The sequence below is a fragment of the Metabacillus sp. 84 genome (genome assembly GCF_050107715.1).
GTDB lineage: Bacteria > Bacillota > Bacilli > Bacillales > Bacillaceae > Metabacillus_B.
This window is the reverse complement of record NZ_JBNILN010000001.1, coordinates 398,587-859,959: the sequence shown is the minus strand read 5'-3', so window position 1 is coordinate 859,959 and position 461,373 is coordinate 398,587. Positions and strand designations below refer to the sequence as shown.

At 45.9% G+C, this 461,373-nt stretch carries 428 protein-coding genes, 1 other RNA gene, 10 pseudogenes and 1 riboswitch (2 of these 440 cut by a window edge); of the genes and pseudogenes, 326 read left to right on the top strand and 113 right to left on the bottom strand.

From position 1 onward, the window contains the following. From walK to rlmH, 7 genes are all read left to right on the top strand, one after another. Positions 1–502, top strand: partial view of a cell wall metabolism sensor histidine kinase WalK gene (walK, locus tag ACQCV8_RS04215; RefSeq protein WP_426843289.1) — the 3' portion only. The gene continues 1,331 nt to the left of window position 1, outside the view; the window shows 502 of its 1,833 coding nt (coding positions 1,332–1,833); its start codon lies beyond the left edge, outside the window; it ends in the stop codon at positions 500–502. Then, positions 499–1,851: a YycH family regulatory protein gene (locus tag ACQCV8_RS04210; RefSeq protein WP_426843288.1), complete on the top strand. Its 1,353-nt coding sequence runs from the start codon at positions 499–501 to the stop codon at positions 1,849–1,851. Before walK ends, ACQCV8_RS04210 begins: the two co-directional genes overlap by 4 nt. After that, a complete protein-coding gene (locus tag ACQCV8_RS04205) occupies positions 1,838–2,632 on the top strand; it encodes a two-component system regulatory protein YycI (protein ID WP_426843287.1) in 795 nt (264 codons plus the stop codon). Before ACQCV8_RS04210 ends, ACQCV8_RS04205 begins: the two co-directional genes overlap by 14 nt. A 17-nt stretch (positions 2,633–2,649) precedes the next feature. Beyond that, positions 2,650–3,444 carry an MBL fold metallo-hydrolase gene (locus ACQCV8_RS04200; RefSeq protein ID WP_426843286.1) on the top strand — a complete coding sequence of 265 codons (795 nt, stop codon included), beginning with the start codon at positions 2,650–2,652 and terminating at the stop codon, positions 3,442–3,444. Positions 3,445–3,514: 70 nt separating this feature from the next. Further along, positions 3,515–4,729: a S1C family serine protease gene (locus ACQCV8_RS04195; RefSeq protein ID WP_426843285.1), complete on the top strand. Its 1,215-nt coding sequence runs from the start codon at positions 3,515–3,517 to the stop codon at positions 4,727–4,729. Positions 4,730–4,978: 249 nt separating this feature from the next. Then, complete coding sequence (locus ACQCV8_RS04190; RefSeq protein ID WP_426843284.1) at positions 4,979–5,134, top strand: CxxH/CxxC protein; 156 nt, start codon at positions 4,979–4,981, stop codon at positions 5,132–5,134. A gap of 83 nt (positions 5,135–5,217) precedes the next feature. Continuing rightward, a complete protein-coding gene (gene rlmH, locus ACQCV8_RS04185; RefSeq protein WP_426843283.1) occupies positions 5,218–5,697 on the top strand; it encodes a 23S rRNA (pseudouridine(1915)-N(3))-methyltransferase RlmH in 480 nt (159 codons plus the stop codon). A 420-nt stretch (positions 5,698–6,117) separates the two neighbouring features. On the opposite strand, the gene ACQCV8_RS04180 is transcribed toward rlmH, so the two are convergent. From ACQCV8_RS04180 to ACQCV8_RS04170, 3 genes are read right to left on the bottom strand one after another with little or no spacing between them, the layout of a single operon-like run. Further along, the gene (locus ACQCV8_RS04180; RefSeq protein WP_426843282.1) at positions 6,118–7,089 is read right to left on the bottom strand and encodes an aldo/keto reductase; all 972 of its coding nucleotides are present in this window, start codon (positions 7,087–7,089) and stop codon (positions 6,118–6,120) included. A gap of 28 nt (positions 7,090–7,117) precedes the next feature. Continuing rightward, positions 7,118–7,339, bottom strand: a complete 222-nt coding sequence (locus ACQCV8_RS04175) for a hypothetical protein (protein WP_426843281.1) — start codon at positions 7,337–7,339, stop codon at positions 7,118–7,120. Beyond that, positions 7,302–7,514, bottom strand: a complete 213-nt coding sequence (locus tag ACQCV8_RS04170; protein WP_426843280.1) for a MerR family DNA-binding transcriptional regulator — start codon at positions 7,512–7,514, stop codon at positions 7,302–7,304. Before ACQCV8_RS04170 ends, ACQCV8_RS04175 begins: the two co-directional genes overlap by 38 nt. A gap of 630 nt (positions 7,515–8,144) precedes the next feature. Here ACQCV8_RS04170 and istA (ACQCV8_RS04165) point away from each other — a divergent pair. The 4 genes from istA (ACQCV8_RS04165) (at position 8,145) to ACQCV8_RS04150 (ending at position 13,770) form a co-directional block, all read left to right on the top strand. Then, positions 8,145–9,689 (top strand): IS21 family transposase, encoded by a 1,545-nt coding sequence (istA, locus tag ACQCV8_RS04165; protein WP_426843372.1) that lies wholly within the window; start codon positions 8,145–8,147, stop codon positions 9,687–9,689. Next, positions 9,689–10,453: an IS21-like element helper ATPase IstB gene (gene istB, locus ACQCV8_RS04160; RefSeq protein WP_426843371.1), complete on the top strand. Its 765-nt coding sequence runs from the start codon at positions 9,689–9,691 to the stop codon at positions 10,451–10,453. The genes istA (ACQCV8_RS04165) and istB (ACQCV8_RS04160) overlap by 1 nt, the downstream gene beginning before the upstream one ends. A 120-nt stretch (positions 10,454–10,573) precedes the next feature. After that, entirely contained in the window at positions 10,574–12,706 is a 2,133-nt protein-coding gene (locus ACQCV8_RS04155; protein WP_426843279.1) for a Piwi domain-containing protein, read from the top strand. 185 nt (positions 12,707–12,891) lie between these two features. Continuing rightward, a complete protein-coding gene (locus tag ACQCV8_RS04150; protein WP_426843278.1) occupies positions 12,892–13,770 on the top strand; it encodes a phosphorothioated DNA-binding restriction endonuclease in 879 nt (292 codons plus the stop codon). 181 nt (positions 13,771–13,951) lie between these two features. Here the strand turns inward: ACQCV8_RS04150 and ACQCV8_RS04145 are convergent, their stop codons facing one another. After that, positions 13,952–15,883, bottom strand: coding sequence for a DNA/RNA helicase domain-containing protein (locus ACQCV8_RS04145; RefSeq protein ID WP_426843277.1), 1,932 nt, complete (start codon positions 15,881–15,883; stop codon positions 13,952–13,954). A 259-nt stretch (positions 15,884–16,142) separates the two neighbouring features. Between ACQCV8_RS04145 and ACQCV8_RS04140 the strand changes: the two genes are divergently transcribed. After that, a complete protein-coding gene (locus tag ACQCV8_RS04140) occupies positions 16,143–16,823 on the top strand; it encodes a hypothetical protein (protein ID WP_426843275.1) in 681 nt (226 codons plus the stop codon). Positions 16,824–17,323: 500 nt separating this feature from the next. Here the strand turns inward: ACQCV8_RS04140 and ACQCV8_RS04135 are convergent. Beyond that, positions 17,324–18,141: pseudogene (locus tag ACQCV8_RS04135) on the bottom strand (bile acid:sodium symporter). Between the two features lie 380 nt (positions 18,142–18,521). Between ACQCV8_RS04135 and yiaA the strand changes: the two are divergent. The 8 genes from yiaA to ACQCV8_RS04095 all read left to right on the top strand — a co-directional run bounded on the left by yiaA (position 18,522) and on the right by ACQCV8_RS04095 (position 24,501). Continuing rightward, entirely contained in the window at positions 18,522–18,992 is a 471-nt protein-coding gene (yiaA, locus tag ACQCV8_RS04130; protein WP_426843274.1) for an inner membrane protein YiaA, read from the top strand. A gap of 147 nt (positions 18,993–19,139) precedes the next feature. Next, the gene (locus ACQCV8_RS04125) at positions 19,140–20,324 is read left to right on the top strand and encodes a TerD family protein (RefSeq protein ID WP_426843273.1); all 1,185 of its coding nucleotides are present in this window, start codon (positions 19,140–19,142) and stop codon (positions 20,322–20,324) included. A gap of 146 nt (positions 20,325–20,470) precedes the next feature. Beyond that, the gene (locus ACQCV8_RS04120; RefSeq protein ID WP_426843272.1) at positions 20,471–20,689 is read left to right on the top strand and encodes a hypothetical protein; all 219 of its coding nucleotides are present in this window, start codon (positions 20,471–20,473) and stop codon (positions 20,687–20,689) included. After that, entirely contained in the window at positions 20,670–20,846 is a 177-nt protein-coding gene (locus ACQCV8_RS04115) for a hypothetical protein (protein ID WP_426843271.1), read from the top strand. Before ACQCV8_RS04120 ends, ACQCV8_RS04115 begins: the two co-directional genes overlap by 20 nt. 35 nt (positions 20,847–20,881) lie before the next feature. Beyond that, positions 20,882–21,172, top strand: a complete 291-nt coding sequence (locus tag ACQCV8_RS04110) for a hypothetical protein (RefSeq protein ID WP_426843270.1) — start codon at positions 20,882–20,884, stop codon at positions 21,170–21,172. 348 nt (positions 21,173–21,520) lie between these two features. Next, positions 21,521–22,453 carry an ABC transporter substrate-binding protein gene (locus ACQCV8_RS04105; RefSeq protein ID WP_426843269.1) on the top strand — a complete coding sequence of 311 codons (933 nt, stop codon included), beginning with the start codon at positions 21,521–21,523 and terminating at the stop codon, positions 22,451–22,453. Positions 22,454–22,491: 38 nt separating this feature from the next. Then, the gene (locus tag ACQCV8_RS04100; RefSeq protein WP_426843268.1) at positions 22,492–23,481 is read left to right on the top strand and encodes a FecCD family ABC transporter permease; all 990 of its coding nucleotides are present in this window, start codon (positions 22,492–22,494) and stop codon (positions 23,479–23,481) included. 15 nt (positions 23,482–23,496) lie between these two features. Next, a complete protein-coding gene (locus ACQCV8_RS04095; RefSeq protein ID WP_426843267.1) occupies positions 23,497–24,501 on the top strand; it encodes a FecCD family ABC transporter permease in 1,005 nt (334 codons plus the stop codon). A gap of 458 nt (positions 24,502–24,959) precedes the next feature. On the opposite strand, the gene ACQCV8_RS04090 is transcribed toward ACQCV8_RS04095, so the two are convergent. Beyond that, a complete protein-coding gene (locus ACQCV8_RS04090; RefSeq protein ID WP_426843266.1) occupies positions 24,960–25,430 on the bottom strand; it encodes a hypothetical protein in 471 nt (156 codons plus the stop codon). A 674-nt stretch (positions 25,431–26,104) separates the two neighbouring features. On the opposite strand from ACQCV8_RS04090, the gene ACQCV8_RS04085 reads away from it, so the two are divergent. The 4 genes from ACQCV8_RS04085 (at position 26,105) to ACQCV8_RS04070 (ending at position 29,732) form a co-directional block, all read left to right on the top strand. Further along, complete coding sequence (locus tag ACQCV8_RS04085) at positions 26,105–26,737, top strand: HNH endonuclease family protein (protein ID WP_426843265.1); 633 nt, start codon at positions 26,105–26,107, stop codon at positions 26,735–26,737. A gap of 72 nt (positions 26,738–26,809) precedes the next feature. Beyond that, positions 26,810–27,052: a hypothetical protein gene (locus tag ACQCV8_RS04080; protein WP_426843264.1), complete on the top strand. Its 243-nt coding sequence runs from the start codon at positions 26,810–26,812 to the stop codon at positions 27,050–27,052. A gap of 111 nt (positions 27,053–27,163) precedes the next feature. Beyond that, positions 27,164–28,726: a diguanylate cyclase gene (locus ACQCV8_RS04075; RefSeq protein ID WP_426843263.1), complete on the top strand. Its 1,563-nt coding sequence runs from the start codon at positions 27,164–27,166 to the stop codon at positions 28,724–28,726. Positions 28,727–28,850: 124 nt separating this feature from the next. Further along, a complete protein-coding gene (locus tag ACQCV8_RS04070; RefSeq protein ID WP_426843262.1) occupies positions 28,851–29,732 on the top strand; it encodes a Cof-type HAD-IIB family hydrolase in 882 nt (293 codons plus the stop codon). 51 nt (positions 29,733–29,783) lie between these two features. On the opposite strand, the gene ACQCV8_RS04065 is transcribed toward ACQCV8_RS04070, so the two are convergent. From ACQCV8_RS04065 to katG, 4 genes are all read right to left on the bottom strand, one after another. Further along, positions 29,784–30,824: a zinc-binding dehydrogenase gene (locus tag ACQCV8_RS04065; RefSeq protein ID WP_426843260.1), complete on the bottom strand. Its 1,041-nt coding sequence runs from the start codon at positions 30,822–30,824 to the stop codon at positions 29,784–29,786. A gap of 291 nt (positions 30,825–31,115) precedes the next feature. Further along, complete coding sequence (locus tag ACQCV8_RS04060) at positions 31,116–31,298, bottom strand: hypothetical protein (RefSeq protein ID WP_426843378.1); 183 nt, start codon at positions 31,296–31,298, stop codon at positions 31,116–31,118. A gap of 322 nt (positions 31,299–31,620) precedes the next feature. Further along, the gene (locus tag ACQCV8_RS04055) at positions 31,621–32,244 is read right to left on the bottom strand and encodes a spore coat protein (RefSeq protein WP_426843258.1); all 624 of its coding nucleotides are present in this window, start codon (positions 32,242–32,244) and stop codon (positions 31,621–31,623) included. A 105-nt stretch (positions 32,245–32,349) separates the two neighbouring features. Next, entirely contained in the window at positions 32,350–34,596 is a 2,247-nt protein-coding gene (katG, locus tag ACQCV8_RS04050; RefSeq protein ID WP_426843257.1) for a catalase/peroxidase HPI, read from the bottom strand. Between the two features lie 202 nt (positions 34,597–34,798). Between katG and ACQCV8_RS04045 the strand changes: the two genes are divergently transcribed. From ACQCV8_RS04045 to ACQCV8_RS04020, 6 genes are all read left to right on the top strand, one after another. Continuing rightward, positions 34,799–35,548 carry a methionine ABC transporter ATP-binding protein gene (locus tag ACQCV8_RS04045; RefSeq protein WP_426843256.1) on the top strand — a complete coding sequence of 250 codons (750 nt, stop codon included), beginning with the start codon at positions 34,799–34,801 and terminating at the stop codon, positions 35,546–35,548. Continuing rightward, on the top strand, positions 35,541–36,203 hold the full coding sequence (locus ACQCV8_RS04040; RefSeq protein ID WP_426843255.1) for a methionine ABC transporter permease: 663 nt from the start codon (positions 35,541–35,543) through the stop codon (positions 36,201–36,203). Before ACQCV8_RS04045 ends, ACQCV8_RS04040 begins: the two co-directional genes overlap by 8 nt. A gap of 17 nt (positions 36,204–36,220) precedes the next feature. Further along, positions 36,221–37,045 (top strand): MetQ/NlpA family ABC transporter substrate-binding protein, encoded by an 825-nt coding sequence (locus ACQCV8_RS04035; protein ID WP_426843254.1) that lies wholly within the window; start codon positions 36,221–36,223, stop codon positions 37,043–37,045. A gap of 361 nt (positions 37,046–37,406) precedes the next feature. Beyond that, positions 37,407–37,550 carry a hypothetical protein gene (locus tag ACQCV8_RS04030; RefSeq protein ID WP_426843253.1) on the top strand — a complete coding sequence of 48 codons (144 nt, stop codon included), beginning with the start codon at positions 37,407–37,409 and terminating at the stop codon, positions 37,548–37,550. 531 nt (positions 37,551–38,081) lie between these two features. Further along, complete coding sequence (locus ACQCV8_RS04025; protein WP_426843252.1) at positions 38,082–38,387, top strand: PadR family transcriptional regulator; 306 nt, start codon at positions 38,082–38,084, stop codon at positions 38,385–38,387. Between the two features lie 26 nt (positions 38,388–38,413). Beyond that, a complete protein-coding gene (locus ACQCV8_RS04020) occupies positions 38,414–39,604 on the top strand; it encodes a chromate transporter (protein ID WP_426843251.1) in 1,191 nt (396 codons plus the stop codon). A 53-nt stretch (positions 39,605–39,657) separates the two neighbouring features. On the opposite strand, the gene ACQCV8_RS04015 is transcribed toward ACQCV8_RS04020, so the two are convergent. Continuing rightward, positions 39,658–40,578: an iron-hydroxamate ABC transporter substrate-binding protein gene (locus tag ACQCV8_RS04015; protein ID WP_426843250.1), complete on the bottom strand. Its 921-nt coding sequence runs from the start codon at positions 40,576–40,578 to the stop codon at positions 39,658–39,660. A gap of 276 nt (positions 40,579–40,854) precedes the next feature. On the opposite strand from ACQCV8_RS04015, the gene ACQCV8_RS04010 reads away from it, so the two are divergent. The 3 genes from ACQCV8_RS04010 (at position 40,855) to ACQCV8_RS04000 (ending at position 43,376) form a co-directional block, all read left to right on the top strand. Further along, positions 40,855–41,259: a hypothetical protein gene (locus ACQCV8_RS04010; RefSeq protein WP_426843249.1), complete on the top strand. Its 405-nt coding sequence runs from the start codon at positions 40,855–40,857 to the stop codon at positions 41,257–41,259. Positions 41,260–41,339: 80 nt separating this feature from the next. Beyond that, positions 41,340–41,585, top strand: a complete 246-nt coding sequence (locus ACQCV8_RS04005) for a YxiJ family protein (protein WP_426843248.1) — start codon at positions 41,340–41,342, stop codon at positions 41,583–41,585. Positions 41,586–41,873: 288 nt separating this feature from the next. Further along, complete coding sequence (locus tag ACQCV8_RS04000) at positions 41,874–43,376, top strand: malate:quinone oxidoreductase (RefSeq protein WP_426843247.1); 1,503 nt, start codon at positions 41,874–41,876, stop codon at positions 43,374–43,376. A gap of 89 nt (positions 43,377–43,465) precedes the next feature. Here ACQCV8_RS04000 and ACQCV8_RS03995 read toward each other — a convergent pair whose 3' ends face one another. The 3 genes from ACQCV8_RS03995 to ACQCV8_RS03985 form a co-directional block, all read right to left on the bottom strand. Continuing rightward, the gene (locus ACQCV8_RS03995) at positions 43,466–44,092 is read right to left on the bottom strand and encodes a 2OG-Fe(II) oxygenase (RefSeq protein WP_426843370.1); all 627 of its coding nucleotides are present in this window, start codon (positions 44,090–44,092) and stop codon (positions 43,466–43,468) included. 145 nt (positions 44,093–44,237) lie between these two features. Next, positions 44,238–44,555, bottom strand: a complete 318-nt coding sequence (locus ACQCV8_RS03990) for a 2-acyl-glycerophospho-ethanolamine acyltransferase (protein WP_426843246.1) — start codon at positions 44,553–44,555, stop codon at positions 44,238–44,240. Between the two features lie 71 nt (positions 44,556–44,626). Continuing rightward, positions 44,627–46,051 carry a carbon starvation CstA family protein gene (locus tag ACQCV8_RS03985; RefSeq protein WP_426843245.1) on the bottom strand — a complete coding sequence of 475 codons (1,425 nt, stop codon included), beginning with the start codon at positions 46,049–46,051 and terminating at the stop codon, positions 44,627–44,629. Positions 46,052–46,255: 204 nt separating this feature from the next. Between ACQCV8_RS03985 and ACQCV8_RS03980 the strand changes: the two genes are divergently transcribed. Further along, entirely contained in the window at positions 46,256–46,420 is a 165-nt protein-coding gene (locus ACQCV8_RS03980) for a hypothetical protein (RefSeq protein ID WP_426843244.1), read from the top strand. Between the two features lie 90 nt (positions 46,421–46,510). On the opposite strand, the gene ACQCV8_RS03975 is transcribed toward ACQCV8_RS03980, so the two are convergent. Genes ACQCV8_RS03975 through ACQCV8_RS03965 form a run of 3 tightly spaced genes read right to left on the bottom strand, consistent with a single transcriptional unit; the run spans position 46,511 to position 50,132 of the window. Next, entirely contained in the window at positions 46,511–47,857 is a 1,347-nt protein-coding gene (locus tag ACQCV8_RS03975; RefSeq protein ID WP_426843243.1) for a GntP family permease, read from the bottom strand. A 12-nt stretch (positions 47,858–47,869) separates the two neighbouring features. Continuing rightward, positions 47,870–49,408, bottom strand: coding sequence for a gluconokinase (gene gntK / locus ACQCV8_RS03970; protein WP_426843242.1), 1,539 nt, complete (start codon positions 49,406–49,408; stop codon positions 47,870–47,872). Continuing rightward, a complete protein-coding gene (locus ACQCV8_RS03965) occupies positions 49,401–50,132 on the bottom strand; it encodes a GntR family transcriptional regulator (protein WP_426843241.1) in 732 nt (243 codons plus the stop codon). The genes gntK and ACQCV8_RS03965 overlap by 8 nt, the downstream gene beginning before the upstream one ends. A gap of 871 nt (positions 50,133–51,003) precedes the next feature. Between ACQCV8_RS03965 and ACQCV8_RS03960 the strand changes: the two genes are divergently transcribed. Then, positions 51,004–54,168, top strand: a complete 3,165-nt coding sequence (locus tag ACQCV8_RS03960) for an SNF2 helicase associated domain-containing protein (RefSeq protein WP_426843240.1) — start codon at positions 51,004–51,006, stop codon at positions 54,166–54,168. Between the two features lie 341 nt (positions 54,169–54,509). Continuing rightward, complete coding sequence (locus ACQCV8_RS03955; RefSeq protein WP_426843239.1) at positions 54,510–55,064, top strand: cysteine dioxygenase; 555 nt, start codon at positions 54,510–54,512, stop codon at positions 55,062–55,064. Position 55,065: 1 nt separating this feature from the next. Here ACQCV8_RS03955 and ACQCV8_RS03950 read toward each other — a convergent pair whose 3' ends face one another. The 3 genes from ACQCV8_RS03950 to ACQCV8_RS03940 form a co-directional block, all read right to left on the bottom strand. Then, positions 55,066–55,770, bottom strand: coding sequence for a DUF421 domain-containing protein (locus ACQCV8_RS03950; RefSeq protein WP_426843238.1), 705 nt, complete (start codon positions 55,768–55,770; stop codon positions 55,066–55,068). A gap of 84 nt (positions 55,771–55,854) precedes the next feature. Continuing rightward, positions 55,855–56,886 (bottom strand): hypothetical protein, encoded by a 1,032-nt coding sequence (locus ACQCV8_RS03945; protein ID WP_426843237.1) that lies wholly within the window; start codon positions 56,884–56,886, stop codon positions 55,855–55,857. A 12-nt stretch (positions 56,887–56,898) separates the two neighbouring features. Further along, the gene (locus ACQCV8_RS03940; RefSeq protein ID WP_426843236.1) at positions 56,899–58,353 is read right to left on the bottom strand and encodes an MBOAT family O-acyltransferase; all 1,455 of its coding nucleotides are present in this window, start codon (positions 58,351–58,353) and stop codon (positions 56,899–56,901) included. 171 nt (positions 58,354–58,524) lie between these two features. Between ACQCV8_RS03940 and ACQCV8_RS03935 the strand changes: the two genes are divergently transcribed. The 3 genes from ACQCV8_RS03935 to ACQCV8_RS03925 are packed head-to-tail and all read left to right on the top strand — an operon-like array spanning position 58,525 to position 60,479. Next, a complete protein-coding gene (locus tag ACQCV8_RS03935) occupies positions 58,525–59,391 on the top strand; it encodes a hypothetical protein (RefSeq protein WP_426843235.1) in 867 nt (288 codons plus the stop codon). A gap of 59 nt (positions 59,392–59,450) precedes the next feature. Further along, complete coding sequence (locus ACQCV8_RS03930; protein ID WP_426843234.1) at positions 59,451–60,020, top strand: lysophospholipid acyltransferase family protein; 570 nt, start codon at positions 59,451–59,453, stop codon at positions 60,018–60,020. A gap of 39 nt (positions 60,021–60,059) precedes the next feature. Further along, positions 60,060–60,479, top strand: coding sequence for a DUF4064 domain-containing protein (locus ACQCV8_RS03925; protein WP_426843233.1), 420 nt, complete (start codon positions 60,060–60,062; stop codon positions 60,477–60,479). On the opposite strand, the gene ACQCV8_RS03920 is transcribed toward ACQCV8_RS03925, so the two are convergent. Beyond that, positions 60,439–60,918, bottom strand: coding sequence for a DUF4275 family protein (locus tag ACQCV8_RS03920; RefSeq protein WP_426843232.1), 480 nt, complete (start codon positions 60,916–60,918; stop codon positions 60,439–60,441). The genes ACQCV8_RS03925 and ACQCV8_RS03920 overlap by 41 nt on opposite strands. A gap of 313 nt (positions 60,919–61,231) precedes the next feature. On the opposite strand from ACQCV8_RS03920, the gene ACQCV8_RS03915 reads away from it, so the two are divergent. Further along, positions 61,232–61,435: a hypothetical protein gene (locus ACQCV8_RS03915; protein WP_426843231.1), complete on the top strand. Its 204-nt coding sequence runs from the start codon at positions 61,232–61,234 to the stop codon at positions 61,433–61,435. Here ACQCV8_RS03915 and ACQCV8_RS03910 read toward each other — a convergent pair. Further along, entirely contained in the window at positions 61,432–61,761 is a 330-nt protein-coding gene (locus ACQCV8_RS03910) for a hypothetical protein (RefSeq protein WP_426843230.1), read from the bottom strand. The genes ACQCV8_RS03915 and ACQCV8_RS03910 overlap by 4 nt on opposite strands. A 190-nt stretch (positions 61,762–61,951) precedes the next feature. Here ACQCV8_RS03910 and ACQCV8_RS03905 point away from each other — a divergent pair, with 190 nt between their 5' ends. The 3 genes from ACQCV8_RS03905 (at position 61,952) to ACQCV8_RS03895 (ending at position 64,349) form a co-directional block, all read left to right on the top strand. Beyond that, on the top strand, positions 61,952–62,935 hold the full coding sequence (locus tag ACQCV8_RS03905) for an aldo/keto reductase (protein WP_426843229.1): 984 nt from the start codon (positions 61,952–61,954) through the stop codon (positions 62,933–62,935). A gap of 3 nt (positions 62,936–62,938) precedes the next feature. Then, positions 62,939–63,517, top strand: coding sequence for a TetR family transcriptional regulator (locus tag ACQCV8_RS03900; protein ID WP_426843228.1), 579 nt, complete (start codon positions 62,939–62,941; stop codon positions 63,515–63,517). Between the two features lie 118 nt (positions 63,518–63,635). Continuing rightward, positions 63,636–64,349, top strand: a complete 714-nt coding sequence (locus tag ACQCV8_RS03895) for a bacteriorhodopsin (RefSeq protein ID WP_426843227.1) — start codon at positions 63,636–63,638, stop codon at positions 64,347–64,349. A 12-nt stretch (positions 64,350–64,361) separates the two neighbouring features. Here ACQCV8_RS03895 and ACQCV8_RS03890 read toward each other — a convergent pair whose 3' ends face one another. Beyond that, positions 64,362–65,243 carry a LysR family transcriptional regulator gene (locus tag ACQCV8_RS03890; protein ID WP_426843226.1) on the bottom strand — a complete coding sequence of 294 codons (882 nt, stop codon included), beginning with the start codon at positions 65,241–65,243 and terminating at the stop codon, positions 64,362–64,364. A gap of 480 nt (positions 65,244–65,723) precedes the next feature. Between ACQCV8_RS03890 and ACQCV8_RS03885 the strand changes: the two genes are divergently transcribed. From ACQCV8_RS03885 to ACQCV8_RS03870, 4 genes are all read left to right on the top strand, one after another. Further along, positions 65,724–66,746, top strand: a complete 1,023-nt coding sequence (locus ACQCV8_RS03885) for a YeiH family protein (protein WP_426843225.1) — start codon at positions 65,724–65,726, stop codon at positions 66,744–66,746. Between the two features lie 208 nt (positions 66,747–66,954). Then, complete coding sequence (gene htpG / locus ACQCV8_RS03880; RefSeq protein ID WP_426843224.1) at positions 66,955–68,835, top strand: molecular chaperone HtpG; 1,881 nt, start codon at positions 66,955–66,957, stop codon at positions 68,833–68,835. Between the two features lie 115 nt (positions 68,836–68,950). Continuing rightward, positions 68,951–70,060: a DUF6688 domain-containing protein gene (locus ACQCV8_RS03875; protein WP_426843369.1), complete on the top strand. Its 1,110-nt coding sequence runs from the start codon at positions 68,951–68,953 to the stop codon at positions 70,058–70,060. Positions 70,061–70,137: 77 nt separating this feature from the next. Further along, positions 70,138–71,595, top strand: coding sequence for an RQC-minor-2 family DNA-binding protein (locus ACQCV8_RS03870; RefSeq protein WP_426843223.1), 1,458 nt, complete (start codon positions 70,138–70,140; stop codon positions 71,593–71,595). A 309-nt stretch (positions 71,596–71,904) separates the two neighbouring features. Here ACQCV8_RS03870 and ACQCV8_RS03865 read toward each other — a convergent pair whose 3' ends face one another. Beyond that, positions 71,905–72,966, bottom strand: coding sequence for a DUF3900 domain-containing protein (locus ACQCV8_RS03865; RefSeq protein ID WP_426843222.1), 1,062 nt, complete (start codon positions 72,964–72,966; stop codon positions 71,905–71,907). Between the two features lie 134 nt (positions 72,967–73,100). Here ACQCV8_RS03865 and ACQCV8_RS03860 point away from each other — a divergent pair, with 134 nt between their 5' ends. The 3 genes from ACQCV8_RS03860 (at position 73,101) to ACQCV8_RS03850 (ending at position 76,306) form a co-directional block, all read left to right on the top strand. After that, the gene (locus ACQCV8_RS03860) at positions 73,101–74,546 is read left to right on the top strand and encodes a DEAD/DEAH box helicase (protein ID WP_426843221.1); all 1,446 of its coding nucleotides are present in this window, start codon (positions 73,101–73,103) and stop codon (positions 74,544–74,546) included. A gap of 530 nt (positions 74,547–75,076) precedes the next feature. Next, the gene (locus ACQCV8_RS03855) at positions 75,077–75,481 is read left to right on the top strand and encodes a hypothetical protein (protein WP_426843220.1); all 405 of its coding nucleotides are present in this window, start codon (positions 75,077–75,079) and stop codon (positions 75,479–75,481) included. Positions 75,482–75,562: 81 nt separating this feature from the next. After that, the gene (locus tag ACQCV8_RS03850; protein ID WP_426843219.1) at positions 75,563–76,306 is read left to right on the top strand and encodes an alpha/beta fold hydrolase; all 744 of its coding nucleotides are present in this window, start codon (positions 75,563–75,565) and stop codon (positions 76,304–76,306) included. A gap of 188 nt (positions 76,307–76,494) precedes the next feature. Here ACQCV8_RS03850 and pepT read toward each other — a convergent pair whose 3' ends face one another. The 4 genes from pepT to ACQCV8_RS03830 form a co-directional block, all read right to left on the bottom strand. Beyond that, positions 76,495–77,727, bottom strand: coding sequence for a peptidase T (pepT, locus tag ACQCV8_RS03845; protein ID WP_426843218.1), 1,233 nt, complete (start codon positions 77,725–77,727; stop codon positions 76,495–76,497). 220 nt (positions 77,728–77,947) lie between these two features. After that, positions 77,948–79,354, bottom strand: a complete 1,407-nt coding sequence (locus ACQCV8_RS03840) for an alkaline phosphatase (RefSeq protein WP_426843217.1) — start codon at positions 79,352–79,354, stop codon at positions 77,948–77,950. A 372-nt stretch (positions 79,355–79,726) separates the two neighbouring features. Then, positions 79,727–80,413: a helix-turn-helix domain-containing protein gene (locus tag ACQCV8_RS03835; protein WP_426843216.1), complete on the bottom strand. Its 687-nt coding sequence runs from the start codon at positions 80,411–80,413 to the stop codon at positions 79,727–79,729. 227 nt (positions 80,414–80,640) lie between these two features. Beyond that, a complete protein-coding gene (locus ACQCV8_RS03830) occupies positions 80,641–82,104 on the bottom strand; it encodes an alpha-amylase (RefSeq protein ID WP_426843215.1) in 1,464 nt (487 codons plus the stop codon). A 379-nt stretch (positions 82,105–82,483) separates the two neighbouring features. On the opposite strand from ACQCV8_RS03830, the gene ACQCV8_RS03825 reads away from it, so the two are divergent. Beyond that, complete coding sequence (locus tag ACQCV8_RS03825; protein ID WP_426843214.1) at positions 82,484–83,860, top strand: amino acid permease; 1,377 nt, start codon at positions 82,484–82,486, stop codon at positions 83,858–83,860. Between the two features lie 41 nt (positions 83,861–83,901). Here the strand turns inward: ACQCV8_RS03825 and ACQCV8_RS03820 are convergent, their stop codons facing one another. The 5 genes from ACQCV8_RS03820 to cidR form a co-directional block, all read right to left on the bottom strand. Continuing rightward, entirely contained in the window at positions 83,902–84,390 is a 489-nt protein-coding gene (locus ACQCV8_RS03820) for a hypothetical protein (RefSeq protein WP_426843213.1), read from the bottom strand. A gap of 253 nt (positions 84,391–84,643) precedes the next feature. Beyond that, positions 84,644–84,787, bottom strand: a complete 144-nt coding sequence (locus tag ACQCV8_RS03815; protein ID WP_426843212.1) for a hypothetical protein — start codon at positions 84,785–84,787, stop codon at positions 84,644–84,646. A gap of 107 nt (positions 84,788–84,894) precedes the next feature. Continuing rightward, on the bottom strand, positions 84,895–85,263 hold the full coding sequence (locus ACQCV8_RS03810; RefSeq protein WP_426843211.1) for a hypothetical protein: 369 nt from the start codon (positions 85,261–85,263) through the stop codon (positions 84,895–84,897). A gap of 19 nt (positions 85,264–85,282) precedes the next feature. Continuing rightward, a complete protein-coding gene (locus ACQCV8_RS03805) occupies positions 85,283–85,804 on the bottom strand; it encodes an acyl-CoA thioesterase (protein WP_426843210.1) in 522 nt (173 codons plus the stop codon). Between the two features lie 253 nt (positions 85,805–86,057). Beyond that, a complete protein-coding gene (cidR, locus tag ACQCV8_RS03800) occupies positions 86,058–86,942 on the bottom strand; it encodes a cidABC operon transcriptional activator CidR (protein WP_426843209.1) in 885 nt (294 codons plus the stop codon). 133 nt (positions 86,943–87,075) lie between these two features. Between cidR and ACQCV8_RS03795 the strand changes: the two genes are divergently transcribed. Further along, positions 87,076–88,425, top strand: coding sequence for a DUF2252 domain-containing protein (locus ACQCV8_RS03795; RefSeq protein WP_426843208.1), 1,350 nt, complete (start codon positions 87,076–87,078; stop codon positions 88,423–88,425). A 191-nt stretch (positions 88,426–88,616) separates the two neighbouring features. Here the strand turns inward: ACQCV8_RS03795 and ACQCV8_RS03790 are convergent, their stop codons facing one another. Beyond that, on the bottom strand, positions 88,617–90,002 hold the full coding sequence (locus ACQCV8_RS03790; RefSeq protein WP_426843207.1) for a DUF6612 family protein: 1,386 nt from the start codon (positions 90,000–90,002) through the stop codon (positions 88,617–88,619). Between the two features lie 400 nt (positions 90,003–90,402). On the opposite strand from ACQCV8_RS03790, the gene ACQCV8_RS03785 reads away from it, so the two are divergent. Beyond that, on the top strand, positions 90,403–91,587 hold the full coding sequence (locus ACQCV8_RS03785) for a ParM/StbA family protein (RefSeq protein ID WP_426843206.1): 1,185 nt from the start codon (positions 90,403–90,405) through the stop codon (positions 91,585–91,587). A gap of 12 nt (positions 91,588–91,599) precedes the next feature. After that, complete coding sequence (locus tag ACQCV8_RS03780; protein ID WP_426843205.1) at positions 91,600–92,175, top strand: hypothetical protein; 576 nt, start codon at positions 91,600–91,602, stop codon at positions 92,173–92,175. Positions 92,176–92,322: 147 nt separating this feature from the next. Here ACQCV8_RS03780 and ACQCV8_RS03775 read toward each other — a convergent pair whose 3' ends face one another. Further along, entirely contained in the window at positions 92,323–93,360 is a 1,038-nt protein-coding gene (locus ACQCV8_RS03775; RefSeq protein WP_426843204.1) for an oxidoreductase, read from the bottom strand. 133 nt (positions 93,361–93,493) lie between these two features. Here ACQCV8_RS03775 and ACQCV8_RS03770 point away from each other — a divergent pair, with 133 nt between their 5' ends. The 6 genes from ACQCV8_RS03770 (at position 93,494) to ACQCV8_RS03745 (ending at position 100,102) form a co-directional block, all read left to right on the top strand. Then, the gene (locus ACQCV8_RS03770) at positions 93,494–94,681 is read left to right on the top strand and encodes a class I SAM-dependent rRNA methyltransferase (RefSeq protein WP_426843203.1); all 1,188 of its coding nucleotides are present in this window, start codon (positions 93,494–93,496) and stop codon (positions 94,679–94,681) included. 359 nt (positions 94,682–95,040) lie between these two features. Further along, positions 95,041–96,720: a hypothetical protein gene (locus ACQCV8_RS03765; protein ID WP_426843202.1), complete on the top strand. Its 1,680-nt coding sequence runs from the start codon at positions 95,041–95,043 to the stop codon at positions 96,718–96,720. A 40-nt stretch (positions 96,721–96,760) separates the two neighbouring features. Beyond that, positions 96,761–97,936, top strand: coding sequence for an ABC transporter permease (locus tag ACQCV8_RS03760; protein WP_426843201.1), 1,176 nt, complete (start codon positions 96,761–96,763; stop codon positions 97,934–97,936). Continuing rightward, positions 97,933–99,093: an ABC transporter permease gene (locus tag ACQCV8_RS03755; protein WP_426843200.1), complete on the top strand. Its 1,161-nt coding sequence runs from the start codon at positions 97,933–97,935 to the stop codon at positions 99,091–99,093. Before ACQCV8_RS03760 ends, ACQCV8_RS03755 begins: the two co-directional genes overlap by 4 nt. Continuing rightward, the gene (locus ACQCV8_RS03750; protein ID WP_426843199.1) at positions 99,093–99,806 is read left to right on the top strand and encodes an ABC transporter ATP-binding protein; all 714 of its coding nucleotides are present in this window, start codon (positions 99,093–99,095) and stop codon (positions 99,804–99,806) included. The genes ACQCV8_RS03755 and ACQCV8_RS03750 overlap by 1 nt, the downstream gene beginning before the upstream one ends. 50 nt (positions 99,807–99,856) lie before the next feature. Next, complete coding sequence (locus ACQCV8_RS03745; protein WP_426843198.1) at positions 99,857–100,102, top strand: hypothetical protein; 246 nt, start codon at positions 99,857–99,859, stop codon at positions 100,100–100,102. 346 nt (positions 100,103–100,448) lie between these two features. Here ACQCV8_RS03745 and ACQCV8_RS03740 read toward each other — a convergent pair whose 3' ends face one another. Both ACQCV8_RS03740 and ACQCV8_RS03735 read right to left on the bottom strand, forming a co-directional pair. After that, positions 100,449–100,799: a PqqD family protein gene (locus ACQCV8_RS03740; RefSeq protein ID WP_426843197.1), complete on the bottom strand. Its 351-nt coding sequence runs from the start codon at positions 100,797–100,799 to the stop codon at positions 100,449–100,451. Then, complete coding sequence (locus ACQCV8_RS03735) at positions 100,792–102,684, bottom strand: OPT family oligopeptide transporter (protein ID WP_426843196.1); 1,893 nt, start codon at positions 102,682–102,684, stop codon at positions 100,792–100,794. Before ACQCV8_RS03735 ends, ACQCV8_RS03740 begins: the two co-directional genes overlap by 8 nt. 99 nt (positions 102,685–102,783) lie before the next feature. Here ACQCV8_RS03735 and ACQCV8_RS03730 point away from each other — a divergent pair, with 99 nt between their 5' ends. Both ACQCV8_RS03730 and ACQCV8_RS03725 read left to right on the top strand, forming a co-directional pair. Beyond that, the gene (locus ACQCV8_RS03730) at positions 102,784–103,905 is read left to right on the top strand and encodes a class I SAM-dependent methyltransferase (RefSeq protein WP_426843195.1); all 1,122 of its coding nucleotides are present in this window, start codon (positions 102,784–102,786) and stop codon (positions 103,903–103,905) included. A gap of 105 nt (positions 103,906–104,010) precedes the next feature. Continuing rightward, entirely contained in the window at positions 104,011–104,625 is a 615-nt protein-coding gene (locus ACQCV8_RS03725) for a PH domain-containing protein (protein ID WP_426843194.1), read from the top strand. A 1,038-nt stretch (positions 104,626–105,663) separates the two neighbouring features. On the opposite strand, the gene ACQCV8_RS03720 is transcribed toward ACQCV8_RS03725, so the two are convergent. Both ACQCV8_RS03720 and exaC read right to left on the bottom strand, forming a co-directional pair. Further along, the gene (locus ACQCV8_RS03720; protein ID WP_426843193.1) at positions 105,664–106,047 is read right to left on the bottom strand and encodes a DUF779 domain-containing protein; all 384 of its coding nucleotides are present in this window, start codon (positions 106,045–106,047) and stop codon (positions 105,664–105,666) included. Positions 106,048–106,070: 23 nt separating this feature from the next. Beyond that, on the bottom strand, positions 106,071–107,588 hold the full coding sequence (gene exaC / locus ACQCV8_RS03715; protein ID WP_426843192.1) for an acetaldehyde dehydrogenase ExaC: 1,518 nt from the start codon (positions 107,586–107,588) through the stop codon (positions 106,071–106,073). Positions 107,589–107,863: 275 nt separating this feature from the next. Here exaC and ACQCV8_RS03710 point away from each other — a divergent pair, with 275 nt between their 5' ends. The 3 genes from ACQCV8_RS03710 to ACQCV8_RS03700 all read left to right on the top strand — a co-directional run bounded on the left by ACQCV8_RS03710 (position 107,864) and on the right by ACQCV8_RS03700 (position 110,503). Next, on the top strand, positions 107,864–108,709 hold the full coding sequence (locus ACQCV8_RS03710) for a YitT family protein (protein WP_426843191.1): 846 nt from the start codon (positions 107,864–107,866) through the stop codon (positions 108,707–108,709). A 100-nt stretch (positions 108,710–108,809) separates the two neighbouring features. Beyond that, a complete protein-coding gene (locus ACQCV8_RS03705) occupies positions 108,810–109,496 on the top strand; it encodes a GntR family transcriptional regulator (protein ID WP_426843190.1) in 687 nt (228 codons plus the stop codon). Between the two features lie 143 nt (positions 109,497–109,639). Beyond that, positions 109,640–110,503, top strand: coding sequence for an AraC family transcriptional regulator (locus ACQCV8_RS03700; RefSeq protein WP_426843189.1), 864 nt, complete (start codon positions 109,640–109,642; stop codon positions 110,501–110,503). Between the two features lie 244 nt (positions 110,504–110,747). Here the strand turns inward: ACQCV8_RS03700 and ACQCV8_RS03695 are convergent, their stop codons facing one another. Then, the gene (locus ACQCV8_RS03695; RefSeq protein WP_426843188.1) at positions 110,748–110,918 is read right to left on the bottom strand and encodes a hypothetical protein; all 171 of its coding nucleotides are present in this window, start codon (positions 110,916–110,918) and stop codon (positions 110,748–110,750) included. A 182-nt stretch (positions 110,919–111,100) separates the two neighbouring features. Between ACQCV8_RS03695 and ACQCV8_RS03690 the strand changes: the two genes are divergently transcribed. The 7 genes from ACQCV8_RS03690 to ACQCV8_RS03660 all read left to right on the top strand — a co-directional run bounded on the left by ACQCV8_RS03690 (position 111,101) and on the right by ACQCV8_RS03660 (position 118,410). After that, positions 111,101–112,084, top strand: coding sequence for a DUF3231 family protein (locus ACQCV8_RS03690; protein ID WP_426843187.1), 984 nt, complete (start codon positions 111,101–111,103; stop codon positions 112,082–112,084). Positions 112,085–112,181: 97 nt separating this feature from the next. Further along, positions 112,182–113,363 carry an FtsW/RodA/SpoVE family cell cycle protein gene (locus ACQCV8_RS03685; protein ID WP_426843186.1) on the top strand — a complete coding sequence of 394 codons (1,182 nt, stop codon included), beginning with the start codon at positions 112,182–112,184 and terminating at the stop codon, positions 113,361–113,363. Positions 113,364–113,819: 456 nt separating this feature from the next. Then, positions 113,820–114,989 (top strand): ABC transporter substrate-binding protein, encoded by a 1,170-nt coding sequence (locus ACQCV8_RS03680; RefSeq protein WP_426843185.1) that lies wholly within the window; start codon positions 113,820–113,822, stop codon positions 114,987–114,989. 95 nt (positions 114,990–115,084) lie between these two features. Beyond that, complete coding sequence (locus ACQCV8_RS03675; protein ID WP_426843184.1) at positions 115,085–115,963, top strand: branched-chain amino acid ABC transporter permease; 879 nt, start codon at positions 115,085–115,087, stop codon at positions 115,961–115,963. Positions 115,964–115,974: 11 nt separating this feature from the next. Beyond that, positions 115,975–116,949 (top strand): branched-chain amino acid ABC transporter permease, encoded by a 975-nt coding sequence (locus ACQCV8_RS03670; RefSeq protein WP_426843183.1) that lies wholly within the window; start codon positions 115,975–115,977, stop codon positions 116,947–116,949. Further along, complete coding sequence (locus ACQCV8_RS03665; RefSeq protein ID WP_426843182.1) at positions 116,924–117,703, top strand: ABC transporter ATP-binding protein; 780 nt, start codon at positions 116,924–116,926, stop codon at positions 117,701–117,703. Before ACQCV8_RS03670 ends, ACQCV8_RS03665 begins: the two co-directional genes overlap by 26 nt. Further along, on the top strand, positions 117,703–118,410 hold the full coding sequence (locus ACQCV8_RS03660; protein ID WP_426843181.1) for an ABC transporter ATP-binding protein: 708 nt from the start codon (positions 117,703–117,705) through the stop codon (positions 118,408–118,410). The genes ACQCV8_RS03665 and ACQCV8_RS03660 overlap by 1 nt, the downstream gene beginning before the upstream one ends. Before the next feature lie 948 nt (positions 118,411–119,358). Here the strand turns inward: ACQCV8_RS03660 and ACQCV8_RS03655 are convergent. Further along, positions 119,359–120,900: a solute symporter family protein gene (locus tag ACQCV8_RS03655; RefSeq protein WP_426843180.1), complete on the bottom strand. Its 1,542-nt coding sequence runs from the start codon at positions 120,898–120,900 to the stop codon at positions 119,359–119,361. A gap of 10 nt (positions 120,901–120,910) precedes the next feature. Continuing rightward, positions 120,911–121,255, bottom strand: coding sequence for a DUF485 domain-containing protein (locus tag ACQCV8_RS03650; protein ID WP_426843179.1), 345 nt, complete (start codon positions 121,253–121,255; stop codon positions 120,911–120,913). Between the two features lie 275 nt (positions 121,256–121,530). Between ACQCV8_RS03650 and ACQCV8_RS03645 the strand changes: the two genes are divergently transcribed. Beyond that, the gene (locus tag ACQCV8_RS03645) at positions 121,531–122,721 is read left to right on the top strand and encodes an endonuclease (protein WP_426843178.1); all 1,191 of its coding nucleotides are present in this window, start codon (positions 121,531–121,533) and stop codon (positions 122,719–122,721) included. 60 nt (positions 122,722–122,781) lie between these two features. On the opposite strand, the gene ACQCV8_RS03640 is transcribed toward ACQCV8_RS03645, so the two are convergent. Continuing rightward, positions 122,782–123,633 (bottom strand): TetR/AcrR family transcriptional regulator, encoded by an 852-nt coding sequence (locus tag ACQCV8_RS03640; protein ID WP_426843177.1) that lies wholly within the window; start codon positions 123,631–123,633, stop codon positions 122,782–122,784. A 119-nt stretch (positions 123,634–123,752) separates the two neighbouring features. On the opposite strand from ACQCV8_RS03640, the gene ACQCV8_RS03635 reads away from it, so the two are divergent. Then, positions 123,753–127,016, top strand: a complete 3,264-nt coding sequence (locus ACQCV8_RS03635) for an efflux RND transporter permease subunit (RefSeq protein ID WP_426843176.1) — start codon at positions 123,753–123,755, stop codon at positions 127,014–127,016. Between the two features lie 1,263 nt (positions 127,017–128,279). Here ACQCV8_RS03635 and ACQCV8_RS03630 read toward each other — a convergent pair. Next, positions 128,280–129,074: an endonuclease/exonuclease/phosphatase family protein gene (locus ACQCV8_RS03630; protein WP_426843175.1), complete on the bottom strand. Its 795-nt coding sequence runs from the start codon at positions 129,072–129,074 to the stop codon at positions 128,280–128,282. 1 nt (position 129,075) lies between these two features. Next, the gene (locus ACQCV8_RS03625; RefSeq protein WP_426843174.1) at positions 129,076–130,713 is read right to left on the bottom strand and encodes a PTS transporter subunit IIBC; all 1,638 of its coding nucleotides are present in this window, start codon (positions 130,711–130,713) and stop codon (positions 129,076–129,078) included. Positions 130,714–130,984: 271 nt separating this feature from the next. Here ACQCV8_RS03625 and ACQCV8_RS03620 point away from each other — a divergent pair, with 271 nt between their 5' ends. Beyond that, a complete protein-coding gene (locus ACQCV8_RS03620; RefSeq protein WP_426843173.1) occupies positions 130,985–132,928 on the top strand; it encodes a choice-of-anchor I family protein in 1,944 nt (647 codons plus the stop codon). Between the two features lie 47 nt (positions 132,929–132,975). Here the strand turns inward: ACQCV8_RS03620 and ACQCV8_RS03615 are convergent, their stop codons facing one another. Continuing rightward, positions 132,976–133,191 carry a hypothetical protein gene (locus tag ACQCV8_RS03615; protein ID WP_426843172.1) on the bottom strand — a complete coding sequence of 72 codons (216 nt, stop codon included), beginning with the start codon at positions 133,189–133,191 and terminating at the stop codon, positions 132,976–132,978. A gap of 342 nt (positions 133,192–133,533) precedes the next feature. Here ACQCV8_RS03615 and qoxA point away from each other — a divergent pair, with 342 nt between their 5' ends. Genes qoxA through qoxD form a run of 4 tightly spaced genes read left to right on the top strand, consistent with a single transcriptional unit; the run spans position 133,534 to position 137,446 of the window. Continuing rightward, a complete protein-coding gene (gene qoxA, locus ACQCV8_RS03610) occupies positions 133,534–134,475 on the top strand; it encodes a cytochrome aa3 quinol oxidase subunit II (protein WP_426843171.1) in 942 nt (313 codons plus the stop codon). 16 nt (positions 134,476–134,491) lie between these two features. Then, positions 134,492–136,444 (top strand): cytochrome aa3 quinol oxidase subunit I, encoded by a 1,953-nt coding sequence (gene qoxB / locus ACQCV8_RS03605; RefSeq protein ID WP_426843170.1) that lies wholly within the window; start codon positions 134,492–134,494, stop codon positions 136,442–136,444. Positions 136,445–136,458: 14 nt separating this feature from the next. Continuing rightward, positions 136,459–137,082 carry a cytochrome aa3 quinol oxidase subunit III gene (gene qoxC / locus ACQCV8_RS03600; RefSeq protein ID WP_426843169.1) on the top strand — a complete coding sequence of 208 codons (624 nt, stop codon included), beginning with the start codon at positions 136,459–136,461 and terminating at the stop codon, positions 137,080–137,082. Next, complete coding sequence (qoxD, locus tag ACQCV8_RS03595) at positions 137,075–137,446, top strand: cytochrome aa3 quinol oxidase subunit IV (protein ID WP_426843168.1); 372 nt, start codon at positions 137,075–137,077, stop codon at positions 137,444–137,446. Before qoxC ends, qoxD begins: the two co-directional genes overlap by 8 nt. A gap of 190 nt (positions 137,447–137,636) precedes the next feature. On the opposite strand, the gene ACQCV8_RS03590 is transcribed toward qoxD, so the two are convergent. Continuing rightward, positions 137,637–137,927 (bottom strand): spore morphogenesis/germination protein YwcE, encoded by a 291-nt coding sequence (locus ACQCV8_RS03590; protein WP_426843167.1) that lies wholly within the window; start codon positions 137,925–137,927, stop codon positions 137,637–137,639. A 301-nt stretch (positions 137,928–138,228) separates the two neighbouring features. On the opposite strand from ACQCV8_RS03590, the gene ACQCV8_RS03585 reads away from it, so the two are divergent. The 3 genes from ACQCV8_RS03585 to ACQCV8_RS03575 all read left to right on the top strand — a co-directional run bounded on the left by ACQCV8_RS03585 (position 138,229) and on the right by ACQCV8_RS03575 (position 141,261). Continuing rightward, positions 138,229–138,852 (top strand): flavodoxin family protein, encoded by a 624-nt coding sequence (locus ACQCV8_RS03585; RefSeq protein WP_426843166.1) that lies wholly within the window; start codon positions 138,229–138,231, stop codon positions 138,850–138,852. Positions 138,853–139,079: 227 nt separating this feature from the next. Continuing rightward, complete coding sequence (locus tag ACQCV8_RS03580) at positions 139,080–140,288, top strand: MFS transporter (protein ID WP_426843165.1); 1,209 nt, start codon at positions 139,080–139,082, stop codon at positions 140,286–140,288. A 136-nt stretch (positions 140,289–140,424) separates the two neighbouring features. Next, complete coding sequence (locus ACQCV8_RS03575) at positions 140,425–141,261, top strand: YitT family protein (protein WP_426843164.1); 837 nt, start codon at positions 140,425–140,427, stop codon at positions 141,259–141,261. A gap of 169 nt (positions 141,262–141,430) precedes the next feature. Here ACQCV8_RS03575 and ACQCV8_RS03570 read toward each other — a convergent pair whose 3' ends face one another. Then, positions 141,431–142,789 carry a YjiH family protein gene (locus ACQCV8_RS03570; RefSeq protein ID WP_426843163.1) on the bottom strand — a complete coding sequence of 453 codons (1,359 nt, stop codon included), beginning with the start codon at positions 142,787–142,789 and terminating at the stop codon, positions 141,431–141,433. A 195-nt stretch (positions 142,790–142,984) separates the two neighbouring features. Here ACQCV8_RS03570 and ACQCV8_RS03565 point away from each other — a divergent pair, with 195 nt between their 5' ends. Continuing rightward, a complete protein-coding gene (locus ACQCV8_RS03565; protein ID WP_426843162.1) occupies positions 142,985–143,839 on the top strand; it encodes a fructosamine kinase family protein in 855 nt (284 codons plus the stop codon). A 15-nt stretch (positions 143,840–143,854) separates the two neighbouring features. Beyond that, entirely contained in the window at positions 143,855–144,604 is a 750-nt protein-coding gene (gene nfsA / locus ACQCV8_RS03560) for an oxygen-insensitive NADPH nitroreductase (RefSeq protein ID WP_426843161.1), read from the top strand. Positions 144,605–144,702: 98 nt separating this feature from the next. Here the strand turns inward: nfsA and ACQCV8_RS03555 are convergent, their stop codons facing one another. Together ACQCV8_RS03555 and ACQCV8_RS03550 are read right to left on the bottom strand one after the other, a co-directional pair. After that, positions 144,703–144,933 (bottom strand): hypothetical protein, encoded by a 231-nt coding sequence (locus tag ACQCV8_RS03555; RefSeq protein WP_426843160.1) that lies wholly within the window; start codon positions 144,931–144,933, stop codon positions 144,703–144,705. Positions 144,934–145,988: 1,055 nt separating this feature from the next. Next, positions 145,989–146,801: a bifunctional hydroxymethylpyrimidine kinase/phosphomethylpyrimidine kinase gene (locus tag ACQCV8_RS03550; protein ID WP_426843159.1), complete on the bottom strand. Its 813-nt coding sequence runs from the start codon at positions 146,799–146,801 to the stop codon at positions 145,989–145,991. Between the two features lie 182 nt (positions 146,802–146,983). Between ACQCV8_RS03550 and ACQCV8_RS03545 the strand changes: the two genes are divergently transcribed. The 4 genes from ACQCV8_RS03545 to ACQCV8_RS03530 all read left to right on the top strand — a co-directional run bounded on the left by ACQCV8_RS03545 (position 146,984) and on the right by ACQCV8_RS03530 (position 150,937). After that, positions 146,984–147,565: a TetR/AcrR family transcriptional regulator gene (locus ACQCV8_RS03545; RefSeq protein ID WP_426843158.1), complete on the top strand. Its 582-nt coding sequence runs from the start codon at positions 146,984–146,986 to the stop codon at positions 147,563–147,565. 75 nt (positions 147,566–147,640) lie between these two features. Then, positions 147,641–148,573, top strand: coding sequence for an SDR family NAD(P)-dependent oxidoreductase (locus ACQCV8_RS03540; protein WP_426843157.1), 933 nt, complete (start codon positions 147,641–147,643; stop codon positions 148,571–148,573). Positions 148,574–148,826: 253 nt separating this feature from the next. Beyond that, a complete protein-coding gene (locus tag ACQCV8_RS03535; protein ID WP_426843156.1) occupies positions 148,827–150,419 on the top strand; it encodes a solute:sodium symporter family transporter in 1,593 nt (530 codons plus the stop codon). Positions 150,420–150,697: 278 nt separating this feature from the next. After that, the gene (locus tag ACQCV8_RS03530) at positions 150,698–150,937 is read left to right on the top strand and encodes a hypothetical protein (protein ID WP_426843155.1); all 240 of its coding nucleotides are present in this window, start codon (positions 150,698–150,700) and stop codon (positions 150,935–150,937) included. A 2-nt stretch (positions 150,938–150,939) separates the two neighbouring features. On the opposite strand, the gene ACQCV8_RS03525 is transcribed toward ACQCV8_RS03530, so the two are convergent. Further along, complete coding sequence (locus ACQCV8_RS03525) at positions 150,940–151,821, bottom strand: helix-turn-helix domain-containing protein (protein ID WP_426843154.1); 882 nt, start codon at positions 151,819–151,821, stop codon at positions 150,940–150,942. Positions 151,822–152,060: 239 nt separating this feature from the next. On the opposite strand from ACQCV8_RS03525, the gene ACQCV8_RS03520 reads away from it, so the two are divergent. From ACQCV8_RS03520 to ACQCV8_RS03500, 5 genes are all read left to right on the top strand, one after another. Continuing rightward, positions 152,061–153,233 (top strand): galactokinase, encoded by a 1,173-nt coding sequence (locus ACQCV8_RS03520; protein WP_426843153.1) that lies wholly within the window; start codon positions 152,061–152,063, stop codon positions 153,231–153,233. A gap of 12 nt (positions 153,234–153,245) precedes the next feature. Continuing rightward, positions 153,246–154,229 (top strand): UDP-glucose 4-epimerase GalE, encoded by a 984-nt coding sequence (galE, locus tag ACQCV8_RS03515; RefSeq protein WP_426843152.1) that lies wholly within the window; start codon positions 153,246–153,248, stop codon positions 154,227–154,229. A 31-nt stretch (positions 154,230–154,260) separates the two neighbouring features. Then, positions 154,261–155,796, top strand: coding sequence for a UDP-glucose--hexose-1-phosphate uridylyltransferase (galT, locus tag ACQCV8_RS03510; protein ID WP_426843150.1), 1,536 nt, complete (start codon positions 154,261–154,263; stop codon positions 155,794–155,796). Between the two features lie 20 nt (positions 155,797–155,816). Beyond that, positions 155,817–157,814, top strand: a complete 1,998-nt coding sequence (locus tag ACQCV8_RS03505; protein ID WP_426843149.1) for a beta-galactosidase — start codon at positions 155,817–155,819, stop codon at positions 157,812–157,814. A gap of 274 nt (positions 157,815–158,088) precedes the next feature. Beyond that, positions 158,089–158,358, top strand: coding sequence for a GlsB/YeaQ/YmgE family stress response membrane protein (locus ACQCV8_RS03500; RefSeq protein WP_426843148.1), 270 nt, complete (start codon positions 158,089–158,091; stop codon positions 158,356–158,358). Between the two features lie 320 nt (positions 158,359–158,678). Here ACQCV8_RS03500 and ACQCV8_RS03495 read toward each other — a convergent pair whose 3' ends face one another. Next, the gene (locus ACQCV8_RS03495) at positions 158,679–159,011 is read right to left on the bottom strand and encodes a general stress protein (RefSeq protein ID WP_426843147.1); all 333 of its coding nucleotides are present in this window, start codon (positions 159,009–159,011) and stop codon (positions 158,679–158,681) included. A gap of 136 nt (positions 159,012–159,147) precedes the next feature. Here ACQCV8_RS03495 and ACQCV8_RS03490 point away from each other — a divergent pair, with 136 nt between their 5' ends. The 4 genes from ACQCV8_RS03490 to ACQCV8_RS03475 all read left to right on the top strand — a co-directional run bounded on the left by ACQCV8_RS03490 (position 159,148) and on the right by ACQCV8_RS03475 (position 161,859). Then, complete coding sequence (locus ACQCV8_RS03490; protein WP_426843146.1) at positions 159,148–159,969, top strand: glycosyltransferase family 2 protein; 822 nt, start codon at positions 159,148–159,150, stop codon at positions 159,967–159,969. Positions 159,970–159,986: 17 nt separating this feature from the next. Next, complete coding sequence (locus ACQCV8_RS03485) at positions 159,987–160,658, top strand: uracil-DNA glycosylase (RefSeq protein WP_426843145.1); 672 nt, start codon at positions 159,987–159,989, stop codon at positions 160,656–160,658. Positions 160,659–161,039: 381 nt separating this feature from the next. Next, on the top strand, positions 161,040–161,369 hold the full coding sequence (locus ACQCV8_RS03480) for an S-Ena type endospore appendage (protein WP_426843144.1): 330 nt from the start codon (positions 161,040–161,042) through the stop codon (positions 161,367–161,369). Positions 161,370–161,412: 43 nt separating this feature from the next. Continuing rightward, positions 161,413–161,859: a hypothetical protein gene (locus ACQCV8_RS03475; RefSeq protein ID WP_426843143.1), complete on the top strand. Its 447-nt coding sequence runs from the start codon at positions 161,413–161,415 to the stop codon at positions 161,857–161,859. 90 nt (positions 161,860–161,949) lie between these two features. Here the strand turns inward: ACQCV8_RS03475 and ACQCV8_RS03470 are convergent, their stop codons facing one another. Then, positions 161,950–162,297 (bottom strand): general stress protein, encoded by a 348-nt coding sequence (locus tag ACQCV8_RS03470; protein WP_426843142.1) that lies wholly within the window; start codon positions 162,295–162,297, stop codon positions 161,950–161,952. A 151-nt stretch (positions 162,298–162,448) separates the two neighbouring features. On the opposite strand from ACQCV8_RS03470, the gene ssrS reads away from it, so the two are divergent. The 4 genes from ssrS (at position 162,449) to ACQCV8_RS03450 (ending at position 164,836) form a co-directional block, all read left to right on the top strand. Further along, positions 162,449–162,646: non-coding RNA, 6S RNA (ssrS, locus tag ACQCV8_RS03465), on the top strand. 104 nt (positions 162,647–162,750) lie between these two features. Continuing rightward, positions 162,751–163,056 (top strand): YwdI family protein, encoded by a 306-nt coding sequence (locus ACQCV8_RS03460; RefSeq protein WP_426843141.1) that lies wholly within the window; start codon positions 162,751–162,753, stop codon positions 163,054–163,056. A 39-nt stretch (positions 163,057–163,095) separates the two neighbouring features. Continuing rightward, the gene (locus tag ACQCV8_RS03455) at positions 163,096–164,385 is read left to right on the top strand and encodes a purine/pyrimidine permease (RefSeq protein WP_426843140.1); all 1,290 of its coding nucleotides are present in this window, start codon (positions 163,096–163,098) and stop codon (positions 164,383–164,385) included. Positions 164,386–164,464: 79 nt separating this feature from the next. Then, a complete protein-coding gene (locus ACQCV8_RS03450; RefSeq protein ID WP_426843139.1) occupies positions 164,465–164,836 on the top strand; it encodes a DUF423 domain-containing protein in 372 nt (123 codons plus the stop codon). A gap of 524 nt (positions 164,837–165,360) precedes the next feature. On the opposite strand, the gene gerQ is transcribed toward ACQCV8_RS03450, so the two are convergent. The 3 genes from gerQ to hemQ form a co-directional block, all read right to left on the bottom strand. Then, positions 165,361–165,909: a spore coat protein GerQ gene (gerQ, locus tag ACQCV8_RS03445; protein WP_426843138.1), complete on the bottom strand. Its 549-nt coding sequence runs from the start codon at positions 165,907–165,909 to the stop codon at positions 165,361–165,363. Between the two features lie 27 nt (positions 165,910–165,936). Continuing rightward, the gene (locus ACQCV8_RS03440; RefSeq protein ID WP_426843137.1) at positions 165,937–166,368 is read right to left on the bottom strand and encodes a cell wall hydrolase; all 432 of its coding nucleotides are present in this window, start codon (positions 166,366–166,368) and stop codon (positions 165,937–165,939) included. 622 nt (positions 166,369–166,990) lie between these two features. After that, complete coding sequence (gene hemQ, locus ACQCV8_RS03435) at positions 166,991–167,740, bottom strand: hydrogen peroxide-dependent heme synthase (RefSeq protein WP_426843368.1); 750 nt, start codon at positions 167,738–167,740, stop codon at positions 166,991–166,993. A 285-nt stretch (positions 167,741–168,025) separates the two neighbouring features. On the opposite strand from hemQ, the gene pta reads away from it, so the two are divergent. After that, positions 168,026–169,000, top strand: coding sequence for a phosphate acetyltransferase (gene pta, locus ACQCV8_RS03430; RefSeq protein ID WP_426843136.1), 975 nt, complete (start codon positions 168,026–168,028; stop codon positions 168,998–169,000). Positions 169,001–169,096: 96 nt separating this feature from the next. Then, positions 169,097–169,939 carry a lipoate--protein ligase family protein gene (locus ACQCV8_RS03425; protein WP_426843367.1) on the top strand — a complete coding sequence of 281 codons (843 nt, stop codon included), beginning with the start codon at positions 169,097–169,099 and terminating at the stop codon, positions 169,937–169,939. 59 nt (positions 169,940–169,998) lie between these two features. Here the strand turns inward: ACQCV8_RS03425 and ACQCV8_RS03420 are convergent, their stop codons facing one another. Beyond that, positions 169,999–170,763, bottom strand: a complete 765-nt coding sequence (locus ACQCV8_RS03420) for an RsfA family transcriptional regulator (protein WP_426843366.1) — start codon at positions 170,761–170,763, stop codon at positions 169,999–170,001. A gap of 240 nt (positions 170,764–171,003) precedes the next feature. Between ACQCV8_RS03420 and ACQCV8_RS03415 the strand changes: the two genes are divergently transcribed. From ACQCV8_RS03415 to ACQCV8_RS03405, 3 genes are all read left to right on the top strand, one after another. Then, positions 171,004–171,228 carry a DUF1450 domain-containing protein gene (locus ACQCV8_RS03415; RefSeq protein ID WP_426843135.1) on the top strand — a complete coding sequence of 75 codons (225 nt, stop codon included), beginning with the start codon at positions 171,004–171,006 and terminating at the stop codon, positions 171,226–171,228. A gap of 208 nt (positions 171,229–171,436) precedes the next feature. Continuing rightward, the gene (locus ACQCV8_RS03410; RefSeq protein ID WP_426843134.1) at positions 171,437–172,744 is read left to right on the top strand and encodes an HD domain-containing protein; all 1,308 of its coding nucleotides are present in this window, start codon (positions 171,437–171,439) and stop codon (positions 172,742–172,744) included. 32 nt (positions 172,745–172,776) lie between these two features. Then, complete coding sequence (locus ACQCV8_RS03405; protein WP_426843132.1) at positions 172,777–173,283, top strand: YwgA family protein; 507 nt, start codon at positions 172,777–172,779, stop codon at positions 173,281–173,283. Positions 173,284–173,547: 264 nt separating this feature from the next. Here ACQCV8_RS03405 and ACQCV8_RS03400 read toward each other — a convergent pair whose 3' ends face one another. Both ACQCV8_RS03400 and ACQCV8_RS03395 read right to left on the bottom strand, forming a co-directional pair. Next, complete coding sequence (locus ACQCV8_RS03400; RefSeq protein ID WP_426843131.1) at positions 173,548–174,336, bottom strand: arylamine N-acetyltransferase family protein; 789 nt, start codon at positions 174,334–174,336, stop codon at positions 173,548–173,550. A gap of 59 nt (positions 174,337–174,395) precedes the next feature. Then, the gene (locus tag ACQCV8_RS03395) at positions 174,396–174,581 is read right to left on the bottom strand and encodes a 2-hydroxymuconate tautomerase (protein ID WP_123912930.1); all 186 of its coding nucleotides are present in this window, start codon (positions 174,579–174,581) and stop codon (positions 174,396–174,398) included. Positions 174,582–174,719: 138 nt separating this feature from the next. Between ACQCV8_RS03395 and ACQCV8_RS03390 the strand changes: the two genes are divergently transcribed. Both ACQCV8_RS03390 and ACQCV8_RS03385 read left to right on the top strand, forming a co-directional pair. Continuing rightward, positions 174,720–175,385 (top strand): site-2 protease family protein, encoded by a 666-nt coding sequence (locus tag ACQCV8_RS03390; protein ID WP_426843130.1) that lies wholly within the window; start codon positions 174,720–174,722, stop codon positions 175,383–175,385. A 13-nt stretch (positions 175,386–175,398) separates the two neighbouring features. Next, positions 175,399–175,908: a YwhD family protein gene (locus ACQCV8_RS03385; protein ID WP_426843129.1), complete on the top strand. Its 510-nt coding sequence runs from the start codon at positions 175,399–175,401 to the stop codon at positions 175,906–175,908. Positions 175,909–175,937: 29 nt separating this feature from the next. Here the strand turns inward: ACQCV8_RS03385 and ACQCV8_RS03380 are convergent, their stop codons facing one another. Beyond that, positions 175,938–178,007 carry a transglycosylase domain-containing protein gene (locus ACQCV8_RS03380; protein ID WP_426843128.1) on the bottom strand — a complete coding sequence of 690 codons (2,070 nt, stop codon included), beginning with the start codon at positions 178,005–178,007 and terminating at the stop codon, positions 175,938–175,940. A gap of 221 nt (positions 178,008–178,228) precedes the next feature. Here ACQCV8_RS03380 and speE point away from each other — a divergent pair, with 221 nt between their 5' ends. The 4 genes from speE (at position 178,229) to argS (ending at position 182,264) form a co-directional block, all read left to right on the top strand. Beyond that, the gene (gene speE, locus ACQCV8_RS03375; RefSeq protein WP_426843127.1) at positions 178,229–179,059 is read left to right on the top strand and encodes a spermidine synthase; all 831 of its coding nucleotides are present in this window, start codon (positions 178,229–178,231) and stop codon (positions 179,057–179,059) included. Positions 179,060–179,122: 63 nt separating this feature from the next. Next, positions 179,123–180,004, top strand: a complete 882-nt coding sequence (gene speB / locus ACQCV8_RS03370; protein ID WP_426843126.1) for an agmatinase — start codon at positions 179,123–179,125, stop codon at positions 180,002–180,004. 161 nt (positions 180,005–180,165) lie between these two features. Further along, positions 180,166–180,597 carry a DUF1934 domain-containing protein gene (locus tag ACQCV8_RS03365; protein ID WP_426843125.1) on the top strand — a complete coding sequence of 144 codons (432 nt, stop codon included), beginning with the start codon at positions 180,166–180,168 and terminating at the stop codon, positions 180,595–180,597. Beyond that, the gene (gene argS, locus ACQCV8_RS03360; protein WP_426843124.1) at positions 180,594–182,264 is read left to right on the top strand and encodes an arginine--tRNA ligase; all 1,671 of its coding nucleotides are present in this window, start codon (positions 180,594–180,596) and stop codon (positions 182,262–182,264) included. Before ACQCV8_RS03365 ends, argS begins: the two co-directional genes overlap by 4 nt. A 990-nt stretch (positions 182,265–183,254) precedes the next feature. Here argS and uvsE read toward each other — a convergent pair. Further along, positions 183,255–184,214, bottom strand: a complete 960-nt coding sequence (gene uvsE / locus ACQCV8_RS03355) for a UV DNA damage repair endonuclease UvsE (RefSeq protein WP_426843123.1) — start codon at positions 184,212–184,214, stop codon at positions 183,255–183,257. A gap of 31 nt (positions 184,215–184,245) precedes the next feature. Further along, complete coding sequence (cls, locus tag ACQCV8_RS03350) at positions 184,246–185,442, bottom strand: cardiolipin synthase (protein WP_426843122.1); 1,197 nt, start codon at positions 185,440–185,442, stop codon at positions 184,246–184,248. A 206-nt stretch (positions 185,443–185,648) separates the two neighbouring features. On the opposite strand from cls, the gene ACQCV8_RS03345 reads away from it, so the two are divergent. The 9 genes from ACQCV8_RS03345 to ACQCV8_RS03305 all read left to right on the top strand — a co-directional run bounded on the left by ACQCV8_RS03345 (position 185,649) and on the right by ACQCV8_RS03305 (position 198,980). After that, complete coding sequence (locus ACQCV8_RS03345) at positions 185,649–187,760, top strand: heterodisulfide reductase-related iron-sulfur binding cluster (protein WP_426843121.1); 2,112 nt, start codon at positions 185,649–185,651, stop codon at positions 187,758–187,760. A gap of 113 nt (positions 187,761–187,873) precedes the next feature. Further along, on the top strand, positions 187,874–189,052 hold the full coding sequence (locus ACQCV8_RS03340; protein ID WP_426843120.1) for an acetyl-CoA C-acetyltransferase: 1,179 nt from the start codon (positions 187,874–187,876) through the stop codon (positions 189,050–189,052). Between the two features lie 25 nt (positions 189,053–189,077). Then, complete coding sequence (locus tag ACQCV8_RS03335; protein WP_426843119.1) at positions 189,078–189,929, top strand: 3-hydroxybutyryl-CoA dehydrogenase; 852 nt, start codon at positions 189,078–189,080, stop codon at positions 189,927–189,929. Between the two features lie 18 nt (positions 189,930–189,947). Further along, positions 189,948–191,084 carry an acyl-CoA dehydrogenase gene (locus ACQCV8_RS03330; RefSeq protein WP_426843118.1) on the top strand — a complete coding sequence of 379 codons (1,137 nt, stop codon included), beginning with the start codon at positions 189,948–189,950 and terminating at the stop codon, positions 191,082–191,084. Between the two features lie 18 nt (positions 191,085–191,102). Then, the gene (locus ACQCV8_RS03325; protein ID WP_426843117.1) at positions 191,103–192,242 is read left to right on the top strand and encodes an acyl-CoA dehydrogenase; all 1,140 of its coding nucleotides are present in this window, start codon (positions 191,103–191,105) and stop codon (positions 192,240–192,242) included. A gap of 24 nt (positions 192,243–192,266) precedes the next feature. After that, positions 192,267–192,902 carry a TetR family transcriptional regulator gene (locus tag ACQCV8_RS03320; RefSeq protein WP_426843116.1) on the top strand — a complete coding sequence of 212 codons (636 nt, stop codon included), beginning with the start codon at positions 192,267–192,269 and terminating at the stop codon, positions 192,900–192,902. A gap of 50 nt (positions 192,903–192,952) precedes the next feature. Continuing rightward, positions 192,953–196,201 carry a fused isobutyryl-CoA mutase/GTPase IcmF gene (gene icmF / locus ACQCV8_RS03315; RefSeq protein ID WP_426843115.1) on the top strand — a complete coding sequence of 1,083 codons (3,249 nt, stop codon included), beginning with the start codon at positions 192,953–192,955 and terminating at the stop codon, positions 196,199–196,201. Between the two features lie 336 nt (positions 196,202–196,537). Next, positions 196,538–197,077, top strand: coding sequence for a DNA-directed RNA polymerase subunit delta (gene rpoE / locus ACQCV8_RS03310; RefSeq protein ID WP_426843114.1), 540 nt, complete (start codon positions 196,538–196,540; stop codon positions 197,075–197,077). 295 nt (positions 197,078–197,372) lie between these two features. Beyond that, positions 197,373–198,980: a CTP synthase gene (locus ACQCV8_RS03305; protein WP_426843113.1), complete on the top strand. Its 1,608-nt coding sequence runs from the start codon at positions 197,373–197,375 to the stop codon at positions 198,978–198,980. 463 nt (positions 198,981–199,443) lie between these two features. Here ACQCV8_RS03305 and ACQCV8_RS03300 read toward each other — a convergent pair whose 3' ends face one another. Next, positions 199,444–199,980 (bottom strand): DUF2529 domain-containing protein, encoded by a 537-nt coding sequence (locus ACQCV8_RS03300; RefSeq protein ID WP_426843112.1) that lies wholly within the window; start codon positions 199,978–199,980, stop codon positions 199,444–199,446. A gap of 163 nt (positions 199,981–200,143) precedes the next feature. On the opposite strand from ACQCV8_RS03300, the gene ACQCV8_RS03295 reads away from it, so the two are divergent. The 9 genes from ACQCV8_RS03295 (at position 200,144) to ACQCV8_RS03255 (ending at position 208,986) form a co-directional block, all read left to right on the top strand. Beyond that, positions 200,144–200,521: a response regulator gene (locus ACQCV8_RS03295; RefSeq protein WP_426843111.1), complete on the top strand. Its 378-nt coding sequence runs from the start codon at positions 200,144–200,146 to the stop codon at positions 200,519–200,521. 185 nt (positions 200,522–200,706) lie between these two features. Then, positions 200,707–201,564, top strand: a complete 858-nt coding sequence (locus tag ACQCV8_RS03290) for a class II fructose-bisphosphate aldolase (protein WP_426843110.1) — start codon at positions 200,707–200,709, stop codon at positions 201,562–201,564. A gap of 106 nt (positions 201,565–201,670) precedes the next feature. Then, positions 201,671–202,312 carry a fructose-6-phosphate aldolase gene (gene fsa / locus ACQCV8_RS03285; RefSeq protein ID WP_426843109.1) on the top strand — a complete coding sequence of 214 codons (642 nt, stop codon included), beginning with the start codon at positions 201,671–201,673 and terminating at the stop codon, positions 202,310–202,312. Between the two features lie 264 nt (positions 202,313–202,576). Continuing rightward, the gene (locus ACQCV8_RS03280) at positions 202,577–203,866 is read left to right on the top strand and encodes a UDP-N-acetylglucosamine 1-carboxyvinyltransferase (protein WP_426843108.1); all 1,290 of its coding nucleotides are present in this window, start codon (positions 202,577–202,579) and stop codon (positions 203,864–203,866) included. A gap of 83 nt (positions 203,867–203,949) precedes the next feature. After that, positions 203,950–204,912, top strand: a complete 963-nt coding sequence (gene glpX / locus ACQCV8_RS03275; RefSeq protein ID WP_426843107.1) for a class II fructose-bisphosphatase — start codon at positions 203,950–203,952, stop codon at positions 204,910–204,912. 262 nt (positions 204,913–205,174) lie between these two features. After that, positions 205,175–206,458, top strand: a complete 1,284-nt coding sequence (gene rho / locus ACQCV8_RS03270; protein WP_426843106.1) for a transcription termination factor Rho — start codon at positions 205,175–205,177, stop codon at positions 206,456–206,458. Positions 206,459–206,637: 179 nt separating this feature from the next. After that, positions 206,638–206,838 (top strand): 50S ribosomal protein L31, encoded by a 201-nt coding sequence (gene rpmE / locus ACQCV8_RS03265; RefSeq protein WP_426843105.1) that lies wholly within the window; start codon positions 206,638–206,640, stop codon positions 206,836–206,838. 197 nt (positions 206,839–207,035) lie between these two features. Further along, positions 207,036–207,653 carry a thymidine kinase gene (locus tag ACQCV8_RS03260; RefSeq protein WP_426843104.1) on the top strand — a complete coding sequence of 206 codons (618 nt, stop codon included), beginning with the start codon at positions 207,036–207,038 and terminating at the stop codon, positions 207,651–207,653. A 553-nt stretch (positions 207,654–208,206) separates the two neighbouring features. Then, positions 208,207–208,986, top strand: a complete 780-nt coding sequence (locus ACQCV8_RS03255) for an AIM24 family protein (protein WP_426843103.1) — start codon at positions 208,207–208,209, stop codon at positions 208,984–208,986. Between the two features lie 570 nt (positions 208,987–209,556). On the opposite strand, the gene ACQCV8_RS03250 is transcribed toward ACQCV8_RS03255, so the two are convergent. From ACQCV8_RS03250 to ACQCV8_RS03240, 3 genes are all read right to left on the bottom strand, one after another. After that, entirely contained in the window at positions 209,557–210,072 is a 516-nt protein-coding gene (locus tag ACQCV8_RS03250) for a MerR family transcriptional regulator (RefSeq protein ID WP_426843102.1), read from the bottom strand. A 121-nt stretch (positions 210,073–210,193) separates the two neighbouring features. Further along, the gene (gloA2, locus tag ACQCV8_RS03245; RefSeq protein ID WP_426843101.1) at positions 210,194–210,577 is read right to left on the bottom strand and encodes an SMU1112c/YaeR family gloxylase I-like metalloprotein; all 384 of its coding nucleotides are present in this window, start codon (positions 210,575–210,577) and stop codon (positions 210,194–210,196) included. Positions 210,578–210,589: 12 nt separating this feature from the next. Next, on the bottom strand, positions 210,590–210,925 hold the full coding sequence (locus ACQCV8_RS03240) for a hypothetical protein (RefSeq protein WP_426843100.1): 336 nt from the start codon (positions 210,923–210,925) through the stop codon (positions 210,590–210,592). Positions 210,926–211,279: 354 nt separating this feature from the next. Here ACQCV8_RS03240 and prfA point away from each other — a divergent pair, with 354 nt between their 5' ends. From prfA to ACQCV8_RS03205, 7 genes are all read left to right on the top strand, one after another. Further along, positions 211,280–212,350 (top strand): peptide chain release factor 1, encoded by a 1,071-nt coding sequence (gene prfA / locus ACQCV8_RS03235; protein ID WP_426843365.1) that lies wholly within the window; start codon positions 211,280–211,282, stop codon positions 212,348–212,350. After that, positions 212,350–213,198, top strand: a complete 849-nt coding sequence (gene prmC, locus ACQCV8_RS03230; protein WP_426843099.1) for a peptide chain release factor N(5)-glutamine methyltransferase — start codon at positions 212,350–212,352, stop codon at positions 213,196–213,198. The genes prfA and prmC overlap by 1 nt, the downstream gene beginning before the upstream one ends. A gap of 24 nt (positions 213,199–213,222) precedes the next feature. After that, complete coding sequence (locus tag ACQCV8_RS03225; protein ID WP_426843098.1) at positions 213,223–213,849, top strand: NUDIX hydrolase; 627 nt, start codon at positions 213,223–213,225, stop codon at positions 213,847–213,849. Between the two features lie 81 nt (positions 213,850–213,930). Next, positions 213,931–214,587 carry a stage II sporulation protein R gene (spoIIR, locus tag ACQCV8_RS03220; protein ID WP_426843097.1) on the top strand — a complete coding sequence of 219 codons (657 nt, stop codon included), beginning with the start codon at positions 213,931–213,933 and terminating at the stop codon, positions 214,585–214,587. Between the two features lie 66 nt (positions 214,588–214,653). Next, positions 214,654–215,097 carry a hypothetical protein gene (locus tag ACQCV8_RS03215; protein ID WP_426843096.1) on the top strand — a complete coding sequence of 148 codons (444 nt, stop codon included), beginning with the start codon at positions 214,654–214,656 and terminating at the stop codon, positions 215,095–215,097. Between the two features lie 180 nt (positions 215,098–215,277). Beyond that, entirely contained in the window at positions 215,278–216,324 is a 1,047-nt protein-coding gene (locus ACQCV8_RS03210) for an L-threonylcarbamoyladenylate synthase (protein ID WP_426843095.1), read from the top strand. A 61-nt stretch (positions 216,325–216,385) separates the two neighbouring features. Continuing rightward, positions 216,386–216,946 (top strand): manganese efflux pump MntP family protein, encoded by a 561-nt coding sequence (locus ACQCV8_RS03205; protein WP_426843094.1) that lies wholly within the window; start codon positions 216,386–216,388, stop codon positions 216,944–216,946. Positions 216,947–217,056: 110 nt separating this feature from the next. On the opposite strand, the gene ACQCV8_RS03200 is transcribed toward ACQCV8_RS03205, so the two are convergent. After that, a complete protein-coding gene (locus ACQCV8_RS03200) occupies positions 217,057–217,266 on the bottom strand; it encodes a hypothetical protein (protein WP_426843093.1) in 210 nt (69 codons plus the stop codon). A 313-nt stretch (positions 217,267–217,579) separates the two neighbouring features. Here ACQCV8_RS03200 and ACQCV8_RS03195 point away from each other — a divergent pair, with 313 nt between their 5' ends. The 20 genes and pseudogenes from ACQCV8_RS03195 to ACQCV8_RS03100 all read left to right on the top strand — a co-directional run bounded on the left by ACQCV8_RS03195 (position 217,580) and on the right by ACQCV8_RS03100 (position 233,768). Beyond that, positions 217,580–218,035, top strand: a complete 456-nt coding sequence (locus ACQCV8_RS03195) for a low molecular weight protein arginine phosphatase (RefSeq protein ID WP_426843092.1) — start codon at positions 217,580–217,582, stop codon at positions 218,033–218,035. A gap of 20 nt (positions 218,036–218,055) precedes the next feature. After that, positions 218,056–218,496 (top strand): ribose 5-phosphate isomerase B, encoded by a 441-nt coding sequence (gene rpiB, locus ACQCV8_RS03190; RefSeq protein ID WP_426843091.1) that lies wholly within the window; start codon positions 218,056–218,058, stop codon positions 218,494–218,496. Between the two features lie 16 nt (positions 218,497–218,512). Continuing rightward, entirely contained in the window at positions 218,513–219,085 is a 573-nt protein-coding gene (locus tag ACQCV8_RS03185; RefSeq protein WP_426843090.1) for a TIGR01440 family protein, read from the top strand. Between the two features lie 49 nt (positions 219,086–219,134). Further along, positions 219,135–219,264: pseudogene (locus ACQCV8_RS03180) on the top strand (family 1 glycosylhydrolase); the annotation flags it as partial. A gap of 146 nt (positions 219,265–219,410) precedes the next feature. After that, on the top strand, positions 219,411–219,995 hold the full coding sequence (locus tag ACQCV8_RS03175; protein ID WP_426843089.1) for a TetR/AcrR family transcriptional regulator: 585 nt from the start codon (positions 219,411–219,413) through the stop codon (positions 219,993–219,995). Positions 219,996–220,050: 55 nt separating this feature from the next. Continuing rightward, a complete protein-coding gene (locus tag ACQCV8_RS03170) occupies positions 220,051–220,494 on the top strand; it encodes a nuclear transport factor 2 family protein (protein WP_426843088.1) in 444 nt (147 codons plus the stop codon). A 1-nt stretch (position 220,495) separates the two neighbouring features. After that, complete coding sequence (locus ACQCV8_RS03165) at positions 220,496–221,332, top strand: NmrA family NAD(P)-binding protein (RefSeq protein ID WP_426843087.1); 837 nt, start codon at positions 220,496–220,498, stop codon at positions 221,330–221,332. Positions 221,333–221,879: 547 nt separating this feature from the next. Beyond that, entirely contained in the window at positions 221,880–223,112 is a 1,233-nt protein-coding gene (glyA, locus tag ACQCV8_RS03160) for a serine hydroxymethyltransferase (RefSeq protein WP_426843086.1), read from the top strand. A 156-nt stretch (positions 223,113–223,268) separates the two neighbouring features. Continuing rightward, a complete protein-coding gene (gene upp / locus ACQCV8_RS03155; RefSeq protein ID WP_426843085.1) occupies positions 223,269–223,898 on the top strand; it encodes a uracil phosphoribosyltransferase in 630 nt (209 codons plus the stop codon). Positions 223,899–223,992: 94 nt separating this feature from the next. Beyond that, complete coding sequence (locus ACQCV8_RS03150) at positions 223,993–226,227, top strand: S8 family serine peptidase (protein ID WP_426843084.1); 2,235 nt, start codon at positions 223,993–223,995, stop codon at positions 226,225–226,227. Positions 226,228–226,418: 191 nt separating this feature from the next. Beyond that, positions 226,419–226,640 (top strand): AtpZ/AtpI family protein, encoded by a 222-nt coding sequence (locus ACQCV8_RS03145; RefSeq protein WP_426843083.1) that lies wholly within the window; start codon positions 226,419–226,421, stop codon positions 226,638–226,640. A 7-nt stretch (positions 226,641–226,647) separates the two neighbouring features. Next, positions 226,648–227,016 (top strand): ATP synthase subunit I, encoded by a 369-nt coding sequence (locus ACQCV8_RS03140; protein WP_426843081.1) that lies wholly within the window; start codon positions 226,648–226,650, stop codon positions 227,014–227,016. Positions 227,017–227,037: 21 nt separating this feature from the next. Beyond that, positions 227,038–227,772, top strand: a complete 735-nt coding sequence (atpB, locus tag ACQCV8_RS03135) for a F0F1 ATP synthase subunit A (RefSeq protein ID WP_426843080.1) — start codon at positions 227,038–227,040, stop codon at positions 227,770–227,772. Between the two features lie 56 nt (positions 227,773–227,828). After that, entirely contained in the window at positions 227,829–228,047 is a 219-nt protein-coding gene (gene atpE, locus ACQCV8_RS03130; protein WP_426843079.1) for a F0F1 ATP synthase subunit C, read from the top strand. Positions 228,048–228,201: 154 nt separating this feature from the next. Next, positions 228,202–228,726, top strand: a complete 525-nt coding sequence (gene atpF / locus ACQCV8_RS03125) for a F0F1 ATP synthase subunit B (RefSeq protein WP_426843078.1) — start codon at positions 228,202–228,204, stop codon at positions 228,724–228,726. Then, positions 228,723–229,262 carry a F0F1 ATP synthase subunit delta gene (locus ACQCV8_RS03120; protein ID WP_426843077.1) on the top strand — a complete coding sequence of 180 codons (540 nt, stop codon included), beginning with the start codon at positions 228,723–228,725 and terminating at the stop codon, positions 229,260–229,262. Before atpF ends, ACQCV8_RS03120 begins: the two co-directional genes overlap by 4 nt. Positions 229,263–229,284: 22 nt before the next feature. After that, the gene (gene atpA, locus ACQCV8_RS03115) at positions 229,285–230,793 is read left to right on the top strand and encodes a F0F1 ATP synthase subunit alpha (protein WP_426843076.1); all 1,509 of its coding nucleotides are present in this window, start codon (positions 229,285–229,287) and stop codon (positions 230,791–230,793) included. 220 nt (positions 230,794–231,013) lie between these two features. Next, entirely contained in the window at positions 231,014–231,871 is an 858-nt protein-coding gene (locus ACQCV8_RS03110) for a F0F1 ATP synthase subunit gamma (RefSeq protein WP_426843075.1), read from the top strand. 46 nt (positions 231,872–231,917) lie between these two features. Then, on the top strand, positions 231,918–233,339 hold the full coding sequence (gene atpD / locus ACQCV8_RS03105) for a F0F1 ATP synthase subunit beta (RefSeq protein WP_426843364.1): 1,422 nt from the start codon (positions 231,918–231,920) through the stop codon (positions 233,337–233,339). Between the two features lie 24 nt (positions 233,340–233,363). Beyond that, positions 233,364–233,768 (top strand): F0F1 ATP synthase subunit epsilon, encoded by a 405-nt coding sequence (locus ACQCV8_RS03100; RefSeq protein WP_426843074.1) that lies wholly within the window; start codon positions 233,364–233,366, stop codon positions 233,766–233,768. Positions 233,769–234,116: 348 nt separating this feature from the next. Here ACQCV8_RS03100 and ACQCV8_RS03095 read toward each other — a convergent pair whose 3' ends face one another. Further along, positions 234,117–234,314, bottom strand: coding sequence for a hypothetical protein (locus ACQCV8_RS03095; protein ID WP_426843072.1), 198 nt, complete (start codon positions 234,312–234,314; stop codon positions 234,117–234,119). 549 nt (positions 234,315–234,863) lie between these two features. Here ACQCV8_RS03095 and ACQCV8_RS03090 point away from each other — a divergent pair. After that, complete coding sequence (locus ACQCV8_RS03090; protein ID WP_426843071.1) at positions 234,864–235,526, top strand: hypothetical protein; 663 nt, start codon at positions 234,864–234,866, stop codon at positions 235,524–235,526. Between the two features lie 51 nt (positions 235,527–235,577). Then, the gene (locus ACQCV8_RS03085; protein WP_426843069.1) at positions 235,578–236,384 is read left to right on the top strand and encodes a histidinol-phosphatase; all 807 of its coding nucleotides are present in this window, start codon (positions 235,578–235,580) and stop codon (positions 236,382–236,384) included. An 85-nt stretch (positions 236,385–236,469) separates the two neighbouring features. On the opposite strand, the gene ACQCV8_RS03080 is transcribed toward ACQCV8_RS03085, so the two are convergent. Continuing rightward, complete coding sequence (locus ACQCV8_RS03080) at positions 236,470–236,955, bottom strand: hypothetical protein (protein ID WP_426843068.1); 486 nt, start codon at positions 236,953–236,955, stop codon at positions 236,470–236,472. A gap of 159 nt (positions 236,956–237,114) precedes the next feature. Between ACQCV8_RS03080 and ACQCV8_RS03075 the strand changes: the two genes are divergently transcribed. The 16 genes from ACQCV8_RS03075 (at position 237,115) to spoIID (ending at position 252,074) form a co-directional block, all read left to right on the top strand. Continuing rightward, the gene (locus ACQCV8_RS03075; protein ID WP_426843067.1) at positions 237,115–237,465 is read left to right on the top strand and encodes a hypothetical protein; all 351 of its coding nucleotides are present in this window, start codon (positions 237,115–237,117) and stop codon (positions 237,463–237,465) included. Positions 237,466–237,685: 220 nt separating this feature from the next. Beyond that, the gene (locus tag ACQCV8_RS03070; RefSeq protein ID WP_426843066.1) at positions 237,686–238,060 is read left to right on the top strand and encodes an NADH-quinone oxidoreductase subunit A; all 375 of its coding nucleotides are present in this window, start codon (positions 237,686–237,688) and stop codon (positions 238,058–238,060) included. Next, positions 238,051–238,563, top strand: a complete 513-nt coding sequence (locus ACQCV8_RS03065; protein WP_123912875.1) for a NuoB/complex I 20 kDa subunit family protein — start codon at positions 238,051–238,053, stop codon at positions 238,561–238,563. The genes ACQCV8_RS03070 and ACQCV8_RS03065 overlap by 10 nt, the downstream gene beginning before the upstream one ends. Positions 238,564–238,566: 3 nt before the next feature. Then, entirely contained in the window at positions 238,567–239,616 is a 1,050-nt protein-coding gene (locus tag ACQCV8_RS03060) for an NADH-quinone oxidoreductase subunit C (RefSeq protein WP_426843065.1), read from the top strand. 3 nt (positions 239,617–239,619) lie between these two features. Next, positions 239,620–240,720 carry an NADH-quinone oxidoreductase subunit D gene (locus ACQCV8_RS03055; protein ID WP_426843064.1) on the top strand — a complete coding sequence of 367 codons (1,101 nt, stop codon included), beginning with the start codon at positions 239,620–239,622 and terminating at the stop codon, positions 240,718–240,720. After that, positions 240,720–241,724 (top strand): NADH-quinone oxidoreductase subunit NuoH, encoded by a 1,005-nt coding sequence (nuoH, locus tag ACQCV8_RS03050; RefSeq protein ID WP_426843063.1) that lies wholly within the window; start codon positions 240,720–240,722, stop codon positions 241,722–241,724. Before ACQCV8_RS03055 ends, nuoH begins: the two co-directional genes overlap by 1 nt. A gap of 21 nt (positions 241,725–241,745) precedes the next feature. Further along, entirely contained in the window at positions 241,746–242,168 is a 423-nt protein-coding gene (gene nuoI, locus ACQCV8_RS03045) for an NADH-quinone oxidoreductase subunit NuoI (RefSeq protein ID WP_426843062.1), read from the top strand. After that, complete coding sequence (locus ACQCV8_RS03040; protein ID WP_426843363.1) at positions 242,168–242,677, top strand: NADH-quinone oxidoreductase subunit J; 510 nt, start codon at positions 242,168–242,170, stop codon at positions 242,675–242,677. Before nuoI ends, ACQCV8_RS03040 begins: the two co-directional genes overlap by 1 nt. Continuing rightward, the gene (gene nuoK / locus ACQCV8_RS03035) at positions 242,674–242,988 is read left to right on the top strand and encodes an NADH-quinone oxidoreductase subunit NuoK (RefSeq protein WP_426843061.1); all 315 of its coding nucleotides are present in this window, start codon (positions 242,674–242,676) and stop codon (positions 242,986–242,988) included. The genes ACQCV8_RS03040 and nuoK overlap by 4 nt, the downstream gene beginning before the upstream one ends. Before the next feature lie 33 nt (positions 242,989–243,021). Beyond that, entirely contained in the window at positions 243,022–244,911 is a 1,890-nt protein-coding gene (gene nuoL / locus ACQCV8_RS03030) for an NADH-quinone oxidoreductase subunit L (RefSeq protein ID WP_426843060.1), read from the top strand. Next, entirely contained in the window at positions 244,908–246,401 is a 1,494-nt protein-coding gene (locus ACQCV8_RS03025) for a complex I subunit 4 family protein (protein WP_426843059.1), read from the top strand. The genes nuoL and ACQCV8_RS03025 overlap by 4 nt, the downstream gene beginning before the upstream one ends. A 4-nt stretch (positions 246,402–246,405) precedes the next feature. Then, complete coding sequence (gene nuoN, locus ACQCV8_RS03020; RefSeq protein WP_426843058.1) at positions 246,406–247,863, top strand: NADH-quinone oxidoreductase subunit NuoN; 1,458 nt, start codon at positions 246,406–246,408, stop codon at positions 247,861–247,863. 177 nt (positions 247,864–248,040) lie between these two features. After that, complete coding sequence (locus ACQCV8_RS03015; RefSeq protein WP_426843057.1) at positions 248,041–248,271, top strand: DUF1146 family protein; 231 nt, start codon at positions 248,041–248,043, stop codon at positions 248,269–248,271. Positions 248,272–248,523: 252 nt separating this feature from the next. Beyond that, positions 248,524–249,261: a YwmB family TATA-box binding protein gene (locus ACQCV8_RS03010; RefSeq protein WP_426843056.1), complete on the top strand. Its 738-nt coding sequence runs from the start codon at positions 248,524–248,526 to the stop codon at positions 249,259–249,261. 32 nt (positions 249,262–249,293) lie between these two features. Beyond that, the gene (murA, locus tag ACQCV8_RS03005) at positions 249,294–250,604 is read left to right on the top strand and encodes a UDP-N-acetylglucosamine 1-carboxyvinyltransferase (RefSeq protein ID WP_426843055.1); all 1,311 of its coding nucleotides are present in this window, start codon (positions 249,294–249,296) and stop codon (positions 250,602–250,604) included. 441 nt (positions 250,605–251,045) lie between these two features. Then, a complete protein-coding gene (gene spoIID, locus ACQCV8_RS03000) occupies positions 251,046–252,074 on the top strand; it encodes a stage II sporulation protein D (RefSeq protein ID WP_426843054.1) in 1,029 nt (342 codons plus the stop codon). 215 nt (positions 252,075–252,289) lie between these two features. Here spoIID and ACQCV8_RS02995 read toward each other — a convergent pair whose 3' ends face one another. The 3 genes from ACQCV8_RS02995 to ACQCV8_RS02985 all read right to left on the bottom strand — a co-directional run bounded on the left by ACQCV8_RS02995 (position 252,290) and on the right by ACQCV8_RS02985 (position 253,739). After that, positions 252,290–252,751: a hypothetical protein gene (locus ACQCV8_RS02995; RefSeq protein WP_426843053.1), complete on the bottom strand. Its 462-nt coding sequence runs from the start codon at positions 252,749–252,751 to the stop codon at positions 252,290–252,292. A gap of 62 nt (positions 252,752–252,813) precedes the next feature. Continuing rightward, on the bottom strand, positions 252,814–253,308 hold the full coding sequence (locus ACQCV8_RS02990) for an N-acetyltransferase family protein (RefSeq protein ID WP_426843052.1): 495 nt from the start codon (positions 253,306–253,308) through the stop codon (positions 252,814–252,816). Next, positions 253,305–253,739 (bottom strand): VanZ family protein, encoded by a 435-nt coding sequence (locus ACQCV8_RS02985; RefSeq protein ID WP_426843051.1) that lies wholly within the window; start codon positions 253,737–253,739, stop codon positions 253,305–253,307. Before ACQCV8_RS02985 ends, ACQCV8_RS02990 begins: the two co-directional genes overlap by 4 nt. 126 nt (positions 253,740–253,865) lie before the next feature. Here ACQCV8_RS02985 and ACQCV8_RS02980 point away from each other — a divergent pair, with 126 nt between their 5' ends. From ACQCV8_RS02980 to ACQCV8_RS02930, 11 genes are all read left to right on the top strand, one after another. Then, a complete protein-coding gene (locus tag ACQCV8_RS02980; RefSeq protein ID WP_426843050.1) occupies positions 253,866–254,663 on the top strand; it encodes a peptidoglycan DD-metalloendopeptidase family protein in 798 nt (265 codons plus the stop codon). Positions 254,664–254,759: 96 nt separating this feature from the next. Further along, positions 254,760–255,755 carry a Gfo/Idh/MocA family protein gene (locus ACQCV8_RS02975; protein WP_426843049.1) on the top strand — a complete coding sequence of 332 codons (996 nt, stop codon included), beginning with the start codon at positions 254,760–254,762 and terminating at the stop codon, positions 255,753–255,755. Between the two features lie 362 nt (positions 255,756–256,117). Then, positions 256,118–256,393, top strand: coding sequence for a sporulation transcriptional regulator SpoIIID (gene spoIIID / locus ACQCV8_RS02970; protein ID WP_426843048.1), 276 nt, complete (start codon positions 256,118–256,120; stop codon positions 256,391–256,393). Positions 256,394–256,540: 147 nt separating this feature from the next. Further along, the gene (locus tag ACQCV8_RS02965) at positions 256,541–257,542 is read left to right on the top strand and encodes a rod shape-determining protein (protein ID WP_426843047.1); all 1,002 of its coding nucleotides are present in this window, start codon (positions 256,541–256,543) and stop codon (positions 257,540–257,542) included. Between the two features lie 118 nt (positions 257,543–257,660). After that, positions 257,661–258,263, top strand: a complete 603-nt coding sequence (locus ACQCV8_RS02960; RefSeq protein WP_426843046.1) for a TetR/AcrR family transcriptional regulator — start codon at positions 257,661–257,663, stop codon at positions 258,261–258,263. A gap of 66 nt (positions 258,264–258,329) precedes the next feature. Continuing rightward, complete coding sequence (locus ACQCV8_RS02955) at positions 258,330–258,734, top strand: DUF6188 family protein (RefSeq protein WP_426843045.1); 405 nt, start codon at positions 258,330–258,332, stop codon at positions 258,732–258,734. A 1,323-nt stretch (positions 258,735–260,057) separates the two neighbouring features. After that, positions 260,058–260,891, top strand: coding sequence for a flagellar hook-basal body protein (locus tag ACQCV8_RS02950; protein WP_426843044.1), 834 nt, complete (start codon positions 260,058–260,060; stop codon positions 260,889–260,891). A 16-nt stretch (positions 260,892–260,907) separates the two neighbouring features. Beyond that, positions 260,908–261,720 carry a flagellar hook-basal body protein gene (locus ACQCV8_RS02945; RefSeq protein WP_426843043.1) on the top strand — a complete coding sequence of 271 codons (813 nt, stop codon included), beginning with the start codon at positions 260,908–260,910 and terminating at the stop codon, positions 261,718–261,720. Between the two features lie 21 nt (positions 261,721–261,741). After that, on the top strand, positions 261,742–262,020 hold the full coding sequence (locus tag ACQCV8_RS02940; RefSeq protein WP_426843042.1) for a DNA-directed RNA polymerase subunit beta: 279 nt from the start codon (positions 261,742–261,744) through the stop codon (positions 262,018–262,020). Between the two features lie 81 nt (positions 262,021–262,101). Continuing rightward, the gene (fabZ, locus tag ACQCV8_RS02935; RefSeq protein ID WP_426843041.1) at positions 262,102–262,536 is read left to right on the top strand and encodes a 3-hydroxyacyl-ACP dehydratase FabZ; all 435 of its coding nucleotides are present in this window, start codon (positions 262,102–262,104) and stop codon (positions 262,534–262,536) included. Between the two features lie 231 nt (positions 262,537–262,767). Continuing rightward, positions 262,768–263,028 (top strand): hypothetical protein, encoded by a 261-nt coding sequence (locus ACQCV8_RS02930; protein ID WP_426843040.1) that lies wholly within the window; start codon positions 262,768–262,770, stop codon positions 263,026–263,028. Between the two features lie 39 nt (positions 263,029–263,067). On the opposite strand, the gene ACQCV8_RS02925 is transcribed toward ACQCV8_RS02930, so the two are convergent. Beyond that, on the bottom strand, positions 263,068–263,520 hold the full coding sequence (locus tag ACQCV8_RS02925) for a YwpF family protein (protein WP_426843039.1): 453 nt from the start codon (positions 263,518–263,520) through the stop codon (positions 263,068–263,070). 229 nt (positions 263,521–263,749) lie between these two features. On the opposite strand from ACQCV8_RS02925, the gene ssb reads away from it, so the two are divergent. The 4 genes from ssb (at position 263,750) to ACQCV8_RS02905 (ending at position 268,391) form a co-directional block, all read left to right on the top strand. Further along, positions 263,750–264,097: a single-stranded DNA-binding protein gene (gene ssb / locus ACQCV8_RS02920; RefSeq protein ID WP_426843038.1), complete on the top strand. Its 348-nt coding sequence runs from the start codon at positions 263,750–263,752 to the stop codon at positions 264,095–264,097. A gap of 227 nt (positions 264,098–264,324) precedes the next feature. Then, entirely contained in the window at positions 264,325–265,563 is a 1,239-nt protein-coding gene (locus tag ACQCV8_RS02915) for an MFS transporter (protein ID WP_426843037.1), read from the top strand. A 124-nt stretch (positions 265,564–265,687) separates the two neighbouring features. Further along, positions 265,688–266,305 (top strand): DedA family protein, encoded by a 618-nt coding sequence (locus ACQCV8_RS02910; RefSeq protein ID WP_426843036.1) that lies wholly within the window; start codon positions 265,688–265,690, stop codon positions 266,303–266,305. 124 nt (positions 266,306–266,429) lie between these two features. Beyond that, positions 266,430–268,391, top strand: a complete 1,962-nt coding sequence (locus ACQCV8_RS02905) for a methyl-accepting chemotaxis protein (protein WP_426843035.1) — start codon at positions 266,430–266,432, stop codon at positions 268,389–268,391. Positions 268,392–269,123: 732 nt separating this feature from the next. On the opposite strand, the gene ACQCV8_RS02900 is transcribed toward ACQCV8_RS02905, so the two are convergent. Continuing rightward, on the bottom strand, positions 269,124–269,618 hold the full coding sequence (locus tag ACQCV8_RS02900) for a GAF domain-containing protein (RefSeq protein WP_426843034.1): 495 nt from the start codon (positions 269,616–269,618) through the stop codon (positions 269,124–269,126). A gap of 374 nt (positions 269,619–269,992) precedes the next feature. On the opposite strand from ACQCV8_RS02900, the gene ACQCV8_RS02895 reads away from it, so the two are divergent. Then, positions 269,993–270,466, top strand: coding sequence for a hypothetical protein (locus tag ACQCV8_RS02895; protein ID WP_426843033.1), 474 nt, complete (start codon positions 269,993–269,995; stop codon positions 270,464–270,466). 75 nt (positions 270,467–270,541) lie between these two features. Here the strand turns inward: ACQCV8_RS02895 and ACQCV8_RS02890 are convergent, their stop codons facing one another. Then, positions 270,542–270,727 carry a hypothetical protein gene (locus tag ACQCV8_RS02890; RefSeq protein WP_426843032.1) on the bottom strand — a complete coding sequence of 62 codons (186 nt, stop codon included), beginning with the start codon at positions 270,725–270,727 and terminating at the stop codon, positions 270,542–270,544. 940 nt (positions 270,728–271,667) lie between these two features. Between ACQCV8_RS02890 and ACQCV8_RS02885 the strand changes: the two genes are divergently transcribed. The 7 genes from ACQCV8_RS02885 (at position 271,668) to ACQCV8_RS02855 (ending at position 283,549) form a co-directional block, all read left to right on the top strand. Beyond that, positions 271,668–271,961, top strand: coding sequence for a WXG100 family type VII secretion target (locus ACQCV8_RS02885; RefSeq protein ID WP_426843031.1), 294 nt, complete (start codon positions 271,668–271,670; stop codon positions 271,959–271,961). 91 nt (positions 271,962–272,052) lie between these two features. Beyond that, positions 272,053–272,292, top strand: coding sequence for an EsaB/YukD family protein (locus ACQCV8_RS02880; protein ID WP_426843030.1), 240 nt, complete (start codon positions 272,053–272,055; stop codon positions 272,290–272,292). A 14-nt stretch (positions 272,293–272,306) separates the two neighbouring features. Then, a complete protein-coding gene (essB, locus tag ACQCV8_RS02875; protein ID WP_426843029.1) occupies positions 272,307–273,644 on the top strand; it encodes a type VII secretion protein EssB in 1,338 nt (445 codons plus the stop codon). A gap of 81 nt (positions 273,645–273,725) precedes the next feature. Further along, positions 273,726–278,192: a type VII secretion protein EssC gene (essC, locus tag ACQCV8_RS02870; RefSeq protein WP_426843028.1), complete on the top strand. Its 4,467-nt coding sequence runs from the start codon at positions 273,726–273,728 to the stop codon at positions 278,190–278,192. Then, a complete protein-coding gene (gene esaA, locus ACQCV8_RS02865) occupies positions 278,189–281,428 on the top strand; it encodes a type VII secretion protein EsaA (RefSeq protein WP_426843027.1) in 3,240 nt (1,079 codons plus the stop codon). The genes essC and esaA overlap by 4 nt, the downstream gene beginning before the upstream one ends. A 34-nt stretch (positions 281,429–281,462) precedes the next feature. Then, the gene (gene essA, locus ACQCV8_RS02860) at positions 281,463–282,173 is read left to right on the top strand and encodes a type VII secretion protein EssA (protein WP_426843026.1); all 711 of its coding nucleotides are present in this window, start codon (positions 281,463–281,465) and stop codon (positions 282,171–282,173) included. An 812-nt stretch (positions 282,174–282,985) separates the two neighbouring features. Continuing rightward, positions 282,986–283,549, top strand: a complete 564-nt coding sequence (locus tag ACQCV8_RS02855; RefSeq protein WP_426843025.1) for an REP-associated tyrosine transposase — start codon at positions 282,986–282,988, stop codon at positions 283,547–283,549. Between the two features lie 516 nt (positions 283,550–284,065). On the opposite strand, the gene ACQCV8_RS02850 is transcribed toward ACQCV8_RS02855, so the two are convergent. Both ACQCV8_RS02850 and ACQCV8_RS02845 read right to left on the bottom strand, forming a co-directional pair. Continuing rightward, on the bottom strand, positions 284,066–286,810 hold the full coding sequence (locus tag ACQCV8_RS02850) for a DEAD/DEAH box helicase (RefSeq protein ID WP_426843024.1): 2,745 nt from the start codon (positions 286,808–286,810) through the stop codon (positions 284,066–284,068). Beyond that, positions 286,803–288,392, bottom strand: a complete 1,590-nt coding sequence (locus ACQCV8_RS02845; protein ID WP_426843362.1) for an SWIM zinc finger family protein — start codon at positions 288,390–288,392, stop codon at positions 286,803–286,805. The genes ACQCV8_RS02850 and ACQCV8_RS02845 overlap by 8 nt, the downstream gene beginning before the upstream one ends. A gap of 288 nt (positions 288,393–288,680) precedes the next feature. Between ACQCV8_RS02845 and ACQCV8_RS02840 the strand changes: the two genes are divergently transcribed. The 16 genes and pseudogenes from ACQCV8_RS02840 (at position 288,681) to galE (ACQCV8_RS02765) (ending at position 301,573) form a co-directional block, all read left to right on the top strand. Then, positions 288,681–288,821, top strand: a complete 141-nt coding sequence (locus ACQCV8_RS02840) for a hypothetical protein (RefSeq protein WP_426843023.1) — start codon at positions 288,681–288,683, stop codon at positions 288,819–288,821. Positions 288,822–288,969: 148 nt separating this feature from the next. Continuing rightward, complete coding sequence (locus tag ACQCV8_RS02835) at positions 288,970–289,695, top strand: hypothetical protein (protein ID WP_426843022.1); 726 nt, start codon at positions 288,970–288,972, stop codon at positions 289,693–289,695. Positions 289,696–289,831: 136 nt separating this feature from the next. Further along, positions 289,832–289,966: a hypothetical protein gene (locus tag ACQCV8_RS02830; protein ID WP_426843021.1), complete on the top strand. Its 135-nt coding sequence runs from the start codon at positions 289,832–289,834 to the stop codon at positions 289,964–289,966. A gap of 200 nt (positions 289,967–290,166) precedes the next feature. Next, positions 290,167–290,907, top strand: coding sequence for a YveK family protein (locus ACQCV8_RS02825; protein WP_426843020.1), 741 nt, complete (start codon positions 290,167–290,169; stop codon positions 290,905–290,907). Further along, complete coding sequence (locus ACQCV8_RS02820) at positions 290,897–291,604, top strand: CpsD/CapB family tyrosine-protein kinase (RefSeq protein ID WP_426843019.1); 708 nt, start codon at positions 290,897–290,899, stop codon at positions 291,602–291,604. The genes ACQCV8_RS02825 and ACQCV8_RS02820 overlap by 11 nt, the downstream gene beginning before the upstream one ends. Before the next feature lie 112 nt (positions 291,605–291,716). Further along, positions 291,717–292,481, top strand: coding sequence for a tyrosine-protein phosphatase (locus ACQCV8_RS02815; RefSeq protein WP_426843018.1), 765 nt, complete (start codon positions 291,717–291,719; stop codon positions 292,479–292,481). 228 nt (positions 292,482–292,709) lie between these two features. Next, on the top strand, positions 292,710–293,600 hold the full coding sequence (gene galU, locus ACQCV8_RS02810; RefSeq protein ID WP_426843017.1) for a UTP--glucose-1-phosphate uridylyltransferase GalU: 891 nt from the start codon (positions 292,710–292,712) through the stop codon (positions 293,598–293,600). A gap of 15 nt (positions 293,601–293,615) precedes the next feature. Beyond that, the gene (locus tag ACQCV8_RS02805) at positions 293,616–294,296 is read left to right on the top strand and encodes a sugar transferase (RefSeq protein WP_426843016.1); all 681 of its coding nucleotides are present in this window, start codon (positions 293,616–293,618) and stop codon (positions 294,294–294,296) included. Between the two features lie 63 nt (positions 294,297–294,359). Beyond that, entirely contained in the window at positions 294,360–295,415 is a 1,056-nt protein-coding gene (locus tag ACQCV8_RS02800) for a polysaccharide pyruvyl transferase family protein (protein WP_426843015.1), read from the top strand. Positions 295,416–295,489: 74 nt separating this feature from the next. Further along, the gene (gene murJ, locus ACQCV8_RS02795; protein ID WP_426843014.1) at positions 295,490–296,914 is read left to right on the top strand and encodes a murein biosynthesis integral membrane protein MurJ; all 1,425 of its coding nucleotides are present in this window, start codon (positions 295,490–295,492) and stop codon (positions 296,912–296,914) included. Further along, positions 296,911–297,405, top strand: a complete 495-nt coding sequence (locus tag ACQCV8_RS02790) for an acyltransferase (protein WP_426843013.1) — start codon at positions 296,911–296,913, stop codon at positions 297,403–297,405. Before murJ ends, ACQCV8_RS02790 begins: the two co-directional genes overlap by 4 nt. A 149-nt stretch (positions 297,406–297,554) precedes the next feature. After that, a complete protein-coding gene (locus ACQCV8_RS02785) occupies positions 297,555–298,625 on the top strand; it encodes an O-antigen polymerase (protein ID WP_426843012.1) in 1,071 nt (356 codons plus the stop codon). Beyond that, positions 298,622–299,071: a PssD/Cps14F family polysaccharide biosynthesis glycosyltransferase gene (gene pssD, locus ACQCV8_RS02780; protein ID WP_426843011.1), complete on the top strand. Its 450-nt coding sequence runs from the start codon at positions 298,622–298,624 to the stop codon at positions 299,069–299,071. Before ACQCV8_RS02785 ends, pssD begins: the two co-directional genes overlap by 4 nt. Positions 299,072–299,082: 11 nt before the next feature. After that, positions 299,083–299,583, top strand: a complete 501-nt coding sequence (gene pssE / locus ACQCV8_RS02775; RefSeq protein WP_426843010.1) for a PssE/Cps14G family polysaccharide biosynthesis glycosyltransferase — start codon at positions 299,083–299,085, stop codon at positions 299,581–299,583. A gap of 9 nt (positions 299,584–299,592) precedes the next feature. Then, positions 299,593–300,633: a glycosyltransferase family 2 protein gene (locus ACQCV8_RS02770; RefSeq protein WP_426843008.1), complete on the top strand. Its 1,041-nt coding sequence runs from the start codon at positions 299,593–299,595 to the stop codon at positions 300,631–300,633. Beyond that, a pseudogene (galE, locus tag ACQCV8_RS02765) lies at positions 300,627–301,573 on the top strand (UDP-glucose 4-epimerase GalE). The gene ACQCV8_RS02770 and the pseudogene galE (ACQCV8_RS02765) overlap by 7 nt, the downstream one beginning before the upstream one ends. Before the next feature lie 515 nt (positions 301,574–302,088). Here the strand turns inward: galE (ACQCV8_RS02765) and ACQCV8_RS02760 are convergent. After that, positions 302,089–302,478 carry a BCCT family transporter gene (locus ACQCV8_RS02760; protein WP_426843007.1) on the bottom strand — a complete coding sequence of 130 codons (390 nt, stop codon included), beginning with the start codon at positions 302,476–302,478 and terminating at the stop codon, positions 302,089–302,091. On the opposite strand from ACQCV8_RS02760, the pseudogene ACQCV8_RS02755 reads away from it, so the two are divergent. Next, positions 302,469–302,855, top strand: a pseudogene (locus ACQCV8_RS02755) (IS66 family transposase); the annotation flags it as partial. The gene ACQCV8_RS02760 and the pseudogene ACQCV8_RS02755 overlap by 10 nt on opposite strands. Positions 302,856–302,989: 134 nt before the next feature. On the opposite strand, the gene istB (ACQCV8_RS02750) reads toward ACQCV8_RS02755, so the two are convergent. Together istB (ACQCV8_RS02750) and istA (ACQCV8_RS02745) are read right to left on the bottom strand one after the other, a co-directional pair. Next, positions 302,990–303,754, bottom strand: coding sequence for an IS21-like element helper ATPase IstB (gene istB, locus ACQCV8_RS02750; RefSeq protein ID WP_426843361.1), 765 nt, complete (start codon positions 303,752–303,754; stop codon positions 302,990–302,992). Next, a complete protein-coding gene (gene istA / locus ACQCV8_RS02745) occupies positions 303,754–305,298 on the bottom strand; it encodes an IS21 family transposase (RefSeq protein ID WP_426843359.1) in 1,545 nt (514 codons plus the stop codon). Before istA (ACQCV8_RS02745) ends, istB (ACQCV8_RS02750) begins: the two co-directional genes overlap by 1 nt. A 1,032-nt stretch (positions 305,299–306,330) precedes the next feature. On the opposite strand from istA (ACQCV8_RS02745), the gene ACQCV8_RS02740 reads away from it, so the two are divergent. From ACQCV8_RS02740 to ACQCV8_RS02665, 16 genes and pseudogenes are all read left to right on the top strand, one after another. Further along, positions 306,331–306,600, top strand: coding sequence for a DUF5344 family protein (locus ACQCV8_RS02740; RefSeq protein ID WP_426843006.1), 270 nt, complete (start codon positions 306,331–306,333; stop codon positions 306,598–306,600). 22 nt (positions 306,601–306,622) lie between these two features. After that, positions 306,623–308,560 (top strand): T7SS effector LXG polymorphic toxin, encoded by a 1,938-nt coding sequence (locus tag ACQCV8_RS02735; RefSeq protein ID WP_426843005.1) that lies wholly within the window; start codon positions 306,623–306,625, stop codon positions 308,558–308,560. Between the two features lie 12 nt (positions 308,561–308,572). Further along, positions 308,573–309,040 carry a hypothetical protein gene (locus tag ACQCV8_RS02730; protein WP_426843004.1) on the top strand — a complete coding sequence of 156 codons (468 nt, stop codon included), beginning with the start codon at positions 308,573–308,575 and terminating at the stop codon, positions 309,038–309,040. An 87-nt stretch (positions 309,041–309,127) separates the two neighbouring features. Then, complete coding sequence (locus ACQCV8_RS02725) at positions 309,128–310,915, top strand: pre-toxin TG domain-containing protein (protein WP_426843003.1); 1,788 nt, start codon at positions 309,128–309,130, stop codon at positions 310,913–310,915. A gap of 5 nt (positions 310,916–310,920) precedes the next feature. Further along, positions 310,921–311,202 (top strand): hypothetical protein, encoded by a 282-nt coding sequence (locus ACQCV8_RS02720; protein WP_426843002.1) that lies wholly within the window; start codon positions 310,921–310,923, stop codon positions 311,200–311,202. 469 nt (positions 311,203–311,671) lie between these two features. Continuing rightward, the gene (locus ACQCV8_RS02715) at positions 311,672–313,066 is read left to right on the top strand and encodes a DNA/RNA non-specific endonuclease (protein WP_426843001.1); all 1,395 of its coding nucleotides are present in this window, start codon (positions 311,672–311,674) and stop codon (positions 313,064–313,066) included. Between the two features lies 1 nt (position 313,067). Next, positions 313,068–313,478, top strand: coding sequence for an immunity protein YezG family protein (locus ACQCV8_RS02710; RefSeq protein WP_426843000.1), 411 nt, complete (start codon positions 313,068–313,070; stop codon positions 313,476–313,478). Between the two features lie 662 nt (positions 313,479–314,140). Continuing rightward, positions 314,141–314,794: a DNA/RNA non-specific endonuclease gene (locus tag ACQCV8_RS02705; protein WP_426842999.1), complete on the top strand. Its 654-nt coding sequence runs from the start codon at positions 314,141–314,143 to the stop codon at positions 314,792–314,794. Positions 314,795–314,799: 5 nt separating this feature from the next. Continuing rightward, positions 314,800–315,279 (top strand): immunity protein YezG family protein, encoded by a 480-nt coding sequence (locus ACQCV8_RS02700; protein WP_426842998.1) that lies wholly within the window; start codon positions 314,800–314,802, stop codon positions 315,277–315,279. Positions 315,280–315,503: 224 nt separating this feature from the next. Then, complete coding sequence (locus tag ACQCV8_RS02695) at positions 315,504–316,508, top strand: pre-toxin TG domain-containing protein (RefSeq protein WP_426842997.1); 1,005 nt, start codon at positions 315,504–315,506, stop codon at positions 316,506–316,508. A gap of 1 nt (position 316,509) precedes the next feature. Continuing rightward, the gene (locus ACQCV8_RS02690) at positions 316,510–316,860 is read left to right on the top strand and encodes a transposase (RefSeq protein WP_426842996.1); all 351 of its coding nucleotides are present in this window, start codon (positions 316,510–316,512) and stop codon (positions 316,858–316,860) included. A 297-nt stretch (positions 316,861–317,157) separates the two neighbouring features. Beyond that, positions 317,158–318,159 (top strand): pre-toxin TG domain-containing protein, encoded by a 1,002-nt coding sequence (locus ACQCV8_RS02685; RefSeq protein ID WP_426842995.1) that lies wholly within the window; start codon positions 317,158–317,160, stop codon positions 318,157–318,159. 6 nt (positions 318,160–318,165) lie between these two features. After that, complete coding sequence (locus ACQCV8_RS02680) at positions 318,166–318,417, top strand: hypothetical protein (RefSeq protein WP_426842994.1); 252 nt, start codon at positions 318,166–318,168, stop codon at positions 318,415–318,417. A gap of 127 nt (positions 318,418–318,544) precedes the next feature. After that, positions 318,545–318,706: pseudogene (locus ACQCV8_RS02675) on the top strand (ADP-ribosylglycohydrolase family protein); the annotation flags it as partial. Positions 318,707–318,992: 286 nt separating this feature from the next. Next, positions 318,993–320,834 carry a pre-toxin TG domain-containing protein gene (locus tag ACQCV8_RS02670; RefSeq protein ID WP_426842993.1) on the top strand — a complete coding sequence of 614 codons (1,842 nt, stop codon included), beginning with the start codon at positions 318,993–318,995 and terminating at the stop codon, positions 320,832–320,834. Positions 320,835–320,854: 20 nt separating this feature from the next. Beyond that, a complete protein-coding gene (locus ACQCV8_RS02665) occupies positions 320,855–321,364 on the top strand; it encodes an ankyrin repeat domain-containing protein (RefSeq protein ID WP_426842992.1) in 510 nt (169 codons plus the stop codon). 324 nt (positions 321,365–321,688) lie between these two features. On the opposite strand, the gene ACQCV8_RS02660 is transcribed toward ACQCV8_RS02665, so the two are convergent. After that, positions 321,689–321,955 carry a hypothetical protein gene (locus tag ACQCV8_RS02660; RefSeq protein ID WP_426842991.1) on the bottom strand — a complete coding sequence of 89 codons (267 nt, stop codon included), beginning with the start codon at positions 321,953–321,955 and terminating at the stop codon, positions 321,689–321,691. Between the two features lie 267 nt (positions 321,956–322,222). Here ACQCV8_RS02660 and ACQCV8_RS02655 point away from each other — a divergent pair, with 267 nt between their 5' ends. From ACQCV8_RS02655 to ACQCV8_RS02635, 5 genes are all read left to right on the top strand, one after another. After that, positions 322,223–323,611 carry a pre-toxin TG domain-containing protein gene (locus ACQCV8_RS02655; RefSeq protein ID WP_426842989.1) on the top strand — a complete coding sequence of 463 codons (1,389 nt, stop codon included), beginning with the start codon at positions 322,223–322,225 and terminating at the stop codon, positions 323,609–323,611. A gap of 11 nt (positions 323,612–323,622) precedes the next feature. Then, positions 323,623–324,018, top strand: coding sequence for a hypothetical protein (locus ACQCV8_RS02650; RefSeq protein WP_426842988.1), 396 nt, complete (start codon positions 323,623–323,625; stop codon positions 324,016–324,018). Between the two features lie 543 nt (positions 324,019–324,561). Continuing rightward, positions 324,562–325,920, top strand: a complete 1,359-nt coding sequence (locus ACQCV8_RS02645; RefSeq protein WP_426842987.1) for a pre-toxin TG domain-containing protein — start codon at positions 324,562–324,564, stop codon at positions 325,918–325,920. A gap of 11 nt (positions 325,921–325,931) precedes the next feature. Beyond that, positions 325,932–326,363, top strand: coding sequence for a YrhA family protein (locus tag ACQCV8_RS02640; protein ID WP_426842986.1), 432 nt, complete (start codon positions 325,932–325,934; stop codon positions 326,361–326,363). Between the two features lie 582 nt (positions 326,364–326,945). Continuing rightward, complete coding sequence (locus ACQCV8_RS02635) at positions 326,946–327,884, top strand: ADP-ribosylglycohydrolase family protein (RefSeq protein ID WP_426843358.1); 939 nt, start codon at positions 326,946–326,948, stop codon at positions 327,882–327,884. Between the two features lie 668 nt (positions 327,885–328,552). Here ACQCV8_RS02635 and ACQCV8_RS02630 read toward each other — a convergent pair. Then, a complete protein-coding gene (locus tag ACQCV8_RS02630; RefSeq protein WP_426842985.1) occupies positions 328,553–329,137 on the bottom strand; it encodes a CGNR zinc finger domain-containing protein in 585 nt (194 codons plus the stop codon). A 156-nt stretch (positions 329,138–329,293) separates the two neighbouring features. Here ACQCV8_RS02630 and ACQCV8_RS02625 point away from each other — a divergent pair, with 156 nt between their 5' ends. From ACQCV8_RS02625 to ACQCV8_RS02600, 6 genes and pseudogenes are all read left to right on the top strand, one after another. Then, positions 329,294–330,151: an alpha/beta fold hydrolase gene (locus ACQCV8_RS02625; protein ID WP_426842984.1), complete on the top strand. Its 858-nt coding sequence runs from the start codon at positions 329,294–329,296 to the stop codon at positions 330,149–330,151. A gap of 542 nt (positions 330,152–330,693) precedes the next feature. Further along, on the top strand, positions 330,694–331,209 hold the full coding sequence (locus ACQCV8_RS02620; RefSeq protein WP_426842983.1) for a DUF6933 domain-containing protein: 516 nt from the start codon (positions 330,694–330,696) through the stop codon (positions 331,207–331,209). Positions 331,210–331,454: 245 nt separating this feature from the next. After that, positions 331,455–331,766, top strand: coding sequence for a WXG100 family type VII secretion target (locus ACQCV8_RS02615; RefSeq protein ID WP_426842982.1), 312 nt, complete (start codon positions 331,455–331,457; stop codon positions 331,764–331,766). Then, positions 331,763–332,632 (top strand): annotated as a pseudogene (locus ACQCV8_RS02610) (pre-toxin TG domain-containing protein); the annotation flags it as partial. The gene ACQCV8_RS02615 and the pseudogene ACQCV8_RS02610, both read left to right, overlap by 4 nt. A 72-nt stretch (positions 332,633–332,704) precedes the next feature. Then, positions 332,705–333,073, top strand: a pseudogene (locus ACQCV8_RS02605) (sugar-binding protein); the annotation flags it as partial. A 5-nt stretch (positions 333,074–333,078) separates the two neighbouring features. Further along, a complete protein-coding gene (locus ACQCV8_RS02600) occupies positions 333,079–333,576 on the top strand; it encodes an SMI1/KNR4 family protein (RefSeq protein WP_426842981.1) in 498 nt (165 codons plus the stop codon). Positions 333,577–333,917: 341 nt separating this feature from the next. Here the strand turns inward: ACQCV8_RS02600 and ACQCV8_RS02595 are convergent. Then, positions 333,918–334,046, bottom strand: a pseudogene (locus ACQCV8_RS02595) (helix-turn-helix domain-containing protein); the annotation flags it as partial. Positions 334,047–334,764: 718 nt separating this feature from the next. Here ACQCV8_RS02595 and ACQCV8_RS02590 point away from each other — a divergent pair. The 8 genes from ACQCV8_RS02590 (at position 334,765) to ACQCV8_RS02555 (ending at position 339,904) form a co-directional block, all read left to right on the top strand. Further along, positions 334,765–335,367: a pentapeptide repeat-containing protein gene (locus tag ACQCV8_RS02590; RefSeq protein ID WP_426842980.1), complete on the top strand. Its 603-nt coding sequence runs from the start codon at positions 334,765–334,767 to the stop codon at positions 335,365–335,367. A 463-nt stretch (positions 335,368–335,830) separates the two neighbouring features. Continuing rightward, positions 335,831–336,136 carry a PadR family transcriptional regulator gene (locus ACQCV8_RS02585; protein WP_426843357.1) on the top strand — a complete coding sequence of 102 codons (306 nt, stop codon included), beginning with the start codon at positions 335,831–335,833 and terminating at the stop codon, positions 336,134–336,136. After that, positions 336,133–336,429 carry a DUF2812 domain-containing protein gene (locus tag ACQCV8_RS02580; protein WP_426842978.1) on the top strand — a complete coding sequence of 99 codons (297 nt, stop codon included), beginning with the start codon at positions 336,133–336,135 and terminating at the stop codon, positions 336,427–336,429. The genes ACQCV8_RS02585 and ACQCV8_RS02580 overlap by 4 nt, the downstream gene beginning before the upstream one ends. 75 nt (positions 336,430–336,504) lie before the next feature. Further along, positions 336,505–336,849, top strand: coding sequence for a hypothetical protein (locus ACQCV8_RS02575; RefSeq protein ID WP_426842977.1), 345 nt, complete (start codon positions 336,505–336,507; stop codon positions 336,847–336,849). Positions 336,850–336,915: 66 nt separating this feature from the next. Further along, complete coding sequence (locus ACQCV8_RS02570; RefSeq protein ID WP_426842976.1) at positions 336,916–337,914, top strand: LytTR family transcriptional regulator DNA-binding domain-containing protein; 999 nt, start codon at positions 336,916–336,918, stop codon at positions 337,912–337,914. 173 nt (positions 337,915–338,087) lie between these two features. After that, on the top strand, positions 338,088–338,942 hold the full coding sequence (locus ACQCV8_RS02565) for an ABC transporter ATP-binding protein (protein WP_426842974.1): 855 nt from the start codon (positions 338,088–338,090) through the stop codon (positions 338,940–338,942). Then, a complete protein-coding gene (locus ACQCV8_RS02560) occupies positions 338,939–339,685 on the top strand; it encodes an ABC transporter permease (RefSeq protein WP_426842973.1) in 747 nt (248 codons plus the stop codon). The genes ACQCV8_RS02565 and ACQCV8_RS02560 overlap by 4 nt, the downstream gene beginning before the upstream one ends. Before the next feature lie 24 nt (positions 339,686–339,709). Continuing rightward, on the top strand, positions 339,710–339,904 hold the full coding sequence (locus ACQCV8_RS02555) for a DUF6440 family protein (protein ID WP_426842972.1): 195 nt from the start codon (positions 339,710–339,712) through the stop codon (positions 339,902–339,904). 2,263 nt (positions 339,905–342,167) lie between these two features. Here ACQCV8_RS02555 and ACQCV8_RS02550 read toward each other — a convergent pair. The 4 genes from ACQCV8_RS02550 to ACQCV8_RS02535 form a co-directional block, all read right to left on the bottom strand. Continuing rightward, complete coding sequence (locus ACQCV8_RS02550) at positions 342,168–342,617, bottom strand: hypothetical protein (RefSeq protein WP_426842971.1); 450 nt, start codon at positions 342,615–342,617, stop codon at positions 342,168–342,170. A 739-nt stretch (positions 342,618–343,356) separates the two neighbouring features. Further along, on the bottom strand, positions 343,357–343,791 hold the full coding sequence (locus ACQCV8_RS02545; RefSeq protein ID WP_426842969.1) for a DUF350 domain-containing protein: 435 nt from the start codon (positions 343,789–343,791) through the stop codon (positions 343,357–343,359). Further along, positions 343,791–345,050: a glutathionylspermidine synthase family protein gene (locus ACQCV8_RS02540; RefSeq protein ID WP_426842968.1), complete on the bottom strand. Its 1,260-nt coding sequence runs from the start codon at positions 345,048–345,050 to the stop codon at positions 343,791–343,793. The genes ACQCV8_RS02545 and ACQCV8_RS02540 overlap by 1 nt, the downstream gene beginning before the upstream one ends. Further along, a complete protein-coding gene (locus ACQCV8_RS02535; RefSeq protein ID WP_426842967.1) occupies positions 345,050–345,376 on the bottom strand; it encodes a hypothetical protein in 327 nt (108 codons plus the stop codon). The genes ACQCV8_RS02540 and ACQCV8_RS02535 overlap by 1 nt, the downstream gene beginning before the upstream one ends. Before the next feature lie 107 nt (positions 345,377–345,483). Here ACQCV8_RS02535 and ACQCV8_RS02530 point away from each other — a divergent pair, with 107 nt between their 5' ends. Further along, positions 345,484–345,930: a hypothetical protein gene (locus tag ACQCV8_RS02530; protein WP_426842965.1), complete on the top strand. Its 447-nt coding sequence runs from the start codon at positions 345,484–345,486 to the stop codon at positions 345,928–345,930. A gap of 34 nt (positions 345,931–345,964) precedes the next feature. Here the strand turns inward: ACQCV8_RS02530 and ACQCV8_RS02525 are convergent, their stop codons facing one another. Next, positions 345,965–346,150: a hypothetical protein gene (locus tag ACQCV8_RS02525; protein WP_426842964.1), complete on the bottom strand. Its 186-nt coding sequence runs from the start codon at positions 346,148–346,150 to the stop codon at positions 345,965–345,967. A gap of 47 nt (positions 346,151–346,197) precedes the next feature. Between ACQCV8_RS02525 and ACQCV8_RS02520 the strand changes: the two genes are divergently transcribed. Continuing rightward, complete coding sequence (locus tag ACQCV8_RS02520) at positions 346,198–346,620, top strand: hypothetical protein (RefSeq protein ID WP_426842963.1); 423 nt, start codon at positions 346,198–346,200, stop codon at positions 346,618–346,620. A gap of 181 nt (positions 346,621–346,801) precedes the next feature. Here ACQCV8_RS02520 and ACQCV8_RS02515 read toward each other — a convergent pair whose 3' ends face one another. Next, positions 346,802–347,125, bottom strand: a complete 324-nt coding sequence (locus tag ACQCV8_RS02515; RefSeq protein WP_426842962.1) for a ribonuclease E inhibitor RraB — start codon at positions 347,123–347,125, stop codon at positions 346,802–346,804. A 120-nt stretch (positions 347,126–347,245) separates the two neighbouring features. Here ACQCV8_RS02515 and ACQCV8_RS02510 point away from each other — a divergent pair, with 120 nt between their 5' ends. Beyond that, positions 347,246–349,660 (top strand): EAL domain-containing protein, encoded by a 2,415-nt coding sequence (locus tag ACQCV8_RS02510; protein ID WP_426842961.1) that lies wholly within the window; start codon positions 347,246–347,248, stop codon positions 349,658–349,660. Between the two features lie 96 nt (positions 349,661–349,756). Here ACQCV8_RS02510 and ACQCV8_RS02505 read toward each other — a convergent pair whose 3' ends face one another. After that, on the bottom strand, positions 349,757–350,044 hold the full coding sequence (locus ACQCV8_RS02505; protein ID WP_426842960.1) for a hypothetical protein: 288 nt from the start codon (positions 350,042–350,044) through the stop codon (positions 349,757–349,759). 23 nt (positions 350,045–350,067) lie between these two features. Then, the gene (locus ACQCV8_RS02500) at positions 350,068–351,642 is read right to left on the bottom strand and encodes an L-lactate permease (protein WP_426842959.1); all 1,575 of its coding nucleotides are present in this window, start codon (positions 351,640–351,642) and stop codon (positions 350,068–350,070) included. Between the two features lie 185 nt (positions 351,643–351,827). Here ACQCV8_RS02500 and ACQCV8_RS02495 point away from each other — a divergent pair, with 185 nt between their 5' ends. After that, positions 351,828–352,214, top strand: coding sequence for a DUF2809 domain-containing protein (locus ACQCV8_RS02495; RefSeq protein WP_426842958.1), 387 nt, complete (start codon positions 351,828–351,830; stop codon positions 352,212–352,214). Between the two features lie 381 nt (positions 352,215–352,595). Here ACQCV8_RS02495 and ACQCV8_RS02490 read toward each other — a convergent pair whose 3' ends face one another. The 4 genes and pseudogenes from ACQCV8_RS02490 to ACQCV8_RS02475 all read right to left on the bottom strand — a co-directional run bounded on the left by ACQCV8_RS02490 (position 352,596) and on the right by ACQCV8_RS02475 (position 356,260). Continuing rightward, complete coding sequence (locus ACQCV8_RS02490; RefSeq protein ID WP_426843377.1) at positions 352,596–354,323, bottom strand: hypothetical protein; 1,728 nt, start codon at positions 354,321–354,323, stop codon at positions 352,596–352,598. 21 nt (positions 354,324–354,344) lie between these two features. Next, a pseudogene (locus tag ACQCV8_RS02485) lies at positions 354,345–354,410 on the bottom strand (SEC-C metal-binding domain-containing protein); the annotation flags it as partial. Between the two features lie 125 nt (positions 354,411–354,535). Continuing rightward, positions 354,536–354,865 carry a helix-turn-helix domain-containing protein gene (locus ACQCV8_RS02480; RefSeq protein ID WP_426842956.1) on the bottom strand — a complete coding sequence of 110 codons (330 nt, stop codon included), beginning with the start codon at positions 354,863–354,865 and terminating at the stop codon, positions 354,536–354,538. A 117-nt stretch (positions 354,866–354,982) separates the two neighbouring features. Beyond that, on the bottom strand, positions 354,983–356,260 hold the full coding sequence (locus tag ACQCV8_RS02475) for a GTPase (protein WP_426842955.1): 1,278 nt from the start codon (positions 356,258–356,260) through the stop codon (positions 354,983–354,985). A 108-nt stretch (positions 356,261–356,368) separates the two neighbouring features. On the opposite strand from ACQCV8_RS02475, the gene ACQCV8_RS02470 reads away from it, so the two are divergent. The 8 genes from ACQCV8_RS02470 to ACQCV8_RS02435 all read left to right on the top strand — a co-directional run bounded on the left by ACQCV8_RS02470 (position 356,369) and on the right by ACQCV8_RS02435 (position 365,357). Beyond that, positions 356,369–356,542, top strand: a complete 174-nt coding sequence (locus ACQCV8_RS02470) for a hypothetical protein (RefSeq protein WP_426842954.1) — start codon at positions 356,369–356,371, stop codon at positions 356,540–356,542. Between the two features lie 59 nt (positions 356,543–356,601). Continuing rightward, a complete protein-coding gene (locus ACQCV8_RS02465) occupies positions 356,602–356,823 on the top strand; it encodes a hypothetical protein (RefSeq protein WP_426842953.1) in 222 nt (73 codons plus the stop codon). A gap of 1,482 nt (positions 356,824–358,305) precedes the next feature. Next, positions 358,306–359,304: a sugar-binding protein gene (locus ACQCV8_RS02460; RefSeq protein ID WP_426842952.1), complete on the top strand. Its 999-nt coding sequence runs from the start codon at positions 358,306–358,308 to the stop codon at positions 359,302–359,304. Next, the gene (locus ACQCV8_RS02455) at positions 359,301–360,725 is read left to right on the top strand and encodes a histidine kinase (RefSeq protein ID WP_426842951.1); all 1,425 of its coding nucleotides are present in this window, start codon (positions 359,301–359,303) and stop codon (positions 360,723–360,725) included. Before ACQCV8_RS02460 ends, ACQCV8_RS02455 begins: the two co-directional genes overlap by 4 nt. After that, on the top strand, positions 360,722–362,146 hold the full coding sequence (locus ACQCV8_RS02450) for a response regulator transcription factor (RefSeq protein WP_426842950.1): 1,425 nt from the start codon (positions 360,722–360,724) through the stop codon (positions 362,144–362,146). The genes ACQCV8_RS02455 and ACQCV8_RS02450 overlap by 4 nt, the downstream gene beginning before the upstream one ends. 96 nt (positions 362,147–362,242) lie before the next feature. Then, positions 362,243–363,508, top strand: coding sequence for an ABC transporter substrate-binding protein (locus ACQCV8_RS02445; protein WP_426842949.1), 1,266 nt, complete (start codon positions 362,243–362,245; stop codon positions 363,506–363,508). Between the two features lie 57 nt (positions 363,509–363,565). Further along, positions 363,566–364,534 (top strand): carbohydrate ABC transporter permease, encoded by a 969-nt coding sequence (locus ACQCV8_RS02440; RefSeq protein ID WP_426842948.1) that lies wholly within the window; start codon positions 363,566–363,568, stop codon positions 364,532–364,534. 1 nt (position 364,535) lies between these two features. Continuing rightward, complete coding sequence (locus ACQCV8_RS02435; RefSeq protein ID WP_426842947.1) at positions 364,536–365,357, top strand: carbohydrate ABC transporter permease; 822 nt, start codon at positions 364,536–364,538, stop codon at positions 365,355–365,357. 42 nt (positions 365,358–365,399) lie between these two features. On the opposite strand, the gene ACQCV8_RS02430 is transcribed toward ACQCV8_RS02435, so the two are convergent. Next, positions 365,400–366,068: a hypothetical protein gene (locus tag ACQCV8_RS02430; RefSeq protein WP_426842946.1), complete on the bottom strand. Its 669-nt coding sequence runs from the start codon at positions 366,066–366,068 to the stop codon at positions 365,400–365,402. A gap of 1,747 nt (positions 366,069–367,815) precedes the next feature. Here ACQCV8_RS02430 and ACQCV8_RS02425 point away from each other — a divergent pair. Continuing rightward, positions 367,816–368,328 (top strand): competence protein ComK, encoded by a 513-nt coding sequence (locus ACQCV8_RS02425; protein ID WP_426842945.1) that lies wholly within the window; start codon positions 367,816–367,818, stop codon positions 368,326–368,328. A 56-nt stretch (positions 368,329–368,384) separates the two neighbouring features. On the opposite strand, the gene ACQCV8_RS02420 is transcribed toward ACQCV8_RS02425, so the two are convergent. Both ACQCV8_RS02420 and ACQCV8_RS02415 read right to left on the bottom strand, forming a co-directional pair. Further along, the gene (locus tag ACQCV8_RS02420) at positions 368,385–371,240 is read right to left on the bottom strand and encodes an EAL domain-containing protein (RefSeq protein ID WP_426842944.1); all 2,856 of its coding nucleotides are present in this window, start codon (positions 371,238–371,240) and stop codon (positions 368,385–368,387) included. An 891-nt stretch (positions 371,241–372,131) separates the two neighbouring features. Next, the gene (locus ACQCV8_RS02415; protein ID WP_426842943.1) at positions 372,132–373,070 is read right to left on the bottom strand and encodes an LCP family protein; all 939 of its coding nucleotides are present in this window, start codon (positions 373,068–373,070) and stop codon (positions 372,132–372,134) included. Positions 373,071–373,410: 340 nt separating this feature from the next. Between ACQCV8_RS02415 and ACQCV8_RS02410 the strand changes: the two genes are divergently transcribed. The 24 genes from ACQCV8_RS02410 to ACQCV8_RS02295 all read left to right on the top strand — a co-directional run bounded on the left by ACQCV8_RS02410 (position 373,411) and on the right by ACQCV8_RS02295 (position 408,503). Continuing rightward, on the top strand, positions 373,411–377,769 hold the full coding sequence (locus ACQCV8_RS02410; protein ID WP_426842942.1) for a lamin tail domain-containing protein: 4,359 nt from the start codon (positions 373,411–373,413) through the stop codon (positions 377,767–377,769). Positions 377,770–377,979: 210 nt separating this feature from the next. Then, positions 377,980–378,312 carry a hypothetical protein gene (locus tag ACQCV8_RS02405; RefSeq protein WP_426842941.1) on the top strand — a complete coding sequence of 111 codons (333 nt, stop codon included), beginning with the start codon at positions 377,980–377,982 and terminating at the stop codon, positions 378,310–378,312. A gap of 226 nt (positions 378,313–378,538) precedes the next feature. Beyond that, entirely contained in the window at positions 378,539–379,489 is a 951-nt protein-coding gene (locus tag ACQCV8_RS02400) for a hypothetical protein (RefSeq protein ID WP_426842940.1), read from the top strand. A gap of 819 nt (positions 379,490–380,308) precedes the next feature. Beyond that, positions 380,309–381,106 (top strand): SGNH/GDSL hydrolase family protein, encoded by a 798-nt coding sequence (locus ACQCV8_RS02395; protein WP_426842939.1) that lies wholly within the window; start codon positions 380,309–380,311, stop codon positions 381,104–381,106. Positions 381,107–381,603: 497 nt separating this feature from the next. Beyond that, positions 381,604–382,353, top strand: a complete 750-nt coding sequence (locus tag ACQCV8_RS02390; protein WP_426842938.1) for a sugar transferase — start codon at positions 381,604–381,606, stop codon at positions 382,351–382,353. A 24-nt stretch (positions 382,354–382,377) separates the two neighbouring features. Continuing rightward, positions 382,378–383,301: an NAD-dependent epimerase/dehydratase family protein gene (locus tag ACQCV8_RS02385; protein ID WP_426843356.1), complete on the top strand. Its 924-nt coding sequence runs from the start codon at positions 382,378–382,380 to the stop codon at positions 383,299–383,301. Between the two features lie 130 nt (positions 383,302–383,431). Further along, positions 383,432–384,550 (top strand): glycosyltransferase, encoded by a 1,119-nt coding sequence (locus tag ACQCV8_RS02380; RefSeq protein ID WP_426842937.1) that lies wholly within the window; start codon positions 383,432–383,434, stop codon positions 384,548–384,550. A gap of 12 nt (positions 384,551–384,562) precedes the next feature. Further along, a complete protein-coding gene (locus ACQCV8_RS02375) occupies positions 384,563–385,666 on the top strand; it encodes a glycosyltransferase (protein WP_426842936.1) in 1,104 nt (367 codons plus the stop codon). Between the two features lies 1 nt (position 385,667). Beyond that, the gene (locus tag ACQCV8_RS02370) at positions 385,668–386,435 is read left to right on the top strand and encodes a glycosyltransferase family 2 protein (RefSeq protein ID WP_426842935.1); all 768 of its coding nucleotides are present in this window, start codon (positions 385,668–385,670) and stop codon (positions 386,433–386,435) included. Between the two features lie 84 nt (positions 386,436–386,519). Further along, a complete protein-coding gene (galU, locus tag ACQCV8_RS02365; protein WP_426842934.1) occupies positions 386,520–387,395 on the top strand; it encodes a UTP--glucose-1-phosphate uridylyltransferase GalU in 876 nt (291 codons plus the stop codon). Between the two features lie 36 nt (positions 387,396–387,431). Further along, entirely contained in the window at positions 387,432–388,748 is a 1,317-nt protein-coding gene (locus tag ACQCV8_RS02360; protein WP_426843354.1) for a UDP-glucose dehydrogenase family protein, read from the top strand. 64 nt (positions 388,749–388,812) lie between these two features. Next, positions 388,813–390,003, top strand: a complete 1,191-nt coding sequence (locus tag ACQCV8_RS02355) for a S8 family serine peptidase (RefSeq protein ID WP_426842933.1) — start codon at positions 388,813–388,815, stop codon at positions 390,001–390,003. 241 nt (positions 390,004–390,244) lie between these two features. Continuing rightward, positions 390,245–392,575, top strand: a complete 2,331-nt coding sequence (locus tag ACQCV8_RS02350; RefSeq protein ID WP_426842932.1) for a 5'-nucleotidase C-terminal domain-containing protein — start codon at positions 390,245–390,247, stop codon at positions 392,573–392,575. A 97-nt stretch (positions 392,576–392,672) separates the two neighbouring features. Continuing rightward, a riboswitch (cyclic di-GMP riboswitch) is annotated at positions 392,673–392,757 on the top strand. Between the two features lie 180 nt (positions 392,758–392,937). Next, positions 392,938–393,339, top strand: a complete 402-nt coding sequence (locus ACQCV8_RS02345) for a swarming motility protein SwrAA (protein ID WP_426842931.1) — start codon at positions 392,938–392,940, stop codon at positions 393,337–393,339. Between the two features lie 189 nt (positions 393,340–393,528). After that, the gene (locus tag ACQCV8_RS02340; protein ID WP_426842930.1) at positions 393,529–396,096 is read left to right on the top strand and encodes a hypothetical protein; all 2,568 of its coding nucleotides are present in this window, start codon (positions 393,529–393,531) and stop codon (positions 396,094–396,096) included. A 1,177-nt stretch (positions 396,097–397,273) separates the two neighbouring features. Then, a complete protein-coding gene (locus ACQCV8_RS02335; RefSeq protein ID WP_426842929.1) occupies positions 397,274–398,998 on the top strand; it encodes a M14 family zinc carboxypeptidase in 1,725 nt (574 codons plus the stop codon). A gap of 216 nt (positions 398,999–399,214) precedes the next feature. Beyond that, positions 399,215–400,105 carry an NlpC/P60 family protein gene (locus tag ACQCV8_RS02330; RefSeq protein WP_426842928.1) on the top strand — a complete coding sequence of 297 codons (891 nt, stop codon included), beginning with the start codon at positions 399,215–399,217 and terminating at the stop codon, positions 400,103–400,105. Positions 400,106–400,544: 439 nt separating this feature from the next. Continuing rightward, on the top strand, positions 400,545–401,654 hold the full coding sequence (locus ACQCV8_RS02325; protein ID WP_426842927.1) for a DegT/DnrJ/EryC1/StrS family aminotransferase: 1,110 nt from the start codon (positions 400,545–400,547) through the stop codon (positions 401,652–401,654). Between the two features lie 96 nt (positions 401,655–401,750). After that, on the top strand, positions 401,751–402,488 hold the full coding sequence (locus tag ACQCV8_RS02320) for a hypothetical protein (RefSeq protein ID WP_426842926.1): 738 nt from the start codon (positions 401,751–401,753) through the stop codon (positions 402,486–402,488). Then, positions 402,481–403,512 (top strand): Gfo/Idh/MocA family protein, encoded by a 1,032-nt coding sequence (locus tag ACQCV8_RS02315; protein ID WP_426842925.1) that lies wholly within the window; start codon positions 402,481–402,483, stop codon positions 403,510–403,512. Before ACQCV8_RS02320 ends, ACQCV8_RS02315 begins: the two co-directional genes overlap by 8 nt. A gap of 30 nt (positions 403,513–403,542) precedes the next feature. Beyond that, on the top strand, positions 403,543–404,862 hold the full coding sequence (locus tag ACQCV8_RS02310) for a nucleotide sugar dehydrogenase (RefSeq protein ID WP_426842924.1): 1,320 nt from the start codon (positions 403,543–403,545) through the stop codon (positions 404,860–404,862). A 16-nt stretch (positions 404,863–404,878) separates the two neighbouring features. Then, complete coding sequence (locus ACQCV8_RS02305; RefSeq protein WP_426842923.1) at positions 404,879–405,610, top strand: DapH/DapD/GlmU-related protein; 732 nt, start codon at positions 404,879–404,881, stop codon at positions 405,608–405,610. A 1-nt stretch (position 405,611) separates the two neighbouring features. Further along, positions 405,612–407,051 (top strand): lipopolysaccharide biosynthesis protein, encoded by a 1,440-nt coding sequence (locus ACQCV8_RS02300; protein WP_426842922.1) that lies wholly within the window; start codon positions 405,612–405,614, stop codon positions 407,049–407,051. Positions 407,052–407,129: 78 nt separating this feature from the next. Further along, positions 407,130–408,503, top strand: a complete 1,374-nt coding sequence (locus ACQCV8_RS02295) for an O-antigen polymerase (protein WP_426842921.1) — start codon at positions 407,130–407,132, stop codon at positions 408,501–408,503. Between the two features lie 861 nt (positions 408,504–409,364). Here the strand turns inward: ACQCV8_RS02295 and ACQCV8_RS02290 are convergent. The 4 genes from ACQCV8_RS02290 to ACQCV8_RS02275 all read right to left on the bottom strand — a co-directional run bounded on the left by ACQCV8_RS02290 (position 409,365) and on the right by ACQCV8_RS02275 (position 413,373). After that, positions 409,365–410,882, bottom strand: a complete 1,518-nt coding sequence (locus ACQCV8_RS02290; RefSeq protein WP_426842919.1) for a SpoIID/LytB domain-containing protein — start codon at positions 410,880–410,882, stop codon at positions 409,365–409,367. 4 nt (positions 410,883–410,886) lie between these two features. Further along, positions 410,887–411,513, bottom strand: a complete 627-nt coding sequence (locus ACQCV8_RS02285; RefSeq protein ID WP_426842918.1) for a hypothetical protein — start codon at positions 411,511–411,513, stop codon at positions 410,887–410,889. A gap of 178 nt (positions 411,514–411,691) precedes the next feature. Then, complete coding sequence (locus tag ACQCV8_RS02280; RefSeq protein ID WP_426842917.1) at positions 411,692–412,726, bottom strand: LCP family protein; 1,035 nt, start codon at positions 412,724–412,726, stop codon at positions 411,692–411,694. 11 nt (positions 412,727–412,737) lie between these two features. Then, complete coding sequence (locus tag ACQCV8_RS02275) at positions 412,738–413,373, bottom strand: YigZ family protein (RefSeq protein ID WP_426842916.1); 636 nt, start codon at positions 413,371–413,373, stop codon at positions 412,738–412,740. A gap of 190 nt (positions 413,374–413,563) precedes the next feature. On the opposite strand from ACQCV8_RS02275, the gene ACQCV8_RS02270 reads away from it, so the two are divergent. The 5 genes from ACQCV8_RS02270 (at position 413,564) to ACQCV8_RS02250 (ending at position 419,464) form a co-directional block, all read left to right on the top strand. After that, a complete protein-coding gene (locus ACQCV8_RS02270) occupies positions 413,564–414,721 on the top strand; it encodes a sensor histidine kinase (protein WP_426842915.1) in 1,158 nt (385 codons plus the stop codon). Between the two features lie 190 nt (positions 414,722–414,911). Next, entirely contained in the window at positions 414,912–415,595 is a 684-nt protein-coding gene (locus ACQCV8_RS02265; protein WP_426843353.1) for a response regulator, read from the top strand. Positions 415,596–417,166: 1,571 nt separating this feature from the next. Then, positions 417,167–418,009 carry a DegV family protein gene (locus ACQCV8_RS02260; protein WP_426843352.1) on the top strand — a complete coding sequence of 281 codons (843 nt, stop codon included), beginning with the start codon at positions 417,167–417,169 and terminating at the stop codon, positions 418,007–418,009. Positions 418,010–418,440: 431 nt separating this feature from the next. Beyond that, entirely contained in the window at positions 418,441–419,298 is an 858-nt protein-coding gene (locus ACQCV8_RS02255; RefSeq protein WP_426842914.1) for a hypothetical protein, read from the top strand. Beyond that, complete coding sequence (locus tag ACQCV8_RS02250) at positions 419,288–419,464, top strand: hypothetical protein (protein WP_426842913.1); 177 nt, start codon at positions 419,288–419,290, stop codon at positions 419,462–419,464. Before ACQCV8_RS02255 ends, ACQCV8_RS02250 begins: the two co-directional genes overlap by 11 nt. Here ACQCV8_RS02250 and ACQCV8_RS02245 read toward each other — a convergent pair. After that, positions 419,461–419,610, bottom strand: coding sequence for a hypothetical protein (locus tag ACQCV8_RS02245; RefSeq protein ID WP_426842912.1), 150 nt, complete (start codon positions 419,608–419,610; stop codon positions 419,461–419,463). The genes ACQCV8_RS02250 and ACQCV8_RS02245 overlap by 4 nt on opposite strands. A 173-nt stretch (positions 419,611–419,783) precedes the next feature. On the opposite strand from ACQCV8_RS02245, the gene ACQCV8_RS02240 reads away from it, so the two are divergent. The 17 genes and pseudogenes from ACQCV8_RS02240 to ACQCV8_RS02160 all read left to right on the top strand — a co-directional run bounded on the left by ACQCV8_RS02240 (position 419,784) and on the right by ACQCV8_RS02160 (position 434,209). Then, the gene (locus ACQCV8_RS02240) at positions 419,784–421,121 is read left to right on the top strand and encodes a DEAD/DEAH box helicase (RefSeq protein ID WP_426842911.1); all 1,338 of its coding nucleotides are present in this window, start codon (positions 419,784–419,786) and stop codon (positions 421,119–421,121) included. Further along, positions 421,118–421,798: a ComF family protein gene (locus ACQCV8_RS02235; protein ID WP_426842910.1), complete on the top strand. Its 681-nt coding sequence runs from the start codon at positions 421,118–421,120 to the stop codon at positions 421,796–421,798. The genes ACQCV8_RS02240 and ACQCV8_RS02235 overlap by 4 nt, the downstream gene beginning before the upstream one ends. A 58-nt stretch (positions 421,799–421,856) precedes the next feature. Further along, positions 421,857–422,273, top strand: a complete 417-nt coding sequence (locus tag ACQCV8_RS02230) for a TIGR03826 family flagellar region protein (protein ID WP_426842909.1) — start codon at positions 421,857–421,859, stop codon at positions 422,271–422,273. 80 nt (positions 422,274–422,353) lie between these two features. Beyond that, complete coding sequence (flgM, locus tag ACQCV8_RS02225) at positions 422,354–422,617, top strand: flagellar biosynthesis anti-sigma factor FlgM (RefSeq protein ID WP_426842908.1); 264 nt, start codon at positions 422,354–422,356, stop codon at positions 422,615–422,617. A 15-nt stretch (positions 422,618–422,632) separates the two neighbouring features. Further along, entirely contained in the window at positions 422,633–423,115 is a 483-nt protein-coding gene (locus ACQCV8_RS02220) for a flagellar protein FlgN (RefSeq protein WP_426842907.1), read from the top strand. Positions 423,116–423,133: 18 nt separating this feature from the next. Next, positions 423,134–424,648, top strand: coding sequence for a flagellar hook-associated protein FlgK (flgK, locus tag ACQCV8_RS02215; protein ID WP_426842906.1), 1,515 nt, complete (start codon positions 423,134–423,136; stop codon positions 424,646–424,648). Between the two features lie 10 nt (positions 424,649–424,658). After that, positions 424,659–425,555 carry a flagellar hook-associated protein FlgL gene (gene flgL, locus ACQCV8_RS02210; RefSeq protein WP_426842905.1) on the top strand — a complete coding sequence of 299 codons (897 nt, stop codon included), beginning with the start codon at positions 424,659–424,661 and terminating at the stop codon, positions 425,553–425,555. A gap of 52 nt (positions 425,556–425,607) precedes the next feature. After that, positions 425,608–426,177 (top strand): DUF6470 family protein, encoded by a 570-nt coding sequence (locus tag ACQCV8_RS02205; protein WP_426842903.1) that lies wholly within the window; start codon positions 425,608–425,610, stop codon positions 426,175–426,177. Between the two features lie 21 nt (positions 426,178–426,198). Then, positions 426,199–426,621 (top strand): flagellar assembly protein FliW, encoded by a 423-nt coding sequence (gene fliW, locus ACQCV8_RS02200; RefSeq protein WP_426843351.1) that lies wholly within the window; start codon positions 426,199–426,201, stop codon positions 426,619–426,621. Between the two features lie 12 nt (positions 426,622–426,633). Continuing rightward, a complete protein-coding gene (gene csrA / locus ACQCV8_RS02195) occupies positions 426,634–426,858 on the top strand; it encodes a carbon storage regulator CsrA (protein WP_426842902.1) in 225 nt (74 codons plus the stop codon). 168 nt (positions 426,859–427,026) lie between these two features. Further along, a complete protein-coding gene (hag, locus tag ACQCV8_RS02190) occupies positions 427,027–427,842 on the top strand; it encodes a flagellin Hag (protein WP_426842900.1) in 816 nt (271 codons plus the stop codon). 98 nt (positions 427,843–427,940) lie between these two features. Further along, the gene (locus tag ACQCV8_RS02185) at positions 427,941–429,860 is read left to right on the top strand and encodes a glycosyltransferase (protein WP_426842899.1); all 1,920 of its coding nucleotides are present in this window, start codon (positions 427,941–427,943) and stop codon (positions 429,858–429,860) included. Between the two features lie 42 nt (positions 429,861–429,902). After that, a complete protein-coding gene (locus ACQCV8_RS02180) occupies positions 429,903–430,139 on the top strand; it encodes a glycosyltransferase (RefSeq protein WP_426842898.1) in 237 nt (78 codons plus the stop codon). Positions 430,140–430,141: 2 nt separating this feature from the next. Further along, positions 430,142–430,996: a hypothetical protein gene (locus ACQCV8_RS02175; RefSeq protein ID WP_426842897.1), complete on the top strand. Its 855-nt coding sequence runs from the start codon at positions 430,142–430,144 to the stop codon at positions 430,994–430,996. A 25-nt stretch (positions 430,997–431,021) separates the two neighbouring features. Beyond that, complete coding sequence (locus ACQCV8_RS02170) at positions 431,022–432,902, top strand: glycosyltransferase (RefSeq protein WP_426842896.1); 1,881 nt, start codon at positions 431,022–431,024, stop codon at positions 432,900–432,902. 231 nt (positions 432,903–433,133) lie between these two features. Further along, a pseudogene (locus ACQCV8_RS02165) lies at positions 433,134–433,595 on the top strand (IS4 family transposase); the annotation flags it as partial. A 257-nt stretch (positions 433,596–433,852) separates the two neighbouring features. Next, positions 433,853–434,209, top strand: coding sequence for a DUF2262 domain-containing protein (locus ACQCV8_RS02160; RefSeq protein WP_426843350.1), 357 nt, complete (start codon positions 433,853–433,855; stop codon positions 434,207–434,209). A 41-nt stretch (positions 434,210–434,250) separates the two neighbouring features. On the opposite strand, the gene ACQCV8_RS02155 is transcribed toward ACQCV8_RS02160, so the two are convergent. From ACQCV8_RS02155 to ACQCV8_RS02130, 6 genes are all read right to left on the bottom strand, one after another. Next, a complete protein-coding gene (locus ACQCV8_RS02155) occupies positions 434,251–434,586 on the bottom strand; it encodes a hypothetical protein (RefSeq protein WP_426842895.1) in 336 nt (111 codons plus the stop codon). A 16-nt stretch (positions 434,587–434,602) separates the two neighbouring features. Further along, positions 434,603–436,588 (bottom strand): DUF6792 domain-containing protein, encoded by a 1,986-nt coding sequence (locus tag ACQCV8_RS02150; RefSeq protein WP_426842894.1) that lies wholly within the window; start codon positions 436,586–436,588, stop codon positions 434,603–434,605. Positions 436,589–436,590: 2 nt separating this feature from the next. Continuing rightward, on the bottom strand, positions 436,591–437,199 hold the full coding sequence (locus tag ACQCV8_RS02145) for a hypothetical protein (protein ID WP_426842893.1): 609 nt from the start codon (positions 437,197–437,199) through the stop codon (positions 436,591–436,593). A gap of 555 nt (positions 437,200–437,754) precedes the next feature. Continuing rightward, positions 437,755–438,414 (bottom strand): hypothetical protein, encoded by a 660-nt coding sequence (locus ACQCV8_RS02140; protein WP_426842892.1) that lies wholly within the window; start codon positions 438,412–438,414, stop codon positions 437,755–437,757. 95 nt (positions 438,415–438,509) lie between these two features. Next, on the bottom strand, positions 438,510–439,169 hold the full coding sequence (locus ACQCV8_RS02135) for a hypothetical protein (protein ID WP_426842891.1): 660 nt from the start codon (positions 439,167–439,169) through the stop codon (positions 438,510–438,512). Between the two features lie 105 nt (positions 439,170–439,274). Then, a complete protein-coding gene (locus tag ACQCV8_RS02130) occupies positions 439,275–439,901 on the bottom strand; it encodes a hypothetical protein (protein WP_426842890.1) in 627 nt (208 codons plus the stop codon). A gap of 200 nt (positions 439,902–440,101) precedes the next feature. Between ACQCV8_RS02130 and ACQCV8_RS02125 the strand changes: the two genes are divergently transcribed. Beyond that, complete coding sequence (locus tag ACQCV8_RS02125; RefSeq protein ID WP_426842889.1) at positions 440,102–440,542, top strand: cell wall hydrolase; 441 nt, start codon at positions 440,102–440,104, stop codon at positions 440,540–440,542. A gap of 194 nt (positions 440,543–440,736) precedes the next feature. On the opposite strand, the gene ACQCV8_RS02120 is transcribed toward ACQCV8_RS02125, so the two are convergent. After that, complete coding sequence (locus tag ACQCV8_RS02120; protein ID WP_426842888.1) at positions 440,737–441,432, bottom strand: hypothetical protein; 696 nt, start codon at positions 441,430–441,432, stop codon at positions 440,737–440,739. A gap of 456 nt (positions 441,433–441,888) precedes the next feature. On the opposite strand from ACQCV8_RS02120, the gene ACQCV8_RS02115 reads away from it, so the two are divergent. From ACQCV8_RS02115 to ACQCV8_RS02075, 9 genes are all read left to right on the top strand, one after another. After that, entirely contained in the window at positions 441,889–442,269 is a 381-nt protein-coding gene (locus ACQCV8_RS02115) for a YwqH-like family protein (protein WP_426842887.1), read from the top strand. Next, complete coding sequence (locus tag ACQCV8_RS02110; RefSeq protein WP_426842886.1) at positions 442,266–442,556, top strand: YwqI/YxiC family protein; 291 nt, start codon at positions 442,266–442,268, stop codon at positions 442,554–442,556. Before ACQCV8_RS02115 ends, ACQCV8_RS02110 begins: the two co-directional genes overlap by 4 nt. An 8-nt stretch (positions 442,557–442,564) precedes the next feature. Continuing rightward, complete coding sequence (locus ACQCV8_RS02105; protein ID WP_426842885.1) at positions 442,565–444,526, top strand: T7SS effector LXG polymorphic toxin; 1,962 nt, start codon at positions 442,565–442,567, stop codon at positions 444,524–444,526. A gap of 7 nt (positions 444,527–444,533) precedes the next feature. Then, on the top strand, positions 444,534–444,926 hold the full coding sequence (locus ACQCV8_RS02100; RefSeq protein WP_426842884.1) for an immunity 22 family protein: 393 nt from the start codon (positions 444,534–444,536) through the stop codon (positions 444,924–444,926). A gap of 268 nt (positions 444,927–445,194) precedes the next feature. Further along, the gene (locus tag ACQCV8_RS02095; protein WP_426842883.1) at positions 445,195–446,028 is read left to right on the top strand and encodes a hypothetical protein; all 834 of its coding nucleotides are present in this window, start codon (positions 445,195–445,197) and stop codon (positions 446,026–446,028) included. A 5-nt stretch (positions 446,029–446,033) separates the two neighbouring features. Then, the gene (locus tag ACQCV8_RS02090; RefSeq protein WP_426842882.1) at positions 446,034–446,660 is read left to right on the top strand and encodes a pentapeptide repeat-containing protein; all 627 of its coding nucleotides are present in this window, start codon (positions 446,034–446,036) and stop codon (positions 446,658–446,660) included. Then, entirely contained in the window at positions 446,636–446,800 is a 165-nt protein-coding gene (locus tag ACQCV8_RS02085; RefSeq protein ID WP_426842881.1) for a DNA/RNA non-specific endonuclease, read from the top strand. The genes ACQCV8_RS02090 and ACQCV8_RS02085 overlap by 25 nt, the downstream gene beginning before the upstream one ends. Positions 446,801–446,817: 17 nt before the next feature. Next, positions 446,818–447,288: an antitoxin YezG family protein gene (locus ACQCV8_RS02080; RefSeq protein ID WP_426842880.1), complete on the top strand. Its 471-nt coding sequence runs from the start codon at positions 446,818–446,820 to the stop codon at positions 447,286–447,288. Positions 447,289–447,858: 570 nt separating this feature from the next. Further along, a complete protein-coding gene (locus ACQCV8_RS02075; protein ID WP_426842879.1) occupies positions 447,859–448,695 on the top strand; it encodes an alpha/beta fold hydrolase in 837 nt (278 codons plus the stop codon). A 214-nt stretch (positions 448,696–448,909) separates the two neighbouring features. Here the strand turns inward: ACQCV8_RS02075 and ACQCV8_RS02070 are convergent, their stop codons facing one another. The 3 genes from ACQCV8_RS02070 to ACQCV8_RS02060 all read right to left on the bottom strand — a co-directional run bounded on the left by ACQCV8_RS02070 (position 448,910) and on the right by ACQCV8_RS02060 (position 453,178). Next, on the bottom strand, positions 448,910–449,977 hold the full coding sequence (locus ACQCV8_RS02070) for a tartrate dehydrogenase (RefSeq protein ID WP_426842878.1): 1,068 nt from the start codon (positions 449,975–449,977) through the stop codon (positions 448,910–448,912). An 18-nt stretch (positions 449,978–449,995) separates the two neighbouring features. After that, positions 449,996–451,606 carry an SLC13 family permease gene (locus tag ACQCV8_RS02065; RefSeq protein WP_426842877.1) on the bottom strand — a complete coding sequence of 537 codons (1,611 nt, stop codon included), beginning with the start codon at positions 451,604–451,606 and terminating at the stop codon, positions 449,996–449,998. Positions 451,607–452,761: 1,155 nt separating this feature from the next. After that, entirely contained in the window at positions 452,762–453,178 is a 417-nt protein-coding gene (locus ACQCV8_RS02060; RefSeq protein ID WP_426842876.1) for a VOC family protein, read from the bottom strand. Positions 453,179–453,430: 252 nt separating this feature from the next. Here ACQCV8_RS02060 and ACQCV8_RS02055 point away from each other — a divergent pair, with 252 nt between their 5' ends. From ACQCV8_RS02055 to ACQCV8_RS02025, 7 genes are all read left to right on the top strand, one after another. Further along, complete coding sequence (locus ACQCV8_RS02055) at positions 453,431–454,792, top strand: acyclic terpene utilization AtuA family protein (protein ID WP_426842875.1); 1,362 nt, start codon at positions 453,431–453,433, stop codon at positions 454,790–454,792. Positions 454,793–454,795: 3 nt separating this feature from the next. Continuing rightward, complete coding sequence (locus tag ACQCV8_RS02050) at positions 454,796–455,107, top strand: DUF4387 domain-containing protein (RefSeq protein WP_426842874.1); 312 nt, start codon at positions 454,796–454,798, stop codon at positions 455,105–455,107. Positions 455,108–455,194: 87 nt separating this feature from the next. Next, positions 455,195–456,094 carry an ABC transporter permease gene (locus tag ACQCV8_RS02045; RefSeq protein WP_426842873.1) on the top strand — a complete coding sequence of 300 codons (900 nt, stop codon included), beginning with the start codon at positions 455,195–455,197 and terminating at the stop codon, positions 456,092–456,094. A 2-nt stretch (positions 456,095–456,096) separates the two neighbouring features. Next, positions 456,097–456,975: a carbohydrate ABC transporter permease gene (locus ACQCV8_RS02040; protein WP_426842872.1), complete on the top strand. Its 879-nt coding sequence runs from the start codon at positions 456,097–456,099 to the stop codon at positions 456,973–456,975. A gap of 39 nt (positions 456,976–457,014) precedes the next feature. Next, the gene (locus ACQCV8_RS02035; protein WP_426842871.1) at positions 457,015–458,472 is read left to right on the top strand and encodes an extracellular solute-binding protein; all 1,458 of its coding nucleotides are present in this window, start codon (positions 457,015–457,017) and stop codon (positions 458,470–458,472) included. A gap of 12 nt (positions 458,473–458,484) precedes the next feature. After that, complete coding sequence (locus ACQCV8_RS02030; protein WP_426842870.1) at positions 458,485–459,630, top strand: ADP-ribosylglycohydrolase family protein; 1,146 nt, start codon at positions 458,485–458,487, stop codon at positions 459,628–459,630. 18 nt (positions 459,631–459,648) lie between these two features. Next, positions 459,649–461,373: the 5' portion of an ADP-ribosylglycohydrolase family protein gene (locus ACQCV8_RS02025; protein ID WP_426842869.1), read on the top strand. It continues 387 nt past the right edge of the window; 1,725 of the gene's 2,112 nt are visible here — the first part of the coding sequence; it begins with the start codon at positions 459,649–459,651; its stop codon lies off the right edge, out of view.

Genomic DNA, 461,373 nt, shown 5'->3' with positions numbered 1-461,373 from the left:
CAGCCGTGATTACCGGATTAAGCCGGACTGGATCAATTTTACGGTCTTTATGAACAAAGTCATCGACCGTTTTGAAATGACAAAATCGAAAAACATCAAATTTAAGCGGCGGATCCCAACTACGGATCTTTATGTCGATATCGACACCGATAAAATCACCCAGGTATTGGACAACATTATCTCCAATGCGATGAAATACTCTCCGGAAGGCGGAACAATTACCTTTGAAATCCAAGTGGAGGAAGAGGAGCTTCTGATCAGCGTGAAGGACGAAGGCGTCGGCATTCCAAAGGACAGCGTGAAAAAGATTTTCGAGCGCTTTTACCGGGTCGACAAAGCGAGAACAAGGAAGCTTGGCGGTACCGGCCTCGGGCTTGCGATCGCACGGGAAATGGTTCAGGCGCACTCCGGAGAAATTTGGGCAGAAAGTAAGGAAGGACGGGGGACGACCGTGTTTTTCACACTCCCGTACAATCCGGATCAAGAGGATGATTGGGAATGAAGCGGGAAACAGTAAAAACCCTTGTGCTAGCCTTTTTAATCATAGTCAGTCTCTTTTTCACGTGGAGCATCTGGACGTTCCAGCCCACACTGGACCCGATTGAAAACATGAGATACCTTGAGAACCAGCCGCTGACAAACGAAAAACGGGAAATCAGCGAAGTGGTCAAACCGCAGCAAGTGTTTTACCATGAAGGGAAGAACCATTACGGGGCCGATTCCCGGATTGACCCGATCTGGACATCGATGGCGGACTGGAATTTAGGGGAAACGAAGAACATCTCGAAAGCCTATGACCGGGAAAAGCTCCTGGCGTTCATCCATGGACTGGACGGCCAGAAGAAAATTGAGCTCGTATTCAGCCAGGCAGTCCCTGCTAAAACGTTCCAGTCAATTTTGAACTGGAACAGCAAGGAAGCGGATGGACATTCCTTTGACCGTGTCATCATGCCGATAACCGGAGTGAAAACCGCTAAGGTGTACTTCATCTCCACAAATAAAAACACGGTGATGGAAGTAAAAGTGAAGCATGACGTCATCTTCCAGCTTGCGGGCAAGTACTTCAGCGATCCGCAAAACGAGTATCCGCGCTATTTTGACGCGAGGGCCAATAAGGATACGATCCTGATGCTGCCGCAAGAAAAGCCGGTGTATTACCGGTATTCGTATTCTACAGAACGGTACACCGGGGAGGAGTTCAAGGAAGCGCTGTTCAACAATCCTTCCTATGTCACAAGCGGCACGGATATATCAAAAAGCATCTATACGGATGGATCGCGAATGATGGTCGTCCAGTCCGATCAGCGGCAGATGAGCTTCTCCTATACCGATACGAATGTGAAACGAAATGCCGCTTCGGCACCGAACCTCTCAAAGGCGATGGAGCAGAGCGTAGAATACTTGAATTCCCATGGAGGCTGGACAGACAAATACGTCTTTTTCAGCCATAACGACAACAATGAAGTCTCGCTTCGCATGGTCCAAAACGGGCTCCCGGTCTTTGCGAGCTATGAGCCGCCGTTTGTAAACACCCAGATTGTTCAGCTTTGGGGGAAAAACGACATCATCCGCTACGTGCATCCGACGTTCGGTCTCAAAACGCCTTCAAATGGAGAAAAAGTAGCGATTGAGAACGGTCAGCAGGTCCTGGATATGCTGAAGAAAAGCACAGGCGAATTAAGCATCGGCAACGTCGTGCGCGTTTTTCCGGCTTATGAGCTGTCCCGTTTTTCAGAGGATCAGAACGTCGTGGTGAACCCGGCCTGGTATGCGGAGACGAAGTCCGGCACGTATCATCTTATTAAAGACCCAAGCATTGTCGGAGGAGGCAGCCAGGATGGATTGGAGTAAAACGAAAACCATCTTTATTTTCGCTTTTCTAGTTCTGGATCTCTTCCTCGCCTGGCAGTATTCACAAAAAGTCGTCACGAGCGAATACGACTCCATTCAGGTGGAATCCATCCAGGACCAGCTGTCGGCAGAGGAAATCACCTATCCTCCTCTCCCCGCCGATGTTTCAAAGGTGGACCTGCTTTCCGTCAAGCGCCACCTGTTTACGCCTGAAGAGGCTGCAGCGCTCAAAGAACAGGAGCCGGTCTTTGACCTGAGCGAAAAAAAACCGGAGCCTGTGCTGCAGATGGAGCTGAAAAGCCCGATTCCAGTGAAAAAAGAGGACATTCAGAAAGCCGATGAGCTCGTCTCCGCCAAGCTCCTTTTCGGAGATCAGTATGTATACTGGTCGTTTGATGAGGAAAAGGGTATGATCACCTATCTTCAGCAGGTGGACGGCAAAACCCTCTATCAGAAATTGACGAAGCAGCCGATTGGCGTCATTAAGCTGCATCTGAACGATCAGAGCGAAATCATCAACTATGAGCAAACGTATGTCGAGGCAACGGCCGAAGAGCAGCAGCAGGACACACTTTCTGCCACAAAAGCCGTTTCCCAGCTTTACAGCGAGAACGATCTGAAGCCGAAGAGCAGCATCACGAAAATCGATCTGGGCTATTACACCGAGCAGGAATTCAGCGAGCAATCGCTTCAGCCATACTGGTACATTGAAATCAACGACAAGGAAGATTATTTTGTCAACGCGTTTGACGGGCAGATCGTCAGACCGAATCAAGAATAAACGGAGTGAACAAAGATATGAGCTTGCAATTTAGCGTACTTGCGAGCGGGAGTACGGGGAACGCGATTTATATAGAAGCGGACGGCCAATCCTTTTTGGTGGACGCAGGACTGAGCAACAAGCAGCTCGGACTGCTCATGGGCCAGATCGGCAAAAGCATGGACGACTTAAGCGGCATTTTTATCACCCACGAGCACAGCGACCATATTAAAGGGCTCGGCGTCGCGGCAAGAAAGCACAAGGTGCCGGTTTACGCGAATGCCAAGACGTGGGAAGCGATGAACAAGCTGATCGGCGACGTACCGTCCGAGCAGAAATACCACTTTGAAACCGACACAGTGAAAACCTTCGGAGGGCTGGACATCCAGTCCTTCGGCGTTTCCCACGATGCAGCAGAGCCGATGTTTTATGTGTTCCACCACGGCGGCCGGAAGCTTGCCCTCATCACCGATACCGGCTATGTGAGCGACCGCATGAAGGGCATGATCAAGGATGCGAATGCCTTCGTCTTCGAAAGCAACCATGACGTGAGCATGCTGCAGATGGGCCACTATCCGTGGAGCATCAAGCGCCGGATTCTCTCAGACGTCGGCCACGTGTCCAATGAAGATGCAGCCCTCGCTATGTCGGACGTAATCGGCGACCACACCTCCCGCATTTACCTTGCCCACCTCAGCCAGGACAACAACATGAAGGACCTGGCCAGAATGTCCGTTCAGCAGACACTCGAGAGCAAGGGCTTTGTGTTAGGAGAACAGATCAGCCTGTATGACACCGATCCAAGACAGCCCACCCCGCTAACGGCCGTATAGCGATTATTTTTTCGCCCCTCCTTGAGTATACTAAGCAATAGCAGGATACGAAAAGAAGGAGCTGGAAACAGTGGGGTATTATGATCAGGATTATCAGGAGCCGCCACGCAGGCAAAAAGGCAACCGCGGCGGATGGTTTTTAGCAGGCATAACCGGAGCCGTTCTCGGAGGGCTTCTCGTCCTTTTCGGCGCACCGGCGGTCAATGATTTTGTAAACGGACGGTTTGAACCGGATACGGAAAACGGCGGCGCAGCCGAACCGGCAGGACCGGAAAAGCAAGTCTCCGTTGACGTCAGCTCCGACATCACGAACATCGTCAGCAAGGTCTCGAGCTCTGTCGTCGGCGTCATCAACATCCAGCAGTCAGGCTTCTGGGAGGAGGATGGAGGCAGCGGCGAAGCGGGAACCGGATCTGGCGTCATTTATAAAAAAGCCGGCAACAGCGCCTTCGTCGTCACCAATCACCACGTCATTGAAGGCGCCTCACAGGTGGAAATCAGCCTGTCTGACGGCACACGGGTCCAGGCGAAGATCCTCGGCAGCGACAGACTGACCGATCTCGCCGTCCTTGAGGTCAGCAGCGAAAACATTAAAAACGTCGCCCCTTTCGGCAACTCAGACAAGGTCAAGCCCGGTGAGCCCTCGATCGCGATCGGCAATCCGCTCGGCCTGCAATTTGCCGGCTCCGTCACCCAGGGCATCATCTCCGGAACGGAGCGCGCAATTCCAATTGACGAAAACGGAGACGGCCAGCCCGACTGGAACTCCGAGGTCCTGCAAACGGATGCCGCCATCAACCCGGGCAACAGCGGCGGAGCCCTCATCAACATCGACGGCAAGGTCATCGGCATCAATTCCATGAAAATCGCCGAATCCTCTGTCGAAGGGATCGGTCTCGCCATCCCGGTCAATGTCGCCAAGCCCGTCATCGAAGACTTGGAGAAATACGGCGAGGTCAGAAGACCGTACCTCGGCTTAAGCATGCGCTCGCTTGACGAAGTCTCAAGCTACCACCAGCAGGAAACGCTCAAGCTGCCGAAGGACATTACACGCGGCGTTGTCGTCTTTGAAGCCGAACCCCTCTCCCCTGCCGGCAAAGCGGGACTGAAGGAAATGGACGTCATCACCAAAATGGACGGCCAGGATATCAAAGACATCATCCAGCTGCGGAAGGTGCTGTACGAACTCAAACCGGGTGACACCGTATCAATCACCTACTACCGCTCCGGAGAAAAGAAATCCGTGGACGTGCGACTGGGCGAATCCCAGTCACAGGGAAGCTAAAGAAGTCTGGAGGCGGATCAGGACTCCCTTTCAGGGAGGCGGCTGGTGAGCGGCCTCGATGCTGCGCATCTGTGGTCCTTACCTGTCCCGCCTCCAATAAGCCTGACATAGAGTGAGCTCAGGAACCCCGGAATGCATAAGCACTTTGGGGTTTTTATTTGCCGTCTTTTCAACTTGGAAGATGTGGATAAATCGATCATTTCGTGTAAAATAAAAGAAGAATCCACCTGTGGATAAGGAGGGAACACCATGAAAGCATGCGCAGATCATGTCGAAACAGCAATTGATATGTATGTTGACGAGCACGAACTAGCTCCGGAAATAATAAAAATTGAAGAAACAAACAGGTTATCCACAACCTGTGAATTATGCGAAAACCCTGCTGTATATATGGTAGGAGAATAAACATTCGCCACACAATGTGGATGGGAAATACACAACTGTGGATAACATTTGTGAATAACATGTTTTTAAAGTGGGGATAACCTGTGAATATAACGATCGTAACCGTAGGAAAACTAAAAGAAAAATACCTAAAGCAAGGAATCGACGAATATCTGAAGAGGCTTGGCCCTTACACCAAAATGGAAATCATCGAGCTTGCCGACGAAAAAGCACCGGAAAATTTAAGTGAGCAGGATATGAAAATCGTCAAAGACAAAGAAGGCGAACGAATTTTGGCGAAGATTTCGGATGATACTCATGTCATTGCCCTGGCGATCCAAGGGAAAATGAAATCGTCGGAGCAGCTGGCAGCTGATCTGGACAGGCTCGCGACTTACGGGAAAAGTAAGGTGGCATTCGTCATTGGGGGATCGCTTGGGTTGAGTGATGCGGTGATGAAGCGGGCGAATGATACACTGTCGTTCTCGAAGATGACATTTCCGCATCAGCTTATGAGACTGATTTTGGTCGAGCAGGTTTATCGGGCGTTTCGGATTGTGCGGGGGGAACCTTATCACAAGTGATGGTAAAACAAAGAAAAGACAAAATTTTGATGAGACACTCTCACGGAAATGACTCAAGAATATAGTCCCTCTTGGAATACATCCTTTTCATAAGCTACATGAAAAGAGAGCTATGCTAAATAAAAAATATGTTCATGATAAGATAGAGATAACTACTGGTAAGCTAATGTCTATCGCTTACATAGGACCGCTGAAAAAAAATGGCCATATCTCATATCGGGAGTCCAAGAATCAGGTCAAGATTTCGGATATGACGGATTGAATGGATCATATCCTATTTCTCTCAGGCTCGTCCAAAAGCTTGGAGCGATTTTGATTTGATCTGTAAAACGAGCGTTCACGGCTGCAGACTTCCAGAGAAAATATCCAATTGCAAATGGTCCACGGAGCCCGTGGACCATTGCTTCTTCTGATTATAGTTTAGCCGTCGAGCAGTGTCATCTGTTCTTTCATATAACGCGTGCCGTGAACGGCATTCTTGGGGCTGACCTGATCGATTCGTTCAAGGTCCTCCTTCATGAGAAGGATATTAGCCGCGGCCGCATTTTCCTCCAGGTACTTGATACGCTTCGTACCCGGGATAGGTAGCGCCCCGTTGGCAATCGTCCAGGCAATCGCCAGTTGGGATGGTGTACAGTTCTTCTCCATCGCGATCTCCTTAATCTTGTCGACAACCTCAATGTTCTTCCGAAAGTTGTCTCCTTGGAACCGCGGCATCCATCTTCGAAGATCGTCGTCGGCCAGATCCTCGAAAGTGCGAAGCTCTCCGGATATAAAGCCTCTGCTCAGTGGACTGTAGGCCACATGGGTAATCCCCAGCTCTCTTACGGTAGGGAGTATCTCCTCTTCGATGTCACGGCTCCATAGCGAATACTCACTCTGTAGCACGGAGATCGGATACACGTCATGAGCGCGGCGAATGGTGGAAGCGGAAGCCTCAGACAGGCCGAGCGCCCGAACTTTGCCTGCTTTGACCAAGTCTGCCATCGCTCCGACCGTCTCCTCTATCTGGATTTCTGGATCGACACGGTGTTGGTAGTATATATCGATGTAATCCGTATTCAAACGGCGAAGGCTATCCTCCACTACTTTCTTAACGTAGTCAGGATGGCCACTGATGCTCTCGAAATTTGGAGTGTACGAGAACTTGGTGGCGATAATGGCTTGCTCGCGACGACCTTGAAGAGCACGGCCGAGCAGCTTTTCGTTATGCCCGTTCCCGTACACGTCCGCGGTATCGAACATCGTGACGCCTATATCCAAAGCACGATGGATCGTTTTGATTGACTGTAAGTCGTTAGTTTCCCCGTACATGCCTGGAGACATTCCCATAATTCCCAGTCCGATTGAAGAGACGAGGATATTGCTATTGCCCAATTTTTTTTGCTGCATTTGTTAATCCCTCACTCTAGGTTTGGTGTCACTCTGACTCCTCCATCTTGATTAACAACTGGCTCTCGTAAGGGATGCTCCCTTTCTCGATGTCTTCGTATATCGACAGCTTGTTATTGACGGCGTCGAGCGCTTCGGTCAATTCGTTCTGACGGCGAAATAAATCTTCCTTGTACTGGTTCAAGATCGCTTTACGTTGTGGAATCGTAGAATCACCATCGAGCGCAAGATCCACCATCTCCTTCAGCAACTAGAGCTTCATCCCTGTCGCCCTGAAACAGATCATCTAGGCTATCTTGTTCGAACAGTCGATTCCCGTTCTTATCTTTCTTAATGTAGGGTATCAATCCCTCCTTCTCGTAAAAACGAATCGTATGAGCCGGGCAACCAAGCTGCTCTGAATCTTCTTTTATTGTGAATGCCATTGGCCGGGTTATTTTAAGGCGGTATCAACTGGTTCTTCCTCATCCTAAACCTTAAAGTACCTTTAAGGCAAGCGTTATTTTGGAAATTGTTGGTTATCATTATAATGCCGATCATTGCCCCTGTTTAGGGGGGCTGTGAAAACTGGAGCTAAAATAGAGGTACCTTCGGAGTTATAAATACGCACAGTTTTTCGTTCCAATATCGATTATTTTCGAATACTTCTTGCGTACTCAATGGACACTTCGTACATTTGAGTGTTCTACCTAACAAAAGTTATAAGGAGATCGACTTCCTCCAACACAAGAAGGTAAGCCGTATCATAAGTATGTGAGGTTATGGATTATTCCATGGATAGAACTTACTAAAGGAATTCCACTTTTACTTGCAGAGTGGAATTTTTTGTTATAATTTTACTAGTAGCTGGAATTAATTATTTCTAACAAGTAAGTGATTTATTAACTTTAATACTTGAAATAGAAAAATAATGGACGCACAACTGTAAACGCTAAAATAAAGTTAACAGTTTTTGCTTAGTTAGATTTTACACTTTTGCTTTATTAACCTAAAAATCTAGTAAAATAGTTGGAGACGTTATTTTACTGGAGGATAGGATTTTGGAGGATAAGTTAGTGTTGTATGTAAAGATTCAGGAATTGCATAAACGGAAATTTAAAGTAGCACAAATTGCCAAGGAGCTTAAGATATCTAGGCCAACGGTTTATAAATATCTAGAAATGACTTTGGAAGAAGCAAGGGCCTATTCAGTTCAGCCACATGGGAGGAAGAAAAAATTAGACGAATACAAAGATTGGATTCTTGCCTGGTTAGAAGAGTACCCTCATTTGAGTGGCGCACAAATTCATGATTGGCTGCTTGAGAGATATCCTGATCTGGCAGTCGGAGGAAGTACGGTACGCTCTTATGTAAAAGAAATTAGGGAGATCTATCAGATTGAAAAGAAAGTGAAAGTGCGCCAGTATGAGGCCGTTCCTGAGCAGCCAATGGGTAAGCAACTCCAGGTTGATTGGGGAGAGACAAAGCAAAGGACGAGTGACAACAAGGAGATCAAGCTGCACTTCATTGCGTTTGTGATGGCGCACTCCAGACAAAAATATATGGAATGGCAGACACGTCCTTTCACCACAAAAGATGCGATCCGGTGCCATGAGCATGCCTTTCAATTTTATGGAGGACGTACGGAGGAGATGGTCTATGATCAGGATCACTTGATTGCAGTCAGCGAGAATGCGGGACAGCTGCTTTTAACCGCTGAATTTCAACGGTATGTGAGTGAACGCAAGTTTAAGGTCCATCTATGCAGACGCGCTGATCCGGAATCAAAGGGCATGATTGAAAACGTGGTGAAGTACATAAAAGGCAATTTTGCGGACAGCCGAGTGTTCAGCGACATAGAGGACTGGAATCAGCGTGCCTTACAATGGCTCCATCGGACCGGGAACCATCAGGTTCATCAAACAACGAAAAAAAGACCAGCAGAAGTGTTTCTCCTCGAAAAGCAACACTTACAGCCAGTCTCTTCACTGCTTTCCTATGAAAGCACCCATACCCAGAGTATAACAAGAAGTGTTAGCAAGGACAACACGATACGTTATAAGTCAAATCGATATTCGGTCCCGCTTGGAACCTATCAAACCCATTCTGAGAACCTTGTTTTCATTGAAGTTAAAGCAGGAAAACCTCAAACACTTATTATTCGAGAACAGGTCGAGGGGGAAATCCTGGCTGAGCACGAAATCAGCTTAGAGAAAGGAAAGCTGATTCAAAATCGCAGTCATACACGTGATCGGTCGAAAGGGATCAATGAATTAAAGCAGGGGTTAATCTCCTATTTTACCGATCAGAGGCAAGCAGGCGTCTATCTTGATGAAATCAGTAAACGATACCCTAGGTATCGGCGGGAACACTTCTCCATCATTCATGAGGTGATCCAAAAGTATTCAGCCAGTATAGATGCGGTTATGACCAAGTGTATGACTGAAGGGCTGTATAGCGGCAATGATTTCCGGGACATGGCCCATCACTATCATTTATCCAGTCATGCCCCGGGGCATGAAATCAATTCTCACGAGGCCCACTCAACTAGACATTCCGGAATCAAGGCCTCTGCCCGCTCTCTAAATACTTACACCTCTATTTTAGAAGGGCGTGCATGATGAATAAAACAGTGAATGAACTGCAGGATCAATTTCGTCAGTTACGTTTAGCAGAAACTGCGGAGGAGCTGCCAAGGCTTCTCCGCGAAGCTGAAAAGGCATCATGGACCTACCTGGAGTTTTTAGAGTCCATTACCCGGTATGAATTGGTCAAACGAGAAGCCAAAAGTCTAGAGAAAAGAATGAAATGGGCTCGCTTTCCCTTTGTGAAATCGTTAAAGGAATTCGAATTGGAAGGACAAAATGTGTTGACTGCCCGTCAGTTGAACCAACTTAGGGAATTGAACTGGCTGGAGCAGCAGTACAATCTAATCCTTTTAGGTCCGCCAGGCATTGGGAAAACTTTTATCGCAGTTGGACTGGGACTTGAAGCCGTTCAAAGAGGATTTCATGTGTACTTCGTTACGATGGGGGAGCTTATCCAGCTCTTAAAAACAGAGGAATATTTAAACAAGTCAAAGGTGCAGCTTAAGAGACTCAGAAGTGCAGACTTGGTCATTATCGATGACTTGATGTATATGGCAATGGATCATAGAGAAGCAAACCTATTCTTTCATTTGATCAATCATTTATACGAACGAAGTTCGATCGTCCTAACCTCCAATAAGAGTCCGGATGAATGGGGGAATTTAATTGGGGACCAAGGCATAACAACAGCCATTTTGGATCGATTACTTCATCGTGTAGAAGTCATTCATGGGCAAGAAGATGAAGAAAGTCATCGAATGAAAAATCGGAAAAGTATCTTTTCAGCAAAAGTGTAAAAAGGAAATGAGCAAAAAGTGTAAAATTCAACTTGACGTCTACACAACTAGACGTATTTGTTGCACAAATCTTGCCTACTGGTATTTTCAAAACCATCATTATCAAAAAGGGGAATAAAAATGAATCAATATTATTTTTCTGAATGGCTAACTTCCAACAATGCTTCTTCTTTACTTATTCATTTATACACTATTCCATTATCAACCGAAGAAAACAGATACTCACTGGGAGGACAAATATCATATGAATTGAGTAAACGAAATAATTATCAAACTATTGTCTTCTTCGAACAGTATCTAGCATCATTTTCAGAGATAAACTCTTGGGACAAGTATGAATACATAAAATATGAAGCACGCCCTATTTGCTTAGATAAAGCTTATGAAAGAAAATTATTAGAGAGACTGGTTAAAAAGGAATTAGAGCAGCGTTCACGATTAACTCATGTAATGGATCGAGGAGCTTTTCGATTAAAAAGGACCAAACCGATTAACACAGAGGAGTTATTAATCTATCCAGCTATTCAAATTAATGTAGAAGTAGGTGAAAATGGAGAAATTTTCGTTGGATTTGATTATATCCACCGTTTTGAATACCGAGATAATCTTTTAAAACTGCTAAATCTTAACGAATCTTTTATTTTAAAAGGTACTTCAGTAGTTGATGTGAACAACCCAAAAACACATGAATATGAATTTCTAGAAATAGCACCTTACAAAGCTGGAGATGAAAGTCCTTACTTGAAAGAGTCTGTGATTAATTACTATGGACGAAAAGGTGAACCAAAAAAGCTTGTTGGTGTTGATGCAGCTTCTATGATTGTGCATGTGAAGAACAAAGCGGGTGCGATATTTCCATATTTACCTCATCTGTTAAAACTAAGCTGCTCGTTTGACTCTTTACCTACCCATTTAAGTAAAATTGCTTCTAAAGCAATTAAAATGAAACCCTCAGAAAAGATGCAGGAACTTTTTAAAGAAACCCATGAAATACTACAGAAGTTGCCAATGCTAAACTTCCCAAAAGAAAATGTAAGGGCAGTAAATTTAGGGTATGAAGTGAAGAATGCGAATGCACCTTTGCTAAGGTTCGGTAACGAGTGTACGACCAGCAAACTTAATGAAGGATTACGAAAAGGCGGTATTTATAAGGGGAAAGAAGCCCATGTCAGTTTCTTTGTTGATCCGCTATTGCAGAAAAACGAAAACATGAGGGCTAATGTGGGAGATTTTATCAAGCTATTGACACAGGAATCTTCAAAAATGGGTGTAAATCTAATTGTTTCAGGAAAACCACGAGAACTCCGTGGTCAGCTAGAACAGAATTTTTTAAGCTCTGCTGACTTAGGATATAAATTAAAGTCCATAGCCAAATATTTTAATGGAACCGTAGTTGTCATTGCTTCTGAACAGACAATAAATCATGCATACAAAATAGTTAAAAGAGAATTTGGCGGAAAACAGGATATTGTCACTCAATTCGTATCGTTTTCTAATGCCCTTTTGGATAGGTCTAAATCGCTTTATACTATTTACAATATTCTCTTAGGAATATACGTAAAATCAGGCTTGCAGCCATGGGTGCTGGGTGAAAATCTTAATTCTGATTGCTTCATCGGTTTAGATGTTAGTCACGAAGACGGTAAACATGCGTCAGGAATCATACAGATTATTGGTAAGGACGGTACAATGATAAAGCAGAAATCTTTATCAACTAATGAGGCAGGGGAAAGAATAAGTATGGGAACTATAGAAGAGATTCTATACGATACTATTCACTCCTATAAGGAGCGGTATGGTGAAACGCCGATGCATATTACGTTTCATCGAGACGGCTTTTGCCGGGAAGATTTAGTTTTTATTGCAGAAAAGCTTTCGAGAATGGGAATTGCATTCGATTATGTTGAAGTTTTAAAAAATGTGAATCGTCGGATGGCTACTTATGATAATGGTAAATGGATAACAGAACAAAGCATGTATTACAAGAAAGACAAAATGGGGTATCTGTGCTCTACCTCTCCTAAAGAATTTGTAGGGATGGCTAGAGTTGTTAAAGTAGTTCAGAAAACAAATCAGCTTGACTTCGATCAAATTATGTCTGATGTATACAAGCTATCCTATATGCATATCCATTCCATGCTAAAGACTAGGCTGCCAATCACAACTCACTATGCAGATTTGAGCTCTACCTTCCATAATCGTGGATTGCTGCATCCAAGTACTAGACATGAAGAAGCACTTCCTTTTGTGTAGTAAATACAATTAATAAACTGTTAGTGAGAAAGGTGCAGCCCATACTTAAGAGACTGCTCCTTAAGTCTTAGATATTGGCAACGGTAGATATTTCGTAAAATCTGTGATATTTAAGATATTCCCTCTGATTATAAAAGCCATATTGTCGATTCATTTGTCGTTAGTAATCTTTAAAGGAGGAGAGTATGAACTTTGAAGATATAATAGCCGAGATAGATAAAATAAAACTTCATAAACAAAAACAAATAGGATCTTCCCTAAAAAAGCCTTTGTTAATCTTGTTATTAATTTCACGTATAGAAGAGGGTAAAGCGAATGAAAATACTTTTAAATTTATAGATATTGAACGAGACCTTGACTTATTAATAAGAAATTTCGGTGGACGCTCGATTAAAAAGACTGCGCCTGAACAACCGTTTCATCATCTAAATAGCTCAATTATTTGGGACATTAATGTTCCTTATGGTGTTGAATACAGTAGTAAGAAAACTTTATCCAAAAGTATATTAAGAGAGCCTGAAACGTATGGATATTTCGAACCATCAATGTATTCGTTACTCAAATCAGATATTAGTTCTAGGGCAAAGTTAGTTCAATATATACTAGAAAAATTTTGGCCAGAAACTATCCAATCAGACATTAGGAATCATCTCCAATTATTTTATGGAGAAGTTCGTTCAAAAAAAAGAAATTCAAATTTTGCTAAAGAGGTTTTAGCAAATTATAGATATAGATGTTGTATCTGTGGTTTTTCATCGGTATTTAACAACATTCCTTTTGGCATTGATGCAGCACATGTTCATTGGCATGCATATGGAGGACCAAGTGAATTAAGTAATGGTATTGCTTTATGTAAAGTACATCACTGGGCTTTTGATAGAGGAGTTATAACTGTTAAGCCCAAAACATTAGAAATAAAAGTATCTTCTAAATTTGTTGCACAAGATCATTCCAGTATCAGCATCTTAGAGCAACTGGATGGAAGTTTTATCTATGGAATCAGGAAGGTTTCACCAGAAGACCAATTTTTAGAATGGCATAACGATAATATTTATGTGAATTAATAAAATCAGGATTACCTAACACACTTTGATCAAGTAATGCCTGTCACTGCTCAAAACATATTGAGAAAGGAGCATGACAGGCCATTCCCCACTCCGACTATCTTCCGAATATTCACTCATCTATTTCCCTTACTTACCGATTAAAATTGTTAGAATCTGCCCGAAAAGCGAAGAAACTTCATTAATATTCACTCCGACTCTCCGCAGCCACTTCTTCCTGACGAGGTGACAAATCCTGATAAGAAACAGATTTATTAAGCCGTTCTCTAAAATACCCATTCAATTCTGGATCCGTACAGAAGATAAAGCATCCCTTCTGTCCTCGAGTCATGAGTGTTCGGTATGTATTTCTTATGATTTGGTCCGCTAGTGCTTGGGCTTTTTCTGGATTTTCTTTTGCTATTGTTTTAATTCCTTTAAGAGACTGGTCCGTTCTAGCGCGTTTTGTGTAGTCTGTCTTGATCTGGTCCTCCTGATAGAGAAGATCAGGACCGATGATGACTCCAACATAATCAAATTCAAGTCCTTGGGATGTGTGGATGCAGCCTGCTTCAGAGACGGAGTCCTGCTCGATTGCCCAGATGCTATCGGAGAGGTTCCAGCTGATTTGGAAATTGTGCTCTGGGATTTCGATATCTTTCTGGAGTGTATTTGAACGGCCGTTTTTTGGCCACTCCCAGCAGTAGCCGGCAAGCATGCGTGATTTATTGTTCTTCTTATTTAACTCTTCTATTTCCCTCAGCATTTCATTCGGGTCATCGAACACTCTGAAGTCATAATCCACGCCTCTGTCGTTGGCGTTGGCTGTTTTCCTGATTTGAAGCACATCATCCAGCCAGGCGATATACGCATCAGAACCATCACATCGGAATTGAGAAGAAAGCTTTCCCTGGACAAATTCAGCATTTAATTCCTTTGCATACTTTTTAATCAGATCGATACTGCCAATGTCTTTTAACGTGACTTTTTGGTTTTCGTCAATAAAGAACACGGTAAATGTTGATGAATGAATAACTTCTTTGATCTGATTTTCGCCCAGATTGCTGAATAATCCGGACTTTTCATTCAAACGATGTGCCTCATCAATGATGAGCACATCTAATTCATTCTTTTCAGATTCATAGAAACTGCCGGATCCTTTAAATAGGTTATCAATCTGCGTTTTCTTCATCGTTCCTTTTAATTTGGAAGCATACACATTCCGGGGGGCTGAATTTTTCGAAACATAGAGTGCAGTTAAACCCTCACTAATTAGATTCACAAGAAGGTTTACTGCCATCACGGATTTCCCGGTCCCCGGTCCTCCTTCGAATACCATTACAGTCTTCTGATTGGCCTTTATACTATCAAGCGCTAAGTAATAGGCGTCTTCATAAAACACTTTTTGTTCATCTATGAGCACAAATTCCTGATTGCCTTTTAATAAACTTGCAAGAGAATCCTGCAGCGACTTCGAAGGGCGGATTTTACCGCGCTCAATCTGATAGATCAGCTGGTTATGATCACCGTAACGTACGTACTTCTTGATAAAATTTCTTAATTGCTGGATCTCTCCTTTTGCAAAAACAGGTGCTTTGGCCAGATGGTCTGAGTAGTGAGCATCCATCAATGGGTCATTTTCTGCTTTTCGATAATTATGCAAATAGGCACATGGGTTTAACGCAATATGCTGGTCTTGTACATTCTGGTTAAAATCTTCAATTAAAGCAGCGTATGACCAGGCTTGATAGGATGGATGCGTTACCGTTCTCATACTCCCCCCAAGGTAGGTTGAAACAAGAGCATCCTTAGACGTTACTTTCTCAACCTCCGACCATTGCTTTAGCTCGACAATGACAACATGATCCTGAGCGCCATCATGGCCAGCTATAAGAAAGTCGACCCGTTTCGAGGTATTCGGAATCTTAAACTCTATTGCAACTGATGTATCATCCGGAATCTCATCATCTTGCATCACATTGGACATGCGGTGAAGAGAGTTCTCCCATGAGTTGATTTCACTTTTAGAAGTACGGCCAATCTTATTTTGATAAGACTCATAAAGACGTTCAACGAGAAGCTCGTTCGTCACATCCGATATAAATTCGGTCTTTGTAGCTTCGTAAATGATCAAATAGTGCCACCTCTTTGAATTATATGCCTTTTATTTTAGCATTTTATTGAAGATAGTAGAGTCTTGATTCAATATTATGTAAGTTTCGGTACGTTCCATTAATATTATTCTAAAGTTCCACATCAGCAGCCTCCCCTCTATACTGTCACAAAAGTTACAGACTTGAGGTTAATACATCAATTAAATAGTTCTTTTTAACTATATTTCTGGTAAAATAATTAAGGTTCGTAATTAGGAATAAGATAAGGGGAAATAGAATTTGAATATCGTATTTAAGTTTTTGAAAAGTAAATGGACATATGTATTAACTGCAGTAATCGCTCTCGCTATTGGCTCATTCATTGGTCCTTCCCAAGAACAACTGGACAATGCAGGTGTGAAAATAAGCGGGTTGGAAGAACAGCTGATCGATAAAACAGCAGCAGCGGAAGACCTTGAAGAGAAGAATGAAAGCTTACAGGAACAGGTAGACGAAGCAGCTCCATGGTTTAAAGAAAAAGAAGCAGCAGAAGCCAAAGCAGAGGCTGAAGCTGAAGCCAAAGCAGAAGAAGCGGAACAAGAGGCGCAACGAAAAGCTGAGGCTGAGGCTAAAAAGGAAGCTGAGCTCTTGGATGCACTGCAAATATCAGAGGGAGAAATAAAAGAAGAAGAAATAAAAGAAATCGTCGAGAATCACTTGAGTGGTGAATTTTCCTTTGAGAATGGAGAGATAAAGGCAATAGCTGACATAACAGGATATGAGATGGGCTCTCCGGAAGATGTGGCAGTTTCCCATTATACCAATTTATCGGATGAGCTCTTATACTATACAGGCTGGGATACCCTTACCGTTACTTTCCTAAATGTGGGCACCATTAGCATGAATCGCAGTGAGAAGGAAACAAATGAATATGGGGATTACTTTCCAACGAATGAGATAGAGGAGAGACTTAATTATTAGGGGATTAGGTTTAAGAACTTGTTTTAGTAGTAAAGGACCTAAGATTCAAGGTCCTTTTTATTTATAAGGCTTTTGCATCCTTAAGCAAAGCGGAATTGGACGTGAGGGCGGACACCACGGTATTGAGGAATACCTTGAAGTGAAATATATTTCGTTAGGTTTATAATAAGCGGGAGGAAGACTTTGATGGGGGTCTTCCTCTTTTCTGGTTTATTTAATTCCGTCTCATAACTGCCGTTTTAGAAGGGTCCCACCTAGCTCCACGTGAAACACATATTTTATAAATCTTATTAGGGGTTGTATTCAGATATTTTTTCATTGGGAAATTAAAAATATTCTGTGGATAGCCTATTTCTAAAAAACATTAAAACTTAAAAATGATAAGGGGGATTTTCCTAGATCACTAGTTTGTTCAGTGATGGGGAGAAAGATTTAGAATAGAAATTCCGGGACCCAAATAGAAAATCAGCCATCCTCTAATAAGAGAATGGCTAATTGCGTTAGGATATCTGCCGTTTAGGTGCAGTTTCTTTCTCAACAGTCCCCATCCTCGTTAAGATATTAGCCAAAATAGAACCTGAAATATTATGCCAGACACTGAAGATTGCGCTTGGTAAAGCTGCCAGCGGGGAGATGTGTGCTGTTTCTAGCTGAGCACCTAACCCGGAGTTTTGCATGCCCACTTCAATGGCAGTGGTTTTGACCTTGGACAGATCCATTCGCAGAAGCTTAGCTAAGGCGAATCCGAGTAGAAAGCCGAGTACATTATGCAGCACTACGACACCGAAGATTGCGAGTCCAGTCTGTGCAATCTGCTCCTGACTGTTGGATACGACAGCTGCTACGATGGCTATAATTGCCACAGCTGAGACCAGGGAATGAGTGCAGGTGTCACAATCTGTGCGAGTCCAGTTGTTGCTGCTGTAGCTGTTACAGATAAGGGAATATCTCCTTTGGCGAGAAAAGTCATGACGTTAGAAGACGTTCCGCCAGGGCAGCAGCCTACAAGAATAACACCGACAGCTACTTCTGGAGGCAATCGCAGCCCTTTTGCCAAAGCAAAGGCAAGCAACGGCATGATTAGGAATTGTGCGACTACAACAGTCAGTACCTCGAAGGGACGTTTTACCACGCCTTTAAAATCAGTCGCTGACAACGTCAGGCCCATACCAAACATAATGATTCCGAGCAGCGGGGTAATAAACGGAACAATCCAAGTAAATCCATCCGGCAGCATAAAAGCTACGACCGCAAACAAAATGACCCAATAAGCAAAGGTACTTCCGACAAACTGACTAAATCGTTCTAGCGTTTTCATCGGTGTTTTTCTTTGATTAGTGCACCTCGTAGATAAGTAGAATATTGGACAACGCCAAAAAATCCGTGTGGAGAAATGCTATTTTTGGAATAAGCAAGAAACAGATTCAACCAGTTCAGAGTTGTTAGCCTTACACTTTGTCATGTTAAAAAAAACCCCAGTGGCCGTATGTTAAAGGGTCTGAGACATGCAGGCTTTTTCATTCAAGTAAGTTATTTATGGAGAGACCAGACCAGTCTTTTATTTCCAATTCCTTAAAAGTCGAAAATCAGACTCCTCGGAATAAAAATCCCCCCCAAAAGTAACACCACATGTAAAAAATTGCTATAATGGGTTTGGTATGAGCATTCATTCTAAATGACCGTAAAGGGGAGCGACACATGTCTGAGTACAATGAAAATCCGTTGATGGTGGGCGAGGAGCCCAGACCTAAGAGGAAGCCGGAACGAAAAGAAGGCGAACCGACGGCGGCTTTTAAAGGGGCGAGCTGGTCAGCGCTGGTGGTAGGCGTTGCGGCCTATTTGATCGGACTGTTTAATGCGGGAATGCAGCTGAATGAGAAGGGCTATTATTTTGCTGTATTGATCTTCGGCTTGTATGCAGCGGTTTCCCTGCAGAAGGCGGTAAGGGACAAGGACGAGGATATTCCGGTTTCAGGCATCTATTACGGGCTCAGCTGGTTTGCGCTGATCACGGCTGTTGCGCTGATGGCGATCGGTCTTTATAACGCGGGAAGCATTGCATTAAGTGAAAAAGGATTCTACGCGATGGCTTTTGTGCTCAGTGTCTTTTCAGCGGTCACCATCCAGAAAAACATCCGGGATACGCAGGCAGCGAGAGGCAGAGATTAATAGATTTAAATTAATAGATTTAATAGTTAGGGGCATTGCTGCTTGCAGGAATGCCCTTATTGTTTTTGGTTTGAAACAGCAGCTGCAAGAGTCATCTGAGGCATTTGGAGGATGGAATTTTTATAAACCAGATAAGGAGTGATTCAATTGAACCAACTGCTGCAGATGGGAGCCAACACAACATTGAGCTCTCCACAAGGCCATGTAACAGTCAGCTATGAAACGTCCAATGGAATCGATATTTCCTTAACAGCTTTCCTGTTAACGGATGCAGATAAGGTCCAGGGGGACAGCGGGATTATTTTCTACAATCAGCCGCAGAGTCCGTCCGGTGTCGCCACCCTGCTGCCTTCTGAGAACGCAGGCAGCCTGAAGGTACATACCCTGCATTTTGACATGAATAAAGCTCCGGCAGGCATTCAGAAAATCGCGGTTACGCTGACGGAGGACAACCATACGGGTTTTGCGAATGTGCGGAATTTAAAAGCTGCCATACGCACGGATGAGACGGTGATTGAGTTTACTCCCTCCAGCTTCACGAAGGAAAACGGGATTGTGGTGCTGGAACTGTATGTTAGAAACGGTCAGACGAAGGCAAAATCGATCTGGCGCGGCTTCGACTCCGGGCTTGAGGGCCTGTGCAGAAATTACGGGGTCGAGGTGGAAGAGGGGCAAGCGGCTGTGAAGCCGGAGCCTGTAAACCGAGCTCCTGAAAAGAAAATCCAGCTCGAGAAGGTAAAGGGTCAGATCAATCTCGATAAAGGCAAGAAGCCGGTCATCATTGAAAAGACACCTGAGATCACGGCTACCGTGTCCTGGGAGACGGGGACCGATTATGATATCTACGCACAGGTCTATACAAAGGATGGCCACCAGGTGGATGTCGCCATGTTTGGGGCGAAAAAAACCCCTCCGCTTCAGAGCTTTGCCAATGGTGCGGTTGAGCATATGGGAGATGTGAGGCGCGGCAAGCAGGCTGTAAAGACGGAAGTCATCAAGCTGAGGCTGACCGATGAAATTCTTGCCGTCGTTCCAGTCGTTTACTCGGCCCAGTCCAATGGGACAGGCTCCTTTTACCGATACAAGGTGTCCATGAGCATCGACAACCATAATGGAACATCCGTCACCATCTCTGCCAAACACGCCAACAATAACGACCGGATCTATACATGTGTAGCCGGAATTCTCCACAACACCCCGGATGGCGTCATTATCAGCCCATTGGAGCTGTACAGCGCACCGAACTCGGAGTTCAGACCGAAGCTCGTGATGGGAGCCGGGAGCATGGTTGAAGTTTTGATGGATCAGGGGCCGAAGAATAAATTCAAGTAGAGTAAGGGGCCGGTTTATTCCCTTAAACCAACATTTTCTCCTCTTTTTTCTAGTAGAATGGAGTTATCAACTAACCGTTTCCAAAGAAGGTCGTAAGAGCATATAGGAACGGGAAAACAGATACGTTCTGAAAGGCTGTGAAAAAAATGACGCAAAGATCGGTTCAGTGGGTCGCCTTTGCTGTTTGTATCGCAACATTGATTCTGCAGGTGAGCCAGTTGGAAAATGGGATTTTGGCTGAGTTTAGGGGTTTGATCTTACCGGTTGGATTCGGAGCCGGTGTTTTTCTGCTCGCCATGAGCTTTTTCTTAAAGAAGGGGAAACGTCCCGCGGGAGCAAAGAACGATGAACAGACAAATGCCTAATGCGCCATCCAGCATCGTCCTGCTCCTTACCCTCCTGATCAGTGTTTTGGTTTTCAGGGGAATGCGAAGCGGGAAAATGAATAGGACGGGTAAAAAGCTTTTATTGGGGCTGATTGTGACGATTCTGGTTATTAATGTGGTGCTGCTGATCATTTAATAGTTGCGGCAGCTGAACACTAGCGGCTAGATAAAATGAACAAACGCAGAAGGGGTTCGGATCCTTCTGCGTTTCGTGCGTATTATTGCCCCTTTTTATCAATCCATATTAATAGTAAAATAACGGTAAAGGGGGCAGATGGAAAAATGAAGAAAAACTATACGGTCATGTTCCTTATGTTTTTTGCCGCATCAATTACAGGTGGGTTAGCATTGAAGAAGACCCTTGAGTATTCAATGACAGTGGGAGCTGGGTTAGGGATTATATTCCTCCTGTGTTCTGCATATTTCGCTGGGAAGAACCAAAAGACCTCTAAGACACAGTAACGATCATTGCTGTGTTTTTTTTGTTAAAAGGAAAAGTAAAGGCTTGTATACTTCTTATCATGCCTGTGAGGGGATTTGCGATTTGATTGTAACGGTGAATATATTCGTACCGAAGCCCCTGCTTGCCATATTGTTTCGCTAATGAAAAAGGAAGGGCCCTGCTATTAGCAGGGTCTTTTTGCCGACCGTTCGGATTCGAGCTCTCCTGCCCCGGTTACAAGCCTATGTCTAAAATTTTTCATCCATATGAAATAATGATCGTACCGGTTCCAGAAAAAAACATGAGAGCAAGGCAGAATGTGTTATAATGATAATTATTCTCAATCGAAGGTTGCAGGAGGAGAAAAAATGAAAGCAATACATAAATGGATAGTTATTGGTCTTATTGTACTCGCAGCAGGATGTTCCCAACAGGAAGGAAAGTCACAAAATTCTCAAGGGGATCAATCTGGCAAGGCTGTAGAGCATGAGTTAGGAACGACAACCGTGCCTGAAAATCCAAAATCAGTAGTGACACTGGAATTGGGCATTACTGAGACAGTTGCTGCTCTGGGCATCAGTCCGGCTGGGGTAGCAGATGATGAACGTCCGGAGCGGATTGCCGCTTCAACGATGGAGGTTATTGAGGGGTATAAATCTGTTGGGGCGCGATCTGAGCCCAGCCTTGAAATCATCCGCACCTTAAAGCCGGATCTTATTATCGCCGACTCTGATCGCCACAAAGCGATCTATAAAGAATTAAGTGAAATAGCTCCGACCATCGGAGTCGTAAACGATACGGCGGATTACCCGGAGGTATTGGCTGCTACGGAAACGATTGGTTCTGCTCTTGATCGTGAAGAGGAAACGAAGCAGCTGATTGCTGACCACAAGACAGACGTGTCAGAGTTAAAAAAAAGTGTACCTGAAGGGCAAGGAACCATTCTTCAGGCCCAATATACAAGCAGTAACTTATTTGAAACGCCAACTTCGTCGTATTTTATGCCAAGCTTTATGAATGAAGCAGGGCTTGAATATGCATTGGAAGATAAAAAGGAAACCTCTCAGGATTTAACTATTGAACAAATGCTGAAGATTAATCCGGATACACTTTTGCTTACGAAGAATGCGGATGATCCATCGGTAGTAGAACAGCTAAAAGGGGATGCGCTTTGGAATCAGCTAAAGGCCGTTCAAAACGATCGGGTCTTCGAATTGGATCATAATGACTGGTCCCGCCGGCGCAGTCTCCCAGCCATTAATGAACGGCTGGATGACTTCAGGGAGCTATTTGCAAAATAGGTTTAATATAAGCATCATTTCTTACGGCAGGTGAGTACATGCACACGAAGATGACCTCTACAGTAATCGTGACCAGCATCCTTTTATTGCTGGTCAGTTCCTTTTTTTCTTTAAAAATTGGATCCTTCTCTTTTACCGCAAGCGAGCTCTTAAACGGCCTGTTTGCAAAGGAACCATCGAATCAAGCACTCGTTTTGCAGGATGTCCGTCTGCCTCGGATGCTGATGACCATCTTAGCTGGCGCGAGCCTGGCTGTTGCAGGTGCGCTCGTTCAAAGCATGACTCAAAATCCGCTAGCCTCCCCGGGTGTGCTCGGTATAAATGCGGGGGCTTCTTTTTTTGTAGTGGGTTCGATTGTGTTTATCCCTTCACTGACGGGCATATCGCTGGTCGCGGCAGGATTTGCGGGAGGAGTATTGGCTGCTTCGCTAATCTTTTTTATGGGGGCTATTTTGCAGGGTGGGCGTATGATTGTAAAAATTGCTCTCGTGGGAGTGGTCATTCAATCGCTTTTCGCCGCTGCAACACAATCAATCATGATTTTTAATGATGAATCCATTCATCAGATCCTCATCTGGCTGACAGGGACCGTCGCAGGTTCAACATGGGAGAGTGTATCTGTTCTCACCCCTGTTTCGATCATTGGAATCGGGCTTTCATTTTTAACCATGAAGGCGTTAACCGTGCTCTCGCTCGGTGAGGATGTAGCACGAAACTTAGGGCAGCGGGTTTGGCTGCAAAAAGGAATCATCATCTTTCTGGTTGTTCTTTTGGCCGGCTCATCCGTAGCCTTTACAGGGCCGATCGGATTTATCGGACTCATCACTCCCCACATTGTCCGGTTTCTTATTGGGCCGTCTAACCCTTTGTTTCTTCCGATTACTGCCCTAATGGGAGCAGCGCTTTTGATGCTTGCTGATATCGGATCACGCTTCATTTCATTTCCATATGAAACCCCTGTTGGGATCGTAACGGCTCTGATTGGAGCTCCTTATTTCATTTACCTTGCCAGAACAGCCAATCGGTAGAAAGGAAACCGGCTTATGCTAAAACGACACCCAAAGCTCATTTTCATCATTTTGGCAGCGGCACTTCTCTTTATGGGCATAATCAACATTGGAATAGGGGATATTTACATCTCGCCCATTGAAATTATGAATTTGCTCATCGGTCAGGGAGACGCAGATTACCGCTATATCGTATTCGACTATCGTGCTCCCCGTATTGTGTTAGCCATTCTCATCGGCGGTTCATTAGCGGTAGCGGGAGTTATTATGCAAACAATTTTGAACAATACGCTAGCCGCTCCTGATACTCTCGGTGTGTCTGGCGGAGCTGCGGCGGCCGCGCTCATCTCTGTAAGCTTATTTCCGTCTATTTCTATTTTTTCGATTAGTTTTATTGCGTTTATCGGTGGAGCATTAGCGACGTTTATCGTGTACACGTTGGCATATAAGGATGGGGCAGACCCTGTCCGGCTCGCTTTGGTCGGGGTTTCTGTGAGTGCACTATGCGGATCAGGGGTGGAACTCGCCCTTTTGAAAATGGATACGAGCGCCCAAACCTCTCTGCTCTGGCTGAACGGGAGTCTGTTTGGACGCAGCTGGGATCAAGTATTCGTTGCGGCTCCGGTAACAATTGCCGTCATCCTCATCCTGCTTCTCTTTATCCGCGCCCTTGACTCCTTAATGCTCGGCGGTCAAATCGCAGCGGGTCTCGGGGTGTCTGTAGAAAAAATGAAGATCCTGCTGCTCGGATTGAGTACGCTCCTGACGGGAGCCAGTGTCGCTGCTGTAGGGATGATTAGTTTCTTAGGATTAATCAGTCCGCACATCACAAGGAAATTAGTTGGAAGCCAGCATCGATACCTGTTGCCAACCGCTGCTCTTGTAGGGGCTTTCCTGCTGCTTTTTGCGGATACAATCGGGAGAACGGTTATCCGGCCCCTAGAGATCCCCGCGGGTATTGTAACGTCACTGCTTGGCGCACCGTACTTCTTATACTTGCTGTATCAGGAATCGAAGAACGGTAAAAAATCTGCGTCATAACAGGTCACCTGTTCTTATCAAAACAATGGGCAGCTGCCCATTGTTTTGTGATAGCAAATGAAATCTTCAGTCCTGAAAGTTCCTCATCCACTCCCTGCTGAATTGAGCAACTTTTTTTGAGCTTAAAGTGCATAAGCTTTTGCAAAAATCCGGCATTACGAAATCTTCCGGTTTCTGCTTTTCTGCTCTTTCTGAGTTTGCTGAACAGACAAATGCCTAATGCGCCATCCAGCATCGTCCTGCTCCTTACCCTCCTGATCAGTGTTTTGGTTTTCAGGGGAATGCGAAGCGGGAAAATGAATAGGACGGGAAAAAGCTTTTAGTGGGGCTGATTGTGACGATTCTGTTTATTAATGTGGTTCTGCTGATCATTTAATAGTTGCTGCAGCTGAACACTAGAGGATAGATAAAATGAAAAAACGCAGAAGGAGTTCGGATCCTTCTGCGTTTGTTGCTTATTATTGAACCTTTTTATCAAAAAACATATTTAAGTCCGTTTTGTCGGTATCATCTGCCAATGCATTGTGAATAAGATCATTTAATTCCTGCATTTTCTGTTTTTCGAAAAACGGGACGTTTATGAAATAAGGTGTTCCTGATTTCTCTACTGTTAAGATGGTTTGAATACCGCTTCCGGCAATTCCTACACCAAAAACAAGAAACAATAAACCTGCTAAAAACTCATTACCTAATGAGCCTAAGCCAATAAAAAATAACAGTATTCCTAAAAGCATTGGTTTTAAAAGGTATTTGGTCGACAGCATTGCACCGGAAATGTTTTTTAAAGGAATGTTTTGCTGGTCTTTACCGGCAGGAATAAACCCCAATAATGTGTTTGATAATTTGCTTTTGACAAATCGACCATCAACTTCTACTTTTCCTTTTACCCAAAAGAATAACAAGCTTGTTGAAAATGATACTTCTTTCATTCTTCCACCTCTTTTATAATAGTGAGATAAGTTCAGTACTATTTTACCACTCTATTAGGCCTAGTTTGTTAATTTATTGTAATTTTTTTACTTAAAACCAAGTAATTTAGCATTTTTCAAGATCAGCTAGAACATGTGAATTCTTTTTTCCTGCTGATTGTGTTGAATTGGTAAATCCTCATTACATTTCATCAACTAATTTATTAATAACTGTAAAGAAAAAGGCCGGTACAAAAGAATGGGGGATTCTTTTTCTGCCGTTCCCTCTTTCGCTTCATTCCGAAAAATAGTAAAAACAGCCAGTCTGATCAACCCATCATTTTTCTCCGTCAGCTTCCACAAAAACCCTATGCTTGTACTATTCCGTCTGCAAGGTGAAACGGCACTCCTCCAATCTGCTCATATTCTAAAAACTTAATAGTTTCATCAATACTTTACATACATTCATTAATTTTCCTCCTCTTTTTTTTTTTAGCGGATGCTGAAGCAGGAGGAGCAAGGGAGTTCGCTGCAGGATCGGTCCGTTTACAAATTATTAACTTGCTGGAAAATTTGCCGGTGGCATACGATTACAAGTGGAGTCTCCATTCTTTATTCTTTCTCACTAGTGACCGCACACGCTCTTTTTTGATGTTTTTCTTGTAAATCAAATAGCTAAATAGGGAGGCATATGGATGCTGAAGAAGTCGATGTATTTCTTGTTTGCACTGATTATTTCGGTTGCTGCGTTTCAGTTTAACTCGCCGGCTGCACAGGCGTTTCCGCCCGGGACACCGTCTAAATCCGCAGCTCAGTCTCAGTTGAATGCTTTAACGGTAAAGTCGGAAAGTTCTATGACTGGCTACTCACGGGAAAAGTTCCCGCACTGGATCAGCCAGGGTGGAGGCTGCGACACCCGTCAGGTGGTGCTGAAGCGTGATGCGGACTCTTACAGCGGCGATTGCCCTGTGACGTCCGGTACGTGGTACAGTTATTATGATGGGGTGATGGTGTATTCTCCGTCTGAGCTTGACATTGATCATGTTGTCCCTTTGGCTGAGGCTTGGCGTTCCGGCGCAAGCAGCTGGTCGACGGATAAGCGAGAATCTTTTTCCAATGACCTCTCTGGCCCGCAGCTGATTGCAGTGACCGCCAGCTCAAACCGCTCTAAGGGTGACCAGGATCCTTCCACGTGGAAGCCAACGAGAACAAGTGCCCATTGCGGATATGCAAAGTGGTGGATCAATACGAAGTATCGCTGGGATTTAAGCCTGCAGTCGTCTGAGAAGGCGGAACTGCAAAGCATGCTTAACGCCTGCTCCTACTAAACGATTGTGTCCGCAAGACCTCCCAGCTTAAGAGCTGGGGGGTGCTTGCAGGAATGAATGGAGGTGTCCTGTATGGAAAAGAAATCAACCATTTTCACTGCAACTCACGGTGTCATGACAGCTGAAGTCGGTGTGATCAGCGGAGAGCTTGAGCTGCGCACGGCCTGCGGGGATGACGGATCTCTTACGCTTGCCATTACCTACGTTGGTGCTGAGGAATGGTACACACTGCCCGGCGATCCTTACCGCCTGCATGACCCGCGTGACCACGAGGTTGTCCACCGCCTGCTTGCTTCCGTCCTTGAGCGCCCTTAAGCAGGCAATGTTTGCTCCAGCTGGTAAAAATCTTTTGTTCCATCTCCCCTTTTGCCTCCATTCCCTCCGTTTGTATGCTACATTTAAGAAAAGCCTTTCAAGGAGAAAAATGTGAGTCCGGAACTAACTGTATCAATTACACTGATTTGTACGTCGGCTGTGCTGAATTTGTATTTGTGTTTGTACGTTTACCTAAAGCGGAAGCATTATACGAGTATGGCGGCTGTCTTTATATTGCATTCATTTTTCAGCTTAATTTACTGCATAGGTTCAGTATTTGTTTTAATGTCCTCGACACTCGGGGAAATCAAGTTTTGGACGGCGGTTTTGTATGCGGGACTGCCGTTTTCGGCGGCGATGGGGCTGCTGTTTGTCATGAAGTATTTGGGTATCCATTTGTCGAAGAAGGTTTCGTTATCGCTGATGCTCGTTCCACTGATTACACTAGTGATGGTGGTGACGAATGATAGTCATCACTTTCACTACCGGGTATATGAGCTCGATCCCGTTTTAGGAGCGCCTTATGTGCATCAGGAGATTGGGGTTTGGTATATCATTAACGGTCTCTACACATTCGCGAGTATGCTGGTGGCCTTTTTGCTTGTTCTATCGCGCTGGAGGGAGACGGCAGCTTCATACCGGCCTCAGCTGCTTTCGCTGCTCGTTGGCCAGCTGATTCCAATGGTCACCGCGTTTTTGTATTTACTGGGGCTCACGCCGCGGGGCATTGACCCGGTTCCGATGGTGCTCTGGCTGACCTCGCTGTTCTATTTATGGTCGGTCACCACCTCGCGCATGTTTACGCTGATGCCCATCGCGAAGGATGTAATTTTTAACAGCATCAATGACGGGGTAATGGTGCTGGATGAATCGCGTCGGATTGTGGAATACAATGCGGCGTGCCAGAACATGTTCCCTCTTCTGGACATGTCGATGTTTGGGAAGAGCTTTGCAGAGGTCTGGGAAATCTTTTCGAACGGTGCTGATCGGTTTGATCTGGAGCGGAATTCCGTTCAGCGGGAGGTCCAAATCCACGGCTCCGGCGAAATGGTGTCCACCTATCAGGTCCGCACCTCCAAGGTCCGTGATGCTTCCAACCGTGAAGGGATCCTGCTGATCTTTACGGATTTTACGGAGCTAAAGCAATTGCAGAGCAGGCTGGAGCACTTTGCGTATTACGACGAACTGACGGGCCTTTACAACCGGAGGGCGTTTTTTGAGCAAGGGGAAGCGGCATTTGAGGCTGCGCAGCAGCAAGCGGTCCCATATACCGTCATTCTGGCGGACATTGATTATTTTAAAAGCATCAACGATACATATGGCCACGCCATTGGCGATCAAGTCCTGGAGCATGTAGCGGCTGTGTTAAGAGAGCAGCTGAACGGCCGGGGGCTGCTTGCCCGCTATGGAGGCGAAGAGTTTGTTCTCGGCTTAGCAGGGATTACGGAGACAGAAGGTGCGGCGCTTGCAGAAGAGCTTCGGAGCAGGCTCGACGGGCAGCCGCTCCAGACGGCGGAAGGCCTCATCTCTCCCACTGCAAGCTTCGGGGTGGCACATGCGGATTTCAGCGAAACCCTATACCAGCTTTTGAACCAGGCTGACAAAGCGCTATATGCAGCAAAAGAAGCAGGGAGAAACCGGGTAAGCTGTGCTGTGCCTTTATCCATTAAGTGAAGCGGACCGTCCTCCTCTTCACTTTTATTTTTCCAAAAAAATAAAATGCTAAGCAATTCCATTTTTTAAATAGGCTGAAAGAGTTATACTTTAATAAGGATTTTCTCGGAAGGGAGAGACATCAATGAAACTATTTGCACTGGATATGGACGGGACGACATTATCTTCGAGAAATGAAATCAGTCCCGAAAACGTTCAAGCGATTAAAAAAGCACAAAGCCTTGGACACAAGGTAATGGTCTTGTCAGGACGGGCGCCAGAGTCGATCCGGGAGGTATTGGATCGATATGACCTGGATCTGCCGATGGGCGGAAGCAACGGAACGGCGGTATTTGCAGATGGAAAGCTTCTGGAGCTGACCTCATTACCGGAGTCCCATAATCAGGCCATTGCAGAGGCAGCGGAAAGGGAAAGCGTCCCCTTTAAAATCTATACGACCAAAGGGGTTTATTTTCACCGCGAATGGCCCGCTCGATTAAAGCATGTCCTTGATTCTGGGGCTGTACCGGACGATTACTATGAAGATGAAAACTTCGGCAAAATGACGTTCATTCCGGAGGAAGCCGATGGCCTGCAGGCGTTTGATAATGTTCAAGCACTGCTGGAGGACGAAGAGCTTGCGATTCAGAAGTTTTTCCTGCTTGTGCTGGATCCTGTTCAGAAGGAGCGGCTCCAGACGGCGCTCAAAGCCATTGAGGGCGTCTATGTCACATCCTCCTCTTCCTTTAACATCGAAGTCATGAACATCAGCGGGAATAAAGGAAACGGCCTGAAGATCATGGCCGCGTACCTCGGGATTCCGCTGGAAGAAACGGTCGCAATCGGTGATCAGTTCAATGACCTTCCCATGTTCGATGCAGCCGGCTTTGCGGTCGCCATGGGCAATGCACAGGAAGAAATCAAACAAAAAAGCGACTATGTCACGGCAGCCAACGATGACCACGGCGTGGCGCTCGCAATCGAGTACGTTTTAAGCTCGGAGAAAGCAGCGAAAGAGCCCGTTTAGAATATTTAGAACGAAAAACTCGTCACATGGTGACGAGTTTTTCTGTTGGGTTCAATTCCCGGGAAGCAGCACAATCTTTCCGGTTTTCCCAGACTGTTTAAAATAGGTCTGCGCTTCCTTTGCCTCTTCTAAGGGAAACGTACGGTCAATGACCGGCTTGATTTTCCTTTCGCTGATGGCGCGGAGCATCCGTCCGAATTCCTCCCTCGTCCCTAAAACGGAGCCGTAAAGGGTAATGTGCTTTAAATATAACACTCTGAAATCAAGCTCTGTCTTCTGGCCCCCGGCTGAACCGGATGTACAGAACTTCCCGCCATTCTTCAGGACCTGCAGGGAGATGGCGAACAGAGAATCTCCTACAACGTCCAGAACAGAATCAATTGGACCGCCATTCACCTCTAAAATCTCTTCAGCAAGCCTCTCGGACTTATAGGAAAGCACATGGGCGGCCCCCAAGTCTTTCATCCTTTCCTCTAATGCCAAGTCCCCGACTATGGCAATAACCTTTGCACCGAAGACGCTGGAGGCGATTTGAACGTTTAAGGAACCCACTCCCCCGTTTGCACCTGTGACCATAACGGTTTCCCCGGGCTGAATCTTAATTTGCTCCGCCATATGCCAGGCTGTTAAGCCGCTGACCGAAAACACGGCACTTTCCGTATAGCTTGGAAGAGGCATTTCAAAGCATAGACTGGCAGGCCACACCACATACTCCGCATAGCCTCCATCGTACTCTGAACCGATGAACGACATATCTTCAGAAATATGCTCAAGCCCGTTCTCACCTCCCGACGTGAAAGGAAAAAGGACCACATCCTTGCCAATCAAAGCATCATCGACCGCTTTTCCCGCTTTTACAATCACCCCTGCAATATCTGAACCCGGAGTCCGGGGGAAATGCACGCCGTTCGGCTTCCAGCCCGACTTTGCTTCTGTCCCGTAAGCCCCTTCTCTCATCCAGATCTCCGTATTATTCATGCCGCAAGCCTTTACCTGAACCAGTACTTCATTCTCCTTTGGTTCCGGAATGGCCTGTTCCACCAGCTCCAGCTTATCTACACCGCCGTAGCCCGTTACTTGAACTGCTTTCATTGGATGGTCTCCTTTGAATTAATGTTTCTTATGCAGCATGTATACCCTTATACAAGGGATATAACGCACTCTTCTCATTAGTTATGTTCAAATTCTTCTTAAACCATAGCTTTAGAAGGGGGTTAACCCTGAAATTTAAGTATAAAAAAGCTTAGCATCAGCTAAGCACAATGTTTTTCATTCTTTATGTACGATCATTTATGATCGGTGGCAGAGCGGGGTAACATGTATCTGCCTGCCTTTAATATCTTGGGTACCGTTCACGTTCAACATATGAGGTTACACCTTGAATCAGTAGCTCTCCTTTGCTTCTTTCATATACTGCATAAACAAGGCTGTACCTGAAATATTCAAGATAATGCTTGTTCCGAGTGAAACGGCCCATAATACGGACGGCATACTTATTGTTAAGGATAACAGTAAGAATGTAATACCGCTTAAAACAAAGATAAATCCCATCAACATGTTGTTCAATTCATTCACCTGGATTCGTAATATGGTTTCATACTGTTCTGGTTACGGCAGAGTCACGAGGGTAACTCCTAATTTTCGGAAAATAAATAACCGGATCTAATAAGCCTTGATAAAATGTCTATGAATGTCGTTCTTGTTTTTTTGCACTGTGATAATTGTAACGTTTTGTAAAAAATACAACAAGAAGAAAAGGTATGTTCAGTGGAGATATGGAAATAAAACCATTAAATCTAATCGTGATAGTTTATTATGGTAGCTATCTCTAATTTCCCTATTGCTGTGCATATAAAAAACCGGACCCCAAAAGGCCCGGTCTCAAGCATCAATGCACCCTGTTTCCTGGTGCTTTCCCATAGCTGTTCAGCATCGCATTCATGTCCTGCTGCATCAATTGCGGGACCTGGTAGTAGCCGTGCTTGTTTTGATAAAGGAAGATTTCGTAGCTTAGCTCGATAAAATTCGGGACACTGTCGGCGATGACGCGGCGGAGGACGGGATTGGTCATCTCGAGTGCGGTCATGGCGAGCAGGGTGGCCAGTGATTTCGTGTTGCTGAGCATGTACGCAGACAGGCCCTGATCGGAGAGCTCGGATACGGATTGGTTCGGCTTTTTAGGCTGGCCGGGCTTTACTCCGTATACGGTGTCGTTGTTTTGGGTCATTTTGTATACCTGGGTGGAGACAGCCGGCTTTTGGCCGGTTGAGAACGCATCAACGATCGTGTTGTACATTTGGGTCACGAATGCTGTCTGGCGCTGGGCGATATCTTTGAGCTCGGGGTCCTTCATGTGCTGCTCGTACATCTGGTATTGATCAAGCATCGTGATGATTCCGGCGATGACTTCATGGGCATCGAATAGCTCATGGCCCCCGTGATCCTTTGATGCAGCTGGCTGCATGCCGGGAGCGGGCTGCTGTCCGGGCTGGCTGATGTTTTGATTTTGCATCGGTTTCCCTCCTGGCGAAATAAGATTCAGTTCTATCGTTTCCCCGTTTCCCGTAACTATGTATATAAAAAAGCACCTTACCCGATTCGGATAAGGTGCTTTTCATTATGCTTGATTGGCGGTAACGAGTTGATTCGTGTATTTAAGATCAAAACGGTCGGCGTCCATCACCTTCGTCCAGGCCGAGATAAAGTCGCGGACGAATTTCTCTTTGTTATCGTCCTGCGCGTAGACCTCTGCGAGCGCCCGAAGGACAGAATTGGAACCGAAGACGAGATCGAAGCGTGTAGCCGTACGGACGACCTCACCTGTTTTTCTGTCGCGGCCCTCGTATTGGTTGAAGCCTGCTTCTTTCCATTCAATGCCCATATCGAGCAGGCTGATGAAGAAGTCGTTTGTGAGCGGACCGGTGCGGTCGGTGAATACTCCGTGATTGGTGCCGCCATGGTTTGCGCCGAGTACACGCAAGCCTCCGACAAGAACCGTCATTTCCGGAGCGGTCAGGCCAAGCAGCTGCGCTTTATCGATCAGCATTTCTTCCGGGCTTGTTGAGTATTCTTTTTTCTGGTAGTTACGGAAGCCGTCTGATACAGGCTCTAACACATCGAAGCTTACAGCATCGGTTTGTTCCTCGGACGCATCGCCGCGGCCGGGATTAAATGGCACCGCTAAGTCAAAGCCTGCATCTCTGGCGGCTTTTTCAACGGCTGCATTTCCGCCGAGGACAATTAAATCGGCGAGGCTGACGTTTTTGTCAAGCTGGCTTTGGATGCTCTCGTACACATCGAGAACCTTGGAGAGCTGTTCCGGCTCGTTTGCTTCCCAGTCTTTTTGGGGAGCAAGACGAATACGGGCACCATTCGCCCCGCCGCGCATATCTGAAAAGCGATAGGTGCTCGCGGAAGCCCAGGCTGTCTTGACTAGCTCGCTCACCGTTAATCCCGAGCTCAGGATTTTTTCTTTCAGGTCCTGTATTTCTGCTTGAGAAAGCTCATAATCAACGGCTGGAACAGGATCCTGCCAGATTAACTCTTCTTCCGGAACCTCAGGACCCATATAGCGGACTCTTGGTCCCATATCGCGGTGCAGAAGCTTGAACCATGCCCTGGCAAACGCATCGGCAAACTCTTCAGGGTTTTCATGGAACCGGCGGGAAATTTTCACGTATTCCGGATCCATCCGCAGCGCCATATCCGCTGTTGACATCATCGTCTTAACCCGGATGGAAGGATCCTCAGCGTCCGGGGCCATATGCTCCTCGGTCATATCGACAGGGGTCCATTGATAAGCGCCCGCTGCACTCTTCGTCAATTCCCACTCATACCCAAACAGCAGGTCAAAGTAGCCGTTATCCCATTTCGTCGGATTGGTCGTCCACGCGCCGTCCACACCGCTTGAAATCGTATCCCGTCCTTTTCCGCTTCCGTATGTGCTGATCCAGCCAAGACCCTGGGTTTCAAGCGTAGCCGCTTCCGGATCATCACCTACATGGGATGGATCTCCTGCTCCGTGAGCCTTCCCGAAGGTATGACCGCCTGCGATAAGGGCCACTGTTTCTTCGTCGTTCATTGCCATGCGTCCGAAGGTATCCCGAATATCGCGGGCGCTTCCAAGCGGATCCGGCTTTCCGTTCGGACCTTCCGGATTCACATAGATGAGGCCCATCTGTACGGCTGCAAGCGGATCCTCCAATTCCCGGTCGCCGGAGTAGCGGTTATCAGCGAGCCATTCCTTTTCCGTACCCCAATACACATCCTCCTCCGGATGCCAGATGTCTTCGCGTCCTCCGGCAAAGCCAAAGGTTTTCAATCCCATGGACTCAAGCGCTACGTTTCCGGTCAGCACCAAAAGGTCCGCCCAGGAAATTTTATTTCCGTATTTTTGTTTGATCGGCCACAGCAGGCGCCGTGCTTTATCGAGATTGACGTTATCCGGCCAGCTGTTCAGCGGGGCAAAGCGCTGCGAGCCTGATGCGCCGCCTCCGCGCCCGTCAGCTGTCCGGTATGTACCTGCCGCGTGCCAGGACATCCGGATAAAGAAAGGACCGTAGTGGCCGTAGTCAGCCGGCCACCATTCCTGGCTGTCAGTCATGAGTGAATGAAGATCTTCCTTTAGCGCATCATAATCGAGCTTTGAAAATTCAGCCCGGTAATCGAAATCCTCGCCCATCGGGTTGGACTTCCGGTCATGCTGGCGCAGCACGGAAAGGTTCAGCTGGTTCGGCCACCAGTCTCTGTTCGTTGTTCCGCCGGGAGCATTTGATGTCGTAATGGCACTGTCTTTGTGATGGGTGACAGGACACTGTCCTGCAGACGTATGTTCTTTCTGGTCGGGCCTATGATTGCTTTCCATTTTTCATTTCCTCCCTGTTTTAAACATCGCATTCGCAAAGACTAAAAGATTGATAATTGTGATAATTTAATTATAGAGGACAAGACCGGTTATTCAAAGCGAGAAGTGTTTCGGAAAAACCCGCTGGAATGACAACCTTGCCTAATTGAGCTATAATTTGAAGCACTGCCGTCACCCTCTATCCCTAGAAAGGGGTTTTTTTGTGATTATTTTGGACAAAGTGAGTAAACGTTTTGCACAGTTTCAGGCTGTCAAATCTGTGTCTTTAACGATTCATCAAGGGGAAATCCACGGAATCATCGGCGCCAGCGGAGCGGGAAAGTCCACGCTGCTGCGGCTGATGAATGTTCTGGAGCAGCCGGACGAAGGAGAAGTTTCAGTAAACGGGCAAACGCTCACCGGGATGAACAGCAGGCAGCTCAGGAAGGCCCGGAAATCGATCGGGATGATTTTTCAGCATTTCCATCTTGCCGCAAACAAGACGGTTTACGATAATGTCGCCGTATCCCTGGAGCTTGCGGGTGTTCCAAAGAAAGAGCGGCAGGGCCGTGTGCTGGAATGCCTTCAATTTGTAGGGCTTAAAAGCTATGCCAGCCAATATCCTTCTCAGCTGAGCGGCGGACAAAAGCAGCGCGTCGCCATTGCCCGGGCACTCGCGAACAGGCCCCAGGTTTTGCTGTGCGACGAGCCGGCCTCCGCGCTGGATCCCCGTACAACAGCTGAGCTGCTTGGGGTATTGGAGGAAATCAATAAAAGCCTCGGCGTAACGATAGTCATCGTCAGTCACGAAATGGATGTCATTAAAAGCATCTGCAGCCGTGTGACGATCATGGCTGAGGGAGAGATTTATAAAACGGTCGAAAACGAGCCAAAAGGGATTCAGTATAAAGAAAACAGTGCACAATATTTTGTCGATGAACTGACAAGGGACGGTGAAGCCGGTCATGCCTGAAGTACTGACTCTATATGGAACAGAAATCTGGCAGGCGATAGGGGAAACGTTCGTCATGGTGGGGATCTCAATCCTCGCAGCAGTGCTTCTCGGACTCCCCGCTGGCACCCTTCTTTTCTTATGCAGAAAAGGCCAGCTCCTTGAGAACCGGTTTGTTTTCTCGACCCTGAATTTGCTCGTCAATATCATTCGTTCGTTCCCGTTTTTATTGCTGGTCGTTTTTCTCATTCCCTTTACAAGGTGGGTCATCGGCACGGCCATCGGCACCGCGGCTGCCACCATTCCGCTCTCGGTCATTGCGGTTGCGCATTATTCCCGGCTCGTCGAGCAATCCTTGCTGGACGTTCCAAAAGGGATCTTGGAAGCGGCCGTCTCGATGGGAGCCTCCGTCAGGCAGATTGTTTTCAAATTTCTGTTCGTGGAAGCCCGCTCCGGCCTCGTTCTCGGCTTAACGACATCCGTGATCAGCTTTATCTCCTACTCGACCATCATGGGAGTTGTCGGCGGCGGCGGGATTGGAGACTTCGCCATCCGGTATGGCTATCAGCAATTTAAAACAGACTTAATGATGTACATGATCATCATAATGGTCATTCTCGTGCAGCTCGTTCAATTTATCGGAATGAGCACTGCAAGAATGATCGATAAACGATAAACAGTTGGAGGAAAACCATGAAAAAATTAATCGTTCTAATGACAGCGCTATTCCTGATGCTCGCAGGCTGCGGTCAAGCGGACCAGGCAGAAGAAAACAAAGAGGAGCCAAAACAGGAAAAAGTGACCCTAAAGGTCGCCTCCCTCATCCCCCCGATGACGGAAATTCTTGAGCTCGTCAAGCCAAAGCTCGCTGAAGAAGGGATTACCCTTGAAACGGTCGTACTAAGCGACAATGTCCAGCCAAACAACGCCCTGGCAGCAAAGGAAGTCGATGCGAACTTCTTCCAGCACGTGCCGTACATGGAGCAGTATAACCGCAACAACCAATCAGAGCTCGTCTTGGTGAAGCCGATCTACTTCGCAAATTACGGAGTATACGCTAAAAACCATAAGTCTATAGAAGACCTGCCGGAAGGAGCTACCGTGGCCATCGCCAACGATGTATCCAACATCGACCGCTCGCTTTCCCTCCTGGCCCAGCATGAAGTCCTTACATTAGGAGAGAAAAAAGACGTCTATTACACGAAAGCAGACATCAAAGAAAACCCAAAAAACCTTCAATTCAAGGAAGTAGACCTGCTGATGCTCGCCAGAACCTATGACGACACAGATGCCGTCATCATGACACCAGCCTACGCGGCTCCACTCGGACTGACCCCGAAAAGCGACGCACTCCTGACCGAAGGCGTCGAAAACGACTTTGCCATCAGCCTAGTCGCCCGCAAGGACAACGCAGACTCAGAGCCCATCCAAAAGCTCGGCAAAGCCATGACCAGTCCCGAAGTGCGCAAGTTCCTCGAAGAAAAATACGACGAAACCGCCATACCGGCGTTTAAGTAATGCAAAAGAGCGATTCCATTGTGGGATCGCTCTTTTTTTGGGTGTGGTAGGGGTTTTTGGAAAACGGGGAGATGGAGGGGGCTTTGTCAGACAAGGATGTCAGACAAGCGGGGAAAACGAGCGGTTTGTCAGACAAGGATGTCAGACAAAGGGGGTGAACGAGCGGGATGTCAGACAAACGAGGAAACGAGCCCCATGTCAGACAAGGATGTCAGACAAACGTGGAAACGAGCGCCATGTCAGACTAGGATGTCAGACAAACGAGGAAAACGAGCGCCATGTCAGACAAGAATGTCAGACAAACGGGGAAACGAACGCCATGTCAGACAAGGGTGTCAGACAAAGGGGGTGAACGAGCGGGATGTCAGACAAACGTGGAAACGAGCGCCATGTCAGACAAAAATGTCAGACAAACGGAAAAACGAGCGCCATGTCAGACAAGGATGTCAGACAAATGAGGAAAACGAGCGCCATGTCAGACAAGGATGTCAGACAAAGGGGGTGAACGAGCGGGATGTCAGACAAGGATGTCAGACAAACGGGAAAACGAGCGCCATGTCAGACAAGAATGTCAGACAAACGGGGAAACGAACGCCATGTCAGACAAGGATGTCAGACAAATGAGGAAACGAGCCCCATGTCAGACAAGGATGTCAGACAAACGAGGAAACGAGCGCCATGTCAGACAAGGATGTCAGACAAACGAGGAAAATTGCGCCATGTCAGACAAGGATGTCAGACAAACGAGGTGAAGGAGCGCCATGTCAGACAAGAATGTCAGACAAACGTCGAAACGAGCCCCATGTCAGACAAAAATGTCAGACAAACGAGGAAAACGAGCCCCATGTCAGACAAGAATGTCAGACAAACGAGGAAAACGAGCCCATGTCAGACAAGAATGTCAGACAAACATCGAAACAACCACCATCCCCCCCACCATGTAAAGTTTCTGTAAATCAGGCAGCAATGGCGGCAGAACCGTGGTATGATCCATCATAGAAAACCGATATTGCTTTTCGATACAAGGGGTGTACGTGTGGAGGATAAAGTAGTACGAAAGCTGTTTCTTGGGTTTATTCAGATTCATATTTTGCATCATGCGATGGAGCAGCCGATATTTGGAGCTTGGATGGCGCAGGAGCTAAGAGAGCATGGCTACAGCATCAGCTCCGGGACGCTATATCCGATCCTGCATTCGATGGAAACGGATGGGCTGCTGTGGAAGGAACAGAGGAAGGTCGAAGGGAAAATACGAAAGTATTACCGGACGACGGAAAAAGGAAACAGGGTTCTTGCTGAAGCGAGAGACAAGGCGTACGAATTGCTTAAAGAGATCAAATAGCATATGCAGATTTGGAGGAAACCGACATGCAAAAATCGAAGAAAAGCCTGCTGGGGTCACTGCTGGAAATTTTGATGGTATCAGCCAGATTGGGATTCACATCCTTCGGCGGTCCGGTTGCCCATTTAGGGTACTTTCATGAGGAGTACGTTCGCCGCAGGAAGTGGCTGGATGAAAAGAGCTATGCGGATTTAGTGGCTCTTTGTCAGTTTTTGCCCGGGCCTGCCAGCAGCCAGGTGGGAATCGGCATCGGCTTTATGCGGGCGGGAGTTTTAGGGGGGATCGTTTCGTTCCTTGGCTTCACCTTGCCGTCTGTTGCGGTTCTTATCCTGTTTGCCTTGGCTGTTCAGGACTTTGATGTTAGCGGTGCGGGCTGGCTTCATGGGCTGAAGCTCGTTGCTGTGGCAGTGGTGGCACATGCCATTATAGGGATGGCTGAAAAATTGACGCCCGACTTAAAACGAAAGGCGATTGCCCTGGCTGCGCTCGTTGTGACCTTGCTGTGGCAGACGGCCTTCACTCAGGTTGGGGTAATCCTTTTAGCGGCCTTGTTTGGTTTTCTCCTTTACAGGAACGAGCAGGCAGAATCGGATGAACCGTTCCGTTTTCCGATCTCACGCGGTTTTGCTGCAGTATGCTTGACGCTGTTTTTTGGCTTGCTTATTCTGCTTCCGATTTTGAGAGAGGTGACCTCGCTCCAATGGGTGGCGATGTTTGACAGCTTCTACCGTTCCGGAGCCCTCGTTTTTGGGGGAGGACACGTTGTGCTGCCTCTGCTTGAACGGGAATTTGTGCCAACCGGATGGGTTAGTGAAGAGGCGTTTCTTGCGGGGTACGGAGCTGCCCAGGCCGTTCCGGGACCGCTGTTCACCTTCGCCGCCTATCTCGGTGCGGTTATGGGGGGATGGACTGGGGGCTTGTTCGCCACAGCCGCCATTTTCCTGCCGGCCTTTCTATTGATCGCCGGAACGCTTCCTTTCTGGAACAGCCTGCGCCAAAGCCCTAAAGTAAGAGGGGCGTTGATGGGCGTAAATGCGGCTGTAGTTGGAATTTTAATTTCGGCCTTTTACCAGCCGATCTGGACGAGCTCCATCCTGGAGCCAGTCGATTTTGCATTCGCTGCAATCCTGTTCAGTATGCTGGTCTACTGGAAGCTTCCGCCCTGGCTGATTGTCGCGGCAGGAGCGGCAGGCGGCACACTCCTTGCGTTAATCTAATGTTCGGCTAAGGCAAAAAAGAGGAATTCCGCAGTGGAATTCCTCAAATAGTTTTAGTTGCCGAGAAAGGACTCTTTAATGAAGGATAGCTGCTTCTCAAGAGTGACCGGGTCACTGAAGGAGGCGCCTTCCCCTTTCATTTCATAAACCTGGCCATTTTTCACAGCCGGGATGTTTTTGAACGTTTCCGTTTCCTCAAAGGAGGTATCGGCATCCGAGTACTTGCTTAAAATGACATAATCTCCGGCGTATTCCGGAAGCACTTCGGCGGAAATGGTGTAATAGCCCGCTTTTTCTGCGTCCTCCTTCACTTTTTCAGGCATTTTTAAATCCATAGCCTGGTAGAGAATTTCCGTTCCGCGCGCCCAGTTAGCGCCATAGACGTAAAGGTCTTTACCAAAGGCTTCAATGACGGACACGGTTGCATCCTCCCCGATTTTCCCGCGGATTTCATCTCCCGTTGCTTCTGCACGCTTTTTAAAATCATCAACCCACGCCTGCGCTTCTTTTTCTTTATTCAGCAGCTTGCCGATTTCAACATGCTGGCTCAAATAATCAAGCTTGCCCCATGTATACGTAACCGTCGGTGCAATTTCCTTCAATTTATCTGCGTTCTTAATATTGGATAAGCCTATAATTAGATCCGGATCCAGCTCAATAATCTTTTCCAGATTTTCGTCTGAAACTTCCTCAACATCTTTCAATTCCTTTGAAAACGTCGGATTGTTCTTAGACCATACATCCACTCCGACCACATTCACTCCGAGATCCAGCACATTGCCTGTAAAGCCAGAAAGCAAAATAACCCTCTTCGGATCTGCCGGAACTTCAACGGCACCCGTCTCTGATTGATAAGTTATAAATTCAGGTTCCTTTGAGCCTGAAGCAGCCCCCTTCTCAGGGGCCTCTCCCTTCCCGCAGGCACTAATAACAAGAACTAGCATTAAAAACACCGGAACTAAAAGTTTCTTCATCTTTCGTTTCTCCTTTTAAATGAAATGCAGGAAAACCATAGGCTCCCTGATATTAATAATGATAATCATTTTCAATTATACTGCTTTTTAACTATAAAAGGATTTTTGTAAATTGTCAATCTATTATCATGTAGGAAAAAGGTGGGGTGTGAGATGGTCGAAGGAGGAAATGGCGGAAGAGCATTGAAGTTAAAAGGTAAACAAGGAAATAGGCAAGCATCTTAATAGATGATGTGCTTATAGGCTTATTCCTTAAAGAAACTGTGAGGCTAATAAATGAAATATGCAGAAAAAGAATTCACTTTAGATTTAAAAGAAAAGATTAAAAATAATGAAGCGGCGTTAAAACATTTAATTGAAAAACTGTTAAATGAGAATAAATCTGTTTTTAAAAAGAAAGGTTTAGATTTTGATGCTGGATATGACAGACTTGGGAATGACCCTTTTCATCCTGGATACAGTTCCTCAATCTCTATTGGAATATCTGATGAAAACGGTGAACCTACTGATTTGTATAACATTAATATTTGGGAATGCGACCGTTATTTCATGGGTATGCCAATTTCAATGAAAATTCCTGGAAGTAGAATTGCAGGGGAGCTGCTTGATGAATCATACGAAGATATAGAAGTAGAGTTGAAAGGGTACATCGAAGAACAATTGAAGTTTAATAACGATTAAATAGTAAAGTTTGTACTTTATTCGAGCACAACTTTACCTTAGATATAAAAAACTGAAAATTAAAAGGGCAGTGAAAAATAATGAAACACCTTGATCAATTTAACCAGCTTCAAAACCTTTATACTAAGGAAATAATAAATATAATTCCGCACGCGGTAGATAATAATAAGATGCCAAAAAACCAAAGAAATCTGTTAAATAAAGACTTTTTCTCTCTTTATCCACATAATGATCTATTAAAAATCTCGATAAACAATTATCCAGACTTTAAAAGAGAGTTAGAAGGGTATGAAATAGTAAGAAAGCTAATGTTAGGTATTGTTTAACCTAGTTGAAAGTTTTCAATTGAGGGCTCTATCATTAAAGTTCAGCTGCATCTCTGTAAAATTACGGGTCAAGGATAAGCGAACGAATCAGCTGCCAAGCTTAACAGAGCGAAGATTTAGGAAACAATGTCACCCTGACCAAATTCTAACTTTTTAATTACTTCAAAATAGTTTATAATTATCTGTTAATAGGATGTTTACTTAGACTGGTTTTTGTGAGTGTGAGATTCTTTAAGAGTCCGGGCTTGCCCGCTCTTTTTACAACTATAGGGGATGAGGAAGATCATAATGAGCAGCATGCAGAAAAAGACGGATGTTATTTTAATTGGTGCTGGAGTGATGAGCGCAACGCTTGGTTCGCTGCTGAAAGAATTGGCGCCTGAATGGGATATTAAGGTGTTTGAGAAGCTCGGCAAAGCGGGTGAAGAGAGCTCGAATGAGTGGAATAATGCGGGTACGGGCCATGCGGCGCTGTGCGAGCTTAATTATACATCTGAAAAACCGGACGGAACGATTGATATTTCCAAAGCCATTACCATTAATGAGCAGTTTCAGCTTTCGCGTCAGTTTTGGGCGTATCTTGTAAAAAACAGCAGGATTCATCAGCCGAAGGATTTTATTATGCCGATTCCGCATATGAGCATGGTCCAGGGTGAAAAGAATGTTGCTTTTTTGAGAAAGCGATTTAAAGCGCTGTCAAATAGCCCTCTGTTCCAGGGAATGGAGTTTTCTGAGGATCGTGAAACACTGAAGGAATGGATGCCGCTGGTTATGAATGGCCGCAAGTCCAATGATTCGATTGCAGCCACAAAGATTGATTCAGGAACGGATGTAAACTTTGGAGCGTTGACCCGGAGTTTGTTTGACTATCTGCAGGGCCAAAGCGTGGATATCCGCTATAGGCATAGTGTGAAGGACCTGAAACGAAACAGTGAGGGATTGTGGGAGCTTAAGGTGCATAACGGGGAGACCGGCCAAGTCGAATACCATACAGCAAAATTTGTGTTTATCGGCGGCGGGGGCGGCAGCCTGCCGCTGCTGCAAAAAACCGGCATCCCTGAGTCCAGGCAAATTGGAGGCTTTCCGGTCAGCGGTCTGTTCCTGGTCTGCAGCAATCCGGAGGTCGTTGAACAGCATCATGCGAAGGTATATGGAAAAGCAAAGGTCGGCGCACCGCCTATGTCTGTCCCGCATCTTGATACGCGGTACATAGAGGGCAAGAAGTCCTTGCTTTTTGGACCGTTTGCAGGCTTTTCGCCAAAATTTCTGAAGACCGGCTCCAATTTTGATCTGATTGGATCGGTTAAGCCGAATAACCTGTTTACGATGCTGGCTGCAGGAATGAAGGAGATGGGCTTGACGAAGTATTTGATCCAGCAGGTTCTGCTCTCAAATGAAAAACGCATGGAGGAGCTGCGCGAGTTTATTCCGAATGCCAAAAGCAGTGATTGGCATACAGTAGTTGCGGGACAGCGCGTGCAGGTAATAAAGGATACGGAAACCGGCGGCAAGGGGACTCTTCAGTTCGGGACGGAGGTTGTCAGTGCAGCGGATGGTACGGTTGCTGCCCTGCTTGGCGCTTCTCCTGGTGCTTCGACAGCTGTTCATGTCATGCTTGAGGTGTTGGAAAAGTGCTTCCCTGAGCATATGTTTGACTGGAGCCCGAAAATTAAAGAAATGATCCCGTCCTATGGACTTTCCCTAACAGAGAATCCCGGCCTGTTTGATGAGATTTTCACATCAACCGCGGAAACGCTTCAGTTAAGTAAAAAAAAACTGGTCCTCAGTTAAACCTTAGGATTGAAAAGCAAAGAACGATTGATCATCCATAACAAAAGCCAGGCAAACCCTCCATTTCCGGGGGTTTTGCCTGGCTTTTTTCACCGGTATTGCTTTCTCCGCACCCACATTGTTGCTGCCCATTTGTCTCCGGAGAGGACTGGAGCGCCACCGTGCAGGGTTAATTCGTTGAGAGCGGGATCCTGATAGAAGTATTCAAAGTAAACGGCCATCCCCTTTTGCGGGGTGATGGAAAGCTTCAGGTGGGGGAAATACGTTTCTCCGCCTTCTTCTACATCGTTTAAGTACATAACAAGAGTGCTGATTCTCGGGTTGCTGGTTTCCTTTTTGAAGTAGTCGAAATGGGCTTTGTATTCTTCGCCCGTTTTATAGTTTAGGATATGAAGCCCCTCGCCATGACTCTCCGGAACATTCATAATCTGGGCGATCCGCTTTTCAACCCGTGCTGTCACACCATGATCCATTTCCGGCAGAAACGTGCTGCTGCTCGTTCTTAGGTCGCTCACTTCCCGATGCGATCCGATTTTAGAGCGGTTCATCGTATCCTGTGAAAGGCGGATGAGCTCCGCGCATTCCCCGTCACTCAAAACATTTCCCAACACCGCAATCATTGGCTCCCCGAGCTTTGCAAGAATTGAAATCTCCCGGTCTTCGGTTTTGATTTTATTCCCGCTGTGATTGAAAATGGATGATTCCTTAATCTGCATTGCCAATTTTCATCAACCTTTTTATCTTTGTATTTTAGAAAACGCTTACATTAAACGGATGGAGGGTCTGACTGTTGATATGAGTTTACCACCTTTGGAGGGGAATTTGTTTATATATTTTAGTAGATATGGAAAATTTTTTGGTTTAAGGCGCTGTCCGCAGGAATTCATCTGCAAACTCTGCTATCAGCCCGAACAGAAGCAAGCATAGGGGAGAGAGATTAACAATCAGAGCAAACACTCTTTTCACAGGACTTTCTTTGCTGAACATCGATGTGATGCTCAAGGGGATGCCAACAATAGAAAGAAAAAATGTAAAGGCTGCCAGTGTTTGAATGAAGCGCTCTGCTGGTTTGTCTATCGCCATAAAGGCTGTGCAGACCGAAACGGGTAATAAGATGATGACACACAGAGCGATACCAAAAGAAATGGTTGTAAATCCACGCAAGTTTTTCCTGGTCATTCTTCCCCACTCCGTTCTTAGCTGCTGTTTCAATAAAATTACCAGAGCCCCAAAAGGGCTCTGGTTAAAAATCAAGCGGCAGCTTCAGCTTCCATCGGCTGCTTATAGTGGCGAATCTGATAAACATACCAAACCCCAACGGCTAACGTTAGAATCGATCCAAGAATCATGGAAAGCGTATAGTCTAAGCCAAATCCCTCCGGAGCATAGAAAATATAGGTGGTCACGACAGCGGTCATGAACATCGCTGGAATTCCGCATATCCAATGGAATTTCCCTTTTTGCAGACAGTAGACTGTTGCTGCCCAAAGTGTGACGGCGGCCACGACCTGGTTGGACCAGCCGACATACCTCCATAGGAAGGAGTAGTTAATCGTGGATAAATACAGGGCCGGAACGCTGACTGGAATCGAGTATAGCAGGGCCTGCTTCCAATTTGTTTTCTTTTTTGCACCGACCATTTCACTCAGGATCATGCGCGAGGAGCGAAGAGCAGTATCGCCTGTTGTAATGGGCAGGATGATAACCCCTAAAATCGCAAGAATTCCTCCGAATGTCCCTAATAGTGAGGTGGAGATTTCGTTTACCGCCCCCGCGGGACCGCCTGCGGTAATGGCAGCCTGCAGTCCGCCGGTGCCGTTGAAGAGCGTCATTCCGGCAGCGGCCCAGATGAGGGCGATGATCCCTTCCCCGATCATGGCTCCATAAAAAACCTTGCGCCCGTCTTTTTCATTTTTAAGTGTTCTGGCTACAAGCGGACTTTGTGTACAGTGAAATCCTGAGATTGCTCCGTACGATACGGTTACCATGAGAAGCGGCCAAATCGGCAGTTCCTTGGGATGTAAATTGGCAAGAGTCAGATCTGGGATTGGTTTGTCCGAAAACAGCAGAGCTGTTCCTATGGCTAAAGCCATAAAGATCAAAATTGCTCCAAATATTGGATAAATCTTACCAATAACTTTATTTATGGGCAAAATCGTAGCTAGTAGGAAATAGGCAAATATGATAACCAGAGCCGTACCGAACGACAAGGGTGTAACCTGTGCAATCAGCTGTGCAGGACCCGCGGTGAAGGCTGCTGCAACTAAAATCATTAAGATAAGGGAGACCACGTTGATCACGTACTTCATGTTTTTTCCTAAATAGCGCCCAATCATGGCTGGATATTGCTCTCCGTTATGGCGGAGTGACATCATGCCTGAAAAATAATCATGTACCGCTCCGGCAAAAATTGAGCCGAATACAATCCAAATGAAGGCTACAGGCCCGTAAAGTGCGCCCATTAATGCGCCAAAGATAGGACCTAATCCTGCAATATTCAATAATTGAATCAGCCAGCCCTTCCACCAGGGCAATGGAGCATAATCAAGACCGTCCTCTTTCGTGTAGGCGGGTGTCTTGCGGTCAGGCTTGATGCCGAAAATTCGCTCCACCACCTTTGCGTAGAACAAGTAGCCTAAGATAAGCAGTGCGATTGATGCAAGAAACGTAAGCATGAACATAGCCTCCTAACGAAATTGACGATAATTGTCAGAAAATATGTCTACAATACTAACAAAAAATCGAAAGCCGGACAATACATTTTTCAGAAAAATAAAAATGATTACAATATTTGATCTAATTCGCTTGACTTGAAAATCAATTCCAGTTTTTTAAAGTTAGATGATGAAGTAGCTAATAAAGACCAGCTAGGCCGTGTCATGAGTTTAATCTGCGGACTTGAGTCCATCTCGTTTGCCGTCCTCTCAGCCCTTGTGGCCGCTTCCATTAGCATTCAAAGCCTGCTTGCCGCTGCCGCTGTGATTGGAATCGGCTGTACAGTCCTGCTTTACGCAAAGAGCCCGTCCTTCAGGCGGCTAGACTAATTCATAAAAAAGGAGCACCCGCAAAGGATGCTCCTTTCTTCAATTTAGGGATCTTTTTAAGAGAAAAGTTCTTCATCCAGCCTTTTGTTCTTATACAAACAAGCTCAGCAGCATGATGAAGCCGAGTCCTGCGACTGAAATAATGGTTTCAAGCAAGGTCCACGTAGCAAAGGTTTCCTTCATCGTTAATCCAAAGTACTCCTTGAACATCCAGAAGCCTGCGTCATTGACGTGGGAGGCGATTAAGCTTCCCGCACCGGTTGAAAGCACAACGAGTGCCAGGTTAACGTCAGATTGACCGAGAATTGGAATGACGAGTCCTGCGGTCGTCAAGGCTGCAACCGTTGCTGAACCGAGAGAGATGCGGAGAATGGCTGCGATGATCCAGGCAAGCAGAATCGGGGAAAGGGTGCTCCCTTTAAATAGTTCTGCTACATAATCACCGACACCGCCGTCGATCAGCACCTGCTTAAAGGCGCCTCCTCCCCCGATGATGAGGAGCATCATTCCAATCTGGGTAATGGCCGCAGAGCAGGAATTCATAATGTCTTTGATTGGGATGTTCCGCGCCAGTCCCATCGTATATATGGCCACCAACAGGGAAATCAGAATCGCCATAGAGGCTTCTCCGATAAAGCGCACAATGGCAAGACCGAAGTTATCCTCGATGCCCAGCGTTTCCTGAGTCAGCGTAATGATGGTGGCGATGGACATCAGGATAACCGGCAAAATGGCGGTAAATACACTGATTCCGAAGCCGGGTGTGTCTTCAAGCTTGAATTCCTTCTGCTCGCCTAATGAGGCGATGCTTCCGGTTTTCGTAAAGGAAGCAGGTACGAGTTTCTTAGCCATCTTTGTGAAAAGCGGTCCTGCGATTATGACCGTCGGAATCGCGATAATGAAGCCGTAAAGAAGCACTTCTCCAAGGTTTGCTCCGTATTCACCGGCAATGACAGTAGGGCCGGGATGCGGCGGCAGGAAGCCGTGTGTTACGGATAGCGCTGCGGCCATCGGAATTCCGAGATAAAGAATCGAAACCTTCAATTCTCTGGAAATAGCAAAGACAATTGGGATTAAGAGAACAAGTCCTACTTCAAAGAAAAGAGCGACGCCGATGATAAAGGAAGATACGACAATGGCCCACTGGATGTTCTTTTCCCCGAACTTGTTGACAAGGGTCATGGCGATCCGCTGGGCGCCGCCTGAATCGGCAATCAGCTTACCGAGCATCGCCCCAAGACCGAAGATCAAGGCTAAATGGCCGAGCGTGCCGCCGAGTCCTGCTTCAATTGTTTTAGCAATATCCGGAAGAGGCATCCCAAGTGCTATGGCGACCAGGAACGAAACAATAATCAACGAAACAAATGTATTCAGCTTTAAGCCCATGATAAGCAGCAATAATACGAGGATTCCCGCTGCGACGATAACTAATGGCATGATCATCTCTCCTTATAATCTGGTTATATTTCTCTGATATTGCGCGATTCGTCCGTAATCCTCTTCAAGCGCCCTCGATAAATGAATAAAGATGGGCACAAGCTGCCTATATTCTCTGGCGGCTTCTTCCTTTGGCGTATGCCGGCTCGTACTGCCGATTCGATCAGCCGCTTCATCAAGTGATTGAATGGCACCGGTGGCATAAAGACCGAGGATGCAGGCTCCGAGACACGAGCTTTCATAGCTCTCCGGGACAGCGACCTCCGACTCAAAGATATCAGCCATCATCTGGCGCCATACCTCCGACCTCGCAAAGCCTCCTGTCGCCTGAATCCGTGTAACAGGACCGTCCATGCACTCCGTCAGCGCTAAAAACACGGTGTACAGGTTGTAGATAACACCTTCCAAAGCTGCCCGGATCATATGCTCTTTTTTATGGGACATCGTCAGGCCGAAAAATGAGCCCCTGACATCCGGGTTCCATAGGGGAGCCCGCTCTCCAGCAAGGTAAGGATGGAAAAGAAGCCCATCCGACCCAGGCCTTACCCGTTCGGCAATCTTCGTTAAAACATCGTACGGATCAATACCAAGCCGCTTTGCCGTTTCTATCTCAGAGGAGGCAAACTCATCGCGGATCCAGCGAAGCACCATGCCTCCGCTGTTGACAGGTCCCCCAATGACCCAGTGATCTTTTGTTAAGGCGTAGCAGAAAATCCTTCCCTTATCATCGGTTTGCGGCTTGTCGATAATCGTTCGTATCGCACCGCTTGTTCCGATGGTGACAGCAATCTCCCCTTTTTTGATTGCGTTTACTCCAAGGTTCGACAGTACCCCGTCACTTGCCCCGATTACAAAAGGGGTATCAGGATCGAGCCCGATCTGCTTGGCCAGATCTGGGTCACAATTCCTGAAAATCGTGGTGGTGGGGACGGGTTCGGACAGGTGATCCCGCGACACTCCGGCAATAGCCAGTGCTTCTTCATCCCAGTCCAGGTTTTCAAGGTTCAGCATCCCCATCGCAGAAGCGAGCGAATGGTCGATGACATACTGACCAAAGAACTTTTTGAAAACGTATTCTTTGATCCCAATGTATTTTTTCGTCTTTTTAGCCCTCTCAGGAAACTCATGAACCATCCACGCAATCTTGCTTAAAGGGGACATCGGGTGGATGGGAGTCCCGGTCCGTCTGTAAATCTCGTGGCCATTCAGCTCGTTCTTGATTTTCCTCGCCCACGCCTCACTCCGGTTATCCGCCCACGTTATGCACGGTGTCAGCGGCTGGTCATGCTCATCCATGGCGATGACGCTGTGCATCGCACTGCTGAATGAAACAAACGAGACGTGCTTATCAGGATGGCGTCTCATAATATTCGAGGCTGCTTCCATCACGGCCTGAAACATTTCCTCCGGGTCCTGCTCTGCCGTCGAGATATCCGGTGTGTGAAGTGGATACCCGATATTTTCCTGCTGGTTAACCTCTCCTGCCTCTGTGAACAATACGGCCTTCGTGCTTGTAGTCCCTATATCAATTCCGAGCATGTAGCTACTCATTTTTCGGCTCAACTCCTTTAGACAGCAGCTGCTGCGACATCCACAGATCTTCAACCTTTCCCTGAACGTCGTCAAAATTCTGATGCAGCGATTGAATCATCTTCCTTCTGTCTTTTGTTTGAATGGCTTTAATGTAAAGCTCATGATTATCCAGAACCCTTGTAAAATCCTCATATTTCTCTTTGAAGCGGACGCGCATCGATATGAGAATCAAGCTCTCCATCACAGGCTTCAAATTATTCCAGATCATAAGAAGGTAGGAATGGCTGATTGCTTTGATGATCGTTTCATGAAACAGGACATCCTGATAGGAAAACTCATCCGCATCCCCATACTTGACCGCCACCTTCATCATTTCAAAAATTTTGCTCAGCTCCCGCACAAGATCATCTGTATCGGCCTTGGCGAGCCGCTCAAAAACAAACGATTCAATCATCAGGCGGACATCATAAATTTCTTCTATATGGTTATCTGTTAAACCCGTAACGACGGCGCCCATTCTCCCGAGCCGAACCATATTTTCAGAGGCCAGCAGTTTCAAAGCCTCCCTGACAGGTGACCGGCTAACAGAAAAATCCGCAGCTATTTTGTTTTCAGATAAAATGGCACCGCTTTCAATTTGACCTGAAATAATCGAGATCCTAAGCTCACACGCGATTCTCTCACCGGACGAAGCCTTTGAAAGCCATTTCGCCGGATACATAGCAGGCTTGTTATTGTCCATAGGTTAACCCTCTCATATTCAAGTATACTTGTATACAAGTATTATAACGCGGATTTCAAATTATGCAAGCGCTTTACTTTCAGGGGAGTCTCAGAGCTGCTGTGCCGGGGTTTGAAGCAGTTGGGGCTGTTTTGGATGAGAATGGCATGGGAGAGAGAGTGCTTGATAAGGGTTTATAGAGAAAAGAGCGGCGGCGGTACCGGAGCTTTCCTGCTTTAAAGGGGCGGGAGACAGAGGAGTGATCTAGTGAGGGCTTGCGTACCGGGGATTGGCTGATTTGGTGCCGGAGCTTTAGTACGGCAGCGAAAGTGGGGCCAGGCGCGGTGCCTGGCCCGCTCTGCTTTAACGCAGGGCGGGTCAGAGGAGCACCAGCTCAAAGCGTTGCGGCACAAGGGATTGGAGAGGCGGTGCCGGAGCTTTAGTCCTTTAGCAGAGTGCGGGACAGGCGCGCACGAATCTAACAGGTCTAGTAGTGCCATGGCCATTCAAAGTGCATCGGTCGGTCCGAGGTGTGACCCGGAGCCGCTTTTCAACGTGCCTCCGACCCCCGTCTCGGTAAAGCATCGGGGGACAGAGGGAGAAACGGCTTCTCCTTACTCCCCCAACGCTTCTATTGTACAGGGGACAGAGCAGGACTAGTAGACATAATTGGGGACGGAGGCTGCCTCCGTCCCCTTTTTCACGCGGAATTGGTGCCGGAGGATAAAGCCTGTCATCCCTTATGCGGCAAGGGGCCGATACGTATAGTGCCGGAGGCTTTCTGCTTTAGCGGAGTGGGGGACGGAGGCAAACCCTTCTCCAACCCCCATCCCACCACCCCAATATGATAAGATAATGCCATGAATCCAGCTTCTCTTAAGGAGAATGACGTTTGAATATAAATCTGAACAAAAAAATTATAGAAAAACAATGCGGACGGGTTTCCGTTAAAAGCGGAGAATCGCTAAAGCGCTCAAATAAAATAACATTCAGGGATTACAGGGAAGATGGCTGTGATGCAGTGGTTCACAGTACGGAGAATTTTCAGGTGTCCATTAAAGCAGATCTGGATGGAGCATTTTCAGCTTCTTGCAGCTGTCCGAAGCTTGTTTCCTTTAAGCAGGAGTGCCAGCATGTGGCGGCGGTGCTGCTGTCGATCCTGGATTACCGGAGCAGCGGAACGGTCCCAAGTGCTGCGGAGGATTCCGTGGATGTTCCTAATCCTGCGCTGACGGACGGTTTGCTGACGGCGTTCAATAAACGCTCCGCCCAGGCCTCCGGAGAGCAGCTTTATTTTGAGAGGCGGACGGTTCTTAGCGCAATTTTTCAATGCCTGCCTTTCCGGACTGAAAATGATGAGCTTCTGGTTCGGATGGAAATGAAGGTGGAGTCCATTTCGGTCCCGTCTATACGAGAGTTTCTTAGCCGATTTAGAGACGGTGCGGCGATTCGTCTGTCCGATGATCTTCTGTACGAGCCAGCCTCTCACTGCTTTTCGAGAGAAACGGATGCCGTCCTGCAGCAGCTGATCAAGGTCGTGCAAAATGAGCAGAGTCTTCCAATTCCGCAAGAGCCGTTGTTGCTTTCCCCGCTTTCATGGGCAAGCCTTCTTCCTGCTCTGATGGAAGCCCCGGCAGTGGAAATTCAGCAGAACGGCCGGATGTATGAGCTCGAGGTTTCTAAGGAACGCCTGCCATTGCGGTTTGATTTTTATGAAAAGGGCAGGGGGTATGTGCTGAAGGCTGACGGGTTGAACGGCGTGATGTATTTTAAGCCTTATAACGCCGTCCTCCATCAAGGTGTTCTGTTCCAGCTCGATTCGGAAAATTTTGGGCGCTTGATGGAATTGAAGCGGGTACTGGATGCTTCGGGAGCGGAATCCCTGTCCATCCCTCCCGAGCAGATCGGGGTGTATTTGGAGAAGGTTGTTCCAGGGCTGAGGAAGCTGGGGGAGGTATTTATTTCGGATACGCTCTCTAAGAGGATGGCAGACTCATCTTTTACGGCAAAGCTTTACCTCGACCGGGTAAAGAACCGCCTCCTGGCAGGCCTTGAGTTTCATTATGGCAACATCGTCTTCAATCCGCTCGACAGCAAAGAGGTTCAGGCGCTCACTTCCCTCATCCGTGATACGGATAAGGAGGATGTCATTCTTAAGCTGATGGAGGAGAGCTCGTTCGGCCGGACGGATGGAGGGTATTTTCTGCAGAATGAGCTGCTCGAGTATGAGTTTTTGTATCATGTGCTGCCGAAGCTTGAACGGTTTGCACAAGTGCATGCTACGACAGCGGTAAGAATGAGGATTTTTAAAGAAAGCAAACCGCCGAGAATCGATGTGCGGGCGAATAGAGAGCGGACCAATTGGCTTGAGTTCAAGTTTGAGCTCACCGGCATCAATGAAAAGGAAATTCGAGATGTCCTGCTGGCTTTGGATGAAAAGCGGAAGTATTACCGTCTGAAGAGCGGGGCTTTACTGTCGCTTGAGACAAGGGAATACAAAGAAATTCAGCGGTTTTTAAAGGCTCTTCCGATTCAGGAGGAGGAGTGGGAAAAAGAGCTTGAGGTTCCGTACGTAAAAGGGCTGCAGCTCCTTGATGCAGTAGATGAAAATACGGTGTTTGAATTTAAAAATACGATTACGGGCCTGCTTGTTCCAAATGAGCTGGAGGCGAAGGTGCCGGAGCAGCTGGAAACGGTGCTGAGAGATTATCAGAAGACCGGCTACAAATGGCTGAAGGCCATCGCCCGGAACGGGTTTGGAGGGATATTGGCAGATGATATGGGCCTTGGCAAAACGTTGCAAAGCATTGCGTTCATTTTATCTGAGCTTCCTCATATCCGAAGCACGAAAAAGCAGGTTCTCATCGTGTCTCCTTCCTCGCTGCTGTACAACTGGAAGCATGAGCTGGACACCTTCGCACCTGAAATAAAGGCGGCCATTATGGATGGATCAAAATTGGAACGGATGGCCCGGTACCGGAAGGAAGCGGCAGATGTCGTGATTACCTCCTATCCTTTGCTGAGGAAGGACATCCAGGAGTATGAGAAAGAAAGGTTTCACACCGTGTTTTTTGATGAGGCTCAAGCCTTCAAAAATCCGTTGACCCAGACCGCAAAGGCCGTAAGAAAAATAGCGGCGGATCACCGGTTCGCGCTGACCGGAACACCGGTAGAAAACGCCCGTGAAGAGCTGTGGTCGATTTTTCATACCGTCTTTCCGGAATTGTTCATGGGGCTGAAGGAATACAGTAATCTGACGAAAAAGCAGATTGCGCGCAGAATCCGCCCGTTTATGCTGCGCAGGATGAAGGAGGATGTGCTTTCGGAGCTGCCGGAGAAAATGGAATCCATGGAAATGACGGAGCTGCTACCTGAGCAAAAGAAGCTGTATGCCGCCTATTTGGCCAAGCTGCGCCATGATACGCTTAAGCATTTGAACAAGGATACGCTTCAGAAAAACCGGATCAGGATTCTCGCGGGCTTGACCCGGCTTCGGCAAATCTGCCTTCATCCGGCGCTGTTTGTCAGCCAATACAGCGGTGGTTCGGCGAAGTTTGAACTGCTTTTGCAGATCATTGAAGAAGCTCAAGGATCTGGCCGGAGGGTGCTGATTTTTTCACAATTCACGAAAATGCTTGAGCTGATCGGCAGAACGTTAGCCGTTCAGGGCCGCCCTTACTTTTACCTTGATGGCCAGACGCCATCCGATGAACGGGTGGAAACAGCCCGCCGCTTTAACGCCGGGGAGCGCGATCTGTTTCTCATTTCCTTAAAGGCCGGAGGGACAGGCTTGAATCTGACGGGGGCGGATACGGTTATTCATTACGACACATGGTGGAATCCGGCCGTCGAGGATCAGGCCTCCGACCGGGCCCACCGCATGGGCCAGACAAATCCGGTCAACGTCATCAAGCTTGTGACCCGAGGGACGATCGAAGAGAAGATGAACGACCTCCAGGAGCGGAAAAAAAAGCTGATCAAGGAAATCATCGATTTTGATGAAAAAATGCCAATGGCTTTAACGGAAGAGGATATTCGGGATCTGCTCAAGGTGTAGCTGCGAGTGCCGGTTTGTACCTTGGAGAGAACACGATCCCTGGTTTTTTGTGCTTTCCCTGCCGCGGAGCGTTAAGAGTACTCCCAAGAGCGCGAGCACGATAAACGTGCACGGACAGGATATTAGACAGGTGTTAGATTCTGGCACAGCAGAAAATTCCGATACTCCTTTAATAAGCTTTGTTTGGTGAATATCGTTTTTATCATATTGGTGTTTTTAGTATCTTCAGGACTTCTTCTTTTTTATGATGATTGCCCGTAAGCAGGGAAAGTTTTTTCATACGTGAGCCGGATCCCGTCATAAGGATAGAAAGGAATAGAAATGCCGGGGAGGAGATTCAGATGACGATCACCTATAAGGCAAAAAGTGTGCTGGATTCGCTGCAGCAGCCTTCTAGAGAAGAGCTGAAAACCGCTTTAATCAGCTTGGATGTTCAGCTTGCCGACGTGGAGCCGCTGCTGGAGACGGCGGAAGGTAGACCGTATTACCGCAAGCTGCTTTACCAGAACGAGGCAGTAGAATTGCTGGTGATGAACTGGTCGCAGATTGAGTGTGCGCCGCATGATCACGGAAACTCCGAAGGCTGGATTCAGGTGCTGGACGGCACATCTGTGAATACGGTTTATGAGGTGAAGGAAAATGGGCTGCCCTCTGAATTGTTTGAGGAGCAGCATGAACATGGGCGATTGTTGTATGCGCCGAAAAAGGGGGTTCATAAAATGAAGGCAGCGGGCGGAAAGGATTTGGTTACGCTCCACCTTTACTCCCCTCCAATCAGCGGAATGATGGTCTATGATCTGGAGGTCTGCGCAGCCTGCGTCGTATCGGACGACTGCGGCGCATGGTGGCCGGATGAGGTCCGCCAGAAAATAAAGGAAATCCGATTAGAGCAATAAATTATTGATAGAGAAAGACCTGCAGATTGTCCTTTCTGTCGAGAGTAGCGAGCAGCACCTGCTTCACATCCGTCCGGAACTGAGCCTGTAAGCGTGTGCGGAGCCAGGCTTCATCCTTATTCAGAATGGTCAGAACCTCTGTTGCCAAGCGGCCTTCCTTAATGACTGTTCTTGGGAAGTCAAATGCTTCCGTCTGCATCTGCATAAGAGCAGGAGTCAGTGGTTCATAGGCAGGGTGAAGGAACACGGACATTTTTCCATCCGCTTCCCACATCGCCAGCGCCACTTTTTTCACATCATCTACTTTTTCTTCTCTTAATTCCTCCAGCAGGACATCGATGGAGATTCTTGCTTTTTTTAGCCCTTGATGAAGGATTTTGCCGTTTTCGACAACAGTGATTGATTTATGGTTTGTCAGCCGTCTGAACCAGGGCCATTTCAGCATCATGTAAACGCCTGCAAGGTAGAGCAAAACGAGCACAGAGGTTGAGATGACTGAACCTTTCATGCCAAGGTGTGGATCTGATAATGGGTGGGCGATGATGTTTCCGATGACAAGCGCTATGACAAAATCAAGCAGCCGCAGCTGGGAAATCGTCCGCTGCCCGAGCAGCTTGGCGACGATGACCATAAATAAAAAGGCTAGTACGGATCTTAGCGTCCATTCGACAGCTGTAAGGGTTTCCTGACTAAATAAAAAATCCATTCCTTCCACATCCTTGACCGTTTCTGCTGCTTGTTAGTATGCCGAAGCCGGGAAGAGTTTACCCATAAAAAAGGCAAGGGCTCTTTACCGGCCCTTGCCTTTTATCGTTCTTACCGATTCTCTCAGGTTTTCTTTTGTGAGCACCATCCCAAAATCACCGGGGATGGATGGATCGGGCTGGCCGGAAACTTTATGGGCAATCAGCTCGCCGACTTCCGGATAAAAATGATGGCCATCATAAAAGCTGTCTGAGCTGTTTGTGATGGTATTTGGATACATAAAATGGTAAACCTCTCCGAAAACGCTTGTCACATCCCTTAACCAGTGTTCATAATCTGCAAACCGCCCGGATTCGATCATTGTTTTATAGAGAGGGGCTGAAACCGGGGTGGTAAACACAATAAAGCGCACATCCGGGTTGCTTCGCTTCAGCTCGGACAGCAGGTTTTTATAGTTTTTATTGTACCGGTACGTCTCGCCGTATACGTGACGTTTGTACGTCTCGACCGTATCGTTAATTTTCATTTTCTTCGACTCGCTGTTTTCTTTTGGTACGGCTGTATTTTCGCGGCTGTAGTTCCGTTTAAACTGGTTGCGGCCGTAATAGGATGCCTCGAAATTAGCCAGGGAATAGGTTGAGAACGTTTCATAGGAAAGCAGGGTTTTCAGCGGATACGTTATATCCTTTACATTGCGGATGTAGGTGTTTGGATTTTCAATCTTCCTGTTTTCAGCCGTCGCAAAAAAATCCAGGCCCAGAATAATCGTTTTTACCTTTTTTCCCCTTTTTTCATTAATAAACTCAATATAGGGGCTGTATTCTTGAACGGACATCCCGCTTGCAGCAAAATTGAAAGCCTTATGCCCTTTAAATTCATCTTCGTTGATGTACGTTGTCCGGCTGCTGCCGAGCAGGAGGGTATCAAACTCTACATCCGTATAGGCAATTTTATTTAATTTCTGCTGTCTTTCATTGAAGGATTCCTGTATGTGATTGTATTTATGGGAATGGCTGAACATCCAGAGCGGATCCATAAACAGGTTGAAGCCGCCAATCAGGATGAGCGGAGTCATACAGAGGACCATAGTCGAGAGCAGCCACTTTTTATAGCTCATAGCGCAAACCACCTAGAAATTAAAGTAGATAAACTCACTGATTTTTGTCAGGTTTAATATTGAATAACTGAATAGGACAGCAATGGCCACAGAATAGGCGATTGTAGGCTTAAACTGTTCCTTCCACTGAATCGAATTCTTCAGGCTCAGCGTAAGGATCAGGACCGCAAATAAAAACCAGAGATCCCACTGCTCCATGCTGATAGAAAAATTGGCCGTTCCCGCTCCGATAGACTGAAAGAATTCAGCCCAGGCAGGAGGCATAACAGCGGATGAAACCACGAACCCGTTTAGCCCCGCCATGGATTTTAATACGAGCCACGCATCGGTCATCGTTTCAGCTTTAAAGAAAACCCAGGCAGCATTGACGAAGTTAAACGTGATAAACCACGCGGCATATTTGTTAAGCTTCAGACCGAAGCTCTTCCAGATATTTTGAACCACACTCGCCAGTCCATGCAAAAATCCCCAGAAAATAAAAGTCCAGCCGGCACCATGCCAGAATCCGCTGATTAGAAAAACAATCATAATATTTTGAAGGGTACGGACCCTGCCTTTCCGGTTCCCGCCTAGAGGGATGTAAATGTATTTCGTCAGAAACTGGCTTAACGTCATATGCCATCTTCTCCAGAAATCCTGAATGCTCAGAGCTTTATAGGGGGAGAAGAAGTTGACGGGCAGCTTAATGTTAAAAAGAAGAGCGGCTCCAATCGCCATATCCGAATACCCGCTGAAATCATAGTAAAGCTGGAACGTATAGGATAAAGATACAGCCCAGCCTTCAATAAAGGTAAGGCTCTCCGGCTGACGAAACCCTTCATTAACAAACACCGAGAGCGTATCCGCAATCCCTACCTTTTTAAATAACCCCATTGTAAAAATAAATAAACCGGCAGATACATTGTTAAGCTGAATGCCATGGTTTTTCATTTTTTCGAACTGCGGCATGACCTCTTTATGATGGACGATCGGTCCTGCGATCAGCTGTGGGAAAAAAGTAACGAACAGCGCATAGTCCAAAAAGGTATAATTTTTTGCCTCAAAACGATAGGCATCAACCAGATAGGCAATTTGCTGAAAGGTAAAAAAGCTGATGGCGAGCGGCAGCGCCAAATTGAGAAGAGAAAGCTCGCCAGGCATTACAGCATTTACATTCATTAAAAAGAAATCCGAATATTTAAAGTACCCAAGGAGAGCAGCATTCAGCACAATCCCCCAAGTTAAAACGGCTTTTCTATGAATCTCCGTATCTTTCTTACTGAGCAATGTCCCGATTCCAAAATTAACGAAAAGGGAACCCAGCAGCAGCGGCAGATAGGCGATGTTCCACCAGCTGTAGAAAAACAAAGAGCCTGCGATAAGCCAAAGCTTTGCTCCGGTCACAAGCTTTACCTTTTTTAAAAGGAAGTACCCAATCCATACGATTGGGAGAAAAAAGAAAATAAACTCAAATGTATTAAAGAGCATAAACGCCCCACCTTTTTCTGACGAATTTCTACAATTTAGTCTAAGCAAGAAGGGATCGAAAGTAAATGCAAACTTAATGGAAGAAATCTGGGAGGGGCCGGCACATCCTGCCGTTTCAACAGAGGTGTTCAAGAGAATATCTGCTATATACGCACAGAAAGAGGGCTGCAAATGGATGGGAGCATGTTTGATCAAGCAAAAAGGCTGGTAGCCCGTGCTGCTGATTATCAGAAGGAGCTGGAGAGCAGTCCGCTCGCATCCCAGCTGATCGATTCCTCAACGCCTGTGGTCTGGCTGGGGAATGCAGCACCGGGTGGCTGGCTTACAGTTGCCACCAACCCTTCTCCAAAAGAATTTATTGGACGGGATCAGCAGCTGCTGAGTGGGCGCAAGGCCAGGTTTTACATACGGGAACAAGGGGTTTCCATGGAGGAGTACAAGAAGGATGACCGGAAGCTTGCTGAAACCATCCGTTTCTATGAAACGTATTTTCTAAGAGATTCTGCTTATCGATCGTGGTTTGGCAGGCCGGGCGGAGCAAAATTGGAAGGCTTTCTAAACGGAATGGGCGGTTCCTTTTACAGCCTGGACGGGTACCAGTCTGTCATTCATTCTGATCTGTTCCCGATTGCTACAAAAACCCATATGGGCCGGATTAAACAAAAGAAGGAGCTGCTTGGTTCTGCTTTTTCCATGGCTTTCTTTGAGGATAAATTGAAATTTCTTAACCCGAACTTGATTATTCTACTGGGGAGAGAGCATTGTCAGCTTCTTGAAAGACATGGAATACAATTTAGTGACCCTGTCCGGATTGAACGGTACCCGGGTGCAGCCTGGCAGACGGGATTTCATTCCAATCTGGGAATTCCCGTATTGGGGCTGCATTTTAAGCCATCCGAACAGTTTCTCGGATTAGGAGGCGGCATGGATCGGGATCACCAAAGTCACGGGAAATATGGAACGAAGCAGGCACTCAACGAAATCGGGAGCGAAGTTTGGGAGAATCTGTCTGCAGTTTTTCCGGCGTTGCACCGCTGAAAGCCTCTTTGTTATAATTAGTACTAGATACTAAAATCAAGTGATAAGAGGGCGGTTTCATGTATACGTTTTTTGCAAATTTGGCACGGATTATTCTTCGGGCAACAGGGAAAATCGAAGTGAAAAATAAGCACTGCCTGCCTGCAGACGGGGGCTATGTAGTGACCTGCTCTCATACAGGCTGGCTGGATGTGGCAGTGCTTGGAATCAGCATGCCGCGGCCTGTCCACTTTATGGCGAAGCAGGAGCTGTTCCGAAGAAAAGGAATCTCAGCTATACTTTATAAAATCAATGCCTTCCCCATCAATCGGGAAAATCCGTCACCGAGCAGCATCAAAACACCTGTAAAGCTGCTTAAATCCGGTAAAATAGTCGGGATCTTCCCAAGCGGAACGAGAACAGCCGAGGAGGTACCCGCTAAAAGGGGAGCCGTGACCATTGCAAATCTCGCCCGGGTTCCCATCGTCCCGGCCATCTATGAAGGGCCAGGAACGTTCAAGGCCTGGCTGAAGGTCCGTAAAGCGACTCTTACCTTTGGCGAACCTTTTTATGTGGAGTCAGCCCGCAAGGACCAAATAGGGATCTATGTGGAGCGGCTGACTGTGGAACCATCAAGAAATATAGGATAGATTGAAAGAAGATTTTGTCATATTTAGGAAGAGCTTGAAATGAGTCGTGTAGCTGAATTGATATTCATTATCGCAGGCATCGTATTGAATGGTCTGCTGCTGGCTGGAGCTTTTATTTTGTACATAAGCACAAACAATACAGAAGAAACAAGGAGTTTGGTTGAACAGCTGCTCCAGGATGAGAGCTTAGCCGGCGCTGGACTTTCCGCGGATCAGATTATTAACGGCATGAGCGGCGGCTCACTTTACATCACAGTTGTCGCACTTATTTGTACGGTCATTGGAATTGTGTCGATCTTTCTTCTCAAGAACAAAACGAAAGCAGCCGGTATTCTCCTGATCATTACCGGCATTGTTAGAAGCATTGCTTCGCTATTCTTTGGTGTTTTCGGCGGCGCCGCTTACTTAATCGCCGGCATCATTGCTTTAGTTCGAAAAAATAGAACAGCAGCGGTATAAGATCACTAACAAACATCCATCCCCGGCCGGATGGATGTTTGTTATATTCTGATGAAGTAAGGCCGCACTTTTCCTCATGGGTCATCACAAATGTCCATCTGAGTTCCCAATCCATCACATACAAATCTCCATAATCCATATGGCGCCGGTCATAAGGCAGCTGATCAGCTGTAAGCGAACCGGCATGATCGATAAGAAATGCTTCGTCCACGAACTGATAAAAAATGGTGCACTTCTTCTTTTTTTGCCCGTGAAAAGCCTGAGCGGCGTCACGATTCTTTAGAGAATGTATCCTCTCCCAGCTGCACAAATGCCACAAAAATGAATCTAAATAGATTTCGTTCTGTTCCTCCGGAGTCAGATGACCTGCAAAACGTTCACACCATTGATTCCGCAGAAAAGGTCCCCACTTTGGGATTTCAAGTTGTTTACCTTTCACTTATTCCTCCGGATTTTTTTTTCTATTTTAGCAGGTTTTTTCATAAAAAAAGGCCGGATGTCCTATTTTGGCATCCGGACGCTTTATTCAGAATGGATCTGTCAGGAGCAGTCCCATCTCTTCCAAACCTCAGCTGACGTTAAGCAGCCGTCATCATTTCCTCCGCCTTGTTGGCACCAGCTGCCTTTATCCCTGCCTCGCCGGTTATCGTGTTTCCACCAGCTCGTCAAATGACCGAGCCAGTCCTCTCCTTGCTGATGGTTCGTGTATGAATAACTGACTGTACGGCTGTGATGGGGAGAAAAGGAAAAGAATGAAAAAAATCCTGCTTGCAATTGGGATTGGCCCGCTCCAGCAAAAGCTGAGACTGGAATGGAAAGTGCACCTGAGAGCAAAAGTACAAAGAGTAATTTTCGATTCCGTTTCAATGAGTACACCTCCTTTTCTATTCGACTGCGGTCAGGTCTATTGGCGGATTTATACGAAAAAAGAAGCAGCCGCGGCTGCTTCTTTTTAAAACCCGTCTTCAGCTAAAAATGGAATGCTCAATCTGTTTTCGACCGCACGAAGTCTTTGATTCAAGCGGTTCAGACGGCGGGCCTGGCGCTCCTGAACCTGATTCAGCCGGTTTACTTCCTGATTCAGTCGGGTTACCTGCTGGTTTAATCGGTTAATCTCCCGTGCCTGCTGGTCGTTTTGCCTTTCCAGGGCGCTGACCCTCCGTTCAAGCGGCTGACGGTCAACGTTCTGTCCATAAGAATAAGCCGGAATTTGATAGGGGTAGATCATGGAATAATCAGCCTGCTGCGGTCCATAGTCGGAATACATTTGATAGGGATTCATTTTATCTCTCCTCAATAAGGTGGTCCCTTTATACATATTGGAAGGGCATGCTGTCGGTCTGGGCAGGAGCCTATCATAAAGAAGAAACTTAGTTCTTATTAACAAATGACAAAAAACGAAAACTGTCACTTGTAACTTGTTTAAGCGTTATGCTATTATGGCCTTATCAAATGTATGGAGGTTTTCTTTAATGGAGAACAGAAAAATCGGCGGTGCCCCCGTTTCAGCATTCGGATTAGGATTAATGGGAATGTCTGATCTTTACGGGGCAGCAGATAGAAAAGAAAGCATCGCGACCATTCATGAGTCGCTGGAAAAGGGGGTCACTCTTTTTGATACGGGTGACTTCTATGGTACTGGCCACAATGAGCTGCTGCTCCGGGAGGCTTTAGAGGGCCATAAAAGGGAACAGGCGTTTATTGCAGTCAAAACGGGAATCTTAAGATCTCCTGATGGTGGCTGGATCGGGATGAACAACAGACCGGAAGCGATCAAGAATAATCTGGCACATACACTTCAGCGTCTTGGTGTGGACTATATTGATCTTTACCAGCCGGCGCGTGTAGATCCAAGTGTACCGATTGAGGAAACCGTGGGCGCGATAGCGGATATGGTGAAAGCGGGATACGTGAAGCACATCGGGCTTTCGGAGGCGAATGCGGAAACGATTCGCCGGGCTCATACGGTTCATCCAATCTCCTGGCTGCAAATCGAGTATTCTCTCTTCAGCCGGGGGATTGAGAAAGAAATCCTTCCGACTCTTCGAGAGCTTGGAATCAGCCTGTCTGCATATGGTGTGCTTTCTCGTGGATTACTTAGCGGCAAGTGGTCCAAGGATCGTCAGGGCGCTCCAGATTTCCGCTCTTTTGCTCCACGCTTTATGGGGGAAAACCTGGACAAGAACTTGGAACTTGTGGAAAAACTGCGTGAAATTGCGGATGAAAAGCAAGTAAACGTGGCACAGCTTGCCATTGCATGGGTTTTATCGAAAGGCGGGGATGTTATTCCGCTGATTGGTGCCCGAAAACGTTCACAGCTTCAAGATGCTTTTAGAGCGATGAGCCTTGAGCTTACCGATGCGGATCTTGGCAGAATGGAAGAAGCTGTTCCTGCTGAGGCAGTGGCCGGAACACGCTATGCAGCCGAACAAATGGGAATACTGGGAGTGGAGTAAAAAGTGTCTGAACAATTAACAAGAGAAACCATTCTGGATACGGCAGAGCAGGTGCTCAGAAGGTTTGGTCCAGAAAAAACAAGTGTAGTGGATGTGGCAAGAGCGCTAAAGATCAGCCACGGCACCATCTACCGGCATTTTCCAAGCAAAGCCTCTCTGCGCGAGGCAGTTGCTGAGAGATGGCTTCACGCCATCATTCAGCCTTTACAGGGGGTTTTGAAAAAAGACGGCTCTGCCACAGAACGCTTACTCAAATGGGTGCAAACGCTCATTCATATTAAACATTCTCTCGTTAAGGAAGATCCTGAGCTTTTTGCGATGTATACGGCACTGGCCGAAGAATCAGTGGATGTTATCAGCGCTCATATTTCAGAACTTGTCAGCCAGATGGTCCCGTTCATTCAGGATGGAATGGCTAATCAGGAGTTCAAATCGGCTGATGCGAAAGAAACAGCTAAAGGAATTTTTATAGCAACCGCTAAGTTCCATCATCCCGCGCACGCAAAAGAGTGGGCTTCCCCGGATATTGAGGAGGAGTTTAAGCTTGTCTGGAAGGTGATCCTTTCCGGAATAGTGAACTGAACAGAAACCGGTTATCCCTGCGTGGGATAGCCGGTTTTTTTCTGAAATCAAACAACTGAAAAAGTAAATATGAATTGACCTCTTTTTAAATGGAAACACTGGAGGTGAGGTGAGGAAGATGAATGATGCAGTAAGTGTATTAAATTATATCTATTTTATAGTGATGATTTTAGGAGCTGCCTATTTTTATATATTGAGCAGGAATCCCAAAGGAGTGCCTATGTATGAATACGCAATTGCAGGGATCATTCCGGCGTGGTCTGGAGCAGCCTATTTGTCCATTGCTCTCGGACAGGGATTGCTGGAGAGGCCTGAAGGGACTGTATACTTTGCCCGATATTTGGACTGGGCTGTCACCACCCCGCTTCTGCTGCTGGCCTTAGCTCTTACTGCTATGTTTTACGAAAAAAAAGCAGACAAAGCAATCATAGCTACGCTCATTTCCGCGGACGTTTTCATGATTCTGACAGGCCTGATTGCTGATTTTTCACCTGAGCCTCTGAACTACATTTGGTATGTGCTGGGAGTTGCCGCTCTATTGATTATTTTATACAACATCTGGTACCCTCTGCGGCGTATAGCGTATCATGGAGGACAAAAGCTTGGCCGGCATTATTCAAGGATCGCTCTGTATTTAACGCTTTTTTGGATCAGCTATCCCTCGGTTTGGCTTATCGGGCCTTCAGGTTTAGGTCTGACTCAGGAAATCACTGATGTCGCGGCCTTTGTTATCCTGCCTGTTTTTTCAAAAATTGGATTCAGTATCTTAGATCTTGCAGGGCTCCGCAAGCTCGGAAATTTATCTGCAGGAACTAAAGCAAAACATTCCTGAGACACATTCAACTTATCGTTTTGAAAGCTCTTCAACAAAAGCAGCCACATTCATCTTGCTCTTCATGGCCGGTGAGTACACCATGGAGAGTTTTCTTTTGAAGGTGTGATCCTTTAATGGGATGATGGAGAGCACTTTATTGGTTAAATCCCGTTCGATTACATGGAGGGAGAGAAGAGACAAAGCCTCCATTCCGCTGATCAGGGTTTCTTTTATCCCCTGGTTGCTGCTGATGGTCAGAAAGGACTCGACCTTTAATCCATTGGAGCGGATCACATGCTCCAAATACTCACGGGTACCGGACCCCTCTTCCCTTGTTACCCATACCTGGTTGTGCAGGTCTTCAATCCTTGCTTCTTTTCTTCCCGTCAGCTTATGTCCCTTTGGAGCCGCAATAAACAGTTCATCATCCATAAATGGCTCAACAAGCAGCTCCTTTTCATTCGTCTGGCCTTCAATCAACCCGATATCGACCTTGAACAAACGGACCGACTGAACAATTTCTTCTGTATTTCCAATTACAACCTCAAGCTTCAGGTTTGGATATTGAGCCTGAAAATCAACAAGGAATGAGGGCAGGATGTATTCCCCGATCGTAAAGCTCGCTCCGATGGTCAGCTTCCCTTTTACATCGTGATGATGCTCAAGAATATCCTGCTTCGTCTGTTCGTAAATATGGATGATTTGCTTGGCCCGTCCATATAAAATTTCGCCGGTTGGAGTAATCTTCAAGGATTTTGGAGATCGGATGAAGAGCTTTGTCTGAAATTCTTTCTCCAGGTTTTTAATGTGCAGGCTGACACTCGGCTGTGAAATATGGAGAATTTCCGCAGCTTTTGTGAAATTTTTGACTTCTGCAAGGGTTACAAAGGTTCTGAGTGCGTCATAATACATGCTGATCCCGCCTCTTTCTACTTAGTCTTGTATGAATCATTATACATGTGGTAAATGATGGGATTTGGAACGGGCGTTTTTCGCGGACATGCGGCAGTTGAAACGATTTTGGCCAATGCCTCCGGCCCCTGTCGCAGGTAAAGATTGGGGACGGAGGGGATTAATTCTTTCCCTTACTCCCCCGGCACTTTTAGAGGAGAGGGGACGGAGCAATACCAGCAGACATAATTAGGGTCGGAGGCTGCCTCCGACCCCTTTTTCCCATTATGTGGGGGACGGAGGTGCACACCCGTGATCGCCTGTGCTACAAGGTGTTGTTTGCAATGGGGACGGAGGTTTAGCGCTTTAGCACGGCGAGGGTCGGAGGCAATGCTAAATCCGACTATTAATTTATTTAATAATAACCATTACTATTATATATTTAACTAATAACAAAATCACCTTTAAACTATAGAGAACAACAGAAGGAAGTGAGACTTCATGGAAAAAACAGCTGTTAAACCAATGAAACACCCTATAAATACCGGCTGGCTCAAAGGAGTCGGCATTACGCTTCTGCTGGCAGCGGCGGCTCACTATGCAGCAGGCCTGCCCTTGTTATCTATGCTTGGACCCCTAGTTCTTGCACTGTTAATGGGGATGGTCTGGCGGGCGTCGTTTGGCATACAGGAGAATGTCTTACCGGGCACTGCCTTTTCCAGCAAAAAGCTTTTGAGAGCCGGCATTATTCTGCTTGGCATGAGACTGAACCTTGCGGATGTGTATCATGCGGGATGGAGTGTGCTCGTCATTTCCATCATTAACATCATCTTTGCACTTGTAATCGTATACGGACTGAGCCGGAAGCTTGGGGTGGATCGCAAGCTCGGTCTGCTGACGGCCTGCGGAACGGCGATTTGCGGGGCGGCAGCTATTGCGGCTGTTTCTCCCCAGCTGAAGGCGAATGAGGAGGAGACTGCGGTCAGTGCAGCAGTCATAGCGGTACTTGGAACAATTTTTACGCTCGGCTACACCCTTTTTTATTCCTTGCTGAGCCTGACGCCTGCTGAATACGGGCTGTTCACAGGAGCTACCCTCCACGAGGTTGCCCACGTTGTAGCCGCTGGCGCTGCAGGGGGCGGGCAGGCGGTTGACAGTGCTGTAATTGCCAAGCTGACGAGAGTGGCTTTGCTGGTTCCGGTTGCACTTGTACTAGGTTTTATCATGCAAAGAGACGAACGCGGAAAAGAGAAGCGGACTCTTTCTCCTGCATCTGTCCCTTGGTTTATATTCGGCTTTCTGGCTATGGCCGGACTAAATACGTTGGGAATTGTACCCGAATCGGCTGCTAAGGCCATGACAGAGCTTTCCTATTTGCTTATTGGAATGGCGATGGCGGGCCTTGGAATGAATGTCCACTTCCGGAGTTTCCGCCGTCTGGGCATGAAACCGTTCCTCGCAGGATTGATAGGGTCCGTCCTTCTCTCCGTGCTCGGCTATGGTCTAGTGAAGCTATTCGGCTGATCGCAGCGGTTTTTAAGTCTGTTTTTGCGGGAAGAGTATGTTTAAGCATGGTGTTGTTTTTTTACACCTGTTGATTAACAGCCAAATTTGGCAGAACTTTAAGGAAAAATAAAAAATATTGATTAGCACTCTTGATGATAGAGTGCTAATTTTATAAACTGATAGAGCAGACATATACTAAATAGGGCTAAGGAAAGGAGATTTTTCCATGGAAAAAAAGCAATTCCAGGCAGAGTCAAAAAGATTGCTGGAGATGATGATCAACTCAATCTACTCTCAAAAAGAAATTTTCTTGCGTGAGCTTATTTCCAACTCAAGCGATGCCATCGACAAAATCTATTACCGGGCACTGACAGACGACACTTTGACGTTTAATAAAGAGGGCTACTACATAAAGGTTTCGGCAGATAAAGAAAACCGGACGCTGACCATTTCTGATACAGGAATCGGAATGACGAAGGAAGAGCTCGAAAACAACCTGGGGATCATTGCAAAAAGCGGATCTCTTGCTTTTAAATCCGAGAATGAAGCAAAAGACGGCCACGATATTATCGGCCAATTCGGTGTAGGATTTTATTCAGCCTTCATGGTGGCGGATACGGTAACGGTTTTGACAAAGCCGATTGGCAGCGAGGAAGCATACCTTTGGAAATCGGAAGGGGCAGACGGCTACACGATCGAAACAGCAGAAAAAGAAACGGTCGGGACAGAGATTGTTCTGACGATTAAAGAAAATACAGAGGACGAAAACTATGATGAATACCTGGATGAATACCGTTTAAAATCCATCATCAAAAAATACTCCGATTTCATCCGCTACCCGATCAAAATGGACATCACGGAAAGCAGGCTGAAGGAAGACAGCGAAAATGAATACGAAGACTTCATGGATGAACAGATTGTCAATAGCATGGTGCCAATCTGGAGGAAGAATAAAAGCGAACTGACCGATGAGGATTATAAAAATTTCTATTCCGAGAAGCGCTATGGTTTCGATGAACCGCTGAAGCATATTCATATCAGCGTCGATGGTGCGGTCCGTTACAATGCCATTCTTTTCGTGCCGGAACAGGCACCTTATGATTACTATTCAAAGGAGTTTGAGAAAGGGCTGGAGCTGTATTCAAACGGTGTATTGATCATGGAAAAATGCTCAGACCTTCTTCCTGATTATTTCAGCTTTGTGAAAGGAATGGTCGATTCTGAAGATCTTTCCTTGAACATTTCACGTGAAATGCTGCAGCATGACCGCCAGCTGAAGCTGATTGGCAAAAATATTAAAAACAAGATCAAAAGCCAGCTTCTCGGCCTGATGAAAGAAGACCGCGAGAAGTATGAGAAGTTTTATGCTTCCTTCGGCAGACAGCTGAAATACGGCGTATACAGTGATTTTGGTGCAAACAAAGAAGATCTTCAGGATCTGCTTATGTTCCATTCCTCGGCAGAGAAAAAGCTGGTTACCCTTGCCGAGTATGTATCCAGAATGCCGGAGGATCAAAAATACATCTATTATGCGTCCGGTGAGAGCCACGCCCGCATTGAAAAGCTGCCGCAAACAGAGCTTGTTTCCGAAAAAGGCTACGAGATCCTCTACTTTACAGACGAAGTGGACGAGTTCGCAATCCGTATGCTGACGGCTTATAAGGAAAAGGAATTCAAATCTGTTTCAAGCGGTGACCTGGGGATCGAAGACACAGAAGCGGAAAAAGAAGCAGAGACAGAAGATGCTGGCAGCAAAGAGCTGTTTACCCGTATGAAGGAAATCCTCGGAGGGAAAATCAAGGATGTCCGCATCTCCAAACGCCTGAAATCTCATCCTGTCTGCCTGACTTCAGACGGAGAAATTTCTATCGAAATGGAAAAGATTTTGAAAGCCATGCCGGATAGCCAAGGCGTGCAGGCTGATAAAATTCTTGAAATCAACCCGAACCATGAAGTCTATCAATCCTTGAAGGATGCGTTCGGAAAAGATGAAGAGAAGCTCACGCTCTACACAGGCTTGCTTTATAACCAGGCTCTATTAATTGAAGGCCTGCCCATCCAGGATCCGGTTGAATTTACAAACGATATTTGCAAAATAATGGTGTGACTTACCGCACGGGGGAACGATTCCCCCGTGCGTTTTTTATAGAATGCCATAATAAGTAAATATGCTAGTATAGAAGTAATCAGACAAGATAAAAGAGGGGGACTCCCAATTGGCAGTGCTGGTTTACTTATTAATGGCAGCGCCGTTTCTAATATGGCCTCTATTCGTATTGAAGCGGTTTTTTGAAAGCTTCGGCTGGAAGCAAAGTAAAAAGGAAGCAGGATGTTTGAATCTGGTCACAGCCGTCTTTGGCTATTTAGCTGTAGCCGTTTTTCATATGCTTGACAGCTCGAACGCACCTGCTGGGCAGCCATTAACCCAATATATTGATACAAAATTAATCAGTGTTTACTCATCGCTCGCACCTGCGGAAATCTACACGTTTCAGGGCTGGCAGCTGGCCGGTCTCATCGCCTGCTGTGTTCTGGGCGGGTCAAAGGAAAGGGTTTCTCCCATCCTGTATGCGATCTGCAGCTCCATTCTCGGGCTGAATCTCCTTTTTACAGTGAACTATATGGTCCATACTGTCTTTCAATCCAATCTCTATACGTTTCTCCTTTCGGCCTCACTCGGATTCACAGGCCTGCTTTATCTGGCTGTGATGAAAGACTCGATGGATCGGATGATGGACAGCTTTGAAAGGGACTCCTATCAAGGGGAAAAGAAGATCATCCGCTGGATTTACCAGCAAACAAGCTCGTACCGCAGGCTCACGGGATTAACCGCTTTGATGCTTTTCCCGGCCCTGTTCGTTCTGCAGCTGATCCTCGTTCTGTTCGGACAGCGTCCAGATGGGTTTATCCGGATCTTCTTTGATACGAGCAGCTATTTGTATTCTCGAATTCCGGCTCCGCCGCCGGTCATCATCGAAGGGGATGCCCACTATTTGTGCACCGTATCTCTCAAGGGGCACAAAAGTCTGGTCAGACCGATCCGGGCAGGAATAAGAAATGGAGAGCGAATCTCAGTCAATCGGCAGCTGCTGATTGCAAATGCCTTTGAGCATCTATTGGAGGAGTATACGCCCACCCTGCACCGGAAGATCAGAAACTTTTATGACAAATATGGATATCCGCTCAGCCGCCACATCCGGTCAAGCTGGTCCGCGGACGCCGTTTACCTTCTCATGAAGCCGCTTGAGTGGATGTTTCTGCTGGTGCTTTATACGTTCGATTCAAAACCGGAGAATAGGATTCATATTCAATACAGCAGCCTGAGAAAGTAGAACAGCACCTTTTCATTTTAATTCCTGCCCGTTCCTCTATATAATGGTCTCTAAACAAAAGGAAAGCAGGAATGGCCATGAGCTTGCAATCACACGCCCAATACTTTGATTCATACCCGTCCCTTGCCCTGCTTCCGCTCGGCAAGAAGAATAAAGAAGTCCGCTCCGCCGGTCATAAACAAGAGCGCGCCCTCCTAAACCGGATCCAGGAAAGCCTGGATGGTCTTGTCCTATCGGAAGAGGAAATCCAAAAGCTACAGCATTTTCTAAAGCTGGACCGCCAAGCGTTTTTCCCCGTTTTTCTTAACCGGCAGGAGCGGGTCCATCCGCACCTGATGAAACCGGAATCCTTTTTATGGAACGATTTTTCAAATGCCCATGGCATCCCGCAAACTGAAGAAGCCTTCTATAAAGGAAATTATCCTGACATGACTAAGGACAATCTCCATTCACATGTGAAGAGGGTGGTTCGGGATTTCTTATTTTGTGCGGACATTTCCATGAAAAGCAAAGAGGAATGGGAGCAATTGATTGAACAAAGCTATGAACAGCACCCGTTTGTAAGATTCGCTAAAGAGAAAAAGGGTGTTACAGAAGCGGTTGAAAGAATGAACCGTTCCTCTCTCGTTTCCCTGTTAACCCCCCCGGAGGAAGTTTCTTACTGGAGACACCGGGTGGAAATTGTTATGCGTCCCTACAGAAATCTCCCGGAGCCCTGCAGCCATGAAAAAGAAATGCAGTTTGATTCAGAGAATCAAATGATCATTCAACTTTGCGAGCTTTGCAAACATAAGCGATTGTTCCATGTGAAACATTCGAGAGTTGAGCTGGAAGAAGAACCGGATATGGACCGGGCCATCAAAAGGATCGCGACCATTGAAAGGCAATTCAATGAGATCGCCGTCCAAAACGTCCAGCTGCTCAAAGATCTAGAGCAGATAAGCCTCTGGAAACATAAGCTCTCCGGTCTTTTGGAAGCAGTTGTACTTAAAGAGCCGTTAATGCGGTTTCCAATAAGACCCGAAGTAACAGCTACTCCGTTTTTACTGTTCTCGGAGCAGCTTCTGCAGGCTGACATTCCTGAAGGCCGTCAAAAATCAGAGCTCATCTGGCTGTCACAATTTGAGCTTCCGGCCATTTCCATGCTAAAGGAAGTCCGTTCACGCTCACTGGAGGAAGCACAGGAAGAGCTGGACGGTTTAACAGCACAGCTTAAAAAAGCAAACGCTGTGGAGCCCTTTGATCCGCAAGACATCTGCATCCAGGTGAAAAACCAAAGGTTAACGTTCGGGCAGGTATTTCATATCATGGGGGAACTAAGCCGCTCGCTAAAGGAACAGCCCCTTCATCTCGCCGCCCAGCTCCTCAAAGGCAGAACCTCCTACCAGGTGAGGGACCAGGAGCTGGACCAGACTCCGCTGTACGGGTACTTAAAGGACTGGGAGGAAAAAGATATTCAAAAGGCATTTAAAAAACTCGAAAAAGAAGGCTGGATTATAAAACAGCCGAAGGGGTATGAGGCAATATGGCAGTAAGCAGAAGAATCCGGAGCTTTCCTGCTGGAGGTGAATGGCGGTGTGTAAAAGTGCCGGAGCTTTACCGCTTTAAAGAGGTGGGGGACAGAGACACATCTCCGTCAGACCTTGTGCACCAAGGCCTGACGGGTCAGGTGCCGGAGCTTTAGTGCGGCAGTGAAAGTGGGGCCAGGCACGGTGCCAGTCCCGCACTGCTTTAACGCAGGCGGGGACAGAGACTCGAACCTTCAATGTATTGCGGCACAAGGAATCGAAAAGATGGTGCCGGAGCTTTAGCGCTTTATCAGAGTGAGGGCCAGGCACTCCGTCTTACTCCCGGCTGCTTTTTTTAATGATTTGGTTAACTACCTGACTTAGATCCCCGGGCTTATGAAACTCAATAGGGGAGAAGCCTTTTTCAAATAGGATGGACTCCGCTTCGATAACCGCAACATACCGGCCATTGATTTTAGATAGGTGAATATTCTCTCCAAAATCTGATAGCAGGCCTTTAATCTCCGTATCACCAAGCTTCATTTTCAGCTGTGCCTCAGGTGTATGCTCCACAATCTGGGCGGCTGCTTCAACCACCTGGCTTGTATCAAGGCGCTCTTGAATTTCCCTTTTTTCGCTTGCTTCCCAGATTTCCATGTCCTGCTCAAATTGCTGCCGCTCTTCGCTGTGTTCCCCGAAGGTTTCGAGTACATGCTCCTGCACCATCGACATCACTTGTGTTTTCATAATTTCCGGCATGGATTCCCCATACTCCACATACTTCAGAAAGTCTTCAAAATACCGTGCATGGGAGGCTTGATGGATTTTCAGCTCTGACTCCTCTGTCATCCCTTCCTCCGGCATAAAAGGGTATTGAATGGATTTCATGTTTTTGGTTGTGATGGCCATCTCCACTTTGCGGATCAGGGCCGATTCATCTGCAATGGAAGCGACCTTTGGCTCAAAGTCACATTTTAAAATAAACACAAAGGAATCGTCGAAGTATTTTCGCGGAACGGCGGAAGCCACGATAAAGGCTCCGCCCCGGACGGCGCTTGTATCGAGGTACGTTCGGACGAGCTTCTCACAGCCTTCGTTAAACTCCTCTTTCGTCCCGGCAAACCGCAGGCGGTGAAGCATATTGTAATTTGGATTGGAATCCAGATCATAGCCTGGCTCAACGGCAAAATGGCCGATTTTCGTCGGAACCTGTTCAGATGGCGGATGCTTTTCAGCTTTTCTTTTCACGATCCGCTTTAGTTCACCGTCAAGAAAGTCCTTCAGCGCACTGGCCTCGAACTCCTCCTGATCCAATGTTTGGTAGTGTTTAAATCTCTTTGAGTCCTGGTCCTCTGCCTGAATGACATAAAAGGATAGAAACCGCATAGTAAAATCCATGTTTTCAGCCCCCGCTTTCAATTCTTCAAGTATAAGAAACTGGAGGAAATCCGTCAATTTGCCGGAGCTATTAAATTCCTGTGCTTGACCGTATAATAAACGGAGGACATTTTAGGAAAAGAGGCTAACCCGTTTTGAGTAAAAGCAGCTTCAGAGATTTTGCATTAAGCGAAGAGATTGTAAAGGCATTGGAGGATTTGGGCTACCATTCCCCGACGGAGGTGCAGGATAAGGTCATCCAGCCTGTTTTGGATGGTAAAGACGCAGCCGTTAAATCAAGAACAGGAAGCGGAAAGACAGGCGCTTTTGCCATTCCGCTCTGTGAGCTGGTGGACTGGGAGGAAAACAAACCCCAGGCACTCATTTTAACCCCGACACGCGAGCTTGCTGCCCAGGTGAAGGAAGAGATCATGAACATCGGCCGCTACAAGCGGATTAAAGCAACAGCGGTATACGGCAAGCAGCCGTTTGACCGCCAAAAAGCCGAGCTGAAGCAAAAAAGCCACATGGTTGTAGGAACTCCGGGGCGTGTTTTGGATCACATCCAAAAAGGGACGCTTAGACTGGATCAATTAAAGTATTTTGTCATCGATGAAGCGGATGAGATGCTGAATATGGGATTTATTGAGCAGGTTGAGGCCATTATCAAGGAGCTTCCTGGAGAACGGACCACGCTGCTGTTTTCTGCCACATTGCCGGAGGATATCGAAAAACTGTGTCACCGGTATATGAACAATCCGACAGATATCGAGATTCAATCAGGGGAACAGGCTGGAGGCCGGATTGAACATTCTCTTTATATTGTTCAGGAGGAGGAAAAATTCAGGCTGCTGCGGGATGTGACAGTGATCGAAAATCCGGACAGCTGCATCATGTTCTGCCGCACGAAGGATCGGGTGGACGAGCTTTTTGACATGCTGGACCGGCTTGGATATACCGTTGATAAAATCCATGGCGGAATGGTTCAGGAGGATCGCTTCGCCGTCATGAATGAATTCAAGCGGGGTGAGTTCCGGTATTTGGCGGCCACGGATGTAGCAGCGAGGGGCATTGATATTGAGAATATTACCCATGTCATCAATTACGACCTCCCGCTTGAAAAGGAAAGCTACGTTCACCGCGCTGGAAGGACGGGACGCGCCGGCCGCTCAGGAAAGGCCATCACCTTTGCGACTCCTTTTGAAGACCGTTTCCTCGCAGAAATTCAAGAATACATCGGATTTGAGCTGGATAGAAAAGATGCACCTGCCAGGGATGAGGTAAAGGAAGCGCAGCCCGCTTTTGATGAAAAAATATCAGAAGAACCGGAGCTGAAAAAGGATAAAAGTGCAGTCCTGAATAAAGGAATCATGAAGCTTTATTTCAACGGAGGGAAGAAAAAGAAAATCCGAGCTGTGGATTTCGTTGGAACCATCTCCAAGCTTGATGGGGTCACCGCACAGGATATTGGCATTATTACTATTCAGGACAACATCTCCTACGTTGAAATCCTGAACGGAAAAGGCCCTCTTGTCCTGAAGGCAATGAAGGAGACAACGATTAAAGGAAAAAAACTGAAAGTCCACGAAGCCAGGAATTAGAGATGCTTCATGAGCCCGGAGGCTGGCTTTGAGTTCGGTCACGGGCTACGGCCAGGCATCTGGCAGTAAAGACCTCCGTCTCCCGATCCGTTAATGCACAGAGGGACAGAGGAAAACATCTCCTATCTTTACTCCCCCAGACCTTTTGACCGGCAGGGGACGGAGGAAAACCAGTAGACATAATGGGGGACGGAGGCAGCCTCCGTCCCCTTTTTCCTGCGTATAAGGGGACGGAGCAGAAAACCCGTCATCCCTTGTGCGGCAAGGTGTGAATCGAAGTGGGGACAGAGGTTTAGTGCTTTAGCAGAGTGAGGGTCGGAGGCAGACACCTCCTGATAAGGTCTTTTTACCTGTCTATAAAACTATTTATGTAAATTTTTGAGTTTAAATCGCATTTTAATGTGGTAAAAGAACTAGAAAATACATAGTTTTTCAGATAAGGAGACAGAAATGAAAAAAATGTGAGTTTTATACCAGTAGTTCTTATCCTTTTTTTATCCGCATGCTCAAGCCCCTTGCAGGAAGAAATCATGGAGTATACAAACGAACAGCTTCCTGAGATGATCGACATCGAACAGGAAGCAATGAAGACCTATGAAAAAGCGGCAGGCGGAGCGGTCGATGAGAACGAAATAGCTAAAGTCATCGAAGAAACGGTTGTACCGGCATATACCAAAATGTCAGAGAAAGCGAATGCACTTGAGATTACGGATGAAGAGCTGCAGCGTCTCCATGAACGATTTACAGCAAGTATTGAGGAAAACATGAAAGGCATTGAGCTTATGGCAGATTCCATAACCAATCAGGATGAGGCTATGCTTAAACAGGGAAGTGAATTGCTTGATAAGGTATCCAGCGAAAGGAAGTCCTTCAAGGAAGACCTGGAAGCCTATGCCATAGAAAATGACCTAGAAATGGAAGAGCCAAAAGAATAGGAATTCCTAAGCCCCCGTCACGGCCGATGGGGGTTTTATGATATGCTGAAATGGCACCCAATCTTATAGCTTGGAGGTCTTATGAAGGAAACCATTATTTTTATACACGGACTGACGGGTTCTAAACGGGCATTCAGGAAACAAATCGATTACTTTAGCCATCATTTCCATACGTATGCTTATGATTTATTAGGCCACGGGGAGGACCGCGGCAGACAGACTGATTTTTCACTGGAGGGCCTTACCCGCCAGCTGGAGGAGCTGTATGAGCGGGAGCAAATTGAAAAGGCTCATCTATGCTCCATCAGCTACGGCTGCTATCCGAGTACGATTTTTGCAGCAAAATATAAAGAAAAGGTATCCAGTTTATGCTATATAGGGGGCCACTATAATTCAGATTCTCCTTTAACCTACGTGCTGCAGCATTTCAGGGAGCACCAATATGAAAACTATCCAGAGTGGCTCAGACGCTATTCAAAGGACCTTTTTCCTAAAAGCGGGGTTGTGGATCCGTATGCCCTCATTTCCTCTAAGCTTTATTATAAATATGGGCTGGAGCTTCATGAGGATGTATTAAAAAAGGCAATCGATCACAGGCTTGAGTATGATTTAAGAAGCGATCTTGAAAAAATAGAAGTACCCGTGCTATGGGTCATGGGAGACCATGATAACCTGTTTAAATCCGGCATAACCGACCTGGGCGAGGTAGTCCCTCATGCCGTTTATAAAGAGATTCCTCACACTGGGCACGCAGCGAACATGTTTCGGCCCTATGCGTTCAGGCGAATGTATGCGGAATTTTTAACTGGAGAGCTAAAATCTTGACTGATCTAAACTTGAACGGATGGTGAGGACATGTCCACGCTTGCGGAAGTCATGAAAATGCTGGAGCAGCTTGCCGACGGGCATAAAGCGGGACGCATGAACGGCCGCAAAAAAGCGCTCAGAGCATGGCTCTAAAGCGCTTTGTGTACCCGTATTGAACCTTAGCTGTCTGAAATCCCTGCCAGATGTCAGGCCCGCTCCTCAAAAAGCTGGGAAATCTTTGCGATTACCTGAACGGACTTCAGCATGTTATCCACGGAAGCAAATTCATACCGTCCATGGAAGTTCTCGCCGCCTGTAAATAGGTTTGGCGTCGGAAGCCCCATGTAGGAGAGCTGTGAGCCGTCCGTACCGCCGCGTATAGGGGAAACGAGCGGTTCAATTTCGAGGCTTTTCATTGCGTCGTAGGCGATGTCTACAATTTCTTTAACAGGCTCGATCTTCTCCCGCATGTTGTAGTATTGATCGTTCATTTCCAGGAGGATGCGGTCCTCGCCGTATTTTTTCTGGAAGTCCGCCACCGTTTGTTCCATTCGTACTTTCCGGTCAGCAAATTTGTTTTTATCGTGGTCGCGGATGATGTAGCTGAGCTTCGTTTCCTCCACATCTCCCGTGATGGAAGTGAGATGGAAAAAGCCTTCGTATCCTTCGGTCGATTCAGGAGCTTCATCAGCTGGCAGGCTGCTGTTGAATTCCATCGCAATTTTGGCGGAATGGATCATTTTATTCTTCGCTGTGCCGGGATGAACGTTTTTGCCTTTAATGGTGATTTTGGCTCCGGCTGCATTGAAGCTTTCATATTCAAGCTCGCCAAGCGGACCGCCGTCTACTGTGTAGGCAAACGAGGCACCGAAGGCTTTAACATCGAACCGGTGAGGCCCCCGTCCAATCTCTTCATCCGGAGTAAACGCCACGCGAATCTTTCCATGCTTGATTTCGGGGTGCTGGATCAAATAATCCATCGCGGTCATAATCTCAGCGACCCCGGCTTTATTATCTGCTCCGAGAAGGGTTGTCCCATCCGTTGTAATCAATGTGTGGCCTATGTAATGTTTGAGGTTCGGGAACTCCTTTGGAGAAAGAACGATGTTCAGGTCCCGGTTCAGCAAAATGTCTTCACCATCATAGTTTTCCAGGATTTGAGGATTCACGTTTGTGCCGGTAAAGTCTGTAGCTGTATCAACGTGCGCCAGAAATCCAATGACTGGAACGTCCTTTTCTGTATTGGATGGGAGGGTGGCCATTACATATCCGTTTTCATCCATTGAAACCTCTTCCATTCCGAGTGCCTGAAGTTCTTTTGCCAGTCTTTCAGCGAGGATAAGCTGTCCTGGAGTGGATGGACAGGTATTGCTTTCTTCATTGGATTGGGTATCCACTTTAACATACGAGATAAAACGCTCGATTAATTGCTCCTTCATGAAAAATCCTCCTCTAACCGTCATGTTTCTATTCTATCATCAATAATGGCTGATAGCCTGTTATCGTCGGAATGTATAGAAAGTTTAGTTTGTTTATCGCTGAAGGGGCAGAGCCTATTGCTCTGGTCCTGCAGCAATCAGTCTGGCAGATCCAGTCATCAAAAATGAACAAAAAAAGCGCTGCAGGGCATTGGCTCCCATACAGCGCGTTTTAACAGGCTTATTTGCTTTCTTTCAAAATCTTGAAGATTTTCTTTGCCTGATCTGTATTATCAATAAGACCGGCAAATTGCTCTTTTCCAGGGCCGTAAGCGTAAACCGGTACTTCTTCCCCGGTATGGCCGGATGTGGTCCAGCCTGTGAAGGAACGCTTGTTGAAAATCTGCTCGATGGCATTATCGATTTCCGTCATGTTCTTCTTCTCAGCTGCAGCTTTCACACTATTGATTTCCGCTTGTGTCAGCTCGAGCGCAATGTTGTCTTTTAGGACCTTTTCAGCGTCCATTCCTTCCATGATTCTTGCAGCCATATAGTCGGGTGTTTTTTTCGCGGCAAGAAGAGGCTCCACTTTAAAGTTGTATTCCCCGCCTGCTCCCATTGAAAAACCGCCGGTAGAGTGGTCAGCTGTCGCAACGACTAATGTATGCTTGTCCTTTTTCGCGTATTCAATGGCTGCTTTGTATGCTCTTTCGAAGTCTTCCATTTCGCTCATTGCGGCAACGATATCGTTGTCATGGCCGGCCCAGTCAATCTGGCTTCCTTCGACCATTAAGAAGAAACCGTTTTTATTTGTGCTCAGCTGCTTGAGAGCCACGCGGGTCATTTCCTCAAGAGAAGGGGTTTCTGCTTTTCGGTCAATCATTTTATCCATACCGCCGTCAGCAAACAGGCCGAGCAGTTTGGTGTTTCTGTTTTTCATCATGTCTTTTTTATTCGTAACGTAGTTGTAGCCGTCCTTTTTGAAAAGCTTAGTTAAATCGCGGTCGCTGCGGACAAAGTTTGACTTTCCGCCGCCAAGCATCACGTCGATTTTGTGGCTGCCTTTAATCATTTCATCATAGTAATCGTCCGCGATTTGGTTCATGTTTCTGCGGGATTCATCATGGGCGCCAAAAGAAGCAGGGGTAGCATGTGTGATTTCGGAAGTCGCAACAAGACCTGTGGACTTTCCTTGGGATTTTGCCTGCTCCAGTACTGTCTTAACTTCAGAAAGGTCATTATCGACAGCAATAGCATTGTTGTAGGTTTTAACGCCGCCTGACATAGCTGTTCCGGCAGAAGCGGAATCTGTTATGTTTTGGGCAGGATCGTCAGGATGGGTGGTTTGCATACCGACCAAATGTTTATCAAATGCGGTCAGCTCGATGTCTTCTGTACGCGGGTTATCCTTCATATAACGGTGCGCAGTCGTATAAGTCACGCCCATGCCATCACCAATAAGGAAGATAACATTCTTAATTTTCGGATTTTTTTCCTTAATCTTCTTTGCGATTTCTTCTTTAGCCGAAGATTTTTCAGCATGGGCTCCCTGGGGTGTAAAAGCTGCGCCGATTAGAGTGCCAAGGGCAAGGGCGGAAACAGTGGCGATTGGAACAATCTTCTTCTTTACTAATCCAGTAAATTTCAATTTTATTCCTCCCATTATGAAAATATGTAACTATTCTCATAATAGGATAATAATGTGTATTCTCAATTACGAACATGTAAAGATGCTATATAGTGTTTGTAAAGCATGGGTTAATCGAATCGGGACGTATATACTGTTCTATATTGAGTTCAAATACTGCAAAGAGAATCAACCCGGCTGCTTTTTCTCTGGTCAGCCGGATATCAAGAGCCTTCAGGCTGCAGGGGAGCTTTGCACCGTGAATGAGGGAATCAATTGAATCCCGGGTAATGAACTGCCGGGCAAGGGCAGTATGCGCAGGTTCACCCTATTCTGCCTCGTCCGGAGCTGCTCCCCTTAAGGCTTCAGCTCAAAGAGGCTCCGAATGGCTTGCTAGAAAGATGGCTGCGATGCGGGGAGCTTTCTCCTGTAATGGGTTGGTGACATTCCAGTAAGTGATTTAAAGGTTTTGCTGAAATGTCCCTGATCATGAAAACACAGGATCATACTAATTTCAAAAATGCTTTTGTTTGTAGTGGAGAGGAGGATTTTTGCCCGTTCGATTTTAATTTTTTTCGCGTATTTCATAATGCTGATGCCCATTTCCTTTTTAAAGCAGGAGGAGGCATAGCCGGCTGAAATTTCGAGATCCTCAGACAGCTTTCTAATGGAAAGATGATGTTCAATATTCATGTGCAGGTAAGGAAGAATTTTGTTTGCTACAAAGCTTTCCGCTTCGTCCAAGTCGCCAATGAAGAGGTCAAAATAGGCAGCTGCCATTTCAAGTTCAAGGGAATGAAGGTCGGAGAGGGATGATTGTTTCGATATGGAAGTGTAAAATCGGTTGTATACACGGTGAAGGTAGCTCTTGGCAGCGCCTAGCTTCATCATTTCCCGGGTGTAAACAGCATTCCAGATGTGGAGGTCAATTTTCTTGGAGACCGCAGATAAAAATTGCTTCTCTTCCTCAATCTGTTTGGAAGCAATCCGTTTAAGCATTTCTGTTTTGTTTCTTGATTCAATAAGATAAACGGCATCCAGGGTAAAAAGCTGGGGATCGGAAAGGTACGTTTCATTCATACGTTTATACACCTCGAAAATCATAATCTCTATCCATTATAGTCCATTCCTTGGTAAAGGAAGAAAATTTTATGTAAAGGTGTTGTTAATTTGAATAGATATGCAGTTTACCTAAATAAGAGGTTTCGTTCAAACGGGTTTTGAAATGGGAAAAACCGCTGCTCTATTTGAGGCAGCGGCGTATATAAGGGGCATTGGCAGCAACAGCCAGGCTGCCATTGGAAACTTTATTGCTCTTTATCCGGCAGAGCCCATACTGAAACGCTCTCGCCGTTTACAGGAAACGTGCCGAAGCCGTCTTCTCCGATTTGTACTTTATCCTCTCTTGTTCCAGTCATATCGACCCAGACTTCACCTGCGCGATGCTCGCCGGCAAACATCCTTTTTTCCCCTTCATCTCCGTTAGAAATGACTACTGCACAGCCGGAGCGTTCCATTTCATCGGTGCCCATCCGGATCCATCCGATTGTATTCGGATGGTCAAAGTAATCATCCTGATCGCCATAGGCTTTGCTGGATCTTGCGTAGAGAAGGGGATCAATGGCTATTTTCTTCCCTTCAACCGGCTCCTCGCCGCCTATTCCGTAATAATCCCCGAAGAATACACAAGGATACCCGTCTTTTCGAAGCAAAATTAAGGCATAGGCACTTTGTTTAAACCAATCGCCGACCCATGACTCAAGGGCTTCATTTGGCTGGGAATCATGATTGTCGACAAACGTGACTGCATTCATAGGGTGTGACTGGACAAGTGTGTCTTCAAAAATCGTCGACAGATCAAAGTCGCGTCCCGTTAATGAAGCTTCGTGCAGTTTATAGTGGAGGGAGACGTCAAATAGATCCATTTGATAGTCAATCTGATCGAGAAATTCCTGACAGGCAGCAAGCTCGGAGTTCCAGAATTCACCGACCATATAAAAATTCTCACCGCGGTGGGCAGCGGTTTCCTTTGCAAAGTTTTTAATAAACTCATGGTTTATATGCTTAATGGCATCCAGTCTGTAGCCGTCGCAGTCCAATGTATCCGCAAGCCATTTGCCCCATTCAATCATTTCCTTCTGGACATCAGGGTGGTCGTAATCAATATTGGCGAACATGAGGTAATCATAGTTGCCAAACTCGTCGTCTACATTTTCATTCCAGTCTTTGTTTTTGCCAAGAATACGGAAAACCCCGGTCCGGTCCTGCTTTGCATCATAGTCGGTTCCGTTAAAGTGCCCGAAATTCCATTTAAAGGAGGAATAGGTGTCTTTGCGTCCGGGAAAGGTGAATTTCGTCCAGCCTTCGATGTCAAACGGGTCCGATATGACCTTTTCACGATTATCCGGATCGACTTCCACCACTTTAAATGTTTCCGTTTCATCAGCTCCTGCCTTGTGGTTCATCACAACGTCTGCATATACCTGAATCTCATTTTCGTGACAGGCGGCAATGGCTTCCAGCAGCTCTTTCTTCGTGCCGTATTTTGTACGGGTGGTACCCTTTTGCTCAAACTCGCCAATATCATAAAGATCATATATCCCGTATCCTGTGTCTTCAGCTGATTGTCCTTTCGTAACAGGTGGAATCCATACAGAATCAATGCCAATTTCTTTTAATTCAGGGGCCATCTCTTTAAGCTTTTTCCAATGCTCCCCATCTGCCTTTAAATGCCACTCAAAAAACTGCATCATCGTATGATTCTGCGGCATACCCATTCCTCCCGTAATTAGCTCATCTAATGATAAATAGCCTAAAACAGGGTGCTGGTAAACCTTTACGCAGGAAAAATTTTGCTCTCCCCTTTTTTATTTTCGTTCCAAGTGCCTAAAAAATGACGCTGGCATTCCCTCAAAAATCATGATAGGATTTTCTAGTGAGCTTAATACTGACTATTGATAAAAAAGAAATTTTTATCTAAAATCTTATGTAAGCGATAACAAAAAGAGTTGAAGCTGATCTAAATCCTTTGCAATTTCAGCGTTCTCGGCAATTTAACAAAAAGCCCCTTCCAGCCGGAACATTCTGTCAATATAGGATTATTCAGCTATAAACTCAGCGCGTTTTTTGGTCAGAAGGGAGAGGGGAAACATGCAAAATCAGCAAAACAACGAATTGAAGCGGGGGCTGGAGGAAAGGCATATTACCCTTATGTCGCTCGGTGCAGCAATAGGGGTAGGCTTGTTCCTTGGATCCGCAGCTGCCATTGAGCTTGCAGGGCCTGGAATTTTGCTCGCCTACGCATTTGCAGGAATGATTATGTTCTTTATTATGAGAGCACTTGGCGAGATGGCGATCCAAAAGCCTGTTGCCGGCTCTTTCAGCCGTTACGCCAGGGATTACCTTGGGCCGCTGCCTGGGTTTTTAACGGGGTGGAATTACTGGTTCCTATGGGTTGTTACGTGTATGGCGGAAATTACAGCTGTGGCGAAATACATGACGATGTGGGTGCCGGAGGAGCAGGTCGCACCGTGGATATGGGCGCTGCTCGCCTTGATCATAATGACTTCTGTAAATTTCCTGGCCGTTAAAGCATACGGTGAGCTGGAGTTCTGGTTCGCCCTTATTAAAATTGTGACGATTATTGGAATGATCATCATCGGAGCCGGCATTATCATCTTTGGAATTGGCAATGGCGGAGTGGCTACCGGTATCTCCAACCTTTGGAGCAATGGGGGATTTTTCCCGAATGGCATTGAAGGGGTTATGCTGTCACTGTCTATGGTCATGTTTGCCTTTCTTGGAATTGAGCTGATCGGTGTGACAGCAGGGGAGGTAAAAAATCCTGAAAAATCTTTGGCTAGAGCGATTGATACCGTGTTCTGGCGCATTTTGATTTTCTATGTCGGTGCTCTTTTTGTCATTATGTCCATTTATCCTTGGGACCAGATTGGAACCCAGGGGAGCCCGTTCGTGTTAACCTTTGAAAAACTGGGCATTCCGGGCGCAGCCGGAATTATTAACTTTGTCGTTTTAACGGCGGCCCTGTCCTCCTGCAACAGCGGAATCTTCAGTACCGGGAGAATGCTGTTTAACCTTGCCCAGCAGGATGAAGCCCCCAAATCTTACAGCAAGATCACAAAAGGGGGAGTGCCGGGACTGGCCATCCTCACTTCTGCTGCCGCCCTGCTTGTCGGTGTGGTCCTGAATTATCTCGTGCCTGAAAAAGCCTTTGTGTGGGTAACAAGCATTTCTACATTTGGGGCGATTTGGACATGGGGAATCATCCTTCTGTCGCAGATGCGCTACCGCAGGTCATTAAGCCGGGAGCAGGTAAAAAATCTGAAATACAAAATGCCGCTGTTTCCCTATGCAAACTATATCGCCCTTGCCTTTTTAGGGATGGTTGTCGTACTCATGGCATTCAGTGCAGATACAAGAGTGGCTCTGATCGTTGGACCGATATGGTTTGCGCTTCTGCTGGCTGTCTACTTTGCCAAAGGATTTCATAAAAGAAGTGTGCAATAACCAAATAAAACAGCTGGCGGTTTTCATTCCGTCAGCTGTTTTCAGCTTATATAAAACCGGTCAGGAGCCCACACAGCAATGTCCCTGCCCGGAACCGCCACAACGAGCCAGGTCTCATCGTCGTATTGCACGCCTGCCTGCCAGCACTCGTATAATCCGTGAGAACCATTTACAAAAAGAACAGAGCCATTCTCCAGCGTGATATAAAGATGCGGTGTTTCTTCTCCTAACCTTATATCCGCAACTTTTTTCCTTCTTATCCTATAAACTCTGGAGTATTCTTCATCCTCCGAATCATTTTCCATTTCATCCTCATTCGAAGGGTATATCTGAGGCGGCTGATCAAACACACACCACTTTGATTCAATGTTTAAATAGAGCTGTCCGCCATAGTCCTCTGTGTTTTCATAATTGGTGAAATAAATCTTAATAGCAGCCGGTGAAAATCCAAACTGCACTCCGTCAACCTGGGCTCCTGAAAAAAGATGCCTTAATACATCCTCCGCAAATACTTTATCCTCTTTAAGCATGTTTTGGACCTGCCTTACTATATCCTTTTTGTCACCATTTCATTTGCTGCAGTAATATGACGAACAATTTCCCAAATGGAATGTGCGCCGGGGACAGGGCGGTTGAATGCCATTTCGTATCCTGCTCCCTCCAGAGCCTCCACTATAGAGAGCCCGTGCCAGGCCCTGCCTTTACAAGGCTTTTCAAGCTGCAGGGCCATCCGTCTGCCAGGTTCTTCGGCTCTATAAGCCAGGAGTTTCAGCAGGTTACGAATTAAAAGAGAAGAATTCCTGCTAAACAGCCTAATCCGTATCCGCACATTACAATTGCCGCGGCAATAAAGGTATAAAGACAAGCCCGGATAAATTCCGGCTGTTTTTGTACCAGGTTAGCCGCGACGCGGAAGGTTCTATCCATTTCTCATTCCTCCAAAAAGTGAATCACTTCTAAGGGAAGGATATCTGGTATGGAACGGAAAATCAATAGGAAAAAACCCCGTGTTTTCGACACAGGGTCAAATTCCATTATGCGATGGTAACACCGACAAGAGATTCGGGTGGATGACCGAGGGAGAGCCGGCTGATTTTTGAGAACCCCGTCTCATGATATTGACTTAAAAGTTTGCGCAAAACAGGAAATTCAGGTTCCATTTTCAGCTTTTGCACCTCTTCTTTATAGAGCGTTAAAACGGATTTTTCTGCTGTGCTTGGGTAGTAGCGGCCAGGTTTTTCATCCAGCAGCATGCTTCCCATAAAATGATGTTTAAACTGCAGCTGACGTGTCAAATTCACCAGATGAATCCATTTGCTGAACAGTTCCGGATATCCGTCTTTCATTTTTTCCAGCTCAGCTTGAAGCATTTGCAGATCTTCCATGTTTGAAGCAGCAACCATTCCTATCCCCGCCCTTTTTTTATTCGTAATCCCATGGCTTGTTTAACGTAATATTTTTAGCGAGCTCCTTGCTTTTTGTTCTTCTGAGCTTTCTCATTTCCGCACGTTGATTCGCTGTTTCATAGAGGAATTTTTCTTCTTCGGTTTCAGGAATAACCTGCGGAACCGCAAGGGGTTTTTTGCTCTCATCCAGCGCGACAAACGTGAGAAATGCTGTAGCTGCAATTCTTCTCTCGCCCTTGATCATGTCCTCCGCTATCACCTTGCAGAAAATCTCCATTGATGTACTTCCTGTGAAGGATACAAAGGATTCAATGCATACAGAGTCCGTTTGATGAATCGGGCATAAGAAGTCAATGGAGTCTGTCGATGCAGTTACGCACTCCTTGGCCCGCGCATGCCTTCTCGCAGAAAGAGTGGCACAGCTGTCCAGCTTTTTCATCAGCACACCGCCGAACAGAGTGTTGTAGTTATTTAAATCGCAAGTTAATACTTGATCGGTATTAACAATACGGCTTTCTTTCGCTCTTTTTGCTTCCATTCCGTCAGATCCCTTCTGTCCTGTCTCAATGGCAGTCTTGTTATAGGGCTAGTGTAGTATGAGAAAAAATGTAAGTAAAATGGTTGTTTTTTATTCTTAGGATTCCATGTGTCTATGTAAATGCTTCCAAATTGGAATGATAGAACGGGGGATTGCGAGGATAAAATAAAAAAAACACCTAATACCACTCTTTAAGCGAGCGTTCTTAGGTCTTAATCGGGCCGTATCCGGAAGCAGCGTTAGGTATACAGCTCTACGGTATCTTTAATTGCTGTTTTACGTAATGAAGCCATTCTTTTGCGGCGAAGGGGAGGTAGTGGTCTTTTTTCCAAATAACGGCCAAATGCCAGCTTATAGCCGGGTCCACGATCTTTACTGAACGGACTTTATTAGAAAGGTGCCGGCATATGCTCTCAGGGAACATGGCTGCTCCGAGTCTGCACGAGACCATCTCTTCAATAAATTCCCATTGAGAGCTTTCAGAGACGACCTTTGGCTGAAATCCTGCGCTGTTGCATGCTGTCAAAATGCGGTCATGAAGGACAAAATCTTTATTAAAAAGAATGAACGGCTCGGATTCAAGCTCGCGAAGTGTAACTTCTTCCTGTTCAGCCAGCCGGTGATCCGGATGCAAAACCAGCCTGAAATCCTCTTCCATATAGGAAAGGCAGGTGAATTCATCTTCATTTGCCGGCAGAACAACAATTCCTGCATGAAGACCGCCGGAGGCGACCTCTTCCTCAATTTTTTTCGAGCCGTCTTCAACTAAATGGAAGGTAATATCCGGATACTGTTCATGAAAGGAGCCAATCATCTTCGGAAAAAAACCGGTATCGATAATAGGTGGCAGCCCTAGGCGGATCACACCTTTTTTCAGGCTCAGCAAATCATCGAGCTCCATTTGAAGGTTACGGAAGGCATGATCAATCAATTTAGCCTGATCATAGATCACCTGTCCCGCATCCGTTAAAATGAGCTTTTTGCGGGAGCGTTCAAATAGCGTGACCCCGAGTTCTTCTTCCAGATTTTTAATCATTTTGCTGATTGTAGGCTGTGTAATGAACAAATGGTTGGCGGCCCTTGTAAAGCTCTTAAATTTGACGACTTCTATGAAATATTGCAAATGCTTTATGTCCATGATTTTCACCCTCATCTTCATCCGGATACATTCATCTTAGCAAAGTTTGCGCTATTCTTCACAAGCCTTTTGCATGATTCAGAAATTAGGAATATACTTATTCTAACATGGTAAGGAAAGCGGGGAGACTTGAGTGGAAACAGCAAACATAGCAGACCGGGCAAGCTCATTAAAAAGGATGCTGCGCCATCAGACAATCGATGCGATTTTAAATGAACTGGACGGCACCATCATGAATCTTTCCCGGGAAATGAGGCTGGAAAAGTATCGTAAAATGGCAGAGAGTCCATTTAGATTTTTCAGAGGAAGCGCCTATTTGTTCTATTTTGATGTAACGAAAATCCCTTTTTCTTTTCATACACCGGAGGACAAGCCGATTTGGATACAAGGGGATCTGCATATTGAAAATTTCGGAGCCTTTCAAAATGAAAAGGGAGATTTCGTATTCGATGTAAATGATTTCGATGAAGGAACAATGGGCTCTTATTTATATGATTTGCTGAGAATGTCGGCAAGCATCGCGCTTTTTTGTGAAGCGGAAGGGTACACCGAGGAAGAGCAGGAAGCAAGGATTCACACGTATTTAAAGGCTTATACGGATCAGATGAAACGATTTGCCAAAGGAAAAGATGATCCTGTAACCTTTTATTTCACTTCGGAAAACTCAAAAAATCCAGTCCGGAAACTGCTGAAAAAATTAAAAAAAAGAAGAATGAATAAGCTGCTCGATGACTATACAGAACTAAATGATCAGGGAGTCCGGAGCTTTAAATGGTCAGAAGAAATCCAGCACGCCTCTGAACATGAATCGGTAATGATCAAAGAAGCATGGAAAGACTACATCGCGTCTTTAGATAAAAATGACCAAAGGGATCTCTCTTACTACAAAATCAAAGATATTTCCAAAAAACTTGGCTCGGGTACAGCTTCTATCGGCCTTGACCGTTTTTATGTCCTGATTGAAGGGGACGAAGGGGAACATGGCCTGGACGATTTAGTACTGGAAGTAAAAGAAGTCCGTGCGCCCATTCCAGGATATTTTCTTCCGGCAGGAAGGGAATTTTGGGAAGAGCATGCCCATCAGGGTGAAAGGGTGATATCCACCCAAAAGGCTATGCACCATCATGAGGATCCTTTTCTAGGCTACGTAACAATGGAGGGGCGCCACTTTTATATCAGGGAACGTTCCCCCGTTAAAAAAAAGCTGAAGGCTAAGCATATTGACGGGCCCCAGCAAATGGATGAAGCATTGGATACAATGGGAAGAATTACAGCCAAAATCCATGCAAGAGCCGATGCAGATTTAGCAGATTCCTTCCTTACCCATCACAGTGAAATGGAAATATTAAAAGCGATCGGGTCTGACACACGCCGGTTCGCCGATCAGATTTCGTTCACGGCAATGGGGTACAAGCGTCAAACCAATGCAGATTACGCGATCTTTTGTGAATGGCTCAATCAATACGAGAATGAGGAGCAGTAAGTACCTGCTTGTGCTTGAAACCAGGTATGGATGATGGAAGAAAGAGGGCATGGTTTTGATAGGTTTGGGCCTTAAGCCCTTGCAGCAGTATGGCAGTGATGCCAGGGGACAGAGTGATTCTGATCACTCAAAAGCCCTTCAAATACATCATAATAAAACCCCCAAATTCTTGGGGGTTTTTTATGCTGTTTCTATTGCTGTACAAACGTTAATAAATATTCATCCTGCATGAGGACAGCATAAGTTCCATCCGGATTGCGGAGGACGTTCACAGTCGCTTCTTTTGCGGGTTCCAGTGAGATCTTACCGCTGTATACCTTTGTAAGGATATCTAAATACTTGTCGCCAAATTCCTGTCCGGACATCTTTCCTTCTTGAAAGCTTGTAATTGCGTCTGTCAGGTCTTTTGAAAGGAGCTTGGTTTCACTGAACCCTTCAATACTCAGAGTAACTGTATAAGAGGTGCCGTCTTCGGCTGATTTTGAATCTACTATCTCGTACTTCGTCTGTGAAAGAGCATTTTTAAATGCAGCTGTTGCTTTTTCCAGTTTTCCGGGTGATGGCGCAGCACCAAATGATTTAAGTGCATTCGTTAAATTGGTTTCAAATGCCGCAATAAAGAATCCCTTTTGCTCTTCGGCGCTTTTCTTCTTCTGATCATCGCTTTCAGCATCAGGAGCTTTGCTGATGTAATTATCTGTGTTTTGATAGACGGTCGCTTGAATGAGCGCATCTACATATTTTGCCGCCTCTTCTTCATAAGCTGCATTGTCTTCGCTTTCTCCAGGCTCTTCAGCGGGTTCTTCGGAAGGCTCTTCAGCAGGTTTTTCAGCCGGTAATTCTTCTTCCGATTCAGGCTTAGCGATGTCTTCCAGCTTATTGTGGGATGAATAAATATATTCTTTCCTGTGATCAATGTTTTGTGTTTCATTTTGTATTTTTTCAGAGAAGATCTGGTGGATAATGAGCTTGGTCATAAAATTTGTTTCTTTGTCGATTGTGATCGAGATATCATACTTTTTAAGGCGGATGTTCTCTTGCTTTTTATTATCTGATTGATCCGCTTCAAAGAGATTTTTGTAGTAATCCGCTCTTTCTTTCTCTAATAGGGATTGTTTTTCCTCGTCTGTCCCGTTGAAGGTTAATACATAGGAATGATCGGTTTCAGACTCCATCTTAAATTTATTTTGGAGTTCCGGATCAATCCCTTCTAGATAGGCAATGTAATCGCGTCCCATATTAAGCTCTTGCTCCGAGAGGTTTCTGTAATACTCTTCTTCCCCCTCGTTCATCTCTGAATTTTCGCCTTCTAGACCTAGAATCCCGGAACTTGGATCGATATAGATTAAGTTCCCGTTATCATACTCTTTTAATGTTTTCTTATTTTTAAAATCCAGTTTTTGTGTCCCCTTATAACTCTGTTTTCCTTTGTTCTCAATCGTAAATTCCACCATTACATTGTCCAGATTTTCTTGTGCAGTGGATGAACTTTCGATTACGTTTTGTGGAGCTGTTCCGCATGCACTTAAGATCAGCAGGGGCAGGATCGCAGCCCACCAGAATTTTACGTTTTTCATCACGTTCCCCCTAATTTCGTGTTACTTGCTACCAATCTTCTATACCCATAAGATTGAATAAATAACATAAAAATACAATTTAATAGTTGTCATTTTTATGGAATCGAAAGAAAATGTTCTTGTAAACAATAATGTATACATGTTTACAAAAAGTATCTATTTGTTTACATATATGTTTACAAGTAAACAAAATCGAACACAAGCTTTCGTGTCGGTATGTTTACAAAATTGTAATCAAGTATACATAAATAGAAGAGTTGTATACAAAAAGATAAGTGTTGTAAACATTTTTGAAAACGCTAAAACCTGTATTGAAAGAAAGCCTTTTATGTATTACCTTAAAAGGAGACCATGATTACGAATGGTATAAAGAACTTAATTAAAGAAGGGAAAGTTGACTATGAATCTTTCTAGAATCGCAGCAGTCGATGTAGGGAACGATGCAGTAAAAGCACTGTTCGGAAAACTAGACTCAGAATTATACATACCAAACGTTATCGCAAGAGATTTAGAGGATCGCCCGGTAATTGGCATCGAGGAGCTTAATGAAAAGGATCCGCTTGAAAACATTCACATCCGTGTGCACTCTCCAGCATTAAAAGAAAACAATGTTATTTACCGTGTAGGGAGCCTGGCAGCAAAAAGCAATAACTCTACAGAATTAGATCCGGGAAGCAGCAAATCCGAAGAAGACCAGACGCTCGTTATGCTGTTCGCTTCACTTGCACTTGATGCAGTGAACGGAACATCTGAAAAAGGATTTAAGAAAAACAACCAGGTTATTGATGCGAACTATACCCTTGGTACAGGTCTGCCTCTGAGAGAAGTAAAAGAAGGGAAAGATGTTGGATACCGTTCCCAGCTGCTCGGATCCGTCCATCAGGTTGAGTTCCTTGTAACGCCAAAATATCAGGGACTTAAAGTGAACATTCGTTTTGACGAAGTGAAAGTGTATCCAGAGGGCTTTGCAGCTTACATCAACCTGGTCATGGATAACGAGTTAAACATTATTAATAAAGATCTGATTGATAAGAGAATTCTCATACAGGATATCGGTGGTCTCTCCACAGATATCGCTGTCATCCGCAACCGCAATGTTGATGATGATAAGGCCCAGGGATTTAATCTGGGAGTCTCTGAATCTCTTGAAGCAATCCGGGAAGAAATCTTAACAAAGCATGGGGTAGAACTTGATAGCCGCAGAGATGTGGTTGAGATCATTACCCGCAAAAATGACCGGAACCACATCATGGTAAAGGGAAGCAGGACAAGCGTTCATGATATTACAGACCGTATTCTGCTGGAGCTTGCAAAAAAACAATACCGCTTCCTGCGCAACGTTTGGCAGCGCAATTCCCAAACGGAGATCTGCTACTTTGTCGGCGGTGGCGCTTCTGTTCTAAAAGACTATATAAAGGCGCTCAACAACAATCTTGACGGGTATAACATTGAGTTTTTCGAAGATGAAAAAGAAAGCATCTGGATGATGTCAAATGCTTACTACAAACTAATTACCGATTATGTGCGCAAAACAAGAAAATCAGAAAAAAAGGATGAAAAGCAGCCGGCTTCCTCATCCAAATAAGGTGATGACTAGATGAAACCGTCGGATAAACGTATAGAGCGGGGCCAGGCGATCACGTTCAGGGTCCCCTCTGATACTCCCGATCACCTGTTAAAGCAGCTCTCAAAGCTTAAAGAAACGGAAAAAAGAAACTTCTCAAGCAGAATTGGCGAATTTGTGCTGAAAGGAGTAGGAGAGTCTTTGTCAAAAGAAAAACAGACGCTGACGATCCCTCTCCCCCGCCAGCTCACAAAGGAACAAAGAAATTGGCTGAAGCATGAACATTCTGAAGCGTTGCTTGGCAGCATGATTCACCAGCTGCTTGCCAATCCGGTCAGAGCGACAGCCTTGCTTGCTTCTTTAAACAGCCATACGATGGATCCGGATGAGTTGATTCTGTTTGAAGAACAGGCCGCTTCTTCCGCCTCTGCCACATTGGAAAATCCCATGGAGGAGGTCCCAGTACCGGATATAGGCTCTGATGATGACTTGGAGGGCTTTAGTTTTGACCAAATGCAAACCCAGGTCAGAGAATTAGAATCAGAAAACGAAGAGAATGATAGGGAAGACGATCTTTTAGGAGATTTTCTCTCAAGTATGAATAAATAAGGAGCTGACGCTATATGGTCAGCTCCTTTCTACTGTCTCCTGGTAACCAGCCTTGGAATCGTCAAAGCGGGAGGGGTACCCAAACCCGGGATTCACATACAGCCTGAACAGCTGGTCTATATTGCCCAGGAAATGAATGATTTTGGTTTAGTAGCTTAATACTTTTGGACTTTCCCCATTGACACCGCGCTCAAGAATCTCAATGACAGTCAATATTTCTTCGTCTGTTACGGGCTTAGGCGCCCCATTCACCACAGCTTCATAGAGCAAATCGTAAATGGTCCCGTAGTCTCCTTTTGGAGTTAGTAGAGTTTCCTCTTTTTCTTCACCGGCATTGACCCAGGCAATTCGTCCGAACGAACGGGCTGGATCCAATCCAAACCCTTCTTCAAGCGGGGACTTCCCGGAGAATAGGTCTTCCTCCTGCCGATCGATTCCGTATTTAATAAAACTGCCCCCAGATCCATGTGCGATAAACTTAGGATAGGGCTGTTTAACAAGATGACTCATTTTGACAATATACTTCAATTCCCCGTAGAAAAGCTCTATATGAAAGTAATCATCCGAATTATTTGGATTCCGGACGGAACGGATATCATAGTAAACCTTTTTCGGTGTTCCGAAAAGAGATACAGCCTGATCGATTAAATGAACACCGAGTCCATATACCGCGCCACCGTAACGGCTGCTGCTGTTTGAATCGGGGGCTTCCGGACGATAATAATCGAAGTGGGATTCAATTTCCGTTACCCTGCCCAGTTTCCGGCTGCTGATAGCTTGCTGAAGGGCAAGAAAGTCGGAATCAAATCTTCTGTTCTGGTACGGCATAATGATCAGGTTTTTGTTCGCTGCTAGGTCCAGAAGCTCTTTTGCTTCCTCGCCCGTATAGCAGAATGGCTTTTCAACGAGGACGTGCTTCCCATGCTCCAGGCATTTTTTTGCATAGTCAAAGTGTGTGTCATCTGATGTGCAGATGGTAATTAAGGAAATTTCGTTATCGTGTAAAAGCTCTTCAAGCTTGTAAACAAATTCAATGTTTTGATCTCTGTATGGCTGTTCCATTTCCGGCTTTTGACTGCGGCTGTAGATTTTTTTTACTTCATACCTGTCCCGGATCAGTACATATGGCAAATGAAAAATCGTCGTACTTTTCCCAAATCCGATAAACCCCATTTTAAGCGTCAATTCGATAGACCTCCATGCGTCTCTATGTAGTAAAACGTTTTCAAATACAGTTTAGCAGAAAGAAGGCTGGAGGGATAATATGATATACTTTGCTATTAGAGAAGAAGACTTAAAAGACTCGGAGTGATGGTTCATGCAAAAGCTTCAGGCAAAACCGGCATCTGTAAAACTGTTTCAGAAAAACTATCCTCTTGTGGAAAAAGATATGATTGAAAACTCGGGAAACCTTAAAGAGGAAGGCGAACTTTTTACAATTTCGGACCAAAAGGGCGGTTATCTGGGAACGGGGTATTACGCCATCCAAAACAAGGGAATTGGCTGGATTTTAAGCCGCAGGAAGGATGAGCAGATCGACCAGCTCTTTTTTAATAAAAAAGTGCAAGAGGCAGCAGATTACCGCAGTTCACTGTTTAATAGTGAAGAAACAACGGCATTTCGCCTGTTTAACGGCGAGGGGGATGGAATCGGCGGAGTAACGATCGATTATTTTGAGGGCTACTGCCTGATCAACTGGTACAGCAAGGGAATTTATACGTTCAGGAACGAGATAATGACCGCACTGCAGCATGCTGCAGGCCCAAAAGGCATTTATCAAAAAAAGCGGTTCAATGAAAAAGGCCAATACATTGAAGAAGATGATTTCGTCTGGGGAGAACAAGCCCCGTATCCTCTGCTTGTGAAAGAAAACGGCGTTCAATTTGCTGTGTATTTGAATGAGGGAGCGATGGTCGGCGTCTTTCTTGATCAGCGGGAGGTCCGTCAGGCAATAAGAGACCGCTATTCGAATGGGAAAACCGTATTAAACATGTTCTCCTATACAGGAGCCTTTTCTGTCTTTGCGGCGCTTGGTGGCGCTGCAAAGACTGTCAGTGTGGATGTAGCCAACCGGAGCCTGCCGAAAACCATTGAACAATTCAGTATAAATGGAATCGACCATGAAGCACAGGAAATCATCGTAGAGGATGTTTTCAAATATTTTAAATACGCAGCCAGAAAAGAGAAAACGTTCGATTTGGTCATTCTTGACCCTCCCAGCTTCGCTAAATCGAAAAAGCATATTTTCAGTGCAGCAAAGGATTATAAAGATTTATTAAGAGAGACCATCCATCTCACTGCTAGCGGCGGAGTGATTGCGGCCTCTACTAACGCAAGCAGCGTCAGCGATGAAAAGTTCAAAGGGTTTATTGACCAGGCATTTAAAGAAGAAAAAGTGAAATACCGCATATTGGAGAGCTTTAAGCTGCCGGAGGATTTCCGAACCGCCCCCGCTTTTAAACAGGGCAGCTATTTAAAGGTCCATTTTATAAACGTATTAAAATAACGCCGCAGGTAAAGCGGCTGAAGTCCGGGATGGCGGAGAGCTCTCCCGGTTTTTTTCGTTTATTTTTTTTGCCGGCGGGCTGGGTTAGAGCATCCTGAAGCACTTTGAATCATTATTAAATGCGTGAACTAAGATTTTGTAAAAAGAAGGCTATATTTGTTTTATTTTCCCATAAAAGGGTATAGGATAAATGGACCTCTGCTGCAGATCGATCTGCATAGATAGTCGTGCGGCTTTTAGATTAAAAGTTTGCAAAGATTGTCGAATGTATAGAAATAGAAATTTTGTTTATTTATGATAGTTGGAGTGTCCGCCATTATCTGGCAAGAGCATACATAATTCAGGAGGTTTTTAAGAAAATGAGCGATATGGATCAGCGTAATTCAAGATCAGAATCCGCGGCTGCAGTGGAAACAGCTCCGGTAAGACAGCCGGGAAAATTTCCGCTGAAATGGGTCATAGCAGGAATTGTTGCATTCTTAGTTATTGGAGGAACCGCAGCATATGCGCTGTTTGGAAATTTATCACCGAAGCAGCAGTATCTGCTTTCTGAAATCAAAACGTTTCAAAAAGCGGCGGAAGATTTTGAAGAGCAAAATGGAGAGCTGACGGAGTTTCAGGAAAAAATAGCAGAACAGGCATCCAGCACTAATACAAAAGTTTCTATGGGCTTAGAAACAGATGGAGTGGTCCCTCCGGATTTTGAAATGTTTATGGACCTTTTGAACGAAGCAGCGGTTACAGCCGTGACAGAGCAGGATCCAAAGAATAATACGAGCTTCACGGAAGCGGGCATTGAGGTTGGCGGAGAAAGCCTGCTGGATATGGAAGTCTACCAGTCTCCTAAAATGGTGGCTGCGAGGGTTCCGGATATCTACGATAAATACTTTTATCTGAATGCAGATGAGTATGGACAATTTATGCGGCAGCTTGATCCAATGTACGACGGTCCGGAAAAACTCAGCTTTGAGCCATTGACGATCGAGGATCTAGAGCTCACAGAGGAAGAAGAAAAGCATGTGCAGGATACATATGCGGATTTCTTGAACAAGGAACTGAAGGATGAGTTTTTTACGAAAAAAGACAACGTTTCCTATGAACATAACGGAGAAAAAATCAATGTCACACAGCTGACAATGAAGATGAATGAAAAAGAGACAAAAACTTTCATAAACAATGTACTGGATCAATTGATCCAGGATGAAAAGCTGCAGGACATTATTGCCAAGCGTGCGGTGAAGGTTGCGAATTCAGGAGCAAGCCAAATGGATATGCTGAATCCTGAAACCGTGAAAGACGATATTAAAGAGGGCCTTAAGGAGGCAAAAACAGGATTTAAGGATGCGAAAATTCCTGAAGGTGTTACTTCTGTATTAATGGTTAAAGACCAGCTGGTCATTGACCGTGAAATGAAAATATCTGCCGGGTCATCGGATGAAGCCGATACCATTGCCATCCACACAATGGATTTTTCATATGACAATGGAAACAAGCAGGATCAAGAGTTTAAAGTGGAAATCATCCCTGGAGACGGCTCCGAAGCAGCAGAAATTCTTGTGACGAATAAAATTGCGCGGAAAGATAAGAGCCGCACAGAAGACTTGAAAGCAGAACTCATCAGCAAAATGGAAGATGCTGAAGAGGCCGTCAGCTTTACGATGAAATCAGAATTTGAAGGCGAAAATCCTGCCAAGCAGAAGATCACCCGTGATTTTTCTCTTGGAACGGAAGGCGAATCCACAGGCAGCCCGGTAGCTGTTGAGGGAACCATTGTCCAAAACCAGGATGTAAGCGTGAAAGACAAGTATAATAACCAGCTGTTTGAAATTGAACTCAGCGGCGGTGACGACATGGCTCAAGGCACTATATCCCTGAAAATCGATACGAAAACAAAATTAAAAGAAAAAGCAGATATTCCAAAAGTAAACACAGGCGATGAAGTGAACGTTAACAACATTACTCCTGAGCAAATGTCTGATATTCAAATGAAAGCCGGCGCTAAACTGCAGGACATTTTACTGCAGCTTGGGGTAATTTAATATTGGAATGAGGCCTTTCATCTATTTGATGGTTTTCACTTTGAAAAGCGTCTTAAAAAAATGGAAAACTCTTATTCTCTTATTCGCTATTCCGCTCATCCTTATGGGCGGAATGGCTTTTATTGCGGCGAAGGCGTTCACGGACAGGGAACGCCTTGAGCCATTTCAGGCAGCCATCGTGGATCAGGACCGCACGTTTCAGACCGAGTATGTAATCAAACAGCTTACGGATAGTGAAGAAATTACAGCCATTGTTAAACCGGTTATTACAGATGAAAAACGGGCAAGAACTCTTCTGAAAGAAAATAAAATTGCGGGCATGGTGATCCTCCCCAAGGATTTCAGCCAGACCATCCTGTCCGGAGAAAATGTTCCGCTTACGGTAACAGGCAATGAAAAGAAGCCTCTTCAGGCCTATCTATTCAGGCAGGTAATGGAGAGCGCAGCAGACTATACTTCAGCGGCGCAGAGCGGCATCAATACCGTCTATGATGTAATGTCTGAAGCTGGCCTCTCACCTGAAGACCGGAAAACCGAATACAAAAGAGATCTGCTGACCTTTTCCCTTCATGCCCTTGGCAGGAATGAAGTGTTTGAAATGACAGAAGAGAACAGCTTGTTCCTGCAGAACGTGTTTCATTATTACGGTGTTTCGATTTTTGTGCTGCTTTTAATGGTGTGGGCCTATCAAATCCTTCTCTTTATGAGAGGCCAGCTCACCCCTGGTATAAGAACAAGGCTGCTTCTTTACCGGATGGACGGGTGGAAAATCCATCTTGCAGAATGGGCAGCAGCTGTTGTATTCCTCCTGCCTCTTCTTGCAGGCGGACTGTACGCCTTTAAAGAAGCGGACATATGGGGCGGGGAAGAGATCGCGAAGACAGCTGGAGGAATGATTCTCCTCCTCGCACTTTTCACGGCGCTATTTGCTTCCTTGTCCGCTTTGCTGCGAAGTGACCGCCTTTTCCAGGTGGTCTCAGCCCTCCTTATTTCAGCCGGAAGCGTTATGGGAGGCCATTTTATTCCTGCCTTTTACCTTCCCTCCTGGCTGGAAGCGTGGCAGGCGTGGATCCTCAATACTCACGTGCTTGATGCGGCGTTTTCCATCATTGCAGGGGAGCAGGCGGACCTTGGCAGACTTTCTGCTCTTCTCATTGCCCTGCTTGTCCTCATGTGTGCAGGTGCAGCGATAAGTCAAAAGAGAGAAGGTGCATGAAAATGATGCGGTTTGCACTAACACAGCGGCTTAAACAGCCTATTTTATTATTGATCGTGCTTCTTCTGCCTGCAGCTGCGCTGGCTGGATGGGCTTATCTGGGGGAAAGAACAGCAAAAGAGGTTAAAATCCCGGTAGCCATCGCAGATCTTGATCAGTCGGATTTCTCCAAAACGCTAATAGAGAGGCTCAAAAAACAGGAACGGCTCTCTATTATTCCAGCTTCAGAGGAATCTGCCAAAACGATGCTGCTGAGGGAAGAAGCGGATACCGTATTTATTATAAAAGAGGGCTTTAAGGAGTCTATTATGGAAGGCGACCGGGAAGGAATCATTGAAATGCGCGTGTCTCCTCTGTCGGTCGCCTCAGGTGTGGTCAGGGAAATAGCTTCGAGCGAAGTAATCCGGTTTACCTCTAACGCTAAAGCAGCGGAACGGGCCGAAAAGATTGCAGATAAATACGCGGGAGACTATCTGTTCCCGGAAAATGTCGGTGAAAAAGCCTATGAGAGGGCAGATGAGCAATGGGAGCCCAAGCCGCTAATGACCATCCGCTATGAAGCTGCAGGAGGAAAAGAAGAAAGCTCTGCGGAATCTCCCTCAGGATTGCTGCAGTCTCCCTTGCAGGTTTGGACAGTTCTTACCCTGGTCTTATGTATGTTCACCACTGATTGGGTAGTAAAAGAAAAGGACGTGCTGTACAAAAGAATACAGACGCTTCCAGCCGGTCTGAACGGGTATGTAGTGAACACACTCAGCTCCTTTTGGGTACTGCACTTCCTCCAGGCGGGAATCAGCTGGCTAATCATGCGCACGCTTGCTCCCGGCATGCCGGCACATATCCTGATTCCGATGGCGGGGTTCATTACACTTGCCATGTGCATCAGTCTGTTTGCCGCTTCTCTCTCCGCCTATCCGGGGATCTACTACGCAACCGGATCCGTTTGGATATTCATCCTGTGTCTGGCCGGCGGGCGGATTATTCCGGCAGGTGAAATCATAGGGCAGCTTGAGCAGCTGGAAGCCTGGATGCCTCAAGCCCCTCTCTATAACTGGGAGATCAGCAGCGGCTTAGCCTGGCTGAAGATGGGTGCCTATGCTGCACTCAGCAGTCTGTTAGCCTTCCTTTCCATCTCCAGACTAAGGAGTGCATCGTGATGATTGATATCCAAAATGTTTCAAAATCCTATGGCAAAAAACAGCCGCTCAAAGAGATTGCCCTCAGCATCCCAAAGGGCGAGGTGTTCGGTCTTCTGGGCCGAAATGGAGCCGGGAAGTCTACCCTGCTTTCCATTCTGGCAACCATTGCTGCTCCTGATTCCGGGACAGCGTATATTAACGGCATGGACAGCTGGAAGAAAAAGAGGAAGGTCCGGCAAGCTATTGGCTACATCCCGCAGGATATCGCTCTGTGGGAGCAGCATACCGTCAAAGAGAATATGATTGCCTTCAGCAGGCTCTCCGGTGCAAAGGCCTCCACAGAGCAGCTGAAAAAGCTCTGTGAGGAGGTCCAGCTGGAAGGACACTGGAACGAGAAAGTAAGGAAGCTCTCCGGCGGCATGAAAAGAAAGCTCAATATTGCTGCCGCCCTCATCCACGATCCGGATGTTCTGCTGATGGATGAACCGACAGTTGGAATCGATCTCCAATCAAAGCTTGAAATCAACCGGCTCGTTAAGACGCTGGCAGATAGAGGGAAGACCATTGTATATACGACCCATGACTTAAACGAGATCATGACCCTCTTTGACCGGATCGGGGTATTAAGCAGCGGAACCTTCTCCTTTATAGGAAATGCCAAGTCAGCTGAAGAAGAATTCTCGGACGATGGTTCTGGTGATGAATGGATATACCGTCTGCTGAATACATGAGAGGATTATGATCCTGGCTGGCTGGTTTTACGGAATACAGCACCAGTATCATGGATTTGCTGCTGTATCGGAGCAGAGAACAGGAGCAGCTCACTGCAAGCCCGTTTTACATAAGGAACGGCGGAGCAGGTGGTGGAGCTTTAGTCGGCAGTGAAAGTGAGAACGTGCGCCTCGATTTACCGAAGTGCGGAATGGTTTCATACCAAGGGACTGCAGTGAACGGTAAACCCCTTTCGAACCGTATGGATCGGGGATCGGGGATTTGGCATATGCTTCTGGTTACTAGAAATGAGTAACACAGAATGTCAATTGTTGTCGAAAAGTCTTTATATTAGGAATACGGACAATAAAAACGATAGTACGGACAATAAAAGCAATAGTACGGACAAAAAAATGATAATACGGACAATAAAAGCAATAATACGGACAATAAAGCTATCGCATACAAAGTTAAAGCGGCCCGAATTACAATAAAAGCGGCTGTAAGCACTATAAAAAACAGTCGTAACGCCTATATAAGCCGATTGATCGAAAAAAACCGGTCAAATCATTGTCGTATACGTAAAAAGTGATCCTTGTTGTACACTCACTCTTCGTTTCACAAAAAAATCCTCCCGCTGAGGGAGGATTTTTCCTTATACTCTATTCATTTTTCCAATTCAGCCATTCCTGTGATTCTAGAATTTGCAGGAATTTTGTAAGTCTTGGGAGAACCGGTTCTGCATTCTCTCCAAAATGGGCGCTCATCCGGCTGGCGAGATCATCCACCGTTGCTTCCTCTCCCATTTCGGAAAGGATAAACGTACCGTACTCGTCCATTTGGATGGTGCGGACGGCCGGCTGTTTCAGAAAGCGGACGGAGAATCGTTCGACGGCGTTTGTCCGCTGTACAAGAAGAATTCCTTTTCCATTTTCTTTTCTTTCAAACGAAACATGGTCTGCAAGAAGAGGAACCAGCTCAAGCAGGTTCCTCTCTTTTTTGCGTTTAAACACCTTTTTTGCTTCCTTTGAACGAGATAAACCAGAGCAATACGGCCAGGAGCATAAATAAGATAAATGGCAGAAGATTGCTTGGGAATAACGCGTTTTCCGGAATGTTCACTTCAAAGTAAAGGAGAACCGCAATGACTACGCCGATCAGAGCCTCACCTGCAATCAGACCGGATGCAAAGAGTGTTCCTCGGTCTGTCCGTTCTTTAATTGCTTCCTTCGTCTTAGAGAAAACTTCAACGAAGTAGCGGACAAATCCGCCGATCATAATCGGAGTACTGATATGAACTGGCAGGTAGATACCTACAGCTACAACAAGAGAGTTTAAACCAAAGAATTCAAGCGTCACAGCAATCGCTGCTCCGATAAAGATCAAGTCCCAAGGGAGATCTCCGCCGAGAACACCTTCTGCAAGAATTTTCATCAGAGCTGCTTTTGGAGCAGGAAGCTCCGCAGATCCCATTGTATAAGCATTATCCATAAGAATCAGGATGAAGCCGACAAGAGAGCCGGAAGCAACAACCCCGATCATCATGGCGACTTGCTGTTTCCAAGGAGTCCCTCCAACAATGTAGCCTGTCTTCAAATCCTGTGAAATGTCGCCGGCTACAGCCAGCGCTGTACACACAATCGCTGCTACAAGAAGGGCGGCCACCATTCCGTCCATTCCTGAGAAGCCTGTTGCTTTATAAACGACCGTAACGATTAAGAGGGTAGCAATTGTCATTCCTGATACAGGAGAGGATGAGCTTCCTACAACCCCGACAATGCGTGACGCGACGGATACGAATAAAAATCCGAAGATTGCAATGGCAAGAGCACCGATAATTCCGATGTCTGTAACCGGAACAAAAGCAATAATCAAAACAATCGCAAGAATCCCAAGAAGCACATATTTCATTGGAATATCCTGCTCAGTACGGATAGGGGCTGCCTTCATAGCTCCTTTGTTATCACGTACACCTCTAAACGTAGCAAATGCCGAGCTGAAAAGGGTAGGAAGCGATTTAGCCAGGGTAATCAGCCCGGCAACCGCAACCGCTCCGGCGCCAATGTAGCGGATGTAGCCTTCCCAGATGCCCCAGACATCAAGCTCGCTGATTGGAGCCTCAGCCGGAAATACTGCAGCCGCAGAACCGCTTCCGAAGAATCCGATAGCCGGGATAAGAACGATCCAGGCCAGAAGTCCTCCGCCAAGCATTTGACCTGCAACTCTGGGGCCGATAATGTAGCCGACACCAAGAAGCGCTGGAAGGGTATCAATCCCGACAACGGCATTTTTAAAATTCGAGATCCCTGTTTCTACTTCTGTTTTAAATAATTTAAATCCATCACCGAGAGCTTTGAACCCTCCCCCGATTAATAGACCGATTCCGATCAGTTTGGCACTGTTTCCGCCTTTTTCTCCGGATTTCAATACCTCTGCACAAGCCGTGCCTTCCGGATAAGGCAAGATCTCATGCTCTTTAACGATTAAAAGCTGACGAAGAGGAACCATCATAAATACACCAAGGAAACCCCCGGTAAGAACGACGAATATAATCAGCCCCTGGCTGACATTCACATCCCAGAGGAACAATGCAGGAAGTGTAAATACAGCTCCAGCTCCGACTGCTTCCCCGGCTGTGGTCATCGTTTGAACAATATTGTTTTCCAAAATCGAATTCCTTCTAAATAAACCTCGCAAAATTGCCATCGAAATAACAGCAGCCGGAATGGACGCGGATACCGTCAAACCGATGCGGAGACCAAGGTACGCATTCGCTGCACCGAATACAATGGCAAGGATAATTCCCAGTGCAATTGCGGTTACGGTGAGCTCTGGCAGTGATTTAGACGAAGGAATATAAGGAACAAACTTATCACGTTGTTTTGAATCATCTGACAATTTACTCGCCACCTATAGTTATAGTAAAAAAACATTTATAATCATACCACTTTTTCTCTTCTAAGAAAACCCCCTTCATGCAGGGATAAAAAGAATGACGTGGAAGTATTTATAGAAATCGCTTACATTACAAACTGGGTTTCAGCTGCAGAATCCTATTCTGAGGGGAGAAGGATGACATTGGTTTACCAAACTCAAAATGCATTTCGCTACACAGAAGAAGATGCTGGAAAAACGGAGCTTTTTCCAAGCTGGCGTGCCGATATACGGAAGGTGAAAAATGAAGAAAAAAACCGCTTTTATAACGCTGGAACTGTCTCAGACTGGTCCAGCCTGACGTGGAAAGAAGCAGGACGGCCCTATGAAGTAAAGACGATTTCCAAATCAAAGCGGACTTACGAAGAAGCACACGGGGAAATGTCTGTGAAAACCTCATGGGAATACTTTAACCGCTCTTTTCATGAATGGTTTGTGAAGGATGTGCCAGGAGAACTGAACGCGAGCAAGAAACAGCTATGGCATCATCTTGCCCGTTTTCAGCTGAAAGATGTAAGAGGTGCACTCGGGGAAACCATCCGTCTTTCACTTTGGAATTATGCTCACCGGATTGAAGACGGAATCTGGGATCCCCGGGGCAAAAGGGCGCTGTTTGAAGGGCTGGATTTAGTCAGGCCAAGAATCCTCTTTCTCGGAGCGGCGGAAGGATACGAAGCCATGCAGCTGTATGCCATGTATCCGGGGGGAGAGGTGGTCATGGCGGATTACGATGAATTTTGTAAAACAGACCGTTTTGGCCATTTCCCCGATACGTATCCGTTTCTCGGAACAAATCCCGCCACTGGAAACGTAAAGGTTTGGTATAAAGACCAGATGAACATCACCTATGTAGTTAAGGACATTCGAAACCTGGAATTTGGAAAGGAATTCGACATTGTATTAAGTGTGGGATTGCTTGAGCATTTTCCGGATGATCTCAAGCAGGAAGCGATGGATTGGCACAGGAAATTTTTAAAGCCCGGCGGATACGTGATTATGACCACTTCGAGATGCCAGATAAAGTCAAAGCTCTTTTATACGATTATGGCAGATGTAATGAATCATACGTACCGGGAGCTTATGGATATTAGACAGATGGGCCTGTATGTATATGAGGGAGGGTTTGATATCCTGAGGCACGGGTTTATCAAAGTGCATAACGGCATTGTGGCGCGGCCGAGATAATTCCTTAAGGATAAATATCCAATTGTCTAACGATCCGCAGGATGAGAGAACAGAAGAATATGGTAAACTGGAAAGGGAAGTTTTGCATAAGAAAGGAAGATGAATATGTTTGGAAAAGTAGCCTCCGATATGCTTGGCTTAAGTGATATCGGGAGTGTCATTAAGCCCGCCGATTACGACAAAGTAGACGCTGATGATTATATCCTCCATGAGGAAAATGAACGCATCTTTTTTCTGATTAAATCAAAAGCGGATGAGTATTGCTTTACAAACCGTGCACTCGTCCATCTGGACGGGGCAAGTGCAGCCAGCAAGAAGCGAACGCTGCGCCGTATGGAGTACCGTTCAAATAAGATAAGCGAGGTCTTTCTCGAAACAGCGGGAACGGTAGACCTCGATGTCGAAATTAAGTTTAAAATGGGGGATACTGCGTACTCTATTGATGTACATAAAAAACATCTGGAAGAGCTTAAGGATTTATATAAAGCTCTCATTAAAATTGCTGAGATCAATAAAGAAAGCCACCAAGCCCTTGAATATGCGAAGCAAAGTCTGCAAATGGCTTCCGCTACCCTTGGAAACATGAGAAGCACCGAGGGCAGTCTTTCAGAAGAATTTAAGAAAGTGAATCAAACCGCCTTCAGCTGGCTGATGGATACGAAAAAGCAGTACAGCATTAAAGACTTTGGATATGTTTTTGAAAAATATATCAACAATTGATGACAGCGGCCTGCTCCCATGGATGGGAGCCGGTTTTTTTGAAGGGAGTGTTGTAAAACCCCCTTAACCTAAGGAAAAAAAGGACTGACACAAGGCCAGTCCCATTCGTCTTATGGACAACGGTGATTTTATAGTGCTGGCGGCCGTTTCTCCTGTGTTTTTAGTTCGGTTCGCCGGTTTTACAGGATGTACAGGACGAGTGCCTCCGTCCCCCGTCACGGTAAAGGATCGAGGGACAGAGGCAGACATCGCTTCTTCCTTCTCCCCCAACGGTTCTGATGCTATGGGGACAGAGGGGAATCAGCAGACATAATTGGGGTCGGAGGCAGCCTCCGACCCCGTTTTTCAGCCTATTCAGGGACAGAGATGAGACCTTGTAAGCCCTTGTGCCGCAAAGCTCTTGCGAAATGGTGCCAGAGGTTTAATGCTTTAGCAGAGCGGGGGTCGGAGGCAAGCATCGCCTGCCAGCATACAGAAGCAAGGCAACCTCCATCAAACCCTATTCGGAGGCAAGCATCGCCTGCCAGCATACAGAAGCAAGGCAACCTCCATCAAACCCCATTCGGAGGCAAGCATCGCCCGCCATCATACAGAAGCAAGGCAACCTCCATCAAACCCCATTCGGAGGCAAGCATCGCCTGCCAGCATACAGAAGCAAGGCAATCTCCATCAAACCCCATTCGTAGGCAAGCATCGCCCGCCGGTATACGGAAGCAAGGCAACCTCCATCAAACCCCATTCGGAGGCAAGCATCGCCCGCCATCATACAGAAGCAAGGCAATCTCCATCAAACCCTATTCGGAGGCAAGCATCGCCTGCCAGCATACAGAAGCAAGGCAATCTCCATCAAACCCCATTCGGAGGCAAGCATCGCCCGCCGGTATACGGGAGCAAGGCAATCTCCATCAAACCCCATTCGGAGGCAAGCATCGCCCGCCGGTATACGGGAGCAAGGCAATGCCCGCCCAACACCGCTCGGAGGGTCTTGCATCGGAAACAAGACGAAATCTCCAAGCACCAGCGGTCAGAAGCTTCCAGCTATTGCTGTCTTCTCCCCGCTTCCGTTTCTGCCTCGAGTTCATGAATCTCCTCGGATGTAAACGGGCGGGAGCGGCTTAAAAATCTTACTCCCTCCGCGCCTTCCAGGGAGAACATTCCGCCGCGCCCATCCGTTACGTCAATGATGAGCTGTGTATGCTTCCAATACTCATATTGCTTTTTATGAATATAGAAGGGTGATCCGACTATTTGTCCAAGAAGGAGGTCCTGGCTGCCGATCAGAAGATCCCCTTCCGGATAGCACATGGGAGAGCTTCCATCGCAGCAGCCTCCTGATTGATGGAATAGAATGGGTCCGTGCCTGGTTTGAAGTGTCTCGATTAAAGCTAAGGCGGATTCTGTCGCGGTTACGCGTTCGGCCATTCTTAAGCACCTCCCTTCTGTTTTTAAAAGAATCCGAGTTTGTTTGTGCTGTAGCTTACGAGCAGATTTTTAACTTGCTGATAATGGCTAAGCATCATTTTATGGTTTTCACGGCCGATACCGGACATTTTATAGCCGCCAAAGGCAGCATGTGCCGGGTATTGATGATAGCAGTTTGTCCATACCCGTCCTGCTTCGATGGATCGTCCAAATTGGAAAGCGGTGTTCATATCGCGTGTCCATAAGCCGGCTCCAAGACCGTATAAACTGTCGTTAGCGAGAGCGAGTGCCTCTTCCGGATGTTTGAAGGAAGTAACGGAAAGCACAGGTCCGAAAATTTCTTCCTGAAAGATGCGCATGTTGTTTTTTCCTTCAAAGATTGTCGGCTGTACGTAATATCCGTCAGCAAGGTCTCCATCCAGCCGGTTTCGTTCACCGCCAGTCAGGCATTTTGCTCCTTCTGATTTCCCGATTTCAAGATAGGATAGAATCTTTTCCATCTGTTCGGAAGAAGCCTGAGCTCCCATCATGACACTCGGGTCAAGGGGGTTCCCTGTTTTGATGGCTTTGACCCGTTCGATGGCGCGTTCCATAAACGGTTCATAAATGGATTCCTGAACGAGTGCGCGGGAAGGACACGTACAGACTTCACCCTGATTTAAAGCGAACATGACGAATCCTTCAACCGCCTTGTCCAGAAATTCATCGTCCTCCCGCATGACATCCTCGAAAAACAGATTCGGAGACTTTCCTCCCAGCTCAAGGGTCACCGGAATAATATTTTGGGAGGCATATTGCATGATCAGACGGCCGGTTGTTGTTTCGCCGGTAAAGGCTACTTTGTTGATTCTTGGATTGGAGGCAAGCGGTTTTCCGGCCTCCACTCCGTATCCATTCACAACGTTTAACACCCCTTCAGGGATTAAATCTCCAATCAGATCCAGTAAGAACATGAGTGAGGCAGGAGTTTGTTCAGCGGGCTTTAGGACAATGGTGTTTCCTGCAGCAAGAGCGGGAGCGATTTTCCAGGCGGCCATAAGGATCGGGAAGTTCCAGGGGATGATTTGTCCGACTACACCGAGCGGTTCGTAGAAATGGTAGGCTACTGTATCATGGTCAATTTGCGCAATGCTTCCTTCCTGAGCCCGGATAACGGAAGCGAAGTAGCGGAAGTGGTCTACAGCGAGCGGTATGTCCGCATTCAGCGTCTCTCTGACTGCTTTACCATTCTCCCAGGTCTCAGCAACAGCAAGTTTTTCGAGGTTTTCTTCCATGCGGTCTGCAATCCTGTTTAAGATGAGAGACCGCTCGGTAACGGAGGTTTTCCCCCATGAATCCTTTGCTTTATGGGCAGCGTCGAGGGCAAGCTCGATGTCTTCTTCTGTGGATCTGGCAATCTGGCAAAATACTTTTCCTGTAACAGGTGTAGCATTTTCAAAATACTCTCCCTTAACCGGAGGCTCCCATCTTCCCCCGATAAAATTGTCATAACGGTCTTTAAATTGAATAATGGAGCCTTCCGAGTTTGGAAATTTGTACATGCTTCATTCTCCTCCCGTTTATGTAGTCCATTGATTGCAATCGCTTACAATCTAATTTTAGAGAAACACTTTAAGTGAAAATTGTCAATTATTTGACTTTTGAGTGTTGGGGGTAAAAAATGCTGTTTTTTTAAGCGCGTGAAGGCTTCCTGAAAAATAGTTCGAATGTAAGGGCTTACTTGAAATTTAATCATTTACATCCATATTCCAGCTCGTTATAATCTGGATTGTTGAACAATTTTGAACGACAATTTTTGTGAAAAGGAGGTCTCCGAATGAGTCCTAAAATCCTATCATTTTTAAAAATAAATATTGGGTTGATCCTCGTCGCGGTTAACATCCACTTTTTCCTGTCTCCTAATGACCTTGCAGCGGGAGGGACGGGAGGTCTTTCCATCGTCATTCATGACTTCCTTCCGCTTCCGGTAGGGCAGATTATGCTCATGCTGGACTCTGTGCTTTTTCTGATCGGCTTTTTTATCATTGGATCTGCATTCGGGGCCGTTTCTTTATATTCAAGTGTCATGCTGAGCCTTCTTGTATGGGGCTTCAGCATTTTCCTCCCAATGGAGCGTCCGATGAGCGACGATATCTTGATCGAGCTGATTATCGGGATGATTATCGGATCCTTCGGGAGCGCACTCGTATTTAGCCAGCAGGCGTCAACAGGCGGAACGGATATCGTCGCGAGAATAATTAATAAATTCACCCATATGGAAATGGGGCGGGCCGTTTTGCTTGCCGATATCCTGATCGTCCTGTCATCAGCGGGGGTTTTCGGTATTCAAACAGGAATGTATGCTTTTTTCGGCTTGCTTATTAAAGGATTCCTGATTGATTACTCCATGCAAATGATGAATGAAAACAAAGAGATTGTCATTATCAGTGGCGAGAGTGACAAGATTAAACAGTTTATCCTTCTGGAGCTGAATAAAGGAGCCACTGTCCACATCGCTAAAGGAGCCTTCTCGAATGATGAAAAAGAAGTCATAACGACAATTTTGGCTAGAAGAGAGTTTCACCGCCTTAAAGTATATATTCAGTCAGTGGATGAAGACGCTTTTGTTACCATCCATAATATGAATGAGATTATGGGGCGCAACTTTAAATCATTTGCCTGATTTTCCCTTGCACCTTTAACCCAAAGCCATTTTCGTTTATGATAGGAGTTCAGTTAATGGACGGGTATAAGATGAAAATCACGGCTGAAGGGTGAGGGACGTGGAAAAACAGACAACGGAACAAAGGGTTTACATGCATTTAAAAGAAGCACTTCTGGGGAGAAAGATTGCTCCTGGCACACAGCTTGTCGAGCAAACGATATCCGAAAAACTGAAGGTCAGCCGGACGCCAATCAGGCTCGCTTTTAAAAAGCTTGAGTCAGAAGGGCTTATTGAGATTGTTCCGAATAAAGGATCCTATGTCGTTCAGCCATCGAAAGAAGAGATTTTGTCTTTTTTCGATATGAGACGAGAATTTGAGCATCTTGCAGTCCGTTATGGATTGGACAGAATGGAAGAAGAAGATTTTGGAAAGCTGAACAGCCTGCTGAAAAAAGAGCAGGAAGCATACAAAAATAAAGATTTAAAGGGCTATGTGAATGTAAACAAAGAGTTTCATTTGTATCTTGCGAGAAAAAGCGGCAATAAATTTTTAATCCGCTATATGGAGCAGCTCTTAAACCAAAATAATGTGTATTTATTTTTATTTGATGTCTTTTATCAAGTGGAGACCGGGCATAATGCCAGGGCGGAAGAGCATAACCGCATGGTCGAGGCAATGAGAGAAAAGAACGCCGAAGATCTCCATCAGCTGATCGACCTGCACATGAAAAGAAGCATCAATGATCTGCGGCTCAGTGATGAAGGGTTTCAATCCTTATCGGAAATTTTGTCTGCGGAAGATTAAAAAGATCAGCATTGGCTGGTCTTTTTTTTTCGAGAAGAAGGAAAGGGGTCTGCTGAAAAAGAAAACCAGTGAAGGAAAAGCAAAAAATGACAGGAGGAACGGTTTTCAGCCTGTTATAGTGGACCAGGAAAGGAGATGCGGGGATGGAAGCCTTGATTCATATGAATAAGAGCCTCGATTATATAGAGCGGCATTTAGATGATGAAATTACGATGGAGAAAGCTGCAGCGATTGCCTGTATGTCAAAGTTTCATTTCCAGCGAATGTTTTTGATGGTCACGGGTGTGACGCCTGGGGATTATGTCAGAAAGCGAAGGTTGACGATAGCGGCTCAGGAGCTGGCAAATTCAAACGTGAAAATCATCGATGTTGCCCTGAAATATGGATATGAGACCCCTGAATCCTTTTCAAAAGCCTTTAAAAAGGCGCACGGGATGAGCCCTTCAGAGGTGCGAAAAGCTGAGTGCGTCCTTAAAGCGTACCCCCGTATTTCTTTTCAAATTCAGCTGAAAGGAGCAAAAGCAATGAATTACCGGTTCATAGAAAAGGAAGCTTTTCCTGTAGTCGGCAAAGCCATTAAACTATCTACTGCAAAAAGTGCCCAGCAAGGTGAAATAAGTAAGTTTTGGCAGGAGGCCAATCAGACGAACGGCCTTAATGAACAGCTTGAGCCTCTGACCGGATCAATGGGCTTTCTCGGAATCTGCATGGATTTTAACCAGGAACAGGAGACAATGAGCTATATGATCGCTGCTGAAAAACCTGAAGGATTTCGTAACAGCGGCCTGGAAGAGCGCATAATCCCTCCCCGGAAGTGGACGGTGTTTGAATCCAATGGGCCGATGCCTCATGCCATTCAGGAGGTGTGGGGAAGAATATTCGGAGAATGGTTTCCTTCCACCGGGTATGAGCTTGCGGAAGGGCCCGAGCTGGAAGTGTATCCTGCAGGTGACCCATATTCAGATGATTACAGATGCGAAGTCTGGATTCCGATCATTAAAAAATAATGGCTGTTTACATGGAGTAAAAGTTGGGAAACGTATAGATAATAAGGAGGGATCCACATGGGTAAATTAATTAGAAAACTGATGAAATGGGCCCCCGTTATCTATCCGATTGCAAAAAAAATGATGAATAAACGAAAAAGAAGCGCTCGCTAAGAACGCTTCTTTTTTGTTTCATGTGAAACATTTTCAGTAAGCGGGTCTGAATATTGGGATGCTCTTCCAGGGAATTCAGCGTGTGCACGGCTTATTTTTCTCCATCCTCCGGAACTCCCTTTGAAGCAATCCGGTGCTGTCCCGTGAGCTTTCCACCCTTCAGCCGCATGGGCCTGGCAACCGTCCAGCCGCATTGAGACTGCCTCAACAGCTCAAAAGCCCGGAAGCGGTCGAGTACATTCTTTAAAAAGAAAGAGGCCATTTTTTAAACTCCTAAGCTGTGTCCCCCTGCTGGGTCAGAAAGCCTTCATGATTAAAATGCGCCCTCCTTTTTTACAATGGCAAAGCAGCAGCTGATCAAAACGCTCTCACAAATACCCTGAAACAGGGAATAGAAATCTTCTTTATGCAAATAGTAAGAAAAACCGGGCGGGAGGACATCCATTGGTACAGCATAATATTAATTTAACTACTCCTGAAATATCAGCCTTGTGGACGGCCTACATGCAGGAGACGGCATCATCCTGTTTATTAAAGCACTTTCTTATTCACATGGAAGATGAGGAAATAAAACCGATTGTCGAGGAAGCCTATGGCCTCTCCACCTCCATAAGCAGCTGGATAAAAGAAAAGTTTGAGTCGGAAAACTTTCCGGTCCCCTTTGGATTTGGAGAAGCGGATTTAGATGAGGACGCTCCGCCGCTGTTTACAGACTTATACGCACTCAGCTACGTTTACCGTGTCAGCCAGCTGGGACTGATGGGATATTCCTATTCGTTCATCACTGTTGGACGGCGTGACGTGCTCGAATTTTTTATGCAAACGAAAGAAGGAGCAGGAAACATATACAAAAAAGCGGTCGATTTAATGTTCTCAAAGGGAATTTATGACCGCCCGCCGAAAATACCTTACCCAGCTCATCCAAAGATTGTCCAAAAGGACTCTTTTTTAAACGGCTGGATAAACGAACGGGGACTCAATGCCATTGAGTTAGGGGAAGCCTTCTTTATTATTGAGCGAAACTATATCGGAATGATTCATTTATTGGGATTGATTCAAACGTGCAAAGACCATGATGTGAAGCAATTTTTCATCAAAGGAAAAAAGCTTGCGCAGAAACAAATCGATACCTTTAACGAGCTGTTGAAAAAAGATGGGCATTTAGGGACCCTGCCCGTTACACTGGAAGTGACAGACTCAGCCATCGGCCCTTTTTCGGATAAGCTCAATATGTTTATGATCACGACTTCTACTTCAACGGCTATCTGGCTTCTCGGAAGGTCTCTGTCCGCTTCCATGAGACGGGATGTTGGGGCCCATTATATGCTTCTGATGAAGGATATTCTGCTGTATGTAGAAGAAGGTGCAAAGCTGATGATTGATAGAGGGTGGCTCGAGCAGCCGCCCCAGGCAGACCGGGCGGAGTAACCGGGCACCTATCCCCTTTTCCAACGGCTGAAAAACAGCATCTTGGAAATCCAGTTTTTTCAAGTATAATAAAGATAAAAATGATCGATATTATGCGATGGAAAAGGTGAGCGTGCTGCAGCGGTTTAAAGAAAGCTTTTTTGACAATCATTTATTGCTGGTACTGATGCTGATTATGTGCTCAAGCTTCGTAGCCATTTACAGTGCCCAGAATCATGGACAATACACGGAAAACTTTTTGATGAAACAAATGCTTTGGTTTGCTGTTGGTGCAATCATTATGGCAATCGTTCTAGCTTTTGATTTTGAACAAATTGAACGGCTCACTCCTTTTCTTTACGGATTCGGCATCCTCTTGCTCGTATTATTGCTGCTGGCCCCGGAAAGCATAGCCAAGCCGGTGAATGGAGCTAAAGCCTGGTTTCAGTTTCCGGGCATCGGCTCCATCCAGCCATCTGAGTACATGAAGATTTTTCTCATCCTGATGCTTTCCTATATGACGAAAAAACACAGTGAAACGTACGGGATGGGAAGGATTTCAGACGACCTTAAATATCTGGTGAAAGCAGGTTTGCTTTCAGGAATGCCAATTGTCTTGATCCTGCTGCAAAATGACTTCGGCACATCGCTCGTCATCCTGGTTATAACCGGTACCGTAATTTTTGTTTCGGGAATCAATTGGAGAATTATCGGCGTTGTGATAACAGCAGTTGTCTCAACTGTAGCAGCATTAGTGATTTTGTTTATATACAAAATTGAATGGCTGCTTCTTATCGCCGGAAAATACCAGATTGATAGAATCTATGCCTGGCTGGATCCTGAAAGATACGGTTCAGGTATAAGCTACCAGTTAAAGCAGTCTATAACGGCAATCGGATCCGGCACGATTTCAGGAAAAGGCTTTGGCAATGCGGAAGTTTACATTCCGGAAGCCCACTCTGACTTTATTTTTACAATGATCGGGGAGGAGTTTGGCTTCTTTGGGGCTTGTGTCATCGTCTGCCTGTACTTCATTCTCATCTATCGGATTGTTATTATTGGTTTTGGCCAAATGAGGAATATGTTCGAGTTGTTTATATGCGTCGGAATGATCGGTTTATTTATGTTTCATGTTTTCCAAAACATAGGGATGGTCATCGGTCTTCTTCCGATTACAGGAATTCCGCTGCCATTAATGAGCTATGGAGGAAGTTCGGTTTTAGCCACAATGTTTGGCCTCGGGCTCGTGCTGAATGTGTCTTTTCATAAGAGACACTCCATGTTTTCGGGAGATAAATAACGAAGAAGTCATTTCCTTTTTAAAGGGAATGGCTTCTTTTTCCATGTTGGGGGACTGTTTGAAAACGAAAAAATGATTTTTAGTTTATTCTTTTCCTCCTTTTCCGGGCTTACGGTTAAAATAAGAATCGGTCGATCATGATAACATTATTTCCTTCCTGCTGCTGTTCGTAATCAATTAGCAGTCATTTATCAAAATACATGCGAAAAGACTTAGAGTGGTTGTCGCTTTTTGTAAGAATAAAGTGATAAAAAGGCTTACGAAACTACTAGACGAAAGAGAATCTATTATGTAAAATATTTTCAGAATATTAATTTAATTTAAACTATTCTAACCGGTTTTCGTTTGCTTAAAAAGCTGCTCATTAAAGTGGCAGGCAAATCTCCTGAAACGCCGGCAAAAAAGGAAAGGAAGCGTTTCTTGTATTCATACCAAGTATAACGGGGGGCCATACTGATGAAAAAGAAAAAATTAACGGGTATTTTTCTATCACTATCATTATTTGCGGGGATACTGGCAGGATGCGGAGCTCAAACAGGCGGATCAGGCGGCGATACCATTAAAATCGGAGCGAATCTGGAGCTTTCAGGCGGTGTTGCTTCTTATGGGCAATCCGTTTCAGAAGGACTTGAACTCGCGATTGAAGAGATAAATAAAGAGGGCATTGACGGGAAAAAGCTGGAGCTGGTTAAAGTGGATAATAAATCAGAAGCAGCTGAAGCAACGGCTGGAGCGTTGAAGCTGGTCAGCCAGGATAAGGTGGCCGCTGTTGTGGGGGCCGCTACAAGCACAAATACATTGGCCCAGGTTGAAATTCTTGCGAAGAATAAAGTTCCTCTCATCACACCTACAGGAACAAATCCTGCGATTACCAGCAAAGATGGAAAAGTGAACGAATTTGCATTTAGAACTTGCTTTATTGATCCTTTTCAGGGAACAGTGGCTGCGAACTTCGCTGCAGAGGATCTGAATGCGAAAACAGCGGCCGTTTACGTGGACTCATCCAGTGACTATTCCAAAGGGCTGGCTGCGGCCTTCAAGGAAGCATTTACCGAAGCTGGCGGAAAAGTAGCGATTGAGGAAGCGTATATCGCTAAGGATACAGACTTCAGTGCGACCTTGACGAGAATCAAATCGGCGAAGCCGGACTTTGTTTTTCTGCCTGGATACTATGAGGAAGTGGGATTGATCATCAAACAGGGACGCGAGCTCGGCATTGACGTTCCATTTATGGGAGGAGACGGCTGGGATTCTCCGAAGCTTGCAGAAATTGCGGGTGCGGATGCCCTGAATAATACATTCATTACCAATCATTACTCCTCCGGTGACCCGGATGAAAAAATCCAAAAGTTCGTAGAGGCGTTTAAAGCAAAATATAAGGATAAGTCACCGGATGCCTTTGCCGCTCTAGGCTACGATACAGCCTATTATTTAGCAGATGCAATTAAACGTGCAGAAAGCTCGGAGCCTGCAAAAATCCAGGAAGCTCTTAAAGAAACAAAGGATCTGGAGCTCATATCCGGGAATTTGACGCTGGACAGCAACCATGATCCTGTAAAATCAGCATCCATCCTGGAATACAAGAACGGGGAGCAGGAGTTTAAAACAAAGGTGGACCCGGAATAACGGGAACCGTGCGGGAAAGGGGGGCTTTCCCCCTTTCTTTTTTCCTCCTTGAATTGAAACGACTAAAATATGAGGCAAGATAAGGAGAGTTAGCGATGGAATTTGTCCAGCAGCTGATCAACGGCATATCGCTTGGAAGTATTTACGCATTGATTGCCTTGGGTTACACGATGGTTTACGGAATTGTTAAACTGATTAACTTCGCACACGGCGATGTGTTCATGGTTGGTGCTTTTGTAGGGTTTTATTCGATTACCGTCCTGAAGCTTCCCTTCCTGCCCGCCTTGCTGCTTGCGATGACGGTCTGTGCCCTGTTTGGAATGATGATTGAAAGAATTGCGTATAAACCTCTCCGCAATGCTACGAGAATCGCAGCATTAATCACAGCAATCGGTGTCTCTCTATTTATTGAATACGGAATGATCTATGTACGCGGCGCACAGCCGGAAGCCTATCCCGGAACGGTCCTTCCAAAAGAAACCATTGAATTATTTGGGCTGAATATCAGCTCGCAATCATTATTTATTTTAGGCATTTCCGTTTTCCTGATGATTTTGCTGCAGTTTATTGTTCACCGCACGAAAATTGGAAAAGCGATGCGGGCTGTATCGCATGATGCGGAGGCGGCAAAGCTCATGGGCATCAATGTGGACAATACAATCTCCGCAACCTTTGCGATTGGCTCCGCCTTAGCTGGGGCAGCGGGTGTTATTTTTGGAGTATATTACATAAAAATTGAACCGCTTATGGGCATCATCCCCGGACTAAAGGCTTTCGTAGCCGCTGTCCTCGGCGGAATCGGAATCATTCCCGGGGCAATGGTCGGAGGTCTTGTCCTTGGCGTCGTTGAATCCTTAGTCAGTGCCCTCGGTTTCTCATTATGGCGTGACGGGGTAGCATTCATTGTCCTGATCCTTATTCTCATTTTCCGTCCATCCGGGCTCTTCGGGAAAAATATGAGAGAGAAAGTGTAGGGATGATGGCTATGGCTAAGCAAAAACACACGATAGGTTTCTGGCTGTCTATCGGAAGCGCACTTGCAGGCTTTGTTCTTTTTCAATTTCTTATTTCCGGGGGAATATTAAATCCGTTCTATGTAAATGCCCTCTTCACCATCGCCATTAATATCATGCTTGCTGTAAGTCTGCACCTTATCATCGGGATTACAGGGCAGTTCTCAATTGGGCATGCGGGCTTCCTCGCAGTAGGGGCATATGCCTCTGCGATTTTCACCATGAACCTCCAGCTGCCGTTTGGCTTGGCGCTGCTTGCCGGCGGACTTGCTGCGGCGGCTGCGGGGCTCGTTATCGGCATCCCAACCCTGCGTCTTAAAGGAGATTATCTTGCCATCGCCACATTGGGATTTGGGGAAATTGTTCGAATTATGCTTCTTAATATTGACTACGTAGGTGGAGCAAGCGGGATGCAGGTCTCGAATCTTGCAACGTGGCCTTGGATCTTCGGCTGTTTGCTTGCTGCCATCCTGGTAATACGCAATTTCACAAATTCCACTCATGGGAGAGCATGCATTTCCATCCGGGAAGATGAAACGGCAGCTGACGCAATGGGGATCAATACGACATACTACAAAGTAATGGCTTTTGTGATCGGAGCGTTTTTCGCGGGAGTGGCAGGAAGCCTGTTTGCGCACAACTTTTACATTATCCAGCCCTCGAACTTCGGTTTTCTCAAGTCATTTGATATTTTGATATTCGTAGTGCTGGGCGGATTGGGGAGCATGTCAGGAGCTGTCATTGCTGCGATTCTGCTGACAATTGTCTCAACCTTTCTTCAGGATTATCCGGAAACCAGAATGATTATCTACAGCCTGGTGCTGATTGTGATGATGCTGTACCGTCCACAAGGACTGATGGGCACTAAGGAAATCACATCCTTCTTTAAAACCAAACGATCGTCTCAAGGAGGCCGCTCAAATGACAACCGCCAAACCCCTGCTTAAAGTGGATTCCGTCAGCATTCAATTTGGAGGGCTGAAGGCCGTTTCAAACGTGAATCTTGAGCTAAAGGAAGGAGAGCTGGCAGGACTGATCGGGCCGAACGGTGCCGGGAAAACAACCTTTTTTAATCTGCTGACAGGTGTTTACGCCCCAACGGAAGGATCCATTTCGTTAAACGGAGAGATACTGAAAAACCTGCCGCCCTATAAGATTACCCAAAAAGGAATCAGCCGTACGTTCCAAAACATCCGGCTCTTCGGAGAGCTGTCCGTAATTGATAATGTTAAGGTCGCTTACCACTCGCTGTCTAAGCATACGATCGCCGAAACAATCTTCAGGCTGCCGAGGCATTTCAGAGGAGAGCAGGACATGGAAGAAAAAGCTCTTGCGTTTCTTAAAATTTTCAACCTGGAAGGGTATCGGGATGATAAAGCAAAAAACCTTCCGTACGGCCAGCAGCGGAGACTTGAAATTGCCAGGGCCCTCGCCGCCCATCCAAAGCTTCTCCTCCTCGATGAACCTGCCGCAGGCATGAACCCGCAGGAAACGAGAGATTTAATGGAACTCATCCGCTTTATTCGCAAGGAGTTCAATCTGACAGTGCTTTTGATTGAGCATGACATGCCCCTTGTGATGGGGGTTTGCGAGCGGATCTATGTGCTCGACCATGGGCAGATGATTGCATCCGGAAGTCCGGAGGATGTACGAAACAATCCGAAAGTCATCGAGGCTTATCTGGGTGAGGAGGTTTCATAATGCTGAAGGTAGAAGGCATCAACGTATATTACGGCCACATTCAAGCCCTCAAGGAAGTCTCACTGGAAATTAAACAGGGAGAAATCGTAACCCTGATCGGAGCAAATGGTGCCGGAAAAAGCACCCTCCTTAAAACCATCTCAGGTTTGCTGAAGCCGAAAAAAGGATCCATCCAGTTTGAAAACAAAAACATTCAGGGGAAAGCTGCCCAAACCATTGTCAAGCAGGGAATTTCCCATGTACCAGAAGGCCGGCGCATCTTTGCCAACATGTCTGTCGAAGAAAACCTGGAGCTCGGTGCTTATCTCCGAAAAGATAAAAAAGGCATCAAAGACGATTTTGACCTGGTATACGACCTGTTCCCGCGGCTGCAGGAACGGATCAAGCAGCAGGCGGGAACGCTGTCAGGCGGGGAGCAGCAGATGCTTGCAATGGGCAGAGCCCTGATGGCAAGACCGAGGCTTCTCCTCCTTGATGAACCATCAATGGGGCTTGCTCCCTTGCTCGTCAAAACCATCTTCCGTATTATCGAGGAAATCAATAAAGGCGGCACAACCATTCTGCTGGTCGAGCAAAATGCCCACATGGCTCTATCTGTAGCACACATGGCCTATGTACTTGAAACAGGACGTGTCGTCATTTCCGGTCATCCCGATGAACTGAATTCAAGCGAGCAGGTGAAGATGGCGTATCTGGGAGGGCATTAGGCGGCAGGGATGGTGTTTGTTTGGTGGGATGGAGATGTTTTTAATAGTGCCGACCTGTGCTCAGGCTTACTTAAGTGGGGCGGTGCCGGAGCTTAGTGCAGCAGCGGTGCCGGAGCTTTAGTGCTTTAAAGCAGGCGGTAGCAGAGACGTACAGCTATCAGGCCTTGTGCGTCAAGGCTTCACGCACCGGTGCCAGAGCTTTAGTGCGGCAGCGAAAGTGGGGCCAGGCACGGTGCCTGGCCCCTGCTGCTCTAAAGCAGAGCGGGACAGAGGCTTGACGGCTCAAAGCGTTGCGGAACAAGGGTTAGGAAAGTGGGTGCCAGAGCTTTAGTTCTTTATCAGAGTGCGGGCCAGACCCCTCTGGGCCGCCATGCAGAGCTGAACGAAGAACGAAGAAGCTGTGCGGAACAAGTACCTCCGACCCCTGACGCGGTAAAGTACTGAGGGCCAGAGGCGGAAATCTCTCGTCCTTACTCCTCCAACAGATTTATACTTAGGTGCCGGAGCAAAGTCAGTAGACATAACTGGGGTCGGAGGCTTCCTCCGACCCCAGTTTTCAGTCGTTTTGGGGACAGAGAGGAGACTCTGTAAACCCTTATGGTGCAGGGTATCGGACAGAACGGGGACGGAGGTTTAGTGCTTTAGCAGAATGAAGGTCGGAGGCGTACAGGTACCCTCTCGTATGAAATCGGTGCCGGAGCTTTAGTGCTTTAAAGAAGGCGGTGGCAGAGACGTACAGCTATCAGGCCTTGTGCGTCAAGGCTTCACGCCCCCGGTGCCAGAGCTTTAGTGCGGCAGCGAAAGTGGGGCCAGGCACGGTGCCTGGCCCCTGCTGCTTTAAAGCAGAGCGGGACAGAGGCTTGATGGCTCAAAGCGTTGCGGAACAAGGGTTAGGAAAGTGGGTGCCAGAGCTTTAGTTCTTTATCAGAGTGCGGGCCAGACCCCGCCCTAATTATAGTCCCCTTTAATCCCTGTATTAGCTCTTACCACAATTTCATCAAACTTGCCTTCAGCCTCTTTCTTCCTGGAAAGAACGGTTCCGAGAAAAGCTCCGATAAAGCCCAGCGGGATAGAGATGATTCCGGGATTTGTAAGGGTTATTAGTGGTGTTCCTTTAAAGATGGCAGCTCCTGCTTCGGGCGACCAGATGTTGGGGCTGATCGCGACCAAAAGAAGGGAGCTTAATAACCCTGTTAACATCCCGGAAACAGCTCCGGCGGTGTTAAAGCGCTTCCAGAAAATGGTCAGCAAAATGATGGGAAGATTCGCGCTTGCCGCAACTGCAAAAGCGAGTGCTACCAAAAAGGCAACATTCATCTTTTGGGCAAATAGAGCGAGCAGAATAGAGAGGATGGCGACTCCTACTGAGGCCCATCTGGCAGCTACGACCTGCTCCTTTTCGGTGGCTTTTCCTTTTCGTAAAATATGGCTGTAAAAATCATGTGCAAAGGCTGAGGCAGCTGAAAGGACAAGGCCCGCTACTACAGCCAGAATGGTCGCGAAGGCGACGGCTGAGACAAAGGCGAATAAAAAGTCTCCTCCCAGAACCTGTGCAAGAAGCGGGGCTGCCATGTTTCCGGCTGCGTTGGCTTCTACGATTCTGTCATAGCCGACAAAGGCTGCTGCGCCAAAGCCGAGAAAGATGGTCATGACGTAAAAGATTCCAATAATCCACGTTGCATACACGACGGATTTTCTAGCGGTAATGGCATCTTTAACTGTGAAGAAACGAATTAATATATGAGGCAGTCCGGCGGTCCCAAGCACAAGTGCGAGATTGAGCGATATGGTATCAAGGGGGTTTGTGAACTTATTTCCAGGGTTCAGGAAGTTTTCGCCAAGCGGTGTTGCTGTCTGCATTTCAGAGAACATGTTCATTACGTTAAAATCGAATTTGGCAAAGACAATCACTGAGATAATAAACGTTCCCACCATTAGGAGCAGGGCTTTAACAATCTGAACCCAGCTTGTGGCTGTCATTCCGCCGAAAACCACATAAATCGTCATCAGCGTTCCAACAATCAATACCGACCATATGTAGTCAATCCCAAGCAAAAGCTTGATTAAGGCCCCGGCACCTACGAGCTGGGCAATCATATAAAAGATAGAGATGGAGATTGTATTTAATGCAGCAACTCCCCGGATTTTTTTATTGTTAAAACGAGCGGCAATCATATCAGCCATTGTATATTTTCCAAGATTCCTCAGCGGCTCGGCTACAATGTACAAGACGACGAGATAGGCAACGAGAAAACCGATGCTGTAAAAAAAACCGTCAAAACCAGAAAGCGCTACCATTCCGGCGATGCCCAGGAATGAAGCAGCCGACATATAATCCCCTGCAATGGCCAGCCCGTTTTGCCAGCCGGTCAGGGACCCGTCGGCTGTGTAAAAATCACTTGTTGTTTTAGTCCGTTTGGACGCAGCAAAGGTGATGACCAGTGTCAGAGCAACAATGGCTAGAAAGAGAGAAAAAGCTAATAGATTCATAAGATCCTCCTTAGTTTTTTGCGTCCTCGGCAATTTCTTCAACTAATGCATCAAAAGAAGCGGCTTTTCTGGAGTACATCGAGCATAGAACCCAGGTCATAATAAATTGGGAAAAGGCAAAAACCCATGCCCAGCTGATTGCACCGACTGCCGGTGTATTGAGAACCTTTGTATAAGCCGTGAGGATCGGAAGTGTAAAATAAAAAGCGAGAAAAAATAAAGATAAAGGCAAAATGAACGTTTTCTTTTTGGAAAGCAGTGTTTTAAATGCGGGAGATTCAGCGATGGCTGTATAATCGATTCGCACTCCTTTTTTTCTCTCGGCTTGTACCTGCACCTCTTCTTTACTGTCCATAAAGCAATCCCTCCTTAATAGAATAAAAAAATAGAATAAAAAGAATCTCCTCTATTATAATTAATTCAGAAAAATAAGTAAATTCAGTCTATTTATTTTAATACAATATGCTTTCTTATTTCGGCTGATCAGGGACTATTGACTCTTCCAGATTGATACTATTGGAGCTTGTGAGTCTCTTTCCGAAAAAGAAATAATAGAAAGGAGCAAAATAGATAAAAAAGATTTGCCGGCTGCGTGGATAGAAGGAGAACATATTCTCAGGAGGAACAGCTTTGAAAAAAAGTGTAAAGCCGATTGTCTCTTTTAGTTTTGTCTTTATTTTGATCTTCTCTTTGATTGCACCGGTTCAGTCGAATGCAGCCGGAAGCGGTACGTGGTCCAGCCCGTATTCTGTATCTCAGGCAATCAGCAGCCAATATGGTTCTTCAAAGACTGTTCAAGGCTATGTCGTGGGACAGCCTGTTTCAGCCACCTCAGTCATAACGAGCGGCTATCCGAATGATTATGCAGTAGCAATCGCAGACACAGCCTCGGAAACGAACCCTGCTAATATGATTTATGTGCAAGTTTCTTCTTCCTACAGAAGCAGCTTCGGGCTTCAATCCAATCCTTCTTTAAAAGGCCAGTCCATTAAAGCAACAGGTGCATTGTCCGCATATTTTTCCCATGCAGGATTAAAAAGCCCAACCCAAATGGAAAAAGCAGGCGGCACGGTTCCTCCGGATGATGACGGAGGTTCAGACGGCGGCGGAGGAACGACTACCCCATCGCCATATGATGGAACCTATTACAATTCAGCCATTGGCAAAACTGGAGCTTCCTTAAAATCAGCTCTTCATAATATTATTGACGACCACCGTGAACTCTCTTATGACGCCGTTTGGGATGCATTAAGAAATACGGATGAAGACCCAGCGAATCCTAATAATGTGCTTCTCCTTTATACAGGCCGCTCACAAAGCAAATTTGCAAACGGCGGAAATGTTAACGACTGGAACCGGGAGCATGTCTGGGCAAAATCCCACGGTGATTTCGGCACATCCATGGGACCGGGAACCGATATTCATCACCTTCGCCCGACAGACGTATCCGTAAACGGTTCCAGGGGAAATCTTGATTTCGATAACGGCGGATCCCAGCATTCAGAGGCGCCAGGCAACTATTTCGACAGCGATTCATGGGAGCCGCGCGATGAAGTGAAAGGCGATGTAGCCCGGATGATTTTTTACATGGCTGTGCGCTATGAAGGTGACAGCGGAGAACCGGATCTTGAGCTGAACGATTATGTGAATAACGGATCGGCTCCATATATGGGGAAAAAGTCCGTGCTTTTGCAGTGGCATCAGCAGGATCCTGTCAGCAGCTGGGAACGAAACCGCAATGATGTAATTTACAGTGATTATCAAAATAACCGCAACCCGTTTATCGATCACCCTGAATGGGCGGCAGCTGTATTTAATTAAAAAAAAGGACCTAAGAGAGCTTGCTGAAACGGCGCTCCTGGGTCCTTTTTTTATTCTGTGCTATTCCAAAATGTACGTCTTAATGAGTCCGGCAAATTCTGAGAAGTCTTCGTTCTGCTCCAGGTTATAGACCATCCCTTTAATTACGGGCTTCCTGAGCTGTTTGCTCTGCAGCTCATCTTCGAGAACATCCAAAGTAATCATCATTTCTTCATTATCATGGGCAAGCTTCCTGATTTCCTGAAGCTGTTCAAGAAGATATTCCGCGGAACCAATTTTAGCTGTCCGCAGGGACTTCCACATTCTTTTTAAGTCCTGTTCTGAAATAATCGGGACAAGAGGGCTTTCGTAAAAACCGGCTACCAAGTGGTCCATCCGTTCAAGGAGAAAAGCACCAAGCTGTGCTTTGTCAAAATGAAGAACATCAAAGATAATCAGCTCCAGATAAGCACGGAGCAGCCCTTTTGCCATAATGATCAAATCACCGAGAAACGGCCGGATCTCATCTCCGTAAATGGAAATTAAGTATTTTTCATAAAGCAAATAGCCTTCCCATTCTTTCTGACGGAAAAAATTTTCGATTTCTTTATTAAAGGGAACGGTTTGCTCCCTTAGCTGGGTAATAATAAATTCGCGATGCTGCGAAATAACATCAATGGTTAGTGAAATCCACTCAACAAACCTTGCTCTAGGTTCCAATTCTTCAATTTTTGAAGCTTGTTCCTCAAACTGAGAATGATAATGCTTCAAAATTGACAGAAGAAGAGCATCCTTTGATTTAAAATGAAGGTAAAACGCTCCTTTTGAAATACCGCTCGCAGAAGCAATCTCCTGAATGGAAGTAGCCTGGAATCCTTTTTCCGCAAAAAGCTTTATGGCGCTTTGGATAATCATCAGTTCTTTATCGTTCATGTCCTTCGCTCCCTAAAGAGGATATGACCGTTCACACTATTTTCATTGACTATGACTAGGTGGTCAGATATATTATAGATGGTTGTGACCAACCAGTCAATTTACATAGGAGGACAGCAATGAATCGAATAATCGGGTTTTCATTAAAGAATAAGTTTGCCGTCTGGCTGCTCACGATTATCATAACAGCAGCAGGCTTGTACTCCGGGCTGAACATGAAGCTCGAAACCATCCCCAACATTAATACCCCGCTGCTTACGGTAACCACGGTATACCCTGGCGCAACGCCGCAGCAGGTTGCTGACAAATTGTCGGAGCCGATGGAAAAGAAGCTCCAGAATCTAAACGGAGTCAGTACAGTGAGTTCCTCCTCCTTTCAAAACGTTTCATCCCTTCAAGTAGAATACGGATATGAAAAAAACATGGATGAAGCCAAGCAGGAAGCAGAGGATGCATTGAGCTCGCTGGATCTGCCGGACGGAGTAGAGGCCCCCGAGGTATCGCGCCTCAGCCTGAATGCTTTTCCGGTCATCGTTCTAAGTGCCTCAAGTGATGAGGAATCCCTTGAAGAATTAACGAAAAGAGCAGAGGAAGAAATACTCCCGTCCTTTGAAGGGATTGAAGGAGTCGGATCTGTTCAGCTGACAGGCCAGCAAGTCGAAGAGGGCCAGCTTGTTTTTGACCAGGATAAGCTCAAGGAGTATGGGCTGGATGAAGAAACCGTCCAGAATATGATCAAAGGTTCAGATGTCACTGCCCCTCTTGGGTTATATACATTCGGAAACACAGAAAAATCCGTTGTAATAGATGGAAATGTCTCAACCGTTGAAGAGTTGAAAGCTATTGAAATTCCTGTCATGCCTCAAGGTGCGGCTGGCCAGCAGTCCCCTCAGCCAGGCGCTCAGGAAGGAGGAGCGCAGCAGCAGAATCCTCAGCAGGGCACCCAATCCGGTCAGGATGCCGGATCAGCAGGTCAGGCTCCTGCACAAGGACAAGGATCAGCCGGTCAGCAGGGCGCACCTCAGCAAGGTGCTTCAGCTGCCCAAAACTCTCCAGCTCAAGGACAAGCACAGCCAAACGAGGATGTGAAGCTCCCGACTGTGAAGCTTGGTGAGCTCGCAGATGTGAAAATTGTCGGCAAAGCGGAATCGATTTCCAGAACAAATGGAGAAGAATCGATTGGCTTCCAAATTGTGAAATCTGAAGATGCCAATACAGTAGATGTTGTAAATGCAGTAGAAAAGCAAGTGAACGAACTGGAAAAGGATTATCCCGGTGTTCAATTCACCTCCACCTTTGACCAGGGAGAGCCTATTGAAGAATCGGTAAACACCATGATCAGCAAAGCATTATTCGGAGCAGGATTCGCTGTTCTGATCATTCTTTTATTCCTTAGGAATATCCGGACGACGATTATTTCCGTCATTTCCATCCCGCTTTCTCTTCTTATAGCGGTTTTGATTCTGAATCAAATGGACATCACCTTGAATATCATGACGCTTGGTGCCATGACGGTTGCCATCGGGCGGGTTGTCGATGACTCCATTGTTGTCATAGAGAACATATTTAGAAGGATGTCACTGAAAAATGAACCGCTAAGAGGCATGGAATTAATTAAATCGGCGACGAAGGAAATGTTTGTTCCAATTATGTCCTCAACGATTGTCACCATCGCGGTATTTCTTCCGCTTGGTCTCGTAAAAGGAGTAATCGGAGAGTTGTTCCTCCCGTTTGCCTTAACCATCGTCTTCTCGCTGCTTGCCTCTCTTCTGGTAGCCATCACGATCGTTCCGATGATGGCACACTCCTTCTTCAAAAAAGGAGTCAGCGAAAAGCAGCATAAAGAAGAAAAGCCCGGAAAACTGTCAGGCTTTTACCGAAATGTCCTGAACTGGTCATTAAACCATAAATGGATAACATCAGCCATTGCTGTTCTAATGCTAGTCGGAAGTCTTGCGCTCGTTCCGGTCATCGGAGTCAGCTTCCTTCCGGATGAAGAACAGAAGATGGTGATGGCTACGTATAGCCCTGAGCCGGGACAGACCCGTGAAGAGTCTGAAAAAATTGCTCTCGATGCCGAGAAATATTTTGATGGCCGGGAAGGAGCAGGGACGATCCAATATTCCCTTGGCGGAGAAAACCCGATGAATCCCGGGGCTCAAAATCAGGCACTGTTCTTTGTCGAATACGATGAGGAATTCAAAAATTTTGAAGCTGAAAAAGAACAAGTAATAAAGGACCTCCAGGAAATGACTCCAAAAGGAGAATGGGGTTCCCAAAGCTTTTCCTCAAGCGGCAGCAGCAATTCCCTAGAGGTATTCGTTAATGGGGAAGATATCGAAAAAATCAAACCTGTAGTGGAAGATGTAGAAAAAATCCTGAATGATACAGGCGATCTGGAAAATGTAGAGAGCGGATTATCCAAAACGTATGATGAATTTACACTCGTCGCTGACCAGAAAAAACTGAGCGAACTAGGTCTTACTGCCGGCCAGATCGGCATGGAGCTTGGCCAGCAAACGCAGCGCCCTGTCGTGACCACCATCGAGAAAGACGGCAAGGATGTAAATGTTTATTTGGAAACGGAAGATGAAAAGCTCGAAAACATTGAAAGTTTAACAGATAAGAAAATCACTTCCTCCCTCGGACAGGAAGTAACGATTAATGATGTTGTAGAAGTAGAGGAAGGCTCCACTTCCGATACGATTACGAGAAGAGATGGAAAAATCAGCGTTTCCGTTTCCGGTGATATTAAATCGGATAATGTCGGAAAAGTATCAGCTGATGTGCAAACAGAAATAAACAATGTGAAAAAGCCTTCCGGAGTAGAGCTTTCCATGGGCGGAGTCAGCCAGGACATTGAAGAATCCTTCTCCCAGCTTGGCCTGGCCATGCTTGCAGCCATTGCGATTGTCTATCTGATACTCGTTATCACCTTCGGAGGCGGACTCGCACCGTTTGCCATCCTGTTCTCCCTGCCTTTCACCTTAATCGGTGCACTTGCAGGATTGTACATCGGCGGAGAAACCATCAGCATCTCTTCTATGATCGGAGCGCTGATGTTAATTGGAATCGTCGTAACCAATGCGATTGTCCTGATTGACAGGGTTATCCATAAAGAACACCAAGGACTCACAACCCGCGAGGCGATCCTCGAGGCGGGAACGACCCGTTTGAGACCGATCTTAATGACCGCTCTCGCCACAATCGGCGCACTTGCTCCTCTTGCACTCGGACTTGAAGGAAGCGGTCTGATCTCAAAAGGACTAGGAATAACAGTTATCGGCGGTCTGACAAGCTCAACCCTGCTTACGCTGTTAATTGTTCCGATCGTATATGAGATTTTAAGTAAATTCCGTAAGAAGACGCTTAAAGAAGAATAAGCAGAAAAACCGGCCATCCCATGTGGAGAGGCCGGTTTTTTTGGATTATCAATGGCAGTGGGGAGTCTGGGAATGGACAACTCTCCATAGGTAAAGGGATTGCGATGTCAGACAACGAGTGAAAAGGGGAATAGCATGCGATGTCAGACAAGAATGTCAGACAACGAGGGAAAAGGGTGCGATGTCAGACAAGAATGTCAGACAACGGGGGAAAATGGTGCGATGTCAGACAAGAATGTCAGACAACGGGGGAAAAAGGGTGAGATGTCAGACAAGAATGTCAGACAACGGGGGAAAAGGGTGCAATGTCAGACAAGGATGTCAGACAACGCGAGAAAAGCATGCGATGACAGACAAGAATGTCAGACAACGGGGAAAAAGCATGCGATGTCAGGCAAGGATGTCAGACAACGAGGGAAAAAGGGTGAGATGTCAGACAAGAATGTCAGACAACGAGGGAAAAAGGGTGAGATGTCAGACAAGAATGTCAGACAACGGGTGAAAAGCATGCAATGTCAGACAAGAATGTCAGACAACGAGGGAAAAAGGGTGAGATGTCAGACAAGAATGTCAGACATCGCGAAGAGAAGCGTGCGATGTCAGGCAAGGATGTCAGACAACGGGTGAAAAGAGGGTGCGATGTCAGACAAGGATGTCAGACAACGAGTGGAAAGCGTGCGATGTCAACAATAATGTCAGACAACGAGGGAAAAGTAGGCGATGTCAGACAAGGATGTCAGACAACGGGGGAAAAGGGTGCGATGTCAGACAAGGATGTCAGACAACGGGGGAAAAGGGTGCGATGTCAGACAAGAATGTCAGACAACGGGGAAAAGGGTGCAATGTCAGACAAGGATGTCAGACATCGGGGGAAAAGCGTGCAATGTCAGACAAGGATGTCAGACAACGAGGGAAAAAGGGTGAGATGTCAGACAAGAATGTCAGACATCGCGAAGAGAAGCGTGTGATGTCAGACAAGAATGTCAGACAACGAGGGAAAAGTAGGCGATCTCAGACAATAATGTCAGACAACGAGGGGAAAAGCATGCGATGTCAGACAAGGATGTCAGACATCGCGAGAAAAGCATGCGATGTCAGACAAGGATGTCAGACAACGGTTGAAAAGGGTGCGATGTCAGACAAAAATGTCAGACAACGCCAGAAAAGCACGAAATGTCAAACAATGCATGCCGGAAAAAAATAAAAAACCAGCCGGCCCCCAATAAAGGAAACCTGGCTGGTTAACTATTTTTCAGCATTCATTCAGTTGAATCCTACCTCAACCTCTACCCCAAAATGATCCGATACTACATTCTTATTAACCCCGTTGAATATGACGGCGGAACTCGCAACACGGAGTGGCTGATTGGTTAAAATCAGGTCAATCCTGAGGGGGTTTTCGTTTTCTTCCCAGCCTGCAATCTTTCCTGGGACAGTGATGCCGCTGTCTTTTTCTTCAGCCAGCACGAACGTGTCTAGCAAGCCTTGGCTTGTTAGGAGGTCGTAGCCTTCGCCGCGGATGTGGGCGTTGTTGTTAAAGTCTCCCATCAAGAAGAAGCGGTGTTCCTTGTGTACTTGACGAAGGAGGGACATGGCCTGTTCTTTAAATGGCTCTTCCGCATCGTCCCACCAGCCAAGGTGGCAGGAGTAGAAGGAGATGAGTTCTCCTTCAGCCTCTGCTGTTACCCCGACGATTCTTCTTGTTTTCCAGTAAGCAGGATCGGTGCTGTTTGTGATGAGGAAGGAATGGGTTTCCTTAATCGGATATTTGGTCAGGATTGCCGAGCCTTCCTCATAAATGTCGTATCCGATATGCGATTGGCCCCAGTGAAGCTCGTATTCAGAGGAGCCCAGTTTGTTAAGCTCGCTCAGCAGGACTACCGCATAATTGTCCTTTTTTATCAGTCCGTCTGCTGTTTCAGCATTCATAGACTGATTGACTTCCTGAAGGGCAATGACATCATAATCTTTTTCTGTGATGGTTCTGGCAAGGGTGTTTATTTTTTCCATTTGGTTTTCTTCAATCCAGGCGTGGCAGTTGAGAGTAAGAAGCTTCATATTATGCTCCCAGCAGGTCCTGAATGTCAGATTTAATTACGTCAGCTTTTGGTCCGTAGATGGCCTGGACACCTTTGTCTTTTACAATCAGGCCAAGAGCGCCTTGTTCTTTCCACTGCTGCTCGCCTGCGACGGCGGCAGGGTCTTTAACTGTAACGCGGAGACGGGTCATGCATGCGTCTACGTCCGTGATGTTGGAAGCTCCGCCTAGAAGTTCGATGATGGCAGGAGCAAGTGATCCTTCTTGAACGGCCCCGCCTTTTTTCTCTCCCTCGCCCTCTTCAATATAGTTGCCGTTACGGCCTGGAGTAGGGAAGTTAAAGCGTTTAATAAGGAAATGTGCTACTCCGAAATTGAGTCCGAAGAAGACAAGACATGCAATGATAAAGTTAACGAAATCCATCCATAAACCTGCTTTGAAGATCATAGGTGTGCGGGTTAACAGCTCAATGAATCCGAAAGAGTGAACACGCAGGTTGATGACATCTGCAAGGGCGAAAGCCAGACCTGTTGTAATGGCATACACAATATACAAAAGAGGTGCAGCGAACATGAACATAAATTCAATCGGCTCTGTTACACCAGTCAGGAATACAGCAAGACCGGCAGAAAGGAACATGGATTTGTACTTTTTACGCTTGTCCTTATCGACATTGCGGTACATGGCATAAGCAATCCCGATCAGGGAAGCAGTTGAAAGGATCATCTGTCCTACTTTAAATCTGGCAGGGTGGACATCCTCGAGAAGCTTTTGATAACCGGCTTGATTTCCCTCTGCAAGAAAATTATTCAGGTCTGCAATCCATGCAAGCCATAGCGGGTCCTGCCCTGATACGATCGCTCCGGCGTTTGACCCGGTAAGGACGGTGTAAGTTCCGCCAAGTGCCGTGTAGTTCATTGGTACAGTCAGCATGTGGTGCAGTCCGAAAGGAAGGAGCAGTCGCTCTAAAGTACCGAAAATAAATGGAGCAATGATGGGTGCTGTATCTTTAGAAGATGCAATCCATTTTCCAAAGTCATTAAGCATTCCCTGAATAAACGGCCAAACGAGAGAAAGAACGATTGCAGTAAGAACGGAGCCTCCGATTACGGCAAAAGGGACAAAGCGCTTGCCATTAAAGAAGGCTAGAGCGTCAGGAAGTTTGTTGTAGTTGTAATATTTGTTAAAGAGGTTCGCTCCCAGGAAGCCGGAGATAATTCCGACGAAAACTCCCATATTAAGAGCAGGAGCACCTAGAACCGTTGTGAAAAAATCTTTAACCAGCAATTCCTGTCCGAAAAGGGAGTTAACGACAGCCTCCGGATCGTCAAACATGGCACCGCTTACTCCGAAAATCGCGCCGGTGATCCGATTAATAAGAACGAATGCAATGAGAGCTGCAAATGCTCCGCCCGCGCGTTCTTTGGCCCATGAGCCTCCAATTGCTACAGCGAACAGAATGTGAAGATTCGTAATAATGGCCCAGCCAATATCCTCCATGACTCTTGCGATGGTCATGACAAGTGCGAGGTCTCCGCCCATCATGGCAACCAGTTTTCCCAGTGAAATCATAATTCCGGCAGCCGGCATAACCGCTACGACAACCATCAGCGCTTTTCCGAATTTTTGCCAGAAATCAAACGTGAATAAACTTTTCATTTCTTGCTCCTCCTCCATGTATGGGCTTACATTGATGCGTAAAAAACGTTTATTTGTTACCGATTACATTTTATTGAAAAAATAAAAAAAGAATTGTGCAAATTAGTGCAACCGTTTGCATACTGATTATATGAAATCTGTTATCGTATTGCAATACTTTCTAAAAAAATTTTATTTGGAACAAAAATTAAACGGAAAGTTTTTTTATAAGGTTAGAATTCGGATTTTTAATAAAAAATATCCATGTACGATTCGATAAGGAGGACGTGAAATGAAGTATTGGATTATTTCAATAGCAAGCATATTATTCTTAACTCAGCCTGCAGCAGGAGCAAAAGCCAGGGAAATTTCCTTGAGCGGGAAAGAACCGCTCGAGATGAAAGTTACAGCCAGATACGAGAGCGGTGCTGCATTTAATGAGGGAGGAACGGAGATTGTCGCCTACGATAAAAAGACGAAGCAGCTTTTTTCTATTAACGGGGCAGAGAAGGCGCTGGATATAATTAGTCTCGCTTTGGATCCGGAGGGGGATTTTTCTGCCTTGAAAAGGGTTAAGCAAATTCCGCTCGGCGAATTAAGTCCATCCATAAAAGCGATCAGTGATATTACGAGCGTTGCTGTGAGCCCGGACGGCAGCTTCCTGGCTGTGGCAGTGACGGCAGAGCCTGAAACAGATCCGGGCTATGTGATTTTTCTGAAGACGGATGGAACGTACATCCATCATGTCAGAGCGGGGGCCCTTCCGGATATGGTGACGTTTACTCCTGATGGGAAGAAGGTGCTGTCGGCCAATGAAGGGGAACCAAGCGGGGATTACAAAGTCAATCCCGAGGGCTCTGTCTCCATTATTGACCTATCGAATGGAGTGAATAAAGCTAAGGCTAAAAACGTTCTGTTTGATGAGAATGTAAAGGTGGATAGAGGAATCAGGAAAGTAAATCCTGACAGTACCCAGCCGCAGAATTTCGAGCCCGAGTACCTCGCTGTCAAAAGCGACAGCAGCAAAGCATATGCCGTGCTTCAGGAGAGCAATGCAATTGCCGAGCTGGATTTGAAAAATGGGGCGTTTACAAGAGTTTATAATCTGGGCTACAAGGATCATTCCCTGTCTGAAAACGCAATGGATGCTTCAGGAACAGACGGAAAAATTGATATTAAACCCTATCCCATCTTAGGGTTGTATCAGCCGGATGGAATCACCATTTTCAAGATGAATGGAAAAGAATACCTGATTACGGCAAATGAAGGAGATTCACAGGATTATGAAGGCTACTCAGAAGAAATCATCACAGCGGAAGCAAAAGACAAATTTGATCTGAAGGCCAGACATTTTAAAGGGCTGTCCCAAAAGCAGATTGACAGAATGGTGGAGGCAGGTCTGTTTGACGAATCCCAGCTCGGAAAGCTTGTGATGACAAAATCTGCGCCGGTCAATAAAGATGGAAAGTATGAGGCGATATACAGCTTGGGGGGCAGGTCCTTTTCTATTCGGGATACAGAGGATATGAAGCTCGTCTGGGACAGCGGAGCGGAGCTTGAAAAAATAACCGCAAAGGCCCTTCCGAAATACTTTAACACCCCGAATGATGAGAATCTCCTTGATGACCGGAGCGTGAAAAAGGGTCCGGAACCTGAAACGGCGGCAGCCGGGATTGTCGATGGCCAATATTATGCCTTCATCGGACTTGAGGGTACGGGTGGAGTGGCCGCGTATCAAATCAATGACCCGGAAAAACCAAGGTTTTCTGCCTATTATTCCACGAGAGAGTTTAAAGGGGACGAGCCTTCCGGCGATGTGGCACCTGAGGGAGTTCTCTTTATAAATGCAGAAGACAGTCCAAACGGACGGCCGCTGCTTGCAGTTGCGCATGAAGTGAGCGGGACCATTGCGGTCATGGAACTTGGAGGAGGAAGCAGCGGCAAAGAGCATGTTGTCAAAAAAGGCGAGACATTGACTGACATTGCGGGTAAGTACGGAACCGCACCTGAGTATTTGAGAGCTCTGAATGGCTTGAACAAGCCGGATCTCCTCTTCGTTTCCCAGCGTTTAAAAACGGGTCCGGTAAATACGCAATACAAGGTGGAAAAAGGGGATACACTTTATGAAATTGCGGCAAATGCAGGGGTTCCCTGGCCGCGGCTGATGAAAATAAATTATATTGAAGACCCTGATTTTATTATGGCAGGACAGACGCTGATGGTTCCTGAACAATAAGCTGAAACCGGCGGTGTTTGCGTTAAGCAGACAGCCGCCGGTTTTTTTTATTTATTCTTTTTGAATCTATCTTCTGAATCTGAATCATTCTTTGTTTTATGCTTCTTCTTTTCATCCTGCATGTCCTGCTTCAAATCCTCAAGCGGAATCGAATCAACGTTTTGCTCTTCCTCGAACTGATCATGCATGCTTTCTTTATCTGTCGGAACCTGTTCGGGATGATCTTTGCGGTGTTTTGTGCTTTCCTTCGACAAAATCTCCACCTCCCTGATATAATTCTGCTATTCCACTTTTACCGGAAAATGAAACGCTTTGATTCGCTTTTTTGTAAGCGTTTCATGAATTTTATTTTTCTGCTAGCAGTCTTCAAAAGTCTTAAAAGGAGGGAACTTCTTTCAAATCAATAAATATCCAATTATGTGACAATATTGTGAAAAAATAATGAACAAGTTATGACTTTTGTATGAAAACTGGATGACATTATGAAATGGAAAAGACATTTCTGTTTATGGTCTGTTACTATAAGGGTAAAAGTTTAAGTGGATTAGAGGTATTGAACTTTTTTGTCATTTTTTGCACAAGGATTGGGAAGGAAGGTGAACCTTTTGGGTAAATATTTAAAACCTTTATTTTTGTTTGGAGCTTTAATTTCAGTATTCGTGCTTGGCGGCTGCAGCCAGATGGCAGTTCTCGATCCTAAGGGGCCGGTTGCTGCAGAGCAAAGAGACCTGATCATGCTCTCTATCGTATTCATGCTGTTTATTATAGCAGTCGTATTTGTCTTATTTATTCTCATCATTATAAAATACCGCGAGCGCCCTACAAACATGGGGTACGAGCCGCCTGAAATGGAAGGCAGCAAGTTCCTTGAGGTTGTATGGACGATCATCCCGGTTATTATTGTAATCGCGCTTTCCATCCCGACTGTTCAGGCGATCTACAGCCTGGAAGAAATTCCTGAAAGCGAACACTCAGATAAGGAGCCTCTTGTCGTTTATGCCACAGCGGTAGACTGGAAATGGATTTTCAGCTATCCGGAAGAGGACATTGAAACAGTCAATCAGCTTTACATTCCTGAAGACCGTCCGCTCGAATTCCGTTTAACTTCAGCAGATAATATGGCATCATTCTGGATTCCGCAGCTCGGCGGACAGAAATACGCAATGTCTGAAATGGAAATGAAGCTCTATCTTCAGGCTGACGAACCCGGCACCTATGAAGGCCGTAACGCCAACTACACCGGTGAAGGATTCACGGATCAGCGCTTCAAAGTATATGCTCAGACAGAAGAAGAGTTTGCCAGCTGGGTAAAAGAATCCCAAAGTGCTCCTGAACTGAAAGAAGAGGAGTATGAAAAGCTGATGTTCCCGGGACATGTGGAACCGATGAAATTCTCATCTACACACCTTGACTTCGTAGACCACGCTAAAGATCCTGAATACGTGCTTCGAATCAGGGAGAAATACGGCATCACTTACGAATCGCATCATTCAAAGGATGAAGAGAAAGAACAGAATGACACCGGGGACGAACTAGGCTCCAACTAGGAAAGGAGGAAATTGAATGTTTGAATTTATAAAGAACAATCTGATCCTTGATGATCCGCTGATTATGGGAGCCCAGGTATCTATTGGTCTTACAACCATTGCAATCATATTCGTTCTGACCTATTTCAAAAAATGGAAATGGCTCTGGACGAACTGGCTAACAACTGTTGACCATAAAAAACTTGGCATTATGTATATCATTGCCGCGATCCTCATGCTGTTCCGCGGAGGGGTTGACGCTATGCTCATGCGTGCGCAGCTCACGGTCAACAGCGCCGAGTTTCTAAATTCACAGCATTACAATGAGATATTCACCACTCATGGTACGATTATGATTATCTTCATGGCAATGCCGTTCCTGATCGGATTGATGAACGTTGTCGTCCCTCTTCAAATCGGAGCGCGCGATGTTGCCTATCCTTATCTAAACTCATTGAGCTTCTGGACATTTTTCGTAGGAGCTATGCTATTTAACATCTCCTTCGTATTTGGAGGATCTCCTTCTGCAGGCTGGACGGCCTACATGCCGCTTGCCGGAGTGGAAAGTTCTCCTGGACCGGGGCAAAACTATTACCTGCTTGGTCTGCAAGTAGCTGGTATTGGTACCTTGCTGACCGGTATTAACTTCATGGTAACGATTTTAAAAATGCGTGCAAAAGGCATGACGCTTATGCGTATGCCGATGTTTACATGGACTGCTCTCATTACATGCTTAATCATCGTTTTCGCATTCCCTGTACTGACTGTAGCACTTGCTCTTATGACATTTGACCGTTTGTTCGGTTCTCATTTCTTTACGCTGGCAGATGGCGGTATGCCAATGCTGTGGGCGAACCTATTCTGGATTTGGGGACATCCTGAAGTATACATTGTTGTCCTTCCGGCATTTGGTATTTTCTCTGAAGTTATTGCAACCTTTTCCAGAAAAGCACTGTTCGGCTATAAAGCCATGGTCGTAGCGATTGTTGTTATTTCCGGTTTGAGCTTCCTTGTTTGGGTCCATCACTTCTTCACGATGGGTTCAAGTGCAGGTGTTAACTCGGTCTTCTCGATCACGACAATGGCAATTGCCATCCCGACAGGAGTTAAAATCTTTAACTGGCTGTTTACCCTTTATAAAGGGAGAATTAAATTTACGGTTGCCATGCTATGGGCGCTGGCCTTTATCCCGACCTTTACTATCGGGGGAGTAACAGGGGTTATGCTTGCTATGGCGGCTGCTGACTATCAGTATCACAACACATACTTCCTTGTAGCCCATTTCCACTATGTGCTCATTGCAGGTACTGTATTTGCATGTTTCGCCGGACTATACTACTGGTATCCGAAAATGTTTGGACACAAGCTGAATGAAAGAATTGGCCGCTGGAGCTTCTGGCTTTTCACAATCGGCTTTAACGTATGTTTCTTCCCGATGTTCTTCCTTGGTCTTGACGGTATGCCTCGCCGTGTGAACACGTATGATGCATCTGACGGATGGCAGGATTTGAATATCGTTGCTTCAATCGGAGCACTGGGTATGGCTGTAGGATTTGTAGTTCTTGTGTATAACATCTATTACAGCTACCGTTATGCTGAAAGAGAACAAACAGGCGATGCCTGGGATGGACGGACACTTGAGTGGGCGACCACTACCGCCATTCCGCCGCACTATAACTTCGCCGTTATTCCTGAAGTAACAGGAATGGATGCATGGTGGAGAATTAAACAGAAGAACAAAACAACCGGCAAAAGAGAAACGGTAGATTATAAACCGATTCATATGCCGAGCTATTCCGGCAGACCGCTGATCATGTCTGTATGCTTCGGTATCGCAGGCTTCGGTATGGTATTCTCTCTATGGTGGATGGCGATCATCGGGCTTATCGGCGTCTTTATCACGATGATCCAGCGTTCATTTGATTATGATGACGGCTTCTACGTCAGCGTAGAAGAGATTCAAGAAACTGAAAAACGGGCAACCGTATAAAGGAGGCGTGCACATTGGGACATGCTCATACACATGATGGTTCTAACACGCCGCTTGAATACCAATCTGAAATAGGCAGATTGAATATTCTTGGCTTCTGGATTTTCCTTGGAGCGGAAATTGCGTTGTTCTCAACCCTTTTTGCAACCTATTTCGCACTATTCAACCAAACGGCTGATGGCCCGCTTCCAGGAGATCTATTCAAAGTTGAAGGCGTACTGATTATGACATTCCTGCTTTTAACAAGCAGTTTCACATGCGGTATTGCGATTCATGAGCTCCGCCGGAATAACATGAAGGGTGTTTTCATCTGGACGATTCTCACCCTTCTGCTCGGCGCAGGCTTTGTCGGGTATGAAATATACGAGTTTATCGAGTATATTCATGAAGGGGCAGCATTAACAACCAGTGCTTTCTGGTCAGCCTTCTTTGTTCTGGCAGGTACTCATGGACTTCACGTATCGCTTGGTATCGTCTGGATATCATTGATTCTTATTCAGGTGAAAAAACGAGGTCTGACTCCTCAAACCGCAACAAAGCTATTCATCTCAAGTCTGTACTGGCATTTCCTTGATGTCATTTGGATCTTTATCTTCACTGGAGTCTATTTAATGGGGATGGTGCTGCATCATGGCTAGTCAAACACAAACATCTCATGACAAGTTTCCTTGGAGCCATGTGGTCGGATTTGGTTTGTCAATCGTACTCACTCTTATCGCACTGTGGGTTGCTTTAGCTTCAGGCTTTTCCAGTACGACCATATTAATCGTAATTTTCGTTTTTGCTTTCTTCCAGGCTGCCCTGCAGCTGCTCATGTTTATGCATATGACGGAAACGAAGAGCGGCTGGATCCAAACCATAAACACTGTTTTCGCTGCTTTCATTGCTGTAGTTATCGCAGCCGGTACAGTTTGGGTTATGGGTTCCCATGGCGGACACTCTGAGCATCAGAAAAATCCTCCTGCACACGGTGAGCATGGAGAAGAGCATAGCGGACATTAACCGATTCAATTTAATTGATGCATGATGTGAATCAAGAGCCTTGGGAAGAATTCCTGTGTAAAGCTGCAGAATTCCCCCAACCGCTGAAATAATATAATAAAACCGGAAGCCACAGTTCCTGCTGGAACAAAGGCTTCCGGTTTTTTTGTGCTTCTTAAGAAAAAAACCTTGCATCCATGCGATGCAAGGCTTACTCAATAATAGGTGATTTTGGTGAATGCTTTTTATCGTGCTCACGTTTAATGATAGGGAAGGCATAAATCAGGAATGCTGCGATATGGGCAAAAATGACATTGCCGACGAAGATCATATTGAGGACAAAGTGGTCGATGAAGTTAAGGCTTCCGCTGAGATAAAGAATAAAATAGGTCCACATCCCAGCAATAAAAGGAATGTGAATTAGAGCTAATTTTTTTCTTTCCGGCCAGAGAAATAAAGGAGTCGCGGTTGCAATGAAAAGATAAACAACGAAAACATCCATTTCATTTACCTCCTTAAAATTTTTGGTAACGCTTACATTACTTGGCCAATTTGTGGCAGATAAAAGAACAAATTGTGAACGTTTTGTTACAATTAGTATATCACAAAATTCTGAAAATTAAAGGGTTTTATTTGATAATTTCTGCCTATTTTTTCATTCATCTATTGGTTAAGGAGAGCTCATATGTTTAGCATTTCTTAAATGTGGAATTTTTATACTACAAGCTTGCTGCCATTTACATATGCACAGCAAAATAGAAACTCAGTGTCTAATTGAACAAAATTGATAGGGAGGCGTCAACATGTCAGTAAAAGCTCTTGTACTAAATTGTTCCTTAAAGAAAGGCGACGAAGAATCAAATACAGAAGCCTTAATTAAAAAGGTTACAGGCATCATGCAGCGCGAGGGTGTTTTTGCAGAGGTCGTAAGAGTGGCAGATTACCAGGTATCCTTCGGAATATCAGATGATATGGGGGACGGAGATGAGTGGCCCCAGATCTTTGATAAAGTAAAGGAAGCAGATATTGTAATCATTGGCACACCTCTTTGGATCGGAGAAAAAAGCAGCATTGCAACGATGGTGATGGAACGGATTTACGGTGGAAGCAGTTTAACGAATGAAAAAGGGCAATCCATTTATTACAACAAAGTCGGCGGCGTTGTCATTACCGGAAATGAAGACGGAGCAAAAGATGCAGCCAAATCCATTCTATATGGTCTGTCCCATATGGGCTTTACCATTCCTCCTAATGTGGATACATACTGGGTGGGGGAAGCGGGACCTGGTCCGTCCTTTGTTGAAGCGGAAGGCTACAAAAATGAATTCACCCAGCAGCATGTTCAAATGCTTGCCTACAACCTCATGCATTTCGCTAAAATGCTAAAGGAGAATCCAATTCCGGCCCAAGGAACCGTTATTCAATAATAAGGTCTGTAAACCAGCGATGTAAGAACCCGGGAAGCTTTTTCCGGGTTTTCGTTTTGGGTACTTTTGAATGAGGCCCATCGAACGGGAAGAATGATCTTTTAATAGCTTCTAAAAGATAAGAACACCCTTAAGTATGCCAAAGCAATAAAGTTTCCTTTCTTATTCTCATACATATCGGTTTGTGACATAATAAAGAAGAATTTTCAAAAAGAAGGGTGTTACATATGAAGGAGCAAAAACAGCTTTCACGGCGAAAGCTTTTAGGGATAGCAGGAATGGGCTGGATGTTCGATGCAATGGATGTCGGTCTTCTTTCCTTTATCATTGCGGCCCTGGCAATAGATTGGCAGCTGAGGCCCGATCAGATGGCATGGATTGGATCGGTGAATTCAATCGGTATGGCGGTTGGTGCACTTGTATTTGGTTTAATGGCAGATCGGATTGGAAGAAAAAATGTCTTCATTATCACGCTTTTGCTGTTTTCGGTTGGAAGCGGATTATCGGCATTGGCATGGGCCCTTCCGATTTTCTTAGTTCTTCGTTTTTTAATAGGGATGGGACTAGGGGGAGAGCTTCCCGTTGCTTCGACCCTTGTGTCAGAGAGTGTAAAGCCTCACGAACGCGGAAGAATTGTTGTCCTGCTGGAAAGCTTCTGGGCAGGCGGATGGCTGCTGGCAGCACTTATTGCTTATTTCATTATTCCGAGCTTCGGATGGCAGACGGCTCTCGTTATTAGTGCGCTGCCGGCATTCTATGCCCTGTATCTCCGCTGGAACCTTCCGGACTCACAGGCCTTCAAAGCCGTCCAGTCTAAGGATAAAGAAACCGTTTGGAAGAAAATGGCCAAGGTATGGCAAGGGAAATACACGAAACGCACCGCCATGCTCTGGATTCTATGGTTTTCTGTCGTGTTTTCCTATTACGGAATGTTTTTGTGGCTTCCGAGTGTGATGACGTTTAAGGGATTCGATTTGATTAAAAGCTTCCAGTATGTTTTGATTATGACTCTTGCCCAGCTGCCCGGCTATTTCAGTGCTGCCTGGCTGATTGAAAAAAAGGGGAGGAAATTTGTTCTGATCGTTTACCTTAGCGGAACAGCCCTGAGTGCTTATTTTTTCGGGAACGCAGAAACTGCCTCAGCCCTTCTCGCTTTTGGTATGCTCCTATCCTTCTTTAACCTTGGTGCCTGGGGCGCGCTGTATGCTTATACACCAGAGCAATATCCAACTTCGATTCGGGGCACCGGCTCGGGCATGGCTGCTTCATTTGGGCGGATTGGCGGAATTTTAGGACCATTGCTCGTCGGTTATCTGATTGCAGAAAAAGTGGAAATCGGAACGATCTTCACCATCTTCTGTTTTTCCATTATTGTCGGCATTCTCGCTGTTGCCTTTTTAGGAACGGAAACAAAGCAGACAGAAATGGAAGAGTAGGAAACAGCCACGCTTAAACGATTGAAAATCGCTTAAAGCGGTGATATATTGATAAACAGAAAGCTGCCGGCAGCCCTTTGCCGGCAGTGATTTTTTTGCGGCCATTGCTACGTAAAACGAAAAAGGAGGGTGACTTATGCTGACGAACGTAAAAGAATACAGCCTGCTCATTATCGGATCCTTCTTTTTTGCCATTGGAGTCAATTTTTTTGCGATTCCGAATGAGCTTGGAGAAGGCGGTGTAACGGGGATCTCCATGCTCCTTTACTATGTATTCAGCTGGTCTCCGGGGATTACGAACTTTATTATGAATGGAATGTTGCTTGTATTCGGATACCAGCTTCTAAGCAAGCGTGTCACGTACTATTCCATCATCTCCATCTTCTTCACATCCGTTTTTCTTCACTTCACGGAGGGTATGGCTCCTTCGTCAGACGATACGATATTGGGGACCGTCTTTGCGGGGATTTTTATAGGGGTCGGGTTAGGGCTTGTGCTTCGCGCGGGCGGAACGACAGGAGGCTCAGCGATCCTTGCAAGGATGACGCAGAAATATCTTGGCTGGAGTGTAAGCAGCTCGATGCTCCTCTTTGATATGATTGTCGTATTGAGCTCCTACTTCGTCATCGGTGCAGCCAATACGATGTATACCGTCATCTCCATTTATATCAGCACAAAAGTATTGGATTACATATTAGAAGGCTTCGATACGCGGAAAGCAGCCACCATCATTTCCGACCATGCAGATGAGGTAGCGGCGAAGGTTAATGCGGATATGGACAGAGGGGTCACCGTGATTACAGCAAAAGGAAGCTATACGCAGGAATCCCGGGATATCCTTTATATCGTCATTAACAAGCAGGAGCTGTTTATGCTCAAAAAAATAGTCCACAAAATTGATGATAAAGCATTCGTCGTTATTCATGATGTGAGGGATGTCTTCGGAGAGGGATTTACGTTTCCTAAAACCTAGCTGGAAGCTTCTTGAAGGATTAAAGAATGGAGCAAAGCCAGCTTACATATTTATGGGCTGTTTAAAAAGCCCTGCTGAGAAAAGAAACCCCCGGAATACCGGGGGTTTACTTTGTGGAATCGCGTCATTCTAAAAAATGGGATCCCCTCGCATGGTACTGCCACCCACCTCAAAACAGCAAATGAGCAGCAATTACGATGACTGGAAGGGTAATAATCGTTCGCTGCAGAAAAATAACGAACAGTTCCCAGAAGGATACTGGAATTTTTGACCCTAAAAGCAATCCGCCAACCTCTGACATGTAGATCAGCTGGGTGACAGAGAGTGCAGCGATGATAAATCTTGTCAAATCGCTTTCGATGTCTGATCCGATGACGGATGGCAGGAACATATCGGCAAACCCGACCATAATCGTCTGGGAGGCTGCCGCAGCTTCAGGCACCTGCAATAGCTGAAGCAGTGGAATGAACGGAAGCCCGAGCCATTTAAACACGGGAGTAAATTCAGCAATGATTAATGCGATCGTGCCAAGGGCCATAACGATTGGGGCAACCCCCATCCACATATCCAGCACATTTTTGGAGCCATCCTTGAAGAACTCCTTTACTCCTCTGCTTTTTGCAGCTTTGTCTGCAGCCATTTTCAATCCCCAGCCTGCACGTGAGTATTCTGCAGGAATCTCTTCGTTCAATCCGGCTGCCTCATCATTAGCATACGTATCCGCTTTTCTGGAGAGCGGAGGGATTCTCGGGCAGATGATAGCCGCGACAATTCCAGCGGCTGCAATTGTCAGATAAAATGGGAAAAAGTAGTTTTGAAGGTTAACCTGCTCAATAATCACGATACTGAACGTAATGGATACAACAGAAAAGGTTGTTCCGATTACAGCTGCTTCTCTTTTCGTATAAAAGCCTTCTTCATATTGTTTGCTCGTCAGCAGAACACCGATCGTCCCGTCGCCAAGCCATGAAGCGAGACAGTCTATCGAGGAGCGGCCGGGAAGCTTGAAAACCGGGCGCATAAACTTCGCAAGCAGAGCGCCGAAAAATTCGAGCAGACCAAAGTTAAGAAGAAGCGGCAGGAACAGACCGGCAAACAGGAAAACACTGAAAAGCACCGGCAGCAAATCGCCGAGCAGCAGCCCCCCTGTATTTTCAGACCAGATCCACTTCGGACCTGCTTTAAATAATGTAAGGACAGCAAATACAGCCCCTAGTATACGGGCTATAAACCACACAGGCTGCACATCGAATAAAGAAATGAAGAACGGACTGTTTTTCATAAATGCCGGTTTCACTGTTTTAGCTAACACCGTGCCAGCGAGTGCTAAAATAATGATAATTGTCATAATAAGAGGAAGATAGCTGCCGAGCACATCCTGAAGAATGCCTGACAAGATGGCAATTGGAATCGTAATGGCCTCTTCATATTGAATGGGAACGATAAAAAGAATGATGCCAATTAGTGAAGGGATGAGAAATTTGATTATGCTGGATGGCGGGATTCGTTTCTTTGTCAATGTAGTCAATATGAAAACTCCTTAAAGGGATGATAATTTATGCAACGTTACTCATTTTAATGCATTTAACGAAAAATGCAATGTTTTTTGGACTACTTTCTTTATTTTCCTATTGATCTCGATTTCAAACCTTTATAAATCCAGATAGTTGACTGCACCGGCCTGGCTTGGATATTCTTTAACTGCGTGCGGAGGTGATGAAGCGTGAATTTTGAGCTGATTCTGAACGAAATTGGGGAAAACAGCAAACTTCTCCAATCGTCCCCTGTCAGCGGCGGGGATATTAATGAAGCATGGATGCTTCAGACTGAAACGAGGAAATACTTCCTCAAGACGAACAGAGAGGAATCCATCAATTTTTTCCATGCTGAAGCAGATGGGCTGAAGGAAATTGCTTCATCAAACGCAATTGCCGTTCCGTTTGTTTTCAAAACCGGCACGATAGACTGTGTTCCCTTTCTGCTCATGGAATGGATAGAAGGACGGAAAACAGAGCATACGGAGACGGAATTAGGGACAAAGCTTGCTGCCATGCATCAAACCTTTCATACAAAATTCGGGTACGGAAGCGATACTTATATGGGGAAGCTTCCTCAAAAAAATGGCTGGCATAAAAACTGGGTCCGCTATTACAGAAATGAGCGATTAAAACCTCAGCTGGAGCTGGCGATCGGGAGAGGGCATATGCCGGTACCGAGAAGAAGGAGCATGGAAAAACTGCTGATGAATCTTGACCGCTGGCTTGGCCATCATCCTAAGCCATCTCTCCTGCATGGAGACTTATGGGGAGGAAACTGGATGACCGGTGAGTCAGGGAACCCTGTTTTAATTGACCCTTCAGTTCTATACGGAGATCATGAATTTGAAATAGCCTTTACCGAGCTGTTCGGAGGCTTCAGTCAAGCGTTTTACAGCAGTTATCAGGAGGCCTTTCCCCTATCTGAAGGATACGAAGACCGAAAACCGCTTTACCGGCTCTACTATCTGCTGGCACATTTAAACATGTTTGGTGAATCTTATGGCAGGGCAGTAGACCAGATTATCAGCCGGTATGCATAAAGGAGGAGATTTTCCATGAACTCAACTATTGAAACCATACTTAACCATCGATCAATCCGAAAATTTAAGGACCAGCCGTTAACGGATGAACAAATCAATCTTCTTGTGAAAGCCGCCCAGTCAGCCTCGACCTCCAGCAATGTCCAAGCCTACTCAATTATAGGGGTAAAAGACCCGGATAAAAAACAGAAACTGGCCGAGCTTGCCGGCGGACAGTCCTATGTGGCACACACCGGTCATTTCTTTGTATTTTGTGCAGACCTGTTCCGGCATCAAAAGGTGGGGGAAATGGAGGGTGCTGATCTGACAGAATCGCTGGAGAGCACCGAGAAATTTATGGTAGCCATCATTGATGCGGCATTAGCTGCCCAGAACATGTCTGTTGCAGCAGAATCCATGGGGCTTGGAATCTGTTATATAGGCGGTCTCCGCAATAATCTCCCAGCCGTATCCGATGTCCTTAAAACCCCGGAACGAGTCATTCCTCTTTTTGGTCTTACAGTCGGCCACCCGGATCAAAACCCGGATGTGAAGCCAAGGCTTCCATTTGAGCACCTCTATTTTGAGGATGAATACGTTACAGAGGATCAGAGCTATAAGGAGCAGCTGCAAACCTATAATGAGACTGTTTCATCCTATTATCACGAGCGCACTGAAGGAAAGCGCAGCGATACATGGACGGGCCAAATGGCAAAAATGCTCTCTCATCCGCAAAGAATGTATATGAAGGAATTTGTTCAGGGCAAAGGATTTGATAAGCAATAATGGGAAGAGGCCTCCTTTTGTAAAAGGGGCCTTTTTTTGCAGCTGCATTGCGGCGGAACGCAGCCTGCTGCAGCATTCTATGTGCTGTTTTGCACTGCTTATTTCCGCCTCAGCCACCATAGTGGGAAAACAGCCACCAGATAAAGAAAGTAAAGAAGGGAAATGGCCCAGCCAACAGGCGTAAGAACGAGGAGATCGACAACGTCCGCCGCTGCATTCCGGAACGGCCCTGTTTTATTTGAAAGACGGTGAACAATTGCAAACAAAAGAGTGAACAGGATGAAACAGACTGCGTAAGCAATGAGAATAAGAAAAAAAAGTTCTGACATCGAAGCAGCTTCCCCCGGATTTTTCTTTTATTCTTACACACGATAAGATTTCTCCATGGTCCTTTCAACTATTTCTCCACAGATTCCGTAAAATCCTTGTGGAAAACGTAAAAGCTGTGAACAACTTGTGTATGAATCTAAAATCTATTACAGATATAGTAGGGAACAAACGTACCCACACAAAATGTTGATAACTTTTGTGGATATGTTGATAACTCTTGTGGATAAACTGTTTGTAAAGGTAGAATCATCTGTGTATATCTAATAATTTACAAAATAATAACATCTGCTTCATAAAAGTGTGGATAACTATTTTGGAGTAGCAATACTTGAGGCGGGTGGAAATCCTATGATGCCTAAAGCTAATGCTCAATGTCCTGATCTTAGATATCCCAGTTTTCAGACTGTAGTGATGCCTAAAAGTTTTACAAAATCTGCAGAGCTTTTTCAACGATGTAAAATAGATTTTAAAATTTTACTGTGCAAGACTACCTTAAAAACTTCAAGCGAGTAACGTTTGAGTTTTTAGCAGGTTTCTTATGGTAGAGAACAAGACTAGTAATTATGAGTTTTTTTACTCTGCGAGTTATTCCAATTAAGTAATGGGTTATTTTGATGAAATTTTAGTTGGATTTACCTAATAACTGGAATTATTTTAAATAATAGGATTAATTTTATCGGAGTCTTAGGAGTAAGTCTATTTAATAATCCGTCTGTGTCAGCTAAGGCTTCAACTCCTCTTTTAGCTCCTGAAGAAATCCAGACAATGGCAGAAGACGAATTAAATGAAGTCTTAAATCAGCAAAAATTAGATTTTGAGGCTGAAAGATTGGATTTATACAGAAGAGTGGGTCAACGCTGGATCATTAAATAACTATTTAAAAGAAAATTCGGACATTAAATCAAGTAAGCAACCTTACATTGGTAAAGTGTTTTATGGAGATATTTTCTTATCCAACATATGTGAAATGGTGTTAATCAATACAATCGATGTTTCTTATTCTGGCCTCCAAAAAATACCTTAAGCCCAATCCACCGATCGGGCTTAAAGCTTTTTACTCACCGTGCAGTCTCAAGCCTGCATGGTTGGTCGGTCCCACGTAATCATTTAGCGGGAATGAGTGTTTGATTGCTGCTGTGATAAATTTCTTCGCGTCATAAATGGAGTTTTTAACATCCAGTCCCTTTGCAAGGTTAGCGGCAATTGCGGCTGAATAGGTACAGCCTGCGCCGTGGGTATAGGATGTGTCGATCCGCTCACTTTCAAGGATTTCAAAGTCTGTTCCGTCAAAAAGGACATCCACTGCTTTTTCATGCTCCAGTTTTCCGCCGCCTTTGACTAGAACATATGGAGCCCCCAGCTTATGAATAATCGCGGCCGCTTCTTTCATTTGTTCAACGGATGTAATAGCACCAATGCCGCTCAGCTGACCCGCTTCAAATAGATTAGGGGTCACCACAGTGGCGACAGGGGTCAAAATATCTCGAAGTGCTTCAGCAAGCTCCGGGTAAAGGACCTCGTCCGCTCCTTTGCAGACCATCACAGGATCGACGACAACGTTTTTCAGGTTGTGCTTCTTAATGGTTTCCGCAGCGAGGCGGATGATATCGACGGTTGGCAGCATGCCTGTCTTCATTGCGTCCGCGCCAACGCCTTCTACAATAGTGGAAAGCTGCGGTTTTATGACATCGAGCTCTACCGGAAAGACTTGATGTTGCCAATCATTATGCGGGTCCATGGCAACAATGACGGTAAGAGCGGACATTCCGTATACACCATGCTCCTGAAAGGTTTTTAAGTCAGCTTGAATGCCTGCTCCTCCGCTGCTGTCCGATCCGGCAATGGTTAATGCTTTTGGCATTTTCATATCATGTACCTCCATCCTTATACATACCTCTATATTTATGGTTCTGCTTGCAGCAGACCAATGTCTATAATATTAGTATACCAATTGGGCATCCGGGAATAAAGATACCTGCCCTGGCTTGCAATGATTGGAAAATAAGTGTACGATTTAATTGAACAGTGGTTAATAAATGAGGTGGAAAGTTGGCAGCACGAAAAGCAGTCAAGCAGGAATTGACAAAAGAGATCATAATGGAGTCAGCCAGGGAACTGTTTTCAGCAGAAGGCTACCGGAATATATCCATGAGAAAAATCGCTTCTGAACTCGGCTATAGCCATGGCTCCATTTACTATCATTTTAAAAGCAAAGCTGAACTCTTTTATGCGATGGTTCAGTCAGATTTTCGGATGCTTGATGAGGTTCTGGATGCAATCATGGCTGAAAACGATTTAACCGATGAAGATAAGCTGAGGAAGGTCATGCTTGGCTACATTGAGTTTGGGTTAACGTATCAAAGCCATTATGAAGTCATGTTTCTCATAAAGGATGAGGAAGTAAAAAGCTACTTGGCGGAGGAGCCGAATAAAAGCTATGAAAAATTTGCGCAGGCTGTTTACAAGCTTTCCGGAGGAAATGCGGACGTTTCGCAAATCTGGTCCATTTTCCTCGCCCTTCATGGATTTGTGACCCACTATATTAAAATTGATATGGACTTAGAAGTGTCAAAGGAGATGGCAGATCGGCATGCCCGATTTTTAACTGTTTCTTTGTTAAGATCTACGTAGCTGCAGATCGAACACGGTCTGCAGCCTGCTTTTCACCTTAATTGACCACTGGTTAAATAAAAGAAGGAGGAATAGATGATGACAAAAGCAGCGGTATTGGGAGCTTCAGGAGGGATGGGCTATTCACTTGTCCATGAATTGATTGCCAAGGGCTATGAGGTGACGGCGTTTGCAAGGAATCAAAGCAAAATGGAACGGCTGTTTAAAGGGAAACAAGTGAAAATTCTTACAGGAGATGCTTATGAGGAAGAGGATGTCCTCAAAGCATGTGAAAAGGCGGACATCATCTTCCATACAGTAAGCGTACCTTACCCTGATTGGGATAAGGGGCATCCGGCCATCATGAGGCATGCATTGACAGCGGCCGCTCATGAGAAGGCCAAATTGGTAATCATTGATAATATATATGCATATGGAAAGCAAAACGGCAAAAAAGTGAAGGAAAATGCGCAAAAAAGTCCCCATACCCGGAAAGGAAGAATCCGTCTTTCAATGGAAAAGATGGCAATGGAATCAGGGGTTCCTTATATGGTTTTGCATTTTCCTGATTATTATGGTCCAAACGCAGAGAACACGCTTCTTCATCAAACCCTCAAACCCGCATCCGAATATAAACGGGCAATCTATATCGGCAGCCTCACACTTCCCCGGGAATTTATCTATACACCTGATGGAGCGAAAGCTGCGGTGAATCTTGCGGAAGCGGACCATGCTTACGGACAGAATTGGAATATTCCGGGTGCAGGTACGATCAGAGGAAAGGACATCATCCAAATCATCCGGTCAGAAACCGGGAAGCCGGCGTCTGTTATGAAAATTGGAAAAGGTGCGATATGGGTGATGGGATGGTTTGACCGAAACATGAGGGAAATGGGGGAAATGATGTATTTAAATGAAGAGCCGGTTATTCTTTCCGGAGAAAAATATGAATCGGCGATCGGGCCGCTGCCGGCAACATCTTATGATGAAGGAATCCGGGCTACCCTGGCTTACATGAGAAAAGAATAGAATGAGTGAAAAGGAGCTGTCCCCTGGATGGCTTTTTTGCGTATGCGGGCTGTGCAGACGAGCATGAAGATAGCAAAATAATCCTGTAAACGAGCAATTATGCCCCTGTTGACGAAACATGAAAGCGTTTATAAAATGAGAGACAGCCAGAAAAATATACACGGAAGATGCTCAAGTGTCGTTAATTAAATTAATTAAGTAAATGTAAGCGCTTGTGAAAGCGCTGCCTCTTTGCTTTTGAGGAGTGGGTTTAGTGAATCTTTTGACTGTTGTTTCGTTTGTTTTCTTTACAGGCCTCGTGGCCGTTATCTCTTATTTTGTAACAAGAAAGGAAAAGCTTGATACGCAGGAGGGATACTTCCTTGGAGGGAGGAGTCTGGGCGCCTGGGTCATCGCCGGATCTTTGCTTCTGACCAATTTATCGACTGAGCAGCTGGTTGGCCTGAATGCGGACGGCTACCAATTCAATATGTCTGTGATGGGCTGGGAGGTTGGTTCTTCCATCGCGCTTGTGCTTGTTGCCTTCTTCCTGCTGCCGCGATATTTAAAGGGCGGACTGACAACGATCCCCGACTTTCTCGAAGAACGGTTTGACAGCGGGACAAAGCAGATTGTCACACTCCTATTCTTATTTGGATACGTCTTAAACCTGCTGCCGCCAATCCTGTACTCCGGAGCAACCGCACTCAGCTCAATCTTTAATGTACAGGAAGTGTTTGGGGTAGATTATCAGACCTCCATCTGGATTACAGTATGGACGATTGGAATCATCGGCTCCATTTACGCCATATTCGGCGGTTTGAAAGCGGTTGCTGTATCCGATACGATCAACGGAATCGGACTGCTTGTCGGGGGACTGCTGATTCCTTACCTGGGCTTAACCGTGTTAGGGGATGGGAACCCGATTGCCGGATTCCAGACCATTGTTGAAAAATCACCGGAAAAATTAAATTCGGTCGGCTCAAATTCCGATCCAGTTCCTTTCAGTACAATGTTTACGGGGATGCTGCTTGTCAATCTGTTCTACTGGGGGACAGCCCAGCACATCATCCAGCGTGCGCTTGCTGCGAAAAGTTTAAAGGAAGGGCAAAAGGGTCTGGTTATCACAGCCTTCTTTAAACTGCTTGGTCCAGCCTTTCTTATTCTTCCGGGAATCATTGCGTTCAACATTTTTGGACCGGACCTGAAACCGATGGAAGCCTACCCGATGCTTGTCAATCATGTTCTGCCTACACCGCTGGTCGGTTTCTTTGCAGCCATCCTTTTCGGCGCGATTCTTTCGTCATTTAACTCTGCGCTGAATTCATCGGTTACCCTTTTTACTCTGAACATATACAAGCCGTATTTCCGGCCGGATGCCACAGATGCCCAGCTTGTGAAAAACAGCAAAATCACCGGGATTTTCCTGGCTGTTTTCGCAATGTGCGTCGCTCCGCTGATCATGTTTGTACCGCAGGGATTTTTCCAGTACCTGCAGATCGTAAACGGATTTTATAATGTACCGATTCTGACCATCATCATTGTCGGCTACACGACGAAGCGTGTGCCGGCCATTGCTGCGAAAATTGCGCTTGCCCTGTTTATCTCAGTTTACGCCATTACCCAGCTGGTTTGGGATACGGGAGTTCATTTCCTTCATATCCTTGCCGTTCTCTTTGTCCTTTGTGTCGGCTTGATGCTTCTTATCGGAAAATTCTGGCCGAAAACAGAGGTTTACACGCTTGAAGATCGCAAAGCGGTCGACATCACCCCGTGGAAGCTGCTTTATCCGATGGGATTTGCAGCCATCGTAGCGATGATTTCCGTTTATGTGCTATTCTCGACTGCCGGGTTTGCAAACGGCTGATGTGTCAAAGCGTGAAGCTCATAGTAAGCTCTTCAAACAGCAAAGTGAAAAAACCGGGAAACTGCCAATTTGGAGTTCCCGGTTTTTTTAGCGTGGAGGCAGCGGAAATCCAGTCAGAATGAAACTTGCAGGATACGATCCGGTTATGTTTTCACTTTTAGCGACCAAGCCTGTAATGATATTCGAATGCAAAGAGTAAAGGCAAGCAGAAGCACTATGGACTGCTGCCATGCAGGACATGGTATAATAACGGACAAACGAACAAAGCGGGTGGTTTTTTGAAGATTGAAGAGCTGTACGATGAAATTTATTCCCGGCTGGAAAAGGATCATGAGCAGGTTCTCGCGTCACTCCGCCAGTCAGCTTTAACAGAAGAGGAAGCGGAGAAGGCGGAGCGGATGGAACTCGCGCTGCAAACTGCAAAGGATATTTTTGAAAACATTATGACCCCCGGAACAACGATGAGAATTGTTCACTCTAAAGGGTCACTCACCATTGAAATCGATGAAAAATCATAACGCTATTCCTGCAGGAACTTATCTGACTGCCATTCTGTTTTTTCTTTCCTGAGCTCGCCGGGAGATTTTCCGGTGACTTTCCGGCACACTTTATTTAAATAGTTGGCATTTGTATAGCCTACGAGTGCGGCAATTTCCTCCGTCGTATATTTCGTATGGGCAAGCAGTTCAATTGCTTTGGAAATCCGGATATTGGTTAAATACTGAATCGGTGTGAAGCCCGTCTCTTTTTTGAAAATCCTCGTAAAATGGTACCTTGATAACCCGGATGCATCCGCCATTTCATCCGGACCGATCGGATTCTGATAGGATTGTCTTGCGAACAGGACCGCGCTTACTACACTTTCAGGCCATTCATCCATCTCTCTGTCCATTTCCGATACATATTCATAAAGCTCCATTATAAACTGGTAGGCCAGACTTGAGCCCTTATAGGCAGATGTGACATTTTTGCTGTTGGCTTCATCGAAAATCTGCTTTACCAGCTTAACGGGAACAGACTCGGGGTGGAAGCGGATCACCTGGTTCGTTTTCTCCCTGATATGCTCATAGCAGCGGTCTGCTTCTTTGCCATACAAGGTGATATACATAAACTCCCACTTTTCACTCGTTTCGGGAAGATAATACCTGTAATTGCTCGGGCTTTTCACAACAAATGCCTGGCCGGGGTGCACCCGGTGCGTTTTTCCGTCAATCTGAACGTCTCCATATCCTGAAAGGGTCACCTGGAAAATGATCTTGCCAAGATCTTTTCGTTCCGTTCCGCTCCATGAATAAATTGGGGAGGTTTGTAGATCCCATCCCACCGACCAGAGCTGCGCCAATTCGCTCACCGGGTCCTGTTTAAAGCGAAAGGCGACGGCCCCGTGCTGCAGACCTGCCATAGTAGACTCCTCCTCATCCTGAAGCAAAAAATGATTTAGTTAAAGTGAAAAACCTGCGTGATTGATTCCGCCCATATTAGGATTCTGCATTTTTCGGAGCAAAAAAATACCGATAGCTTTTAACTATTTTACCATTGTCATTGCCAGTGCACACCTCTACAATAAAAATAGAGTATGAATCCGTTTTCAATTTAATATTCTGTTCACAAATTTCTTATATAATGTCAGGTGGGAGAGCTATGCTTAGACAGTTAATTAATCAATTTAATGAAGTGTTTGAATTGGGGGAAGACCCAAGAATGTTTTTTGCCCCCGGGAGAGTCAATTTGATCGGGGAGCATACCGATTATAACGGTGGACATGTATTCCCCTGCGCACTCGACGTGGGAACGTATTGTCTTGTAAGGGAGAGAACCGATGGGCTCCTTCGAATGTATTCCGTCAATTTTGATGAAAAAGGAATCATCGAATTTCCTGTAAAAGATCTTCAATATGAAAATGAACACGACTGGGCGAATTATCCGAAAGGAGTCATGAAGGAATTCAGCAGCAGAGGCATTGAGCTGGTGCGGGGACTTGATCTTCTCTTTTTCGGAAATATCCCGAATGGCGCCGGCCTCTCTTCGTCGGCTTCAATCGAGCTTGCGGCAGCTGTTATGATGAATGAGCTTACGGGAGCAGCGATTGACCGGATTGAACTTGTCAAAATGAGCCAGCACGCTGAAAATGAATTTATTGGAGTCAGCTGTGGAATCATGGATCAGTTCGCCATCGGAATGGGAAAAAGGGATTCTGCGGTATTATTGAACTGCCAGACACTGGAGTATCAATACAGCCCGCTTAAGCTCAGTCATTCGGTGCTGATCATTGCCAACACCGGAAAGCGCAGAACACTGGCGGATTCCAAATACAATGAGCGTCGGGCAGAGTGCGAGCGAGCGCTGAAGCAGCTTCAGGAAAAGCTGGATATTGAATCGCTGGGAGATTTGACCGAAGAAGCATTTAGAGAGAACCAGCATCTTATTCAAGACGAAACCGACCGGAAAAGGGCAAGACACGCCGTCATGGAAAACCTCCGGACGCTAAAAGCAGTCAAAAACCTTACGGAAGGAAATATGAACGGCTTCGGACAGCTGATGAATGAATCCCATCGGTCCTTGAGAGATGACTATGAAGTCACAGGAAAAGAATTGGATGCGATGGCTGAAATTGCATGGAAGCAGCCTGGAGTCATCGGGTCAAGGATGACCGGTGCAGGCTTTGGAGGCTGTACAGTCAGCATTGTCGAAAAGGACTTTGTTCAGGCATTTATTTCAGAAGCCGGCAAGGCCTATGAAAAAGAAACCGGACTCACGCCTGAGTTTTATGTTGTAGAGGTTGGCGAAGGTGCAAGAGAAATCACCCAATTTTAAGGAGGAAATCATATGTCGATTTTAGTATGTGGAGGAGCGGGCTACATTGGAAGCCACGCTGTATCAGAATTATTGGACCGCGGGGAAGACGTCATTGTAGCAGACAGCCTGCAAAAGGGTCATGACAAGGCGGTCCTTGAAGGAGCAAAGCTTTACACGGGCGACCTTCGGGATGAAGCGTTTCTGCGGCATCTTTTCGAAGAAAATGACATTGAGGCTGTCATGCATTTTGCGGCAGATTCCCTTGTGGGCGAAAGTGTTGAGGATCCTTTGAAGTATTACGATAACAATGTCTATGGGGCTCTGTCCCTTTTAAAGGTCATGAAAGACTTTAATGTAAAAAAAATCGTATTTTCCTCTACCGCTGCCGCCTACGGCGAAGCGAAAAATATTCCGATTGGGGAAACCGAACCGACGGAGCCGACAAATCCTTATGGAGAAACAAAGCTGGCCATTGAAAAAATGCTGAAATGGTCTGACAAGGCATACGGCATTAAGTACATGGTGCTTCGTTATTTCAATGTAGCGGGCGCGCACATGGACGGAAAACTGGGTGAGGATCATCAGCCTGAAACGCATCTGATTCCAATTATCCTTCAAACAGCCCTTGGGCAGCGGGAAAAAATCATGATCTTCGGGGATGATTACGCAACTCCTGACGGCACATGCATCAGAGACTATATTCATGTTACGGACCTTGCAGATGCCCATTTGCTTGCTTTGGACCGTCTTCGTGACCAGGCGGAGAGCGGAACCTACAATCTCGGGAACGGGAACGGATTTTCTGTGAAGGAAGTCATTGAAGCAGCTCGGGAAGTAACAGGCCATCCAATCCCTGCAGAAGTGGCTCCAAGACGGGCGGGCGATCCGGCAAGGCTGGTTGCATCCTCGCAAAAAGCAATGGCTGAGCTTGGCTGGAAGCCGAAATATGCGGAATTGCGAGTGATGATTGAGAGCGCCTGGAACTGGTTTCAAAAGCATCCGAATGGCTATTAAGCCATTCACAATCATATAGGGAGGGAAAGCCATGCTAAAGCCTATCTATTCGTTTATTGAGGAGCTTCTTCAGTACGGCATCGAAAAAAAGCTCGTATCCAAATGGGATCAGGATCTTGTTCGAAACAAGCTGTTGGAGGTTCTGCAGCTTGACGGGGAAAATTCGGAGCCGTACCTTGGATCCGTTCCGGATTCCCCTGTTCCGATTTTAGAGAAAATACTTGACTGGGCCTTTGAAAACGGAAGACTTGAAGCGGATTCAGTTACGTACCGCGATCTCTTGGATACGAAACTGATGGGCTGCCTGACTCCCTCCCAGTCCGAGGTGATTCGGAGATTCAGAGAGACCGCCGTACGTGAGGGGATGGAAGCGGCAACGGATCAATATTATCAGTTTGCGCAGGACATCCACTACATCCGGACAGACAGAATCGCCAGGAATCAGCACTGGTACTCTGAAACTCCTTATGGAAACATGGAGATTACCATCAATTTATCTAAGCCTGAAAAAGACCCGAAAGCCATTGCGGCGGCTAAACAGCTGGAAGAGAGCACCTATCCGGCTTGTCTTCTGTGCAAGGAAAACGCCGGATATGCCGGCAGGCTGAACCATCCTGCGAGACAAAATCACCGGATTATCCCGGCAGAACTTAATGGGGAAGAATGGTTTTTGCAATATTCTCCTTATGTCTACTATAAAGAGCACTGCATCGTTCTCGCCGGGGAGCATAAACCAATGAAAATCTCAAAAGAGACATTTGTCAGGCTTATGGATTTTACAGACGAATACCCTCACTATTTCCTGGGGTCCAACGCTGATCTGCCAATCGTAGGGGGATCGATCCTCAGCCATGATCATTTTCAGGGAGGCCGTCATGAATTTCCTATGGCAAAGGCGGAAATAGAAAAAACATTTGTGTATCCTCGGTATCCTGGAATTAAAGCAGGAATGGTAAAGTGGCCGATGTCGGTCATCAGGCTCCAGGGAACGGACAAAGCAGAGCTTGCTCAGGCAGCAGAGCACCTATTAAATGAATGGAAGCGCTATTCTGACCCGGAAGCAGGCGTGCTTGCAGAAACGAACGGCGAACCTCACAATACGGTTACTCCAATTGCAAGAAGAAGAGGAGGACTGTTTGAATTGGATTTAGTCCTCCGGAATAATCGGACGAGTGAAAAGCATCCAATGGGTATTTTCCATCCGCATCAGGAAGTCCACCATATTAAGAAAGAAAACATCGGACTGATTGAAGTAATGGGACTGGCTGTGCTGCCGGGCAGGCTGACGGAAGAAATGCTTCAGCTCAGCAAGCTTTTACCGGCTGATGGAGCAGAGGAATCCATCAAGCAGCTGCCTGAGCTTAATCAGCATCTCGACTGGGCTCTCCGCATAAAAGAACAGACAGAACTGACAGAGGAAAACAGCTACCGTGTGCTGCAGGAAGAACTCGGAAAAGTTTTTGCGGAAATTCTTGAGCATGCCGGAGTGTTTAAAAGGAACGAGAAAGGCTTGGAATCATTTGCGGCCTTCATTACAAAAACCGGCGGTGTCCCCGCCTCACAATAAGCAGACTGGAGTGTGATTGTATGTATATCGGAGTAGACTACTATCCTGAACAATGGCCTGAATCCCGATGGCCCGAAGATGTGAGGCTCATGAAAGAGCTTGGGGTCAACGTTGTCAGGCTTGCTGAATTCGGCTGGCAGCTGATGGAGCCGGAAGAAGGACGCTATGACTTTTCTTTATATGACCGGGCCATCAAGCTTTTGACTGATCACGGCATTAAAATTGTTCTTGGGACACCAACAGCAACTCCGCCAGCGTGGCTCATCCATAAGCATCCGGAAATTTTACCCGTAGATGAAAATGGGGTTCAAATTTCCTTTGGTGCAAGAAGACACTATACAGTGAACAGCCCGGTTTTTCATGAATTCACATTAAAAATTGTCACAGAAATGGCGAAGCATTTTGGTCCGCACCCTGATGTGATCGGCTGGCAGACAGACAATGAATACGGTCATGAAAAATCGGACCGGAGCTACGGAGAAGCCGATCGGCAGGCTTTTCAAGCATGGCTTAAAGAAAAGTACGGGACGCTCGGGGAGCTGAACAGGGAATGGGGAACGGTCTTTTGGAGCCAGACGTACACTGACTGGTCGCAAATTCCAGTGCCCCGTAAAGTATATCAGGAGCATAACCCCAGTCTTCTGCTCGATTTTGACCGCTTTTGTGCAGATGCGTACACACGCTACAACAGGCTTCAGACCGAATGCCTCCGGGCTCATATACGAAGCGGTCAGTTCATCACCCATAACTTTGTCTACACCGACCAGGCCATTAACCAGTGGGATATGGCGGAGGATCTGGATTATGTCGCGTACGATAACTATCCGGTATGGGGCGGGCTCGCTGAACCCATTTCCCCGGCAGCCATCGCCCATCAGCATGATCTCTGCCGCGGCACGAAAAACGGCAAAGGGTACTGGGTGATGGAAGAGCTGTCCGGTGCTCAAGGCTGGAGCAAGATTGGCTACCTTCCAAGACCCGGACACATTAAGCTCTGGACCTATCAGGCCATTTCAAGGGGCGCTGAAGCCATCGTCTATTTCAGGTGGCGTGCTGCGCAATTTGGAACAGAAGAGTTCTGCCACGGCATTTTGGATCACGACGGGCTGCCGAAACGAAAATACTATGAAGTGAAAGAAGTCATCGATTCCCTTAAAAAGCACGGAGATGACTGGATTGCCTCCAGCATCGAGGCGCAGGCTGCCGTTTATTATGATCCGGAAAACGCCTGGGCATGGAACATCCAGCCTCAAAGCAGCGCCTTCTCCCATCGTAGGGAGCTGCTCAGACACTATACACCGGCACACAACCTGAATGTCGCAACAGATGCCGTAAACAGCCGCAGCAGCCTTGAAGGCTATAAAGCAGTATTTGTGCCAATCTATTTCCTTGAAGACCCCGTATTTACGGAAAAACTGAAGCAGTATGCCGAAAACGGGGGAACTGTAGTGTTCAGCTACCGTTCAGGTGTAAAAAAACCGAACAACTTTGTGACAGGCAAAACCCTTCCGGGAGAACTCAGCGACATGACCGGCATTCGCATAAACGAGTATGAGTCGCTTCAAACCGGTCAGGGGAACAAAGTAAAAGGTTCGGCAGGCCTGCTGGAAGGAATGGAATCATCGGCCACTGTCTGGTGTGATCTCATCGACCCTGTTTCAGCTGAAGTTCTTGCTGTGTATGAAGACTGCTTCTACGAGGGAACCGCTGCCGTAACCAGAAACCACTTCGGAAAAGGAACGGTTTATTATATCGGAACAGCTCTCGAGGACAGCATGCTGACAGCTCTGTATAAAGATATTTTCAGACATGCCGGGACCGAAACCATCGAGACAGCTGAAGGTGTGGAAGTGGTCCGCCGCGGTTCGTTCCTGAGTGTCATGAACCATTCTGCGGAAGCAGGCGCTGAGATTACCCTGCCTGAAGGGCAATGGGTGGATTGTGCAACAGATGAGCAAATGTCAAGAACCACCAGGCTTGAACCGCTTGGCGCCAAGCTCTTTAAAATCGAATTCTGATCGTCACACCAGTCTGTAAACAGAAAAAAAGTGCTCAGAGCCTCTGAGCACTTTTTTTGCTGTACTTTTGGCTTGATCCCCCTCCTGCTCTAGGGGCGGCACGGACTTTTTCCAAATGAAACGTTCTATCCTGCGTTAGCAAAGACCCGGTCGGCATTATCTGTTTGAAAATGGAAATCGGTAAGCCGAAAGACCTTATTATAGTAAAAAAGGTTTTAAAGAAGTATTTAGAAGGAATGTAAAGAGTAATACAACCTAAAGGAGTGACAATTTAATGAACATTATTATTTCTGTTTTAGTAGCGTTTGTTATCGGATGGGTTGGTGACCTTTTAGTAAAAGGGTCAATGCCGGGAGGAATTATCGGATCCATTATTGCAGGTTTTGCAGGAGCATGGCTTGGACACGGTCTATTCGGAACATGGGGGCCTGACATCCAGGGCTTTGCGATTATTCCAGCGATTATCGGTGCAGCCATTGTGGTATTTGTTGTCCAGCTGATCATGAAAAAGACAGGCGGATCACGCAAAGCGCATAACCATTAAAAAACAGTAAAGCCTCAAAAAAAAGCAGTTGGATGGGGGACGAACCGAAAGAATGCTGGTTCCCCCATCCTCCTTTAAAAATGCTCGAGCCATGCTCCGGGCATTTTTTTTGTGGTCTGCCCCTAAAACGCTCCAGGCCCTTCTCTTTAAACGAGTTTGCCGAAGTCCGCTTAAGCTAAAAAAATCAGGGAGGGGGCTGGCACCGTGCCAGCCCCCCTCAATATCTGCCTATCAAAGGCTTCGTCCTCCAGCTTTCGCAGACCCAGACATGTGCAGTCTCTGCCCCCTATTACCTTTAGAGCTGCGGCACCCGCGAATTTTCATGAATGCTGTTCTTTTTCCTGTGCCAAAATAATAATCCGGCCGCTGGCCAGCTCATTTTCATATTGAAGGGCTTCATTCTGACTGACGCCAAGAGCCTCCAATTTGGAAGTTAATTCATCAGTTCTTGAGCGGAAAGCATTCGCCATCATATTGAAAAGGCCCTGATCCAGTGTATTCATTTTGCCCGTGTCTGTATTTTCCGTTAAATGCTTGGAGCGCTCTTCATCCTGAGCAAATAAATAGATAGAATCCCTGCTGATTCCCTGTTCCTCGAGTTTTCTTACTTTATCTAAAGCCTGAACGCCATTTTCTGCTACAAATAATTTCATGCCGCTTCCTCCTATACCACCAGATAACACACATTACCCTTTTTAATAAGCGGGAAAACGGAACGATTGAAAGATGATATAAGACGCAAGATATGATTTAATAAAAACAAAGAATGCGCAAGGGAGGGGTCGGAGAATGAAAATTTCTGTCGTGGTCACAACATATAACCGTTTATGGGCGCTTGCTGAGCTAATGGAATGTCTTATGCGCCAAACCTTAAAGCCTCATCAAATTATTATCGTAAATGACGCGGGTGAACGGGTGGACCGGCTGAAGGAAATGTATCCCGAGCTTCCTATTCAGATTCAGCATCTTACGGAAAATGGCGGGCATGTTCAAGCGAGAAATTTGGGTGTAAGGCAGGCGACAGGCGACGCGATCATGCTGTGTGATGACGATGATCTGCTGATGCCGTCTCATCTTGAGAGAATGGCGCGCGCACTGAGCAAGGCGGACCTCGCCTACTCGGATGCTGAGATTGTCCGTTTTAAGTGGCAGCGGTTCATCCGTTTTCCGCAGGAAAGAAAGCTGTTTGCGTATCAATACGATGCTCACAATATGAAAAGATTCTCCACTTATGTTCCATCCGGAAGTCTTTACAAAAGAGAGCTGCATGACCAAATCGGCTACTTTGATTTGGATGTGCACAACTACTGGGATTGGGATTTCATTTTAAGGGTGATGAAGAAGCATATCGTAAAGCGGGTGCCTGTAGCGGGTGTCGTCTATTCCTTTGATAACAGCGGGGATAATCAGTCGGCCCAGCTCTCCTCGGTAAGACAGGGATTTTTAAACATTCTCGCTGATAAACACAGCCTTGGTGAGCTGGAGGTCCAAAATTTTCATTCGCTTCTTGAGGAACCGGAAATCAAAAACCTTGAGTCTTCAAGCGAGATCATCTGGGACGGCATGCCGATTGTCTCAAGGCTCGCTCAGGAAAACTCACTGGCAAAATAGCAGGGCAGGGGATGTATATGAAGCAGCTGATACAAAATGACTGGTGGCAGGAGCTTGAAGGCCAGTTTTCAGAAAACTATTATTTGGAGCTCAGGGAGAAGCTGAAAAACGAATATGAAAACGGGACGGTTTATCCGGATCCATATGAGCTTTTTAACGCTCTCCACCTGACCCCTTTTCGTGAGGTGAAAGCCGTAATCCTTGGCCAGGATCCCTATCACGGTCCTGGGCAGGCCCACGGGCTTAGCTTCTCTGTGAAAGAAGGAGTCCCGAAGCCGCCATCTCTGAAAAATATTTATAAAGAGCTGTGCGAAGATCTTGGATGCCCGGAGCCTTCCCACGGTTCTCTGGTAAAGTGGGCGGAGGAAGGGGTCCTGTTGCTGAATACCGTGCTGTCTGTCCGGAAGGGGGAAGCGAATTCCCATAAAGGATTAGGCTGGGAGCAGTTTACGGACGAAGTCATCAAAAGCCTGAATAATAAGAACGAGCCGGTCGTGTTCATCTTGTGGGGCAAGCATGCCCAGGCAAAAAAAGAGCTGATCGACCTTTCCAGGCATACCGTAATTGAATCCCCCCATCCAAGTCCGTTTTCAGCCAGACGGGGCTTCTTTGGCAGCAAGCCTTTTTCCAGAACCAACGAGTTTTTAAAGGGAAAAGGGCTGAGGGAAATTGATTGGTGCATTGAGTAAACAGCCTTAAAATCCAACGGTGGACAGCCGTCCTTAAAAATTATAAAGATAAAGCTCAGAGTGATAGAGAAACTCTGGGCTTTTTTATACGTAAATGATAGCTGACGCAAAAAATGGCTGCATAGACGTTAATCGGGTTTTTCTTTCGCAGAATAACAGTAACTTAGATAAATCTGTGAAGTTCAAGTAAGAAAAGCTGGCACAATCCCTGTCAGATTATACGGTTAAAGATGTCCATTAAAGCTTGATTTACTGAGGAATGCGATTGTATCTATCAAAAAATAGTATGAAGCTAGACGGATGCAGGTTGCAACATGAAGGTTTGAATCATCACATATATTGAATAATCTATTATTTAAAATTTGAAAGGAGAATGCTTCAATGTGTGGTTCAAAAGCGGGTTGCTGTCCTTCAGCCCAGCTTATAAAAGAAGAAATATGCGGGAATTTTAACGGGGTATTAATTGATGAACAAGTTTGGGGTGCCCCTGGAGGATATATATCGGGGACTTTTCAAATTTTTAACTCAGCTTCAAGTCAGGGAGCTGTTACGGCAGCAGGTACAGCTGCCCCTGCGATTGCTCTAAGTGCTGAACCTGGCAATACCATTTCTCAATCTGTTAATAATCCCATTGACTTTACTATTACTACAACAGAAGCTGGAGGCAATGGGACATACTGTATCACGCTTTATAAGCGTGTTTTAGCATAGGCAGCAGTCTGACTGCCAATCTATTTAAATGAGGTGTTAATGTGTGGGCGGATGCTGTTATCCACCAAATATGAATGGGAATTTTTCGCCAATCTTGTTCTTTGCTGCCTCTGCAGACTCAAATCTTCCTGTTGCCGGCACAGCAGAACAAACCGTTTTAACATTGGGAGTCAGTCCTCCGAGTGCTGGCGCGCATCAGGTTAAACTGGATTTGTCGGTTGAGCTGTTAATAGCAGCCCTTCTCAATCCGGACTATAACCTCATCGTCCGTTTAAGAAGGAATGATTCGGCTTCTCCTATAGCGAGTTTACAAATCAGCAAACGCTTTTCTTTGCTTGTTTCAACAACGGATTCTGAAATTCCGAACCTTACCTGGAATGACACGATCAGTTCATCCGTAACTTATACAATAACAGTCCAGGTCGTTACAAGTGTAGGACTCTCTAGTATCACGGCACGAACAAGAGCTCTAAATGCCATCGTTTTCTAAATTCTATTAAGTTTAGCACACGCAAAAACACCTCCGGCTTTCCGAAGGTGTTTTATACTATTTTATTCTGCAAGTATTATGATTGATTACTTACACAAGGGATTTAGCACGCTCATGATCCGTTACAATCAGAAGAATTTTCCCTTGATCCAGTTTTTCTTCGTAGGCATCAGCTTCTGCTTCAGAAAATCCAACCTCTTGAAGTTTCGCGCGAAGCTCATCGCCCTTTTTGCTGAACATGTTGCCTACAGCACTGCCAAGACCCATTTCAGAAAGTCCGATAGTGTTTGCATCTGCATTGTTTGCAACGCGGTTTGTACGGTCATCGTCATGAGATAGAATGTATAAATCCTTAGGATCTACACCTTGGCCTTTAAGCTCCATTACATCATTCTTCAGCGTTTCGTCATTTGTGTATTCTTTTACGATCGGTTTCATCTGTCTTCGCCTCCTAATTTGTTATCCACTATTTAAATAGCACGAATGGTGAAGATTGAAACATGGGAATGTTCTTTTGGTGCTAAAGACTCAAAACGCCTTAATAATGCAAACCGCTTGTACAATCCAGCCGAATGTTGTACTATATGAACACTGGCTGCATTGTTCGTAATGATAATAAAGTTTTAACCTTTAAGCTGTAATAGGGAGTTTAACATCGAAGCGAAAATGATAAGCCTTCGTCTGTTCAGACAAGGAGGACATCATTTAACGGTTCTGCGAACACCCACTTGGAGAAGTGGTGGTTTAAAACTTTCTTATAATGAGTTACGGCAAACGCGGCTGCTTACTATTTAATCGAAGCCAGCTTCCTATTTGGAAGCTGGCTTTTCCTATGCCATCCGATTCGTGGTAAAATAAACAGATGGATTTCCAGGTAAAGGAGGAAGCAAAATGGATATTTCCATACACCAGCTGCTGAATAAAATGGAGGCTGAGGTGCAGGCTGCAAAAGCCGCCGGATCCAGCCAATCCATCAGGGAAAAACTCCTTGTGGTAAAAAGCCTGTGTGATGTTGTGCTTGATGAGGAGCCTGCACAAGCCCCTGTAAAACCAAAAACATCAAATGCAGATAGCATCAGCGAATATGAGCTTCATAAAATGATGGGATTGTCTAAACCCTCTGCTCCTAAAACGATTCACAGCGGGGAACGGCTTGAGGATGAGGGAGCAAACGGTTCATCCTTGTTTGATTTCTGACAAGCCGGTACTCCGGCTTTTTACTAATGGGGGATCTGTATGAAATTGCTATTATCCGCCCTTCAATGGGCAGTCTTTATTATTGCATCGACAATTGTTGTCCCGATTGCAATCGGGCAGCTTTTTCAGCTGGATGGAGGACAAACCGCTGTACTGATTCAAAGCACCTTTTTCGTGCTTGGGCTGGCGGGCCTCCTGCAAGTATTGTTTGGGCACAAATTGCCGATTAATGAAGGACCCGCCGGTCTCTGGTGGGGCGTTTACTCAATCTATGCCGGCTTAAGCACAACGCTTTTTGCCAGTTATATCGAGACCCTGCAAAATCTTCAGGGAGCGCTCATCATGAGCGGAGGCTTCTTTCTTCTGTTCGCCCTGTTCGGACTTGTTGAAAAGCTTGCAAGGCTGTTCACCCCTCTTATAACCGGAACCTATCTTCTTTTGCTTGTTTTCCAGCTGAGCGGTCCGATCGTAAAAGGCATTATGGGGATTGGCTACAGAGGCTCTGTGGTAGACCCTGCGGTATTTGGGGCCGCTGCTGTTATTCTTCTTTTTACCTTTTTCCTGAGCCGGATGAAACGCCAGTTTTTTAAGCAATACTCGATCCTGATCGGCCTTTTGGCAGGCTGGGGATTTTTTGCTCTGCTTGGTTTGGCAAAGCCGGTAGAAAAACCGTCCGCTATGTTTTCCTTCCCTGTCCTTTTTCCTTTTGGACAACCTGTGTTTAATGCCGGAATGATTGTCACTTCGTTTTTCATCACCCTGCTGCTCATCGCCAACATGCTGGCGAGCATTAAAGTAGCTGAGCAGGCAGTAAAGGCGCTGGACACTGGGATAAAAGAAGAAAAAGGCCGTGGAAAGCGCGCCGGCATTTTCGCAGGGATCAGCCATGGGGTCAGTGGGATCACAGGAGCGGTAGGACCCGTTCCCATCTCGGGTGCAGCCGGGTTTATCACAACCACCGGGAACGGGACAAGGCTTCCGTTCATCCTGGCTAACCTGCTGATTATTCTGATGAGCATGGTTCCATTCATCCTTAACCTGTTTGCCGCTCTTCCGGCCCCGGTTGGCTTCGCGGTTCAATTCGTCGTCTTCGCAGGTATGATTGGAATGGCCCTGAAGCAGGTAAATGAAACAGAGGATAAACAAAGAATGCTCTATACGATGGGCATTGCGCTTTTGGCAGGAACCGGGGCCATGTACGTGCCGCCTGATGCCTTTGAGGGCTTCCCGCCGGTCCTTATTTCCATATTTAACAATGGATTGATTCTCGGGACCATTATCGCCATCGCAGTCGATCAGCTGACCCGTAAATTCGGGAAAAGAGAGTAGTCACAAAACGTTCAGTTGGAACTGCTAATGCCGTAGTATATGATAAAAAGAGAGAATTCTAAAACTGGAGATGATGGATTTGAAGCTGTTTATTATCCTTGCCGCTATAAACGCCTTTCTAGCCGTTGGCCTAGGTGCATTCGGGGCACACGGACTTGAAGGGAAGATTCCCGAAAAATACATAGCTATCTGGGAAAAAGCCGTCACCTATCAAATGTTCCATGCGGGCGGACTATTCGCCGCTGCCTTCCTTGCAGACAAAGTTTCTCAGGCCGGTCTGGTCACATGGGCTGGATGGATCATGTTCGCAGGCATTATCTTATTCTCCGGCAGCCTCTATATCCTTGCCGTCACTCAAATCAGCGTATTAGGAGCCATCACCCCGCTGGGAGGACTTTGCTTCCTTGCTTCATGGGTGCTGATTGTAATCGCTGCGGTGAAATTTATGTAATCGCTGAAGAAGCTGTGCCTTAGCACGGCTTTTTTTATTTAGAGGTTCCAGACTTGTATTGATGGGAAAAGCTGTCTGACCTGCTTGCCTTTTGGATGATTGGTTCCTTTTCTTACTCCTTTGCCTCCGTCCCCCGCCCGGCTAAAGCGCTAAACCTCCGTCCCCACTCTTGTTAATTCCTAGAAGCACAAGGGGTTACATGGTGTCCTCTCTGTCCCTGAAAAAGCAGAAAAATGGGGGTCGGAGGATGTGCCTCCGTCCCCCATTATGTCTACTGGATTTGCTCCGTCCCCTAAGTAACAGAAGCGTTGGGGGAGAAGGGGAAAGGAGTTTCCACCTCTGACCCCTGCTGTGATAAAGCACTAAACCCCCGTCCCCTGCCAGGCACACCGCCGGGCTGGAAGGAGCTTCCGGTTCATGTGTCAGCATCACAGCCGCCACTTTCATGCCGGCTTCTATAAGGCCCCGCGATAAAAAAGAGAGCCCGGCCATATAAGTTAAGCCGGCTCTCTCTTTAAATCTCTCTATCTAGGCGAATAACTAGCCATTCCAAACGGATACTCGTAGTTGATTTCTTCATCAAATGTAATGTAGTCCAGGTACACCATCAGCAGCAGGAAGCGGCGTCCGGTCTGAGGGTCGCTTAAAATGATGTGATCGCGGCCGGCTGCTTCAATCGTCCCTTTAAAAATCATGGCGTTCCATTCTTTATTGTTTTCAAAGGTCATATAGACGGTGGCTGTCTTGCCGCGGTTGAGTCTAAGGATGTTTTCAATGTAAGATTCTTCAAGGGGAAGCATGCCTGGCACGCTTTGTGAAGCAGAAGGCTGGGATGGCATAGGCGGAACTTGAAGCCCCTGCTGCTGACCTTGCATCCCACCCTGGCCTTGCTGTCCCTGCATGCCGCCCATTCCTTGCTGTCCCTGGCCAGGCTGCATTTGGCCTTGGCCCTGCTGTCCTTGCATTGCAAACGGCTGATAGGCCCGCTGGTCATATGAAGCGTCATACCCATAAGCAGGATAAGGATATGCTTCCTGCTGCTGTCCAGAATTTCCCTGATTTTTAAAGAACATGAGAATCCTCCTCTTCGATCGTTGTGATTAGCGGGTCGAATACACCGATGCGCAGGCCTGCTGGGTAGGGGTGTAGAAGCAGTGGGATTTATAGCGTCCGGAATTAGCCTGGTCGTACCAGGTCGCCGGGCAGCTCCCGCCGGGTCTGAAGAACCAAAGAGAGTACTCTCCTGGCCGGTATCGTTTGCCTGCAATGACTTTTCTTGCCAGATCAATCTCACTTTGTCTTGCACGCTGATAAAAGTAGCCTTTTTGAGTTGCCTCAAATCCGCCTGGGCTTTGGAAGATCATTCGTTCAATGGATTTGATATCCTTGAAATCCAGACAGGAAGCCCGCACCCTGTTAATGCCGACATTTCCAACTAAGAGCATTCCGGTTTGGCCGTCTCCCTCACCTTCGGCTCTCATTAACCTGGCCAGCATTTTCAGTTCCTTATCGTTGTATGGGACAACTGCCATACCTCCACCCCTAAAAAGAGATAAAAATAAATGCTATTTCATCACAAATAGTATGAAATAAAGTGAGCAAATATTCTTTTCAAAAGGGAAAACATTGTTTTTTTAAAAAACCAACTGTTTTTATATTGGAATTGGAACCAATAGGCTCAATTAGAATATGAGGGAAAAATGGGGAAATTTATTGGTGGTTTAGGTGTTTACGCGGTGTTTTCTTTAGTTATGATTATATTGAACTTAACATACAATGAGTTGGAGGATAGTTTGAACACCATTATTGTTTACTCCTTTTATTTCGCGTTCCTTTTCACAGCTCCCTTAATAATAGTTGTTTTCGTGCCAACCTCATTTTTAGCTGGTTTTCTTGCAAAAAAAATCAATAAGTCAAGGAATGTAATCGCCTTATTTTCCCACTTGGGAATAGGCATCATAATCTTTATTGCGGTTTGTATATATATATTTAATAATACCGGTTTGGATTTAAATACTGTTTTACAATTTCTGGTCTTCATTTTTTTAAATTCATTTGTTTATTGGCTTTTAGAAACCAGATATAGCAAATAAACCATCCGGTTGATAAAAGGAAAAAGGAGCTTCCCGCATTCAGGGTTCGCTCCTTTTTTTATTAAATATGAAAATAAGAAGCAACCTTATCTTCAGGAAGGATGTTCCCTACAAAAAAGGTTCCAAACTCGCCGTAGCGGGCGCTCACTTCGTCAAAGCGCATTTCATAGACAAGTTTTTTAAACTGCAGAACGTCGTCTGAGAAAAGTGTAACGCCCCACTCGTAATCGTCAAAGCCGACGGATCCTGAAATGATCTGCTTTACTTTGCCTGCATATTGCCGGCCAATCATGCCGTGGCTTCTCATCAGGCTTTTGCGCTCATCCATCGGAAGCATGTACCAGTTGTCGTTTCCCTGTCTGCGCTTGTCCATTGGATAGAAGCAGACGTGCTTCGCTTTAGGCAGCTCTGGAAACAGTCTTGCCCGGACCTGTGGGTTTTCGTATGGATCGCCTTCACCGGCGAGATAATTGCTCAATTCCACGACCGAAACATAAGAGAATGCCGGCAATGTGAATTCGGCGAGGCGGGATTTGTTGAATTCGGTTTCGATTTCGTTTAATTCTTCCATGGTCGGTCTTAAGATCATCATCATGAAATCCGCTTTTTGACCGACGATGCTGTAGAGGGCGTGGCTGCCTTTTCCGGCTTTTTCTACGGCTCCCCATTTTTCAAGCAACCCGGTAAATTCGCGGGTAATTATTTCGCGCTCATCGTTTGACAGGATTTTCCACGCTGCCCAGTCAAGCGTTCTGAAATCATGAAGGCTATACCAGCCGTCAAGGGTTTGTGCGGCTTCATTTTTCGGCATTTCGTTCAATTCCTTCACTCCCATTCACTCTAGTCATCCTGATCGGCCATTAGTGAAAACAGCCCTGTTATGTAACTATATCATAGTTCATTTTGTGAATAAAACTTGAAGGAAACAAGGATAATAAAGGATGGAAAAGGGTACGGGAAAGTAGTCTGTAATATTTGAATAAAAAGAATTCCGTTGTGGCAGCGCTGTCAACGAAGGGGATGACTTGAATTTCCCGCTGAGTCAAGTATCCTGAATAAGGAAGCATTAGAGGCACTATATAAGGAGGGCATCCATTTGTCAGATTTGTTTACAACGTTAAAAGAAAAAGTAACCGGTCAGAATATAAAAATTGTATTACCTGAGGGGACAGATGAGCGGATTCTAATTGCTGCATCCCGTCTTGCCGGAGAGAAAATTCTTACTCCAATCGTAATCGGAAACAAGCGTGAGGTTGAAGAAAAAGCAGCCCAGCTGAACGTGACGCTTGAGGGTGTTGAAATCAGCGATCCGAACGAGTACGGGGAGTTTGAAGAACTCGTGCAGGCATTCGTAGAACGCCGCAAAGGGAAAGCGACTGATGATCAGGCGCGCGAAATCCTGAAGGATGAAAATTATTTCGGTACAATGCTTGTTTATACGGGAAAAGCTCACGGTCTCGTAAGCGGTGCGGCTCACTCTACAGCAGACACGGTGCGTCCGGCCCTTCAAATCATTAAAACCAAGCCGGGTGTGAAAAAGACATCCGGAGTCTTCATCATGGTGCGTGGCGAGGAAAGATATGTATTTGCTGACTGTGCCATTAATATAGCCCCTGATGCACAGGATCTGGCAGAAATTGCGGCAGAAAGCGCTAATACAGCCCGCATGTTTGATATCGATCCCCGTGTGGCGATGCTGAGCTTTTCGACTAAAGGCTCCGCTAAATCCCCGGAAACAGAAAAGGTGTCGGAGGCAGTGAACATTGCAAAAGAGATTGCTCCCGATCTTGTTCTTGACGGAGAGTTCCAGTTTGACGCAGCCTTTGTCCCATCCGTTGCCGAGAAAAAAGCACCGGACTCTGTTATTAAAGGGGATGCCAATGTCTTCGTATTCCCAAGCCTTGAAGCCGGCAACATTGGCTACAAAATCGCACAGCGCTTAGGAAACTTCGATGCTGTCGGACCGATTCTGCAAGGTCTGAACATGCCGGTTAACGATCTTTCACGAGGGTGCAGTGCAGAGGACGTGTACAAGCTGGCTCTCATCACAGCAGGGCAAACCGTTTCCTGAAAAAGAATCTCCCGCGGGAGATTCTTTTTTTTGCCTGCAGGCGTTCATGGTATAATGGAAAGGTTGATAATGGATCGGAAAGAAAGGGAAACCATCATGACAGAAAAGCCATTAAGCCTATTAGAGCAGCCTCAGTGGAGAATACTGGATCAATCAAGCCTTGGACCCCAATTTGATGCCAGGCAGTCTTTTGCCTTCGATGATACGCTTTGTGCATCAGCGGGCTCCCGCACGTCTCCCGCTACAGCTAGGACATGGGTGCACCATGACACAGTCGTACTTGGGATCCAGGATTCGAGACTCCCTTTTATACAGGAAGGCATAGAGTATTTAGCGTCCCAAGGGTACCGGGCCGTCGTTCGGAATTCCGGCGGCCTCGCCGTTGTCCTTGATGAAGGGGTGCTGAACATTTCGCTTATTTTCCCAGAGTCAGATAAAGGAATTGATATTAACAGAGGCTATGATGCGATGTGGGAGCTGGTGAAGGTAATGCTGCCGGAACAGGCCGCGAAAATAGAAGCAAGAGAAATTGAAGGCTCCTACTGCCCGGGCAGCTATGACCTTAGCATCGGCGGGAAAAAGTTTGCCGGCATCTCGCAGAGGCGGCTCCGGAACGGAGTAGCGGTCCAGATTTATTTGTGTGTCACAGGAAGCGGCTCAGACCGCGCTGAGCTGATCCGGAACTTCTATGAGAGAAGCTTAAAGGGGTCGGTCACAAAATTCGCGTATCCCGTGATTGTCCCTGAAGTGATGGCTTCGATCAGCGAGCTGACCGGAAAGGACGTGACCATCCAGGATATGATGCTGAAGCTGCTGACCGCCCTTAAAAACTTGAGCGGGAGGATCTTTTCATCCTCTCTTTCCATGGATGAGCAGCTTGTATTTGAAAAAAATCTCGCGCGCATGGCAGAGCGGAATAAAAAAATAGGGATCGATTAAAAAAAGAGACGCTCTATACTAAGAGCGTCTTGATCTATATTAGGGGAGGGGGGAATCCGTTACTCGGCTACTTTTTCAAGATTTCCGTTGCGGTCCATTTTGAACTTCGGCGAATTGCGGTCCTCTTCATCAAACAGTGTCAGCTTTCTGGCACGGTTCATAATCTTCATTAATGTCTCGTAGTCTTCTTGAATCGTATCACTGTCTTCTTCCATTTTTGCAACCTTTTCTTCCAGCTCTTCATTGCGGCGCGACAATTCATCAAGCTCTCTTTTCAGCCGGATATTTTCCTGCTTAAGAGCTGTATTGTGGGTCGCGCGGCTTTCAAAGGTTTCCAGAAAGGCAATGACCTGATCCATGTTCAGGCTTTCGGCAGGGGCGGCCGGCTGCTGTTTTAAGGCTGTATAGGGAACCCCGTTCAATTCCTCGTAATCCAGCATTTCGTTCTGCGAAGGTACAGAGTAGGCTTTAATAGCAGGTTCATAGGTTTGCTCCTCGGCGAACTCCTCTTCATAGACTGGCTCAGCCGGAACAGAGGCTGTTTCAGGTGAATAGAGCAGCTTTTTCTTGGCAGGCTGGCCTTTTCCCATTGACCTCATTTTTTGTTTCCGCTGTTTTTTCGCCAGCTGCAGTGCCTTTTCATACTGGTGGCGGACAACTGCGTTCCAGCGGAACCCGCAGGCTGCGGATGTACGGTTTAAATGATCTCCCACTTCTTCAAATGCATTCAGCTGCGTGCTTCCCTCGCGCACATGACGCAGAACGGTCTCGGCAAGCAGCAGATCGTTTTCTTCAGACCAGGCATCCTGTCTCTGTTTCATAATCTCAACTCCCATTTGCTGTAATGTTTTCCTGATATCAGAATGGCCTGATTTTCCTTCTTTTATACCTTTTTTTCTAAAAGGATAATAGAAAAATTTTGAAAGTTTCGGAAGATGATTGAATTCTTTCTGAACTTGCATGTCACAAAGAATCAAGGTAAAATAGCGGATAGTGTGCGAAAAGACATTAGGGGTAACACCCTTTCTATAGAAACTCTTAATAAAGAAAGGAAATGGGGATTCATGACAAATGAATTTCGTATTTGCGACGACTGCCAGGCGACGAACATTAAAACGCTTGTTCCGCGCTTAAAAAAAGCAGATCCGGATGCATCCATTGAGATTGGCTGCCAATCCTACTGCGGACCCGGCCGGAAAAAATCGTTCGCGTTCGTAAATAACCGTCCCGTATCAGCCTTGAGCGAAGACGAGCTGCTGGATAAAATCGAAAAAAAACTAAAAAAATAAATCGCCAGGCGTCCCGACGCACTGGTGATTTTTTTCTTATCCTTTTCCGGTTATTCCTTCTTAGAATAGGGCAAATAAGGAAGAGACCAATCGAAAGCCCTCCTTCACCGGGAACCATGAACCGGTGCAAAACTTTTCAAGATGCTGCATGTAATCGGCACCGAAAAAAAGCTATAATGGATACAAGTAAAACGGAAGAGGGAAAAGAATGGCAAATCGCAACGGTAAGTTATCAGAAGAAAAGGTATTTAAAGACCCGGTTCACCGCTATATTCACGTACGGGACAAGCTAATCTGGGATCTGATCGGCACCCCTGAGTTCCAGCGTCTTCGCAGAGTCCGCCAGCTTGGTACCACCTATCTGACCTTCCATGGAGCCGAACACAGCAGATTGAATCATTCACTGGGAGTATATGAGATTGTCAGGCGGATTGTTGATGACGGATTTAAAGGAAGGCCGGAATGGAACGAGGAGGAACGGCTGGTCAGCCTGTGTGCAGCCTTGCTTCATGACTTGGGTCACGGTCCGTTCTCTCACTCGTTTGAGAAGGTTTTCCACATGGATCATGAAGATTTCACGCGGAGAATTATTTTAGAGGATACAGAAGTCAACCGCGTGCTTAAAACAGAAGGGCGGGACTTTCCGAAAAAAGTCGCCGAGGTGATCGCCAAAACGTATTCCAATAAGCAGGTCGTATCGCTGATCTCGAGCCAGATTGATGCGGACCGCATGGATTATCTGCAGCGCGATGCCTACTACACGGGAGTCAGCTACGGCCATTTCGACATGGAGCGCATCCTCCGGGTTATGAGGCCGAGGGAAGATCAGGTTGTCATCAAATATAGCGGAATGCATGCTGTAGAAGATTACATTATGAGCCGATATCAAATGTATTGGCAGGTTTATTTCCATCCTGTTACACGCAGTGCCGAAGTGATTTTGACTAAAATCCTGCACAGAGCCAAACAGCTTCATAAGGAATACTATACCTTTAAGCAGGAGCCGGTTCATTTTTACTCCCTGTTTGAGGAAGAAGTCACTTTGAAGGATTATCTGAAGCTGGATGAATCGGTCATTCTCTTTTATTTTCAGGCATGGCAGGAAGAAACCGATGAAATTTTATCCGACCTTTGCCGCAGGTTCCTGAACCGGAACCTCTTCAAATACACAGAATTCAACCCGTCCAATGAGCAAATGATGAAGCTGATGGAGCTGAAGGCCCTCTTTAAAAAGGCTGGAATTGACCCTGAATACTATCTTGTTCTCGATTCCTCCTCCGACCTTCCATACGACTTTTACCGTCCGGGGGAAGAAGAAGAAAGACTCCCTATCCATCTGCTCATGCCGAACGGAGACATCAGAGAGCTGTCCAGGCAGTCCGAAATCGTCGACGCCATTTCCGGAAAAAGAAGAACGGACCACAAGCTGTACTTTCCACGGGATTTAATAGAAGATCTATCCACGAAACGAACGGCAAAGAAAAAAATTATCGAACTGCTCAATCTGAATAGATAGAGAGAAATAAGGAGTTAGGAGATGACGGGGAATTGCTTAAAGAACATGCAAAAGTCTTGAAGGTGTTTTCGTCGGCCGGAGAAGTTATTGGACGGAAAAAACTTCAGAAAATGATTTACATCGCGAAAAAAATTGACTACCCATTCTACGAAAAATACAACTTTCACTTTTACGGACCCTATTCAGAGGAATTGACCCTGAGAATCGAAGAGCTTTGCAACCTGGGCTTCATCGAAGAAGTACGGGAAAAAAAGGGCGGCTACTATCAATACCGCTACAGCCTGACTGGATCAGGCGAAGAATTCCTGTCAAACTATGAACTCGACATGCCGCCGCTCGACGCATGCATGACCGATCTGAACGGACAATCCGCCCGTTTCCTTGAACTCGTTTCCACCCTCCTTTATTTCGACAGCCTGGAGCGCGAAGAAGTGAAGGAAAAAGTGTTCACCCTTAAAAGCAAACAGAAGTACACAGACGAAGAAGTAGAAGAAGCCTACACATACGTAGAGGCGCTTAGAGAAAAATCGAAGCATTAATAAAAGAGCTGCCGGATGCAGCTCTTTTGTATGTCCAGCTAATGTCGAATTCTCACGAAAAATCGATATCCCACTATGATTGCCGATATCTCTCATTCCGTCGATATAACGAAATGATCGTTTCTATTTCCGTCGCCAAATCGCAATTTTAGCCGATTTACGTAAAACGGTCCGGAATTGGGCGGCCAGGCGGGCAAAAAAGCTCAGCAATCTCGAAAAACTCCCCCGATCCGCCGCAGCAGTCGTTTTGCCATGGTGCACCTTTTATAAAAAAGGCCCCGTTTTCAATCCAAATTCCCGTTCTGCAATTTCAACAAATTCTGTTTCAGATATTGCTTGTTTTTCAGACTTAGTCCCCGAGGTTACAGTGAAGGAATCCTTTGTTAACGTAATAAAGCCGGTGGCCGTTCTTTTCGCTGCCAGCGGATCTTTGTTGAATGGCGATCCGGGATGCTCCTGGATTTTCTGCTGCATGCTGTGGAGGTCTGAAAGCCTCAATGACTTTTCCGCATTGAATGCATACCCGGTTTTCCATACACCAGCTTCTTCATGCGCCAGCTTCATTTCCAGCAGATGGGTCCCTTCCGCAGTTGGTTTATTGGCAACACGGAATTGGCCGGTATCTGTTTGGACCGTTTCACCGCTCATCGGAATGGGAGTTTGTGCAACATTGATCCCGAATCCTCCATCAAGCAGATAGGCTCCCTCATCGGCTTCCGCGATAACGGCGGCATGGGTTCCGCTTAAACTCCAGGCTCCATTACCATGATGATAGACAGTGCCCGGAACGATGGCGGCATTCATCCCGCTTTCGATAAAAAAATAATACAGCAGTGAATTGAGCTCGTAGCAGACACCGCCTTCCTGCCCGCTTACCAGTTTAGAGACTAGGGATGCCTGGTCCAGCCTGCCGGACGTTTTGTTCAGGATACGGAAGTTTTCAAAAGGAACCGTGCGGGAAAAGGCACGAAGAATATCGCCGAGGTCCTTAAAGTGGATGGGCTCTCGCGTTTTGATTCCGATCCGGCTCAAAAGTGCAGAATGCAGACTCATTTTCTCTCCTCCTCATATAAATGAAAGAGCGGCTGAGCTCCTGCAGCCAGCCGCTTTCTTTACATATCGCTTAGTCGTTTTCCGGCTACGCCGTAATGGTTTTTGGTCATTTCTTCAATAAACACGACGATTTTATCCTCAGATGCACCGGTTGTTTCCGATACGGCTGCGGTCACTTTTTCTACGAGGGCTTTCTTCTGCTCCTCAGTACGGCCTTCAAGCATTTTAACCGTTATATACGGCATGCAAATCGCTCCTTCCGTTCCAGTCATTCACAGACTAAGCCAGCCGTGAAAACTTGAAACTGTTATTCATCTCCAAATATAGTATACTTTAATGAGAAAATCGATGCAGGGAATATGCGCATTAAAGGAGACGTGTTCGTGGACAATTTTTTAGCCTTTCCTCTGGAAGTATTGCCTTATGTTATCATTACATTGCTTGTTGCTTTTACTGTTCATGAGTTCGCTCATGCGTATGTCGCATACAAATTCGGGGATCCGACAGCCAAAAATGAGGGCAGACTAACACTGTCTCCTCTTGCTCATTTAGATCCGTTCGGGACCATCCTGATTTTAATCGCCGGCTTTGGATGGGCGAGGCCCGTTCCGGTTAACCGGTTTTATTTTAAAAATCCCAGGCTTGCCGGGGTTCTTGTTTCTGTTGCCGGCCCGCTGAGCAATATGGTGCTCGCTTTCATTGGGACAGCGGTATGGTCCGTGCTGCTTGTATCGGGAGCGGTGGACAGCTTTTCTCCCAATGTGGCCGAAGCGCTCAGAAGCTTCTTTGATATTTTTGTCGGGCTGAATGTGACGCTCATGCTTTTTAACCTGCTGCCGCTGCCGCCGCTTGATGGCTACCGGATTATAGAGGATCTAGCCCCGAGAACGGTGAGGCCCAGGATGGCGAAGCTTGAGCCATATGGCTTTATTGTTTTCATTATTCTTTTTGTGACCCCGCTTGACCAATACACGGTCTGGCCGTTCCTCAATGTGGGATCGGATCTGGTTATGAATTTATTTTACGGGATTTTGAACCCGCTGTTTTAGGAGGTTTTTCGTAATGGAAGAAAAAAAGAAAAAGAATATCGGCTTTAATATTATCAAAAATGATCCGACGGATGGCCATGGCGGATATGGAGTCGGGGCACTCAGTCTGGATAACATCTCCCCGGTCTTTGTAGATGTAGAAGAGGGGGAGGCCTTCGTCGATATCGGAGCCATGCATGCGCGGAGCGTTGTGGAAAAAGGCATTAAATTTTTGCCGAATAAAGAAGACGTTCCGGATGCTAAGCCGTTCTGGCTTGTATGGGTGACCATTGACCGCAAAGAAGAGGGGCCATACTACGCAGGTGTAACAGCCTGTGAGATGACGGTCAACCGTGACATTCGCAGAGGATACAAGTCTCTCCCCGAGCACGTGAATAAAATGGATAAATCCATGAAACGGCAAATCATGGTGGAACATATGGATGAAAAGTCAAAAGAGATTCTTGCCCAATTTCTGATTTCCCATGATGCCGGCATGTGGCAGCGCTCAGAGGGCAAGCTGAAAGACGATTTGAAGGCCTGACAAAGCCGGGTGGACTCCACCCGGCTTTTCTATTCCCAAAATTTCAGCTTCTTCCAAAAGCTTTCCTTTTTCTTATCTGTTTTTTTCTCATGGTCATTCGGCTCGGGATCTGCGGGACCGATGCACAGATCTGTGGGCTCTGTTCCTGAAATGAAGTAGACAAATCGTTTAACCGGACACCCCGGCCCAGCGAGCTTTCCGTTTTCAGGATTAATGTAAGCGCCGGTTACCCCCTCGGGCGGCTTGAACTCCTTTAAAGGCTTCCCCTTTAGAGCATCTTCCATGAATCCGGCCCATATCGCTTTCGCGTACCCTTTTTCCTCTACTTGATCGATCGTTTTATCCCGGTCGTAGCCCGTCCAGACCCCGGTCACGAGCTCAGGGCTGTAGCCGACCATCCAGCTGTCCGTTTCGGTTGAGCCGGATTTGCCTGCATAGGAGCGCGTCAGCTGTTTGGCGATCTTCCCGCCGGTAACGGATGCATATGAATTCAGTTTCGGATCAAACATCCCCGTCATCAGCTCAGTCGTTACAAAGGCTGCCTGCTCATCGAAAAGCTGCTTTGCTTTTGTTTTCTCCTTCTTATAGACAATGTTTCCAGCTGAATCTTCAATTTTCAAAACATAAACCGGCCGGATTTGTTTGCCCCCGTTTGCGAGAATCCCATAGGCATTAACAATTTCTTCAAGCCTTGCCGGCGCTGTACCGAGTGCAAGAGAAGGGATTTCCGGCATTTTGCTCGTCAGGCCGGCAGAGCGGGCGGTATGTGCCAGCTTATCTGGACCGATAAACAGGTGGGTTTTCACGGCATAGATGTTATCCGATAAGGCAATCGCCTGGGCCATTGTAATCGGACCGTTCGCATAGTAATCGTTGTAGTTGCTCGGCTTGTAAGAGGATTTACCGGAATCGTATTCAAATACAGTCGGTTTGCTGACCATCATCGTGGAAGGGGTGAAGCCATCCTTAATGGCCGCATAATAAAGGAGCGGCTTAATGGTGGAACCGGGCTGTCTTAGCGCCTGGGTCACCCGGTTGAACGGACTTTTCTCATAGTCTCTCCCGCCGACAAGCGCTTTGACCTCTCCAGTGTCGGGGTCCATGGCCATCATACCGGTCTGGATGCCCGAATCAGGATCAATGACCTTTTCTGCTTGCCTTTCTGCCTTTTTCTGAAGCACGGGGTCAAGCGTAGTGTAGATTTTCAGTCCCCGGGTGGAAAGAGCCGCCTGCTCTACTCCTAAAAGGCGCGCTGATTCTTTTAGCGCTTCATCATAGAAGTAAGGGGCATCCGTTTCAACCGACTCTTCCTCTTTAGGACCTGTAAAAGCAAGAGGGATTTTTTCAGCGGCAGCGGCCTGGTCCGGCTTGATGGCCTTTGCATGAACCATTGCTTTTAAAATCAGCTTCTGCCGCTCCTTTGCCTTTTCCGCATTCAAAAGCGGCGAATACTGGCTTGGTCCTTTCGGGATGCCGGCGAGCATGCTGGCTTCCGCGAGTGTCAAGTCCCCCGCGCTTTTCCCGAAATAGGTTTTGGCTGCCGCTTCAATGCCATATGCTCCATGGCCGTAGTAAATCGTATTTAAATAACCTTCAAGAATTTGCTCCTTGCTGTAATTCACCTCAAGACGTACCGTATAGAAGGCCTCTGTCAGCTTTCTCGTCCAGGTTTTATCATGGCTTAAATAAAGATTCCGTGCGTATTGCTGGGTGATCGTACTCGCTCCCTGTATTTTTGCCATCGCTTTCAGATCGGCGAGGGCCGCCCCTGCAATCCGCTTAAAATCAAATCCATGGTGCTCGAAATAATGCCGGTCCTCAATAGCGAGAGTAGCCTTAACCGCATAAGGGGATATTTTCTCAAGACTTGTCCAATATCGTTTTTCCCCGTAATGCGTTTCTCCCATTTTTGATTCATCGCTTGCATAAAGAATGGTAGACTGTGGTACGTTTAATGACGGAGGACCCTGCAGCTTGGCAGCGAGCAAAATGATACCCGCCGCAATGGACAGCAGTGTCAGGACCAGCAGGCTGATAAAAAACAAAGCGCGAACCAGCTTAATGGTCTGGCGTATTCTGGCTGGATGGATCACGTTCATTTTCTGCACCCCGTTTCATGGCGTTCTTTTCTTATCCATTATGGGAAAAGAACCGCATTTCTAAACAGGAATACAGTGGACCTGCGGAAAAATTCCTTGCAATTTTGCTGGATTCCTCTATACTTTTTTTGAGGTTGAATCGGGGTTTTGTTTAAGACCATTAGGGTACGATAAACTGAGACTCATAATTAAAACGTATAAGAAGAAAGGATGATTGATCCATGTCCGAATTATGGTACACAGAGAAGCAGACAGACGGCTTTGGAATCACGATGAAAGTTAAGCGTACTTTACATACAGAGCAAACAGAATTCCAGAATCTCGATATGGTGGAAACAGAGGAGTTCGGCAACATGCTTTTATTGGACGGAATGGTCATGACGTCTCAAAAAGACGAATTCGTGTACCACGAAATGATCGCTCACGTCCCATTGTTCACCCATCCGAATCCAGAGAACATTTTAGTTGTCGGCGGAGGAGATGGCGGTGTTATCCGTGAAGTGCTAAAGCATCCGGGTGTAAAAAAAGCAACACTTGTGGATATCGATGGCAAAGTCATTGAGTACTCCAAGAAATACTTGCCCGAAATTGCCGGAAAACTGGAGGATCCCCGTGTCGAAGTAAAAGTAGGCGACGGATTCCTTCATATCGCAGAAAGCGAAAACGAATACGATGTCATTATGGTAGACAGCACAGAGCCAGTCGGTCCTGCAGTAAACCTTTTCACGAAAGGATTTTATGCCGGCATTTCCAAAGCGCTGAAAGAGGATGGAATCTTTGTCGCTCAATCAGATAACCCATGGTTTGCACAGGAACTGATCCGCAACGTTCAGCGTGACGTCCGTGAAATCTTCCCGATTACGAACCTTTATATCGCAAACATTCCAACGTACCCAAGCGGAATGTGGACATTCACGATCGGATCTAAAAAGCATAATCCTCTCGAAGTGCCTGAGGACCGTTTCCACGAAATTGACACAAAATACTACACGAAAGAACTGCACAAAGCGGCCTTCGTGCTTCCAAAGTTTGTACAGGACTTAACAAAATAAGAAGAAATAAACCGGAGGGCGTTTTTAATTGAACGCCCTTTCTGAATGGAAGGGTGAAAAAAGATGAAATTTGATGAAGCTTATTCAGGGAATGTTTTTATTAAAAGCCATCCATCCTATGAGGAGAGCAGGGCCGTCCTTTACGGCATGCCAATGGACTGGACAGTGAGCTACCGTCCGGGCTCAAGATTCGGCCCGGCCCGGATCCGCGAAGTGTCCATCGGCCTTGAGGAATACAGTGCCTACCTGGACCGGGAGCTTGAAGAGGTCAAATACTTTGACGCCGGTGACATCCCGCTTCCGTTTGGGAATCCCCAGCGCAGCATCGATATGATTGAAGAATACATTGACGGGCTCATGGAAGCCGGGAAATTTCCCCTTGGCATGGGAGGGGAGCATCTCGTTTCGTGGCCGGTCATGAAGGCTGTTGCGAAAAAGTATCCGGACCTCGCCATCATCCATATGGATGCCCATACCGATCTTCGCGAGGAATACGAAGGCGAACCGCTTTCCCATTCCACACCGATCCGTAAAATTGCCGAACACATTGGACCCGGTAACGTGTATTCTTTCGGCATCCGCTCTGGAATGAAGGAAGAATTCCAATGGGCAAAAGAAGCGGGCATGCACATCTCCAAATTCGAAGTGCTCGAGCCGCTGAAGGAAATCCTGCCAAAGCTTGCAGGCCGCCCGGTATACGTAACCATTGATATCGACGTCCTTGACCCGGCGCATGCACCTGGCACAGGAACAGTCGATGCCGGCGGGATTACATCAAAAGAACTGCTTGCTTCCATTCATGAAATTGCCCGTTCCGAAGTGAATGTTGTCGGTGCAGACCTTGTTGAGGTGGCTCCGATTTATGATCCTTCCGAGCAGACAGCCAACACCGCAAGCAAACTGATCCGCGAAATGATTTTAGGCTGGGTTCCGTCTAAAGGGTAAGCGACTCAGGTATAAAAAGAACTGCAGGACTGGCCGAATAAGGAGCCTTTTGGCGATTTATGGGGGACAGTCCTTTTTTTTATGCCAAATTCCGTGTACTATTGAACTTTCCGATAAGAATCTTTATACTATTGTAGTTATAGCGGAAGGATGTGTCTTATATGAAGGAACAGACACCGGTAAGCCTCTACATTCATTCTAGAATCAGAAATGAAGGAGAAACGGAAACCATCGAGTTCCGTTCGGAAGGCAGCTTTTACATAAAGGATTCGGTTCCATATTTGACTTATACCGAGGAACAGGAATACGGGACCATTCAGACCATCGTCAAAATGAAACCGGAAGAAACCATCGTTTTCAGGTCGGGCGCCGTATCCATGAAACAGCGTTTTATTAAAGACTCAGAAACGCTCACACACTATAAAACCCCTCTCGGAACCCTTCAGATGACAACGTATACGTCCAGAATCATCCAAGTCGTCAACCAGGATAAAGCTGAAGGCAAGCTTGAGATCGATTATGAATTGCATATGGGAGAAGGTCAAACCCATCTTCATACCCTTTTGATTAATTTTAAGGAGGCTTCGTTATGAACATTGTCGACCAGATGAAAGAACGGCTGAAAGAAGAAATCAAGGCTTCAGTCGAAAAGGCAGGCCTGGCAGAAGGATCCCAGATTCCGGACGTCGTGCTTGAAGTGCCAAAAGACAAAAACCATGGTGATTTTTCTGCCAACATGGCCATGCAGCTGGCAAGAGTGGCAAAGAAAGCACCCCGGGCCATTGCAGACGAAATCGTGAACCATATTGACAAGCAAAAAGCCTCAATCGAAAAAATTGAAATCGCAGGCCCCGGCTTTATTAATTTCTATATGGACAACTCCTATCTTACCGGTCTTGTACCCGCCATCCTCGAAGCTGGCGAGCAATACGGAGAAACAAATATCGGAAACGGCGAGAAACTGCAGGTCGAATTTGTTTCCGCCAATCCAACCGGAACGCTTCATCTCGGGCATGCCCGCGGCGCGGCTGTAGGAGACTCCCTGTGCAGCATCCTTGCTAAAGCAGGCTACGATGTGTCCAGAGAGTATTACATTAACGATGCCGGAAATCAGATCAATAACCTTTCCCTTTCCATTGAAGCGCGCTACCATCAGGCACTTGGACATGATTTTCCCATGCCTGAAGACGGCTATCAGGGGAAGGACATTCAGGAAATCGGACAAAAGCTTGCCGCTGAATACGGCGACCGCTTCGTATCGGCGAATCGTGATGAGCGCCTCTCGTTTTTCCGGGAATACGGGCTGGAATTCGAAACGGCTAAGCTTAGAAAGGACCTTGACGAATTCCGCGTTCCATTTGATGTCTGGTACTCTGAATCCACCTTGTACGAAAACGGGAAAATCGATCAGGCCCTTGGAGCCCTTCGCGAAAAAGGCCATATTTTCGAGGAAGAGGGAGCAACCTGGTTCCGTTCCACCGCATTCGGCGATGACAAAGACCGCGTCCTGATTAAAAACGACGGTTCCTATACCTATCTGACGCCGGATATCGCCTACCATAAAGACAAGCTGGACCGCGGCTTCACAAAGCTGATCAATGTATGGGGAGCCGACCATCATGGATACATTCCACGGATGAAGGCGGCAATCGAAGCGCTTGGCTACAGCAAGGAAACATTGGAAGTCGAAATCATCCAGCTCGTCCACCTGTATAAAGACGGAGAAAAAATGAAAATGAGCAAACGGACGGGCAAAGCCGTCACCATGCGCGAACTAACCGAAGAGGTCGGCCTCGACGCCGTCCGTTACTTCTTTGCCATGAGAAGCGCAGATACCCACATGGACTTCGACATGGACCTGGCCGTATCCAAATCCAACGAAAACCCTGTATACTACGCCCAATATGCCCATGCGCGAATCTGCAGCATGCTGCGTCAAGGCGAGGACCAAGGCCTGTCCTGCGGAAAAGAAAATCTATTGGACGGAGCCCTTTCCGAAAAAGAAATCGAACTGCTGAAAAAACTCGGCGAATTCCCGGCAGTCGTTGGCGAAGCGGCCCAAAAACGGATTCCGCACCGCGTAACCAACTACATCTTTGAACTGGCATCCACCCTGCACAGCTTCTACAACGCAGAAAAAGTGCTCGACCCGGATAACGAAGAAAAATCAAAAGCGCGCCTGGCCCTCATGAAAGCCACACAGCAAACACTGAACAACGCCCTTACCCTGATCGGAGTATCCGCTCCGGAGAAGATGTAAGTGCGTGAACCCCCTGTATCGGTTTGGTACAGGGGGTTTTTGTGTTTTGTGTTTTGTGTTTTGTGTTTTGTGTTTTGTGTTTTGTGTTTTGTGTTTTGTGTTTTGTGTTTTGTGTTTTGTGTTTTGTGTTTTGTGTTTTGTGTTTGTGGTTTGTGGTTTGTCGTTAGTCGTTGGGCGGTGCCTGGCCCGCTTCGCTTTAAAGCGGCGGGGGAAGGAGGAAGGGGCTTTCAAACCGTTGCGGCACAAAGGGTTTGAGAGGTGGTGCCGGAGCTTTAGTGCTTTAGCAGAGCGGGGGACAGGCGCGGTGCCAGTCCCCACATGCTTCACCGCAAGTGGGGACAGAGACCTGCCCTCCGGAAGACTTGATACGAAAAGGTTGAGAGAGCAGGTGTCGGAGCTTTAGTGCTTTAGCAGGGCGGGGGACAGACCCAACAGTATACCTGCTCAGATGATGTGATGTAAAATTTTTCGGTGGAACGTCTTTTAGCGTTTGGTGTTTGTCGTTGGGCGGTGCCTTGCCCGGTGCCGAAACTTTAGTCTTAGCAGAGCCGGTGACGGAGGTTTCCTCCGACCCCCATTTTCCCGCAAACAAGGGGACGGAGCACAAACACAGCAATCCCTTGCCACAGCAGAGCCGAGCAGAGGCGGTGCCAGAGCTTTATCCCTTTAGCAGAGCCGGTGACGGAGGTTTCCTCCGACCCCCATTTTCCAGCAAACAAGGGGACGGAGCACAAACACAGCAATCCCCTGCCACAGCAGAGCCGGGCAGAAGAGGTGCCGGAGCTTTATCCCTTTAGCAGGGCAGGGGACGGAGGCAGCCCTCCACCGAGCAGCCCTCCACCGTGCGGCCCTCTACCGAGCAGCCCTCCCCACTGTGCAGCCCCCCACTGTGAAACTCGCCATCCAAGCCGGACCTCTGGCAGCCCATTATGTAAGACATGCACTGCAGGTGTGCCTGCGCACCCGAAGAGGCTGGCCGGACACTAACCTCTACCAAACTACACTCCCGCCATCAACACGCTTCACCCCGCGAATCCCCGCAATTTCTCCCACCAGCTTGAATAAGGCTAAGTCTTTTTGCTTCGCCTCGATCATCATATCTGCGTCCACATCAAATTCTTTTAGCATTTTCAAAAGCGGCATGATGAATTCAAGGTCAGCGAAGTCTGCGTGGCTCCGGTATTCCTTTTCGGTTTTTGGTGAGGAAATATGTATTTTCGGTGCGAGGCCGACCCGCTTCCATGTTTGGAAAAAGCGCGGGAGGAGGTCTTCGAGCTGTTCTTCTCCTTCGTTCTTGTTTGCCTGATAATGGTGATAGTCGAACATGAGGGGGATGTCCCCTTTTTCACAAACCTGCAGCGTTTCTGCGGCTGTGTAGGTTTTGTCGTCGTTTTCCAGTGTCATTCTTGAATAAACATCAGGGGAGAGGGATTGAATGTTGTCAAAAAACCGTTCGGCTGATGCTTTTTTGTCCCCATAGGCGCCTCCGACATGGAGGTTGATCAATCCTTCCTGCTCAAGCCCCATAGCCTTGAGCATGTCGTAGTGGTACTCCATGTCTCTGACTGAATTCTCCGTAATGGCAGCCCGGTCGCTTGTAAATAAAGTGAACTGGTTTGGATGAAAGCTGGTGCGCATCCTGTTTTCCTTTACGAGGTCACCGATTTTCTGAAATTCATCCCGAAACGGTTTGATAAAGTCCCAGCTGGCATCCGGATGGGTGGCGAGGGGAACGAGACTTGATGAGAACCGGTACAGGTGGATTTCATGGGCAATATTGTAATGGATAATTCGGAGTGTGTGCTCCAGGTTTTGCTTCGTTACCCGGCGAAGAGCTTCAAGCCGTTCACCTTCATCAAGCTTTTGATGCCTCGCATAGGTCATCGTTTTTGCGGGGGAACAATCCCAAAGAGAAAGGGCATTTGAGACATAGCCGAACCGTAATTTCATAACTCTCTCCGTTTCTGCCGCACCCGGGGCATTACAAAAATAATGAAACGACGGATGCGGCTTTTTCTTTTGTTTTTTGCCAAAGCGGTCTTTTCATATAATCTTCGTATAGGAGCTGCTCTGAATTCCTTATGTCTTTCAAGATGCTCGTTTTGACCTGTGCAGTAAATTCGCGGTCATAGATCAGAGCATTCATTTCATCGTTCAGGTACATGCTTCGCTTGTCAAAGTTTGCGGTGCCAATGTCACAAAAATCATCATCGCAAACAATGATTTTGGCATGGTAAAAGCCCAGATAAAATCGGTATACTTCAGCACCTGCCTTAAGAAGAGGGCCGTAATACGGAAAAGCGGCTTCCTTGACGAGCAGGTGATCAGAGCGCATAGGCACAACAATTTTAATTTTTACCCCTCTTTCCAGAGCCTGAAGCAGTTCAATGTGCAGTTTTTGGCCTGGAATGAAGTATGGGGTGCAGATGATCAGCTCTTTTTTAGCTTTATGAATAAAGGATAGGAACTGATCATCCAAGGACTTCCCGTAGCTTGATACGAAACGGTAGGCGGCTTCTCCTTTCCCGGCAGGCACTGCTTTTGGCCGTTCCATGTAGCTTCCGCCTGCATTTCTCCAGTCGTTTCGAAATTGCTGGGCCAGATCCTGAATCCCGGCTCCGGTAATTTTAAGATGGTAATCGCGCCAATAACCGAGCTTTGGGTTTTTGCCGATGTATTCCTTCCCGATGTTGTACCCGCCAAGGTATCCGATGTGGTGGTCAATGACTGTGATCTTCCGGTGATTTCTCGCCTGAATGGTGAAAAAAAGAAACGGCCACTTCGGCTTATGGGAATAGATCACTTCAACCCCCTGGCTGCTTATTTTATTAAGAAGTCTGTTTGGCGCCTTTATTGCACCGATCCGGTCCATCATTAAAAACACACGGACTCCTTCCTGCGCCTTTTCCCCGAGCAGGTTAAGAAAGGTCTGACTGATTTCTTCATCATTTTTGATAATAAAAAAGCTTGCGCAGATCGATGAGGAGGCCTGCCGGATCGCTTGAAAGTAATCGGCGTAAAATTCCTGGCCGTCGGAAAAAAAATGCAGCCCGCCTTTGCGCAGCGGATAGGCTTGAAGCCCCGCCTTCCTGACGTGCCTGCTGTACCCGAGGGAGAAATCAATTCGCATCCAAACGGTGATCAAAAGCAGAAGAAGTATGAGAATGAAAAAGACCATCGAGAGGTTCCTTCTTTCCAATAAGGGTGTACCCTTATGATGGACGAGACAAGGAAATTTATGAAAAAAGAATGGGAGAAAAGGATTGACTGAATGCTCATTCATATTTATGATGAGTGTAGGGATGATTTCAGAATATTTGTTTGTTTTAAAAATTTTCCGCACTTAAGGGAGAATCACATACACACGGGATAGGGGGAAAAAGAATGAGCACACTGCTGTGGATCAACTTGGTGGCTTTCTTGCTTGTAACCGCTTACGCTGTTGCGCTGTTTGTTCATTTAATCCGCTCGCGGATCACGTACATCCGCATGGGCAAAAAAGAAGAGTTTGACGGGAAATGGAAGGAACGTTTAGACCGGATTTGGGTTAACGTGTTTGGCCAGAAAAAACTGCTTAAGGATAAAAAAAGCGGAATCATCCATGTGATGTTCTTTTACGGGTTCATCCTTGTCCAGTTCGGAGCTGTGGACTTTATCATAAAAGGAATAGCACCCGGGCAGCATCTGCCTCTTGGACCGCTGTATCCCGGGTTCACTTTTTTCCAGGAGATTGTAACGTTTGTCATTCTGATCGCTGTAGTATGGGCGTTCTATAGAAGGTATATCGAAAAACTTGTCCGTTTGAAGCGCAATTTTAAAGCGGGCCTTGTTCTTATTTTTATCGGGGGGCTTATGCTTTCGGTTCTGCTTGGAAATGCGATGGCGATTATCTGGCATAACCATGAGTTAACGTGGACAGAACCGATTGCCTCATCCCTCGCATATATTCTTGGATTTATGAATGAAACCGCTTCGATTGCAGTGTTTTATGTATCGTGGTGGGTGCATCTGCTGATTTTGCTAACGTTCCTTGTGTATGTTCCGCAATCAAAGCATGCCCACTTGATTGCAGGTCCGGCAAACACCTTCTTTTCAAGAATCGGGCCGCCTGCAAAGCTGGATAAAATTGATTTTGAGGATGAATCCCAGGAATCGTTCGGGGTTGGGAAAATAGAAGATTTCCGCCAGTCGCAGCTGATCGATTTATATGCGTGTGTGGAGTGTGGAAGATGCACAAATATGTGCCCGGCGACAGGGACCGGCAAAATGCTGTCACCGATGGATCTGATTTTGCGGTTAAGGGATCACCTGACTGATAAGGGAGCAGCGGTTACCTCCCAAACCCCATGGGTCCCGGCCTTCGCTTTTGCCAATACGCAGGGAAACCAGCTGGCAATGTCTTCTGCAGGCCAGGCTTCCCGGGAAGCCGCTGCTGCCTCCGCCTACAATCCAAGCCTTATTGGCGAAGTCATTACAGAGGAAGAAATCTGGGCATGTACTACCTGCAGGAACTGCGAAGATCAGTGTCCGGTTATGAATGAGCATGTTGATAAAATCATCGATTTGCGCCGCTACCTCGTTCTGACCGAGGGCAAGCTTGATGCGGATGCGCAGCGCGCCATGACCAACATTGAACGCCAGGGGAATCCTTGGGGATTAAACCGGAAAGAACGCGAAATGTGGCGCGAGGCAAGAGAGGACGTCCAGGTTCCTACGGTGAAGGAGCTTCAGAAGAAGGATGAAGAGTTTGAGTACTTGTTCTGGGTCGGTTCCATGGGCTCGTTTGACAGCCGCAGCCAAAAAATCGCTCTCTCCTTTGCTAAGCTGATGAATGAGGCAGGCGTGAAGTTCGCCATTCTCGGCAACAAGGAGAAAAATTCTGGAGATACGCCGCGGCGCCTGGGGAATGAGTTCCTGTTCCAGGAGCTTGCAGCGAAAAACATCGATGAATTTGAGAAAATCGGAGTGACGAAAATCGTAACGATTGATCCTCACGCCTATAACATTTTCAAAAATGAGTATCCGGATTTCGGACTCAAGGCTGAGGTTTTTCATCACACAGAGCTGCTTGCCCAGCTTGTAAAAGAAGGAAGGCTCAAGCCTTCCCATGAAGTAAATGAGACCATTACCTTTCATGATTCCTGCTATCTGGGCCGCTACAATGAAGTGTACGATCCGCCAAGGGATCTGTTAAAAGCCATACCTGGCGTCAAGCTCATTGAAATGGCCCGCAACCGTGAGTCAGGCATGTGCTGTGGCGCAGGCGGGGGCTTAATGTGGATGGAAGAGGACACAGGAACCCGGATTAACGTAGCTAGGACCGAACAGGCTCTCGCCGTGAACCCAACGGTCATCAGCTCAGGCTGTCCGTACTGCCTGACGATGCTTAGTGACGGCACCAAGGCTAAGGAAGTGGAAGAAACGGTATCGACGTATGATGTGGCCGAGCTGCTTGAAAAAGCGGTCTTCGGGGACATCAAGAAGGAGATTGCATAAAAGGGCTGAAAAGGGCGGCATTTTATTTGCTGCCTCTCCCTTTTTGGGGAAACTGAGCGAGCGTTCAGTCGGTTTTTTGAAAGCGTTTACTATAAATAGAGGAGGAATGCAAAATGGGAAAAACGGTCATTGTCGGAGGCGCACGTACTCCCTTTGGTAAATTTGGAGGGGCATTGCAGGCATTAACAGCATCAGAGCTCGGTGGAATTGCCGTCAAAGAAGCGCTGAAACGAAGCGGTGTCAAGCCGGATGAGGTCGGAGAGGTGATCCTTGGGAATGTTCTGCAGGGAGGACAGGGACAGATTCCATCGCGGCAGGCAGCCCGTTACGCCGGTATTCCATGGGAGGTAAAAACCGAAACCATCAACAAAGTATGTGCCTCCGGTTTGAGAAGTGTTACGCTGGCCGATCAGATTATCCGGGCAGGGGATGAGGACGTCATTGTTGCCGGCGGAATGGAGTCCATGTCCAATGCTCCTTATATCATGCCGAAAGCAAGATGGGGCGTGCGCATGGGAGATTCTCCGGTTAAGGATATGATGGTTCATGACGGACTGACCTGCAGCTTTGAAGGAGTCCATATGGGCACCTATGGAAACTCAACCGCCCTGGATTTGGAGATTACGAGAGAAGCACAGGATGAGTGGGCTTTGCGGAGTCACCAGCGTGCATCAGCAGCGGCCAATAAAGGTGTTTTCAGTGAGGAAATCGTGCCGGTACATGTTCCGCAGCGCAAAGGAGATCCTGTCATCGTGGATAAAGATGAAGCACCCAGGCCCGATACATCCCTGGAAAGACTTGCGGCCCTTAAACCGGTTTTTGGCCAGACCGGAACGATAACGGCAGGCAATGCGCCTGGCGTAAACGACGGGGCGGCGGCGTTTGTGCTGATGAGCGGGGAACGGGCCGAAAAAGAAGGGAAAGCACCGCTGGCAGCCATCCTTGCCCACTCAGCGATAGCGCTGGAAGCGAAGGATTTTCCGAAAACACCGGGGCTCGTCATCAGCGAATTGCTTAGGAAAACAGGGAAGACACCAGCGGACGTAGATTTATTTGAAATCAATGAAGCCTTTGCAGCTGTAGCACTTGCAAGCAATCAGCTTGCAGGCCTTGACCCGGAAAAAGTAAACGTAAACGGCGGAGCAGTCGCGTTGGGCCATCCAATCGGCGCCAGCGGAGCCCGCATTCTGCTTACCCTCATCCATGAGCTGAAAAGAAGGGGCGGCGGGATTGGGATTGCCGCCATTTGCAGCGGCGGCGGCCAGGGCGATGCCATCATGATCGAAGTGTAAAACAATAAGTTCAGGGGGATGGGACATGACTATTCAAACCATTATGGTAATCGGTGCAGGCCAAATGGGCTCAGGAATTGCCCAGGTTTGTGCAATGGCCGGCTTTCGCGTCATATTGCAGGATGTAAAAGAAGAGTTTTTGGAACGCGGTCTTGCTTCAATTTCTAAAAACCTGCAGCGGCAGGTGGACAAAGAAAGACTGGCGCCTGCAGAAAAGGAACACGTCATGGGACGGATTGAGCCTTCACTGGAGATCCAAAAGGCTGGAGAAGCAGAACTGATCATTGAAGCAGCGGTAGAAAATATGGAGATCAAAAAGTCCATTTTCACCCAGCTTGATAAACATGCCGGACCTCAAGCCATTTTAGCAACCAATACGTCATCGCTGCCGATCACGGAGATTGCAGCGGCGACAAATCGTCCGGGAAAAGTGATCGGGATGCACTTTATGAACCCGGTACCCGTCATGAAGCTCGTCGAGATCATCCGCGGCCTGGCGACAGAGGATGCGGTATATGAAGCGGTTGAGGAAATGACCCGCAATCTCCAGAAGGTGCCGGTTGAAGTAAAGGATTTCCCCGGCTTCGTCTCAAACCGGATTTTGATGCCGATGATCAATGAAGCGATCTTTACCCTGTATGAGGGTGTCGCCGGCCCTGAGGCGATTGATGAAGTGATGAAGCTTGGGATGAACCATCCGATGGGGCCGCTGACACTCGCTGATTTTATTGGACTGGATACATGCCTGTACATTATGGAAACGCTGCATGAAGGCTTCGGTGATGACAAATACCGTCCGTGTCCGCTGCTGCGGAAATATGTAAAAGCGGGATGGCTGGGCAAAAAAACTGGCAGAGGCTTTTACGAGTACGCCTAAGCACAAGGGGGATGAACGGTGAATCTTCAATTTACAGAAGAGCAATACATGATGAGGAGAATGGTTCAGGACTTTGCCAGGACGGAAATCGAGCCGTTTGTTGAACGGATGGAGCAGGGGGAGTTTCCAAGGGAGATTCTCAAAAAAATGGGCGGACTCGGTTTTATGGGCATCCCGATCCCTGAAGAGTTCGGGGGAGCGGGAATGGATTTTACCTCTTATATCATCGCCATTCATGAGCTGTCAAAAGTCAGCGCCACCATCGGCGTTATTTTATCCGTCCACACATCAGTCGGAACGAACCCGATTCTTTATTTCGGAAGCGAACAACAGAAAAATCACTATGTGCCGAAGCTTGCGTCAGGAGAGTATCTTGGGGCATTCTGCCTCACCGAGCCGGGAGCAGGTTCAGATGCGGCAAGCCTGAAGACAAAGGCCGTTCTCAAAGGAGATCACTACGTGCTGAATGGCTCCAAGGTGTTTATTACAAATGGTGGAGAAGCGGATGTTTACATCGTTTTCGCCACGACAAGTCCGGCCGCAGGCAGCAAAGGCATTTCGGCATTTATCGTTGAAAAGGACACGAAAGGCTTCGTGATCGGCAAGGATGAGCACAAAATGGGGCTGAACGGGTCGCGCACCGTCCAGATCACACTTGAAGACTGTCACGTTCCAGCCGTAAATCTGCTTGGAGAGGAAGGGCACGGCTTTAAAATCGCGATGGGAAACCTTGATGTCGGACGGATTGGAATCGCCGCTCAATCGCTCGGAATTGCCGAAGCGGCTCTTGAACAGTCGGTCAGCTATGCGGGCCTGCGCCATCAATTTGGAAAGCCGATCTCCCGCCAGCAGGGAATTGGCTTTAAACTCGCCGATATGGCAACAAATGTGGAAGCATCAAAGCTCTTAATCTATCAGGCAGCATCGATGCGCCAAAATGGAATCTCCTGCGGAAAGGAAGCTTCCATGGCAAAGCTGTTTGCCTCTAAAACAGCAATGGAAGTGAGCACGGAAGCGATTCAGGTATTCGGAGGCTACGGCTATACAAAGGATTATCCGGTGGAGCGGTATTTCCGGGATGCGAAGATTTGCGAAATTTATGAGGGAACAAGTGAGATTCAGCGGATGGTTATTTCCAAACATATGACAAATTGAAAACGGGGGATGGGACAGATGCAATTTAAACTTTCGGAAGAACATGAGATGATCCGCAGAATGGTCAGGGATTTCGCTAAAAACGAAGTGGAGCCGACCGCAGCAGAACGGGATGAAGAAGAACGTTTTGACAGAGAGCTTTTTGATAAAATGGCCGGGCTTGGCTTGACGGGAATTCCATGGCCGGAGGAATACGGCGGTATCGGAAGCGATTATCTTGCTTACGTAATTGCAGTTGAAGAGCTGTCCCGTGTATGTGCATCAACAGGGGTTACGCTTTCCGCCCACACCTCCCTAGCCGGATGGCCTGTCTATAAATTCGGCAATGAAGAGCAGAAGCAGAAATACTTAAAGCCAATGGCACTGGGAGAAAAGATCGGAGCGTACGGACTTACCGAGCCGGGTTCCGGGTCTGACGCCGGCGGAATGAAAACCTATGCCAAGCTTGATGGAGATCATTATATCCTGAATGGCTCAAAAATCTTTATTACAAACGGCGGGATTGCTGATATTTACATCGTTTTCGCAGTCACCGATGCCACCCGGAAGCATAAAGGCACCACAGCCTTTATCGTAGAAAGCAGCTATCCGGGATTTTCTGTCGGGAAAAAAGAAAAGAAACTTGGCATCCGTTCCTCGCCGACAACAGAAATCATCTTTGAGGATTGCCGCATTCCTAAAGAGAACATGCTCGGAGAAGAAGGAGAGGGCTTTAAAATCGCCATGATGACGCTGGATGGCGGAAGAAACGGAATTGCTGCTCAGGCTGTCGGAATAGCCCAGGGGGCGCTGGATGCATCAGTAGCCTATGCGAAAGAGCGCCAGCAATTCGGGAAGCCGATTGCCGCCCAGCAGGGAATCGGCTTTAAGCTCGCCGATATGGGCACGAGCGTTGAAGCCGCCCGGCTGTTAACGTACCAGGCGGCATGGCTTGAATCGGAAGGGCTGCCATACGGGAAAGAATCCGCGATGTCTAAGCTTTTTGCCGGAGACGCTGCAATGAGGGTTACGACTGAAGCGGTGCAAGTGTTCGGAGGCTACGGCTACACGAAGGATTATCCGGTGGAGCGTTATATGCGCGATGCGAAAATCACTCAGATCTATGAAGGAACCCAGGAGATTCAGCGACTGGTTATCTCCAGAATGCTTACAAAATAATGCGGGCAAAAAGGGGCCGATCGTATGAGAAGAGAGGTACCGGCTTCCGTAAAGGATGAGCGGCTGATAAAAAAAAGGCGGGATCAAATGATCAAAGGAGCGGTGAGTCTTTTTAAACAAAAAGGCTTTCACCGCACGACCACCCGTGAAATAGCAAAAGCGGCAGGCTTCAGCATCGGCACGCTCTATGAATACATCCGCCAGAAAGAGGATGTCCTTTACCTTGTGTGCGACACGATTTATGACGAGGTAAGAAGCAGGCTGGAAAAAGACATTAATCCGAAGCATGGAACGATCGAAGGGCTTGAAAGTGCGATCGCCAACTATTTTCGGGTCATCGATGACATGCAGGATGAAGTGCTGGTGATGTATCAGGAGGCAAAGTCGCTCTCAAAGGATGCGCTGCCCTATGTCCTCCAAAAGGAAGTGGAAATGGTCGGAATGTTTGAGAATGTGATAGAGAACTGCATGAAAAACGACGCCTTTAAGCTGAGTGAGAGCGAAAAAAAGCTGCTGGCCCATAACATTTTCGTCCAGGGGCAGATGTGGGCATTCCGGAGATGGGCGCTTCAAAAGCTTTGTACCATTGAAGAATACATTTCCTCACAAACCTCTCTCATTTTAACCGGCATTAACCGGCTTCATGAGCAGCCGGAATAGACAATCGCCGCACATGGGGATGGGCGGTGAAACAAGGGGGAAAACGGAACATGTCTATTTATAAGCCAAAGCATGCGGTACGTTTTGTAACAGCTTCAAGTTTATTTGACGGCCATGACGCCTCGATCAACATTATGCGGAGAATTTTGCAGGGAAGCGGAGCCGAAGTCATTCATCTCGGCCATAACCGGTCTGTGGAAGAGGTCGTGAATGCCGCGATTCAGGAAGACGCCCAGGGTATTGCCATCTCTTCCTATCAGGGCGGACACGTAGAATATTTTAAATACATGCTCGACTTGCTGAAGGAAAAAGGGGCCCCCCACATCCGAATCTATGGAGGCGGAGGCGGTGTCATTATTCCTCGGGAAATAAAAGAATTGCACGAATATGGCATTGCAAGGATTTTCTCACCGGAGGATGGCCGGAAAAACGGACTGCAGGGCATGATCAATCAGATGCTCGAGGAATGTGATTTTCCAACCTTTTCAAAGCTTTCCGGGGAGCTTGATGAGCTGAAGCAAGGCAGTGTTACGGCTGTTGCAAAGCTGATTACGCTTGCGGAGACGAGGGCTGGACAGAAGGATGAAGCAGCGGCTGCGCTGGAGCAGGTGATCGAGGAATTGCATAGGTCGGAATCCGCTGCGCCTGTTATCGGGATCACCGGAACGGGTGGAGCGGGAAAGAGCTCATTAACGGATGAATTAATCCGCCGTTTTATGAATGAAATTCCGGAAGTGAAGATTGCCATTCTTTCTGTTGACCCTACGAAGCAAAAAACAGGCGGGGCCCTTCTCGGGGACCGGATTCGCATGAATGCCATTTTTAATCCGAGAGTTTATATGAGAAGTCTTGCCACGAGGCAGTCAAAATCCGAGCTTTCACTGGCCATTCAGGATGCGATTTCTGTTGTAAAGGCAGCGGGCTATGACCTGGTCGTAGTGGAAACAAGCGGAATCGGCCAGGGGGACGCAGGAATTACCGAAATCTGTGACCTGTCCTTATATGTAATGACGAGTGAGTTCGGTGCTCCGACCCAGCTGGAAAAAATCGATATGATCGATTATGCCGATCTCATTGTCATCAATAAATTTGAGCGCAAAGGGTCAGAGGATGCGAAGCGGCAGGTTCAAAAGCAATACCAGCGGAGCCGCACCCTTTTCGAACAGGACCTCGACGAAATGCCGGTTTACGGCACAATTGCAAGCCAGTTCAATGATCCCGGAACAAATACCCTCTTCCAGGCACTCCTGCAAACCATTCGTGAAAAAACAGGAAAAGAATGGAGTTCTTCTCTTGAAACGGTAACAGACGTTAAAAAGCAAAATGTCATCATACCAAGTGACAGGCGCTATTACCTTCGCGAAATCAGCGAGACCGTTCGAAGCTATCATAAAAAGGCCGTGCAGCAAGCAAAAATCGCGACAAAAATCTATCAGCTGGACGGGGTCCTTGAGCTTCTCCCTGAAAGCAAATCAGATGCCGCATCTACATTGCAGGAGCTGAAAAACCATGCCTTGGAGGAGCTGACGAAGGAATCCAGACATCATCTGGAAAGCTGGGAATCATTAAAGGAAAAATACCAGGCCGACCAGTTTGTCACAAAGGTCCGGGACCGGGAGCTTATCACAAAATTGAAAACCGTCTCTTTATCAGGGTTGGCAATTCCGAAGATTTCCCTCCCGTCGTTTAAAGATGCCGGAGATATTTTGCGCTGGATCTACAGGGAAAATGTACCTGGATCCTTCCCATACACGGCTGGAGTATTTCCATTCAAGCGTGAGGGGGAAGACCCGAAAAGGCAGTTTGCCGGGGAGGGAACACCGGAGCGCACAAACCGCCGCTTTCACTACCTGTCAAAGGATGATTCTGCGAAGCGCCTCAGCACGGCGTTCGACTCTGTGACCCTGTACGGAGAAGACCCGGCCCACCGTCCTGATATTTATGGGAAAGTCGGAGAAAGCGGTGTCAGCATATGCACGCTTGACGATATGAAAAAGCTGTATGCCGGCTTTGATTTGTGTGCGCCTTCCACGTCTGTTTCCATGACGATCAATGGTCCGGCGCCGATAATTCTCGCCATGTTTATGAATACCGCGATCCAGCAGCAGCTCGACCGGAAGAAAGAGGAGCTCGGACGCGAATTAAGCGAAGCAGAAAAAGAAGAAACAAAAGCCTATACGCTGCAAACGGTCCGAGGTACGGTGCAGGCAGATATTTTAAAAGAAGATCAGGGGCAGAACACGTGCATTTTCTCGACTGAATTTGCATTAAAGCTGATGGGGGATATCCAGGAATATTTCATCAGTCAGAGGGTAAGAAACTATTATTCCGTTTCCATTTCCGGCTACCACATAGCGGAAGCTGGGGCCAACCCGATCTCCCAGCTTGCATTCACGCTTTCGAACGGCTTCACTTACGTAGAATACTATTTGAGCAGAGGTATGAACATTGATGATTTCGCACCAAACCTTTCCTTCTTTTTCAGCAACGGCCTTGATCCCGAATACACGGTAATCGGACGTGTGGCAAGAAGGATCTGGGCAACCGTCATGAGGGATAAATACGGAGCCAATGAACGAAGCCAAAAATTGAAATACCATGTTCAGACCTCCGGAAGATCCCTGCACGCGCAGGAAATTGATTTTAATGATATCCGGACCACGCTTCAGGCGCTGATGGCTCTCCATGATAACTGCAACTCGCTTCATACGAATGCTTATGACGAGGCGATTACAACACCTACCGAGGAATCGGTGCGCAGGGCAATGGCCATTCAGATGATTATCACAAAAGAGCATGGATTAACGAAAAATGAAAACCCGCTGCAGGGATCATTCATCATTGAGGAACTGACAGATCTGGTTGAAGCGGCCGTTTTAGATGAATTTGACAGCATCAATGAACGCGGAGGGGTACTCGGTGCAATGGAAACCCAGTATCAGCGGGGCAAGATTCAGGATGAATCCATGCACTATGAAATGAAAAAGCACAACGGCGACCTGCCGATCATCGGAGTCAACACATACCTGAATCCAAACCCGCCTTCCGAAGAAGATTTGGATAACATGGAAATTGCCCGTGCATCCAAAGAAGAAAAAGAAACACAGATTCGAAATCTTCAAGCCTTTCAAAAGAAGCATGAAAAGGAAGCGGCTGCAGCCCTTGAAAAACTCCAGCAGACAGCGAGAGCAAACGGCAACCTTTTCAGCGAACTAATGAACACGGTTCAATATGCAAGCCTTGGGCAGATTACCTCTGCTCTCTATGAAGCAGGCGGGCAATACCGGAGAAATATGTAAGGATCAGTCAGGCAGTGCAGGAGCGCTGCCTGGCTTTTTAAGGACTCTGTCAGCCGGAACAAAATCCGCGGGAAACTTCTTCGTTTCAGTTCTTGCTGAACAACAGTTCCAGGCGGCCTTCTGATTTTCATAGGGATGCGGCTCCGTACAGGCAGCTTCAGTAGACCTTTAATTTACGAATACGCTAGCATAAAGTGCTAGAATTTGTTTATAATGAAAGATATGATTTTATGTGTAAAACGGATTTACATAAAGGCGGGAGGGTCCGGACGATCATGTCTGCACCGTCAGCGCTTAAAATAAAGCTTGTACGAATAGGAAAGGGAGTGCCTTACTTTGAGTTTAGCTCAATACTCTGCAGAAGAAATAAAAGAAATGGCATTGATTGAAGTTGCCCGTGAGTTAATGGCAGAAAAAAAACAGCCCATTGATTTTCATGAATTGATGAAGGAACTGACAAAAATGCTTGGTTTAACAAACGAGCAGGTCGAGGAGAAAATTGCTCAATTCTATACGGATTTGAATATTGACGGCCGTTTTATTGCAGTTGGCGATAACCGCTGGGGTCTTCGTAATTGGTACCCGGTTGATACGCTCGAGGAAGAAATGACCGTTGCGCCCAAAGCAAAGAAAACAAAGAAAAAGAAAGCAGCAGCTGTTGTGGATGATTTCGAAGCGGATGATTTTGAAGAGGAAGAAGAAGAGGATCTTGATTTCGACGATCTCGACGATTACGTGGAAGATGACGCAGAAGAAGCGGATACCGATGATACCGATGATGATGCGGATGAAGAGGATCTCGATGAATTGATGGACGAAGATCTTGATGATGAGGACGAAGAGGACCTGGATGAAGATGAGGAAGAAAAGGATTAACAAATCATCTTGACTTTCGACATTGAACTAGGTAATATTTTATTTGGGCTCTTTTAAAGTGCTTGAATGATGATGAATAATATCAGCTCCCTTCTGAGCAATTGGAAGGGGGCTTTCTTATTTTTTCAGGAAGCATACACATATATTTCCATATTTAAAGCTTCCTGCCATAAGGAAGCAAAGAAACAAGCTTCATTGAATCCGTGCTGCAGAAAAGCTCTGCTGTTTTACTAAATTGGCTGAGTTTAGCACAAATTATACAAAGATTGCATCTCGCGAGGGGGAAGACCATCAAATGACAAAGTACATTTTCGTGACCGGCGGTGTTGTCTCATCGCTCGGCAAAGGCATCACGGCGGCATCACTGGGCCGCCTGCTTAAAAACAGAGGATTGAATGTAACCATTCAAAAATTTGATCCTTATATTAACGTGGATCCGGGAACGATGAGCCCGTATCAGCACGGTGAAGTATTCGTGACCGGTGACGGCGCTGAAACGGATCTTGACCTTGGACACTATGAGCGTTTCATCGATATCAACCTGAATAAATACAGCAACGTGACAACAGGAAAAGTATATTCAACCGTATTGAAAAAGGAACGCCGCGGTGACTACCTTGGCGGTACCGTTCAGGTTATTCCCCATATTACGAACGAAATCAAAGACAAAGTGTTCCGTGCCGGCAAGGAAACGAATGCGGATGTCGTGATTACTGAAATCGGCGGAACCGTTGGAGATATTGAATCCCTGCCTTTCCTTGAAGCCATCCGTCAGATCAAAAGCGATATCGGGCGCGACAATGTGATGTACATTCACTGTACGCTTGTGCCTTACATTAAAGCTGCCGGTGAAATGAAAACAAAGCCTACCCAGCATAGCGTGAAAGAGCTTAGAAGCCTTGGAATCCAGCCGAATGTCATTGTAGCCCGGACAGAAATGCCGATTTCTCAGGATATGAAGGATAAAATAGCCCTATTCTGCGATATCGATGCGAAAGCTGTTATTGAGTGCCGCGATGCAGATACACTTTACTCCATTCCGCTCGCCCTTCAGGACCAGAAACTCGACACCATTACTTGCGATCATCTGAAGCTTGATTGCCCTGAGCCAAATATGGAAGAATGGAAAGAGCTTGTCCACCGCGTGACGAACCTTTCCAAAACGACCCGCATTGCGCTCGTCGGGAAATATGTAGAGCTTCAGGATGCGTATATCTCTGTAGTGGAAGCACTCCGCCATGCAGGCTATGCGTTTGATGCAGACATCAGCATTGATTGGATCAATGCAGAAGAAGTAACGGATGAGAACGTGAGCAGCCTACTCGCTCATGCTGATGGAATTCTTGTTCCGGGCGGATTCGGAGACCGTGGTGTCGAAGGCAAAATTGCCGCAACGAAATTTGCCCGTGAAAACCGCGTGCCGTTCCTTGGAATCTGCTTGGGAATGCAAGTAGCCTCCATTGAATATGCAAGAAATGTACTCGGTCTTGAAGGAGCGCACTCTGCAGAAATTGATCCATTGACTCCGCATGCAGTCATCGATTTGCTTCCTGAGCAAAAAGATGTAGAAGACCTTGGCGGAACTCTCCGTCTTGGAATCTATCCATGCAAACTTACCGAAGGATCAAAAGCGATGGAAGCTTATGCCGATGAAGTAGTGTATGAGCGCCACCGCCACCGTTATGAATTCAACAACGAATACCGTCAGGCGATGGAAGAATCCGGATTCATCTTCTCAGGTACGAGCCCTGACGGAAGATTAGTGGAAATTATCGAGCTCAAGGATCACCCATGGTTCGTAGCTTCTCAGTTCCACCCTGAATTTACATCCAGGCCGACCAGACCGCAGCCGCTTTTCCGCGACTTCATCCAGGCTTCATTAAAAGCATCCGAAAAATTGTAAAACGGCAGGCAGGGACAATCCCCTGCGGTGCCTCAAAAAGTGCTCAAGAGCCATGCTCTGAGCACTTTTTGCTGTGCAAACTTTTGCTGTCAAACCAGCTGGCCCCGCTGGACAGGGCGGCGCATAGGCAACCAGCCTTTGCCTCCGTCCCCTGCTCTGCTAAAGCGCTAAACCTCCGGCCCCACTCTGATTGAAGCCAAGCATGACAAGAGATTGCGAGGCCGCGTCTCCGTCCCTGAACAGGCAGAAAAAAGGGGACGGAGGCTGCCTCCGTCCCTTATTATGTCTACTTGTCTCGCTCCGTCCCCTATCCCGCAAAAGCGCTGGGAGAGTAAGGGGGAGAGGTGTCTGCCTCCGACCCCGCTGCCTAATCTTTACGAGGGTCGGAGGCACCAGGCATCTGCCCGCATAGCAAGCAGCACCGTTCTATCATCCCGGCATCAGCATCAGCGAGTACCGCTGCCTAGATTTCCTCCCTGTATTCACTCAGTATTTCTTCCACCGTAAACCGCAAAGCGTAATAAACATAAAGTCCGGTCATGATGGCGGGAAAACCGTAGCGGCTTCCGTCTTCGGCAGGGATCATCGGTTTTTTCAGCTTGGAATCAATATGGATATCTGCAGCGGCAGCCAGTTTGTTTTCGCCGTCAACCGCAGATACTGCCACAACAGGAATTCCATCCTTTTGAAGGGCCTCCGCTAGCTGCACAGCCTCCTCATCTGACGCGAAGCGGGTAAAAATAAGCACCCTGTCAGCCGGCAGGACAGATGCCATGCTGCCTTTTTCCTCAAAAAGAGGCTTTGCGTTTGGGAAGGGCTCGAGGCTGTCAACCGCTTCCGCAACAATTCCCGAAAGCTCGCCAAAGCCATGAATGTAGATGGTTCCGTCTCCTGCACAGCCCTGTGCAAGAAGCCTTCCGCCATCTTCTATTGAAAATTCCTCCTGGCTTTGGATCCGCTGAAATTGACCGGAAAGCTGGGTAGTAAATATTTTTAGCATGCAAAAACTCCTTCACGTTCCGATTGCTTTCCACAGGAATTATACGGAATCCTCCGGCAAAAGACAAAAAGTTTAACATTGTCCAATATCAGGCAGGAAATTGACCATCCAAAAAGAATTAGTATCATAGGTCTAAAAGGATAAAACGTGAAGAGGTGCAGAAATGGCAGGAGAAAAAATTTTAATTGTTGATGATCAGTACGGAATCCGGATTCTTTTAAACGAAGTCTTTCAAAAAGAAGGCTATGATACGTACCAGGCGGCAAGCGGATTCCAAGCGCTTGAAATTCTGGAGCAAACCCCTCCGGACCTTGTTTTGCTTGATATGAAAATTCCTGGAATGGATGGAATTGAAATCCTGAAAAGAATGAAGCTTGTGGAACCGAATATCCGGGTGATCATCATGACAGCCTATGGAGAACTGGATATGATTCAGGAGGCGAAAGACCTTGGGGCGCTTACCCATTTTGCAAAACCATTCGACATTGATGAGATCCGCGCCGCAGTCAAAAAGCATCTTCCTATCCGCTCAAACGGATAAACTGTTAGAATTTTTCGACTTGTATTGAAAAGTTGCCGATTTTTCTTGTTATTGGTATGCTATTGTTTGAGAAAAGCTATGCATCCATTTCTTAGTTACATATACAGGAATTTTTCTGGTCAAGCTGGATTTGATAAGCTTTTCGGGTTTAGCAAAATCAGGCTATATAAGGAGGACTATTCGAGATGCCTTTAGTATCAATGACAGAAATGCTTCAAAAAGCCAAAAGCGAAGGCTACGCTGTTGGTCAATTTAACTTGAATAACCTTGAGTTCACTCAAGCGATTCTTCAAGCGGCAGAAGAAGAAAAATCACCGGTAATTCTAGGTGTATCTGAAGGTGCGGCACGCTACATGGGCGGCTTCAAAACCGTTGTTGCGCTTGTAAAAGCACTTATGGATGAATACAAAACAACTGTACCGGTCGCCATTCATCTTGATCACGGTTCAAGCTTTGAGTCTTGTGCAAAAGCAATCCACGCAGGTTTTACATCTGTTATGATCGATGCTTCCCACCACCCGTTCGAAGAGAACATCGCTACAACTTCAAAAGTAGTTGAGCTTGCCCACTTCCACGGCGTATCGGTAGAAGCTGAGCTTGGAACAGTTGGCGGACAGGAAGATGACGTAATCGCTGAAGGCGTAATCTACGCTGATCCAAAAGAGTGCCAGGAGCTTGTTGAGCGTACTGGAATTGATACGCTTGCTCCAGCTCTTGGTTCCGTTCACGGCCCTTACAAAGGCGAGCCTAACCTTGGCTTCAAAGAGATGGAAGAAATCGGCGCAGCTACCGGAGTTCCACTTGTGCTTCACGGCGGAACAGGGATCCCGACTCACGATATCCAAAAAGCGATCTCTTACGGAACAGCAAAAATCAACGTAAACACAGAGAACCAGATTTCATCTGCAAGAACGGTTCGTGAAGTTCTTGCTGCGAAGCCTGAAGAGTACGATCCACGTAAATATCTTGGACCTGCACGCGATGCGATTAAAGAAACGGTTCAAGGAAAAATGCGCGAATTCGGTTCTTCCAACAGAGCTTAATCCGCACAATTTGAAAACCGTCTTATGCAAGACGGTTTTCAAAGGTGATGAAAGTAAGCGATAACAAGATTCAGTTTTCAGATTTTTATAAGGGAGCGGGGAAAAAATGAAATTTTTCATTGATACAGCAAACCTTGAAGAAATCAAAGAAGCCGAAAGCATGGGCATCCTTGCGGGCGTCACCACAAACCCGAGTTTAGTAGCCAAAGAGAATATCTCCTTTCATGATCGACTAAGAGAAATTACGGACATAGTTAAAGGGTCGGTAAGTGCAGAAGTCATTTCTTTAAAAGCCGAAGAAATGATTGAAGAAGGCAAAGAATTAGCTAAAATCGCTCCAAATATTACGGTAAAGGTTCCGATGACAACGGATGGCTTAAAAGCGGTCAAAGAGTTTTCGGAGCTCGGCATTAAAACAAATGTAACGCTTATTTTCAGCGCGAACCAGGCGCTTCTCGCTGCCCGTGCAGGAGCCACTTACGTTTCACCATTCCTTGGAAGACTGGATGATATCGGTCAGAACGGCATGGATTTAATTGCCTCTATTTCTGAGATTTTTGACCTTCACGGATTGGACGCAGAAATTATCGCCGCCTCCATCCGCCACCCGATGCATGTGACAGAAGCAGCCTTGAACGGGGCGCACATTGCAACGCTTCCGCTTAAGGTCATCCATCAGCTGTTTAAGCATCCGCTGACAGATCAGGGAATTGAAAAATTCCTCGCTGACTGGAACAGCCGTTCATAGAATAATAGGAACGTGAATAGACAGAGATAAATGGCAAGCTTTCAGCTTGCCATTTAAGCGTCTGTGGAGAATGAAAAAGCTGTGTGTTTGCTGCCCTCTATTTGAGCTTCAATGGGATTTATTTTACAATGGAGTCAGGCTTATTTCAGCCTTGCGAATATCACGCATGTTAATTTTCATATACAGCGTATGTTCTGTCGGTTTTATGGAGAATTTGTTGAAAAGAGCAGCGTTACATGTCAGCTTCCGAGGAAGGAGACCACCATGGAAAAGTTAAATATTGCAGGCGGCGATCTGCTAAAGGGATCTGTTACAATCAGCGGCGCGAAGAACAGCGCTGTGGCACTGATTCCTGCTGCAATCCTTGCAGAATCACCCGTCATTATTGAAGGTTTACCCGATATATCAGACGTGCATATTTTAAAGGATTTGCTTGAGGAAGTCGGAGGAAAAGTCGATTTTCATAACGGTGAAATGCATGTCCAGCCGGAAAATATGATTTCAATGCCTTTGCCGAACGGGAAGGTAAAAAAATTAAGAGCTTCCTACTACTTGATGGGAGCGATGCTTGGCCGCTTCAAAAAAGCGGTCATCGGCCTTCCGGGAGGGTGCCATCTTGGACCGCGTCCGATTGACCAGCACATAAAGGGATTTGAGGCTCTGGGCGCACAGGTGACCAATGAGCAGGGTGCGATTTACCTGCGTGCAGAAGAGCTGAGGGGAGCCCGTATTTATTTAGATGTAGTCAGTGTAGGAGCGACCATTAATATTATGCTAGCTGCTGTTTTGGCTAAAGGAAGAACCATTATTGAAAATGCGGCAAAAGAACCTGAAATCGTTGATGTGGCCACCCTGCTTACCAGTATGGGCGCCAGAATCAAAGGAGCAGGAACAGATGTCATCCGGATCGACGGAGTCGAAAACCTCCATGGGTGCCGCCACACGATTATTCCCGACCGGATTGAAGCCGGTACGTATATGATCATCGGTGCGGCTGCCGGGAAGGAAATGCTTGTGGATAATGTGATTCCGCTTCATATGGAATCTCTCATTGCCAAACTCAGGGAAACAGGCGTTCATATCGAAACGAGCAATGATCAGATCTGGATAGTCGGCGGACAGAAGGAATTAAAGCCGGTTGACGTAAAAACACTCGTCTACCCTGGCTTCCCGACCGACCTCCAGCAGCCGTTCACTTCGTTTTTAACGAAGGCGAATGGGACAAGCGTCGTCACTGATACCATCTACTCAGCCCGCTTTAAGCACATTGATGAACTCCGGCGCATGGGAGCCTCCATCAAAGTGGAAGGCCGCTCGGCCATAGTAGCCGGCAAAAGCCAGCTGCAGGGTGCGAAGGTGAAAGCAAGCGATCTTCGGGCAGGGGCTGCACTTGTAACTGCAGGCCTCATGGCTGACGGAGTGACGGAAGTGACAGGTCTTGAGCATATAGACCGGGGCTACAGCCAGCTTGAAGAAAAGCTGACAAATATGGGAGCGTCTATCTGGCGGGAAAAATTAACCGACCAAGAAATCGAACAAATTCAAAATTCATAATTGAGGTTCAATGTTTATCCCGCTTTTCTTTATGAAAAGCGGGTCATACATAGTAAAGGTACAGCAAAGGGGAGGAACCAAAGATGGAAAGAAGTTTGTCGATGGAACTAGTACGCGTAACGGAAGCTGCAGCACTAGCATCTGCCCGCTGGATGGGCCGCGGGAAAAAAGATGAGGCAGACGATGCTGCCACATCTGCCATGAGGGATGTCTTTGACACAATTCCAATGAAAGGCACGGTTGTCATCGGGGAAGGGGAAATGGATGAGGCCCCGATGCTTTACATTGGCGAAAAGCTTGGAAACGGGTACGGTCCAAGAGTAGACGTTGCGGTTGACCCGCTCGAAGGGACGAACATTCTCGCTCAGGGAGGCTGGAATGCTCTGGCTGTAATCGCGGTAGCGGACCACGGCAATATGCTCAATGCACCGGACATGTATATGGACAAGATTGCAGTAGGGCCTGACGCGGTAGGATGCATTGATATCAATGCACCGATCATCGACAACCTCCGCGCGGTAGCGAAGGCAAAAAACAAAGAGATTGAAGACGTTGTAGCTACGATTTTGAGCCGTGAGCGCCATCAGGGCATCATCAATGAACTGCGCGAGGCTGGCGTCCGCATTAAGCTGATCAATGACGGGGATGTAGCGGGTGCGATCAATACAGCCTTTGACCATACAGGTGTAGACATTCTTTTCGGTTCCGGGGGAGCCCCTGAAGGAGTGCTTGCAGCCGCAGCGCTAAAATGCCTGGGCGGAGAAATTCAGGGCAAGCTGCTTCCGCAAAATGACCAGGAATTGAACCGCTGTCTGAAAATGGGTCTTGATGTAAGCAAAGTCCTTTTAATGGAAGACCTGGTAAAAGGGGATGACGCCATTTTTGCTGCGACCGGCGTTACGGACGGAGAACTGCTGAAAGGCGTTCAGTTCAAAGCAGCAAGCGGAACGACTCAATCCGTTGTTATGAGGGCTAAATCAGGCACAGTCCGTTTTGTTGACGGTCAGCACAGCCTGAAAAAGAAGCCAAATCTTGTAATCAGGTAAGAACAAAAGCAGCCGGAGCAGCTCATGCTCCGGCCGCTCTTTTATTTCAAATGTTTTACGTCTATGAAAACGTATTGATTAATCGGATGAAATAAGGTAAAACTAAAGAGTGCTGCAATCACAATTACACTGCTTCAACTACTTCAAAGCTTTTCCTTCTTTTCCTTCTCTATCCTGAAATCCAATTTTCAATGTCCATCGTACATATAGGGCGGAAAGAAACCGGTATGTCTATTTTATATGGTAAAAGTGTGGTGTTTACATGAGTAAGGTTTCCATCTCTTCATTAGAAAATATGAAGCTGAAAGAATTGTACGAGCATGCTCGTCATTTCAAAATTTCTTACTACAGCAAGCTGACAAAAAAAGAACTCATCTTTGCGATTTTAAAAGCAGATGCAGAACAAGAAGACCTTCTATTCATGGAAGGCGTTCTTGAAATCATTCAGTCTGAGGGCTTTGGCTTCCTTAGACCGATTAACTATTCTCCAAGCTCAGAGGATATTTATATTTCCGCTTCCCAAATCAGACGCTTTGATTTGAGAAATGGCGATAAAGTTTCCGGCAAGGTTCGTCCTCCAAAGGAAAACGAGCGCTATTACGGTCTTCTTCATGTCGATGCCGTAAATGGCGACGACCCGGAATCAGCGAAGGAACGGGTGCATTTCCCTGCACTTACCCCTCTGTATCCTGACCGTCAGATCATTCTCGAGACCGAGCCGCACATGCTGTCCACAAGGATTATGGACTTAATTGCACCAGTGGGCTTCGGCCAGCGCGGTCTCATCGTTGCCCCTCCGAAAGCAGGAAAAACGATGCTCCTTAAAGAGATTGCCAACAGCATTACAACGAATAACCCGGAAGCAGAACTGATTGTTCTCCTTATTGATGAGCGTCCAGAGGAAGTAACCGATATCGAACGTTCTGTTGCAGGCGATGTCGTCAGCTCGACCTTTGATGAGGTTCCGGAAAACCACATCAAGGTAGCGGAACTCGTCCTCGACCGTGCCATGAGGCTTGTTGAGCACAAAAAGGATGTCATCATTCTGATGGACAGCATTACACGTCTGGCACGTGCTTATAACCTTGTCATCCCTCCAAGCGGACGTACACTTTCCGGAGGGATTGATCCGGCTGCATTCCATCGTCCGAAACGCTTCTTCGGGGCTGCACGGAACATTGAAGAGGGCGGAAGCTTAACAATTCTTGCAACTGCCCTGGTCGATACGGGCTCCCGCATGGATGATGTCATTTACGAGGAATTCAAAGGAACAGGAAATATGGAGCTTCACCTTGACCGCTCCCTTGCGGAAAAGCGAATCTTCCCTGCGATTGATATCCGCCGTTCCGGAACAAGGAAAGAAGAGCTACTTGTTCAGAAGGACCATCTCGAAAAACTATGGGCGATCCGCAAGTCAATGACAGACTCGCCGGATTTTGTCGAAAAATTCCTTCGCAAACTAAAGCAGTCAAAAGGCAATGAAGAGTTTTTTGAAATGCTGACAGCAGAAATGAAGCCGGGCACAGCAGGCTCAAGAAGGTCTTAGAAAAAATCAGCGGGGATTTCCTTTATGATTCCAATTTTGTTTCTTGCAATCATGAGGAACCCCTGTTATAATTTTTTCATATGCCGTTCAGATAGATGATTTCACTCAAATGAATTCCATCTTATGAACAAGATAACTCTGGATTCGGTAAGAATGCAGGGCAGAAGGAGATGAAAAGAATGAAAGCTGGAATCCATCCTAACTACAAAAAAGTTATGGTTAAATGTTCTTGCGGTAACGAATTTGAAACAGGTTCTGTCAAAGAAGATGTACGCATCGAGACTTGCTCCGAGTGCCATCCATTCTACACTGGACGTCAAAAATTCGCTGAAGCCGGCGGACGTGTTGACCGTTTCAATAAAAAATACGGAATCAAGTAATTTTGGAATAGATCGAAACAAAAACAGGCAAGTCTTCACACTTGCCTGTTTTTTTCACGAAAAAAGACGTTTTACATAGGGACTATTGGCATGTAAAACGGTCTTGCAGCTTAGAATAACAAAGGAAAAGCACCGGAGAAAAAGGCTGTGCCGCGTTTTGGCAGCCTAGCAGCCAAATGAAGGGAGAGGCCGTTTGCATGTATGTGATGAAATTCAGCGGCTGGCTCGAAATCATATGCGGAAGCATGTTTTCGGGAAAATCAGAAGAACTGATCCGCAGAGTGCGGCGCGCACAATATGCGAAACAAAACGTTCTCGTTTTTAAGCCATCGATTGATAACCGATACAGTGAGAAAGAAGTCGTATCCCATAATGGAACCACCATTATTTGTTCCCCTGTCCCTTCTTCAGCTGACGTTCTGAACATGGTCGACGAAGACACGGACGTGGTGGCCATTGATGAGATTCAGTTTTTTGACGCCGGCATAATGGAAGTCGTAACAACCCTTGCAGACAGGGGCCACCGTGTAATCGCAGCAGGACTTGATCAGGATTTCCGCGGAGAGCCATTCGGCATCATGCCGGACCTGATGGCCGTTGCGGAGACCGTTACGAAGCTCCAGGCCGTCTGTTCCGTCTGCGGATCGCCCGCGAGCCGGACACAGCGTCTCATTGACGGCAAACCAGCCGCCTACCAGGACCCCATCATTCTTGTCGGAGCAAGCGAATCCTACGAACCGCGCTGTCGCCACCATCACGAGGTGCCGGGCAAGCCGGCTTTTAAAAAAGAAGAAAGTGAAGCTTCGCATAATTAAGCGAAGCCTTCCTTACCAAAGCAAAAAATGCACAGATCATGATCTGTGCATTTTTTTTGCGCTCTGGTAAGGATTTAGTTTAGTTTTTGAATGCGTACTCCCCCGTGTTGCCTCCGACCCCCGCTATGCTAAAGCGATAAAACCTCTAAAGATATGCTAGGGCGTACAGCGGATGCAATGGCCTCCGACCCCCGCTCTGCTAAAGCGTTAAACCTCCGGCCCCGCTCTCTTAACCCCTTACTGCGCAAAGGTTTAGCCGGCCTCTTCTCCGTCCCCATTCGGGCGGAAAAAAGGGGACGGAGGCAGCCTCCGTCCCCAATTATGTCAACTGAACATGCTCTGTCCCCCTGGGCTCAAAAGCGTTGTGGGAGTAAGGGTAAACAGTTCCTGTCTCCGTCCCCCGATCCTTTACCGAAACGGGGGACGGAGGTAATACCGCCTTCACAACTGAAGAAACCCCTTTTCATGCCTGTTAAGCCGCCAAGGTCATTTATACAGCTTTATCCAAAATGTGGTACGATTAAATTGAAACACTTACATAGGAGGAGAAGCCGTGATTGTCCAAAATAACCAGGAAGTCTACAGTGTAATTGAGCAGCTGGAAACACAGAATGCCACATTTAAGATTGTGGAGTTTAATGACCTGAATGGAAGCACCTATCTGACCTCTCCCACAGATATGTACTACGCGAAGAAGCTTGGCATGGGGCTTCGCCAGATCGCCATCGAACTGAGAAACGGCAGCATTACGACAGAAGCCGGCGCCCTCCACTACATGCTCGGCAGCATCGAAATGGACAACTCTCTTGGCGGGGCAAAAGGCATGATGAAAAAATTCGCAAGCAATGTCCTGACAAACGAATCAGGGGTTAAACCAAAATACAAGGGCTCAGGTGACATTTTCCTCGAACCGAGCTTCGGCCATTTTCTGATGCTTGAAATCGACAGCGATTCCATCATCGTCGACAGAGGCATGTTCTATTGCTGTGAATCGACGGTGGAGGTGGGCATTGAGTCCATGAAGAACCTCTCATCGGCAGCAAGAGGAGGAGAAGGCCTATTTCAGACGAAGCTGACCGGCTCAGGAATTATTGTATTAAGCAGCCCGGTGCCAGCAAACGCTGTCGTAAAAGTGGACTTGAATAACGACACCCTTAAAGTAGACGGGAACTTTGCCATCTTAAGAACGGGCGGCATCCAATTTACCGTGGAACGCTCCGCCAAAGGCATCATCGGTTCAGCCACAAGCGGGGAAGGATACTTGCAGACCTTCCGCGGCACCGGCCAGGTATGGCTTTCGCCAACCACCTCAAGAGGACCGCTGCTGGGATAATAGCGGGGAAAGGCGCCTGACCCCAACTTCGCTAAAGCACTAAAGCTCCGGCACCGTCTCGCCAATCGCTTGCCCCGCAGTGGGTTTGAGACGCGGGTCTCTGTCCCCGCTTGCGGTGAAGCATGTGGGGTCAGGCCCTGTGCCATATCGCGGCACAGGCCAGGTATGGCTCTCGCCAACCACCTCAAGAGGACCGCTGCTGGAATAATAGCGGGGAAAGGCGCCTGACCCCAACTCCGCTAAAGCACTAAAGCTCCGGCACCGTCTCGCCAATCGCTTGCCCCGCAGTGGGTTTGAGACGCAGGTCTCTGTCCCCGCTTGCGGTGAAGCATGTCGGGTCAGGCCCTGTGCCTGACCCCAACTCTGCTAAAGCACTAAAGCTCCGGCACCGTCTCGCCAATCGCTTGCCCCGCAGCGGGTTTGAGACGCGGGTCTCTGTCCCTCACTGCGGTGAAGCAGCAGGGGACTGGCACCTTGGCCAGTCCCCGCTTTCCCCCTGCTATACTAAAGCTCAGGCACCAACACCAAACTCCATCCGTCAAACACCAAAATCCCCGCCAAACCCCAACCCTACAAACTAAAGATCGACTTCAGCAGCCCTTTGCGTTTATTCAGCTTTTGATTTTCGAACATGAGGACGGGCTCCAGATTGGCTTCGGGAAGCTGGGCAAAGAGGATATCAATCGTTTGCTCGAGTTTATGGATCTTTTTATTCAGTTCCTCCATCTCTCTGCGGTGCTGGAGAAGCTGGTAGGAAACGACGGCATCTGCTTTATGGTTTAATTTTTGCTCCATCAGGTTCAGGCGGTCTTCAAGCTCGGCAGCCCGGGGGCCGGCACTGTTTGAAACGGGGACTGCTTCGGCTTCGGGAGGGGCAGCGTGCGGTGCGGTTTCTGCTTTAATATCCTGAAGGAGGACACCGCTGTGAAGCTGTTCCTTTACGCCTTTCAATGTATTTAGATCCTCTTCCCGGAAATGATAGTGTCCAAGCTCGTTGCGCTCCATTGGCAGCTCCAGCTGTTTTACCCAGCGCTGTACAGTTTTCGTAGAAACCCCAAGCTCTTTAGCAACGGCGGCAGTGTTCATCAGACATTCCCCCTATCTATTGATAAGAAGGAATTCGCTTCTTTTCCCCTTTCTCCTTTCCGGTAGACAAAAGAAGAACCTGTTCGGCAAAGGTAGTGGGAATGCGGGAATGATTGTCGAATTAGCTTTCGTAAAGCTCGAGTGGCAAGTCATCCGGATCTTTGAAGAAGGTGAATCGTTTTCCGGTGAGCTCATCCATCCGGACCGGTTCACATTCAACCCCGTACCCGGCAAGTTTTCTTACTGCTTCGTCCAGGTTGTCTGTGGAGAAGGCGAGGTGCCTCAAGCCCTGTGCTTCAGGCTGAGTCGGGCGGGGAGGCGGATCTGGAAAAGAGAACAGTTCAATTTGCCCGCTGCTGCCTACGCTGAGATCGAGTTTGTAAGAATTTCTCTCTTCCCGGAAGGTTTCCTGGATGACCCGGCAGCCGAGAATATCAATATAAAAAGCTTTGGAACGTTCATAGTTAGAGCAAATAATGGCGATATGATGGATATTGGTCAGCATACGAATCTCCTTTTATTCTTTTTTGCGGACTTGGCGCTGGAAATATAGAAAGACTGGATATGGAATGACAATCCATCCAAGACTTTTTATGATGCCGTTTAACGCATGGCTCCGGGCCCGCTGTTTTTCGTTCTCTTCAGCTTCTTCGTATTGCTTGCGGATTTCCGCCTCGGATCGCGTGTTTTGCGGATCTTCCTGCTTCATGGTTTTAAAGTCGCTGAAGCTTTGGTAATAGGAGGGAGGGGAAACATAGTCTGCTGCGGACATAAAGACCCCGACTGAGCCTCCAATTGACATCATCAGTGTCGCGAACAGCACAAGATAAATGTAAAGACTTTTAAATGACATGTCCAGCTCCCCTTTATGATCATTTTTCCGGCAATAAGAACCGCCGTTATAAAAGCGGTGATGAAATGAGCAGCGATGAGTAAAATGGCTGCAGCAATCCTGTCATCAGCCGCGTTCCCTTGTTTTCTCTCTATACTTTACCATATGAAATTGCTTTTGATTGTTTGCCCTTCCTGTACTATAATTAGAATGTTATGGATAAAATGAGACTTCCAGCTATGGGGGTTCATTTCGTCTCCCTGCAGCTGAACGCATCGCCACGCTATAAAGAGGCGGTTTTACGGTTCATCCAGTGCGGGGGTTAAAATTAGACCGGCTGAATGTATTAGCTAGGAAACTCCAGAGGTGAAGAACGTGTTAGATCGTTTGCAAGCGGTTGAAGAACGTTATGAAAAATTAAATCAGCTCCTGATGGATCCTGATATTATCAGTGACACCAAAAAGCTGAGAGAATATTCAAAAGAACAGTCTGATCTGTCTGATACAGTGGAAGCATACAGAGAATACAAAGCGGTAAGAGAGCAAATAGCGGATGCGAAAGCGATGCTTGATGAAAAGCTTGATGCAGATATGCGCGAAATGGTTAAAGAAGAGCTGTCCGAGCTTCAGGAACAGGAAACGGCGCTCAATGACAAATTGAAGCTCCTGCTCGTTCCGAAGGATCCGAATGATGATAAGAACGTAATCATGGAGATTCGGGGTGCAGCCGGCGGGGATGAAGCGGCTCTGTTCGCAGGAGACTTATACCGGATGTACAGCCGTTTTGCGGAGGCTCAGGGCTGGAAAACGGAAGTAATGGAAGCGAACTCAACAGGGGTAGGCGGCTATAAAGAAATTATCTTTATGCTCACCGGTAAGGGCGCTTATTCCAAAATGAAGTTTGAAAACGGTGCACACCGTGTACAGCGGGTGCCTGAAACAGAATCCGGCGGGCGGATCCATACATCAACCGCTACGGTTGCGTGCCTGCCTGAAGCAGAGGAAGTCGAAGTGGAGATCCATGAAAAGGATATTCGTGTCGACACGTTTGCTTCAAGCGGACCAGGAGGGCAAAGTGTCAATACAACCATGTCAGCGGTTCGTTTGACTCACCTTCCGACGATGACCGTTGTAAGCTGCCAGGATGAAAAATCCCAGATTAAAAACAAAGAAAAGGCGATGAAGGTACTGCGTGCCCGCGTCTATGATAAATTCCAGCGTGAAGCCCAGGCTGAGTACGATCAAAACCGAAAGCTTGCCGTAGGCTCCGGGGACCGTTCTGAACGGATCCGCACCTATAATTTTCCTCAAAACCGTGTCACAGACCACCGCATCGGTCTGACCATTCAAAAGCTTGACCAAATCCTTGAAGGAAAGCTTGATGAAGTCATCGAAGCTCTCATCGTTGAGGATCAGTCCAGCAGGCTGGAACAGGCGGATATTTGATGACAACTGTATTTGAAGCCCTTAAATGGGCTTCTCTTTTTTTAACGGATGCGGGCAGGGATGAAAATGCGGGGGAATGGCTGTTAAGGCACCACCTTCAGATGAACAGGTCCTCGCTGCTGGCTAATTTTCGCATGGAAGTCAGCGGAGATATACTGGAAGCCTTTCAATCGGATGTGAAAAAGCATTCAGAAGGTGTTCCGGTTCAGCACTTAACCGGATATGAAGAATTTTACGGACGAAAGTTCGAAGTAAATAAGGAAGTACTGATTCCAAGACCCGAAACAGAGGAATTGATTGAGGGCTTAAAAAAAAGAGTTCAATCCCATCTGCCGGAAGATAAGCCGCTGGCTGCGGCAGATATCGGAACCGGGTCAGGGGCCATTGCCATCACGCTCGCCCTGGAATTGAAAAATTTGACCGTGACCGGAACAGATATCGCTGAGCAATCACTGGAAGTGGCGGCCAGGAATGCCGCTGCAAACGGAGCAGATGTCCAGTTCCTTCATGGCGATCTGCTTGAGCCGCTTTTTGGCCAGACGTTTGATCTTATCGTTTCCAACCCTCCTTACATACCGGACGAAGACATTGTAAAGCTGTCAGAAGTGGTGAAGGATCATGAACCGGTAAGGGCGCTCGCAGGGGGAAAAGATGGGCTTGATTTCTACCGGAGGCTCTGCGCCGGCATGCCGGCCCTTATGAGCAAGCCGGGACTGGCTGCTTTTGAAATTGGTGCAGGCCAGGGGGAAGCAGTGGCGGATCTGCTGCGAAAAGCCTTTCCGGAAGCAAAAGTTGAAGTCGTTTGGGACATCAATGGCAAAGATCGGATGGTATTTGCGGAAATATAGAGGGGCCGGGGGAGGAGAAAGAAGATGGATCAGGAGCTTCTGAGAATTTTTGACGTCAAGGGCCGTCCGATTGGCACGGCGTCAAGGCAGGAAGTTCATAAGAAGGGGTTCTGGCATGAGACGTTCCACTGCTGGATTGCGGAGCGGTCTGAAGACGGAATCGATCTGTACTTTCAGCTTCGGAGCCCATTGAAAAAGGACTATCCTTCGCTTTACGACATTACCGCTGCCGGCCATCTGCTTGCCGGCGAGACAGCGGCGGATGGGATTAGAGAAGTGAAGGAAGAATTGGGCTTAAGCGTTTGTTTCCATGAATTGCATCCTCTCGGAGTGATTCCCTGGACCGGGGGAAGCGGGGAGATCATCGATAAAGAGCTCGCCCATGTCTATGTTTACTTGGCTGCAGCTCCTATCCGGGAATTTTCTCTGCAGAAGGAAGAAGTGGCGGGTGTGGTCAAAGCGAACCTGGCTGACTATGAAGAAATGATTCTCGGAGGCGGAAGCCGGGTGCGCGTCACCGGTTTTCGGGAAGACATCTCAGGGAAGAGAACGGCGTTTGAGGAATGGGCCGGCAAAGCTGCGTTCGTTCCCCATGCAGCGGGCTACTATAAAAAGCTTTTTAAGGAAATACGGTCACTCTCACAAGAATAGATTCATAGTTTTAGAAATTCCATGTTTAGGTTTTTTCTCTCCCGGCCATACTGTTGCTAGAGAAGGGATGGTTGAGGAGAAATGAAAAAACAAACATTGGCTATCATTTATTTATTGATTATGACAGCGGGAGCGCTTTTAAATACGCAGCAGCAGCCGGCAGGTGCCCAGAGAGCGGAGGCGGCAGAGCAGAACGGACCGGTCGTTATTCCGGAGGAGGCCATCCGCCTGAGAATCCTCGCAAACAGTGATGGACCGCAGGATCAGGCTTTAAAATTGAAAATAAGAGATGAAGTGAACAAAGAGATTACGAAATGGGTAAAAGATCTTTCTTCTATTGAAGATGCGAGGGAATTGATCCGCTCTAAGATGGAAACGGTAGAGAGCATCGCCAAAAAAGTGATGGAAAAAGAAGGAGTCAGCCAAAGCATTCAAGTAGAATACGGCAGCAGCGTCCACTTCCCGACAAAGCTGTACGGAGAGTTCATTTATCCGGCAGGAGACTATGAGGCGATCCTCATCACCCTCGGGAATGGAGAAGGCGCGAACTGGTGGTGTGTTCTTTTCCCTCCGCTATGCTTTCTGGACTTTTCAACCGGAGAGGCGGTAGAAGCCCAGGAAAAAGAAGCAGAGCAGGAAGAGAAGAAGCTCGCCGAAGTAACGTCAGAGAGCAGGGAAAATGCAGAGCCTGAAGTGAAATTCTTTCTGGCTGAATGGCTGGGCGGGCTGTTTTCATAAACCTTTCCGCATATTTGAGAGTTTTCCGCATACATTGGGAGTAACAAAGGACAATGGGGTGGAACGATGTTTTATCAGCTCAAATTAGCGGAAGCAGCCGATGCCGGCCGTTTGATAGAGTTTGTGGAAGCAGCGGGGTCCAATGCTGCGGGAATAGAAGAAAAAATAGACCAGTTCGTTATGATGACAGATGCCGATCACAACGTAGCCGCCTGCATCGGGCTTGAAGTGTTTGGCGAAATCGGGCTTCTTCGATCTTTAGTTGTATCGGACAAGCTGGACCAGGCTTACATTCTATCGCTCTTTAAGAGCATTCATGAGGTTGGCCGGAAAAAAAAGCTCAAACATTATTATCTTATTGCAGGCGGCGCCGGCTCAATCGAATTCCTGAGACTTATCGGATTTCAGCAGGCTGCGGAGACAGAACTTCCCGAAGTGCTCCGGAATTCCAAGCATGTCCAGACATCCATTGCAGCAGAGGGCTCAGCCGTTATGGTTAAGAATACCTGAAAAATTCATGAAAAATATAGGTCAAATTACTTTATCAACATACTTATCCACTGAAAATGAAGCTTTATCCACATTTTGTGGATAAAGCTTATTGCTGTTCCCCGCTTTTACTTAGGGACAGTCGGTGGTAGACTAGTTGGGAAAGCCTTAAAGACAAGGTAAATAAGGAGTCAGATAAAAATGGATACGATTCACTGGACTGTGGATAAAAACCTGGACTCATCCAAGCTTTATCCACAAGTTATTCAAGCAGCTGAATTGCTTGCCAACAATGAAACCGTTGCTTTTCCGACTGAGACTGTATATGGACTTGGAGCCAATGCAGGTTCGGATGAAGCCGTTGAAAAAATATATAAAGCAAAAGGAAGACCTGGGGATAACCCTCTTATTGTTCATGTATCCAATCATAAACAGGCGGTAGAGCTTGTAAGGGAAATCCCCGCCTATGCCATGAAAATTATGAGCATGTTCTGGCCAGGCGCGCTTACTGTTATTTTGCCTGTAAAAGAAGGAATGCTCTCTTCACGCGTAACAGCCGGTTTATCAACGGTAGCAATCCGTATGCCGGATCATCCGATTGCCCTCGCACTGATTGAACAATCCGGCGTGCCGATTGCGGCCCCAAGTGCAAATCTTTCAGGCAAACCAAGCCCGACAGAAGCGGAGCATGTCGCTCAGGACCTGGACGGAAGAATTGCCGGAATTGTGGATGGAGGGCCTACAGGGGTCGGAGTAGAGTCTACTGTCCTGGATTGTACGAAACAAGTCCCGGTCATTTTAAGACCCGGCGGCATCACGAAGGAACAGCTTGAAGAGGTGATCGGACCAGTGGCCATGGACGAGGCGTTGACGGATCAAACACAAGCGCCCAAATCCCCTGGCATGAAATACACCCATTATGCTCCGAATGCTCCGCTGACAATCGTAAAAGGCTCGCTGTCCTTTCTCCAGAGTCTCGCCGATGAGGCAATGGCAGAAGGGAAAAAGGTAGGCATATTAACCACGGAAGAAAACAAACAGGTGCTCCATGCAGATGAAATCATTGCCTGCGGCAGCCTGGCAAGCCCTGAAACCATCGCTGCCAACCTGTACAGTGTTCTCCGCCGCTTTAATCAAAACAGGGAGCTTGATCTCATCTACAGCGAAGCGTTTCCGGAGGACGGCGTCGGACAGGCGGTCATGAATCGGCTGAAGAAAGCCGCCGGACACCGGGTAACCATCGAATAACCCGTTCTAACCCTCATTGGACAGACATATGCTGAAACAGGCATGTCCGAGGAGGGAATACATGAGTTTAGAAGCGTTAATCGGGGAGATTCTAACCCTTTTTATGATGGCCTTTGCACTGGGAATGGATGCCTTCTCTGTCGGCTTGGGAATGGGCATGATTTCCCTGAGACTCCGGCAAATTTTTTTCATCGGCTTGGTCATCGGTCTTTTTCATATCGCGATGCCGCTCGCCGGCATGGGACTCGGCAAGCTGTTATCCGATAAACTGGGTGCGATTGCTGCCTATGCAGGAGGAGGGCTCCTCATTCTTCTCGGCATTCAAATGGTGATCGCCTCCTTTAAAAAAGAAGAAGCTCCCCTCATTACCCCAGTGGGATTCGGCCTGCTCTTATTTGCCCTAAGTGTAAGCCTGGACAGCTTCTCTGTCGGCTTGACGCTCGGGATATACGGCGCAAGGACGATGCTTGCCATTTTGATGTTCGGCATCGTCAGCATGGTGCTTACATGGTCCGGACTCATCATCGGCAAAAGGGTGCAGGGGTGGCTTGGCAATTATAGCGAAATATTGGGAGGAACCATCCTTTTAGCCTTTGGGGTCAAGCTTTTGCTTCCTTTGTAGAAGGCTTGCCGAACGGAGAAAGAGCCGTATCCTTTAGAGAGGATGCGGCTCTTTCACTTGTTTTAGGGCTTTTGGATAAGTGAGTGTCTGCAGCAGCCCGGGAAGCTTACTTACTCCGTAATAGTGAAACTGTAGGAGTTAGTCAATTGGTTATGAATAACCAACTCATATTCAAGGTTTTGCTCCTCTGCTTTTTCTGTTAATAGATTGATTTCAGAGGAATGAAAATAACGTTGGATAGCCGTCAGCAGCAATGCCAGCAGAGCAATGAATAGCAGCGTTAAAAGGATGTATGGTCCTGCTGATTTTTTTAAAAGCATAGTGGGGGTTCCTCCTTCATGATAAGAAACAGGTTGAATTCGCTTATGTATGAGAAAAAAATGAAATGGACAAGCTTCTTATTCTATTATAATCCAATGCGGTGCAAACATTTACAGAGAGTTCTTAAAGTAGTCTAAGATGAGCTTGGGGTGAGTGGTTTTTTCTGATCCTTGATTCAGATCCCTGAATCTACCCCAAACCGGTTTGGAGGACTTGGTCCTCTGTCCAGTTAGTAGTACAATATAGATAATTACGATTATTAATCACCCGAGAATCGGGAGCAGCGATAAATAGCGAGACGAAAGCAGAGGAGTGGAAGCGGTGCCGAATGTCCTTTTTGTTTGCACAGGCAATACATGCAGAAGCCCGATGGCCGAAGCGCTTATGCAGTTTATGAAGCGGTCGGAAGAAATAAAGGTGAGATCAGCCGGGGTTTTTGCAATGGATGGAAGCGATGCTTCGCGTTATACAAAAGATGTCCTTTTAGAAAAAGGGATCGCCTTCAATCATTGTTCCACCCTGCTGAGTGAGGAAAGCGTCGATTGGGCTACACATATTTTCACCATGACAGCCAGTCACAAGCAGCTCATGCTTGAGCGGTTTCCGCTATCTCAAAATAAAATCTGGACCCTGTCCGAATTTGTCCACAGCGATTCCGAACAAAGAGATGTCACTGATCCTTACGGAGGCCCCCAGGAAATGTACCGGGCCACGAGAGACGAATTGGAAAACATGATGAAGCTTCTTCTTGAAAAACTGGAAAACTAACTGAACCTGGAGGCAGCATAATGAAAGTTGCAATCGCATCAGATCACGGCGGAATGAAAATCCGCGAAGAAATCAAATCCCTTATGGATGAAATGGGCATTTCCTATGAAGACCTTGGCTGCGAGTGCAATCAATCAGTTGACTACCCTGATTACGCAGTTCCTGTTGCCGAAAAAGTCGCATCGGGAGAAGCCGACAGAGGCATCCTGATCTGCGGGACCGGCATCGGCATGAGCATTGCAGCAAACAAAGTAAAAGGTATACGCTGCGCCCTTGTCCATGACGTATACAGTGCAAGGCTCACACGCGAGCATAACGACAGCAACGTCCTCGCCATGGGTGAGCGTGTCATCGGTCCGGGGCTTGCCCGCGACATCGCCAAAACATGGCTGCAATCCAATTTTGAAGGCGGAAGGCACGCGAACCGCATCGGTAAAATCGGGCAATACGAAAACAACTAACAAGAGGTGAACCAACATGGAAGAAGTCCAAGTATGGCGCTCCGAACTCCAAACAATCCTGGATGACCTCGAAAGCCAAATCACCTTTGAAAAAAACAGCCTATTCGTCATCGGCTGCAGCACGAGTGAAATCATTGGCGAAAAAATCGGTACATCCGGAACCTTTGATGCCGCAGCCATGATTTTTGAAGAACTCTCCCGGTTTAGCAAAAAACACGAAATTTTCCTTGCTTTTCAATGCTGTGAACATCTGAACCGGGCACTGGTTGTAGAAAAAACGGCAGCCGAAAAGCACGGCCTCGAGACCGTCACCGTCATCCCGGTCAGGAAAGCCGGCGGAGCCATGGCGGCGCATGCCTTTAAATCCATGGCCAATCCAGCTGTCGTCGAACATATAAAAGCAGACGCCGGCCTCGACATCGGAGACACCTTCATCGGCATGCATCTGAAGCACGTCGCCGTTCCGGTCCGAAGCACCCTCAGCCAAATCGGACACGCCCATGTTACCATGGCTAAAACGCGTCCGAAGCTGATTGGCGGGGTCCGTGCCGTTTATGAAGCGGCAAATGAAAATGAATCCTGCAAATAGGAAGAACCGCTCTGCGAGGCGGTTCTTTTTGCGTTATGAAATGTTCGGGGGTATCATCGACATTGTTTCCTTTATAAAAGCGGTACGGTTTGGTTTATGTGGACCGTGTTAGTGAGGGCAACGGGTCCAAGAAGCGCTGTAAGAAGGATTCTCTTCAGTGGTATAAAAAAGGTATTGAGAGAATGGCGGGGCCTTGGGATAACATGTTGAAGCAGAGAGCGTTGTCTCCCTGTTTTTTATTTTGTTGGTCCCTTTTCCTTCTCAATATTATTATTTGACTAATCAGTCCAAAAAGGATAATCTGTACTTGAAGGGGGGAATGCAATTGGCAAGAAGCAAAGAATTTGATACGGTCACTGTTTTGCGCAAAGCGGCTGAAGTGTTTGGGCAGCTGGGCTATCAAGGTGCCTCGCTTCCAGAGCTGCTCAAGCATTTGGAGATTGGCCGGCAAAGTTTATACGACACGTTTGGCACGAAAAAGGACCTTTTCCTTTCCGCCGTCAAAGCGTATTTGGAGGCAAAAAATCAGCTGGTTGTCCAAAGACTGAGTGAAGCGGGTTCAGTTAAAGAAGCTGTCCATGATATTTTTGCTGAAGGTATCAGGGCTTTGAAGGACCCGGAAAGTTCTGCCGCCTGCTACATTATCAATAGTGCAGTCGAACAGCTTCCTTTTCAAAAAGAGCTTGCCGAATACTTCAGCAGGCAGTCGCTGCTGCTTGAAGATGCCTTTTATGATGCTCTTTTGCGCGGAAAGCAAGAGGGTGAGTTCACAAATCGGCACGGTGATTTAAGAAACCTTGCCCGCTACCTGAATCAATCAAGACTGTCCCTTACCTTTATTGCGAAAACGAACAAAAGCTTTGATGCACTGGAAAGCTATGCGAAAGTCAGCCTGTCTGTTCTGGATTGAATAGGAGGCTATTCTTTCACTTATTTTGGACTAATCAGTCAAAAAAGGAGCTGCAATGATGATGAATGAATACGTAAAGATCATGGATCAATTTTTTCAAGGCATGCTGGAAAACAATATTGAACAGTGGATGACAATCTGGCATAAAGACGCCGTATTTGAAATTCCCTATGCCCCTTCTGGTGTTTTAACAAAACTGGAAGGGATTGATGCCATCTACAATCATGTGAAGGATTTTCCCGAAAAAATGAATTTCACCCATTTTTCTGAGCCGAACTACTACCCAGTCGAAGGCCAAAATACAGTAATCGTGGAGTTTGAATGCGAAGCAGTGATTCTGGAAACAGGACTGCCTTACAACCAAAAATATATTAGTGTCATTGAGTATGAGGATGGAAAAATTCTCCGTTATAAAGATTACTGGAATCCGCTTATCTTTATTGGCGCTTACAATAATGAACCTCAGGCATTTCTAAAATTTCTAAAAAGGAGTCAATAGCATGACTATTTTACTTACTGGCGGAACCGGCACAACAGGAAGCCGCATTGCTTCCAAGCTTCTGGAACGCGGCTATTCTATCCGCATTGCCAGCAGATCGGTTCCCAGGCTTGCTGGTGCAGAGCATGTGCCTTTCGACTGGCACAGCGGGCAATGTCCTGCTGAAATATTTAAAGGGATTGAAAAATTGTACCTGGTTGCACCGGTCGGTGTGCTTGATCCGCTGCCAGCCGTTCTGCCTTTTTTGAAAAAAGCTTTGAATTCCGGAGTGAAACGGGTGGTCATGCTCGGTGCGGCCATCGTCTCTGATGACGGTCAAGTGTTTGGGAAGCTGCAGCTCGCTGTCAAGCAGCTGGCACCTGAATATGCCATTCTCCGTCCTTCTTATTTTATGGAGAATTTCCTGGCCCCTTACCACCTTCACACCATTAAATCAGAAAACAAGCTTTGGTCGGCAGCCGGTGATGGAAAAATCGGTTTTGTCAGTGCAGATGACATTGCGGAAGTTGGCGTTCGTGCATTGATCGATCAAGAGCCGCATAACACGAGCCACATCATTACCGGTCCGGAGAGCTTGAGCTATTCAGAAGCTGTCTCGATCATCGGCCATGCAGCCGGCACCCCCATTCAATACGGAAACCTTCCTCTTAGCCAGTATCAGCAGGCTATGGTTCAAGGAGGCTTAACACCAGAGTATGCCGCTTTTATGACAGGACTGGAAGAAAAGATTTCAAACGGTGCAGAAGACCGTGTTACCAATACAGTTGAAACGGTCACTGGGAAGAAGCCGGTTAGTTTAAGTGAATTTGCTGGCGCCCATAGAGAGGCCTGGGGGTAATACTGGAGGAGAAGCAGTTTGAACTGCTTCTCCTTTTCATTTTTCTGTTAATCAACCGAAGAGCATTACATAAAACAGCAGGCCTCCCATAGGCTAAACTTGAATGATATAGCAGGGTAAAAAGTGGTTAGTTTTGGCCGGGGAAGGGGTGGAAACGGCGGGATTAATTGAAGTTCTGGGCAGAAAACCTGTTAAAGCGCCAAAAACCGTTCCATTTTATTTGGGGATTATACCGCCTTATTTATGCGTTCCTCTCACGAATCTGATCGATCCTATTTGTCCATTCCCCCCAGATGATTTGTCCGTTTCGCTCACGAATCTGTCCAATTCATATAGCCCCCCTTTGCCAAAACTGCTCCTTCAATAATTCCCTGCTTTCCGCCATCCCCCTTATTTCGAACAATCTCTTTCAATCAACTCTCTATAGTTCGGTATTAGCTCTATTTTTTCAAAAATCAGCCGATTGTCTTTTACATTTCGTTCAGAATGTGTGTAAAATAGGAGCATATAAGCAAGCCACTACTGTCCAATCAAGGGGGATATAAACATGACATTTTTGCAGAAGCAGGATCCATCCGTATTTGAAGCGATGCAGCAGGAGCTAAAACGGCAGCAGACGAAGATCGAGCTCATTGCATCTGAGAACTTTGTAAGTGAAGCGGTAATGGAAGCGCAAGGTTCTGTGCTGACGAACAAATATGCAGAAGGCTATCCGGGTAAACGCTATTACGGAGGCTGTGAGTACGTGGATATTGTTGAGAATATTGCGCGCGACCGCGCGAAGGAAATCTTCGGTGCTGAGCATGCAAACGTTCAGCCGCATTCCGGTGCCCAGGCAAACATGGCCGTTTACTTTACCATCCTGGAGCATGGAGATACAGTACTTGGTATGAATCTTTCCCACGGCGGCCACCTTACCCACGGCAGCCCCGTTAATTTCAGCGGTGTTCAGTACAACTTTGTGGAATACGGAGTAGACGAAGAAACGCACCGCATCAACTATGAAGATGTTCGCCAGAAGGCGCTTGAGCACAAGCCGAAGCTGATCGTTGCAGGTGCAAGTGCGTACCCGCGCGAAATCGACTTCCAGAAGTTCCGTGAGATTGCGGATGAAGTGGGTGCATACTTCATGGTGGATATGGCTCATATTGCGGGTCTTGTAGCAGTAGGGCTTCATTCAAACCCCGTCCCTTACGCGGATTTCGTAACGACAACGACTCACAAGACACTTCGCGGTCCCCGTGGTGGAATGATTCTTTGTAAAGAAGAATTTGCTAAAAAGATTGATAAATCCATCTTTCCTGGAATTCAGGGCGGTCCGCTTATGCATGTCATCGCGGCTAAAGCTGTTGCTTTCGGAGAAGCCCTGCAGCCGGAATTCAAAGAATACGGCGAAAAAATCATTGAGAACGCGAAACGCCTTGGTGAGTCCCTTGTTAAAGAAGGTATGAATCTCGTATCCGGCGGTACGGACAATCATCTCGTTCTTCTTGATGTCCGGTCACTCAGCCTGACGGGCAAAACCGCAGAAAAAATTCTGGATGAGATCGGCATAACAACAAACAAAAACACGATTCCATTCGATCCGGAAAGCCCGTTTGTAACAAGCGGCATTAGAATTGGAACAGCCGCTGTAACGACACGCGGCTTTGGGCTGGAAGCAATGGACGAAATTGCTTCGATTATTGCTCTTGCATTAAACAACAGCGAAGATGAGGAAAAGCAGAAAGAAGCAGCGGAACGCGTTGAGGCTCTTACCTCCAGATTTCCGCTTTACTGAAGGATCCGATCCGGACAGGAAGGGAGCAGCTGATGCGGCTGCTCCTTTTCCAGCTTTTTCATAAAAACCTTCCTCTTGAAACCCTTGCCCTTTTTCTGTAGAATCAATGGAAGTGCGATGAAACAGGTACGAGATATTGATAAGGAGTTGAGCGGTTTGGGGAAAGTATACGTTTTTGATCACCCGTTAATTCAGCATAAGCTTACGTACATAAGAGATGTAAAAACAGGAACGAAGGATTTCCGTGAACTGGTAGATGAAGTGGCGACCCTGATGGCCTTCGAAATTACCCGTGACCTTCCTTTGGAAGAAGTAGAAGTGGAAACACCGGTCACGATTGCAAAATCTAACGTGCTTGGCGGAAAAAAATTGGCGATCATTCCGATACTGCGCGCAGGCCTTGGGATGGTTGACGGGATTCTTAAGCTCATCCCGGCAGCGAAGGTAGGGCACGTCGGCCTTTACCGTGATCCTGAAACACTCAAGCCCGTTGAATACTATGCAAAGCTTCCTTCCGATGTGGAAGAGCGTGATTTCATCGTAGTGGATCCGATGCTTGCTACTGGCGGATCGGCAATCGAAGCGATCAACAGCCTTAAAAAACGCGGTGCAAAAAACATTAAATTCATGTGTTTAATCGCAGCTCCGGAGGGCGTTGAAGAATTTAAGCTCGTGCATCCGGATGTGGACATTTTTATCGCGGCCCTCGACGAAAAGCTGAATGAAAAAGGATACATTGTCCCTGGTCTCGGAGATGCAGGCGACAGAATGTTCGGAACAAAATAATCAGCAAGGCTCAGACTTAAAATAAAGTCTGAGCCTTTTTTACGGTCATAAAACCGCTCTTTCCGGAGAACGCTAACGGACAAGAGGTGTTCCCATGAAAAAACGAATGATGTCTTTTTTTATCCTGTTTTCACTCCTTCTTCCCCATGCCTCATCCGCCACCTATACCTTTCCTGAAAAACCGCCTCTCCCTGACCGGAACCGTCCGGACAAGGCTGCGAGACGAATTTTTGCTGTTGCCCCTGAGCGGTGGGAAGCGTTTAAAAGCGAGCTGAAAACGGACTTTCGGAATGTGGAAATCCGCCGGGAATACAGCGAAGTGTTTAAAGGTGCATCAATTGAAGGATCATCTGAAGACCTGGCTTTGCTGTCATCGCGTCCGTATGTCGAAGATTTGGGACCTGTGGCTGCCTATAAAGCTGAAGCAGCAGATTACGTGGCTTTTGTAGGGGGAGACCGGGTGAGAGGTTTATTTGACGGGGAGAATCAGCGCCTGACCGGGAAAGGGATTAAGGTAGGAGTCATCGACACCGGAATGGATTACCGCCATCCGGATTTGCGGAAAAATTATGCAGGCGGGTACGATCTCGTAGACGATGACCGGGATCCGATGGAAACGATGGGGGATGAGGATGTGGCGACATTGCATGGAACCCATGTAGCCGGCATAATTGCTGCAAACGGCAAGATCAGAGGCATCGCACCGGATGCATCCCTTTATATTTACAGAGCACTCGGGCCAGGGGGGACGGGAACCTCTGAACAAATCATCGCCGCTATCGACAGGGCCGTAAAGGATAAGGTGGATATTTTAAACCTATCATTAGGAAATGACGTAAATGGACCGGATTGGCCGACGAGTCTTGCGTTAAACAAAGCGGTGGAAAAAGGCATTGTTGCAGTCGCGGCAGGCGGCAATTCAGGTCCGGGGAAATGGACGCTCGGCTCTCCCGGAACAGCAGAGAAGGCGATTTCGGTAGGGGCTTCCACTCCGCCAATTAAGGCGTTTACACTTCGTACATCCGGCATGCCGGAGCCTGTCCGCCTGATTCCTTTTCAGGGGGCGGCGCAATGGAAAACCATCCGCTCTGCCGGAATGGTGTATGCAGGGTTTGGAAGGGAAAAAGAGTTTCCGGCCGACAGCAAAGGAAAGCTCGTGATCGCTCAAAGAGGGAAAATACCGTTTACTGAAATGGCGCTGGCAGCGCAGAAAAAGGGGGCTGCCGGAATTCTCGTTCATAACAATCAGAAGGGGTCTTTCTCCGGCAATATGAAAAACATCACGATCCCGGCTGCTTCCATTTCCAAAGAAGACGGGCTGAGGCTCCGGAAGCTTCTTCACGAACGGGCAGATATTTCTCAAACGAATGAACAGGATACATTGGCAAGCTTCAGCTCAAGGGGGCCAGTCACAGGAAACTGGGGGATAAAGCCGGATGTTGTAGCACCTGGAGTGGAGATTTTAAGCACGATTCCCGGCAATCAATATAAAAAGCTGCAGGGGACAAGTATGGCCTCGCCGCTTGTTGCAGGAGCGGCTGCCCTTGTAAAGCAAGCCCATCCGGACTGGAGCCCCGGGGAAATAAAGGCTGCACTGATGAACACGGCAAAACCGCTGATGGACCGGCATGCCGCCCTTTACGAACCGATTGGGCAGGGGGCAGGGAGGATTGATGTATGGAAAGCGGTCAACACAGAAGTATTGGCTGTACCCGGATCCCTTGTTTTCTCACAATTTTCTTCTGGACAGCGCAGATCTGTGCACAAAGCCAGGCTGAACCTGATTAATCATTCAGGGAAAGTCCAGCGTTTTTCCTTTATTTATCCCGGGAGAGCGGACGGTCTGACATGGCGGTTTCCTAAAACCCAGTACGTGCAGCCCCGATCCTCGAGGGAGGTGGAAATCGTCCTTGAAGGGACGCCAATTCACCTGGCTGACGGAACCCACCAGGGGTGGCTTAAGATGAACGCCGGCCGTGAAGAAATCGACATTCCATATCTCTTTATGATGAATGAGCCGGATTATCCGAGGCTGATGGGCTTTGATCTGCAGCCGGGTGATGAACCGGGGACTCTTCAGTATGAACTGTACCTGCCGGGCGGGGCGGATGAAATTGGCATTGCATTATACGACCCTGCATCGTATCATTTTATTGGATATCTTGACTGGGTGAAAAATGCAGGAAAAGGCCGGTTAAAAAAAGTGCTGAGCAGGAAAGAAATAAACGTGCCCGACGGGACCTATAAAGCCCTCATTTTTGCGGAGAAAGGCAATTCAGAAGATATCATCGAAGCCGTAATCACAATCGATTTTCATAGTCAACACTAATTTTTTCAGCAAATGTGAACAATTTGTGCCGGGCTGATGGGTTTGTGAATTTTTAGCATGGATTCACATTGACACAGCCCAGCGCCAATTGATATGCTATACGAGGGTAATGATAAGGTTTTCAAAACCTTCTAATTACTAGAACATTCCCTCAAAAAAACCTTTAAAACCGTGATTGCGGGGTGCTGTCGATGAACAGTAAAAATCGTCATCCGTTGCAGGCGATGGCCCTTATGTCTGGCATTCTATCACATTTGGTAGGATCAGTTTTAGTAGGGATTTTCGCCGGAAGATGGCTAGACGGCTACCTTCATACGGCACCGCTGTTTTTAATCATTGGCCTTCTTTCAGGACTGGCAGCAGGCATTTACGGCATGCTGAAACTAGTCCGCCACTACTTTCCAGGAGACTGAGCATTTCATGTCTGAACTGCATCCCATGTTCCAGCGTTATCTGAAATACATACTATACCTTCTGGCAATTTATACAGCCTGCTGGGGGTTAACTGAATACAAAGAAGTGTTTCTGGGTCTGATTATTGGAACAGGCTTCGGTCTATTTAATCTGTGGACGATGCTGAGAGGGCAAAAACGGTTTTCGGATGCAGTTGAACACGGGGGCAGGACGGGCTCGATGGGCATGCTCTCGAGAATGGCTGCAGCCGGCCTTGCTGTGCTTATCGCGATGCGGTATCCGGAACATATAGCTCTGATTCCTGCAGTTATTGGATTAATAACAATATACATTGTTATTATGATAGATTTTATGGTTCAACACTTACGCAAATAGCTGGAAGAGAGGTGAATATTATTGGATCATGGAGCACCTGTAGTTGAGTTTATGGGACTGTATTTCAACCTGGCTAACCTTATGATGATTACAGTGTCCAGTATCATTGTTTTTGTAATTGCTGTCGCCGCTACCCGCACTCTTTCTCTTAGACCGACAGGGGCGCAGAATTTTATAGAATGGGTTATGGATTTTGTAAAAAACATCATCAACAGTACAATGGACTGGAAAACAGGCGGCCGGTTCCTTACTCTCGGGATGACCATTCTCATGTACATATTCGTGTCGAATATGCTGGGTCTTCCGTTCTCAGTTGTCATTGATGGAAACCTGTGGTGGAAATCTCCGACCGCTGATCCAGTCGTTACAATGACCCTGGCCGTAATGATTGTCGCACTGACCCATTATTATGGCATTAAAATGAAGGGGACAGGAGAATATCTGCGAGAATATGTAAGGCCGATGAAATTTTTATTCCCTATTAAGATCATAGAAGAATTTGCCAACACTTTAACTCTCGGTTTGCGTTTGTTTGGTAATATATATGCCGGTGAAATCCTGCTCACATTGCTTGCGGGTCTGGCGACAAGCGGGTATGCCGATGGTTTAATGGGAGGCATAGTAGGCACCGTTACTGCAATTGTGCCAATGCTTGCATGGCAGGGATTCAGTATCTTTGTAGGTGCAATTCAGGCATTTATTTTTGTAATGCTGACCATGGTTTACATGGCTCACAAAGTAAGCACAGATCACTAACAGCAGATTTATGATTTATAAAATAAAATTTTAGCCATTACAAGGAGGACATACAGATGAGTTTAGGAGTAATCGCAGCTGCAATCGCAGTAGGTTTGGGAGCACTTGGTGCAGGTATCGGTAACGGAATGATTGTCAGCCGTACAATTGAGGGGATTGCACGTCAGCCGGAACTGCGCGGAACGCTGCAAACGACAATGTTCATTGGTGTCGCATTGGTTGAGGCACTTCCGATTATCGCGGTTGTTATTGCATTTATCGTAATGGGCCAATAGGAGGCACAGCAGATAAGAAGAAGTGGCGAAGATCATCTTTATAAAAGACCTTCGCCATTCTCTTATGTGCAAGACCGTCTCTTTTTTTTGTCCGCAAACTAGCCATAAAACATCCTTTTTATCATGTAACCCTTGGAGGGAGTGAATTAACGCAATGCCCAATTTATTTATATTAGGTGCTGCTGCCGGTGAAGGACATTTTAACGGCGGGGATATTTTGTTCCAGCTCTTGGCGTTTTTAATTCTTCTTGCGCTGTTAAAGAAATTTGCCTGGAAGCCGCTTATTGGAATCATGAAGGAACGCGAAGAATTCATTGCGAACGAAATTAATTCAGCAGAAGAAAGAAACACTGAGGCTGCTAAATTGATTGAAGAACAGCGCGAATTGCTGAAGCAGGCTCGTCAGGAAGCACAAGGCCTGATTGAAAATGCGAAGAAAATCGGCGAACAGCAGAAGGAAGAAATCGTTGCTACAGCCCGTAACGAAGCAATGCGCCTTAAAGAATCTGCACGTAAAGAAATTGAACAGGAAAAGGATCAGGCTGTTGCAGCACTGCGCAGTCAGGTTGCGTCCCTATCCGTTATGATCGCTTCCAAAGTTATTGAAAAAGAGCTGAATGAACAGGCGCAGGAAAAGCTGATCAGCGATTACCTGAAAGAAGCAGGGGATAGCCGATGAGCAATCCCGCAGTTTCCAAACGATATGCATCAGCGCTTTTTGAAATTGCCAAGGAAACTAAAATGCTTGATCAATTTGAAGATGATCTGATGACGGTGAAGGAAGTTTTTCGGCAGAACCCAAAGCTTATGGCTCTGCTTCAGCATCCAAAGATGGATTTGCGAAAGAAAAAAGATCTGATTAAGGAAGGTTTCAGCTCCTTGACCAGTCAGGTATTGAATACGTTCTGCATCCTTGTGGAACGGCACCGGACAGACAGCATTCCTGAAATTGCGGACGAGTTTGCAAAACTTGCGAATGACGCACGCGGTACAGAAAATGCAATCGTCTACTCCGTACGCCTGCTTAGCGAACAGGAACTCTCCGAACTATCCGCAAGCTTTGCCGGAAGAATCGGAAAGACTGCTCTGAAGCTTCATAACGTTATTGATCAAACGCTGATCGGCGGAGTAAAGCTGAGAATCGGCAACCGTATTTATGACGGAAGCGTAAGCGGCAAACTTGCACGGATCGAGAAACAGCTCGTTACAAAATAGATCACAGATAGGGGTGAAACTCATGAGCATCAAAGCTGAAGAAATTAGTGCTCTTATAAAGAAGCAGATTGAAACCTATCAGTCTGAAATTGAAGTTAGTGATGTAGGTACAGTTATCCAGGTTGGTGACGGTATCGCCCGTGCTCATGGCCTCGACAATGTCATGGCTGGTGAGCTTGTTGAGTTTTCAAACGGCGTTTTGGGAATGGCTCAAAACCTTGAAGAAAGCAATGTCGGGATTATCATTCTGGGACCATACAAGGACATTCGCGAAGGCGATGAAGTCAAACGTACAGGACGCATCATGGAGGTTCCTGTTGGTGAGGCTCTTATCGGACGTGTAGTGAACCCGCTTGGACAGCCTGTTGACGGCCTTGGTCCGATTGAAACAACGAAAACCCGTCCTATCGAGAGTCCTGCTCCTGGAGTTATGGACCGTAAATCTGTTCATGAACCGCTTCAAACCGGTATTAAAGCAATCGATGCGCTTGTTCCAATCGGCCGCGGCCAGCGTGAGCTGATTATCGGAGACCGTCAAACAGGGAAAACATCTGTAGCAATTGACGCGATTTTGAACCAAAAAGATCAGGATATGGTTTGCGTGTACGTAGCAATCGGACAGAAAGAATCCACGGTTCGCGGTGTTGTTGAAACACTTCGCAAACATGGAGCTCTTGATTACACGATTGTAGTCACTGCGTCTGCTTCCCAGCCGGCACCGCTCTTGTTCCTTGCTCCATATGCAGGAGTAACATTCGGTGAAGAATTCATGTACAACGGCAAGCACGTTCTGGTTGTTTATGATGATCTTTCCAAGCAGGCTGCTGCTTACCGTGAGCTTTCTTTGCTTCTTCGCCGTCCTCCGGGCCGTGAAGCATATCCAGGGGATGTCTTCTACTTGCACTCCCGCTTGCTAGAGCGCGCAGCGAAGCTAAGCGATGCAAAAGGCGCTGGTTCCCTGACAGCTCTTCCGTTCGTTGAAACACAGGCAGGAGATATCTCCGCTTACATTCCAACGAACGTTATCTCCATCACCGACGGACAAATCTTCCTGCAGTCTGACTTGTTCTTCTCAGGCGTACGTCCTGCGATCAACGCCGGTCTTTCTGTATCCCGTGTTGGAGGTTCTGCTCAAATTAAAGCAATGAAAAAGGTAGCAGGTACGCTGCGTCTTGACCTTGCTTCTTACCGTGAGCTTGAAGCATTCGCTCAATTCGGGTCCGATCTTGATAAAGCAACTCAGGCTAAGCTTGCACGCGGTGCGCGTACAGTAGAAGTTCTAAAACAGGATCTTCACAAGCCGCTGAAAGTTGAAAAACAGGTTGCGATTCTTTATGCCCTTACAAAAGGACACCTGGATGATATTCCTGTACAGGATATCAACCGTTTCGAGAGCGAAATGTCTGCTTACCTTGATCAAAACCATGCTGATATGATGGAGCAGATCCGTAAAACCGGAAATCTTCCTGAAGATGAAGCATTCGTTTCTGCTATCAAAGGCTTCAAAAAGACATTCGTCGTATCTGAGTAATGAACGGCAGAGGGATCGCCGGAACGGTGCTTCCCCTCTTATATTCCAGCACGAACGGGCATTGCGGCAGCTGCTTTGAGCTGTTGAAAACAGGGTGGCGCAAATTGCCCGTAAGTGCCCGATTTGTTCAAGTAACCATGAACAGCGGGAAATGCCTCTGTTAATGGAAGCTTCCCTTTATGAATAAAACCGGAGTTTAAAAACAAGGTGGTGAGTACCTTTGGCATCATTACGCGATATAAAATCAAAAATCAATTCAACAAAAAAGACGAGCCAGATCACGAAAGCGATGGAAATGGTTTCGGCTGCTAAACTGAACCGTGCTGAGAATAATGCAAAATCGTTCGTTCCGTATATGAACAAGATGCAGGAAGTCGTAGCGAATGTGGCAAACGGAATTACCGGAGCCACCCACCCTATGCTTTTAAAACGCGAGGTAAAGAAGACCGGCTATCTTGTCATTACGTCTGACCGCGGACTTGCAGGTGCTTTTAACAGCAGCATTCTTCGTTCTGTTTATCAGACCATCCAAAACCGCCATGCTTCAAGTGATGAGTATGCGGTCATCGCAATCGGAAAAATTGGCCGGGATTTCTTTAAGCGCCGCGGAATTGCCGTGACACAGGAAATCGTCGGGCTCGGAGATCAGCCGGGCTTCTCCGACATTAAAAACATTGCGAGCCAGACAGTCAGCATGTTTGTAGAAGAAACGTTCGATGAGCTTTATCTTTTCTACAATCATTACGTCAGTGCGATTCAGCAGGATGTAACACAGACAAAGCTGCTTCCTCTTACAGACATTGCAGCTGAAGGCAAACGTACTTCTTATGAATTTGAACCAGATGAAGAAGAAATTCTTGAAGTGCTGCTTCCTCAGTATGCAGAAAGCTTGATTTACGGAGCTCTGCTGGACAGCAAAGCGTCTGAGCATGCTGCCCGTATGACAGCGATGCGAAATGCAACAGATAATGCCAAGGATTTGATCAACAGCTACACACTCACGTTCAACCGCGCCCGCCAGGCTGCCATTACTCAGGAAATTACCGAGATTGTCGGCGGAGCTGCAGCGCTAGAATAGATCGAAAAAATACACTGTTTTATATAGCTAGTTAGGAGGGAAAGCGATCATGAAAGGACGCGTTACACAGGTTATGGGTCCCGTCGTTGACGTTAAGTTCGAAAGCGGTCACCTGCCGGAGATTTACAACGCTCTTACAATTAAGCAAGCTGCAAAAAGCGAAGCTGATGCATCTTTCTCACTTACTTTGGAGGTTGCCCTTCATCTTGGAGATGATACTGTACGGACGATCGCGATGGCATCGACGGACGGATTGCAGCGTAATACGGAAGTAACGGATACTGGTGCGCCAATCTCTGTTCCAGTTGGAGATTTGACACTTGGCCGCGTATTTAACGTACTTGGTGAGAACATTGATTTGGACACTCCAATTGCTGCTGAGTCCCGCCGTGATCCAATTCACAGACAGGCACCTACATTTGAACATCTTTCCACAGAGGTTGAAATTCTTGAAACAGGAATCAAGGTTGTAGACTTGCTTGCTCCTTACATCAAGGGCGGTAAGATCGGTCTTTTCGGAGGAGCGGGTGTAGGTAAAACCGTTCTGATCCAGGAATTGATCAACAACATCGCTCAGGAGCACGGCGGTATCTCTGTATTCGCCGGTGTTGGTGAGCGTACACGTGAAGGAAATGACCTTTACCATGAAATGACGGATTCCGGCGTTATCAAGAAAACAGCCATGGTATTCGGACAGATGAACGAGCCGCCTGGAGCACGTATGCGTGTTGCCCTGACTGGTTTGACAATGGCTGAATATTTCCGTGATGACCAGGGACAGGACGTTCTTTTCTTTATGGATAACATCTTCCGCTTCACGCAGGCAGGCTCTGAGGTTTCCGCCCTTCTTGGACGTATGCCCTCTGCCGTTGGTTACCAGCCGACACTTGCGACTGAAATGGGTCAGCTTCAAGAGCGTATCACTTCAACTAACGTAGGTTCTGTAACATCCATCCAGGCGATCTATGTACCAGCCGATGACTATACGGATCCGGCTCCTGCTACAACGTTCGCTCACCTTGATGCAACAACAAACCTTGAGCGTAAATTGTCTGAGATGGGGATCTACCCGGCGGTGGATCCGCTTGCTTCCACTTCACGCGCCCTTTCTCCGGAAATCGTTGGAGAAGAGCACTACAATGTGGCACGTCAAGTTCAGCAGACTTTGCAAAAATACAAAGAGCTTCAGGACATCATCGCCATCCTGGGTATGGACGAGCTTTCTGAAGAAGATAAACTGGTTGTTCACCGTGCGCGCCGCATCCAGTTCTTCCTGTCTCAGAACTTCCACGTAGCCGAGCAGTTCACTGGCCAAAAAGGTTCCTATGTACCTGTTAAAGAGACGGTCAAAGGCTTCAGAGAAATTCTTGACGGCAAGTACGACCATCTTCCTGAAGATGCGTTCCGTCTTGTAGGACGCATTGAAGATGTAGTGGAAAGTGCAAAAGGCATGGGTGTTGAAGTCTAATCTGGTCCATAGGAGGGTATGAGTATGAAGACAGTAAAAGTCAATGTCGTTACTCCTGATGGCCCAGTTTACGATGCGGAAGTGGAAATGGTCAGTGTAAAAGCTCAAAGCGGTGAGCTTGGAATCCTGCCAGGACATATTCCGATGGTTGCTCCTCTGAAAACGGGAGCGGTACGCCTGAAAAAAGGAAGCAGCACGGAACTCGTGGCTGTTAGCGGGGGCTTCATTGAAGTCCGCCCCGATAACGTAACGATCTTAGCTCAGGCTGCAGAAGCTGCAGAAGACATCGATCTTGAACGCGCTCAAGCTTCAAGGGAGCGCGCCGAAAGCCGCCTGAACGATAAAGCGGAACAAATTGATGCTCATCGTGCAGAGCTTGCTTTGCGCCGGGCCATTAACCGAATTGACGTAAGAAATAACCGAATGTAAACTGAAAACCCCTGGTTCCATTATTGGAAACAGGGGTTTTTGCGTATGGTCTGTATTTCGTATGCGATCTGTTTCCGTTTTTTTTTGCTATATAAATGGAAGTGTTCTATACAGCAACTCCAAAACCTATTAGTCAATTTGCTAAGTCTCTTAAAAAGGGAACGAAAAATTACTATAATAGGAGAAAACACTAAAAGGTCTCTCCCGGCATGGGAGAAACCCGCTTTTCTTTCTATATAATCATTATTTAAAATGTGGTGGTTGCTTCTGGATGTGCCTCGCTTCGGGAGCCATTCTAGTAGCCTCTCACTTAAATTCCATGGCCGAACATTCAAAGGACAGCCCCAGTTAAGAGACAGCTGCAGGGTCTTGACCCAGCTCCATGGCTTCAAGGATGTTTTCTTCAGAAAAACCAATCATTTGGCTAATGGCGGGAATGGTAAGAGGGATGGTGATCCCGCGTTTCTTCGTTTCTCTTACCGCTTTCTTCACCTTATAAAGAATAATCGAGTGTCTGTTGCTGATTCGAATTAATATAGTAATCACTTCTCCTTTAGCGCTCCCTAAAGAAAGGTTGAAAGACCGAATTAAACTTTTCCCTCTTTTTTAAAATCTTAAACCTTTTTGCAGACTGCAGCCCCTTTTCATGAAATAGACAAAAAATCAGAATGCGAAATCAATTGGAAGAATTATACTTTTGTCAAAGGAGGGAAAGAAATGACGGCTTCTGCAATTTCTGCTCCAAGGTGGGGCAGGATGCTTTTGATGGTCTTCCTCATTCTGGGCTCAAATACCCTGATATACAGGGTGCCTGGCTCTCCGGCGGGTAATCCTGAAGTAGAGTGATCGGCTCCTTATTAGACTGCATCCTTATCCTGCCGCTTGCGGCCTACCTGCTTATCATTCGCAAACGATATTCTTCGAGCAGCATCATCCCCGTCATAATGGCCGGACTCGCTGCTGCCTGGCTGATCATCCCCATGGAATATATGGGCTTATATCCGTATCTGCCCTATTTCGTCATCGGGGGAGAAGCCATTTTCATGCTCTTCTTTCTTACCAGGCTTGTCAGAGAGCTTCCAGGCTTCATTCGGAATGTTCAAGCTTCATCTGCCGACTCATTTACATACAGACTCGACCTGGCATTACAAGGCTCTAAGAACCCTTCCCGAATTGCAGATGTTCTTGCCAGTGAAGCTCTCCTCTTCTATTACAGTCTTTTTTCCTGGAAAAGAAAGCCTGCTGCAGCATCCAATACCTTCACCTTCCATAAAAAAAACGAGTGCCATTGCTTTCAACGTGATGATTATTCATGCCATTGCCATTGAATCGATTGCTTTTCATGTGCTTTTTCATACTTTTAGCCCAACGCTGTCCATCGTAATGCTCCTGCTTAATATTTACACCATCCTCTTTTTACTTGGGGAAATTCAAGCTGTCCGGCTGGAACCATTCATATTGACGGAGGACGCGCTTTGCCTCCAGCTTGGCCTGAAAAAAAGACTGTTTGCTTCATACAGTGAGATTCAGTCTGTCTCCTATTATGAAAAAGAGGCACACGGGAACGATAAAAATGTATTTGATGGAATCCTGGAAGACTTTGTTAAAGAAGACCCTGCCATCGTTATAGAGTTTATCAAGCCGGTTAAGGTGAGGAAAATGTATGGTTTTACGGACAAAGCAGCCTCAGCCCACATACGTCCGGACAATCCGGATGAATTTTACAACGGCTTGAAAACGAAGCTGTTAAAAGAATGATGAACTTTCTGGTAAACTAGCAGGTAACGGAATCCGAAAGGGAGTGAACCTATGAAATTTGATTTTCATACACACCATGATCGATGCGGTCATGCTGTCCAGCCAATCCGGGACTATATTGAAGCAGCGATAGAACGAAACCTCGACATGATTGGCATTTCTGATCATTCGCCGCACCTGTATTCTGAAGAGGATCATCTATTTCCCCGCATATCCATGGCAAAAAGCCATTTTCCGGAATATGTGGAGGAAGTGCTCCGGCTGAAAAAGGAATATGAAGGCAGAATTGAAGTACTTCTTGGAGTAGAATCCGATTTTTTTCCGGAACATTTGCCTCAATATAAGAAGTTTTACGAAAAGTTCCCGCTTGATTACATCATTGGGTCGGTCCACTTTGTAGACGGCGCCAGCATTTTCAAGAAAGACCGCTGGGAAGGGTTAAGCGCGAATCAAAAGCAGCAAACAAAAGAAAACTACTACAGCCTCATTGCACAATCTGTCCGCAGCGGAGTATTCCAGATTCTCGGTCACATAGATGCGATGAAGGGCTACTACCCTGAGTTCTCCGCCATCCAGACGGATGCAGCAGAGCGGACGCTTCAAATCATAGCGGAGGCCGATACAGCGATCGAAATTAACACATCCGGCAAGAATAAATACTGCGGCGGGTGGTATCCGTCAGAAGAACTCCTGGAACGGGCCCTTCATTATGGAGTGAACGTGACCTTCGGCTCCGATGCCCACAAACCGGAGCGGGTCGGCGACGAATTTGAGGAAGTCCGCAGTAAACTGAAGGAAATTGGCTTCAAAGAATGGGCCATTTTCCGGCAGAAAGAGAGAAGGATGGTCCCGCTGTAACGGACTTCTAAAAAAGAGCCGGGTTTCCGGCTCTTATAATAAAATATCTGTGAAAATAATGGAATAACTATCGAACCGCATCCCGTCAAATTCTGGCTTCAATTCTTTTAAACCGCTTATATAGATAGTGTTCCTCTTCATTCTTCACGGTCAGATAATGATCCTCAAACAAATTATTAAAGTAATCCGTATGCTTCCCCCGATTCAGCCCGAGAACATATTTTTTTTCATCAAACGGATATGGCTGAACGGCCCAATCTGAATCTGGAAGATGACGGGTCACTACCTCTCCGAAGTAGATGGACATCATTGTTTCAAATTCGTGAATCGTCAGCTGAAGCTCTTTCCAGCCATTTGTGCGGAAGAATGTGAAGTAAAGCGTTTCAAGTTCTATCAGGCTCTCCGGAGTGTAATTCAGCTCTTTACCGTTCATATATTCAGCAGCTTCACTTAAAATAGCAAGCTGTTCAAATCGATAGTCAAAATAATAGGCGATCGCTTCAAATTCTGTTTTGAATTCCGGCAGGTTCCGGCCATACTCTTCTTCGATGTGGAATGATTCGTGCATCAAAATAGAATCCCCCTTTCTAATTGTCCTTAGCCAGTATAACACGGTAAATGTAAGAAAATAGGAGTTAGAAGCCTTTTCCTAATTCAAGAAAAATATAGTAAATGAAGCATAATTTAGGTAGAATGAAAGAAACAGATCGGAAGGGCAAGGAGGAGCAGGATGGGAGTTTGGATCGTTTCCCTGGTTGCAGGGCTGTTTATACTGAGGCTGCTTATACACGTTGCCTGGACCAAAACCATTGCATTTCACGTCAGCCGCATAAAAGACCATCCTAATGAATTACAGGCTGCCATATTTTTAAAAGCAATGAAGAAGGTCTTAAAGATTCCAAATAAGCCGGAGCTTTGGCTCGATTTAAAAGAGGCTTATTTCGTGATTCTTAACAGCCGCCATATTGAATTCGAAACAAAGCTCCAAATCCATAGTCTCTTAACAAAAAGAAGAGTGTACGGACTGAGAAAACCATATAAGAGGCTGCATTCCACAGCTGTTACCGAGCCCTCTGCTTAGCAGGGGGTTTTTGCATGCCAGCTCTTGCGGCACACTTTCGCCAAAAACAGTAATGAAAATACTCCTCCGTCATAGTTATAAAGAAAAGAATGTTTGTCCGGCTTGCATGATTGATCCATCCGGGTTATCGACACTTCCAGGATATGTTTGCTATAATGATAGCGGTTACATTATTAGAATATTTAGAAGGTTTAAATAATCAGCAGAGTGGAGGGGGATCATGGATTCACTTTATCCATACTGGAATAATTATTTAATCATCGTCGTTTTTCTTCTTCTCGGCTTGCTGCTTCCTGCTGTTGCCCTTACGATTGGGCGGCTGCTTCGGCCCCATGCTCCTACACAGGCTAAAATGACTACGTACGAAAGCGGAATGGACCCTTTTCATGACTCCAGAATTCAATTTAATGTCCGGTATTACATATTTGCCCTGATGTTTGTCATTTTTGATGTAGAAACCGTGTTTATGTATCCGTGGGCGGTCGCCTATGAGAAGCTTGGTCTTTTTGCTCTGATTGAAATGCTGATCTTTGTGGTGATGCTGCTGATTGGTCTGATGTACGCATGGAAAAAAGGGGTGCTTAAATGGACTTGAAACTTGAAAATCTGCCTCCTGGAGAATTGGAGGAAATCAGACAAAGTGTCTTCCTATCCACACTGGAAGAGCTGAAAGCCTGGGCGCGCAGCAATTCCTTATGGCCCCTTACATTCGGCCTCGCCTGCTGTGCTATTGAGATGATGGGAGTCGGCGCTTCCCACTACGATCTTGACCGATTTGGGTCTTTCTTTCGGACATCTCCAAGGCAATCGGACGTGATGATTGTTTCCGGAACCGTTACGAAGAAGATGGCTCCAATCCTGAAACGGCTGTATGATCAGATGCCCGAACCGAAATGGGTGATCGCGATGGGTTCATGCGCAACGGCTGGCGGTCCATATATAAAATCCTACGCGGTCGTCAAAGGCGTCGATCAAATAGTTCCGGTGGATGTGTATATCCCCGGCTGTCCTCCAAATCCCGCTGCCCTCATTTACGGAATTAATAAACTGAAAGAAAAAATCCGCTACGAGGCGAAAACCGGAAAGCGGGTGCTCTAATTCATGGCAGATGAAAAAGAAAGGGAGCAGCTGAAAAAAGAAGCAGCTGCCAGAGCGAAAGAAGAAGCGAAGAAAAAGCTGGAAGAACGAAACCGGAACATGGAAGCAGCTGTTACCGCTGAAGCGAACCAGGAGCAAAAAGCCGAAGCCCTCGAGCTCGCAAAGCAAAAAGCCGCCGCTGCAGCAAAAGCAAAGGCGGCCGCCCTGGCCAAGCAAAAAAGGCAGGAGGGGGAGCAGCCTGAATCAGGCGTGAGTGCAGAAGAGCTCGCAAAGCAAAAAGCCGCTGCCGCTGCAAAAGCAAAGGCCGCCGCCCTGGCCAAGCAAAAAAGGCAGGAGGGGGGGCAGCCTGAATCAGGCGTGAGTGCAGAAGAGCTCGCAAAGCAAAAAGCCGCCGCTGCAGCAAAAGCAAAGGCGGCCGCCCTTGCGAAGGCTTCCCGGACGGAAAGTTTTGCGGAGGATGATGCCGCTAAGGCGAAAGCAAAGGCTGTGGCTGCTGCCAAAGCTAAAGCGGCTGCCGCGGCGAAGGCGAAGCTTGCCGCAAAAGAAACTCCGGAACCTGTAAAACCCTTGCCATCTGTTCATGAACCGAGGCTTAACCGGACGGCAGCACTGCTTCGGGAAGCGTTTGGCGATGAGAGTGTGGAGGAGGCTTCAATTAACCGGCTCTCTAAGGAAGTGCCGACCATTACGGTGAGAAGAGAACGGTATTTGGAGGCAGCGACGCTGCTACGCCACCATAAGGATATGGAGTACGATTATTTATCGGAAATGCACGGCACGGATTTTCAGACTCATATGGAAATTTACCTCTATTTATTCTCCTATACCCATAAGCAAAGCCTTGTTTTAAAGACGAAGCTGGACCGCGGTCAGCCGGAGGTTGAATCTGTGGCCAATTTGTGGAGGGGTGCAGACTGGCCGGAGCGCGAGACCTTTGATCTTTTGGGCATTCATTTTACGAATCACCCGAATTTAAAGCGGATTATGCTTCCGGATGAGTGGGTCGGCCATCCGCTCAGAAAAGATTATGAACCGTATGATGTGGAGGTGTAGCTGGTGATGCGCACAGAGGAAATGCTGTTAAATGTAGGCCCGCAGCACCCGAGCACACACGGGGTCTTTCGCCTCGTCATTAAGATTGACGGGGAAATCATCAAAGAAGCCACCCCGGTCGTCGGCTATCTTCACCGCGGAACGGAAAAGCTTGCAGAAAATCTGCAGTATACCCAGATTATCCCCTACACCGACCGCATGGATTATTTATCGGCGATGACGAACAATTACGTGATCTGCCATGCGGTGGAGACAATGGCTGGTATTGAGCCACCCGAAAGAGCAGAATATTTGAGGATTCTCGCTATGGAGCTCGGCCGGGTAGCGAGCCACCTTGTCTGGTGGGGGACCTATCTCCTTGATATCGGAGCGGTCAGCCCGTTTTTATATGCGTTCAGGGAACGGGAGATGATTATCAATCTATTAACGGAGCTGTCGGGAGCCCGGCTGACCTTTAATTACATGAGAGTCGGCGGGGTCAAGTGGGACGCTCCGGATGGGTGGCTTGAGAAGGCTGCTGAATTTGTTCCATATATGAGAGAACAGCTGAAGGGGTATCACGACCTCGTATCGGGAAACGAAATCTTTTTGAACCGGGTGAAGAACGTTGGCATTTATACGCAAGAAGAAGCGATTGAATACTCATTGAGCGGAGCGAATCTGAGGTGTACTGGAACAGAGTGGGATTTAAGGAAGGATGAGCCTTACTCCATTTATGACCGGTTTGACTTTGAGATTCCGGTCCGGACAAAAGGGGATGCATTTGCCCGGTATGAATGCAGGATGGCTGAAATTGAAGAATCGCTGAAAATTATTGAACAGGCTCTCGGGCAATTCCCGGGTGACGGTCCGATTATGGCGAAGGTGCCGAAGATTATTAAGCCGCCAAAGGGCGAAACGTACGTCCGGATCGAATCGCCCAGAGGAGAAATCGGCTGCTACATTGCCTCGGAAGGAAAGAAAGAGCCGTACCGCTTGAAATTCAGAAGACCGTCCTTTTACAATCTGCAAATTCTTCCAAAGCTGCTGGAAGGAGAAAACATGGCGAACCTGATTACCATTTTAGGGGCCATTGATATCGTTCTCGGGGAGGTGGATGGCTGATGATGCAGGATCTCATTTCCTCTCAGCCGAGCTGGCTCAATTTTCTCGCCTTTTTCTCTCTTGCCCTGCTCTTTATGTTTGTGGTGCTGGGATTTGTGACGTACGGTATTTTAGCCGAACGGAAGGTGATGGGATTTATGCAGGGCCGGATCGGACCGAATCAGGTGGGCGGACGATGGGGGCTGCTGCAAACGGTCTCTGACGTGCTTAAGCTGCTGTTAAAGGAAGATACGATTCCAAAGCTTGCCGACCGTCCGCTGTTCATTCTTGCTCCGATTATTGCCTTTGCACCGGCTTTCCTCGTTCTGGCGGTCATTCCGTTTACAGACGCCTTTCAGTTCTCGGACATCGGGGTGGGTTTGCTTTACTATATAGCGGTTTCCGGACTGACGACTGTGGGTGTGGTAGCGGGTGGCTGGGCATCGAACAATAAATACTCGCTTTTGGGCGGAATGCGGGCAGCCGCGCAGATGATTTCCTATGAAATACCGCTTGTGATGAGTGTCATTGGCGTGGTTTTGCTTTCCGGAAGCCTGAATTTAAATGAAATTGTCGGGGCGCAGGAGAACGTCTGGTTTATCTTTGTCCAGCCGGTCGGCTTCCTCATTTTCCTGATTGCATCTGTTGCAGAGCTGAACCGGACGCCGTTTGATCTCCCGGAAGCAGAGTCAGAGCTCGTGGCAGGCTATCATGTGGAGTACTCCGGTTTCCGGTGGGCATTTTTCATGCTATCTGAATATGTGTACTTTTTTGCGATGGCCTCCCTGACCACCGTTCTGTTCCTGGGCGGCTGGCATGCCATTCCGTTTCTTGGCTTCATACCCGGAGCCGTATGGTTTGCCCTGAAATTCAGCATGGTCGTGTTCGTCCTTATTTGGTTTCGTGTTACGTTTCCGCGTCTCCGCGCCGATCAGCTGATGGAATTTGGCTGGAAGGTTCTCCTTCCCGCTGCGCTGGCAAACATTTTTATCACCGCACTCATAAAGGAATGGTTTTTCCGATAAAACGATAAAGGGAGTGGCATCATGCGGGGTTTGGGGAAAGGACTTTCCTACACGCTGAAAAATCTGACGAAGAAAAAAGTGACATATGATTATCCGAATGAGGCGCTGCAGCTTCCCGACCGGTTCAGAGGCATCCAAAAATTTTATCCGGAAAAATGCATCGTCTGCAATCAATGCGTCCACATCTGCCCGACAGACTGCATTTCGCTAACCGGAAAAAAACACCCCGATCCGTCGAAAAAGGGAAAAATCATCGAGACCTATGACATTAACTTTGAAATATGCATTCTTTGCGATTTATGCACGGAGGTCTGCCCGACCGAAGCGATTGTCATGACCAATCATTTTGAGCTGGCGGAATACAGCCGGGACCATCTTTTCAAGGATATGAAATGGCTCGATGAAAATGATACCCATGTCCGAAAGGAGAATAAAGTCGAATGATTTCAGGTGAGTTTGCCGCATTCGCCATTCTCTCTTTAACAGCCATATCAGGCGGGATCCTCATGCTGAATGTCACAAAGGTGATCCATATGCTCGTGTCACTCGTGCTGACCTTCCTGAGCATCGCTGGCCTGTACATTCTGCTGACAGCTGAATTTATTGCCGTTGTTCAAATCCTTATTTACTCAGGTGCGGTGACGATCATCATGCTGTTCGGTATCATGCTGACCCGGAAAACCGATGAGGAAGAGACGGCCTCAGGACGGTTGAAAAAGTGGCTTGTTTTTGCGGGGATCGCCGTGTTTGCCGTAGTCATGTACATCGGGATTTACAATCTCGATCTAACCGGGGAGCCTGCTGCCCTTCATGAAAATAATACGGAGCAAATCGGAATCGCGCTCTTTACCGGGCATATAATTCCGTTTGAGCTGACCTCAGTTCTGCTGCTGGCCGCCTTAATTGGTGCGATTGTTCTCGCAAAAAAAGAGGAAGAGGAGGAGAAGCAATGAGCTCGGTTCCGCTTTCCGGCTATCTCGTTCTGGCCCTGATCCTTTTCTGCATCGGTCTTTACGGAGCCCTGACTAAACGAAATACGGTGATTGTTCTTATTTGTGTAGAGCTTATGCTGAATGCCGTGAACATCAACCTCGTTGCCTTCAGCAAGCTTGGAGCCGCCCCTGCGATCACCGGGCAGGTTTTCGCGCTGTTTTCGATCACGATAGCAGCGGCAGAGGCAGCGGTTGGACTGGCTATTTTGTTCGCTCTTTACCGCAGCCGCAAATCCGTCCGAATCGATGATTACAATACGATGAAGCATTAGAAAAACAGAACCTAGAAAAAGGGGATAGGGAATATGATGCAATTCGCCTGGCTGATACCGCTTTTTCCGCTCGTTTCCTTCCTGCTTCTGCTCCTCTCCGGGAAGAAGCTGGCCCAATGGAGTGCATGGCTTGGAACAGGCCTTATGCTGCTTTCCTTTTTGCTTTCCATTCTTGTTCTTGCGGACCGTTTTCAGCACGAAACCTTTAAAGCAGAGGGCATTTGGCTTTCCATCGGAGATTTTCACATTACAGCAGGCTTTGAAATCACCCAGCTTAATGCTCTTATGCTGATTACGGTTTCCCTCGTCAGTCTTCTCGTACATATGTATTCCAAGGTTTATATGGCAGAGGATGAGCGGATACCCATTTTCTATGCGTACCTTGGTCTGTTTACGTTTGCCATGCTCGGGCTTGTGATGACAGCCAATCTCCTGCAGCTTTACGTTTTCTGGGAGCTTGTCGGACTTGGCTCATTCCTGCTGATCGGCTTTTATTTTTCAAAGGAATCGGCCAAAAAAGCAGCACAGAAAGCCTTTATCATGACTAGAATCGGGGACGTCGGGCTTTTAGTAGGGATGCTCCTTCTTTTCTCTCAAACAGGCAGCTTTGAATATGATGTGATTTTTCAATACGTCGGTGCGGGAGCCATTTCTAACGGGATGCTGACTCTTATTGCCCTGTTGATTTTTGCCGGGGCCATCGGAAAGTCAGGGCAATTTCCGCTGCATACGTGGCTTCCGGATGCGATGGAAGGTCCGACGCCAGTCTCGGCTCTCATCCATGCGGCTACGATGGTGGCAGCGGGTGTGTACCTCACTGCCCTGATGTACCCGCTGTTCGAAGCGAGCGGAACGGCTCTGACCGTTGTGGCGGTGACAGGTGGGTTTACAGCTATTTTCGCGGCAAGCATCGGGCTTGTGCAGACGGATATGAAGCGGGTGCTCGCCTATTCAACCGTCAGCCAGCTCGGCTTTATGATGGTTGCTCTTGGTTCATCAGGCTACACGGCCGGAATTTTTCATCTGCTGACCCATGCCTTCTTCAAAGCTCTCCTGTTTTTAGCGGCCGGAAGCGTCATCCATGCCGTTCATACACAGGACATCCGGAAAATGGGAGGCCTTTGGAGAAGGCTTCCGTGGACAGGACCCTTATTTCTGACCGGGGCCTTATCGATTAGCGGGTTTCCGCTGTTTGCCGGATTTTTCAGCAAGGATGAAATTCTCGCCTCGGTCTGGCTTCATGGCAATCCGGGTTTGTTCTGGATCTCCGTCCTCGCTTCCTTTTTCACAGCCTTCTATATGTTCCGCCTGTTCTTCCTCGTTTTCGGAAACGGAACGGGAGAGGCGGCCGCAGCGGTCAGTCCGGAAGTACAGACCGGCGTAAAGCTTGAGAGAGGGGCAGAATCGGGACCACTTATGATTGTCCCGATGTTGGTTCTTGCTGTACTTGCGATTTTTGCCGGATTCATTAATACGCCGTGGTTTCCGGGTCTGGGCGAATGGCTGCAGCCCGGAGAGGCACATGAACCGGCTCCGCTGTGGATCATGATCACGGCGGTAACAGCTTCACTTGCAGGAATCGGGCTTGCTTACGCCATTTACGAAAAAGGCTGGATCCAAAGAAACGCGATCCGGAAAAAAATTCCGATGATCCATCAGGTGCTGCTGGATAAATACTATATCGATGAGCTGTATAAAGTGACCATCCTTGCAGCGGTAAGGGCCATCGCTTTCCTTTGCCAATTGATTGAGCGCTATTTGGTAGATACCCTGGTTAAAGGAGCCGCAGCGCTTGTGCAGGGGCTTGGGACAGCCGGCTCCAGCCTGCAAAGCGGCCAGACCCAGGTGTATGCAGCTGCAGCATTTCTGGGCCTTGCGCTGCTCGCTGCCGTCTTTATGCTGACAGGGGGGATCTTAAAATGAACAGTCTTGTTTTGACTTTGCTCGTGTTTTCCCCGCTTGCCGGAGCAGCCGTTCTTCTGTTTATCCCCAAAAAACATGTGCGGGCGGTTAGGCTTACCGGAGTTTTTGCTGCGATGCCGGCTCTCATCCTTTCAAGTATCATTCTCGTCCAGTATGCGCTTGGGGCCGGAATTGAGCGGTTCACGGTTTCCGTCCCCTGGTTCAAAATGGGCAGCGTCAGTCTTGGCGGAGAGTATTTTTTTACAGTGGATTATGAGCTTGGCATCGACGGCTTTTCTTTGATCATGCTCATCCTTGCCTCTGTCCTGGCAGTGCTTGCTGCCTTTTCATCCGCATTGATTCAATCCGGCCTGAAGGCTTACTTTTCCCTGCTGCTGATTGTAGAGACCGGCATGCTCGGGGTTTTTGCTGCTGAGAATCTGATTCTGTTTTTCATCTTTCTTGAAGTGACCCTCGTTCCGATGTTTTTTCTGATTGGAAAATGGGGCTTCCGCGAGCGGGAAAAAGCAGCCTGGTATTACCTCCTCTTTAATGGAGCGGGTTCGGCCGTGCTTCTGATTGTCATCGTTTACTTATTTGCCCTCACCGGAACGGTGAACATCGGGAAGCTGATTGATCTGGCTAAGGATTTTCCAGAACCTCTTCAGCTTGGCCTGATGCTTGCACTCCTTGTTTCGTTCGGTGTAAAGCTTCCGATTGTGCCATTGCATACCTGGATGGTGCACGTTCATGCCCAGGCGCCGCCGCCGGTGGTCATGCTTCACTCAGGCGTACTCCTGAAAATCGGAGCTTACGGGCTGATCCGCTTCGGTATGGGAATTTTCCCCGAAGCGTTTCAGACACTTGGAACGGCCTTCCTGATTTTAGGAACGGTCAACTTTCTATACGGGGCTCTTCTCGCACTCATCCAGACAGACTTCAAAAGGATTCTTGCCTATTCAAGTGTCTCGCATATGGGCATCGTCCTAATCGGCCTGGGAGCCGTGAATGAAGCAGGAATTCAGGGAGCCATTTTTCAGACGGTTTCCCACGGCTTCATCTCCGCCCTGCTGTTCCTCCTCGCCGGACAGCTGGCGATGCGCTTTCAGACTACTGACATCAGGGAGCTCGGCGGGCTGGCCAAAAGGCTTCCGCAGCTTTCCGGTATTCTGCTGGCCGGCGGGATGGCATCACTCGGACTTCCGGGAATGTCCGGATTTATCAGTGAATTAATGGCCTTTATGGGGATCTTTCTCGTTCAGCCGGAGCTTGGCGCCGTTGCTGCGCTTGGTCTCATTTTAACGGCTGTTTATGTGCTGAGGGCGATTTTGTCCATGACCTTCGGCAAAGAAAAAGGACTGGCTGAGCCCACACAGGACTTGAGATGGCAGGAAGCAGGCCCCGCCTGGGTGCTGCTCGTCCTGATTATTTCAATCGGTATTTTCCCGGATGGACTCGCCGTACCGCTGCAGCCCGCCATTGAAACCATTATGAAAGGGATTGGAGGATAAAGAAATGGATGCCCAAACACTGCTTTCCTACAATTGGCTGCTGATGACACCGGAATGGATCATTCTTGGCGGAGTCATCCTCATTTCTGTCCTGGACCTGCTGCTGCCGAAAAAATTCAACAAGGATTGGCTTGGCTATATAGGGCTTGCCTCCATCGTTGGAGCAGGATCGGTCCTCCTGTTTTTAAATCCGGATGATGCAAACGGCATTCTTGGAGAAAGCTTCGTGCTCGATGGCTTCGCAAAACTGTTTAAAACCTTGCTGCTGGCCGGTGCTGCTCTCATCTATCTCCTATCCTTCCAGGAGAAAAAATCAGAAGTGACGCACCGGAGTGAATTTTTCACTCTCTGGCTCACTGCCCTTCTCGGGGGGATGTTCATGAGCTCGAGCAGGGATCTCATCACCCTTTTTGTCGGCCTTGAGCTTCTATCCATTTCCTCCTACATTTTAGCCGGCTTCAAGAAAAACAACAGCAAATCCAATGAAGCCGCCCTGAAATACGTTGTCAACGGCGGAGCCGCAACGGCCATTACTCTTTTTGGAATGAGCTACCTGTACGGCATCACCGGCACGGTCTCATTAACGGAAATGAGCGCTGCGCTTCAAAGCCTGGAAAATACCAATCACCTGTTTATTCTCGGCCTGTCCTTTTTCATCATTTTTACCGGTCTTTCCTTTAAAATTGCAGCCGCCCCTTACCATATGTGGGTTCCGGATGTGTATGAAGGAGCACCAACCTCGGTTACAGCATTCCTGAGCGTAGTTTCGAAAACAGCAGGATTTATCCTGATCATCCGGCTCTTTTATACCATTTTCATAAATGCATCCATTCTGGATGGAGAGCCTCTTTTCATTGAATTGCAGCCTTATATAGCCGTCCTAGCGGCCATTACGATGATTGCCGGCAATGTCATTGCATTGAAACAGCGGAATGTGAAGAGAATGCTTGCCTATTCCTCAATCGGACATGCCGGATATGTACTTGTCGCCTTCGCATCCCCGGGCTCGCCGCTCGTGTTCGATGCCATTTGGTTTTACTTGTTTGCCTATCTGTTTATGAACGCCGGAGCTTTCGCCATTCTGATGCTGACTGAGCAGCAGACGGGTTCGGGAGATATGGCTTCCTTTGCGGGGATGTATAGAAGATCTCCTGTTCTTGCCGTGCTGATGGGGATTTTTCTGCTGTCCCTGGCAGGTATTCCGGGCACAGCCGGATTCATGGCGAAGCTGACCATCCTGTTAAGCGCATTTACAGGAGAAACACCGATGATTTTTCTCGCCGCCATCATGCTCGGAACGACGATCATTTCGTACGTGTATTATTTTCAGGTATTCACCCAGATCTTTTTTAGACAGGGAAAGGAACAAAAGCCCCTCCGCTTTCACCCTGCTGCGGGGGCAGTCATCATCATCTGCACAGCTGGTACTGTTTTCTTCGGGATTTTCCCGCACATCTTTTAATTATTAAACATTTTACAGCGGCCGGGCGATATAATAGGAGAGGTGAAAACCTCTTTTTTTTACTGCATAAGAAATGATAAAATAGCATTTTGCTTTGCGGTGAAAGCATGCCCATCTCCAGTGATTTACTGAAATCAGCATACAAAACCGCTCACTAATCGCATTTGGAGGAATAGGATGATTGAAATCACACAAAATGCTTTAACCGGACTCGTGTCGCATTTATTTTTTATTGCTGTCACCTGGTGGGCGCTTCAGTCGCTAAATTTCGACAAATTTATCAGAAGCGGCCGCGTCGTGCAGGCGCGGGTTCTGTTTATATTGCTGACCATCAGCATCGCCTACCTTGCCAGCAGCTTCTTTCTTGACTATTTTTTCTGGTCAAAAGAACTCCCTTCGCTTTTTTAAGTTTACCGCCGGAATCCTCTGGGAATATAGGTGGAGAAGGGGTTGCAGTAGAACAATCCCAGCGGCACAATTTTGCTGACCAGCATGGGTCTGGCCGAAGAATCAAAGCGCTTTCTGATTCTGTTAAACCCCACGCTGAACAGTACAAAAGACCTTGTAAAATGCTTCAATCTGTAGAAGAATGACGACTTTTTCCACGTATGTCCAAACGCTCTCCGGCAACACTGTTAGTAAGGAGAGGACGTGGACGGAATGGATAAAATAAAACAGATCATCATTACTGGAATCATGTTTGCTGTCGTCGCTTCAGTATACGGGAACTTTGGCGAGGCCGCTGAAACGCCTGAGGTTCAGCAGCTGGCAGAAGCCTTCATAAAACAAGGCATTGAAGTGGAAGAGTGGACACTCTACACAAAAAAGAATATTTCGCTGCCAGCCGGAAAATTTTCCGAAAATGTGAAACGTTTTACACAGAAGCATCGTCTTTATAATTGGTCGATTGAACGGACCAGCAATGGATGGAAGGCGGCGGGCACCAGAATGAACAAAGATCTGGGTGCCACGGAAACGCTGCAGATTATTTCAACCGACACAAACACTCAATCGAATTCGTATATCCTGTATCAGGTCCATGGACGTGGAAATGCTTCCAAAAAATGGACCGGCATTTATCAGTATGTTAAAAAGCAATCATTCGACATTATTCATGAAAATCCCACAATTTTCTCTTGTATTAAAGGCAGTAGAGATGATAAGATGGTAGGTGTTTTGCATCTTGCTGATGCTTTGCTCAACGAATTTAACGCAGAACCGCTTGAACAGCTTAAAGAAGAAGCGTTCGTATCGGTATCCGCATACACAGCACGCTGGAAGGGAACGATTCCAGCTGAACAAGGCAGAATGAATGTGCAAATAGCCGTTAGATCCGGCGGATTGGGCGAAAATACTAGTGTAGTCGCAGGAACACCAATCATCACGACTGAATATTAATATAGAGAATTTGGGACGCGGAGGGGAATACCTTGGAAAAAATCATCGTCCGCGGCGGTCAGAAGTTGAACGGCACAGTTAAGGTAGAAGGTGCCAAAAACGCCGTTTTGCCGGTTATCGCTGCATCCTTATTAGCCAGTGAAGAAAAGAGCATTATTTGTGATGTACCTACGCTCTCCGATGTATATACGATTAATGAAGTTCTGCGCCACCTCGGTGCAGATGTTCATTTTGAAAACAATCAGGTAATTGTAGATGCATCCAGCGAGCTTCGTACAGAAGCACCGTTTGAATATGTGCGCAAAATGCGTGCATCCGTCCTTGTGATGGGTCCGCTTTTGGCAAGACTTGGCCGCGCCAGAGTTGCGCTGCCGGGCGGCTGTGCCATCGGGTCACGTCCGATTGATCAGCATCTTAAAGGCTTCGAAGCGATGGGAGCCGTCATTAAAGTAGGAAATGGCTTCATCGACGCCGAAGTAAAAGGCAGACTGCAGGGAGCTAAAATTTATTTGGATTTCCCAAGTGTCGGCGCCACTGAAAATATCATTATGGCGGCTGCACTTGCAGAGGGCACAACCACCCTCGAAAACTGTGCAAAAGAGCCGGAGATCGTTGACCTGGCAAACTACATCAATGCAATGGGCGGAAAAATCCGCGGTGCCGGAACAGGCACAATCCGGATTGAAGGAGTCGCATCCTTAAAAGGCGCCCGTCATAACATCATTCCTGACCGTATTGAAGCAGGAACCTTCATGGTCGCTGCTGCGATCACAGGCGGAAACGTACTTGTGCAAGGTGCCGTACCTGAACACCTCGCATCACTCGTTGCAAAAATGAAGGAAATGGGTATCGAAATCATCGAGGAAAAGGATGGTTTGCGAGTCATTGGACCTGAAGAATTAAAAGCGATCGACATTAAAACCATGCCTCACCCTGGATTCCCGACAGACATGCAATCTCAAATGATGGCATTGCTGCTTCAGGCCAAGGGAACAAGCATGATTACAGAAACGGTATTCGAAAACCGCTTTATGCATGTGGAAGAATTCCGCCGCATGAACGGGGATATTAAAATTGAAGGACGTTCCGTTATCATCGAAGGACCGGGAGCGCTTCAAGGAGCTGAAGTAGCAGCAACCGATCTTCGTGCAGGTGCTGCACTCGTTCTGGCAGGCCTTGTGTCAGAAGGCTACACACGTGTAACTGAACTTAAGCACATCGACCGCGGCTACGTAAATTTCCACGGCAAGCTTGCCGGAATCGGAGCCGACATCGAACGGATCTCGCAAAATGAAGAATCCATCACAGCAGAACCAAAAGCTGTCTCGGACTTAAATGCATAATTTTATACGCTAAAACGGGACTCGCCATCTGGGCGGGTTCTTTTTATTGGCTGTGCTAAGCTGGAACACTATCAGTATACCTGGATTTGAACAAAATCATTCCTTTCCGCTTTTAAAAAACTGAATTTTTTGAAATTAAATGATTAAAATGGGGAGAAAGAAGACAGGCAGATGCAGAAACAACCGGACATGACTTATTTCGTCTTTTTTCCACCGGCGCTTCTATAATAGCGGTCCTGACGATGCAGAAAACAATCCATATTGACAGAATAGATGATAAAACAACGAAAGGAGAGCTGAACAGGAGCACCGGCAGCCGGGGAGAATAAGAGAACAGGCGCTTGCGGGCAGGACGGCGCTTGTTTGCCAATATAAGTAATAAATGGTTGTCCAAGCCCATAGGATGGAGTATAAGCATACTCAACCAGGAGGCTCAAGTGGATGAATTCATTGAAACCGCTATGGATCGGACTAGCCGGACTTTTTGTATTAGTTCTCATGATTCCGGCACTGCTAGTTTCTCCCTTTGTCAGCAAATCTGGCGGACAGCTGGGAGAAGAAATCGAGCAGAAGGAAAAACAGGAGAACCAGATTAAATCCGAAACGGACGTAGCCGTATCCGTGTACCGGACAGCAGCGAAAAAAGTAGAAAACGTGCCACTCGAAGAATACGTATTCGGGGTCGTCGCCTCTGAAATGCCGGCGGACTTTGAGGAGGAGGCGTTAAAAGCACAGGCGCTCGCAGCAAGAACCGTCATCGTTAAACAGCTCACAGCCGGCACCGGCATTGCCACTCCGGCTGGCTCTAAAGCAAACGTAACAGACACAGTCATCCATCAAGTGTACAAAAACAAAGAAGAATTAAAAAGAATCTGGGGAAGCGACTACAGCTGGCGTGCAGAAAAAGTCCAGACTGCCGTATCAGGAACAGCCGGGCAAATCCTCACGTACGAAGACAAGCCCATCACCGCGTCCTTCTTCTCCACAAGCAATGGCTATACCGAAAATTCAGAAGACTACTGGGCCAACGCCCTTCCATATTTACGCAGCGTCAAAAGCCCATGGGACGAGGAATCACCGAAATACTATAATCAGCAAATTTTCCCGGTCGCTGAGTTTGAAAAAAAACTCGGCGTCAAACTAACATCCGCAGGCTCCGTCGGAAAAGTAACCGAACGAACATCCAGCAACCGCGTAGCAAAAGTAGAAATCGGAGGCAAGACCTTAACTGGCCGGGACGTGCGCTCCAAGCTCGCCTTAAAATCGACCGACTTCACCTGGACGCTGAAAGACGGAAACGTGGTCATCCAAACAAAAGGCTACGGCCACGGTGTCGGAATGAGCCAATACGGAGCCAACTTCATGGCCATGGACGGAAAATCCTACAAGGAAATTGTCAGCTACTACTACAACGGCACCACTCTCGCAGCCGCCGACTCCTTCCTCACAAAGCTGACAGCCCGGCAATAAACCGCAGCCTTCCACGGAAGGCTGTATTTCTTTTTAGAAACAAACATCCGATGGCGGGTGCTAATAATGTAAGCGGCGATCCTGACGCCCGGATCCCGCATGAATTGACCGGTCGGAAAAGAGGGTAGGGAGCAGCTCAGGTGCCGCCTGTACGATCAGCAGCGCAGCCTATGGATCCGGCACCAATTGCCGGCCCTCCATAAAACAGCTCCTCTTCAGCAGCTCTTAAAGTAGCTTCCGAACACAATCAAGCTATCCTCTATCCCATTTTCCAAGTACTTGCCTACTTTTTGAAGAGGGAGGACTGTGTGATCGGCTGCGCTGCAGTACAGCACGGCTTTCGTGTCAATCTGCTCTCCCCATATCCCGAGGATCGGCTGAAGCTGGATGGCTTCCTTATAATCGTACCAATGATACTCACGTTCAGCGTTCCTGCGGATGACTTCTCCGGTATAGGCTCCGATCCGGAGAATGACGCGGGAGTAATCCGCTGCAAGCTCTCTGGAGCCATTAATAGAATCCAGGTAGTGCTCAATTAATATAAGACTCTCAATCGTGTAGTCGTACAGGCTGGATTGCAGGAGTGCCTGACTGGGCATCGGCGCAGTGGGATCGTTAAACAGCAGCTGGGAAATCTCAAAAAGCTCCGCATCAATCATAGGTTGTTTTTTTTCCAAGGAATCGTCCCCCCGCTTGAAAGAAATAATTTCCATACCTTATGATTCTGCGAAATAATCCCTTATTCCTGCACCCTTTTTCCTAAAATCACCAAATCCCGCTCGGTTCCTTCCAGGTTGGCGATATTAGGGAAGGTTCCCCATCGTTCAAAGCCGAAACGTTCAAAAAGACGGATGCTCGGTTCGTTATGGCCAAAAACAAATCCGAGCAGCGTGTAGATATGAAGGGCCGGACATTGATCGATGGCAGCCTGGAGCAGTTTTTTACCAAGACCTGCTCCCCGGCAGGCGGGATCGATATAAATGCTGACCTCTGCTGTATGCTTATAGGCTTCCCGGCCGTAAAACGGCTGAAAGCTGATCCAGCTCGTAATCACACCAGATTCATCCTCTGCGACCCATAGAGGGTAGCGTTCATTATGATCGTTAAACCATTGCTCCCGGCTTTCATAGCTGACCGGGTTCAGGTCAGCGGTGACCATCCGGGATGAAATGGTTGTATTATATATATCCACGATTCTCGGCAAATCCTCTTGTCTCGCTGCTCGCAGCTTCACTGTCCATTCCTCCGATCCAGGGTCTCAAGCCTTTGGAAAAAGCGGTGCATTCGCGATTCCTTCGATTTAAAATAAGTCATTCTCATTATAATAAAAGAAACGGCCACCCCCAGCGCATCTTTAAACAAATCAAACCAGGTTGCCGTGCGGTAAGGCGTGAACATTTGATGGATCTCATCGGCCGCTCCATAGGCAATGCATAGAATAACCACCATTAAGCTCGTCCGTTCACTCCACTTGCCATGAATGGCCAAAGCGAAAGCGAACAGCCAATAAAGAATGCCGAACTCTATCAGATGGAGAGAGTCTTTGAATACGGCTTCAAAGGAATTCTGGGCGTTTGGATCACCCGGAATACTTGATAGAGTCCAAATCAGCCACATATAAGCGACCGGTGCAATTGTCAGCACCCAATACAAAAGTTTCTTCAACCAACATCATCCTATCCTGCTGCATAATGACAGAATCACTGGCGCATACTAAGCGTTTTTAAATTTTTTTCGGTAAATGTATATATTTTCAGAATTGTGTTCAGAATGATTGCTGAGGTGATGAAGATGAGAGAGGAAGAAAAAAATCGTACTTCTCAACATTCAAAGATTCAGCAGTTTTTCAGAAAACGCTGGGTATTTCCGGCAATTTATCTAGTCAGTGCAGCGTTGATTTTAACGAGCGTTCTATGGTACCAGGCTTCAAACAGTGATCTGAAGCCAGTGGCTGACCAGCCAGGCAAAGCCCAAACTGAAAAGGGCAAAGAAGAAGCGGCTGAGGTTTCCAAGCCAGTAGAGAACGTCACAGCACCTGCTCTGAACAAAGAAGAAATCCAAGTCGTGAAAAAGTTCTATGATTCCAAGTCCTCTAAAGAAGAGCAGGAAGCGGCACTCGTATCCTATAATAACACGTACAGTCCGAACCAAGGAATTGACCTTGCGCAAAAGGACGGTAAGGAATTCGACGTGGCAGCTTCCCTAAGCGGAACAGTACTAAGAGCTGTAAAGGATCCGATTCTTGGATATGTAGTTGAAATCCAGCACGAAGATAATGTTACAACTGTCTATCAATCTTTAGCATCTGTAGCGGTTGAAGAAGGCGACACAGTCGCTCAGCATGCAGTAATCGGTAAGGCCGGGAAAAATCTATTAAATGAAAAGAACGGCGTACACGTACACTTTGAAATCCGTAAAGACGGAAAAGCATTGAACCCTGCAAACCTTCTAGACAAGCCTGCAACTGCCATTTCAGAAGAGGCGGAAGCAAGCAAAGAAACAGAAGCTAAGCCTCAGGAAGATAAGAAAGAGGAGAAGCAAGAGGACGCAAAGGACTCTGAAGCAGCTGTCCCTTCCGAAAACGCATAATGCAAAACCCGCCGGTGCACTGAGCCCGGCGGGTTTTCTTCTTTTAAGATTATGGTAAAATAAACTTGGATAACCATGGTCAAAGGAGAGATTGACATGATACGATTCGGAGTCATTGGAACAAACTGGATTACGGAAAAATTTATAGACGCAGCCGCTCAAACCGGTGAGCTTAAGCTTGCTGCCATCTATTCCCGCACAGAAGAGCGTGCAGCGGAATTTGCAGAAAAGCACGGTGCACCGCATACATACACAAGCCTTGAAGACTTTGCCGCAAGCAAAGAATTTGAAGCAGTCTACATAGCAAGCCCGAATTCGCTGCATGCTGAACAAGCGATCCTTTGCATGAACAGCGGAAAGCACGTTCTGTGCGAAAAGCCGATCGCCTCGAATTCAGCTGAATTAAAGAAAATGATCGAAGCCGCGAAAGCCAACCGGGTTCTGCTGATGGAAGCAATGAAAACCACCCTGCTGCCGAACTTTACATCCATCCGGAAAAACCTGCACAAAATCGGCAAAGTCCGCCGGTACGTAGCGAGCTACTGTCAATATTCCTCCCGCTACGATGCCTATAAAGAAGGGAAAATTCTAAACGCCTTCAAGCCCGAATATTCCAACGGCTCCATGATGGACATCGGGATATACTGCATCGCGCCGATGGTTGCGCTATTCGGAAGGCCGAATTCCATCCAGGCCACCGCTCACCTGCTTGAATCCGGAGTGGACGGCGAAGGCAGCATCCTCTTTCAGTACGAAGAGCACGATGCCATCGTCATGTTCTCGAAGATCACAGACTCCTACCTCCCCTCTGAAATTCAGGGAGAAGCAGGAAGCATCGTCATTGATAAGTTCAGCACAATGGAAAACGTCCGCATCCGTTACCGCAGCGGAGAAACAGAAGAAATCAATATGCACCAGCATGAAAATTCCATGTTTGATGAAGCGAAGGAATTTGCTTCCCTGATTCGGGAAGGAAAACTGGAATCTGAAACGAACACCCTCGAGAATTCGCTCATTACCCTTGAAATCATGGACCTTGCCCGGCGGGAAATCGGTTTGGTTTATCCGGCGGATGAAGTATCCTCAAACTAAACCTCGAATATAGAAAAAAGGAGCAGCTCACTGGAACTGCTCCTTTTTTCTGTCCAAAAAACAAATTCAGATTCTAAATTCCCATAACTTTCACATATTCTTTATCATATGCCCCTTGCCGCTTTAGAAAAAATCAACGAAACCCCTTGTCCCTGTTGACTTTTTAGCATATTACTGCAACCAAGCTAATAGAATGTTACAAACCTAACAAAGAGAGTGTTTGAGGTGAGGATCGTGGCTGTTTATTGTGAATCCAGCAGCGAAAGCATCTTTAGAGTCCATATCACCATTGCAGCTGATGTCTCTTAATATGCGGGTCTCATTTCACACTTCTCACATCCATTTTAGGGAGGTCGAGTGGTGTGCACGATTACATCAAAGAACGTACAATCAAGATTGGAAAGTATATCGTGGAGACTAAAAAAACAGTTCGCGTCATTGCGAAAGAGTTTGGGGTTTCCAAAAGTACAGTCCATAAAGATCTGACAGAGCGCTTGCCTGAAATTAACCCGGAACTGGCAGCAGAGGTCAAAGAAATCCTGGATTATCATAAATCCATCCGTCATCTAAGAGGCGGAGAAGCAACAAAGCTGAAATACCGCAAAGAAGATATCCTTGCCGAAGAAACGGTTAAATAAGGAAGCTTTTTGTAAATCCAATCCCTGAAAATTGTGTAGATTCTTAACAAATATCGCCTATAATTTGTATTCTGTGATACAATATGTAATTGGGTGCAATTATGGATATACACGGGAATCGTGATTTGCAAGGAGGAAAACGGAACAATGTTTGCTAGGGATATAGGAATTGATCTCGGTACAGCGAATGTACTGATACATGTTAAAGGGAAGGGCATTGTACTAAACGAACCTTCCGTAGTCGCAATGGATAAAAACACCGGAAAAGTGCTTGCTGTCGGTGAAGAAGCAAGAAGAATGGTAGGACGTACGCCTGGGAACATCGTTGCCATCCGTCCGTTAAAAGATGGAGTCATTGCTGATTTTGAAGTGACGGAAGCGATGCTGAAGCACTTCATCAACAAGCTGAATGTAAAAGGTATTTTTTCGAAACCGCGCATGCTGATCTGCTGCCCGACCAACATCACCTCTGTAGAACAGAAGGCGATTCGGGAAGCAGCGGAAAAAAGCGGCAGCAAAAACGTTTTTCTGGAAGAAGAACCTAAGGTTGCTGCCATCGGCGCCGGCATGGACATCTTCCAGCCAAGCGGAAATATGGTTGTGGATATAGGCGGTGGAACGACTGATATTGCTGTGCTTTCCATGGGCGATATTGTCACCGCCTCTTCCATTAAAATGGCAGGGGACAAGTTCGATGCTGAAATCCTCAATCATATTAAAAGAGAGTACAAGCTGTTAATCGGCGAACGTACCTCTGAAGACATTAAGATCAAGGTTGCAACGGTATTCCCAGGCGCACGTCAGGAAGAAATTGCAATCCGCGGCCGTGACATGGTAAGCGGATTGCCGCGGACCATTACCGTAACATCTGAAGAAATCGAACAAACCCTAAGAGAATCCGTAGCGGTCATCGTTCAGGCAGCCAAAAGCGTCCTCGAACGCACACCGCCTGAGCTGTCAGCTGACATCATCGACCGGGGCATCATCCTGACAGGCGGCGGAGCCCTCCTGAACGGAATTGACCAGCTCATGGCCGAAGAACTGAAAGTACCGGTGCTCGTAGCAGAAAATCCAATGGACTGTGTAGCAGTCGGAACAGGAATCATGCTCGACAACGTCGACAGATTAGCCAAAAGAAAACTCGTCTAAATAAAAGAAAAGCCCGATTCAGTTACAGAATCGGGCTTTTTCTATAGCGGTTGACAAAAAACAAATCAAAAGCTTACAATCTTATCATATGATAAGCAACAGAAGGGAAGGCAATTGAATGGCACCCAAACAAAACGCCGCAGCCGATATGGGACATACCCGAAGAAACATCATCAAGGCAGCGGAAGGACTCTTCATGGAATATGGGTACCGGGCCATCTCCACGAGAAAAATAGCGGACGCATGCGGCCTCACACAGCCAGCCCTATATCATCACTTTCCCAGCAAAAAAAACCTCTACGTAGAAGTCGTAAGAAATTACTTATACGAAATGAAAGTAGCCCTCCAGCGCATCATCAAACGGCATACGGCACTAGAAGACTCTTTATTTCGCGTCATCCGCTACATCCTGCTCCATCAGCCCAAAAAATTAAGCCAAATGTTTCACGATATAGAATACGAAATGACAGAGGAAGACCAGCTGCTGATCCGCCAAAGCTGGTGGGAGGCTTACCAGGTCCCCATTTCATCCATCTTCGTCAGAGCCGCAGAGGAAGGCAGTGTCAAAGATCCGGAAACGCTCGGAGCCAGCACCGACATCTATTCCCACCTGCTCATGAGCATGCTCAGCCATCCGCTCCCTGACAGCATCAGCACGCTCGACCGGCGTGCAGCGATTTACACTCAAGTCATACTTAACGGGTTAGCGTCAAACGATTAATTCAGGCTACTACATACAAGCCCCTTATCAACTGATAAGGAGCGGAAAGAAGACGGAGGAATGACCATGAACGAAGACCTTCATTTTCCTTACTTCAAAGGGCAAGAAATAACCAAAATCGAAAACGGCAAACCGCTTCCCCTCATCCTGCAGTTCTCAAACGGCGGCCTCGTCATCGAATGTCCATGGCGCCTCAAACTAAACGGACGCATTATCGTCGGCCAAACCGACTTCCAAACCCCGAGCTCAGCAGATGAATACTTAAACACCCTCATCACCCATCTGGCCGGACACGAAATCACCGATATCTGCTGGTGGAAAGAAGCCGAAATCCTCCGCCTCAAAACAGCAAACCAAGCCACCCTCGATATCTTCCACAACAGCGCCTCATTCGAAGGCTGGGAGCTATTCGGAGAAAACGACTTCTCCTTCATATCGCTGCCCGGCGGCGAAGTGGAAAATATATCATAAACAAGCTGGACAGCGCTCGTTGCTGTCTGTTTTTTTTGTTTAGTAAGGTGCCCGCGCGCGTTGAGCTTTGCGCGCACGCGTGCCAGACCCCACATCCTTCACCGCAAGTGGGGACAGAGACCGGCGAGCGCAAACCCTTGTGCAGCAAGGACTAGGGGAGTCAGTGCCGGAGCTTTAGTTTGGTAGCGGAAAGCGGGCCAGGCACCGTGCCAGACCCCACATGCTTCACCGCAAGTGGGGACAGAGACCGGCGAGCGCAAACCCTTGTGCAGCAAGGGCTAGAGGAGTCGGTGCCTGAGCTTTAGTCTATTGTCGAACAGCGGGCCAGGCACCGCCCCCGGTGCCTGCCTCCGACCCCTGTTACGGTAAAGCAATGGGGGCCAGAGGCAGAAAGCCATTCTTCCTTCTCCTCCAACGCTTTGACCAGTGTGGGGACAGAGCAATATGAGTAGACATAATCAGGGTCGGAGGCATCCTCCGACCCCTTCTTTCCGAAAAATGGGGACGGAGGCAAGAGCCTGAAATCCGTTGTGTGCTATGGGTCCGTTTAAAGTGGGGACGGAGGTTTAGCGCTTTAGCAGAGCGGGGGACGGAGGCAACCAGCAAAAAGCAGGTGTGGTGCGGACCGTGAACTGTGTATCGTGCCCGCCCACCCTGGACTGCCGGCTTTAGGCCGGATGCATGCCGGGTACAGGGCGGGTACGCCGGGTACATGCAGGCTGTACACCTGATGCACGCGTGCCAGACCCCACATGCTTCACCGCAAGTGGGGACAGAGACCGGCGAGCACGAGCCCTTGTGCAGCAAGGGCTAGAGGAGTCGGTGCCGGAGCTTTAGTTTGGTAGCGGAAAGCGGGCCAGGCACCGTGCCAGACCCCACATGCTTCACCGCGAGTGGGGACAGAGACCGGCGAGCGCGAACCCTTGTGCAGCAAGGGCTAGGAGAGTCGGTGCCGGAGCTTTAGTCTATTAGCGAACAGCGGGCCAGGCACCACCCCCACCCCCACCCCCACCTCCACCAATCCCCCAACCCACCCAAAAAAAAAGACACCCACCCCCGCCCTGAACAAGTCAGTGCAGAAGATGCGGTGCCAAAGGGATCCGGTATCGTGGGAACGAAACACCGGACCATACACAATTTGAAAGGGGAACCTGATTGATGTTCCAAGGCCATTATACGACATTTTGTCGAATTTTGCAGGGTTTTCTCTAAAGAAATGTAGGAAATTGTCGAAAAAAATAAAGTAGGAGTTTTATGGATTTGTCATTTATAATAGAAGATAGGAAAAAAGGCGCTTTCCATTGCGCCGATATGAGGTGAACTATGCTACGAGGGCTCTATACGGCTGCGGCCGGCATGCTTTCGCAACAGAAGCGGACAGAAATGCTGTCGAATAACATTGCAAATGTGAATACGCCGGGCTATAAGTCAGATCAGTCGGCAATCCGTGCTTTCCCTGAAATGCTGTTAAGCAGAATGGAAGGAAAAGACGCTCCAACCCAGACCCCCATGAATTTCGGAATCCAAACGCCAATCGGCACGTTAAATACAGGTGCATACGTTCAGGAACTTGTTCCCCAATTTACCCAAGGTGATATGAAAGAAACCGGTCTCCCATCAGATATAGCATTGCTTGAAGAAGCTGTGCCTAATAATGAAGAAACGGGCATGAAGGGATTCCTCCTTTTTGCCGTCAGTCTTCCGGATGGACAGGTCCGCTATACGCGCAACAGCCATTTTACATTAAATGACCAAAATCAGCTGACCTCCCAGGGCATTCCCGTGCTTTCCACAGACGGTACCCCAATTACAGTGGAAGGCGATTACGAGGTTCTCGCAGATGGACGTATCAGAATGAACGGACAGGAAGGCGCGCAGATTGATGTTCGGTTTGCGGAGGATGTCCGTAATCTTGTGAAGGAAAACAATGGCCTGTTCAGGACAGCGGATGAAACCGGCCTCCCTTCAGCCGCGGGAAATCCAAATGTCGGCTACTCACTGAAGCAAGGATTTATTGAAGGCTCCAATGTCGATACGGCTCGTGCCTATACAGAAATGATGACTGCCTACCGTTCATTTGAGGCGAACCAGAAAGTACTGCAGGCATATGACCGCAGTCTTGATAAAGCTGTGAATGAAATTGGCCGGCTAAGCTAATGAGGAGGAACCACCTATGCTGAACTCCATGATTGCAGCTTCCAATACGATGAATCAGGTCCAAAAGCAGCTTGATGCAATTGGGCATAATATAGCCAACGTGGATACTCAAGGCTTCAAGCGGACACAAACGACGTTCGGCGAGCTTGTGCGCCAGCAATATGACAACCAGCCGGACGAAACGAAAGAGGCCGGCCGCTCCACCGATTTCGGGATACGCCAGGGAGTCGGGGCACAGCTGATGCAATCCATTATTTTTACTCAGGGACCGGTCAAAGTAACGGACCGGAATCTGGATTTTTCCTTTACAAAACCCGGCCAGTTTTTGACTGTGCAAGCGGATGGCCAGACCCGTTTCACGAGGGATGGCGCTCTATACCTTTCCGCTGAAGCAGACGGAAGGCTGGCGGTCGTTAACGCAAGCGGCCACAGAATTACCGATGAGAACAATGAGCCGATTCTTTTTAATGCAGCCGCACAGGACTTCCGGATTTCGTCTTCAGGTACCATGACGGCATTAAATGCCGAAGGTCAGCCTGTTGGCTCCGTTAATCTCGGAATCATCCAGGCCAATAAGCCGCAGTCCCTGATTCAGGCGGGCGGGAACCTGTTCGCGCTGGTCAATCCGGAAGATCAGACGGCCATTACCAGTCTGGGTGGTGCACTTCGCGGTCAGATCTCTGTTGAACAGAAGGCTCTTGAATCATCCAATGTCGATATTTCCAAGGAAATGACCGATATGCTCGTTTCGCAGCGGGCCTACCAATTCAATGCAAAATCCATCTCAATCGGCGATCAGATGCTGGGATTAATCAACTCAGTCCGCTAATTCAGGTAAAGGGGTTTTCACATGTCTTCCAAAAACGCGTCCATGACCCGTGAAAAGTATAAGCAGGAAAAGAAAGCAAACGATACGGTTAAAGAGGAAGTTCAACCTGCGGAAAAAATCAAAATCCGGCTTTTTCCGATCTGGCTGCGTCTCTTAATTGTAATGGGAGTGTTCCTTTTGGCTGCGATTGCCGGAGCGATGGTCGGTTACGGAGTGATTGGGGACGGAAACCCGCTGGATGTTCTGAAGCCATCTACATGGCAGCACATCATTGACCTGGTTGAAAAAGAGGCCGGATAAGTCTATACTCTTTATGCAAAAGGAAGGGATGCGCCTTCCTTTTGCCGTATACATATAGTTAGTTGAAAGGAGCCATGCTATATGCTTGATATTCAGCAGATTAAAGAAATCATTCCTCACCGCTATCCGTTTTTGCTCGTGGACCGTGTCCTTGAAGTGGAAGAAGGAGTCCGTGCTGTCGGAATCAAAAATGTTTCTGCAAATGAAGAGTTTTTTAACGGGCACTTTCCGGATTACCAGGTCATGCCGGGTGTCTTAATTGTGGAAGCCCTCGCTCAGGTAGGGGCCGTTGCGATGCTGATCAAAGAAGAGAACAGGGGCCGGCTTGCCTTTTTCGCCGGAATTGACAGCTGCCGTTTTAAAAAACAGGTCGTCCCGGGGGATCAGCTGCGTTTAGAGGTTGAAATCACCCGTGCGCGCGGGAAAATCGGCAAAGGGAAAGCCGTGGCAACCGTTGATGGAGACATAGCCTGCGAAGCAGAAATCACCTTTGCACTGGGTGATAAGCAGGAGTAAGAAAAAAGCGGCCCCTTAGAGAAAATAAGGAATGACAAAAAAGCGTGATCTCCTAAACAGGGAGTCACGCTTTTTTCGTTGGGGCCTTCGCTTTACGGGGACGGGCAAAAAATACAGTGAGTCCCGCTAGGATTGCAGCTGCGTATTTCATGAAAATCCTCCTTCGAATGAGCCTTTTTTTGATGGGGCAAGCTAATGGTGAAAAACGCCACCATGAAAGGAGCATGCAGTATGAAAAAAATCGCTGGTTTACTATCTGGGCTTGTTCTGACGGCAGGACTCGCTACTGGCTGTGCAGATGACCCGGATCCGGAAGAAAAAATGGAAGAAAACCCGCCCGTCGAACAGGAGAATTACAACATGGAGCCTGAAAATATGGATCCTGAAGAAATCAGAAACGGAAACCGTCCAGATGAACAAGACGCCGATCTAAACAAGGATACGGAAAGACAGCAGGAAAAGAAAATGAAGCGGGATATGATGACCGACTGATCGGGAAATGAAGAAGCCAGTCATAGGTGACTGGCTCTTTTACTTGGAAGAAACGGTTTCCTGCGCCTCTGTCTTATGAAGCTTGGCGGAAAAAGCCTGTAAAAGGTCTTCCCCTTCCAGCCCCTCGTCCACAAGCTCGGTCAATATCTTCTCCGCATTGCCCGTCGGCCGGTTTGCCGCAATTTTTCCTGAAAACAGCACAGAAACCAAATTGTTTTCCAGCTCTACAATGTTCCTCACCCGGGCTTTTAGTTTAGCGGGGGTGTTCGTCCGCTTGGAAATGGTGATGACCAAAGTATGGTCTTCCTTTTCTTCCTGCAGCTTTTTGAACCGTTCTAAATGGACGCTACTGATCAAGGCTTCAAGAAGCCAGTCATTTTCTCCATCCTTTTTATTAATCACAAGACCATCAGCCAACGAAATTTCATCGTAGTGCAGGCCGTTCTCATCAATCCGTGCAATTTTCATGGAAACAAGCTTAAACGTCTTCAAAGCCATCCACCTCCGCATTGCTTTCCAGTTGTTTTCCTTAGTATAACACAGCCGATCATTTTTCTTTCTTTTTGTGAAAATCGATAAATGACCGCTGCAAATAAATAAATGTGGATGTTCATGCGGGCAAAGGGAAAGCTATAGAGCTCTAAAAGTGATTTTTCCTGATTTTCCCTTTGTGCTTTCGTCCGGTACAATACGGAGGAATACGAAAGAAAGGAGAATCAGGATGATCAATCATGTAACATTAGTCGGCAGGCTGACGAAGGATCCGGAAATCCGCTATACGAAAGACGGTGCAGCTGTCGCCCATATCACCCTCGCAGTCAGCCGGAATTTCAAAAATGCCGCCGGTGAAATCGAAACAGACTTCGTTAATTGCACCCTCTGGAGAAGAACCGCTGAAAACACCGCCAACTACTGTCAAAAGGGCTCGATCATAGGCGTCACGGGGAGAGTCCAATCCCGGAAGTATGAAAACAGCGAACGCAAAATGGTATACGTCACAGAAGTTGTCGCTGACTCTGTACGCTTCATGAGCGGCAGACCGCGGGAGCTCGCTGAACAAGAAGCTTAATCCTTCTTACAACCCCTCCGCTTAGAAAAAATCCCAAACTGCCTCAAACCCCCTCAATTTTAACCAGCTGATGACCAATCGGCTGGTTCTTTCATTTAAATAAATTGTTTCTTTAGCGCTGCGGCATTACAGAACTGCGCTTTCTCAATTATTCATCAAAAAAACCCTTCACGAAATCCGTAAAAACAGGTAAGGTTGTCAGTGGAAAGAAAAAACGGAGGAACGGTATGCTGCCTGCAAACAAAAGACTCCATGTAATCATACAAATCACCATCGTGTTTACAGGCTTCCTGTTATTCGGCTTATCAGAAAATATCAGAGGGCCGGCTGTCCCGCGGATTCAAGCAGATTTTCAGCTGGAGGAGTGGCAGATCGGCCACTTGTTCGCAATCAATTCCCTCGGTTTTCTGATTGCCTGCTCATTTACAGCCTATCTCACCCGCCACTGGGGATTAAAAACAGTCACTCAATTAACTTTCGGTTTAATGGCTTTATCAGGGGTCCTCATCTATTTTTCCCGGAATTTCGAAGCCCTTTCCGGCGCCTATTTTCTTCTCTACATAGGGAACGGGATGCTTGAGATTGTACTGGCGCTCATCGCCACGCGCATCTTTGTAAAGAATACCGGAACGATGATGAATCTGGCCCATTTCTTCTACGGATTAAGCTCGATTGCAGCTCCTATGATTGCAACAGGTGTAATGGAACTGACGATAGGAGGAGTGGTACTGGACTGGAGGGGAATGTACGCCGTAATTCTCGCTCTATGCGTACTGCCGATGATCCCGGCCTTTTACACGAGGTTTGCAGAACAGCCAATGGAAGAGGAAGAACCGCTTTCTGTAAAAAGGCTGCTCCGCGATCCGGTCATCTGGCTCATCTCGCTTTTGCTTTCGCTCGGGGTTATTGCCGAGCTGTCCGTTGGAGGATGGCTGATCCATTACCTGGAAAACGGCTTTGGATGGAGTACCCTTGAAGCGTCCAAAATGCTTTCAGCTTTTTTCCTCTTCTTCACCTTTGCCAGATTAATTCTCGGACCAATCACAGATAAGATCGGCTACCTCTTGTCGATCATCCTGTTTTCCGCCCTTTTCAGCGTGCTGATTATAGCCGGAATATACTTTGGGGAACGAGGAGCGATCCTCATTGCGATTGCCGGAGCAGGAGTGGCGCCAGTCTATCCGACAGCCAATGCATTCATCGCCAGGCGGTACAGGAGCGGCACTGACGCAGCCATTACCGTAGTTGTAACCATTGTGGGAATCAGCGGTGTATTGGGAAACTACGCCATCGGCGGGGTCATCTCCATCACCGAGACTTACGTTTCAGCTGTACAGATCCCGAAAAGCAGCCTGCTCGCCGGGCTTCAGGCCGGTTTTTGCTTTATCGCCGTCTGCGGCATTGCGTGCTCGGTCATTACGTTTTATTTATACCGCTATCTAAAAAGAAGAGATGAGATTTTATAAAGATGGACGCTTGTTTGCCCCGTGCCAGGTTTGGGAATTCTTTTAAAGGAATATTGAAACCTTTTAGGCTCTCATCCGTACTAATGGTTTCGGGGACGGTCACATCATTACAGGAGGATTTTAAATGGATAACTGGATTACGCAATTTATGGAGCAATTTGGGTACTTGGGAATCTTTTTAATGATTGCCTTAGAAAATATTTTCCCTCCGATTCCCTCAGAGGTGATCTTGCCGTTTGGAGGCTTCATGACGACGACCTCCGGCTTAACAATCCCCGGAGTCATTGCAGCTGCAACTGGAGGTTCAGTTCTGGGAGCCATCATCCTCTACTACGTCGGCAGGCTGCTGGACGTTGAACAGCTTGAGAAATTCGTGGACAAATATGGACACATTCTTCTTGTTTCCAAAAAAGAAATTCACCGGGGCGACGCCTGGTTTGATAAATACGGGAAGTGGACCGTATTCTTTTGCCGGATGGTTCCCTTCGTCCGAAGTGTCATCTCCATCCCGGCCGGCATGTCAAACATGAACGTTTGGCTCTTCCTCATCTACACCACAATCGGTACATTGATCTGGAATACGCTCCTCGTCATCCTTGGTTCCATGCTCGGAGAAGCGTGGCCAAAAATCGGCGAGTACATGAGCATCTATTCAAACTTCATCTATGCCATCCTGGCCATCCTGCTTGTTATGGTGGTTGTCTGGTACGTGAGAAGAAGGAAAAAGTACAAACAGGGTTAATTAAGGGGGCCAATGCGGTCCTCTTTTTTCACTAAGTGAAATAATTCACAAAATCACCTTGAAAACTAGCGGGAATTGTCGATAAATAGCATGTACTTATAACTCAGCATAGGAGTGCATGCCCATGTTCAAAAATATGAAAATCCGCAATCGACTAATTATCTTCGCTTTTGTGCTCCTTTTAATTCCCACTGTTTCAATAGGGGTATTTGGATACTTAACAGCCAAAAATGAAGTGCAAGACCAAATTGAATCAGCCGCAGGACAGCAGGTTCATCTCTTAAATGGACTGACGGATGAATTTTTTCAAAATAAACGGGATGTTGTAGAATTGTTCTCGAAAACCATCAGCAGCAGTGCGCTTGAGGACGAAGCCTACATGAATGAACGGTTAGGCTACATTAGCAACACTTTCCAGGAAGTGGTGTTCACTTATGTCGGAACAAACGAAGGCAGCATATACAGCTTTCCCCGTTCCGAGTTCCCGGATGGGTTCAATCCGACAGAACGAGATTGGTATAAAGAAGCATTAGCGAATAAAGGAGACTCCATCGTAACCAGTCCATATAAAGATGCAGTCAGCGGCAAAACCGTTGTAACCATTGCAAGCACATTAGCAGATGGAAATGGCGTTATGGCAATGGATATCGATTTAAATGTACTTGCTAAAACCTCTCTTGAGACAAAAATAGGAAATAAAGGATACCCGAGCATCCTCGACAAAGATGGGAAGGTTGTCGTTCATCCAACTCTTCAGCCAGGTGAAATGCTGGATAAAAGCATTAGTGAACCTATTTATCAATCGGACAAAGGCAATTTCACCTACACATTCAACGGTGCAAACAAAGCGATGATGTTTGAGACGAACGAACAGACCGGCTGGAAAATACTCGGGACAATGGATACCTCCGAATATTCCGAACAGTCAGCTCCCATTCTGGTAAACATGATCACCGTAATAGGTGTGTTTCTTGTTGTTGGAACTCTTTTTAACTATTTCACCATTCGCGCAATCGTGCGTCCGATCCGAAACCTGTCAGCCATCGCAAGCAAGGTCAGCCAGGGAGATCTGACGGAAAAGGCACAGGTGCGGTCCAAAGATGACCTCGGCCAGCTCGGTTCTGCATTCAATATGATGATTGATTCTTTACGGAACTTGATTTCACAAATCGAACACTCATCCGGCACTCTCGCTGCCTCTTCTGAACAGGTGAAAAATACCGCCATTCAGGTCAGCGGCATCACAAAGGAAATTGCTCAATCCGTTGACGAGCTATCAGAAGGTGCTGAAACCCAGATGGTCAGCACCGAAGAAACCGCCAAAGCGATCCAGGAAATCGCAACCGGTGTTCAATACGTAGCGGAGCGCGCAGGATCGGTCTCCCATTCCGTCTCAGAAGCCGCTGAACAGACCCAAAAAGGCAGCGTCTTTATCGAACGAGCCGTCAAACAAATGGATGAAATCTATGTATCCGTCGAAGAAACCACCCGCCACGTAAAAGAGCTGGGAGACAAATCAGAAGAAATCAATCAAATCGTCGACGTCATCACCGCCATCTCCGAGCAAACCAACCTGCTCGCACTCAATGCAGCCATCGAAGCAGCAAGGGCAGGAGAACACGGCAAAGGCTTCGCCGTCGTAGCTGACGAAGTAAGAAAACTGGCAGAGGGCTCCAAGCAATCAGCCGAGCAAATCACAGCTCTCATCCGCTCCATCCAAAAAAGAACCGACCTGGTCATGACCAACATGGACAAAGAAAAAGAGCAAGCTGCCGGCGGAATCAAGCTCATGAAAGAAACCGGAGAAAACTTCGACTCCATTCAAAAAGCAGTCGAAAACGTCAACACCCAAATCCAAGAAGTCTCAGCAACCGCCGAGCAAATGTCCGCAAGCTCAGAAGAAGTCACAGCATCAGTGGAAGAAATGGCCAGCATCGCCACCGAATCCGCAAGCTCCACCCAGCAAGTCGCAGCCGGAGCACAGCAGCAATTCTCTTCCATCGAAGAAATCGGCCAATCCATCAGCCAGCTCGCCGACCTCGCCGCTGACCTGCAAAAGGAAGTAGCAGCATTCAAAACCAAATAATAGAAAAGAAGCTAACCTGTGTTTGTGGGGTTAGCTTTTTTAGGAGATTAATATAGAGAGTCGCGGTTTCTTTAGTATAGACCACGTGAAAATAGAAAGTTGCGTTTGCTTGGTATGGAACATAGGAGTAAAATCACGTCTGCCTCCGACCCCAATTTTCTGCAGAAATGGGGACGGAGCAAGAACCTTGGAACCCATTATCGCCGTAAGGCTGCTTGAAAGTGGTGCCAGAGCTTTGCTGCTTTATCAGAGCGGGGGACGGAGGCTGCCTCCGTCCCCAATTTTCCACAAAAAAGGGGACGGAGCAAGATCACAGCAACCCATTCCCGCTGTAAGGCTGCAGGAAAGTGGTGCCAGAGCTTTACTGCATTATCAGGGCGGGGGACGGAGGAAAACGATGCTTAGATTATCAAAAAAAACCCAACCGAAGGATGTCTCCCCTGTATAAACTATTTTTTTCTACTAAAGCAAATCCAATATGCGATAAAGCCGCTTCCAGTGATTTTTTCGCTAAAATTCCATCCGCCAGCAAATTGCTTTGAACCATATTTCGCGCATGTTCTTGAAGGAACCAGTCAAGATTAGGGTTACCCCGATTATTTCCAGCATCTTGACCAATTGCAGGAGGTGATGCATGACCTCTTTGATCATCCTGATAATTCCAGATAAATCCAGAATGAGATATTGAAGGTGTCGGTTGGAGCTTTGCTTCAAGGTCGACTTAATACTGATTTATGCCCTCTTTTCACTAATGTCTCCAATAATGGGCAGAACGGCTATGTATTTTGTAAGCGGAACCGCCGGAGCGGATAGTTCCTCTACTTCCCGATTGACTCTATCCAAATCGAGAACATAGCTTAAGAGGGAAGCCATTGTAGTGAATAGCTCTACGTGTTCTTCCTCGAATTGCACGTTTTGTACATCCAGTCCGCAGATGGTTCCGTAGTTCTCCCCGGTACTGAAGTTGATAGGAATGCCGATAAAGCTTCCTCCCTTTAAATTACGGGTAACGGACATGTCCTTCGTCCTGTTATGCTGATTCAAATCATGAATGAGCAGGACGCGATCGCCATAATCTACACTCAATTTGCAGAATGTATCTTCAAAAGGCGAGCTCTCCCCTATTGTTAACAAAATCCTGTCCTGGTTTAAGACCTTTTCAATCTTATTGAATTTCTGATCGTTTTTCGCTATGAAAAGGGTGTTAATCGGGACAATGCTACCCATGAAAGGTAAAATCTTTTCTGCTGCTTCGTCAAGCAATCCTCATCCTTTACTGCTCATGTTTGGGCAGCAGATCTGTAATATTTTTAGCGTTCAAACAAAGATCCATTATATTAGACAATCTTCGTCAAAAGCCCTGTCAAACCAGCTGCCCGATATGCTGGAGGGATAAACGAAATAAATCCTGGTAAGCTAACTTGATAGAATGAACACCTTTGAATTTTTTATAAAGTAAAAGGTACCAATGATAAGTGCCGATTTTGGTAATGATAACCTTTTTTCGGGATATACGGCCAAGCAGTCTCTATCAAAATGAATACCATATGGTGAGTTCCAAATAAGAGTTTTGGAATATCATGTTGAAAAGAGGCATAAATATGTATAATTGTTTAAATGATTGTCCTTGCAGCACAGAGCTTTTACCAATCAACGAAACGTTTGCGATTCCTCCATGTGTTGCCAGAATCGGTACTCCAACAATATATAGCTGCCCGATCAATTTAAATGAAGATAAAGGATGCTGCTCCGCAGAAGCAGAGGTTGAAGTTTGCGGACAGACACTCCGATGCTTACTAGACCTATATTATGTTCGGTATTCAGGGAATCTTACCTTTACGATAGCACTTCCGGTTTTTGATGGAGAAAACTGTCCGGTACCGGAAATTATTACGTTGGTGATTCCATATGATATCGGGTCCCAAATCTGCTACTACTGTGAAAAATCCTGTCCGCCGGAACTGCCTTGTGAATCCTTTACGATCGAGAATCTGCAAATTGTCCTTGATACAGATAATGATACGGTTACAGTGACAGGTCAGCCCGTATTCGAGTGCCCGTTTACAGCTGAATAATCATATTCCAGAATGAAGCAGGCCCCGGCAGCAGAATTGCCGGGGCCTGCTTGCTGTTATGAACAAAGCAAGCTCTTAAAAGAGAGCTTTCAATCTATCTAAAAAGCGGGTATACCAAGGCTTTTTTTTATAGTAGTTTGAAGCAGATTTGCCAGAGGAACTTTTACTGCCACTCTTTACAATGATCTTTGCTTGCAGCACAGGTTTCCCCCCGCATCCGCACGGTTTCTTTTTGGCAGCAGCCGTATTATCGCCAGCCATGAACCATACCTCCTTATACGAATTCTATTTATAGTATGCTCTACCAAATCTTCCTGTTTGGACATCCATCTTTTTTTCTTGAATTGGTAAAATTACCGTTTTGGACGTCCAAGGTGCCTGGCCCCACACGCTTCACCGCAGCGGGGGACAGAGACCAATGCGGCCAGCCCCTTGGGCCGCAAGGGATCCGAAGCAAGGTGCCGGAGCTTTAGCTCGCTGCCGTAACACGGGCCAGGCACCGCGCCTGGCCCCACACGCTTCACCGCAGCGGGGGACAGAGACCAATGCATCCAGCCCCTTGTCCCGCAAGCGTTTGAAGACAAGGTGCCGGAGCTTTAGTCCTGCAGTGAAGAGCGGGCCAGGCCCCGCCGCCGCCTTTGCCACCGTCCGCCCTCGCCACCACCACCGCCGCCGCCTTTGCCACCGTCCGCCCTCGCCACCACCACCGCCGCCGCCTTTGCCACCGTCCGCCCTCGCCACCACCACCGCCGTCCCCGCCAGTCCCTGTCCACCCCCGCCCCCCCAACCCCCACCCAAAATCCTAAAAAAATAATGGTTTACCCAAAAAACCAAGTGGGAATATATGGTGTGAAAGGAAGTCCATTCCTCTTACAAAGGCTACGGAGGTGATTGTACATAGATCATAACAAACATAACAATCCCGTTACTTCGACAATACGTTTCTAACAATCTCGTAAACAAAGCACCACTATTTTACAAAATTAGTTTTATCTAAATTTTCTGTCGAAATGAGCAGTTGGGTACAATTTACGAAAGAAAATAAGAAAAATATCCTCTTTATTTATGGTTTATCACTTCCAATTTCGGGTATAAGTAGATAGAATTAACCAATTTTCTACTAATTTCTAAGTAACAATTGAAATTAGGTGCTGTTTAATTTTACAATTAAAGTAAATTCACGTAAGGGAGATGTTGAAGAATGTCAGGTTTAATTCAAGTAACACCGCAAGATCTTGAAACGAAGTCCCAGGAGTTTAGCGCAGAGAGCCAGGGTGTGGGCGAACAGGTAGGACGTATTTCAGGTAAAATCTCTGATCTTAGCGGAGTTTGGAAAGGTAGCTCAAGCACAGCTTTCGCTGATCAGTGGGAGCGTTTAAAGCCATCCCTTGTTGAAATGCAAACAATGCTTGATGAAGTAAGTCAGCAGCTTCAAAATACAGCGAACGCATTGCGTGATGCTGATGAAGAGATTGCGAACAAAATCCGCGGCTAATTGACAGCAAACGATTAATCCAGCAAAGACGCTAGGAGGCGCCATATTCTTCGCGGATTATGGCGCCTCTTCATTTTTGAGGTGAAAAGGCATGTATATAGAAGTGACTGTAGACTTAAAACATTATACGGGAGAAGTATTTGACCTTCGCCTATCAGACTATCATTCAGTAAAAAAAATGATTGATATTGTCTGGCAGGCTAAATGCATTTCTGACCCACCTCGAGAAGGGCATTGGGTTCGCATTCCGAATAAGCAGAAGGTCATCCCTGGTGACCGGCAGCTTGCGGAGAGCGGAATTATGACTGGAGATCGACTTGAAATACTCTAAAGGAGCCGGAACACATGGCAGAAAAAGAACTTGATTATTTAGAGCACCAGCTCGAATGCAAAGTAGAAAAAGACGGCACACAGCGAACCTTTATTTTTCAGCAGGAAAAGATCAAGCTTGACAGTGCGCTTGAAGTGGCGATGCTTGAAAGTCTTGGCGGTGACATTGACCGAAGCATCCAAATGACGGATGATGAGATGATCATCACGGCCCGGCCCGCCCCTTCCTATCAAAATTTTCAAGATTTGCTGGAGAAGGACCGGCACAGCAAATGGGTGTTTGCCCACCAGCTTGTCGAAAAAGTGAAGGCGCATTCTTATGCGCGCCTGCATTTGATTGTTTCGCCTGATAATCTGGCAATCTCAAAAGGTCTTGCCCCTGATTTCCTCCATTACGGCGTAAGAGAAAGCCTCCCTCCCTACGAGAAGGATGATGACCGGGTCTGGCAGGAGGTCAGAGCGGTGATTGCAGCGGCAGTGGACAGTAAGTTTTCCTTTGAACAGTACATTAAATTTCATGAAACGCTTCAGGTCTCTCCGTTGGTGAAAGAAATTTTTGAAACCAAAACACCGGAGGATCTTTCTGCGCTCATCAGCCGGAAGATTGAAAAGCTTGAGGATGATGAGCGGAGTCTCGTACATATCCCGAACAAGAAGTGGAAAACCTTCCGCTACGTTTCACTCGGATTTTTGGTTTTACTGATTCCAGCCCTGATTTATACCGTTTACTCTGTCTTTTTCCTGCAGCCGCAGGCGGAGGCTTACATTAAAAGCGGAGAGTATTTTCAAAACCGTGAGTTCAGCAGTGTCATTGATACGCTTGACCGCTATGAAGCGGAAGATATGCCGGACATTGTCAAATATCAGCTTGCCACTTCCATCATCTCAACCACGAAAGCCAAGCTGACGGAGGAGCAGCGGGAGAGTCTCCTCGGCCAGATCAGTCCGGAAACGAATGCCCAGTTTTTTGATTACTGGATTCATATCGGCCGCGGCAATAATGAGCAGGCGCTGGAGATTGCCCGCACGCTGCGCGATCAGTTCTCGATCGTTTATGCGCTCATTAATTATGAAGCAGAAGTAAGAGCGAGCGACGAGCTGAAGGGTGAAGAGAAGCAGGCCAAGCTTGACGATCTGCAGCAGGAAATTGAAGACTACAAAAAAGAGCAGGACGCTATAAAGAAAGCGGAAGAAGATGCAAAGGAAGAAGAAGAGCAGAAGAAACAGGCTCAGGAAGAAGAAAAGGCAAGGGAAGAGGCTGAAGCAAAGGCGAAGGAAGAGGCCGAAGCAAAAGCGGCAGCCGAGAAAGAAAAGCAGGAAGCGCAAGAAAAAGAGAAAAAGCCGGCTTCTTAACAGAACAGGAATCAAACCGTCCCGCCTATTAGCCTGAGGCGGCCGGCCTTTATTTGCACCATTTCTAGGAGGTAGCTTCTTATGAGCACGTTATGGGTCTTTTATCAGCGGACTTATCAGCCATATACCATATCCAGTATATCCACCCGTTCTCTGACGATTGGTCCTGAGTTCACGGACACGGTCACTGTGCGTTCGTTTCCATTTTCATCAGGATCCCTTGAACTGGAAAAGGAAGAGGGCAGTGGAGAATTTTCGGTTTTCCACAATGGAGAAAAGTCAGGAAGCCTTCCTGAAAAAGGCTCATTCGTGTGGGAAGAAGCCGGGCAGACCCTTGTTCTCTGTCTAACGCCTGATCCGGTGGAGGCAAAGCCGCTTTTTACCGGGTATCAGCATGAAATCCTTTTCTCACAGGATGAGGATGCGCAGATCGCAAGCTCAAGCCCGACCTCAGACGGCTGGTTCAGATTGAGAAAAGCAGAAGACGGCTGGGTCATCGAATCCAGCAGCAAGCATCTTTATAAAAATGGGCACAGTGTTACAGAAACAACCGATCTGCAGGTTGGAGATATTCTGCTGTGGGGCTTTATGACTGTCCACTTTACGGATCAGGATATTCTTTCCGTCAGCGATCTGCAGGAATTCCGGACTTCGCTTCCGGAAATAGAAAAGCCAGAAAGTGAAATGAAGAAGAAATATCCGGTTTACCGGCGCACACCGAGGATGATTTACGAGCTGCCGGAGGAAAAAGTAAACCTGAACATGCCGCTTCAGGAATCGGATGACAGCAACCGGGGGCTCTGGCTCATTATTCTGCCGCCGCTTGTGATGCTGATCCTGATGGGGCTCGTCGCTCTCATCCAGCCGCGGGGCATCTATATTATCATCACAATGGCGATGTTCGGAATGACCCTTATTACATCTTCTACCCAATATTTCAAAGACCGTAAAACGAGAAAACGAAGGGAAGCGAGGCGCGTGCGCGTTTACGCTGCCTATCTCGAGCGTTCCAGAAAGCAATTGCAGGAGCTTGCCGAAAAACAGAAAAACGTCCTTTTCTATCATTTTCCTTCCTTTGAAAAGATGAAATACATGACCGAGGATATCTCCGACAGGATCTGGGAGCGGACACTTGAAAGCGCCGATTTTCTGCAGCTCAGAATCGGAAACGGCAAGAGTCCGTCCAGCTATACCGTTTCAATGAGCTCCTCAGACCTGGCAAACAGGGAAATCGATGACCTGCTTGAACAGTCGCAGGAGCTTGAAGAAGCCTACAAGGAAATCGGGCCTGTTCCGATTCCTGTGAGCCTGAAAGAAGGGGCCATGGGACTGATTGGAAAAGAAAAAATCGTGAAAAAAGAGCTTCATCAGCTCATTGGACAGCTTGCTTTTTTCCACAGCTATCATGACCTCCGCTTCGTTTTCATTTTTGATGAAAAAGAGTATGAGGACTGGCAGTGGGTAAAATGGCTTCCGCATTTCCAGCTGCCGCATGCCTATGCTAAGGGGCTGATCTACAACGAGCAGACGCGCGATCAGCTTCTGTCCTCGCTGTACGAGCTGATCCGCGAGCGGGATATTCAGGAGGATAAAGAGCTGATCTTTTCGCCTCATATCGTCTTTATCGTGGCCAACCATCAGCTCATTGCCGACCATGTGATCCTTGAATACCTTGAAGGTGAAAACAGGAACATAGGCATTTCTGCGATTTTTGCAGCTGAAAATAAAGAAAGCCTGACCGAGCATATTCATACCCTCGTCCGCTATGTGAATGAAAATGAAGGCGACATTCTGATTAAGGAAAAGAAGGCGGTCCAAATTCCGTTTTCCCTTGATCACCATACAATGGAAAACAACGAAACGTTTGCACGGACACTCCGGACGCTCGATCACCAAACCGGAATGACCAACTCGATTCCGAACAGCGTCTCCTTCCTTGGCATGTTCAATGCAAAGGAAGTGGACGAGCTTCCGATTGAGCAGAACTGGCTCACGAGGGAGTCCGCAAAATCCCTTGCCGTACCGATCGGGCTGAAAGGGAAAGAGGACGTTGTCGAGCTGAACCTTCATGAAAAAGCACACGGGCCCCACGGCTTGCTCGCCGGTACGACGGGATCCGGAAAAAGTGAATTTTTGCAGACGTACATCCTGTCGCTCGCCGCGCACTTTCATCCGCACGAGGTGGCGTTCCTCCTGATCGACTATAAGGGGGGCGGAATGGCACAGCCGTTTAAAAACATGCCCCATTTGCTTGGAACGATTACAAACATTGAAGGCAGCAAAAACTTCAGCGCCCGGGCACTTGCCTCCATTAAAAGCGAACTGAAGCGCCGTCAGCGGCTGTTTGATCAGTACTTAGTGAATCACATCAATGACTATACGAAGCTTTACAAAAAAGGCGAAGCGGAGCTCCCGCTTCCCCATCTGTTCCTGATCTCCGATGAGTTCGCCGAGCTGAAGAGTGAAGAGCCGGACTTTATCCGGGAAATGGTCAGTGCTGCCCGGATTGGACGTAGCCTCGGGGTCCATCTGATCCTCGCGACCCAGAAGCCGACCGGCGTCATTGATAACCAGATCTGGAGCAACGCCCGTTTCCGTGTCGCCCTCAAAGTCCAGGATGCAAGTGACAGTAAGGAAATTTTAAAAAATGCGGACGCTGCTGCCATCACCGTTACAGGACGCGGATACCTGCAGGTTGGAAACAACGAGGTGTACGAGCTGTTCCAATCCGCATGGAGCGGCGCGCCTTACAACGAAGAAACGCAGGAAGGCGAGGATGAGGTTGCCCTCGTCACAGACCTTGGCTTCGTTCCGCTCTCCGACCTGTCCGGAACGGCAGAGAAAAAGCGGGACGCTCAGACTGAAATCGAAGTGGTCGTCGGGAAAATTGAAGAGACCCAGAAAAAGCTCGGCATCAAAAAGCTCGCAAGCCCGTGGCTGCCGCCGCTTGAAGAGCGCCTTTCAAGAATCGCCTACATGTCCGAGCGGCAAAATGAAGTGGTGATGGGCATGATCGATGAACCGGAAAAGCAAAGCCAGACTCCGTTCTCCTACAAGATGATCGACGATGGCAGCATCGGTATTTTCGGAACGTCAGGCTACGGGAAATCCGTTTCCGTCATGACGCTTCTGATGGGAATGGCCGCCAAGCTGACTCCGGAGGAGCTGCACATCTACATGCTCGACTTCGGCAACGGCGCGCTCCTTCCGCTCAGACAGCTTCCGCATACAGCGGACTATCTGCTCATGGACCAGCCGCGTAAAATTGAGAAATTCATGGTGCTTATTAAAGAAGAGCTAACCCGCCGGAAAAAGCTGTTCCAGCAGCATGAAGTGAGCAGCATCAAAATGTACAACAACCTGAACGACAATAAGCTTCCAATCATCATGCTCGCCATCGAAAACTTCGATATCATCCGCGAAGAAATGTATGATCTGGAAACAGAAATCAACCAGCTGCTCCGCGACGGGCAGTCACTCGGATTGTTCATGATCCTCACAGCGTCAAGAGGGAACTCCGTCCGCCATGCCATGATGAACAACCTGAAAACAAAAATTGTCCATTATATGCTCGACAGCTCCGAGGCGTTCGGCATCATCGGCAAGCCTCCATATGATATGGAAGCCTTGCCTGGACGGGCCTTCATCAAGAAGGATCAAACCTACTTTGCCCAAATGTTCCTGCCGGCTGACGGAGCAGATGACTATGAAATGATGGATCAGCTTAAAGAGGATATCCAGATGCTTGTTGAAAAATACAGCAGCTGTAAGCGTCCGAAGCCGGTGCCGATGCTCCCGTCCGAGCTCTCGACGATTACCTTTACCCAATACGTCGAGACCCAGCCAAAGCCAGGCATCATTCCAATCGGGCTTCATGAGGAGCTTGTGCAGCCAGTCAGCCTGAACCTGCTGAAAAACAAGCACTGCCTCATCATCGCCCAGGCTCAAAAAGGGAAAACCAATGTACTTAAAGTCATTATCAATACCGTTCTGAAAACACAGGAAGACCGGATCGCGGTATTTGACTCCATCGACCGCGGCCTCTCAAGCTACGCCTCCGAGGATCGGGTGGATTACGTCGAAGCGAAGGAAAGCATCACAGCATGGCTCGATCAAACCGAAGCGGTCCTAAATGAACGGGACAGACAGTATGTCCAGGCCGTTCAGGATGGAAAAGCCGGGGACCTGTTGTTCCCGCCGCTGATCCTTGCCATCGACGGCTATGGAAGATTCCTGCAGGCCGCTGAGCCGCTCTTGCTGGACCGCCTTTCAAAGGCTATGAAAAATTACGGCCACCTTGGCTTTAATATCATTGCTTCAGGAAATCCGAACGAAATATCAAAAGGCTTCGACGCTTTATCATCTGAACTCAAGCAGGTCCGCCAGGCTATTATTTTAATGAAAAAATCCGAACAATCGCTCGTGCAGCTGCCGTATGACCGCAAAGAACAAGAAATCAGCGCAGGCTTCGGCTACTATGCAGACAACGGAAAAGTGACCAAAATACAAATTCCTCTAAGCGCAATTGAAAGGAAGATCTATTCATGACGGAACAAACAAAACGTATGATGAAAATGATCATGGCTGTCATTCTCATTCTTACCGTCCCTGCCCTGTTTTTCCAGACAATCGGAGAAAATCCGATGGAGATCCGGAACAAATCAGCCAAAGCCATCGCTGTCGTCAATGAAGAAAACGGCAGCGAGGGGGACCTCGGAAAGGAAGTATTCCCGGTCTTCAAAAAAGACTCCAGCTACGAATGGATCGATACGACCCGCAGTGAAGCCGAAAACGGCCTGAAAAACGACTCCTACGATGCGGTTGTCTACATCCCGAGCGACTTTACAGAAAACATTATGACCTACGAAAGCGAAGCACCCGAAAAAGCGGAATTCAATTTCAAGGTAAAAGACCAGCTCACAGCCGTCGACAAAGAAAAGGTCCTCGGTGAAATCAAGGAAGCATCTGACCGCGCAAGCAAAACCATGTCTATCATCTACTGGGATTCCATTGCCCAGGAAATGGACGATGTAAAAGAAAAATTCGACGATATCCTTGAAAAAGAAGAAAACTTCCAGGCAACAATGGTCGCCTTCTACAAGCCAAGCTCCAAAGGACTGGCAGAGGAGATCCAGAACCAGCAGGAAATGCTCCAGCAGCTTCAGGGAACAATGGCCGACGCCTCCAAAGAAGCTCCTGACCGCGAGCAAAGCGCAGAAGAACTGGCCCAAAGCCTCGAAGGATTCTTAGGCTACGTCAACGACTACCGTGAATACCGGGAAAACCAAATTTCCCTCATGAACGAGGTCCAGCAGCAATCGCTGTCCGACCTGCAAAACACCATGCTGAGCTACACTGAAACAAACACCGGCTCCGCCGGCATGTTCGCAGCCCAGACAAACGCCTACTATGACGAACTGTTCGCAGCCAACGAATCGCTCAATGCCGGAAACACAAGCATCAGCGAGCTCGAGCGCAGCCTCCAGGAGCAATCCCGAAACCAGGAAACCGAACTGCAAACCGTCTACACCCAGTACATGGAGCTCTACCAGAAAGCCGTCAACCAAAACAGCCTCACCCAGCTCCAGCAGGACATGCAGCCGCTGAGAGCCGAGCTTGAAAAAGAAACCGAAGAACCGGAAACCCCAGATCTGCCGGACACACCTGACGAACCAGGCGAACCAGACGAACCGGGAGACCCGGATAACCCAGGCAACCCCGACCCGGACGACCCAGGCAATCCGGATGAACCGGGCAACCCTGATAACCCAGGCAACCCTGATAACCCAGGCAACCCAAACCCGGATAACCCGAACCCGGACGAGCCAGGTAATCCAGACGAGCCGGGCAGCCCGAATCCGGACGGGCCAGGTAATCCAGACCAGCCGGGCAACCCGGATGACTCCGGAACACCAGGGAACGAAGGAATTCCAGAACTCCCGGAAATTCCCGGAGCGGATCCAGCCCCTGTCAATATGTCGATTGCAGCATTCTCCCTGTTTGAAGAATTTGAACAGGTAAAAGACGAAGAAGGCGGCGGTGATTTCGGGGAACAAAGAAAAGCACTGACCGAAATCGAAAACGAAGCAAAAGCCCTTCAGGAAACACTGAACGCCATTCCGGATCCTAAACCGCAGGAAGCCGTTTCCGTAGCGGAAGGACTCGGCGGAATTGCTGAAAAAGCAAAGCAAATCGAACAGCAGCTCTCTGAAAAGAACAGCGACGGCCTGCTCGAACAGATCGCCAAGCTGACAAAAGAATATGAAACCCTCGCCAAACAGCTGGCGGATTTCGAAAAAAGGTTTGAACAGGTCAGCGAAAACAACAGCAAATGGAAAGAAGCCTACGGCCAGCTCCTAGAAGGCTATGAAATGCTGTCCGAGCAGCTCGCAGCCGTCCGCGGCAGCATGGATGGAGCCGTCCAGTCCATCGAAGCAAAAGAGCGCGCCATTCTGGAATCCTCCAACCTGTCAGAGGAACGCAGAACAGCGCTGGAAGAACTCTTTGAAAACCCGATCACGAACCAGGACACCACAGCCCTGCTGCAATACTATGCAAAGCTTGACGCATACGACGAAACCTTGAAAAAGCTTTACAGCAATGACCAGTCCGCCATCGACACCGTCATGGGCAACGAAAACCTGGACACCCAGACAACGGACCTCCTGAAACCCGAAGAGTCCGTAACCAAACCGGCAGAAGACATCAAAACCCTTCTCCCATCCGTCCAGCTTGAACTGTCCCGTCTCGAAGAATCGCTCAGAGGCTATGTAGAAGAATACAACCTGGCCACAACAGACGCCGAAGCCGCCATGATGGAAGAAATTGCAGCCATCCAGACGACATCAACCGACCTGCTCGCCCAAATCCAGTCACCAGGCGGTGAACCCGTACTCGGCCAAAACAGCCCGGTACCAGCACCCGAACAGCCGGCAGCAAGCGAAAGCGGCCTGGTGAGCGGAAGCCAAAGCGTCGCAACCCAAATCGGCCAAATGAACAGCCTGCTCGGAAGCCTCGGCGAACGGCAATCCGGTATCGTCACCTACACCGACGAGCTATTCGAAAAAGTAGACGAAGTCCAGGAAGAATCCGACGAACTCAACGCCAAATGGGCAGCCAACGTAGAAGCAACCGAACAATCCCGCGACCAAATCTTCGACGTCCTCAGCAACACCGACGTCGACGGCCAGGACAACGGCTACGTCTACGAGCATCTCGCAAGCCCAATCCAAATCTCAGGCGACGAACCAATCGAACAAGCCAAATCCGTACCACCGGTCGTCATCCTGGTCATCGTCATGCTCACAAGCCTGCTGATCGGATTCTTCAGCACCTATTTCAAAGCAGCACCAATCTGGCTGAGCGCACCGCTCTTCATCCTGCTCAACATCATCGCAGGACTCATCATCAGCCTATTCGGAGCAGACATCTACTCATTGCCTGAAGACAGAGCCATCCAATGGTCCATCTTCACCATTCTGCTCCTGCTCACAGCATCAAGCATCATCCGGGTCGCCTACATGCTCGGGAACACAGCCGGCATGCTCGCAAACATCGCCATCATCGCCCTGTTTGTCAGCCCGCTCCTGTCCCTGACCGTGCCAAACTTTACATTCAGCGACCCAATGTCAGCCGTCTACATCTCCATCCAGGAAGATGCAAGCAACCTATTCACGGAAGCCGCACTCGTCCTCGGAGGAATCCTTGTCATCCTGACCATCGTGCCGATCATCATCAAAACGATCATCGACAACCGCGAAGCCAAGGAAGCACAAGAAGCCTAACCAACAACGCCATGACCCAGGAGGGAACGGGCACATGAAAACCACCGGAAACACGAAAACCATGGGGTCCATGGAAATCACCGGAACCATGAAAACCATAGGTTCCATGGAAACGACCGGAACCACGAAAACCATGGGTTACATGGAAACGGTCGGCACCATTAAAACCAGGGAAACCATCGAAAGCACAAAATCAATCCAGGGTACAAAACCCATCGGAAAAGCAAAACCCAGAAACAACTGGAAAATGGCCGCACTGCTCACAGCGGCCCTTTTCTTCCTAATTCCAGCGGCACAGGCATCAGCAGAAGAAACCGACACCATCGACATCGAAGACCTGGAACCCAACATCTATCAAAAAGAAACCATCAAACCAAAAACCGACTACTTCAAAGACGAATCACTCTACAACAAACGCCAAGCCATACCCGAAGCCCAAAAAGACCTGGTCTTCACCATGCCCGACCCAGACCCATTCAAAGAAATCAGAAACGAACTCTTCACCGCCTACAGCATCGAAAACGACACAACCGGCGCCAAAGCCAAACAGCTCGAACTCTTCCTAAACAGCGACCAGCTATTCCAAACCGCCGCCACACCGGCCACCGAAGAAGAGCTGCAGGAAGCCGAGCAAGCCACCTCATCACTCACCATCCTCTACATGATCATCATCGGCATCGGCCTCCTGCTGATCCTCGTCCTGATCATCCCGAGAATGACAGCAGGGAAAAAAGAAGAACTGTAACGAATGAACAAAGCCTGGAGTGTGGGGGCTTTGTTTTTTTGGTTTTTGCGGTGACGTCAGAGGCGGAGTCCGGCGAGGAAAGGCTCCGGCGGCACCGTGCCAGACCCGCACTCCACTACCGAACTAAAGCTCCGGCACCACCTCTCCGATCGCTTGCTGCACAAGGCTTTTACCGCCCAAGCCTCTGACCCCGCATGCGTTAAAGCAAGTGGGGCCAGGCACCGTTCCAGACCCGCACTCCACTACCGAACTAAAGCTCCGGCACCACCTCTCCAATTGCGCGCCACACAAGGCTTTCACCGCCCAAGTCTCTGGCCCCACATGTGTTATAGCAAGTATGGCCAGGCACCAACCCCACCACAAAACTAGTAAAACTAACTTTCTTTGCGAAAAATCCCCATTTGCAGGATCTGGCAGCACCGTTCCAGACCCGCACTCCACTACCGAACTAAAGCTCCGGCACCACCTCTCCAATCGCTTGCTGTACAAGGCTTTCATCGCCCAAGCCTCTGACCCCGCATGCGTTAAAGCAAGTGGGGCCAGGCACCGGTCCAGACCCGCACTCCACTACCGAACTAAAGCTCCGGCACAACCTCTCCAAATGCGCACCACACAAGGCTTTCACCGCCCAAGCCTCTGACCCCACATGCGTTAAAGCAAGTGGGGCCAGGCACCAAGGCACCAACCCAACCCCACCCCACCACAAGACTAGTAAAACTACCTTTCTCCGCCCCAAAACCGAAAAATCCTCATTTGACCATCTCTGTCCCCAAAGCTATTCTAAACCCAACCATAGAAAGGAGTTCTAACCAATGCCGCGCAAACCGAGAAACTGGAAGCCCCACACTTTCTACCACGTCACAGCCAGAGGAAACCGTAGAATGGAAATCTTTCACTACAAAAAGGACCGTGAAAAATACTTAGAACTGATCGGTGAAGTCCGAACAGCCTACCCATTCAAACTTCATGCCTACTGCCTCATGTCCAACCACATTCATCTCCTTCTGGAAACCGGACGCGACCCGCTTGGCACCATTATCCGGGTCCTTCATTCCCGCTACGCCGTATTTGTGAACCACCGTCACAAATACGAAGGCCACCTCTTTCAGGGAAGATTCGATGCTGCTGAAATTGCAGACGATTATCAATTCAAAGAAACAAGCCGCTACATCCACATGAATCCCGTAAAAGCAAGCCTCGTCTACAATCCGGCTGAATACCTCTGGAGCAGCTACGAGAGCTACATCCGCAACCATCCAAATCCATATCTCACGAAAGAAAAACACCTCGCCCTTTTTCCGAAGCCGTTTGAGAAAAACTATCAGCGCTTTGTCGAATTAAAAAGGCCTTTGCAGGGCGGCAGCGCTACGGACTGATCAGAAAGGAAACCCGCCTTTCTGTCAGGCCGTACGCGTCGCTTCGGGACTAAATGGGCCGATAACCGCGGGCTGTACGGCTAACGCCTACACCCCGCAGGTTCCTGTCCCATTTGCGGCAAGCCGCCGCCCCGAACGAGCCGAAAACCCGCTCGAAATTTGTTTGCTAACATAATGTGGTTATAGAAAATAGGCAGCCGCATGGCTGCCTATTTTGGTTTTCGTACCTAGGAGTAAATTTTGCTAGTGCCAGACCCGCACTTCGCTACCGAACTAAAGCTCTGGCACCATCTCTGCAAAGACTTGCTGCACAAAGGATACAGTTCTTTAGTCTCCGTACCCGCATGCGTTAAAGCAAGTGGGGACAGGCACGGTGCCTGTCCCGCACTTCACTACCGAACTAAAGCTCCGGCACCACCCCCTGAAACCTCTTGCTGCGCAAGGGTTCAGCCACCAATGCCTCCGTCCCCACACACGTTAAAGCAAGTCGGGCCAGACCCCAAGGTTACCCCACACCTACACCGTCAAACTAAACAATTCCTCCAGCTCATCCGTACTCAGCTCCGTAATCCAGTTCTCGCTCGCCAGGATCTCGTCATTCAGCGATTGCTTCTTATCCAGCATGCCGTCGATTTTCTCTTCGATCGTGCCGGTTGTGATGAGCTTGTGCACGTGGACGAACCGTTCTTGGCCGATGCGGTAGGCTCTGTCGGTTGCCTGGTTTTCGACGGCTGGGTTCCACCAGCGGTCGAAGTGGATGACGTGGTTGGCGGCGGTCAGGTTCAGTCCGGTTCCGCCCGCTTTAAGCGACAGGATCAGGAACGGAATATCGCGGCTTTGGAAGCGTTCGACCATCCGATCGCGTTCGGTTTTGGCGACGCTGCCGTTTAGGAACAGGACGCCATCGCCGAATGAGCGCTCGAGCAGCTTTTTCATCATTTCGCCCATTCCGATATACTGGGTGAAAATCAGGCAGCTTTCGTCCTGCTCCCGGATCGCGGACACGAGCTCGATCAGTTTTTCCATCTTATTGGACCGTTCCACCACCTTGCTCGGGGACAGCTCCTTCAAGTAGAGCGCCGGGTGATCGCAAATTTGCTTCAGCTTGCCGAGCATCTTCAGGATCAGCGCCTTGCGCTGCATCCCGGCGACCTGGGCGACCTGTTCAAATGTATCCTTCACGACCTGCTCATACATCGACGCCTGCTCGACGGTGAGCGGGATGTATTCCTTCTGCTCGAGCTTTTCTGGCAGGTTCAGTGCGACCTGCTCATCGCGCTTTGTCCGTCTCAGCAGGAAGGGGCGGATGTATTTCCGCAGCTGCTCGACGAGCCCGGTCTCGCGGTCCTTCTCAATCGGCAGTACGAATTTCTTATGAAACGAGTGCAGGCTGCCGAGGTACCCGCGGTTAATAAAATCAAAAATGGACCAGAGCTCGGTCAGGCGGTTTTCCATCGGCGTTCCGGTCAGGGCGATATGCTGCTCACCCTTCAGCTTCCGGATCGCCCGCGATTGCTTCGTGTGGGCATTTTTGATGTTCTGCGCTTCATCGATGCATACCGAGCTCCACGTCACCTGTTCCAAGTCCTCGAGATCGGAGTGGGCAAGCCCGTACGACGTCAGCACAATATCCTGGCCGAGCACACTCGCGCCAAACAGCTCGCCGCGCGACCTCATCGGACCATAGTGCAGCCTCACCTTCAAGTGAGGCGCAAACTTCTCAATCTCTTTTTGCCAGTTGCCGAGAACGGACGTCGGGGCGATAATCAGGGCCGGCGTATCCGGCTTTTCGACTGCCTTTACATACGTAAAGTAGGCGATCATCTGAATCGTTTTTCCGAGTCCCATGTCGTCGGCGAGGCACGCCCCGAACCGGTTCTCACGCAAGCCCAGCAGCCAATCCACGCCCTGCTGCTGATAAGGCCGCAAATTTCCCAGGAAATCGCCAGGAACGTCATACGTCTTCTCGCTGCTCATCGTCGTCAGCCTCTTCATGATGCCGCGCATCTGCTTGCTGAGCTCGATCTCAATGTTCTCAAACGCGCCGCCGGCCTCACCGGTCTCGTCATCCCGTTCGCCGGAAAGCTCCTGGTGAAGCACATCGGAGACGTGCAGCCCTTCCTTTTCCGCCTTTTTCAAGAGCGTCTTCACCTGCTGAATAAACGCCGGGTCCAGCTTGATCCACTGGCCGCGGATCTGCACGAGCTTGCGCTGGTCATTCACGAGCCGGTTAAAATCCTCCTCCGACATCTCCACTCCGTTCGTCGCGAACCGCCAGTTAAAATCAACGAGCGTATTCATCCCGACAAAGGACTGTCCGCGCGGGGTGGAGGAGAGCTTCGCCTTCACCATCATCTGCGATTCCTTCACAACCTGCCACCACGATGGCAGCAGAATCTCAATCCCCATATTCACGAGCGTTTCGCTCGACTCCGTCAAAAACATCCACGCCTCGTCCTCGGTTACGAGCGTCACTCCGCCGGTAAAGCTTAAAAACGGAACAGCCTGCTGAAACCGGTCCAGCTCCCGTTCGACGTCATCGGCAAAGCCTTTCCAGCCGTGCGGGAGGCTGTTGGGACCTTCATACACATGCAAATCATCCAGCCGCTTCTTGCTCCGGAGCAGCACCTCAAGGCGCCACTCGCCGCCATCATACTCCGGCTCGTTCAGGCGCAGCCCGATCGTAAACGGCTTCTCGTCCACATACCAGCCGATCCGCTCAAGCCAATCCTTTTCATCCAAAAAATAACCCGTAAAATTCGTAAGCACCGGATGGGCATCGGTAATCTCTCCCCACGCTGTGCGCAGACTCTTTTTCATGGAAATCAAATCGGTCACCGCCGCGGAAAACCACTCCGCCGCAAACCCTTCCAGATCAGCACCAGCCGGCTTCCACCCGCTGATTCCTTTTTTCCATGCCTCATAATCCGGCATGTACGCGCCGTCTGCGACAAGCTCATAAATGCGCTTCGCCGCTGGCTGCAAGCCCTGATCGTGAACCGTAATCCCGGCCATCGAATTGAACGAATCATGTCCGATCAGCTCGGCCGTCATCCACGGCGACAGCAGAAAGGCAGGAGTGCCGATAAACGTAATATCCTCGAGATTCGTCCCATGATGAGAGGATTCATGCCAGGTGAAAAAAACCCGCCGCATCTCATGGAGGCTCACCGGCACCTCGTCCCCCTTAGTGGCCCAAACGGTAAAATGCCAGTCTTCTGTCTGTTCTATATGAAGTTCGTATCGCAAAGACCTATCCATCAATCAGCTTCCCTTTCACGAGTTCTTCCCGGAAGGCCCGCAGCCGTTTGTACCGTTCCTGGAGCATATCCAAATAGTCTTCCCATTCCTCTTCATTCTTCAGCTTTTTATAGAGGCGCTTCACTTTTTTCAGCAAACGGACTGCCCGCTTGTAGCTCTCCCGGTTGCGGATCTCCATCTCGAGGGAAATCGTCTGCTTGTAAAGGGCAAGCACCGCTTCCGGTTCATTTTTCTCCGCTTCATCCAGGTAATACCCCTCGACCTCATAAACCGGGTACCCCAGCAGCATATTCAGCTCTGCCCATTCGTAGTAGCGTTCATCCATGGAGAGGAGGTGTTCATATTCATTAAAGCTGAGCGGCAGCAAGTCCCGGCAGGCCTGCTCATACAGCTCATCTGCCTGTTTTTCATCTGCGTAGGACCCGACAGCGGCAAGCAGAAGCTCAGCTCCCCGTCTCAGCTCCACCTTGGATAAGTCCGACTGTACGTAGCCCGGGATGTTTTCAATTAAATAAGGCATCCACTTCTCGAGCCGGCGCCAGTTCTCGGTTTGGGCAAGCTCATGAACCCAGTTGAGAGAGCCGGGGAAAAGGAGGCTCCCCCCGTCCCGGAGAATGCCGATCAGCTCCTCATCCCGCTTTAGAAGAAAGAGAATCTGGAGCATGCCGTATAGATATCGGGATTCAATCCCGCCGTCCCTGTAATGGGACGTCAGCTTTTCATACTCCTTCTCGAGCCATTTTGGCCGGTTCAGAAGCTCCTCCCAAAGCATTTTATAAATGGGAAGCGCTGACGGATAAAATACCTCCGGCACATCGAGCAGCCGGCGGAAATAGTCCATGCTTTCCTCAAGCAGCGGATCGAGCGCGAACGGCGTTGCATAGCGGGACATCTCATCAAGCTCAAGCTCAATCGCATGCTCCATATGATTGAGGTACACCTGCGCCATATGCTGAAGCGAAGCATCCTTTGCCCTCGTCCGCTTGTAGCTCTCGAGCATCTTTTCAATCGTGATCAGACCTAAATGAATGGTAAAGAGCCGCTTTAGCTCCATTTTCTTCGGGGCGCGCTGCTTCAGCTTGTAAAAATACTGATGATACAGGCTCTGCATCGTCTTGACGGGCAGCTTGTCATATTCCATCTCAAAAAACTGATACCAGTTTTCAATCGAGTCATCCTTGAGCCGGAACTGGGCTTTTAACAGGTCACTCGCCTTTTTCATATTCAGCATCATTTGGGCGGCTGTATCCTCTTTCCACGCGTCCACAAACGTTCCGATGCGATCCGCGCTCGCATATACATACAAAAAAGCAGCCATTAAATGACGGCAAAACCCGTCCGCAGGACAGGAACAGCTGCTGGCCTGCACAAAATCCAAATCAAGCGTAACCGACACAGGAGCGACATCCTGCACCTTCGCAGAAATCCGCTCGGCGGAAACATTTACATTATAGACACTTCCCTGGCGGTATAAAATCAGCCCTTTTTTCACAAGATTCCGGTCTTCCTCATCAGCCGGATTTAATATCGTCCGCAGCCGTTCAGCCGTCAGCAGAACGCGCTCCTTATCAAGGTCTCGCATCAGCAAAAGAAATCTCTCCTTTCGGGCGGAAGGGACAAATGGCACGCCCGCTTATCGAAATCTTTAAAAGTCCTAGCACAATAGGCACTTCCAAAGAAAGTATCCATTCCTATATTATAACGTAGAAAAATGTTTCGTTAAAAGGTTTCGAAAAAGGAAAAAGCGGGGACTTAATTGTCAGAACAACTCGAAGAAAATAAATTCTTGTTGCCAATCCAGCAATCCGGCTTTATAATGTTTTTCATGCCAGATTGTATAAAACTGTAAAATGAGAGGGAACGACGAACAATGGACATGAAGCAGATGAAGCAAGAAGAGTTTCTGCAAATCCTTATGCACGCCTACCGCACTGGCGAGCAAAGAAACGTATCGACGAAAGAAATGCTAGAGGAAATCATCTTGCAAATGAAAAAAGTCTACGCATCCTAGATCAGGATCGCCATACATGATAAAAAAGAGTCCGGACACCCGCCCCGGACTCTTTTTCTGTCTTTACATAAATTTTACAAAAAAGCTACCCTAGAACATGAGTCTTTTGGTATAATTCCTTTGACCTAAATAAAAGGAGAGATATCCATTGACTTGTTCAGTATGCAGCACCCAGCAGCAGGACGGCAGCTTCTGCGGATCATGCGGAGCCGCTCTAATGGGCGGAAATGCAGCCGCGGTACAGCCGGCAGCCCCGAATGCCTATGTCCAAAAAGGAAAAGAACTAAGCGGCCTTTATTTTTCTTATTTCGCCAGAGCCCTAAAATCCCCGGTAAAAGCAGCAGAGAATGCAACGCAGCGTGATTTCACGAATGCGGTGATTACAATGGCCCTGTATGCATTAATCCTTCCCCTTATCGCCTTTATCATCGCAAACCGCCAGTCGTTTATCCGGGTTCCATTTGAGACCGTTGTGCTCATGCCGGCCATTACTCTTTTCCTCATTGTAGCCGTCATGGCAGGAGCTGTCTTTGCATGCCTGAAAATGGCAAGAGTGAACACCCGTTTTTCTGAGTCGTCCGCTGTATTCGGAACGTATTTGATCGTCCCTGTAGCCCTGTTCGCAGCTGCACTGTTCAGCACGTTCATCCAGGCGGATTCCCTGGCAGGAATTTTCGCCGGCCTCGGCCTCGCAGGATTTTTCCTGGCACTTAACTACACACTGACAAACTTTAAAAGCCGTTCAAATGGCGGGCTCGATCTATTTTACGCCGGCCTCATCCTGAATATCATTTTCACGATCGTGATGTATGTGGTGGGCAAAGGCGTTCTCGAAGCCATTGAAGACAGCCTCAGCAACTCGTTCTTTTTTTAACCAGCCTGCAAATCACGCAACAGGTAAACATTGCGGGAATTGCGTGTATATAGTAAAATAGACCTACAAGAACTTGTCGAATCTTTCCGATAAATCAAGTGGATGCTAGAAACCTTTGATTAAGGAGAGAGAAGATATGTCCAATATGTGGCTGACACCAGAAGAAGCAGAGCAGAAGAAAAAGCGCAAAAATCAAATGATCGTCATTGCGATTCCTGTCGTTACGATTCTCGCAGGGGCCGCGATCACCCTGCTGTCCCATAATCTGTAAAGCAGAACCGGTCAGTTCGCTGGCCGGATTTTTATTGGAGTCTTGTCAAATTTAGCAGTTTTGGAAAATGGTAGACGCTCACTCATTTTTTGTACCTTTGTAAATAATTTGTATCTTTTTCCTGAAACTTGTGGAAAAATGTAAATTTGCCAATTATAATAGCATGTATTGTTACTAGTTTACGAACATCGGAGGTCATCATGGAAGAAACCATCAGCTTAAAAGAGCTGTTTCAGACGCTGAAAAAGCGGCTAGCACTCATATTCATCATCACGGCTCTTGCCACCGCAACGAGCGGAATCATCAGTTACTTTTTCTTAACCCCCATCTATCAGTCGTCCACGCAGATCCTAGTCAACCAATCCAAAAACGATCAGGAAATGTACCAATTCAACCAGATTCAAACGAATGTACAGCTCATCAACACCTACAGCGTCATCATTAAAAGCCCGGCTGTCATCGACAAAGTAAAAGAACAGCTAAAGCTGGATAACGTGAACTTAAGTGAAACCATTTCTGTCGCAAGCGAAAAAGATTCCCAAGTCTTCACCGTAACGGTAGAGGACGAAAACCCTGCACAGGCAGCAGCCATCGCCAACGCAACGGCAAAAGTGTTTCAGCAGGAAGTAAAAACGATTATGAATGTCGATAACGTAAGTATCCTATCGGTTGCCGAAATGGGAGAGGATCCGTCTCCAATTAAGCCGAAGCCGGTTTTGAATATGGCGATCGCCATGGTAGTCGGTTTAATGGCCGGTGTGGGAGCAGCATTCCTTCTTGAATACTTGGATAACACCATCAAGACCGAACAGGATATCGAAAAGCTTCTTGGACTGCCGGTTCTTGGAGCAATCGCGACAATCAACCTGGATGAACAAGCTCAAGCCCAGGAACGAAACGCCAAAGTGAAAAGCTACAGAGGTGAAACATATGGCTCGTAAAGACCGTCAGCAAATTTTTCAGCTGCAGAACCGCAGCCTTATATCCATGGCAGATCCGAAATCACCGATTTCAGAGCAATACCGGACGATCCGGACGAACATTGAGTTCTCCAATGTGGAAAACGAATTAAATTCGATGATTGTGACCTCCGCCGGACCGGGTGAAGGGAAATCAACAACGGTCGCGAACCTCGCTGTAGTATTTGCGCAGCAGGGAAAACGGGTTCTTCTGATCGATGGAGACCTTAGGAAGCCGACGGTTCACTATACATTTAACGCAGAAAACCATACAGGCTTAACGAACGTGCTGACAAAGCAGGTCATGCTGGACCATGCCATTCAAACGACATCTGTCGACAGCCTGGATGTCCTGACAAGCGGTCCGATTCCGCCGAACCCATCTGAGCTTCTCGCATCACGCAACATGAGAGCGCTGCTTGAGGAAGCGAGTAAAATGTATCATCTAATCATTTTTGATACGCCGCCAGTCCTTGCGGTAACCGATGCCCAGGTGCTGTCCAATCAAACGGACGGAGTCGTTCTCGTAGTGGGAAGCGGCAAAACGGAAACCGATAAAGCTCAAAAAGCAAAAGAGCTTCTTCAGAATGCCAATGCGAAAATTCTTGGAGCGGTATTAAATAACAAAAAACAGGAAGATTCTCACTACTATTATTATTATGGGGTAAAAAAGTCATAATTCGACAAAATCCACCCCTTTCCCGACAATTCCAGGCATGGTAGTATTACCCTTGTGTTATTTTTTTGAAACCAATAATTCAAAAGTTGTAGGGAAAAAGAGGTGGATTTACTTGATTGATCTTCACAGTCATATTCTCCCGGGGATTGATGATGGGGCGCAAACGCTCACAGACACCATTGAGATGGCAAAAGCAGCGGTGAACGAGGGGATCACACAGATCATCGCAACCCCCCATCATCAAAACGGGAAATATATCAATATAAAGTCAGACATCCTAGTAAGAACAGAAGCAGCGAACAAAGCGCTGACCGAAGCAAACATTCCGCTCACCATTCTTCCTGGCCAGGAAACCCGTATTTACGGTGACATTCTGGAGGATCTGCAGAAAGAGGAGATCCTTGCCTTAAACGACTCGAACTATCTCTTTATCGAAATGCCAACAGGTCATGTACCAAGATACGCAGAAAAGCTACTATTCGACATCCAAATGGCCGGACTCACTCCAATCATCGTCCATCCCGAACGAAATAGCGAAATCATGCAAAACCCGGATATTCTTTACAACCTTGTCAAAAAAGGTGCCTTAACCCAAGTCACCGCAGGCAGCATCGCCGGCGGCTTCGGCAAAAAAATCAAAAAGCTGTCACTGGACCTAATCGAAGCCCAGCAGGCGCACTTCATCGCATCAGATGCCCATAACACCAGCTCAAGAGGATTTTATATGACAGACGCCTATTCCGAAATCAGCAAAGAATTCGGCCGGCAGGCAACCTACTATTTTAAGGAAAACGCCGAGCTGCTCATCGGTAATCAAACCGTGTACAAGCAAAACCCGGAACGGATCAAAAAGAAAAAGTTTCTAGGAATCTTTTAAACAATCATCAAAAGGTGATGCCTCCTAACCTCTATCAACGGAGACACTCGGCCGCACTGTGGGTGCAAACCTTAGACGCTTGTCGTCAGTAGTGCGGTGTGAGGGTGGGTTGAATGCCCAACTTTATTTAAATTGTTTGCTCGCCCGGATCAGCAATGGTCAAGGGGAGCAAACCATTTAAATCATAAAAATAAAGAGAAAAAACACAATTTGAAAGAGGGATTAACTTTGAAAAAAGTAAGAAAAGCCATCATTCCAGCGGCAGGACTTGGAACCCGGTTTTTACCGGCAACAAAAGCGATGCCAAAGGAAATGCTTCCAATCGTAGATAAACCGACCATCCAATACATCGTCGAAGAAGCCGTAGCATCCGGTATAGAAGACATCATCATCGTCACAGGGAAAGGAAAGCGCGCGATCGAAGATCATTTCGACTATGCTCCTGAGCTTGAGGAAAATCTTAGCTCAAAAGGGAAAACGGAGCTTCTGGACAAGGTCCGCTACTCTTCAGAGCTCGCCAACATCACCTACATCCGCCAAAAAGAGCCAAAAGGACTTGGCCATGCCGTATGGTGCGCAAGAAACTTCATCGGCAATGAACCATTCGCCGTCCTGCTTGGAGATGACATTGTCCAATCCGACACCCCATGCCTTCGCCAATTGATTAATCAATACGAAGAAACCGAGTCCTCCATCATCGGAGTGCAGCAGGTAGAGCACAGCGAAACACACCGCTACGGAATCGTCGACCCGCTTACAATAGAAGGAAAACGATGCGCCGTAAACAACTTTGTAGAAAAACCAGCACCGGGAACAGCCCCATCGAACCTTGCCATCATGGGCCGTTACGTATTTACTCCGGAAATCTTTGAGCTGCTAGGCAAACACGAAATTGGAGCAGGCGGAGAAATTCAGCTAACCGATGCGATCCAGCAGTTAAATCATTTGCAAAATGTGTATGCATATCAGTTTGAGGGTGAGCGGTTTGATGTGGGGGAAGTGCTGGGGTTTGTGAAAACGACTTTGGAGTTTGCTCTGCAGCATGAAGACCTTAAAACAGACTTGGTTGAACTCATGCAAGAACTGGTTGAACAGGAAACTCAAAAACTATCAAATTAAGGAAGTGGCGCGGAAATGTCAGAATGGGCAAAGGGAAGTACGGCACAATCTTCGCATCAGGAGTCAACCGTTGATTTTGGAAAAAAAACGACTACATACAATCTGGTAAAGCGCTTTATGGACGTAACAGGAGCACTTCTCGGAATAATACTTTTAAGTCTTTTATTTATTGTTGTAGCGTTAATAATTAAGCTGGAAGATCCGAAAGGGCCGATTTTCTTTACTCAGAAAAGAGTAGGTAAAAGTGGTCAAGAATTTAATATGTATAAATTCCGATCAATGGTTAGTGATGCAGAAGATAAGTTAAAAGAACTTCTTGTTTTCAATGAAGTATCTGGTGCAATGTTTAAAATGAAAAATGATCCAAGGGTTACAAAGGTTGGAAAATTTATTAGAAAAACAAGTATTGATGAACTTCCTCAATTGTTTAATGTATTAAAAGGTGATATGTCACTGGTTGGCCCAAGACCTCCGCTCCCACGTGAAGTACTTGACTATCATGAGTATCACATGAAAAGATTAAATGTAATTCCAGGATGTACTGGACTTTGGCAAGTTAGCGGTAGAAGTAACTTATCATTTGAAGAGATGATAGAACTAGATCTTAAATATATTGCAGAATGTAATATATTAATGGATTTAAAGATTATGTTTAAAACATTTAAAGTTTTATTAGGTTCAAAGGACGCTTTCTAAGTATATTCGAGGAGGGTACCTCCCCCCTCAAAAACATCATATTTTAAAATAGAGGAGAATTATATGAGTAAGAAGTACAAAGTACTTGTTTTCGCTTATTTTGAAGAAAATCTGGGAGATGATCTGTTTTTAAAAGTATTGTTTGACAGATACCCTGACGCAGAGTGGTATATGTTGGAATCCGTTGCTGGAAAGAATAGCAGTTTGGTTAATGAATATAACCTTAAATTCATATCAAAAAGAGAATTTATAAAAACGTTTTATAAATTTGATGCCATGATTAATATAGGTGGTTCGATTTTCATACAGACTAGAAGATGGTACGGACTTTTTCTTAAAAGACTTTTCTTTACAATTCCTTTGAAATTAGCAAGTAAGAAAGTTTTTATCATAGGAGCAAATTTTGGTCCTTTTAATAGTGATTTATTTAAAATTGCCTACAATATATATTTCAAGTTAATTAATGACATATGCTTTAGAGATGAAAAAAGTTTTAAATTATTCTCTAAAAATAAAAAAGTCCGATTAGCTCCGGATATTATTTATGGATATAAATCCGAGAGGGAAATACCGAAAAAGAAAAATAGTGTAGGTATATCTATAATGGATTTAGAAAATAGAAAAGAGCTTAAAGAATTTGATCAAGCTTATATTAACAAGATGATACTACTCATTGAAAAATTAATCGAAAATAAAAATGAAGTATTTCTCTTCTCTTTTTGTGAAAAAGAAGGAGATTTAAACGCTATAGGAAAAATAGTTAATTCTTTTAAAGAAGATTTCAAAAAAAATATTAAAGTAGTCAATTATTCTGGAAATATTGATGTTTTCTTAGAACAGTTTTCCAGTATTGAGTACATAATATCCCTAAGATTCCATTCCTTTATACTATCACAAGTTTACAAACAACCTGTGTTCCCAATAGTATATAGTGAAAAAACACTCAACGCTCTTATGGATATTCAATTAGATAATAAGTTCATTGAATTAAGAGATATAGAAAACTTAGAGATAAGTGGAATAATTAATAGCATTAGTGATAATTTCATTGACATTACAGAAATATCCGCCTCATCCGAAAACCATTTTTCGGAAGTTGATAAGCTGTTAGGTAAATAGTGATGCAAAATAATATAAGTTTTCAATTTATAATTACAATGCTATTAACATTGTTAATCCAGGTCATAATGTTAATGCAGAGTGCTATTGCAGCTTCTCACTTTGGTATTAGCGGTGAAATGGACGCTTATAACATTGCCTACAATATTACCACCTTTATTTTTAGTTTCTTTGCGGCAGCTATTACTACGATAATTATACCTAGTTTAGTCAAGGGGTATTATAGAAGTGTAAATACCTTCATCACTGTTTTAATCATTATATTATTGATATGTTTAGGCTCACTTTTAACTTTTAGAAACAGTATTGTTTCCCTAATAGGTGGTCAAGAACTTTATCACATTAATCTTGCTTCAGATCTATTAATAATTTTATTAATAGGTGGGTTTTTTAGGGCATTAACAGGTTTTACTAATGCGATTTATCAAGTTAATAATAAATATATATTCCCAAAATTCTCTCAGCTTACATCTGTAACTATTGCTATAATAATTATTGTATTTTCAAACAATCTAACAATATTTTACTTCACTGCAGCTATTTCACTAGGATTTATTATGGATTTTATATTTCAGTGTTTTATGATTAAAAAATCTATATACACCTATATTCCAAACTTTAGAATTAATGATAAAGAATTCAGAAAAATGTTTAAAAGTATATTGCCAATTTTTATAAGTACTGCATTCTTTCAAATCTCAATTCTAATAGATACAATTTTAGCGAGTAGATTAGGAGAAGGTAATGTTTCAATTCTAAGCTATAGTAATCAGATTGTTGCAATGGTTAATTCACTTGTGTTAGTTAATCTTATTGCTTTTATGTATCCTCAAATGGCAAAGCTTATGAAAAAAGATAAGGTCATATCACAATCAAACTTACAAAAGAATGTTTTATTAAGCACTTTAATAATGCTTTACATAGTATTGGTATATATATTATTAGGAAGACAAGCAATAACTATTTTTTTTGAGAGAGGATCATTTAATAGTAATGCAACAGATACCGTATATTTCCTTTCTGTTCTGTATTTTTTATCATTGCCTTTTTCTGCAGTAAGAGATTTAATTTACCGATATTTTTATGGAGATAATGACACAGTAACTCCGCTTAAAAACAGTCTATTAGTTACTTTAGTTAAAATATTCTTTAGTATTGTGTTATGTGCAGTTATGGGCATTAAAGGCATAGTGTTTGGAACTATAATTGCAAGTGTTGCTTCTGTAGTAATGATCACTCATAGGTTTAATAAAAAATATACATTAACATTTAATTTGAAATATACTTTAATTGAAGTGTTAAAAATATCTATAAGTGGACTATTTGCTCTCACCATCTCTATGGGGTTAGATTACTTTATTACTGATATGAACCTATTTTTAAAAGTTTTTGTCTTATTATTAATCTCAACATTATTATATGGGGGATTTTGTTATATTTTTCGCGTGAATATATTTAAGGAGAGTATATCGAATTTATTAAATCTGGAGGGAAAATGAAAAAAATTTACAAGAAACTAAAATTGAAATGGTTAAATAAAAAAGTTGAAATTTGCTCCGGTTTTAGTTGTGCTTACCCCGACCACATCCATTTTAAAGGATATGCCTATATAGGTCCAAATGCGAAATTTTGGGGAGAAGGTAAAGTAATAATAGAAAATAACGTCATTATAGGACCAAACATAACTATAATGACATCGAATCATGATTATAATGGTGATTTTTTACCATATGACTCTAGTAATATTTTAGGGGATGTAATTATCGAAGAGAATGTATGGATAGGTGCCAATGTAAATGTTGTTCCTGGAATTACAATTGGAGAAGGTGCTGTAATTGCTATGGGTTCAGTAGTTACGAGGGATGTTCCCAAGTATTCAATCATAGGCGGTAATCCGGCTAAACCTATTAAAACACGAGATGTCGATAAGTATAAAGAATTAAAAAATAAAAATTTGTTATATCTAGAAAAAAAATTTTCAAGGGGTTAAATAGTATTTTGATTACAAAAAAAAACCACTCATCGAAACTTGAGTATATATTTTTACTATTTTGGATACTAATATTTCTGCCCAAACCACTTCAATTGTTGCTAATTTGTATCACGTTAATTTTTATTGTAAACAAAAAAAGTTTTAAAATGGATTTTTTAACGTCAATATTTTTAAGTTATATTACAATTTACTCTTTTTCAATTATTTATAACTTACTTGTAAATAATCACGAATCTTCAAGAGTATTAGCTACATTTAACAATATATCTCTATGGATTGTAGCTTTGCTCTTTTATCTGATTTACAAGAACAATAAGATAAATATCCAAATTTTACACAAAATTATATTTGTAAATTATATTATTTTAATATTTTTTTATATTGTATGTTTGTTTATGTATCATGTATTGAATATGTCAAATTTTTCAATATTAGGCCAGTCTTTATTTAACCTTACATGGTTCGATAACACAATTAAAATGAGATTTACCGGTTTTTTTGATTATTCAAATTTAGTAATTATGTACTATTTTTTGTTCTATCCAATATTTCTAAAGGTATGCTTTAATCTAAAAAATATAATTCTTAAAGTAGTCCTTTTAGTTTTAAGTTTTAGTGTAGTCATCTCTACACTATCACGAAGTGGGTATATAATCTTAATACTAGCTTTTTTAATTTCAATATGTGTAATTTATATGAATAAGAACAATAAAATTCTTGTGTTTGCATTATCTTTTATTGGTCTTACAATAGTAATTATTATTCTTGTCTATACAAATATGACAAATCTAATTTTAAGTGAAATTAAAGAACTTATAGGATCTAGAGAAGGAAGTACTGAAACTAGATCATTAATACTTAATGATAGTATAAATATTGTCTTAAATGATTCTCTGTTAATTGGTATGGGAGTCAAAGATTCCTCTCCATATGATCAACTACCTTATGGCTCGCATTCAACTTTTGTTGGTTTTTTCTATAAGGCTGGCTTAATGGGATTAATTCTTGGAACCCTTTTGATACTATGGAACAATTTAAAGTTACTTTTCGTTACTTTTGAAAGACCCTTGATAATTAAGGTAACTAGTGTATTTTATCTTTTGATGACAGCAATGTTATTTGTAGAAGATATTGATGGTAGCAATTGGCTGCTAATATTCTATTTTACTCTGGCTGGAATCTATTTAAATAATGAAAATTGGAGAAGTGAAACATGAAAGTATGCTTTGCAACCTCAAGTGGTGGACATCTGACTCACTTGCTTATGCTAGAAGATTGGTACAAAGATTACGAGAGAATTTGGGTCACTTTTGATAAAGAAGATGCAAGATCTTCGTTGAAAAATGAAAAAAAATATTGGTGCTATCATCCAACTAACAGAAATATATTAAATCTCATTAAAAATACTTTATTAGCGTTTAAAGTGTTGTTAAAAGAGAAACCTGATGTGATTGTATCGACTGGTGCAGGTGTTGCTGTTCCATTTTTCTATTTAGCGAAATTTTCAAAATGTAAAACAGTATATATAGAGGTTTATGATAGGATTAGTAGTCCTACTTTAACTGGAAAAATGGTATATAGTGTGACAGATCTCTTTATAGTTCAATGGGAGTCACAAAAAGAATTCTATAAGAAAGCCCAAGTTCTTGGGCCAATAGTATAGGGTGGATATGTATGATTTTTGTAACTGTAGGAACACATGAACAGCAATTTGATAGATTAGTAAAAAGTGTAGATGATTATGTTGGAATTAATAATATTAATAAAACGGATGTGTTTATTCAAACAGGTTATACAAACTATAAACCAAAGAACACATTATATGAAGATATGTTGTCCTATGAAAGAATGAATCAGCTCTATATGGACTCAGATATTATTATTACTCACGGGGGTCCAGGCAGTATGTTCCTCCCTTGGAAATATGGGAAAAAAGTGATTGCCGTACCGCGTCTTGCTAAATTTGGTGAGCACGTTGATAATCACCAACTAGATTTTTGTAGAATTATGGAACAAGAAGAGAAGGTTATATGTGTAGAAGACATTAACAATTTAAATGGCATACTAAATAATGTAATCTATTCAAATGATAAAGAAGATGAGATAGAGCGATATGTTCCAAAAACTAATGAGTTTATAAGGAAATTCAGCATAGAAATTAATAATATAATGTAGGTGTGCTATATGAAACTAGATTTGAGCATTATAATTCCGGTTTTCAATCTTGAAGACTTTCTACATGAGTGTTTAGAAACATTAATTAATCAAAAACCAACCTCCGTTAGCTATGAAGTTATCTGTGTTAATGACGGAAGTACTGATTCGTCGAAACATATTTTAGATAACTTTGCTCAAAAGTACCCCAAATTGATTAAAGTTTTTCACAAGAATAATAGTGGGGTTTCAAGCGCTAGAAATTATGGACTTAAAAACTCTTCTGGAAAGTATGTTACATTTGTAGATGGAGATGATTGGGTTAGTGAAAACTTTGTAAATGCTTTAACTGAATCTATTGATACTGATTCTGATATAGCAATTTTTAATACAGTACATTCTTTTAATGAAAAAGAGATCATTGTTGATGAAAAGATAGATAGATTGCTTTTCAATACAGAAAATCATGCCTGCGGTAAAACCTTTAAGAGAGAATTAATCGAAAAGTATAATTTAAGGTTTCCTGAAGATGTTAAAATTGGTGAGGATCTATCTTTTACATTCTCATACCTTCTTGTTATTAAAAAATATATGAAAATTAATGAACCACTATACTTTTATAGGCGAGAAAGAGTTGGTTCTGCTATGAGTAATAGAACCAATAAAAGCTATTTAGATATATTTAAGGCGTGCAATTATGTTTTGGATTTTTCTAGAGAAAACAATTTATTTTTATTATTTTGTGATGAAATTGAATATGTATTAATTAAAAATATAATTGTAAGAACTTTTCCTAAAATAGTTTTAAAAGAGTTTCCTAATTATTTTATTTTAAAAAAATACATTCGCTTGCAGTTTAATTATATGGAGAAAAATTTTCCTAACTGGGAAAAAAACAAATATTATCAATTAGATGTTGAGAAATATTTTATTGGAAAGTTAGGTAAAAGATACCGATTGATAATTAGAGGGCTTAGTAAAGGTAAATTATATTATATTATTCTAATAATGAATCACATAATTTTAACGAAAATACTACAAAGTGGAAATAGTGAAAAGATACAATCTTAATAATCGGCGGAGCAGGCTACATCGGCAGTCATGTAGTCAAAGAACTCTTGAATATAAACACGAAGTGATCGTTCACCGTTGGGCCATTGACGAGAGAGCTACTTTTGTAGAAGGTGATTTGGGAAATGTCAGAGGCTTGAAGTTTCTTTTCTCAACATATTCTATTGAAGCAGTCATGCACTTTGCCTTGTTGGAGAATCAGTCATAAACCCAATGAAGTATTATATGAATAATGTCTCCTCAACACTGACTCTATTAAGTACTATGCTCGAATTTGGGATAAATAAGTTTATTTTCTCGTCTACTGCAGCTACTTATGGTATACCAAAGGTAGAGATGATTGCAGAAGAAACAGTTATGAACCCAATCAATCCTTATGGACAATCAAAGCTTATGGTTGAACGTATCTTATCTGACTAAGCTGTTGCACAAAAATTAAAATATGTTGTTTTACGATATTTTAATGTTGCTGGAGCATACAAAAATGGAGAAATTGGGGAAGAGCATGATCCCGAAACGCATGTGATCCCTATTCTTGCAGCTTTTGCTTGGACAGCGAGAAAATATATCGGTTTTCGGTTCAGATTACGATACGAATGATGGTACTTGCATCCGTGATTATATCCATGTTATTGACCTTGCAAATGCACACATTTTAGCCTTGGAAGCACTTCTAGATGGAACTAAAGATACCGCTACTTATAACTTAGGAAACGGTCTTGGTTATTCAGTAAAAGAAGTGATAGATATGTGTGAAAAGGTAACAAATAAAAAAGCGAATGCGTTGTTGAGTGAACGCCGTGCAGGAGATCCCGACCGGTTAGTAGCTACTTCTGACAAAATTTATAATGAATTGGGTTGGAAGGCTGAATACTCGCTGGAGGACATTATTTTAACGCCTTGGAATTGGCACAAAAAAAGAACTTTAGCAAAACAATAAGGTAAAGCAGTCGTGATTTATAATTAATGACTGCTTTTTGTTCCGCTATCGCACTAATAAGAAGTTAATTCATATTAGTAGAGCCAAAACTTAATTTTTCTATTAAGGTAATTGATCAGAATTTGCTTTTTGATAAAGTGCCTTTAGAGCTTTTTTGACTGCGTTTCTTCCACTCTTATGATCTAATTTTTCAACCAAATAATCTTGAAAGGCGGATCTTCTTGGTATATGGTAACAGTTGCATACCATTGGCTTTTTATTGAGGTTGTCACTATTTCCATTTCAACTCCGTGATCATTAATAATCCTTAATACTTTTCTTGTATTGTAATTCTGTTGCTTGTGCTTATCCCTCCGATTCATTCTGATATTCTCCACGTGTTTTAATGCATTGACTCCCATTAGCACACTACTTTTTGATGATTTGTGGGCAACAAAAAACTGAGGTTTAGTTGAACGAATCCTTAATTTTGGTGAAAAAAATCCTTATTAAACCAGAATTTTTATATAACAGCATCATCCTACTCTATCCCTCTTTATTTTTTCACTCGGCTCTTTCCGCGTCCAATCATACTTCCTAGGAACTTTAGCCACTTTAATAAGAGCGAAGAAAATACCAATGACCAAGAAAACAGCAGGCACCCCGCCCAAATTAGAAAGCATTCTAATTCCATCGATTTTAGGAAAACTGAATATCACCCAAGCGACCGAGCTAATGGTGATACCCCAAAAGACCTTGATGAATACACCTGGTTCTGGGCTTTCAGGTGTAATTCCCTTGGAACTTATTCCTCCCATTGCGTCCAGTGTAGAATCTGCTGAGGTTACGAAAGATATGTAGACAATAAACAGGTAAAGCGGGGCAGGGTTTCCAGTTTGATTGGGATCTGCGATGGTTTTTGGCATGGGTAGAAAACTCTCCGCTCTATGGAAAAAGTGCCCTCGCCAAAGCAGCTGACTATGCACTTAATCGAATCGACGGGCTAAAAGAATTCTTGAATGACGGCCGAATTGAGATCGATAACAATCCAGCTGAAAATGCCATCCGCCCAAGTGTCATTGGCCGTAAAAACTGGCTGTTCTCCGTCAGCGAAGCGGCGCTCAAGCAAATGCCATCTTTCTAAGCCTCGCAGAAACAGCAAAAGCGAACGGGCTGGATTTTTGTCAATATAAAATCACTGACCGATTTGCCTAATTTGGACTTCCGTCAAAAGCCAAAACTTTTACACCGCTATCTGCCATGGTCCAAGCACATTCATGAAGCATGCGGAAAAATAAAATAGCCGTAGATTTGATATAACAATCATTATCTATGGCTATTTGTCGTTCGCGCTGAAAGGGGCGCTTTATTTTGTATAATTCGGGCTTACCTTTGTAGACGTCAAGTTGATTTTTACACTTTTTGCTCATTTCCTTTTTACACTTTTGCTGAAAAGATGCTTCTCCGATTTTTCATTCGATGACTTTCTTCATCTTCTCTCCCATGAATGACTTCTACACGATGAAGTAATCGATCCAAAATGGCCGTTGTTATGCCTTGGTCCCCAATTAAATTTCCCCATTCATCCGGACTCTTATTTGAGGTTAAAACGATGGAACTTCCTTCGTATAAATGGTTGATCAAATGAAAGAATAAGTTCGCTTCTCTCTGATCCATCGCCATATACATCAAATCATCAATAATGACCAGGTCCGCACCTCTGAGTCTCTTAAGCTGTACCTTTGACTTGTTCAGGTATTCTTCTGTCTTTAAGAGCTGGATAAGTTCCCCCATTGTGACAAAGTAAACATGAAATCCTCTTTGAACCGCTTCAAGCCCCAATCCAATGGCAATATACGTTTTCCCAATCCCTGGTGGGCCTAGAAGGATTAAGTTGTACTGCTGCTCCAGCCAGCTCAATTCTCTAAGTTGGCTCAACTGACGGGCAGTCAAAACATTTTGTCCTTCCAATTCGAACTCATCTAATGATTTCACAAAAGGGAAGCAAGCCCATTTCATTCTTTTCTGTAGACTTTTGGCTTCTCGTTTAACCAATTCATAACGCGTGATGGACTCTAGAAACTCCAGGTAAGTCCATGATGCTTTTTCAGCTTCGCGAAGATGCTGTGGCAGCTCCTCCGCGGTTTCTGCTAAACGTAACTGACGGAATTGATTCTGCAGTTCATTCACTGTTTTATTCATCATGCGCGCCCTTCCAAAATAGAAGTATAGGTATTTAGGGAGCGGGCAGAGGCCTTAATACTGAAATGTCTAGTTGAATGGGTATGTAGGGACTTGATTTCCTCCACCGGCTCATGACTGGATGAATGATGGTGATGGGCCATATCACGGAAATTATTGGCACTAAACAGTCTTTCAGCCATGCACTTGGTCATAACCGCATCCATATTGGCTGGATACTTTTGAATCACCTCATTTATGATGGCGAACTGATCCCGCCGATACCTAGGGTATCGTTTACTGATTTCATCTAGATAGACGGCTGCTTGCCTCTGATCAGTAAAAGAGGAGATGAACCGTTGTTTTAATTCTTCGATTCCTTTAGAGCGATCACGTGTATGACTGCGATTTTGAATCAGCTTTCCTTTCTCTAAGCTAATCTCATGCTCCGCCAAAATTTCCCCTTCCACTTCTTCTCGAATGATAAGTGTTTGGGATTCTCCAGCTTTAACTTCAATGAAAACAAGGTTTTCAGGATGGGCTTGATAGGTCCCAAGCGGGACGGAATAACGATTTGACTTATAACGTATCGTGTTGTCCTTACTTACACTTCTTGTTATACTTTGGTTATGGGTGCTTTCATATGAAAGCATTGAAGAGACTGGCTGTAAGTGTTGCTTTTCGAGGAGAAACACTTCTGCTGGTCTTTTTTTCGTTGTTTGATGAACCTGATGGTTCCCGGTCCGTTGGAGCCATTGTAAAGCGCGCTGATTCCAGTCCTCTATGTCGCTGAACACTCGACTGTCCGCGAAATTGCTTTTTATGTACTTCACCACGTTTTCAATCATGCCCTTTGATTCCGGGTCAGCTCTTCTGCATAGATGAACCTTAAACTTGCGTTCACTCACATACCTTTGAAATTCAGCGGTTAAAAGTAGCTGTCCTGCATTTTCACTGACCGCAATTAAGTGATCCTGATCATAGACCATCTCTTCCGTGCGTCCTCCATAAAATTGAAAGGCATGCTTATGGCACCGGATGGCATCTCTTGTCGTGAAAGGACGGGTCTGCCATTCCATATATTTTTGTCTGGAGTGAGCCATCACAAACGCAATGAAGTGAAGCTTAATCTCTTTGTGGTCACTCGTCTTCTGCTTGGTTTCCCCCCAATCAACCTGGAGTTGTTTACCCATTGGCCGTTCAGGAACAGCTTCATACTGACGAACAGTCACTTTCTTTTCAATCTGATAGATCTCCCTGATTTCTCTTACATAAGATCGTACCGTACTTCCCACGACTGCCAAATCAGGATATCTCTTAAGCAGCCAATCATGAAATTGTGCGCTACTCAAATGAGGATACTCTTCTAACCAGGCGAGGATCCAGTCTTTGTAGTCATCTAATTTTTTCTTTTTTCCATGTGGCTGAACTGAATAGGCCCTTGCTTCCTCAAATGTCATTTCTAGATATTTATAAACTGTTGGCCTAGAGATCTTAAGCTCCATGGCAATTTGTGCTACTTTAAATTTCCGTTTATGCAATTCCTGAATCTTTACATACAACACTAACTTATCCTCCAAAATCCTATCCTCCAGTAAAATAACGTCTCATACTATTTTACTAGATTATTAGGTTAATAAAGCAAAAGTGTAAAATCTAATTAAGCAAAAACTGTTAACTTTATTCTAGCGTTTACAACCTTCTAACTAACGAAATTGTGACCGCTTTTTTTGTCTTCCTTAGCATAAACCTGAATTTCCCTAAATAGTGCAGAAAGAACCTCTGAAGAAGTCTCGGATGCACTGAAAGCTTCCCGTATCAAAGTCGTCATCAATCGAACGAAAGCTGGTACTGTAACAGTTTCAGCCTTGGCCAAAGGTGATGTTGTTAAAGTCTATACCGCAAGCTCCAAAGGGTCACTTCTTGGATCCAAGACCTCCAATGGATCCTCCGCTGTTGTTTCCATTAAGCAGTTAGGAAAGTACGGGAAGCACGGGGACGGTTCTCGCGCTCCCTTCTCGATACATTTTTTTTCCTCAGCATTAACCTGAATCTCCCTGAATAATGCAGATAGAACGTCCCAGGTGAAGGTCACCAATACAATAGGGGAATCAGATCGGGTGTCTGTCACCGGTCTTGTATAAGGAGATATTGTAAAAGTCTACAATGCCTCCTCCAAAGGAACGCTGCTTGGACAAATCGCTTCGCCAGGCACTTCAGCATCCAACTCCATTAAACAGCTTGAGGAAATGGCTGGAAAGATTTACGTAACCATAACGAAGCCGGGACAACTGGAGAGTTCGAGGACTGCAGTGTCTTATAAAGGTGAATAAGATAACAAGCCTGCTTACTTGAGTGGGCTTGTTTTTTTTCCCTCTCTATCCCTCTAACCTTTCACAATGTGGGTCCATTTCATCACGCACCCCTTCCAAATATCAGGTACACCTTCCTATTTTCACAATCTTTCAAAACAGAAGTGTGACTTTCTGCCAATAGGGAAATATGGTAAATAATGATAAAATTTTAGGTGGATTATAGGGGATTTTGACTTTTGCTAGAGTAACGGTTTCATAGAATGAGGCAGGAGGCTGTTTAGGATGTCGAAAACAATTAAATTGGATCATGCTCAAGTGATGAGCCAGCTGGAGGAGATCGAGAAGGCGCTAGATTCAGTGGCGATTGCGGCCCCTTCGGATTCAGCTGTGGGGGATAATAAGCTTTCGTATACGGATGCCTGGTTTGAGAATGAGAAAGCGATCCATGAGCAGCTTGAGCTGTATGTGAAGGCGGTCCGTCAGAACATTGCGGATACGAAGTCCAATGTGACGTCCCTGAAGGAGCAGGACGAAGCCATTACGAGCAAGTAACGGGAGAAAGGCAGCGTGAGGGATGGAAAAAATATATGATGCTGACAAGTTGACTTCAGCCATGGAAGAAAGAAAGAAGCTCTACAGCGATCTGGATGAAAAGCTTTCGGAGCTGAAGGGCAAAATGGGAATGCTCGCGGACAATGGGGAATTCCAGGGGAAGGGCGCGGACAACATCAAAAGCTTTTTCCAGGCGCATATGGCGCTCGTCTCCGACTGGAAAAACCTGATTGAATTCCTGACAAGTTTTCTGGAAAGCATTCCTAAACATATGTCCGACTACACCATTGGAGAGGGAACGAGGGTGACCGTTCCATTTCTCGAGGAGCAGCTGGAGAGCGGATCGAAGAAGAGTAAAGATCTGGTCGCGGCCCAGCAGGAAGACATCGCCAAAATTTTGGAAGGCATCCAGGACCTCGTGCCCCTGACCGCCTTTTCAACCGAGACCTTTGATGAGAAGATGAAGAAGGCGGATGAGAAAAGGGCAGAAACGGTGGAAGCGGTCAACACACTGGATGATCAAGTGATGACTCCGGCCTATTTAGACGGTGTTACCAAAGCCATGATGACCATTCAAAAAGGATACGGCGCCATCATCGAAGCGACGGTTCAGGGCGGAACGGCCCAGCCGATGAACTTCAGCGTGGAAGCCTACAAAAAGCATGACGTCCATGATGCGCGGGAAAGAATGGATGAATACATCAACGCCTTCCAGTACCGGGAGAAAAAAGCGGACGAGGTCCGCGCAGAGATTGCCGCCGAAAAAGCCCGGATCGCCGAGGAGCAGGCCCGGATCGAAGCCGAGAAAAACAAACCATGGTACGAAAAAGCATGGGAAGGCACAAAGGTGTTCGCCGGAGAAGTCAGCGGCTACAACGATACGGTACGCGCCACAACCGGGGTCGATCCCGTAACCGGCCGCAAGCTCTCCGAGGCTGAGCGCGTAGCCGCAGGCGCCATGGCAGCTGCCGGCTTCATCCCTGTTGTCGGATGGGCAGGCCGCGCCATCAAAGGCGGAGCCGCCATCGTCAAAACCGCCAAAACCATGAACGCCGCCACCCACTCCCTGGACGCCTACAAAACCACCAAAGGCATGGAAATCCTCAGCAAAACCGAAAAAGGCATCTACGGCCTCTACACCGGCAACAGCGCCTGGGAATTCGGCACCGGAACCGACATGTTCGGCAACCAGCTCACGGAGGAACAACGCATGAACGCACTCTGGGGCGGGTTGACAATGGGGGCTGCAGGGGGAGCGGCACACATAATTGATAAAGGCGGGCTGAGAAAATTAGCGGATAAGGCGCCTTATAGTACGGCGTACGTAAAAGACTACGTCGCAAAAGCACAGAACAACATGAAACAAATCGGAAAACAAGTTGGCACGAAAGCCCACCAATTTATCAAAGAAACCCCAGGCGCAGCTAAGCGGGCCCTCGCAGCAACGGGCAGGGAACTGGCAAAAGTAGATGTTCCAGTGGTAGTCAAGAGAGAGGTCGTTACTACAACTGGGGAATTCGTCAAAACTCTAGGCATGGAGAGTCGGAAGCTTGGGGGTTTTTCAAAGGGGAGTAGTAATAGAGGTACAGTTGATAAGATCCCTGTAAACTTAGTATCAAACAGAAAAAAAGCTTTAAATAAAGCCAAAGATGTAGCAGGCATTCCACGATCGCAGCAACCGGTAAGACAATGGGTAGTTGGAGAAAACATTACAAAAAAAGGATATGAATCTAAGAACTATGAGTATAACTCGAATAAAACCCACCATGGCCGTTACTATGAGTTTGATACACCATTAGGGAAGAGAGTTATTGTTGAGCATATCAAGGATGGTATTCTACACACGCATGCGGGGAAACCAAAAGAAGGTGCTGATCCAATGACATATGATTTTAAGAAAGAAAGATATTCAAATATTTATGGAGATAATGGAGATCATCACATCTACTACAAAAATTAAAGGGGAAGTATTATGGTATCTCAAAACATAAAGAAAAAAATAGCTATTCTTAACGCTAAGAATGAGATGAACAAATTTTCATTCTTGGAATTTTTTGAATATGAAATGGATGGTTCAGTTTGGGTAAGTCAGTTTGAAAAAACGTTAAAAAAATTTCGAAGTATTGACTCGACTCCACTATTAAATAAAGAGTATGGGGATTCACAAAGTAATAATCTTAAATGGATAGTGGATTCGTTAGGTTACTTTAAAGATAAACAAGAATTATTAATTTTAGTTCCAAACATCTTAGAACCAATTTGGGTTAACGTTAAAGTAATTAGTTTTGAAAAAAGTATCGAGGAACTCTTGACAATTTCTCAAACAAATGAATTTACAATTGGGGATAAAAGCACTGGGCGCATTGCTCAACTATTCTGTGAAGAAGAGGGCTATGAAATTCATACTGAGGTTAGTTATGTTGATGTAGAGAACTATTAATAAGAACGAACCTAAAATACTGAGTTCTATTTACCATTCAAAAAGAGGTTTGACGCAAAGCACTTGCTAGTCTGCAAAAGACAACGAGTGCTTTTTTGCTTATATTATTTTAGTCTCGAGGAGCAGCTGGATAGCGGATCGAAGAAGAGTAAAGATCTGGTCGCGGCCCAGCAGGAAGACATCGCCAAGATTTTAGAAGGCATCCAGGACCTCGTGCCCCTGACCGCCTTTTCAACCGAAACCTTTGATGAGAAGATGAAGAAGGCGGATGAGAAGAGGGCGGAAACGGTGGAAGCGGTCAACACGCTGGATGATCAAGTGATGGCTCCGGCCTATTTAGACGGTGTTACCAAAGCCATGATGACCATTCAAATCGGATACGGCGCCATCATTGAAGCGACGGTTCAGGGCGGAACGGCCCAGCCGATGAACTTCAGCGTGGAAGCCTACAAAAAGCATGATGTCCATGATGCGCGGGAACGAATGGACGAATACATCAACGCCTTCCAGTACCGGGAGAAAAAAGCGGACGAGGTCCGCGCAGAGATCGCCGCCGAAAAAGCCCGGATCGCCGAGGAGCAGGCCCGGATCGAAGCCGAGAAAAACAAACCATGGTATGAAAAAGCATGGGAAGGCACGAAGGTATTTGCCGGAGAAGTCAGCGGCTACAACGATACCGTACGCGCCACAACCGGGGTCGATCCCGTAACCGGCCGCAAGCTCTCCGAGGCCGAGCGCGTAGCCGCCGGCGCCATGGCAGCCGCCGGCTTCATCCCTGTTGTCGGATGGGCAGGCCGAGCCATCAAAGGCGGAGCCGCCATCGTCAAAACCGCCAAAACCATGAACGCCGCCACCCACTCCCTGGACGCCTACAAAACCACCAAAGGCATGGAAATCCTCAGCAAAACCGAAAAAGGCATCTACGGCCTCTACACCGGCAACAGCGCCTGGGAATTCGGCACCGGAACCGACATGTTCGGCAACAAGCTGACGGAAGAACAACGCATGAACGCACTCTGGGGCGGGTTGACCATGGGGGCTGCAGGGGGAGCGGCACACTTTATAGATAAAGGCGGGCTGAGGAAATTAGCGGATAAGGCGCCTTATAGTACGGCTTATGCAAAAGACTACGTCGCAAAAGCACAGAACAACATGATACAAATCGGAAAACAAGTTGGCACAAAAGCCCACCAATTGATCAAAGAAACCCCAGGGGCAGCTAAGCGGGCTCTTGCAGCAACGGGCAGGGAATTGGCTAAGGTAGATATCCCTGCTGTCGTGGTAAGAGAAGTTGTTACGACGAATGGAGACAAGGTTAAAACTCTGGGCATGGAGAGTAGGAAGCTTGGGGATGTTGTTGGTGGTGGAACGGGTGCTAAGGGTATAGATAATGCTTCTGTAACCAACAAAAGTAATTTATATAGGGGTGATAGTTTACTTCACTCTCCAACTAGACCAAATGGAATTGGTAAACCCCATATATCGAGTTCAGGTGATTTAGTTCCAGCCAGTAAGGATGGTTTATATAAAGGGCGACAAGTGACTGTTACAGAGCATATACTTGGAGGTTATAGAAAAGGTGCTAAATCTAATAGCCCTTATACTAGTTTTACAAATAATAAAAATGTGATCGGAAATTATGGAGAAAATTCAATTGAACTAGATATATCAGCCTTAAGGAAAGATATACAGTCTGGAAAGGTAAAAGATGTTGTTATACTTTCTCCAAAACAAATTAAAAAGTTAATTGAAAGAGATGTTATTTCTTCTGATTTTTGGAAGAATAGAGCAATTAACTGGACTAAAAGGGATAATGAGTATTTGATTAAAGGGGAAGTTCCTAGCCAATATATTAAGGTTTCGTCTAAGGAGTGAGAATTTTGAAACTATACTTTCTAAACGAGTTTTTAGGAGATATACGCAATATTAATGTTGATGGTATGTGGATTAATGCTGAGATTACTCCTTCAAAAAATATAGACAAATTCAACGATTTTTTTCTAGCGATTGTCGATGAGGAAAATGATTTTGAAGAAACTAATTATAACGAAGAATGGCTAGATGATAGCAATTGGTATATTATGGATGATGAAAATAGGAGAAAGGGTATATACATACCTGCAGTTTATCCTGATAGGGAAATTAACTGGAGGTGGAGATGATTTATAGATAGACAGTATTGATTATATCTATAGATTATAAAAAACCTTGAGTGGCAATGAACTGTACCCCGAATAATGGCCACCTTGAAAAAAGGCCTTATATTCGGGGTTTTTGTATGTTCAGATACTACAACTGGGGACGCAAATTCTGCTTTTAAAGTATTTAAGCAAAGGGAGGAAAAGAACTCCATTAGGAGAAGCACCGGGACGGTTCTCGTGCTTCTTTTTCCATTTTATAAAATAAATTTGTTTGTGAGGGCTCTTATGTGCAAGCCAATTATTGACTGACGGTACTGGAACTGACGAGTTTGTGCCCAATTTATTACCTCTTCAGCATTAACTTGAATCCTCTTGAATATTGCAGAGGTAATGAGCCACCTGATCCGGATAAGAAAGCCATCAAATGCGGGTTAATGAGCCACTTGATGGTTGTTGCTATATTTGGTTGGCTTATGATGCGCGGGAACGAATGGATGAATACATCAACGCCTTCCAGTACCGGGAGAAAAAAGCGGACGAGGTCCGCGCAGAAATTGCCGCCGAAAAAGCCCGGATCGCCGAGGAGCAGGCCCGGATCGAAGCCGAGAAAAACAAACCGTGGTACGAAAAGGCGTGGGAAGGCACGAAGGTGTTCGCCGGAGAAGTCAGCAGCTACAACGATACCGTACGCGCCACAACCGGGGTCGATCCCGTAACCGGCCGCAAGCTCTCCGAGGCCGAGCGCGTAGCCGCCGGCGCCATGGCAGCCGCCGGCTTCATCCCTGTTGTCGGCTGGGCCGGCCGCGCCATAAAAGGCGGAGCCGCCATCGTCAAAACCGCCAAAACCATGAACGCCGCCACCCACTCCCTGGACGCCTACAAAACCACCAAAGGCATGGAAATCCTCAGCAAAACCGAAAAAGGCATCTACGGCCTCTACACCGGCAACAGCGCCTGGGAATTCGGCACCGGCACCGACATGTTCGGCAACCAGCTGACGGAAGAACAACGCATGAACGCACTCTGGGGCGGGTTGACCATGGGGGCTGCAGGGGGAGCGGCACACATTATTGATAAAGGCGGGCTGAGGAAATTAGCGGATAAGGCGCCTTATAGTACGGCGTACGCAAAAGACTACGTCGCAAAAGCACAGAACAACATGAAACAAATCGGAAAACAAGTTGGCACGAAAGCTCACCAATTTATCAAAGAAACCCCAGGCGCAGATAAGCGGGCTCTTGCAGCAACGGGCAGGGAACTGGCTAAGGTAGATATCCCAGCTGTCGTGGTAAGAGAAGTTGTTACGACGAATGGAGACAAGGTTAAAACTCTGGGCATGGAGAGTAGGAAGCTTGGGGATGTTGTTGGTGGTGGGACGGGTGCTAAGGGTACGGGTAATGCTTCTAACAAGATAAACTTTGGTGAGCAATATACTAAGGTTAATCGAAAGAAAGCATTGAAACCAAATATAGAATATAAAACTAAAGAAGGTTACCATTATAAAACGGATAGTGAAGGAAGAATATCAAATGTAGAAGCGACGTTACAACTCGGAAAAGCAGACCGTAATAATTATGCACAAAGGACAGTTGGTAGAGAAGATAGGTTACCTAATGATGATGGGGGTCATTTGATAGCTAACATTTTCAGAGGTTCAGGGGAAATTGACAATTTAGTACCAATGAATGCTACGCTTAATAGGAAAGAATACAAAGCCTTGGAAACTTCTTGGAAAAAGGCTTTAGAAGCAGGGAAAGAAGTAATAGTTAAAGTGAAGCCAATTTACGTGGGGAACTCTTCTAGACCAAATGAGTTTAAAATTAGCTATACAATAGATGGTAAAAAATACTCAGATAGATTAACTAATTATTCAGGAGGTAAATGAGATGGAAACTAAGGTAACGGAACAAATATATCAGCAAATTGCAAATACACTAATAAATATAGTACCTGAAGAATGGGAAAGAATTTACTTATATGCTGAATTTAGAGAAGGTTATAAAAAGGTGTTTTTTTACTATTACACTCAATCTAGAGAAAAACCAGTATATTGCCTTGACATAACAGATTTATTTAATATAACCGAAGATGACTATGATGAATTGGAAAATGAACTATATACTTGTTTTACGAAATTGTGGGAAGAATTTAAGATACAAGAGCAGGACCAGTGGACGAATTTAACATTTATTTTAGATAGCACAGGTAAAATGAAAATTAACTATGGATATGAGGACATTTCTGAAATCAGCTCTATCGAGAAACAAAATATGTGGGAAGCTGAATACTTAGCGTAATCAACAGAAGGCTAATATACTTTTATATTACTTACTAACAAGCACTTGCATGTCAAATAGACAACAAGTGCTTTTTTGTTAGAAGTTTATGACTTGGGAAACAAAAAATAATTATATGAAATTCTTAGCTCATAAAGGTAGTACCATCATGTTTTGTGAGAAGTACGATAAATAGGCGAGATGACATTTGAAGTGGCAGGAATTCTTATGATACTACAAAACCTACAAACTAAAGACAATGACAAAGCTCATAATGCTAAAGGTGATTTTAATTCAATGTTAGAAGACGCACTAAAAATAAGGTTAGAGTAGAAGTTAATGAAGCTTAAGAAAATAAAAAACTTCAAGTATTAATAGTAGCAGAACTATAGAGAAAGACAAATCAAATGATGTCAAGTGTAGTGGTAAGAAGCTCTAAAGGGGTGTAGTATCCCTTTTAGGGCTTTTTTTAGTTAAAGCAGAAAAGATGAATGCGGTGAGTGCAAAGAGAAATCTCAGCCGCTGCATTCCTCGTTTGATTGGCTCACGGGATCATCAGAGGAAATCCTCTTTACTTGCAAAAGCACAGAACAACATGAAAACAGGTTGGCACGAAAGACCACCAATTTATGAAAGAAACCCCAGGCGCAGCTAAGCGAGCCCTTGCTGCAACGGGCAAGTAATTGTCTAAGGCAGATATCCCTGCTGTCGTGGTAAGAGAAGTTGTTACGACGAATGGAGACAAGGTTAAAACTCTGGGCATGGAGAGTAGGAAGCTTGGGGATGTTGTTGGTGGTGGAACGGTTAAGGAAGGTGCGCGTAATACTACTAAGGAAGTTAGAGAAGTTGACTTTGGAAAGCATATAATAAGAGGACAAAATGGCAAAAAAGAATTACTTCCAAATACAAAGTATATAACGAATGATAGGTATAAATATACAACAGATAAAATTGGAAGGATTGTTGGTGTAGAAGCTCCTGAACTTGTTTTGAAAAAAGCTGATAGAAATAAATATGCACAAGCAAATGTAGGAGGAAATGATAGATTGCCAGAGGATGATGGCGGACATTTAATAGGAGCACAATTTAATGGTTCTGGAGATATAGATAATCTTGTACCTCAAAATAGTCAGATTAATAGGAGGGGTGGGGTATGGTACGAAATGGAGACTGAGTGGGCCGATGCATTGAAAGAGGTACCGCCTAAGAAAGTCTCTGTTAGTATTGAACCGATCTATTCTAATAATTCAATGCGACCGGATTCCTTTATCATCGAATATGAAATTGATGGCCAATTTCCAGTGATTCGTGAGATTGCAAATAAATCAGGAGGCTGATATGGATGAGTTTTGAAATGGAATTAAACGAGTTATATAGAGAAATTGCACAACAGGTTCATGAAATGATTCCAACTGAATGGGATAATTTCTTTTTTAATGGTGAAGTTAAGGAGGGAGATGGAGGAGTTTTCTTCTTTTATACGGCCAAAGGTGAAGAGCAACACGTCTTTTCACATTATATTCCAAAGTTATATGGTGTAGATAAGAGGGCTTATAATAAAGAACTACATAAACTATTTAAACTAACTGTTGAACTCCAAAAAGTTTTTACTGATAATGACCAGGATCCTTGGTTTTCAGTGACATTAATATTAAATGATACAGGTAAATTAAACGTACATTTTGATTATACAAATTGGCAAGAAAGTGAATTTGGTCCCTCAGATAGAATTAAGTATTTTGAATATAAATATATAACTCAAAATAAAGAACAGCTTGATTTGAATCTAATAGAAAAAATGAAGGAGTTTGAAGAAAAATAAACAATAAAGCACTTGATTGCATTGACAACAAGTGCTTTATTGTGCGCCCGGCAAGGGTGTGACCTATAGTATGAAAGTCCCAAACCGTGAAGGCGGTTGTAGCGGTTGGCTTAACGCAAGCCTACGTTGGCAACAGTGCCTGGGAATTCGGCACCGGCACCGACATGTTCGGCAACCAGCTGACAGAGGAACAACGCATGAACGCACTCTGGGGCGGGTTGACGATGGGAGCTGCAGGGGGAGCGGCACACTTTATAGATAAAGGCGGGCTGAGGAAATTAGCGGATAAGGCGCCTTATAGTACGGCATACGCAAAAAATGTTAATGTGGAAAATGGTGTTGCCGTTAATCCAAAGGGGTACAAAGAGACCGGACAAGGCAAAGGGAATAAAGAGAATAAATTTTTAAAATTTGCAAAAATAAACGAAAGAAGTATTGCAAAAGTGGTCCCCAAAGGCAAGTTTGTGAAGAAAAAGTTTGATTGGGGAGAGCATTTCAGACATTCTGCAGAAGTGACTTTAAACTCAAACCCAGCCACAATGGGACTACAAGATCAAGTAAAAATGCTTACCGGTCATGACCTTCTTACTTTCAAAAAAGTATCGGATCTAGAAAGAAAGCAATCTGGATCAGCATGGGTGGACGGAATCCCCATTGCCTCAAACATCAAATCTGCTGTAGAAGTCAACACCGGTGTAAATACCATTACCGGAGAAAAGCTCTCTGGATTTGATAAAGCCGCAGCTGCCCTCACAATTGTAGGCGGAGCATATACCCGTCCAATCAAACCTGGGATTAAAGCAGTTAAAACCGTGCCGAAACAATTTGTCCGGAAAGCGGATGATGTGGTGGGTAGGGTGGATAAGGAGACGGGTGCATTTAGGGCTTTAAATAAGGGTATGGGTGAATATCAAGTTGGAGCATATAAAGATATTAAAGGAGTAGAAGGGCTTGATGCCCATCATGCAGGGCAAAAAGCTTTAATGAAGAAATTAGTGGAAAATTATGATTTAAACACTGCTCCTGCTATTAATGTTCCAAAGGTAGGACATACAATAAGTGGTCCAAATGGCATTGTTTCAAGGAGTACTAAAGGGATAGATAATCCAAGACAATTATTAGCAAGGGATATTAATGAATTGAGAAGAGTCTATGATGACATACCAAACTCTGCTTTGAAAGAACTTATTGAACTTAACAAAAAAATGTATCCGGAAATGAGGAAGTAAAATGAATGAGATTTTTGTTAAATCACTTTATGAGTCTATAGTTAAAGAAAACCTTCAACTATACAAAAACTTGTATGAAACAACGAATGTTACTCCTAAAACCGATGATTATTGGAAACAAGCTATTGGTTTTTACGATAGTTTAACTGATGAAAATAAAGAAACTTTAATGAGAATAATTGAACAAACCATGATTGATACCATTTCAAACATGCTAGGTGTAATTGATGGAAGCTCAACTTTAAATGATTGTCCGTTAGAACCCAAATTACTGCTTGATTCTAACGATACAGAAGGAGAACTACAAGATTTGTTTTTAGAATTCATAGAAGAAAGAGATAGCAACAGCTAATTGAAAGTTTGATTACAGAGGTTTCCATTATTAGCACAAAAGATGATTATATAGTTTAAATGAATTTTAGAACCTTGATTGGCTAAATGCCTTTCAAGGTTTTTTATGCTTTAACCTTCTTACGATTAAATCAGCCAAAATTATTTCAGGGTAATGCAGACATACGAGATTGGTTGCAGTGTCATTTGGAAGCACGGGGACGGTTCTCGCGCTCCCTTTTCGATACATTTTTTTCCTCAGCATTAACCTGAATCTCCCTGAATAATGCAGATAGAACGTCCCAGGTGAAGGTCACATGTGGAAAATGGTGTTGCCGTTAATCCAAAGGGGTACAAAGAGACCGGACAAGGCAAAGGGAATAAAGAGAATAAATTTTTAAAATTTGCAAAAATAAACGAAAGAAGTATTGCAAAAGTGGTCCCCAAAGGCAAGTTTGTGAAGAAAAAGTTTGATTGGGGAGAACATTTCAGACATTCTGCAGAAGTGACTTTAAACTCAAACCCAGCCACAATGGGATTACAAGATCAAGTAAAAATGCTTACCGGTCATGACCTTCTTACTTTCAAAAAAGTATCGGATCTAGAAAGAAAGCAATCTGCATCAGCATGGGTGGACGGAATCCCCATTGCCTCAAACATCAAATCTGCTGTAGAAGTCAACTCCGGTGTAAATACCATTACCGGAGAAAAACTCTCTGGTTTTGATAAAGCCGCAGCTGCCATCACAATTGTAGGCGGAGCATATACCCGTCCAATCAAACCTGGGATTAAAGCAGTTAAAACCGTGCCGAAACAATTTGTCCGGAAAGCGGATGATGTGGTGGGTAGAGTGGATAAGGAGACGGGTGCAGTTAAGGCTTTGAATAAGGGTATGGATAGTTCTATACAATATGGTGAAACTGGTGGAAGAAATATATCCCCAGAGCAGTTCTTTAAGGAAGAAGCTATTGCAGAAGAGATGTATGAAAAATTTAGAAATCTAGGAACAGAAGATGTGAACGCTATAGCTAAAAATTCAGGCTTTTCTGTTGCTAGAATACAAAGGATTAAAGATCATGTTTTTAATAACTCTCATATAAAGGATCATGGAGTTGGGAGATTTGATCCGGATTACGAACTTGGTCAAGCATGGCAAAGATTGATAGATGGGAAACAAGTAGATGCTGATATACAATTATTACATCACGAAATTTTCGATTCAAAATTTGAGGGTATATTCCAGACTAATTATAGAACAGCTCATGACAAAACAATAGAATCTGGAAGACCATGGAATTGGGAGAAAAACTATGAGGAGTGAAGATTCATGGCGGTTTTTATAATAATGTTGAAGGAATTTGAAGATGAAGATAGGGTAGTTTATCAATATGGACCGAATGAAGATTTAATGGGACGAATTGAATATGATAAAATAAATGGAGTTATCAACCAATTATCGCAAATTAATTCAAAAGAGTTCGCTGATGAATTTTTCTTTAAAAGAGCAGGAAGACGACTTTCAAGAATGATTATTAAAGAAAATCAAAATTTTGTTGATCGAACAACTATTGAATCTTAATTGCCTGCTTATGTTTATATAGATTTTTTATTAGATATAGGTATGCAAGAGATATAGCACAATATAAAAACCTTGATTAGGTAAATGCCTTTCAAGGTTTTTTACTTTAATTTATATTAAAACTGTCTATTTGACCTTGAATTCTTCCGAAATCCGCTCTGATGGATATGTCGTTCATTCCTTGGAAGCCGCCATATGGACACTCGGACATTCACATTCGTTTCAGGAAGCAGTCTTAAACGCGGTAAATTTGGGCGACGACACAGATACGGTAGGCTCCATAACTGGGAAGCACGGGGACGGTTCTCGCGCTTCCTTTTCGATACATTTTTTTCCTCAGCATTAACCTGAATCTCCCTGAATAATGCAGATAGAACGTCCCAGGTGAAGGTCACCAATACAATAGGGGAATCAGATCGGGTGTCTGTCACCGGTCTTGTATAAGGAGATATTGTAAAAGTCTACAATGACTCCTCCAAAGGAACGCTGCTTGGACAAATCGCTTCGCCAGGCACTTCAGCATCCAACTCCATTAAACATTCCTGACAAGTTTTCTGTAGAGCATTCCTAAACATATGTCCGACTACACCATCGGAGAGGGAACGAGGGTGACCGTTCCATTTCTCGAGGAGCAGCTGGAGAGCGGTTCAAAGAAAAGTAAAGACCTGGTCGCGGCCCAGCAGGAAGACATCGCCAAGATTTTAGAAGGGATCCAGGACCTCGTGCCCCTGACCGCCTTTTCAACCGAGACCTTTGATGAGAAGATGAAGAAGGCGGATGAGAAAAGGGCAGAAACGGTGGAAGCGGTCAACACACTGGATGATCAAGTAATGGCTCCGGCCTATTTAGACGGTGTCACAAAAGCCATGATGACCATTCAAATCGGATACGGCGCCATCATTGAAGCGACGGTTCAGGGCGGAACGGCCCAGCCGATGAACTTCAGCGTGGAAGCCTACAAAAAGCATGACGTCCATGATGCGCTGGAGCGAATGGATGAATACATCAACGCCTTCCAGTACCGGGAGAAAAAAGCGGACGAGGTCCGCGCAGAAATTGCCGCCGAAAAAGCCCGGATCGCCGAGGAGCAGGCCCGGATCGAAGCCGAGAAAAACAAACCGTGGTACGAAAAGGCGTGGGAAGGCACGAAGGTGTTCGCCGGAGAAGTCAGCGGCTACAACGATACCGTACGCGCCACAACCGGGGTCGATCCCGTAACCGGCCGCAAGCTCTCCGAGGCCGAGCGCGTAGCCGCCGGCGCCATGGCAGCCGCCGGCTTCATCCCTGTTGTCGGCTGGGCCGGCCGAGCGATTAAAGGCGGAAGCGCCATCGTCAAAACCGCTAAAGGTATGAACGCCGCGAACCATATGCTCGACGCCTACAAAGGCACAAAAGCCATGGACATACTAAACAAAACCGAAAAAGGAATCTACGGCCTCTACACCGCCAACAGTGCCTGGGAATTCGGCACCGGCACCGACATGTTCGGCAACAAGCTGACGGAAGAACAACGCATGAACGCACTCTGGGGCGGGTTGACCATGGGGGCTGCAGGGGGAGCGGCACACATTATTGATAAAGGCGGGCTGAGGAAATTAGCGGATAAGGCGCCTTATAGTACGGCATACGCAAAAGACTACGTCTCAAAAGCACAGAACAACATGAAACAAATCGGAAAACAAGTTGGCACAAAAGCCCACCAATTTATCAAAGAAACCCCAGGGGCAGCTAAGCGGGCTCTCGTAGCAACAGGTAGGGAACTGGCTAAGGTAGATATCCCTGCTGTGGTGGTAAGAGAAGTTGTTACGACAAATGGAGACAAGGTTAAAACTCTGGGCATGGAGAGTAGGAAGCTTGGGGATGTTGTTGGTGGTGGGACGGGTGCTAAGGGTACGGGTAATACTGTAAGTGATTATACAGATAATATAATTGTGAACGGTAAAGTAGATGCCGATAAGATGAATAAGCTTAAAAATGGTATTCAGAATAATATTTTTAGTATAGATGAGCTGTCTGAAATTAGAAAAAAGATGTCTGAATTAGGCATTACTAAAGACTATGATGAAGTATTGATTAAAATGGATTTTGGCAAATATCTCAGAGGACTAATAGGTGATCCCCCTACTGCTATGATAGATCCACATGCACATCATATTTTATTTAAAAAGGGTTTAGGTGAGGCTCAACGAGAACTGGTTCAAGAAGGTCAAGAAATATTAAGAAAATATGGTATTGAGCCTGTAATTGGTAAAGAAAATTTAGTTTGGGCACCGAATAGAGTTGCCGGACAACATAGTATTGTAGCTCTAGAAAATGTTGTTAACCAGTTGAAAGCAGTTGATGCGGCTGGTGCAGACATAGATGATATCATTGAAATACTAGAAGACCTTGGAAAACAAGCTGCTTCAAGGAAATAGAGGTTAAAGGAGAAATTAATATGGATAAGAATCAATATGCTAAAGATATTAGAAGGGCCATAAAAATTGGTCAATTGGATACTTTAAGAGGTTTACTTGAGAAAGAACCAGAAATGTTAACATGGATGACACCTTTTGGTACTTGGTTACATGTAGCGGCAGCACATGGACATTTAGAGATAGTAGAATATCTTATTAATGCTGGATTAGATATTAATGCACAGGGTGGAACTTTCTCTACAAATGCTCTTGAAAGAGCGTCTGCAAAAGGACATTTAGATATTGCTGATTATCTAATTAGTAAGAATGTGGAGATTGATATTAGTGAACCAGATAGAAATCCTCTGTTTGCTGCAATATATGGTGGACATTTGGAGATTGTAAAATTATTAGTTGAGAATAATATAAATATATCTATTAAATACACTGGAGAAACCATGAAAGATATGGATGCTTATGCATTTGCCATAGAAAGAGGACAAACAGAAATAGCTGAATATTTAAAACGGATGATGGATGAAAAAGAATAAATGAAGAGTTACGGTAAAAAAGCCTACAATTAAAAAATTAATAGGCTCATTTTTCCGAACCGATGACCACAAGAGGGTTTCTGCAAAAAACGCCTTCATCATCGTAGGATTCCACTATTCCACTCTATTATATATTGATTAACAACAATCATATGGTTTTAGAGACGTCTTCTTTCGCGCTACTGGTAATGGCCGACATTTTAGAAGGCGTCTTTTCCTTTCTTAAGGTGTTTAAGGACATTGTATCCCTCTATCAATCTATGGAAAAATAATGTCATTTGGTTGTATTTAGATAGCATTAACATAACTGAACTGAACACAGTGTTACTTTAAATTGTTAAATGGATTTCCATCCGAATTACTTCTCATATATCCGCCGCCTTGCTCTGCCGATTGATTCACAGCTGTATTTCCGTCACCATCACGGAAATAGCCTTCTACAAATGCCCCATCTTTCCGTACGTAACTGTCCACATAATGGGGGTCTACAAAATGCACACCTGATTGACTTAAAGATAATGGTTCAGGAAGCACGGGGACGGTTCTCGGGTTCAGGAAGCACGGGGACGGTTCTCGTGCTTCTTTTTCCATTTTATAAAATCAAGTTGTTTGTGAGGGCTCTTATGTGCAAGCTAATTATTGACTGACGGTCATGGAACTGACGGGTTTGTGCCCAATTTATTACCTCTTCAGCATTAACTTGAATCCTCTTGAATATTGCAGAGGTAATGAGCCACCTGATCCGGATAAGAAAGCCATCAAATGCGGGTTAATGAGCCACTTGATGGTTGCTGCTATATTTGGTGGGCTTTTACAAACGAAGGAACAGGAAATATAAAATAATCTGATGACCAAGTGATGACTCCCGCCTATACAGACGGTGTCACAAAAGCCATGATGACCATTCAAATCGGATACGGCGCCATCATTGAATCCACGGTTCAGGGCGGAACGGCCCAGCCGATGAACTTCAGCGTGGAAGCCTACAAAAAGCATGACGTCCATGATGCGCGGGAGCGAATGGATGAATACATCAACGCCTTCCAGTACCGGGAGAAAAAAGCGGACGAGGTCCGCGCAGAAATTGCCGCCGAAAAAGCCCGGATCGCCGAGGAGCAAGCCCGGATCGAAGCCGAGAAAAACAAACCATGGTACGAAAAAGCATGGGAAGGCACGAAGGTTTTCGCCGGAGAAGTCAGCGGCTACAACGATACCGTACGCGCCACAACCGGCGTCGATCCCGTAACCGGCCGCAAGCTCTCAGAGGCTGAGCGCGTAGCCGCAGGCGCCATGGCAGCTGCCGGCTTCATCCCCGTTGTCGGATGGGCAGGCCGAGCCGTCAAAGGCGGAGCCGCCATCGTCAAAACCGCCAAAACCATGAATGCCGCCACCCACTCCCTGGACGCCTACAAAACCACCAAAGGCATGGAAATCCTCAGCAAAACCGAGAAAGGCATCTATGGCCTCTACACCGGCAACAGCGCCTGGGAATTCGGCACCGGCACCGACATGTTCGGCAACAAGCTGACAGAAGAACAACGCATGAACGCACTCTGGGGCGGGTTGACGATGGGAGCTGCAGGGGGAGCGGCACACATAATTGATAAAGGCGGGCTGAGAAAATTAGCGGATAAGGCGCCTTATAGTACGGCGTACGCAAAAGACTACGTCGCAAAAGCACAGAACAACATGAAACAAATCGGAAAACAAGTTGGCACGAAAGCCCACCAATTGATCAAAGAAACCCCAGGCGCAGCTAAGCGGGCTCTTGCAGCAACGGGCAGGGAATTGGCTAAGGTAGATGTTCCAGTGGTAGTGAGGCGAGAGGTCGTTACTACAACTGGGGAATCCGTCAAAGCTCTAAGTATGGAGAGCCGGAAGCTTGAGGATGTTTTTGGTGGTGGGAAGGTAAATAAGGGTATAGGAAAAGGAGAACAAGTATTAGATAAGGTCAAAACATTTGAACAAGCTAGAAATAAGGCACTAGACTTAGTTGGAGATTTAGGTCCAAACTCACAGCCATATACAGGTACGCTTAAGTCAAGTGCTGGATATGGTCAAGTTGTTGGTAGGCAGTCTGCTGACGGAAAAGTAAGATGGAGATTAGATTATGATCCAAATAAGGGGACACATATAAATATTGAGGATTTTCGTAATGGTAAAGGGGCTAATGCCCGAAAAATCGCTATACCGTTTGAGGGTAATGAAAGCACCTTTAAATCTTTATTAAAACATTTGAATAGATAAGGGGACTTTAGATGAGTTTATTTGATGAGTGTATTGAAGCACTAGGTGAGGATGTACATGTCTTTTCTGATAATAATAGAGACCAAATATTAAGTGATTTTGAAAATTCCTTTCCATTTGCTGAGTGGGGGCGTATTGAATGGGAGAAAGTGTCTAGTCATGCTGAAGTGAATGCAGTCGATGAGATAATCTCCTTTTTAGACCAAAACGTGGATGAATACAGTAATGTTGTTTATGTAATTTGGGACGAAGGGACTTTACCTATTATTCAATCTACTTTAGATAAAGTATTTAAAGTTATAGATGATGTTACTGCTGTAAGTTTTGATACATGGATATTTTCGCCATCTTCAGGATATGTTATTGAAATATTTCATGATGGTGAAGTAAGAGTAGGATTTAAATAAAATTGATTTAACCTTGATTGGTTTAATGCCTTTCAAGGTTTCTTTTTTGTTGGAGGGCTATCCAGTGACGAATATTTCATTTTTTATGCAGAGAATAAGAGTATCTCCTATAAGCCCCATATCATGTTTTTATGAATTATATAGTACGTACAATACCTTTAAAACGTATGCCCTATTTACTCTTTATTTCGTTAAGCAAGTAACCATATAATCATTAGTTACCACCATTGCTATTCTCCAAAGCAATATCTTCGCTTTCTCTCTGCCTTTAAGAAGCACCGGGACGGTTCTCGTGCTTCTTTTTCCATTTTATAAAATAAAGTTGTTTGTGAGGGCTCTTATGTGCAAGCTAATTATTGACTGACGGTCATGGAACTGACGGGTTTGTGCCCAATTTATTACCTCTTCAGCATTAACTTGAATCCTCTTGAATATTGCAGAGGTAATGAGCCACCTTCCGGATAAGAAAGCCATCAAATGCGGGTTAATGAGCCACTTGATGGTTGTTGCTATACTTGGTGGGCTTATGATGCGCGGGAACGAATGGATGAATACATCAACGCCTTCCAGTACCGGGAGAAAAAAGCGGACGAGGTCCGCGCAGAAATTGCCGCCGAAAAAGCCCGGATCGCCGAGGAGCAGGCCCGGATCGAAGCCGAGAAAAACAAACCGTGGTACGAAAAAGCATGGGAAGGCACAAAGGTGTTCGCCGGAGAAGTCAGCGGCTACAACGATACCGTACGCGCCACAACCGGGGTCGATCCCGTAACCGGCCGCAAGCTCTCCGAGGCCGAGCGCGTAGCCGCAGGCGCCATGGCAGCTGCCGGCTTCATCCCTGTTGTCGGATGGGCAGGCCGAGCCATCAAAGGCGGAGCCGCCATCGTCAAAACCGCCAAACCCGCCAAAACCATGAACGCCGCCACCCACTCCCTGGACGCCTACAAAACCACCAAAGGCATGGAAATCCTCAGCAAAACCGAAAAAGGCATCTACGGCCTCTACACCGGCAACAGCGCCTGGGAATTCGGCACCGGCACCGACATGTTCGGCAACCAGCTGACAGAGGAACAACGCATGAACGCACTCTGGGGCGGGTTGACCATGGGGGCTGCAGGGGGAGCGGCACACATAATTGATAAAGGCGGGCTGAGGAAATTAGCGGATAAGGCGCCTTATAGTACGGCGTACGTCAAAGAACAAACCGGCAAAGCGAATCAGACGCTGAAACAAATGGGCAACCGGGTAGGCTCTAAAGCAGAAGACGCCCTTCGAAGCTCCGCCAATGCAGCCAATAAACTGGCCACCCACACAAAAGGAGCTGTAAATCAAGTAACAAAGAAGATGGCAAATATCAATGTACCTTCATCCGTCCGGGTTTACTCTATGGATGCAAATGGTGTAAGAATACCAGTTGTGGATGTGGAGAAGAAGCGGCTTGGGGATATGATTGAGTTAACTGAACATAGGGGTAAATTAAAAGGAAAAGATATTCTATTGAGGGATATTGTTGAAAAGGAAATAATCTATACTAAACGTGATAGACAAGAATTTAAACAATTAAGAAATAAATTTAATAGTTCTGTGCGGAAGTTATTTTTGAAAGATATTGTGAATGATGAGAAAAAAGTAAAACAATTAATTAATGCTGGTTTAACTGACATAGATATAAAAAATCTAAAAAATGGATTAGTGCCAGATGGATATCAGGTTCATCACAAGTTGCCTTTAGATGATGGAGGTACAAATGATTTTAAGAATCTTATTTTGATAGAGAATGATCCATTTCATAAAGTTTTAACTAATTCACAAAAAAGTTTAACTAAAGGTTTAAAGGTTGGAGAACAAGTTATAATTAACTGGCCGCTCCCTGAAGGATTTATATATCCTACTTCTAAAAAATGAGGTGAGAGAACATGATTTTGGATCTACTAATGGAGATTGAAAAAATTAAACAACAAGATGGAAAATCAATTATGCAACCAGCAAATGTTGAAAATATTGCAGCTATAAAAGAGTGGATTGCAAAAAGCGTCATGGATAATGTATCTATAGAAGAATATGAAAAATTACTAAATTTAGTTAATGGGATAGAGTTTAATGGGTTGGTAATCTATAATGCAGATCTCAATGATGAGAATAATGGCTTTATCGCGGCTAATGAAATTTGGCGTGAAAATGAGTGGGAAAGTAATTATTTATTTTTTGGTGATGCAAATATTTCATGGTATTGCCTAGACGTTGACAAACGTGTATACCTTGAATTAGATAAACCAAGTGGGGAAGTTTTAGAAAAATATATCAACTTCCAAGCAATGGTAACAGAAGCCATAAAGAATGTTTTATAGACTTTATATAGCAAAAATTAAACAAAAGTAAAAAGAGATTGATTTTAAAGTTGGTGGAAAGAATGAAGTCAATCGAAGTGAAATAATTATATTGCACCTGATGGGCATTTTGGACATTTTTAATGGGGAAATAGGTTTAAAAGAGAAATCCTAAAATAAAACCGTTGCTTAATCATAAAAAGCTATTATAGAAAGGAGCGATAGATAGAGACAGTCAAGAATAACAGTCCGGAAACCGCCGGGCTGTTATTAAACTTGTACGAATAGGCTGGGAAACTTTCAAGGCTTTTACCCGGCACTGGTGGCCTAATGGATCGGGATGTTTCTTACTCTTCCAAGTGTAAAAACGCATGAACGCCGCCACCCACTCCCTGGACGCCTATAAAGCATGGAAATCCTCAGCAAAACTGAAAAAGTCATCTACGGCCTGCCCACCGAGGCTGCCTTAACCACAAGCGACAAGACAAATGCTTTGGTATAAAATTAAATTAAGATATTCAGAACTCAGTTTTCATAGCTTTCTCAATTATAGTAGACAGGCAGGTGCTCCCACTGAAAGAAGCAAGTCTGGAATACAAGAAAATGATGGCAGCCCTCTACGGCGGCGTAATAGGGGATCTTCTGGGCGTTCCGGTAGAATTCAAAAAGAGAGGAACGTTTCAGGTGGATGGGGTTACTGGCTACGGAACGTATAACCAGCCCCCTGGCACATGGTCCGATGATACATCTCTAACTTTGTGTTTAATAGAAAATTTGATTGAGAACGGGAACATGGCTGACTTAATGACCAAATTTGCTTTGTATAGTGAACAAGGGTATTGGACGCCTTTTGGTGAGATGTTTGATATCGGAATTGCGACGAAGGATGCGATTTTGCGTTTTAGAGAAGGACTTTCCCCGGAGGAATGCGGGGGACAACGGGAGTATGATAATGGGAATGGGGCTTTGATGAGGATCGCTCCAATCGCCTTTGTTCTCTTTCATCATCCTGATTTTCGTGAGAGAGCAGCCATCATTAGGAACTATACAGAAGTCACCCACGCTCATCCGCGGTCTATTGTCGGGTCGATCATTTATGTTGAACTTTTGCTGCAGTTAATTGACCACATCTCTCTGGAAGAGGCCTTAAACAAAATCAAACAGCTTTTTATTGAAAATTATGATGAAGGGCATGAATATAGGGAGGAACTTAAAGAATACTCCAGACTATTTGACCGCGAATTCTTTCATTTGCCAGAAGGGGAGATCCGCTCTGATGGATATGTCGTTCATTCCTTGGAAGCCGCCATATGGACACTCGGACATTCACATTCGTTTCAGGAAGCAGTCTTAAAGGCGGTAAATTTGGGAGACGACACAGATACGGTAGGCTCCATAACAGGGACGTTAGCAGGAATCTATTATAGGGACATTCCCTCCGGCTGGATGGATGCAATTGCAAGAAAACAAGACATAGATGTTCTTCTAAACCGATTTTTTGAGTTCTGTGCTGCAAAAGCACTGAAAGAAGGAGACTTGTAGAAACGAAAAGCAGTCCAGGATATCACCGGACTGCTTTTTGCGTATATAGATCAATAAAAGGCGAGGAATTGTGCTTATTTACTGAATTTCTCCTAAGATAATAGATTTCTTATCCTACTCATTGTTTCCTCCCTGCTCATTCCATGGGTTAATACACCAAGCACCCCAGAAATTCCAAGGATCAACCAAATCATAGACTCTGTCGTTGAACCAGCCCGTAAAAAACCAGTGAAAAATCCGATTAATACGGCGACCAATAACATCGTTCTAAAACCCAATTTATCACTCCTTTGTATTTTTATAACACGAAAAATACCACATACTCAAGTAACGAGTTTATTATGATTGGTCCAGTAATTCTCTGCTGTTATTTTTAATACTTGGATTATTCAGGCGCGGGCTCAACCTTGAAGAAGTCTAATTGTATTATTCGCCTGATTTACTGCTGTCACTAACCTTGAGGCTGTCACTAACCATGAGGCTGTCGATCAGGGGCAATTGCTAAATAGGATTTCTTTGACGTTGTATCTCTTTTAAGGATGTTTTATTTGAAGCATGGGACAGTTTTCGTACTTCAGCATCTTATTTTAATCATTCTGAATAGATGCCCATGGTGTGACAAACAAAATCTTTTAGTCGTCTCCTGACCAGATAAATTGCTGCTAGGATTACTGTTTCTTTTTCTTCGAATAAAACTCGGCTGCTTTTTTGCGGTTGCCGCATAATTCCATGCTGCACCAGCGTCTCTTTCCTGCTTTAGATGTATCGACGAAATAGAGTCTGCATTCTTCATGATTACACTTCCGAATACGCTCGAGAGAAGGTTTTTTAAACGTATTCATAATAGAATCCATGATGTTGTACATTACGTGATCTTCAACGGTTTCCCCTTCAGTTGTCATCTTCAATTTTTCACTATCTGAATGTATGGTTAGGCTGACTTGCAGCTTTTCGACAGCTTTTTTTATTCTATTGATTGTATTTAGCGAAAGCTCTCCTCTTTGTTCGATCTCAGACAATACGGTGGTACAAAGAGTACGGATTGATCGAAGCTCAACAATTAAGGAATCCAGTAATTCTTTTTTTTCTAAAGCTACTATATCAGACTCTCGCAATAGATTATTTTCCTTCATCCATTGAAACGCACTTGATTCAGTAGCTAAGATGTCAATCTCTTGTTTATTAGAGATGTAAATGGTATTGACAAGGTTGATCCATGAAGTCCCACCTAAAGTGAATATTGATTTATCCATAATTTTATCACCTCACCACAATTATAACCACTAAAATAAATTTGACAAGTTATAAATAGTCATGTAACCTAAATTATAACTTCTAAAATAATTTTTAGAGGTTATATAATCCGATTTAAATATCAAATCCAAAATAAAAATGTATGAGGTGGTAATATGATGGTCAGTCACAAAACTGTTCGTGTTAAGGGTGTAAATATCTTCTATCGGGAAGCCGGTCAAAAGGAAAATCCCACAATTTTGCTGCTTCATGGTTTTCCTTCCTCTTCGCATATGTATAGAAACTTAATACCGGAATTAATGGAGAAATTTCATGTTGTGGCACCAGACTATCCGGGTTTTGGGAATAGCGATCAGCCAGAAATAAATGAGTTCGAATACACATTTAGTAACTATGCCCTTCTCATTAATGAATTTGTCGAGCAATTAAACTTAGAGAAATTTAGTATTTACGTCCATGATTATGGTGCTCCCGTAGGGTTCAGGCTGGCATGCGAACACCCTGAGCGTATTCAGGCCATTGTAACCCAAAACGGAAATGCTTATGAGGAGGGGTTAATGCCAGCTTGGGACCCTGTACGCACATATTGGGATAATCCTAATGAGGACAATAAGAATAACATTAGATTCCTTTTATCTGCAGACTTTACAAAGCATCAATATACAAACGGTACTCGTAACCCTGAACATATTAGTCCGGACGCTTGGAATATGGATCAGTTTGTTTTGGATCGTCCCGGAAATGACGAGATACAGCTTGCTTTGCAATATGACTATAGAAACAACGTAAAACAGTATCCAAACTGGCAGGAATTCTTCAGGACATACCAGCCGCCTGCACTAGCAATATGGGGCAAAAATGACATGTTTTTCGGACCCGAAGGTGCTTTAGCATTTCAGAGGGATCTAGATGACTGCGAAGTGCATTTATTAAATACTGGCCATTTCCCACTAGAGGAAGATTTGAAAACAAGCGCTAATTTAATTAAACAGTTCTTGCAAGACCGTCTGTAATGGGAGAACAATTCATTTTAAGTTATTGAAATAGAAAAATATGGATTCCTTATCAAAGGCGGCTCAATTGATATTTTAGTGTATCCTACTAGTGAGGAAAGTCGTTTATATAATTGCAAAGAAAGGTTCATTAGTGGAAATTTCACTTTATGATGATCCGCCAAGTGCAGTTTTTTTAACTGACGGAGAAAGTGTATGGAAAAGGGATAGTAAAAAATAAAAACGTTACTTTAAACATGTACCTTAATAGGCTAAAGAGTTCTGTGCTGCAAAAGCGCTGAAAGAAGGAGACCTGTAGAAACGAAAAGCAGTCCAGGAAATCACTGGATTGCTTTTTTGCGTATTCAGATAAACAAAAGGAGAGGAGAAGCTCTATAGTAAGTGGGAAAGTGTTTCAGCGAATGAAGTCGACTGTCAGGAAGGTGGCAAAAACAGCATATGAATTCACCTCCTGTCTATTGGACACAGGGCCTGCGTCTCTCATTGATTCATGGTACGATTATAAAAAATCCCATAAAACCCTATAGATAAAGGAGAGCCCCATGCTTATCCAATGCACAAAAAAGCTGCTAGATGAACTGAAGGTAACACCAGTGGAGCAGGCTGAAGAAGAAAACCCTTTGCTGTCGTGGCACGCCAACATGCTGAAGATCGGCAGGTACAAGTTCCTTGTGCTTTGCAACAACAAGAACCGTTACGCCATCGTCCTTTACGGAATGAAGGCAAAGGATAAGAAGAATGTGGACCAATTGATTGTGAAAGCGATTAGTGAAGTGTTTCAAGCAGAGTCAATTAAAGAAGAGATCATCAGAGGATATCTGAGCATGTCATCCAGCCTTACATTTACGAAAACAAAGAATCGAAAGCTGGTTGCGAGGTTAAATAAAGCCTGTGAAATGATTTATTTTTGCGATGAGTACCTGGATCCGAACGAGATCATCCAAGTGCAGATGAGCAAGCGGGTCAGTTCGATGTTGGTTGGTGATGGAAGTGGTAATTATTTTTATCCAAATGAGGTGATGTATCAGGATTTATCGAAGTTTTCAGATCAGCTTTAATCTCAGGACCATCCCATCCATTAATGAGGAGTAAAGAGAATAAAACAGATAAAAGTAAGCAGTCCGACAGCCGCCGGACTGCTTACTTTTGTAGAATGACATTTTTGGAAAAAAATGTTTACTATTTCGTGATTTGTGGAACAAAGAAGTAGTTTGACCGATTATGGCGTTTTGTTTCTCATTCTTCACACCGTTAGATTCCCCGCAGACAGAGGACACGCCTGATTTTAAAGGAGTGAAACGTTTTGCCGGATGTACTGGAAATGGAGGCGCGGCGGGCTGAACGGGAAGAGATCCGCAGGCGGATAGAATCTTTAAGGGACTACAAAGCGGATGTTGAGGAAGGGCTGGATGAGCTCGAAAAAGCAAAGAAAGGTCTTCATTATGTCAATGACCAGTATGCATCCGATTGGAAAGGCAAGGCTGCAGAAGCCTATAAAGAAGTGGCCGCCGAGCTGAAGCAGCTGGAGACGAATATGGACCAGGCGGGCAAAGAGACGGTGGATGAAATCGACAGGGAAATCAGCCGGCTGCTTCAGGAGTACAGTCAGGTATGACGGAGATCCTGATCAACGCAGATGACCTGCTGAACATGGCTCAGAAACTCGGCACGGCCAAAGGGTACGGAGAAGAAGCCAAACGCATTCTTGAAGGCGCTTCCGCTTATGTCAGCAACGGCGCCATTGAAAATGCTAAAATGGACGTAGAAAAGCATCTGAAAAGCTATGTGGAAAAGCTGGATAGCGGCCATCAAAACATCTTCATCGCCCGGGAGTCCATGCTCGGAACCGACCAGGATGCCTCCGGCCTTTTCAGCGAAAACCCTGGCGCCATCCCCCAATCAATTGAAAAGAACCCGCAGGCGATCATCGAATGGAAAAGAACCCATGTGCATGTGGAGGACGGGGAGCTGGTGAACCCAATGGGACACCGGGTGGCCAAAACCAAGCAGATTGAAAGTGCGGACCCTAAGCTTCACGGCACCTATTACGTCTATAACAACGGCCAGATTGTCCGGGAGTATAAAGATGAAAAGGGGAAGCTGCAGGTCCAGCTCGCTGAAAAAATCCCAAAGATTCAAAAGAAATGGGTCGCAAAGAAAAAAAGCGTAAAGGAATTCAATAAAAAAGTTGAGGAAGGTTCCGTCATCTTAAACTTCCTCCCGGGAATTTCGGCGTATAAAGTAACATCTGAACTCATGACAGGGCGCCACATGCTCACCGGAGAAAAAATCGAAAACATCGAACAAAAACGGGAAATCGCCTCAGAAGCTGCGGACCTCCTCCCCGTAAGCTCCAACATAAAAGGAGGCGTCGAAGCAGCCACCGGCTTCAACCCCATCACGCAAAAAGAAGTAGACAGCATCACCAGGGGAGTCGGCGCTCTCGGCCTATTCGGCGGCTTCCTTATCAAAGGCGGCTCTAAGCTGGTCCGAAAAGGGGATGACTTGTGGGGTGTCTTGAATAAGGAGACGAAGAAGGTTGAGGGTAGGGGGAAGGGTATAGATAAAACTGTTAAACCTAATGATGTAGTGCCATATCGACCTAGTAATTCACCTCTAGAAAATCATCATGGTGTTATGGATGTTTGGGCTAAATATAATGTTCCAAACTATGTAAGTAGAGGTGGGAATACCCCAACAGTAGCACTTACAAAAGAACAACATGCTGCTACAAAAGCTGTTTATAGAGAATGGTTATATGAAAAAACAGGTAAGAAGGTTGGAGGCAAAATTGATTGGCAATCAGTCTCTCCAAGGGAGATACAAGAACTTACAGAAAGAATGTTTGATGCTGCAATTGTTCCCAAATCAGCCAGACAAGAATATTATAATTCCTTTAATAAATATAATTATCGGGAGTGAAGCTAATGGAAAAGATAAAGCAGTTGCTCACACAAATAAAGACTTTACCACATTGTCGTATCTTTGAGCCTTCTGGAATACCCATTATTGATGAAGAAAAGCATATTTTACCTAATGATTTAAAAGAGTTTTATAGTCTTTGTGGGGGATTAGTTCTATTTGAAAATGAGGAATATCCAATTTATATTGTATCTCCTGATAAGTTTGTATTAGCAAATCCAATAATTGTAGGAGAATTATGTGAAGAAGATATTTCATCTAACTGGTATATTATTGGTAATGATGGAACGGATGATTACTTAACGATTGACCTCAAAGAAGATAGACTAGGTAGATGCTACGATAGTTTTTTTGACCTCCATGGGCTTGTAGGTGAGTCCCAGATAATAGCTACTTCGTTTACTGATTTACTTGAACGACTTATAAAAAATAAAGGGCAATATTGGTATTGGCTAAGAAGTGATTTTATCTCCCTAGGTGATGCATATGATGATATTGAATAGCCAATAATTTGTATAAAGAAAAAAGTTGACCTTGATTGGCACTATGCCTTTCAAGGTTTCTTTTTTGTTGGTGGGGCTACCCAGTGACGAATAGTTCATTTTTTATGTGGAGAATATGAGTAACTCCAGTAAGCCCCGTATTATGTTTTTACGAAGTATATAGTACGTACAACACCTTTTAAACGTATGCCCTATTTATTCTTTATTTTGTTAAGCAAATAACCATAATTTCATTAGTTACCACCATTTTTATTCTCCAAAGCTATACCTTCGCTTTCTCCCTGCCTTTTAAATATTTTCGCAACTTTTACGTACATAGAACAATTACTAGAGCAAGAGGACTACTCCACCTCAATTAACTCCTGAATGTCGATGTCTAACACTTTGCAAACTGTTTCTAGTGTCGATAGATAAACCCTGTCCACATTGTCTGAACAAAGGTGACTTATCGTATTGGGCCGCAGCCCTGTTTGGAAATGAACTCTTACTCGCTTAACAAAAAATACTTAACAACATGTGATGGATGATTGATTGGATGAAATTTTTTATAGAAGAAATAATATGACCTAATGCTGGGAAATGTGATGATCCGAACATAGGTTAACCTTCTAATCCTTGATTGGCCAAATGCCTTTCAAGGTTTTTTTCGTAATAATTTAAGTGGGAGAAAGAAAATATGACTACTTTGAGAATCGAGACCTCATGATAGGATATACCATTTGAGTGGCGTGAGAGAGGGGTTCGAATTAAAAATTAAGGATCCTTTTAAAGGGTTCATTGAGAGATAATAAATGTGGGGGTTTACTTGGGAAGAACACATAAGGAGTTAGATGATTTAGCAAAAGACCCATCACATGGGAGAAGAATCGAAATCAAGGTAAACTAGGCAAAATTGTAAGAGATCAAGATGCTGATAAAGGTACCGAATTTATAAACGTCAATACAGGAAATAAATGGGATTTTAAAAGTTTCGTTTCATATCCTAATGGTCATACCTCTCCAAAAAAAGGAGCATTTACAGTTGAAAAATCTATAAGAAAAATAAACGAAGAATTCGATCGAGGACATTGCGTAATAATTGATACAAGAGATTTATCTTCAGAGGATACTGATCAACTAAAGAAAGCTATAACAGATATAGGAGCTTCAGGTAAAGTAATTCGGTATGAATAAAGGTGGTGCTAACAATTGGAAGTATTTAATCGCGTAGAGATTGTAAAACTTATAGAATTGCATAAAGTCTGGATTGAGTCAGTAGGGAATAAAGGGGAAAAGCTAAGTGTTGATGAAATAGATTTTCGAGATTTGGATTTAACAGGTTATCCCTTAAATCAAACAATTTTGACAGGGGGGATTTTTGACGGGATGGATCTGCGTAATATAGATATGTCCTCATCATTATTGTGTTCATCAACGTTAAGAAATACAAATTTAGTGAATGCTGATTTTTATAAGGCAGATTTATCATATGCAGATCTGACAAATGCAAACGCCACAAATGCTAGATTTGCTAAAACAGATTGTTCTGAAGCAATATTTTGTAAGGATCATTTAGTAAACTCAAAGCTAATTTCCTGGTCTCTATTTCTTACTGATTTTCAAAATGCAAATTTAACAAACGTAGACATAAGTTTATCTTCTTTTGAAGAGACTTTGTTAAAAGGGGCAAAACTGGCAGGGATTAAGGGTTTAAAAGAGGCTTTTATTAAAAGCATTAACATTGGTACTCAAGAAAATCCAATAATATTGTATGGGGAAAAAGCTATAGATTGGATACACAAAAGAGTATAGTAAATATTTTCGGGGAACTTGAGCATGCACTCTATGTGGCAGCTTCATTTACAAACTTCTCAAATAGACTTCGTACTTAGAATGAGACCACTAAATAACGGAGAGATACGTTATGCTGATGGTTAGTAATATCAAAAAACATATTGATTTTGAGTATTGTGCATTCTTGGATGAAGAGGGTTTTAATCTTTTAGAAGGAGAAAGCTGTCTTATTAGAATAAGTTCCAATGGTTTTTGAGTAGGATTACAAGTGTATGATGACCAACTGTGGGTTTATTATAACACGGAACTTATTGCACATTTAACGTCTGCAGCGGAAATCTACAGCCAAGTTTAACAGAGTGATTCATAAAATAAAACAAAATATGGACATTTATATCATAAAGTGATATATTCCGGGTGGGCAGATATATCACATTACGATATATCTGTAAGTGATAGGTGAGGTGATCAATTGGCCAGAATGGAGCAATTAACAGATTCGATGTTTTATATTATGGCTGCATTGACTAAGCCAAGGCATGGCTATGCAATTATGAACCTGATTGAGGAGACAACAAAAGGAGCAGTAATAATCGGTCCTGCTTCGATGTACACCATTATTAAAAAGCTGTTAAAGCAAGAGTGGATTTATTTGCATGATGGATCGGATTCAAGGCGCAAAACTTATCTCCTAACGGAAAAGGGCAGAGACGTCCTGAATGAAGATGTAAAGCTAAGAAAGCGTATGATTGCACTAGCGGAAGCTGGATTGGAGGAAGAAGAATGAAACGTACCAAATATATGATGTCAGGCGGATTGGCGTTCTCTGAGGATAAGGACATGGAAAAATTACGGCGGTTTTCCTTAAGGGGCTGGCATGTCAGCGGTTTTTCGTTCATGGGGTATGTGCTTGAAAAAGGCGAAAGCTTAGATTGCATTTACAGTATAGATTATCGTCCAATTAAAGAGGAGGAGGAAGAGGAATATGCTGAATTTTTTTCATCCTCCGGCTGGTCGCATATAGCCTCAGAAGGAGACGTCCATCTATTCCGGGCAAAACCCGGCACAAAGCCAATCTAAACGGACCGGGAAACAACTGTTGAGAAGTATGAAAATTCAGCAAGTCCCATCAATAAGCTAGCGGTGCCCCTGTTTTTGGCAACCGTACTTTTATGGTTTGGGTCCGTGGTAAGCTCTGGTGTTTTAAACTCATTCCTTTCTGCAGCATCGATTGTTTTCAGTGTAATAGCCATTCCGTCAGCCTGGACGGCCGTCGCAGCAGCCAGGAACAAATGGAAGGCAAACCATAAACAAACGTTTGTTTATGTGTCATACATCATACCAATCCGTGTTTTTTTGACAGCTGTTTTTGGATTTTTGCTTTTTGATATCCATGCTGTCCGCTTGCTGGGTTGTATGGTGATCGGAGGCATTGCGTTTCCAGCGGTTATTTGGACTGTTCAGTCTTTTTCTCTTAAAATGAGAAAGGATAGGGTCTAAAATTTCTATCGCAGCAGGGCCTTAAAGTATAATGTACATAAATAAGAAAAAGAAAGTGAGTATAGCATGTCATTCATTTCATTAGAAAACGTGATGAAACAGGAAGACCATCGTACGATCTTAAAGAATCTAAACTTAGCAGTCGATAAAACCTCCCAAATCGGAATAAAAATGTCCAGTGAAGAGAGTGCAATCCTTTTCGATTTAATAATGGGAGAGCTTCCGCCTTCCAGCGGGCATATCCGAAGAGAAGCGGGAAAGATTTTATCCGATAAAAAAGATGATGGGTTATACGAGACTTTATCGGTTCAAAGCTACCTGAACTTTTTTAAAGAACTTGCAGATTTTCCTCACCCTCTTGAAGAATACATTGCACAATTCTCTCTATTGGATGTTTGGCGGACAAAAATCAAGAAGCTGACAGGGGATCAGAAGAAAAGGGTTAGTTTATTCAGGATGTTCTTATTTTCCCCGGATGTTCTATTAATTGAGAACCCTCTCAGCAATTCCACAGGGGAAGGAATTGATTTGTATTTAAAAGCATTGGCCCAGATTCGGGTAGGGGATGCAGCCACATTGTTTACGTCCAATTCGATAGAAGATCTGCTGCTTTTGAGCAGTGAAATTTACCGCTATAACCGATTCACCGGACTGGAGCGAACAGACCTTGCTAATGAAACGGAGTCTGATTCAGAGGAGGACTATGAAAGTAAGCCGATTAAGCCAAACAACGTCTTTAAAGTGACGTGTAAATTGGCTGATAAGACGATCTTTTTCAGCCCTGATGAAATTGATTTTATTGAAAGCATCAATAGTGTCAGCAATCTGCGCATTGATGATGAATACTTCCCAACCGATTTAACGATGAATGAACTGGAAGAAAGATTAAGTAAATTTGGATTCTTCAGGTGTCACCGGTCATACTTAGTTAATCTGCAGCGGGTGTCTGAGCTGATCAGTTATTCAAAAAATAGCTATACGCTAATTTTAAAGGGCCATCCCCACGTAAAACTCCCCCTTTCCCGGAACCGTTTGGAAGATATGAAACAATTAATTGCTTTTTAGAGTACAGTTGAGGGTGAAATGAGTTCAATTCACCCTCTTTTTGCTGGATTTGAATTTTCTATACGTACCGTTCAACGGAATTTTACGACTTTTCCTTTGCTTTTATCTAAACTAATAAGCAGATGGGGCAGCGTAAAACAACGCTCCCTTAAAAAAGAAAAGGAGAGAAGCCAATGGAAAAAACGACAGTGATTGACGTTGAACAGATCAGCAAAACGTTCAAAGACGAAGTGGCTCTGAAAAATCTTAGCTTTTCCGTTCTTTCGGGTGAAATTTTTGGGTTTCTCGGACCCTCTGGTTCCGGGAAAACCACCACGATTAAAATCTTGACTGGCCAATTAGCGCAATCCTCGGGTACAGCAGCGGTTTTAGGTAAGCCTGTTGAAAAAATAAATGAACAGATTTATGAACAGGTAGGCATCGTTACAGACAACAGCGGATTGTATGAAAGAATGACCGTCTACAGTAATTTAAAGCTTTTTGCGAAAATTTTACGCGTTGAGAAAGAACGAATCGATCATCTTTTAAAAAGAGTGGGGTTGTTTGAACACAGAAATAAATTGGCCAATCAATTATCAAAAGGAATGACTCAGCGCTTAGTTCTTGCAAGAGCTCTATTGCATCAGCCGAAGGTGCTTTTCTTAGATGAACCAACGAGCGGATTGGATCCCAGCACGGCTGCAGCCGTTCATGAGCTGCTATTTGAACTGAAAGAGAGCGGGACCGCTATTTTCCTTACGACCCATAACATGGATGAGGCCACGAAGCTTTGCGATCACGTTGCCCTCCTGAATGATGGACTCATTGTGGAGCATGGTTCTCCCAGGGCTCTAAGCCTTAAGTACAATCAAAACAAAAGCTACCATATTGTATTAAAGGATGAGAGGGAATTTACGCTGCCCCATTCTGAAGAATCAAGGGAAACAATCAACCGGTGGATGGCAGATGATGAGCTTGTCACAATCCACTCCAATGAGCCCACGCTGGAAAGAGTTTTCTTGGAATTAACGGGGAGGGGATTACTATGAAGGTTTCATTCAGAAAAATCAGAGCCATCGCAGGAATGAAGCTTCAAACGATACTGAATAATACGGGTGTCATGCTGGGGCCGCTCCTTGCATTAGGGTTTGTTTTTGCGTTGAAAAATATCATGCCTGACTTAGATGTAAACAAAAACGGAGTAAGCTTCTCAACGAATGCATTCGTGCTTAGCTTCGGAATCGTTTTTAATATCGCCATAGCCGGTATTTCAATGAGCAGCGGCCCTTTAGCAGAAGAAAAGGAAAAAAACACACTGAGAGTGCTGATGACTTCTTCTGTAAACGGGTTAGAGTACTTAATAGGCACGTTGCTGCCGCCCCTGCTGATCCTTATCACCGTGAATATAGTGATGATTCCCGTAAGCGGATCCTCATTCGGCGAGGTTCAATTTGGAAGCTACTTGCTCATTACAACTGCGGCTAGCATAATCAGTCTGCTCATCGGCTACATCATAGGCATTTTTACAAAAAATCAGGCCCAAACATCACTGCTCACCATGCCCATCACCTTACTTTTAACCTCCGTTCCGGCAATAAAACTCTTACAGGAGGATTTATCGGATATGCTAAACTACACGTATACGGGCGTGTTAACCAACTATTCCAACAGGATTTTCTCGGAAAGCGGATACCAATGGAACCTGACAGACAGCAGTGTCCTCTTCGGCTGGTTCGTTATTACTCTGGGCATTTTCATTTACGCTTACAAGAAAAATGGCTTGGATCATTAACAATTCGAAAGGAATGATACGAAAATGTTTCGAAGCAAAAAAGAAAAACGTTTTGAAGAAAGGCACGTGCAAAATTCTCAGCAAGGCTTAATCTATATCTGGGTAGATCGTGAAACAGGTGTAAACTATTTATATACGTGGAATTCTCAAGGCTGTGCTCTCACCCCGCTATTGGATGAAAACGGAAACGTAATCGTTGAACCCGTTGAGGAGAAGTAAAAAGAGAGCTATCTATCTCCTCCTCCTCAAAAACAGCATATAATGCAAAGCATTCCCGGCTACCAGAATCCAGAAAATCAAAGCCAGGTAATCCCTCGCATGGATGGGTAAGTGAAAGTAAGCGAGAAGTGCGAAAACCACAGCACCCGCTATAAGATTAGCTAATGTATACTTAATCATGCAAATCACTTCCTAAATGGGGGATGTGGGACTGTAATAGCATGACATATCAGGGCGGGATTTCCATGAGAAAAAATCGTCACTTTTCATTGCGAAAAAAGTCAAAGGTTTTAAAGATGTATCTACCAAAGCACTTTGAAAGACCCAGGATTTATGGCTATTGGCAGGTGAAGGAATACATACAGGGGTACATTCCTGTTTATATGGTCGGACACAGATTAGAGGACTTGAGGCGCTGAATATGAAAAAAATTATTTCCATTGCGATCTCTTATTCAATCCGGAAAGCTGTGAACGCAAATGCCCGGAGCTGATACTCCAACCGGATGAGGGAATCTCTCGACCAGGAACGAGGCGAAGCGTTTATTGACACAGGAAAATCCGACATACAGCTTACACTAAGTTTCTTATCAACTGCTTCAATCAGCTGTTCAAAGCGGTGACAGTGTCATAGAGAGATTCGGAGTGGGGTCCTGAAGGAGTTCTCGGTTGACGTAATTGGAAGTAATCTATTGAGAAAATAATTGGTTGGGCGGAAGGACAAAAGTACGGGACAATAAAAAATTTCCGGGACCAAACCCGGGGGGCCGAAATCCGGATTATGATGCGCCCCGGTGCAGCTTGCAGGTCAAAAGCAGAAGGACCCGGCAACCAATGAGCCGAAATCTGGATCGTTTAACCGACTTAGTACAGCTTGTAACTCAAAAACAGAAGGACCCGGCAACCAATGAGCCCGCCCAGCCTGTCGAGTTTAGTCGAAAAGTCTTTATATGAAAAGTACGGACAATATATTGCGGAGTACGGACAATAAAACAAAAGTACGGACAATAAATTAAAAGTACGGACAATAAAACGAAGAGTACGGACAATAAATAATTTCCAGGACCAAACCCGGGCTGAAATCCGGATTGTTCAACCGACTCGGTCCAACTTGCAGCTCAAAAGCAGAAGGAACCGGTAACAAACAAGCCGAAATCTGGATCGTTTAACCGACTTAGTACAGCTTGTAACTCAAAAACAGAAGGACCCGGCAACCAATCAGTCCGCCCAATCTGTCGAATTTAATCGAAAAGTCTTTATATGAAAAGTACGGACAATAAATTGCGGAGTACGGACAATAAAACAAAAGTACGGACAATAAAACAAAAGTACGGACAATAAAACAAAAGTACGGACAATAAAACGAAGAGTACGGACAATAAAAAATTTCCAGGACCAAACCCGGGCCGAAATCCGGATTGTTCAACCGACTCGGTCCAGCTTGCAGCTCAAAAGCAGAAGGAACCGGTAACAAACAAGCCGAAATCTGGATCGTTTAACCGACTTAGTACAGCTTGTGACTCAAAACAGAAGGACCCGGCAACCAATGAGCCCGCCCAATCTGTCGAATTTAGTCGAAAAGTCTTTATATGGAAAGTACGGATAATAAATTGCGGAGTACGGACAATAAAATGAAGAGTACGGACAATAAAACAAAAGTACGGACAATAAAACGAAGAGTACGGACAATAAAAAATTTCCAGGACCAAACCCGGGCTGAAATCCGGATTGTTCAACCGACTCGGTCCAGCTTGCAGCTCAAAAGCAGAAGGAACCGGTAACAAACAAGCCGAAATCTGGATCGTTTAACTGACTTAGTACAGCTTGTAACTCAAAACAGAAGGACCCGGCAACCAATCAGTCCGCCCAATCTGTCGAATTTAGTCGAAAAGTCTTTATATGAAAAGTACGGACAATATATTGCGGGGTACGGACAATAAAACAAAAGTACGGACAATAAAATGAAGAGTACGGACAATAAAACGAAGAGTACGGACAATAAAAAATTTCCAGGACCAAACCCGGGCTGAAATCCGGATTGTTGTTGCTTTAAAATAAAGTTTGATCAAATCGATATTAATAACCTTGATAAACGATCATAGAAAAGAGCGTGTTTTGTAAAGAGGAATGATCAAAACACGCTCTAAATTTTTTTAATTGACTCATTCTTTTATAAAAAAGTTTGATCATTCCCTATCTATACAGCTCCAATATAAAGAGTAAAGAATTAGTGATCGTAAACCCCTTTATGTTACTTAAATAATTTAATAGAATTCCCCAGTATTCAAATCCATTAAATCTTTTAAAGAAATGGACGGTTTAAATTGATCGCCATATTTACCATTTCGAGTTTGTTCGTCATATTTAAATGAAATATTATAATATTTACCGGCCTTAGTTTTCGGTACTAACCCATTATCAACCAAAAATTTAGCTACACCCTTTAGAGCCTTTTCATCATCAGTAGAATACCAAATAATCACCAATGAGCCATCCTTTGCAAATGGATTAAAAGCAAGCATATCTGGATCAGTATGTTTAACTAATGGAGTGACACCTTGTTTGATTGCCTTAAGTATTAATTCTTGCGTTTCATTTGAAATATCCTCTTGTACAAAAGTCATAAATTTACCTACATTATCTGTTTCTCTAAATGTGTTAGTACCATACCAACACCATCCACCCATCTTACGACTTACTAATTCACCTTTCACTTATCTTCCCCTCTTTTCTTCATAATTAATAACTTAATTAGGCTATTAATATATAGTCCTCCATATGTAAGCCCTTTTTAATAGTATAACCATTATATATTTCTTCTTGAATCGTATATTCTCATATCAATTTACTCCATAATCTGGCCCCGATTGTGGAACTAGAAAAAATCCTGCACATCAATACAGGTTTCATAAACAAACTTTATTTTAAATGGACAATCTTTTTAATAAAACTACAATTGTTCAACCGACTCGGTCCAGCTTGCAGCTCAAAAGCAGAAGGAACCGGTAACAAACAAGCCGGAATCTGAATCGTTTAACCGACTTAGTACAGCTTGTAACTCAAAACAGAAGGACCCGGCAACCAATCAGTCCGCCCAATCTGTCGAATTTAGTCGAAAAGTCTTTATATGAAAAGTACGGACAATATAATGCGGAGTATGGACAATAAAACAAAAGTACGGACAATAAAACAAAAGTACGGACAATAAAACAAAAGTACGGACAATAAATAATTTCCAGGACCAAACCCGGGCCGAAATCCTGCTTAATACCGCCTCAAAACACCCTAAGAACCCCCAAAAGACAGGCGGAAAAGTAAATAATAAGCCCGCACACTCATCCGAAGCCAAAAAACCACAAAAAAGAGACGCGAAAGGCCGGATCCCCCTTCCACGTCTCACTACAAGAAAACATCCAACTGCCAAATCCCAACTGCTCAACCGCCAACTCCTGCTTAAGCCTGATCCTTAAGCATCTCGTAGACTGCATCATACGAAAGCGCGCCGGCAATGATGAGTCCGACTGAAACTGAGATGATAAACAAAAGAATGGCTACTGCTTTGTTCCCTTCCTCGACTTTCCTGGCGAGGGAGATTTTCGGGAAGAGAAGGTGCTCGACGATCCAGTATGACAGGATTTGAGCGGCGATTCCGAATGCGCTCCATAAAGTGTAGTCGAGAAGGTTCAGCGAGTATTGGGCGGCGGCCCAGATGACGACGGCGAGTCCGAGTATTTTGCCGCCGAGTTTGATGGCGGCTGCGGTATTTGCTTGCTCTAGTATTTGCTTACGCTCGCTCATTTTGGTGGTGATGCTGAAAAGGAAGGCGCCTGCGATTAAAAAGGCGAGCCCGATTCCTAAATAGGTGAGTGTGTGAAGCAACGCGTCCATTATTGATCCGCTCCTTTTTTGATTGGCTTGATGCCTGCCGGGAGAAAGCAGGCTTCGTTTCCGGTGATGGCGCTTCCGGCTCTTATTCCAAATGCTTCTGCTTTTTGCCCGATTACAAATGATCCGATGAGCAGACGGGCTGTTTCTTTCCCGAATGGCGTTTGAATCGCGGCGGCTGGGAGATCCTGATGCTGCTGATAAACCTTTAGCGAATCATCATAGGTTTTCAGCTTGTTCGCTTCAAGCGGCTGGCCGTCTGGTCCGAAAACGGTGATGGTATCTCCTTCTCTTCCGAAAGCGGGTTTTTCTACATATTTGACGCCTTTTTTCAAGAAGGGCTCGTTTTCCAGGTAAGTAGGCAGAAAGTGGTCCCGGATCCATTCATGCTCGGTTTCGTTAAAAAACGCATGATTGCTTTCATGCAATCCCCAGATCAGCGCCTGGACAGCTTTGGACTGGAGCAGAAAAGAAGAGAGCGGGTTGATCACCGCAAGCTTTTCATCCTTGACAAGCTTCAGCAGCTCGATGCCGATGGCTGTGCCGTCCTCGCTTTTGTCGTTTATCAAATGTTCAATCGGATAGGTTTGCCGGTACAGAATATCAATTTTTTTCCCATCAGGAGTGAACAGGCCTTCCTCTTCAATAAGCTGGAGCTGATCGAGAGGGATGGTTTCGTGCAAGTAGCCAAACGTCCGGCCGAGGTAAAGGGCGGTGTTCCAATCCTCTTCATGGTCAGAGTGGGCGGTAAAAACAACCTTTGGAGCCTGACGGCTGTTCCAAAGCTCCCGGACGGCACGGCGGATGGCGGTTTGCAGGACAAGCTCGGACCCGGCATTTGGATCCTTATAGCCGAAATGCCTGGCTGCAAGCCCGTTTACATGGAACAGCTCATAAATAAAGGTCGGAGTATCGGCGTTTATTTCAAAGTGCTTCCACCCGTCCGGAGTCTTGACAAGATCCACCCGCCGGATGACTCCCTCCTGAGTTAAGGGCTTTGTTTTTATGTATGGGATCGATTCTGCAGGGATTCCAAGCTCGGTCAGGGTCTCATCCGGCAGTGAACGGAGGAGGGGAGCGGTTTTGTCATAAATCGCTGCTATCCGGTCCGTTGCCGTTCGGATGGCAGCCGCTTCTTCCTCGGTTATGCTGTATACGTCATAAAGGGCGTAGGGCTCACCGAACAGGTCGTGCCAGAAGGCGGGAACCGTTTCGTAAAAGGCCTGCCGCTTTTGTTCATGACTGGCGTTTCTTGCTCTCATTATCCGCCGAAGCCGCCTCTCGTTCCGCTTCCAATTCCGGATTTTCCGCCCTTTACATACGATTTGTATTTGGAGCTTTTTTTCAAAGCATTCGCAGTGGCAAAAAATGCGCCGCCGTAAAAAAAGTGGCCATAATGCGGGCTTCGGTCATCGTCGCATTCCCAAACCTCTAACTCGTTATCCCACTCCCAGTCATCACAAGACTGATCATCCGGCGGATCAGGGCGGTCGGCCGACTGGGAGGAGCAGCCGGACATCCCGATCGCGAATATGGAGGCTGTCGCTGTAACGAGCACTTGTTTCATCATTCGTTCCGTCTTCCTCATTTGCTGGACCTCCTTTTCAATACCGTCTTAATGAAGTGTATCATAATTTTTTCTGAAAAAAACACATTCTTCCATATATAATAAGGGAAGAAAGGAAGTGCTGACCGATGAAACGAAAGCTAGAGTACCGTTTGAATGATCCATCCCAAGGCTACCCGGCTATCTACCATTTTGATGACCTGGAACCGCTCCAGATCTTTTGCAGACGGAACTGTGATTTTTTCATATTGGAAGGAACCGTCTATGAGACAACGAGCTCTTTTTTAAAAGACAGCCGCTTCGTCATTTACGTGAAAAAAAGCGACGACGAAAAGCCATTCCGCCAGGCAGAAGCCGAACGGCGCCTCGGAGTGGAGGTCCGTCTTTATAAAGAATACGCAGAAAGCCCCGAAATCATGTTTTTGCCGTGCTTTGACCATGTCGAAGTGTTCTCATACCTGGATAATACCTATCTCGTTCTGGAAGGAAAGGAATACGAAAGAGTGAGTGCGGAAATGGATCAGGACCGGCTGATGTATGTGCTTTATGTGAGGGAGACGGGGGAGAGGGTTTAATTAAAAAAAGGCGGTCTTACCCGCCTTCTCCAGTTTACTTGCTTTCCTGTTCTTCTTGCAGCTCGTCCTTGTCATCATTCTTGTTCATCTCATCGTTTTGTTCTGACGGCTCCTCTGTCGGATCGGGTTCTTCTTCATCATTTGGCGCATTGCATCCGGCAAGCAGTCCTATGCTTAAAAGAGAAGCTGCCGATAAAGTCATCCATTTTTTTAGCTTCATGATTCGTTCCTCCTTTTTTGCTTAGGATGTGGCGGAGGAGACATTTTATGCATGCTTATGGAAAAATGGAGGGATTGGATGGTGTGATTAAGATTCAGGGTCAGATGATGAAGGATACAATCTACCCCAGAGTTCATTGGGTTCTTCGGTTGGAAGGCCATGGCTGGTATGATTTTACCGTCTTTATACAGCAGATTCTTCGTTATTGGGGGGCGATTCCTCAATTTGTATGCTCCTCCTTTTTTTTTGCCTGTTTTTTAAATGGTTTTAGCTATTCCGGAGGGTGCCCTATCAGGATATCGACCGTACTTTTGCTTTATCGACCGAAAATGACGGGAAATCGATCGAAATGGAAATATATCGGCCGAAATCTGTATAAATCGACCGAAATCAAATTATATCGACTTTTCGACAAGGTTCGTGCTTCCTCGCCGTCCGCAATGCCCATCCCAGCCAGCAAACCAGCTTAATCCTCAATCATCAAACCCCACCCATCGACTTTCCGATAAGGTTGGTCCACCCGCCGTCCGCAATGCCCATCCCATCCAGCAAACCAGCTCAATCCTCAATCATCAAACCCCACCCATCGACTTTTCGACAAGGTTCGTGCTTCCTCGCCGTCCGCCAATCCATCCCAGCCAGCAAACCAGCTCAATCCTCCATCATCACGCCCCAGCCATCGACCTCGCCCCCATAAGGCTCACATAATTCCTGAAGACGCTCCTGTATCCCGGTAATGTTCTCATACGTAAGCATCAGTTGAATAAAGCAAGCAACGGTCCATTCCTCCAATTCCCTATCCATTTCCAGCTCGCTGTTAATCCCTTCTTCTTTCAAAGCTCCAGCAACCGCCTGGCCGCTTACCTGGTCTGGGACAGCAATGAAAAAGTCAACGTTTTGAGGCTTGCTGAAGTCCACTCCCTCTTTATAGAGCATCTTTAAAATCTTGCCGTCTTCATCTTTTGGAAATTTCATGCAGGATTCTCCCATCTATTGTTTGTTTATGTCTAATTATACGGAACCCGTTCTCTTTAAAAAACCCCGGGATTTGCCGATATAAGGGGAAAGGATAATACGAAGGAGACTTTTACATAGATGGAACATGTATATCATATCCCCATTGTCATTTTATCGATTATTATTGCAGTGATGGCCTCGTTCGCTGCCCTTGATTTGAGCATAAAAGTGAGCCGGGCCAGGCCTCCAGCCCGCTATATCTGGCTTTCATCCGGTGCCATAGCGATGGGGCTTGGCATTTGGGCGATGCATTTTGTTGCCATGCTTGCGTTTCATTTATCCATTCCTGTTTCCTATCATCTCGGATGGGTTGTCCTGTCCATTATTCCGGCGATTATTGCCTCTGCCTTGGCGCTCTATATCATAAGCCGGCCTGCTCAGGGGCTGCGGCAAAATGCATGGGGGGCCCTGTTTATGGCAGCAGGTATTGTGTCGATGCATTATACGGGGATGGAAGCGATGGAAATGGCGGCGGATATTGAATATGATCCGTTCCTCTGGTCACTTTCGGCCATCATTGCTTTCGCAGCCTCCATCGTGGCTTTATACCTCCTGCAATACGTAAGCCAGCGCTACAATCAGCCCGGGATTTGGAAAAGCAAAGCCGGAAGCGCTGTACTCATGGGGTTTGCGATATCCGGAATGCATTATACAGGGATGGCTGCAGCGAAATTCAAACCACACTCCCACGACGGCCATCAGATGCAAGGGGGCTTTGACAGCACCATATTAGCCTACTCGGTTGCTTTTGGCATCCTGATCATACTCAGCGCTGTCTTTATCAGTATTTTTGTCGACCGGCGGTTTGAATATCAATCGATTCGGTCAGAACGGAAATTCCGATCAGTCATTGAGTCAGCGAATGATGCCATTATCTTAGCTGATTCTAAAGGGGAGATCATCTCATGGAATATGGGGGCCCAGCGCATGTTTGGCTTTGAAGAGGCCGAGATTCTTGGCAAAAGACTGCAGCTGATCATTCCTGACCGGTTTAAAGAAGCCCACCAAAAAGGCATGGAGCGCTATCTTTCGACAGGAACCGCTAAGGTTATCGGAAGAACAATGGAGCTTTTCGGTCTGAATAAACAGGGAACCGAATTTCCCATTGAACTGTCTCTTGCTTCCTGGAAGGAAGAGGGGAAAACCTTTCTCAGCAGCATCATCCGGGATATAACGGAGCGGAAGCGAAACGAGGAAAAAATAAATCAAATGGTGTATCGGGACGCATTGACGGGACTGCCGAACAGGCTATTGTTCAATGACCGCTTATCCTCGGCGATTGATCAGGCAGATGAAACGAAGCACACCCTCGCCGTTCTGTTTATTGATTTAGACCGCTTTAAAAATATCAACGATACACTAGGTCATGATTCAGGAGATTTATTGCTGATTGAAGTAGCGGCCCGGATTCAATCCGCCGTTGGAAAATCAGATACCGTCTGCAGGCAGGGGGGAGATGAATTTATTATTCTCTTCCCGCACGCAACATCAAGCGAAGCGACAAAGAAAGCCCAAAAGGTGATTGACCTTTTCCACCAATCCATCCTCGTCAACGGGCATGAACTGTTTGTCACTCCGTCCATCGGAATTGCCATGTACCCCTCTGATGGAAAAGAAATCGAGAGCCTGATAAAAAATGCGGATACCGCCATGTACCGGGTGAAGGAGCAAGGGAAAAACAGCTTTCAGTTTTATGCCCCAATCATGAATGAACTCATCTCGAAAAAAATGAAGCTCGAAACCGGTCTCCGCAAAGCTCTGCAGCAAAAAGAGCTAAAGGTCGTCTATCAGCCGCAGGTAGAGGTCAAAACCGGTAAGCTGATTGGAGCTGAGGCGCTGCTGCGGTGGCATCACCCGGAATGGGGACTCATATCCCCTGCGGAATTCATCCCAATCGCAGAAGAAACCGGCCTGATTATCCCGATTGGAGAATGGGTGCTCCGTGAGGCATGTTTTCAAAACAAATCATGGCAAAATAACGGCTACCCGCCATTAAGGATAGCGGTCAATATCTCCTCCCGGCAATTTAAGCAAAGCAATCTCGTTGAAAAGGTGAGCAATATTTTAGCGCTTGCAAACCTTGAACCGCAATATTTAGAGCTGGAGCTCACAGAGAGCATCATCCAGGACTCTGAGCATGCCGTTATGAAAATGCAGCAGCTGAGGGATATGGGGATTCACCTTTCCATCGATGACTTTGGCACAGGCTACTCATCCCTCAGCTATCTGAAAACATTTCCAATCAACACCCTGAAAATCGACCAAACCTTTACACGAAACATCTATACAGACCCAAAAGACGCATCGCTCGTGGACACCATCATTAACATGGCCCACAACCTGAACCTGAAGGTCATTGCCGAAGGAGTAGAAACAAAGGAACAGCTCCACTTCCTTCAGAAAAAACAATGCAACGAAGCTCAAGGCTACTATTTCAGCCGCCCGATCCCACCGGAGGAAATGCAGGTGCTGCTGGAAGACCAGGCAATATAAATGGAAAGAGGATTCATCTCAAGTGGATGAATCCTCATTTTCATTACTTCGTGACGTTTTTAACTTCCCCTGTACTTGGAACAGTATAAGAAAGCTTCAGCATTTCACCGTCATTGTTCTTTTTAAAGTACATGACATCTCCGCCGGCAATTTCCCCGCTGTTAATTGGCCTTTTACAGTACCATTAACCGTAACGTTTACAGGAACTCCATTTGGATTAGATAAGCGATGTGTTCTTTCGTTTTCTCCGTCTTTAGGTTCGTCTTGATTTGTAACGACTGTAAATACAAGTGCTTCACCGACTACTTGAACATCACTATGATCTACTACCCTCTCGCTGATGACATTTTTATCTAATACTTCAACTGCTTGAGCTGTAAGCAACTTTACACTTTCTCACCTATCCTTTAGAAAAATAAAGACAGGATGAACGTCCACACACAGACAAACGCCAGCAGACCAAAGCTGTATTTAATCGTCATTTTCATAAGGTCCGCTTCCTTTCCTGTTTCACCGACAGCAGCGGCTGCAATGGCAATCGATTGCGGAGAGATCAGTTTTGCCATAACGCCGCCTGCTGTGTTTGCGGATACGAGCAGAGCGGGATTGGTCCCAAGGATTGTGGCTGCTGTAGCCTGCATGGGGGCGAATAACGTATTATTGTTCACGACTGAGCCGGTCATAAATACGCCAATCCAGCCGAGAATGGGAGCAAGCAGCGGGAAGGCTCCGCCGGTTGTGGCCATTGCTTCACCGAGAACGGCTGTCATTCCTGCATAGGTCATCAGCTTTGCAATGCCAAGAATGAAGCAGATCATAAGGATCGGAATCCAGAATTCGGAGATGGTTTTGGTAAACAAGGCAAAGCCTTTTGCAAATCCAAAGCCTTTCGCAGTCAAAATAGTGGTTAAGACAGCCAGTAATATCGCGGTTCCTGTAGCACTGACTAAGTCCAGAGCGGAGATCAGGCTTGACCCCGGGATAGGGAAAGTTATTTTGGTAAAGGCCAGTGGTCCGCCCTCCGCAAACAGGGTCTTAAATGCGGGAAGACTCCAGATCAGGACGAAGAGACTTAATAAGTAAAAAGGAGACCACGCCTTAATCACTTCCTGAAGCGGGTATTTTTTTATCTCAGTCTGCTGTTCGCCATGCAGAAGAAGGTGTTTAGGCTTCCACTTCCTTAAGAATAAAGCCAGTGCACCCATAGCCATCAAAGAAGGAATGATATCAGCAAGCTCAGGTCCTAAAAATACTGTAATGATTGCCTGGGAGATTGTATAAATAGAAGATACGACAAGGATTGCCGGGAGCACATCCTTTATTCCTTTAAGCCCGTTCAGCAGAAAAATAAGTAAAAATGGAATCGTAAAGTTGATGATTGGGAGAGTCAGAGCTGTCAGCACCGATACATCCATGGCAGTCACATTGCCTTCGAGGTTCAGAGTTCCCGTAATGGCTACCGGAATTCCAATGGCACCGAACGCACCGGAAGCGCCGTTTGCAATCAGGCACAGCATGGCTGCCTCAAGCGGTTTAAACCCAAGAGAGACAAGCAGTACAGCGCAGATCGCAATGGGTACCCCAAATCCCGCTGCCCCTTCCAAAAACGCGTTAAAACAGAAGCCGATCAGCAGAAGCTGAATGCGTTTATCATTTGAAATTCCTCCAATACTTGCCCGCAGCACTTCAAATTTTCCTGATTCAACAGAAATCTTGTAAAGCCACACAGCCATCACGATGATATAGCCAATCGGCCACATCCCTTGGATTGCTCCCTGGACCACACTTCCTGCAGCTTCAGGCAGGGGAAGTTTGAAAATCAGAGCGGCAATAAGGAATGTAACCCCCAAATTCAGGAAAGCAGCATAAATTCCTTTCATCTTAAAGACGGTCAAGCATAAAAGAAACAATACAATCGGTACAGCAGCAGTCAAAGAGGAAAGCAGCAAATTGTCAAAGGGATTCAGGGAAGGTGACAGCATAGCAATCGGCTCCTTTTTAATCTTTTATGTGAAAAGATTCACAAGAACAGCCAAAAAATATAGTTTGTTTTGTGAAGTCCTTCACATGTAATATTTTACTCTTCTTTCAGAAAAAAACAACCGTTATTTTACAAGAAAGCTATAATAGAAGTCAGCTCTGCAAAGTTTAATAAAAGGAGTATGCTATGCACCGAAACCGGATTATTTATGCCGCAGTGATGATCTTAGTCATAGCGATGGGATTGCTCTCCCGGAGGCTTTCCATATATCTCCCCGGCTGGGTCAATGCTTATTTGGGTGATGCACTCTGGGCCGCTATGGTCTTTGTTGGCTTCGCCTTTCTCTTTAACAGAAAAAAAACCTCCCTCATTGCAAGTATCGCTGCCCTGTACTGCTTACTGACCGAGTGCAGTCAGCTGATTCAAACGTCTTGGCTCAATGAGATCCGGGACACGATGCTCGGCGGACTTGTGCTCGGGTATGGGTTTCTTTGGACTGATTTAGCAGCGTATGGCATAGGGATTGCGCTTTGTGCGGTGATGGAATGGAAGTGGAAGAGGGGAATCAATTGATTTCCAATGGTCTGCAGGAGAGGCTCCGCCCTGCAATAGGGTGGGGCCTGTCCCCGAAAATTTTACTGTACTAAAGCTCCGGCACCGCCTCCGGAAATGCTTGCAGCGCAAGGCGCTGGAAAGCAGGTACTCCGTCCCCTGCTGCGGTGAAACGAGTGGGGCCAGGCACCGTGCCTGTCCCCGAGAATTTTACCGTACTAAAGCTCCGGCACCGCCCCCGGAAATGCTTGCTGTAGAAGGAATTGGAAAGCAGTCCCTCCGCCCCCCGCTGCGGTGAAGCAAGTGGGGCCAGGCACCGCCGCTACCCGCCGCTAACCCCGCCAACTGCCCCGCTTCTCAAAATACAAAAACCCCCCGCCAAACGGCAGAGGGCCACCATCATTATATAAACTCCGTTTTCCTAATCGCTTCCTCCACAAGGGTAGACAGCTCTGTTCCTTCTTTATCATCAATCCACTTGGCTAGTGCCTTCATGGTGCTTGCGAAGTCCTTGCGCTGGGTTTTGCTTGTATCGTAATAAAGGCCGATCAGATCTTTTTTGAATAGGTGGGTCCAAAATTTCTGGCCGCAGTCTTCCCAGCTTTCCGCGGTCTTCATTTCAAGAATTTCCCGCAGATCCAACAGGTTGTTGCGGTATTTTCTCACCGTATTGACCGATTTGCCTGTGGCTTTTTCCCTGTAAAAGGACATCAGGTCATGGGCATAAAAATTTTGGATGGTATCCGGCCTGAAACCGAGTTGTTCATAATAGGGAATCTCATCCTGCTGAACTTTACCGGACCGCTCTTTTTCCGGCGGGTTTGCCGGTTTGAGGGATGAGGTCCTTTCTTCACTGCCTGAAACAAATGGCGACACCGGAAGTCCGAGGGTCCTGCGAATCGTGTTCATATCCGCTGTCTGTCCGGAGGCCCCCACATCTATGTTCTTGTACAGGTTGTGCTCGTATTGACTCAGCCACAGCTCCGCATCAGCTTCTCTGCCGGCTGCGCACAATTCGCGAAGAGAGAGGTGATCATACATTGGGATTTTTTGATTAGGGTCCATATTCATTATGGCTTGAGCAAGATATCCGAAATGATGGTCATCCGCTGATTCAGGCTGAAAGACCATATTGCTTATTTCAGCATTGACAGGGAGGCTAATGGATTGGGAGGTTTCGTCTATTAGGGAAATTGCCGAACCAGTCTTCCCCATCAGTGTTTTAAAGCCACTCGCATTTTTGCTGCCTATCGCTGACAGCTTCATCATGCCGTCTTCAATTTCAAGGGAGCCGTAAATCTCTCCGATTCTGGCGCTTTTTTTCATTTCACTGTCTTTATAAAGCTTCCAGTTTCCGCCCCAGCTCACTGATTTCTCTTCAGGGGTCCATTCATCAATTAAGAACTCGCTGTTCGTGTGTAAAAATTGAAACAGAGAATTTTCATTGTGAATTCGATAGGTTATTTCATAGCGTTCAATGACAGTTTCCTGACTTTGATCATTCTGTAATCCATTTTCCTTTTCAACGACCTCTGCCATAATTTCGAGATAATAATCAAGCAGTACCTCTTCGTGAGAAAGGTTCTTTTCCTTCATTAATTTTTCAGTCATGTTCTTGGCTGCATCCAGTCCCTGAGGAGTGGTAAAAGCCCGGACTCCATGAAAAATGTGCTGATTCCCGTAGGGCTCAAGCATGGAGAGGGTACCGTACCATGGGATAAACTGGCCGGTGTTTTCCTCTGAACGGGGGACCTCAAACGTTTCGTCTGTAAAGAGATCTTTAAACATAATCTGTTCCTGCGAAGCATCGACCGCCTGCACAAGACGCGGCCGCAGAGCAACCCAGGCTTCGGTCATTTCCTGATGGGGGGAACTCAGCTTACCTTGAGCAGACTCTGCAAACAGCTCGATCCCGCGCTTCCCGTTTTCAAAACGGCAGAAAAAGTACAGCCAAAATTCGAGTACGGCTTCTTCGCGGTTATAGGGAATGGTTTGATTAGAACGGTCACTTAATTGCTTGCGGTACTTTTCCAATTGCATAAAATCCAGCTTATGATAGATAAAATCATGCAGTAAGTGAACAAGCTCTGCCTTGTGACGATAAAATCGTTCCAGTCTGGCTTCTGTCATATGAATAACATCTTCATTTTTAAGACAGCATTTCTTGTATTTTTTTCCGCTGCCGCATGGACACGGAGCATTTCGGTTAATCGACATCATACTCACCTTTTTATTTAGACTACTAATAAGTTAAATGGATTTTGGTCCTCAGGTCAACCTTAGAGGAAGGATGGATAAAAAAAGAAAAAGCCCGGGTCATCTGATGACAGATGGTCCGGACTTTAACCTAGGCCCCGAATTTTCCATTTGTTGAATTCAAGGAACTCTTTGAACTGCTCCTTCGATACACCGGACTGCATTGCTTCGCGGACGAGACTGGACCATTCGTTATCAAGATCCCCCTGGTCTTCGGCCGCACTTCCGTTAACCAATGTATTCACAGGCTCACCCAGAACAGAAGAGACCTTTTCCAAAAATAAAATAGAAGGGTTGGACTGAAGGTTCCGTTCGATGGAGCTTAAATAAGACTTGGCTACACCTGCACGGTTTGCAAGCTCTGACAACGACAAATTTTGTTCTTTGCGGTATTTGCGAATACGTTCACCAATCATATTTACCAGATCCTATCCTATGTTTGGTTCTATAATACCATATAACGAATTGGAAATTGCTATAAAAAGAACAATTTCGACAATTTTTGTTCGACAAATTTTTTATTTTCGGGATAATCAGCTTTTTACGGCTGCTTCTTCAATTTTCACTTTATCCGCACCCATTCTTGTCTTCATCCCAGCCGAAAGCTTCTCCAAAATTTCTGAAGTGGTGTAATCTTTATATTGGATTTCCTGCCTTAAAAAGTCTGCGCACGTATGAATGAATGAGCTGGCAATCAGCTCTGTGACTTTTCGGTTAAAGCTCCCGGCCACAAGTCCAACAACCGGAGAAATGAGAATATTTGCCTTGCCGATGGTTTTGCCGGCAAGTTTGGCTAAGGTAGAGGCGCCTTCCTTGCTCATTTGCTTTGTCCCGTACTTAAGGGCTGCCTTGCCGAGTGCGCGTCCGCCTTCAGAAGCGACAAATGGCAGCAGGATTGATTGCAGGAGCGGCTTCGCTTCCTTCGTAAATCTCAAAAAATTGCGATTCACAGGGATGCCCATAACCGTCATGATGTCCCTCGCCATATACAAATACACAGCGCTTCGTCCCATCACATCCATCCCGATCGGAAAAGCCTCCGCCGCATGGGCGAGATTTTTATAGCTCACCGGGCTGTTTGAGTCGAGCCGCTCCTGGATGAGCTTTTTTGCCGAATCAATCTTCCTTTCCACCTCAATCTTCTGAGCTGCGGTAAAGGCGCGCTTCGTCGCATCCGGAATCACATCAAGCGTCCGGTCAATCAGCTGCGTCAATCCATGTGTCGGAATTCTGACTTCCCCAAGCATCACTTTTTCCTTCGCAAGCACCCGGCAGATCGGCAAATGAGGCAATTCTTTTTGCAAAAACTTAAAGAACGCCTCATTGTGATCAAACGTCTGAGTCAGCACAACGATAACCGGCATGTACTCGGCAAAGCTGCGGATCCACTCAATCTCCGTCGACTCAAGCCGCCTGCTTTCATTCGAAATGCAATACCACATAATATGAAGATGATCCGCCGCATCCGTCGAAGCCGCACGCTTCCGGATCTCGCTCACAATCTGCTTACGCGAAACCTCGCGCTGCTCTAAATCAAGTTCCATCCCCTTCGTGTCAAAAAGATGAACAGGCGCCTCCGGAATCCGATACTCCGTCAAAGCCTGTGAAACCGGCCGTCCGACACCCGTCTCCGCCTCGTCAAAACCAAAAACCGCGTTAATCAGCGTACTCTTTCCAACTCCGGTTTTCCCTGACAGCACAATGTTCGGGATCATAAAATTTCGGTTAAAATCCTCATTCAGCTCACTCAGCTCATCCTGAAGCCGCGCCAAAACCTCACTCCACTCAATCTCATTGCCGGATTTCTCCATGCTGCATCCTCCTTAGGCATAGTACTCATCCATACCCGCTTTCCTATGGGTATATAACCTCCGCCATTGCCTGTATAATGGAAACAAACCAAAAAACGGAGGCATCCCATGACCAACTTATCTTTCTGGATGTGGTACATAATCGCAGCCGTCTGCGGCGGACCCATCCTCTACTCAATCTTTGGAAGCGACACAACCAAGCTTCTCATCGCGAGCGGTATTTATTTTCTCGTAGTCTATATTATCCTCACCCAATGGAAAAACAACAAGACAAAGGTTTAAAACCCCGCAAAACGGGTATTACATCTTATACCACTATGATGAACTGAGAGGTAGTACCGATGTTTAACTTTGACCACACAGCCTATCTAGCCTATTTGAAGCTTGTCCGGAACGTTTCAATCCTGGGAATGATCGTATTTATAGGATATTACACAATCAGCCAGCTCCAATCCGGCACAGGCCAAATCGAGTTCATCTACGCAGGCCTCGGCTCCGCCGCCGCCGCCCTCACCATGGGCTTAGCCATTGGAAGAATGAAAAGTGCAGCAACCAGCAGATAAGCAAAGAAGGGGGAACCCTTCTTTTTTTGTGGAGTCCCCTTCTGGCAGAAAAGGATTGGGGAGGGCCTTTCTGCAGGAAGTGAGAAACAGGGCCCCGGAAAGGGAAGCCTTCGATCCCTGATGAATTAGCGCATGGGGGTTGGGGGAAAAGCAACTTGTATGCATCATGCATGGGGATTGGGGAAAAGGCAGGCTTCGATCCTTTTTGCATCACCGCTTGGGGATTGGGGAAAAGGCAGGCTTCGATCCCTGTTGCATCACCGCATGGGGATCTGGAAAAAGTCTGCTTTCGACCCTTGTTGCACCACTCCATGGAGATTTGAAAAAAAGCAGGCTTTACCCCTGTTGCACCACCGCATGGGGTTCTGGAAAAAGTCTGCCTTCGACCCTTGTTGCATCACCGTATGGGATCTGAAAAAAGTCTGCCCTCGATCCCTGTTGCATCACCGTAGGGGATCTGAAAAAAGTCTGCCTTCTATCCCTGTTGAATCACCGCATGGGGATCTGAAAAAAAGTCTGACTTCGATCCCTGTTGAATCACCGCATGGGGATCTGAAAAAAGTTTGCCTTCGACCCTTGTTGCATCATCGTGTGGGGATCTGAAAAAAATGTCTGCCTCCGACCCTTGTTGCACCATCGTGTGGGGATCTGAAAAAAATGTCTGCCTCCGACCCTTGTTGCATCACCGCATCAGGGGACAGAGGCAGGATGCTCACTGTCCTTCTGCAGCAATGGATTAGCTGGCATGGGGACGGAGGAAAGCTAGTAGACATAACAGGGGACGGAGGAAACCTCCGACCCCTTTATTATGCGTTTTCGGGGACGGAGCCGCAGCGCTCAAAACCCTTGTGCTGTAAGGGGTTGTAAAGGATGGTGCCGGAGCTTTCATGCTTTAGCAGTGCGGGGGTCGGAGGCAAAGGTGTTTTTTCACCAGATCAAAGCCGATCCCCGCCCCTTCAATCAGTTCCCGACCAGCCTCACGATCCACTCAATGCGGTGCCAGGGCTTTCGTGCTTCACCGTACTCAGGGACAGAGACAAGTGCTCGAAAACCCTTGCACAGCAAGGGTTTAAAGTGCAGGTGCCAGAGCTTTAATCCGCTAATAGACGTGGGGACAGGCACGGTGTCTGTCCCCACGTGCTTCACCGCAAGTGGGGACAGAGACCTAGATTAATAAAGTCTTATCCCCCAAGGCCTCGCAAAGGAGGTGCCAGAGCTTTCATGCTTTAGCAGAGCGGGGGCCAGGCACTCCCGGCCACCCCCTGCTTCAGCAAATCAGGTCCAGCCACTCCCGGCCTCGTCCCGCTTCAGCCGATCAGATCCAGGCACTCCCGGTCTCTCCACGCCCCGCAGGTCCCACCCCCCAACCACCCCCCACCCCCGCCTGCAACCACCCCTACCCCCCCCGCCAAAAACCCCTCTTCCCAACCACCTCCAAATCTCCTACAATAGAAATAAAACGCTTACAAAAGGAGCCCTTAGATGGCGTACCTCAGACGATTTCTTTACTTTTCTGCTATGGTTACGTTTTTGATGACAGCGGTTTTGACGATTTATTATGGGAAGGAAACGTTTCATGTGACGGGGACGGTGTCTGGGCAGATGAAGATGAAGTCTGCTTACCATTTTGTGCTGATTCCGGAGGAGCTGGATAATGAGTATTGGAAGCTGGTCCAGGATGGGGCGAGTGCGGCGGCTGTGAAGCATGGGGTGACGCTTGAGTATCTTGGGCCGAAGCAGGCGAATATGGATGAGCATTTGAAGACGATTGATATGGCGATTGCGGGCCAGGTGGATGGGTTGCTGACGCAGGGGATTGTGGATGCGGAGTTTACGCCTTTGCTGAATAAGGCGGTTCAGAAAGGGATTCCGGTGGTGACGATTGATACAGATGCACCGAACAGCGATCGGGCGGTGTATATCGGGACGGATAATTATTATGCGGGGTTTTTGGCGGGGAAGGCGCTGCTTGCAGATACGAGGGGGCCGCAGACGGTTGGGATTATAACGGGCCGGTTTGAGGCGTCCCACCAGAAGCTTCGGGTTCAAGGGTTTTTGGATGCGGTGAAGAATGAGACGCGGGTCCGGGTTGCGGATACGAAAGAGTCGAGTATTACGAAAGCGGGTGCGGTCAAGGCGGCGTACGAATTGGTAAAGGAATTTCCCGATCTCAGCGCTTTTTACGGAACAAGCGCTCTTGACGGAATTGGCATTGCGCAGGTTATGGAATATCTGAAAAAGAAGGCGTATGTCGTAAGCTTTGATACTCTTCCGGAAACGCTCCAATACATGGAAGAGGGCTTGATTCAGGCAACGGTGGTGCAGTATCCGTATGAGATGGGATATAAAGGGGTCGAGACGATGCTGCAAATTAAGCAGGGAAAGGCTCCGGAGGGGGTTCAGCATACCGGGACGGAAGTGATCCGGAAGCAGGATCTGCCGCTGATTCCGTCAAAACCGGAGGGGGCGCAGGTAAAATGAAGTCAATCCGCAATAAGCTGCTTGTTTACTTTTCCGTTTTTGCCGCGCTGTTTAACGTTGTGACCTTTTCCATCTATCTGAGCAGCAGCCGGATTGTGTCAGAGTATCACCAGAGTTTTCAAGGCTTTCTCCTGTTTAATGAAGTTTCCCAGCAGGCGAATACCATCTACGAAAAAATCAATGGCTATGCGGTGGAAAAGGATCGGAAGTTTGTCAGGGAATATGAACAGGTGAAGCAATCATTCAGCAGAAATTTGGAGCGAATGAACGAAGAGAAGCCTGCAGGAGTGGATGACCCGCAGCTGCAAAAATACAAGAATATGATGCAAAGTCTGCTGACGGAGAGTGAGGAGACCATCCGGGAGGTGAATACGAGTCAGATCGAGGACTATCTTCTTCATTTGAGGGAGGTCCGGAGCATTTCCTCGTATCTTCAGGAATCGACGCTTACGCTGCTGAACATGGAATTGTCTGAGTACCGTACTTTTTATCAGGGTATGGAAGAGCGGAACCAGGCGTTTCAGTGGTTTGCGGTGAGTCTTTTCACGTCTACCTTGCTTTTGGCGCTGCTGCTGGCACTTTTTTTCTCAAGAGGGGTGACCCGTCCGATCCGTCAGCTGTCGCGCGCTGCCCGTGAAATTGCCTCGGGACGGTTTGAAGGACCGCCGATTAGGCTGAAGTCCAAGGATGAAATCAGTGTGCTCGGCGAGTCGTTCAATTACATGCGCAGCAATTTAAAGCGGCTGATTGAAGAGATGGAGGAAAAATCCGAGCTGGATCAGCTGCTCAAGGAGCTCGAATTGAAGCATTTGCAAAATCAGATTAATCCGCATTTTTTATTTAATACATTGAATACGATTTCCCGGATGGCATATCTGGAAGATGCAGGAGTCACAAGCAGGCTGATTGAGTCTGTTTCAAAGCTGCTCCGGTATAGTCTTGGAGATTTGAATAAAACCGTCACGCTCTCAGAGGAAGCAAGTGTCGTTCAGGAGTATTTTTATATTCAAAAAACGAGATTCGCCGACAGGATTACATTTAAAACGGAAATTGACGAGAGCTGTCTGGAGAGCCTGATTCCAAGCTTAACGCTTCAGCCTCTTGTGGAAAATGCCTTTATTCACGGGGTTGAAAACAATGAAGCGGGCGGGGAAATTGGCTTGAGGATTTTTTCGGAAAAAGGCGTCCCGGTCATTGAAATACGCGACAACGGGGAAGGGATGACCGCCGAACAGGTTAATAGAATCTTTGAGCAGCAGGAGCATGAGCATGACATCCGGAGCGGTCACTCAACAGGGATCGGCCTGCGGAATGTAATCAGGCGGCTTGAGCTTTTTTATAAAAGAAAAGATGTGCTGCAGATTGATTCGAAAAAGGGAGAGGGTACGACGATCCGAATCAGATTGGGGGAAGCGGGATGAAGGTAGTCATTGTTGACGATGAGATGATTGAGCGAAGGGCGATGCGCAAGTTTATTGAAGAGAGCATGGCAGGATTTGAGGTAGCCGGGGAGGCAGCGAACGGCCGGCTGGCGGTGGAGCTTGCCTCTAAGCTTCGGCCGGATCTAATGCTCATGGATATTAAAATGCCGGGCATGGATGGACTGGAAGCGATCCGGAAAATAAGGGTAAGCGAGCCGGAAATCCGTTTTATTATGGTTTCCGCCTATGATTCGTTTGACTACGCGAAGGAAGCCATGAAGGAAGGGGTCAAGGAGTACATTTTAAAGCCGGGAAAAAAAGAAGAAACAATCGAAGCCCTTTTCCGAATCAAAAAGGAGATTTTGGGAGAGCGCAGCGCTTCTCTGGAAAAGGAAGAAGCTGTTCAGCTCGTGAAGAAGCATTTGGCAGAACGGCTCAGCCACCGGAATCCTGCTCCGGCAGAGGTGGACCGGTTCCATCAGCTGTTTCCCGGGATAAGGGGCGGGTTTTTCCTGATTCTCTCCGGCTGTTCGCCTAAGGAAGCAGAGCCTGTTCTTGGTCGGCATTCCCCTGTTCCGTATATTTGCACACAGCAGAACGGCAATCGGATGAGCTATCTGTTTCTTGCATCGGAGGAAGAAGAATCCGGTCTGAGGACGGCAGCACTTCGGCTGGCAAGATCCATGACGCTCTCGATTCAAGGAAGCCGAGCAGGAGTCGGCTACCCGGTTCTGTCTCTCAAAAAACTGTGGAAATCCTATCAGGAAGCCTTTGCTGCCTGGGAATCCATTGAACCGGGTGCGGATGTTCCTTACCGGTTTTATCATGAATCGGAAGAAGGGGAGGCACAGTCCCTCGCTGAGAAGCTCCGGCCGCTCATTTTTTCGGGGAAAACGGAGGAAGCCTTGCTTTTATTTGACAGGTCGCAAGTGGAGATCGAAGCGCTGAAAGAAGGGCTCGCTGCTGTAAAGTATGAGCTTGAAAAGCAGGGGATCGATGTCCAGCGTGTTCCGCTTATGAATGCCGGAAATCAGGAGGAACTGAGGGAAATCCTCTATACGTTCTGTGAAAAAGTCCAATGGGCAGCAGGCGAAAAAGAGGTCGCGGTGAAAGCGAGACAGTATATTCAAGCCAACTTTACAGAGCCAATAACGCTTGAGGAGGTGGCCGGGCAGACAAACCTGAGCCCGACTTATTTCACGAAAATCTTCAAAGAGCAAACCGGGCAGACCTTTATTGACTGTGTCACAGAGCTTAGAATGAAGCGGGCAAAGGAGCTGCTCGCAGGCAGGGACCTCAGTTTAAAGGAAATTGCGTATGCGGTCGGATACCGGGACCCCAGCTATTTCAGCCGTGTTTTCAGGAAAACAGCGGGGCAGACCCCGAAGCAATTTCGTAAACACATCATAAAAAAGTCCTGATTTTCATAAAAAAGTGCAGGGAATCGTTCCAATATGAACCGCTTTTTATCTTTATAATTAATCTTGTTAACGCTTACAAAAAACGTTTCAAGGGGGATGAAGATGAAAAAGGGGTTCTTTTTGGCATTATTGTTACTTTTCTCGCTTGTTATCTCGGCCTGCGGCAATGCTTCGACCAGCGGAGAAAAAGCGGAAGGCGGCGGAAAAGAAGGAAAATTAGATATCTTCAGCTGGTGGACCGGGGCAGGTGAGGAGGACGGCTTAAAAGCGCTGATCAAGCTGTTTGAAGAAAAACACCCGGATGTTCCGCTTGAAAATGCGGCGGTTGCCGGAGGAGCCGGAACGAATGCAAAGGCGGTTCTTGCTTCCCGGATGCAAGGAAATGATCCGCCCGCCACATTTCAGGTTCACGGCGGTGCTGAACTGAATGAAGGCTGGGTCAAAGCAGGTAAAATGGAATCGCTGAATGACCTTTACGAAAAAGAAGGCTGGATGGATAAATTCCCTGAATCGTTAATTGACCTTGTGTCTAAGGATGGCGAAATTTACTCCGTGCCTGTAAATATTCACCGTGGAAATGTGCTTTGGTACAACAAAAAAGTATTCGAAGACAATGGACTTGAGCCGCCGGCTACATTTGAAGAGTTTTTCAAAGTGGCTGATGCTTTGAAGGCAAAAGGCATTACACCGCTTGCTCTTGGTGATAAGGAGCCGTGGGCAGCAACGCATCTTCTGGAGGCGGTGTTATTGGGCACCCTCGGCACAGAGGATTACGGGGCATTATTTAATGGTGAATTAAAATGGGATGATGCAAAAGTAAAAACAGCACTCGACAACTACAAAAAAATGCTGGATTACGTTAACGAAGACCACAGCTCCCGCAACTGGCAGGACGCTTCCCAGCTCGTAGCAAACGGTGAAGCAGCGATGAACGTGATGGGGGACTGGGCTAAAGGCTACTTCGTAAACGATTTGAAGCTGAAAGTGAATGAAGACTTCGGCTACACGGCCACACCTGGAACAGACGGTAAATTCATCGTGATTACCGATACGTTCGGACTTCCTAAGGGCGTGGACAATCCCGAAAACGTCAAAAAATTCTTATCTGTACTCGGTTCCGTTGAAGGTCAGGATGCCTTCAACCCGCTAAAGGGCTCTATCCCGGCACGTACGGATGCGGATGTCAGCAAATATGACCAATATGGAAAAGACACCATTGAAGATTTCAATTCCGCTGAGCTTTCACCGAGCCTTGCGCACGGATCGGCTGCAGAGGAGGGCTTTGTTACAAAAGTAAACCAGGCCGTGAACATCTTCGTTACCCAAAAGGACGCCGATCAATTTATCAACGCAGTCAAATAACGGGGTGAGGCCTCCGGTCAAACCGGGGGTCACCCTTATTTTTTGGAGGTGCAAGGTTTGGAAACAGTCAAAGAAACACCGATCGCACCCTCTGTAAAGGTGCAATCCGCTAAAAAGCGGAAGCTGTCTGCGGACCATTTGACCGCCATCGGTTTCCTTCTGCCATCATTTTTGCTCATTTTAATCTTTGTCTACGGATTTATCGGCTGGACAGGGTACGTTTCCGTCAGCAGCTGGAACTCCCTCGTCCCTGATTTCAGCTTCGCAGGACTAGAGAACTATCTGTTCCTGTTTCAGGATTTCCGCTTTCAGGCAGATTTGCGAAATACGCTGTTCTTCACCATTCTCTTTATTGGCCTGGTGATTGTCATGGGCATCCTGCTCGCCATTTTGCTTGATCAGAAAATCAAGGGAGAATCCATCTTCCGCAACATCTTCTTTTTTCCGATGGCCTTATCGTTTGTTGTAACAGGAGTTGTATGGCAATGGATTTTAAATCCGTCTACCGGGGTGAACCTGTTCCTGAAAAATTTCGGCATCCAGCCAAAATGGTACACAGACACAAATATTCTCGCCGGCTTCAAGTGGGGAAGCATTGAATTTGGGCTGCCTGCCGCCCTTTTCGCTGTCGTCCTTGCAGCGGTCTGGCAAATGACCGGCTTCTCACTCGCGATGTACCTTGCAGGACTGCGCGGAATTTCAGAGGAAGTAAGAGAAGCGGCACGCATGGACGGAGCAAGCGAATTCACCATTTACCGGAAAATCATTTTGCCCCTGCTGCGCCCGATTACTGTGAGTGTCATCATTATCATGGCCCACATCTCGCTGAAAATTTTTGACCTGATCTACGCCATGACTGGTCCCGGAGCCAACTTCGTTACCGATGTACCGGGTGTATACATGTTCGAAACGACCTTCCGAGGAAATATGTACGCAAACGGGGCCGCCATCGCCATCATCATGCTCCTGACCGTCGCCATTTTTATCGTTCCATACCTAATTTCAAGCCGGAAAGGAGAGACCTGACATGGCAGTAAGACAAATCGGCAAGCCCATCCTATACCTGCTGCTCCTTGCAATGAGTCTGTTTTTCCTCATGCCGGTCTACGTCATGATCATCACAAGCCTAAAGCCGCTCGACCAGATCACAATGGCCGGAATGTGGAACCTGCCCTCCGCTCTGGATTTCTCAAGCTACGGCACCGCATTCGAAAAGCTTGCACCCAACCTGCTGAACTCGTTTTATCTCGTCATTCCAGCTACCCTGCTGTCCGCCCTGCTCGGAGCCATGAACGGCTACGTCCTGTCCAAATGGAAATTCCGCGGCGCAGACGCCATCTTTACGATGATCCTTTTCGGTATGTTTATTCCGTATCAGAGCATTCTCATCCCATTAATCCAATTCCTGCGTGACGCCGGTCTTTATAACACAATCGGAGGACTGATCTTCGTCCACGTCATCTACGGAATTCCAATCACAACACTCATGTTCCGGAACTTTTACGCCAGCATTCCGGACGAAATGATCGAAACCGCCAAAATCGACGGCGCCAGCTTCCTCGGAATCTTCCGCCACATCATGATTCCACTCTCCATCACAGGCTTCGTCGTCGTCGCCATCTGGCAATTCACCAACATCTGGAACGAATTTCTATTCGCCGTCACCATCACCACCTCCGGCCAGCAGCCCATCATGGTCGCCCTCCAGAATCTATCCGGCAGCCAAATCGTCCAATGGAACGTGCAAATGGCAGGCGCCCTGCTCGCCGCCCTGCCAACCCTGCTCGTCTACATCTTTTTAGGCAAATACTTCGTAAAAGGATTGCTTGCCGGATCCGTCAAAGGCTAAAGCATGAAAAAAGGAGCTGTCCGCTCTTTTTTCTGTTATCTATTAGTAGGAAGGCGGGGCCCCGCCAAGCAGAACAGCAGCCTTATCCAAATACACCCCGGCATTCAAAAGCGCTTCCGTACACTGCTCAATTCCCACAATGTCCATCGTATCAATTGCCTCCGGATAATTCTCCACCACATAAGCAATCTCCTCACCCGCCAAAAGCAGGTAGTGATGAGCCTCCTCCATCTGCGGCGGAGCGTCAATGCCCTTCAGCTCCTCACTCGCCCCCTCCATCATCAAAAGGGACTCCGCCATCTCAGCCACCCAGCGCGAATCCGTCAGAAGCGAAGGATCCCCGCTCGCCTCTATATTCAGCTGGCCAAACATCAAAAGCCCCTCACTAAGCTGGGTAAGAACCGGCTCAATCGCAGTCAGATAAGCCAGGCTCTCCGTATCCGCATCGGGTGCCGCAGGTTCTTCAGGTGCAGAAGGCTCCTCCGGAACAACAGGCTCTTCAGGTGCAGAAGGCTCCTCCGGAACAACAGGCTCTTCCAGCGCAGGCGGTTCTTCCGGCTCACGGGCCGGCTCTTCAGCCTGCACCGGTTTATCCGCAGCAGGCTCTCTATCCACAGCAGCCGGTTTCTCCTCCTGCTGCGGCTTTTCATTGACCACACATCCGCCTAAAATAAAAAATACAGCAATCAGCAAGGCAAAAGCTTTCCTCAAATAGAGTCCTCCTCAAAATGAAACCCATTTTGGTATGCGTTATCCTATGGAGGAGGGAAGAGGGCGGTGCCAGTACCGTAAGGCTTTAGCCAATCCAGGCACAGAGGCGAACAAACGGTAGTTAGTGAAAAGTCATGGGATTGGGAAGTGATTTTGGGTGCCCGGGTGGAGCTGGGATAAAGAGCAGCGGGCGGCGGGAAGAGCAGCATCCGGGGCGGTGCCGGAGGGAGGAGGATAAGCGGAGCACCGTCTAGTGCCGGAGATTAAGCCCTCCACCAAAGTCTGGGGCAGAGATCAGAACCCGCCAAAGCTTGCCGGTGCCTGGAATGGATACTAGTTAAAACCCGCTGCTCCGCCCCCCGGCCGCCCTAGATGGGTTCCAGTTAAAACCCGTGGCTCCAATCCGCCCGAAATGGGTTCCAGCTAAAACCCGTTGCGTTGCTCCGACCCGCCCGAAATGGGTTCTAGAAAAAAACCGTTGCGTTGCTCCGACCCCCGCCGCTTCACCGCGCTGGGGGCCAGAGGCAGGAAGCTCTCTCTCCGTCTCGCGCAAGGCTTTTAATGGATTGGTGCCGGAGAGAATTTAGTAGACATAATGGGGGACGGAGGCAGCCTCCGTCCCCATTTTTCGTGCTATTCGGTACCGGAGCAGCAACGCTTCAATCCCTTGTGCCACAAAGAGTAATCGAAGCAGGTGCCGGAGCTTTAGCCCTTTAGCGGAGTAGGGGACGGAGGCAACCAAATCATTCCAGTTTCAGCCGTTGTACCCGGAGGCAAGCGGAGCAACGCGGTGGCAGTCAGTTCAAGCAAATCAACACGGTGGCAGGCGGCCTACCAAGGCATGCGGAGCAACGCGGTGGCAGCCCGTGTACCGAAGACGACATAGATCTCTAAGCGGCTCATTTCCAAGTTGGCGAAGTGGATGAGCCGAAAACGGGCGCGGTGATTATGGAAATGATAATGGAACTCCGCAGGCCTTTCCAGAGCCACTAGAGGGAAAAAACACGCAAGAATAGCTATTGTACTGGGGGTTGAGCGATAAAAAGTCAAACGAGCAGTTTAAGCAGCATAAATTAGGAGTGGGAAAATTCGGAGTTGAAGGGGAGCTCCCACTGAAAAATGAGCCAGTCTGTCAGATTAAGTACCGGCATGGTGAGTGCACCTCCTGCTTATACTCAGAGACCGGGACACTCCATAGGTATTTCTCCGCCATCCAATTCGTCTTTCTGCACGCCATATAACTTGCTGGATGCTCGGAATCTTTATATCTATAAAACTTCTGCAAAACGAACCGTCAAATCCCTTTGACTTTCAATCCAAAGCAAGAATTTTGGGCTTTATGATTTTTTATATTCCGCGTATAAAAAGATGCCGTATAATCCCCCGTCAAATATGGCGAAGCAGGGTTACAAGTAAGGAGTGAAGGCCCTTTTCCAGGAGTTTTTCCCTCCCTCTGCGTTTAAATAGGGAGGCTGCATAAGAATCCTTCCTTAATAATATTTTTACAAAATAATTACAAATGCTCATTCTTCAGTCTTATATAATAATATGTGAAAATAGTTAAATTTTACTATTTTCACAAACTATTCCAGAGGTGATGTGTGATGTGATCAGCAGAAAGTCCATTCAAAAAATCTCCTAACACACATACCGTGCGGGGGATGCATGTTAAGAGTGGTGTTCAGCAGCTGTGCTGACTGCTGTCATCTTACCAATTATTGAATTATTGTTTAAGGGGAGAAGCTGAGTGGAGGAAGTCTTTGATGAATACTATATAAAGAGAAAGACAATGGCTCTGGAATCCAAGTGGGATGAGCATGGAAATGTTTTTACCCTTATCCATGAGTATGACGGAAAGCTTGAATATAAGAAAGCAGCTACAGCTATTATTGAGGATAATTGTGTATTTTACGGCAGCAGCTATGAAGGAAGGCTGAGAGCTTCAGGCGAGATTCTGCTGAGGCAAAAGCTTCTGCCTGTGTGTGTTTGTGAGTTTAATGATATTTATATGTTCCCTTCGATGTCACCCAAGAGTGATCAGGTGATCTGGCTTGCAGTGGATCATGTGAAGGATGTCCGCTCATATAAGAATAAGTCGGTTGTTGTCTTTTCGAATGGGGAAACGTTGTTTATTCCGCTGCTGAAGGAATACATAACAAGCAAAGTTGGGAAAACGGCCCAGCTTGCTCTGGCCTATCAGCAGCGAAGAAAAATTTTAATGGAGTCCAAGCCCTGGAAGGATGACCATTATTCATTCTAAGATGAGGCTTGTTAGCACACAAAGAAAAGCCGGGATTCTTTGCTCCGGCTTTTCTTCTATTTTGCCGCTTCCTGCAGAGGGAGAAGACGACCAAGAAGCTGTTCGATTGGCTGTGGTCTGCTGAATACGTAACCTTGGGCCTGGGGGCAGCCAACTGATTGGAGGAAAGAAGTATGCTCGGCTGTTTCCACGCCTTCTGCGATTACGGTCAGGTTTTTGCTGTCTGCAATCTGGATGATAGCTTGTACAATTGCGGCATCCTGTTCATTGGATAGGATATCCTTGATAAAGGAACGGTCAATTTTAACAATATCAATAGGCAGGATTTTCAAGTAATTCAATGAAGAAAATCCGGTTCCAAAATCATCGAGTGCGACTTGAATGCCTGCTTCCTTCAAGGTGTGAAGCTGATTAAGAACAAGGTCAAAATGATCAATGACCACACTTTCTGTTATTTCAATTTTAAAGAGAGAGCTTGGTACGCCATGCTCCTGCAGCTTGCTCAGGATAAACTCCGGAAGGGATTCATGATAAAACTGTTTAATCGAAATATTTACAGCCACGTTGATATCGTGAATGCCGGATTCCATTAACCCCTTCAGATCTCTTGCGGCCTGGTCAATCACCCATTCTCCAAGCTTCCGGACAATTCCTGTTTCTTCTGCAACAGGAATAAATTCGCCGGGAGAGACATGGCCGAGATTCGGATTATACCACCTGATCAGCGCCTCGAGACCCGTTATTTTCATCGTTTCAAGGGAAACCTGAGGCTGGTAATATAAGGTGAATTCGTTTAATTCCAGAGCTCGCTGAAGTTCTTTTTCAATGGCGACTCTTCTGGCCAGATTATTGTTTAGCTCGGGTGTGAAGAATTCATATGTGTTTTTTCCTTTTTCCTTCGCACTGTACATGGCAATATCTGCTGTAGAAATCAGGTCATCGATGGTCTCAGCATGCTGCGGAAAAAGACTGATGCCAATGCTGCAGGTTACGCTCACCTCATTGTCCCCGATCAGAATCGGTTTGGCCATTTCCTCCAGAAGCTGGGCTGAGATGTCTTCAAGATTTCTTTCTTCCGCCCCGCTGTTCGGAAGGGCAATCAAAAACTCATCCCCGCCGTGTCTGCAGAGAATAGCCCGCTCTCCGCATACTCTGCGGATCGTATCGGCTAATTCCTTCAGCAGCTCGTCTCCGGTATCGTGTCCAAGAGAGTCGTTAATCAATTTGAACCGGTCCAGATCACAGAACATAATTGCTACAGAGCGGTCAAACTGTGTGGCGAGACGGAGCTCTTTTTCCAGCTGCTCTGTAAACGAATACCGGTTGTGCATATTCGTCAGGACATCAAAATGAGCAAAGTATTCAAGCTTTTTTTGCTTTTGCCGCAGCTCTTGCATCACGCGGTTAAAATCTGTAATCAGCTGCTCAAAGCTCCTGATCAGCCGCGAAACCTCTGTAATGCTCGTTTTTGGCCAGGACGCCTTATGGTGTGTCAGCTTTGAAGCGGAAAGCTGTTCGGTGATGTTAGACAGCTGCCGGATGGATCGGACCAGCACGCTGCTCAGGTAATAGGCAATGGCAATGGAAAAGCCGATAATCATGAGCACAATACCTAAAAGACGGGTGTAGCTGGCATACAGCGCATTCTGGTAAGGTTCAACTTTTACTGTTGTCATAGGGCGCCACGGAATGGCGGGCACCTCAGCCACTTCTGCTAAGTACGATTGCTTCCACATGCTGATCTTGTTTGAGCCTGTATCCTCAAGAGGCTGCATGATAAATGGCTTGGAGTAATCATCCGTTCTCACGAATTGATTGTTTTTGAGTTGTCCAATGCGGAACATGCTAAGCTCATGCTCATTGTATAAACTCACTTCTATGTTCTCCGTCGGCTTCATGTTGTTCAGAAGCACCAGCAAATCCTTCATGCGGTAGGTGGCCACAGCAAAGCCTGTATAGCTCTTTTCATGAATCGGGACAACGATGCTCGTCATCTGCTCGCGTGTAAAATGATTAAAATAAACATCGGTAACATAAGGATACAGTTCTGACAGCTTTAAAAACTTAACATCGTAAAAAGGCAGATTAGAAGTCTCGGAGTAGATATGGTTCAAATCCTTGCGCTGGTTAAAAACATATATATCCTGCACATATGGCATTGTCCGGCCGAGCTCCCGCAAATGGCTGTCCATATTGCTGCTGCTCGTTATATAGAGGCGCAGAGTATTTAGAGAGGCGCGATGGGTCGATTCCCAGTTGGTCAGAGAGCTTTTGATCATCTGGGTTTTAAGAGATGCAGACTGGCTAATATTATCCAATTCTCCCCTGTATTCTTTGTTGCCTTCATAAACTAAAAGAAACACGGTCGGAATTAGAAAAACAGATGTAAATGTAATAAACAAAAGCTCCTGAAACCTTTTTGGCCGGGCTTTCTTTAAGACGTACTGCTGATACATAAGATAGAGGATGGAAAAAACAAGGCAGTTGAAAATCCCGTTCACCATATATTTGAGGCTTACAATAGCTGTATCGAGCAAATCCATGTCGAGAAATCCGAAATAAAACCAGAAAACGAGTGGAATTCCGATAAAAAGCCAAAAAAGTCCATCCATAATGGCCACATTCACCCGGTATTTTCGGTAAAGCAAGTACACTGACAAACTTTCCGCCGTTAAGATAACGAGACCGAATAAATGATTCCAAAGAAAATAAGTGGCTGCACCTGCCAGGACGGAAGCAGCCAGCCCCGGCTTGATGCCATAACAATAAACAATTAAAAAGACAAAAATTGAACCGAAAAGAAAATCAATTCCAAAAAAGATCTCGATGGAATAATAGTTTCCCAGCATGGCCAAAGCAGTTAGAACAGCAACACCAAGCCAGTTAAGGGGGTTTTTAATTTGAAAGGTCAATAGGATCACCATATTGGTTATTTTGTCGAATTTTGAAGTCTGCAAAGCTATTATAAGCGGGGATAGGAATTTTGCGCTAGAGGAAGAAACATACAAACCAGAAAAATGAGTCGAAATACCTAGTTTATTTTCTGGAAAAGGAGAATTAGGCGCCTGATTCATCTGGTGGTGGGGTGATGGTGCCGGAGATTTAGTACGCTAAAGGGATGGGGGACAGAGAAACTACGCCGTAATCCCTTATACGACAAGGATCTGCAGATCAGGTGCCGGAGCTTTAGTACGGCAGCGAAAGTGGGGACAGGCGCGGTGCCAGTCCCCCACTGCTTTAATGCAGAGCGGGACAGAGACCGATGCTCCGAATCCCTTGCAGCACAAAGGAATGCAGAGTTAGTGCCAGAGCTTTAATGCTTTATCAGGGTGAGGGCCAGACCCGGCCAGCTCCAGATTTAACCCGGAGGGCTCTCCTCCGGCCCCCGTCACAGTAAAGCAGTGGGGGAAGGAGGCAGAAATCTCTGATACCTACTCTCGGAACGTTTTCAAGGCTTAAGGGACAGAGCAAGATTGGTTGACATAATAGGGGACGGAGGAATCCTCCGTCCCCAATTTTCTGCCTCTGAGGGGACGGAGCTAAGACCTTACCATCCCTTGTGCGACAAAGTCTTATACAATATGGTGCCAGAGGTTTAGTGCTTTAGCAGAGCGGGGGACGGAGGCAGCCGCTTCCCGGTATCATGTTCCAAAGGTGTCCGATGCAGCCGCTTCCCAGCATCATGTTTCAAAGGTGTCCGATGCAGCCGCTTCCCAATGTCAGACATTGAACCTAAAAAAATTTAAACTCCCCCCCTGCAGCCTGCCCCGCTCCAAAGAAAAAAACCCGGTTCATCCGGGTTCTCATTTGCTGGCTGTGCTTGGAGCAATCTCCAGGCTGGCCTTTAGTTTGTCTGTGATGGCGTTGCGGTTCTCTTCAGGCACCTCAAGGTACCAGATGCCATCGATTTTCGTTCCATTGCCTTCAATTGTGTGCTGAACCATTGTTCCGCTTGCTTCGCGGTAGTTTGAGACCATGCTCCACATGTCGTCAAAGGAAAGGTTCGTTTTCACGTTGTTTTCGACAACTCCAAGCATGTCGCTGAATTTATTGATGGATTGAATGTTGGCTCCTTTTGCGATGACCGCTTCAATAATTTTTCGCTGACGCAGCTGGCGGCCTGTGTCTCCTGCCGGATCTTCATAACGCATTCTGGAGTATTTGAGTGCTGATTCCCCGTCCAGCTGAGTCGGTCCTTCCTGGAAGGATTCGCCTTCGTATTCGAATGCGAGGTGGTTATTAATTTCAACGCCACCGACTGCGTCGACAATTTGTTTGAAGCTCTCCATGTTTACTTTTACAAAATAATCGACATTGACGCCGAGGAAGTTCTGCACGGTTTCAATGGCCATTTTTGTTCCGCCGAACGCATAAGCGTGATTGATTTTGTCTGTCGTATTATGGCCGATGATTTCTGTCCGCGTATCCCGCGGGATGCTGACCATGTGCATTTCTTTTTTATTTGGGTTTACGGTCATATAGATAAGGGAGTCCGAGCGGCCGACATCGCCTTGTCTTTCATCCACTCCCATCAGGAGTATGGAAATGGGTTCTTTTTTGGCCAGGTCTGCAGGAGGCTCGAGACTTTCGATGTCTACCTTTTCCTGAATGACGGATACTGTATCGTTCGTCCGTTTGATTAAATAGCCTAAATACAGCGCTGAACCGATCAGCAATACACCAATTACAGAAAGCGTCACCCACAGCCAGGTTTTTTTCTTTTTCTTTTGTTGTGTTCTCAATCACTTTCGCCCTCGTTTCTAAAATATATGCAGTCCAATAGAATAAATGGATAGAATTGTTAGTGTAACTGAAAGAATTTTGACATAATTTGAGGAAAAAGTCTATCTTTTTTAAAAATATTATTCTTAAAAGGAAGGTTTGCAGATTCTCTCGTCCTGTATATATAGACGGATGGAGACTAGGAAATGTTTCACATATCAAACAGAAATCAAGAAGAAAATTGTAAATTTTTCTAATAAGTTCCTTCGCTGAAAATTAATGAACCCTTAAAGAACTCCCCGTTATGGCTTAGCATCAGTTTTGTAAAATGATGTTAACTATTTCTACCGGGAGGCACGTATGAGAAAACATGCAGCGATCTGGATTGGTTCGATAGCGATCTTTCTGTTATTAAACGGCTTTGGTTTCCTTTCTTCCTTTTTTAACCTTACGGCAGAAGCATTTAACCGTACGATGGGCCAGCCGGCTAAGGCGTCTCATCTGCTGATTACAGAAATATCCCCAAATAATGCAGGGGCTGATTCCTATGAATTTTTCGAACTGCATAATCCGACAGACGCTCCGATTGATTTATCTCAATTTACCTTTATCTATCAGTATACAAAGACCCCCGCAAGCGACAAAGAAATTCCTATTCCTGATCAGGTTATTGATCCTGGGAAATCCGCTGTTCTATGGTTCAACAATGGCGGCAAAACGGCAGAGGATTTTAATAAGCAGTACGGCGTCCGTCTCACGGCGGATGAGCTGATTCCGTTCACAGAAGGATTTGCCGGATTTTACAATGGAGGAGACAGAGGCCTTTTAATCAAGGACGGAGATGATTCAGTCGTATCCGCTTCTTATACAATGGATGATATAAGTGATGCGGGGCTTGATGTCCATTTCAGAGCACCAGAATCAGGCACAGCAATGAAAACCTATAAACGTCTGGCTGCTCCAACACCGGGTGCAATAGATGAGGAGCAGGCACTAAAGGAAACGAAAAGTGATTCCGTACCGCCTGAAATTAAGCATGAGCCAGTTTCCGGCGGCAAAGCTTTTTCGCCTGTGCCGGTTCAGGCTGAGGTTACAGATGACCAAAAGGTTGCTCAGGTGCAGGTCCATTATAAACGGACCGATCAGTCTGATTTTTCAACCGTTCCGATGAAAGCCTCTCAGGGTTCTCCGGCTGAATACAAGGGCGAGATCCCGGGAATGGAAGCTGTGTCGGATATGACGTACTACATAGAAGCAAGCGACGGGCAAAACACCGAGAAGACAAAAGAGTTCCCGGTTGCGATAGAGCCGGTAAAAGGCAAGCCTGAAAATGTTCCTCCGCTGCTTATAACGGAGGCGGTCCCGAATTCATCGAATACGGGAGCGGCAGATGGCTATGAATTCATTGAAGTCTATAACAATACAAACGAAGATGTGAATTTCAAAAACTATAAGCTTCAGTATCGTTCCGGTGCCGAAGCGGCGACAGATGTCGTCTGGCCGTCTATTCCGGATGATGTGGTCATTCCTTCCGGAAAAACGCTGACGTTCTGGATCATCAATTCCTCCAACGGGGATAAAACCACAGCGGATTTTAACCGGAATTACGGGAGTTCGCTTAAAGAAAATGAAGAGCTGGTGAAGGTTTACAGCGACGGCATGTCCAACACGTTAATGAGAGGACTGGTCGTGGCCACGAATGCCGGCAGGGAAGTGAATGTGGCGTATTACAACGATGTTCCAAATGTGCTGGATCCGGTGACGGATAAAGGAATCAATTATACGTTTCCGCAGGACGGATCTAAAACACAGCTTAAGGTGAACGCCGGGAAGGAAGCGGCCACTCCCGGAAAGGTCAGTTCCTACCAGGTGCCGTCTACACCTGTGCAAATAAAGGATGACCAAGAGAATCCGGCCATTGAGGATTTGACAAAGCGAACAGAAACGGACGAGTTAAAGGATTTCAAGATTACTGCAGAAGCGCTGGATGACCAGGAAGTGAAGTCGGTAAAGCTGTATGTGAGAACAGACAGCGGCGAATTCAAAGAAAAAATCATCAAGCAGGATTACAATGATACATTATTTCACCATACCGTCTATTCTCCTGATCTAATCGGGAAAAAGTCCCTTGAATATTATTTCGTTGTATCGGATGGGAAAAATGAAATTGAAACCGAGCCGGTCACAGTTAAGATTACCAGCACGTTAGATTCATCCCCTCTAAGGATGAACTTGAAAGAAGGGGAATTTGCAGCAGGGGAACGAGTTCTGAGGACAGCTCCCCGGGGTGGACAGCTTTTGTTGGACGGAAATCCTTTTGCAGCGAAGGCAGCCCCCTCTCTTGAGCATGAAGCTTATTTTGCCTTTGAGGTAAACAACGTTAATACGTTTTTCCAAAACGGGATTACGATGGGTGACGATGTCCTCCGCATTTTTGATGATTTTATTATGAACTGGCAGACCATATATGTGCCGGTAGACCCGAGCCGTCTTAAGGCCGGAGACAACGTCATCACTGTCCGTTCAGGGACGAAGGCGACCCCGTTTGATATGGACTCGCTTGAAAACAGGGACGATTTTGATATGAAGCATCCTCGGCTCATTCTTAGAGACGGAACAATTATTCATGACCCTGCCCACCCCGATCCGGATCAGAATGTAAATATTGGAGATGGCGCAGGCGGCTCAAAAATGATGGATTTTCATTTTGATTTGAAGGATGAGCACCTTCAGGCGAGCTCCTACATATGGAATACCGGAGAAGTAAAGGACGGCAAACACCAGCTGACGGTAAAGGATGAAAAACAGTCCTTTACGCGAAACGTCATCGTGGATAATACGGCTCCCGAGATAAAACCTACTATAATAGAAGGAAAAGAATACAAAGGTTCATTTAAATTGGATGCGCGGGTCAAAGACAAGCTTTCCGGCATCAGCAAAACAGAAGTGAAATTGGATGGCAAAATCATTGAGCTTCCTCAAAAGGCATCTGCCTCAAAGATGGAACCGGGAGACCATACCCTGTATATTAAAGCAGCTGATAAAGCGGGGAATGCCGCAGAACAGACGATCCGTTTTGAGACAGCGGCTGAAAACCCGAATCAGCCACGCCTGATCAGTCCGAAAATGAATGAAAAAGGTAAGAGTGATCCGATTCTGACCGTTCAGGCCTCGGATCCAACAGGTGATGACTTAACGGTGTCCTTTTTGAAAGGTTTCCGCTATGACGCGAGCCTAAAGGGGCAAGTAAACGCTTATAAAAACACAGCCGAAACAGAGCCGCCTGCCACCCAGGTACCGGAAGGGGAAAAAGCGTTTACTGATCAGGAGAGAGCACTCACAGAAAAGAATGACAATCAATATGTGACAACAGACTCGAGCACCGAGTTTCCGTATCACCGCTTTGATGTGAAAGTGGATAGCAGCGTCGATGAGAATGACCGGATTGAGCTTTCGTGGGAAGGACATTCTCTGGAAGGCCGTAAAGTGACGATGTACGCCTGGAACCATTCCATTTCCCATTGGTCTGTCATTGACGGGACCATTGCAGGAAAAGAGGATTTTGAGCTTAAAGGAGAGGCGGCTGCCGCTGATTTCGTAAAGGACAGCAAAATTAACGTGATGATTCAGGATGAAATCCCAGCCTCCTCTGATGACTATGATTATACGTTTGTCTGGATATCGGATACACAGTATTATTCAGAAACCTATCCGCACATTTACGATTCACAGACAAAGTGGATTGCAGACAAAAAAGAAGAAATGAAAATTAAGTACGTTTTTCACACCGGGGATCTCGTCAATATGGCGAACCAGGATTACCAGTGGAAAGCAGCCGATCAATATATGAAAACGCTCGAGGATGCGAACGTTCCATACGGGGTCCTGGCAGGCAATCACGATGTTGATCACAAAACAAGTGACTACAGCCAATACGGGAAATACTTTGGTGAAAACCGATTTAAAGACCAGCCGCATTATGGTGAATCCTACCAAAACAATAAAGGGCACTATGATTTAATCTCTGCGAATGGAAATGACTACATCATGGTGTATATGGGCTGGGGCGTGGATGATGAAAGCATTGCCTGGATGAATAAGGTGCTGAGCGAGCATCCAGACCGGAAAGCCATTCTTAATTTCCATGAGTATTTAATGGCAACCGGAACCAGACACCCTCTGGGAGAAAAGCTTTTCCAGGAAATCGTTGTTCCAAATCAAAATGTGATCGCGGTGCTGAGCGGCCACTACCATGAGAGCCGGGTTTACACCGATGAAATTGATGACAATGGGGACGGGAAACCGGACCGGTCTGTGCCGCAAATCCTTGCAGACTATCAATCCGGTCCAGAGGGCGGCCAAGGGTATATGAGGCTGCTGCACTTTGATGCAGATGACAACCGGATTATCGTCAATACGTATTCTCCTTATTTGGATGATTACAATTTTTATAACCCTGAAGATTTCCCGAATAAAGATGAATTCACGTTAAACCTGGATCTGTCCCCAATGGAAAAACGCGTAGCAACCGATTATTTCGCCGTAAACATTTTCACGGATGAGCGGATCGGTAAAAAACAAAAAATCAAAAGCGGGGGCATGGCATCAGTGAAGTGGAATGGATTAAGGGCCGGATCAGAGTACTCCTGGTATGCGGAAGTACGGGACCGGTATACGGGCAGAACCATTTCAGACATCTGGAGCTTTAAGAAAAAATAAGGCGAGCCACCGGAGTGCAGGATTACCTGCACTCCGACTTTTTGTGACCACAATCTCCATTCCCCGGGAAATTTTTCTCATATATTGTCGCATAAAAAATAGCTTTTTTGGGAAAGGAAATAGACCGGGTCCGTCGTATTTACATTAGTGGAATTATATTCCACATATGAGATGCCGGGGGTAACAGTGTGAAGAAGCCATAGAAAAATCATGAGCATGGTAATGGCAGCCGTATTGATGATCGGGGCTTTGCCGGGAGCTTCTGCTGCAGCAGCGGAAAAAGGGCCAAAAACAGAGACCGCCCTTAAAGAAATGCTTGCCGGCAGCCAGAGTGTAAAAACGAAAGACCAATCAGAACCCTTTGATCAGCACACGCTCATGATCAAATACAAAACACCAATCTCTGCGACTGCCCATCAAAAGGCGGGGGGAAGGCTCGTACAGAGGGTTTCAGGTTTGAGCTGTTATATCGTCAAGCCCTCAGGGAAAACGTCTCTTGAAAACAGTAAGGTAAATTATGGAATTATTAAAGCGCAGTATTAATTTTTACACCTGTTGAGTGGAGCGGAAGGCTGAGACTCCGAGCTAAGAGCAGCGAGGACAGGGGGCTTTGATTGTAGCAGACGCTGTAACCAGTCTTTTCGTAAAAAATACGTAAAGTTTTTCATGAAAGGAAATTCTACCCTGTAAAAAGGGACGATTCCCCTATATACTTTAAGGTAGAACAAGCTTACGGTGAGAAAGATAACAGCACAATAGGAGGAACAAAATGAAGAAAGTTTTACTGGCAGGAATCGGAACGTTTATGCTGATCAGTGCATTCCATACCGCCCCGGCCGCCGTTGCTGCATCACAGGCTTATGTCCAGGCTGACAAAAGCGGAAACGCTTTGGCCGCAAAAACAAAAGCTTATGAGCAAGCCATTGGAACGAAAAAAATGTCTGTCATTGACAGTCAGTACAATGGAGTACTGAACGCCATCAAATCGACGGAAATTTTAATTGGAAAAGTCTCAGGGGCAAGCAGGCGCCAGGCTCTTTTGACAAAGTACATCAGCCCTGCTAAAGCTGCAAGGGATAAAACAACATACGAGATCTCTCAATACCGTCTGCTGGAAAAAATGGAGACGAGAATTTACACGCCCGATTACAAAATTGATCAGGATCTCGGCGTTTTGGACCGGCTGAAAAGACGTACAGCTGAAGTGAAAAAATCAGCAAACCTGCCAGCCCTCGACCCGGAAATCACCAATTCCCTGCTCAAAAAAGAAGCGGTAGTGGAAGGTGAATATACCTCTACCTACATTGACGGCTACAGAATTTTAATTGATCAGGACAAGAGCATTTATTATGCCAATAATATGTATGATTACCTGAAAAAGCACATAAGTGAAACAGACAAGCGAATCGGCTACGTTTCAGGAAGAACGACGCGAAACCAGCTGCTGGAAGCCTACATTCAGCCCGGCAAAAAAGAAATCGCCCGTTCCATGTACGAAATCTCCCGCTACCGTCTCATGAGCGAATTGTTCAAACTGGCCCAGTCATCAGAGCAGGCTCAGAAAGATAAAGCAAAAGCCCGGCTGCCTGAATTGGATGCTCTGAAGAAAAAAGCAGAGGACCTGAAAAAAACAGGCGTGTACAAGCCGCTGCCAGAACAAATCCTAAATGATTTGAACGAAGATGAAGTCCAATTGAGGGAAATCATCAACGGGAAATAAGGACAGGATCAAAGTGCTCAGAGTTTATGCTCTGAGCACTTTTATTTTGAAACGCACTTCTTGCCTCCGTCCCTTGCTATGCTAAAGCACTAAACCTCTGTCCCCGCTCTGGTTGAACTCATAAACGACAAGGGATGACATGATCACCCCTCTGTCCCCGAAATGGCAGAAAATCCGGGTCGGAGGCAGCCTCCGACCCCAATTATGTCTACTAGCCCTTCTCCGTCCCCATGCCATCAAAACAGCTGAGAGAGTAAGGACAACCAGCTTCTGCCTCTGACCCCAGATGCTTTACCGTAACGGGGGTCGGAGGCACCAGCATCGCCACCTTTTAATACCAGGTAGAGCGGGCGGGTGCCGGAGCTTCACCGCTGTAAAGAGGTGGGGGACAGAGACATGACGTAACGAGACCTTATGCAGCAAGGGGCGGCAGATCCGGTGCCGGAGCTTTAGTACGGCAGCGAAAGTGGGGCCAGGCACGGTGCCTGGTCCTTAACGCTTTAAAGCAGTGCGGGCCAGAGGCGAGTGCTTTGAAAGCTCTGTGGCACAAGGGATAGACGGGATGGTACCGGAGCTTTAGTCCTTTATCACAGTGCGGGACAGACCCCGCCAGTAATCCCCGCCCCCAAGCTCTCTCCCCCCGCCTCCGCCAGTAAACCACCCCGCCCCCAAGTTCATTCCCCTACCAAACCAATCCCCTACACCAGACCCGCCTCCCCCACCCATTGTAAATACGTGTAAAATGTTCGACAAATTCCCCAATATTTCCACGTTTTGTAGTATACTATCAAAAGTTACTTTGACTATGGAGGAAATGCTTTGAAAAAGACAGCGGTCGTTCTTACTGCGCTCGTATCAATCAGCGGAATTACAGCAGGAAAACTATATTGGAATGAAAAAATAGAAAGTCAGACATCGGCTGTTTCGGGGAAAGCATTGGCTGAAACCGCACCAGCTGCTGATCAGCCGGCTGCAAACGCGATGGGGGAAGCGGAAGGTTTAACGAAAAACCTGCCTCCTGCCGCTGCTAAGGCAATCGTTCAGGCGGAAAAGACAGGGAAGCCGGCAAAGCTCGTTCTGTTCGGTTCGGATACTGCCTATGGCGAGAAGGATTCCTGGGCCAATCAGTTTACAGAACAGATCAAAGCGGAGTACCCGTCAGGCTTATTGGAGATCGAGACTATTTTTATTAAGGATAAGACGTCCAAAGAGGTAATCGGGGAAAAACTTTACAGCAAGGCAGCAGAAGCGAAGCCGGATCTTCTGTTATTTGAGCCGTTCATCCTTGAGGATAATGGAGAGGTTGGCATTCAGAATACCTTCGATAACCTTTCTGTGATGATTGAGGGGATCCGCAGTCAAAGCAAGGATGCCGTGATTATGCTCCAGCCTTCCTATCCTCTGCAGAATGCCATTTATTATCCAAAAGAAGTGGAGCAGCTTCAGGAGTTTGCGGATAAAGCAGGATATGCCTTTTTAAACCACTGGGGAAACTGGCCGGCGGGTGATTCTGAGGAGATGGCTGCTTACCTGCAGGAAGACGGGAATGGACCTTCTTCTAAGGGGCATAGTGCCTGGGCTGAATACCTGGCGAAAGTATTTATTAGCAAAAAATAATCAGGCGGGTTTAGGAAATTCGATAGGATGGGTAAAGAAGCTTAGCGGCGCACCTCAAAAAAAATTTAGAAAACGGTGCTCGCAAAAGCGAATAGACCGGCGAATCATTTTAAGGGAAAATTCCCACATTCCTTTACAAAAAATTTACCTGGCATATGCAACCATTTCAGAAACAGTTCGTCATATGTATATGTATGGCAAGGAAGCCTTATGTTTGCGTGGCTGGGCCCGCTTGCTTTCAGTTATCCAGATTAATGCAGAGTTCTCTTTAAAACGGGCGCATTAAGTGCTGGATTTACTCAAACAATAAAGGCAGATTACTGCAAGTACCAAAAGCCGGGTATACTGCTAAAGGATGCGGTTTGTCCATGCTTTATGGGCGCTGCACATTTCAGTACAGATCCTTTAATTTTGTCCAGTCTATGAACGTTTCATTGCACAGTATGTCCTCAATCTGAATTTTATTGACCTTTTTTTTAACAAGTGATATTGTTCTTATGAGTGAATTCATGAACCAAGCTTCAAACTTGACACAAAAATTTATAAAGTTAGCCGAAAGAAATTTAGAGGTGATTTTGGTGGCGATTAATCGGGCAGAATCCAATTTGTATCGTAAGTATCAATCCGTTGCCTACGCACAAACAGCAGAAATTAACCCGAAAAAGACAGCATATAACGAATATGGCAAACGTTTGACGGATATTTTTTTAGCAATAATCGGTCTTATATTCTCAGCACCCATCGTACTCATAACCATGCTTGCAATCAAGTTGGAATCCCCGGGTGCGGCGCTGTTCTTTCAGGAGCGCGTCGGATTAAAGGGACATAAATTTAACGTAATCAAGCTTCGTTCCATGAGGACGGACGCAGAAAAAAACGGAGCGCAGTGGGCATCTAAAAATGATCCCCGCGTGACGAAAATCGGAGCTTTCATCAGAAAAACGCGCATCGATGAGCTGCCTCAGTTTTACAATGTACTGAGAGGGGACATGAGCCTGATCGGTCCAAGACCTGAGCGCCCGATGTTTGCAGAGGCTTTTGAACGTGAAATTCCAGGATTCGCTCATCGCCTTGCTGTTAAGCCCGGGTTAACCGGGTGGGCACAGGTGAACGGAGGCTACGATATAACTCCAAAGGAAAAACTGCAGCATGATTTGTACTACATTTCCAACATGAGTCTTGTACTTGATCTGAAAATTATTTTCAAAACAATACGTGTTATCTTTACTGGTGAAGGCGCTAGGTAAGATCTGTCTAGGAGGATTCCCTCAATTATGAAAGTTTTGGTAACAGGCGGCTGCGGATTTATCGGCTCGCATATTGTAGACCTATTGGTGCAGGAGCAGCACGACGTAATGGTTGTGGATGATCTGAGCACAGGGAAAGAACAAAACGTCAATAAAGAAGCACAGTATATTGTAGGCAGCATTAATTCTCCGGAATTTGATGCGGCAGTCGAACAGTTTCAGCCTGAAGCGATCATTCATCAGGCGGCGCAGGTGAGTGTTCCCAGATCGATTGAAAATCCTTTTACAGATGAGGAAATCAATATAAGGGGCTCTCTTCATGTGATTGAAAGTGCTAAGAAGCACGGGGTCCGCAAAATTGTATTTGCTTCTTCGGCAGCCGTTTACGGAAATCCGGAGTATCTTCCTGTTGACGTAAACCATGAGACGAAGCCGATGGCTCCATACGGCGTGTCCAAATTCGCTGTAGAAAAATATCTTCAAATGGCGCAAATCCTTTATGGAATTGATTTTACGATTCTCCGCTACGGCAACGTATACGGCCCGCGCCAAGATGCGCTTGGAGAAGGCGGCGTTATTGCCATTTTTGCCGAGGCGTTTGGACGGGGAGAGGCACCGTTTATTTTTGGTGATGGAGAACAGACGCGCGACTTTGTCTATGTAGGCGATGTTGCGAAAGCGAATGTGAAAGCATTAACGAGCGGGGATAACAGGATTTTAAATGTATCCTCGGCGGACAAAATTACGGTGAATGAACTGTTTTTCCTTATGAACGAAATTTCCGGAAACAGCCTTGATCCGGTCTACAAAGAAGAACGCAGCGGTGATATAAGGGATAGCGTGCTATCCAACAGCGACACCATTTTGGCCCTGGACTGGAATGCTGAGGTTACGCTTCCACAGGGTCTTGCCAACACTCTGGAATTTTATAAAAGTGCATCAAAATGATGGATCGAAATCTCCCGCTGCCATTCGCATAAACCAGGTTAAATGGATTGCGAAGCGGGAGATTTTTTTATGGAAAAATATCTGCCGGCAGGTCAACAAGCCGTTAAACTAACCTATAGAGGAGATTCTCATGAAACACGCCATTGTCTATTTTCCATATGAGCTTCAAACAAACCCAAGAAGCGGATCGGGTGTCCGCCCGAAACGGATGGTAGAGGCCTTTACGCGCTTTGGAGAAAGGGAAAACCTTAAAATTGTTGTCATCTCCGGCCAGTCCCGTGCCCGGAAAGAACGAATCCGGGAGTACTTGGAAAATCACGATGTGAAGGATGCACAATTCTGCTACATGGAAACGAGCACAATGCCCTACTGGCTGACAGATAAGGACCACGTTCCCCGGGCGGTTGGATTGGATTATCCTTTTTGGAAAAAACTAAAAGATAACGGAGTAGCGATTGGCTGCTTTTATCGGGATGTTTACTGGCAGTTTGACGATATGTATGTGCCGCCATTCCGTAAAAAAGCGCTCACTCCTGTCATGAGAAATATTTACAGAAAAGAGTTAAGCACGTATCATAAAGTATTAGAGAAGCTGTACCTTCCGTCACTGGAAATGAACCGCTTTGTTCAATGGGAAAAGGATTTTGATGAGCTTCCTCCCGGAATGGGACATGCAACATCCAGAAACCACGAACTCCCGGAAGTTCCGACAGCGATTTATGTCGGGGGAATCACGGATACTGCCGGCATACTGAATATGCTTGAAGCCTTCAGGATTCTGAATCATGATGCCGTAAACGTAAAACTGCAATTCATCTGCCGGGATTTTGAATTTGAAAAATATCCTGAAGTGCAGAAATTTAAGGATGAACCCTGGATCAGCATTCAGCACTTGTCCGGTGATGCGCTCCATGAAGTATACAAAACGGCAGATTTGGCATTGATTCCTTACAGAAAAAATACGTATCATGATTTTGCCATGCCGGTAAAATTATTTGAATATTTGTCCTACAGCCTCCCCATTGTCGCGACGAATTGCGACGCACAATCACGATTTATTGAGGACAATCATTTTGGCGTGACTGCCGCCGTTACAAAGGAAGATTTCGCAGAAGCGGTTAAGCAGGCCTTAAAGCCTGAAATTTATCAGGAACTGGTTCGTTCCATTCAAGAGCATGCATTTGAAAAAAACAGCTGGGATGCAAGGGTTCAGAAGGTTGCTCATGATCTGACAGCGGCCCGCAAATAAGAGGTGAAAGAAATGAAGATTGCCATTTTAGCTCCGGCAAATAATGTTCATACAAAAAAGTGGCTGGATTTTTACAACAGCAAGGGCTATCAAGTCCTGAATATCAGTTTTGACAGCCACACGGATCACGAGGACCGTACCATGTGGCCCAATGTCCAAACACATTATTTAAAGCTGAAGTTTTCAAACAAGCTTTCCTATTTTCTGACCGTGCCTGAAATCAAACAGCAGCTTAAAAGCTTTCGCCCGGATATTCTTCATAGTCATTATGTTTCAAGCTATGGCCTTGTCGGCGCAATGGCCAACTTCCACCCTTATATGATTTCAGTATGGGGTATGGATATTTACGATTTTCCGAAAGAAGGAAAGCTGAATACATACATGGTCAAGTATGCGCTCGGCAAAGCGGATGTTATCGGGTCCACAAGCCACGTCATGAAAGAAGTGACGGCGCAGTATACAAACAAGCCTATTGATGTCACCCCATTCGGCGTGGATATGGAAAAATTCAAGCCGCTCCCTGACCGGAAACCAAATGAGATCGTTACATTCGGGATTGTGAAAACGATGGCTGAAAAGTACGGGATCCGCTACCTGCTGGAGGGCTATGCAGAGCTGAAACAGATGGTTCCTCCTGAAGCGTTTGAAATGACAAAGCTTGAAATTGTCGGACCCGGCCCAAAGCTTGAGGAATATCAGGAGCTGGCGAAATCTCTAAAAATTGATGGTCAGACCGTATTCCACGGGAGGGTTCCGCATGCAAAAGTGCCTGAGCTCATTAATTCCTTTGATGTCTTTTTTGTTCCTTCCACTCTGGACAGTGAAAGCTTCGGTGTAGCTGCTGTGGAAGCACAGGCGTGCGAGGTTCCGGTCGTTGTGGCGAATGTCGGCGGTCTTCCTGAGGTGGTAAAGGATGGAGAGACCGGCTTTATCGTGCCAACAAAAGACAGCACAGCTTTGGCAGAAAAAATGAAGCTGTTCATGGAAGATCCGGTTCTGGGCCGGGATATGGGAAGAAAAGGAAGAGAGCACGTTTTATCTCTCTACCGCTGGGAAGAAAATGCAGAGCTCATGTCTGATATTTATGAACGCACGTTGGCAGGAAGGGTGAGGTAGCGTGGAAAAACCGCTTGTATCCGTGATCACGCCTTCCTATAACAGTACGAAAACCATCGGGGACACGATTCGTTCTGTACAGGCCCAAACGTACAGCCACTGGGAGATGCTGATCGTCGATGACTGCTCCACCGATCATTCCAGAGACTATATCAGGGAATTTGCCGGAGCGGATTCCCGCATTCAGCTGATTGAGCTGGATGAAAACAGCGGGGCAGCCGTGGCTAGAAACACTGCGCTCAGGATGGCGAAGGGAAAATACGCAGCGTTCCTCGACAGTGATGATTTATGGCACCCGGAAAAGCTGGATAAGCAAATCCGATTTATGGAAGAGAACGATTATGCGTTTACGTATACTAAATACGAGCTGATGAAAGAGGATGGCGGGAGGCTGAATCAGGTAGTGGAAATTCCTGACAGCATCGGCTACCATGGACTGCTGAAAAACACGATCATCGGCTGCTTGACAGCGGTAGTGAATCTGGAAAAAACCGGTCCAATTCAAATGCCGAATATCCGGACGAGACAGGATTTTGCTCTCTGGCTGTCCATTTTGAAAAAAGGAATAACGGCACATGGTCTGCAGGAAACGCTTGCTTCTTACAGGCTCGTTCCGGGATCCATCTCCAGCAATAAAGTGAAAGCCGCGAAACAGACATGGAAGGTTTACAGAGAAGTAGAAAAACTGAGCCTTCCGTATTCAGCCGTCTGTTTTGCAGGGTATGCCTGGAATGCCGTCAAGAAAACCTATTTAAATAGAAAAAGCTAAGGGGAAATCCAATGCTGACGCTGAGTAAAGCGGGCGAAGCCATTTAACCTTGCTATATAAAATACACAATTGGGGGAATGAAAGATGACAAAAGTAAGAAAAGCGATTATACCGGCAGCAGGCCTCGGGACACGTTTCCTTCCTGCAACGAAAGCACAGCCGAAGGAAATGCTTCCAATCGTGGACAAGCCGACCATCCAATACATAATCGAAGAGGCAGTCGCTTCGGGCATTGAAGACATCATTATCGTCAGCGGACGAGGCAAGCGCGCGATTGAAGACCACTTTGATAAATCCTATGAGCTTGAAGAAACGCTTGCCAAAAAAGGCAAGGATAAAATACTTGAAGAGGTTCAGGCCATTTCCGGTCTTGCGAACATTCACTATATCCGCCAGAAGGAACCTAAAGGATTGGGCCATGCGATTAACTGTGCGAGCCGATTTGTAGGCGATGAGCCGTTCGCAGTTCTGCTTGGAGATGACATTGTCCGTTCTGAAACCCCGTGCACAAAGCAGCTGATTGATGCGTTTGATCAGCATCAGCGCAGTGTTGTAGGCGTTCAGCAGGTCCCGGATGAGGATGTCTCTAAGTATGGCATCATCGCTCCGCAGAAATCTCCAAACGGGGACAAAATGATTTCGGTTCATACGCTTGTAGAGAAACCGAAAAATGAAGAGGCTCCTTCCAACTATGCCATTATGGGCCGGTACATCTTAACGCCTGAGATTTTCTCTATTCTGGACGAGCTTCCACCTGGTGCAGGCGGTGAAATTCAGCTGACAGATGCACTGAAGGTTTTGAATGAAACACAGCCGATTTATGCTTACAATTTTGACGGACAGCGCTATGATGTAGGAGACAAGTTCGGATTCATTAAAGCGACTGTTGATTTTGCCCTTGAGCGCGATGATCTAAGAGATCAGGTAAACAGCTATTTAAAAGAAATAGTGAAAAAGTAAATACGCTGAGGCTATCAGCAATATGGAGGATTTTACATCATGCAAATCGCAGTAGTTGGAACAGGCTATGTCGGCCTGGTTACAGGAGTATGCCTGTCCGAAATCGGACATGAAGTAACATGTGTGGATATTGATGAAAAAAAGGTAGAGAGCATGAGACAGGGCTTGTCCCCAATCTATGAGCCCGGCCTTGATGAACTGATGAAGGCAAACATCGAGCGAGGAAGACTGCATTTTACAACGAAGCACAAGGACGCATTTGCCGGGGCAAAAGCAATCTACATCGCGGTAGGCACGCCTCAGCGTGAAGACGGACAGGCAGATCTGCGTTTTGTCGAGCAAGTTGCCATTGATATCGCCAATAACATCAACAATGATGTAGTCGTCGTAACCAAAAGCACCGTTCCAGTTGGAACAAATGAACGGGTTCAGTCCATCGTTAAAGAGCATCTTAAAGATGATTACAAGGTTTACTCTGTTTCCAATCCGGAGTTTCTCCGTGAAGGCTCAGCGGTAAAAGATACCTTTGAAGGGGACCGGATTGTCATTGGAGCAGACAGTGAGGAAGCAGCTGCACTGTTGGAGGAAATCAACCGCCCATTCGGCATTCCGATTTTTAAGACCGGGATCCGAAGCGCTGAAATGATTAAATATGCCTCCAATGCATTTCTTGCAACGAAGATCAGCTTTATTAACGAAATTGCGAACCTTTGTGAAAAGCTAGAAGCGGATGTTGAAGATGTTGCGGCAGGGATGGGGATGGATGACCGGATCGGCAGCAAATTCCTGAAAGCGGGAATTGGCTACGGCGGTTCGTGCTTCCCGAAAGACACAAGCGCCCTTGTTCAAATCGCAAGCTATGTTCAGCATGATTTCAACCTGCTGAAATCTGTCATTCAGGTGAATGCAGAGCAGCAGAAAATGCTTGTATCCAAAGCGAGAGAGCGCTTTGGTAATTTAAAAGGAAAGCGTGTCGCCATGCTCGGCCTTGCCTTTAAGCCGAACACGGATGATATGCGTGAAGCGGCCTCCATTACACTGGCTCACGAGCTTGTCAATGAAGGTGCCGAAGTCGTAGCGTACGATCCGATCGCGGCAGATAATGCGAAAAAGCTGCTTCCGGCAGAGACCCTTTATACAGACAGCCCGGAAGAAGCCATCACCGGAGCGGATTTTGCCATGATCGTAACGGAATGGGAGCAAGTGAAAGCATTGACCTTCCAGGACTATATAGAAAAATTAAATGAGCCGGTCATTTTCGACGGCCGCAACTGCTACTCCCTTGAGCAGGCAGCAGAGCATCCGGTAGAATATTACTCTGTCGGCCGCAAACCAATCCTTAACCGAAACTAGATGGAAATTTTCCATCTGGTTTTTTTTATTTTTTCGGATTACTATTAAGCAAAGGGCATGGTTGTTGCGTCGCCAAAATGAAAAAGAGAGAAGCGTGCTGAGAATGGGGAAATTGCTTAGATTCATGATTGTATGTTGTGTCTCCGGTTTGTTTTTTGTCTATTTGCCGCAGCAAGCGGAAGCAGCTTCATTCCGCTATTTGGCCGAACTCAAAGGAGAGCCTTCACAGGTTAAAGAACAGCTGAAGCCATGGAGAATCACAAAAACCTTTTCTCTGGATGGCCGCCATTATGCTGTTTTAACAGGAAGCGGATCCATCAGAAAGCTAAAAAAGAACCCGGTCATTATCTCTGCACAGCACGACTTAAAAACATCGGGAGCCGCTGCCTTTAAAGCCCCGCGCTACTCGCAGCAGATTTCATGGGGAGTGAAAAACTCCCAAAGCCACCGTCTCGCCTCTAAGCCCTGTGCCTGCAAAATTGCCATCGTAGATTCCGGGATTGCCGAGCATGAGGATTTAAAGGGAAGGGTCATCTCGAGGGTTTCATTCATAAATGGCGAAAAGCGGGGGATGGCGCCTGACACCGGGAAGCTTCAGCATGGAACACATATTGCCGGCATTATCGGAGCGAATTTTAATACATTCGGCTCGGTAGGAATGGTCCCTGAAGCTAAACTGCTAGCTGTGAAAGTGTTAGATGAAAATGACGAGGGCTACGCCTCTGACCAGGCAGCCGGAATCGCCTGGGCCGCCAATAACGGAGCGGACATCATTAATGTAAGCTTAAGCGACGAATCCGGCAGGAATGAAATAACCGAGCAGGTTTTAAAAAGTGCTTACAATAAAGGTGTTGTCATCATTGCGGCAAGCGGAAATAAAGGGAAGCGAGTCGAGTATCCGGCGTCCTCCCCCTATACCATTTCTGTCGGTGCTGTGGATCAAACTAACAGAATTGCTTCTTTTTCAAGCTTCGGAAGCAGCCTCGATCTTCTTGCTCCGGGAGTGGACATTCGTTCTACCGTTTTTAAGAGCTCCTATAAAAATCTCAGCGGCACCTCCCAGGCTGCGCCGCATGCAGCAGGAGGCGCGGCCAAGCTTCTTCCTCTTTATCACGGACCGAAAAACGGAGCAAGAGTTGAATGGGTAAGAAAGAGATTAAAAGATTATGGGGACTTGAGAAGAGTGACCGTTAATGGACGCGCGTATAAAGTCCCGGTTTTAAATGTGTACAAAAGCTATTATGGAATAAAATAATCATGAAAAAGAGCTGATCCGTTTTCGGACAGCTCTTTTTTTGACGCTTTATCCCCTTGTCAGCGACCTGCTGAAAGTCCCTAATTTATTGTAAATATAATAATCTGTTTACAAATTAAACAATTAATTTACAATTTTCTCATAGAAACAGCTCTGATGTTGCGATAGAATTTTAGTTGGGACCGAAACCGCTTTAATAAATCCGTTTTACCATTTTTTAATTTGAGAGGGGAATATCTGAATGTTCAAAAGCAAAGCACTAACTGCGGGTATTGCAGCTGCCGTACTTTCTTCTGGTTTAGCAGCCACACCGGCATCCGCTGCCACAGGCACTTTCGCGTCAAAAACCGTACATAAAGCCGAAACTCTTGCAAGCTCCCTGCATAGATACTACACCAATGTTACCCCGAACGGACCTGAAATCACTCCTGAATTCGAAGCGAGATACAACTTGACCAAGGATGCAATCGAAGAAGGCTGGGACGTTATTAATGAAGTGTCCAGCCCGCGGATCAAACGCATTCTTAGAGAACGCCTTGAAATGGCTGTTGAGCGTCAAATGCGCGCCGCCTATTACTTCGATGCTGTAAGATACGGAGAAAAACTTAAGCGGGCCACCAATGATTTCCGCGCACAATACAGCGAAACTCCAAGCAAAGAAATGCAGTCCGCGTATTTTGACCTGATTGATCAAACCGAAAACTACGGCAAGCTCGTCGGAAAAGTATACCGCTCCAATGTCCGCGAAGCGATGGGATCCGAATACATCCTTCCTGCAAAGGTAGCTTATCAGCTGGTTGGCTTTGACCTTACTCAGTTCAAATACAATCTAAAAGCAGATCAGGCTATTTCTGACAATGATAAAGAAGCTGCACTTAAAATGATCGAAATTTCAGAGAAGCTGGAAGAAAAGGATCAGGAAATTACAAACGCACTTTTAGCCCTATTCCCGAACTCTGCAGAACTGAAGAAGGATGCAGACAAGGTAGAAGAAAACATTGATCCTGCCATCATGGAGGAAATCGAGCGCCTGAAAGAAGAGATTGACGCTGCGTTTGCAAGCTTCGATCTATCCATCCTTCATTCCAACGATACACATGCAAATGTTGAAAAAGCTCCAAAAAGAATTACAGCTATTAAAGAAATGAGAGAGGCGAAAGAAAACTCCCTTCTTCTTGATGCCGGCGATGTTTTCTCTGGAACTCTATATTTCAACGAATTTAAGGGACAAGCAGACCTTGAGCTTATGAATCTTGCAGGCTACGATGCGATGGTGTACGGAAACCATGAATTTGATCTTGGAACAGAGCCTTTGGCCCGTTTCGTAGAAAAAGCTGAATTTCCATTTGTCAGTGCAAACGTAGATTTCTCAAATGATGCAAACATGAAAAACCTTCACAGCGATACGATTTCCGAAGCTCCTGAAGACGGAAAATCCTACAGCGCCATCGTAAAAGAAGTCAATGGCGAAGAAGTGGGAATCATTGGTTTGACGACTGCTGAGACAGCGACTATCTCCAGCCCGGGAGAAGGCGTGAAATTCGAGGACTACATCGCAGAAGCGAAAAAAGCAGTAGCAGAGCTTGAAGGAAAAGGAATCAACAAAATTGTTGCCCTTACTCACATTGGATATGAAGATGGCGGCGGCGACAACGATGTAACCCTTGCGAAGGAAGTAGAAGGATTGGATGTCATCGTAGGCGGCCACTCCCATACACGTCTTGATGAACCTGTCTTTGACAAAACAGGAGAAGAACCGACTGTAATCGTTCAGGCTTACCAGTACAGCGACTTCCTTGGATCTCTTGATGTGGAATTTGACTACATGGGAAAAGTGATTTCACACGAAGGGCAATTGATTGATGTAAGCGCGAAAGCAGATGATGCTGAAGCGATGGAAATTGTTAATAAGTACAAGCCTCAAATCGAAGAAGTGAAAAACGAAGAGGTAGCCGAGACACCTGTTGCTCTTGACGGTGCACGTGATAATGTCCGAACAAAAGAAACGAACCTAGGAAACCTGATCACCGACGGTATGCTTGCGAAAGCGAAAACAATCGACCCTGATACTGTAATCGCTCTTCAAAATGGCGGCGGAATTCGTGCTTCCATTGATCAGGGAACCATTACGATGGGTGAAATCCTGACCGTTATGCCTTTCGGAAACTCCTTGGCCATCATGGACTTAAAGGGCTCAGAAATTAAAGAAGCTCTGGAGCACAGTGTCGATACGGCGCCAGCTCAATCCGGTGCATTCCTTCAGGTTGCCGGCATGAAGTTCACGTATGACAGCACAAAACCTGCCGGAGAACGTGTCACAGACGTTCAAGTGAAAGGAGACGGAGATGCTTATGCCGCTCTTGACCCTGAAAAAATGTACAAAGTAGCGACCAACACCTTTACAGCTGCAGGCGGAGACAACTACACTGTATTTGAAAATGCATACGGAGAAGGCCGTGTAAGCGAGCCTGGCTACGTAGACTGGGAAACATTCAGCGAGTACGTAAAAACGAATCCAGAGATTAAAGAAGGCGGAGAAGGACGCATCACGGACGCCGCTTCACAGCAATAATGGCATTTTAGGAAAAGGCTGGCTAAATTGCCAGCCTTTTTTACGGTTCCCGGATCATTTGTAGTATAATAGTCCTCGTGTTCAGGGAAGCTGGAGCAGACGTAAAAGGCAAACTTGTTGAAAGATAAGGACGCAAAGCCATGAGTCTAAAGCATTCATGCCAGGATTGTCAGGCTGCCAATTGCAATTCGGAAAGGCTATGTTCAAACACACATTTGGTTTTCACCCGCTGCCGCTAACCTGGCAAGAGCGAATCCGCCTGCCGTGTTTAACGAAGCCTTTCAGAAAAAGATGGCTTTCGTCTCAATGTAGATCATCCCAGACATTCGAGAACAAAATGAACTTTGATGGAGGATCAGCCATTGTATCGGGAACCGAACATGAGAATTCGAAACAACAAACAATTAAGGTATCAGACTTTAAGGCGGGAACTGACGGGTTTAATGAAAGAGAAAAACATCAAACGGAACCCGAAGACAGAGGAAGCGCTGGAATTGTTCAGCCAGTATTATATTAACTACACAAATTTGACCAGCGGAAAGCATATTGATGAAACCATCATCAGGGAGTACATCCACTTCCACCTCCATTCCAGCCAAAAACGAAAGGCCTACACCTCTATAAAAAGACTGAAGGAAGATGTGAAAATACTGGAAAGTCTTTTTGACCAGTCAGAGGGCTCTTTCCGGCAAGCCGACTTTTCTTTGCTGAATTATTCTTTATGGGTAAACAGTGACACAGACAGCAAAGGGTTATATCATTAAGGAAACAGGACCATGCGATAAAACAGAAGGTAGAATCTCACGGGCTTTTGTGTTTTTTTACGGTCAGCTGCTTGTTTCAAGCTGAATATTTCTCCGGACCTTGCACGATTTTGACATAATTTTTCAGCTGAATGCAGAACATAGTTGAAAGATCCAATGATGCAATATTGATCGTTATGGAGGATTTTCATGAAGTTACTTCGATTATTTTTTTCGTTTTTGCTCCTCATTTCATTGCTGACCTTTCCTGCATCGGCCACAGGAGGACCTTTTGAGAACCTTGGTCCTCAGGTTAAGTATGTAAATGTGATACGCGGAAAGGCGGGACTCGATCAATATGGCCAGCCTCGTTTTTACGCCCTGCTGCAGGGTGAGCCTGCCAAGCTTGCAGTGATTGACCTTCAGACAGAGAAAATCGTGGATATTGAAACACTCCCGGGCGCTTCTGCGGCCTGGTCCATTGAAATAGATCCCCAGCACCGTGTCTGGGTTGGATCCACCCCGAATGAGCATCTGTACCGCTACGATCCGGAAACGAAAGAAATTACGGATCTTGGAAAAGCAACCACCACTTCCAACACCACCATTTGGGATTTAACGTACGATAAAAAGTCCAACCGGATTTTTGGGGTAACCTCCTATGGCGGATCTGTTATTACTTACAGCGAAGAAGAAGGCTTTAAAAGTCTCGGAGGGGTAATGAAAGGCCGGCGGTACGCGAGAAGTGTCGAATACGATGAAAAAACAAACACTCTTTATGTAGGGGTAGGATCTCCTGCCGCCCTGATAAAATGGGATCTGGACACAAACCAGAAGACAAACATCCTTCCGGAAAAGTATCAAAAGGATGCATCCGTGTACGACCTGAATTTATCCCGCGGAAGAGTCTATGCCAAGATGGAAAACCAAAGTATGCTTTTAGTCATAAACACGAAAAATGATCAGGTTGAGCATGAAATCCCTGCGGATTCCAGAGGGATCTCCCAAGCATGGGACGGGGATACAGTTTTTTACAGCTATAAGAAAAAGCTGTACGAGCTGAATCCAAAGGACGGAAAAAGCAAGGAAGTCAATTCAGATCTACCGGCAACAGCCGCTTCTCTGGATATCATTTCGATAGACGGTCAGCCTAAGCTTGTCGGCCTCTCGGCAAACGGAGGGAAGTTTTATCAATATCATTTAAAAGAAGATAAATACAAGGACACCATGCTCAATCTCCCTTCCCAGGCTGTGGATATTTATAACGTCGGCCAGGGAGTTAACGGAAACATCTACAGCTCCGGCTTTATCTCCGGAAAGCTGGGAGTGTACAACCCTGAATCCAAAGAAACAAAAATGTACAAAGGCGTCGGCCAGGTGGAGGACATGGCGTCCGTTGGAAAGAAAATGTATTTTGGAGTCTATCCGAACGCCATCCTCTATGAATACGATACCGCCAAAAACTGGGTACCGGGAGAAAATCCTAAAAGAATCATCAATCTCGGAGACAGCGGGCAGGACCGTCCAAAGGCGCTGGCAGGAGACGAAGAAAAAGAAAGACTTTACGCCGGAACCATTCCGAAACGCGGAGAAAAAACAGGAATGTTCCTCGTCTATGATGTGAACAAACGAAAAATTTCTTATAAAGAAAAACTCTCCTACAATCAAAGTGCGTCCGCCATGGTTTACAGCGAACAAAAAGACATCCTGTATTTTGCGACCAGCGCCTATGACGGCAGCGGAAACCTGTCCAACAAAAGCGCACAGCTTTATGCTGTTGACACAAACAGCCCCAAATACAGAAAAAAAGTCATTCAGCTTCCGGGCGGCTATGCCGTAAAGATTTCAGCCTTAACAATCACACCCGATGGAAGGCTGTGGGGAATCGTCGACAATAAACTGCTTGTCTACGACCCTGAAAAGGAAAAACCAAGCTTATATCCAATCACACCAAACCAGATCAAAGGCATGTACAAAACCGAAAGCCTGCTCCTCGACCCATCGGGCAAAAACCTGTACGGAACATTCCAGGGAATGCTGTTCAAGGTGGATATCGAGAGCCTGGAAATCACAAGCTACCGGACAAGTGATGTATTCCAGCTAGCCAACGACAGCCAAGGAAATCTCTATTACAACAGCCGGTCCAACCTATGGAAAATCCGGCCGGAGGATTTAACAAAGGATCATATCCTAACACCGGGAGAGCTCACCCTGCCGAATGTCTCATCCACCAACTCTTCCTTTCCGGTCGCAAGAGTCTATTCCGAGCACACCATTCTTCTCTATCGGAAAAAAGGCTCCACCATGGTGCCGGTCAAACAGCTAAAGGCCGACTCTTCGTACCGTGTATATGGAACGTATAAAAACTATTACCATATAGGGAACGACTACTATATTTATAACGAGCCCCACAAGGTATCCGCATACGTCGGAAGAGTATACGCAATGGGAGAGGCTGCCATTCTCAAACCCGACGGCTCCGTATACCGGACGCTGAAGCCCGGTGAAAATATGAAGGTTTACAGCTACGATGATCAAAGCTACGACGTTGGAGAAGGCTACAAAATCCAGAAAAATGGCGCTGTAACTTTTTCCATCGGAACAGTAGAGCTGAATAGCAACTCCATGATGTTCCAATACGGCGAAAACCTTCCAATCTTCAAGCTCCAGGCAGGAGAAAAATTTGAAATCGTCAAAACAGAAGGAAACAAACTGATCTTAGGCAACGGCTACTATCTGGAATACAACAAACGCACCATGACCTATAAGAAAAACTAATTTGACCCCGGGTGAATGCTGCCGGGGTTTTTTTGTACCTAGCGTGCGAAAGACGGCTTTTCAAGATTTCTTGTTGCGGTTTTTGTTCTGTGCCTCCGATCTCCGCTCAAATATCGTGCTTGCAGCCTGGCTTCCTCCAGACTCTTCGAACATTGCACCTGCAGGGTCGCTGGTCGCTGCCTCCGACCCCGATTATGTCTACTAGACTCACTCCGTCCCCCAATCGCCAGAAGCGTTGGTATGAAAGGGAAGAGAGACGTCTGTCTCTGTCCCCTGATGCTTCACCGTACCGGGGGTCGGAGGCACTGTACTGCCCTTCAAGATCTTCACCACTTGCGCCAGGAGTCTCGCTTCCTCCGCCCCTTCAAATATTGCACCTGGAGTCTCGCTGCTTCCGCCCCTTCAAATATCGCACCTGCAGCCTTCCTGCCTCCGACCCCCACTCTGCTAAAGCACGAAAGCTCCGGCACCGTCTCTACGACTCTTACAGCGCCCAGGGTTTACGGCACGAGGTCTCTGACCCCACATGCGGTGAAGCAAGTGGGGTCAGGCAACGTGCCTGACCCGCAGTCCATTAGCAGGCTAAAGCTCCGGCACCGGCAGTCAAACCCCTTCCCGCCCAAGGCATGGCGGATCCCGGTCTCTGTCCCCACTTACGGTGAAGCGGAGCGGGCCAGACCCTTTAAATATTGAACCTGCGGCCTGGCTGCCTCCGACCCCCGCTCTGCTAAAGCACGAAAGCTCCGGCACCGCCTCTACGACTCTTACAGCGCCATGGGTTTGTGGTACCAGGTCTCTGACCCCACATGCGGTGAAGCAAGTGGGGTCGGGCACCGTGCCTGGCCCGCAGTCCATTAGCAGGCTAAAGCTCCGGCACCGGCAGTCAAACCCCTTCCCGCGCAAGGGCTGGCGGATAACGGTCTCTGTCCCCACTTACGGTGAAGCGGAGCGGGCCAGACCCCGCCCCGCAATTCCATCCGCCCTCGCCCTCGCCATCCGTCACCAGCCCCCGTCCGCCATCCCCGCCCTCGCCATCCGTCACCGCCGCCCCCGCCCCGGCAATCCTCTGCAACTTTCTAACCGTTTACAACGTTTCACAGATGAAGTCAAGTCTGGAAATGTATTGGTTTAATGGTAGATTATTAGAGAGATAGAAAAAGCTGAGAGGAATGTGAATGTGAGAAAATTAGCTGTATCATTGATCCTTTTTATTTGCTGTTTGGGAGTGTTTTTTCAAGACGGAAAAGCATCGGCTGCTTCTTTTTCTGTGAATGGAAATCAGACATACACGTACGAGATCATGAAAAGAGACATTCAGGCTTTAGCGGCTTCTTATCCGGAATTAATCCGGTATAAGTCAGTTGGAAAGTCTGAGTATGGACGCGATATTTATGCGGTTGCCATTGGGAAAGGGCCTGCTGAGGTTTTTGTAAATGGGTCACATCATGCAAGGGAATGGATGACGACCAGTGTCAATATGGTCATGATTGACCAGTATGCAAAAGCTTATTACGGCAACAAATCCATTAATGGCTTGCCTGCGAGATCCATCCTTGATAAGACGACGATGTGGTTTATTCCGATGGTCAATCCTGACGGGGTAACGCTCCAGCAATCGGGCATTAACTCGATTCCGGCTGGTGATCGTTCGGCAGTCCTGAAAATGAATGAGGGCAGCTATGATTTCAAACGCTGGAAAGCGAATGGAAAAGGGGTTGACCTGAATCGCCAATATGATGCGAAATGGTCCACTATCGTTAGTAATCCCGGAAAGCCGTATTGGCAAAATTATAAAGGCAAAAGTCCTGCATCCGCAGCTGAAGTGAAGGTGGTTCTTAATTTCCTGAAAACGATTGATGCGGAGATGTCTGTCAGCTATCATTCCAGCGGGGAAATCCTCTTCTGGAATTTTTACCAGACGGGATCACGCTATACGAGAGATCAAAATTATGCGAAGCAGCTTGGCAGAATGACGGGCTACCGTCTCGTTTACCCAGGCCCTAATCCTTCAGGCGGGGGCTTCACGGATTGGTTCCTTCATGTGAAAAAACGTCCTGCCTTTACCCTGGAGATCTCACCGTATGCAGGGAACACACATGTACCGCTAAAAAATTTCAATAGCATTTGGGAAGAGAATAAAGATGTGGGCCTTTACATAGCGAAGGAAGGGTACAATCTTTATCAGCAGAGGGAAGGCAAGACCTATGATGCGAAAGTGGCCCAGGTCAGTTCTTATTTGAGCTCCACCTATAAACTGAGACCGTACTACTCTTCCAATATTCAATCAACAGCGAACCTGTATATCATGTCTACTTTAGAAAACCGTTATTCTGCATCAGCCGCCGGCTTGAAAAAGGCGGAGCAGCTGGCAGCATCCCTGCCTTCGTATTACCGTGAAACCGCACAGCGTAAAATCAATGATGCGAAGCAGATTCATTCTAAAACGGGAGCGTTTATGGAAGCAGTCAGATCAGGCGATGATCTCACCATTCAGCGCTGGAACGTTGAGTCGTTTATGAAAAAGGGAACGCTTAACGATGCCGCTGTGAATGAGTACCATAAAATGCTTGACCTGCTAAGAAAAGAAGAGATTGCAATTGGTAAAGTGTATACCCGAAAAGTCCGGGATCTCTTCGGCGAAAAGTATTTGCTGCCGGCTAAAATCACGAGAGATACCATTCAATTTGAGATGTCCCAATATAAATTGCTTAAGTCGATCATAGGATTAAAGCAGTCCGGCGCCTCTCAAACTGTGATAAATGAAAAGATTGCGGTTTATGACCGCCTTAAGGCAAGAGGGATTTCCTCTAAAAAGGAATGGAACCAGAAATATCCAGGACAGTACCCGGATATCCCGGGATTTGAAACAGTGCTGCAACAATTAGAGAGCCAGATTAGATAACTATGGAAAGAAGGAGGTCTTTTGGCCTTCTTCTTTTTTATGTAATTTGAGGATCGGGCGAATAAAGTATGAGATTTTTGGAGAATAATAGCATAATTAATCGTAATATCACTTTATTGCAATCTTTTTGTAATATAAGGGCATAATGTAATAGAACTGTTATACTACTTCCTTCCTCCGTCCTGTATACTAATCTTGTGCTAAAGGAGGAAGAACATGAAAAAACCGATTATTGCATTTGGACTAGCAACGTCCCTTTTATTCAGTTCGTATCTGCCCGCCACTAAAGCCGAAGCTGCCTCTGTTTCTATCGAAAATAATATCGTTAATATAAGCAAACAATACATAGGTGTCCCATACAAATGGGGCGGAACAACACCTTCAGGGTTTGATTGCTCCGGGTTTGTAGGCTATGTATTCAATAAAGCGGGAATTTCGCTTCCGCGTACAGCAGATGGTCTGTACAATTCCAGCGATTCAAAAAAAGTGACTTCTAAAGCAGCAGGAGATCTCGTATTTTTCAAGACAACAAGCAAACCGACAGTATCCCATGTAGGAATCTACGTTGGCAACAACAGCTTTATTCACGCTTCTTCATCCAGGGGTGTCATGATCAGCTCACTCAGCAACAGCTACTGGAAGAGTGCTTACGTCGGAACGAAAAGACATTCCCGTCTATCAACGGTTAAAGCCGCATCCGTTGAAAACTATACAGCATCTTCTGAAAGACTATTTAAAAACCTAAAATCCAGGTACTCTTCTGTTTCAAAAATTAATAGTTTAGATTCCTCTCTATTAGGGGAATACAATAGGTTGAAAGGAAAAAGTACATCAGCGAGCTTTAATACAAACATGCTTCGTTCCGCTTATGTGCTGGACTCCGTAAAAAAAGGCCTTGCTCTTGATAAACTTGGCAGTGACTATAAGGCTATGGCTCTAAAAGGCCAGCACCGTACGGCTGCAGGCAAAAAGCTGTACAGTGAGTTTATTTCGAAGCTTAAGTACACAGAAGCCTCCATTGGCAACATGTACGGAGCCACTTCCCGCAAAATGTTCAATGACCGCTTTATTTCTAAAGCAAAAGTAATCCGCGATACGTACAAATAAAAACGGCGATTGAACATTTTGATGAACGGTTAAAAGGAACCCCGAGGTTAACAAAAAGTACTCAGAGCTTGGCTCTGAGTACTTTTTTGCCTGGATTTTCTATAGTGTGTCTGATCGGATTCAACTTTTTGCTGGAAATTTACATAAAAGATGATTGGAAAGGTTTACAAGTCCCGGGTCATCTGTTTTATTTTGCGGGTACTTGTGATATTGTGTATTAGGTGGAAATTTATCATTCTGATAGGTCTCCTATATCATAACCGAGTTGCGCAGTCAGCAGGAAAACATGTTAAACAGAATACAGTCCTAACAATTGTATGACGTTCGTTTGGCTCTGACAAAACACACCTTGATTATGCTAAAATAGGTAAGTATGAGTAAATGCTGGGCCGGCTGCTGCCGGTACTTAAATTAGATTATGTTAAGGAGAAGATACTGTATGAAAGTGCCTATGTTAGATCTTTCCGAACAATATTCCAACTTGCGGGATGAAATGCTGAAAGCACTGGATGACGTGATGACTTCAACACGTTTTATCCTTGGAAGCAATGTGAAAAAATTGGAGACTGACGTAGCTGAATTCAGTAATGTTCCATATGCTGTAGGCGTGGCCAACGGCAGTGACGCTATACATATTTCTTTGCAGGCTTGCGGCGTAACAGCTGGAGACGAGGTCATTACTACTCCATTTACGTTCTTTGCTACTGCGGGTGCGATTGCGCGCTGCGGAGCAACTCCTGTATTCGTTGATATTGATCCGGTAACCTTCAATATTAACCCTGAGCTGATTGAAGAAAAAATCACTCCTAAAACTAAAGCGATCATTCCTGTTCATCTATACGGACAAATGGCTGAGATGGACCGCATCATGGAGATTGCGGACAAGCATGGCATTTATGTAGTGGAAGATGCTGCACAGGCAATCGGCGCTACATATAAAGGAAAGAAAACGGGAGAATACGGCCACACGGCTACGTACAGCTTCTTCCCGACGAAAAACCTTGGCGCTTACGGCGATGCCGGGATGATCGTGACAAAGGATGAGGATCTGGCTGAAAAAATGAGCGTGATCCGCGTTCACGGAAGCAAGCCGAAGTATTATCACCACGTTCTTGGGTACAACAGCCGGCTGGATGAAATGCAGGCAGCTGTATTGAATGTGAAGTTCCCTCACCTGCAGGAGTGGAGCGAAAAGCGCCGTGCACGCGCAGATATTTATACGGCCCTGCTTAAGAATAAGCTAATGGATAAAGTGGTAACACCTGTAGAAGTAAGCGACCGCTATCATGTGTTTCATCAGTACACCATTCGTGTGGAACGCCGGGATGAGCTTCAGCAGTTCCTGAAGGAGCAAGGTGTGGCAACGATGATTTATTACCCGCTTCCATTAAATGTACAGCCTGTATTCGCTGAGCTAGGCTACAAAGACGGAGACTTCCCTGAGTCTGACAAGGCTGCCAGAGAAGCGATTTCCTTGCCAATGTTCCCTGAGCTTACGGAAGAACAGCAAAGCTATGTCGTGGAATGCATCGAAAAATTCTATAACTAAACGTAATCAGTCGCCTTTTACTGGGGAATTCTACCGGTAAAAGGGGCTTGTTTATTTGTATAGGCGGGCTTTTACTATTTAACAAGGAGTTTACGCATGGAAAAACGTGACTATTTATACGAATACCTCGTGTATTTTTGGAAAAAGAAATGGCTCATCGTCGGAATTCCGCTTGCGGCCGCTCTTCTCGCCTACGGGTTATCCATTGTGTCAAGCAGCGGATATGAAGGAAGTGCAAAGTTTTATACGTCTGAAATGATTTCAGATTATTTAACAGATCCAGAGCTTCTTCAAAAAGAGTACGGCGGGAAATATGATGATAAAGTACAAGTTGACGTTCTCGGCCAATACAAGGTGGAATTTTCCGTATCAGGGGAAGATAAAGCGTCGGTTGAAAAGGTACTGAATGAGGCATCTGCTGAATACTTCCAATCATTAGAAGATGAAGCTGAAATTATTAAAAGCGGTACAGAAGAAAAAAGGGCACGGAATCAGGAACTGCTTGAAACGGCAGAGAAATCCTATGAAGTTATGTCTGAAAGACTACAAAATGACTCAGAAAACCTGGACAGTGAACAAATGGCGATCATGAGTGATGCGATCGCGAAGCTGGATAAACAGATTGGTCTCTATACTGACACGGTTCTGGGCACTGAAAAGGATCTGAATTTTTATGAAGAGCCCGACATTCTGAGCCAAACCGTTTCTAAAGAAGATTCAAATTCAAAAGCAAACGCACTTGTCGGGTTTATTATGGGCTTGTTCCTTACGCTGCTCGGCTTAATGCTGGCGAAATACTTACAAGAAGCAAGGAAGGCGAGAATCGATGACTAATTTTGCGGTAGTAGGAATGGGATTTATTGCGAAAAAGCATATTCAGGCAATCGAGGATGCGGAAGGTGCGAACCTGGTCGCTGTTTGCGATACAAATGCAGAGCGTCTTGCTGAATATGAGGGAAAAGTGAACACGTATACAGACCTTGAGCAAATGCTGAAGGAACAGGAAGATCTGGACGTTGTTAATATTTGCACACCATCCGGCCTTCACAAGCCGCTTGCCGAGCTGACGGCTTCCTATGGCAAGCATATTATTGTTGAGAAACCGATGGCTCTTCTAAATGATGACAGCGAAAAGATTATGGAGGCTGCCGCGAAGAACGGGGTAAAGCTCTCCGTTGTTCATCCAAACCGTTTCCGACCGGCAATCCGCAAGCTGCGCGGGCAAATGGATGCCGGCAAGTTCGGCAAATTCAGCCACGCGAATGCGACAGTGCGCTGGAACCGCGGCCAGGCTTATTATGACCAGGCTCCATGGCGCGGTACGAAGAAGTTTGACGGCGGTGTCCTGATGAATCAGGCTATTCATAATCTGGATCTGCTTCTATGGTTCATGGGCCCTGTTAAAAGTGTACAGGCCATGGCCACTACACGCTTCCGTGATATTGAAACCGAAGACCTGGCTGTTAGTGTTGTGGAATTTGAGTCCGGAGCACTCGGTGTGATTGAAGCGGCAACGACGATCTATCCAAAAAACCTCGAGGAATCACTGGCGATATTTGGAGAGACAGGGAGCGCCAAAATCAGCGGACGCAATGCGAACTTTATTGAGACGTGGGATTTTGAAGGCGAGACCGATGAAGACCGTGAAGCAGCGATGAAAGAAATTGAGGCGGATCCGTTCGGAAAGCCTGGTCATCAGTGGATCATTGAAGATATGGCAGCGGCGGTAAAAGAAGACCGCGATCCGGTTGTCACAGGTCTTGATGGCTATGCCCCGATCCAGCTGATCAATGCCATCCTGGAGTCGGCTGAAACCGGAAAGAAAGTCTATCTTTCAAAACCGGCTGTTACGAACTAAGAGTGAGATATTTTAAGGAGATGAATGTTTATGGGAGCTCATATTGATGAGTTGCTTTCAAAGATAGAGTCGAAAAACGCAACAATTGGTGTTGTAGGTTTAGGATATGTAGGACTTCCGCTTGCAGTAGAAAAAGCAAAAGCAGGCTATAAAGTAATTGGCTTTGATGTACAGCAGTCCCGTGTGGATATGGTTAACGAAGGCACGAACTACATCGGGGATGTCGTGAATGAGGACCTGAAGGAAATCATCGATAACGGTCTTCTTCTGGCGACTACCGACTATTCAAAAATTCAGGATGTGGATGCGGTTGCGATTTGTGTTCCGACACCGCTTGACCATCATCAGCAGCCGGATACATCGTATGTGGAAAGCTCTTCTAAGCAAATTGCCAAGTACGCCCACAAAGGCATGCTCGTTGTCCTTGAATCCACAACCTACCCAGGCACTACAGAAGAGATTGTCGTGCATGCGTTTGAAAAACAGGGCTTTGTGATCGGGGAAGATATTTTCGTAGCGTACTCTCCTGAGCGCGTTGACCCCGGCAACAAGGAATTCAAAACAAAAAACACCCCGAAAGTTGTTGGCGGAATTACAGCTAATTGTACAAAAGTCGCTTCTTCCCTTTATCGCCACGTTTTAGAAGGAGAAGTGTTCGAGGTATCCAGCCCGGCGGTAGCAGAAATGGAAAAAATCTTCGAAAACACGTTCCGCCACATTAACATTGCGCTGGCAAATGAAATGGCGATCCTTTGCGAACGAATGGGAATTGATGTTTGGGAAGTAATTGATGCCGCGAAAACGAAGCCGTACGGTTTTATGGCATTCTATCCGGGACCGGGTCTTGGCGGACATTGTATTCCAATCGATCCATTCTACCTGACATGGAAAGCACGCGAGTACAATTACCATACACGCCTGATCGAGCTTGCCGGTGAAATCAACAATGCGATGCCTGAGCACGTTGTAGAACGCAGCATGCGTCTGTTGAACAAAGACGGAAAAGCGATGCGCGGTGCAAACATTACCGTTCTTGGTGTAGCTTACAAGAAAGACATTGACGATGTCCGTGAATCTCCGGTTCTTCACATCTTAGATTCTCTTGTCGAGGAAGGGGCATCGGTAAGTGTAGTAGATCCTTTCGTTACTTCCTTCAAGCTGCGCGGCGAAAAAGTAGAAACCGTTCCATTGACTGAAGGGCTGCTTGAGGATTCCGACCTTGTGCTACTGACAACAGACCACAGCACATTTGACTATGAGATGATCGGAAAACACAGCCGTTCCCTGTTTGACACGCGCAATGCGATGAAAAACACTGAGAACAAGCCTGCTAACTATACAAAACTGTAAGAGGGAGCGTTGTTCGATGAATGTAATCAACAACTCGGTGCAACTGGATGAATCCGTTGTAATGGGCCACTTCAATGTGATTGAAGAAGGCGTCCAAATGGGGAAAAATGTTTCAATCGGCCATCACGTTACGATTTACGCGGGAACCATCGTTGGAGACGGCGTCCGCATTGGAGATGGCGCTGTGATCGGCAAGCAGCCGACTCCGGGGAAAACGAGCACGGTGAAGCTTTCAGGCTCCATGCAGCCGCTGGAGCTTGGCGCTGACGTAACGATCGGCAGCAATGCCGTCCTTTACGCTGGAGCTAAAATCGGCCAGTCTACGCTGATCGCAGACCTTGCAAGCGTCCGGGAAAATGTAGCAATTGGAGACGAATGCATCGTCGGCCGCGGCGTAACCGTCGAAAACCATGTAAAAATCGGCAAGCGGGTCAAAATTCAATCAAACTCCTACATCACAGCCTATACCGAGCTCGAAGACTTTGTTTTTATCGCACCATGTGTGACGACGACAAACGACAACTTTATGGGCCGTACAGAAGAGCGCTTTGATAAAATCAAAGGCGCCACTGTAAAAAAAGGCGCCCGTGTAGGCGGGGCCTCCATCATCCTGCCAGGCATTACAGTCGCAGAAGAAACCTTTGTCGCAGCCGGCGCCCTTGTCACGAAAGACACAGAAGCCGAAACGGTTGTCAAAGGAATCCCTGCTAAATACCTCAGACCGGTAGATAAGAGGGAGCTGCTGTAAGTTGCTGAACCAGCTCAAGCGTTTTGGAGGGGATTCCCTCCTCTACGCGCTTATGAATGTAGGAACCAAGCTAATTGCATTTTTAATGCTTCCGATTTATACAAGCTTTGTAGGCAGCTCAGAGTACGGGATTTTTGATCTGGTCGAGTCTACGACCAACCTGCTGACGTTCCTTATTATTTTTGGAACGGACTCTGCCCTTGCCTATTTTTACTTTGAAAAAAAGCATGCGGAAAGGAAAATGGATTACGTCAGAAACGTCTTCCTATTCCGTTTTCTGATTGCTCTTGGCCTTGTGGTGCTGTCCTTTATCCTGGGCCCATGGCTTTCTGTCTGGCTTACCGGGGAACCGGGTCATGAATACGTCATTCAGCTGGCCTTTATCGTTTTGCTTATGGAAGCGATGATTACTGTCATTTTGACCTTTTTCAGGTTTGAATTTTTAACTTTGAAGGTAGTCATTCCAACTGTCGCAAGGCTTGCTATGGTTGCTGTCTTTTCCTACCTGTTTTTGCTTGTTTTTGCACAGGAAATCGACATGATCTTCTATGGCCGGATTGTGGCTGCCGGAGTCATTATTCTGTTTCTCCTTCCGCAATTTAAAAATTTCTTTACGATCCGATTCGATAAGACCATCATGAAAGAGCTGCTGATCTACGGAGCTCCGCTCGTTCCGGCTTCATTATCCTTCTGGCTCATCGCCCAGGCAAACCGCTTTTTCATTAATGGTTTTGAAGGCCTGGAAGCAAACGGTCTTTTCGGAGCAGCCATGAAGTTTGCAACGGTCATAACCCTGCTTACTTCCGGAGTGCAGATGGCCTGGCGTCCTTACTCGATGTCCATTAAAGACAAGCCGAATGCCAAAAGCATTTTTGCCAGCGTCTATGTGCTGATCTTCGCGATTGGAATGTTTGGATTAATGGGAATTGCCACGTTCATCCCGTTCATTTTTGAAGCAGTGATGACAAACGAAGAGTTCCACCCGGCAAGTGTGTATATCCCCTTGCTGAGTCTGGGAGCCTTTCTCAATTTCTATTACCTGATCATATCGGTCGGTCTCTTTATAAAAAAAGAAACAAAGCCGATTTCCATTCAGTTTGGTATAGCGGCTGCCATTAGCATCATACTAAATATCATTCTGATCCCGCTGTACTCCTTATGGGGAGCAGCCATGGCCATTACGATTTCCTACGGCTATGCAACGGTAGCCATCTTTATCCGTAGCCAGAAAACATACCACGTACCGGCACCAGTCGGAAAACTGATTTTCATGTTTATCACAAGTTTGCTGTCTATTGCAGCTGTTCAATATATTTTGGACTTCTCAAATTTAAGTATTTGGCTTGTCCTGATCCCTTGGGCATTTTTCTTATTAACGAATGGCGGAATATTGCTGACACTAAGAAAAAGAGGAAAAACAGACGCCGGAGACACGCAATAAGTCGAGCATCTCAACAAACAAAAAGCGGGTTCTTGTTTCGCCCGCTTATTCTTTACATAAAGGAGCTTCGGTCGTATTATGGTTTATTTTTTAATTTGGGCTGCGGTACTAGTTATTTCCTTTAATCTGTTCAAGAAAGTATCAGGTTCCATGTCCCTGCTTACCCCAAACCTATTATCCATAACCTTTTACTATTCTCTGCTCGCCTCCACCTTTATCGGGTCACTCCTCATTGTGCTGGAGATTGATGATCACTACATGATTAAATCTCTGTCAGACGATTATTACCGTTATCTGGGCTTCTTCTTCATTTGCTTTATCATGCTCGTGATGCCGCTTACGATGTTTCTGCTGAACAAGCTCGCAGGCTTTAACGGGGAAAAAGAATTCAAAAGCTACTTAGCAGCGCCTGTATACAAAGAAGAAAACGGCAGCCAGCTGTTTTATCTGTACTGCTTTTTTACAGCGATGTCCCTCGGGGCAATCGGCTACACTATCTTAAAAATCGATGCCATCCCGATCCTCCAGCTCCTTAAAGGCTCGGACAACCTGGCAGAATTGCGGATCGATGCCTCCCATAACTTCGGAGGAAGCACCGTCATCCGGAACATCTTCGGCGTTGCTCTCGCTCCAATCCTGTCGATGGTCACGTTCATCTATTTTTATCAGCGGAAAGAGCTCCGCTGGTTCGTCCTTTTTGCCCTGACAACAGGCGGAGCACTCTTTATGGCCGTCTATGACTTATCCAAAGCACCTATCTTTTTTTACGCCATCACCGTCCTGCTGCTGCTTATCTACCTGCGGATCATTAAGCTCACCTGGCTTCGCCTCGCCATCCTTGGTGGATTCGGAGTCATTCTGCTCGTCGTGATGTACGTATTTATTCAAGGTGTAACAGAACCATCAAGCTTTTTATCCTACAACAGCGGACCAATCGGTCGCATCCTGCTGTCACAGGTAGGACCCTTTTATCTTCACCTGGATCTGTTCACAGACCGGATGGACCTGCTGTATGGGCAAAGTCTGCCATCCTCGATCCTCGGCCTGTACGATATGGAACAGGTGCGCTCTGCAAGACTCGCAATGGAAGTCTTCTACCCGCAAAAAGTGGAAGAAGGAACAGCCGGCGTACTCAACACGATCTTCGCTGCTGAAGCGTATGCAAACTTCGGCTACGCAGGAATTCTGCTTGGAACCATCTATGTAGGAGCTGTCATTCAAATCATTTACATGCTCTTCATCAGATTGCCGAAAACTCCATTATTCCTGGCCCTGTTCATCTACTTCACCGTGAACATTCCAAGAATCGTAATCGGAGGCTTTGCCGACTTCCTATTCAACCCGATGTGGATCGCTGTACTCGTCATTCTTCTGACCCCATACGTACTGTTTTACCTGTACAGACTGGTAAAGAAATTCAGAAAAAACAGCATGAACGGACAATTATCCTGATCGAATGAAGACTGGCCTTTATAGGCTGGTCTTTTTTTGGTGGGCCGGGCGGAGGCAACTGTGGCAGTGGCAGTGGCAGTGGCAGTGGCAGTGGTAGCGACAGTGGCGAATTTTGTCGAAAAGTCTTTATATTAAGAATACGGACAATAAATCAAAAGTACGGACAATAAAATGGAGAGTATGGACAATAAAACGAAAGTACGGACAATAAATCCAAAGTACGGACAATAAATTAAGTTGACAGCTTAATTGACTGGTATGAGGATCATTTAGGTACCCGTGAATCATAGAAAACCGCATCTTACGGGCCAAATATTCAGCATCAGAAGCAAAAATTGAGGCTTTTCATTCTGTTTTAAGCTGGTTAGAGAAGAGTAGTCTCTGGGCGCTGGTCTTTTTTTCGCGGACCGAGCGGCGGCGAGAGAAGGAGCGGCGAATTTTGTCGAAAAGTCTTTATATTGAGAATACGGACAATATATCCAGAATACGGACAATAAATCGAAAGTACGGACAATAAATCAAAAGTACGGACAATAAATTTAAAAAACAGCCAATAATTGATCAAATCAGGTAGTATCACGATCATGTTGGCACCAGAAAAGCATTGAAAACCTCAACTAGAGGGCAGGATGAGATCATCCGTGCTAAAAAATTTCAAAAAAAAACGAAAGATAGACCCAAATAAGTGGCTTCTTGCGGTGTGAATATAGAAGTGTTATGCGGATTTGTAGCCGTGCCTCCTACGTTTACGTGGAGGGTGGGGGCACAGCTATGCAAACGGGGTTTCTCCTTAACGTGCAGCCTGACGCACTCCAAAAAAACCCCCCGCCCAAAGCCATGGACGGAGGTTTCCGAAATACGTTATTTTCCTACAACCGTACCCGGGAAGTAGTGTTTGACAATGTCTTCTGCACTGGAGCCTTTGTTGGCAAAGCCGTTTGCACCGTATTGGCTCATGCCGATTCGGTGGCCCCAGCCTTTGCCGTTGACGGCAATTGTGGCAGGGTCAGCTTCTTTTGAAACGGGACCGGAGACGGTTTGGATCTGAACGGTGCTGTTTTGAACACTGACCGGTTTGCCGTCTGCGCCCATGATAGATGCACCTTTAACGGAGAATTGCTGTTGGACCGTATTCCCGGAACCTTGAACGGTAAAGGATTTTACAGGGTTCAGTGTGAACCAGTTGGAGCGCAGCATTCCGTAATAGCGATCAACAGGGAACAGTTTGCGGATGACGCTTTCGTTACCGGAAACGGTTTTGGTTCCTGCAGAGGTTACGGCGGTTACGCTTCCGATTTCACCGTTTTCTCCTTTAGGATTGGCTTTCAGGTCATAAAGAACGGTATTGGCTGTGTTGTAGCCGAATTTTTGCAGGATCGTACCTGATGCGAAATGATCCGTCCAGTTGCTGTGAGATGAGGCTTCATAAGGATCCTCTACGCTTTTCAGGTACGGGAAGGTCGTTTTGCTTGATCCCCAAACGTCCCAGGCATTGGCGGTTTGTCCGCCGCTTGTGGAGTAAAAGAAGGACTGAATCGGTTTCCCGTTATGCTTGACCATCACGCCAGCGGTTTCATCAACCGCTTTATTGCTGCGGCTGTGTTCCTTCGTGTAGCCGTTATAAGCCTGGCTTGAAGGGGTGTTGGTCAGGTTCATCGTGTTCACAGCATAGCTTCTTGCTACGATGGCTTGGGCCTTTAGAGCTTCCATGTGCCAGCTAGCCGGCATTTCGTTCGGCACGACCCCTTTTAAATATTCTTCGAGTCCGAGAACATTACGGAGGGAGCCGTCTGCTTTCGTTTCAAAGCCTCCTCTGTACTGTAGGCTGCCGTATTTAAATAGCGATAAGACCGTTGGGGAAGACTGAACGGCTGCTGTTTTTGACGAAACCCAGCCTTGCAGTCCGTTCGCAAGCTTGACATTATACCATTTGACTCCTGATACAGTTGTTTCTCCTGTATATTCAGCTGCTTCAATTTTTTTAACAGAAGCTACGGATGCTGCTTTGTCATCGGCTGCAGATCTTACCGTCGTCGGGCTGGTAAACTTGACGATCTTTTCTGGCAGATTGGTAAGCTCTGAAACTCTAAAACCATTAGCTGCAGAATAAGAATCCGTCCCTGCAGTAATTTTGGAGCTTCCGCTTCCGGCCGTAATCGTTAATGTTGATTCCGGCAGAAGAAGGGTTTTTTCACGTGTGCTTAAATTTTCAAGTTCAAATAATCCGTTAAGCTGAACCTGAAGGGAGGTTTTTGTGGCCAGCTTGACCTTAGTCTCCTGAGTATAGAACGCTTTTTCATAGGCCATACTGGCCGGGCTGAATCCAAATAGAAGGGCGGCTGTTAAGAGCGCTCCTCCGGCAAAGGCTCTTCCTTTCATTGGATTATCTCACCTCGCCGTTTGAGAGCTTTACGCATCCGTCAACGCCGTTAGGGAGCTTAACGTGAATCCAGACTTCGCCTGTAGAAGAATTTTTGAACGTGTTCAAGTATTGTACGGTTTGACCTGCATTAACGGTTCCTTTTTGTCTGTAGGAAGAATCGGCACCTCTCAATACTGGCGCAGTTTTTGATGCAACAAAGGATGTCGGCTTTTTAACAGCGGATGTGCTTACTTCCCAGTCCGCGATGTATCCCGTTTTTCCATTGTACGTTACGAGGAAGTAACGGCCGTCGCTGGAGATGAATTGATCCTTAACGGTTAAAGCTTGTCCCATTGGAGCGCTTGTTAAGGTGGAATAATGCTCCATCGCTCCGCGCAGGATATCCCCAACTGGTGTTTTTACGTAAATAGTAGAAGGAAGAGAAGGCTTTACATTGGAGATTTCAAGGTTTTTGATTTCTTTCTCAAGGTTTGCAACGCGGTTATTCAGAGGCGTTAGCTGAGAAGTTACCCATTCAACACTTGCTAATACAAGATTGCTGCTTGCGGATGAAGAGGCGATTGGCATAAATACACCGCCAGCTACGATTCCTGCACCAAATACTAGAGCAATTTTCATCTTTTTCATATTCTTCATTTCCTCCTTTAAAATAACGGCCACTTTATGAAAGCCAATGTATAAAGACGTAATGTGCCACTTATAACTTCGGCTAAAAATGTCAATTGTTTAGGAAAAATGTAAGGTTATATGAAAAGAGGTGCGGGAAATAAAAAAAAGGCCCCCTTTCCACAGGGGGCCTTGCAGATTATTTTGCCGGGTCTAAGCTGGATTCCTTCATCGTGTCCTCATTTTGCTCTTCGCGAATGCTGATTTTCTTGTGCTCAAGATGACTTTGAAGTTCTTCTCTGACTTCTTCCATCTTTTCTTCAATCGGCTGGTAATAATAGCCGCTGTTTAAGTTTAAATCTTCTCCTTCGATCTTTAGCTGGTCGATCTGATCTGTTTTAAATCCACTGTACGATTGCTGGAAGCCGAGTGCCTCTGAAATACGAAGATTGGTTTCCACATTTTCGGCAATTTGATTGGCGATATCATCTACCTTCATGATGTTCTGAGGTGCTGTCGCTTTTTTGATAATGGCCGTTATGATTTCCTTCTGACGGTCGTTTCGTCCAAAATCACCCCGCGGATCCTGTTTCCTCATCCGGGCATACGCAAGTGCTTCTTCACCGTCTAGGGTTTGCTTGCCTTCTGTAAAGTAAATGCGCTTTCCGGTTTCATCGCTTTTTTCGTAAAAATCGAACGGAACATCCACTTCTACGCCATTCAGTTCATCAATGACTTTTTTGAACGCTTCAAAATTAACGGTTGCGTAATAGTCGATTGGGATATCTAAAAAGTCCTCTACCGTCTGGACAGCCAGTTCCTTGCCGCCATACGAGTAGGCATGGGTTATTTTGGTTTCGCCGTGTCCTTCTACATCCACTAAAGTATCCCGCGGGATGCTCAGCATTTTCATAGATTTTTCCTTTGGGTTCAGTGTGACAACAATCAGGGTATCACTGCGTCCGCCTTCCCCGCCGGATGAATAATCTTCAACCCCCATAATCAGAATGGATACAGGGTCTTTGGCTAATTCAACCGCCTGCTCCCGGAGTGCTGATTTTTCTCCCCGCTCAAGTCCTTCATAGGACCTGTCAGCTGCCTGCCATGCCGAAACCCCGATAAAGGCCAGGTATCCTCCGCCAATCAGCAGCAAAAGGAGCAAAAAAAACAAAATTCGCTTAAAAACCGATTTTTTCTTTTTTTTCTTTCTGACTACTCGTCTATATTCAGCCATACCATCTTCTCCTAACTTACCTCTTCTTCCAAATATGTGACATCTCCTTGCGTAATTTCGCTCTGGCCGTTGGTCAGCTCTGTCATCCAATTGGTAAAGGTTTCCGTTTGTTCTGAAGCCACATACGTTTCGATCTCTACATCATGTAAATAATGAATATCTTTAATCAGGTACTCTGATGACCGGAGTTCATTTTCAAGTTTTCCAAGCCAGGTATAGTCAACTTTAGTATGCAAAATTTTCATTAATTTACGCTCTACTATACCTGTTTGGTTCAGGCCCTCTGAAACAGACTGTCCGTAAGCGCGGATTAAGCCTCCGGCTCCCAGTTTAATCCCGCCGAAGTACCTCGTAACAACAGCAGCGGTATCCTTAAGCTGGCGTTTCTTCAGCACCTCAAGCATCGGCACACCCGCTGTTCCGCTCGGCTCGCCGTCGTCATTTGCCTTTTGGATTTCATCTCTTTCTCCTATTAAATAGGCGGAACAGTTGTGGTTGGCATTGTGATGGAGTTTTTTGATCTCCTGTATAAAAGCTTGGGCTTCCTCTTCGGATGTAACCCGGCGGATATGGCAGATAAATCGCGATTTCTGGATGATTATCTCATGCTCTCCGCTTCCTTTTGCTGTATAATAAGCAGTAAGCATGTTTGTACACCTCCTGGTTCCATAACGGGGAAAACCGGTATCTTTATACATATCATCAAACCATAAAGGGAAGAAAAAATATTCAGTGTTTTTTAATCTGCATTATTCCATTATATAGCGCCTGTTTTACGACTTCAATTACAATCTCATAATATAATCATGATATTTAAAGCAATGGAGGTAATTTCTGGTGAATCCCAAGAAGATCGACAGCGTCCTGCTCGATGAAATTCTGAATAAGATGATCTCAACGGTGGACGGGAGCAAGGGTGAAATTTTTGCCATCGGTGAACAATCCCGCACTCAATATGAAACGCTTGTTGAAGAGCTCAGCATTATAAAAACACAGGTGAACGATGTCATTGAAGCCGGTGATAAGCTTGAAGTTCAGTCAAGGCATGCACGGAAAAGGCTGTCTGAGGTCAGCAAAAATTTTAACCGGTTTACAGAGGATGAGATTCGGGAAGCTTACGAAAGAGCTCATTCCCTGCAAGTGGAGCTAACCACGATGCAGCACCGGGAAAAACAGCTCCGTGACCGGCGGGACGAGCTTGAACGCAGACTGCTCGGATTGCAGGAAATTATTGAACGCTCAGAAGCGCTTGTCACCCAAATCAGTGTCGTGCTGAATTACTTGAGCCAGGACCTGCGTCAGGTAGGAATTCTCTTAGAGGATGCCCAGGCCAAACAGGACTTCGGACTCCGGATCATCGAAGCGCAGGAGGAGGAGCGCAAGAGAGTTTCGAGGGAAATCCACGACGGACCTGCGCAAATGCTCGCAAACGTCATGATGCGCTCGGAATTGCTTGAACGCATATTCCGTGATCGGGGAACCGAAGAAGGGTTCAATGAAATCCGCAATCTTCTCCAGAATGTCCGCAATGCTTTATATGAGGTGAGGAGAATTATCTACGATCTTAGGCCTATGGCTTTGGATGATCTTGGATTAATTCCGACTTTAAGGAAATACTTACATACAATCGAGGAATACAACGGAAAAACAAAAATGCACTTCCAAAGCTTTGGGGAAGCGGAGGAAAGAAGACTTCCTCCCCGTTTCGAAGTGGCGCTTTTCCGTCTTGCCCAGGAAGCCGTTACAAATGCACTGAAGCATGCCCAGGCATCAGAAATTTCCGTAAAAGTCGAAGTGTCGCCCGAGTACGTGAACCTTTTGATCAAGGATGACGGCAGCGGCTTTGATTTAAGCGAGATGAAAGAAAAGAAAAACAAATCATTCGGACTGGTCGGAATGAAAGAGCGTGTTGAACTTCTCGACGGGACCATGAACATCGATTCTGTCATTGGAAAAGGAACAAGTATTATGATCAAGGTTCCTTCCATATTTTAGATGTATGCTTCCGGGCCGTCCTGTTTTACCATAAGGACAGGAAATCTTTTAGCAAAAGATAAGAAAAACGTCATGAAATTGCGGGGTTTCTTCGCTGCGTCAAAGCAGGAAACTAGCGACGAAAGTCTCATTGACGGAAGGTATGAGGATAGGACTAGAATGAAGTGAGTGGGGAGGCGTATTAGTGACCATGAAAACAAGAATTGTAATTATTGACGATCACCAGTTATTCAGAGAAGGCGTAAAACGTATTCTTGATTTTGAACCATCATTTGAAGTAGTAGCAGAAGGCGACGACGGTGACGAGGCCATGCGCATTGTAGAAGAGCATAAGCCCGACACAGTCATCATGGATATAAATATGCCAAACGTAAACGGTGTGGAAGCGACAAAACAGCTCGTCGAAGCCAACCCGGACACAAAGGTTATCATCCTATCCATCCATGACGACGAAAACTACGTGACCCGTGCCCTTAAAACAGGTGCCCGCGGCTACCTTCTCAAAGAGATGGACGCAGACACCCTGATTGAAGCGGTTAAAGTTGTAGCGGAAGGCGGATCTTACCTGCATCCGAAGGTTACCCATAACCTCGTAAACGAATTCCGCAGACTGGCAACATCAGGAGCAGGCGGCGGCGGACAGCAGCTGCAGCCGGAAATTCGCAGACCTTTACATATCCTGACCAGACGCGAATGTGAAGTTCTTCAAATGCTCGCTGACGGAAAAAGCAACCGCGGAATCGGAGAAGCTCTTTTCATCAGTGAAAAAACCGTCAAAAACCACGTTTCCAACATCCTTCAAAAGATGAACGTAAACGACCGTACCCAAGCCGTCGTTGTGGCCATCAAAAACGGATGGGTGGAAGTGCGCTAAGCTTAATCAGCATATGAACCATAACAAAAAGCTGAAGACCCGGGTCCAGTTCCCTTGGTGTTCAGCTTTTTTTGTGCTGTGAGGCTGGATAGAGTGCGGGGGACCGCAATGGATGGCAGGTAAAAGCGGATTGGAGTCAGTGGGGGAGTGAGTTGTGCCTTGTTCTATTGGGAACGGGCTGCACTTTGTGGTACCGGGCGGGACTAGCGGCGGGGTCTCTTGGGGAACCACTGATAGAACCACCGGGACAAGTTTGGCGGGATCAGCGGTGGAATGAGCGGAGCTGGTGTGGTGGAGGCATTGGCGGGATGAGCGGACCTGGTCTGGTGGAGGCATTGGTGGAGTGAGGCATTGGCGGGGTCTGGCCCGCACCGCTTCACCGCAGGTGGGGACGGAGGCTGAGTCTGCTCAGGGCTAGAGCCCCAATGGATAAGAAGGATGGTGCCGGAGCTTTAGTTTGGTAGAGAAAGTGGGGCCAGGCACCGTGCCTGGCCCGCTGTCCTTTAGTGCAAGTGGGGACAGAGGCAGCATTGTTTTGCCCTTAGAGCCCCAACGAGTAGAGAAGCCGGTGCCGGAGCTTTAGTGCTTTAGAGAAGTCGGGGTCAGGCACCACGGAGGTGCACCGAAGGATCCGTATCCATCGGCAACTTCAAATCGGGCTGGAAACATTGGTTCAGTCTGTAAACACCGGTTCAACCTGCAGACACCGGTTCAACCTGCAGATACCGGTTCCTCCGTCCCCCGTTACGGTAAAGTACTAGGGGCCAGAGGCAGATATCTCTCATCCCTACTCCTGCAAAGCTTTTGAAGGAGAGGGGACAGAGGTCGATTTGTTGACATAATTGGGGACGGAGGCAGCCTCCGTCCCCATATTCCAGTCAAATCAGGGACGGAGCAGAACTTCTGTTAACCCTTGTGCCGTATAGTGTCAATCAGGATGGGGACGGAGGTTTAGTGCTTTAGCGGAGCGCGGGACGGAGGCAAGGGGCTTTACCAGGACGGCGTTTGGCGTAAGCAGGGTGAAATTAGGGTTTGATCGGGTGGCACAAGATTTTGGGGTCTGACCCGCACCGCTTCATCGTAAGTGGGGACGGAGGCAGATCCCGATCAGGCTTAGAACCCCAATGGACAAGAAGGATGGTGCCGGAGCTTTAGTTTGGTAGAGAAAGTGGGGCCAGGCACCGTGCCTGGCCCGCTGTGCTTTAGTGCAAGTGGGGACAGGGGCAGCATTGTTTTGCTCTTAGAGCCCCAACGAGTAGAGAAGCCGGTGCCGGAGCTTTAGTGCTTTAGAGAAGTCGGGGTCAGGCACCACGGAGTTGAACCACCAGGCCCGGTACGACCGCCACACCTAGTATCACCACCGCCACACCGAGTACCACCACCCCAAGTACCACCACCACACCAAATACCACCCACCCTTCCCCAAAAACTCCGTTTCCCCCACCCAACCTATCCAATCCACCCAAAATAAATGAAACATTTAATGAAATTTTACGTAAAGTTCTATAGAATAGAGAGTAATCATTCGAACTCATACTTTAAATACGTAATAAGGAAGGTTTCTTTTGACGATGAAAACGGCAATTTTAACCGATAGTACAGCATACATACCACAGGAACTGCTGAAGGAACTGGATATTCATCTGATTCCGCTCAGTGTCATTTTCGGGAATGAAACATACCAGGAGGAGCTGGAGCTGAGTGCAGAAGCTTTTTACACAGAGGTAAAAAGCCGCAATCAGCTTCCAACGACCTCACAGCCTCCTGTTGGAAGGTTCCTCGATTTATTCGAGGAGTTTTCCAAACAGTACGATGCGGTCATTTGCGTTCACTTGTCCTCCGGAATCAGCGGCACGTACAACGGTTCGATCGCAGCGGGGAATATGACGGACAACATTCAAGTCTTCTCGTTCGATTCCGAAATCAGCTGCATGGTGCAGGGGTTTTATGTGATTGAAGCGGCCGAAATGGCGCGGGAAGGAAAGGATCCGGAAGAGATTATGAAGCGGCTTGATGCGATGAAGCAAACGGTTCGTGCTTACTTTATGGTCGATGATCTGTCCAACCTTCAGCGCGGCGGCCGCTTAAATGGAGCGCAGGCATTGATTGGAAGCCTTCTTCAGGTCAAACCGCTGCTTCACTTTGTAGATAAAGTCATTGTCCCGTACGAAAAAATCCGAACGCGCAAAAGAGCGGTCAACCGGATTTATGAGCTTTTTGAAGAGGACGCCAAGCTTGGCCTTCCAATGAGGGCCGCTGTTATTCATGCCAACCGCCCGGAAGAAGCACAGGCAATGAAGGCAGAGCTTGAAGCGAAATACCCGCACGTCAAGTTTTACCTCAGCTATTTTGGCGCTGTAATCGGAACCCATTTAGGGGAAGGTGCACTTGGGCTGGGATGGTATATGGAATAACGAAAACAATCAGTCTTTGGCTGGTTGTTTTTTGTTTTTGTGTAAAAAAATGTTTATTATTTTCCGTATATTGTATAATTACCTTGACAATTCAAACTCGGGGTGGATTAGAGCATGAGAAAGCCAGATGATTATTTAGAATTGCTAGTAAAAGATGCTGATCCCTATATAAGCAATCTAAAAAAGGCTTTCAGTCTACTGAAAAAAAGTTAAGCACATCCTTAACCATCAAAAACATGGGAAAATACTTAGTCCGAAACATGAGGAATTATATTTTCAGGGGGAAGTTTTTTCTCCCATTTATTACAAGTGGCTCCCTATGGATTCCATACTATCCTTTCAATGCTTTCAATAGTGAGGCAAAGGTTTTCTTCCTATTCTGCATGTCTGTTTCAGCGGTATTGTATTGGAGGAGAGAGACTTTAAAAATAATGACTGTTCCCGGTAATGAGTTTTTTAATTTAGGAGCATTCGAAAAATATAGAAAAGAAGAGTATGAGGCCTTCATTAATCTAATTGATGACCAATTATTTTCTTTCGAAAAATTGAAAGAGGAATTAAAAATTCCAAATATTACGGAGAAATATTATACATCCACCGAATCGCGTATAAATGAACATAAAACTTACATATACGGGTTAGAACAAACAATTGATTCGAAAAATGAGGATATTCAAGATCTGAAAAACCAGTTGGATATGCTAAGGGACGAGCTTCAAAAGAACCAGCAGGATGATTCGGCTGTGAAAACTGTAATGGAAGAGCTGGAACAGGCCCTAAAGGTTACTCAAAAAGAAAAAGAGGTTTATAGCAGTATCGTTCGAAATTCGCAGCGCAACATGCAAATGTTTGTGGATAAAGATTTCCATTCTGATGTATTAAGGGAAATGAATTTCGATTATGATTACTCTGTTTATCAATTGAATAGAAAAAATGAATATGAATACTTAACTTCAAGTGGAGTTAATGAACATTTAATGGAAAAACAGATTATAATGAAAGAAAAAAGTAATGTGATCAATAGAGCGCATACCTATAAAGGGAAAACTGCTTTTGGAGAAAGTACAGTAGCAAAGTTAATCCCTATTTCTTTGAATAAAAAAATAGTGGTTCAGCTTCATTTATCGGATGAAGACATTGAAATACTGAACAACGAATTGCATGAGTTAAATAAAACGGCTAAAATTAAGATAGAATCCACATTTAATTTATTTTGGACTTGTTTGCTAATCCAACATTCTGTTGACGAGATAAAAAATCGATTAAAAGGGGCTGAAAATGTTGAGTAAATTAAAAGCTGCCTTGGAATGGAATAAAACTCTAGAGGAATTAATCTTAGAAGAACAAACAATTAGTAAAAAAAGAAATGAAGAAATTCTTGCACGAGCGGTTAAAATGAGAAAAAGCAAACTATCGATAACAAATAATAGAAAACCTATGAATGATCAAGGCTAGGAGCGGCCACTCCTAGCCTTTAATTTTTTTAGTAACTCTTTTGATTTTCGAAGAGCACTTTCATTTCGCTGCTTGCTAGCATCCGCTTCAGCATCGATCATCATATCCAAGCTTCTAGGATCAATCATGGGCATTAGTTTTTTCATTTTCGTCAACTCCAAAGAGTACTTTATTTTGTACTTTATTTTATGTCACAACTAAAGATTAATACACCAATTAGTACACTAGAAAATTTAATTTACTGCCTAATAATATCTTTTTACAGGTTAGACAATGGTCTCTCCTTCTGTTCATAATAAAAGGAAAAAGGAGTAAAACAATGTCCTCACTACAGCACCACCTCTTCGGCCGCCACCTTCTTGCCTCCGAAATTCCATTCCCCTTAGAAATGCACGATAACGAAAACATCCAAAAAGAGAGAGGCCTCACAGGAACAAAAGGTAGATTCCAATGCGCACGCTGCCTCAATAACCAGCGTCATTTATTCGCTTCCTTCCACTGTGCCAAATGCGGCAGGCTCTGCACCTACTGCCGGTCCTGCATCATGATGGGGCGGGTCAGTGAGTGTGAAACGCTTTATAGCTGGATTGGGGATCCTCCGGTTATCGAGTCTGGCTCAGGACTAGACTGGACCGGCACGCTTTCTCCTCTTCAAAGCAATGCATCGAATCGTATTATGGAGGCGATGGAGAATCGGTCAGAGCTCCTCGTCTGGGCCGTGTGCGGAGCGGGGAAAACGGAAATTCTATTCCAGGGCATTGAAGAAGCGCTGAAACAAAACAAGCGGATTTGCCTTGCCACACCGAGAACGGATGTGGTGCTCGAGTTATATCCGCGTTTTAAAAAGGCTTTTCCGAATGCCGATGCTGCTGCGTTGTACGGCGGAAGCGAGGACCGCTGCAAATCCTCCCTCCTCCTTCTATCCACGGTCCATCAGCTTTTCCGGTTTAAACAAACGTTTGATTGCATCATTATTGATGAGGTGGATGCCTTTCCTTTCTCGATGGACGAGACGCTGAATGCCGCTGTTCAGAAAGCGCGCAAGCCGGAGAGTGCGCTCATTTATCTGACCGCTACCCCATCCCGGGACATGCAAAAACGGGCCCATTCCAAAAAACTCCCCTCTGTTAGGATCCCCGCCAGATACCATGGCCATCCTCTGCCGGTTCCCCGTTTTCAATGGATTGGGAGGTGGAAGGGGACGCTTCAAAAGAATAAGCTTCCGAAGCCTCTATTAAAATGGATCACAAATCATTTAGACAATGAAAAGCAGGCTTTTCTTTTCGTACCGAGTATCCAGGTTCTTACGCAAGTGACATCCATTCTTCAAGCGCTTCATCCCTCCATTGAAGGGGTCCACTCTGAGGATCCCGCCCGCAAAGAAAAAGTCCAGCGGTTCCGGGATGGAATTTCTCCAATCATTGTCACGACCACTATTCTCGAACGGGGAGTGACAGTTCCAAGAGCGGATGCTGCGGTTCTCGGAGCGGAGGAGGAGATTTTCACCGAGAGCGCCCTCGTGCAAATAGCCGGCAGGGTGGGCCGGCATAAAGACTTTCCGGATGGAGACATCGTCTTTTTTCATCACGGGAAAACAAACGCGATGCTTGAAGCGAGAATGCATATACTCAACATGAATCGCGAAGCAGCCCGATGAGCTGGTGTATCCTCTGCCACAGTAAAATGCAGGAGCAGGTCACATGGGGGATGCTGCTTGGAACAGATCCCGATCCTGTGGCGTGCTCTCCCTGCCTGGAAAAAATGACGAAAATAACGGGCCCGGTGTGTGCGAAATGCGGCCGGCCGATGGATAGTGAGAGCCTTTGTACAGACTGCGTCAGATGGAACGAAAGGGAAGAGGGTATTTTAAAGGAGAACCGGTCTATCTACTCTTATACAGAAACCATGAAGGAAGTGATGAACCGCTTCAAATTCAGAGGTGATGCAGAGATCATCCGTCTTTTCGAACAGGACATCCGCACAGCGGCAAGAAAAATTCCCCGCAAGGCCGTGCTTGTTCCCATTCCGCTCTCAGCAGAACGGCTGCAGGAAAGAGGGTTTAACCAGGCCGAGTTAATCGCAGGGTGCATTCGACGTCCCATCGTTCATCCATTCATCAGGCTCACATCGGAAAAGCAGTCGAAAAAATCGAGAAAGGAACGGCTGGCCGGTGCCCCGCTATTTGCTTTAAATCCGGAAGTGACCGTAAAGAACCTCTACATCGTGATCATCGATGACATCTATACAACAGGAAACACTGTTTACCAGGCAGCAAAGCTACTTAAAAAAGCCGGTGCTCAAGACATTTCCTCTCTTACGTTGATCAGGGGCTAAAGGTTTTTCTCCTTCTTCCGATATTACAGGTAGAGTAAGATCATGAGGAGAATGTACAATGAATGAGTTAGCGAATTGCCCGAAATGCAATGCTCTCTATGTCCAGACACAATTTCGCACAGTATGCGCGGATTGCTATAAAATAGAAGAAAAGCAGTTTGAAACGGTGTACAGCTTTTTAAGAAAGCGGGAAAACCGGAAGGCGAAGCTTGAAGAGGTTGTGGAAGGAACGGGTGTACCGGAGGAGATGATCTTAAAGTTCATCCGGCTCGGAAGGCTGCAGCTCTCAAATTTTCCAAATCTCGGCTACCCATGTGACAAATGCGGAGGGGCAATCAGGGAAGGGAAGATTTGCCAATCCTGTACGAAAGACCTGCATGATCAGCTGGGCAGGCTCCAACGTGAGGAGGAGCATCAGCGTCAAATGGCCCAGAACAGTCAAAAAACGTTCTACTCCTTTACTCCCAAAAATTGAAAATACTATAAACTACCGGATAGAATAGACGATAAGAACGGTAGAAAGCACGTTAACTCTAATGGATGGAGGCGGTAAGCATGAAAATCAATAACTATAGTGTCAACGGAATCAATCCTTACAAGCGCAAGGACAGTCAGGTGGAGAGGGCAGGCCAGGTTCAGGCAAAGCAGGACAAAATTGAAATCTCCAGCGCAGCAAAGGAGCTTCAATCAACGAATAAGATCGCTGAAGCAAGACAGGAAAAAGTGGACCAGCTGAAAGCGAAAATCGAAAATGGCACGTATGAAATCAATCCGAAGGAAATTGCCCGCAAATTTGCGGACTATTATAAACAGCACTAAGAGGGAGGAACCGCCATGCATGCAGGCAAGCTCATACTGGCACTAGAGAGGCTCCTTGAGCTGCATCTGGACTTATATCAGACAGCTCTGGATAAAACAGAGCATCTGAAGCACAATCAAACGGAAGAGCTCAAGAAAGTATTGCAGCAGGAACAGCTTCTGGTGCAGGCCATTAAACAGACGGAAGCAGAACGGATCACCGAGGCTTCCCTGTTTCTCGGAAGGCACACAGATCTGACGCTTCGTGCATGCGCGGAAAAAGCAGAAGGAACGGATAAGGAGCGCCTGAACGGGTTAAAGGACGATTTTACCGAAGTCCTGGACAAGCTGAAGGCAGCGAACCAGCTGAACCAGCAAATGACCCAGCAGGCCCTTCAGTTTGTCACGATGTCTCTGGACATGCTGCTGCCGAGAGAACAGACCCCGAACTATCAGCGGCCAGATGCAATGAAAAAAACGGAACCGAATCGAAGATCCCTCTTTGATTCGAAAGCATAATCACGGAGGAGATCAAAGATGGGTTCAACCTTTGCAGGGCTCGAAATATCAAAACGCGGCATGTCCGCACAGCAATCCGCTCTTTACACGACCGGACACAACATTTCCAATGCGAATACACCAGGCTATACGCGCCAGCGTGTATCATTTGAAGCCACCCAGCCTTTCCCGTATCCCGGCCTTGAAAATCCAGCCATCGCTGGACAGCTTGGAACAGGAGTGGAAGCGGCTACCGTTGAACGGGTGCGCGATAGCTTTTTGGACGTTCAGTTCAGAGGCGAGAATACAAAGACGGGCTATTACAATGCGCGTGCCCAGGCGCTTGAAAAAATGGAAGAGATCATGAACGAGCCTTCTGAGACCGGCTTATCGAAAACACTGGACCGGTTCTGGCAATCGCTTCAGGATCTTGCAGCGAATCCCACCAATTCAGGTGCCCGTTCTGTAGTAAAGGAACGGGGAACGGCTGTAGCTGAAACTATTAAATATTTATCAACCTCCTTAAAACAAGTGCAGGAAGACATGAAAAGCGAGCTGGATCTGTCCGCGAAGCAGGTTCAGTCCCTTGCCGCCCAGCTCGGCAATATCAATAAGCAGATTTCAGAAATTGAACCGCACGGCTATCTTCCAAACGATCTGTATGATGAGCGGGACCGCATTATCGATGAGCTCTCCTCTTTAGTTCCGATCAAAGTAGGCGAGCCGAAGAAAAGCGGTGGAAATGCCCTGCCGATCGCCGAAGGAATGGCTGTCATTGAAATCGTCGGCAAGGATGGAGCTTCACTCGGCAAGCTTGTCGACGGGACCTCGGCTTCCACAGTGGCTGTTAATTACCAGGACGGGCTAGTGTCCGGCATCAGCCTGAACGGGACGGCTATTAATTTGACGGACCTTCAAAACACCGGTAAGATCCAGGGTCTCGCCAACACTCATGGCTACATCGATAACGGAGACGAAAAAGGGGTCTACACAGAGATGCTGAACGACCTTGACAGCCTCGCGGAATCGTTTGCTGCGGAGTTTAATAAAGTCCACAGCGATGGATATAACCTGAAGCATTTTGAAACCCCTCCAAAAGCAGATGGAACGGGAGTGGACTTCTTCACTTACACGGGCGGCAAAGGGGCATCCGAAAGCCTGCAGCTTTCAGCTAAGATCATGGAATCTCCTGATTACATTGCTGCTTCCAGCAAGGCTTCCGGCCAGATTGGAAATGGGGACAACGCGATTGCATTAGGCGAAGTGAAAAACGGGACCATTTCCATCAATGGGAAGAGCACGACCATTCAGAATTTTTACGAGGGCATGATCGGAAATATGGCCGTACAGGCTCAGGAAGCAAACCGGATGCTGAGCAACAGCACCATCCTTAAAGATTCCGTCGAGCTCCGCCGCCAATCGGTCAGCGCAGTCTCCCTGGATGAGGAAATGACGAATATGATTCAGTTCCAGCATGCGTATAACGCATCTGCCCGCATGATTACAATGCAGGATGAGCTGCTGGATACGATTATCAATAAAATGGGATTGTAGGTGAACGAACATGCGCGTAACACAAGGAATGCTAGCCAATAATTCACTCCGCCACCTTAGCTCGAGCTATGATCGCATGGGAAACCTGCAGGATCAGCTTTCGACAGGCAAAAAAATCACCAAGCCCTCTGATGACCCTGTTATCGCGATGAAGGGCATGCAGTACCGGACCGGGCTGACAGAGGTTGAGCAGTACAAACGGAATCTTTCCGAAGCGTATCAGTGGATGGAAAATTCAGAAGGCGGGATTGAACACGCAACTCAGGTGTTTCAGCGTGCCCGGGAGCTCTTTCTTCAGGCGAAAAACGGAACAAACAGTGCCGAGGATTTAAAAGCGATCGGTGCGGAAATCGGGCAGCTGAAGGAAGACTTGGCGAGTGTCGTCAATACCCAGGTAGCGGGACGCTACATCTTTAACGGGGATGCAACGAACAAGCCGCCGGCAACGGTCAATCCGGATGGAACGGTCACCTTTGCTCCGAATACGAATCAGGTTAAGATCGCGATTTCCAACGGGGTTCAGCTCGAAGTGAACACCAACCCATTAAAAGCCTTCGGTGGCGAAGTAGGCGGAGACAATCTGTTTGCGACTTTAAAGAGCATAGAAGACGCCATCAACAATGCGGACATGTCGAACTCTGATGAGCTGCTTGGCAAAATGGATCAGCATTTTGATACATTGAACGCCGAACGGGCGGTTCTCGGAGCCAGGTACAACCGACTTGAATTAATTGACGACCGCATCGGACAGCAGGAAGTAACAGCAAACCGTGTCCTTTCCGACAATGAAGATGCGGATATCGAACGGGTCATCACAGAGTTGAAAATGCAGGAAAGCGTCCACCGTGCTGCACTCAGTGTGAGCTCCCGAATCATCCAGCCTACATTAATGGACTTTCTCAGATAAAACCAAAGCTGTCTTTCTTAAAAGGCAGCTTTTCATTTAGGAGCTGATCTACATGCAGATTCCGCAAATCCGGCTTGAGAGCACACAAGGGAAAATCAGTTTAACGACTATCCAAGGAAAAATGGAGCAGCAGCAGCCAAAGGCTGATCTCTCCATTCGCCAGCCAAAGGCCGACCTGTCAATCGAAACGATTCCAGGCACTTTGACCATTGATACAACAGAAGCCCGGGCAGACGTCGATTTGAAGCATCTTTCAAGAAGAGTTCAGGAATTCGCCCAGCAGGGGTATCAGGACTGGCTGGACGGCATGGCAAGAGTAGCGGCCCAGGGGGATGAGCTGATGCGGATTGAAGCGGGAGGAAACCCCATTCCAGAGCAGGCCAGGCAAAACAGCGAGCCGCCGTTCTACGATTTCAATATCGGCTTTATACCAAAAGCCGGCAGCGTGAAGGTTCAGTACGAACCGGCAAAAGTGAAAATCGATGCCGAGCCCCGCAAGCCGGAAATCGACGTCCAGCTAAATAAACCACTTCTTGACTTTACTCCCGGGGAAGTTCAAGTCGGCATGCTGCAGTATCCAAGCCTCAAGATTGATTTTGTCAGCATCGACATCAAGGTATAATGAATAACAAAAAGGTGGGACATCATGCTCAAAACGAAATATCACGGTGAAGTGGATATCAACGAAGCGCAAATCCTGAAGTTTGAAGGGGGCATTCCCGGGTTTGTGGAGGAAAAAGAATTCGCCGTTCTCCCGCTCGAAGAGAACTCGCCCTTTCTGATTCTCCAGTCAGCCGCAACACCGGAGCTCGCCTTCGTCGTGACAAGCCCGTTTCTTTTCTTCAAAGACTATGAATTTGATTTAGACGAAAACACAGTGGAAGCCCTGCGCATTGAAGACGCCCAGCAGGTGCAAATTATGGTCATCCTCACCGTTCAGGACCCATTTGAAAAAACAACCGCCAACCTGCAGGCACCGATTGTCGTCAACGAAGTGACCAAGCAGGCAAAACAAGTCATCCTGAACCACCCATCCTACAAAACCAAGCACAGCATCGTGCAATAGGGAGGCAGGACTATGCTCGTACTGACTAGAAAACTCAATGAAACCATTCAGATCGGCGAAGACATCGAAATCACCGTCGTCGGCATCCAGGACGGCCAAATCAAGCTCGGCATCAGCGCCCCGAAACACGTCGACATCCACCGCAAAGAAATCTACTTATCCATTCAGGAAGAAAACAGCAGCGCTGCTTCCCTAACAGCAGACCTGCTCAAAAATTTGAAAAACCCCAAGCCTTGAGCCAAACACTCAAGGTTTTTATTTTTTTTCCAAAAACCTATTAAACCCCCACCAAAAAATCCGATATAAACTATGTAACAAGCAGTACCTAAAGGCGGCCGACTTGAAAGCACTGCTTGCAATTAACCACATGGATGTGGAACCGAAAATCAGGGAGGAAATAATAAAATGAGAATTAATCATAATATTGCTGCGCTTAACACGTATCGTCAGCTGAACACTGCAAACGTTGGACAATCTAAGTCTATGGAGAAATTGTCTTCAGGTCAACGGATCAATCGTGCTGGGGATGACGCTGCTGGTCTTGCGATTTCTGAAAAAATGCGTGGGCAAATTCGTGGTTTGGAAATGGCTGGAAAAAATGCACAAGATGGTATTTCATTAATTCAGACTGCTGAAGGTGCTTTAAACGAATCTCATGCAATTCTTCAACGTATGCGTGAATTAGCTGTTCAAGGTGGTAATGATACTAACGTAACTGCTGACCGTACTGCTATTCAAGATGAATTAAACCAATTAATGTCAGAAGTTGACAGGATTGCTACTACAACACAATTCAATACTCAAAATCTTTTAGGTGGTTCGTTCAACGGAACATTCCAAATTGGGGCGAATGATGGACAATATATCAATCTACAAATTGCTGATATGTCAACTACTGGATTAACTTTAAGTGCGGCGAACATCTCAGTAGGATCAAATAATCTTGCTAGTCTATCTATTGCTGCACTTGACCAAGCAATTGCAGCTGTATCTTCCCAACGTTCAAGCTTGGGTGCGAATCAAAACCGTTTAGAACATACAATTAACAACCTAGGTACATCTCAAGAAAACTTAACGGCAGCTGAATCTCGTGTGCGTGATGTGGATATGGCTAAAGAAATGATGGCTCAAACTAAAAACTCTATCCTTTCTCAAGCTGCTCAAGCGATGCTTGCTCAAGCAAATCAACAACCACAAGGTGTTCTTCAATTACTTCGTTAATTAATTAGTAATAGATTTAAAGAAATATCGTGCTATCATATTTTAGCACGATATTTTTATTGGGTTTATTACTCAAGGACTTACAGGAGGCTAACATAATGAAACCTTTTATTTCTTTGTGCATGATAGTAAAAAATGAAGAACAAGTAATTGATCGCTGTCTATCTACTGTAGCACATCTAGTTGATGAGGTTATAGTCGTAGACACAGGTTCCACTGATCATACAAAACTGATTGTAGCAGGTTATACATCTAACATCTACGACTTTGAATGGATAAATGATTTTTCTTCTGCCCGTAATTATGCTGCTTCTAAAGCTTCAGGCGAGTGGATAATTGTCTTAGATGCTGATGAGTATGTTGATGAAGATAACTTTAAATCTTTTGTAAAAGAGTTGAAAAGTTACAATGGATGTACAGAAGCGTTTAGTGCAAACATTCTAAACTTTACGGGGAGCTTTGGAGAAGGTCTAGTACAAAACCGTCATGATAGAATATATAAAAACAGTGGAGATATTTATTATTATCGCTCTATCCATGAACAACTTAAGCGGTCTGCTAATGAGGAAATAATAATACAAGATTCTAATCTGCTTATATTCCATTCAGGATATATACAGAAGACCCTTATTGAAAAAAATAAGAATGAAAGAAATAAAGACTTATTAAATAAAGAAATCCAAGAAAGCAATAATGCTTTTGATTATTTTAACTATGGAAATGAGTACTGTTCAGTAGGGGATTACTCCAAAGCTTTAGATTCTTACTTGAAGGCTTACAAGTTAAAAAAAGATTACAGATTATCCTGGGTTTCTGTTACATTAGTTCAGATAATAATCTGTTTGATACATTTACAACGATATAACGATGCTTTAGCAGTTATTAAAGACGCAGAGAGTATTTACTCAAGTTCACCAGAGTTTTTGTATTTAAAGGCAGAGATATTTTTGTTAAGAGGCCAAATAGAGGATTCAACAGAAATTTTTCATTTCATCGTTGAAAATTCTCATAAATTTAATTATATTATCCTTCGCCCGGACTTAAAGGATCAAAGTCCACATCTTAGATTGGGTGAAATTTACTTCGATCAAGGTAATTTTACTGCTGCTATTAATCATTATTCTAATGTGTTAAATATCAACAAATTTAGTGAAAATGCTATAACAAAAGTGGTATCTATTTTAAATGAATTTCACTCAAATGAAGAAATTAAGAATTTTTTACAAGAAAATAAATTAGTTAATAGCAAAAACATTAACCATTTTGTTAGGGCTTGTTTAGATATTGGGAATCCAGACCTTGCTTTGTCTTTGTATGATACTCCCGAAATAAACAGTGAATTATTATACAATATTGCATTGTTAAAAAAGATATGTATTGAAAAACATGGTGATATTGATAATCTTAAAGAAATATTCACCTTTGAAGTAATGAAAGACTTAATTAAGTCGAATTGGGTCAACGTAGTAGATTTAGTCATACTAAAAGAGATTCTAAAGGGATCGGAATATGAAAATATTATTTCACTATTTGAAGGCGATAAAGAGTTTATTTCATTAAATGCCATGTTACACAAAGGAGAAATTCAAGGAGAAATCAATGAAAACCTATTCCTATTCTCGTTAGAAACCTTCATTAATTATAATCATATTGAATCTGCAGAAACGTTATTCAACTACCTAGGAAAACTGAATGAGAGTGGGCTTTCAAAGGTTGCTGCTTTGCTATATTCAAAGGGATTCAGTGATGAAGCAATAAAGTTGTATGAAAAGGTAGATTGGAATCACTTATCAGTCAAAGATTTTCTAAATGTCATCGGATACTTAGTTTCTTCTAAGAACATGCAGATGGCAATGGATTTTAGTCAGAAAGCATTATCATACTATGCAAATGACTTCAGATTCTATAAATTGGTGCTAGATAATACAAGAGATGAGGAAGTTTTTAAAAACATAATTGAAAAAGCTAAAAAACATTTTTATCAGAGTAGATACCTTACCCAATATAAAATAACTTAGAGGTAATAAAACTTTTTTACTCCATTGAAAAGAGGTTATGGTTTGAAAATATCCCTAGCTATGATTGTGAAGAATGGTGAAAAGTTCATCGAGAGATCCTTGCAAAGTGTACAATCATTAGTTGATGAAATTGTAATTGTAGATACTGGGTCAACTGATAATACTATAAATATTATTAAAGCTAATAAGAATTATAAATTGTTTAACTTTGAGTGGTGTGATGATTTTTCATTAGTTCGTAACTTTGCTTTAAAAAAACGAGTGGTGACTATATCTTAGTTTTGGATAGTGATGAATATATCATTGAAGGTCACAGAAGTGAACTAGAAAGAATAGCTAACAAGGGATTAATTGGAAAAATTAAAATTATAAATAATTTTATTAGAGACAATCAAGAAATGAGTACTACTGAAATTGTTTCCAGATTCTTCCCGAAAGGGGTAGTGTATACTGGCTGTATTCACGAGCAACTGGATACCGAATTAAATAGAACTGAATTGAATCTAATAGTGAAGCATGATGGATACTATGGTACAAATAAAAGTAAACGTAACATTCCTTTATTATTAAAAGCCTTGAATCATACTCCTGATGATGCATATTATTTATTCCAACTAGGTAAGGAGTTGCGGATAGACGAACAATATGAAAAGGCCTTCAGTGTTTTAATGAAATCCTATGAGTTATCTGAAGGTAGCTATTCATTTTACAATGAATTAATCCTAGAAATTATTTATAGCGGGAAAGAGTTAGGAAAAGAAGAAGTGATAAATATAATTAACTATAATGAACTAAAGCTAAAACATGTCACTGACTTTCATTTTGCAAAAGGACTCTTTATACTAGATTTCTTGTTGAAATTTCCGAAAACTAATTTTGTAAATATCCAAATGATTGAAAATAGCTTTCTTACATGTATTGATTTAAGTGAAAAGGCTCATAAAGAATATGTACAAGGTACTAGTAGTTATTTGGCAACATATAATCTTGGTGTTTATTATGAGATAACAAAGGATTTATCAAAGGCTATTAATTATTACAAATTATCAGCCAAGTACAGTTATTCACCAGCCCAAAAACGCTTAGATTTTATTCAGACTTGTCAGAATGAAATAGTGGACTCCTCAAGTCTGTGAGGAAAAATTACTAAAGGATGATTACATGAATAAAAGTCTAGAAATTAGATTAAATGAAGCACTCGAGCATTTCCAAAATAAGTCGTATTTTAAAGCTTATCAAATTTTATTCTATGAATTTAAGAAAAGTCCAAATGAAGAAAAAATAATCTTATTTTTGGCTGCATTTGCTTTTGCTACTGGGAACAATGATATAGCCGAGTTTTATATTAATAAAATTGGTCGTGGGAAATTTTATGAATTAGTTTGTGCCTCTAGCTTATTAAATATTATGTTATCTAATAAGGGTGAACATTGTAAATGGGATAACTATAGAAGACCAAGAAATACAAATGAAGTAAATCGATTTGGAGTTACCGCCCCCTTTTGCCTCGGAGATGTGTTAGAAATTGGTTGTGCAAATGGTGACCTTTCTTCTGTAATAGCCATGCACGCTGAAAATCTCTTTGGATTGGACATCGATCCCGTAGCAATTGAAATTGCAAGATACAATGTTTACAAAAATGGTTTAGATAATTGTTATTTTGAATTAGGTGACGGAACCAAGCTAACTTATTCAGATAGTTCCTTTGATACAGTCGTCCTCGCAGAAGTATTAGAACATGTTCCTGATCCTAAACCATTCATTGAAGAAGCAGTTAGAGTATGTAAGCCTGGTGGCACTTTATTGATTAGTGTTCCAAAAGGATACTCTATACCAGACCCGGATCATGTTAGAATATTCACTAAGGATAGTCTAGAAAGTTTAGTTAGAGAAGTGACAGGGTTTGAAGTTAATTGGGTTACAGAAGTTCCAGCACCTTGGTTGTTTTGTAGTATTCATGTAACCAAAGAGGGTATTACTAACAAGGTTAGTATAGAAAAATTTATTCCACCTTATGAGTTGCAAAAAATTGACACTAGTGAGAAAGTATCTGTAATTATCCCGACATACAATAGAAGCCGTTATCTTGTTGAATCTCTGGAAAGTGTTTTATCACAAACATATCCAAATAAGGAAGTTATAGTAGTGAATGACGGGTCTGATGATGAAACAGATAGTATATTAGACGCATACAAGGAAAGAATAACATATATTTATAAAGAAAATGGAGGTAAAGCATCAGCGATTAATACTGGTATGCAGGTAGCTAAAGGTAAATATATTTGGGTGTTTGATGATGATGATGTTGCTCTTCCTAAAAAGCTCGAAGTACAAATTAGAATGTTTCAAAAAGATAGGAGTGTAGATTTTATCCATACTGCTGCAATCTATTTTGATGATTTGAAGTATGGAAAAATATATACAGGAATGTGGAATCCTAAAGACATAGGAAAACACGCGCTGCAAGAACAGCTTAGAGGAAATCACTTCTTCACTCCAAGTGTAGTTGCTAAAAAAGATTGTTACTCAAAAGTAGGATTCTGGGATGAGGAGCTAGTAAGAGCACAAGATTACGATATGTGGACACGTATGTCTAGATATTGTACTATTTCCATGATGCCACTTCCAACATTACATTATAGAACTCATTCAGGAATCCGTGGAACAAAGCAACAAAGTATTAGTATCAATAACCTGCATGATACCACAATGAAGTATCATAGAATGGTTGTAAAAAAGACACATGCACTACCAATTGAAGATGTGTTTATTCCTAATGGTGCAATGGATTCAACATTTTATATTGAATCTTATCTAGAACGAGCCTTTTATTTGTTACACAATAAATTAATAGAAGAGTGTATTATCGATATATCAACCGCGAAAAACATTGCTATTGATTCCCAGATTAAATATGTTAATTTTAGCTCTAATGGAATACAACTTATCATGCAACTTGCTGAAATGTTGAGTAAGATAGGTGATACAAGAGGATTATCGGGAATTTCGCATTTTCTTCAAATGATGAAAAGAGCTAATTAAGTTTAATTTAATAAAAGCAAGCCAACCAAGCATCAGGAATATTACTGCTTACTTATTAACCTAATAACTCAACTTTCACACTGGTATTTATCTAATTGAAACTACAACCTCTAAGCTTTGCACCGACTAAAATAGTCTCCTTGGCATGGAAAATTGTCCATAAGGAAACACCTCAATCTTTGGTATAGTGAATTTACTAGAAAACAATAAAAAAGATGAAGTGCTCCCTTTATGATACCGAAACCGGAACAAAATAATCAACTCCCTGCTAAATTGAAAGTAACTTTTTTTAGCTAAACATGTTCAAGCATTTGTACAAAGCCGGCATTATGATGGCTTCCGGATTTTCCTGCAAAGATCTGTTCCAGTTGATCTTCTGCTTGATCTTACAACACAAAAACGGTTCCGATTGCTGAAAAGCAACAAAGGAGAAGGTGTTCTAGCTAAAGATGCCGTTTATTGGTTTTTAATCAGCCCACCTATTCCTTTCGCCGTTTTCTGCTCTTTCTCAGTGCCCACACGATCGGGAAGGTATCTAAGCTTACTCATCACCAGCGGCCGAAAGTGTTTGTCGTAGATGGCTCCATGTTTGATCGGAATCGCAGTAAACATGTTGAGCTTTTAGCAAACTGCTTTGACCACTCTTCACAGAAAATGCACTTTTATAAAGGGTTTCGCATGCTCACTCTCGGGGGTATGTTTTACGAACTATGCGACGAAATCCATGAAGTAAATTGGGCAGAAACTCTTCAACAGTTAATCGTGCATTTGAAGATGCACTAAAAATGAGTTCAAAGAAAGTTAGAAAGATTATTACAAGTCAACTTCAGCAATTGATTATCAGCCTACCCAATTACATCAAGGCTTATCTGCCTGTCTTGGCCTGCGAAAGTTGAGTTAATTATACAGTCCACGTTACGTTTACCGGCCTAAAACTTCACGCAGAGAAAATCTGGGGAAATGACAGGTGTCATTTGACATTTGATTATGACGAAAACAAAGAAAATATGGCTTCTGCATTGCGTACGGCACAGCTTCTTTTTTCAGATCAAAATAACTGGGATACGAGAATGAAAAAGTTTGCCTCTTGTGAACTTCTTGAATTGGCGAATGATTGGCTGGATAACATCAATGAAGAGATTACATCTGATATGTTCACAGACCGGATCTGCATTACCAATATCTCAGTCTATCCTGGTGGGGATTTCACAATATTCTTTGAGGATGGAGATTTATTTTTAGGTCATACAATCATTGTAGCCGGTAATATCGATGGAACCTTCGAATCTGCAGAAATAGCAGGCTAACATACCATGGTTCACCACTCTTTTTAGTGGTGAACGATCTATTAAACCAACACCACCGCCTCCTCATCCTCCTCATAATAAATCGTCGTCATCTGCCGGTTCATGCTGCTGACGAAGCTGCTGTATTGGTTTGCGAGGGCGGTCATGGAGGCTTTTTGCTGGGTGATGGCTTCCTGCTGTTGGGTTTGATTCTTTTGGATTTTGTCGCTGATTTGGTCGATGAGTTCGCCGGATTGGGCTTCCATTTCCGTTTGGACGGTTTTGGTGAGTTTCATTCCGGCTGCGTTTAGTTCATCCAGCAGGTTTTGGAAGGTGCTGGCTTTATTGGTCAGGTCCTGCTCCGGTACGAGCTGGTGCAGGAAGGACTGCTTTGGCATGGTGATCCCTCTTTTCTTAGATTAGCTTAAACATTTGAGCGATTTTTTTGTCTTCATTGAAAAAGTCTTCTAGGGAGGACTTAATTTGCTGGATTTGTTTTACTCCTGCTTCCTGTTCGTTCTCGTGGTAGTGGAATAGCTCCTGGAAAGCTGCGGTGTTGGCGGGAGGAATCGGATAAATGCTTTCCTGTACATCGATTTTGGTTACTTTGTATGCGGTCGTGCTATATCCGAGCTTGCTCTGGGCCCAGCTGATATCCGATTCGGTTGTGGCGATCGCTCTCATCAATGTGTCTTTTCTAAAGGTGTAATCGTCCGGATATTCTCTTTGATACGTTTCTTTTATTTGTTTGAGGATGCTTTCTTTTTCTTCATAAATGGCCAGCCCTTTTTTAAAAAGCCGGAGGGCTGAAGAAAGATTGATAATGATTGGCTTGCCGTTCACAACTTTAGCCTTGTACATATCATCGCCCTCATAAGAGAAGCCATCTATCGAAAGCGCACTGATGACAGCGTCCATGAGGTGTGCTTCTGTCGCCATCCCGAACTTGTCCAGCAGTTCTTCTAAGATTGTTTTAATGGAACCAAAGCCAGCCTTAAATTCGTTGAACTCGGTTTTGATAATGTCGGAGGTGTTCATCAGCATGTCGACTTGCTGTAAAAACCCGATAAGATCCCCGTGGAGAAGCTTCTCTAAAGAGGCGACATCCCCAATGTTTCCAATGGCGTCCTTCATCGTTTTCAGGTTCTCTACCATCCCATCTATGACCGACTCGATTTTTTCTCTTTCCTCAGCGGATACGGTGCCAACGATGGACAACAAAGCTGGCAGCTCATCCTTTAGGCTTGTCACCCTTGTAATCATGAGAACAACATGGTCCTTCATGGAATTTATCGTTTTCGCGGCAGTAATGGCATTCTCCGCCCGCTCAACAGGATTCAATGTAGTGAGGTTCAGATCCTTAATCGTTTCAAAGGAATCATCCCAGAACTTTTTATCGTAGCCGGTTACCCCGAAAACAATCCCGTCAATCCCATCCTTTTCATAATAAGGCGCAATCTCGGCCAGCTTCTTTTGTATCACCGCGAGGTCCTCATCTGACACATTATCGAGTACCCTTTTTAGACCATCAAAATCAGGATTCGTCTCAATAATATTCCGGTCCCCGAAAAACAGAAAGCCGCGAAAGCCGGAAATAACATAGAGAATTTCATCGGCTGATGTAGTGTGGTGGATGTTTTTGCCGCGTTCTTTGTAATAGTCTGTGGCGAACTTTTCGAGATCGGCGCTTGGGATGGAGTAGATGTCGTCGAAATTGTTTACAGGGATGCTGAAGTAATCACTAAGCTGTAACCAAAACTCCTGATCGATATATGCAAGCTGATAGGCACTTGGAGGGGCATCATTAAATGCGTATACTTCCTTAAAGTGGCCTTCTTGCAGCTGCAGCATTTGTATTAAATTCCCTCCAAGAGAATGTCCAATTCCGTAGCGGGATAGTTCAAGATCATCGTAAGAGTGACCATTGTTTTTTCCAGTTTCAATTTCCTTCGCAATCTTTCTTTCTATCTCTTTGTTCACCTTGTTTTGAAAGCTTGATGCAGCTTCATACTGTTCCCGATTCCTGCCTGTATATATTCCAAACGTATTATACAGCCAGTCTAATGGCTCCCCTGTACCGCTATCTTCTCCCATTTCACTGCCTCTAGTTATTGTATAAGACTGATTGATTCCTTTTTCAGGATCAAAAAAGTGAATAACAGTGCCATCAAAGCCCGTATCCTTGCCTTCGCTGTACCCCTTGGATCCTGAATGGTAAATAGTAATATGTATAGGGGGAGGAGATCCTGTTTCTTCAAGGTATATTTGCCTGATTTTGTCCTGAAATTCTTTAATTTCTTCCTTAGAAGGATCTTTGGGAATACTGTATTCAAGTTTAGCAATCCTGGCCCGCAGCATTTCGGTGGAGAGAACTTCATGGGAATTTTCACTGTTTACCATTGTCATTGCTCCTGTTTAAACTGGACAGATTTCATGATTTTAATTGCTGTATTCTCCAAATTCTTTACGTTGGCATTGCAAGTTTTATCCTCTTTTTTGCATCTTGTGTTAAAAATAAATTCAACCGCTTGATCACTGTTTTCTGCTTTTATAAAACTGAAATAAACAAAGGCATTCGAATTTTTTAATTCAGAGGTTTTTTTTGCGAAATACATTGTTTTTCCTTTAGCCTTTATCTCTTCAAATGTTCCTTCGTATCCTACTGAAACAGATAGCAGTCTTTGTTTTTCTTCAATGTCTTGTGTGCTTGGTTTATTCTCGTAGGTTATTCGTGTGGTTATGGATGCTCCATTTGATTCATAGCCATACATAATAGCCTCGAACGCATTGTCTCGTTTTTCATTACCGAAATCTTCAGAAATCACAGCATCCGAAGGAAGGAACATCGTATAACCATCTGTTTTAGATTTAAAGGTGAAATACCCCTTATCACTCTCTTCCAATGAAGTTAAGTAGCTTTTTGTAAACTCATCTTGTACTGCTGCTGCTTTAGAGGCTTCACTGGGAGTGCCTTCCCCTTGAACAGTTCTCTCTTCAGGATTCTTATTCATGTCGCAGCCCCCAATAATCAGTAAATTAAGGATAATACCAAGTTTAATGAGCCGATTCAAGATTTTGCCCCCTCAAATGCCACGAATCACGTCATTTAATTATTACCACGTATTCCCACTGGCTCACAATACAAAACGGATATTTGCATTATTTTCACTTCTTTTATCTCAGGTATTTATACATAAATTTTAATGCGGTCTAGGATTTTAGTCGGGGGTTGGTCAAGAGGGACATGAAGTAAATGAGTGCGTTTCATAAAACTCGCAGTCTTTATTATTTTCATAGCAGTTTTTCCGTGGCTTGTCTAAGCTGATTAACAGCTGATAGTATTCTTCATAATAATCGGTAGCGAATTTTTCGAGGTTGGTGCTTGGGGTGAAGTAGCTGTCATTAGGATTTATAATAGCAAGTTTCTTCTTACCATTCAGCAGGAAAGCGTGGCCAATATAAGCAAGTTAATAGGCGCTTGGAGGCCCTTTTTAAACCCCCATTTTGAAGAAATAGCATTTAAATCAGATTTCCCCCGAGTGAATGGCCCAGTCCATTTACTGCACCTACTCAAACGCAATAGATTCCACTATTTTTTCAGCAATTTGTTCATGCTTTTCCATACTCGAAACACATGACTTGTCCGCTTTCTTGCAAGTTGCACTATACATGAAGCGTACACCTTGATTGCCCTCCTTGGCTTTTATAAAACTAAAGTAGTTAAAGGCTATTGCATCATCCAGGTCAGTGGTTTTTTTGCCATAGTAAATGCTTCGGTTCTGTTTGTTTACTTCTTCATATTTTCCATCATAACTTACTGAAGTTGATAATAAATCCAAATTGGCTTCGATGTCTTTTGTGATAGGAAGGTTCTCGTAAATGCTTTGAGTGATCATATCGGCCTTTTCCAGAGTTCCGGTAAACATGACGGCTTCCATGTTATTTCCCTTTCTCTCATTGCCAAATCCATTGGATAGGACTGCATCAGCTGGAAAAAGCATGGAGTAGCCGCCGGTTTTCGACTTGAATTCATAAAATCCTTTTTCCTTTTCCTTAGTAGAAGTTAAATAACCTCTTGTAAACTCATCTTGCAAGGCTGCTGATGCAGGGATTTCGCTTAAAGTGCCTTCCCCTTGAACAGCTTTCTTCTCAGGATTCTCAGTCATGCCGCAGCCCCCAAGAATAAGTAAATGAAGGATAATGCCAAATTTAATAAGCCGATTCAAGATTTTGCCCCCTCAAATGTCACAATTAATTTAGACTTCGATCTTTTTAAAGATAAGGATTGGTTTGATCGTTTTCCGATTTTGCGGTACGTTATTCACTTCCTATTAAAAGTGATGGAATGTATAATTTTTTTTGCTATTCTTTCTTGTTCCTCCGCACTCCCTAGGCAGCTCTCATCGCTTTTCTTACATGATGCTCCATAGATGAAACGAACAGCCTGATCCGATTCGTTTCCTTTTATATAACTTATATACTTGTACGTAGTATAATCCTCTGACTCCATCGTCTCTTTTCCATAGTAGATTGTTTTAGAGTCTTCCTTAGATTTACTATAGGAATCTTTATAGCCTGATGAACTTGATAACAATTCTAAGTTTTCTTCTAGATTTTTTGTAATTGGGTTGTTTTCATAGGTAATCTGAGTATCTATGCTGGCATGGTCAATTTCAGCAACATAGATGATAGCTTCGTAAATATTTTCATCTAATTGGTTTCCGAAGTCTTTTGAAATAACAGCTTCAACGGGGAGAAGCATGGTGTAACCGCCTGTTTTTGATTTGAACTCATAAAACCCCTTTTCCACTTCTTTAATAGACGTTAAATATCCTTTGGTAAAGTCATCTTTCAATGCTGGTGTTTCTTGCTGAATGGTCTCTTTTTGCCCGGATGTTCCTTCTGAATGTTTTTCGCTTAATCCACAGCCTCCAATAATTAATAAACTTATAAGTGGAAAAATACTTTTGTTTAATTTCATAAAAAAGCCCCCTCAAATGCACGCATCCATAGATAATAAACTTCCCCTTCCCTACGATATAAAATGAAATTGCAATGCGGGGAAAGCAGACATCTTACAATCATTTTATCCTCTATTGAAAGTCACAGACTTCATGATTTTGAGTGCTGTTTTTTCATGCTCTGCTTCAGCAGATTGACAGGCATTATCTGCTTTTTTACAGCTGACATTATAGATGAACTCTAATGCCTGATTGCTGTCCGCAGACTTAATAAAGCCAAAGTAGTTATAACTCATAGTTCCTTCAATTTCAGATTCTTCACTTGCATAGTAAATCCTCTTGCCCTCCTCTTTAAGTTCTTCATATTCGCCTGTATAGCCCGAAGTGTTTGATAATAAATCCAGATTAGCTTCTACATCTTGAGTTTCGGGTTTATTTTCATAGGTGGCATCTGCCATAATCTTTGTCTCTTTTCGTTCTGCTCCATAAACGATGGTTTCATAGGAGGTTTCTCTTTGTTCATTAAATTCTTTAGATATGATTGCATCAACTGGGAACAGCATGGTGTAGCCGCCAGTCTTTGATTTAAATAAGTGATACCCGTCTTCCGTTTCTTTTGATGAGGACAGATAGCCTTTTGTAAAATGGTCTTTTTCAGCTGCTGTTCGTTCCTGAACAATTCTTTCATCAGGATTTTTACTTATACCGCAGCCAACGTTCATGAATAAACTAAAAATAATGCCAACCTTCATGAGACTCTTCAAAATGTTACCCCCTTACTCCCTAAAAGCAACAGACTTCATTATTTTAACGAACTTCCTGTTCAAACTCACTTTGCTTTGACAGCATCTGAACGTTAAAGATGAATCCGGAAATTGTGCAAACACCCTCCCTACTGTCCATTGTGACATCAATCCCCCATCCCTTCATAAACTATTCTGAGGTGATGAAAATGCCCAGAGTCAAATACACGGATGCGGATGTTGCCTTGATGGCGAGGATGATGAGAGCGGAGGCAGAAGGAGAAGGTAAGCAGGGAATGCTGTATGTGGGGAATGTGATTGTAAACCGTGTAAAGGCTGCCTGTTTGGACTTTAAAGATGTGCGCACAGTTCGGAAGGTCATTTTTCAGGTGCAAGGCGGGAATTTTTCATTTGAAGCTGTCCAAAAGGGGAATGTTTTTTATAACCGGGCGAGATCGGTGGAAAAGAGACTCGCAAAGAAAAATTTGGATTATTGGCGGGAGCACCCGGGCAAGTACGCGCTGTGGTATTTTAACCCTTATGCCCCATGTCCTCCAACCTGGTATGGTCAGCCTAAATCCGGCCAGTACAAAAAACATTGTTATTACGAACCGAAAGCCGGAACGTGTGCGAGTGTGTATAGGGGATAAAGATGAGGATCCGCCTTGTAGTCCGGTGACGCCTCTACAATTTTAAAACGCCAGCTCCCCAATGAGAGGGGCAGCTGGCGTTTCCGTTGCTTTTTACATGTGCCCCTTTTCGACGTTCAAATCCCTCGTTCCTTCAAATGGAGATCTGTCACCTTCGTACTTTTCGCACCCCAGAAAGTGTCCTGCCGCAGCCCCTAATAAAATGTAAATGAAGGATAGTGCCACGTTTTTATCTTTTGATATATTCTCATTCCTGTATTAAAGGAAACAGAGTCCATAACGTTTACAGCTTCTAATTGAAAAGTATCTTTTTTTGATAGACAGTTCCTGTCATCTTTTTGGCAAGTGACAGTATATACAATCCGTACAGCTTGATTGGTATGGTCAGCTTTAATAAAACTTAAATAACTGTAGGAAACTGCACTTCTTATATCGATGGTCTCCTCAGCGAAGTATCGTGTTGCTCCAGCTTTATATTCTTCATTATAAGTGCCTTTATAGCCTATAGAGGATGATAACAAACTTAGATTTGGTTCGATTTTTTGAGTACTGGTGTTGTTCTCATATGTAACTTGAGTATCAATGGCAGCACCATCTATTTTTGCACCATATAAAATAGACTCATATTTATTCCCATGCTTTTCATTGCCGAAGTTATCTGATATTACAGCGTCTTTAGGAAATAACATAGTATATCCATTGGTTTTAGATTTGAATTCATAATAACCTTCTTTAACTTTATTAGAATTTAAATACCCTTTGGTAAAACGATCTTTTAGTGCCGCTGGTTTTGGCGTACTATTATTTCCCTGAACTTGTTTTCCGTCCATTCCGCAGCCTGCAATAATCGATAAACTTATAAATAAAGGAATAGCTTTATTGAACTTCAAGCGGAAGCCCCCTAAAATATCACAAATCAATTTTACTTACTACCACATTTTCCCACATGATAACGATACAAAACAAGAAGATGAGTCATATTGAATGTGTATAAATGGTGACCCTGATTCAAACATGCTTTAGTAAGAACCAAGTTTCATTCTCTATTTCAATTAGAAGAATCATTGTTTTTCAATCATCCTACTCACCCCCAAGTAAGAGTATTGAGAGCATTCGTTCCGTTTTTGATAGAAAGCAGGAACAATAGCCTCCAATTGAGAGTGGGACCGAACGAAAAATTGGTCAATATATCCTACAAACAATGCGCCCCTCTCCCAAAACAAGGACTTTCTGCCAATTACCCCCATTGGAAATAAATGATAAAATTTTACAGGGTATATATTTAGCGAAATATGGAAGGTGCTGCTTGTTGGTGCAGCATGAACTTTCGAGGAGGTGCAGGAACTTTGTCGATTGCGAGTCTTCAAGCAACACTCCGGGAAAAAGAGAAGGATTTGAAGAGGCTTCAAAAGTGTGAGAGTGATTTGTATGATCATCAGGAGGAGTTTCTGGATAATAAAGGGCTTGTGATGAAGCCTGAGCTGACGGAGACGACATGGGCTGGGGATCGTTCCGAGCAGTTTGACGGGCTGAGAGAGAGCGGAATGACGGATGCCTATCAGGAAATTGGAATTGACCAGTTTGACGATGTGTTTAAGGCGCTGGGGGATAAAATAGAACAGGTGACGCAGGAGATTAAGGATCTGAAGGCTTCCATTGCTTCTCTGGAGGCAGAGGAGCAAAGAAAAGCGGCTGAGGAATCCAGGCTTGCGAGAAAGGGATTGTGAGAGTTTTGACGACAGAGATTAAAATTCAGTATGAGGATGTCGAGAAGGCGATTGCGACGATGAATACAGCGATTCAATCTTTCAACACGGCTTTTCCTGCTTATGTGGGCGGACAGAATGAGATGGATTCAATGGTGAAGATCAACGAATTGAATGATGCCTGCCACAAACTCATGGAGGCATATAAAGAGCTGCTTATGATCAATGCAGCGGCGGCACAGGAATCGGCGAATCAGATGAAGGAAGCGGATGAAACCGTTTCGCAGTCGATTGCCGCTGGAAGGTGAGGGACTGAATGGGAAAACTATTAGACGTAGATGCTTTTCATTCAGGGATTAAGGAAACGAAGGAGAAACTGACCTCTCAGGAAGAGCAGATTAAGGATTTGGAAAGCGCAGCGAAGGGAATTGTGAATCTTGGAGAGGCTTTTAAAGGGGAGAGCGGAAAGGGCATTAAGCTGTTCTATGAAGACCATCACTTGCCGCTTATGTCCAGCTACTCGACCTTCCTGGAAAGCTATAAGGAAACGCTCGGAAAAGTAAAGAGTGCGCTTGAAGCATTGGAGCCTGCCGAGAGCGGGTTCATTCGGAAGAGCTTCCTTGAGCTCCAGCTGAACCAGGACCTCACCGTTGTGAAAGACACTACCTCCGATATGACCGATGAAACCAATGCTACAATTGACGGCATCTCCGATATTGTCGGACTGCCTAAGCTAGACGACAGCACATTTGCAGATAAGGTTGAAAAAGCAAGACAGGAAAAAAATTCAACAATCGAGCTGCTGGAAGAATTCGACCGCGATCAAACAACCGCCCTAACCTCCTTAGAAAAACAGCTTCAAGACGTAAATAAACGGGTAAACGCCATGCAGGACATGTTCCGCTCGGCGGGAATTGATATAATGGGAACAACAGCGGTCCAGACGAATAGCTGCGAAAAGCCGGCGAACACAGAAACAGCAGCAGAGACAGACAAGAGCCTGCTAGAAATCCTGGGAGATGTCTTCCTCGGAATCGGAGAAGCCATCGTTCAGATTCTGACGGAAATTATCGTGGGCCTGTTCGATCTCCTGGCAGCCCTGTTCACCGATCCAATTGGGCTAGCGTACGGAGTTATCACCACCGTGATGAACCTGGATGAAGTGCTCTACTCCATGGTCGACGCACTCGTCGTTGCCTGGGAGCGGGATTTCATTAACGGAGACGCCAGAAGCCGGGCACGATTCGTCACCTATGGAGTCCTATCGATTTTCGGAACGAAAGGCCTCAGCAAGGTCAGCAAAGCAGGCTCTCTCAGCAAAGCCGGCAAGAAAGTATCCGACGTCTACGATCCGGATGGAGCGAAAAAACCGAAAACCGACATCCCCTACAACGTCATGAATGCGGAGCAGCTGTTCAACGAAATGAAAGAAGCCGTCGTCCGCAACGTCACCAAGATGACAGACCATGCCGTAGATCTCGTGAAATCCAAGGTCATGAAAACCGCCGTTCAGCTAAAAGTGCTCAGCGGGAAAATGGCCGACATCATCCAGACTGCCAAGAACGTACTTAACCCTCAAAAAATTAATAAAGCCCTAAAGTGGACCTACGATGAAATGGTGAAAGGCCCGCTCGTGGACACCAAAATGGCGATCATAAACGGCCTGGAGAAGGCGAAGGAATTCTTTACCCTACCCGCCAACATCAACGAACGCCTTGCAGAAGCCGCAGTTGGGGTTGGCAGCGGGACCCGGACTGCGATGGATCGGGTTAAGGATGTTGTGGAGGAGATCGGAGAGAATGTTTCGGAGATTGTGGTTGGTGGGGGTAAGGGTAATAAGGGGACGGGTGAAGATATAGGGAAAATAAATATCCCTTCAATTAGAAATGGAGAGTTCAACAAATGGTTTGACGATTTATCTTCAGAAGAGTTCAATAAAATGTGGGAGAATCCTAAGTTAAGAAAAAGAATTGAAGATAGAATTCGAAAACCGGGGGGCTATCATGAGTGGCATTTAGTAGCAAGAACTCCAAAGTTTAAAGAGTGGGGAATATCAATGAATGACATAAAAGAAATGAGAACTTTAACAAAAGATGTAAAATTTATTAATCCACCTGGTGTTCATGGTGGAGAAGGTTCTACAGTAGCCCATAATCAAATTCTACGAATTATAGATACATCAAAAGATTATGATACCTTTGTAAAAAGATTAAATAACTGGGCAGAAGATAGATTGGAAAGCGGGAAAATGGGATTACCAATTGGATTAAGGAGGTAGTAAAATTATGAATGATCATGTATCAATATGGATTGGGAATTTTGGGAGCAAGGAAGAGTTAATGAATTATACAAATGTTGAATATACAGAAGATGGAGACAGTATTTCTTCAGTTTTCGAAAAAGACTTTAACTTAGATTATTATGATCGCGATTTAGTAGAAAAGAAATGGATTAGTAAATCGACAAACAGTGTGAAGGATTTATTAGATGGATTTTCTTACTCAGATCAATTTTTAGAACAATTTGATACTATAAACTATAGTGAAGAATTTAATTCTGCAATACTGATTTACAATATGGAATATGATGCTAAAAAAATAAAGAGTAAATATAAAAATAGTGAATTGAAATTTATCGGTGTCGCTCAATATACAATAATTGTTGATGATAGATGGTGATTTTTTAACCAAAAAGTATGTAACTTAAATTAAGCGAATTAAAGACCTTAAGTGGCTCAATGCCTTTCAAGGTTTTTTACATCAAGAACTTTATGATTTAAAAAATAACATTTTTGAATCAAATGTTTTTGAAGTCATTAAATCACCGGAAGCGTCGTGACGGTACTCACGCTTCTTTTTAGGCTATATAGAATAGATTAAGCCCCCACATATTAATACAAACAATATAACTCGGGTCGCATATCCCATCTTGTCGGACTGCCTAAGCTTGACAACAACACATTTGCAGAATAGCTGCGAAAAGCCGGCGAACACAGAAACAGCAGCAGAGACAGACAAGAGCCTGCTTGAAATCCTGGGAGATGTCTTCCTCGGAATCGGAGAAGCCATCGTTCAAATTCTGACCGAAATTATCGTGGGCCTGTTCGATCTCCTGGCAGCCCTGTTCACCGACCCAATTGGGCTTGCCTACGGAGTCATCACCACCGTGATGAACCTGGATGAAGTGCTCTACTCCATGGTCGACGCCCTCGTCGTTGCCTGGGAGCGGAATTTCATTAACGGAGACGCCAGAAGCCGGGCACGATTCGTCACCTATGGAGTCCTATCGATTTTCGGAACGAAAGGCCTCAGCAAGGTCAGCAAAGCAGGCTCTCTCAGCAAAGCCGGCAAAAAAGTATCCGATGTCGACGATCCGGATGGAGCGAAAAAACCGAAAACCGACATCCCCTACAACGTCATGAATGCGGAGCAGCTGTTCAACGAAATGAAAGAAGCCGTCGTCCGCAACGTCACCAAGATGACAGACCATGCCGTAGATCTCGTGAAATCCAAGGTGATGAAAACCGCCGTTCAGCTGAAAGTGCTCAGCGGGAAAATGGCCGACATCATCCAGACTGCCAAAAACGTCTTAAACCCTCAAAAAATCCACCAAGCCATAAAGTGGACTTACGATGAAATGGTAAAAGGCCCGCTCGTGGACACCAAAATGGCGATCATAAACGGCGTGCAGAAGGCGAAGGAATTCTTTACCCTTCACGCCAACATAGCAGCAATAAAAAAATTAGGGTTAGAGAAGAAGATATTTTGGTGGCCGGAGTGATGATTATGGAAAAAATTGAACAAAGCGAGCTTGATTCATTAATAAACGACCATAATAAATATATTGATTCCGTTCAAAGAAATGAGCTAGAAGGCAATAGGTTAATATTAGATGGAATAGATTTCTCAAACAATAACCTATCAGAGTTGAATTTTTTAGATGTTTACATTACAGACTCCTTTTTCAAAAACCATGTCTTTGAGAATACCAATTTTGGAGGAGCCAAATTATATGGCTGTAAGTTAAACCATATCGTTTTTAGAAAAGCAAACCTTGGTAAGGCTGAAATGAATTATAGTCATGTTGCAGACTGTGCTTTCGAAAAAAGTGATCTAATTAAAGTAAATTCTTTTGAAACATATTTTGAAAATGTGAATTTTACAAGCTGTATAATAGATGATTTTTTTTCAAATAGTAAAATTAATCAGGTTCAGTTCGAAGACTGTAAGTTCGGGGGAGTAGAATTTTGGGAGTGTGTAACTAACAATATCAAATTTAAAAACCATCCCTTTAATGCTAATGATCATATAAAAAGAATTAATAAGGGAACTTTGGAACAGCCAATATTTGTTGATGGAAACGAGGCAATTAAAGTTTTTATAGAGAGTTGCAACGGCTGTATAGAAACCTAAGGTTTTGCTTATCAAAACACATCAAGCTTGGTGATGAGGTAGAGGTGAAGATCACCCCAAATTACAAAGGTAATTCACAAAGTCCAGAAAGTTTTGACATAAAGTATAAAATTGGTGATGATGAATGGGAACAATGTTAAGGGAGGGAGAAAGCTAGTTGAGTGAAAAACAATTTCATCGATTTTATCAACAGATAGCAGAGATTGTCGTAGAAACTATTCCAGAAGAATGGTGTAAGGTTTATTTATACGGCGAGGTCGTTGAAGGATCTCAGACTGCTTACTTCTATTATCTTCCGGAAGGTAGCGATAACGCTATATACAGTCATGAGATAACTGAATTATTTACAGTTACCGAACTTGAATACTCAGAAAAATGGCACAACTTGATTGGTATGATTCAAGAACTTTGGAAAGCTTTTAATAAAAATGGTCAAGAACCTTGGACAAATTTCACTATGATTTTTGATAAGGTGGGAAAGTTTAAAGTTGTTTTTAATTATGATGAACTCTCAAATAGAGATCCTCATGAAAGAAAAACTATCTGGAAATATGAGAATCTTGGCATTATCCCCAAAAGCAATTCAGGGAAAAAATATTTAGAGAAGCATATTTCCATTAATGAATAATTATTATCTAAGGCAATTAAATAAGGGCTAGGAGAACAGGTCCCTAATCTCATCTAAATCTAGAATGCTGGTGTCTGTCTCTTATCAATTTGATCGAAAGGCTCTGTAGAGTTAATCTCTGCAGAGCTTTTTTTCCGCAACTTGGAGTATTGAGAGAGGAGACAGTCGAATTAGTAAAACATTTCTGAGGAAACAGGTGGTAGTAACCTTAAAAAAAAAGTGAAAATAAGAAAAAAACTGGAACGCTCAAAACCACCGCAAATCAAAAGTCATGAAAACCGCTGTTCAGCTAAAAGTGCTCAGCGGAAAAATGACCGACATCATCCAGACAGGCAAGAACGTATTGAACCCTCAAAAATCAATAAAGCCCTAAAGTGGACCTACAATAAAATGGTGAAAGGCCCGCTCGTGGACACGAAAATGGTGATCATAAACGGCTGCACACTTAGAAAAAGATGTTTCAGAAGAAGAACAAAAACACCCAAAAGATTACCCATCCAAAAATCCGGGTATCTGGAATTAAAAGGGATGCAAGTTTCCTGAATACTACTTTTACCTGGAGGGATTACAATGGCAATGCTGAAGGTTGGCAATGAAAATGATGCTCCAATTGAACTGTATTATGAAGATCATGGAACGGGGAAACCGGTTGTGCTTATTCACGGCTGGCCACTGAGCGGGCGCTCTTGGGAGAAACAGATTCCTGCTTTGGTTGAGGCGGGCCACAGAGTGATTACATATGACCGCAGAGGGTTTGGGAAGTCCTCTCAGCCTTATAGCGGATACGACTACGATACCTTTGCAGCGGATTTGAATCAATTGCTTGAGCGGCTGGATCTTCGGGAAACGACGCTTGTTGGTTTTTCGATGGGCGGCGGGGAGGTTGCGCGTTACATCAGCACATATGGAACAGACCGGGTGAGCAAAGCGGTATTTGCTGCGGCAGTTCCTCCTTATCTTTACAAAGCTGCGGATAATCCTGAGGGCGGCTTAGATGATGGGGCTATTGAAGAATTTCAAAATGGTGTGAAGGGCGATAGAATTGCGTTCCTCGATACGTTCACACAAAATTTCTTTGCAGCCGGCCACAATACGGACCTTGTCAGTGAGCCGTTCCGCCTTTATAACCGTGACATTGCCGCCATGGCATCTCCTAAGGGAACGCTTGACTGCATCACCGCTTTTGCGAAAACAGATTTTCGGGGGGACTTGGAGAAAATCACTGTTCCAACGATGATTATCCACGGCGATTCAGATGGGATCGTTCCTTTAGAAGTAAGCGGCAAGCGGACGCATGAGATGATTCCGGGAAGCCAGCTTGTACAAATTAAAGGTGCGCCTCATGGTTTTAATGCAACACATGCGGATGAGTTTAACCGTGCTTTGGTGGGCTTTCTTCAGTCTTAAAGCATTGTAGAGAACAGGGGAAAAACCAGTTTGGAATCCAAACTGGTTTTTTGCTGCTGTTGATAAAGCTGCAGCGGGCAGTAAGGGCTATACAGTTATTGCGGCCCTCTTATTTGCTGAAAATCAAGATCGATTGGGTGAAAGTCCAGAGTGATTAAGTGTTTTCACGGCAGCGGGAAATCTAAAGAAAACGAGAGGCGCACCTTTTGGCGTCCTAGCTCCGTGCAGACTGGAGAATCTTCTGTTTCACCGCTTCCGTAACTTCTTTTGTACTGGATGTCCCCCCGATATCGCGGGTTTTGATACCCGCTTCTGTTACGTTTTCAATGGCATCCATGAGGGTCTGGCCGAGCTCTTCAAAGCCGAAGTGATCGAGCATCATCTTTGCGGTCCAGAGCTGGCCGATAGGGTTTGCGATTCCTTTTCCTGCAATATCCGGAGCCGATCCGTGAACGGGCTCGAACATGGATGGAAAGCGGCCTTCAAGATTGATGTTGGCCGACGGGGCAATCCCGATGCTTCCCATGATAGCGGAGCCTATGTCTGTTAGCACATCCCCAAATAAATTGCTGGCCACGATGACATCGAAGTCAGCCGGTTTCGTTACGAAAAAGGCGGCCAGCGCATCAATATGAGAGGACTGCATGTCCACATGGGGGTATTCGCCTGCTACGGACTTGGTCACTTCATCCCAAAAAGGCATGGAGTGGACGATGCCGTTTGATTTGGTCGCGCTGACTAAGCGGTTGTCCCGCTTTTCTGCCAGCTGAAACGCATATCGTATGACCTTCTCTGTTGCTCTTCTTGTGAAGACCGCGTTCTGGATTGCCACCTCATGCTCGCCCTGATGGATGCGTCCTCCAACTTCACTGTATTCACCTTCGCTATTTTCCCGGACGACGACAAAATCGAAGCTTTTTGGATTGGCCAGGGGGGAAGCAATGCCCTTCAGCCTTTTGGCAGGACGGACATTTACGGAAAGCTCGAATTCCCGGCGGATCTTGATGAGCATCCCCCATAATGAGATATGATCAGGAACAAGGGCTGGGTTTCCAACAGCACCTAAGAATAGCGCCTCAAACTGGCGAAGGGTTGTCATCGCGTCCTTTGGCATCATAACTCCATGTTCACTATAATAATCACAGCTCCACGGGAAAGAGGAGAAGGAAAACCGGAGCCCTCCATGGGCATCAGTGAGCGTGTGCAGGACATCCTTTGCCGCTTCAGTGACTTCGATCCCGACGCCATCTCCCGGTAATGAGGCTATTTCGATTTTTCTCATCTTTGTCACGCTCTTTTCCTATGATTTAAAGGCATCAGGCAAGATATGCAGGTCCACTCCCCAAAGTAAAGGCAACAGCAGATATACAGCCCCGGCAATGAGAATGACACAGAAAATGTTGACCCAGAATCCATTTTTTACCATTTCGGTGATTTTCAGCTTGCCCGTCGCAAAGATGATGGCATTCGGCGGGGTTCCCACAGGCAGCATGAAAGCGCAGTTCGCTGCCATGGCGGCCGGGACCATAATCGCATAAGGATGGACATTGATCGCCACGGCCAAAGAGGCAAGTACGGGCAGGATCATGGTTGCCGTTGCTGTATTGGACGTAATTTCTGTCAGGAATAATACAAACATCGTCACGGCGATGATCATGACGAGGAAGTTGACCCCATCCAGCACTTTCAATTGGTTTCCCAGCCATTCAGCGAGACCCGTGGAGCTGAATCCTCCGGCGATCGCAAGACCTCCTCCAAATAGAAGAAGGATGCCCCAAGGAATGTCCTTAGCGACACTCCAGTCCAAAAGCCGTCCGCTTTTATTCTTCGAAGGAATCAAGAAGAAAAGAACCCCGGCCGTGATGGCAACCATTGTATCATCGATGCCTGGAATAATGTCTTTCCACAGGAATGATTGAGAAATCCACATGAAGGCCGCGAAGATGAAAATCACGCTGACAGCCTTCTCTTCAAAACTCATGCGGCCAAGGGCACGTTTCTCGTTCTTGATGAGTTCTTTGCCGCCTGGAATCTTTTTAATCTTCACTGGATGAGAAACTTTGATCAAGTAAATCCAGGTAGAGAACAAGAGCAGGATGACGATTGGGACGGCAAACAGCATCCAGCTTCCGAAGGAAATCTGCACCCCGTACAGCTCTGATACAATACCGGCCAGAATAATGTTCGGCGGTGTGCCGATCAAAGTCCCAAGTCCCCCGATCGTTCCTGCGTAGCCTATAGCAAAGATGAGCACCTTCGAGAACTTTTCCTCTTCAGCCGACAGGTCTTCCTTGCTTCCTTTCAAAGCTTGGGATACTTGGTACGTGATGGCCGTCCCGATTGGAATCATCATCATAACGGCCGCTGTGTTGGAAACCCACATGGAAAGGAATCCGGTAGCAATCATGAACCCGAGGATGATATTCGAAGTGCTGGTTCCGACAACCGATATGATATTCAAAGCAATCCGCTTATGAAGGTTCCATTTTTCCATGGCAAGGGCAATCATGAAGCCGCCAAGGAACAAGAAGACGATGGGATTTCCGTAGCTTGCGGTGACATCGTCCATTGGGAGGGCATTCGTAACAGGTAAAAGAGTGATAGGCAATAAAGAGGTAGCGGGGATCGGGATTGCCTCGGTGATCCACCATGTAGCAACCCAGAGTGTGATGGCGAATACCATTCGCCCTTCATTGCCCAATTCTGACGGAGTGAAGAAAAGAATGGAAAGCACAAAGAGCAGCGGGCCAAGAATCAATCCGATGATTTGCCCTTTTTTATAACTCCGGTGTTCTGGATCCTTATCATTGGAATCAATAGAATTCGTTTCCTTGCCCGGTAACGTTTTTCCCTTTCTGCTTGGAATGGCGAATGAAATCAATTGCTTCGTTCTGTCATGAGCCTTCCACATGGACTCCCATATTGTTGTTGTATTAATAATGTTCCCTCCTCTTGTGCTGTGTTATTGAAGCGCTTACAATAAAATGGATAATAAGAAGAATGTCGACAGATGCTATAGTAATCGTACAAATTATACCGTTCACGCGTCAATGTTTTTATCAAACTCTTATATGGTTGAATGATGTTAAAAAGGTCTGAATCGTTGATTGCGAGTTTAACAGTTTGGACAGGGATTGCCAGGGGATATTTTGGTAAACAGGCCAGACTGGCGAATCCCGGACAATGGTGAACGTCCCCTGATTAGATCTGCCTTTCCTTTATAAGAACAATCTGATTATTTCTCTTTAACATGCTGTTTTTTTTATCAGGGTACCGACTGAGGTAAAATATTACAAAAAAGAACATAGGAACTAAAAAAATTACAGCTTGAAAGATCGTTTTAATAAATCCACGCCAATACCCTCCGTTTGAGTGGATTAAAAAATATCCATTTAACAGGAGCGAGACAGGGATTAAAAGCATGGCGATAGAATACATCAAAAGGGCCCCTCTGTTAATCCAGATTAAGTTCCGGTACGCCTTTTTGTTATCAGAGCTGATTTGTTCCTGACGCAGCTGCCTGATTTCATTGCCTATGTATGGGTAAATGTGGAATAGTGAAAGCAAGGCAGTTCGTACACCGGGATCAGCTTCGAATGCCTTAGGAAATTTATAGGATGTATTTAAATGCTGTTCTTTCCCCTTTTTTGAAAAAACGGGTCTGATTTTTAGAAATACTAGAGTAAACGGTATAAGAAATATAAGACCTGAAAAGGTTAACGGATAAAAAAGTCCTGCTCCTATTAAAAATATTATACTTATGAGCAGAGTAAAAAGGATGACGGCAAGAATAACATTCAGATGCAGAAGCATGAGCCCCCGGGCTTTGTTTTCAAGTGTGTTTGAGAAGAAGAGCAGCTGCCAGCTTTCTTTAATGTCAGCTAGGATCTCCATAATTGCGTGTTTTACTGTTTTCATCTTAAATTCGTTCCCTTCTGGTTCTACTTGCTATTTTTACCCACAGAAAACTTTCCCTTAATTTAACAATAAAAAACGAAATCTAAAAAAAAAGTCAGCTTGTCCAGTTTGGGAAAGCTGACTTATCTGATATTAAATTAAACTCCCCTCAACCCTGTCCCTTTTCAAAATTCAAATCCCACGTAATCCCAAACGGGTCTTCGACTTTCGCGTATCTTGCACCCCAGAACGTGTCTTCAAGCTCCATACGGACGGTTCCTTTTTCTTTGAGTTTTGCGTAGAGGGTTTCAATTTCCTCATCGCTTTCAAGCTCCAGTACAAGGGCTATGTTAGAGCCGCTCATAACGGAATCGCCAGGGAAGGAGTCGGACGCCATAAAGAATAGGGGGCCTTTGGTGAATTTCGCATGCATGATTCGTTCGTCGGCTTCCGGCGGTGTCGGGAAGTCCGCCTGGCCGAAGGTTTGTATTTCGCTGATTTCTCCTGCGAATACATCTTTGTAGTAATTCAATGCTTCTCTTGTGTTTCCATTAAATGATAAATAAGGAACAGCTTGATGCTTCATCTCGAACACTCCCTTAAATTTTATGGAAAAAAAGAATGGTTACGACTCCATATTCGGTTTTCTCCAGTCGTTTTCCTTCCATATTAAATATATTCGATCGAGAAAAAAGGGTCAAGAACGTTTGTTTGGTTACGCCGGCAGATTTCCAGTCTTGCTTGACTGAAAAAAGAATTGGAACTACTATTATTTGTAAGCGATTACATAACATATAGTAATACAGCAGTCTATTACTATATAAGGGGGCTTTCTCCCATGTCTGAGCCCATTAAAATTCTTTCTCCGTGCGGCATGCTTGGCTACGGTTTTCCTGCTGCTTCATTTTTGAAGGGACTGGAGCTGGGTGTTCATGCCATTGTTGTGGATGCCGGTTCAACCGATGCAGGTCCTCATAAGCTTGGTGCCGGGGCAAGCATCGTGAGCAGGCGGGCTGCAAAAAAGGATTTGGAGCTGATGATTGTAAACGGCGTTCCGCGTAAGATTCCGGTTATCATCGGTTCTGCCGGAGGTGCTGGGGCGAGGCCCCATCTGGATTGGACGCTGGATATCATTCATGAAGTTCTGAGCGAGCAGTCATTAGCCGCGAAGATCGCCGTGATTCCGGCAGATATTCCCAAGGATTACGTTATGGAAGCATGCCTGAATAGTAAGACGAAGCCGCTTTCGCCGAATATTCCGCCTCTCACAGCCCAAGCCATTCTTGAAACGGAGAACATCGTTGCGCAAATGGGGCATGGACCGATTTTAGAAGCTTTGCAGAATCATAGCGATATTATTGTCTGCGGACGGGCGTACGATCCATCTCCCTTTGCAGCCGTCGGAATTTTTTACGGCAAGGACCCCGGCCTCAGCTATCATCTTGGAAAGATATTGGAATGCGGTGCGCTCTGCGCCGAGCCGGGGACGACGAAGGATAGCATTCTTGGAACCTTGGGAGACGATTCGTTTACGGTTCAGTCCTTAAATGAAAGCCGGGCCTGTACCCCGGTCAGTGTGGCCGCGCATACCTTCTATGAGAAGGAGCATCCGTATATTCTTCATGGACCTGGATTTATTCTGGATTTGCAGCATTGCCGGTTCGAGGAGAAGGAGCCTGGTGTTGTGGAGGTTAAAAACAGCCAATACAGGGAGTCCGATACTTTTTTCATTAAGCTTGAGGGAGCGAGAAGGATCGCCTACCGGACTTTTGTGCTAGCGGGCATCCGGGACCCGCTCCTCCTTAAGAAATTAGAGGAAGTGGAGGAGCAGGTGAAGAGGCAGACGGGAGAGTATTATGAAGAGGTAGATTCAGAGGATTATGAGATTCGTTTCTTCCATTACGGGAAAAACGGAGTTCTTGGCGACCGCGAGCCGGAACCGTTCACGGGGCATGAGGTTGGCGTTATGTTTGAGGTGCTGGCGTCTACTCAGGAGCTGGCGAGCAGTATATGCGCGACCGTCCGTTCCACTTTTCTGCATTACGGCTATGAAAATCGAAAATCAACAGCCGGCAATCTCGCCTTCCCGTTTGCACCCAGCGATATTGAATTTGGACCCGTTTATGAATTTTCCATCTATCATCTGATGGAAGTGCCAAGGGATTACTTTCAAGTCTATTATACGGAGCATCGGAGGTAACAGATGGCCTCATTATATGAACTGGCGAAAATCATCCGGAGCAAAAATTCCGGTCCCTTTGAGTTAACACTGGATATCCTTTTCGAATCAGAGTCTTTGTATGAACGGGTGAAAAAATCCGGGCGGATCACCTGTGAGACCCTTTCACGCCTCTATGGTATGGAGGAGTCGCATATCCATCATCTCGTTTTTTTTGATCAGGCACTCGGCATCAAAATTACCATGGCGCGGCCGGTTTCTTCCGGAACGGCCGGGGACCGGGATGTGTATGGGGCACAGCAGCACGCCCTGCTTTTCCAGATTGACATCCCCTAGTTCTCCATCCTTAACAGGTTGACGAAAGAGCAAAACATGATGAAAAATCCAACCATACTATACCGCCTGAAAAGGAGCTGGCCGGCGATGTTCCAAAAAAAGTGGAAGCTGATGAAGAGAGACTGGGTTCTTTATGCGATGCTGATTCCGGCACTCATCTATTTTATTACGTTTCATATTGTTCCGCTGATTGGCATGAAGCTTGCTTTCCAGGATTACCGAATCCTCGGCGGACATGAATGGGTGGGGCTGAAGCATTTTGACGTGCTGTTCAGCTCTCCCGCTTTTTTAACCGTCCTCAAAAACACGGTCATCATCAGCACAATGAAAATGATTTTCTTTTTTCCGGTCCCGATTCTTCTGTCTATTCTTATTAACGAGGTACGCAGCGGGAGGTTCCGGAATTCCGTCCAATCGATTATTTATCTTCCTCATTTTCTGTCCTGGGTCGTCATCGCCGGAGTCTGGATCAGCCTGCTTAACCCGGAAGACGGAGGAGTTAATCTGATCCGCGGCTTTTTTCAGCTGCCGTCCATTGATTTTATGACGAGCAAAGACCACATCCGCTGGGTGCTGGTTTTCTCGGAAATTTGGCGAAGTGCCGGGTGGGATTCGATCATTTATCTGGCGGCCATCATGAAAATCAGTCCTGCGCTTTATGAGGCAGCGAAGATCGATGGGGCATCCAGCCTGCAGCAGCTTCGGTATATTACCATCCCAGAGCTTTCAGGAACGATTGTAACGGTGTTTATACTGAATCTTGGGTTTTTCATGAATGCCGGCTTTGATCAGGTATTCAACCTAATGAACAACTCTGTCATTTCCGTCATTGATATTTTGGATACGTATGTGTACAGGATTGGTTTAGTAAATGGACAGTACTCGTACGCAACTGCCGCAAGCTTATTTAAAGGCATCATTGGAATGGTGCTGATTCTGGGAACTCACTTTATTTCGAAACGGGTTACAGGAAGAGGGGTGTGGTAAGGATGAAGAAGCTCACGCCATTCTCTGTAACCGTATACATTCTTTTGGTGCTGCTGTCTGTTTCCGTATTGATTCCGGTTCTGAATCTGCTTGCCAAGTCGTTTTCGGACCCCTTGCAGGTACAGGCTCTCGGCGGCCTGGATATTTTGCCGAAGGGATTTTCGCTCATTAATTATCAGGTGCTGTTTTCCAACCCGCTTATCGTTCGAAGCATTTTTAATACGATTTTCTTAACGGTTGCAGGCACGGCGCTCAATCTCCTTTTAACGGCGATGGCAGCGTATGTGCTGTCGAGAACGTATTTTCCAGGCAAACGGGTGGTGCTCGTTTTGCTGATTATCATTATGGTTTTTGAGCCGGGGCTGATTCCGGAATATTTGCTGGTCAAGGATCTGGGGCTTTTAAATACGTATCTGTCTCTGATTTTCTATAAAGCCATTAATGTGTATTATCTGTTCATTCTGATCCGCTTTTTCCAGGACGTGCCGGACAGCATTCTTGAAGCGGCAAGAATGGATGGCGCAGGCCACTTTAAAATCTTCACAAAAATCATGCTTCCGCTATCGAAGCCGGGCCTCGCTACTCTCGGGCTGTTTTACGCGGTTTATCATTGGAATGAATACTTCCGGGCCACGATTTATATTACAGATCCGAATAAATGGCCGCTGCAGGTCGTGCTTCGTCAATTTGTCGTTCAAAAGGACAATGCTTCGCTGCTCGGTACGCAAAATGTTCTCTCCTATGACCAGGTAGCGAGCCTTGATTTTTCCTCCCTTCAAGCGGGAATGATCATTCTTTCCATGGTGCCGATTCTCATCCTTTATCCGCTTATTTTAAAATTCTACGCGAAAGGGGTATTTGAAGGAGGTGTAAAGGATTAAACGGGGGCTTAAAAATGAAGAACAAGGGGGAGAAGGGAAATGAAAAGAAAGCTGGCAGCATTATTTGCAGCCGCGATGCTGACGCTTACAGCCGCGGCTTGCTCGGGTGAGGAAGCTTCAACGACCGACAGTAAAAAGGGAACCATTAAGCTTGTGCTGAAGGATGAAGATCCATCCAATCCGGCCACAAAAAAGTATTTCAGCAATTTGGAGAAGGCGCTTAAAGAGGATGAAAAACTGGACGTGAAGTTTGAGCTTGTGCAAATGCCTCAGGGCAACTATGCTGAAAAGCTGAACCTGCTTTTATACAGCGGCGACATCCCGGATATGATTTATTTTCAAGGCGGGGACCAGCAAATTTCCGGGCAGGACCTGCTTGAAGATTTAACCCCTTATCTGGAAAAATCGAAGCATCTAAAATCCATTATGGAGCCATACAATGAAAAAAGGATGAAAAATTATCCGTACTTGCTTTGGATCAAGCCGCTTGATTTTAAGACGCCCGTCATCCGCAGTGACTGGTTCAATCAGCTCTCTTCATCGAAAGCACTGATGGCTGACCCAAGTCCCGAAAATTATAAAGCGTTTTTCAAAGAGCTTATAGAGAAAGCCCCGGGCGGCGGGAAGCCGAAATACGCGATCACTGCAGCAGGCGATATTGCCGAGCTTGATTCCATCTTTAATATGGCGTTCGGCATCAATCAAACGTGGCTTGAAAAAAGCGATGGCACCTATGAATACGCAAAGGTTTCAGAAAAAGAAAAAGCAAAGCTTGAGTTCTACAGCGAGCTGTATAAAGAAGGGCTTCTCGATCCGCAATTTGCAACAAAGCAATGGGATACGAAGGAAAAAGCGTTTTATGACGGCGAAGCCGGGGTGATCACCGGTACGAACGGCAAGGTCATTGATATTTACAACGGAAAAATGACACAGGTAAATGGAAAAGAAGCAGCGCTTACGGTCCTTCCGCCGTCAAAGGGAGAATCTCAGGGCTACGGGGCGACGGATGTATCAAAAGAGTCACGGGGAATTGCGATTTCCTCCCAGTCAAAAAATAAAGAGCTCGCATTTAAAGTGCTGGATTACCTGGCAAGTCCGGAGGGCCAGATGCTTGACCGGATCGGGTTTGAAGGGGAGCATTATCAGCAATCCGGTGATCAGCTCGAGCTAACAGAAAAATATTACAGCGAGTGGTATGCGAGATTTTGGGAGCCTGCAGCGTTTGAAACCGAAAAGCCTCTGAAAACCCCGCTTCTATCTGAGCCTGCCGAGGAATCTGCGAAGCTGGTCCGGGACTATTACAGTGAGGATAACAAAGTGATGCTCGATGAAGAGGCATCGGCTAAATGGGATGCAACCGAGAACCTGTATAAGGAATTTTCAGCGGATGTAATCACGGGAAAAAAGCCGGTCAGTGATTTTGAGAAGTTTGCAGAGGACTGGGAAAAAGCCGGCGGGGCGGAGATCACGGAGTTTGTTAACGGAAAACTGAAATAAGGAGTTCGATCGATGATTCCCTTTATATCGCGCGTTAAAGGCTCGATTTTTGCCGCCGCTCTGGGAGATGCTCTCGGGGCGGCCGTTGAGAAGCTGTCGTATGAGGAAATCAAAGAACGGTACGGCCGGGTAGAGTCCCTTTTAACCCCCTGGTATAAAACAGGGACAGCAGCCGCTTTAGGAAAAAGGAGAGGTTCGGGCATTGTCACCGATGATACACTCATGATGTGCGCCCTTATGAAGGTTTATGAGAAAGAGGAAAGGCACCTGGACGCCTATGATCTCGGCAAGGAGTTTATGAAGGAGATCGCGTTCCGGGAGACCTATATTCCTGAGTTTGGCAGAAAGGCACTCTTAATGGAGCGCCTTTTTTACCCGGAGAAATATTTGTTTACACGGCACGTTCTCGCTAACTGCGAGCCAAGGGAAGGCGGCATCGGGAATATGGTCAATTGCGGAGCAGCCATGTACATCGCTCCGGTCGGAATGGTGAATGCAGGGGATCCGAAAGGGGCTTACGACGAAGCGATTCTTTTTGCGATGGGCCATCAGAACAGCTATGGTCTGGAAGCGGCGGGAGTTCTGGCAGCGTGTGTCGCAAGAGCTTTCGATCAGGATGCCACCGTAGAGGAGATCGTCAAAACAGCCGCTGCTCTCGCAAAGGATGGAACGAAAAAGGCGATTGAAGCCATGACAGAAGAGGCGGGGCGGCTGAGGGAGAAGGGTGCCGGTATGGACGAGGCCGTGTCCGCCCTGCAGAAAACAATCGAGCCGTTTTCACCGATGGGAAATGATGTTCACCGTATGGATTCGAAAACAGGGATCCCTTCAAATCACTATACGCCGAGCCGTCTGTTTTCTATAGAAGAACTGCCGATGGCCCTCGCTTTTATCGTGTTGAACGACGGGGCTTTTTACCCTTCTATTTACGATGGGATTAATTCAGGCAGAGATACGGATTCTATTGGAGTAATGATCGGCGTCATCCTCGGAGCGATGTACGGAGAAACAGCGATCCGCGCAGAAGACGTGCAGCTGCTTGAGGACGTAAACCAATTGAATTTAGCAGACCGCTGTGAGAGGTTTGCTCAAACGGCGAAAAAAATAATATGGAAAGACCTTGAACTGCATACCTATAGAAAGAAGCACCTGACCTAGAAAAAGGGAGGGGTCTGATTGCAGAGTGAACAGTACCTCGAAAAGGTATATGCAGGGTTTCTCGGAATGAATATTGGAATCCGTCTGGGGGCGCCGGTTGAGCCGCGCGAATGGACCTATGAGAAGATCCGTGATGTTTACGGAGAAATTACGGGGTATTTAAAGGACTACCGGATTTTTTCAGCGGATGACGATGCGAACGGTCCCGTGTTTTTTATACGAGCACTTTATGATGATGCCACAGGCCGTGCGCTGGTGCCGCAGGATGTCGGAAACGCCTGGCTCAATTATTGCCGTGAAGGCATCGGAATGCTGTGGTGGGGCGGAGAAAGTGTAAGCACCGAGCACCGTGCTTACACCAACTTGAAAAAGGGAATCCCTGCACCGGAATCCGGTTCAGTTGAGCAGAACGGCCTCATCCTGGCTGAGCAGATTGGCGGCCAGATCTTCATTGATACGTGGGGTCTTATTTTTCCAGGGGAGCCAAAGAAGGCCGCCGATTATGCGGGAAAAGCGGCCAGTGTCTCCCATGACCGAAATGGAATCTATGGAGCAAGGTTTATTGCTGCCTGCATTGCCAGTGCCTTTACCGCGTCCTCCATGCAGGAAATCATTGAAAGCGGATTGTCTGCAATTCCCGTTGACTGCGAATATGCTAGGCTTGTACAGGCGGTTAAGCATTTTTACGAAAAAAACCCGGGGAACTTCCGAATAGGCTATCACTATGTTGAGGAATATTGGGGCTATCATAAATATCCGGGCGAATGCCACATCATTCCGAATGCAGGTATTTGTATGCTGGCCCTCCTTTACGGAGAAGGGGATTTTGCCAAAACGGTGGAAATTGCAGTGATGTGCGGGTGGGATACGGATTGCAACGCTGGAAACGTTGGAACAATCAGCGGAGTGTTTGGTGGCCTCGATGGCATTCCGCGCCGCTACCGGGCTCCGATCAACGATGTAATCGTCGCCTCAAGTGTATCCGGCTATTTAAATATTGTAGATATTCCAACCTTCGTAAAAGAGCTGGCGCTCCTTAAATACGAGCAGGAGAGAAGTCAGCCGCCGGTCATCCTGAAAAAAGCGGTTAAGCAGGGAGAGGTGTATTTCGATTTTTCACTGCCCGGCGCTACCCATGGCTTCAAAACAAACAATCCGTTTAAAACCATCTTAAGGCATACACAGGGAAAAGGGTTTCAGCAGCCTGGCTCGCTTGAAGTGCTCTTTGACCGGATGACATCAGGCGACAGCAGCAAAATTTATTGGAAGCCCTTTTACCGAAGAGCAGAATTTAACGACGAGAAATACAAGCCCGTCTTCTCTCCAAAGGCCGTCAGCGGGCAAACAGCCGCCTTCCAAATCTTCCTGGATCAATGGCGGGGCCAGCCGCTCCACCTCACTCCTTACATTCGTACCACCTTTGCCCAAAAGGACCTTGAGCTTCCCGTCATCTGTCTTGAAAATCAGGCATGGAACAAGATTGAATTCAGGATTCCTGATACGGAAGGGGATTTGATTGACGAGATTGGCTGCAAAATCAGCAGTCCCTCTCCTGTTTATAACCGGGCATTCGGAAAACTGTATTTAGATGAGTTTCACATTTTCGGCCCAGCCTGCTGCACAATCGACTTTTCCAAGCAAAGCAAAGAATTTCAATCCGTCACCCCCTTTGCGCATCACCGGGGAAGCTGGGAGCTTAAAGGAGATGCTTTACTCTGCAGAGCGGAGGGGAACTGCTCCTCC

Bases quoted from the DNA above. Each gene is read 5' to 3' on its own strand.
- ACQCV8_RS04210 (WP_426843288.1), top strand. From the start codon at position 499: ATGAAGCGGGAAACAGTAAAAACCCTTGTGCTAGCCTTTTTAATCATA.
- ACQCV8_RS04205 (WP_426843287.1), top strand. From the start codon at position 1,838: ATGGATTGGAGTAAAACGAAAACCATCTTTATTTTCGCTTTTCTAGTT.
- ACQCV8_RS04200 (WP_426843286.1), top strand. From the start codon at position 2,650: ATGAGCTTGCAATTTAGCGTACTTGCGAGCGGGAGTACGGGGAACGCG.
- ACQCV8_RS04190 (WP_426843284.1), top strand. From the start codon at position 4,979: ATGAAAGCATGCGCAGATCATGTCGAAACAGCAATTGATATGTATGTT.
- ACQCV8_RS04180 (WP_426843282.1), bottom strand. From the start codon at position 7,089: ATGCAGCAAAAAAAATTGGGCAATAGCAATATCCTCGTCTCTTCAATC.
- ACQCV8_RS04170 (WP_426843280.1), bottom strand. From the start codon at position 7,514: ATGGCATTCACAATAAAAGAAGATTCAGAGCAGCTTGGTTGCCCGGCT.
- istB (WP_426843371.1), top strand. From the start codon at position 9,689: ATGAATAAAACAGTGAATGAACTGCAGGATCAATTTCGTCAGTTACGT.
- ACQCV8_RS04155 (WP_426843279.1), top strand. From the start codon at position 10,574: ATGAATCAATATTATTTTTCTGAATGGCTAACTTCCAACAATGCTTCT.
- ACQCV8_RS04150 (WP_426843278.1), top strand. From the start codon at position 12,892: ATGAACTTTGAAGATATAATAGCCGAGATAGATAAAATAAAACTTCAT.
- yiaA (WP_426843274.1), top strand. From the start codon at position 18,522: ATGTCTGAGTACAATGAAAATCCGTTGATGGTGGGCGAGGAGCCCAGA.
- ACQCV8_RS04120 (WP_426843272.1), top strand. From the start codon at position 20,471: ATGACGCAAAGATCGGTTCAGTGGGTCGCCTTTGCTGTTTGTATCGCA.
- ACQCV8_RS04115 (WP_426843271.1), top strand. From the start codon at position 20,670: ATGAACAGACAAATGCCTAATGCGCCATCCAGCATCGTCCTGCTCCTT.
- ACQCV8_RS04110 (WP_426843270.1), top strand. From the start codon at position 20,882: ATGAACAAACGCAGAAGGGGTTCGGATCCTTCTGCGTTTCGTGCGTAT.
- ACQCV8_RS04105 (WP_426843269.1), top strand. From the start codon at position 21,521: ATGAAAGCAATACATAAATGGATAGTTATTGGTCTTATTGTACTCGCA.
- ACQCV8_RS04100 (WP_426843268.1), top strand. From the start codon at position 22,492: ATGCACACGAAGATGACCTCTACAGTAATCGTGACCAGCATCCTTTTA.
- ACQCV8_RS04095 (WP_426843267.1), top strand. From the start codon at position 23,497: ATGCTAAAACGACACCCAAAGCTCATTTTCATCATTTTGGCAGCGGCA.
- ACQCV8_RS04090 (WP_426843266.1), bottom strand. From the start codon at position 25,430: ATGAAAGAAGTATCATTTTCAACAAGCTTGTTATTCTTTTGGGTAAAA.
- ACQCV8_RS04085 (WP_426843265.1), top strand. From the start codon at position 26,105: ATGCTGAAGAAGTCGATGTATTTCTTGTTTGCACTGATTATTTCGGTT.
- ACQCV8_RS04080 (WP_426843264.1), top strand. From the start codon at position 26,810: ATGGAAAAGAAATCAACCATTTTCACTGCAACTCACGGTGTCATGACA.
- ACQCV8_RS04070 (WP_426843262.1), top strand. From the start codon at position 28,851: ATGAAACTATTTGCACTGGATATGGACGGGACGACATTATCTTCGAGA.
- ACQCV8_RS04065 (WP_426843260.1), bottom strand. From the start codon at position 30,824: ATGAAAGCAGTTCAAGTAACGGGCTACGGCGGTGTAGATAAGCTGGAG.
- ACQCV8_RS04055 (WP_426843258.1), bottom strand. From the start codon at position 32,244: ATGCAAAATCAAAACATCAGCCAGCCCGGACAGCAGCCCGCTCCCGGC.
- katG (WP_426843257.1), bottom strand. From the start codon at position 34,596: ATGGAAAGCAATCATAGGCCCGACCAGAAAGAACATACGTCTGCAGGA.
- ACQCV8_RS04040 (WP_426843255.1), top strand. From the start codon at position 35,541: ATGCCTGAAGTACTGACTCTATATGGAACAGAAATCTGGCAGGCGATA.
- ACQCV8_RS04035 (WP_426843254.1), top strand. From the start codon at position 36,221: ATGAAAAAATTAATCGTTCTAATGACAGCGCTATTCCTGATGCTCGCA.
- ACQCV8_RS04030 (WP_426843253.1), top strand. From the start codon at position 37,407: ATGTCAGACAAACGTGGAAACGAGCGCCATGTCAGACAAAAATGTCAG.
- ACQCV8_RS04020 (WP_426843251.1), top strand. From the start codon at position 38,414: ATGCAAAAATCGAAGAAAAGCCTGCTGGGGTCACTGCTGGAAATTTTG.
- ACQCV8_RS04015 (WP_426843250.1), bottom strand. From the start codon at position 40,578: ATGAAGAAACTTTTAGTTCCGGTGTTTTTAATGCTAGTTCTTGTTATT.
- ACQCV8_RS04010 (WP_426843249.1), top strand. From the start codon at position 40,855: ATGAAATATGCAGAAAAAGAATTCACTTTAGATTTAAAAGAAAAGATT.
- ACQCV8_RS04005 (WP_426843248.1), top strand. From the start codon at position 41,340: ATGAAACACCTTGATCAATTTAACCAGCTTCAAAACCTTTATACTAAG.
- ACQCV8_RS04000 (WP_426843247.1), top strand. From the start codon at position 41,874: ATGAGCAGCATGCAGAAAAAGACGGATGTTATTTTAATTGGTGCTGGA.
- ACQCV8_RS03995 (WP_426843370.1), bottom strand. From the start codon at position 44,092: ATGCAGATTAAGGAATCATCCATTTTCAATCACAGCGGGAATAAAATC.
- ACQCV8_RS03990 (WP_426843246.1), bottom strand. From the start codon at position 44,555: ATGACCAGGAAAAACTTGCGTGGATTTACAACCATTTCTTTTGGTATC.
- ACQCV8_RS03985 (WP_426843245.1), bottom strand. From the start codon at position 46,051: ATGCTTACGTTTCTTGCATCAATCGCACTGCTTATCTTAGGCTACTTG.
- ACQCV8_RS03980 (WP_426843244.1), top strand. From the start codon at position 46,256: ATGAGTTTAATCTGCGGACTTGAGTCCATCTCGTTTGCCGTCCTCTCA.
- ACQCV8_RS03975 (WP_426843243.1), bottom strand. From the start codon at position 47,857: ATGCCATTAGTTATCGTCGCAGCGGGAATCCTCGTATTATTGCTGCTT.
- gntK (WP_426843242.1), bottom strand. From the start codon at position 49,408: ATGAGTAGCTACATGCTCGGAATTGATATAGGGACTACAAGCACGAAG.
- ACQCV8_RS03965 (WP_426843241.1), bottom strand. From the start codon at position 50,132: ATGGACAATAACAAGCCTGCTATGTATCCGGCGAAATGGCTTTCAAAG.
- ACQCV8_RS03955 (WP_426843239.1), top strand. From the start codon at position 54,510: ATGACGATCACCTATAAGGCAAAAAGTGTGCTGGATTCGCTGCAGCAG.
- ACQCV8_RS03950 (WP_426843238.1), bottom strand. From the start codon at position 55,770: ATGGATTTTTTATTTAGTCAGGAAACCCTTACAGCTGTCGAATGGACG.
- ACQCV8_RS03945 (WP_426843237.1), bottom strand. From the start codon at position 56,886: ATGAGCTATAAAAAGTGGCTGCTCTCGACTATGGTCCTCTGTATGACT.
- ACQCV8_RS03940 (WP_426843236.1), bottom strand. From the start codon at position 58,353: ATGCTCTTTAATACATTTGAGTTTATTTTCTTTTTTCTCCCAATCGTA.
- ACQCV8_RS03935 (WP_426843235.1), top strand. From the start codon at position 58,525: ATGGATGGGAGCATGTTTGATCAAGCAAAAAGGCTGGTAGCCCGTGCT.
- ACQCV8_RS03930 (WP_426843234.1), top strand. From the start codon at position 59,451: ATGTATACGTTTTTTGCAAATTTGGCACGGATTATTCTTCGGGCAACA.
- ACQCV8_RS03925 (WP_426843233.1), top strand. From the start codon at position 60,060: ATGAGTCGTGTAGCTGAATTGATATTCATTATCGCAGGCATCGTATTG.
- ACQCV8_RS03915 (WP_426843231.1), top strand. From the start codon at position 61,232: ATGAAAAAAATCCTGCTTGCAATTGGGATTGGCCCGCTCCAGCAAAAG.
- ACQCV8_RS03910 (WP_426843230.1), bottom strand. From the start codon at position 61,761: ATGAATCCCTATCAAATGTATTCCGACTATGGACCGCAGCAGGCTGAT.
- ACQCV8_RS03905 (WP_426843229.1), top strand. From the start codon at position 61,952: ATGGAGAACAGAAAAATCGGCGGTGCCCCCGTTTCAGCATTCGGATTA.
- ACQCV8_RS03895 (WP_426843227.1), top strand. From the start codon at position 63,636: ATGAATGATGCAGTAAGTGTATTAAATTATATCTATTTTATAGTGATG.
- ACQCV8_RS03890 (WP_426843226.1), bottom strand. From the start codon at position 65,243: ATGTATTATGACGCACTCAGAACCTTTGTAACCCTTGCAGAAGTCAAA.
- ACQCV8_RS03885 (WP_426843225.1), top strand. From the start codon at position 65,724: ATGGAAAAAACAGCTGTTAAACCAATGAAACACCCTATAAATACCGGC.
- htpG (WP_426843224.1), top strand. From the start codon at position 66,955: ATGGAAAAAAAGCAATTCCAGGCAGAGTCAAAAAGATTGCTGGAGATG.
- ACQCV8_RS03870 (WP_426843223.1), top strand. From the start codon at position 70,138: ATGAGCTTGCAATCACACGCCCAATACTTTGATTCATACCCGTCCCTT.
- ACQCV8_RS03865 (WP_426843222.1), bottom strand. From the start codon at position 72,966: ATGGATTTTACTATGCGGTTTCTATCCTTTTATGTCATTCAGGCAGAG.
- ACQCV8_RS03855 (WP_426843220.1), top strand. From the start codon at position 75,077: ATGGAGTATACAAACGAACAGCTTCCTGAGATGATCGACATCGAACAG.
- ACQCV8_RS03850 (WP_426843219.1), top strand. From the start codon at position 75,563: ATGAAGGAAACCATTATTTTTATACACGGACTGACGGGTTCTAAACGG.
- pepT (WP_426843218.1), bottom strand. From the start codon at position 77,727: ATGAAGGAGCAATTAATCGAGCGTTTTATCTCGTATGTTAAAGTGGAT.
- ACQCV8_RS03835 (WP_426843216.1), bottom strand. From the start codon at position 80,413: ATGAATGAAACGTACCTTTCCGATCCCCAGCTTTTTACCCTGGATGCC.
- ACQCV8_RS03830 (WP_426843215.1), bottom strand. From the start codon at position 82,104: ATGCCGCAGAATCATACGATGATGCAGTTTTTTGAGTGGCATTTAAAG.
- ACQCV8_RS03825 (WP_426843214.1), top strand. From the start codon at position 82,484: ATGCAAAATCAGCAAAACAACGAATTGAAGCGGGGGCTGGAGGAAAGG.
- ACQCV8_RS03820 (WP_426843213.1), bottom strand. From the start codon at position 84,390: ATGCTTAAAGAGGATAAAGTATTTGCGGAGGATGTATTAAGGCATCTT.
- ACQCV8_RS03815 (WP_426843212.1), bottom strand. From the start codon at position 84,787: ATGGATAGAACCTTCCGCGTCGCGGCTAACCTGGTACAAAAACAGCCG.
- ACQCV8_RS03810 (WP_426843211.1), bottom strand. From the start codon at position 85,263: ATGGTTGCTGCTTCAAACATGGAAGATCTGCAAATGCTTCAAGCTGAG.
- ACQCV8_RS03805 (WP_426843210.1), bottom strand. From the start codon at position 85,804: ATGGAAGCAAAAAGAGCGAAAGAAAGCCGTATTGTTAATACCGATCAA.
- cidR (WP_426843209.1), bottom strand. From the start codon at position 86,942: ATGGACATAAAGCATTTGCAATATTTCATAGAAGTCGTCAAATTTAAG.
- ACQCV8_RS03790 (WP_426843207.1), bottom strand. From the start codon at position 90,002: ATGAAAAACGTAAAATTCTGGTGGGCTGCGATCCTGCCCCTGCTGATC.
- ACQCV8_RS03785 (WP_426843206.1), top strand. From the start codon at position 90,403: ATGAATCTTTCTAGAATCGCAGCAGTCGATGTAGGGAACGATGCAGTA.
- ACQCV8_RS03780 (WP_426843205.1), top strand. From the start codon at position 91,600: ATGAAACCGTCGGATAAACGTATAGAGCGGGGCCAGGCGATCACGTTC.
- ACQCV8_RS03770 (WP_426843203.1), top strand. From the start codon at position 93,494: ATGCAAAAGCTTCAGGCAAAACCGGCATCTGTAAAACTGTTTCAGAAA.
- ACQCV8_RS03765 (WP_426843202.1), top strand. From the start codon at position 95,041: ATGAGCGATATGGATCAGCGTAATTCAAGATCAGAATCCGCGGCTGCA.
- ACQCV8_RS03755 (WP_426843200.1), top strand. From the start codon at position 97,933: ATGAAAATGATGCGGTTTGCACTAACACAGCGGCTTAAACAGCCTATT.
- ACQCV8_RS03750 (WP_426843199.1), top strand. From the start codon at position 99,093: ATGATTGATATCCAAAATGTTTCAAAATCCTATGGCAAAAAACAGCCG.
- ACQCV8_RS03745 (WP_426843198.1), top strand. From the start codon at position 99,857: ATGGATTTGCTGCTGTATCGGAGCAGAGAACAGGAGCAGCTCACTGCA.
- ACQCV8_RS03725 (WP_426843194.1), top strand. From the start codon at position 104,011: ATGTTTGGAAAAGTAGCCTCCGATATGCTTGGCTTAAGTGATATCGGG.
- ACQCV8_RS03720 (WP_426843193.1), bottom strand. From the start codon at position 106,047: ATGGCCGAACGCGTAACCGCGACAGAATCCGCCTTAGCTTTAATCGAG.
- exaC (WP_426843192.1), bottom strand. From the start codon at position 107,588: ATGTACAAATTTCCAAACTCGGAAGGCTCCATTATTCAATTTAAAGAC.
- ACQCV8_RS03710 (WP_426843191.1), top strand. From the start codon at position 107,864: ATGAGTCCTAAAATCCTATCATTTTTAAAAATAAATATTGGGTTGATC.
- ACQCV8_RS03700 (WP_426843189.1), top strand. From the start codon at position 109,640: ATGGAAGCCTTGATTCATATGAATAAGAGCCTCGATTATATAGAGCGG.
- ACQCV8_RS03695 (WP_426843188.1), bottom strand. From the start codon at position 110,918: ATGGCCTCTTTCTTTTTAAAGAATGTACTCGACCGCTTCCGGGCTTTT.
- ACQCV8_RS03685 (WP_426843186.1), top strand. From the start codon at position 112,182: ATGGAAAAGGTGAGCGTGCTGCAGCGGTTTAAAGAAAGCTTTTTTGAC.
- ACQCV8_RS03680 (WP_426843185.1), top strand. From the start codon at position 113,820: ATGAAAAAGAAAAAATTAACGGGTATTTTTCTATCACTATCATTATTT.
- ACQCV8_RS03675 (WP_426843184.1), top strand. From the start codon at position 115,085: ATGGAATTTGTCCAGCAGCTGATCAACGGCATATCGCTTGGAAGTATT.
- ACQCV8_RS03670 (WP_426843183.1), top strand. From the start codon at position 115,975: ATGGCTAAGCAAAAACACACGATAGGTTTCTGGCTGTCTATCGGAAGC.
- ACQCV8_RS03665 (WP_426843182.1), top strand. From the start codon at position 116,924: ATGACAACCGCCAAACCCCTGCTTAAAGTGGATTCCGTCAGCATTCAA.
- ACQCV8_RS03660 (WP_426843181.1), top strand. From the start codon at position 117,703: ATGCTGAAGGTAGAAGGCATCAACGTATATTACGGCCACATTCAAGCC.
- ACQCV8_RS03655 (WP_426843180.1), bottom strand. From the start codon at position 120,900: ATGAATCTATTAGCTTTTTCTCTCTTTCTAGCCATTGTTGCTCTGACA.
- ACQCV8_RS03650 (WP_426843179.1), bottom strand. From the start codon at position 121,255: ATGGACAGTAAAGAAGAGGTGCAGGTACAAGCCGAGAGAAAAAAAGGA.
- ACQCV8_RS03640 (WP_426843177.1), bottom strand. From the start codon at position 123,633: ATGAACGATAAAGAACTGATGATTATCCAAAGCGCCATAAAGCTTTTT.
- ACQCV8_RS03635 (WP_426843176.1), top strand. From the start codon at position 123,753: ATGAATCGAATAATCGGGTTTTCATTAAAGAATAAGTTTGCCGTCTGG.
- ACQCV8_RS03630 (WP_426843175.1), bottom strand. From the start codon at position 129,074: ATGAAGCTTCTTACTCTCAACTGCCACGCCTGGATTGAAGAAAACCAA.
- ACQCV8_RS03625 (WP_426843174.1), bottom strand. From the start codon at position 130,713: ATGAAAAGTTTATTCACGTTTGATTTCTGGCAAAAATTCGGAAAAGCG.
- ACQCV8_RS03620 (WP_426843173.1), top strand. From the start codon at position 130,985: ATGAAGTATTGGATTATTTCAATAGCAAGCATATTATTCTTAACTCAG.
- qoxB (WP_426843170.1), top strand. From the start codon at position 134,492: ATGTTTGAATTTATAAAGAACAATCTGATCCTTGATGATCCGCTGATT.
- qoxD (WP_426843168.1), top strand. From the start codon at position 137,075: ATGGCTAGTCAAACACAAACATCTCATGACAAGTTTCCTTGGAGCCAT.
- ACQCV8_RS03590 (WP_426843167.1), bottom strand. From the start codon at position 137,927: ATGGATGTTTTCGTTGTTTATCTTTTCATTGCAACCGCGACTCCTTTA.
- ACQCV8_RS03585 (WP_426843166.1), top strand. From the start codon at position 138,229: ATGTCAGTAAAAGCTCTTGTACTAAATTGTTCCTTAAAGAAAGGCGAC.
- ACQCV8_RS03580 (WP_426843165.1), top strand. From the start codon at position 139,080: ATGAAGGAGCAAAAACAGCTTTCACGGCGAAAGCTTTTAGGGATAGCA.
- ACQCV8_RS03575 (WP_426843164.1), top strand. From the start codon at position 140,425: ATGCTGACGAACGTAAAAGAATACAGCCTGCTCATTATCGGATCCTTC.
- nfsA (WP_426843161.1), top strand. From the start codon at position 143,855: ATGAACTCAACTATTGAAACCATACTTAACCATCGATCAATCCGAAAA.
- ACQCV8_RS03555 (WP_426843160.1), bottom strand. From the start codon at position 144,933: ATGTCAGAACTTTTTTTTCTTATTCTCATTGCTTACGCAGTCTGTTTC.
- ACQCV8_RS03550 (WP_426843159.1), bottom strand. From the start codon at position 146,801: ATGAAAATGCCAAAAGCATTAACCATTGCCGGATCGGACAGCAGCGGA.
- ACQCV8_RS03540 (WP_426843157.1), top strand. From the start codon at position 147,641: ATGATGACAAAAGCAGCGGTATTGGGAGCTTCAGGAGGGATGGGCTAT.
- ACQCV8_RS03525 (WP_426843154.1), bottom strand. From the start codon at position 151,821: ATGGCAGGTCTGCAGCACGGGGCCGTCGCCTTTCGCTTTAAACAGGAC.
- ACQCV8_RS03520 (WP_426843153.1), top strand. From the start codon at position 152,061: ATGCTTAGACAGTTAATTAATCAATTTAATGAAGTGTTTGAATTGGGG.
- galE (WP_426843152.1), top strand. From the start codon at position 153,246: ATGTCGATTTTAGTATGTGGAGGAGCGGGCTACATTGGAAGCCACGCT.
- galT (WP_426843150.1), top strand. From the start codon at position 154,261: ATGCTAAAGCCTATCTATTCGTTTATTGAGGAGCTTCTTCAGTACGGC.
- ACQCV8_RS03505 (WP_426843149.1), top strand. From the start codon at position 155,817: ATGTATATCGGAGTAGACTACTATCCTGAACAATGGCCTGAATCCCGA.
- ACQCV8_RS03500 (WP_426843148.1), top strand. From the start codon at position 158,089: ATGAACATTATTATTTCTGTTTTAGTAGCGTTTGTTATCGGATGGGTT.
- ACQCV8_RS03495 (WP_426843147.1), bottom strand. From the start codon at position 159,011: ATGAAATTATTTGTAGCAGAAAATGGCGTTCAGGCTTTAGATAAAGTA.
- ACQCV8_RS03490 (WP_426843146.1), top strand. From the start codon at position 159,148: ATGAAAATTTCTGTCGTGGTCACAACATATAACCGTTTATGGGCGCTT.
- ACQCV8_RS03485 (WP_426843145.1), top strand. From the start codon at position 159,987: ATGAAGCAGCTGATACAAAATGACTGGTGGCAGGAGCTTGAAGGCCAG.
- ACQCV8_RS03480 (WP_426843144.1), top strand. From the start codon at position 161,040: ATGTGTGGTTCAAAAGCGGGTTGCTGTCCTTCAGCCCAGCTTATAAAA.
- ACQCV8_RS03470 (WP_426843142.1), bottom strand. From the start codon at position 162,297: ATGAAACCGATCGTAAAAGAATACACAAATGACGAAACGCTGAAGAAT.
- ACQCV8_RS03460 (WP_426843141.1), top strand. From the start codon at position 162,751: ATGGATATTTCCATACACCAGCTGCTGAATAAAATGGAGGCTGAGGTG.
- ACQCV8_RS03455 (WP_426843140.1), top strand. From the start codon at position 163,096: ATGAAATTGCTATTATCCGCCCTTCAATGGGCAGTCTTTATTATTGCA.
- gerQ (WP_426843138.1), bottom strand. From the start codon at position 165,909: ATGTTCTTTAAAAATCAGGGAAATTCTGGACAGCAGCAGGAAGCATAT.
- ACQCV8_RS03440 (WP_426843137.1), bottom strand. From the start codon at position 166,368: ATGGCAGTTGTCCCATACAACGATAAGGAACTGAAAATGCTGGCCAGG.
- hemQ (WP_426843368.1), bottom strand. From the start codon at position 167,740: ATGCCGAAAAATGAAGCCGCACAAACCCTTGACGGCTGGTATAGCCTT.
- ACQCV8_RS03425 (WP_426843367.1), top strand. From the start codon at position 169,097: ATGACAGAAAAGCCATTAAGCCTATTAGAGCAGCCTCAGTGGAGAATA.
- ACQCV8_RS03415 (WP_426843135.1), top strand. From the start codon at position 171,004: ATGACAAATGAATTTCGTATTTGCGACGACTGCCAGGCGACGAACATT.
- ACQCV8_RS03410 (WP_426843134.1), top strand. From the start codon at position 171,437: ATGGCAAATCGCAACGGTAAGTTATCAGAAGAAAAGGTATTTAAAGAC.
- ACQCV8_RS03400 (WP_426843131.1), bottom strand. From the start codon at position 174,336: ATGAGTCTGCATTCTGCACTTTTGAGCCGGATCGGAATCAAAACGCGA.
- ACQCV8_RS03395 (WP_123912930.1), bottom strand. From the start codon at position 174,581: ATGCCGTATATAACGGTTAAAATGCTTGAAGGCCGTACTGAGGAGCAG.
- ACQCV8_RS03385 (WP_426843129.1), top strand. From the start codon at position 175,399: ATGGAAGAAAAAAAGAAAAAGAATATCGGCTTTAATATTATCAAAAAT.
- ACQCV8_RS03380 (WP_426843128.1), bottom strand. From the start codon at position 178,007: ATGAACGTGATCCATCCAGCCAGAATACGCCAGACCATTAAGCTGGTT.
- speE (WP_426843127.1), top strand. From the start codon at position 178,229: ATGTCCGAATTATGGTACACAGAGAAGCAGACAGACGGCTTTGGAATC.
- speB (WP_426843126.1), top strand. From the start codon at position 179,123: ATGAAATTTGATGAAGCTTATTCAGGGAATGTTTTTATTAAAAGCCAT.
- ACQCV8_RS03365 (WP_426843125.1), top strand. From the start codon at position 180,166: ATGAAGGAACAGACACCGGTAAGCCTCTACATTCATTCTAGAATCAGA.
- argS (WP_426843124.1), top strand. From the start codon at position 180,594: ATGAACATTGTCGACCAGATGAAAGAACGGCTGAAAGAAGAAATCAAG.
- uvsE (WP_426843123.1), bottom strand. From the start codon at position 184,214: ATGAAATTACGGTTCGGCTATGTCTCAAATGCCCTTTCTCTTTGGGAT.
- cls (WP_426843122.1), bottom strand. From the start codon at position 185,442: ATGGTCTTTTTCATTCTCATACTTCTTCTGCTTTTGATCACCGTTTGG.
- ACQCV8_RS03345 (WP_426843121.1), top strand. From the start codon at position 185,649: ATGAGCACACTGCTGTGGATCAACTTGGTGGCTTTCTTGCTTGTAACC.
- ACQCV8_RS03340 (WP_426843120.1), top strand. From the start codon at position 187,874: ATGGGAAAAACGGTCATTGTCGGAGGCGCACGTACTCCCTTTGGTAAA.
- ACQCV8_RS03335 (WP_426843119.1), top strand. From the start codon at position 189,078: ATGACTATTCAAACCATTATGGTAATCGGTGCAGGCCAAATGGGCTCA.
- ACQCV8_RS03325 (WP_426843117.1), top strand. From the start codon at position 191,103: ATGCAATTTAAACTTTCGGAAGAACATGAGATGATCCGCAGAATGGTC.
- ACQCV8_RS03320 (WP_426843116.1), top strand. From the start codon at position 192,267: ATGAGAAGAGAGGTACCGGCTTCCGTAAAGGATGAGCGGCTGATAAAA.
- icmF (WP_426843115.1), top strand. From the start codon at position 192,953: ATGTCTATTTATAAGCCAAAGCATGCGGTACGTTTTGTAACAGCTTCA.
- ACQCV8_RS03305 (WP_426843113.1), top strand. From the start codon at position 197,373: ATGACAAAGTACATTTTCGTGACCGGCGGTGTTGTCTCATCGCTCGGC.
- ACQCV8_RS03300 (WP_426843112.1), bottom strand. From the start codon at position 199,980: ATGCTAAAAATATTTACTACCCAGCTTTCCGGTCAATTTCAGCGGATC.
- ACQCV8_RS03295 (WP_426843111.1), top strand. From the start codon at position 200,144: ATGGCAGGAGAAAAAATTTTAATTGTTGATGATCAGTACGGAATCCGG.
- ACQCV8_RS03290 (WP_426843110.1), top strand. From the start codon at position 200,707: ATGCCTTTAGTATCAATGACAGAAATGCTTCAAAAAGCCAAAAGCGAA.
- fsa (WP_426843109.1), top strand. From the start codon at position 201,671: ATGAAATTTTTCATTGATACAGCAAACCTTGAAGAAATCAAAGAAGCC.
- ACQCV8_RS03280 (WP_426843108.1), top strand. From the start codon at position 202,577: ATGGAAAAGTTAAATATTGCAGGCGGCGATCTGCTAAAGGGATCTGTT.
- glpX (WP_426843107.1), top strand. From the start codon at position 203,950: ATGGAAAGAAGTTTGTCGATGGAACTAGTACGCGTAACGGAAGCTGCA.
- rho (WP_426843106.1), top strand. From the start codon at position 205,175: ATGAGTAAGGTTTCCATCTCTTCATTAGAAAATATGAAGCTGAAAGAA.
- rpmE (WP_426843105.1), top strand. From the start codon at position 206,638: ATGAAAGCTGGAATCCATCCTAACTACAAAAAAGTTATGGTTAAATGT.
- ACQCV8_RS03260 (WP_426843104.1), top strand. From the start codon at position 207,036: ATGTATGTGATGAAATTCAGCGGCTGGCTCGAAATCATATGCGGAAGC.
- ACQCV8_RS03250 (WP_426843102.1), bottom strand. From the start codon at position 210,072: ATGAACACTGCCGCCGTTGCTAAAGAGCTTGGGGTTTCTACGAAAACT.
- gloA2 (WP_426843101.1), bottom strand. From the start codon at position 210,577: ATGCTGACCAATATCCATCATATCGCCATTATTTGCTCTAACTATGAA.
- ACQCV8_RS03240 (WP_426843100.1), bottom strand. From the start codon at position 210,925: ATGTCATTTAAAAGTCTTTACATTTATCTTGTGCTGTTCGCGACACTG.
- prmC (WP_426843099.1), top strand. From the start codon at position 212,350: ATGACAACTGTATTTGAAGCCCTTAAATGGGCTTCTCTTTTTTTAACG.
- ACQCV8_RS03225 (WP_426843098.1), top strand. From the start codon at position 213,223: ATGGATCAGGAGCTTCTGAGAATTTTTGACGTCAAGGGCCGTCCGATT.
- spoIIR (WP_426843097.1), top strand. From the start codon at position 213,931: ATGAAAAAACAAACATTGGCTATCATTTATTTATTGATTATGACAGCG.
- ACQCV8_RS03215 (WP_426843096.1), top strand. From the start codon at position 214,654: ATGTTTTATCAGCTCAAATTAGCGGAAGCAGCCGATGCCGGCCGTTTG.
- ACQCV8_RS03210 (WP_426843095.1), top strand. From the start codon at position 215,278: ATGGATACGATTCACTGGACTGTGGATAAAAACCTGGACTCATCCAAG.
- ACQCV8_RS03205 (WP_426843094.1), top strand. From the start codon at position 216,386: ATGAGTTTAGAAGCGTTAATCGGGGAGATTCTAACCCTTTTTATGATG.
- ACQCV8_RS03200 (WP_426843093.1), bottom strand. From the start codon at position 217,266: ATGCTTTTAAAAAAATCAGCAGGACCATACATCCTTTTAACGCTGCTA.
- rpiB (WP_426843091.1), top strand. From the start codon at position 218,056: ATGAAAGTTGCAATCGCATCAGATCACGGCGGAATGAAAATCCGCGAA.
- ACQCV8_RS03185 (WP_426843090.1), top strand. From the start codon at position 218,513: ATGGAAGAAGTCCAAGTATGGCGCTCCGAACTCCAAACAATCCTGGAT.
- ACQCV8_RS03170 (WP_426843088.1), top strand. From the start codon at position 220,051: ATGATGATGAATGAATACGTAAAGATCATGGATCAATTTTTTCAAGGC.
- ACQCV8_RS03165 (WP_426843087.1), top strand. From the start codon at position 220,496: ATGACTATTTTACTTACTGGCGGAACCGGCACAACAGGAAGCCGCATT.
- glyA (WP_426843086.1), top strand. From the start codon at position 221,880: ATGACATTTTTGCAGAAGCAGGATCCATCCGTATTTGAAGCGATGCAG.
- ACQCV8_RS03150 (WP_426843084.1), top strand. From the start codon at position 223,993: ATGAAAAAACGAATGATGTCTTTTTTTATCCTGTTTTCACTCCTTCTT.
- ACQCV8_RS03145 (WP_426843083.1), top strand. From the start codon at position 226,419: ATGAACAGTAAAAATCGTCATCCGTTGCAGGCGATGGCCCTTATGTCT.
- ACQCV8_RS03140 (WP_426843081.1), top strand. From the start codon at position 226,648: ATGTCTGAACTGCATCCCATGTTCCAGCGTTATCTGAAATACATACTA.
- atpE (WP_426843079.1), top strand. From the start codon at position 227,829: ATGAGTTTAGGAGTAATCGCAGCTGCAATCGCAGTAGGTTTGGGAGCA.
- atpF (WP_426843078.1), top strand. From the start codon at position 228,202: ATGCCCAATTTATTTATATTAGGTGCTGCTGCCGGTGAAGGACATTTT.
- ACQCV8_RS03120 (WP_426843077.1), top strand. From the start codon at position 228,723: ATGAGCAATCCCGCAGTTTCCAAACGATATGCATCAGCGCTTTTTGAA.
- atpA (WP_426843076.1), top strand. From the start codon at position 229,285: ATGAGCATCAAAGCTGAAGAAATTAGTGCTCTTATAAAGAAGCAGATT.
- ACQCV8_RS03100 (WP_426843074.1), top strand. From the start codon at position 233,364: ATGAAGACAGTAAAAGTCAATGTCGTTACTCCTGATGGCCCAGTTTAC.
- ACQCV8_RS03090 (WP_426843071.1), top strand. From the start codon at position 234,864: ATGTTCAAGCTTCATCTGCCGACTCATTTACATACAGACTCGACCTGG.
- ACQCV8_RS03085 (WP_426843069.1), top strand. From the start codon at position 235,578: ATGAAATTTGATTTTCATACACACCATGATCGATGCGGTCATGCTGTC.
- ACQCV8_RS03075 (WP_426843067.1), top strand. From the start codon at position 237,115: ATGGGAGTTTGGATCGTTTCCCTGGTTGCAGGGCTGTTTATACTGAGG.
- ACQCV8_RS03070 (WP_426843066.1), top strand. From the start codon at position 237,686: ATGGATTCACTTTATCCATACTGGAATAATTATTTAATCATCGTCGTT.
- ACQCV8_RS03065 (WP_123912875.1), top strand. From the start codon at position 238,051: ATGGACTTGAAACTTGAAAATCTGCCTCCTGGAGAATTGGAGGAAATC.
- ACQCV8_RS03060 (WP_426843065.1), top strand. From the start codon at position 238,567: ATGGCAGATGAAAAAGAAAGGGAGCAGCTGAAAAAAGAAGCAGCTGCC.
- nuoH (WP_426843063.1), top strand. From the start codon at position 240,720: ATGATGCAGGATCTCATTTCCTCTCAGCCGAGCTGGCTCAATTTTCTC.
- nuoI (WP_426843062.1), top strand. From the start codon at position 241,746: ATGCGGGGTTTGGGGAAAGGACTTTCCTACACGCTGAAAAATCTGACG.
- nuoK (WP_426843061.1), top strand. From the start codon at position 242,674: ATGAGCTCGGTTCCGCTTTCCGGCTATCTCGTTCTGGCCCTGATCCTT.
- nuoL (WP_426843060.1), top strand. From the start codon at position 243,022: ATGATGCAATTCGCCTGGCTGATACCGCTTTTTCCGCTCGTTTCCTTC.
- ACQCV8_RS03025 (WP_426843059.1), top strand. From the start codon at position 244,908: ATGAACAGTCTTGTTTTGACTTTGCTCGTGTTTTCCCCGCTTGCCGGA.
- nuoN (WP_426843058.1), top strand. From the start codon at position 246,406: ATGGATGCCCAAACACTGCTTTCCTACAATTGGCTGCTGATGACACCG.
- ACQCV8_RS03015 (WP_426843057.1), top strand. From the start codon at position 248,041: ATGATTGAAATCACACAAAATGCTTTAACCGGACTCGTGTCGCATTTA.
- ACQCV8_RS03010 (WP_426843056.1), top strand. From the start codon at position 248,524: ATGGATAAAATAAAACAGATCATCATTACTGGAATCATGTTTGCTGTC.
- spoIID (WP_426843054.1), top strand. From the start codon at position 251,046: ATGAATTCATTGAAACCGCTATGGATCGGACTAGCCGGACTTTTTGTA.
- ACQCV8_RS02980 (WP_426843050.1), top strand. From the start codon at position 253,866: ATGAGAGAGGAAGAAAAAAATCGTACTTCTCAACATTCAAAGATTCAG.
- ACQCV8_RS02975 (WP_426843049.1), top strand. From the start codon at position 254,760: ATGATACGATTCGGAGTCATTGGAACAAACTGGATTACGGAAAAATTT.
- ACQCV8_RS02965 (WP_426843047.1), top strand. From the start codon at position 256,541: ATGTTTGCTAGGGATATAGGAATTGATCTCGGTACAGCGAATGTACTG.
- ACQCV8_RS02960 (WP_426843046.1), top strand. From the start codon at position 257,661: ATGGCACCCAAACAAAACGCCGCAGCCGATATGGGACATACCCGAAGA.
- ACQCV8_RS02955 (WP_426843045.1), top strand. From the start codon at position 258,330: ATGAACGAAGACCTTCATTTTCCTTACTTCAAAGGGCAAGAAATAACC.
- ACQCV8_RS02950 (WP_426843044.1), top strand. From the start codon at position 260,058: ATGCTACGAGGGCTCTATACGGCTGCGGCCGGCATGCTTTCGCAACAG.
- ACQCV8_RS02945 (WP_426843043.1), top strand. From the start codon at position 260,908: ATGCTGAACTCCATGATTGCAGCTTCCAATACGATGAATCAGGTCCAA.
- ACQCV8_RS02940 (WP_426843042.1), top strand. From the start codon at position 261,742: ATGTCTTCCAAAAACGCGTCCATGACCCGTGAAAAGTATAAGCAGGAA.
- fabZ (WP_426843041.1), top strand. From the start codon at position 262,102: ATGCTTGATATTCAGCAGATTAAAGAAATCATTCCTCACCGCTATCCG.
- ACQCV8_RS02930 (WP_426843040.1), top strand. From the start codon at position 262,768: ATGAAAAAAATCGCTGGTTTACTATCTGGGCTTGTTCTGACGGCAGGA.
- ssb (WP_426843038.1), top strand. From the start codon at position 263,750: ATGATCAATCATGTAACATTAGTCGGCAGGCTGACGAAGGATCCGGAA.
- ACQCV8_RS02915 (WP_426843037.1), top strand. From the start codon at position 264,325: ATGCTGCCTGCAAACAAAAGACTCCATGTAATCATACAAATCACCATC.
- ACQCV8_RS02910 (WP_426843036.1), top strand. From the start codon at position 265,688: ATGGATAACTGGATTACGCAATTTATGGAGCAATTTGGGTACTTGGGA.
- ACQCV8_RS02905 (WP_426843035.1), top strand. From the start codon at position 266,430: ATGTTCAAAAATATGAAAATCCGCAATCGACTAATTATCTTCGCTTTT.
- ACQCV8_RS02900 (WP_426843034.1), bottom strand. From the start codon at position 269,618: ATGGGTAGCATTGTCCCGATTAACACCCTTTTCATAGCGAAAAACGAT.
- ACQCV8_RS02895 (WP_426843033.1), top strand. From the start codon at position 269,993: ATGTATAATTGTTTAAATGATTGTCCTTGCAGCACAGAGCTTTTACCA.
- ACQCV8_RS02890 (WP_426843032.1), bottom strand. From the start codon at position 270,727: ATGGCTGGCGATAATACGGCTGCTGCCAAAAAGAAACCGTGCGGATGC.
- ACQCV8_RS02885 (WP_426843031.1), top strand. From the start codon at position 271,668: ATGTCAGGTTTAATTCAAGTAACACCGCAAGATCTTGAAACGAAGTCC.
- ACQCV8_RS02880 (WP_426843030.1), top strand. From the start codon at position 272,053: ATGTATATAGAAGTGACTGTAGACTTAAAACATTATACGGGAGAAGTA.
- essB (WP_426843029.1), top strand. From the start codon at position 272,307: ATGGCAGAAAAAGAACTTGATTATTTAGAGCACCAGCTCGAATGCAAA.
- essC (WP_426843028.1), top strand. From the start codon at position 273,726: ATGAGCACGTTATGGGTCTTTTATCAGCGGACTTATCAGCCATATACC.
- esaA (WP_426843027.1), top strand. From the start codon at position 278,189: ATGACGGAACAAACAAAACGTATGATGAAAATGATCATGGCTGTCATT.
- essA (WP_426843026.1), top strand. From the start codon at position 281,463: ATGAAAACCACCGGAAACACGAAAACCATGGGGTCCATGGAAATCACC.
- ACQCV8_RS02855 (WP_426843025.1), top strand. From the start codon at position 282,986: ATGCCGCGCAAACCGAGAAACTGGAAGCCCCACACTTTCTACCACGTC.
- ACQCV8_RS02850 (WP_426843024.1), bottom strand. From the start codon at position 286,810: ATGGATAGGTCTTTGCGATACGAACTTCATATAGAACAGACAGAAGAC.
- ACQCV8_RS02845 (WP_426843362.1), bottom strand. From the start codon at position 288,392: ATGCGAGACCTTGATAAGGAGCGCGTTCTGCTGACGGCTGAACGGCTG.
- ACQCV8_RS02840 (WP_426843023.1), top strand. From the start codon at position 288,681: ATGGACATGAAGCAGATGAAGCAAGAAGAGTTTCTGCAAATCCTTATG.
- ACQCV8_RS02830 (WP_426843021.1), top strand. From the start codon at position 289,832: ATGTCCAATATGTGGCTGACACCAGAAGAAGCAGAGCAGAAGAAAAAG.
- ACQCV8_RS02825 (WP_426843020.1), top strand. From the start codon at position 290,167: ATGGAAGAAACCATCAGCTTAAAAGAGCTGTTTCAGACGCTGAAAAAG.
- ACQCV8_RS02820 (WP_426843019.1), top strand. From the start codon at position 290,897: ATGGCTCGTAAAGACCGTCAGCAAATTTTTCAGCTGCAGAACCGCAGC.
- ACQCV8_RS02805 (WP_426843016.1), top strand. From the start codon at position 293,616: ATGTCAGAATGGGCAAAGGGAAGTACGGCACAATCTTCGCATCAGGAG.
- ACQCV8_RS02800 (WP_426843015.1), top strand. From the start codon at position 294,360: ATGAGTAAGAAGTACAAAGTACTTGTTTTCGCTTATTTTGAAGAAAAT.
- murJ (WP_426843014.1), top strand. From the start codon at position 295,490: ATGCAGAGTGCTATTGCAGCTTCTCACTTTGGTATTAGCGGTGAAATG.
- ACQCV8_RS02790 (WP_426843013.1), top strand. From the start codon at position 296,911: ATGAAAAAAATTTACAAGAAACTAAAATTGAAATGGTTAAATAAAAAA.
- ACQCV8_RS02785 (WP_426843012.1), top strand. From the start codon at position 297,555: ATGGATTTTTTAACGTCAATATTTTTAAGTTATATTACAATTTACTCT.
- pssD (WP_426843011.1), top strand. From the start codon at position 298,622: ATGAAAGTATGCTTTGCAACCTCAAGTGGTGGACATCTGACTCACTTG.
- pssE (WP_426843010.1), top strand. From the start codon at position 299,083: ATGATTTTTGTAACTGTAGGAACACATGAACAGCAATTTGATAGATTA.
- ACQCV8_RS02770 (WP_426843008.1), top strand. From the start codon at position 299,593: ATGAAACTAGATTTGAGCATTATAATTCCGGTTTTCAATCTTGAAGAC.
- ACQCV8_RS02760 (WP_426843007.1), bottom strand. From the start codon at position 302,478: ATGCCAAAAACCATCGCAGATCCCAATCAAACTGGAAACCCTGCCCCG.
- istB (WP_426843361.1), bottom strand. From the start codon at position 303,754: ATGAATAAAACAGTGAATGAACTGCAGAATCAATTCCGTCAGTTACGT.
- ACQCV8_RS02740 (WP_426843006.1), top strand. From the start codon at position 306,331: ATGTCGAAAACAATTAAATTGGATCATGCTCAAGTGATGAGCCAGCTG.
- ACQCV8_RS02735 (WP_426843005.1), top strand. From the start codon at position 306,623: ATGGAAAAAATATATGATGCTGACAAGTTGACTTCAGCCATGGAAGAA.
- ACQCV8_RS02730 (WP_426843004.1), top strand. From the start codon at position 308,573: ATGGTATCTCAAAACATAAAGAAAAAAATAGCTATTCTTAACGCTAAG.
- ACQCV8_RS02715 (WP_426843001.1), top strand. From the start codon at position 311,672: ATGGATGAATACATCAACGCCTTCCAGTACCGGGAGAAAAAAGCGGAC.
- ACQCV8_RS02710 (WP_426843000.1), top strand. From the start codon at position 313,068: ATGGAAACTAAGGTAACGGAACAAATATATCAGCAAATTGCAAATACA.
- ACQCV8_RS02700 (WP_426842998.1), top strand. From the start codon at position 314,800: ATGAGTTTTGAAATGGAATTAAACGAGTTATATAGAGAAATTGCACAA.
- ACQCV8_RS02695 (WP_426842997.1), top strand. From the start codon at position 315,504: ATGGGAGCTGCAGGGGGAGCGGCACACTTTATAGATAAAGGCGGGCTG.
- ACQCV8_RS02690 (WP_426842996.1), top strand. From the start codon at position 316,510: ATGAATGAGATTTTTGTTAAATCACTTTATGAGTCTATAGTTAAAGAA.
- ACQCV8_RS02680 (WP_426842994.1), top strand. From the start codon at position 318,166: ATGGCGGTTTTTATAATAATGTTGAAGGAATTTGAAGATGAAGATAGG.
- ACQCV8_RS02670 (WP_426842993.1), top strand. From the start codon at position 318,993: ATGTCCGACTACACCATCGGAGAGGGAACGAGGGTGACCGTTCCATTT.
- ACQCV8_RS02665 (WP_426842992.1), top strand. From the start codon at position 320,855: ATGGATAAGAATCAATATGCTAAAGATATTAGAAGGGCCATAAAAATT.
- ACQCV8_RS02660 (WP_426842991.1), bottom strand. From the start codon at position 321,955: ATGGAAAAAGAAGCACGAGAACCGTCCCCGTGCTTCCTGAACCCGAGA.
- ACQCV8_RS02655 (WP_426842989.1), top strand. From the start codon at position 322,223: ATGACTCCCGCCTATACAGACGGTGTCACAAAAGCCATGATGACCATT.
- ACQCV8_RS02650 (WP_426842988.1), top strand. From the start codon at position 323,623: ATGAGTTTATTTGATGAGTGTATTGAAGCACTAGGTGAGGATGTACAT.
- ACQCV8_RS02645 (WP_426842987.1), top strand. From the start codon at position 324,562: ATGGATGAATACATCAACGCCTTCCAGTACCGGGAGAAAAAAGCGGAC.
- ACQCV8_RS02640 (WP_426842986.1), top strand. From the start codon at position 325,932: ATGATTTTGGATCTACTAATGGAGATTGAAAAAATTAAACAACAAGAT.
- ACQCV8_RS02635 (WP_426843358.1), top strand. From the start codon at position 326,946: ATGATGGCAGCCCTCTACGGCGGCGTAATAGGGGATCTTCTGGGCGTT.
- ACQCV8_RS02630 (WP_426842985.1), bottom strand. From the start codon at position 329,137: ATGGATAAATCAATATTCACTTTAGGTGGGACTTCATGGATCAACCTT.
- ACQCV8_RS02625 (WP_426842984.1), top strand. From the start codon at position 329,294: ATGATGGTCAGTCACAAAACTGTTCGTGTTAAGGGTGTAAATATCTTC.
- ACQCV8_RS02620 (WP_426842983.1), top strand. From the start codon at position 330,694: ATGCTTATCCAATGCACAAAAAAGCTGCTAGATGAACTGAAGGTAACA.
- ACQCV8_RS02600 (WP_426842981.1), top strand. From the start codon at position 333,079: ATGGAAAAGATAAAGCAGTTGCTCACACAAATAAAGACTTTACCACAT.
- ACQCV8_RS02585 (WP_426843357.1), top strand. From the start codon at position 335,831: ATGGAGCAATTAACAGATTCGATGTTTTATATTATGGCTGCATTGACT.
- ACQCV8_RS02580 (WP_426842978.1), top strand. From the start codon at position 336,133: ATGAAACGTACCAAATATATGATGTCAGGCGGATTGGCGTTCTCTGAG.
- ACQCV8_RS02570 (WP_426842976.1), top strand. From the start codon at position 336,916: ATGTCATTCATTTCATTAGAAAACGTGATGAAACAGGAAGACCATCGT.
- ACQCV8_RS02565 (WP_426842974.1), top strand. From the start codon at position 338,088: ATGGAAAAAACGACAGTGATTGACGTTGAACAGATCAGCAAAACGTTC.
- ACQCV8_RS02560 (WP_426842973.1), top strand. From the start codon at position 338,939: ATGAAGGTTTCATTCAGAAAAATCAGAGCCATCGCAGGAATGAAGCTT.
- ACQCV8_RS02555 (WP_426842972.1), top strand. From the start codon at position 339,710: ATGTTTCGAAGCAAAAAAGAAAAACGTTTTGAAGAAAGGCACGTGCAA.
- ACQCV8_RS02545 (WP_426842969.1), bottom strand. From the start codon at position 343,791: ATGGACGCGTTGCTTCACACACTCACCTATTTAGGAATCGGGCTCGCC.
- ACQCV8_RS02540 (WP_426842968.1), bottom strand. From the start codon at position 345,050: ATGAGAGCAAGAAACGCCAGTCATGAACAAAAGCGGCAGGCCTTTTAC.
- ACQCV8_RS02535 (WP_426842967.1), bottom strand. From the start codon at position 345,376: ATGAGGAAGACGGAACGAATGATGAAACAAGTGCTCGTTACAGCGACA.
- ACQCV8_RS02530 (WP_426842965.1), top strand. From the start codon at position 345,484: ATGAAACGAAAGCTAGAGTACCGTTTGAATGATCCATCCCAAGGCTAC.
- ACQCV8_RS02525 (WP_426842964.1), bottom strand. From the start codon at position 346,150: ATGAAGCTAAAAAAATGGATGACTTTATCGGCAGCTTCTCTTTTAAGC.
- ACQCV8_RS02520 (WP_426842963.1), top strand. From the start codon at position 346,198: ATGCATGCTTATGGAAAAATGGAGGGATTGGATGGTGTGATTAAGATT.
- ACQCV8_RS02515 (WP_426842962.1), bottom strand. From the start codon at position 347,125: ATGAAATTTCCAAAAGATGAAGACGGCAAGATTTTAAAGATGCTCTAT.
- ACQCV8_RS02510 (WP_426842961.1), top strand. From the start codon at position 347,246: ATGGAACATGTATATCATATCCCCATTGTCATTTTATCGATTATTATT.
- ACQCV8_RS02500 (WP_426842959.1), bottom strand. From the start codon at position 351,642: ATGCTGTCACCTTCCCTGAATCCCTTTGACAATTTGCTGCTTTCCTCT.
- ACQCV8_RS02495 (WP_426842958.1), top strand. From the start codon at position 351,828: ATGCACCGAAACCGGATTATTTATGCCGCAGTGATGATCTTAGTCATA.
- ACQCV8_RS02490 (WP_426843377.1), bottom strand. From the start codon at position 354,323: ATGACAGAAGCCAGACTGGAACGATTTTATCGTCACAAGGCAGAGCTT.
- ACQCV8_RS02480 (WP_426842956.1), bottom strand. From the start codon at position 354,865: ATGATTGGTGAACGTATTCGCAAATACCGCAAAGAACAAAATTTGTCG.
- ACQCV8_RS02475 (WP_426842955.1), bottom strand. From the start codon at position 356,260: ATGGAGAAATCCGGCAATGAGATTGAGTGGAGTGAGGTTTTGGCGCGG.
- ACQCV8_RS02470 (WP_426842954.1), top strand. From the start codon at position 356,369: ATGACCAACTTATCTTTCTGGATGTGGTACATAATCGCAGCCGTCTGC.
- ACQCV8_RS02465 (WP_426842953.1), top strand. From the start codon at position 356,602: ATGTTTAACTTTGACCACACAGCCTATCTAGCCTATTTGAAGCTTGTC.
- ACQCV8_RS02460 (WP_426842952.1), top strand. From the start codon at position 358,306: ATGGCGTACCTCAGACGATTTCTTTACTTTTCTGCTATGGTTACGTTT.
- ACQCV8_RS02455 (WP_426842951.1), top strand. From the start codon at position 359,301: ATGAAGTCAATCCGCAATAAGCTGCTTGTTTACTTTTCCGTTTTTGCC.
- ACQCV8_RS02450 (WP_426842950.1), top strand. From the start codon at position 360,722: ATGAAGGTAGTCATTGTTGACGATGAGATGATTGAGCGAAGGGCGATG.
- ACQCV8_RS02445 (WP_426842949.1), top strand. From the start codon at position 362,243: ATGAAGATGAAAAAGGGGTTCTTTTTGGCATTATTGTTACTTTTCTCG.
- ACQCV8_RS02435 (WP_426842947.1), top strand. From the start codon at position 364,536: ATGGCAGTAAGACAAATCGGCAAGCCCATCCTATACCTGCTGCTCCTT.
- ACQCV8_RS02410 (WP_426842942.1), top strand. From the start codon at position 373,411: ATGAGAAAACATGCAGCGATCTGGATTGGTTCGATAGCGATCTTTCTG.
- ACQCV8_RS02405 (WP_426842941.1), top strand. From the start codon at position 377,980: ATGAGCATGGTAATGGCAGCCGTATTGATGATCGGGGCTTTGCCGGGA.
- ACQCV8_RS02400 (WP_426842940.1), top strand. From the start codon at position 378,539: ATGAAGAAAGTTTTACTGGCAGGAATCGGAACGTTTATGCTGATCAGT.
- ACQCV8_RS02390 (WP_426842938.1), top strand. From the start codon at position 381,604: ATGAGTGAATTCATGAACCAAGCTTCAAACTTGACACAAAAATTTATA.
- ACQCV8_RS02380 (WP_426842937.1), top strand. From the start codon at position 383,432: ATGAAACACGCCATTGTCTATTTTCCATATGAGCTTCAAACAAACCCA.
- ACQCV8_RS02375 (WP_426842936.1), top strand. From the start codon at position 384,563: ATGAAGATTGCCATTTTAGCTCCGGCAAATAATGTTCATACAAAAAAG.
- galU (WP_426842934.1), top strand. From the start codon at position 386,520: ATGACAAAAGTAAGAAAAGCGATTATACCGGCAGCAGGCCTCGGGACA.
- ACQCV8_RS02350 (WP_426842932.1), top strand. From the start codon at position 390,245: ATGTTCAAAAGCAAAGCACTAACTGCGGGTATTGCAGCTGCCGTACTT.
- ACQCV8_RS02340 (WP_426842930.1), top strand. From the start codon at position 393,529: ATGAAGTTACTTCGATTATTTTTTTCGTTTTTGCTCCTCATTTCATTG.
- ACQCV8_RS02330 (WP_426842928.1), top strand. From the start codon at position 399,215: ATGAAAAAACCGATTATTGCATTTGGACTAGCAACGTCCCTTTTATTC.
- ACQCV8_RS02325 (WP_426842927.1), top strand. From the start codon at position 400,545: ATGAAAGTGCCTATGTTAGATCTTTCCGAACAATATTCCAACTTGCGG.
- ACQCV8_RS02320 (WP_426842926.1), top strand. From the start codon at position 401,751: ATGGAAAAACGTGACTATTTATACGAATACCTCGTGTATTTTTGGAAA.
- ACQCV8_RS02315 (WP_426842925.1), top strand. From the start codon at position 402,481: ATGACTAATTTTGCGGTAGTAGGAATGGGATTTATTGCGAAAAAGCAT.
- ACQCV8_RS02310 (WP_426842924.1), top strand. From the start codon at position 403,543: ATGGGAGCTCATATTGATGAGTTGCTTTCAAAGATAGAGTCGAAAAAC.
- ACQCV8_RS02305 (WP_426842923.1), top strand. From the start codon at position 404,879: ATGAATGTAATCAACAACTCGGTGCAACTGGATGAATCCGTTGTAATG.
- ACQCV8_RS02295 (WP_426842921.1), top strand. From the start codon at position 407,130: ATGGTTTATTTTTTAATTTGGGCTGCGGTACTAGTTATTTCCTTTAAT.
- ACQCV8_RS02290 (WP_426842919.1), bottom strand. From the start codon at position 410,882: ATGAAAGGAAGAGCCTTTGCCGGAGGAGCGCTCTTAACAGCCGCCCTT.
- ACQCV8_RS02285 (WP_426842918.1), bottom strand. From the start codon at position 411,513: ATGAAAAAGATGAAAATTGCTCTAGTATTTGGTGCAGGAATCGTAGCT.
- ACQCV8_RS02280 (WP_426842917.1), bottom strand. From the start codon at position 412,726: ATGGCTGAATATAGACGAGTAGTCAGAAAGAAAAAAAAGAAAAAATCG.
- ACQCV8_RS02275 (WP_426842916.1), bottom strand. From the start codon at position 413,373: ATGCTTACTGCTTATTATACAGCAAAAGGAAGCGGAGAGCATGAGATA.
- ACQCV8_RS02265 (WP_426843353.1), top strand. From the start codon at position 414,912: ATGAAAACAAGAATTGTAATTATTGACGATCACCAGTTATTCAGAGAA.
- ACQCV8_RS02260 (WP_426843352.1), top strand. From the start codon at position 417,167: ATGAAAACGGCAATTTTAACCGATAGTACAGCATACATACCACAGGAA.
- ACQCV8_RS02255 (WP_426842914.1), top strand. From the start codon at position 418,441: ATGACTGTTCCCGGTAATGAGTTTTTTAATTTAGGAGCATTCGAAAAA.
- ACQCV8_RS02250 (WP_426842913.1), top strand. From the start codon at position 419,288: ATGTTGAGTAAATTAAAAGCTGCCTTGGAATGGAATAAAACTCTAGAG.
- ACQCV8_RS02245 (WP_426842912.1), bottom strand. From the start codon at position 419,610: ATGAAAAAACTAATGCCCATGATTGATCCTAGAAGCTTGGATATGATG.
- ACQCV8_RS02240 (WP_426842911.1), top strand. From the start codon at position 419,784: ATGTCCTCACTACAGCACCACCTCTTCGGCCGCCACCTTCTTGCCTCC.
- ACQCV8_RS02235 (WP_426842910.1), top strand. From the start codon at position 421,118: ATGAGCTGGTGTATCCTCTGCCACAGTAAAATGCAGGAGCAGGTCACA.
- ACQCV8_RS02230 (WP_426842909.1), top strand. From the start codon at position 421,857: ATGAATGAGTTAGCGAATTGCCCGAAATGCAATGCTCTCTATGTCCAG.
- flgM (WP_426842908.1), top strand. From the start codon at position 422,354: ATGAAAATCAATAACTATAGTGTCAACGGAATCAATCCTTACAAGCGC.
- ACQCV8_RS02220 (WP_426842907.1), top strand. From the start codon at position 422,633: ATGCATGCAGGCAAGCTCATACTGGCACTAGAGAGGCTCCTTGAGCTG.
- flgK (WP_426842906.1), top strand. From the start codon at position 423,134: ATGGGTTCAACCTTTGCAGGGCTCGAAATATCAAAACGCGGCATGTCC.
- flgL (WP_426842905.1), top strand. From the start codon at position 424,659: ATGCGCGTAACACAAGGAATGCTAGCCAATAATTCACTCCGCCACCTT.
- ACQCV8_RS02205 (WP_426842903.1), top strand. From the start codon at position 425,608: ATGCAGATTCCGCAAATCCGGCTTGAGAGCACACAAGGGAAAATCAGT.
- csrA (WP_426842902.1), top strand. From the start codon at position 426,634: ATGCTCGTACTGACTAGAAAACTCAATGAAACCATTCAGATCGGCGAA.
- hag (WP_426842900.1), top strand. From the start codon at position 427,027: ATGAGAATTAATCATAATATTGCTGCGCTTAACACGTATCGTCAGCTG.
- ACQCV8_RS02185 (WP_426842899.1), top strand. From the start codon at position 427,941: ATGAAACCTTTTATTTCTTTGTGCATGATAGTAAAAAATGAAGAACAA.
- ACQCV8_RS02170 (WP_426842896.1), top strand. From the start codon at position 431,022: ATGAATAAAAGTCTAGAAATTAGATTAAATGAAGCACTCGAGCATTTC.
- ACQCV8_RS02155 (WP_426842895.1), bottom strand. From the start codon at position 434,586: ATGCCAAAGCAGTCCTTCCTGCACCAGCTCGTACCGGAGCAGGACCTG.
- ACQCV8_RS02150 (WP_426842894.1), bottom strand. From the start codon at position 436,588: ATGGTAAACAGTGAAAATTCCCATGAAGTTCTCTCCACCGAAATGCTG.
- ACQCV8_RS02145 (WP_426842893.1), bottom strand. From the start codon at position 437,199: ATGAATAAGAATCCTGAAGAGAGAACTGTTCAAGGGGAAGGCACTCCC.
- ACQCV8_RS02135 (WP_426842891.1), bottom strand. From the start codon at position 439,169: ATGAAATTAAACAAAAGTATTTTTCCACTTATAAGTTTATTAATTATT.
- ACQCV8_RS02130 (WP_426842890.1), bottom strand. From the start codon at position 439,901: ATGAAGGTTGGCATTATTTTTAGTTTATTCATGAACGTTGGCTGCGGT.
- ACQCV8_RS02125 (WP_426842889.1), top strand. From the start codon at position 440,102: ATGCCCAGAGTCAAATACACGGATGCGGATGTTGCCTTGATGGCGAGG.
- ACQCV8_RS02105 (WP_426842885.1), top strand. From the start codon at position 442,565: ATGGGAAAACTATTAGACGTAGATGCTTTTCATTCAGGGATTAAGGAA.
- ACQCV8_RS02100 (WP_426842884.1), top strand. From the start codon at position 444,534: ATGAATGATCATGTATCAATATGGATTGGGAATTTTGGGAGCAAGGAA.
- ACQCV8_RS02090 (WP_426842882.1), top strand. From the start codon at position 446,034: ATGGAAAAAATTGAACAAAGCGAGCTTGATTCATTAATAAACGACCAT.
- ACQCV8_RS02075 (WP_426842879.1), top strand. From the start codon at position 447,859: ATGGCAATGCTGAAGGTTGGCAATGAAAATGATGCTCCAATTGAACTG.
- ACQCV8_RS02070 (WP_426842878.1), bottom strand. From the start codon at position 449,977: ATGAGAAAAATCGAAATAGCCTCATTACCGGGAGATGGCGTCGGGATC.
- ACQCV8_RS02065 (WP_426842877.1), bottom strand. From the start codon at position 451,606: ATGTGGAAGGCTCATGACAGAACGAAGCAATTGATTTCATTCGCCATT.
- ACQCV8_RS02060 (WP_426842876.1), bottom strand. From the start codon at position 453,178: ATGAAGCATCAAGCTGTTCCTTATTTATCATTTAATGGAAACACAAGA.
- ACQCV8_RS02055 (WP_426842875.1), top strand. From the start codon at position 453,431: ATGTCTGAGCCCATTAAAATTCTTTCTCCGTGCGGCATGCTTGGCTAC.
- ACQCV8_RS02050 (WP_426842874.1), top strand. From the start codon at position 454,796: ATGGCCTCATTATATGAACTGGCGAAAATCATCCGGAGCAAAAATTCC.
- ACQCV8_RS02045 (WP_426842873.1), top strand. From the start codon at position 455,195: ATGTTCCAAAAAAAGTGGAAGCTGATGAAGAGAGACTGGGTTCTTTAT.
- ACQCV8_RS02040 (WP_426842872.1), top strand. From the start codon at position 456,097: ATGAAGAAGCTCACGCCATTCTCTGTAACCGTATACATTCTTTTGGTG.
- ACQCV8_RS02035 (WP_426842871.1), top strand. From the start codon at position 457,015: ATGAAAAGAAAGCTGGCAGCATTATTTGCAGCCGCGATGCTGACGCTT.
- ACQCV8_RS02030 (WP_426842870.1), top strand. From the start codon at position 458,485: ATGATTCCCTTTATATCGCGCGTTAAAGGCTCGATTTTTGCCGCCGCT.